The following is a 461373-nucleotide window of genomic DNA, read 5'->3' as shown; positions in this document are numbered from 1 at the left end:
AAAATTCGAAATGCTACCGAGATCTCAGATACTCTTGGATAAATATTGTTTCCGTGTAGGCCAGGATCTGTACAGCGTCAAGGCGGTGTTTTTCAGGCGTCTTTGAGCTCGGTGGCCCGAAGTTGATGGCTCGCGGAAAACAGGCGGAAAAAGGCAAGCACCGTCACCCCAAAGGCGCCCAGGGCACTGGAAGCAGCGATCATGAAGGTGATGACGATCTGATAGCGCACCGCATCGGCCGGGGCAGCTCCGGCCAGGATCTGTCCGGTCATCATTCCCGGCAGACTGACCAGGCCCATGACCATCATACTGTTGATTACCGGAATCATCCCGGTGCGCAAACTGTCTCGGACCAGAAAATGGGCCGCTTCCCAGCGGCTGGCCCCCAGGGTGAGGCTTGTTTCGATCCGGTCGCGCTGGGTCAGGACCCCTTCCATAAAACGGTCCAGGGCCAGGGAAATCCCATTCAGGGCGTTCCCCAGGACCATGCCCAAAAGCGGGATAAGGTATTGGGCCGTAAACCACGGTTCAACACGGAGAATGCCGGTGACCGCAGCCCCGGTGACCAGGGACGAGGCGGCGAGCACTGAAAAGAGACTGCTGAAATAAATGCCGGCGAATCGGCGCTTTGTCCGTCGCACGGCCGACACCCCGGCCAGGGAGGCCATGAGCAGGCCCATGCCCAGCACCGGCACCGGGTGGTTCAAGGCGAAAATGGACTCGAGAATAAACCCCACCAGCAGGAGCTGAACGGTCATGCGCAACGCGGCCAGGGCGAGATTGCGGGCCAGCCCCAGGCGAAGCCAGATGGAGATCCCCATATTCAAGAGGATAAGCAGGGCAGCCAGGCCGAGTTCGAAGGGGCCGATGTCGATAAGCGTGGTCATACGGCTTCTCGCAGGTCGAGCACCCGGTGGGTCAGGCGGTGGATTTGGTGCAAATCGTGGCTGGTCCATAAACACGCCCGGTGTGCGGCATCCTCCTGCCAGAGACGCACGGCTGTTTCCACGGCCGCGGCGGTGTCGCCGTCCAAGGATGCCGTGGGTTCATCCAAAAGCAGGATGTCCGGCTCAAGCAATAACGCCCGGATCAGCCCCACGATCTGGGCTTCTCCGCCAGAAAGGGTAATGCCGGGGCGGTGGAGGAAATCGGCTTCTCTGCCCAGGGCGTGGAGCCACTTCAGGGCGTTGGGCCGCGAATACCGTTTTTCCCGGTTGATCTTGAAGGTAAAGGGGAGTTCAAAAGCGTCTTCAGGGGTGGTTTCGTAAATGGCCGGACGCTGGGGGAGATAGACCACGCGGCTGCGGTATTCGGGGACGTGCCAGACGGCGAGTTCCCGGTGCTGAAAGCGGATTGAGCCGGCGTCAAGCCGGTCCAGTCCTGCCAGAGCGCGCAGGAGCAGGCTTTTGCCAGTTCCCGAAGGACCGACCACGCCGAGACGCTCGCCAGGATAGAGATCACAATCCAGATTATGCCACAGCCGGCGTTCACCAACGCTCCGGCTCAGCCCCCGAGCCTGGAGAACAGGTTCAGACAACGAAACGGTCATAGGGAGATCAGAAAGCTTTTTCGATTGTGAGACCAAGGTGGGTTCTCAAACGGGGGGCGTTGTTCGGTGTTGCCACACTGCTTGGGCTGGAAGAGCGGCCTCTTTCAGGGCATGCCCTAGGCAGACGGCATCTCCCTTTCGGTCCCGTTGGCCGTGAATACGAATCACTCCAGGATTTCGAGATGGTCCGGGGCATTGGGCACCAGGCAGAGAAAGACAAAGGCCTCGTCGCCCAGGCAGGTGTAGGCGTGGGGTAGGCCGGCAGGAATGAGAACGACGTCTCCCGCCTGGACCCGCCGGGTTTCATCGCCGAGGGCAAGTTCAGCCGCTCCGTGCAAGACAAATTGTTCGTGCTCCACTGTGTTGGTGTGCCGGGGCATGGACCCGCCCGGTTCGATGCGAAACCGGCGCATGGCGAAGTTGGGCGCCTGCTCCGCGCTGATCAGGACCTGCATGGAGGTTTTCGAACCGGCAGGAACCTCGTGAGCCGGGGCGTTATCGGCCGTAGCCACATAGGGGATATTTGTCGACATTGGGGTCTCCTCAGGGTGACCGCGAGCAAAACGGTGGCGTTCTTTTCGGCCCAGTGTATCAGAGCAGGGTGACGGTCTGGTGGCGGTGGCCGTGCTTTGCCGCGGAGAGATTGTCCAAGATTCTTCAGATCCTGTGCATACGTGCATTAGAGGTTTGTCCCCCCGCCGTCAATGCTGGGCGCGGCTATGCAGCCCGGACAGTGCGCTTGAAGCCGGTATTTGGTGCTTTCCCATGGCGTGAGCTCGGATTGCGCTGCTTAGCCGTCCTCGACACCGCGCTGCACGGGAATTGCGGTCTGGGGCGGAAAAAGATAGCCTCCAGAGCCGTCAACGCCCTTTTTTCCTGACGGCGGCGGCATCTGCCTGAATACAATACCGTTTCCCCCTGCCGTCAGGAGAAGAGACCGAACTCGAGAAGGACGGAGCACATATGCAGATTGCCACGGGATGGTCGACGCAGAAAATTGCCGGGCGAGCGGCACGTGAAGCCATGGCCGGAATAGCGGCTGCAGGGGATCGCCATCCTGATTTCGTTCTCTGTGAGTTGACGGAAGACTATGATGTCGAAGAGGTCCTGGCTCTATTGACCCAAACGTGGCCGGAGACGCCCGTGCACCTGGCCACAACCTGCCGCGGTGTCTTGTTGCGCCGGGGGTGGACGAGCAGTGCGGGACGGGTGCTTGGATTGTGGAGTGTTTTCGATGCCCAGGGGGCTTTCGGCACCGGCGGCGTGCCTCTTGAGGATCGTCCGAGTGCGGCCGCAGCTCTGGCGACCCGGCAGGCCCTGGATCAGGCCGGACGAGCCGGGGAGTTGCCCTCGTTGATCTGGATCAGCACCGCGCCGGGGTGCGAGGAACAGGTCCTGGCCGGTATCGAATCCGAAGTGGGCACCAATGTTCCCATTCTGGGCGGGAGCACTGCTGACAACGATGTCCTGGGGCGCTGGTCCCAGGGGACCAAAGCCGGAACGATGTCCAACGGCGTGGTCGTCTCGGTGTTTTTTCCCTCGGTGGAGATCGGCTATTCCTACCACAATGGGTATCTGCCCCAGGCCCAGTCCGGTACCGCCACTGAAGCCGAGGGGCGCCTGATTCGCTCCATTGACGGCCGCCCAGCTGCAGAAGTGTATAACGAGTGGACCCAGGGTTTGATCGGGCCGACTTTGTCCGAAGGCGGCAATATCTTTGACAAGACGACGTTTTGGCCTCTGGGACGGGTGCGGGGATGGCTGAACAACATCCCGCTCTATGTTTTGGCTCATCCTGAGCGGGCCGAGCCAGACGGGGCTTTGCGACTGTTTGCCGATGTTGAACAAGGCGAAACAGTGGTTTTGATGTCCGGGACGCGCAATGGTCTCATCCGGCGGGCGGGGCGGGTGGCCGAAAGCGCGCTGGACAGCCTGGACGTGCTGCCTTCTCAGATTTCTGGTGCGTTGGTGATCTTTTGCGCCGGTTCGATGGTTGCCATCGAGGAGCATATCGATGAAGTGGCGCAATCCATTCACCAGGTCCTGGGCGATGTCCCCTATCTTGGCTGTTTTACATTCGGTGAGCAGGGGCGGCTCGTGGGCGGGGGCAACCACCACGGCAATTTGATGATTTCCGTGGTCGTCTTCAGTGATCAGGAGGCGGTTTTTTGAGCCCAGGGATCTGCGGAGGCACAAACGCCAAATCAGCCAGACAATACGCGGCATAGTCGCCTGGACTCTAAGGTCCAAATCCATTTGAAGGTGGCACCAGTGACAGACAGAAACCACCCCGGTGCCGGGGTCGACTACGAGGAACTCTACGAGGCCTTTCTTGACCTGGAACGGGTCCGCCGGCGTGAGGCGGAGTCGCGGCAAGTAGCCGAAATTTTGCTTGATGGACTGCGAGATCTGACCAGTGCCACCACGGCCCAGGATGGTCTGGACAGCGTGCTGAGCATTTTACGTCAGGCCGGCGGCTTTGCGGCGGTGTTTGTTCTGGTTGAAGAAGCCCAAGACGTCTTCAAGGTACTCTCCAGTACGGACAGTGTTTTTGAGGGTACTGTCTGGCGCAAAAAGGAGGTGTTCAGCCGCCTGCTGGAGCGGATGAAGCCGCTGGTCGTCTATGACACGCGCTCGGTCCCGGAGTGGCAGCGCCATCCAGGTGTGGTCCGGGAAAGGGCCAAGGCGGCCGTGCACGCCCCGTTCGCATTTGGCCGGGTGCGGGCCGTGTTGACCTGTGTTCGGGAAGAAAACGGAGCCTGTGCCCAGACGGATGCCAAGTTGCTCTACCGGCTGATGCCCCTTTTAGAGCAGACGCTTTTGACCATGCGGCGCATGGACGAGCTGCGTCTGGCTAAAGCGGCCTTGCATGCCAAATCCTGCGCGCTGGAATCCACGGTTCAGGAGAACCGGCTCCTGGCGCGAACGGATTTTTTGACCGACTTGCCCAACCGGCGGGGCTTTTTCGAGGCCGGAGCCAAGGAGATCCGTCGGGCACACCGGTACGGCCGGCCCCTCTCGGTTTTGTTGCTCGATCTCGACCACTTCAAAAAGGTCAACGATGTCTACGGTCATGACGTCGGGGACCATGTCCTGGCCCAGTTTGGACAAAAATGCCGCGGCAGGCTCCGTGAGCACGATCTTATGGCCCGCCTCGGCGGCGAGGAATTCGCCGTGCTGTTACCGGAAACCCCGGTTGCCGAAGCGAGCCAGGTCGCTGAAGGGTTGCGACGGTTTGTTGAAGGCTCCAGCCTTGCCGGGGTGTTGGAAGCCGGAGAGGTTACCGTGAGTATCGGGGTCTGCGAACTCGCGCCCCAGGAAGATTCCTTGTCCGAAGTGTTGAAACGGGTGGACACGGCTTTGTATATGGCCAAACAGGCCGGGCGGAACCTGGTCCGGCCCGAGCAAGCGTTTCCGGCCTCCCGGGCGAGTTGACAGCCATCAGTTATACCCCGCCAGCCGCTGGCCAGTGCAGGACCCCCGTCACCACGGGGGGTGCGAGCGGGCGCGGCAGAATGATCCGTCCTAGCCCATCGCCGTTTCCAACGGCCTCTCCCCGTCCTTCCGCCCATTCTCTGAGCACGGCCGCCGCAACCCAGGCGTCAAGCATGTCTTTGGGACCCGGCGCACAGGCCGAAAAATCGATCCACAGACTGACGTCCCGATTGTCTTGAAGCTGGAGATACGCCGCCGAAGGAAAGACCTCTTCCGTAGCAACAAGATGGCCCAGTACCTCAAAGAGGGCAAAACCGCGTTCCATCCACTCCGGCGCTTGGCCCCGCACCGGTGTCCATTGTGGACGCCCCAGTCCATGGGCGCTGATGACCACCTCGCAATGGCGTCCCCACCCTTTTTGAGTGGTGCGTGGAATCCATTGGCCACTGTTGCGCTGCCAATACCAGTGCCGCGGGCCGGGCAACGGCTGGCGCGGGGCATCCAGTCCAACGGCCTGCAGTCCGTGCGGCAGCCATTGCCGGACCAGGGTTGGGGCTTGGTGCACCGGGTTTTCGAGCCACCCGGAAGCCTGGAGTAAGCCGTGGGCATCGATAACCGCGTAGGAACAGCCGCGTCGGATCTGGATGTCCATGCCGAGATAACAGGCCACAATTTCCCTTTCGAGTGTTTTGCTGACTGGTGAAATATTCCTTCTCATGCAGGTGGTGCAAAAATCCCAATGGACGGCGACACAGCGTGCAAGGTCGCAACGGACGTACCCGTACGTACGAGTTTAAACGTTTTGCAGCTGTCTGCCATTGGGAGATTTTCAACGGCCTGGTAGGGGGGCCAGAGCCCCCTGCTTACAGGGGGCTGGAGAAAAGGAGGTGCTGCCTCAGGCGGACCGAGCCTGTTCTATGGCTTCTTTGATCCGGTCGGCGACGTACTGGGTATCCACATCGGCCTCAGTGTCGAGGTCGAAGCACACGGCGTCCTCTCCCAATAATCCTTCCGGCACCATATCCCCCAATTCTTCAGGGTCTTGGACCATATCCGCATAGAAACAGACCGAGAGCCAGCGGTCCTGAGGGTCATCGTCAATGACATCGATCATGACGAAAAGATCGCGTTGGGACTGGTCGACATGGCGCCCGCGCAGGGAATAGGTCACACCGGGACGGCCCTTGAAAGAGATGTCCACGCCCTCGGCGTTTTCGAGGAGGGATTTCAGGTAGATGTATTTGGGTTTGGCCTGCTGAGGGTCGGTTGTCCAATCGGTCAGGAAGGCGGTTTCCGTGAGATCGTGGCTGGCCTGGTCCATTGCTCGTACTCCTTGGAAAGGGAAGGTTCATGCAGTTCGGCTCCTGAAGGCACCGACCGTCCTCGTCTTGGCACTCGGAAGGATCAAGGCATCACGCCGTGCGAGACGGACAGCGGGAGATGTTCAAGACGTACTGCGGTTCACATGTAGTGGCCGTAGCCGCTCTGACCTCGCTCCGGAAGAGGAGTGGACTGTCTCCGCCATTGGGGAAACGCCACATTGGAATTGATATGTCCCACCCAGACGTGCTTGTAGCAGGGGGGCTCTAAACTGGTCAACGGGGCAAGGAGAAGAGCTTGGAGACCAAAAGAAGGTAGGTGGTAAACGGTTCAGTTTTTTTGCAGCTTGGGCGACGGGACAAGACAGTGTCGGCGTGGAGGGCGGGAAGCTCCACGGTCGGAAGCATGATTTCGGAGTTGGCTTTTGTGGAACTGCCCCCTCAAATCGTACTTTTGCGCCGAAATCACGGTTCGCGGTTTCCTTCGGCCTGCCGCATGCCCCTCCGGATTCTGGCGCCCCCCTTGGGATCAATACGACAGACTCAGCCCGGAACCGACTTCGCGCAGGGGCAACGTCCGGGCGAGAGCGATTTTCGATGCCAGGTCCGTGCAATGGCCGGCGTGGAGGTGGGACAGCCCCTCTTTCTCAAGATACCCGATGGTGCCTGCAAGTTGCGCCGTGGAAGGGGATTGGAGATGGAGTCCGCCGATGATGTCCACCACCCGGCATTCGCCGGTGAGGTGCTTGGCGTATTCGACGATGTTGCAGATCCCGGCGTGGGAGCAACCGGTTATGATGACCAGCCCTTTTTCGCTCCGGTAAGCCAGAGCAGTATCGTCCGGCAGAAAATCCGGTCTCTCGTCGTCGGCTTTGCTGCCGATGGGGTCCTGGGACTCGAAAGGCATCAGGCGGGGAATGGTCCCGAGCCAAGTCAACCGTTCGGTCAACGCCACAGGCTCGGTACTGAAAGTGCAGTTGAAATGGTGCCCGACTTTTTCCCGGCTCAGCAACGCTCCGATATCGCCAGCAGTGGGCTCGAAAACGCTGACAAAGGTCCGGGGATGGGCGACAAGATGTGGTGGGTGGTGTGGCAATCCCTGGAGCCGGGCTTCCGTGATGCGCCGGATGAGTGCATCGAGTCCCCAGGTGTGGTCGAGGTGGCCGTGGGAAAAGGCCAGAAAATCGAGATGGAGCAAGTCGATGCCCGCCCGGACCGCGTTGTGGAGGAAGACATCGCTGTAGCCGCAATCAAAAAGGATGCGCTGTCCCTGGTCCTCAATAAAGATGGACAGGGCCGGCTCGGCCAGGAAATAGCGATCGATACAGGTGCAATTGTCAACCAAAATGGTCAGACGCATAAAATTGGTCCTCGCAGGCAGTCTCGGTGGATACGGTTGCGTGCTTGTATGCCATGTTTTGTGACGGGATTCAAAAGCCAAGGAGTTGCTTTGCCCGACCACCCGTTGCCCTTGTTCACAGGGGCTTGCAGGAGCAATGTGGTCTCGGCATGACAAACTGAGGTGTTTTCACCGGCCCCAAAAGAGACAAGGCCGCCCGAAATTTCTTTCGGGCGGCCTTGTGGGTTCTGGGCTGCAGGACCAGAAGCCTGTCGGGATTATTTTTCACCGTTCGATTCGGTGTCCGGTCCGCTGACCTGCTGGACCAGGGGCCAGATCTCGTCGATACTTTCTACAGTATGGATCTTGATATTCCGGCGCAATTCGGAAGGGATCTCCTTGAAGTCCTTCTCGTTGCGGGCCGGGATGATCACCGTGCGCATTCCGGCGGCTACAGCGGCAAGGATCTTTTCTTTGATCCCGCCGACCGGGAGGACCCGGCCGCGCAGAGTGATTTCCCCGGTCATGGCCACATCGGGCCGGATCGGCGTCTCAGTCAGGGCCGAGAGTACGGCCGTGACCAGGGTGACCCCGGCGGAGGGGCCGTCCTTGGGCGTGGCACCGGCCGGCACGTGGATATGCAGATCCTTTTTATCGGCAAAGTCGTGGTCCAGACCGAGTTTCTCAGCCCGACTGCGGGCGTAGCTGAGCGCAGCCTTGGCGCTTTCCTTCATCACTTCCCCGAGTTGTCCGGTCAGGGTCAGTTTGCCCTTGCCAGGCATGGGCGTGACCTCGACGTGCATGATTTCTCCTCCGGCCGGGGTCCAGGCCAGGCCGACGGCGACGCCGGGGGGCAGTTCCAGTTCCCTCTCGTCTTCCTGATAGGGCGGCACGCCCAGGTATTTGGAGAGGTTTTGCGGTGTGACCCGGAAGGGGCCTTCTTTGCCCTCAGCGACCTTGCGGGTCATCTTGCGGCAAACCGATCCGATCTCCCGTTCCAGGTTCCGTAAACCGGCTTCCCGGGTGTAGTCGCGGATGATTTGGGAGATGGTGTTGTCGCTGATTTTGACCCATTCCTCTTTGAGCCCGTTTTCCTTGATCTGCCGTGGCAGGAGATAGCGCCGGGCGATGCGAACCTTTTCCTGCTCGGTGTAGCCGGGCAAGCGGATGACTTCCATGCGGTCCAGAAGGGCCGAAGGAATGGTGTCCAACATGTTCGCGGTGCAGATGAACATGACCTTGGAGAGGTCGAAGGGCACGTTCAGGTAGTGGTCGGTGAAGGAATAATTCTGCTCCGGGTCCAGGACTTCCAGCAGCGCCGACGAGGGGTCGCCGCGAAAGTCGTTGCCGACCTTATCGATCTCATCGAGCATGAAGACCGGGTTGCGGGTGCCGGCGTTTTTAATGCCCTGGATAATGCGCCCGGGCATGGAGCCGATATAGGTCCTCCGGTGGCCGCGGATTTCGGCCTCGTCGCGCATGCCGCCGAGGGACATGCGTTCGAATTTCCGGTTCAACGACCGGGCAATGGAACGGCCCAGGGAGGTTTTCCCCACGCCGGGAGGGCCGACAAAGCAGAGGATCGGCCCCTTCATCTTCGGATTGAGTTTGCGCACCGAGAGGTATTCCAGGATGCGTTCCTTGACCTTCTGCAGGTCGTAGTGGTCCTCATTGAGGATTTTCTCGGCCTGCTTGATGTCCAGGCGGTCCTTGGAGGTCTTTTTCCACGGCAGTTCAACGAGCCATTCCAGATAGGTCCGGATGACTGTGGCTTCCGAGGATTCGGGGTGCATGGATTCCAAGCGCTTGAGCTGTTTGTCGGCCTCTTTTTTGACGTCCTTGGACAGACCGGCTTTGTCCAGTGCCTCGCGCAGCTCCTCAAACTCTTCGTCCACATCCGCGCCTTCGCCCAACTCGGAGCGGATAGCCTTGAGTTGTTCGCGCAGGAAAAACTCTTTTTGGGCCTTGTCCATGCCCTCTTTGGCCATATTCTGGATCTTGGCCTGCATGGAGGCGATTTCCACCTCGTTCAAGAGCTGTTTGTTGACCAGGGACAGCCGTTCGATGGGATCCTGGCATTCGAGGATGGACTGGGCGTGCTCAGTCTTCATGCGCAGGTTCGAGGCGATCAGATCGGCCAGGCGGCCCGGTTCGTCGACGTTATTCAGTACGGACATGATTTCCGAGGCGTCGATGCCGCGCAGGGAGATGATCTCTTCGCTCTGCTCGCGGGCCGAACGCATCAGGGCTTCGACATCCGGGGTGATTTCCGGCGTTTCGGCTTCGGCAATCAGCTCGACCTCGACCTGGTGGTGCGGGTCGTGTTGCGTGAACTGTTTGATCCTGGCCCGCGAAACCCCCTGGACCAGCACTTTGAGACGGCCGTCGGGCATTTTGAGCATGCGCATGATCAGGCCGACGGTGCCGATCTCATAGAGATCCTCAGGACCGGGGTCGTCGTTTTTTTCGTCGCGCTGGGTGGCGATGAAAATGTACCGGCTGTCGTTGAGCGAGGCCTCCACAGATTTGACGGATTTGTCCCGCCCCACGAACAGGGGCAGAATCATGTAATTAAAAACGACGATGTCCCGTACTGCCAGCAAAGGCAGGGTTTCAGGGATTTCATCCAGGGAGTGCTCGTCGTCGCCGTTGGTTTTCTGGATCACAGCGTGGGTTGTTCCTCCCTGGCTGTCGTCTTCCGAGGCTGCCAGCTGGCCGGTGGTGGGGTCCAGGATATATACCTCAGATGTGCTCATTCGTGTGACTCCTTTATCCTCGTCTGCTTGGCACAGGGTCGTTGTCGGTCGTTGCGGCGGCCCGGATAAGGGCCTCAGGCTGGGTGTTCATTCGTGTTGCGCCCGATTTCAGGCGGATACTGGAAAACAATAAATCATCAGAATTGATTTGCAACCCCGTTGACGAAAAAAAGATTTCCCCCCGGCTTTCAGGGCCGGACAAGGGCGCGGGCTACTGAGAGACAGGGCGGCGGTTTCGTGGTTCCGGTTGTCAGATCAGGCCGCTGCCTGCTCCGGGATGGACTCAGAGCATGTGCGAGGACTGGAAGCTGAAAAACGCTTCTTCACAGACGATGACATGGTCCAGAATGCGGAAGCCGAGTTCCCGGGAGGCGGACAGGAGACGGTTGGTGAGATCCTTGTCCTGGGGGGATGGTGTCGGGTCGCCGCCGGGATGGTTGTGGACCAGGATCAGCCCGGAGGCCTGTTTGGTCAGGGCCAGCCGGAGGACTTCGCGGGGATAGACGGCGGTCTGATCCACAGTACCGGTGAATAGCCGACAAAAATCACAAAGTCGGTTCTTGTTGTCCACCAGGGCGACCCAGAACTCTTCGTGGCTCAAACGGCCGAATCGCTCCCGGGCCATGCGGGCGACGCGCTCCGGGGAGGAGAGGACGTCCCGGCCGAGCAGGCCGCTTTGTTCCTGCCGGGCCCGGGTTTCCTGCAGGAGGGTGAAAAAAAGCCCCACACCGGGGCCGACGCCCGGCACGTCTTGAAGCGCTTGGCCGGAGGCGGTCAGCACAGAGCCGAGGGTGCCGAACCGGGCCAGCAGATCCTTGGCCAGAGGTTTGGTGTCGCGCTGGGGCAGGGCGTACCCGAGTAAAAGTTCCAGAATTTCGTAGTCCGGGACGGATTCCGGCGAGGCGTCGAAGCGGGATTTGAGCCGCTGGCGATGACCAATATAGTGGGGTTTGCTTTCCTGCCGGGGCATGCGCACCTTCCTGTTATGGTGTCCAGTCACTTTGCACAGCGCTTTAAAAGGCGGGTCGGGAACCGGAGAGATGCGATGCCAGCGGGCGGCTGGTCGACTCCCGTCAGCTGCGAAACAGGCGCATCAGGCCGGTGAGCAATGTTTCCAAAGCCTGGTCCGGGGTGCGCTCGCCCGACTTGATGCCGGCCTCGGCCTCCAGGGCCAAGGACCAGATTTGCGTCAGCCGGGGGCCGCCGAGCTGCCGGGCCAGGGCTGCCTTGCGGTTTTTGACCCTGTGCGGCAACCGGATGCCCTCCACCGGCCCGTACTCAAGCTGCCACAAGAGCCGGGCTTCGCGAACCAACAGGCCCAGAAAGGGAAAGACCATCTCGGAATCAGAGCCCAGGCGGTCGTGGAAGACGGTCCGCCAGATCTGGAGATTGGCGCCTCCCTCCTGGAGCGAACTCATGAACGCGAAAATGTCGAGGTCCGGTTCGTGGGTGATGACCTCCAGGTCCTCGAGTTGGAGTGTGTTGCCGCGATCCTTGGCGAGAAGCTCAAGTTTGGCCAGTTCATTGTCAAGGGCGGCGACCTGGAGGGGCAAGCGTTGGGCCGCCTTTTCCTGTACTACGGCCGGAAGCGTTATCGAGCGAGCCCGAGCCCAGCGCTGAAGGTATTCCGGCAGGGCTTCGCGCGTCAGGCCAGGCGACTGCCAGATCCATTTCTTTTGCTGCGCCAGCTTCCAAAACGGGCGGTGCTGCAAACCGGCGGGAATGGAAGGGGTGCTTCGTTTCCATTCGTGCTCAAGGCAGAATATCGGCCAGACCTGGGGATTGAAACTGCGCAGAAGGGGGCTGAACTTTTTCCAGTCTTCAGCTTTAAGGGCCTCGGCCCGGCGGAGGATGACCGCCCGTTTGCCCCCGATCAGCGAGGTCAGGGTCAGGTCTTCCCACAACCGTTCGGGGAACTCTTCGTCCGCCCAATAGATGTGACGGTCCCAGACCTCCCCGTCCTTTTGGAGCAAGGCCGTGAGCCGCTTTTGCAACCACTGGCTGTCGGGGCAGAAACAGAAAAGAAAGCCCGGTCGGGACATGGACGCTCCTTCAGGCGCAGGACTGTTACCACGGCGGTCTTTACCAGGTTGAAAATTTCCCAATGGCAGACAGCTGCAAAACGTTCAAACTCTTGCGTACGGATAGCTACGCTGCGACCGTGAACGTTTTGTCGCCGTCCCTTGGGATTTTTGAGCGGCCTGTATTATATGACATTTTTCAGGCTCTTCGTCACAGAGCATGGAATTTCAGACGCAAAAGTTTGCCGTCTCTTCTGTGTGCTTCGAGCGAAAGGCCCGCACATTTTCTTGGTCCCGCCAAAAGGGGGAAACCGGACCGCGAACTGAATGCTCCCAGGCGGATTCCGATGCAAAAAGGGCCATCTTCGACACCTGGAGTTCTGTTCCACTTGAGAGTCCGGAGGGGGCAAGGATCCCCCTTTGGCGGGATTTAGAAAATACCGGGCCGAAAGTGGCACACAGAAGAGACGGCAAACTCCAAAAATCCACAGGATCCGTCAAAGAACCATTTTTCAACAGTCAGTTCAGGCAGATCGTGAAGTCCGGGGGATGTTCCGTGTCCCCCGGGACCACGCAAGAGGGAGAAATCAGACCCGAGTGTTTCGTTTGGCACGAAAGAGCAGTTCAAAAGCCACTGCCGAGCCGGTCGACGAGCCGTTCGATGAAGTCGTCCACAGCGTCTTTGCCGGCAGCGGTACTGCTCTCATTGTCAGTTTGGTAGGAAACGTTGGTCTGGACCTGGCCGGAGTTCCAGACCCGCTGTGAGGACGCAGACTCGAAGATCTGGGCCTCACCGGCGATCCGAATTTCGGATTTGACGGTGTCCTCGTCGCTGCTTTGCCGCAATCCCGAGTCGGAATAGGAGGTGACCTTGAGCCGGATCAGTCCCTGGGCCGCGTCCCGGCTGACCCAGGTGATCTGGCCCCGGCGGGCCAATTCATCGCGCAGGCTGCGACGGAGATACGGCTCCATCCAGGACTCGGTGCTCGGTTGGCTGACGCTATCCAGAGCCAACCGGGTCATGCCCTGGGGCAAGGCGACCGGCGCTGCAGAACTCAAATGGTAGCCGCAGCCGGCGAGCAACATGAGCACGGCCAGCAGGAGCGTGAATGCGTATTCAGGCCGCGACCACATTGACCAGTTTGCCCGGAACGACAATGACTTTCTTGATTTCCTTGCCGGAGATGTGATGCTGGACGTTTTCATGAGCGAGCGCGGCCTCCTGGATGGTTTCTTTTGCCGCATCCGTGGCTACGGCGATCTTGCCCCGCAATTTGCCGTTGACCTGGACCACAATCTGGACCTCGTCCTGCCGCAGGGCGTCGGGATCGTACGTCGGCCAGCCGGTCTGGGCCAGCGGCGTCGTGTGCCCGAGCCGCTGCCACAACTCTTCGCAAAGATGGGGCGTCATGGGCGCAAGCAAGGTCAGTGTCGTGGCCAGAGCCGAGCCCAGGGCGTGACGGTCCGTTTCGCTTGCCAGCAAGGATTCCCGAGCGGCGGAAATCTCGTTGACCAGTTCCATCACTGCGGCAATGGCTGTATTGAATTGGAATTTTTCTTCCATGTCCGCGGAGACCTTCTGGACTGTGAGGTGCTCCTTGCGGCGTAACGCGGCAGCGGTCTCGGAGAGTTCGCCCGCTGGCAGCGGCGCGCATGCGGGCAGGGTCGGAAGCGTACCGGAGAGGTCCTGACCCATGCGCCACAGGCGGGCCAGAAAACGGTAGGCCCCCTCGACGGCCTTGTCGTTCCAGTCCAGATCCCGTTCCGGCGGCGCCGCGAACAGAGTGAACAAACGGGTGGTGTCCGCGCCGTAGGTCTCCAGCATCTCGTTGGGGTCAACGATGTTGCCCTTGGACTTGGACATCTTGGCCCCATCCTTGAGAACCATGCCCTGGGTCAGCAGGTGCTGAAACGGTTCGTCAAGATCCATATACCCCAGATCGCGCAAGGCTTTGGTAAAAAAGCGGGCGTAGAGCAGGTGTAAAATGGCGTGCTCAATGCCGCCGATGTATTGGTCCACCGGCAGCCAATAGTCCAGAGCCTCTTTGTCAAAGGGGGCCGACTCCAGGCGCGAGGCGGTGTAACGGGCAAAATACCAGCTCGATTCGACAAAGGTGTCCATGGTGTCTGTCTCGCGCTGAGCGATTCCGCCGCATTGGGGACACGTGGTGTGCACAAAGGCTTCGCTGTCCGGAAGGGGGGAACGGCCGTCGGGGTTGGTCTGGACCTCGAGGGGGAGGTCCACGGGCAGGTCCTCGGCGGGAACGGGCTGGACCCCGCAGGTGTCGCAATAGACCATCGGGATGGGGGCGCCCCAATACCGCTGCCGGGAGATATTCCAATCCCGCAGCCGGTATTGCACGGTTTGCGTGCCCTGGCCGTTGGCCTCAAGGTGTTCGGTGATCGCCTGCTTGGCGGATTCGTTGTCCTGGCCGGTGAACGGTCCGGACTGGGCCAGAATGCCGGGTTCCGTATAGGCCTGTTCCAAGGTGGTTTCCTCCAGGCAGGCCTCATTGTCCGGTTGAATGACCACGCGGATGGGAAGATTGTATTTGGTGGCGAATTCAAAGTCCCGCTGGTCATGGGCCGGCACAGCCATGACCGCTCCGGTGCCGTATTCCATGAGCACAAAATTGGCGACATAGATGGGCATCCGCTCCCCGGTGACCGGATTGAGGCAATAGGAGCCGGTGAAGATCCCTTCTTTTTCCTGCTCCTCTATGGAGCGGATATTGCGGTCCTGGTTGCGGATACGCTCGACAAAGGCCCGCACTGCCTCTGGGTCCTCGGCGCGGGCAATGCACGTCTCGACAAGCGGATGCTCCGGGGCCAGGCTCATGAATGTCGCGCCGTAGAGGGTGTCCGGGCGGGTGGTGAAGACCCGGATCGACTCCTCAAGCCCGTCGACCTGAAAATCGATTTCCGAACCGTAGCTTTTGCCGATCCAATTGCGCTGCATGGTGATCACCCGTTCGGGCCAGGTCCCGTCCAGTTTATCCAGGTCCTGCAGCAATTCGTCGGCGTAAGCAGTGATACGTACGAACCATTGGGCGAGTTCCTTGTGCTCGACCTCGCTGTCGCAGCGCCAGCACATCCCTTCTTCGACCTGTTCGTTGGCCAGCACGGTGTTGCAGCCGGGGCACCAGTTCACGGGCGCCTTTTTGCGGTAGATGAGCCCTTTTTCATACAGCTTGAGGAAAAAGAGCTGTTCCCATTTGTAATAGCCGGGATGACAGGTGGCCAGTTCTCGCTGCCATTCCAGGGAGTACCCGAGCCGTTGGAGTTGCTGGCGCATTTCCGTGATGTTGGCGTAGGTCCATTTGGCCGGATGCGTACCGTGCTTGATGGCCGCGTTTTCCGCTGGCAGTCCGAACGCGTCCCAGCCCATAGGATGGAAGACATTGTAGCCGCGCATACGCTTGAAGCGGGCAATGACATCGCCGATGGTGTAGACGCGGACATGGCCCATATGGATCCGCCCGGAGGGATAGGGAAACATTTCCAAGACATAATACTTGGGCTTGTCAGGATCGACTGCGGTGTCAAAATCCCGGTTCCTGGACCATGCGTCCTGCCAGGTGGTTTCTATGTGCTGGGGAGTGTATTCCTCCATGGCGCGTCCTGTATCCTTTCTGCGGTTGTGTTGATGGTCGGGAAAAAGTCCACGGCCTTGTCGCCTCTGGCCCTCGGAGGTCACCGTTTCGGGCAGGCTTTGGCGGCCGCATCCAGAATGCCGTTGACGAAGCCCCGGGACTGTTCGTCACCGAATTCCTTGGCCAGTTCGACACCCTCGTTGATCGCTACCTTCGGGGGGATGTCCGAGCGGAAGTACATTTCATACAGCGCCAGACGCAAAATGGAGAGTTCGATCTTGGCGATGCGTCCCACACGCCAATGCTGCGAGTGGCGACTGATGAGCTCGTCCAGCTCGTCCCGGTTTTCCCAGACGCCCTGGACCAGTTCCCACGCGAAATCAGCGGCTGCCTCTCCGACCTCCTCCTGTTCGATCAAATGGGTGAAGGTCCGTTGCAAAAGAGCCAGTCCGTTGCCGTGCGACTCTTGGAAATTCAAAGAATACAGCACCTGAAAGGCAGTCTGCCGCCCCAGGCGCCGTGCTGATTTAGTGCTTTTGGCCATAGCCTTCCTACAGCTGGCTCATGACTTGAGCCGTTTCAAGGGTTGCCTGTGCCGCTTCCACGCCCTTGTTGCCGGCCTTGCTCCCGGCGCGCTCAATGGCCTGTTCCAGGGTATCCGTGGTCAGGATACCGAAACCGACCGGTATTTCGGCGTCGAGGGCGACCTGGGCCAAGCCTTTGCTGGCTTCAGCGGCCACAAAATCAAAGTGGGGGGTGGCGCCACGGATGATGGCGCCCAGGCAGATAATGCCGTCGTATTTTTGTGAGGCTGCGATCCGCTTGGCCACCAGGGGCATTTCAAAGGCACCGGGAAGACGGATAAGGGTTATATCAGCCCGGTCAACGCCGTGGCGGACCAGATAATCCACGGCCCCGGAGATGAGCCGGTCGACAATGAAGTCGTTGAACCGGGTGGCGATGATGCCGAAGCGCAATCCCTGGCCTGTGAGGTGTCCTTCGATGGTCTGTAGCTCTTGCATGTCGAGTTCTCCTGCTGCGTTCATCGGGCGCCGGTTCGCTGGACCCGGCGCCGTTGATCTCCGCCCCTCTCCCGTTGTTGCACCCAAGGCCTGAAGCGGCCCCGGACAAGAATTGTCCCGGGGGGGCGAGGCGGTCGATTATTCCCCTGTGCCGTATTCCTGAGTGAACATATGGCCCATTTTCTCCTGCTTGGTGCGCAGGTAGCAGAGGTTTTCCTCACAGGGCGTGGTCTCCAGGCCGACACGGTCCGTAATCTCCAGCCCGTAACCCTGCAGGCCAACGACCTTCTTGGGATTGTTGGTCATCAAACGCATTTTCTGGACCCCAAGATCGACAAGGATCTGGGCCCCGATACCGTAATCGCGGAGGTCGGGTTCAAAGCCGAGTTCGAGATTGGCTTCGACCGTATCCTTGCCCTGGTCCTGGAGGTGGTAAGCGCGGATTTTGTTGCCCAGGCCGATCCCCCGGCCTTCCTGGCGCATATACAGCAGGATGCCGTTGCCTTCCTCTTCGATCATGCGCATGGCGTTCTGGAGTTGATTGCCACAGTCGCAACGGAGGCTGCCGAAGATGTCCCCGGTCAGGCATTGGCTGTGGACCCGGACCAGGATCGGCTCGTCTTCGTGGATTTCCCCTTTGACCAGGGCCAAATGGGTATGGTCTTCGATCTCGCTCTCGTAGGCGACAGCCCGGAAGTGACCGAATTTCGTCGGCAATTGCGCTTCGCCCACGGCGGTGACCAGGGAATCGAATTTGGAGCGGTAGCGGATCAGACTTTCAATGGTCGCGATCTTCAGGCCGTGCTTTTCGGCAAAGACCTCCAGATCCGGCATCCGGGCCATGGTGCCGTCTTCACGCATGATCTCGCAGATCACCGAGGCTGGTTTGCATCCGGCCAGTTTGCTCAGATCGACACTGCCCTCGGTCTGACCGGCGCGGACCAGGACTCCGCCGTTGCGGGCGCGCAAAGGGAAGATATGTCCCGGTGTGCTGATATCGTCCGGGGTGACATCTTCCTGGACCGCAGCCTGAATGGTTGTGGCCCGGTCGTGTGCGGAAATCCCGGTGGTCACTCCCTGAGCGGCCTCAATGGAGACGGTGAAGGCGGTGCCGAATTTGGATTCGTTGCGCCGGGGCTGCATCGGCAGTTCAAGGCGGTCGACCCATTCCGGGGCCAGGGCAAGGCAGATGAGCCCCCGTCCGTGGGTGGCCATGAAATTGATGGCCTCAGGCGTGATATGTTCTGCGGCAATGGTCAGGTCGCCCTCGTTTTCGCGATCTTCGTCGTCGACCAGGATGAGCATGCGGCCTTGACGGATTTCTTCAATGGCTTCCTCTGGCGTACAAACAGGCATGGTGTCCTCAGTCTCCGGGGTGTCCCGGTAGTGATAGGTGTTGCAACAAGTTCAACGTCCCGTCCGGACCCGCGGCTGCGCACAGATCCGGTACACGTGGTTCCTGTCTTTAAAAACCGTGCTCGCGGAGAAAATCCAGGGTCAGACCCTGGCCGGTTTCCGGCTCGCCTGCCGGCTCTCCGCTCCAGGGAGCAACCATTTTCTGGACGTATTTTCCGATGATGTCGACTTCCATATTGACCTGAGAGCCGACCTGCCACGAGGCGATGGTCGTCTCCTTTCGCGTGGTCGGGATGATATTTACGGCCAGAGTCGTTGGTGTACAGGCATTGACGGTCAAGCTGATCCCATCGAGGCAGACCGATCCCTTGTCGACCACGAACGGTCCCCATTGTTTGGGGAAGCCCAGGGTGTAGGCGGTGGACTGGCCGGCCGCAGTGATCTGTTCGATGCGGGCCAGACAATCCACATGGCCGCTGACCAGATGGCCGCCGAGCCTGTCGCCCACGGCCAGGGCGCGCTCAAGATTCACGGCATCTCCGGGGCGCAGGCCGCCGAGATTGGAGCGGCGCAATGTTTCGGCAGAGGCGTAGACCGTAAACCAATCCCGTCCAAAGGTCTCCACGGTCAGGCAGACTCCGTTGACGGCGATGCTTTCCCCGTACTCGCAGTCGGTCAGTGAGAAGTGGGGACGGATGCGGAGACGGCTTTCATCGCCTTTTTTGTCCAGGGCGCTCACAGTTCCGACGCCGAGAATAAGTCCGGTGAACATGGATGATCGTCCTTTCGACTACCGCGACCGGGGGGCTGGGATCGATTCGGGGGCACCGTTTCGAGCGGCCCCCTGCTGTGTCTGAGGGCGTAATTCCAGACACATATCAGCGCCGACCTGCCGCGAGCGGGTGAAACGCCAGGGCAACGCCTGCCCCATATCCAGTTCGTCCCGGCCGGAAAAAAGATTGATCGCTGTCGCGTCGCCCAGGATTTTCGGGGCCAAGTACAGGCGTAGTCTGTCAGCAAGACCTTGCTCGGCCAAAGCCAGAGCCAATCGGCCGCCGCCTTCACAGAGGATGGTGTGGCCCAGGCCTTGATCAAAAAAATGTGTCAGTCCGGCCCGAAGATCGAGCATCCCGGAAGCGGTGAGCGGCAGATCCCAGATCCGGCAGCCCAGGGCGCGCAGGGCATCGGCCTGGGGCGTCCGGGATTGGTCGTCAGTCGTCCAGAAGATGGTCTCCTGCGGCCGATGGCGCAGCAGGTGGAGATCGTCCTGGGCCTCAGGCAAGCGGGAGGTGACGACCAGGGCCAAGGGCTGTTTATTCAGGGCCCTTTCACTGCGACAAGTCAGGCGGGGATTGTCCGCGCGCAAGGTCCCGCCTCCAACGAGAACACCATCGACCCGGCCGCGCAGTCCATGCACCTCCTCGCGGGCTTCCGGGCCGCTGACCCAGGCCGAATGGCCGCTGCGGGTAGCGATTTTTCCATCCAGAGTGGCCGCGAGTTTGAGCAGGACACCAGGGCGTTTTTCCTGTTGCCAAAGAAGAAAATCGGCTATGAGGTCCCGGCATGCCGGTTCCAGAATACCCACCTCCACCTCCACGCCCTGGTCACGCAGAAAAGCGGTTCCGCCGCCACCCACATGGGGATTGGGGTCCAGGGTGCCAATGCCCACGCTGCGGATGCCGGCTTCGATGATGGCTTTGGTGCACGGAGGGGTCCTGCCGTGATGATTGCACGGTTCTAATGTGACCCACAAGGTGCATTCCGACAAGTCCACTCCAGCTGCCCTGGCCTGGGCAATGGCTTCGACTTCGGCGTGGGGCGCCCCGCAAGCGGTGTGGTATCCTTCGGCCATAACCGCTCCATTGCGGGTGATGACCGCTCCGACGCAGGGATTTGGCGCGGTTCGGCCGAAGCCGGTTTCGCCCAGTTCTACCGCGTGCTGCATCACCGCTTCTTTAGCGTTCTGCGGCAGGCGTAAATCGCTCATAGACGACACCGGCTTCTTCCAGCATCTCCCGCGCCAAGGCATCGGGATAGCCTTCAGCGAAATAGATAGCCGTAATGTTGGAATTGATAAGCATTTTGGTACAGATCAGACACGGCTGCGTGGTGCAGAAAATCTCGGCGCCCTTGAGAGGAATGCCGTGGACTGCGGCCTGAATAATGACGTTTTGTTCAGCGTGCAGTCCACGGCACAATTCGTGGCGTTCCCCGGAGGGGATCCCCATTTTTTCCCGCAGACACCCGATATCCAGACAATGGGCCAAGCCGGCAGGAGCGCCGTTGTACCCGGTGGCCAGGATACGGTTGTCCTTGACCGCAATCGCCCCAACCCGGCGCCGCAGGCATGTCGAGCGCTCGGCCACAAGATGCGCTATGCGCATGAAATAGTCGGGCCAGGGCAGACGGGGGGTCATGAGGAGAGGTCCGCCCCAGGCTGGGAGATGAATAGCGGGAATTCACCGGCGAAGGCGGCAATTTCCTTGTTGATCTCCAGCAAGCGAGTTTCGTTGTCCATATTGTCCAGCGCGGCTTCGATCCAGGCCGCGATCTGATGCATGTGCTCGGCGGTCATGCCGCGGGTGGTTACTGCCGGTGTGCCTAGGCGGATACCGGAGGTCACGAAAGGAGAACGGGTCTCAAAAGGGACCGTGTTCTTGTTGGCGGTGATTCCGGCTTTGTCCAGGGCAGCTTCAGCATCTTTCCCGGTGATGTTCTTGCGCGTCAGATCGACAAGCAGGAGGTGGTTATCGGTCCCGCCGGAGACGAGGTCGAAACCGGTCTCGGTCAGGGCGTGGCCCAGTGCCTGAGCGTTGGCCACGACCTGCTCCTGATAGGCGCGAAAGCTCGGTTGCAGGGCCTCGCCAAACGCCACCCCTTTGGCGGCGATGACATGCATGAGCGGTCCACCCTGAATACCGGGAAAAATCTGGGAATTCAGTGTCTTGCCAAATTCAGAACCGCTGAGGATGAGTCCGCCGCGCGGGCCGCGCAGTGTCTTGTGGGTCGTCGAGGTCGTGAAATGGGCATGGCCGATGGGAGAGGCGTGCAGCCCGGTGGCGACAAGACCGGCGATGTGGGCCATATCGACCATGAGTTGGGCGCCGACCTCGTCGGCAATAGCCCGGAATCGGGCGAAGTCGATTTCCCTGGGGTAGGCGCTGGCCCCGGCAATGATCAGTTGGGGGCGATGCGTGCGGGCCTGTTCGGCGACCTGCTCGTAATCGATGATCCCAGTGGCTTGATCCACACCGTAGAACACGGTTTTGAAGAGCTTGCCGGAGAAGCTCACCGGAGCGCCGTGGGTCAGATGGCCGCCGTGGGACAGATCCATGCCCATGATGGTGTCGCCTGGCTTCAAGGCCCCGAAATAGACCGCCATGTTCGCCTGGGAGCCCGAATGGGGCTGGACGTTGGCGTACTCGGCCCCGAAGAGCTGGCAGGCCCGTTCCCGGGCGAGTTCTTCGGCCATGTCCACGAATTCGCAGCCGCCGTAATACCGCTTGCCAGGATACCCTTCGGCGTATTTGTGGGTCATGATCGAGCCGGTGGCCTCGCGAACGGCGGCGGATGTGAAATTTTCCGAGGCGATGAGTTCGATCTTGCTCAATTGCCGTTGGTGTTCGAGATCGATTGCCTTGGCCATATCTGGGTCGGTCTGGAGCAAGTGCTGCATGGCGTGGTCCTTATTTCCCGTCGTACTGCTTAAAGAGCATGGTGGCATTGGTTCCGCCGAAGCCGAATGAATTGCACAGCGCGTATTGCACTGACTGCTCTCGGGTCCCGTCGGCGACATAGTCCAGGTCGCATTCGGGTTCCGGGTTCTCGAGGTTGATCGTCCCGGGGATCTTGCCTTCATCAAGTGTTTTGACCGAAATGACGCTTTCGAGACCGCCGGCTGCACCGAGCAGGTGTCCGACCATGGATTTATTGGCGGTGACTGGAATGGATGTGGCACGGTCCCCAAAAACATCCTTGATGGCCCGGGTCTCGCAGAGATCGTTGAGCGCTGTCGATGTGCCGTGGGCGTTGATATGGTCGATATCCTCAGGCTGCACCCCGGCTTCCTTGATGGCTGCCCGCATGCAGCGGGACATGCCCTCGCCGTCTTCCTTGGGGGCGGTCATGTGGTAGCCGTCGGCCGAAGCGCCGAAACCGACAACCTCGGCATAGATGCGGGCGCCTCGGGCCAGGGCATGATCGAGCGATTCGAGCAGGAGCAGGCCGCACCCTTCAGCCATGACAAAGCCGTCACGGCCCTGGTCAAAGGGGCGTGAGGCCCTGGTCGGATCATCGTTGCGGGTCGACAGGGCCCGCATGGCGTTGAAGCCGGAAACGCCCATCGGCGTGATGGTCGATTCCACTCCGCCGCAAATCATGGCCTTGGCCCGGCCGAGCATGATGTCGGTGTAGGCGTAGCCGATGCCGTGCAGGCCGGAGGCACACGCGGAGGTGGTCACCAAATTGGGCCCTTTGGCGCCGGTGCTGATGGAGATCTGCCCCGGGGCCATGTTGGAGATCAGGATCGGGATATAGAACGGAGAGACCCGTTTGGGACCTGATTTCATCAATTTGGTGTGGAATTCCTCAATGGTTTTCAACCCCCCGAGCCCGCAGCCCAAAAGCGTCCCGACGTCACCTTGTTCCTCTTCCGGAATCTGCCATTGGGCGTTTTCGAAGAGCATCTGCGTGGCCGCTACGGCGAATTGGGTGAAACGGTCCATGCGCCGGGCCTGTTTGCGTTCGATAAAGTCTTCTACATTAAAGTCAGAGACTTCACCGGCGATGGTGGTGGCGTATTCACTGGCATCAAATTGTGTGATCGGGCCGATCCCGGATTTCCCGGCCAAGAGATTGGTCCAGGTCGTTTCCAGATCGGCGCCAATGGGCGACAACGCCGACAAGCCGGTCACAACTACCCTGTTCAAATTCATACTCTCCCCGCTACGCAACTGCTTGAGATGGCGAGACGGCCCAAGCAGGCTTTGGCAAAATTTCTGTGCTCTCGTTTTGTTCTGGGCTCTACCGCGATGCTGGCTCCAGCCGGAGCATAAACACCAACCCGGCGTCCGCATGGGCGTGCGTCGGGTTGGTGCCGGCGACGTGTCGCTCGGCGCTCAGGCGGCGTCCGAAGCGAGTGGAGCTCGAACAAATACAGGCGGGCAGCCGATAAAGCGGTGCCCGCCTGGCGTCTCTATTAGCTGTTGGCTTCGATGTAATCCAGAGCGGCTTTCACCGTCGTCAACTTCTGGGCTTCCTCGTCATCAATTTCAATGCCGAATTCATCTTCCATGGCCATGATCAATTCGGTCAGATCCAGGGAATCGGCGCCAAGGTCCTCGACAAAAGAGGCTTCGGGTTTGACCTCATCATTGGAGACACCGAGTTGTTCGGCAACAATTTCCTGAAGTTTTTCAAAAGCAGCCATATGTTCCTCCTCAATGTGTGTTGACGTGTTTGTCCACCTGAAAGCAGGCAGGGTTCAGCAGGCCGCCGGCAATCACCAAATGGGCGGCAGTGCAGCGTTGAATTCAATAGATCCGGACAGATTTGACTGCGGCAAACTTGAATTTTTCTGCACCGACTGGAGATTTTTGAGCAGCCTGCGGGAAAATGTGTTCAAAGTTCAGGCGCGCTGGGGCAGAATCTCGGCTCACGCATTGTTCGCGCCGGGCGACCGGACTAGTTGAGGTGCATGCCGCCGTTGACGCCAAGGACCTGGCCCGTGATGTATCCGGCCTCGTCAGAGGCCAGAAAGGAGACGGTGCCGGCGATATCTTCCGGGCGACCGAACTGCTGAAGCGGGATCTTTTGCTGGTACTGCTCCTTGAGCGAGTCGGACAGGGCGTCGGTCATATCCGTGGCAATGAATCCCGGGGCTACGGCGTTGACTGTCACGCCTCGGGGGGCCAGTTCCAGAGCTGCGGTCTTGGTCAGTCCGATCAGACCGGACTTGGCCGCGACATAGTTGGCTTGGCCGGGGTTGCCCGTCTGAGCGACAACCGAAGCGATATTGATAATCCGCCCGCTGCGGCGCTTCATCATGATTTTCGCGGCCTGCTGCAGACACGCAAAAGAGCCGGTCAGATTGACCTGGATGACCTGTTCCCAGTCCGCCGGTTTCATGCGCACCAGCAGACCATCCTTGGTAATGCCGGCGTTGTTGACCAGCACCTGCAGGTCGACCTTGCCAGCAATATGGTCCCTGAAGAAAGCGGCCACAGCCTCGGTGTCACCTATATTCAAGGACAAGGCGCGGGCTGTGCCTCCCTGAGAGGCGATATCGTCGCAGACCGCTTGCGCCTCGTCAGGCTTGCTGACGTAGGTCAAAAGGACCTCGAAACCGTCCTTGGCCAAACGGGTGGCTACAGCTTTGCCGATGCCCCGGGACCCACCGGTGACCAGGGCTGCCGGGCGAGGAGCGTCCATGGTGTTCTCCATTTCGTTTATCGTCGTCGGTGGCTGGAGCGTTTTGTACCGCAGCGCCGCACGGAAGCGCTTGGGAGTGCGAAGATAAAGGGGGTGTTATCCCGGGTTCCGTGCGTTCCATCCGCTCCTAAAACAACTCACGGCCGTTTGCAATCAATGCCCCCGGCCAAATTTGAGCAAGGCTGCTCCCCAGGTGAATCCGCCACCAAACGACGCCAGCAACACCGTGGCATCTTCAGGGATATAGCCTTCTTGCAACGCTTCGCTTAAGGCCAGCGGAACTGAAGCCGCGGAGGAGTTTCCGAAGCGGTTCACGTTGACGTAGACCTTGTCGATGGGGAAGGCGAGCTTCTTGGCCAGGGCTTCGATAATTCGGATATTGGCTTGGTGGGGGATGAAGAGGTCGATATCCTTGGCCGAAAGACCGGCGCGGGCCAGGACCTGGTTGGTGATGGAGGCCATGCTGCGCACGGCGTGGCGGAAGACCTCACTGCCTTGCATCTGGACAAAAAAGGATTCGTCCACGCTCTCCCCAAGGGCGACAGGGGCCCCAGAACCACCGCCGCGGACGACCAGCAGATCACCGAGGCTGCCGTCTGCACCCAAAAGGACATCATCCAATGCGGCTATTGCATTGTCCTGGTTGCCGAGAACAGCCGCCCCGGCCGCATCGCCGAACAGGACGCAGGTCGAGCGATCGGTGAAATTGGTCCGGGAGGTGATGACTTCACTGCCCACGACCAGGATCTTGGCTTCCGGGTGGATGGCCAGGAAGGCCCGGGCTGTTTCCAGGGAATAGAGAAATCCCGAACAGGCCGCGGCCAAATCCATGGCCATGGCCTGCGAGGCTCCGAGCTTGTGCTGCAAAACGCAGGCGGCGCTGGGCACGTAGGCGTCCGGAGTAAACGTGGCGACAAAAATATGGGTCAGGGAATCGGGAGTCAGGCCAGCCTGTTCCAAGGCCTGCCGGGCGGCGGGAAGGGCCAGATCGGAGCAGGCTTCGTCCGGGGCGGCGACGTGGCGTTCTTTAATCCCGGTTCGGGTGGTGATCCAGTCGTCCGAGGTGTCGACCATCTTTTCGAGGTCGGCATTGGTGAGCGTTCTGGAAGGAGCGTAATGACCGAAGCCGAGAATTTTCGGAGTGTGAGCGGACATAAATGGCAAAGAACCTCGCGCCGTCAAAGCGGTGAGTTGCGGCGGTGCTTGGAGTGCTGCGCCCGGTTGCGGCCGGACGCGACCTCATCCTGTACAGCCATATGCTGGGTTGGGCAGAGGCGGAGCAGGGTGTGTGGCGGCCGCCAGAGGCGGACACAAAAACTCGAAACTACGAAGAGGAGGCCTTGGGCAACTCCTGGGACGCAGCGGCTTCAGAAGCCTCACCATTGCCTCGCCCATAGAGGGAAAGTTCCTTGTTTCTGGTCAATCCCTGGACTAGGTGTTCATTGGCATTGTTGTCGACAAACGTGCCAGCCATGGCTACGGCGCTGGAAATGGACTTGGCGTTCGACGCCCCGTGGCAAACAAGGGCGATCCCGTTGAGCCCAAGTAGCGGGGCACCGCCGTATTCGGCATAGTCGACCCGTTTAGCGAATCGGCGGAAGCCGTCTCTGGCCAGGAGGCATCCCAACTTGGCCATGACGCCCGTGGTCAATTCCCGTTTGAGAATGCGCGACAACGAGTGGGCCAGCCCTTCGCTGATTTTCAGGGCCACATTGCCCACAAAGCCGTCGCACACGGCCACATCGATGTCTCCACCGAAAATGTCCCGGCCTTCAATATTGCCGACAAAATTCAGGGAAGACCGGCTGAGCATGGTGTAGGCATCGCGCACCAGGGCGTTGCCTTTTCCTTCCTCCTCGCCAATGCTCAAAATCCCCACCCGGGGGCTTTCAATCTGCAGGACATCCTTGGCCAGGACATCGGCCATGAGCCCGAATTGAAAGAGGTGCCGCGCTTTGCAGTCCACGTTGGCGCCAACGTCGATCAGTACCAGCGGGTTTTTCTCTGTCGGCAGGATGGACGCCAGCGCTGGGCGTTCAATGCCTTTGATCCGGCCCAGGGTAAACATCCCGCAAGCAAGACTGGCCCCTGAGTTGCCAGCGCTGACAACCCCGTCGGCCCGCCCTTTTTTGACCTGCAAAAACGCTTTCTGGATGGACGTGTCCTGCTTGCGGCGCAATTGGGAGGGCTTGTCCGACATGGCAACCACTTCCCGTGCGTCGACAACATCCACCTCCACGCCAGTGGTGTCGGCTTGGTCCAGGTGGGGACGGATCTCTTCCTCCCGTCCCACAAAGACCAAGGACAGCGCATTGGCTTTCGCGGCATTCAAAGCGCCGGGAACGACCACCTGGGGGCCGAAGTCGCCCCCCATGGCGTCGACGGCTATGCAGGGCCGGCTAGGCTTGTTCATCCCCGGCAGTCCTTGTGTACTGCTTGCCCCGGTAGGTGCCGCAGCTGCTGCAGACGCGGTGCGGCAGCGCGGGCTCGCCGCATTCGCAATAGATGACAGTGGGTTTCGGGACCCGATGGTGGGAGCGGCGCATACCTTTTTTGGAACGAGAGGTTTTCTTTTTCGGCAGGGCCATAGGTCACCTCGATAGTGTGGTTCGTGTTTGACAAGAGAAAAGCAGACAGGGGTCCCCCTGCCTGAACTAATGGACTTTGAGCTTGCGAAAGACAGCCATCCGGGGGTCGCCCTCTTCTGAGGCGCAATCACAGGAATTGGTGTTCAGATTCGCGCCGCAATGCGGGCACAGACCAAGGCACTCCGCTGCGCACAGGACCTTGTCCGGCACAGCGAGTTGGAGTTCTTCCCAGAGGATGCCGGCCACGTCGAGTTCAAGGATTTCGTCGTTCTCGCGCAGGAATCCTGGCGTCAAGGCCTCCAGATCGTCGGCCTCTTCGTCGGGCAATTGCTCGAAGAGTTCGAAATCGCGATGAACAGGCACCCGGGCAGGTTCGGCACACCGGTGGCAGGCCATCTCCAGTTCGCCCTTGAGGGAGCCCCGGATGTAGCAGCCGTCCTTTTGGGGCAACAGGAAAACCGACGCGCGCAACGGTTCGACGATGCGCCAAGGCAACCCGAATTCCTGGAGTGGCTCCGACCAGATCGACTGCTCGGTAAAAGTAAATTCCCGGCCATCGGCCGGGAGATTGGTTATTGTCACCCAATGTGTTGTTGACATAATTGCCTCGCGAACAGCGATATGTAGTCAGGAACAGGAAGACTTGTCAAGATGCTCCCCTTGCCAAGCCGGAAAAAAACGAGTACAGCTACCACCTTTGACCAGACGGAGCAATGGCGCTTTGCCGTCCGGACGCCCCTGACCCCGGGCGGTAGCGTGCGTCATCAGGTATTCCAATAGAGCAGACCAGGCCCCTGGAATCGAAACGGGGCGTGGACATGAAGGAGGACGTCGATGAGCAAGGAATGTTATTTTTGCGGCAAAAAGCCCCAGGTCGGCAATAATGTCAGCCACGCGAACAACAAGACCAAGCGTCGGTTCATGCCCAACTTGCAGCGTGTGCGGACCCAATTGTCCTCAGGGCAGGTCAAGAAAGTGACCGCCTGCACGCGCTGCTTGCGCAGCGGTGCGGTGACCAAGCCCCGCATCTAAGCGGCGCCGCGTCGGTTCGCCGCCCGGCAACGGGGCGTGTAATGTTCCCCGGCCATTGTTCAATGGCCGGGGATTTTTTTGCTCTGCGCAACAGTCGCAGGAAAGGAGTGAAACCGGCTCCCCGAGGCCGAGCAAACATGGTTTTGCGGGTTACGCTGCCACTGCCTGAAAACGGCGCAAAACTCGATCTTTGCCCAGCACCTCCATCATTTCAAACAGGCCTGGACTGGCCTTCCGCCCGGTCAGTGCGACCCGAATCGGCTGGGCCAGGGCCTTGAATTTCAGATCCGTTTCTTCGAGATACTCCCGGACTACCGACTCCAAACCGCTCTGGGAGAAGTCCTGAAGGGCCTCGAAACGGGAAGCCAATGCGTGGAGATGGGCCTTGGCTTCGTCGGTGATGAATTTTTCGACCAGGCCCGGATCCCGGGGGAGAGCATCGTCATCGATGACAAAAACGGCGGCCATGTCCGCCATTTCGCGCATGGTTTTGGCTCGCGGCTGCAGAAGGGGAATGATCTGTTCCAGGTATTCGGCCGCCCCCTGGGGCAGATTGTCCTCGGCCAGCGCCGTATTCAGCGCCTGGACCAGCTCGGCCGGGCGGCGGTGTTTGATGTGTTGGGCGTTGACCCATTCCAGCTTCTCGGTATCGAAGACGCAGGCCGACTTGCCGAGATTGTCCGGGGTGAAGAGCTGGATCAATTCCTCGACCTCGAAAATTTCCTGGTCCCCGTGCGACCAGCCCAAGCGCGCCAGATAATTGACTACGGCTTCCGGCAGATATCCCTGGTCCCTGTATTCCAGGACCGAAGCGGCCCCGTGGCGTTTGCTCAACTTCTTCTTGTCCGGCCCGAGGATCATCGGAACGTGGCCGAAGACCGGCAGGGGATAGCCCAAGGCTTCGTAGAGCAGGACCTGTTTGGGGGTGTTGCTCATGTGGTCGTCGCCGCGAAGAATATGGGTGATACCCATGCTGGCGTCATCGACCACCACGGCGAGCTGGTACGTGGGACTGCCGTCGGCGCGTCGGATGATGAAGTCGTCCAGTTCAGAGTTGTCTACGGCGTTGGCGCCCCGGACCGCATCCATATACGAAGTGCTGCCGCCCAGAGGCGCTTTGAAACGCACGACCCTGTCCGGGCCGGGACCGAGATTTTTTTCGCGGCACCGCCCGTCGTATTTGGGCTTGTCGCCTCTGGCGCGCGCCTGTTCGCGCATGGCCTCGACTTCATCCGGGGTACATTGACAATAATACGCCTTGTCCTCGGCGAGGAGGCGCTCGATGTGTTCCTGGTACAGGGCGGTGCGCTGGCTCTGGTAGTACGGCCCCTCGTCCCAGTCCAGACCGAGCCAACGCATACCTTCGAGGATCCCCTCAGTCATTTCGTCTGTCGAGCGTGCGGCATCGGTATCTTCAATACGCAGGACAAAACGGCCGCCGAAATGCCGGGCCAGAAGCCAATTAAAAAGAGCGGTACGGGCCCCCCCGATATGCAGATGCCCGGTGGGGCTTGGGGGGAAACGGGTGATGATCGGTTCCATAGAGCTGGGTTCTCCTCGGATGGTTGTCGCTTCTCTCGTCTTTGTCGCACAAGGGGATTCTGGTGGTGGCCTCCCCGGTCAAGCGAAGCCCGTCCGGACTGTGGGTTCGGCCTTTTTGGGGCCGCAGGGAGCTTCGCAAGCCTCAAAAGAAAAGGCGGGCTGGGGCCCGCCTTTTGGCGAAAATGCGGCTGTCATGCCCGGGCCGATACTGCCCGAACCGGCCTTACAGGCCGTTGGAACTCTCCCAATGGGAGCAAAGCTACAATTCGTTCAACCCCGTACGGACGAATACGTCCGCAGCGATCTTGAGCGTTTTTCGCCGTCCCTTGGGATCTTTGAACGACCTGCAGTATACGATTTTTTTTTAACAGTCAGCTCAGCGGCGTCGCTAAACGGATTCCACCCCTTTTATTTCCGGGACTTCCTTTAAAAGAACGCGCTCGACGCCGTTTTTAAGGGTCATCTGGGACATAGGGCATCCTTTGCAAGCGCCTTGCAAACGGACTCGGACGATGTTGTTGTCAGTAATTTCAACAAGTTCGATGTCGCCCCCATCGGCCTGGAGGACGGGGCGGACCTTATCCAGAGCAGCTTCTATTTTTTCACGCATACGCTCTCCCAGACCGGCGTCCCAATCTCGGGACCGCGGTCCAATCCACGGGCTGTGAAGAAGGGGATTCTCGCGACAGGGCCCACAACCTGGCGTGAGAACGAACGAGGGTTACTCGTCGCTGCTGGCATGTTGCAGGGCCTGAAGGACTTTTTCCGGGGGTCTGCGTTCGGGGACAAAATCATGGGGGATCCGTCCATCATTCCATTCTTTGGACACGTACAACCCGCAGTAACAACTGCCATAGTCCGCCACATCCGGTTCCCGGTAGACACAGGGACACAGGATATCCTTGTCCAATTCCTTGTTGCCGGAAGCCAGACGGCAAGGACAGGCCATGTAGCCGTAGCGCTCCTTGTTGATCAGCAGGCTCTGCAAAAGATCCATGACCATGTCTGTGTCGTTGTTGAAGTAATACCCTTTGGGTTCCTGCAAGGCACGCAGCTTGGTGTATAACTCTTCAACGTTCATGAGTGATTCTCCAGGGCCTGCTCGATGTCTTCCTTTTTGTATCCAACGATGATCGTGTCTCCAATGACCAGGGTCGGGAACGAAAGGTTGGGATTGAGCTTTTTGATTTCCCGGATGGTATCGTTGCGCTCGTCGCCGCTGAGCCGATCGACATAGATGCAGTCGTAGTTCACATTGCATTCGTCCAAAAATTCTTTGGTGTGTTTGCAATGTACGCAGGTGCTCAGGGCGTACAGCGTGATATCTGCCATGTCCGCCTCCTTGGACATCGGGTTCGAAACAAACAGGGCCGCAGAGAACGCAGGGTTAAAGAATAGGTGTTTTCCCGGCCCTTGACAAGAGCGGGCAGGTGGGGCGCTTGAGAGCGCTCTTAAGCGCCCTGGTCCCATTCCAGAAACCGTATTTTTCCCCAGCATTTCTGAATTCGGGGATTTACTCGGGAAACCATTTTGGAAACCGGTGGCGCAGTATCCGCTGGACCTCGTTGAAAATGGTCTCTGGATCCGGCTCGGCGTCAACGACCTGGAAGCGGTTTTTGTTCAGGGCCGCCCAGGTCAGGTACCCTTCACGGACCCGGGAATGGAAGGCCAGACTTTCAGCTTCGAAACGCCCTTCCTGTTCGGTCTTGTTGTCCTGAAAATTGCGGGCCATGGCCCGTTTCAGCCCCAACTCCACCGGCAGGTCGAAAAGCAGGGTCAGATCCGGCCAGACTCCCTGGACCGCGACGTCGTTGAGGGTGTGCAGGAGATTGGGGTCCAGTCCCCGGCCGTAGCCCTGATAGACCACTGTGGAGTCCGCAAAACGGTCCGAGAGAACCACAGCGCCTTTGTCCAGGGCGGGCTTGATCGTCTGGTGCACATGCTGGGCGCGGTCGGCAAGATAGAGAAAGAGTTCGCTTTCGCCGGTCAGGTCCCTGCTTTCCATACTCAACAAAATGGAGCGCAGATTCTGGCCAAGGCGACTGCCCCCGGGTTCCCGGGTGGTCTGCACCTCCCAACCATGGTTCTTGAGCCATTGGGCGAGAAGGGTCGATTGCGTGGATTTGCCGCAGCCTTCTATTCCTTCAAAGGTAATGAACATTGATCCTCCCTGGGGCGGTGTTGTGTCGCCATCGGAGCCGGTGTCGGTGTCCGTTTGAACAGTTGCCGCTGGAGCGCCCAGACTTTCGGTGTCCACCCCCCATCATGTTCGCCCAGGTCATTGAGCGCGGCGGACGCTGTTGTCAATTTGGAATCGAGGTTGTCTGCAAAGTGCAGGGCAAAGGCTTCCGGGGTTTTCGGTCGTTTCGGCGACCCGAACTCCAACTCCCCGTGGTGGCTGAGGATGGCGTGCTTGAGGTGCAGGGCCAATTCCGGATCCAGGCCTTTTTGGCGGCGCAGAAACGGCTCGAGACGTTCGAGCCCAAGATGGATATGCCCCAGGAGTTGGCCAGCATCACTGTAATCCCATGTCGCCAGCCCCTCAAGTTCCCAGGCCTTGCCGAAATCATGGAACAAGGCCGCGACAAAGAGCAATTCCTTGTCCAGATCCGGATAGAGCGCGGCGAATTGCAGACAGACGCGACAGACTTGTCGGGTGTGTTCCAGAAGGCCACCGCGATAGGCGTGGTGGACCGATTTGGCCGCGGGGGCCTGCAGGAGTCGTTGCCGGATTTCAGGATCCCGGAGCACGGAGCGGCAGAGGGCGCGCCACGGTTTGTGCTGCAATTCGTCTCTGCAGAGTTGTTCCAGATCCTCTAAAATGGTTTCCGGCGCTTCTGCTGTCCGGGGCACAAATGCCGACCAGTCCAATGTCTCCCCTTCAGGATCGATTTCCTCAAACCGAGTGATATTGAGCTGGAATTTTTCGCGAAAGAGTTCGACTTTGGCCTGGACATGAAGAAATTGCCCTGGAGCCAGGCCGTTGGCCTGTTGGCTCAACGGCGCCCATATCTTGGCCGACACCTTCCCGGTTGCGTCCTGGAGGACGAGATCCCAATAGGGCTGGCCGTTGCGTGTTTCCGCGCTTCGGGCTTCGGCAATAAGGAACAGATCTTCAATGGCCGAGCCCTGTTGCAGATCGGAAACAAACAGGTTCTTTGACTGCATATGTGTTGCCAATCTCATGTTGATGGGGTAAAGATTTAAGCCACTTTTGCACTGGGAAACCGATCGCGAATGGGTATGAAGTATGCCGAAAAAGCCGAAAAAAGGGAACACCAAAGTCTGGGTCTATCCGGACTGGTGTAAAGGATGCGGGTTGTGTGTGGCCTTTTGCCCCGGCAAAGTGCTTGAGCTCAACGAACAGGGCAAGGCCGAAGTGGTCCATCCGGAAGAGTGTATCAACTGCGGGTTTTGCGAGCTGCACTGCCCGGATTTTGCCATCGTGGTTACCCCGAAGGAGGGCGCGGAGCAGGAAACGGCGCCCCAGGCACATGAGGGGCAGACGTCTGCCGCACCGGATTGTTAAAAAGACTGTCTCTCGCAGCCTGTTCAAAAAAACACGGGCCGGCGGCGCAAGGTCGAGGCCGCAACAGGTCTGTCCGTCTGCGAGAGGGTGAACCTTGGACCGTTTTGTCGCCATTTGGCAACTTGCAACGGCCTGTCAAGCGAGACATCGTGAGCGACTATGAGCCCGAAGAAAAAAGCCACTCGTGAATTGTTTGCCCTCGGCAACGAGGCCGTGGTGGAGGGGGCCCTTCTGGCCGGATGTTCCTATTTTGCCGGCTACCCTATCACCCCCTCGACCGAGATTGCCGAATTGATGTCCACCCGTCTTCCCGCTACCGAGGACGGGGTTTTTTTGCAGATGGAAGACGAGATCGCCAGCCTGGGAGCGGTCATCGGTGCTTCCTTGGCCGGTCGCAAGGCCATGACTGCCACCTCCGGGCCAGGCTTTTCCCTGATGCAGGAACATCTGGGATACGCTTGTATGACCGAGGTCCCCCTGGTCCTGGTCAATGTCATGCGTGGGGGCCCGAGCACGGGACTCCCGACCAGTCCGGCCCAGGGCGATGTCCAGCAGGCGCGGTGGGGCACTCACGGCGACCACCCGATTATCGTCCTCTCGGCCAGCAATGTGCAGCAATGTCTGGACATGACTGTACGGGCCTTCAATTTTGCCGAGAAATATCGCACCCCGGTGGTGCTTTTGCTCGATGAAGTCACTGCGCACACCCGGGAAAAGGTCCGGGTCCCCTCGTCGTCAGAATGCGAGGTCCTGTCGCGCATCACGCCCTCCATGCCCCCAGAATGGTATGTCCCCTACGAGGATTCCATGCGCGGAGTGCCGCCGATGCCGCCGCTGGGCAGCGGGTACCGCTTCCATGTCACGGGGCTGACCCATGATGAAAACGGCTACCCGACCTCGAAAACGGACGAAGTCGACGACCTGGTCAAACGTCTGCACCGCAAGATTGATCAATTCTTTTATGATATCCAGGTGGTGCATGAAGAGCAGTGCGAGGACGCCGAGGTTGCGGTGATCACCTATGGATGCGTGGCGCGCTCGGCCCATCTGGCTGTGCAACAGGCCCGGGAAAAAGGGTATAAAGTCGGCTTGCTCGAACTCAACACCTTATTCCCCTTTGCCCGCTCGGCTGTGGAGCGGCTCACCCGGCAATGCCGGGCGCTGGTGGTTCCGGAAATGAATATGGGCCAAATCTCCCGAGAGGTGAAACGGGTCAACAACGGCCGGGCGCAAATCCTGACGCTCAACCGCGTTGACGGGCAAATCGTTACGCCTGGAGAACTGCTCAAAACTGTTATCAAGGCATGATGGTCGCGAGGAAATACGGCACAACACGGCCTGCGGGAAGGATTGGTTTCTGAATTGATGCCCAGCGCCCAAACCGGCGCACTCGTTGCGGCCAGCGGGGCGCATTGCAGAGACGACGTATGTGTTCAACAGGCGCTCGCGGTTTTTGGGGCTGTGGGCACCACTTGGTAATCGGTTCACGGATCTAGAAACTGCAGTCTGAAGGGAACAAGCGAGAGCCGACATGTCTGAAGTCACGCAATTGATCCACCATTATCTGCGCCATTCGAAAAAATTCCCCCATGTCTTTTGTCCGGGTTGCGGACACGGCATTGTCCTTGGGTCTTTGATCCGTTCTGTGCACGCCTTGTCCCTGTCCAAGGACGATGTGGTGCTGGTTGCGGGGATCGGGTGTTCGGGGCGTATGGCGGTTTATGTCGATTTCAACACCCTGCACACCACCCACGGCAGGGCATTGACATTTGCCACCGGCATCAAGACGGCCAATCCCAAACTCAAGGTGATTGTCGTCATGGGCGATGGAGACGCCCTGTCTATCGGGGGCAATCATCTCATCCACGCCGCCCGCAGGAATGTGGGGATCACCGCTCTTATCCTGAACAACAACATCTACGGCATGACCGGGGGGCAGAGTTCCCCGACAAGCCCGGACGGCTGCCGGACCACCACTGCGCCGCACGGTCAGCTCGAAGCCCCGTTCGATACGGTCGATCTGCTGCGGGGTGCAGGCGCCAATTTCGTGGCCCGCGGCACGGTCATGCACGCCAAGATGCTGGACAAACTCATTACCACGGCTCTCGACAGGCCCGGGTTCAATGTGGTGGAGGTCCTGACTCCGTGTCACACCCAGTATGGCCGCAAAAACGAATTCAAAACCGCTGTGGACATGTACCGGGATTTGAAAAAGCGCTCCATTTCACTGGACGGATATTCCAATCTGTCTGAAGAGGAGCGACCCAACCGGGTGCCGATCGGAATCTTTGAGCAGCGTGATAACCGCGGCCTGGAAGAACATTACGAGCAGATGCGCCAGCAATTGCAGGGAGGGCAGCAGTGAAATCGCCGATGCAGCTCAACCGATTCGAAATCCGGCTTTCCGGCACTGGCGGGCAGGGGGTTTTGACCCTGGGGCGCATATTGGGTCACGGCTTGGCCATCGAACACGGCTACTACGTGACTCAGACGCAGAGTTACGGCCCGGAGGCCCGGGGCGGGGCGTCCCGCGCCGATCTGGTGGTCAATTCGCAGCCCATCAATTATCCCAAACCGGAACAACTCGATTTCCTGGTCGCCTTGAGCCAGGAAGCGTGCAACCGGTATTTTCAGCGGTTGAAGCCCACCGGTCGGCTGTTTGTGGACACCACCCTGGTCACCCAGACCCCCTCGAATCAATTCTGGGGGTTGCCGTGTACCGAGATCGCCCGGGAGAAAATCGGGTTGGTCCAGGCCACGAATATTGTCGCCCTGGGCGCATTGACCCATGTGTTGCCGTTTGCTCGCCCCGCGGCCATGAAACGGAGCCTGGAAGCCAACCTCCCGGCCAAAATCCTGGAACTCAATCTCAAAGCCTTTACTGCGGGCTATAATCAGGCCCGTAAGGATATCCCCGACGGACCGACACAATGGACATTCTCTTAACCAACGACGACGGTATTCAGGCCTATGGCCTGCGGGCCCTGTACCGGGCGCTGCGATCGGCCGGGCACTCGGTGACCGTCGTCGCGCCCTTGACCCAGCAATCGGCTGTAGGGCACGCCGTGACCCTGAGCATGCCGCTGCGGGTCAAGAGCGTTCGCGAGGATGGTTTTGCCGGATATGGAATCAGCGGGACCCCCGTGGATGCGGTCAAGATCGCTTTGAGTACCTTGCTCGAGACCCCGCCCGAGGTGATCGTATCCGGGATCAATGCCGGAGCAAATGTGGGGGTGGACATCCTCTACTCGGGGACCGTATCCGCAGCGACAGAGGGTGCTCTGGCCGGACTGCCGGCTCTTGCGGTCTCGGTGGACCATTTCCATCCCGAGGATCTCCGGGACCAGGCCCGGTGGACCGCCTCGTTTATTGACGGTACCCAATGGGAACGATTGCCGCGACGGCGCGTTCTCAACCTCAATTTTCCCGCCTGCCCCCTGGACCAGAGCCTGGGGCTCCGGGTTTGCCCCCAGACCCAGGCCGTCTATCAGGACGAGTACATCCGGCGCCACGACCCGCGTGACAGCGAGTATTTCTGGTTGACCGGACAAATCCCGCCCGAACGTGTCCAACCGGGAACGGACCGTGCCCTGCTCAGTGAGGGGTGCGTGACCTTGACCCCGTTGTGTTTTGATTTTACCGACGCCGCGTTGTTGGAGCAGACCCGGGCCCTGGCGGGGGCGTGGGAAAGCGGCGATCGTTCAGTCTGATTCAACACGAACAGCATTGCCGGTCCTCTGCCCCAAAAAGGCATTTCTCCGACATGCTCAGAGGTCCTCGCCCCGCAGCCTGGGAGCGTGATCACGGACCTGTGCTTCAGCCCGCGGCTTGCGCGCCGCAACATGTCGCTCGTGGGGGACATTGGGGAATCGGGTACGGCGGAAGTGCGCTGCGTCACGGTTTGGTCACGCAGGCTTGCCTTTCGCGGTTTTTCCGTGTTGGAGAGGAGTGGAGAGGTCATCTGGCCGGAGTCGTCCGACCGGAAATGTGGACTCGGAAAGCAAGGAGGAGGTTGTATGCCACTTGTATCACCCAAAGAGATGTTCGCCAAAGCCTATGCCGGTGGCTACGCCATTGGCGCTTTTAACGTCAATAACATGGAGATTATCCAGGGCATTATCAGCGCGGCCGAAACGGAACGCTCGCCCCTTATTCTCCAGGTCTCGGCTGGCGCCCGTCGCTACGCCGGGCAGACCTATATTCTGAAGCTCGTCGAGGCGGCTTTGGAAGAAAGCGATTTGCCGATCTGTCTGCATCTGGACCACGGTCAGGATTTTGATATCTGCAAGAAAGTTATCGATGGCGGATTTACCTCGGTCATGATCGATGGCTCGCACCTGCCGTTTGAGGAGAATATTGCCCTGACCAAGGAAGTGGTCGAATACGCCCATCCCCGTGGTGTCTGGGTCGAAGCCGAACTCGGCCAATTGGCTGGCGTCGAGGACGACGTCCAGGCTGAAGAAAATGTCTATACCAATCCGGATGAGGCTGTTGAATTTGTTGAACGCACCGGCTGCGACTCCCTGGCCATCGCCATCGGCACGAGTCACGGAGCCTATAAGTTCAGCGGCCAGCCCCGGCTGGATCTTGAACGCCTGGAAACCATCACCACCAAGTTGCCCGAATTTCCTCTGGTCCTGCACGGCGCTTCCACGGTCCTGCCGGAATTGGTGGATATGGCCAATTCCTATGGCGGTCAGATCGCCGGGGCCAAGGGAGTTCCGGAAGATCTTTTGCGTCAGGCCGCCAAGTCCGGCGTGTGCAAGATCAATATCGACACCGACATCCGTTTGGCCATGACAGCCAATATTCGCAAGTTCCTGGCCGAAAATCCGGCGGAATTCGATCCCCGGAAATACCTCAAACCAGCGCGCCAGGCGGTACAGGACATGGTCCAGCACAAGATCGAAACGGTTCTCGGGTCGTCCAATACGTTATAGCCCAAAGAGGCGGTTCCTTCTGGACTTCACAGACGCTTTCACCGGGCCGTCAAGCGGCTGGACCGGCCTGGGGCGCTAGGGTGTGAACGGGAGGGACGCGACCTCCAATTGAAGACAGCAAGAGAAAGGAGAAAAGGGATATGGCCGTTCGTGTCGCACTCAACGGATTCGGGCGTATTGGCCGATATATGGCCCGGTTGTTGTCCGCAAACACTGACCTGGAACTGGTGGCGGTCAACGCCCGAGCGGATAATGCTACCCTGGCCCATCTTCTCAAATACGATTCCGTCCACCGGACCTTTGCGGGGACAGTCGAGGCCAATGAGCAAGGGTTTCTTTTGGAAGGCCAGCAGGTCACAGTGGCCCGAAACAAACCGGGGGAATGGACCTGGGGCGAACTCGGGGTGGATATTGTTCTGGAGACCACAGGCAAATTCACGGACCGTGAGAGCTGCGAAAAGCATCTGGCCTGCGGCGCGAAACGGGTTGTGGTCAGCGCCCCGGCCAAACAACCGGACGTGATGGTTGTTATGGGGGTTAACGACAGCGATCTGGGCCCTGAGCACAAGATCGTCTCCAACGCGTCCTGCACGACCAATTGTCTGGCTCCGGCGGCCAAAGTCCTGCACGATAATTTTGGTCTTGAACGCGGCCTGATGACCACGGTGCACTCGTATACCATGAGCCAGCGCATTTTGGACGGGTCGCACAAGGACTTGCGCCGGGCCCGTGCCGCGGCTATGTCCATGCTTCCGACGACCACCGGGGCGGCCAGAGCGGTGACGAAAGTTATCCCCTCGCTGGAGGGCAAGCTCGACGGCATGGCCATCCGGGTCCCGACCCCGAACGTTTCGCTGGTCGATTTGAGCGCCGATCTGGGCAGGGCCACCTCCGCTGAAGAAATCAACGCGGCGATGAAAGCCGCCTCTGAAGGGCCAATGCAAGGGATTCTCGGCTATAGTGAGGAACCGCTTGTTTCGGTGGACTATACCGGATCGACTTACGGCGGTGTCCTTGACGCGTTGACGACAAGTGTCATGGACGGCACCCTGGCCAAGATCATCGTCTGGTACGACAATGAATCGGGGTTTTCCAATCAGCTGCTGCGTCTGACACAGCGGGTCGCCTCGTTGCTTGGCTGAGTTCTGTTTTTTCCCCAGACAACAATCCCCGCGCCGCCTGATCAGGCGGCGCGGGGATTGTTGTCTGGGGAGGGTTTGTGTAGTGTTTAACTGGAACGAATCTTCCCTGCCTGGCAGGTTTTTCGACCGCTTGGCGGGTTTTTCGCAGGCAGCCTGAGGAACCTGGTCAAGTCTGACCTGTCTTGTGTTTTGCCTTTTCAAGGATGTGATCGCGATTATGACTGATTTTACCCACCTGCATTGCCATACCGAATACAGCCTGCTCGACGGGGCCATCCGTATCGGCGATCTCTGCCAACAGGCGGTGGACTTCGGATTCTCCAGCGTTGCCATCAGCGACCACGGCAACCTCTTCGGAGCTCTGGATTTTTATCTCACGGCCAAAAAATTCGGGGTCAAGCCGATTATCGGTTGCGAGGTCTACGTGGCCCCGGGAGACCGGCGTACCAAACACACGGACAAGGACATTCGCTCCGGGTACCATCTGGTTTTGCTGGCCCAGAATCTGACCGGCTACTACAATCTCGTGCGTCTGGTCAGCCGGGGGTGGCTGGAGGGATTCCATTACAAGCCCCGGGTGGACAAGGAACTTTTGTCGCAGTGGAACGAAGGGTTGATCGCCCTGTCCGCTTGTCTCAAGGGAGAAGTCCCGTATGGTCTGCGCCACGAGGGCATGAGCCGCGGCAAGGCCCTGGCGGAGGAGTACAGTGCCCTGTTTCCGGGGCGGTTCTATCTTGAACTGCAGGCCAATGGCATTCCGGAACAGGTGACGCTCAATGAGCAGCTCCTGGAGTTGGCCGAGACGACCAAACTGCCGCTGGTGGCCACCAATGACTGCCACTATCTGAGCTACAACGATGTCGAGGCCCACGACATCCTGCTGTGCATCCAGACCAACGCCCAGTACTATGCCAAGGATCGGATGCGCTTTGATACCCAGGAGTTGTATTATCGGCCTCCGGAGGAAATGGAGCAGGCCTTTGCCCATTGTCCCCAAGCTCTGGAGAATGTCGGTGCGATTGCCCGCAACTGCAATGTGGAACTCGACCTGGGGCAGAACTATTTTCCGGTCTACGATGTGCCGCAAGGGCGGACTCTGGAAGAGGAATTTATACGTCTCGTCCGGGAAGGATTACGGACTCGCCTGGCCAAATTGCCGTACACAGTCGACGAAGAGGTCTATTGGCAGCGGCTGGACACTGAACTCGACGTCATCTGCGCCAAAGGATTCCCGGCCTATTTCCTGATTGTGCAGGATTTTATCAATTGGGCCAAAGAGCAGGGCATCCCGGTTGGTCCCGGCCGGGGGTCGGCCGCCGGGAGTCTGGTGGCCTATTGTTTGGGGATCACCAACCTGGATCCTTTGCGGTACAATCTCCTGTTCGAGCGGTTCCTCAATGTGGAGCGCGCGAGCATGCCGGATATCGATGTCGACTTCTGCTACAACCGCCGTGAAGAAGTCATTCGGTATGTCACTGCGAAATACGGTAAAGAGAGTGTGGCGCAGATCACGACCTTCGGGACGATGAAGGCCAAGGCGGTGGTTCGTGATGTGGGCCGGGCTCTGGGACTCAGTTTTGCCGAAACGGACAAAATCGCCAAGCTGGTCCCAGACGACCTGAAGATGACCATCGACAAGGCCTTGGAACAGGAACCGGACCTCGCGGCCCTGGCTGAAAACGACGAGACCGTGGCCAAACTCATCGACGTCTCGCGGCGCCTGGAGGGGCTTGCCCGGCACGCTTCGACCCATGCCGCCGGAATCGTTATTTCTGACAGCCACCCCCTGGAAGACCATTTGCCCCTGTACCTCGGGAAAAAGGGCGAAGTGGTGACCCAGTTCGACATGAAAAAGGTCGAAAAAGTCGGTCTGATCAAGTTTGATTTTTTGGGGTTGAAGACCCTGACCGTGATCGCTGACACGCTCCATCTCGCGCAGCAGGCGGGAAAATCCGTTCCGGACATTGACACGTTGCCTTTGGAGGATGAGGCCACCTTTGCGCTGTTGTGCCGAACGGAGACCGACGGGGTCTTTCAACTGGAAAGCTCCGGGATGCGCAATGTGATCAAGGACCTGCAACCGACGTCCTTTGAGGATATCATTGCCTTGTTGGCCCTGTACCGGCCTGGACCGCTGGAAAGCGGGATGGTCACCGATTTCATTCGCCGCAAGCACGGCGAAATCCCGGTCGAGTATCCCCATCCGCTTCTGGAGCCCATTCTGGAAGCGACGTACGGGGTTATCCTCTACCAGGAACAGGTCATGCGCATCGCCTCGGACATGGCCAATTATTCCCTGGGCGACGGGGATATCCTGCGCCGGGCCATGGGGAAAAAGGATCCCTCGGTCATGGCCGAGCAGCGGACCAAGTTCGTCAACGGGGCCAAGGAAAACGAGATCGACGAGGCGACGGCGACCTATATTTTCGATCTCATGGAGAAATTCGCCGGCTACGGCTTCAATAAATCGCACTCGGCCGCCTATGCTCTGGTTTCCTACCAGACCGCCTACCTCAAGGCCCACTATCCCGTAGAGTTCATGGCCGCGCTGATCACCTCGGAGGTGAGCAACACCGACAAGGTCATTGCCCACATCAACGCCTGCCGGGAAATGGGCATTGAAGTGCTGCCCCCGGATGTGAATCACAGTGAGCGGCATTTCACGGTCGAAAACGAGAAGCTCCGTTTCGGCCTCTCCGGGGTCAAGAATGTCGGCGGTGGGGCCATCGAGGCTCTTGTGGCCGAGCGCCGCCGTAACGGTCCCTACGCAAGTCTGCTCGATTTCTGTAAACGCGTCGGCTCGCGCAAGGTCACCAAACGGGTCCTGGAAAGTCTGATCAAAAGCGGGGCAATGGACAGCCTCGGATGCAGCCGGGCTTCGCTTCTAGCGGCATTGGACAAGGTGGTTTCTACGGCCCAGCGTCAGAGTCGGGATAAATCGCGCGGCCAATTGTCGCTGATGGCCATGATGGGCGAAGAGGACAGTTGCGTGCTCAGCGGCATCGGGATGGATATCGAGGAGGCCCAGGTCGAGGAATGGGACGACGAAAAGCGGCTGCAATATGAAAAGGAAGCCCTCGGTTTTTTTCTCAGCGGCCACCCCTTGCTGCGTTTCCGGGAAGAACTCAAGCGGCAACGGTTGCTGAGTCTGCAAGACTGCGGCGAGCTTGGTGGCGACACCGAGGTGCGCACAGCAGTGCTGGTGACCGGGGTCAAGGAGCACGTGACCAAAAAGGGCGGACGGATGGCGTTTTGTCAGATCGAAGACCTGACCGGGACCGGGGAGATGACCATGTTTCCCGAGACCTATGCCAAGGTCCGCAACGGGCTCGACCTGGAACAGCCTTTGGTGGTCACGGCCAAGATCAGTTCCTACGAAGGCGGCGGCAACGGCGATGAAGGGGCCAAACAGATCAAACTTTTGGCCCAGGAGGTCGGCCTTTTGAACGACCAGGTCGGACGAGGGGACGAACCGGTCCGCGTGGATATCGAGGCCGCAGCCCTGCAAGGCCAATCGGCCCAGGAACTCAAACAGATCATCGGCCGTTATCCGGGGCGGGCTCCTGTCCACTTGGGGGTCTGTCTGGAACGCGCCGATTGTGTTTTGCAATTGGGGCCCAATTACCGAGTCGCCGCCAGCCCTGATTTTTGGCGTGAAATCCGCCGCTGGCAAAGCGCTCATCGTCCGGCATCCTAGTGCGAGTGCTGGGCTGCGGCGCTGCCCGGTCCCTGTGGCAACCATGACCATGATGTACTCAGGAGAAATGATGCATACCGACCAAGGTCTTTATCGCCTCCGCGTTCGGGGAGGGTTCAGTGCTTCCCACCAGCTTCTGCATTACGAGGGCAAGTGCGAACGGCTCCACGGCCACAATTTTCGCGTCGAGGCCGAAGTGGAAGGTCGTGAAGTCGACCCGGACACTGGCATGCTTTTGGACTTCAAGGTCCTGAAGAAACGTCTCAACGCTGTCCTTGACTATCTGGATCATCGTCATCTCAATGAGCTGACCCCGTTTGAGGGGCTGAGTCCCTCGTCAGAAAATATCGCCCGCTATATTTTCACTACGCTCCAAAAATCCATGGCCGAGCCCGGCGTCAGATTGCGGGAGGTCTCAGTGGCCGAAAATGAGGGCTCGGTTGCCGTGTACCGGGAGGAGTGATGCGCATTCTCGTCCAACGTGTCCGTGAGGCCAGGGTCGAGGTGAGCGGAACGATCGAAGCGCAGATCGGCGCCGGACTGCTTTTGTTCGTGGGATTCGGCAAACAGGACGATCCGGATTTTCTGGTCAGCCGGGGATGGCTCGCCCTGTGCGACAAGATTTGGGGATTGCGTGTCTTTCCGGATGCGCAGGGCCGTTTTGATCTGGACGTGGTCCAATACGGGGGCGGCGTTTTGGCTGTTCCCCAATTTACGCTGTACGCCAATTGCCGACGCGGTCGTCGTCCCTCCTTTGATGCGGCGGCCGGGGGCGAAGCGGCCCGCCAAATGTTCGATGGGGTGTGCCAGCGTTTGGAGCACCGGGGAGGAGTCCCGATCGGTCGGGGTGTTTTCGGGGCAGACATGGAGGTCGGTCTGACCAATTGGGGGCCGGTGACCTTGTGGCTGGACAGCCTCGATTTTCTTTGAGACCGTATAGCATGCTGGACCTACGGCCTTTGGGGGGCATTGTTCCGGTTGAACGAATGCAGCGAAGGGGCAAGAGTGGGGGCCGGGAGACTAAGGCGGGAGCATCCTGTGGTTATGGAATTCGGGGGCACCCGAAAGTTTCCATGAAGGAGCGGTGCGGCATGACAATTGAGTGGCGCTTGGCCGGATGGGCGACTCCGGAGCAGGCCCGGGAAATCGCCCGCAAGGCTATGGCCTTTCTGGCTCGATATCTTACCAGCTCCGATTTGTTGTATGAATTGGAGCTGGCACTGACCGAAGCTTGCGCGAATGTTGTTGTCCATGCTTATGCCGAAGACTTGATCGGTTCACTCGAACTCCGCATGCGCCTGGAACCTTTTTCCAGGGTTGAATTCGAGATCGCCAATTGGGGGGAACCGTATTGGGGGCTCATGGACTCGGTCCCGGACGCCTGCCATCCGGATGATGAATCCGGTCGGGGGCTGTATATTATGGCCAATCTTGTCGATAGCTACTCCTTTACTCGTGAGGGCGAAAAAAACATCCTGTGGATGGTCAAAAACATTGAGGATACACTATGGAAAAAACGGTTATCGAGCAGCGAAATGGAGTCTGCCAGGTCACCTATAGCGGAGAACTGACTCTGGAGGTGACCTCGCAGCTCAAGGAACGCATCGAGCAGGCACTCGAAAACGAACACTGCCAGGCCCTGGTCATGGACCTTTCAGAGACGGTTTTTCTCGATAGTTCCGGAATTGGTTTTCTGGTGTCCTTGAATAAGAAAATGCGGCAGCAGGATAACACGTTTTATCTCTACCGTCCTTCCTCCCAGGTGCGAAAGACCCTTTCGCTGGTCAAGCTCCTTGACTATTTCCATATTGCCGAATCAGAAGAGGAACTCCCGGAAGGGATCACTGTCTGAAAACTCCACGTTGCGGTTTTTTGCCAACTCGGGTTGAGGGCCGGGAGACAGGGAGAAAGCATGCTTGCCTCGAGTTTTTCAGTTATCCAGGATATAGCCGAGCACAGGATTCGCGAGGCCATCGATCAGGGGGAGATGGAGAATCTGCCGGGTCGGGGACGCCCCCTGGAACTCGACAACGACGAACATATTCCCCAAGAAATGCGCATGGCGTATAAAATTTTGAAAAATTCAGGGCATCTGCCCCAGGAAGTGGAGCAGGAAAAGCAGGTTCAGACCATGCTCGATCTGCTGGAACACTGCCAGGATGAACAGGAACGGTACCGTCAGATCCAAAAACTCAATGTCCTGATTACAAAGATCAATGAAACCAGGCGGGTCCCAATCCATTTGGAAAAGGACCAGCTCTACTATTCCAAAGTCGTCGAGCGTGTCCGCGTCCGCCGTCGCGAAGAATGAGCCGGGCGTGACACCCCCCTTGCAAAACGAGGTTGTGTTCGCGTTCGAAGCGATTCGCGGTATTGCCAGTGCCCTGGCCCCAGCATGCCCAGGTGCGCCGAGAAGCCAAACGGCAGATCAGGCGTCTAGCTGACCGCGGTGTGGACAACCGGGCCTCAGCGGTGTACAAGCCCGCCCCGCAGTGCCTTTCTTTCTCCTTCCCAGCCGCCCAGATAAAGATTTTCAGGATAGCCCGGGAACCGTTTTTCCGGCCCCGGGGCGAATGGTGTGGTGTCTGCACAACACACCATTGATTGCCAATTCGGCCAATCGACTCGGGGCTTGCCCAAGAGGCCGGCAGAAGGTGGGACTGGTTTCGGTAACCGGTTCCATATTTGTGTCCAGCGCTTGGAAAACGAATAGAGATGATCCCGGAACAGGTCTTCACGACAATGGCCAGGGATTTAGGGGAAAGGTTCTGCGTCCTCTTTGTAACCAGTTCAACCGCGAACGCGGGCCGCTCCTGAGCCCGTGTACCGAATAAGGAGACCGTCATGTCCTTGTCCATTGGAATAGTCGGGCTGCCCAATGTGGGCAAGTCCACGCTGTTCAATGCCCTGACCAAAGCCCAGAACGCCCAGTCGGCCAATTATCCCTTTTGCACGATTGAGCCGAACAAGGCGATCGTTCCCGTCCCGGATTCCCGGGTCTCGGCGCTGTCCGAACTGGTCAAACCGCAGAAAACTATCCAAGCCACGGTTGAGTTTATCGATATCGCCGGTCTGGTCAAAGGCGCCAGCCAGGGCGAAGGGCTCGGCAACCAGTTTCTGGCCAATATCCGTGAGTCCGACGCCATCATGCACGTCGTGCGCTGTTTTGATGATGAGGATGTGGCCCATGTTGACGGGAGTGTGGATCCGGTGCGCGACGCCGAAGTCATTGAAACGGAACTTATCCTCGCCGATGTCCAGAGCCTGGAACGCAAGCTCGACCGGGTCCGCAAGCAGGCCAAAAGCGGTGAGAAGCAGGCCCGGGCCTTGACGACCACGGGCGACGCCCTGTTGGAACACCTCAATGCCGGACATCCGGTGGTCACTTTCGCCGATAAAAATAACGAGGCCGCCCGCCAATTGATTAAGGAATTGGGGTTGTTGACTGCAAAGCCACTCTTGTATTGCGCCAATGTTCGCGAAGACGAACTCGACGGCAGTGCGACCCATTTTCAGGATCTGGAGGCTTACGCCCAGTCACGTCAGGCCCGGGTGATTCCTATTTGCGCGAAAATGGAAGAAGACCTCGCCGCCCTGGACGAAGAGGAGCAGGCCGAATTTCTTGCGTCCTATGGCGTTGAAGACAGTGGCATCAAAAGGGTCATTCAAACCGGGTACAATCTGTTGGGCCTCATCAGCTATTTTACGGCCGGTCCTAAAGAAGTTCGGGCCTGGACCATCTGCGACGGTTGGACGGCACCGCAGGCGGCGGGAGTGATCCATAGTGATTTTGAGCGCGGTTTTATCCGTGCCGAGGTGGTCGATTATGCAACGTATCTGGAGAAAGGCTCTGAGGCCAAATGCAAGGAAGCTGGAGTAATGCGTGTGGAAGGCAAGGAGTACGTTGTCCGGGACGGTGACGTGGTCCATTTCCTGTTTAATGTCTAGCAGGCCGTTGAAATCTTTCAATAGTAGCAAAACGGCAATATGTTCAGATTCTTCCATACGAATACATGCCCGGCGACCTTGAACTTTGTGTCACTGTGCCTCGGGATGTTTGAACGGCCTGCGGGAGAGGGCATTTTTCAACTGGCAGCGAGGCAGGGCGCGACCAGTTCGTGGACCGGTCGGTAAGACGAGACGGAGGGAGGGACCGTGCGCGGCCCTCCTTTTTTTGTTGTGGCTGCCTGGGGCGGCAAATTTTTCGGCATGAGTGCGATCTGGCCCGGTGGCGTCAGTTTCGGCTCATAGCGTCGGGCTCAGATAGTGCTGTATCCATGGAGGGTTGCCGCCAATGATCTGCAGGCAGGATCCGCAGGAAGGCTGGCAAGAAGTCGATCGAGAAGACCGCTTTCGCGGAGCCGGTGCCGGCTGGCGGCAAAGACCAGATGAGGCACCCAACTGGCCAGGAGCAGTTTGAAATCATTGACCCAGACCAAATGCCGGTAGTCGACTTGCGCTCCTGCCTGGACCTGGGCGACCAACTCAGAGGAATAGCGGGTCGGATCGGGTCTGAGGCCGAGGGTGATGGCGGGATCCTGCTCTAAGACGTCGCGTTCCAAATGGCCAAGGATAACGGCGAAGATATCCAGCTTGTCCGCATCGCGGACGATGGCGCACAGGCGGTGGTGCCAGGGAGTCAACCAGGCAGGGAGGTGCTTGCGGTTGTGCAGCAAGACGGCCAGTTCGATATCCCTGCTGACCGCAGGGGAAAACTCCGCTGTGTCCAAGGGCTGTTCTTCGCGCAGTGTCCGCAGGCCTAATCGGGCATGGTTGACGGAGTCTGGATCGCGGAAGGTCTTGTAGCGGCTGTATTGAGGAAAACGGCCACAGTCGTGCACCAGGGCAGCGGCCCGGACCGGCAGGCGCTGTTTTTCAGGAAGCCCCAACGCCTTGCACAGGGCTGAGGCTTCCTGAAAAACCCGCAGGCTGTGGGCGTATTTGAGGTCGATCTTTTCCTGATCCTCAGGGGCGGGCTGGCGGTGTGCGCCAGCCAGATCGCCAAGCCACTGCTGCAGTCGCTGCAGTTGAAGCGGTACAGGCGCGAAATGGGGCTCAGTCATCACGTGACCCTTCCTGCCCAGGGTCGCTGAGGTGTTCCTCCTCGGCCTCCCAGGCGCTTAGCCCCAAAGCCATAACGGCATCCTGGACGAGCCCGTCTACAGGTTTATCCGCCCGGAGGATATGGTTCATGACCTGGAAATACAGGGGTTCGCGTTCCTGGAACGTGACCCGCAATTCTTCTTCAGGCGGGGCGGTACCCAGAGCCGGCCGGTTCGTCTGTTGTGGGTCCTGCCTGAGCCGGTCTCCAAGCAAAGGCAGGTCTGCCATGAGATAGAAGACCTGGCCGTGCTGAGCAAGCAGGTCCCTGTTTTGGGGCAAAAGGACGATCCCGCCTCCGGTGGCGACAACCTGCCCGGCCTGTTGACAAACCGAGACCAGGACTTCATGCTCAATGCGCCTGAAGCCTTCCCATCCTTTCTCGGCCACAAGATCACTGATTGATGCGTTACTTCTGGCGACAACCTCTGCATCCGTGTCCACCAGCTGCAAGCCGAGACGTTCGGCCAGGGCTTGACCAAGAGTGGATTTGCCGCTGCCGCGCAATCCGACGAGAAAGATGTTTTCCTTCTGGGAATCGAAACGGGTCCGCGGCCGACGGTGGCTGTGGGTTGTGGTCGCGTCAGCCTCGGTGACAGAGAACTCACGGCGGATAAAGTGGTCGGTGGATGTCCGTTTGGGCATAATCGATTCTCCGGAGATCGAGAGGGTGTTGGGGGATGCACGCGGCTGGTGATGGAAACACGGCCGCGTATTGGCGTGTTTTTCCTGTTTTTGTCCAGTATGGCGCGACGGCTTGCCGGGTCACGACTGATTTCAAGACGGCAAAGCGGGCCGTGGTGCTCTGTGCAGCGGCAACTGTGCCGCGGCTCCTCTCATGCAATAACACAGCAAGTATAGGGCAATCCCGCCGACGAGGCAAACGCACAGTCGGCGGCACGATTTCTTTATCGTAGCAATAATGGTAGGACCCATGGATGATTCGGTATTGCGCTTGGTACAACAACGTCTGCAGTATACATTCCGCGACCAGCAACTCTTGCTTCTCGCCTTGACCCACAGTTCGTACGCCAATGAACACCCGCATATTCAGGAACACAATGAGCGATTGGAATTTCTAGGTGACGCGGTACTGGAACTCGCCATTTCGGAAGAGTTGTATCTACGATATCCCGAGGCCCCTGAGGGGTCGCTGACCAGTTTGCGGTCCAAGCTGGTCAGTGAACCTGCATTGGCGGCCTTGGGGCGGCAATTGGAGATCGCCCCGGCTCTGTTTTTGGGCAGGGGGGAGGAATCACAGGGCGGCCGGGAGCGGGACGCTATTTTGTGTGATGTGATGGAATCCATTTTTGGAGCCATTTTTCTGGACTCGGATTATGACCGGGCCAAGACCTGCATTCTCGAGCTCTACGTTGATAAATGGCCTTCAGCCCCGAGTCTCGGGCATGAACGGCTTCGTGATTTCAAGAGCCGGTTGCAAGAATGCACCCAACAATTGTTCAAGGACCGTCCGGTCTACCATCTGGTGGACAGTACCGGTCCGGAACACGCCAAGGTCTACCATGTCCGTGTCGATCTGCCCAATGGCAGTCAGGCGAGTGCGGCGGACAGCAGCGTCAAAAAAGCCGAACAGCAGGCGGCGCGCAAAGCCCTGGAAAGTCTCCAGGCGCTCGAGGCCAGGAAGTGAGCATCAACCACGCTGATGGGGGCTGGTGTTTGAAGCTGTTGTCCTTTTCTCTCCCCGCCCCTGGGGGTGCGAGGCCCTTGCTCTGGCCGTTGAAACTTTCGTATCCGCAGCAGTGGCGGGTCGTGTCCATCCTTCGATTTCGAACGCCTTTCTTGTCCGTCTTGGGTCGCCGCGCCGTGCGATAGGCCAACGATTCGCGGAGAAAGGTCCTTTGCACCCTGCAGCCAGTCCATCCAGGAGCATCCTGTGGCCCGATTTGGAATCATTCTTTTTCTTCTTTTACTGGTGGTGGGATTCGTCATCCGCCAATTGTCCCGCCAGGGGACCTCGCCGCGCTTCCGTTTCGTTGTTTTGGGGTTGGGAGGGCTGTTACTGGTTTTAGCCGGTCTGGGAGTTTACTCTACCTGGCGTCAGCCCCAATCCTCTTTGCCGCAGACGGAATTTGCCGCCCAGCGTTCTGAAATACTGGAAACCATCGAGCAACGTCTCGAGGCTGGAAAGTACGATGACGCCTATGATTTTGCCCGACGCTACCGCGATGTGCAGGACCCTGCTTTGGAAAAGCTTTTGCGCCGGGCCCATGAACAGACGCTTTTGGCTCGGATCGAATCTCTTCCGGAGACGCAGCCTGGGCGTATTGCCGAACTCTATGCGCAATTGACAGATATCGCTCCCGACAAGGGCTATGCGGATAAGGCGGCGCAATGGCGATTACAGGCGAAACGTCAGGAACAAAAGGCATTACAGGAGGCTCTGGCAGAACTTCCACCGGATCAGCACCCTGCCCGTTGGCTGGTGTATCGCCGCTTGAGCCAGCTGGCCCCAGAAGAAGCGGTTTTTGCCAAGCGCGAGGAGGAGATCGGACAAGCCCTGACCCATCTGGTCCAGGAAAGCCCCTGGAGCGATGCCTGCTCCTCCTCGGCCATTCGTGCCTGCCGGTTTAAAGGGTTTACGGCCTTTGATCCTGTGGCCAGCGAGCCTCTCGGTTCCATCATCGGTGTGGCCTGGAGGCCGAAAGGAGCGCTTATTGATGTCGAGTCCGGGCTGACCGCTCCTGAAAATGCCCACTATTATATTGTCTTGCCCCAGGCGGGGCCATTGGTTCTGGCCAAGACATCACAGACCGAAACCAAATTGCCCGAGCCGCTCCAACCCTGGCGTGACCGGCTCGTGCCTGACGACCGCTATCCTGTGGCCGAATAGCCCCGGCGGCGGGCAACTCGGCAACTCTGGTCCGCATCCCCCACAGTCCCGAATTGAGAGACTTCCCAACAGGGATTCCTAGGCAGAAAGGAGACAGCCATGCGCATCGCCGAGGACATGACCGCACTGGTCGGCAACACCCCTTTGGTCCGTTTGAACAAAGTGACTTCAGGCTGTCTGGGCACTGTGGCCGCGAAATTGGAATCGTTTAATCCGTGTTCCTCGGTCAAGGACCGTATCGGCGTCCATATGCTCCAAAAAGCCGTGTCCGAAGGGCATATCGGCCCTGATACGCTTATTATTGAGCCGACCTCAGGCAATACCGGCATTGGTCTGGCGTTTTTCTGCGCGGTGCAGGGGTACCGGTTGCTGTTGACCATGCCGGAGAACATGAGTGTCGAACGGCGAAAATTATTGGCCGGGATGGGGGCCGAACTTGTCTTGACCCCAGCCGCCGATGGAATTCCCGGTGCGGTTGCAGAAGCAGAGCGGATCGTGGCCCAGACGGCGGACAGTTTTATGCCCCAGCAATTCGCGAATCCGGCCAATCCGGAAATCCACTCCCTGACCACCGCCGAAGAGATCTGGGGGGATACGGACGGCCAAGTTGCTACTTTTTTGGCCGGTGTTGGCTCCGGGGGGACGATCACTGGTGTCGGCAGGGTGCTCAAACAACGTAACGCTGCCGTGCGGTGTGTTGGGGTCGAGCCAGCCGGGTCGCCGGTCCTCTCCGGTGGCCAGAAGGGCCCGCACAAGATCCAGGGTATTGGGGCCGGCTTTGTTCCTGAGGTCCTGGACAGGACAGTCATCGACGAGATCGTCCCGGTCTCCGATGCGGCCGCTTTGCAAATGGCCCGCCGTCTTATGCGCGAAGAGGGTATCCTCTGCGGCATCTCCTCAGGGGCGATTGTCCACGCCGCGGTGGAGATCGCCAAGCGTGCAGCGTCACGGGACACACTGCTGGTCTGCATTATTTGCGATACTGGCGAGCGGTATCTGAGCACTGAGCTGTTTGCGCAGGAAAATCAGGAATAAACAACGTGCACCGATTCGGGATTGGGCCCTTTGCCTGAAAAAGGAGTTTGGGCGTGTCCCGCAATCGTGTCGATACCATTTTTTGCCGGATTCAGAGGTAAAAAAAAGCGGTCCCGGAGACGGGACCGCTTTATATGGAAAGACAGCGAGGGCGGCAGCAGGCCGTTGGAATTCTCCCAATGGCAGCAAAGTTCCTATCCGTTCACACTCTTACCTGCGGATAAGTACGCTGCGACTTTGAACTTGTTGTCGCCGTTTCTTGGGATTGTTGAACGACCTGCGTTGTAGGGAGTTTTCAACAGTCAGAGAGCTTCGTTCGCCTATTTGCCGCCTTTCTTTTCCAGTTTGGCCCAGGTGTCGCGCAATGCGACGGTCTTGTTGAAGACCGGGGTGTCCGGAGTGCTGGACTGGTCCACGCAATAATACCCGTGGCGCAGAAATTGGAAATGGGTTTCCGGGGCGGCCTTTTCCAGCCCCGGTTCCAGGAGGCATGTGTCCAGAACCCGCAAGGATTCAGGATTGATGTCGTCCAGGAATTCCCTGCCTTCACCGGACCCGGGTACCGGCGCCGTAAACAGTCTGTCGTACAACCGGACCTGAGCCGGGACCGCCTGCTGGGCGTCGACCCAGTGCAGAGTGCCTTTGACCTTACGCCCGTCTTCAGACCAGCCCCCGCGGGTCTCTGGGTCGTAGGTACAATGGAGTTCGACCAGGTCGCCGGTCTTGTCATCGTACACCGCCTTGTCGCAGGTGATGTAGTAGGCGTGCTTGAGGCGGACTTCCCGTCCGGGGGCCAGGCGGAAATATTTCTTTGGCGGGTCTTCGCGAAAATCGGAGCGTTCGATGTAAATTTCCCGCGAAAAGGGCAGTTGGCGTGAGCCCGTACTCGGATCTTCTGGGTTGTTTTCCGCTTCCATGTGTTCGACCTGGTCCTCAGGATAATTGGTGATGACCACTTTGACCGGATCGAGGACCACCATAACCCGCGGAGCACGCTTGTTGAGATCTTCGCGCAAACAATGTTCCAAAAGGGCCATGTCGACCATGCTGTTGGCCTTGGCCACTCCGATACGTTCACAAAAGTCGCGGATAGAGCGCGGCGTAAATCCCCGGCGGCGCAGTCCGGAGATGGTCGGCATCCGCGGATCATCCCAGCCTTCGACGTATTCCTGTTCGACGAGTTGCAACAATTTCCGTTTGCTCATAACGGTATAATTGAGATTGAGCCGAGCGAATTCGATCTGCTGGGGGTGGTGGACGCCGAGTTGATCTAAAAACCAGTCATACAGTGGTCGGTGGTCTTCAAATTCCAAGGTGCAAACGGAGTGGGTGATGCCCTCAATGGAATCGGAAAGCCCGTGGGCGAAATCATAGGTGGGATAGATGTGCCACGTGTCACCCGTGCGGTGGTGGGCCTGGTTCATGATCCGGTAAATCACCGGGTCGCGCATGTTCAGGTTCGGGGAGGCCATATCGATTTTGGCCCGTAAAACATGCTCCCCTTCCGCAAATTCGCCTGCGGCCATGCGCTGGAAGAGATCGAGATTCTCCTGCACTGTGCGTGCCCGATACGGGCTTTCCTGGCCGGGCTCGGTCAAGGTACCTCGGTACTGGCGGATTTCCTCCGGACTGAGGCTGCAGACATAGGCCTTACCCATTTGGATCAAGGACAGCGCGAATTCGTAGAGGCGGTCAAAGTAGTCTGAGGCAAAGTAGAGGTGGTCCTGCCAGTCGAATCCGAGCCAGTGCACGTCCTGCTGGATGGAATCGATATAGCGCTGCTCTTCCTTGACCGGATTGGTGTCGTCAAAGCGAAGGTGGCAGGTGCCGTTAAAATCATAGGCCAGCCCGAAGTTGAGACAGATGGACTTTGCGTGGCCGATATGTAAATACCCGTTGGGTTCCGGAGGAAAACGGGTAACCACCTGTCCCTGATTTTTGCCGTTGTGTATGTCTTCTTCGACAATTTGACGGATGAAGTTGGTGCCGGTCTGAATGTCGGTATTGCCCATGCAATGTTCCTCCAAAAAATCAGGATGTTGGAATAGCGGTCAAACCTGGCCGATGTTTCGGGGCGCTGCGGTTGGCTGCTCCAGGCAGGTAGAACGATACCTGTCGGGCAGGACCTGAGAGAGCCCCCTCGCCGGCGCAGAATGGCGTTCGTCGAAGGCCCCAATATGTAGACATTTCCTTCGCATCGCGCAAGACACAGACAAAGAGGAGACCCGAGATGGCCTCACAGCCCATCGAACTCGATCACATCGTCCGGTCACTCAGCGCGTCCGGCGTCTGCCACAGGAATCAGGGGATGCCCCCGATGCCCTCGGTGCCGGTGCTTGAGGATGTGGTAGAGAAGCTTCGAAGTGTCCTGTATCCGGGATATTTCGGTCATGTGGATATCGCCCCGCCCCATTTGCCGTATTATATTGGCGCGACCCTGGAAGAGATATACCGGAGTCTGGTTGAACAGATCCGGCGTGGCTTTTGTTTTTTCTGTCCCAACGATGCCAACGGTCCCTGCCAGGAATGCGAGGCCCGTTCCCAGGATATGGCCGCCCAGTTTATTGAGAGCCTGCCTGAAATCCGGGATATGCTGGCCACAGATGTCCAGGCAGCGTATGAGGGCGATCCTGCAGCCACCAATCCAGGCGAAGCCATCTTTTGCTATCCCAGCATCAAAGCGGTAACGAATTACCGTATCGCCCACGCCCTGCACAGTCTCGGGGTCCATCTCATCCCGCGGATCATTACCGAGTTGGCCCACTCCCAGACCGGGATCGATATCCATCCCGGAGCGGAAATCGGGCAGCGGTTTTTTATCGATCACGGCACCGGAACCGTGATCGGAGAAACCTGCCGTATCGGGGATAATGTCCGTTTGTATCAAGGGGTGACCCTGGGGGCGAAATCCTTTCCCAAGGACGAATCGGGGAAATTGATCAAAGGCATTGCCCGCCACCCGATCGTGGAGGACAATGTCATTATCTATTCCGGGGCCACGATCCTTGGACGGGTAACGATCGGGCGTGAAGCGATTATCGGCGGGAATGTCTGGGTCACGGAGGATGTTGCCCCCCGGAGTAAGGTTATTCAGCCTCTGGACCACGGCTGAGGCGTTCGGCCAGGGCCAGGACCGCCTTGGCGTACGGGGTGCTGTGGTTGTAATGTTTGATGATCTGCAGCTTGTCTTCGCGGTCGAGATCGGGAGTCCAGCCGTGTTTTTGCAGATACAACGCGGCGCTGGCCAGGGCGTCGGGCAGACTGAAGAGGTCGACCCTGCCTGATTCGTCGAAATCCTGGCCGTAGGCGGCGGCACTGGATGGAATGAATTGGGGGATACCAAAGGCCCCAAAGGGAGAGCCGCGCAGTTTTAAAAGCTCGGCCCCGCTCTGCGGGCGCCAATCGAGCAGGGCTTTAAGTTCCTTGTAGGCCCATTGCCCTTGGCGTTTGGCCGCAGCATTCGCCTTGTCGTCCATGCCACCGCGGGCAAGGCTGGCTAAGGCATTTACCGTTCTGGTCTGCCCGGTGTAGTTTCCAAGGCGGGTTTCCACCTCGAGTAGCGCGGTCAGGATTTCAGGGGCGACATTGTAGGTGGCCTCTATGCGCGCCAACAGAGAGCGGTGCGTGTCCAGGAAGGTGGCGGCGCGTTGTCTGCTCTCGTCTTGAAGGAATTGCTCGTAGTCGAGAGCCGCTTCAGAATGGGTGCTTTTTTTGGGAATAACCCATTCGAGAAATTCGGCCCGCGGGTCTGAAAAGATGGTTTGCAGTCGGGCCTGGTCGTAGCCGTCGGCCGCAAGGCGTTCGATAAGTGGCTGCCAGCCGGACTGGGCCTGAGCCGTTAAGGGCAGCGCCACCAGCACAAGAAAAAGAGCGAGCCGTGTTGCAAGAGGCATGTGTCTGCTCCTTGGTTCTGGGGCTGAGTGCATTCTGTGCGTGCCTCTGGCACTCAACGCAAAGTGCGCAGGAGGGCGGTACTGCCGGGGGCAGAAATTCAACGATTCTTGTTTTGACCCGGCCCTCAAGTCCAGTCTTTTGGCCCCTCGGATTCCGAATTGTCTCCGCTGCCTGGGGAACAGGCGTGGGCGCACAACCTGGACCGATTTCCGGGGCAATCCCTTTTGAGCACCCTAGTAAGGCTGCTGGAAACTGGCAAGCGTGTCGTGGTCATAAAATCTGGGGCAGAGAAAGCTGAAGCCCGAACGGAATCCCACAATGTCCAGGAGTTGAAAATTCGAGACCTCCCCCCGCATACCGTGCGTGAGCATCCACGAGCCAAACGTGTCATTTTGCGCGTGAAGTGTGGCGTTGTCCAAGTCACTGTTCCCAGAGGATTTCCTCGGCAGCGGGTCGGCGCGATCCTTGAGGCACACCATGCATGGCTGCAGCGTCACCTTGATGAGACCAACACACCCCAGGTCGAGGTGCCAGAACGGGTTGCCCTTCCGGCCCTTGGTCGGGAATTCCCGGTGGTCTGCTGTCCGGCCAAGCGACCGTATGTACAGGCGGTGGGAGACCATCTCCGCCTTGGGGTTTCAGATGCTCCCAGGCAAGAGTGTCTGCTTTTGTGCCGCTGGCTGCAGAATCTTGCCCAGTCCGTGCTCCCGGGCTGGTGCGCCCAGACCGCTCGCCGTTCCGGGTTATCGGATTACGCCAGAGTTCAGGTCCGGCGGCAAAAAACGCGGTGGGGCAGTTTTTCAATGAAAAAGACTATCAGCCTGAATTGCAAGCTGCTTTTTTTCCCGCCTGAGGTTGTGGAGTATGTGATGGTGCATGAACTTGCGCATTCGCGCCACAAGGGACATGGGTCGGCATTCCAGGCCTTGGTGCGCTCTTTAGTCCCCCACTGTTCTTCCAGCGAAGCAATCCTTCGCGTGCCAGGGCAGTGGGTTCCACAATGGGTGGAAGTGGAATAGGGATTGATTAACCAGTCAGCTCTTGGCCCTGTATTTGCATCTCTGGTCATGACATTTGTCCGAAGACAGGGGGGCACCCCCTTGAACGGCGCCATTGGAGGATTTTGGTCTGAAGGGGGCCAAAGGACTCCATCTGAAAATGTGGAGTGTGCCGTCGTGATGTCTTGAAATACGGACACTGGGAGACCTGTATGCCAAAACACACATCTGTCCACACCGAAACCGATCCCCGGTTTCTCCAGGCCGCAAAAGAGGCCTGGGCCTGTATTGTCCTCGCCGCTCTGAATTTTCTGTGGTGGTTTGCAACCGCTTATGGATTGGGGACCCAGCCTGTGGAACAGTACACCTGGATCTGGGGGCTGCCGGCCTGGTTTGTCTGGAGTTGCCTTTTGGGGCTGCCGCTGTTTGTGCTGTTTATTTTTGTCACCGTCCAGACCATATTCAAGGATGTCCCTCTGGACGCGCATCTCACCGAGCCGGATCAGGAGCGGTAGGAATGGAAGCAGTGAATGTGCAGGTCCTTGTGCCGCTGGCCATCTATCTGGGATTGATCTACGCCTTGGCGGTTTACAGCAATCGGGTCTTGTCCCGGGCCGGCAATTTTCTGGAGGAATATTTCATCGGCAGTCGCGGCATGGGTGGTTTTGTCCTGGCCATGACTCTAGTAGCTACCTACACCAGCGCTTCCAGTTTCGTTGGTGGCCCCGGTGTGGCCTACAAGATGGGATTGGGCTGGGTCTTTCTGGCCATGATCCAGGTGCCCACGGCTTGGCTGACCCTCGGTGTGCTGGGCAAGAAATTCGCGATCATCGCCCGCCGAGTCAACGCAGTGACCATCAGCGACATCCTCCGGGCCCGATATGAAAGCCGATGGGTGGTCGGACTGACTTCACTGGCTCTGGTTGTCTTCTTTATAGCCGCAATGGTGGCCCAATTCATCGGCGGGGCCCGTCTTTTTGAAGGTGCCACGGGCCTGTCCTACCATACGGGGCTGTTTATCTTTGCGGCCACCGTTATTCTGTATACCACAGTCGGTGGTTTCCGGGCCGTGGCGCTGACCGATGCCGTTCAGGGACTGGTGATGGTTTGTGGCATGGGCGCCCTTTTTTGGGGCCTGCTCCATGCGGGCGGCGGGATTGGCCCTATCGTCGAAAGCCTGCGGGAGACCGACCCTGCGCTGCTGACCCCCTTTGGCCCTGATGATTTTCTTTCCAAACCGTTTATCCTTTCGTTTTGGGTGCTTGTCGGCTTGGGAGTGATCGGTTTGCCCCATGCCGGGGTGCGCTGTTTTGGGTATCGCGACAGCCGGTCCATGCACACGGCCATCGTTTTGAGTACCGCCGTATTGGGGGCGGTCATGCTCGGTATGCATCTCTGCGGAGCACTGGGCCGGGCAGTGATTCCCGGCCTGGAGGTCGGAGATAAAATTTTGCCCCTTTTGAGCCTTGAAGTGCTGCCGCCAGTGGTGGCCGGGCTCTTTCTGGCTGGCCCGCTGGCCGCGATCATGTCCACGATCGATTCTCAACTCATTCTCGCTTCGGCTACGCTGATCAAGGATGTCTACATCCATTGTTTTCAACCGGATGCGGCCACAGACAGTGGGGCCAGAAAGCGCTTGCACCAGTTGAGTTTTTACACCACAGCGCTTATCGGCATTATCGTCTTCCTGGCGGCCTTACGTCCCCCGGACCTCATTGTCTGGCTCAATCTCTTTGCCTTCGGCGGCCTGCAGGCGGCATTTTTCTGGCCTCTGGTGCTGGGGTTGTATTGGCGTCGGGCCAATAGCGCCGGAGCTTTGGCATCCATTGTGGTCGGTGTCGGTTCCTATTTTGTCTTCAATATCGTTTGGGACCGCTTTTGGGGGATGCATGTCATTGTCCCGACCTTGGTCCTGGGGGGGCTGGCCTTTGTGGTGACCAGTCTGGGCACCAGTCCGCCCCGCAGGGTGGTCTTGGACGTGTTTTGGGGAAAATAGACCGGTTTATCGGTTTGTGTTGCTGTCTAAAAAGCCCCCGCCGACGCAGCAAGCGTCGGCGGGGGCTTTTTGTGGTGCGCCCGGCAGGGCGCACCCACTTGGAGGTGAAAGTCCTCTACAGGCCCGACAAGGGGAACTGTTAGCCGGACGGCAAGGGTGTCCACCGCGAGGTGGGATCTGAAGGAAGCCGCAGGCAAAACGCTGGCCTGACGAACAGGAATCGCATACGAGGCGGCCATGCCGGGTAAGGAGTCCATTATCTTCAAAGCCCTGTACTTGTACGGAAAGCATGGACGTATATGCGGCGGGCATAAGCGTGAAGGTGGGTGCGCATTACCCGGGGAGGTCTGTCCGCCTGCCATGTGCTACCGGCGTCGCGAGGCGTCGGGACGGGCGGGCAGAAGTCAGCCGAGGGCATAGTAGGTCCCCCGACCGGACTGAAGGCCCGAACATCTAACACGGGACGGGAGCCCGAAATTTCGATGACGAACGGAGCCGCAGAAGGACGGGCTGGGACGCCCGTCGCCACACCCGAGGGTAGGGGACGGAATCCCCGAGAGTACGGTAGTGGTGCGTCAAGCGTCACGGCAACGAAGGAGTACTCCCATCCGGAGCAGCAGAGTTTGATGGAAGCGGTGGTCGGACGCGAGAACATGCTTGCGGCCTACAAGCGTGTACGCGCCAACAAAGGCGTCCCCGGAGTCGACGGCATGAGCGTCAACGACGTATGGGGATATTGCACGCTCAACTGGGCCCGAATCAAAGAGGAGTTGCTGGACGGACGGTACGAGCCGCAGCCGGTGCTCGGGGTGCAAATCCCTAAACCCGGCGGCGGGGTGCGCCAACTGGGCATCCCGACGGCGCTGGACCGCCTGATACAGCAGGCGCTGCACCAGGTGCTCTCCCCCATTTTCAACCCTCACTTCTCCGGATCCAGCTACGGCTTCCGGCCCGGTCGAAGTGCGCATCAGGCCGTGCTCAAGGCACGGGAGCATGCTGCCGCCGGCAAACGGTGGGTCGTGGACATGGACCTGGAGAAGTTCTTCGACCGCGTGAACCACGACGTGCTCATGGCGCGCGTGGCCCGCAAGGTGAAGGACAAGCGGGTGCTCGCCCTCATCCGGCGTTACCTGCAAGCGGGGCTGATGCAGGGGGGAATTGCATCGAAACGAAAGGAGGGCACGCCGCAAGGCGGCCCCCTCTCGCCGCTCTTGTCCAACATCCTTCTGGATGACCTGGACAAGGAGCTTGAACGCAGAGGCCTACGCGTTCTGCCGATACGCCGACGACTGCAATATCTACGTGCAGACAAAACGGTCCGGCGAACGCGCAATGGCCTCGATCACCCGGTTTCTGACAGAGCGGTTGAAGTTGAGGGTCAACGCGGATAAGAGCGCGGTTGACCGGCCATGGAAAAGGAAATTCCTTGGGTACTCGATGACCTGGCATACGCAGCCGCGGCTCAAGGTTGCGCCCAGTGTGGTCAAACGCCTGAAACAGGCGGTACGGGAGGAATTTCGACGTGGGCGGGGGCGGTCGCTCAAGAAGACGATAGACACCCTTGCGCCGAAACTGCGAGGCTGGATGAACTACTTCAAGCTGGCGGAGGTAAAGGGAGTTTTTGAAGAACTGGACATGTGGATTCGCCGCAGATTGCGCAATATCCTGTGGCGGCATTGGAAACGACCCTACGCCCGAGCAAGGAACCTGATTCGCCGGGGACTGACTGAAGAGCGCGCCTGGAAATCCGCCATCAACGGCCGCGGGCCATGGTGGAACTCCGGCGCATCGCATATGAACCAGGCATTCCCCAAGAAATACTTTGATTCACTTGGACTCGTGTCACTGCAAGATCAACTTCGCAAAGCTCAAAGTGTCAGGTGAACCGCCGTGGTACGGAACCGTATGCCCGGTGGTGTGAGAGGACGGGGCCGCAAGGCCCCCTCCTACTCGATGCTGTTTGCCGAAGGGCAGAATAGGGGACCTAGATCAACGGATCGTTCGCCTGCAGAGCCCATATGCCGCAGGGGCAGGCCTGGGCACAAAAACCGCATCCGATGCATTTTTCCGGGTCAGCGACCATTTCAAAGTCCTCCCCGCTCAGTTGACGTCGATTAATAGCGGTCTGGGGGCAGATTTCGATGCACAGCCCGCAATCCCGGCAGGCGCCACAGGAGGCACATTCCGCCGCGCACTGGTCCAGGGATTCGAAGTCCGTGATCCGGGGGTCGAAATAGGCCAAGGTCATGCGAGAGTAATCGATGACCTCGGAGCCCGGCTGTTCGGGATCGAAATAGTCCAAAGCGAGATTGTCCTCGTAGGGCATTTCCGAGGTGTCTCCGAGAGGCCGCTGGCCGCGGAAGATGGCGTCCATGACCAGGGCTGTCCGCCGCCCTGCGCCAATGGCGTCGGTCAAAAGGCCGGGTTTCACTGTATCGCCGAGGGCAAAGACCTGAGCGTCCGAGGTCTGGTGGATCTCGTTGACCTTGATATACCCCCGTTCAGTGGCAATATCTTCGGGCAAAAAGTCCAGTTCGGGTTGGTCCCCGATAGACACGATAACCGTATCCGCGGGGATGACTTCTCCGTCCTGGAGTTCAACGCCTTCGGCGGTGATCGCCTTCGTGTAGCAGGGATAGCGAAAGCGGGCCCCGACACGTTCGGCTGCCCGGCGTTCCTCCCCAAAGGAAGCCGGTTCCTGGATATCAATGAGTAAAATGTCCTCGGCTCCAAAACGGGCGGCTTCAGTGGCCACGTCACAGCCGACATTGCCGGCGCCAATGATGACCACCCTGTTGCCGACCTGGGCTGTCTCCTGTTTGGCGGCTTGCAGAAAATCCAGAGCTGGCACCAGCCGTTCATTGCCCGGGATGGGCAGGGTGCGCGGCCGTTGCGCTCCGATGGCCAAGGCCACGAGATCGTGTTCCTCTTGGATGGCCGCGAAGGTTTCCCGACTCATTGCCTGTTCCAGGTGGACGTGGGGCAGGACAGAGGCGGCCCGTTCGAGTTCAGCCTGCAGGATGTCGGCGGGAATGCGTGATTGCGGGATGGCGGAGCGTATTTTGCCGCCAAGGTGCTTTTCCCGGTCAAAGATGACCGGTTCATGCCCGGTGAGAAGCAATTGCCAGCCCAAAGAGAGCCCCGCTGGCCCGCCCCCGATGATGGCGACCTTCTTACCGCTCGACTCCGGAAGCGCAGGAAGAGCCGCCTGTACACCGGCCTTGCCCAATTCCGTGATGTCCACGGCAGGGAGATTGCCCTGGAGCTTTGTACAGGCGTCCATGCACAAATGGGGGCAGAGATAGCCGCAGACCGTGGCCGGAAATGGGGTGTAGGACATTGCGAGGTCAATAGCCTCACTGATCTTGCCGGCCCGGACCAACTCCCACCGTTTCTGGACCGGAATGCCCGTGGGGCAGGAGGCCTGGCAGGGGGGAAGGTATTTGCGGTTTTCCCAGACCGGGACAAAGCGTCGCAAGTCCCCGTTGACGACAAGCGGGATCGGGGAGCGGTCGGCCAGACTCAAATCGCCTATCATGCCGCCCCGCCCGAGTTCCTGGTCCCAGACTTCATTATGAAACGCGGTCATGGAGCGCCGCTTACGGCCGATCTTTTCAAACGGTGAGCGGGCCACCAATAATTGCCATTCTTCACGTCGGGCCAGGGTCGGGTATAGTTCCGGGCGGCCGATGTCTGTGAGGTATTCCTGGAGATTAGTGCTCAGCCATTTCCAGTCGGCGTCATCGATGTCGACCTCTTTGGCGTCGGCGCGGCTGAAGCCTTCGTAGGGACCGCGAAAAAAGATCTTCCCGCCGACCATGCCCACGCAGGGGCGGTAGCCGAGGACGTTCTCCGGCTCAAACGGGTCAACACCGCAAACCACCGCTATCCCTCCGGCCATAAATTCAGCGAAATAGTCGCCGACTCCGCCGAGAACCCAGAGCTCGGGCGGGGCGAAACGGGGGTTGTGCTTGGTCATGGTCATGCCCCGGGCACCGATGGAACCGGCCACGGCCACCCGGCCCTGGGCCATGGCGTTGCAGATGCCGTTCCCGGCATGGCCCAGGACCGTGATCTGCGCGCCGGCGTTGAGCCAGCCAACATCGTCCGAAGCCGGGCCGTGGACAGTGATGGTCGTCCCTTCCGCCCCCATTGATCCGAGCCGCTGTCCGGCAGAGCCGTCGATATCGATGTGCACGGGCTCTTCTTGGCTGATCCAGAGGCGGCCACCAAGGCCGTGTTGTCCTTTGGCAGTAATCCTCAGCCGGCGGCCACCCTCCGCGACCGCCTTTTGGATGCGTTCTTCAATGATTCGTGATTCCAGGCGGATTCCGCTTTCTTCGCCCGCTATATGGACCTCTTGCATGGTCTCTTTCTCCGCTCGCTTGAGTCTGGCCCTCCCTTTTTGGCCGGAGGGCTCGAAAATCTGCGTCCTTATACCATGTACTTGATCTGCAGGCGCTGGGCTGCGTGGTAATCGCTGATGCCCAGGGCGTCAGACATGCCGATGGGCAGGGAGGTCGAGCGTCCCAGGGGGGCGACGATTTTGCGCATTTCCGTGTCGAAGCTGACGTAGAAGTCAACCACCCGTTCAGCGACCTTTTCCGGGTCCAGCCGGCGATACAAGCGGGGATCCTGCGAAGTGATCCCTTTGGGGCAAATCCCGATATTGCAGACGTTGCAGCGGTCGCTCTCGGAGCCAATGCAGCCGGCCGCGGCCTGCATGACGTATTTGCCGACCTGGACAGCGCTGGCACCGAGCATGATCAAGGCCGCGGCATTGGCAGCCAGATTGCCGTTCTTGCCGATGCCACCGCCGGCGATCAGCGGCAGTTCGTTTTGCTGGCCGAGCTTGACGAGATTGAGGTAGCAATCCCGGATGTTGGAGCTGATGGGATGGCCCATGTGATCCATGGAGATGTTGTAGGCGGCGCCAGTCCCACCGTCTTCGCCATCAATGGCCAGCCCAGCCGCATAGGGATTGCGGGTCAGGTTATTGAGCACGGCCAGGGCGGTCGATGACCCGGAGATCTTCGGGTAGACCGGGACGCGGAAGCCCCAGGCCATGGACATGGACTGGATCATTTTGGCCACGGCCTCTTCAATGGAGTATTTGGTCTGGTGCGTGGGCGGGCTGGGCAGACTGACCCGCGGCGGCACACCGCGAATGGCGGCGATGAGTTCATTGACCTTGTGCCACATGAGCAGGCCGCCGTCGCCGGGTTTGGCGCCCTGGCCGTATTTGATCTCCACGGCACAAGGGTCTTCTTTCATGTGCGGGATGGCGTGGATGATCTCGTCCCAGCCGAAATAGCCGCTGGCGATCTGGAGAATGACGTATTTGAGGAACCGCGAGCGCAAAAGGCGCGGCGGACACCCCCCTTCCCCGGTGCACATGCGCACCGGCATGCCCAATTCTTCATTGAGATAGGCGACTCCCATTTGGAGGCCTTCCCACATATTCGGGGACAAGGCGCCAAAGGACATGCCGCCGATCAACAGGGGGTAGATCTCGCGAACGGGTGGGGTCCAGCCATTTTCGCGATAGGCGTGTAAAGCTTTTTCTGGAGGTAAAACGCGTCCGATGAGCGTTCGCAGTTCAAATTCGTGGCGGCCGGCGTCCAGGGCGGGGTCCGTGAGCATGGAGATGCGCATGAATTTGATCTGGTCCAGCAGACTATCGCCGTTGTTGCGGCGCCCGCCGCGGGTCCGGGGACGCCCGCCCCTGTTGTTGTGCCACCGGAGTTTGTCGGTCTCATCACTGCGTACCGGTTTGATGGCGTCGTTGGGGCAAACCATAGAGCACATGGCGCATCCGATGCAGGCCTTAGCCGGATCGGTGTGCTGCCGAATACCGTAAAAAATGGAAAAGGAATTTTCCGGACGGCCGCACAGTCCCAGCGGGGTGGCGATTTCTCGTTTGCGAAAGACGCCGAGGTCAATGGCCTGGACAGGGCAGACCGAGGTGCAGCGGCCGCAGAGGGTGCATTTGTCCTTATTCCAGTCGATCTGCCAGGGCAGGTCTTTGAGGCTTAGTGTTGATGGGGTAATGGCTGTGTTTGCCGGCATATGGTAACCTCCTTGCGCTCAGGACCGACATAAGCGGTGTCGAGATGCATGGGCTGAAAATCTTTGGACTTGTCTCTGTCCGGGATGGCCGCGTCCAGGCCACAAAGTTCCGAAGAAAAGGCGTACAAACCGGGACGCCCCCCGACCACTCCAGGGCGCAGTTTTTTTGAATCCTGGGTCATGAACATGGTCTGGTCCGGCAGACAACCGATAACACAGTTTGGGCCGTCGATGATCAGGCGGCGGCATGCCTGTTTTAAACGGCGCAAAAACGGGGCGTCCGGATGTTCTTCCAGGTCCTGGTCTTTGAGGGGGGTGATGATATGTTTGTAGGCCTCAAGCCCCAGTCCCAATTGTTTTGTTGTGTAGTGCAGGATATGGGCGAAAACCTCTGAATCCGATTGGTATCCCTCGTAGCCAAGGATGCCCTGCGAGGCGAGATATTCGCGAATGGGAATAAAGGCGGTGTTTTCCCCATTTGTCATCGTGCACAGGCCCTGGATGAAAAACGGGTGGCAGGCGTAGAGGTTGATGGCGTAGTTGGTGTTTTGCCGGCCCTGGGCGAGCACGACCTGGGCCTTGAGTTCCTCGCTGTCGAGTTGCAGGTAGCGCCCAACATGCATCGGGTCCCCAATCTCCTTCATGACCACCGTATCGGGCCAGAAGCTAAAGACGGTGATATCTTCTTTTTCCAGGCCCATACGGCGCAGTTCCAAGCGGGTCTGCAGCATGTGGAGTTCCTGGTCCAAAGACTCCCATTCCTCCCAGCCCTCAGGGGGATGAAAGGTCTGGATGAGATAGGTATGCCGGGATGGCGTTCCAAGAGGGGCTTTGCCTTTGGGAGCGACCGGCAGACGAAATCCGGGGGTATAGCCGCGCGAGCGCATAAGAGTGTCCATGCGCGTAATCCCCTCGGCAGTGAAAATCCCGGAAAGGATAGGGCACCCGGCGTATTCGCCCAAGGGGCCGTTGAGGCCATTTAAATACAGACCAACACCGGAACCGTCGTGCCCCTCTCGCATGACGTCTAGGGCCTCGATAGCCCGCATAGGGGAGATCGGCTCTTGGCTGGTCAGAGAAAATAATCGGCACATGGCAGACTCCTGTGTTCGGTATCCGGCAGAGAAGCTCCAACCTGTCCGGAAGCGGTTGAGATAGCTGATACCTCTCCAGCGGGGTCCAGCAATGGTGGCTGAACACCTGTCACGGTGCGCAATAAACAGCTGGGTGTGGGAGGAAAAGACAAAGCCGGCCTTTTACGGTGTGGCTTTGCAGAGGAAAACAATCAGCAGCGGGGAAATTCCGACATGAAGAAAACGCTTTCCTAGGTAAAAGATATTGTAGTTTACATAAAAGTCGTAGCATTGTCACGCCCCCTCTTGATGAGGCGCAATTTGGAGCTGGCAAGGGGGGAGTGGAGGAGTCCGGCGAAGGGAGAAGGAGGCCACGTTGAAGGGTGATGTCCGTTTTGTAAGCTCCAGGAGCAGTGTCAGGAGTCCGTGATATTCAGGAACAGTCCTGGGTTGTGCAACGAAAACGGCAGGACAGCCGAGGAGGTTTTGCAACCAGACCAAGGTGCTGCCTTGTAGCGCAGGGATGACGAGGAGAAGGCGGGTAGGGTGTTTTTTACAAAATTGAATAGAGCGAAAACAGACACCCGAGAGAGGTCTTCACCTTTTTGGAGGTGCCTGGAACTGGCGCAGACCATGTTCGCGGTTCAGGCAGGGGGAGCTGTAAGGGTGTGCCGGTTGTCTTTTTTCCCGACCATGATTCGGTGGGGGACGCGAAATGGGGTTGAACGGGTCGCCACGAGCGGTTTTTTTACGAAATTGGATATCGGAGGAAGGGCAGAGTGCCTCCGCAACCCTGCCGGGATACAGATGGCGCTATGGGGAAAGGTCCCCGTCCTCTTGGAGGCGGTAAGGGCCAAAAGGGTTTTGTCACCGGGAGTGGAGAAAAAGAGAAGTTTCGACTTGACCGTTCGGGCGGGATTGGGCTATAGAAGAATCAAGTCCTCTAGAGGATCGGTTAGGCCTTACGTGTCCATCAACCCAAGGAGGGTAGCTCTGGAACCAAACCGGCCCAACCATAACGGCGATCAGAGTCGCCCCCATGAATCAGCTTTTTTCCAGGCTGATGGGTTCCCTGCACAAAGGGAACGCTCCCTACGGGGAGTATGTGCTCGTCCATATTGAAGAACACATACTGCGACGACGAGGAAACCTCCGTTAAGAAACGGTATTCTCTCCTGCCTTATCCAGGGCCGGCATTCATCGCCGGCCCTTTTTCGTTTGCCCTATTCAGGTACCCGTCTGATCTGGCCTCCCTTGTGCCCCCCATCTGAGCTGGCCGTTGACAATCAATCTCCCACGGGCAGTAAATCTGCAATACGTTCACTCTCTTCCGTGCGACGAAGTCCGCTGTGAGCTTGAAAGTTTCGGCCCCGTCGCTTGGGAGTGTTGAACGGCCTGCGCTATAAGGAATGTTTCAGCCGTCGGTTAGGGCGGCAAAATCATCTTCCCCGTCTTATTCCTGCCGGTAATGACACCCGATCGACTGTTTGTTCCGTAGCGCCGCGTTGGTGACCACGTAGGCGGCCTGACAGCCGTGGAAAAGATCGATCAATGGTTTGCTGATCGGTGTTTCGCGGTAAAAATCATGAATCCGTTTGTTCAGGGCCCGCAGGTCCTCAAAAGCGCGTTTGAGCCGCGGCGTGGTGCGGGTGATACCGACATAATTCCACATCGTGTTCCGGATGGTTGCCCAGTCCTGGGCGATCAGAGCGGGGTCTTCGTTGTGGTTGTAGCCCGGACAGACCCAGTCCGGGATGGAATCGGCCAAGCGCTGGTCCAGCGTGTTCTGGAACGGCCTCTTGTAGCCGATGTCGCGGGCTGCGCTCCAGCCCCACAGCAAAGCCTCGAGAAGAGAGGTGCTCGCCAGGCGATTGGCGCCGTGGACGCCGGTACAGGTACATTCGCCAGCGGCATAGAGCCGGGGCAGGGTGGTTTGACCGTGGATGTTGACCAGAACCCCGCCACAGGAATAGTGCGCCGCGGGCACGACAGGAATGGGGTCTTTGGTGATATCGATGCCCACAGACCGGCATTTGCGGTAGATGGTCGGAAAGCGTTCTTTCAGGTCCAGATCGACATGGTTGGCCGCGTCGAGAAAGACGCATTCCTCCCCCCGGGTCAGCATTTCATCGACAATGGCCCGGGTGACCACGTCGCGGGGTGCCAGGTCGCCGCGTTCGTCATACCATTGCATGAAGGGTTCCCCAGCTTCGTTGACCAGCCTGGCGCCTTCCCCGCGCACCGCTTCTGAAATAAGGAAGCGCCAATCGCCGCGCTGATATAGGGCTGTAGGGTGGAATTGAACGAATTCGGTGTTCATGGTCATGGCCCCGGCCCGGAAGGACATGGCCAGGCCAGAACCGATGGAGGCAGCGGTATTGGTGGTGTGCAGGAATATCTGTCCCAGTCCGCCGGTGGCCAGGACGGTGTGGTCGGCCAGGATGGTCTGCACTTCTCCGGTATGGCCGTTATACACATAGGCTCCGACCGCCTGATTATCCAGATGGTACTTGAATTCGAGCCGTTCGCTGTGGTGGTAGGAGGTCAGGAGATCAATGGCCGTGCGTTTGGTCAATACGGTGATGTGCGGCTCTCCCAGGACGGCCTCCTGGAGCCCCTGCATGATAGCCCGCCCGGTAAAGTCGGCGCAATACAGGATTCGGGCCTTGCTGTGGCCGCCTTCGCGCACGAGCCGGCAGACATCGCTTGAGTCGCGGTCAAAAGGGATCTTGATGCGCTCCAGGAGGAATTCTTTAACCACCTTCGGCCCACGGCGGCTGAGGTAGCGTACGGCCCGCCGGTAATTGTAATCCCAACCGGCTTTGAGGATGTCGCTCTCAAGGTAGGAAGGGTCGTCGTCCTCGGAACGGTAGACAATCCCGCCCTGGGCCAGAGCGGTATTTCCGTCATCCAGGCCACTGCCGGCCGTGAGGAGGGTGACCTCCTGACCCTGGTAGGCGAGTTGGAGAGCGGCTGTGCAGCCGGCGATCCCGGAACCGATGACCAGGGTCGAGACCCGAACGCGTTGGTTATCCATGCAAGCGCCTTTTTGGTGTTTATCGTCCCGGCCGACAAGCCTCCAGCATGCGTTCCAGCGCAAGGAGGGCCGGGGCTTGGATGCTCGGGTCCACGCTCATGATCGGCGCGTCCGGGAGGGTTTCGAGGAGTGAGGCGAGTTTTGATGCACTGGTCTTGCCCATGTTGGAGCAGGCACTTACGCGCAGGGGGTGGATGGACAGCGTTTCCCGGTATCGATCGCGAAGTCGATAGACCAGGTTGCATTCCGTACCGATATACAATGTGGAGCCTGCGGAGGCCTCTTGCACAGCACGGATGAGAAATGAGGTCGACCCCGCCCCGTCTGCGGCCTGCACCACCTCAGGGTGGCATTCCGGGTGGACCAGAATTCTGGCCTCAGGTTCGGATTCCCGGATAGCCTGGATATGGTCGAGGTGGAAGCGGGCGTGGACTGCACACAGTCCAGGCCACAGCAAGAGCGTCGCTTGTTCAATGGCCGAGTGGTCGAGCCGGGTGCCGCCGCCACGGATGTCGAGTTTGTGCCAATCTTGAGCGGAAAGCCCGAGTTGGCGGGCTGTATTGACGCCGAGATGCTGATCCGGGAGAAACAGGACCTGATCTCCCTGTTGCATGGCCCACTTGAGCATTGTTGGGGCGTTGGCGGAGGTGCAGACCGAGCCGCCATACTGCCCGCAGAGGGCTTTGATGGCCGCTGAGGAATTGACGTAAGCCAGGGGAATGACCCGGCGCCCCTCACGGTGAAGGTTCTCCAGGATGCGGGAGACCAGCGGAGCCGGGGCCATGTCAGCCATGACACAGGAGGCCGTGTGGTCCGGCATATAGACCTGTTGCTCCGGCTGGGCCAGGATAGAGGCGGTTTCGGCCATGAAATCCACGCCGCAAAAGACAATATGTTTGGCTCGCTGGTCGGGAATTTTCCGCGCCAGTTCCAAAGAGTCGCCAGCAATATCAGTGTGCTCGATGACCTCGTCATGCTGGTAATGGTGTCCGAGGATGACCAGGTCCTCGCCCCATTGCCGTTTGGCTGTACGGATGGACTCGGAGATGGATTGGGACATGGGATCTCTGCTTTAGCAGTCCGTTGTAAATCTTGCTGGGGCAATGCGGCACAACGTCAAATCATGAGCAGGAAGGCTCAATCTTGTGTCGTCTTTGAACGGTTATGCCCCGGCTTCTGGGGTGTTCAACGGTCTGCGGGGTAAAGAGTTTTCCTACAATTCTGAATTCGTGACCCGGCTTTAACATTGCCCCCGCCCTGGAAAAAAGAGCAAGTGCAGTGGTGAGTCGCGCATCGGCTTTGCCCGGATGCCCAGGTCGTGAGCATCGGCCCTGAACCGATTTTCGCAACGTTTTTTCACGGATTCAGGCGCATTTGCCTCACGTCGCCAGTCCGCAGTAGCCACAGAGAGTGGACAATCACGCATTACCCGTTTGGGATTCTGGGGCAAGCGGGTCGCAGCGCATACTCAGGTCCAGGGCTGGAGCGGAATGGGTCAGGCGCCCCACGGAAATGAAATCCGCGCCGCATTCAGCCAGGCGAGCGATAGTGGTTTCGTCAACACCGCCGCTGATCTCACTTTCTATAGTGGATGGAATGCGTTCCAGGGCCGCCTCCAGGGTCGGCAGATCCATGTTGTCCAGCATGATGCGTTCAACCTTGGCGGCAGCGGCCTCTTCCACCTCTGCAAGTGTCCGGCACTCCACTTCAATGGGCGGACACGGGGTGTACTGGGTGCGGACTCTGGCTACGGCCTGGGAGATACTGCCGGCTCTGTCTATGTGATTGTCCTTGAGCATGACCATTTCTTCGAGGTCCATGCGGTGGTTTGTGCCCCCTCCCACCAGGACAGCGTATTTCTCCAAATATCGGAGTCCGGGCAAGGTTTTCCGGGTATCCAGGAGGCGTGTCCGGCTGTCGCTGATGAGCCGGGCATAATGGGCGGTCAGCGTGGCTATACCTGAGAGGTGGCACACGAAGTTGAGGATGACCCGCTCAGCCTGCAGCAGGTGACGGGTCTGCCCTGTAAAACGGGCCACAACTGTCCCAGGCCAGAGCCACGTGCCGTCCGGCAGGCTAAAATCCAACTCCCAGCCCGGACCGTCGGTTGGTGCGCATTTGTCGAGCACTAACGGCACGAGCGGGATTCCCGCCAAAACCCCTTCCTGTTTGGCCACCACCTTCCCCTGGCTCACGTCAGAGACAGCAAAGACGGCTTCAGAGGTCAGGTCCCGTCCGTCTTCCTTGAGCGTGAGATCAAGATGGTGCTCCAAATACGCGAGCCGGTTCGAGGTAAAGAAAGTCTCGAATAAGGCCATGCTCTCAGGTCCTTGTTGGAGGAGATATCTGCAGGATTTCCCATACCTAGCCTTCGGTAACAACGAGGTCAAGATGCCGGGATTGCGAACGATTTCACAAATGACCGGCTTGGGTCATACCGCCCGGGTCATATCGGACCACGCGGTAGCAGTGGCTACCAATCGGGCCAGGCTCACAAACACCGATACCGGGTCTCGACGCTTCTGGCGTGGGCCTCAAGCCCTTCGAGGCGGGCCATTCGAGCGATCTTGGCCCCATGCTCCTGGATATAGGCGTCCGAAGTGGCGATGAGGCTTGTCTTCTTGGTGAAATTCTGGACCGAAAGGGCGGAACTGAATCGGGCCGTGCCAATGGTCGGCAGGACGTGGTTCGGTCCGGCGAAATAATCGCCAACAGGTTCCGGGGTGCTGTGACCGAGGAAAACCGCTCCGGCATGGTGGACTTGATCGATCCACTGCCAGGGTGATTCCAGGCAGAGTTCAAGGTGCTCCGGGGCAAGACGATTGGCGAGTTCCAGTCCGGTGGCCGTGTCCGGAACACGAATGCAGGCCCCCCAGTCCGAGAGCGACTGCCGGGCGATGGTATTGCGGGGCAATTCGGCGAGCTGGCGTTCCAATTCCTGTTGGGTGGTTTGCAGCAGGTCCTGCGAGTCGGTTATCAGAATACTCGACGCCAGGGGGTCGTGTTCGGCCTGGGAGAGCATGTCCGCGGCCAGCCGTTCGGCTGAAGCGCTTGCGTCCGCTACGATGGCGATTTCACTGGGACCGGCGACCATGTCGATGCCGATCTGGCCCTGCAACAGCCGTTTGGCTGTGGCCACAAAGATGTTTCCCGGTCCGGCAATGACGTCGACGCAGGGAAGGGTTTCGGTGCCGAAGGCCAAGGCGGCGACGGCCCAGGCACTGCCAACGGCGAAAACACGGTCTAAGCCGAGAATGCCCGCTGTACACAGGATATAGGGATTGACGGTCCCATCCACCCTTGGAGGGGTCACCAGGGAGATGTCCCCAACCCCGGCCACCTGGGCGGGAATGGCGTTCATGAGCAGACTGGACAAGAGCGGGGTATCGCCTCCCTGTCCGCCTGGAACGTAGAGCCCAGCCCGGTCCACAGGGCGAACGATCTGGCCCAGTATCGTGCCGCCGCTTTGGGGGGTGAACCAGGAGTTTTCCTGCTGTTTGGCGTGATAATCCCTGATGTTGGCCGCGGCCTCCTCAATAATCCGTTTGTCCTCGGCGGGAATTTCCTGTACAGCAGCCTCGATCTGTTCCTGGGGCACCGCCAGCATATGGGCTTGGAAATCCGGGCAATCGAAACGCTGGGTGTATTTGACCAAAGTGGCATCGCCGTGCTGTTGCACTTCTTGGAGTATCTCGCGCACCGGGCCCTCCACCGAGGTGTCGGGTTCAGTCCGCGGAGCGAGCCATGCACGAATGGCGGCCCAGTCCTGGGCAGAAGAGTAGGTCAGGCTTCGACAAGTCATATCGTCTTCCTTTGTTGGCAATCAGGTGTCCGGGGATGGCTGATCTTTACAGGAGGCCCGTTCCTCTAACCCTGCACGTTTGCTGCGCACTTCAGGGAAGCGGGGCCGTCTATGTAGTCCGCGTCGGAGCTGAAATCAATACGACACTTGCCCCAGTACTTTCAAAAATGGGGCTGTGACAGGAAGCCCTCCTTCTGAAACCGCAGCATTTGGTTTCCGTTTTTGCAGGGGGGGGGCAGACTTGTCAAAACATTCCCAAGCACAGCGCAGACGGCTGCACGTGCCACGAGTCGCTGGGGGCATTCTCTGGGGTGCCGGTTCAGCGCACCGGCCTGAACGATTTCAGGAAAGTTCGGTCACGCACCTTGTATTGAGCACGAAAAATCACGAGGACAGTCATGGAGTATTTACCCTATCTTGCCGCACCGATTGTTTGCGCCTTTATCGGGTGGTTGACCAACTATATCGCGGTGAAAATGCTGTTTTACCCCAAACAGCCTGTTTTCATTTTTGGGTGGAGGTTTCAGGGAGTCTTTCCCAAACGGCAGCAAGCGCTGGCCGAAAACATCGGCGAGATGGTGCAAAATGAACTCATCAGCCACGAGGATATCACTGCAATTATGCAGGACCCGGCGCTGCATGCCAAATTTCGGGAGACAATCGCCGTGTATGTGGACATGTTTCTCCAGGAGAAACTGACCGGCCTCAATCCTATGATCGGGATGGTGCTCAACGGGCAGATGCTGGAGAAGGTCAAGACCTTGCTTATTAATGAAATAGACGGACTTATTCCCGAGGTGATCGACAGTGCCGCCGAAGAACTTGAACACCGACTCGACTTTAAGGAACTTGTGCGCAGCAAGGTCGAGTCCTTTTCCATGGATAAACTGGAAGACATCCTGATGCGTATCATGCGCAACGAATTTCAGTTCATCGAGTTGGTTGGGGCTGTGTTGGGATTTGTGATCGGGACCTTCCAGGCCGGGCTGTTTTATTTTTTGTAGGCGACAGTGCTCAAAATTTCGCAACGATCGCTGCATTCACGAGGCGTTGCCTTCGATGCCGCCACTCTGGGGATGACACCCCGTTTGTTTGCGGATTGGGACACGAAGTCGCTTTGGGCGCCGCTGTCTCCAGATATCCAAGCTTCCGCCCGGAGATGAGCAGGGGCTGGGGCGAAGTGGTGCATCGTCTCCCCCCTGGAAATGGCAGAGCCGGCCGTTGCCAATCTCCCAATGGCGGAAAAGTTGCTAAAAATTCATGCCTTTGTGCAGGGAGATATTCGCTGCGAGCTTGAACTTTTTGCCGCCGTTTCTTGGGATTTTTGCACGACCTGCGGTATACGGAATTTTTCAACAGTCAGATAGACCTCGCGTCTCATCCGGTTTTGTCCTTCCTGTCTTTTTCTGCTCCGACTCCGCCCATTGACAACCCCTCTGTGGAGGCTACTTTTTGTCTACTGACGTCCAGGTTTTGCACGCCGGGTGGATTCCTGTCCGTTTGGACTACAAAGGGTGAAGGCGGCCATTGCCTAGCGTAAGCGCAAAATGCATGCCGCCGTTGTCCTTCATTCTTGACCCGAGCACCTTCTGACCCCGGACCCTGCACCAGGGACGGGAGCTACAAAGAGGTCCTATGGCCCTTGAATCGGAACGCAAATATGGTGTGGACGATCTGCGCGCTGTGCGACGGCTCCTTGAAACGAAGGAGCAAGCGATACTGCTTGGCGAGTATTTTGAGTCGAACCGGATCTTTGACTGGCCAGACAGAGCGTTATTGCAGCAGCGCAAATTACTGCGACTGCGACAGGGGGGACGCACTGTCCTGTGCCTCAAAAGCCCCCCGGCAGGAGAGCATCCTGAGGATCTCAAGGTATGGCAGGAAAATCAGACAGAAGTGGGATCCGTGCACGAGACGGCGGCCGTATTGGGGCAATTGGGTTTGCGCGTCGTGCTCGAATATGAGAAAATCCGTTCAAAATGGAGATGGGGCGCCTGCGAGGTCTGCCTGGACCGGGTTCCTTTCGGGCGGTTCGTGGAAATCGAAGGAGACGAGCCTGAATTGACGCAGGTGGCTGCGGCCTTGGAACTTGACCCTCGGCGGGCAACCACAGCCACGTACCACGAACTCAATCCAGCCGCTGGCACGAAAGACAGCCCCGAGAGATATGTCTCTTTTGTCTTTTCGGAACCGGAGCGTTCGGCTTTGAGACAGTCTTGCCAAAACGGCAATGTGGAGTCCTGTTTATGAGTATGGAGAACGATCCTCGTATCGTACCGGAAAAAGGTGAAGAAACAGCCGTTAAAGAGCCTTCTCGATATAAGGTCCTTCTGCACAACGACGATTATACAACAATGGAATTCGTAGTCCAGGTGCTTATGGACATTTTCAATAAATCTGAAGCGGAAGCGACTCAGATAATGCTCAATGTACACAAAAACGGTGTTGGTGTTTGTGGAATTTATACAGCCGAAGTTGCAGAGACTAAAGTAGCCATGGTCAGCCAGATGGCACGTAAGCACGGCTATCCTCTGAAGTGTACAATGGAAGAGGTGTAACAATGCTCAGTAAGGAACTTGAGAGAATATTCGCGTCGGCAGTTCACGAAGTAAAAAGGCGTCAGCATGAGTTCCTGACGCTCGAACATATATTGTATGCATATGTCCAAGATACGAACGGGAAGGCCTTTTTGCACCATTGCGGGGCGAATCTCAAAGAATTGAAGACTGAACTTGAGCAGTTCTTTGTGAACCACCTCGAGGTCTATCCGAGTGGACAATCCAGAGAAGTCATCCAGACCTTAAGCGTCCAGCGGGTTTTGCAACGCGCGATCATGCACATGCAATCCGCGGGCAAGGAAGCGGTTCAGGTCGGCGATCTTCTGGCCTCGCTTCTCGAGGAAGAGGAGTCCTACGCAGCCTACTATTTGCGCCATCAGGGCGTCGAGCGATTGGATGTACTCGAATACCTCTCCCACGGCCAGGAACACCAGACTGCTGAGGAAAGCGCCGAGAGCAAGGGCAGTTCAGCCCTGGACCAGTATGCGGTGGATCTGATCCAGCGCGCCAGGGACGGCATGATCGACCCCTTGATCGGTCGCGAAGGAGAGCTGCAGCGGACCGTGCAAGTGCTGGCCCGGCGGCGGAAAAACAACCCCATTTATGTCGGGGATCCCGGCGTGGGCAAGACCGCCTTGGCCGAGGGGCTGGCTCGGAACATCGTGAATAAAGAGGTGCCGGAGTCGTTTCAGGACGCGCGCCTCTTCAGCCTCGATATGGGGGCCTTGTTGGCCGGCAGTAAATACCGCGGCGATTTTGAGGCGCGTTTGAAGGCTGTGATCAAGGAATTGACCCAGATGGACAAGGCCATCTTGTTCATCGATGAGATCCACACCATTGTTGGGGCCGGCGCTACCAGCGGCGGCAGCATGGATGCCTCCAATATCCTCAAGCCGGTCTTGGCCTCCGGGGAGTTGCGGTGTATTGGATCGACCACATATGAAGAGTACAAAAACCATTTTGAAAAAGACCGCGCCCTGTCCAGGCGATTTCAGAAGATTGAGGTCCCGGAGCCGTCCGAAGCCGACTCGATCGCGATCCTTCAAGGGTTGCGTCCCTATTACGAACGGCACCACGGTATCCAGTACACGACCGCAGCCATCCGGGCCGCCGTGGAACTGACCTCACGGTATGTTTCAGACAAATATCTTCCGGACAAGGCCATAGATGTTGTCGATGAGGCCGGCGCTTTGTTCCGTCTGGAGACGGGGAAGAAGCGGCGCAAGCGTGTGACCCCGAAGGATATCGAGAAAGTTGTGGCCAGTGTCGCCAAGGTCCCGATCAAAAGTGTCAGCCATTCGGACAAGGAGCGGTTGGCGCACCTCGACTCTGAACTCAAAGGGGTCGTCTTTGGTCAAGACAAGGCGGTTTCGGTCATCGGCCAGTCGATCAAGCGTTCCCGGGCCGGATTGCGGGAAGCTGGAAAGCCGGTGGGCAATTTCCTGCTGGTCGGCCCCACGGGTGTGGGCAAGACCGAATTGGCCAAGCAGCTGTCCAACGTGCTGGGCATTCACTTTATGCGCTTTGACATGAGTGAATACATGGAAAAGCACGCGGTGGCCCGGCTTATCGGGGCGCCCCCTGGCTATGTGGGCTTTGATCAGGGCGGTTTGTTGACCGACGCGGTGCGCAAGCATCCCCATTGCGTCCTGCTTTTGGACGAGGTCGAAAAAGCGCATCCGGACCTGTTTAATATCTTGCTTCAGGTCATGGATTACGCGACATTGACGGACAATAACGGCCGTAAGGCGGATTTTCGTCACGTCGTTTTGCTTATGACCTCGAATGCCGGGGCCCGGGAAATGAGCAGCAAGAGCATCGGTTTTGGCCAGGAATCGGCCGGCGAAAAGACCAACAAAGGGGTCCGGGCTGCAGAACAATTGTTCAGCCCCGAATTCCGTAACCGCCTGGATGCCATTGTCCCCTTTGCTCCGCTGAGTCAGGCGCTGATGGAACAGATCGTGGACAAATTCATTGCCGAACTCAATGCCCAACTCGCTGAGAAACGAGTTCATATCCATCTCCAACCCAAGGCGAAAGCGGTACTGGCCCGCAAAGGATATGATCCCGACTATGGCGCTAGGCCGCTTGGGCGCGTTCTCCAGGAAGAGATCAAGGACAAGCTTGCTGACGCCATGCTGTTCGGTAAGCTGCAGGACGGGGGAGAAGTCGTTGTTGGGACACGCAAATCCGGAACAGAGGATCAACTGAGTTTGCGTTTCCAGTCGCGCGATTCCAAGAGCTAAGCAGAGGCTCGTATTCTGGGACTGCGTGGCTCACGCTTCGCCAGTCCCTTGATACCGGATGCGTTTCTTCGGCTTGAGAGAGTTTCCCAGTGAATGGACCAGCCGCCTGCCTGCCGTTTGAGGGACAGGTGGCGCAGGCCGCCCCGAACCGCTTGTTTGGGGCGGCCTTTTTTGTGCAGCTTCTGAATTCAATCGGGCACCGATTAGCCCTGGATTCCGATGTATATCTCGACAAAGGATAGTGTGTATGCCCGTGTTCCAATTGTACGACGCGCCCGTCTTTCCGCACCCTGATCTGGCGGAGGAGGATGGGCTGCTTGCTCTTGGGGGCGATTTGAGCGTGCCGCGCCTTTTGCAGGCTTACGCCTGGACCGTTTTTCCTTGGTACAGCGAAGAGACACCGTTGTTGTGGTGGTCGCCAGACCCCAGACTGGTGCTGTTTTGCGATGAGTTCCACATGCCTCGAAGTCTGCGACGAACGTTGAATAAGGGAGAGTTTCGCCTGAGTGTGGATCAAAGCTTTGAGCAGATCATCCAGGGGTGTGCCAGGGCCAAACGACCGGAAGGAGAAGGCACTTGGCTGACCCCGGAGATGATTGACGCCTATAGTGAACTTCACAGACAGGGGCACGCCCATTGTGTAGCGACCTGGCAGGGGGAAGAACTGGTCGGCGGAATTTACGGGGTCGCTCTGGGGCGGATCTTTTACGGGGAATCCATGTTCTATAGTGTGCCAAACGCCTCCAAGGCCGCTTTGGTCGCCTTGGTCCAGGTCCTGCGGGAGCGGGGCTTTACGGCTATGGATTGTCAGCAAACCACCGCGCACATGCTCCGTTTCGGCGCCCGAGAGATTCCCCGGGGGCAGCTGTTGCATCTTGTGCAAAAGGGGCTTGAGGAAACCAGAGTGCAGGGTTCTCCCTGGGGAGGAGAAGGGCTGTTGCGCTGGGTTCCCTCCAGGCGACAATTTCGACCGGAGGAAGGCTGGAGGGAGAGGTAATGGCGGTCAAGCGCATTGGAAGTTGTTTTTCGTCTCACGCCGCTTTTGAGAGAACGCGTTCAGGCAGCAAAGACAGGGGCTGTAATGACAAAGAAAATTGAGTGTTGCAACTTTCCCTGGTTTGTGTCGTGATTCAGGTTGTTGCGAGCTTGTTGCGCAGGCGGCAGACGCTGCAGATTTCTGCCGAGGTGGGAGCTCCACAGCGGATACAGGGGGCGATGGGGGGGTGCTTGGGAGCATGGTCTTGGAAAGAGTTTTTAGCCCGGCGGAGAAATTCCTGGTAGAAAAAGAGCTTGCGACCGGGTTGCTCGGTTTCCAGATCATTGAGAAGTTTTTTGTACAACGTAAATGAGGCCCCCTGGCTATACGGGCAGGGGGCTTTGACGTGCTCGATGCCTTTGAGAAAACAGAAGGCGGCTGTTTCAAATTCAGAATGGCGGTACAGTGGTTTGACTTTGCGAGCAAAACCATTGTCCGCAGGCAGAAGGGGACCCTGGGTGGCCAGATAATCGGTCTTCCATCCCAGGGTGTTGGCGAAAAGCCGGCTGACCTCATCGTCCAGGTTATGGCCTGTGGCCAGCACATTGAAGCCGTGTTCTACAGCATAGGTATTGAAAAAATGGCGCTTGATTTTGCCGCAAAAGGAGCAGACCGGTTGATCGATCCGCTCTGCGAGATCGGGAATGGCTACGCCGGCCTCTTCGGTGGAGACGATGTGCAGCGGGATGGCCTGTTGATCGCAAAAGGCAGCAATGGCGGTCTTGGCACGGTCCGAGGAGTCAGGAATGCCCAGATCGACGTGGAGGCCGTGGACATTGTAGCCAAGGTCACGGAGTTGCCACAAAAGGGCCAGCGAATCTTTGCCCCCGCTCACAGCCACAAGAATCCGGTCTTCAGGAGTGAACAGACGTTCTTCCTTGATGGCGCGTTTGACCTGGCGCTGAAAGAACTGCAAGAAACACGGTTCGCAGAATCCGGTGTGGTGGCTGGGCAAGGCCACGACTGCAGGTTCTTTACACCGTTTGCATTTCATGGGGTTATCCTCTGGAGGTCACATGGCTGACGGTGATGTGGTCCCCGGGCTGGAGTTTGCGGTCTGGAGTCAGCAATGTGTTGTTGCGGATGATCAGGGCATCGTTCACGCCCAATCCCAAACGATTTAACAATTGCTGGACAGTATTCAAGCTCGGGAATTGGCACGATTCGTTCTCCGGTTCGATCCAAACCGTTATGGGGTCCTGCTCGTATCGAGACGCAGCCTGGGAGCGGATTTCTGCTGACATAGTGCCTCCATCCTGGCTCAGCCGCTGGTAGCTGGGCGTTGCAATCCTGGGCCGACAAACGCGGGCAAGCGGAGCCCCCCGACCTCGGGGCAAGCGGACTTACCGTGATTCGCCGATCCTGACAAGGGGAGCAGAGGCGAGAGGGATCCTTGCAGCGCCAAATGTATTGCCATTTGTCACACGATTGTATAGGATTTGAGGAATATTCGACACAGAGTCGTTCTGCCGGGACGCTGTCCGCCGTTGGATCGGCAGGCATGAGCGTGTCCTCGGCGCGGTCGAGGTCTGGATTGGCGCAAACGAGCAACAGGAGAGGTTCTATGAAGAGGGTCCTATGTATTTTGAGTGTGCTGATTTTCAGCATACTCCTGGTCGGGAGTGTTCAGGCGAAGACGTTGCGCTTAGCCATGGACGCAGATCCCTATTCCTTGGATCCCCATGTGCAGCTGTCTGGCGGCATGCTCCAGTATTCCCATCTGGTCTTTGACCCGTTGGTGCGCTGGACCAAGGATATGGAATTCGAACCCCGCCTGGCCACGAGCTGGGAACGTATCGATGCGACCACCATGCGCTTCCACCTGCGCGAAGGGGTCACCTTCCATTCCGGCAACCCGTTTACGGCCAAGGATGTTGTCTGGACATTGAAACGCTTAAAGAAAAGCCCGGATTTCAAAGGCTTGTTTGAACCATTCGAGGGAGCCAAAGCGGTGGACCAATACACCGTGGATGTGGTGACCAAAAAACCTTATCCTTTGCTGTTGAACATGGCGACCTATATTTTCCCCATGGACAGCGAGTTCTACACCGGTGAGGACAAGAACGGCAATCCGAAGGACGCGATCAAGAAGATCGGCTACACCTTTGCCAACACCCACGAGTCCGGTACCGGGAAGTACAAGGTTGTTGAGCGGCAGCAGGGCGTCAAGGTCGTCTACGAGGCCTACGACAACTATTGGGACGAGGACAGCGGCAATGTCGACAAGATTATCCTCACGCCGATCAAAAAGGACTCCACCCGCGTGGCGGCCCTTCTTTCCGGCGACGTGGATTTCATCATGCCTGTGCCGCCGCAGGATTACGACCGGCTGGAAAAACGGGATGGCATCGATCTGGTGACCATGTCCGGTAGCCGGGTGATCACGTTCCAGCTGAACCAGGAACGCCGCCCTGAATTTGCGAACAAGAAAGTGCGCCAGGCCATTGTCCATGCCGTGAACAACGTCGGCATTGCCCAGAAGATCATGGAAGGCCGGGCCACTCCGGCCGCGCAGCAGGCCCCGGAAGGGTTTGCCAGCTACCAGCCTGAGCTGACGCCGCGCCACGATGTGGCCAAGGCCAAGGAACTCATGAAGGAAGCCGGCTATCCCGACGGCTTTGAGTGCTCCATGATTGCCCCGAACAATCGGTACGTCAAAGACGAAAAGATCGCTCAGGCTGTGGCGGCCATGCTCTCCAAGATCGGGATCAAGGCCAATCTGACCACCATGCCCAAGGCCCAGTACTGGAACAAGTTCGACGCCCAGGTGGCCGACATTCAAATGATCGGCTGGCACCCGGACACCGAGGATTCGGCCAATTACACCGAATTCCTGCTCATGTGCCCGAACAAGGAAACCGGATACGGCCAATACAACAGCGGCAACTACTGCAACAAGGAAGTCGATCAGTTCATTCTGGACGCCCAGACCGAGACCGATCAGGAGAAGCGGACCGCCATGCTGAAGAAGGTGGAGCGGATCCTCTATGAAGATGCTGCGTTCGTGCCCTTGCACTGGCAGCACCTCTCCTGGGCCGGCAAGGACAATCTGAAGATCGAGCCCATCGTGAATAAGCAGAATTTCCCATATTTCGGGGACCTGGTTATCCAGTAAGAAAAGCTTGATCGAAGCGCCGAGTATCGGGTAGGGCGGGCCACAGTGGTCCGCCCTCCTTTTTGAGGCCGCCCCGTTCGGGCTCACCGCAGGACCGGGGGAACTGTAGCGGCGGAGTTGGTCCTGAAGTTCCAAAATGCTGTGGATTTTCAGGAGGAGCTTGGCCGGTGCCACGGCCCGTGCTGTTCATCATGCAGAAGACGGGGCAGGATCGGGCTGATCTCATCGTCGTTCAACACTAAGAAGGTGGATGTCTATGTTTGCCTTTATCGTCAGGCGAATCGCCCAGGCATTGCTGGTCATGTTTATTATCAGCATCGTAGGATTCGCCATCAAGCACAATGTCGGCGACCCGGTGCGCATGATAACCGGAATTTCTACTTCCGAGGCCGAACGTGAAGCCTTGCGGGAAGAAATGGGGCTCAAGGATCCGGTGCTGGTGCAGTACGGCCGGTTTTTGAAAAATGCTCTGCACGGAGATCTCGGTACCTCCTATTTCTACCAGCGTCCTGCCACGAGTGTTATTTTGGAGAAGGCCCCTGCGACTATTGAACTTGTGCTGGCCAGTAGTTTAATCATTATTCTTTTTTCCGTGCCCTTGGGGATATACGCTGCGATTTATCCAAAACGTATTTTTTCACGATGTATTATGGGAGGGAGTATCGTCGGTGTCTCTCTCCCAGTCTTTTTGACGGCCATCGTATTAATCTACATTTTTTCTGTTGAACTGGGTTGGTTGCCCTCATTTGGCCGGGGAGACACAGTTAATATCGGCGGCTGGGAAACCGGCCTGCTGACATGGGATGGAATCAAGCATCTTATTCTTCCGGCAGTCTCGCTTTCCTCAATCATGTTGCCCTTATTTATTCGTTTAATCCGTTCCGAGATGATGGAAGTTCTGGAATCGGAATATATTAAATTTGCATGGGCTAAAGGGTTGAAAAAATATAGAATATGGTTTGTGCATGCCTTCAAGAATACGCTGCTGCCGGTCATTACAGTCGGCGGAGTCCAGCTCGGCATTACCATTGCCTTTACTATTCTGACGGAGACGGTCTTTCAATGGCAAGGTCTGGGCTTCTTGTTTATGGAAGCCGTGGAAAGAAGTGATACGTCACTGCTGGTTGCCTATCTTGTCTTTGTTGGTCTCGTGATGGTCGTTGTGAACACGTTAGTGGATATCATTTATGGATGGGTCAATCCCCAAGTACGTTTGGCGGGGGCAAAATGAAGACGAAGAGTACTTGGCAACGGTTTAAGGATTCCTACATCCTGTACAGTTTTTTTCGGGATCCGGTGGCGATTATCAGTTGTGTCATTTTGGTGACACTGACAATCGTCGCTTTTACTGCCCCGGTTTCCGCCCCGTATGATCCGTATGATACGTCGAGCATAAGCATCCTCGATGCCGAATTGCCGCCGGTATGGATGGACGGCGGCGATACCAATTTCCTTCTGGGGACCGACGATCAAGGCCGCGATCTGCTTTCAACCATGATCTACGGCATGCGCGTCTCGATTATCATCGGTCTGTGCGCGGTGGCCCTCCAGGCCGTGCTCGGGGTCATAATTGGACTTGTGGCCGGCTATTTCGGGGGGAAGCTGGATTCGTTTTTTATGCGCTTGGCTGACGTGCAACTCTCGTTTTCCTACCTCATGGTCGCTATTTTCGTCAGTGCGGTCCTGCAGGCCGCCATCGGAGTGGGGCGGTTTGAAGAGATAGCGGTCCCGTTTTTGATTGTTGTCATCGGGCTGGCCCAATGGCCGCAATACGCCCGGACCGTTCGGGCCTCGGTGCTGGCGGAAAAGAAAAAAGAATATGTCGAGGCCTCCCGGGTCATCGGGTTGCGCTCCAACAGGATCATGTGGCGCCATATTCTGCCCAACTGTCTTTCGCCGATCTTTGTCTTGTCCACCATTCAAGTCGCGAATGCGATCATGAGCGAAGCCGCACTCTCGTTTCTCGGGTTGGGCATGCCGCCGCATAAACCGTCGCTGGGCTCGTTGATCAATATTGGCTTTGAATACATGCTCAGCGGATCGTGGTGGATCACCGCCTTTCCCGGATTCTTGCTGGTGGTTTTGATTCTGGTCATCAACCTGCTCGGTGACTGGTTGCGCGATGTCCTCAACCCCAAGCTGTATAAGGGATAGCCATGACCAAATTACTCGAAGTCAACGATCTTGTCGTCAACTTCGCGTTGCGCTTTGGCGATCTGACGGCCCTGAACGGCATCAGTTTCGATGTCGATTCCGGAGAGCGGTTGGGGCTCGTTGGTGAAAGCGGCGCCGGGAAATCTGTGGCGGGGTTTTCGATTATTAACCTGATCAGCAAACCTGGGTACATCGCCTCAGGGGCAGTGCTCTTCGAAGGCCGGGATATCAGTGCATTGTCTACGGAGCAGATGCGCCATATTCGCGGCAATCGCATCAGCATGATTTTTCAGGACCCGATGATGACCCTCAATCCGGTGCTGACGATCGGAACCCAGATGGTGGAGACCCTCAAAGCACACCGGCCAAAGATTTCCAGGCAGGAAGCGGAACGGATTGCCCTGGAAAAGTTGAGTCAGGTCTATATCCCGTCTCCGGAAAAACGGTTGCAGCAATACCCCCATGAGTTTTCAGGAGGGATGCGGCAGCGCATTGTCATTGCCATTTCTCTGCTGACAGACCCGGCTTTGATCATTGCCGACGAACCGACGACAGCTCTGGATGTGACCATTCAGGCCGAAATCATGGACCTGTTGATGGAGTTGTGTACGACGCAGAAGATGGGGTTGATCCTGATCACCCACGATCTCGGGGTCGTTTCGCAGACGACGCAGAAAATTGCGGTTATGTATGCCGGGAAGATCGTGGAGTCCGGTCCGACACATGATGTGGTCGCGGCTCCTAAGCACCCCTATACCCAGGGACTGATCAGCGCCTTGCCCCAGGGGCTGCACGGTGGGAAACGGTTGAACCAGATACCAGGCTCCATGCCGAATTTGACCTCTATTCCGCCGGGATGTTCCTTTCACCCCCGCTGCACACACGCTATGGATATATGCATCCAGCACACGCCGGAACTGCAAACAGATGAAACCGGTAGCCGCCAAGTGGCATGCCATTTGTACGGATAGGAATTGACTATGCGAGAAAAATTCACGGTTTCCTTGGATAAAGTCCTGCGCGTGGAATCTTTGGTCAAGCACTTCGATATTTCCGGAGGGCTTCTGGACCAGTTGCAATGGGAAAACGGCCGGCTCCGGCGCCAGTACACCACGGTCAAGGCGCTCAATGATGTCGACTTTTCGATTTTTCCCGGAGAAACATTCAGTGTGGTCGGTGAAAGCGGATGTGGAAAATCGACCTTGGGCCGGGCAGTGCTGGGACTGCACGGACCCAATAGTGGGAAAGTATTCTACCGCGGAGAACGGATCGATCACTTGACGCCAAAGCAGATGTTGCCCTACCGGCAGAAAATGCAAATGGTCTTTCAGGATCCCTACGCTTCACTTAATCCCCGAATGACGGTGCAGCAGATCCTCGAAGAGCCGGTCGTCTTTCACAATCCCGGGATGCGGCCCAATGAGGTCAAGGATAAAGTCGCCGCAATCATGCAGCAGGTCGGGGTCGATCCAGCCTGGTCGTATCGGTATCCCCACGAATTTTCCGGCGGTCAGCGCCAACGTATCAGCATCGCCCGTGCGTTGATGGTTGATCCAGAATTTGTCGTCGCCGACGAACCGATTTCAGCCCTGGATGTCTCTATCCAGGCCCAGATCCTGAATTTGTTGATGGACGCCCAGGAACAGCACGGTCTGACATACCTGTTCATCACCCATGACCTTTCGGTCGTGGAGCATTTCAGCACCCGGGTGGCTGTCATGTATCTGGGGACGATTTGCGAGCTGGCGCGGACTGAGGATCTTTTTTCCCATCCCCGGCACCCCTATACCCAAGCCCTGCTCAGCGCCATTCCGCGTCTGGGACGCGTCGGGTCTTCCCATATCAAACTCAAGGGCGAAGTGCCGACGCCGATCCACTTGCCTTCTGGTTGCGTTTTTCACGGGCGGTGTCCTCACATGCGTCCAGTCTGTCAGGAGGAAATTCCGCGCCTTATTGATCTTGAAAACGGGACCCGGATTGCCTGCCACGGGGTGGAGCAGGGCTGGGTGTAAACGGAGTTTGCCCCCAACTCATTGATATTTTTCGCTGCCGCGGCACAACCCGGCCCGATATACGGGAGCACAAAGGATACATGGCTAGCGTGTATCCTTTGTCTTTCTCCCCGCAACGCCAGAGAATCAGGGACAGAGTCCAGTACGGAGTTTTTCCGGCGCGTCAGTCAGCTTGCGCGCCCAGGTAGCGATTTCCTCTTCACTCAGGTCCACCCCCCATTGGCCGACCATGCGGTCAAGGGTTTCTCGCCAGTAGGACTCCGACTCATCGAGGTTTTCGCAGACCTCCTCAATGTCATGACACGAGGCGCATTGGGTCTCCACTTCCGTTATCCATTCCGATTGGCTCAAGGCTGGAATTGCCGTCCAGACTAAGAGGAAACTTGTCAACAGAGGTAAAAGCAGGCGCCAGGTCATGAAACCTCCTTGGTTGGTCGATTATGAAAGGGGACGTCGACTGAAGTGTATCCGGCAGGAGTCCGTTTCTCAACTGGTTTCGAACGGGCAAACTGCGACTGTTTTCAGAGCCAATGCCGTTGCGGATCTCTCCTGGAATCTGTAGGAATTTGAAGAAATGGCTCGGGCCCTGTCCTGCTGAAGACTCGAGAGGGAAATGCGCAGAAGAGAGTCTACCCTGGACACTGGAGACCTTTTTCGGCCCCCCCCAAAGGGTGTTCAGGCCAAGGGCAAATAGCCGGCTCGTTTTTTTAGAGGAGAGGATTGTGGATTCAGAGTGTATTTACGCATTGCCGGGAACTGACAGGATGGGAGTATGGGGATAGATATTTTTCCGCCACATTGGTTGGAAATCGTGGTCAAAATCTTTTTGGCCGCTTTTGTCGGAGCGGTTATCGGGTTTGAGCGAGAAAAACACGGACAGGCAGCTGGCTTTCGGACCAACACTCTAGTCTGTCTCTCGGCGTGTCTGCTGATGTTGTTGTCCGTGCATATCGCCCAGATGTACGCCCATTTGAGTTCCGATTCCGTGGTCCGGATCGATCCGGGACGAATCGCTTCGTACGCCATCGCTGGCATGGGGTTTCTGGGCGCCGGCGCCATTATCAAGGGGAAAGGCGCGGTGCGGGGGCTGACCACGGCAGCCAGCTTGTGGATGGTCACCGCCCTGGGGCTGGCCATTGGGGCTGGTTTTATTTTTCCCGCCCTTATCGCTTTGGGCGTGAGCCTGCCGGTCCTGTACAGTTTGAATTTCTTCAAGTTCACGGTCTGTCACGATGAATATACAATCCTCATTATTTCCTGCAGCAATAAAGAGAGCGATCCTCTGCCCGCTTTACGGGCGACACTGAATAAGTATCCGGACATCCGGATTCTTTTTGTAAATTTTAAAGAGGACGTGCAGCTGAAACAGACCGAGTACCGGCTACGGCTGTTGAGCACGGACTGCGTCCCGTGGGGCCATGTTTTTCGGGAATTGCGGCAGTTGCCTATGGTTTTGAGCATCGGGTGGCAGGAAAGCGACGTCCCCTGAACTGCCCGGTGAACATTGCCCAACCGGTCACCAAGGCGGCAGGCTGGCTAGGCGGAGGCGTGTTTTGGGGCCTCAGCATCCATGGCCGGAGAATCGGGCCCAGAGGCCGAATGGCAAAAAAAGCACCGGCCGTATCGAACACTTTGTTCGATACGGCCGGTGCTTTTTTTGTTTTCCCTGGACCCAATAGCGATATGGTTAAAACAGAAATTCCGGGGCAATCGTCGAAGATTCCTGCTGCCCGGAACGGGCGCGTATCCCGTCGAGCCGGTCTTGGGCGGCTTCTTTCTGGCTCTCCCGATCGGCCCGTTTGATGACTTCCTGGAGGAGATTGCCGGCAGGGACGAATTGCTTGTTTTGCTCGTAGATCAGCGCGGCGCGGTACATGGCGGTGACCGCCCAGATATTCTGGCCGGGATACGCGTACGCCACGCGCAGATATGCGGTGAGCGCCTGGTCCATTTTCTTTTGGTATTGGAAGCCTTCAGCCATCCAGAACAAGGTTTCGGCTTGGAGTTTGACGGAAAGCTTGTTTTTTTGCTCCCAAAGGGTCGTCAACTGAGACTGAGCCCAATTCCAGCGATTTTTCCGCTGAGCGAGCAGCGCCAGTTTGAGATGTTTTTCTGGAGCGAGACGACCGGGAGCCATTTCCAATAAGGTCGCATAGGAGTCCAGGGCCTCTTCTTCCCGGCCCAGTTCCATTTCCAATCCAGCCCGGGCCTCCCAATAGGGAATGCGTTGGGAGGTGGCGAGATGATCCGGGGAGAGCCGGGACAGATAACGCCAGGCCCGGTGCGGATTTTTGGCCGTATGGGCTTTGCGGGCCAAGTCCAGGGCAGCTTCTTGTCCGGCCCGGGTCCGGGGAAAGAGCAAAGCCAACCGTTGGGCCCTTCCTGGAGAAGAGGCCTCGGCCTGGGCCCATTGCAGGGCATTGACGGCGTAGACAAGCCCGCGATCCAGGGGCCACTGCGTGGCCGCGGCTTCAAGCTGGTCCGTGGCCTTGAGGCGGATCCAGAAGGGGGCTTGAAAAAGTGGGGCGGGATTTTGCCCGCCGGCGTTGGCCAGAACTGCCAGAAGCTGGCCTTGACCGGCCCGTTCGGGCTGGTCCGAAAAAACCGTTTCGGATTCAGGCAGGTCGGCCAGGAGCGCTGCGGCGCGGAGGGGGACAGGCAGATTGGCGTGGTTCAAGGTCTTCCAGTGGCGTTTGGCGGCTTCCTCAGCGTCGGCGACCAGGGCGTAGCCCAGGGCGTGGCTGTGGAGCGTCTGGACGAGGGAGTCTGAGAGCAGACTGGATCCCAATTCCTGTTCGAGGCGTTGCAGGGCTTTCTCTGGAGGACTTTGGGTCAAACTCGTATGAAATGGCGTCCAAAACGATTCCTCGGGATTGGACAGACGCGTGTCTGCGGTCGGGAGCGAAGTAAGGGCGGGGCCGTACAATTGCCAGAAGCTGGCCGTTTGAGGGTGTTGCATTTGATCGGTCAGGGAAGTGGTTTTCTCTGGAGCGTTATTGTGAAAGGCGGCAATGACCTGCTCCCAAAATTGACGAACCGGTAGGGTAGAGATGGCCTGGACCCCTTCCCGGGCAAGGTCTGGACGAGTCAGAGCAACAGCGGCCAGAGCCTTGGTGATAGTGTCCCGGTCCGCTCCAGGCACAGTGGTGCTGGGAAAGGAGCGGCCATTGAGGGAAAATGTGTTCCTGGCTTCCCAATCGGAATCGGGCCAAGCTGAAGTGAGGTCTTTCCAGAAAGCGCTTTCCGGCCACACCTGTTGTCCCTGACTGGCCGCCTGGAGCAGCAATTGTTTTTGCCCGGAATTGGCCAGCGGACGAGCACCGTTAAAATGGTCCCAGAACCACAATCTCCAAGTGTCCTGCCAGAAGGCGCGCATATTGTGTTCGGCTGTGAAGCGGGATTGCAGTGTCGCAGTGTCCCAATGGTCCCCGGCCTGGCTGTATTCCAATAGAGCTTGGATCCACTTTTGCTCCATCCGGGAGGCCTGAGCCAGAAGCCAGAGTCGTTGTCCTTCCAGCGAGGCGGTGTCAAAACTCCCGTAAGACTGCAATAGTGAACGGGCTTGTTCGGGTTGGCCACGTTGCAGGGCTAACCGGACCCGTTTGAAAAAGGTTTCCGGGGTCGGGCTCTGCTTGGCCAATTCCTGGCTCAAAACATCGTATGCCGCGTGTTCCTGCAACCATTGGGCAAAGGAAGAATCCCCGCTTTGCTGAGCCCATCCGGGCAGGGGGAGCGCGAGACAGAACACAAAGAGCAGGGGAACCCATCGCATCCAACCAGGACCGAAAACGTGGCAGTGGTGTTGGTCCCCCCGAAATGCGCTACGGGCTTGGAAAAGAGGAAAAGAAGTCATGACCACTCCTGGGATAAGGCAGAACATGAAGAGATACCCTGATGTCATCAGGGATCGGGAACAAAGCCCTGGCTCGTGGCGGAAACGATAAGAGTTTGCCCCTGAAACTCGGGCCGCTTGTCCAGGCAGGACGTGCACAGCCGTGTCTGGCAGGTCCACGCGTAAGGGGCTTCGACGGTGCGAAACACTCCAGGCTGCGCCCTGGGACTGTTTTTGACCTGTTTCGTGGGATTTGTACACGCTTCACCCAGCTGGTCTTTTCCAGCTGTCGGCAACTCCAATATACAAGGAGGTTGGAGAGACAACAATATGTTCATTTTGTTTACTTTGTTGTCATGTTTTGTGTTAACTTAACACATGTTTCCCCATGTTATGCCGAGAAATGTTTCCCGGCTTCTTGATCGGTAGCCTCTTTCAGGAGGCGAAGTTCTGGGGGAATAGTGTCCAAACGAGATGGCCTGGAGCAGGCAACCGGGGCACTTGTGCGACAAAAGCGGAAGCTGCTATGCGCTCGATCCCAAGGCTCCAGCGCATTAGCTTTTTTAGAAATAAACATATATTTCGGTATGTTATCGAATCGTTTCCAATGTATATTCTGAGGTGGAAAGTAGGGCAAGGCTGTGTTGAGTTGACAGGTGTTGTGTTTACTTGTGCTTTGCAGGTAAACACAGGTAAGCAAGGATTGGTGTTTACTTCTGTTGTGTTCTGGGTGCCGATTGCCCCCTCGGTCCTCAAAGGGTTGAGCAGACAGGTTGGCGCACAAACAACGATACCGGCCCGTTTTTCTAACAGGAAATGGAGTCGGCCGTGCAATCGGTTCTTACAGAGGGTATGGGGTGCCTGTTTTTTACACGGTGGATTGCTGGTTTTCGTGAGCATCAGATTGGCCCCCCGAGGGTTTTGTGGACATGCGGATGGACAATATCGACGCTGTGTCCAACACAATTGGCGAGAACTGGAGCGATGATCTCAGGGACCTTAGAGGGAGGAGATGGAGGTATGCCGTTTGGGTTGTGCCAATTGCTTTGGGCACCCAAAAAGGGAGCCTGGGGGAAGTTGTCGATCAGGATATTTTTTAAAGTTTACATAATATACATTATGAGACAATTATATATCCGGCTGATATGTATTGTTTTTATTTTTAAAAGGCCTTTCCGTTTAAATGGTCTGGCCCTGGTCCTGTCGGGAGCTTGGCCTGGTTTCGCGTTCGACACATGCCGGAGTTTGCGGGCTTGGTGTGCAGTCTCGCCTCCGGGGGTATATCGTGGATTCGGTCCTGAGTTGTCCAACGTGCAGCTTCAAATACTCGCCTTTGCCAACCACTTCCACAATTTTGTTGGCGACACGGCTGATTGATCTGAACCCCGTTGAGCCCATTGGGTCCTTTTTTTTCGTGGGGGCTCCGGGACAGCACTTTTTGTGCTCCAAATTTGGCTTCAGATCCTTTTACATGGCCCTGGGTGGCCAGAATGTCGTTCCCCGCTTCTTCGTGGCCTCTAGGGGGAGTTGTGGGCTTTTCTGTTGCTTGTTCTCTGGGGACCTTTCGTCTCAGGGCATATCACGTCTTTTTCCTCAGGGGGGGGTTGCGTCTGATCTTGCACATCGCAAAAAGCGCCCGCCTTGGGTGACCAGGACGGGCGCTTTTGTGAGCAATTCGCTCAGCGGGTTATTCAAAATGCTTTAGGCCAGCGCTTCACGAAACCGCTTCATGGCTTCGACCACGTTTTCCCGGCTATTGAATGCTGAAATGCGGATATACCCCTCGCCGCATTGCCCGAATCCAGCCCCGGGGGTGCAGACCACACCAGCTTTATTCAGCAGGAGATCGAAAAATTCCCAGGAATCCATGTTGCCGCGGATCCAGATATATGGAGAATTCTCCCCTCCCACACACTCAAAGCCCTGCTCGGCCATGGCTTCGCGAACAAGGCGTGCGTTTTCAAGATAATACGCGATGCGTTCCTGGGTTTCGGCCTGTCCCTGTTTGGAGTAAACGGCTTCGGCAGCGCGCTGAACCGGATAGGCTACCCCGTTGAACTTGGTGGAATGGCGCCTGTTCCACAGGGCGTGCAGCGAATGGGCTTTACCACTGCTGTCGTAGCCCATGCACTCTTTGGGCACGACGGTGAAAGCGCACCGGGTACCGGTAAAACCGGCCGTTTTGGAAAAGCTCCTGAATTCGATGGCGACTTCCTTGGCCCCAGGAATCTCATAGATGGAACGCGGCAGTTCCGGATCCTGGATAAATGCTTCGTACGCTGCATCAAAGAGGATCAGCGCCTTGTGCTCCCGGGCATAATCGACCCATTTCTGGAGTTCGGCTTTGGTAATGGTCGCGCCTGTGGGATTGTTGGGGAAGCAAAGGTAGATTAAATCCACTGCTTTTTCAGGGATTTCAGGGATAAAATTATTGTCCGCCGTGCTTTCGAGATAGGTGATGCCTTCAAAGCGGCCATCCTTGAACTCGCCGGTGCGTCCGGCCATGACATTCGTGTCGCGGTAGACGGGGTAGACCGGATCGGGAATCGCGATGGAGATGTCTGTGGCCAGAATCTCCTGAATGTTGCCCGTGTCGCATTTGGCCCCGTCGCTGATGAAAATTTCGTCTGCGCTTATCTCAGCTCCACGGGCCTGGAAATCGTGCTTGGCGATGGTTTCACGCAAGAAGGCGTAGCCTTGTTCCGGGCCGTATCCGTGGAAGGAAGACTCCTCTCCCATTTCGTCCACAGCTTTGTGCATCGCTTCGATGCAGGCCTGGGGAAGAGGCTTGGTCACATCGCCGATGCCCAGTTTGATGATCGGCATGTCCGGGTTGGCCTCCTGAAAGGCCTGGATACGCTTGGCAATGTCGGCAAAAAGATAGGAGGCCTGCAATTTCAAGTAATTTTCATTGATTTGTATCATGTTTCTCCTCAATAGCGTTGACGGATACAATAGTGTCCCTCCTGGGACTAGCCTTCGCTTCTGGCGATGATCTAGTAGGAGGGACGGGAATTTTCAACAACAGCCCTGTGGTGAAATCCCCTGCTTCTGCCACTGAAGCGGGCTTTGCGGCGCCAGAAACCGTTTTTTGTGTTTATGTGGCGAATTTCTAACCCGCAGTGACGGTTGAAAGCCTTGACTCTTCGTCCTCGATTCGGAGCAGAAGCTAGGAGGTGCTAGAATCCAGCGTCTTCCAGTCCGCCAGAAATTTTTCCAGGCCCTGATCGGTCAGAGGATGGCCAGCCAATTTTTTGAGCACCGCCATAGGCAGTGTGACGATATCCGCCCCGAGCTGCGCCGCTTCCAGGACATGGTTGCTGTGACGGACACTTGCAACCAGTACCTCGGCCTGGAAATTGTAATTTTGAAATATCTCGAGTATCTGTGCAACGATATCCATGCCGTTGTGTCCGATATCATCGAGGCGGCCGACGAACGGACTGATATAGGAGGCGCCGGCCTTGGCCGCGAGCAGGGCTTGGGCTGGTGAAAAAACCAGTGTCACATTGGTCGGGATCTCCTGGGCGGCAAGGTCGCGCACCGCCTGCAACCCGGGCAGGGTCATGGGGATCTTGACCACGACGTTGGGGGCGATTTTGACCAAGTCCCTGGCCTCAGCGATCATGGCTTCGGTCTCCGTAGCAATGACCTCCAGGCTCACTGGGCCTTCAACCAGATCACAGATCTCGCGGGCCACAGCGCGCCAGTCGCCGCCCTCTTTCGCCAGCAGGGAAGGATTGGTGGTCACGCCGTCGATCAATCCCCATTGGTGGGCCTGGGCAATATCTCCCCGGTTGGCAGTATCGAGAAAGAAGCGCATAATTATTCCTTTTGTTGCGAATTTTTCTGGCGAAGAAATGCATCGCGGCATTCGTAGCTGCAAAAATAGTGGGTCTTCCCCCCTTCCTTGACCCGGATATCGGAGCCGGTCGGAACGTATGTCCCGCACACCGGGTCTTTGACCATCTCACCCGAGGTGGCCAGTTTTTCATCATTTTCCTGTTGCTTGGCTGCTTTTTGCTTGCTGTCACCCTGAATGAGTTTGAACAGTAAAAAACCGGCACCGATAAGAAAGAGAAGTTTGAACATGGGCACGCCTCGGATAGAGCAGTCAAAAAGTTAAAGTTGTACTTTAGGCTTTTGCCAGATCCTGTTACCTTTACGAATATATTCAATCCTTTCAAGGAGTTGATTGGCGCTTTCGTTGAGCTTCGGGACCATACGATCAGGAGCGATTTCCGCCAGCGGCACCAGAACGAAGGCCCGCTGGTGCAAATAGGGGTGGGGCACGGTGGCCTCTGCCGTGGTCGTAACCCATTGTCCCAAAAAGAGAAGGTCGAGATCAATGCAGCGCGGCCCCCACCGCTCTTCACGTACTCGACCGAGATGGTGTTCAATTTCCAGCAGGGTCTGGACAACAGATTGGGGCGTACTTCTCTCCGGGACCTCGAGCCAGGCGACTTGGTTGGCAAACCAGTTCTGCTCGCGGTACCCGACGGGTTCTGTCCAATAGACGGAGGACCAGGAGTGAGATCGCCAACCAGGAATGGTTTCGAGTTCTCGCCTGGCCCGGTTCAGGGCATCCAAGGGAGCGCCGAGATTGCTCCCCAGACCGATAAAGGCATCGAGAAGGTGTTCCGTCACTGGAGTTCGTCAATCGTATTTGTATTTACGCCTGTGGACCCATTTGGCATGCTCGAAGCGCTTGGCCAGCGTAAGGGGGTCGTTTCATATACCAAGCGGCGTGCCGCATTTTCCTGTGAAATGTACTCACATCGAGGGCAAAATTCAAATCCTGGATCCGTACGTCCGGGTTGGGCTACCCTGCTCTTGGTTTCCACTTTCTCGTACAGGTGCTGATGGGCGCCAATAGACTGGAAAAAGATGTCACCTGCTTCTCCTGATACGCGATCCACACACGCCTGGAAAGACGCCTATGTCGAACACCTGCTGGTGATCAAAGGTTTGGCGGATCCCAGTGTGGCTGCTTATGTCCAGGATATTGAGATGTTTATCCAATTTCTGGAACAGAAAGGTGAGAGTGTGGCCACCTGCGACGCTAACGCCTTTTTGTATTTTTTGCTCCACCTCAAGTCCCGGGGCTTGACCAACCGGACCATCGCCCGCCACCTTTCCAGTCTGCGGGGGTTTTTTCAATTTTTGCAGACCTCCAACCGCCGGGTCGACGATCCCACGGCCCATGTTGACGGGCCCAAGTTGACGCGGCAATTGCCGGAATTCCTCGATGTGCAGGAAATGCAGGGCCTGCTCGCTCAGCCCGACACCGGCACCAAACTCGGATTCCGGGACCGGACCATCCTGGAACTCTTGTACGCGGCCGGCTTGCGGGTCTCGGAGGTCATCCGCCTCCAGGCCCTGGACATCGATTCCCAAACCGGGGTTGTGCGTGTCTGGGGCAAGGGAGCCAAAGAGCGGCTCGTTCCTTTGCACCCCGCAGCACTCGACTATGTCCGCACCTATGTTCAGGCGTGGCGGCCCCAATTCGCCCCGCAGCACAAGGTTTTGTTCCTCAACCGCTCCGGGCGTTGCCTCTCCCGGCAGGCAGTGTGGAAAAACGTCAAGCGCTACGCTGTGGCCGCAGGCATTCGGCGCTCGATTTCGCCGCACACCATCCGCCATTCCTTCGCCACCCATCTTCTCGAGGGCGGCGCTGACTTGCGGACGGTGCAATTGCTGTTGGGCCATGCCGATATCAGCGCCACTGAGATCTACACCCATGTTCAAGCCGGCCGCCTGCGTGCGGCCCACCAGGATCACCATCCTCGAACCCGGATCAAGCCATGACCAAACAGTCGCCCCGTCAGGACCAGGCCTCCGACAAGTTGCAGGCCCCCACCGTGATTACCGGGCATACCAATGCGGATTTTGACTGCCTGGCCGCCATCGTCGCCGCCGGAAAATTGTATCCCGACGGCGTTTTGATTTTTCCAGGCAGCCAGGAAAAAAATCTCCGAGACTTCTTTATCCAGAGCGCGACCTATCTCTATAATTTCCACAGCCTGAAAGATATCGACCAATCCTCGGTCCAACGGCTAGTCCTGGTCGACACCCGGCAGAAGTCGCGGCTCAAGCATGTCCAATCTTTGTGGGAGCGCGAGGATATCGAGGTCCATGTCTATGACCACCATCCAGATACCGAGGAAGATGTCCCGGCCACCGAACAAACGGTCCTGAGTTGGGGCGCGACGACTTCCATTCTTATTGAGCGCCTGCGCAAGCGCAATATCAGGTTGACGCCGGATGAGGCGACCCTTCTGGGGCTTGGGCTGTACGAGGACACCGGCTGTTTCACCTTTTCTTCGACCACTTCCCATGATCTCAGTGCCGCGGCCTGGCTGCGGGATCAGGGCATGGATCCCAATTTTATCGCCGACATGGTCCAGCGTGAACTCAGCGCCGAACAGGTGGCCCTGCTTAATGAACTGTTGGATGGGGCGGTGACCCACGATATCAACGGTATCGAAGTCGTGGTCTCGCAAGTGACCACAGAAGAGTTTGTCGGGGATTTTGCCTTACTGGTCCATAAAATGATGGACATGCAAAATCTGCGGGTCTTTTTCGCCCTTGGACGCATGCAGGACCGGATCCATGTCGTGGCCAGGAGCCGAACGCCGGAAGTCAATGTGGGCCAGATCTGCGCCTCGTTCGGTGGCGGTGGCCACCCGTATGCCGCGTCGGCCACGGTTAAAGACCGGACCCTGGCCCAGGTCAAGGATGAGTTGTTCGGCCTTTTGTATTCCCACATCAATCCCCAGATCCAGATCCGTGACCTCATGTCCGCCCCGCCGATCACCGTGGACGATCAGGCCACCTTGCAGCACGCCTCAGAGGTCATGACCCGTTACGGCCTCAAGGCGGTTCCGGCCATGCGCCGGGGCACCCGGCAGTGCGCCGGTATTCTGGAGCACCAATTGGCCGATCGCGCTGTGGCGCACGGTCTGGGCCAGATGCCTGTCAGCGAATACATGGGGCGCGAATTTGCCTCGGTCAAACCAGACACGAGCCTGTACCCGGCCATGGAGATCATTCTGGGACAGCGCCAGCGCCTGGTGCCGGTGGTCGAAGACGACCAACTCGTCGGCGTGATCACCCGGACCGATCTGATCAACACCTTGATTGCCGAACCGGCCCGGATTCCGGAATCCATGCTTCCTGAGCGGCGCAGGGAGCGCAATATCCGCACCCTGCTGCACAACAGCCTGCCCCAGGAGGTGGTAGCCATGTTGACCCAGGCCGGGGATCTGGCTCGGGATCTCGGCTACCATGTTTATGCCGTGGGCGGCTTTGTCCGCGATATTCTGCTGCATCGCCGCAATCTCGACGTGGATCTCGTGGTCGAAGGCGACGGCATCTATTTCGCCCGTCGTCTGGCTCTCGACCTGGGCGGGCGTGTGCGGGCGCACAAAAAATTCAAAACCGCGGTCATTATCCTGCCCGATGGGCAGCGCATCGACGTGGCTACGGCCCGCCTGGAATACTACGAGCATCCTGCGGCTTTGCCCACTGTGGAATTGTCCACAGTCAAAATGGACCTCTCGCGGCGGGATTTCACCGTCAATGCCCTGGCCGTGCAATTGGATCCGGAACAGTTCGGCAGATTGGTCGATTTTTTCGGCGGGCAGAAAGATATCAAGGAAAAGACGATCCGGGTCATGCACTCGTTGAGTTTCGTCGAAGACCCGACCCGTATTCTGCGGGCGGTCCGCTTCGAGCAGCGTTTCCATTTCCAACTCGGCGGCCAGACCGAGCGGCTGATCAAAAATGCCCAGCGTCTGAACATGATGCACAAACTCTCAGGCAGCCGTGTTTTCGGGGAATTGCGACTGATTCTCAATGAAAGCAAACCATTGGCCTGCCTGCAACGGCTGGAATCGTTCAATATTCTGGAGTCAATCCATCCGCTTCTCAAGCTCGATGGAAACCGGCAGCGCATTTTGGAGGAGACCGAACGGGTGCTGGGGTGGTACCGGCTTTTGTACCTGGACCCGGAACCGCGACCCTGGCTGGTGTATTTTCTGGGACTTTGTTCTGGATATAACCAGTCCCAGGTCCACCTGCTGGCCCATCGGCTGGCGTTTCCTCAGAAACGGGAAAATTTTATCCAGCAACTGCGCCAAGATATTTCCCAATGCCGTGAACAGCTCGGTTCCTGGATGCAAAATCACGGACAGGTCAGCGATCTTTTCTTTCTGCTCGAGCCGCTGCCCCTTGAAGGGGTGCTGTATTTGATGGCTCGTGGGTACAAAGACCCGGTTCGCCGTCATCTCTCGCTGTACTTGACCCAATACCGGGGACAGGAGCCTGATATCACCGGCAAGGACCTGCAGCAGATGGGACTGCCCTCAGGCCCCTTGTACCGGACCATTTTGCAACGCGTTCTGGCGGCCAAACTTGACGGCAAAGCCCCAGATCGGCCGGCCCAGCTGGAAATGGCGGCCGGTCTCGCCCGGCAGCTTGACGACACTCCCAGCGAAGTCCGGACCCGTTGATTTTCCTGTGACGGACGTTTTTCGCTTTTCGTATGGAAGTTGGAACGAACGGGGCGAGACGGTGTTCATTACCCAGAAGGGGCAAGGGGCATCAACGAGCCGGAATCATCTTATGCCACCCGGGCAGGGGGTGAGAATGAAAATTGAACGTTTCCAGGGACAAAAAACTCGAGGCACAAGACAAAATCCGCCCTCAACTTGACCTGTCACAGACTTTCACGTACCAAAAAACAACTTTTTTCGCAGGATGTTTTATCCACGGCAGGTTTGTCTGCCATAAGGCACGAGGAGGACCACTGTGCTCAAAAAATTGCTCTTCACTGTCCTGGCCATTTGTCTTGGCGCTCAAATGGCTGTGGCCAAGGAGATTGTCTTCGCCGTGGACGCCACATGGCCACCGATGGAATTCGTAAACTCGGAAAAAGAGATTGTCGGGTATTCCATCGATTTCATGACCGCCGCGGCTGAAGAAGCCGGATTTACCCCTGTGTTCAAGAATGTTGCCTGGGACGGGATCTTCGCCGGATTGGCCGGTGGCAATTATGACGCCATCTGTTCGTCTGTGAGCATCACCGAGGAACGCAAAGAGGCTATGGATTTCAGCGAACCCTATTTCCAGGTCCAGCAGGCCCTTGTCGTTCCGAAAGACGTTGAGGCCAAAACACTTGAGGATCTTGAGGGCGAGCCTGTCGGCGCCCAGATCGGGACCACCGGCTATTTTACTATCAAGGACGACGGTGCCCCGGAACCCAAGTCGTACGATGAAATCGGCCTGGCCATGCAGGACCTGCTCAACGGCCGTTTGGCAGGCGTGGTCTGCGACGACCCGGTGGCCGCCAATTATGCCAAGCAAGAGGAAGGGTTCTCAGATGCCCTGAAGATCGCGGCCATTTTGGAATCCGACACCGAAGAGTATTACGGTATCGCTCTGAAAAAAGGCAATGAAGACCTGCTCAAGCTGATCAACAAAGGCATCCGGGCAGTCAAGGACAAGGGGCTGGACGCGGAATTGCGCGCCAAGTGGATCGAATAATTCCGATCGGTCTTTGACCCTGGAGCGCACAAGGCCGAGAGCACCTCGGCCTTGTGTCTTTCTTTTCTGGATCCTGAAGCCTGAGACAGAGCACCAATGGCAGAGCAAACCACTGACAAAAAGCCTTCCAATGTCCGCATCGACGTCTCCGATGGGGCCGCCATCCCCTCTTCCGGGGACAAGGGGCTCTTCACGGCGTGGCGGATCTCCTTTTTCGGCGCCATCGCCATCATCATCGCACTGTGCGTCTCCAAGCCCGATCCCTATCTCGATATTCTGAAGTTTGTTCCCGACGGCATTCTGGTCACCTTTGAAGTGACCATGCTGGCTATATTTCTTTCCCTGGTCGTCGGGTTGATCGCCGGATTGGGGCGCATATCCCGTATCCCTATTGTCAATCTGACCGCCTCGACCTATGTCGAAGTCGTCCGCGGCATCCCTCTTTTGGTCCAATTGTTCTATATCTACTACGCTCTGGGCAGTTTCATGCAGGTGCCGCCGTTTTTTGCGGCTATCATCGCCATGACTGTGTGCTATGGGGCGTATATGGGCGAAATTTTTCGGGCCGGTATCGAATCCATTGATTATGGGCAGACAGAAGCGGCCCGCTCGCTGGGCTTCAGCCGCGGGCAGACTATGTTCTATGTCATCATCCCCCAGGCCATGCGGACGATTCTGCCCCCGGTGGGCAATGAATTTATTGCCTTGTTGAAGGACACGTCCCTGGTGTCCATCATCGCGGTGTCAGACTTGTTGCGCCGGGGGCGCGAATTCGCGACAGAGTCCTTCGATTATTTTGAGACCTATACCATGGTCGCTCTCTTGTACCTGCTTATCACCCTGTTTTTATCCAAGATCGTCAGTATCATGGAAGCAAAGTTGACCCCCAATGACAAATAACGAACCCATCATCCACATCGATCACGTCACCAAGTACTTCGGGCAGTTCGCTGCATTGAAGGATATCTGCCTGGACATCGGCCGTCAGGAACGGGTGGTCATTATCGGCCCCAGCGGTTCCGGCAAGAGCACGCTGCTGCGAACTATCAACCGCTTGGAGCATATCAATGCCGGTCGCCTCCTGGTCGATGGCGTTGATGTCTCCGCCGCTGATGTGAACATCAACAAGGTGCGTATGGAATTGGGGATGGTTTTCCAGAATTTCAACCTCTTTCCGCACAAGAGCGTTCTGGGCAATCTGACCATGGGCCCCATCAAACTGAAGAATATCCCGCGGGAAGAGGCCGAGGCTACGGCCATGCGCTTGCTGGACAAGGTAGGGATCGGGGACAAGGCCCATGTCTATCCCCGCCAACTTTCCGGGGGACAGCAACAGCGGGTGGCCATCGCCCGGGCCCTGGCCATGAATCCTAAAATCATGCTCTTTGATGAACCGACTTCAGCCCTGGATCCGGAAATGATCGGGGAAGTGCTTGATGTCATGGTTGCCCTGGCCAAGGAAGGCATGACAATGGTCGTTGTCAGTCATGAAATGGGTTTTGCCCGTGAAGTGGCCGATCGTGTGGTGTTCATGGATGACGGCGAGATCCTCGAAGTCGGACCGCCGGAGCATTTTTTCCAGAATCCCGAACACCCTCGCACGAAACAGTTTTTGAGTCAGATCCTGTAATAGCCCGCCGCCGCCCTTTTCAGGACTGTTGCGGCATTCTTTTTCCCGTGGGCACGAAAGCTGCATGGCCCGCCTGCGTTGCTCCCCGGGCCACCGGGCTGAAGATGAGCCGCTTGCGGTGCGGCTAAACGTGTCGAATGGAGCTTTTTTGTATGCAGAACCTCTGGGCGCCTTGGCGTATAGAGTATATTCTCGGCCCGAAACCCGACGAGTGCGTGTTTTGCCTGCCCCGGACGAAAGACGAAGACGAGGAGCGTCTGGTGCTGTGCCGGGCTCGGCAATGCTTTGTGATCATGAACAAGTTTCCCTACAACAACGGGCACCTCATGGTCACGCCGTATCGCCATGTCTCCAGTCTGACGGATTTGTCAGCGGAGGAAAGTCACGAAGTGATGGATTACGTACAGCATTGCACGCGTATTCTCCAGGAAGCGTTCCAACCCGACGGCATCAATATCGGACTCAATGTCGGCGAGGCCGCAGGGGCGGGCATCGAAGAACACCTCCATTTCCATCTCGTTCCACGCTGGAACGGGGATCACTCTTTTATGGCGGTGTTCGGGGAGACAATGGTAATTCCGGAGCATCTCCGCTCCGTGTACAACCGGTTACAACCGTATTTTGATCCCATTTCCACCACCTAACAAGGAGCTCAGTGCATGCGCTACCTCAAACTGTTTGCGTTCATTATTTTCTTTGTTTTGGCCATGATATTTTTTGTCCAAAACACGGGCCCCCTCTCCTCGACCCTGGAGCTTAAATTCGAATTGCTCCAATGGAGTTGGCTGTCCAAGCCTCTGCCGTTTTATGTGGTGGTTCTGATTGCCTTTGCCGTCGGTGCCATTTTGTCCCTGCTGTATTTTCTGGTCGAGAAAATGCGCTTGAGCGGTGAGGTCAAAAAATATAAGAATAAGGTGCGCAGCCTGGAAAAAGAGCTGAACTCCTTGCGCAATATGCCTTTGGAAGAAAGTAATTACAGCACGGAAAGCGCCTCCTCCGCTGTTTCGGAGCCGACTCCGGCCACGGACAGCGCTGAGAAGAGCGCTGGCTCCGAAGAGAGCCAAGAAGAGACATCGTTCAAGTAACAAACGAACGTCCCCCTGTCGCCGGTGCCGGCAGGGGGACGACCGTAAAGGGGCTGTCCTGTGGGTTGGATACGTAACTGGTTTTCCTCTCGGAAACACGCTGTCTCCAAGCTGGCGTCACCGAAGGAAGGGGCTTCCCTCTCCTCGCAAGATACGCTGGCCGCCATAGCCGAACTCAGTGGCGCGGTCAGGAACAATCCTGATGCCGTTGAGATCTATTTGGCCTTGGGGAATCTCTTCCGCTCCCAGGGCGAAATTGAACGGGCGATCCACATTCGCAACACCCTGATCGCCCGTCCCCGCCTGGCTCCCCAACTCAAAAGCCGTGCCCTCTACGAACTCGGCCTGGATTACAAACGGGGCGGATTTTATGACCGCGCCCAGAATGCTCTGGCCCAGGCCAGGAAAATTGTCGGCGACGATCCGGCCATCTTGACCGAAATGGCCCGACTTGTAGCTGAGAGCGGCCATTATGAACAGGCCGCGCGGTATTATTCCCTTTTGGAAAAACCGCTTCAGGAAGCTCATTTTCAGACCCTTTTGGCCCAGGAGGCTTGGCGCAAGGGCGAACGGTCGGCGTCGCGCAAATGGCTTAACAAAGCCCTGCGAGTCTACCCCGCCTCTGTGGAGGCCTGGCTGGAAAAAGCCATCCACGCCTATGACCACGGCTACTGGAAGGAACTCGGTGACATCTGCCGCCAGGCCCTGGACTATATCGAATCCGGCCTCGGCTTTGTTCTTTTGGAGGGGTTGCTGCGCCACGCCCACCCCGATACGGATCTCCCTCCCCTTTTTCCGCAAGAAATGGCGGACCATATTCTGCCAGTGCTTGAAGATCAGGCCCAACCGGATCTGCTCCTGTATTATTACGGCGGGCGCTTGGCTCAGGGAACAGGCGACGTCGCCACCGCCCGGACCTGGTACGAAAAGAGTTTGCTTTTGGAGCCCCAATTCTGGCCTGCCCGTCTGGAATTGCTCGCCTTGTCTCGCACCGACCAGGACCTGACCGCTGATTTTGAGACCCAGCTGCGCTATCTTCTTGAGCGGGCTTGGCATGTGAAACGGTTCGTCTGTGGCCAATGTGGATTGAAGCGCGAAAGCCATTTTTTTGTCTGCCCCCGGTGTCAGAGCTGGCATTCGATCACCTTCCGAACGACATTGAACGAGTAGCCTGTATTTGACACCGCCGATGCAGACATCCTACCGATGGGCAGTGTATGTCCAGTTGGAACCGTTTTTGTCCCGAGACCTCGGGCATCCAGTATACAAATATAACGGGAGTGGCACAGGTCCGTGAGTAAGACCAAGCTGACCCCTATGCTCGAACAGTATTTGCGCATCAAGGAAGACTATCCTGATGCGCTCTTGTTTTTTCGAATGGGGGATTTTTACGAACTCTTTTTTGAAGACGCCGAGACTGCGGCCCGGGTCCTGCAGATCACCCTGACCTCCAGAAATCCGAATGCGGAAACCAAGGTCCCTATGGCCGGCGTGCCCCACCACGCCACGGAGGAATATCTCCGGCAGCTTCTGGAGCAAGGGTACAAGGTGGCCATCTGTGACCAGGTGGAGGACCCCCGCCAGGCCAAAGGGCTGGTTAAGCGCGAGGTGACCCGTGTTTTGACCCCTGGTACAGTGGTTGAGGATTCGACCCTGTCGGCCAAGACCAGTAATTATCTGGCGGCCGTGTGCTGGCATGGAGGCAGCAAGACCGGCGCTGCGGCGTGGATCGATTTTTCCACCGGACAATGGACGGGGGTGCAGTCCAAGCACCAGGTCCAATTGTGGCAATGGCTGATCAAGATCCAGCCGCAGGAGGTCCTGATGCCGGAGGGCACGGAACTCCCGGAGCAGGCCCAGGTGCTGCGCGACAAGATCCAATTCTGTCCGTATAACGGGTATTTTGAGCCGGGCCGGGCCCGTGAACGTCTCCTGCAGGCTCAAGATGTGGCCAGCCTGACTCCCTTGGATCTGGAGGATAAACCCGCCCTGGTCCAGGCGTGCGGTGCGCTGCTGGCCTATTTGCACACAACGCAGCGCTGCGAAGACCTTTCCCATCTCGGCCAGTTCCAACCAATCCAGCCCAACCGATTTCTCCAACTTGACGAGGTCACTGAGCGCAATCTCGAACTCTTTCAGCGTCTTGACGGCGGCAAGGGACCAGGGACGCTGTGGCACGCCCTGGACCGGACCCTGACCCCGATGGGCGGGCGACTTCTTCAGCAGCGGCTGCGCCAGCCGTGGCGTGACCTGCGAACCATCACCGCTCACCAGGGTGTTGTCGCCCTGTTGGTGGACGACGACGGATTGCGCCAGAGTCTGCGCGAGCGTCTTGACGCCGTTTATGATCTGGAACGGTTGACGACCCGTATTTTTCTCGGCCGGTGTACTCCCAAGGATTTCATTGCCCTGCGCAATAGCCTGAAAGCGTTGCCCGCCCTGCAGTCCCTGCTTGAAGAAGACCGCCAGTGGCCTGAGCTGCTTGGTCAGGAAAAGCGGGCCTGGGACAACCTCGATGATGTCCGGGAACTGCTGGAGAGGAGTCTCGTGGACGCTCCCCCTCTGGTGATCACCGAGGGCGGACTGTTTCGGCACGGTTTTGATCCGGAACTCGACGAATTGCTCGATTTGAGTGAGGATGGGGAAGGACGACTGCAGGAATTGTTGCACAAAGAGCAGCAGGCTTCCTCATTGCCCAAGCTGAAGTTGGGCTACAATCGCGTTTTCGGGTATTATTTCGAATTGAGCAAAGCCCATAAGGGGCCGGTACCCGACCACTTCATCCGGCGACAGACCCTGGTCAACGCCGAGCGGTACATCACCGAAGAACTCAAAACGATCGAGGATAAGGTTTTCAGTGCCGCAGAGAAGCGCAAGGGCCTGGAATATAATCTTTTCCAGAACTTGCGTGAGCAGGTTGCCGCGCACCGGGAACGGGTTATGGCTGTAGCCGGTATCCTGGCCCGCCTCGATTATTGGCAGGGATTGGCCCACGCCGCCCGGCAATGGGAGTGGAGCCAGCCTGAGCTGCATTCAGGGCTTGATCTGCGCATCATCGGCGGTCGCCATCCCGCAGTTGAAGCCACGCAGGGGCGAACCGATTATATTCCCAACGACGTTCGCATCGAGGGAGATGACCGCGTTTTGCTCATCACTGGACCGAATATGGCCGGGAAATCGACGGTCCTGCGCCAAACGGCCATTATCTGCATCCTGGCCCAGATCGGCTCCTTCGTTCCGGCTCGGGAGGGCTGGATCGGGCTGTGCGACCGCATTTTTACCCGTGTCGGGGCCTCGGACAATCTCGCTCAAGGACAATCGACCTTCATGGTCGAGATGACGGAAACGGCCCGCATTTTGCGCCAAGCCAGCCGAAACAGTCTGGTCATCCTTGATGAGATCGGACGCGGCACAAGCACCTTCGACGGATTGGCTTTGGCCTGGGCGGTCGTTGAGGATCTCGTCCAGCGTGGTCATGGCGGCGTGCGCACCCTCTTTGCCACCCACTACCATGAGTTGACCGACCTGGAGGGACAGCTTCCCGGGGTGCGCAATTACAATATCGCGGTCAAGGAATGGCGAGGGGATATCGTTTTTCTCCGCCGGCTTGTGCCTGGCCCGGCGGATCGCAGTTACGGCATCGAGGTCTCGCAATTGGCCGGTGTACCCCAGGGCGTCGTCAAGCGAGCCAAGGCTATCCTTGCGCAACTCGAGGAAAAAAGCCGGGGACTGCGCCATACCCCCGAGAAAGGCAGCCACCGGCAGCAATCCCTGCTCCCAGGCCTTTTCGACCCCCCAGAAAAGCCCCAGCCGGAGCCGACCGCGCCGCAGGACCAGGGGCCGCATCCCCTGGAAGAAGCTTTGCAGGAATTGGATCTCAACGGGATGACCCCGCTTGATGCCCTGAACCTCTTATCTCGATGGAAGCACGAATGGACACCTCCGCACGATTCTCAGGATACGCCTGGTACCTCCTCGTCATAAGCGTCAGCGTCTTCCTGCTCACAGGGTGTGGCCGCAAGGTCTGGCCCACGCCCCAGGCTGCCCAGGACACTTTTTCCTGGGATCAGGTCAATGGGACCGCTGACAAGGGGTGTCTGCGGATCACGGCTGTGTTGCAGGGGCAAAGCGCCAATCTGGCAGCGGTGAGCGTCGAACTCGAGGACAATCCTCAGGACGGTGCCTGCCTGAGTTGTCCATTCCAGCCGCAGGTCAGCCGGACCGTGGCCCTGGAGTCTCCCCAACTCCAACTGCAAGGCGACCGCCTGACGCTGACCATTTGCGATCTCAGCCCCCAGCGGACCTATCGCTGGCGTTTGCGGGGAACCAATATCTATTCCCGTCTGCCGGCTGCGGTGTCCGTGGTCCAGACGACGACCATCGCGCCTTGAGCCGGGAGTTTTTGCCCGGTTTGACCCGAAATCTTTGACGGATCACGCAATCCCAATCCTCTGAAGGAGGCAGCATGCACCATTTTGTATACAAAGACGGCCGCTTGCAGGCTGAAGAGTTCGATGTGGCCGAGTTGGCCGCCACCTACGGCACCCCCTTGTATATCTACTCTACGGCCACTTTGCGCCGCCATTACCACGCCTTTGATTCCGCCTTCGAGGGGTTGGACCATTTGACCTGCTTCTCAGCCAAGGCCAATTCCAACCTCAGTGTCCTGCGCCTGCTGGGCGACATGGGCGCCGGGGTGGATATCGTCTCTGGCGGAGAATTGTACCGGGCATTGAAGGCCGGGATCGCCCCGGAGAAAATCGTCTATTCCGGGGTCGGCAAACAGCGCCATGAAATCGAACAGGCCCTGGAAGCCGATATTTTGATGTTCAATTGCGAATCTGTCCCGGAATTGGAACTCATCAACGAGGTGGCCCAGGAGAAGGGGCTGGTGGCCCGGATCAGTCTGCGCATCAACCCGGATGTGGACCCCCAAACCCATCCCTACATTTCCACCGGTCTTAAGAAGAACAAATTCGGCCTCAACCTCGAGCAATCCGAAGAGGCTTATCGCTTGGCCCGGGATCTGCCTGGCGTGGACCCCATCGGTATGGATTGTCATATCGGCTCGCAGCTGACGAGCATCGAGCCGTTTCTGGAGGCCCTGGAGCGGCTGAAGCGTTTTTATGCCAAGCTGCAGGACATGGGGCTGGCCATTCGCTACCTGGATCTGGGCGGCGGCCTGGGCATCACCTACGACGAAGAGACGCCACCACACCCTCAGCAACTTGGCGAGGCCTTGGCCGAATCTCTGAAGGACCTGGATGTGACCCTTATTCTCGAGCCTGGTCGGGTCATTGCTGGCAATGCCGGCATCATGGTCAGCAAGGTCTTGTACACCAAGACTTCGGAGGCCAAACATTTTACCGTTGTTGACGCGGCCATGAACGATCTGGTCCGCCCTTCTCTCTACGGTGCCTACCACCGTCTGGCCGAAGTCACTCCCCAGAAGCGTCAGGAATTGCCGATGGACATTGTTGGTCCTATTTGTGAAACAGGGGATTTTCTGGCTCAGGACCGGACACTTCCGGAGCTGGCCCCCGGTGAGTGTATCGCCGCATTTTCCGCGGGCGCGTATGGCTTCACCATGGCCTCACAATACAATTCGCGCCCCCGGGCGGCCGAGATCCTGGTCGATGGCGATCAGGCCCGGATCGTTCGCCGCCGCGAAACCTATGAAGACTTGATCGCTTTGGAAACGGACGCCTTGACGGGAAAATGATTCCGCCGGAGGATGGTTGGGATGGTTTTTTCGCCGTTCCGGCCGGAATCGGGGCGCTCGCTGTAGCCCGGGGCGTGTAAACGACCAACAGGGAGAAATCGGTATGCCAGAGCGATTTGATGTGATTGTCCTCGGCACGGGCCCGGCCGGGGGCGTTGTCGCCAAAGAGTGCGTAGCGGCCGGTCTGTCCGTTGCCGCGATTGACAAGGGTGATTTTGGCGGCACCTGTCCCTTGCGGGGGTGCGAACCCAAAAAGGTCCTGGTGGACGCGGCAGATGCCGTGGCCCGCGCCTCCAACATGCAGGGCAACGGAGTCACCGGAAACTTCGGTTTGGAATGGCCGTCTCTGCACCGCTTCCAGCGCAGTTTTGTCGAGCCGATCCCGAAGGCCGTGCAACATTCGTTGCATAAAGCCGGGATAACCACTGTCCAGGGAGTACCGGTATTCACCGGGGCGAACACACTCAGTGTGGAAGGACGGCAATTCGAGGCCGAACACATTGTCATCGCCACCGGGGCCCAGCCCCGGCAATTGCCGGTACCCGGCAACGACTTGGCGTTGACCAGCGATGATTTTTTCCACCTCTCCTCACTGCCGTCCCGGCTCGTCTTTGTAGGCGGCGGCTTTATCAGTTTTGAATTCGCCCATGTTGCCGCCCTGGCTGGGGCCGAAGTGAGCATTGTCCACCGCAGTGAGCGGGTTTTACGCCCGTTTGACCCCGACTTGGTGGCTCGGGTCGAAGAAGCCTCGCGGCAGGCGGGAATCCGGATATATAAAGACACGCCCGTCCACTCCCTGAGCGAGGACGGCTCTGAGGTGGTCCTGACTGCGGGGCCGGAGGGCACACAGCGTTTTGTCGCGGACGCTGTCGTCAATGCCATCGGGCGGGTCCCTTCGATTGATGGGCTGGATTTAGAGAATGCCGGGATTGAGTGGAGCGAGCACGGCGTGCGGGTCAACGAATTCATGCAAAGTGTATCCAACCCCGCCATCTATGCGGCAGGAGATGTGGCAGAACCCGGCCAAGCCCTGACACCGGTGGCGGTCATGCACGCTGAAACCGTGGTTCACAATATCTTGAACGGCCCGAGCAAAACAGCCGACCATAGCGGTACTGCTGCTACGCTCTTTACGTATCCGCCCCTGGCCCGTGTGGGAATGCTCGAAAGCGAGGCCCGGGAAACCGATCCGGACTGTGTTGTCAAACACCGGCACAGCGAAAACTGGTCCGAGTACCAGCGTCTGGGTCAACAATACGCCGGCTACAAGATTGTCTTCAGTGGGGACCGGCAACGGGTGCTTGGGGCCCATCTTCTTGGCGACGGCGCCGAAGAGGTCGCCAATGTGTTTGCCCTGGCCGTGCGCAAAGGGCTTTCCGTGGCCTCTCTTCAGGATATGCTCTGGGCCTATCCCTCCTTTGGCTACACCCTGCGCCATATGCTGGGTTGAGAAACGGTCCGTGTGGCCTGAATACAAAAACGCCTCTGCTCCGCGGTACGGAGCAGAGGCGTTTCGCGTTGGCAGGGAAACATTTCCCCTATTGCCGGTGCGGCGGGGCCATGAATTCCGGACCCACCGGATCAGTGATGTGAGTGCGGAGAATGGTCTCGATATCTTCTTTGTCGTGCTCTTTGAGTGTCCAACCGAAGATTTCCGGGAGCGGTTCCATCTGTTCCGGCCGTCTGCCCCCCCACAAGGCGACATGGACACCCTGATCCAGGATCCAGCGCACAGCCAGGTGCAGGATCCGTTTGTCGTATTTTTCCTTGGCCCATTGGTCCAGGGCCGTAACAGCTTGCAGATATTGGCTGAAACGGGGGGATTGGAATTTGGGGTCCACTTTACGCAGGTCGTCGCCGGTGAAAGTTCGGTCCGCGCTCATGCGCCCGCTCAAAAGGCCCCGGCAGAGGGCGCCATAGGTGACCAGAGCGATTGTATTTTCTTGACAATACGGCAGGACATCGTCCTCGATCTTGCGTTCAAAGAGATTGTAGGGCGGCTGGCAATTGGTCAATTCCGCTTTTTGCCGGAAATCGTCCATCTGTTCAGGACTATAATTGCTGACTCCGACGGCGCGGATTTTGCCTTCGTCTTTGAGCTGTTGCATAACTGCAGCGGTTTCCTCGAAGGGAACCAGCTTGTCCGGCCAATGGATCTGGTAGAGATCAATGACGTCGGTTTGCAGCCGCTTCAGGGAATCCTCGACTTCCTGGCGGATGCGCTGGGGTGTCGAATTGCGGCGCACCGCGCCATCCTCGGTCCATTCCAGGGCGACTTTGGTGGCCAGAGCGACCTCCTGGCGCCGTCCGGAACGGCGCAGGGCCTCGCCGACAATTTCTTCGGAGCGTCCGAAACCGTAGACCGGGGCGGTGTCGATCATGGTGATGCCCTGGTCCAGGGCGGCTTCAATGGTCCGGATTGATTGTTCGACATCGGTTCCGCCCCACATCCATCCTCCGATGGCCCAGGTGCCCAGAGCGACCCGGCTCACAGTGAGATCTGAATTCGGGAGCGTGACGTATTCCATTACGGCCTCCTGTGTTGTTCGATGATCCGAACAAGGTTTGGCACTGCTTCACGAAAAACATCCTGAAGCATGGATTGGACCAACTCCGGCGGCACGTCGCTGTCCGGGAGCGCGGTCCGTTTCTCGTTGATGGTGTACTCTTTTTCAAAAACCTTTGTCCCTTGATGGCTGAGCGTCAGGCGCAGGCCGAGCCCGCCCGCGAATTGGAAGACTCCGGTCTGATTGATAGCAAGGTGGGTCACAGCCCCGGAGATGACCCAGGTCGGCGGCGCAGCAGCGCCGTTTTCCAGGTACGAGATCTGCTGACACCCCATTTCTGCCAATTCTTTATACAGGGCTTGGCTTGCCCACTGGCTGACGCTGCCTTGCGGAAAATAGCGGCCCCCACGATGGGTCTGCCCCAGTTGTTCCTGGGCCCGGGTGTCCAGAAGCGGTTGGACCCCGATATCCGCCTCGCACCGTTGCTGATTGGCCACAGGGGTGTAGTCCAGGGGAACGACAAGTCCTCCGCCGCACCCGGCAACGAGAAAAAGGCAGAGCAGCGCGGCACCGCTTTTCAGGATACTGTGTATCTGTGTTTTCATGTCAACCTCGCGTTGTCTGTTTGGGTTCCAGAGGAAAAGTCCGTCGCCACACCCGCCGCCGCCAGATCCCGACAAGGAGGATAAGGACTACAGCCACGCCAAGAAAGAGAAAAAAATGGGGCCAGTCCGGGTTTAAAATCAGGCTCCGAAAACGGTCGGTCACGAAAATAACGGCCACCATGGTCGGCAGCATGCCCACCAGCGTGCCCAGGAGAAATCCCCGAACGGGAAAGACCAGGGCGCCGGAGATGAGATTGATGACCGTGAAATGGGCGATGGGCATCATGCGCATCAAGGTGGTGGCGACCATCCCGCGCCGACGCAATCGTTGTCCCAACCGAAACAGTCTAGGGCCGCTGACCGCTGTGACAGGGCCTTTTCCGAGCACGCGCCCCACCCAATACAGAATGAGAGAGCTGATCATGCTCGCGCCGAGCGACACCGCCAGGCTGCCCCAGGGCGAAAAAAGGGTTGCTACCGCGGCAATAAGCGCTGTGACAGGTATGAAGAGAAAGGTTCCGAGGATGAAGAATCCACCAACCCAGACCGGGGCAAAAGGACGGGCCCGCAGGCGTTGGAAGACCTGTTCAATGCGCTGGGGGTCCCAGACCCACTCCGGGGCCAAGAGGTGATAGGCGGCGAACCCGAGGCCCAGCAAAACAAGAACGGCAGCCGCCTTGCGCCAATACCGCTTTTCCGGAAAATAGAGCATCGCCTGGGTCCCCTTCATGATAATGGCGCGGTAGCGTACTCCTCCGCCACCGGCTTGTTTTTTGGCAGCAAAAAGCGTACCACGCCGCCAGTACCGGACAATTCTCAGGCCGCATGTTTGGTTCCCGTCCCAAGAGATGACGGGTACAGTGCCCCGCCACGGCTGCCCTTTTTTGCAGATACACGAGAGACCACGCTTTGAGCAAGGAGAACAGGATTCATGTCCATTCCCCCCATCGCCCGCATCCCGTATACCTCTCCGGCTGTTTCCCCCTCACCTTTGGCGCGGCGAGCCCCGTCTCTTGCCTTTTATCCGGGAATGCTCAGGATTATTTTCCAGGCCGCCCGGCTGGCCAAACGGGGCCGGTACAACAAGGCGGAGTGGATCCAGAGTAGCCTGCGCACAGTGGCGTTACTGGAACGGGTCGGCGTCCGGCTGGAGATCAAGGGGACAGAGCAGCTCGCAAGTCTCCAGTATCCCTGCGTTTTTATTGCCAATCACATGTCGACCCTGGAAACATTTGTTTTGCCGTCTCTTTTGCGTCCCCACGCCCCGTTGACCTTTGTGGTCAAGCGCAGTTTGGTGACCTATCCCGTCTTCAAGCACGTCATGCGCAGCCGTGATCCCATTGTTGTCGACCGGGAAAATCCCCGTGCCGATCTCAAGACTGTCCTTGAAGGCGGCGAACAGCGCCTTAAAAACGGCATCTCTGTCGTCGTGTTCCCCCAGAGCACGCGCAGCGTTCGTATTGATGCCCAACAATTCAACTCCATTGGTATCAAACTCGCACGCCGCGCAGGAGTGCCGGTGGTGCCTATCGCCTTAAAGTCCGATGCCTGGGGGGCCGGGCGCCTGATCAAAGATTTCGGGCCCATTGATCCGAAGAAAACGGTCCATTTCCACTTTGGAACCCCGATGCAGGTCCACGGCAACGGCAAGAGCGAACATCAAGCTGTGCTGGCCTTTATTCAGGAGCGCATCGAGACCTGGCTTAAGCAGGATGCAGCCCAAGGGAGCTGATGGTTTTGCAGTCGCTCAGGAAGAGGAACGAATCCCGTCACAGCCGAGCTCGGCCAAGCGCGCGTCCATAAGTCGGGACCAGCCCTGGTTGGCCAGGGGACTGGCCGGACTCGGATGGGGGACGCTTTCGATACGCACGTCGAGTTCCCGGCAGGCCGCAGCGGCGCGTCCAGCGGCAAATTTCCCGATCCCCAAAACCCATTCGGGGGCTATGAGACGGACGGTTTCTTCGAGGGCTGAGTCACACGTGTGGAAAAGGGTTTTGCGTTCCGCGACCGGAAGTTTGTCCGGTGTTCGGTTGCGCCCCGATTCCTCCATAAAGGAAAGCGGGCAATAATTGGCTACGAAAAACTTTTGAAAAAAGCGTTCCGGTGAACCGAAACGGTCTCTGGCCCAGCCCCACAAGCGTTGGCCGCTGACCTCGCCCCGCGGGCAATCGAAGCCCTGGACAGGCCGCTTGGGATGCTCTCGAGGCGGCCTGTTAACAGCCGCTGTAATTCCCAGCCAGGAAGACACCAGGTCCTTGTCGCCGAAGGGGACTCCAGTTTGGGCCATGCCCCATGGCCCGGGGTTCATACCGACAAGGAGGATCGGCGGCTGCCAGGCCGCGTACTCGAGGTAGGACCGATACCCGCGCCAAGCGTATTCAAGGGGGTTGTAGACGTGGGTCACCGGGGCGGAAAAGGATAAGGAACTCAGGGAATGGCAGAGCCGCAAAGCGATATCAGCCAGTTCCTGAGGCAGTACTTGTTTGGCCATGACAGCAGAATCCTTTGCTCCCAATTAGGGCTCAGCCGTACAGGGCGCGATCGACGACCTGCTGGGCCTCCTCCTGGAGCTGCTGGAGGTGCTCGCGCCCGAGGAAGCTCTCGGTGTAGATTTTGTAGATGTCTTCGGTGCCCGACGGCCGGGCCGCGAACCATCCGTTGTCGGTCACGACCTTGACCCCGCCGAAGGGGGCGTCGTTGGCCGGAGCGGTGGTCTGAATGGAGCGAATGGTCTCCCCGGCCAGCGTCGTGGTTTGGATCTGGTCGGGTGAGAGCTGCTTCAATTTGGCTTTGGCCGCGGCGTCGGCCGGCGCCTGGAGGCGTTCATAGATCGGCGCCCCGAAACGGTCGGTCAGCCCGTCGTACAACCGGGCCGGGTCCGAGCCGGTCACGGCTGTGATCTCGGCCGCGAGCAGATCCATGACAAAGCCGTCTTTGTCCGTGGTCCAGACCGAGCCTTCGCGTCGCAGAAAGGTCGCTCCGGCGCTTTCTTCCCCGCCAAATCCCAATTCTCCGGACTGCAGGCCCTCGACAAACCATTTGAAGCCCACAGGAACCTCGACGAGGGGCCGTTGCAAGTCGTTGGCGATGCGGTCCAGCAATGATGTGGTGACCATCGTCTTGCCCACAGCCACGCGGGAGGTCCATTCGGGACGGTGCTGGAAGAGGTACCAGACAGCCGCGGCCAGATAGTGGTTGGGATTGAGCAAACCGGCCGAAGCGGTGACGATGCCGTGGCGGTCGTAATCCGGATCATTGCCGAAGGCGATTTCGAAGCGGTCCTTGAGGTCCAGCAAGGCACGCATGGCATAGGGTGATGAACAATCCATGCGGATGACCCCGTCCTTATCCAGAGGCATGAAAGCGAATCGGGGGTCAATGGTGGCGTTCACCACCTCCAGATTGAGGCCGTACATTTCGGCCAGGGGCTCCCAAAAGGCGATGCCCGAACCGCCCATGGGGTCGACGCCGATTTTCAACCCGCTTGTCCGGATGGCGTCGAGATCGACGACGTGGCGCAGGTCCTGGATATAGGGCTGGATATAGTCGTGTTCTTCAATGAACGACTGCCTCAAGGCCCGTTCAAGCGGCATGCGCCGGATGGCCTCCGGAGACTGCAGCAAGGCATTGGCCCGTTGTTCGATCCAGCGTGTCGTTTCGGTTCCGGCCGGACCACCGTGCGGCGGGTTGTATTTGAAGCCGCCGTCCTGGGGGGGATTGTGCGAGGGGGTGATCACGACACCGTCGGCCAGGGCGCCGGGGTGGTGCCTGTTCCAGACCACAATGGCGTGGGAGATTACCGGAGTCGGTGTGTATCCGCGGCCGCGCTGGAAACGCACCGGGACGCCGTTGGCGGCAAAGACTTCCACCGCCGAGATCCAGGCCGGCTCGGAAAGGGCGTGGGTGTCCATGCCCAAAAAAAGCGGGCCCTGGTAGCCGTGGCTGTGTCGCCATTCACAGATGGCCTGACTTATGGCCAGGATGTGGCGTTCATTGAAACTCCCGCTCAACGCGCTTCCACGGTGTCCGGAGGTTCCGAATGCGACCTGTTGGGCTGGATCCGCAGAATCCGGGGTTCGGCTGTAATAGGTTGCGACCAGGCGCGGGATATTGGTCAGCAATGTTTGGGCGGGGAGTTGGCCCGCATGTTCGTGTACCGCCATACAAACTCCTTGGTGTTCTCGAGCCGTGAATAATCAAGGCTGTCGGAGGCACAGCCCCGGAACGAGTTTTCGGGATTCAGGGTGATTACGGATGCGCAGTGCGCTGTTCGCCAGGGCGATCACGAGATCTGGGTGCTAATGGCCAAAAGCCAGGATCCGCCTATGAGCGCCGCTGCGGTCAGCCCTGCCCAGCGGTTGCTGCGCGATGAAGGGACCCAACTCAGACGCAAGGCTCCGCCAAAGAGATTGCCGAGGACCACGCCGCATCCAAAGCCCCAAAAATGGGCCCCTACGTCCGTATTGCCCCCTCCGGTGCCCAGCATGGCCAAAATCCCCAGACCAGCGCCCAAAGGAAGCAGGCTGTCGAGGACGACCCGGTTGCCGCGGCCCTGCCAGGCACGCAGGCCGCCGATCGCCCCCACTGCCCCAAACACCGCGGTTGAGGCCCCCACGGCTGTATGGCCGTAAGTGCTGATCCAGGCATTGCCGATATTGCCGAGCATACCGCTGCCCACAACTATCAGCCAGCCCCAACCCGACCCGATTTCCCGGCACAACAGGGCGACAAAAAGGGCGCCCAGGCCGATGTTACCCGCCAGATGGGCGCTGTCGGCGTGCAGGGTCAGGGCCGTGCCGCTGCGCCAGAGTTCGCCCTGCAAGATGAGCCATTCCTTGGCGCTGCCCCACTCCTGCCAAGCGATATGACCAAGCCCTTCGTAGACGGTGGCGGTGGTCAGCAGATGGAAGACAAACAGGCCGAAAAAGACCCACAGCGTTGGCTCGATCCGGCCATAGCGAAGCGGGACGTGACCTGGTTCGGGATTGTGCCAAGCCTCCTCTTCCAGAGCAAATGTTTCCAGTTCGTTGCGGGCGGTCTCCAGCCAGGATTCGGGGACGCAGAGGATTCGTTGTTCAGAGGTGCTCTGGAGTTGATATGGTATGCCGCGGGAGGCAAGCACAAGGCAATACAAGGAGATGGTTTGCCGTCCCTGAGCCAAACGGGCCTGGCTGGTGAGCTCGACCCACCCGGCAGGACAGAAATGCTGAGTATGGTGGGGGGAAACGTCGCTCATGGATGAGAGTCCCTTTGTCGGGAAGCCAGAGTCCGGCCGAAGGCGATAGTGCTTCGGCCTCGAATTGGCGGGCCGTCATATCTGGGCAGCAGCATTTCCAGCCGCCGCTTGCTTCGTCCCGCAATCATGGTTTACATCTCCCTCTGCCTTGGTGCGCCGGCGACTGAAGAAAGGGGCTTTGTCCCACACTGGCTCCCGGCTTCCTGCGGGCGCCAAGGGGAAAGAAACAGGTCTTTGGTTTTTATGCAACCCGCCAGAAAAGGAGAACATATGCAACGTTGGCTCATGCTTTGTCTAGTTGGGGGGGTGGTCTTTCTGGCTGCCTGTCAGCAATCGGCTCAGGAAACACCCCAGGAAACGACTGAATCCGCGGCGGTGACGCTGGATACTGATCAGGACAAGGTCAGTTACGGTTTGGGGATGGACATAGGCAATAAATTGAAATCCCAAGAATTCGACCTTGACCCCGACTTGGCCGCCCAGGGACTCAAAGATGCCTTATCCGGCAACGAGACCCTGATGACGCCGGAAGAGGTCCAACAAAGCCTCCAGGCCCTGCAGCAGCGATTGCTCCAGGAGCAGCAAAAGAAACAACAGGAAACTGCCGCCAAAAATGCAGAGGCCGGCCGCGCCTTTCTGGAGGCCAACAAGGCCAAGGAAGGTGTGCAGACCACGGAGAGCGGACTGCAGTACAAAGTCGTGGAAAAAGGTGACGGCCCCCAGCCGGACGCCGACGACGTGGTCACGGTGCACTATACGGGGAAATTGGTTAATGGCACGGTCTTTGACAGCTCCCGCGAACGGGGCAAGCCGGCCACTTTTCCGGTCAATGGTGTCATTCCGGGGTGGACTGAGGCCCTGCAAATGATGCACGAGGGCGCTCAATGGCAGGTTGTTCTGCCGGCCGATCTTGCTTATGGCGCCCGTCAGGCTGGTCCGCAAATCGGCCCCAATTCGACCCTGGTCTTTGATGTCGAATTATTAGAGGTCCAGAAAAAGGACACCGAGGCTAACGCAACAGCGCAGCAATAAGTCCACACCACCGCAATCCCGGTTTTCTCCGGGACATGGTGGCTCTGAGACGCAAAGGCCGTGGACGTTTCCGTCCACGGCCTTTTTCTGCACCTTTGCTACGGCCCTGCATCCGCAATACATGCGTGGTGGCGCACCGCCAAGGATGGGAACGGTTCCGGTCTATAAGGCATACAGGGTTGTGCGTTCGCGCATTTCGTAGGAATCAAAGGATTCAAAGATCGTCGACAGATTTTCCGTACACGAGTCAGCCGTTGGGTAGACCGTGAGTTGATCGAACAAGGTCTCTTTGATCCGGAACATGATCTTGGGGTCAATGGCGATAAGCCGCACAGCCCGCACAATAGCTTCTGGGTAATCCGCCAAGACCAGGGGGATGGCGTTGGCCGTGGGATTGCCTTCGAAAAACTCCCGCTGTTTCTCCTCGGGTTCCCAGAAGATGTTCAAAGGCATGTCCAATTCACCGAATCCGGCGATATCCAGCAGGAAAAAAGGAATGGTGTCCTGGATAAAGACCCCATACTGGATGGCGCCTTTGGTCCAGGCCTGGACATCCTGCGCCTGGAGTCCGGAATAGAAGGTGTAGACATGCAGCGTGGCCCCGGCTAGGTACGGAATGGGGCCTTCTCCCGGAGGATCGAAATCCAGAGGTTTGCCGATGCGAATATCGCGGATCGCGTCCTGGTTGTATTCTGCCATATCCAAATCGACTCCTTTGAGGTGCGTTGCTGACAGCCAGCGGCACCTGTCCGGCATGTTGCTCGTGCTGCTTGGTGTTGTGGTGCTGGCGATTGGCCCCACGAGCTCTCCCCGGCAGGCGTATGCCGAGGCGCCTGTGCTTACCCCGCCTGCTGCTCTCCAGACCTTCCCCCACAAGCGGACCTCGTTTACGCAAGGCCTCGTGTTTCAGGATAGTGTCTTTTGGGAGAGCACAGGCCTGTACGGACGCTCCTCCATTTCGAAGCGGCGGGTGGCCACCGGGGAAATCCTGGCTGAGCTCCCTTTACCCCCGGACTGTTTCGGGGAAGGGTTGGCACTGATGCACGGCCGGCTCTTCCAGTTGACCTGGAAAAGCAGGACCGGGTTTGTTTACAGCCCGGCCCCCCTGCGCCGGATCGGGCGCGTTGCCTACAGCACCGAAGGCTGGGGATTGGCCGCACTGGGCACGCAGCTGGTCATGAGTGACGGCAGCGCAGCCTTGACCATACGCGACCGTCGCTTTCAGCTGACAAAGCGGATTGAGGTACGTGACGGAACCCGGGAGGTCAAGTCGCTCAATGAACTGGAAGTCATCCAGGGGCGTATATGGGCCAATGTCTGGCCCAGCGACCGCATCGCGATCATTCGGCCATCCAGCGGTCGGGTGGAGGCCTGGCTCGACTGCTCGGGGCTGCGCCGCCGCTTTCCGCAACTCCAAAAAGCCGACGTGCTCAATGGCATTGCTTTTGACCCGGAGCATAAGCGAGTCTTTGTGACCGGCAAGTTCTGGCCTCTGGTCGTCGCCTTTTCCCTCGATGCCTTGGAGCTGCCCTCCAGGGCGCCTTGAGACAATTTTGCCGTCTGGGGCTTTGGTTCGGACCGGCCTTGCGAGGGCTTTTTCAGTCGCCTGGTTCCAGTCAGCCGGGGTCTGGTTACCGGTTGAGCAGATGGCGCAGGGCTTTTTCCAGCAGGGAATAATTGAAGGTGAACCCCGCGTCCTGGAGGCGCTGTGGGCGGACAAACGGCCCTTGTACCAACATGTCGGCCATTTCTCCGAAAACAGTACGCAAGACCGGTCGTGGGACAGGGAACAGCGCCGGGCGGCGCAAAACGCGAGCCAGGGTGCGGGTGAATTCTTTATTGGTGCAGATTTGCGGAGCGCTCATATTCACTGGTCCGGACACCTCCGCAGTGCTGGCGGCGAAGACAATGGCCCGGACCAGGTCCTGGATATGGATCCACGGGAATCCCTGTTTTCCTGAGCTAATGGGGCCTCCGAGGCCGAGGCGAAAAATCGGGAGCATGCTCGGTAATGCCCCGCCGTCCGGGGCCAGCACCGTGGCGAAGCGGGCCACAACCGTTCTCGCCCCGGCTTTTTCGGCCTCAAGAGCGGTTTTTTGCCAATCCTGGCAGACCTCGGCCAAAAATCCTTCTCCGGCCGGGGCCGTCTCATCGAGAATCGCTTTTTCCGAAGCATCGTAAAAACCGACGGCATTGGCATTGATCAGGCATGGTTTCGGAGCAGCAGCCTGTTCGATGGCCCGGACCGCCTGGCGGGTGGAGTCGATTCTGGTGGCGTATATGGCCTTTTTGACTTCCGGAGTCCAGCGCCCCATGATATTCTTGCCGACCAGATTGACCACCACGTCATGCGAACCGGCCGTCTCCTGCCACATCCCTTCCTGCAGCGCGTTGCCAACCACCACCTTGGTTGCCTCGGGCAAGTCCTGGGCTCGGCGCTGGTGCCGGACCAGCGCGGTGATCTCGTGCTCGCCCTGAGCCAGATAGTGACAAAGATGCTGTCCAACCAATCCGTTCGCGCCGATGATGAAAAATCGCATAGCCTGCCCCTTTTGCTGCAATGGGTTGGGATGGCTTGTCTCTCTTGCCGCCCTGTGCCAAAATGGAAATCCATGATCCTGGTGTGCCCGTGATTCCGGTTTCACTGGCTGCAGCAGTTCTTCCCAGCACCAGGGTCAACCTTTACAGATCGGCTGCCTCAACGCAAAGGAATTCCCCATGACCCCGCCTGACGCCCCGCCACCGGTCTTTTGGAGTCCGCACTGGCATGCCTTTTTTACCGGATTTTTCACTGAGCAGCGTACCGCGGTGCTGGCTACAGCCCGGGAGGATCAACCGTACTGCAGTCTTATGGCCTTCGCCTGGCTGGACGGAGATCCCCGCCAGCTTGTGATGGCCTCACCGTCGCACAGCGAAAAAATGACGAATATCGAGCACAATCCAAAGGTCTCCCTGTTGATCGACAGCAGCCGCAACGCCCCTGAAGACAGTCATACGGCCAAGGCGGTGACTGTCCTGGGCACGGCCCGGATCTGTCCCGCTGGAGATCAGGACCGGGCCGTGGCCGCATTATCTGAGCGCCACCCGCATCTGGCCTCCTTTGTCCAGGACCCAGGCACAGCCTTGCTCTGCGTGAGCGCACACCGGTTGCTGCTTGTGGAGCATTTTCAGGACGTGACCCTGATCGAGACCGGGATCACGGATCAGGAGTAATCCCGGGCGCACCGGACCAATAGCGTGATGCTACCACACGACAACGCCAAACCACAACGAGGAAGCAATGGAGATACCAGCACACTCGAACGAGGCGTCCATCAGACTTGGAGTGAGTACTTGTCTTCTGGGCAAGGCGGTGCGCTACGACGGAGGGCACAAACTGGACCGCTATGTCCGGGACACGCTCGGGCGGTACTTCGAGTATGTCCCTGTCTGTCCCGAGGTGGAATGCGGCATGCCCGTACCGCGTGAGGCACTGCGTCTGGTCGGGGAACCGGAGGCACCGCGTCTGGTGACCATCCGTTCCCGTGAAGATCATACCGACCAGATGCAGGCCTGGGGCGAAAGCAAGCTCGAAGAACTCGCTGAGAAGGATTTGTGCGGGTATATTTTCAAAAGTCGCTCTCCGAGCAGTGGGATGGAACGGATCAAGGTCTACAACGAACAGGGCATGCCTGCTCCGACAGGTGTTGGCATCTGGGCCAGGATGTTCATGGACCGTTTTCCCCTGCTGCCGGTGGAGGACGAAGGGCGGCTGCACGATCCGAAATTGCGTGAACAGTTTATCGAACGCGTCTTTGTCTACTGGCGGTGGCGGCAATTGGCCAAACAGGGCCCCGATGTCGGGCGGCTGGTCGATTTTCATTCCCGGCACAAGCTCCTGCTTATGGCTCACAGTCCGGAACTGTATAAGGAAATGGGCCGGTATGTGGCCCAGGCCAAGCAAATGGAGCCAGACGCCCTTTTGCCGGGCTATCTGGAACTTCTGGACCGGGCTATGCGGGTCAAGACAACGACCAAGAAACATATCAATGTCCTGCACCACCTCCTCGGCTATTTCAAAGACCAGCTCAGCAGTGACGAGAAACAGGAATTCTTGGAAATCCTCGAACACTATCGCGCGGGAAATGTGCCTTTGATTGTGCCCATTACCCTGGTCAACCATTTTGTACGCAAGTATGAGGAACCCTATTTGGGTTTGCAGTACTATCTCAATCCCCACCCCATCGAGTTGAGGTTGCGCAACAATGCCTGAGCACGAATCTGCCAAGCCGGTGTTGGTGCTGGGAGCGACCGGCTACGTCGGAGGGCGTCTGGTCCCCCTGTTGCTAGAACGCGGCTATCGCGTCCGCGCCGCCGGACGCTCCCTGGAGAAATTGTCCTGTCGTCCATTCGCGGACCATCCCGCAATCGAACTCGTGCAGGCGGATGTTCTGGAAGAGACAAGTCTGCTCGAAGCGGCCCAAGGGTGCCGGGCGGTGTACTATCTGGTGCACTCTATGGCCCCGCAAATACAGGATTTCGCCGAGACAGACCGTATTGCGGCCCGGAATATGGTCCGGGCGGCCGAAGCAGCCGGTATGGAGCAGATCATCTATTTGGGGGGCTTGGGAGACGATGACGAGGACCTCAGCCACCACCTGCTCTCGCGACTCGAGGTTGGACGGATCCTGCAGGAAGGTTCGGTGCCCTGCACCTTTTTACGAGCGGCCATGATCCTCGGGGCTGGCAGTGCCTCTTTCGAATTGATGCGCTATCTCGTCGAGCGCCTGCCGGTCATGCTCACGCCGCGCTGGGTGCAAAGCCGCTGCCAACCGATCGCCATCTCCAATGTCCTGGAGTACCTGACCGGAGTCCTGGACAATCCCCCGGCCCTCGGTCAGACCCTGGATATCGGCGGCCCCGATATCGTGACCTATGCGGAACTCTTTCGGCTCTACGCCGAGGAGGCCGGCCTCCGGCGCCGGCTGATCATCCCCGTACCGGTCTTTTCCCCCAAACTCAGTTCCTATTGGATCCATCTGGTCACTCCGGTGCCGGCGACGTTGGCCCGCCCTTTGACCGAAGGACTGCGAAATACCGTGGTCTGTCAGGACACGCGCATTCGGGAGATGGTGCCGCAGGATCTGCTCACCTGCCGGGAGGCCATCCGCCGCTCCCTGGACCGGGTCCGGCAGCAGCAGGTGGCCACCTGCTGGTTTGATGCCGGCCAGGCCACCGAGCCGGAATGGGTCAGCTGCGAAGACGCCTACTACGCCGGAGGGACCATTCTCGAATGTTCGTTTCGCACCGTGATTGCTGCGGATCCCGAAGAGGTCTGGCAACCGATCCGGCGCATCGGGGGCGACACAGGCTGGTATTACGGTGACCGTTTGTGGTGGTTGCGTGGGCTTATGGACCGCTTGCTCGGTGGCGTCGGCCTGCGCCGCGGGCGCCGTGACCCGGAGGAGATCCGCGTCGGTGACGGGCTCGATTTCTGGCGGGTCCTGGATGTCCAGGAAAACAGCCGGTTGCAGTTGCTGGCGGAAATGAAACTCCCTGGCGAAGCCGTGCTGGAGTTCCGGCTCCACTCCCTCGGGCCGGGGCGAACGGAACTTGTCCAGGCGGCCAGTTTTCTGCCCCGCGGCTTGTGGGGAATGCTCTACTGGTATGCCCTGGCGCCATCACACGTTTTTATTTTTAAAGGAATGCTTCAAGAAATTGCGGCGGCCATTGACCGGCCCATCCTGACCCCGCCGACCCGGGTTGCCGCCCAACGCCGGGATAGTTGCCGGTTACCGGGGGCCTGATCCCCGGTCGCCTCCTGTTGTCTGCTCCAATGGTTCTCAAGGAGAGTTTCGTGTCCCTCCCCGCTTCCCCAGTTCATGCCCAACGGCTGTATTGTCACACTCCCTCGGTCCGGGGTTCCGGGCCGGTGGCCTATTGGATGAGCCGGGATCAACGCCTGCACGACAATTGGGCCCTGCTCCAGGCCCAGCATATGGCCCGAACGCGTCAGGCTCCCCTGATCATCGTTTTCTGTCTCGTGCCGTCCTACAGCGGGGGCGCCAGACGCCATTTCGATTTCATGCTCACCGGGCTGCGCCAGGTGGCCGACTCGGCCGCCAAGCTGGGCATCCCTTTTGTCCTTTTGACCGGAGAGGACCCCCCGGGGGAACTGGCTGGATTTTGCCGTACCCATGCGATCGGCACCGTGGTGATGGATTTTGATCCCCTGCGCACCAAGCAGCAGTGGCAGCATACCTTTGCCGGCCATTGGGAAGGCGAATGCCTGGAGGTCGACGCCCATAACGTGGTTCCTTGCCGATGGGCCTCTGAAAAGCAGGAGTATGCCGCCAGGACCATTCGGCCCAAATTGCAACGACAGCTGCCTGAATTTCTGGATCCGTTTCCCGAACTTGTGCCCCACCCGGTGCCCTGGCGGGGCAGCCTCTTGCCAGAGCCGGATTGGGAGGCGGCCTCCCGCTCGCTGGCGGCGCCAGAGTATGGCCCACCGCTGTCCTGGTCCTCCGGTGAAGAAACTGCCCTGGATCTCGCCCGGGAATTTATAGCCTCAGGCCTGAGCGCCTATGCTGAAAAACGCAACGACCCCACTGCTGGCGCGGTGTCCGGTCTGTCCCCCTATCTCCATTTCGGCCAGATTGCGCCGCAGCGGGTGGCGCTGATGGCCCGGGACGCGAACTGGGCTCCCGCCGAGTCCAGGGAGGGGTTTCTCGAGGAATTGGTCATCCGCCGGGAACTGGCTGAGAATTTCTGCTTTTATAACCCCGTCTACGACTGTTTTGGCGGGCTGCCCGCCTGGGCCCAGCAGACCCTGGACGACCACCGTGGGGATCATCGCGAGGTGGTGTATACTTTCGAGCAGTGGGAAGCGGCCCGCACCCACGACCCCCTCTGGAATGCGGCCCAGCAGGAGATGGTCCAGACCGGAAAAATGCATGGCTATATGCGGATGTATTGGGCCAAGAAGATCCTGGAATGGTCGGCCTCCCCGGAAGAAGCGCTGTCCACGGCCATCACTCTGAACGACCGCTATGAACTCGATGGACGCGATCCCAACGGCTATACTGGCGTCCTCTGGTCCATCGGGGGCGTTCACGACCGGCCGTGGAAGGAACGTCCGGTCTACGGCAAGGTCCGTTACATGAACGATCGCGGCGCAGCACGCAAATTCGACGTCCAGGCCTATATCCGGCGATTTTTTCCGGCCACGGCCTCCGAGCGTCAGGGCACCCTTCCTCTTGGCTAACCCTCATCGCCTGGTGTCCGTTACTCTTTTTGAGCGATCCCCAAGACCGCGTTGGGCTAGCATGGAGCTAGCCGGGCTTTCGTGCCGTGGCCAGAAATATGGGGTCGGCCTGGGTCAGGGTGCCACTGTATCTGTCTTCCGGGGGGCGCCACCAGTTGCGGTAGGTCACCGTTTGCAGAGCGGTGCATTGCGGCCCCTGCAAGAGATAGTCGGCGACCAGCCCGAGGCGTTCGAAAGGATGGAGGTCGGTCCAGAGATAGGTTGTCTTGGGCGGGAACCAGCGGTTGGAGAAACTGATCGCCACCAGGCCGCCGGGACGCAGGACGCGAATCATCTCCCCCACCACTTCCCTCGGTCTCGTCAGATATTCCACAGACATGGAGCATAGGAGCAGGTCGAAGCTGCTGTCCGCAAACGGGATGGTCGGATTGGTGTTGAGGTCGTGGACCACGTGGCGGTTCAGGGCCGGATTCTGGGCCATTTCCTGGGCATTGAGTCCCAGTCCTGTGACATTGGAGCCGTGCGTGTCCGGCAGATGGGACTCGACACTGCTCATGAGATCCAGGACCTCGTGTCCTGGTTTGACCAGGCGAGCGTACTCCTCGCCCAGGCAGGCGCTGGCTTGGCGGTCGATATGCCCCACCAGCCTTGGTTCAGCATAGAATTGGGCGTCATCATCGGGGTCGTCGCGCTGGAGGGCATCGGGCTCGGTGAAATCTGTTGGTTCGCCCTGGCTTCTGGCCTGCATGCCTGGTCCACCGCTCAGGAGGAATTCCGTCCAGTCCGTGACCCGTCCCCCGGTGTCGGTGTCCTTCGGCGCCGCATCAAGGATTTCGATGCCCAAAGTCAGGTTCCGGCCGGCCAGGGGATGGTTCCAGTCAGCCGTAAGGGCGGCTTTCTCAATTCCGGTGACCCGAAACGGGGTCGCGTTGGCGCGAAAAACGCCTGGAATGCCGCTGAGCAGCCCAAGCGGATAAAACCGGCCGAAACGGGGGGCAATGGTCCTGCCTCGCAATTCTGGGCTCCGAAAGCTGGTTCGGGGCACTGTCCGGGTCTTGGTGGATTCAGGGAGGGGCAGGAGGTCGCCCGGTGCGTATTCGAGAGTGATGCTCTGGCCCGGTCGGGCGCCAATCAGCTGTTCTTTGACGCCGGGGGGGGAACTGGTCCCGCCAGAGATTGGCCTTTTGAGCCAGAATATGCTCGGTGTGGCGGGCCTCACCGCTTTCCCACCCGATGGTGAACTGTAGGCTGGCAAAACTGTCCGCGGTAATCTGCATTTGATCCTCCTGGGGTTCACGCCCTGCGGCAACGTTTTTTATACAGCTCTGGGGGCCGGCTGGCACAGGGGGCATTGTTCCGGCGGCTCAGACTCGGGCAAGCCGGTCCAGGACCCAGAAGTACCGGGTCTGGTCCCCTATCTGATAGGGCCTGACTTGCACGAGCCGGGCCCGCTCTGCGAACATCTCCTGTCGTGCAGGTGTATTGGAAAGAATAATCAGCCGTCCTGTCTTGTCGAGCAGGGACCCTGCCAGGGGCAGCAGCTGGTGCCAGGGCATGAAGGCTCGGCTGAGAACGAGATGGGCTGGAAGAAGCGTTTCAGGAAGTTCTTCGGCCCTGCCGTGGTGAATGGCGGTCCCGGGCAGTTCCATCTGGGCCAGGGCGTTGTGGAGAAAGGCCACCCGCTTTTGCCGGATTTCAACCAGGGTGTACCGCCCGTGGGTCCAGAAAAGACGCAGCGGAATTCCCGGCAGACCAGCACCAGCCCCGAGGTCAAGGGATTGGCATTGGTGCGGCCATTGCAATTCCTGCAGCAAAGCAGCGAGGTGCCAGCTGTCGGCGACAAGCTGGCTGAGCATCTGTGGCCATTTTCTGGGACCGACGAGATTGATGCGGGTATTCCATTGTTCGAGCAAGCGCAGGTAGACGGCCAACAGCTCGGCCTGAACCTCGCTGATCTCATAGCCCGATTCCCGGACCATAGCCTGGACAGCGGGCGGATCTGGCGGGGGGGTGTGTGCGGTCATGACGGCTCCAAGGGAGGAAAAAACTTTACCTTGTAGGTAAATCCGGCTATACTAAAATGTTTCATATTTCTGTTATGGGCGTCAATACTCCTGGCCGTTGGGCGTTTCTCGCGCACCGTGTCTGATGCCCTTTTTGTGTGGGCATCGCTGGGCGGTGCCCGGTCCATGTCAGTCTGTATACCTCGCTTTTTTGCAACGATGGAGGAGGCTTATGTCCCAGTTGCCCCACGCGGCTTCTGTTGCCGCCATCTTTCCGGGCCAGGGATCGCAAGAGCCCGGGATGGGTCGAGATATCGCCGAGCATTGGCCCGAGGCCATGGAATTGTGGAAAAAGGCCGAAGCCGTGGCCCAGGCCCCGCTTCGTGAAATATATTGGGAAGGAGACGGCGAGGCAATGGCGGAGACCCGCTATCTCCAGCCAGCCTTGACGGTGACCAATCTTACTGTCTGGGGACAGGTTCGATCCCGTACTCCGGTGGCCTGTGTTGCCGGCCACAGTCTGGGCGAGTTCGCCGCCCTGGCCGCAGCTGAGGTCTTGAGCGCCGAGGCGGTTCTGGAACTGGTCACCCTCCGAGGGCGGCTGATGGCTGAGGCCGGTCAGGGCCAGGATGGAGCTATGGCTGCTGTGCTCAAGTTGCAGAAGTCCCAGGTCGAGGAATTGGTCAATACGGTGACCGAGGAGACCGGTCAGGAACTGCGGATTGCCAATTATAACGCCCCTACGCAACTGGTTGTCAGTGGCCGTCGCTCTGCTGTGGAGCGCCTTGGGCAATTGGCCAAGGAGCACAAGGGACGCGCGGTCCCGCTGCCGGTCAGTGGCGCTTTCCATTCCCCCCTGATGCAGGGGGCGGCCCAGGAACTGGCCGGATATATGCAACGGTTGCATTGGCGGGAGGCCAAATTGCCGGTTTATCTCAATGTGACGGCGCAGGCCGAGCAAAGCAGTGAGACCATCCACTCGACCATGAGCGAACAGATGGTCTCTTCTGTGCGCTGGAGCCAGACCATTGCCGCGCAATGGCACGACGGGATTCGGTTCTGGCTGGAACTCGGGCCCAAGCAGGTCCTGAAAAAACTGCTCGCCCCGAACCTCAAGGACCAATCAGAGGATTGGGGAGCCTTGTCCGTGGGCAGCCTTCCGGATATGGCTGCCTTGGAGACCGAATAACCCATTTGTCCATCGGCACCGCCCCGGCGGTCTGTTTTTTTAACCACCAAGCAAAGCGAAAGCGAGCTCATGCGGGCAAGTACCTATATTACTTCAGTACTACAAACGGTAGTCGCTGATCGGGGCTGGCAGTGGCCGGCCAAGGCAAGCCTGGACACTCCAAAGGACCCCAATTTCGGCGATGTGGCCTCGAACCTGGCCATGGTTCTGGCCAAACAGGCGGGACAAAAACCCCGGGACCTTGCGGCGAGTCTGCGCGAGGAGGTATTGCAGCGCGGTGCGGCCATCCAGGATATCGAGATCGCCGGTCCTGGTTTTCTCAATGTCTTTTTCAAGCCGGCTTTCTGGCAACAGACCGTTTCTGTGATCCAGGAGGCTGGGCAGTCGTACGGTCAAAGCGATATGGGTCAGGGGAAAACAGTCCAGGTCGAATATGTGTCCGCCAATCCGACCGGCCCGCTGCATATCGGTCACGGCCGCGGCGCAGCCGTCGGCGACAGTTTGGCGCGTATTCTCCGCCGCACCGGGCATACGGTGACCACGGAGTACTATCTCAATGACGCCGGACGCCAGATGCAGATCCTCGGCGCTTCCATTGCCTATCGGGTTCTGGAATTGCTGGGAGGACCGGATACCTTTCCCGAAGACCATTATCAGGGCGGGTACATCCGTGATCTGGCCCAGGAGCTTGTCGACACCCGCGGCGCTTCGCTGTCCGCAATGGACTGGCCGGAACTTTTGGAGCATTGCCGCCAGCACGGGCTCACGCGTATTCTGGAGGGCATAAAGAGGGATTTGCGTGACTTCCGAGTCGAGCACCAGGTCTGGTTTTCGGAACAATCGCTGTTGGACAAAGGGCGTGTCGAGGCCACGCTCACGGATCTAGCCAACCGTGGCCTGGCCTATGAGCAGGATGGTGCCCTGTGGTTTGCCAGCACGACTTTTGGCGACGACAAGGACCGGGTCCTGCGCAAATCCGACGGTGATTTGACCTATTTTGCCTCTGACATCGCCTACCACGCTGATAAATACGCCCGCGGCTTTGACACCGTGGTCGATATCTGGGGCGCTGACCACCACGGGTATGTGCCGCGGATGAAAGGCGCGGTTCAGGCGTTGGGGCGCGCTAGCGAGGATCTTCAGGTCATTTTGGTGCAATTGGTCAATCTGCTCCGCGATGGCGAACAGGTCAGCATGTCCACACGGGCGGGGAAATTCGAGACCCTGGCCGATGTCTGCGCCGAGGTCGGTCCGGATGCGGCCAGGTTTATCTTCCTGTCCCGTAAGAGCGACAGCCACCTCGATTTCGATCTGGAACTGGTCAAACGCCAGAGTATGGACAATCCGGTTTACTATGTGCAATACGCCCACGCCCGCATCAATTCGGTCCTGCGCAAGGGGGCCGAACGCGGCTTTGAGCCGCGCCCTGTGAGCGAGGCGGATCTGGCCCTGCTGGATACGGCCGAGGACATGGATCTGTTCAAGAAGCTTGACCGCTTTCCCGAGGTCGTTCAGGGCGCTGCCAGGACTTTGAGCCCGCACCATGTCAGCTTTTATCTGCAGGAACTCGCCGGTCTGCTCCACCGGTATTACAATACCCATTCAGTTCTCTACGCCGAGAGTGACGCCTTGCTCCAGGCACGGTTCCATCTCCTGCTTGCCGTGCGCCAGGTGCTGCACAACGGCCTGGAACTCCTTGGAGTCCATGCACCGGAACAAATGTAGGGTATCGTCGTATGGCCACGAAAAAGAATAGCGCCAAAAGTGCGTCCAAGAGCAAAAAAAAGACTTCGGCCAGCGGACGGAAGATCAGTTTCGAGTTCACGCTGACCGGCCTGTTCGCGCTGGGGAGCCTTTTTCTGGTCATTGTGGTCTGGGGGTTTGTTCTGGGCATTCTTGTCGGACGCGGGTACCAGCCGGAACGGTTTGTTCCGCACCTGGAGAACGTGCTGCCTTCAGGGGACCGGGCCGAGGCCGACAAAAGCGGTGAAAAGGTTCTGCGCTCTGAGGAACTGGGATTTTTCGAAGCCCTGCGCAGCGAGTCCGAAGAGCCCGCGTTACAGCAGCAAAAGTCCCAAGCTGCGGCCCCGCCCGAAACGCGCCAGCAACGCGCATCGGCCCCACAGCAGAGCGACGGCGGTCAGCGCTACGCCCTTATTTATCAGGTCGCGGCGTTCCAGGTTCATGACAAGGCCCTGAAAATGCAAAAGATTTTACGTAAAAAACAGATGGAGTCGTTTCTGTCCGAAGCCAACCGAGACGGAACGACCTGGTACAGGGTGCTGGTCCCTTTTACCGGGACACGCGCCCAGGCCCGGGAACTCAAGACCCGACTGGCCGAGGCCGGGGTAAACAACCCCTTCGTGTACAAGAAAAAATCGCTGCAGGATTGAAACGGAGGCGCGGATGACGTTCGTTCCCAGTAAGGCCTTTTTCACCAAGGGAATTGGCCGGCACAAGAATAAGTTGCAGTCGTTTGAACTGGCCTTGCGCGACGCACGCATTGAAAAGCAGAACCTGGTCTACGTGTCCAGTATCTTCCCGCCCAAATGCAAGATCATCAGTGTCGACGAAGGGGTCGAGTACCTCTATCCCGGTCAAATCACTTTTTGCGTCATGGCCCGCAATGCGACGAATGAAAAGGGGCGGCTGGTTGGGTCCGCCGTGGGAATGGCTTTTCCTGCGGACGAGAGCCACTACGGCTATATCTCCGAACACCACGCCTTCGGGGCTGAAGAACTCGAGATTGGGGATTTTGCCGAAGACCTGGCTTCGACCATGCTGGCCACGACCCTGGGCATCGATTTCGATCCGGAAAAGGATTATGACGAGCGAAAGCAGATCTACCATATGAGCGGCAAGATTATCGATTCTGCTTCCGCGCCGTGCGTCACCCGCGGCCAGGCCGGATTGTGGACGACGACCATTTCCGCGGCGGTCTTTATCCCCTAACAGGCCGCCAAACCTGTCCCAAGGGCAGCACATTTGCACCACGTTCAAACGCGTACGGACGAATACGTACCCTGGGACCGTGAACGTTTTGTCGCTGCCCCTTGGGATTTTTGAACGACCGACGTTGTCCGGCATTTTTCAACAGTCAACTCACTGCCAGGTGCACAACACCTCCTTTCGCAGCCCGATGACCATGACCGAGGCCAGGCGCAAAAGGGTTCTCAGCCGCTAGTGGCGTTGCAATGCGCTGGCGTTTAACACTCGAGCCCGTGATCCGGCATTGGAAATGGTGTGGGGTTGCTGATGGGACGCAGACAGGACAGCGACATGTATACCGAATACCTGGATCTGGAGACAGACAACGGACGCCGGGTCCTGGTCTGGCCCGTGCCGTATGAGGGCACGGTCAGCTTTGGCAGTGGGACGGAGAACGGCCCGGCGGCCATCCTCCGGGCCAGTGCCGAGATCGAAACCTGGAACGAGGCGACCGGTCTGGATTTGGCCGATTACGCCCATTTTCGCACCTTGTCCCCGTTCCATCCCCCGGTTGCCGGTCCGCAGGCCGTGTATGAGGCCATGCGGGAGAAGCTCCGGCAGGATCCCGCCTTTGATCCTGCTCGAGACTTCCTGTTGACCCTGGGCGGAGAGCACAGCGTTGCCCTGGCGCCGATCGCCGCCTACGCCGAAGCCTATCCGGACTTGGTCGTCCTGCAGATCGATGCCCACGCCGATTTGCGGGAGAGTTTCGAAGGCTCGCCCTACTCCCACGCCTGTGTCATGGCTCGTGTCCGGGAACTCGGCCTGCCTCTGGCCCAGATCGGGATCCGCAGCTTAAGCCGTGACGAGAGCACGACCATCCACGCCAGCGGTGCGCACGAATTGCTGACGCTGTTCGCCCACGATCTGCCAGGTCCGGAGGAAGCGGCGAAGCGGTTGCGGGAGTTTGTCGCCGACCGCCCCCTCTATCTCAGCTTTGACGCCGACGGCCTGGATCCTTCTGTGTTACCGGGTACCGGCACACCGGAGCCGGGAGGACTGCAGCTGCAATGGCTGAATCGGTTCTGGACCGCTCTGGGGCCTGCCCTGCGCCTGGTGGGAATGGATTTTTGTGAGCTGGCGCCTCAGCCCGCCGCCGGTGTGGTCTCCGAATCCACGGCCGTGCAGGCCATCAACGCGGTCTTGTTACGAACCTTCGCCCCGACTGCCTGAGGGCATTCCTACCGCCCATCCGCCGGCCCTGTATGGAGGATTCATGTCTGACGAACACGATCATATCCGTCTGATCACTGAACTCGGCAACCCCGAGGAAGAAGGATTCGAACCCCTGTCGCTTCTTGATCCCGATTCGATCCAGGATTTCGACGACCTTTTGAGCGCCATGTCCCAGACCTCATTCGGTGGCCGCGGCCTTGGAGAAGCCCTGGGGGTTCTCGAAGAGATGGTCCAGGATCCGGACTGTCATGTGGTGGGGACCTTTTCCGGGGCGATGACCGTGGCCAAGATGGGAAAGCTTCTGTGTTCCATGATCGACAAGGGATGGATCGACACCGTGATCTCCACCGGCGCGCTCATGGCCCACGGCTTTATCGAATCCATCGGTCTGAAACACTACAAATATGTCCCGGAGCGGATGAACGACGCCGCTCTTTTTGAACGCGGTTTCAATCGCGTCTACGACACCCTGGAGCCGGAGATCAATTTCGCTCAGGCCGAGGATGTCGTGCACGCTGTCATGGCCGAAATCGAGGACTGGAATCGGATGGGGTCGGCCAGTCTCTGCCGGGCCATTGGGGCTTATCTCGATGGGCATTTCCAGGGACCGGGGATCCTCAAGAGCGCTTTTCAGCGCGATGTGCCGGTTTTCATCCCCGCTTTCACCGATTCGGAACTCGCCCTGGATGTGGCTTCACACATCCTGCGCCACAGTCCTCAAGCCGTCTCAGACTCTGGAGCTGCTACCGAACTGCCCTTCCAATTCAACCCCTTCTATGACCTTTTTGAGTATACGCGACGGGTGTGTGGCGCCAAGCGCCTGGGCATATTCACCATCGGCGGTGGCGTACCGCGGAATTGGGCCCAGCAGGTCGGTCCGTTTGTGGAGATCGTCAATCAGCGTGTCGAGGGATTGGATTTGCCGGTGCGCCGTTTCCAGTACGGGGTGCGGATTTGCCCGGAACCGGCGCATTGGGGAGGATTGTCCGGTTGCACCTATCAGGAGGGAATATCCTGGGGCAAATTCGTTCCTCCTGCGCAAGGCGGTCGTTTTGCCGAGGTGCACAGCGACGCGACCATTGCTTGGCCTATTTTGATCAAGGGGCTTCAGGACCGCTTGGCTAAAAAAGCCCAAGACTTTTGACCTCGATTCACTCACCGTTTCCGGGGGCAGGCCTCTCACAAAGAGGGCTTGCTGCCTTCAGCCGTTGCAAGCGGTCTTCTCTATTGTCGGCCCGGTCTCGGACGCGGTTAGTGCGTGGCACAGCCATTGATTGAGAGGAGTATCGAGTACGTTCGATTTCTGGGTTCTTTGACGGATCCTATGGATTTTTGGAGTTTGCCGTCTCTTCTGTGTGCCCACTTTCGGCCCGGTATTTTCTCAATCCCGCCAAAGGGGGATCCTTGCCCCCTCCGGACTCTCAAGTAAAGCAGAACTCCAGGTGTCGAAGATGGCCCTTGTTGCATCGGAATCCGCCTGGGAGCATTCAGTTCGCGGTCCGGTTTCCCCCTTTTGGCGGGACCAAGAAAATGTGCGGGCCTTTCGCTCGAAGCACACAGAAGAGACGGCAAACTTTTGCGTCTGAAATTCCATGCCCTGTGACGAAGAGCCGATTGCTGCCTCCCCCGCCCGGTCGACCTGCCGCGCGGGGGTTTTTTATGAGCCGGCTTCCCGGCTGCCCCACCCTGCTTTGAGGCGCACCCACCATGTCTCGGGCATTTCCGCGCAGACCATACCCAAAAAGATTCCCGCCGCGCCCAGTCCAGCCCACGGTCCGAGGTGCTCTCCGCCGACGAGGCACGCGTACAAGGCACCAAAGACCGGTTCCATGCAAAAGATAAGGGCGGCTCGGCTGGGGAGTGTGAAACGCTGCATGGCTGTCTGGGCCCAAAAGGCAAAGACAGTGGCCAGCGGGGCGCAAAGAACAAGGGCAGACGCAATCTTTGGTTCCCAGAAGAAAACCTCCTCGCCGCGAATCCAGCCGATGGCGGTGCTGCCCACGGCCACGACCGCAATCTGGACGGCCGTGAGCCAGTAGACATCATTGCGCCCGGCGTAGCGCCCGGTGAAAATGATCTGCAGGGCGATACACACGGCGCAGAGCAGGACCACCAGGTCCCCGGGATTGATTTCCAGTCCGGTATTCAGGGTCAAGCCGGCCAGCCCCAGAGCGGCCAGAATGACCCCGCTTCGCACTGGGACGGGGATGTGCACCCGGAATAAAAGCCCGTTTATAAGCGGTACGAAAACAACGTTCATGCCGGTGACAAACGCGGTATTGGAGGCTGTGGTGAAAGCGAGGCCAATGGTCTGAAAGGCAAAGGCACCAAAAAGGAAAATTCCTAAAATTGCGCCGTGGGCCACCGCCCGCCACGCAAAGCAACGCCATCGCCAGACAAGAAAAGGGACAAACAGGGCCGAGGCCAAGGTGAAGCGCTGCCCGAGAAAGGCAAAGACGCTGACATGGACCAGGGCGTCCTTGATCATGGTGAAGGTGATTCCCCAGATCAGGGCCACGATGAGCAATACGCCGTCGGCACCGAGTTGCCGTTGCGAAGGCTGCATGGTCTTTGGGGTGCTGAGCAGGGAGGAAGCGGACAAAAAAAATTGCCTTTAGGTAGAAATTAATGCTATTGAGATCGCTACACTTTTAGACACTTCCCCACCCGGGAGGCAGACATGTCCCAGACTCTTGTCAACCGGCTGGCCGAGTCCGGCAGCCCCTACCTGGAACAGCATGCCGGCAATCCCGTGGCTTGGCAGCCCTGGGACGATCAGGCCCTGGCGACCGCACACCGTTTGCAGCGGCCGATATTCCTGTCCATCGGCTATGCCACCTGCCACTGGTGCCATGTCATGGAGCGGGAATGCTTTGAAGATACCGAGGTCGCCCACATCTTGAACACCGTCTGTGTCCCGATCAAGGTCGATCGCGAAGAGCGTCCCGATCTGGACACCTTTTATATGAGTTGTTGCCAGGCGCTTTCCGGGCGAGGAGGGTGGCCTTTGAATCTGTTTTTGACCCCGGATGGTCGGCCCTTTTTCGCCGCGACCTATATTCCGAAGCAGTCCCGTTTCAGCCAGCCCGGATTACTGGACTTGCTCGTCAGTGTCCAGGAAGATTGGGTCCGGAACCGGGAGCAGATCGAACAATCGGCCACTCGCCTGGTCAGTCATATTCATGATCTGTTCAGCGACTCCAGCGGCCCGTTACCGGAAAACGCGATTTTTGAGCAGGCCGTGCAAGAATTGCGGCAGAACCACGATGACGACTTTGGCGGATTCGGCAAGGCCCCCAAATTTCCCACCCCGCATGTATTGCTGTTTTTATTGCGTTTGTATGACCTTTCTCAGGACAGGTCTCTGTTGAATATGGTCGACTCGACCCTTGAAGCGATTTGTCGTGGCGGCATCCGGGATCATATCGGCGGCGGTTTCCACCGTTACTCTACTGATCGGGCCTGGCACCTGCCCCATTTCGAAAAAATGCTCTACGACCAGGCCTTGCTCCTCATGGCCTTGGCCGAGGGCCACGCCCGAACCCGCCGGGATCTTTTCCGGCGCGAGGCCGTGGCTGTGGCCGAGTATATGCTTGAGCGGCTCCACGACGGAGACGGGGGGCTTTACTGCGGGGAAGACGCTGATACCGAAGGCGAAGAGGGGGCCTTTTATCAGTGGACGGAAACCGAGTTGGAAGCGGCGCTTCCTCCGGACACGTTTCGTGTTGTCCAGACTGTGGCGGGGATCCGTAGTGACGGCAATATCCTGGATGAAGCGACGCGCCAGCGTACTGGCAAAAATGTCCTGGCCCGGGTGGCTGATACCGCTGACGCCGCCGAACGGCTGGGGCTGAGCGAAGAACAGGTGCGCCTGGAGTGGCACCGGGCCATGGCCACGCTTGGCGGATTACGCGCCCAGCGCCCGCAACCGTTCCTCGACGATAAGCAATTGACGAGTTGGAACGGACTCGCTGTGGCCGCCCTGGCCCGGTCGGGCATCTTGTTGGGCGAAGAGCACCTCATTGCCGCGGCCCGCGAAACCGCGGACTGGGTCTTGGAGACCATGCAGCCCGAGCCGGGGCGATTATGGCACCGGGCCCGCAACAGACACGCCGGAATCCCTGGATTTCTTGAGGATTACGCCTATTTTATCTGGGGACTACTGGAACTGGTGCAGACCAGTGAGGGACAGGATTACCGCCGCATCGCCTTGCGGCTGGCCGATACCGTGCTCTCCGAGTTTGCGGACCTGAAGGAAGGCGGTTTTTTTCAGACCCATGCAGCGGCGCAAGAGCCCCTTCTGCGCCTGAAAAAGGTCTTTGACGATGCCCTGCCCTCAGAAAACGCGGTCATGCTCTACAACCTGGTCCGATTGTACGGCTCCGGGCCGACGAACGACTGTGCCCGAAAACACCTGCGCGGTGTTTCAGGGATTGTCCGCCAGCATCCGCAAGGGGCGGTGTTTACTCTGTTTGCGGCCAGTTTCCTGCGGCCTTTGGAGGGGCACGGCACCTGGCGGGAGAAATGATATGCAGGAGCCTCGGCCCGAGCCACCGCGGCAGGACGACGGCTCGGCCTGTGTTCTCGAGGAAGCAGGCGATCCCTATCAATGGGTGGCCCGGATCTATGATTGGATTCTGGATCCTTGGCTGCGGCCGCTGCACCGCCATGTGGCGAGCCTGTGCCGCCGGGAAGGGGCCTCGCGGATCATTGATCTGTGCTGCGGCACAGGGGCGCAATGCCGGCGCTTGTACTGGGCCGGTTTTCAGCCCACCGGGGTCGACCTTTCGCCGGCGATGATCCGTGAGGCCCGCCGCAAGTCTCCGGCAGAGATTGCGCTGCTTGAAGGCGATGCTACCGCGACCCCTTTTGCTACGGCGAGTTTTGATTGCGCGGTCATCAGTCTGGCGCTGCATGAAAAACCGGGGCCGGCCCGTCTGGCGTTGCTGCGCGAAGCAGCCCGGCTGGTCCGGGGGCGAGGGGTGATCTGTGTCAGTGATTTTTTGGGGCCACCTCCGCAGAGTTCAAGACTCGGGCATATGATGCGCACGAGCGTCGAACGTGTGGCCGGCCGGGCCCATTTCGCCTGCTACCGCGACTATCTCGCCCTGGGGGCGGTGCCGGGAGTGTGTGCCGAACTCGGATGGTCTGCGGTATTGGAAGCGACATTCCACCGCCGGGCCACCGGGGTGTACCTGCTTTTGCCCGAGCCGTCAGACCGGTAACCCGTGCAGCGCATTCCGGGCGCTTTGTCCCAAGAAGGCCACGCCACACAAATTTGGAGAAGGCTATGCAAGTCAGCGAACTCTACCCTGAAGACGTGGAGACATTCCAGCGTCAACACCGCGAACGGGAATACACGCTGGTCGACGTCCGGCAACCTGAAGAATACCGGGAGGAGCATATCCCCGGGGCGCTGCACCTGCCTCTGCCCGAGTTGGAAGACCGTTTGGACCAGTTGCCTCGAGACAGGGAACTGCTTTTTTATTGCCGTAGCGGGCGCCGCTCGGCCACTGCGGCCGCCCTCACGGCCCAAAGCGGCCAGAGCTTCAAAGCGCTTTACAATATCCAGGGCGGGATTGCCGCCTGGCAGGGGGGAATCGTTGAACAGGTGCCGCGCGTGGACCGCTTCGACATGTCCCGAGGGGCCGGGGAACTCCTGCGCCGCGCGGCAGCCATGGAGAAAGGGGCCCAGCGGTTTTACACCGTTTTGGCGGAGAGCAACGCCTTGTCGGCCCGGTTGCGGCAGACGGCTGCCGAATTGGCCGATCTCGAAGGGCGCCATGCTCAAAGCGTGTACACCCTGCTGACCAGACAGGAGGCAATTCCGGATTTCGACCCTTTTTTTGCGTCCCTTGACGACACCATCCTTGAAGGCGGCCAGGACCTCGGGGAGGCCCTGGCCCAATGGACGCAGCAAGGTGACCTGACATGCCTTGACTTTCTTGAACTCGCTCTGGACCTCGAAAACAAGGCCTATGATCTGTACAAAACGCTGGCCGAGAACACGGCCCAAGGCCAGGAGCGCTCCCATTTCTTGACGCTGGCTGAACAGGAAAAGGCGCATCTTCGGGTGCTCGTCAATCACCTCCCGGAGTGCGGCTAAATGACCAGGAGATTTTCTTTTTTTCGGATGCTCCCCTTCGGAGTCTGGGTGGTCGCGGCGGTTGCCTCGCTGCTTTTGAGCGTCCCTGCGGCTCGGGCGCATGGCATGGGTGAAACCGCGGATATTGTTTTGGGAATGTCTGCGGCCTTTACTGGACCCTCACGGAGTCTGGGGATTGAATTGTATCGCGGCGCCAACGCCTATTTTCAGAAAATCAATGCCAATGGCGGCGTCCACGGCCGGCGCATCAGGATCAAGGCCTATGACGACGGTTACGATCCCGATCCCGCCCTGCGCAACACCATTCGTCTGGTCAAGGAAGACCATGTTTTTGCCCTCTTCGGGTACGTTGGTACGCCGACCACGACCCGTATCCTTCCTCTGCTGGAAAAATTCCGAGACCAGCCCCTGCTCTTGTTTTTTCCCATGACCGGGGCGCAGCCCTTGCGCGAATCGCCCTACCGCCAATACATCTTCAACCTGCGCGCCTCTTATTTTCAGGAGACCCAGCGGCTGGTCGAGAGTTTTTTGAGTGTCGGACGGGAACGGATCGGGGTCTTGTATCAGGCCGACGCCTATGGGCGAAACGGATGGGACGGCGTCCGCCGGACATTGCGCGAATACAACCTCCAATTGACCGGCGAGGCGTGCTACCGCCGCGGCGCTACGGCTGCAACGGATATGGGCGAACAGATACGCATTTTGCGCCAAAGCGGGGCTGAAGCGGTGATCACCGTAGGAGCGGCCCAAGCGTGTGCCGCTTTTATCCGTCAAGCCAGGACCCGGGGGTGGGAGGTGCCCATCGCCAACCTCTCCTTCACCCACGCCCAGCAGATGGCCAACTTTTTGCTGCTCAATTCGGACACCTACCCGGACCAACTCACCCGGCGCGTTCTCAATGCCCATGTCGTTCCGAATCTCCAGGACACTTCGATTCCGGTGGTCCGCGAATACCGGCGGGCCATGGATGCGGCCAATGAAGACGTTCCCGGGCATCTGCTGGACACCCCCTATACGCCGCACAGCTATGACTATGTCAGTTTCGAGGGCTACCTCAACGCCAAACTCCTGGTGGAAATGCTCCGCCGGACCGAGCCTCCGCTGACTCCAAAACGGGTCCGCAAAAGTATCTACAAGCACCGCCGCTATACGATCGGCATCGGATTGCCCTTGTTTTTCGGTCCCGAATACAACCAGGGCCTGGACATCATTTTTTTCAGCACCCTCCGAGCCGGGCGGGTTGAACCTTTACGCAACTGGGATGCCTTCTCACCATGATAGTTTCCCGCCTGTTCAAAAAAACGCTGCTGATCATGGTCGTCCTCTTCGGGCTTCTGGCGGCCGCCATTTCACTGTTTTCGGCCTGGACCTTGTATTCGCACATGCGCACCGAGTATGAGAGCAAGGCCTTGGCCATTGCCGAATCCATGAGCCAGTCCAGCGCCGAGACCTTTGTCAATAACCAGGCCACTCGGGTCCAATCCTTGATCAACCAGTTCCTCGATGTCGAAGGCGTGGCGTATGTCTTTGCGACCACGGAATACGGTGACGTCATTGCACATACCTTTGTACCTGCGTTTCCAGAGACCTTTCAGGAGTGGCTGCCGCGCAATCTGCCCCGGCATTCCCTTGGCACCGCACCGCAGACAGCGAGTGTCGACCTTGGTCAGCGGGGACGGTTTCTGCACATCGCCGCCCCTATCCTGGCCGGCAGCGCCGGATATCTCCACATCGGCATGAGCCTGGGGCGCATCAATACCCTGATCTGGAAAGCCATCGGCAGGATACAGGTCATTACGTTCGGGCTGTTCGTAATTTCAGTGGCCGTGGCCTATTTCCTGGTCAACCGCATTGCGCATCCGTTGATGGCCCTGGCCCAGTATTCGCGGCGGGTGGCCCGACAGGATTTCGAGGCCGAAGTGGACATCCGGTCCAATGATGAAATCGGTGAATTGGCGGTGACCATGCGGGATATGGCCGCAGAACTCCAGGACCACTTCCGGCAGCTCGAGGAGCAGATCACCATCCGGCGCGAGGCCGAGGAAGCGCTGGCTGCGGAAAAGGAACTTTTGGCCGTGACCATGCGTTCCATCGGGGACGGGGTGATCGCCACCGATATCCGGGGCCGGGTCGTCCTCGTGAACAAGGTCGCCGAACACCTCACGGGCTGGTCCCAGGAAGACGCCCTGGAACAAGAGGTGGAAACCGTTTTCGCCCTGGTCTCGGCAATAGATGGCAGCAGTGTGCCCTGCCCTGCCAAACGCGCCTTGAAGCATGGCGAAATCTTTGAAATCGACGATAATGTCCAGTTGCGGCAACCCTCGGGTCTGTGCATCGATATCGGGGATTCGGCCGCCCCCATCCGCGACCGTCAGAGCGTCATTATCGGGGCGGTCATTGTCTTTCGCGATATACGTGAAGAAAAACGGCGGGAACAAGAGCACCTGCGTGCGGAAAAACTGGAGTCCCTCGGGGTTTTGGCTGGGGGAATCGCTCATGATTTCAACAATATTTTGACCGCGATCCTGAACAATATCACCTTGGCCCGGGTCGGCCAGCGTCTGGATGTTGCAGTGGCCTCTAAACTTCAGGACGCCGAGAGGGCGACCCAGCGCGCCAAAAAGCTCACCCAGCAACTGCTCGCGTTTTCTCAGGGGGGCTTGCCGGTCACCCAGTGCGCCCCGCTGGATGAACTCCTTGAGGACGCGATCTCTTTTGCCCTGCGCGGCTCTAATGTGTGCTACCGGGTCGACATCCCGTCCGATCTCTGGCCCGTGCAGGTCGACACCGGCCAGATCGCCCAGGTTTTCGACAATCTGGCTATCAATGCCAGTCAGGCCATGGCCAATGGCGGGCAGTTAGATATCTGGGCTGAAAATGTGCCCTCCGCCGCGACGTTCTCCTCTGAGACCCAGACCAGCAGAGGCTACGTCAGAGTCCATTTCCAGGACAACGGCTGCGGCATTCCCGAGGCGGACCAGGGCCAAATTTTCGATCCCTACTTCACGACCAAACCAGAGGGCAGCGGGCTGGGACTGTCCTCGGTCTTTTCGATCATCAAACGCCACGGCGGCACCATCCATGTCCAGTCCGCTGAGGGCAGGGGGACGACCTTTACCCTCTATCTTCCTGCGGCAGAGGGACGTCCGGACTGCGCCACACAGGCCAAGGACCGGCCCATAACCGGTCAGGGACGGATTCTGGTCATGGACGATGAAAAGGAAGTCCGTGACGTCCTGGGCGATAGTCTGGAATATCTCGGGTATGAGCCGAGTTTCGCGGCCAACGGCGAGCAGGTCCTCGAACTCTACCGCCAGCAATTGCAGGCTGGGGCGGGATTTGATGCCGTGATCATGGATTTGACTGTTCCCGGTGGCATGGGCGGCAAGGAAACCATCAAGCATCTCCATGAACTCGATCGGGAGGTCCGGGCCATTGTCTCCAGTGGCTATTCCCAGGATCCGGTCATGGCCCGGTATCGGGAGTACGGTTTTGCCGGCGTGTTGATGAAACCGTATACCCTGGAAGAGGTCGGCCAGAAACTCCGTTCGGTTCTGCAAAATTAGACCGTTTGTCCTGAATCGCTGAGCCTTGCGTATGCCAACCGCTTCCGGAGGTTTGTTTGCATGGGCGCGGCCGGTGGCGTATACATCACTGTATGCGCTTCGATATCCCGTTTCTCCCCGATCCCGAGTATCTTCAGGCCCTGACCCGCTTCGAACCAGACCTGGCCACCCTCCATTTCAGCCTGCATGCTCCCGGCATCCCTGACGCCCGGGCGCGACTCCGCGAGGTCGAAACCGACCGGCTGATCGATCTCTTGCGGCTGGGCCCGGGCTGTGACCGCCTTGCGCTCCTGAACAGCCGCTTGCACACCCCTGCTTTTCTGCGTGAGCCAGCGGCAAGGCGCCCGCTGCTCAATGCCCTGGAGCGGCTGCTTGCGGCTGACGTCTGCCAGGGGATCGTCGTGGCCGATCCGTACCTGCTCAATGTCCTGGGCGACGATTCGCCCCATCTGGCCGGGGCGCTTCAGGCAGTGCCCAGCGTCAACGCTCGGCTGGCATCGGTCCACGCGATCCGGGCCTGGCGCACTGTCATCGAGGAGGCCGGGTTTTTGCCCCCGGCCCGGCTGGTTCTGGATCGTGAACTCAACCGGGATCCAGGGCAGTTGGAAACCTTGAGCGCTGCCTGTCGCCGGTTCTGGCCGGATCAAGAGGTGTTTCTGCTCGCCAATGAGGGATGTCTTCCCCATTGCCCCTACAAGCCGGCCCACGATGGCCAGATCGCTCTTGCGGCTTGCGACTTGACGGCTGAGGCCACATTCGAACTCAATGCCACGGCGGGATGTGTCCGGCATTTGTTGCGCGATCCCGCAGCTGTGTTGCGCTCGCCGTTTATCCGGCCCGAGGACGGCGAACGCCTTGCCGGGATGGTCGACGGGCTCAAGCTGTGCGGCCGGAATATGGGGAGTCGTTTCTGCCTGCGCGTGCTCAGGGCCTATGTACAAGGCCGATTTTCAGGCAATCTGCTGCAGTTGCTCGACAGCGTGGACTGGATGGCCGAGGGACTGGTCATTGACAACGACACCCTGCCTTCAGATTTTTGGGACCAGTTGACCGGGTGCGACGGGGACTGCCAGGAATGCGGATATTGTCAGGCCCTGTTGCAGAGTGCTGGCAGACCGACCCCTCTTGGGCCCTGGGGAAACCATGCCTGAGACGGTCGTGTTGCGCCGGATGGCGGACTATTCCGAGGTCAGTGGGTCACGCCGTTTTTTTGAGGATCTCGAAACGCTCGCGGCCCCGCTGTCGCCAGGGGCCAAGGTGTTGATCAAACCCAATTTGGTGGCTGCGCGGCACACTCCCCTGGCTTGCACCCATCCGGCCGTGGTCCGTGAAGTGGGTCGCTATTTTCGTCAGGCCGGCTGCCGGGTAACTGTCGGCGATTCCCCGGCTTTCGGCTCAGCCTCTGGTGTGGCCCGTCGTTGCGGCTACGGCCCGTGGCTCCGGGACGAGGGGATGCCTATTGTGACTTTGGATCGGCCGGTGGCGGTCGATGTATCCTGGGGCGAGCGGGTGGGGATTTCCCGGCGGGCCCTGGAAGCCGATTTGATTGTCAACGTCGGCAAGCTCAAGGCTCACGGACAGATGCGGTTGACGGCCTGCATCAAGAATCTTTTCGGCTGCGTCAGCGGGGTGCGTAAAGGACTGGCCCACGCGCGGTACGGGGAACGCGGAACCCGGTTTGAAGATTTGCTCCTTGAGGTCGCCCTGGCCCTGCCGCCGACGCTCCATGTCCTGGATGGTGTCCAGGTGTTGCACCGCTGGGGACCGACCCACGGGACCCCCCTTGACTTCGGCCTGCTCGGGGTTGCAGCCGACGGTTTCGCCCTGGACGCGGCCGCATACACGGCCGTCGGTATGGATCCGGAGGCGATCCCCCTTTGGCGAGCGGCCCGCCGGCGCCGGATTTCCGGCGCATGGACCGAATCCCACAGCTATCCAGCCCTGGCCCCCTCCTTTTGGCAGGACCAGGGATTCGAGGTCCCGGCCACGCTCAATCCCGTCAGTTTTCGCCCCGCTCAGCTGGCCCGGAGTCTGCTGCGTCGGATCTGGTTCAGGATCCGGGACCGCTTCAACTCCGGGCTGAAATTGTCCTGATTTTGACTTTGCCCTGGTGCGGCAGTATCCTCGCCACATGCAACCAACACCCTGTTCTCGCCAACGATTCGTGGTCAACGGCCGTGTCCAGGGGGTCGGATTCCGGCCCTTTGTCTACCGTTTGGCCCTGGACCACGCCCTGAGCGGATTTGTCCAGAACACCTCCGAAGGCGTGGTCATCGAAGTCCAGGGGCTCGAGGACGGAATAGGCCGTTTTGCCGTCGATCTCGAAAAACAGCTTCCCCCGCTGGCCCAATTGACCTCGATCCAGACGGAAACCCTTTCGCCGCATGACACCCCTGAAACGAGCTTTCATATTCTTTCCAGCTCCGGCGGCGAGGGCCATGAGGTCCTGATCAGTCCGGATGTGGCTACCTGTCCGGAGTGTTTGGCCGAGTTGCGTGACCCTTCTGATCCCCGCTATCAGTATCCGTTTATCAATTGCACCAATTGCGGGCCGCGCTACACCATCACCCGGTCTATCCCCTACGATCGGGTGTCGACTTCCATGGCCTGTTTTCCCCTTTGCTCTCGTTGTCGGGCGGAATACGAGGACCCCCTCGACCGCCGCTTCCACGCCCAGCCCAACGCCTGCCCGCATTGCGGCCCCCGCGTGTGGATGATCAGCGCTACGGGGCATGCCGTAAGCGACGACGGGCCGGTCCTCGCCGAGGCCGCTCGGTGGCTCGCCCGGGGCAAGATTTTGGCCATCAAGGGGTTGGGCGGCTTCCATCTCGCCTGCTTGGCCACGTCAGAGACGGCTGTGGCGAGATTGCGGCAGCGCAAGCACCGCTTCGGCAAGCCCTTGGCGGTCATGGTTCCGGATTTGGCTTCAGCGCACCGCATTGTCCGGATCAATGGGGCTGAAGCAACGTGGCTTTCAGGAATCGTGCGCCCCATTGTCGTCTGCGAGAAGAAGGCGAGCACACTTCTGGCCGGGGATATCGCTCCGGATACCGACAGCGCCGGGGTCATGCTCCCCTACACCCCGCTGCACCATGTGCTTCTCGACGAACTCCGGGGCCTCCTGCCGCAAGGCAGTGTCCCGGCCCTGGTCATGACCTCGGGCAATCTCTCCAGCGAGCCCATCGCCCTCGGCAATCGAGAGGCCAGACACCGCTTGCACTCCATTGCCGACGGCTTTGTCTTTCACAACCGTGATATCCTTATTCGCTGTGACGATTCGGTGGTCCGGATCCACCCGGACACAGCCAATCCGGTCTGGTACCGCCGGGCCCGCGGCATGACCCCGAGCCCGGTTTTTCTTCCCCGCTCAGGGCCGTGCGTTCTGGGCACTGGGCCGGCGCTCAAGGCAACCCTGTGTCTGACCAAATCGGATCAGGCGTTTGTTTCCCAACATATCGGTGACCTGGAAAATCTGGAGACCTACGGTTTTTATAAGGAAATCGCCGAGCATCTGCAGCATATCCTGCAGGTCGAGCCGCAACTCGTGGTCCACGACCTGCACCCGGATTATCTGAGCTCCGGATTCGCGAACGAGCGTCCGGAGGAGGTGGTCGCCGTGCAGCACCATGTGGCGCATATCTACAGTGTGTTGGCGGAGAATCAATGTACAGAACCCGCTCTGGGACTGGCCCTCGACGGAACCGGGCTGGGGGATGACGGTACGCTCTGGGGAGGCGAGGCCTTGCACGTGCGCCCGGAGGCGGCCAGCTATGCCCGCTTGGGCCATTTCATGCCTGTGGGGTTGCCTGGCGGTGAAGCGGCAATCCTGGAGCCGTGGCGTATGGCCAGGAGTTATCTGGCGTCGCTGGGCGCAAGTTCGCCCTCGGGCCGCCGGTGGCCGTGGCTGGACAATTTCGCACCGGCCGACGGTGTGCTCGGGCAGATGCTGGTCAAGGGGGTCAACGTGCCCCAGACCACGAGTTGTGGGCGGTTGTTCGATGCGGTGGCCGGCCTGCTCGGAATCGCCGAGCGCATCGCCTATGAAGGGCAAGCGGCCATCCGATTGGAGGCGTGTCAGGACCTGCGTGTGGACACGGGGTATCCGTGCTCGTGGATCGACAAGGAAGACAGGTGTGTACTTAATACATTGGAACTTTTTGCCGCCGTGCACCGGGACTGGCAGGCCGGTGAACCGGTGGGCCGGATCAGCCGCCGTTTCCACCTCGGTTTGAGCCAGGGGCTGGCCGACTGGGTGGCGGCCCTGGCCGATCGGAGCGGAGTGCGGATTGTCGGGCTCAGCGGCGGCGTGTTTCAGAATATAACCCTTCAGCGGTTGCTGGTGCCGCTATTAGAGCGTCACGGGCTGACAGTCCTGGTCCACACCGAACTCCCCCCCAACGACGCCTGCATTGCTCTTGGCCAGGCCTATTATGGCCAGAATCTCCTGCGTTGCCGCGACGTCCTGCCCCAGCCTTGATCCGATTGCGCCTGAGCTGTTTATGGAGGATCACTCCCCGCCACGTATATAGGGCCGGGGTTTGCTCCCTTCCTGAGGGCCCAGAATCCCGTCGCGTTCCATCTGTTCGATAAATCGGGCCGCCCGGTTGAATCCGACGCGCAGGCGGCGCTGGAGCATGGAGATGGACCCTTTGCCCTGTTCGGCGACAAAGTCGATGGCCTGCTGGTACATGGGGTCGTCCACGATGTCGCTGCCGGCACCGTTGTTGTCCCCACCTCCGGAGCCGTTGTCCGAGGTGCCCCATTCGGTGAGATCGACTTCGTATTCGGGATGGTGCTTGTGGCACCAGAAATCTATGACTTCGCTGATTTCCTCATCGCTGAGAAACGCGCCGTGCAGGCGTTGCAGTTTGCCGGCCCCGCCCTTGTAAAGCATGTCCCCGCGCCCGAGGAGGTGCTCAGCACCCACACCGTCGAGAATGGTCCGTGAATCGTGTTTGGAGCTGACCTGAAACGCGATCCGGGTCGGAAAGTTGGCTTTGATCAAACCGGTGACCACGTCCACTGAGGGGCGCTGGGTGGCCAGGATCAGATGGACGCCCGCCGCCCGGGCGAGCTGGGCCAAGCGGACGATGGATTGTTCCACTTCCTTGCCTGCCGTGAGCATGAGGTCGGCCATCTCGTCAATAATGATCACCAGATAGGGCAACGGCTTCAGATCGGCCAACTCCGGAGGCCTCTCCTCGCCGAGGGAAGCAAGTTTAGCGTTGTAACTGGCAATATTCCGCACACTGAGGCGGGCCATGGCGTCGTACCGGCTTTCCATCTCCGAAACCGCCCATTCCAGGGCGTTTTTGGCCAGATGGGTGTCGGTGACCACCGGATGGACCAGGTGCGGGAGTTTGGCGTAGCCGGCCATCTCGATCCGTTTGGGGTCAATGAGCAGGAGCTTGAGTTCCTCTGGTGACGATTTGAAGAGCAGGCTGAGCAGGATGGTGTTCAGGCAGACGGATTTGCCGGCTCCGGTCGCCCCGGCCACCAGCAGGTGGGGCATCCTGGTCAGATCCTCGACACGGGGCTGGCCCTGGATGTCTTTGCCCAGGGCCAGGGGCAGGGCCGCCTTGGTTCGGGTGAAGGCGTCGGACTCGACCACTTCCCGGAAAAATACGGTCTGCCGGTTTTTGTTGGGGATTTCGATGCCCACGGTGTCCTTGCCCGGTAGCGGTGCTTCAATACGCACGGCCAGGGCCTTGAGCGCTCGGGCGAGATCGTCGTTGAGTCCCGCGATACGGCTGACCTTGACCCCGGGGGCCGGTTTGAATTCGAGCATGGTCACCACCGGCCCGGGCATGATCTTGCGCACCTCGCCCTGGATATTGAAATCGGCCAGTCCCTCACTGAGGCGTTGTGACAATTCTTCCTGCTCTTGCGGAGAGATGGCGTGGCGACTTTCCGAAACCGGCTGCAGGAGTTCGGCCGGTGGATAGGCCTGGCGACTGTGCCGAGCGCCTGAAACTGAGCGGGTCTCGGCTGGCGCGGACTGCGGCGCGGCTTCTGGGGAATTCCCCCTTTTTCCAGCAGCCGGGGCGCCTTGCTGTCCGGTCGCGGCAGCGGTTGGGGATTCTTTTGGGGTGGTTTTGGATGGGTTTTTGCCTTTGGAAGCTGCGGTTTTGGGTTCCTTTTTCCCTGCGGACGACCGCTTGGCGGCTTTGGCACTTTGTTTTCGTGCTTTGCGTTCGGCGTGCTTGGCCCACTGGTCATGCAGGCGGCTGCGGAATCGCTTGCCCAGGGTGCTCCAGGAGAGCCCGAGGCTCAATTGGAGGCCGACGAGACCGACGAAGGCCAGGACCAGGCCAGCCCCCAGAGCCCGCAGATAGGAGACCGCCGTGTCGTGGACCAGCCGGCCGAGGAGCCCGCCGCCTTGGAGGGCCTGGAGATGGACATGTTCGCGAGCCCAGGGGTGGGCGGCCCAGCCGGTCAGGCAGAGAAAAATGAGGCCGAAGCCGATCCAGCGCCACCACCGCGGGCGCAGACGCTTCACGAAACACGCCAGCGCACCCCAGGCGGCTCCCACCGGAGCGGCCGCAGCCCCAATCCCGAAAAGATCAACCAGGAGTCCGGCGAGATACGCTCCAACAATTCCGGCTTGGTTGTGGACCGTAAATCCGCTGCTGAGGCGCTGGTTGAAGCCCGGATCCATCGGGGAGTAAGTTGCCAGACTGACGCCGAGCAAGGCGGCGCAGAATACAAGGGCCAGGGCCGTAAATTCGCGAATGAGTTTATTACCATCCATAGCAGTTGTTCCCCGGGGAAGATCGGCGGACAGAGATTGGACCCGCCTCAGCGGTCACCATTGTGACGGTCAGACGGTCGCGCACCTGGGCACTCCCCCTGGACAGAGCGGGAGCATAAAAAACGGGCCTGCTGGGGATCCGTAGGGATCAAGCAGGCCCGTGCCATCATCCAGGGCCTGATATCGGGGGCTGATCCCGATACCCAGGCGCGGCGCACTCGGGATTCGATTTTCGAGCCCCTCCGGCAGCCTCGAAGCCCTGCAGGTCCAGGCAGTGCCGGCGGGCTGCCGTGGCGCTGATCAGGTCCGTCCGATGTATTCGCTGGACCGGGTATCGACCCGGACTTTTTCGCCTTGTTCGATGAACAAGGGGACCTGGACCGTCAGCCCGGTTTCCAGGGTCGCCGGTTTGGTTGCGCCGCTGACGGTATCGCCTTTTAGGCCGGGCTCGGTCTCGGTGACTTCCAAAATGACAGAGGACGGGAGTTCGATGTCGATGATCTGTCCCTGGTAGGTCAGCACGTCGACTTCCTGTCCGTCCTGGAGAAAGCCGACCTGTTGTGCCAGGCTGTCTTCAGGTACATTGACCTGTTCATAGCTGCTCATGTCCATGAAGACGCAATCCGTTCCATCGCGATACAAGAATTGCATGGACTTCTTTTCCAGATCCGGCTTGGCGAACTTTTCCCCGGAACGGAAGGTGTGGTCCTTGACCGCCCCGGTGAGGATATTGCGGAGTTTGGTCCGCACGAAGGCCCCGCCCTTTCCGGGTTTGACATGGAGAAATTCCAGAATCTCGAAGGGCTCCCCTTCAAGTTCGATTTTCAGTCCGGTTTTGATGTCCTTAGTAGAGAGCATGTATCCTCCGACGTTGGTACTTACGAATCCAGATGTTCACACAGCGCCACGGCCGCCAGTGCATAACTCATAAGTCCAAAGCCGGCAACCACACCCAGGCAGTGGGGAGCCAACAACGTGGTGTGGCGGATTGTTTCTGGCCGGGCCCAGACATTGCTCAGATGGACCTCGACACACGGGATCTTGATCCAGGCCAGGCAGTCGGCCAGGGCCAGACTGGTGTGAGTCAGGGCGCCGGCATTGAAGACCACGCCGTGGACTTCCTGGCGGGCCCGTTCCAAGCGGTCGATCAAGGCGCCCTCATGATTGGACTGGAAAAAACGCAGTGCGGCCCTTTCAGCCAGATCGGGGCGGATACGGGACAATAGCCCGCACAACTCCTCCATGCAGGCTGAGCCGTAGATCTCCGGCTGGCGCTGGCCGATGTGTCCCAGGTTGGGGCCGTTGAGGACAAGAATCTGAAAGTGGGACATACGCGTTGGGCCTACTTGGTCTCCGCGGGTTCTTGGGGGGCCACCGGTGATTCAGTGACCGGCTCGACCACCACCTCGGGGTAGTCCGCATCGGCCTCGGCCGGCTCGGGAACGGCCTCGGCAACAGGTGCCAGATCGAGGGGCATCAAAAAGACCGTATCCCCGATCTCGACCTCTTCGAGGGATTCCAGCAAGCGGCCTTGGGCCACGTTGTCCTGGACCTGATAAAGACGGCCGCCCGCCACCAGTCTGGTGTACCCCGCCTGACCGGTGGGGATGGTTTGCGCGACCAGGAAGAAGCTTTCTTGGGCATTTGGTGGCAACGGGGTTTCGAGCTGCAAAAAGATGGTATCGTATTGGCCGGAATAATAGCGGTCGTGTTCCACTGCAGTGACTGTCCCCGCGAATTCCTTGGCGGGCATGAGCGTCCCGGAGGCGGTGAAATATTGAGAGTAAGCCCCGGTAACTTCATCGGCTCTGGCTTTAAACTCGCCCTGCCGCTCGATCAGCGGCGAGATGGTCCGGCCAGCCGCGACCCCGCCGCGCAGGATGAGCGGGTCACGCAGGAACCGGTTCACAATGGCTTCCCCGCCACGCTGGACGCCAAGCTCCCAGAGGGTCTCCTGCATCTGGGCGTCGTCGGCCCGCTGGGGGGGCGTGGCGTCGTCCGAGGTCACCTCAATGGTCGCTTCTTTCTCGAAAATGGCTGCCGGCCCCGTGTATTCAGGGGCGAAGGCCACCGGTTCCTTGTCCCAGGTGCAGGCGCTCAACGTCATAATCATCAGAGACGCTAATACGAAGAAAATCCGACGGTTCACGGCGACCCCCTGAACGGTTGCATGTTTCCGCATATCACACTATTTTCCATGACCCGTTCCACGCTGAAGGTCAAGGCCCTTCTCCGGTTCTCCCGAAATTTCTTCGCCTTGGGCCCGTTTCCGGCTCAATGGCCTGGCTGGTCTCGTGCCGATTCGCGCAGGCGAACGGGCCGGCACTCCCTGAACCTTTTCGCTCCAAAGGCTTTTATGCTGATCCTCGAACTTGAGACCACCGCGTATACAGCAGAGCAATTCCCAAGCCTCGATGTCCCTCAGGTCGCCCTTGCCGGACGATCCAATGTGGGGAAATCTTCATTGATCAATGCTCTTGCCGGGCGCAAAAAGCTGGCCAAGATCAGTTCTACACCGGGCAAGACCCGGAGCCTCAATTTTTACCGGGCTGCTGGAGACGGCTTTTATCTGGTCGATCTTCCCGGCTACGGCTATGCCAAACGATCCAAGACTGAACGGGGCCAGTGGGCCGCGCTCATGGATGTCTATTTCCAGAAAAGCACCGGGCTTCAAGCAGTCGTGGTTCTCTTGGACTCCCGCCTTCCCCCGCAAAAACTCGATCTTGAACTCATCAGTTTTCTACAACGTGAAAGTATCCCTCTTATAGCCGCCTTGACCAAAGCGGACAAGTGCAAAAACAAAGACCGTTCCCGGGTCCAACGGCAATGGAAGGAACTGCTTTCTCCCTCCGCCCCGCTCATTCTTTTTTCCGCCAAAACCGGTATGGGGAAGCAGACTCTCTGGGCCGCTATCCGCGAAGCAGCAGGGATGGAGACAGCTATTTCAGACCAGGAGTCAGAGGCGAACGGGTGATTTCCATTGGCGGTCCAGATGGTCGCTGAATGGTATTCGGTTTTCCGTATTCGGACGTTCTCTGCTGAAAACGGTTTGCGTATTGAACAATCGCACGCTGCTTCCCCCACTGTTGGTGGATTGCCCCGGGAACATGGTCCGCGTCACCGCTTGGGCCGGGCAATCCAGACCAGACGCAAGGCCCCTGCTCCGCCCCAGACCATATTGCCGAGCCATCCGCCGATCCACGGGCTGACAATGCCCTTCTCTCCAAGCGTCCCCCCCAGGACAAACAGCGCGTAATAGACAAAGATGACCGTCAGCCCGATGGGGATATTGACGTAGATATTGCCGCTGGCGCTGACGATTCCCAGGGCCAACAGGGCCATGACCACCAGCGAGAAGCCGTAGGCGAGTTTCATGTGCCACGTTGTTGCCAGACGTTCGACGTTCGAACCGGATTGGCGCAATTCGGAGATCAGGTGACCGAGTTGCCACAACGAGAGGGATTCGGGCTCCGCCTTGGGGTCTACGGCCAAAAAGTCGGCCAGGTCCTGTTGCAGCGGAAGGGGCAATCGGTCCTGGGCGCTGGTGGTGAAGGCATGGGGCTTGAGACTGGTCACCTCGCTGAGCACCCAGGAATCCGTCTGTTGCTGAAACCGTTCGGCCCGGTGGATGGTCCGGATACGACTGAAGTCCTCGTCCATGACGTAGACCGTGATTTTTCTGCCGGTCTTTTGTCGCGGTGTGACCCGGTGCATATGGACCACGAAGTGCTCGCTCTTGAACCACACGTCGCGCAGGGTGCGCTGCGACGGCGCGTGGCCGTGAACGTCCTGCTCCCAGATGGCTTCGCTCTTGCGCTGCCCCACGACGCCCAGGCCCTCGGAGAACCCGAGCTGAAGGCCGCTCCAGAAAACGGCGTAGACCAGAAAGAAGACTGCCAGGCGAGACAGCGGTATACCGCCGGCTTCCAGGGCCGTGAGTTCCTGCTGACGACGCATGATGCTCAGCTGGGCCAAAAGCGACAACAAAAAGACCGCGGGCAGGACCTGAGAGACGATCAACGGGATCTTGGCTGCGAAATAGAGAACAGTGGCTTCAACACCGGCCTGGGCGCCGACAAAATCGTCCAAACGGTCGAAAATGTCGATCAGCAGATAAATGCCTATGCCCGCGCCCAGACTGAGCAGGAGGTAATAGAGATTCTGGCGCAGCAGATACCGGTGCAACGTAGTCATGCCGCTTTCCTTTTGCGCTGGGGAAGAAGACTGCGGAGGATATACCCGAACCGCTCGAGCAGCTTGCCCCCTCGCTCGCGTGCGGCCATGTGAAACAAAATGCCGCCGAGTCCCATAAAAAGGATATTTGGGGCCCACAAACCGATCGCTGGCGCGAGGGTCCCTGTTTCCCCCAGGCTCAGGCCTGCGGAGAACAGGGCGTAGTAGACCAGAAACAAGCCCAGGGAAACCAGGAAGCCGAAGTGGCGTTTAAGGCCTTCAAACAGGGCGGCCAGGGGCATGGCAAAGATGCCCAGGGCCAGACAGGCCAGGGGCAGGGCCAAGCGTTTGTGCGTTTCAACATCGACTTTGCGATCAAAGGTGGCGTCCCGGGTCTGGGCCAGGTCTGCCTGATGCCGGTAGTCCATGAGCCGGGTCCAGGACATTTCTTTGGGGCGCTTTTCCTCGAGTTCGACGCCGCTGATGATTTTGTCCAGATCCAGGGCGATCCGGTATTCGCCAAAGCCGAGAACGCTCGCAGAATCACGGTCGTGGCGGTAGAGGCGGCCGTTTCTGAGCGAAAAGACCACCTGCCCTTTGCGGGTGTCGGTGGTCAAGCTGCCTTGAGGGGCTACGATACCAATGGCCCCCTGCCCCCGACTGGTATCCTCGACAAAGACAGTGGATAGATCGCCAGTCTCCCGGTCCACTTGACGGGCAAAAATGGTCAGCCCGGGGAAGTCTTGATTGAAGACCCCCGGCTGGAGGACCAGTTGGGTTCGGGTCTTGGCCATATCGAGAATTGTGGCCCGGAAGTTGTCCATGCCCCAGGAGACCCCGTAGATCCCGATGCCGATATTGGCTGCGGTACACAGCAATAAAAAGAGCAGCGTCACAGGCAAAAGCTGCCACAGGCTCAGGCCGGCGGCACGCAGGGCGACAAGTTCGCGGTCTGTGGACATGCGCAGAAAGGTCAAAAAGACGCTGAGCATGCTGGCGATGGGCAATAGCAGGAGCAAAAAGAAGGGGCTGAGATAGAGAAACAATTGTCCCAGGTCCAGCAGTGCGACATCCTGGGACAAAAAGAGTTCCCGGAGCTTGAGCAGACGTCCCACCAACAGCAGGGCCAAAAACGACCCCAGGCATAAGGAGAAAACGTAGACCAGCTCCTTGAAAATTTCCCGGGAAAGGCGCCGGGGCAGCACTGTTGATTGCAGAAGCTACTCCTCGCTCTGGCGTTCCAAGGCCTGGCGCAAAACGGCTTCGTCCTTGGGGCTGAGGTTGAACCGCAGGCACGCCTCGGCCAACAGGGTCGACTGGTCCTTTCCGTCGCGCATCCCGTCCAGAATCCAGGCCAGGGCATCACGAACGCGTTTACTTTCGGGCATGATGGTGCTCATACAATCTCCTTTAGGGATCTGAGCGCAGGAAGAAAAGCAGGTCAGCCGGGGCAGTGCGTCAGTCCAACGGTTGAACGGGGGAACAGGCGCCAAAGCATGGGCCGGACCGCGGCCACGGCTGTCCCTACCGTATCCGGACAGCGCTTGCAACTTGCCCGGCCTTGGGATACACCTCCCGCTGCATCATAAACCTTGCCGATTGTGACACACAGTGTCAAAAGACGGTTTGGTCTGTAGGTAGAACAATCCAGTAAGGAGGAGACGGACGTGAAAAAAGCGATTCTATTTGTAAGCGCTCTGCTGTGTCTCTGCGTGGCGGCGACGGGCTTTGCCGGCGACGGATCCTGGGAACGGGTCCAGAAAAAAGGGGAATTGGTTATCGGGCTGGATGACACCTTTGCTCCGATGGGCTTTCGCAAGGACGACGGGACCCTGGTCGGGTTCGACGTCGACGCGGCCGAAGCTCTGGGTGAGCGCCTGGGTATCGACATTGCCTGGCAGCCTACTGCCTGGGACGGCGTGATCCACTCCCTGAACGCCAAGAAATTCGACTGCATCTGGAACGGCATGACCATCACCGAGGAGCGGGCGGCAAAGGTGGACTTCACCGAGCCCTATATTATGGATGGGCAGATTGTCGTCGTCCAGTTTGAAAACGATGCTGTCACCGATTTCGCCGATCTCGGCGGCACGACCGTGGGTGTGCAGAAAGGGTCCTCTGCCGTTGAAGCCGTGGAAGACCTGCCCAAGGCTCCGGAGACAGTCAAGGAATATCCGAGCAACAATAATGCGTTGCTCGATCTCGAAGCCGGCCGTCTGGCGGCTGTCATCGTCGATAATGTGGCTGGCCGCTACGCCATTGCCACCCGCCCCGGCACGTTCAAGGTCCTGCCCGGTTTCGTGACCAAAGAGCCGTTCGGGATCGCCTTCCGCAAGGCTGACGACAGTCTGCGTATGAAAGTTCAACAGGCCCTGGACGCCATGGTTGAAGACGGCACCCTGGCCGAGATTTCCCGGAAATGGTTCGGTGAGGACATCACCAACCCCGCCAAATGGTAACCCGGTGACCACGAAGAGAGACGCGTCTTGATCGCTTCAACTCCCTCTTGTACGACACCGACGGCAAAGAGCAGGGCCCTGGTTGCCCTGCTCTTTGCTTTTGCGTGCCTGAGCCTTCTCAATCCGGTCTCGGGGTGGACCCAAAACGGTCAGACGCCCCAGGACCCGACAGCCATCTTCCGCGAAGGCAGCAATGCCATGGCCTTGGGCAAACTGGACAAGGCTGTGCAACTGTTCAAAACAATTCCTCGCCCCGAATCCGGGGAAAGCGGCAAACTTTTTGTCCAGAGCCGGATGCAATTGGCCCGAGTCTACTACGCCCAGGAAGATCTGGACAAGGCGGCGGCCGCCTGTCGAGAGATCCTGGCTGTGTATCCGGACAATGCCGAAGCGACGAATTTTCTGGCTTCGGTGGAGAAGGCCCAGAAGCCGTGGTATATCCAGTTCTGGCAGGACACGGTCCGATTTACCCCGGCCCTGGCCAAAGGGGCGGTGATGACATTCGTGCTCGTTGTGGTGACGATGCTTGTCTCGCCGGTTGGGGGGTTGCTGGTCGCCCTGGGGCGGATTTCCACCTTCCCGCCACTGATAGGATTGTGCTGGTTTTTTATCTGGATCTTTCGCGGCACTCCCCTGCTTTTGCAACTCTTTTTCATCTACTACGGCCTGCCGTCGATGGGGGTCACCCTGTCGCCGCTGGTCGCGGCCCTGCTCGGACTGGGACTCAACTATTCGGCCTACCTGGCCGAGATCATCCGCGGCGCCATCCAATCTATTGATTCCGGGCAAATGGAAGCGGCCAAGGCCCTGGGGATGACCTACGGCCAGGCCATGCGCCGGGTGATCATTCCCCAGACCTACAAGCGGCTCATGCCTCCGGTCGGCAATGAATTTATCGCCCTTATCAAGGATACGGCCCTGGTTTCGACCATTGCCATGGTCGAACTCATGCGCGCGGCAGACCAATTGTTCAATACCTATTTTGACATTACTGTTTTGGTCCTGGCGGCGATTATCTATCTCCTGTTCACCTCGGCATTCACCGTGACCTTTGAAAAAATCGAAAAGCGCGTGGGCGCCTATGAAAACAGATACACCCCCTCCCACTAACGGCCAGAACGTGCAGACCCCGCTGATTTCTCTCAAGGATATCGTCAAACGATATGGAGATCTCACCGCGGTTGACCACGTTTCTCTGGAGCTCGATCCCCAGGAACGGGTCGTGATTATCGGTCCTTCGGGTTCGGGGAAATCGACCCTGTTGCGTGCCGTCAACTTTCTGGAGGAAATCGACGGCGGGGCCATTTATTTCGAAGGCCGCGAGGTCGGCTATGTCGAAAAGAAGGGGCGCCGGGTCCTGGACAAGCCCAAGCGCATCAGTCAGTTGCGCTCGGAAATCGGGATGGTCTTTCAACATTTTTACCTTTTTCCGCACATGACGGTTATGGAAAATGTCATGGAAGGCCCGCGCACGGTGCAGAAGAAGCCGCTGCAGGAATGCCGGAATGTGGCCCTGGATATGCTTCAAAAAGTGGGGCTTACGGACAAAAAGGACATCTATCCGGCCACGCTTTCCGGCGGCCAGAAACAACGGGTGGCCATTGCCCGGGCCCTGGCCATGCGGCCCAAGCTCATGCTTTTTGACGAACCGACTTCCGCGTTGGACCCGGAACTTGTCGGTGAGGTGTTCGACGCCATCAAGACCTTGGCCGACGAGGGCATGACCATGATCGTGGTTACTCATCAGATGGGCTTTGCCCGGGAGATGGCTGACAGGGTCATTTTCATGGAAGACGGCCGCTTTGTGGCTCAGGGAACCCCGACGGAATTTTTTGAAAACCATCTCGACAGCGATCGGATCCGCAGCTTTTTGGAGCGTTCCCTGTGATGGACAATCTGCTTGTTGCCGCCGTTTTGGGCATTGTCGAGGGGCTGACGGAATTTCTCCCGGTCTCCTCCACCGGACACCTGATCATTACCGGGCATTGGCTCGGGTTTACCGGGACCAAGGCTGCAACCTTCGAGGTCGTGATCCAGCTTGGGGCCATTTTGGCGGTGGTCGTGCTCTACCGCCGCCGCTTTTGGGGACTGCTCCGGCCACGGGCCGAAGAAGCTTTTTCCGGGGTGCGTGGTCTATGGTTGCTGTTTTTAACCTCGCTACCAGCCAGTCTTCTCGGTCTGGCGGTGCATGACGCCATCAAGACCCATTTGTTCGGTCCGGTGACCGTGGCCTGGGCCCTCGGGGTGGGAGCTCTGGCGATTCTGCTTGTCGAGGCCTTGCCGCGCCGGCCTCGGGTCGATTCGCTGGACTCCCTGACGCCATGGCTGGCCCTGGGCATCGGCTGCTTCCAATGTTTGGCCCTGTGGCCCGGTTTTTCCCGTTCCGCCGCGACCATCATGGGGGGGATGCTTCTCGGTGCCAGGCGCAAAGTCGCTGCTGAATATTCTTTCATTGCTGCTGTGCCGATCATGGTCGCGGCCACGGGATTCGATATGCTCGGCAATTACGGCCTCTTTTCAGCCGAGGATTTCCTCTTTCTTGGCGTTGGCTTTGTGGTCTCTTTTCTAGCGGCCTGGGCTGCGGTGAAGGTCTTTATCCGTCTGCTGGCGGTGACCACCCTGCGTCCCTTTGCCTGGTACCGGCTGGTCATCGCCCCGCTGGTCCTTGTTCTGCTCTCCTAGCAACCCGTCGCAAAAGCCTGCCGGCAACACCCCTCTAGCACACCTGGTCACCCCCGCCAGGCCGCAGGTGCCCTTCCTGTTCCTGTTGTGCCTCCTTTACTCCCCGAGTCCTTTTTGCGATCAGCACCAGAAGCGGGGTTCGCAACGGGTTGCGGTTGCTGGATCCGCCCTGGATCCACGCCTGGTTTCCCCGTTTGGATCTCTGGGGACTTTGCCCCGGTCCGTGCCGGGGCCTGATTGTACCAGGCCACTTCTCTGCAATTTCGCTGTTGTTTTCCGGTCCCAGGCAGGGTAGAGGCAGGAAAATTGACCAATTTTCGTGTGCGGGAGCTATGTACGAAACCATTGCCGAAGACGAACGTTTTCTCTGCATCCACAAAGATCCGGGGGTGGATTGCCACACCGACAACGGGTCGTCAGGGGTGATCCGGGCCGTACAATCGGCTTACCGAATCCGATTGTTCCCTTTGCACCGCTTGGACAAGGTCACCTCCGGGTTGCTTTTGTTGGCCAAGGACCGGGAAACGGCCCGGAGTATGGGGGAACTGTTCAGTGCGCATCGGATCGACAAGTTCTACCTGGCCTTGAGTGCAAAGCGACCGCGGAAAAAACAGGGCACGGTCATCGGGGATATGCGGCGCAGCCGGCGCGGTACCTGGCGCCTGGAGCGCAGCCGCGAAAATCCAGCCGTGACCCAATTTGTCAGCCGGGCCTGGAGTGGCGGCAAACGTGCCTTTCTGCTTCGTCCCCAAAGCGGCAAAACCCACCAATTGCGCGTTGCGTTAAAAAGTCTCGGGGCACCGATCCTCGGCGATCCCCTCTATGGTCCACGCAACCACTCCCAGGACCGCTGTTATCTGCACGCCATGGCCGTCAGTTTTGAACTTGACGGGGAGCGGTATTCGTTCTGGACACCGCCACGACATGGAGAACATTTTCTGGACCCGGACGGTAGCGAGGTCCTTGCGGCCTGGAGCCGTCCGGAAGAACTCGCTTGGCCACGGATTCCCGGGTCCGGGCAGCCCTCTTGGACAGCGGGGCGGTAACCGATGTGGTTTTTGGTCGTTTTTTTCCTTGTCTATTGGCTGATGCACATCGTCGTTTTTGGTCTTTCCGGCCTGCAATTGGGGTTTTCGGCCCGAGCCTGGAGCGCGGCCCTGCCGTTGACCCTTTTTTTGAGCCTGACGCCGTTGTGGGCAGCCTTGGTGCCGGATTGGCTGCCGCGCTGGGCGCTGACATCGATCTGGTGGGCGACGTATATCTGGCTCGGGGTCCTTTTTTACCTGTTTTGCGTCCAAACAGTATACGCTGTGGGCTGGGTGGCCCTGCACTGGGGACCGGCTTCCCTGCAATCTGTTTTCGCACCGCGAGCGGCGTGGTTCTGGGCTGGGGTGGCCCTTGTCTGCCTTGTTTTGGCCTACGGCGTGTATGAGGCCAGGGAGCGTTTCGACGTGACCCGGCATGAAATCCCTTTGGCCCAAGCCGCTGCGCCGCTGCGCCTGGTCTTCTTTTCCGATCTCCATCTGGGATTGATGCCTTCGTTCGGCCGTCTGGAGGAACTCGTCCGCCTCTGCGAGCGTATCGAACCGGACCTGGTCTGTATCGGGGGGGATCTGCTCAACGACCACACCGGTTTCCTGGAGCGGGAACTGGATCTCGTGCGCCGTTTGAGTCGACAATTTCCCGTTTGGGCAGTCTTGGGCAATCACGAGGTCTATTCCGGAGTCGACGCTTCGCTCGCCTTTTACGAGCAAGCCGGTGTCCGGGTTTTGCAAAATGCAAGTCGCCTCCTCAACCCCAGTACCCCTTTGCGCGTGACCGGCGTCAACGACCCGGCCTTGGGACAACGGTCCTTGAGCGCACGGCTGTCCCCTGCGCTGGCCGAGGCCTCGGACAACCCGGGAGAGGATGTTGTCCATATCCTCCTTTCCCACTCTCCCCGGGGATGGCCCGACGACGTTCCGGAGGATGTGGACCTCATGCTCAGCGGCCACACCCATCGCGGTCAGATGTTCCCCTTTTCCTGGGTTGTCCGACTGGCCTATCCGCATATAAACGGTATATACTCCGAGGGCAGCCGGCACCTCATCGTCTCCCGGGGCGCCGGAACCTGGGGGCCGCCGTTCCGTGTTCTGGCTCCCCCGGAAGCCCTTGTTCTCGATATTCTACCCACTGCAGAAGCCGCTGGAGGCACCGATGGAAAAGCACCTGCTTCTTACGGTCAGTGACGATGCGAGCAGTCACAGCGCTGTTCAGTTCGTCGGCCAGTTTTTCAGCCACAAGGGAGTGGTCAAGATCACTTTAATGTATGTGGCCCCCAATCCCGAAGATATTCTGGGCACCTCTGGAAAGACCCCAACTGGTGAGAAGCGCACCGAGGTCACCCGGCAAAGCGCGCAATACCAGAAAAAGGGCCGGGCCGCCCTGGAGCGGGCCTGGGAAAAATTGCTGGCCGCCGGGATTCCGCCGAGCAATATCTCCACGATTTTTCGCTTTCGGTCCTTCAACACCACGGTCAAGGACATCGGTCAGGAGGGGGAAAAAGGTCTTTACGACGCGATTCTCCTGGGCCGGCGTGGCATTTCCCGGTTTGAAGAAATGCTCAGTGACAGTATTTCCAAGCAGATCCTGGAGGAGACATTGACGGTCCCCATCTGGATCAATCGGGAGATCGGTCTGGAACGTTTCGGCGTTCTGCTTTGTGTCGACGGCTCTAATCCTTCCTTGCGCATGGCTGACCACGTGGGGTTCATGCTCGCTGAAGAGGTCCATCCGATCACCTTGTGCCACGTCCAAACCAAGGGCGGGCCGGATCCGGCCTCGGTCTTTCGCAGCGCCCAGAGCATGCTCGAAGAAAACGGCGTCGACGCCAAGCGTATCCAGACCCAAGTGCTGACCGGCAGCGATCCCGCCTCGGCCATCGTCCAGGAAACCGACGCCAAACGGTATGCGGCCGTGGCTGTGGGCAGCAGTGGCGAGGAACACCGCGGGTTAATGGGCCGCTTCTTCATGGGCTCGGTTTCACGCAGCCTGTGTTCGCAGATCACCGGCGCGTCGTTGTGGGTCTGCAAGTAGACAGAAAAACTTCGCATTTTGTCCTTGACATTTAAGGGGGATCCACCTATAAAACCGCTTCTTGACGGGGCGAGGTAGCTCAGGTGGTCAGAGCATGCGGCTCATATCCGCAGTGTCGGGGGTTCAAGTCCCTCCCTCGCTACCAATTCAAAAAATAAGGCAGTTCAAGCGGTGTGCTTGAACTGCCTTTTTATGTTCCGTCCCTGGGCCTGTGTTTTCGGTTTCCCGGGATATGTTTTCCGGTCCCGCCCCGCTTTGGTATCCCGGACTCGGCAAGCGGTTTGTCCCTTGTGATCTTCTTCGCGTCCTGTCACGAGAAGGTGTCTCGTTTTTGGGGCCGGCTTTGCCCCTACGCGCACAAAGGTGAGACATTCAAGGGCGTCTGTTTCGGCTCTGACGTAAGCTGGTTGAAGAACTTCCTTTATTTTTGCCTTTAAATCTCCTATCCAGGTCGTATCGTGTGGGAATCAGGGTGTATGTCCTTGCTCCGCGTTGTACGATCAACCTCCACAAGGGGCGTTTACATGGGAGACCTTCGCGCGCGCTGGAAGCGGCTCCATTGGATCATAAGGTCATTGGCTCTTTTCTGTCTGCTGCTCGGACTCTACGCTGCAGCCGGATTCTGGGGGGTACCCGCGCTGGGAGGCTATCTTCTGGAAAACCAGGTCGCCGAGCGGCTGGAAAAAGAAGTTGCTCTGGACCAGCTCACATTCAACCCCTTTACGTGGCGTTTTGAGCTTAGCGGCCTGGAGGTCAGCGATGCTGATTTTTCAGATCCCGTGCTTGCCATGGGCGGCTTGCAGGGGAATCTCCAATTTGGGGACCTGCTCGATTTGGCTTTGCGGCTCGAGGACCTTCAATGTCGTGGGCTGCAGGTCCAAACGGCCGGTTTTGACGTGCCAGGGGCCCCGTTCACCCTGGACTTGAACGGAATGCGGGCCGCGACACGGGTGGGCCTTGAACGGTCCTCGGAACCGGACTCCTCGTGGATGCCTGTTGTCAACGCGACTCTCGCAATCAGCGAATGTACCCTGAGCGAACCCGAACACGGCACGGTCGTCTCACTGGCCTCCGGTGCGGTGGAACTCGAGCGTTTTGCGCCGCTGGAAAAGACGGCCACGGTGAACGCCATCAGCCTGCAGGCCCCTTTTGCCAAAGTGGTGCGCCGTGGTGATGGAAACCTCAATTGGGCCGGCTATTTCGTGGCGTCTGCTTCGGCCAATGCCACAGCGCCTGACCCGCCCTCCTCTCCTTTTGCCTTTTCCTTGGCCTCATTCACCGTCGCCAATGGTATCGCCCGTTTCGAGGACCGCAGTGTCGCCTCGACTATCGAGAAAAGGGTTGCCCTGAACGCAACGCTCAGTGATTTGAGCACCACCGCGTCTTCCCCAGCCTCGTTCCAGGCGCGGGCACGGACCAAGGCCGGAGAAACAATTGAGGTCAAAGGCGATCTGCGTCTGGCCCCCGCGCTTGCGACCAACGGCTCACTCGCGTTTGACGGAGTCTCCCTGCCGCACTACGGGCCCTATTACCAGCCTGCCCTGCCTTTTGAACTCGCCTCAGGCCAAGTCCAGGGGCGGACCACGTTTCGTTTCGCCCCTGAAAGCGATGAACAGTTGCATCTTGCTGGATCTGATCTTGCGATCTCGGGGCTGAGCCTGCGTGATCCGCAACTCGGCACAGAACTGTTCTCTTTGCCGCAGGCGAATGTGACCAACGGCACAGTGCGCCTTGATGGGCAAGCGGTGCACATTGCGGCTGTGGATCTGCAGGGCGGCAAGGTCCATCTCCAGCGTCATGCCGACGGCCAGCTGCACCTCATGCGCCTGTTGGGAGAGGTCGGTAGCCAAAAAGCTTCGACTGCAACCTCGGCCCACGCCGGGGCGGGCCGGGATAAAGCGGACGCTTCCCCGGCCTGGCGGGTCCGGGTCCAGGAGAGTACTCTGGCCGACTGGACTGTGCGCTGGCAGGATGAGGCCGCGCCCCGTCCGGATGCACTCACTGTTTCCGACATCGATCTTGCGCTGCGGCATATCGATTCAGCCCTGGCCACTCCCCTTGAATTGGCGTTGAGCGGAAGTCTGAACACCGGGGGGAATCTTACCCTGGACGGGAATCTGGATCCGAAAACACTGACCGGGACCGGCTCCTTTGCCCTGAACGATCTCGATATCCGCGCCGGCCGGATGTATGTGCCGGGGTCGATGCAACTCTCCTTGCGCCGGGGGGTTGTAGACGGAACGGGGACCTGGAAATTGCGTCCTGGAGACGGGATTGCGCCTCAGCTGAGCGGGGATTTGGCGCTCAAGGAGTTCGAGGCCGGAGCCAGCGGTGATCCCGATACACTGCTTGGGGTCACGCGACTGGCGTGTAACGGGTTCAGCGTGGCTCTGCCGGAGCAGGCCATCACAATCCGCAAAGTCCAACTGGTCGAACCCTACGCCGACCTCAAGGTCAATGCCAACGGGCGACTCAATCTCCGTACCGTTTTCTCTGGCGAACCGGCGCACGAGACAAACGCCACCCGCTCCGCCACGCCTCGCGCATCGGATACGTCCGCACCACAGGAAAACGCTCGGGAACGTAAGTTGGCTGTGAACCAGATTGAGGTCGAAAAAGGGTATGTGGCCTTTGCCGATCAGACATTTTCTCCGGCCATGTCCACCTCGTTGCAAGATATTTCCGCCTCGCTGGACGAATTGGTCCTGGGATCTCCCGAGCCCTCGCGCTTGACGCTGAAAGCCGGGATCGAAGGCCACGCCCCGCTCTATCTCCAGGGGCAAATCGCGCCGTTTGCACGTCCAGTGCAATCCGATCTGACCCTGACCCTGTCCAATCTGGATATGGTCACTTTGAGTCCGTATTTGCGCAAATATCTGGCCTATCCGGTGTCCACCGGCCAGCTTTCCTGGGAATCCTCCATTGCAACCAAGGAAAATACCTTGCAGGCCTCCAATGCGTTTCGCTTTGAACGTTTTGTGCTGGGAGAGAAGGTCGACGACCCCGATGCCCCGAACATCCCGGTCAAATTGGCCTTGTCGCTCTTGCAGGACGGCCAGGGGGACATGGACCTCAACGTTCCGGTCGAAGGCGACCTCAATGATCCCGGATTTCGCCTTGGCGGGGTGATCATGAAGGCGATCATCGGGGTTTTTCGGAACATTGCCTCCGCGCCCTTCAGCTTCATCGGCTCCATGTTCGGGAGCGGCGAGGATGTCAGCTTCGTCTCCTTTGCCCCGGGTCGGGCCGATTTGACGGACATGGCCCGCACCAAGCTCCAAACCGTGGCCGAAGCCCTGAAAAAACGGCCTCGATTACAGATCGACCTCACAGGTCTGGTCGATTCGGCAGCCGATCGTCAGGCCATGCGTGACCGTGCTTTCGACAACCGGATCAAAGGGGCGAAATATCGGGAATTGGAGCAGGCCGGTGTGGCGCCGCAGGACATTGGAGCGGTCTCCTTTGGTGATCAGGAGGAATACCGAAAGTACGTGGTTCAGGTTTATCAGAAAATCCTGAACGAAGCCGGCGACAAGGCGCCCGCAGATGAGGATCTCTCCCTGGAGACAATGGAAGAGCGCATCCGGGCTACGATCGCGGTCACGGCCAATGAATTGCAGGCCTTGGCCGCGCAACGTACTGCGGTGGTCCAATCTTTTCTCATCGCTGAGCAGGAGGTCGCGGCAGAACAGGTCTTTCGCAAGAGTGCTGACACGGCCATCTCCGAGCAGGACAAGGCCAGGGTGCGCCTTGGTCTCCACGGTTGAATTGTAGGGCTGGGGGTGCCTGGCTGAATCCGGCCCCTCAAGCGCAAGCAGACAACGCCAAGGCAGAGCAGGCCGTTGAAGATTTCAAAATGGTAGCAACTGGAATACGTTCAGACTCGTCGGTACGAATATCTCGGCTGCGACCATGAATTTTCTGTCGCCGTCCCTTGGGGGGTGAACGACCTGCGGTAGGCGAAATTTTTCACCAGTCAGAGAGGCTCGTTCATGCAATATCTCGGGGCCCATATGTCCATTGCCGGCAATCTCTGTAACGCCTTCGAGCACATCCGGGCTGTTCAGGGGACAGCGCTGCAGATTTTTACCCGCAACCAGCGCCAATGGAAAATCCCGCCGCTCAGCAGCCAGGAAGTCGCCGATTTTCTGGCTGCCTGGGAGGATTGGGGAGAGTATCCTGTGGTCGCTCACGACTCCTATCTCATCAATCTGGCCGGGAACAAAGACGAGGCGGTCCAGAAGTCCATTCACGCCTTTACCGAAGAGTTGCGGCGGATTGAGGCCCTGTCCATATCAGGTCTGGTCACCCATCCCGGTTCGCATCTTGGCGACGGTCCGGAAAAGGGGTTGCAACGCTACGTGGACCGTTTGGACCGTTGTTTTGCAGAATCGGAAACCAGCCGGGGCATGGTCCTGCTGGAAACCACGGCCGGACAAGGCACCAACCTCGGCGCCCGCTTCGAGGAACTGGCCTGGATCATCGAGCATTCCCAGTATCCTGAGCGCCTCGGCGTTTGCCTTGACACCTGCCACGTCTTTGCCGCCGGCTACGAATTGCGCACTGAAGAAGGCTACCAGCAGACCCGGGACCAATTCGAACGCATCCTCGGACTCGACCGCTTGCAGTGCGTTCATTGTAACGATTCCAAGGGGGAACTCGGGAGCCGGAAAGATCGCCACGAGCATATCGGCCGGGGAACGATCGGTTCCCAGGGATTCGCCAACGTGGTCAATGATCCCGCGTTGGCACAGATTCCGTTTATCCTGGAAACCCCGAAGAGCAAGGACCTGCACGAGGATGTGGCCAATATGCAGGCCCTATGGGATCTGGTTCGTCACTGATCGCCCTTTTTGCACACGACAACGGCCGGCAACCCTGGATGAAAGGATGCCGGCCGTTGTCGTTCACTGCTATGGCCTCTCAGGCCCGCACCGCCGCCCATGGACGGCGGATATAAACAGGACAGCTTGTCTGGAAGTTGTGCCGCAGGATGCTTTTATGGCAGGTGTTCTGCAAGACTCCGGCCCATGCGGTGGGCCGCGGCCATCGTCTCCTCGAGTCGTTTCACGCCACCAGCGTCGAACACGGAATACACGGTCAGCGTGTCGACAATACCATAGCCCAGGGCCTCCAGCGGCTTGGTCTGCATTTCGATGGTTATGCCCATCGCGTTTTCATGTTCCGGCTGCTCGCCGATGCCAACGACCACCGCCTGGCGCCCTTGCCCGGCAAGGCGGCTGGAGAAGACCCGGGGCCGGTCGTCGGTGAAGTCGTAATAACAGTACAGGCGATCGATAAAGGCCTTCATCAAGGCGGTGATATTGTAGTTGTGGGCAGGGGAAACCAGAACCAGTCCTCTGGCCGCCTCGAACTCGGGATAGACGACATTCATGCCGTCTATGAACCGGGTGCAGGCCTTGTCTTTACGGCACCGCTCACAGCCGACGCAGGAGGAAAACTGGATATCGCGCAAAGCGAAGGCTTTGGTCGAGGTGCCGGTCTCTGCCGCGCCGGCGAGGATGGTCTGGACCAGGGCGTCGCTGTTGCCACCGCGACGGGGACTCCCGCTGATACCGAGGATGTCGGCCATGTTCAACTCCTTTGAGGGCTTAGATTCTGGCATTGGCCCGGAACAAGAAGGTCTCGCCCCCTTCAGCCGGAGGCAGGTTTGGTCTTCTTGACCGTAGTGATGATGGTTTCAATCTCTTTTGGGGCCTGGGCGTACAGTTCAGCCGCGTACGACTTGATGTGGCTGTCGACCTCTTTTGCCTTTGGGAAGTCGGGATAGGCGTCGAGACGGGCACAGGTAAAATCCGGAGCGACAAAGGCCATATCTTCGTCAAGATTGTATTGCAGGGGAATGCCCGCCAGGGATTCCTTTTCTGTTTGTTCCACATTGAGCTGTTTGGAAAATTGCAAGGCCTGGCTGGGGGTGTTGAACTGATTGGCTTGCTCGATCTTGGCGGTGATCTCCCGGCACATGCGCTCTAGCTGTTTGTAATGCACAGTCACCCGCTTGCAGCGGGGATTCTCGGGATCATTGTAATAGCGGCCGTACATGTAGGCGTGGGCGGTCTGGACCACCTCAGCATAGGTCTCGCGGACAAGAGCGCCGTAGCGGCTCTTGGTCCGGATGCCCCATGGCACCCGGAGGCACCCCAGATCCGGTGGGGTGTTCTCGGGCGGTATGGGCACCGCATCCGGATCCACGCCTATAGAGGTGTAAAAGCCCCGTACTGTCGGCGGATTGCCAGAGCGCAGCAGGAAATAGAGTGTGGCCTGGCTGCGGAAGACCTCTTTCTGAATCTCCCGCAACTGCTCCACCTTGGCCTGGTATTCCTGGAGGGCGTTTTCAATACTGCGGCGTTGGCCGAAAAAACTGTCCGCCGCTTCCTTGAGGGTTTCCTCAGCCAGGGAATCCGCCATACATTCGTATTGGGCTTTGTTTTTCTTGCCAGCCATATCACTCTCGTGCCCCGACGCTGCTCTATGTGACGCGGTGCCGGGAAATCGCTTCAGCGACGCAGTTCAAATTTGTCAAAGGATTTATCGTAATCTATCCAATCGCATTCCACCTTATCGACCCGCCCCAATGAGGGCCCCTGCAGGATGCGATTTCTGAAATTCTCCAATTGTTCCATTTCACCCTGGGCCAGGATCTCCACCCGCCCATCGTGCAGATTGCGGACCCAACCACCGAGTCCCAGGCTTCGAGCATGGTCCTGGGCCCAGGTGCGAAAACCGACCATCTGAACTTTTCCACTCAGTACACAATGCAGACTCTGTGGCATGGGTAGTCCTCCTTTCCGTGTCTTGGTGCAAAAGGACGCGGTCCGTTGTCCAACCCCGTCCTTTGCAGCCTTGGAAGCCGGTTCATGGGGCAATGCGCCAAAGGATTGTGCGTCTGACAAGGATCATCGAGCTCGCGCCCTTGTCTCCTTTTCATTCGTGAGATAACTCGCGCAGCGGAATTTGTCCATGGGCCCGCCACTTCGTCAAGGCAGTCTGCATTCGTAAACGGCTTCAGACTTGGCAAGCCCCCCTTTGACAGGCTAGACAACAGATATGCGCTTTTTGGAGTATTTAACACAGGCCGGGTATATTCCGTTCGCCGGGGCGGTGGCACCGGAAGTCTACGATTTTTTCCGCTGTCCGCATCCTGAACGGGCTAAATGGTATATCCACCACGGCCAGAACAGTTTCCAATGTGTGGGGTGTCGGGAGCAATGCGAAACCGACGACCCTTCAGGTTTCCAATGTCTGCTTCCTTTGGCGTGGGAGGAGTTGGCTGGAAAGTAAAGCGTGCTTGGCTGGCTGAAAGACTCAGCGACCAGATACAATAAAGGCGGGCACCTGCTGGTGCCCGCCTTTATTGTATCTGGTCGCTGACCACGGATCTCGGCTGACAGATTCGCTGAACCGAACATTTTTTGCCGGGACTGCGTGAAGATGGTTTGCGGCGGCTGCTAGATCTCGTGTCCCAAGATAGCTTTGGCCGGCATCAAGCCTGTCGCCGAGGCGGAGACGATATTTCCGGCCACACCGGGACCGTCGCCTGCGACGTAGAGGCCGCGCACTTTGGTTTCCAGGCGGCTGTTGGTCTGGACCTGGGTGGCGAAAAACTTGATTTCCGGGGCGTACAGCAAGGTTTCTTCATTGGCGACGCCGGGAACGACGTGGTTGAGTTTTTCCAATCCCTCCACGAGATTGGTCAAAATCCGTTCCGGCAAGGCCATAGCGATATCGCCGCAGACCACATTTTTCAGGGTCGGCTCGATATATCCCTTGCGGATACGGTGCCAAGTGGAACGGCGTCCCCGTTTGAGGTCGCCGAAGCGTTGCAGGATCGGACGGCCGCCCCCGATAAGCGAGGCCAGCTTGCCAATGGAGACTCCGTAGGCCTGGTTGTCCGTGACCGGTTCAGTGAGCACGACTTTGGACAGGAAGGCGAAATTGGTATTTTCGGATTTTTTGTCCAGGTAGGCGTGCCCGTTGACGCAGACGAAGTCCTGATAGTTTTCCAGGGAGACGAAGCCGCCCTTGTTGGTGCAAAAGGTCCGGGTCTGATCGTCGTATTTGCTGGTCTGGATGAAAAAGGTCGGGTCGTAGATGACATCGGTCAGGTCCTGCATGATCTCGTTGTGGACCTCGACCCGGACCCCGACCTCGATTCCCCGCTGACTGAGCGGAATATCCAAACCCTGGGCGATTTTGCCCATCCACTCTGCGCCGACGCGTCCCGGAGCGAGGATCACGGACTCGGCAGTATAGTTCCCTTTGCTGGTGCGCACGCCTTGAATACGGTTGTTGTCCACCAGCACTTCTTCCACGGATTCGTTGCAGTGGATGCGCACCCCTTTTTGTTCCACATAATCGTGCATGCCGGCGATATGGCCGGGGAGGCAATCGCTGCCAAGGTGTTTTTGCTTGATCAGCAAAAGTTCGATGCCGTCTTTGCGGGCCTGTTTGCGGATTTCCCGGGCTGTGTCCATATCAGTGGGAAAGACCGGCCCGTCCATGCCAAAGGTGTTGAAAATCGACTCTGTTTCGTCGATCAGCCGCTGGGCCTTTGGCTTGGAGATGAATTGGGTCAGGTCGGTCTTGCCCAATTTGTGGATGAAATTGAGCTTGCCGTCGGAAAACAGCCCGGCGCCACCGACACCGGAAAGGATGTTGCACGGTTGGCAGCGCAGACATTCCTGCTCCGCAGTGATCGGGCAATACCGCTTGCGCGGGTCTTTTCCCTTTTCCAGCAGCAGGACCTTCTTGTCCGAATGTTCGGCCAGATAATAGGCGGCAAACAGACCAGCCGGTCCGCCACCGACAATAATAACGTCAAAATGGTGTGCATTGGGGGTCATGGTGTGTTCTCCAAAAAACGAGTCGTGCCTCGGGGGCTCAGGACAAAAGAAATGCGAGTTTCCGCTCTGTGCGCAAAACCCGCATCTTCCATATCTATCCCGAAATCGTTGTGAAGGCAAGGGAAGAAGCAGTCGCTGGGTTTACGCAGGGGACAGAGGCGATTGGCGGCATGTTGCGGTCATCGGCTGGCGCTTGTTTGGGCCCTTGCGTGGTTGGTGCCCTTGCCTTCGGTCGGCCAGGGAGACGCGGGCCCGGGGCGAATCGTAAAAGGGAGTTTTCAGGGCTTTTCAGGCTATGAGGATGTGGCTCTTCGTCACAGGGCATGGAATTTCAGACGGCAAACTCCAAAAATCCACTGGATCCGTCAAAGAACCGAGGATGTTCGCCAAATTTGATCCGCGTCAAAGCCGCATTTCTGCAGGTGGGGCATGGTGGCCTCGACGACACCGACTAGCTTTTTTGACATCCACAAAGGAGTGACCATGAAGACCACCAGAAAAATCATCCATATCGACGAAGACCTTTGCGACGGCTGCGGCCAGTGTGTGCCCTCCTGTGAGGAAGGGGCCATCCAGATCGTCAATGGCAAGGCCAAACTGGTCGCGGACAAGTATTGCGATGGCCTCGGCAATTGCCTGGGCGAATGCCCTCAGGGGGCGATTACCATGATCGAACGTGAAGCCGACCCCTTTGATGAAAAGGCTGTGGAGGAACTCCTCGCCGCGCAGGGGCGTGCTGTCCAGCAGCCCTCCTCCGGCGGTTGCCCCTCTCGCCAGCTGCATTCCTTTTCGCCGTGTCAGCAGGCAAATGCGCCGACCACGCAGAGTGGTTCCAGTTTGTCGCACTGGCCGGTGCAGATCCGGTTGGTCCCCGCGCATGCGCCGTTTCTGGACCAAGCCGATCTCCTGGTCACCGCCGATTGCGCCCCTGTGGCCTGCGGAGAGTACCATTCCTTGCTGCAAGGCAAAGTGGCCTTGCTCGGCTGCCCCAAGTTCGACAATGCCGAAGAATATATCGCGAAGTTTGTCGAGATTTTCACCAAGGCCGATATCCGTTCGGTGACCGTGCTGCATATGGAAGTGCCCTGCTGTTCGGGCCTGCCGAAAATCGTGGCCGAGGCGCGCCGAAGAACCGGCGTGGAGGTGCCTGTGGAAAATGTGCTCGTCTCCACCCGCGGGGAAATCCTCTCCCGTGAGCCGCTGCCGGGTCAGGAACTGGTCATGGCCCAATAGAAAGGCACCAGGCGGCCGCGCGGGTGCCCATCCGTTTCCAGAATCACCGCTTCGTCAGACGTTGCCCTGACGAAGCGGACTTTTACTGGAAGTGGTGGACAGGAGCCCTGTTGCAAAACACCGTGTCAGGCAGCCGTGCGGCACACCCCAAAGGGTGCCGGCGCAAAAGATGAGCTGGGGAGTTTATCTCGAGAGGTCTGAAGCGTGGGGGACGCTTTTTTTGTTAGAGCCGGATCTCCCCCTCGGCGACCTCTTCGAGTTGATCGGGGTCCAGAATGCTGATCCGGCGTCCTTTGACCTGGATGATGCCGGCCTCGCTCAGCTTGTTTAAAATTCGGGACAAGGTCTCCTGGGAGGTCCCGAGGATCTTGGCCAGAACCCCTTTGGAGACGTCCAGGGTCACGTCGCTTGTCTCCGGGAGCTGATGCTGGCGCTCGACGAGATAGGCGGCCAGCCGTTGAGGGATTTCCTTGAGGGACAGGTTTTCGATCAACCTGGTGAACTCGCGCAGCCGCTGGCTCAGAACCGCAAGCATATTCATGGCCAGCGAGGGATCAGAGGTGTAGAGCTCGAGCAGCTTCCTGCGCGGGAAAAAGGCCACTTCGGCCTTCTCCAGGGCTTCGCCGTTGGCTGGAAAAGTCTGTCCGGCAAAGACGGGCACTTCGCCGACCGGTTCGCCCCGACCGAAGATGTGCAGGATCTGTGCCTTGCCTTCCAGAGAGAGTTTGAAGATCTTGATCCGTCCGGACAAGACGACGTAGAACCCGGCGGCTTCCGTTCCTTCGGAAAAAATGGTCTGGCCGCGTTCAAAACTGAGGCGTTGGCTGATGCCCTGCAACCGTTCCAGCTGCTCGTCGGTCAGGCCGGTGAAAAGCGGTGCCTGGCGCAATGTCTGGGTTGTTTCCATAGCAATCCATGTGCTCTTTTTTGGGGGTGGACGTGCAGCGTGGTCTGGCTGGAGCTGGCCGTTGCCAATCTCCCAATGGCAGAAATTGCAACAGGTTCAAATTCCTGGGTACAAATACGTACGCTGCGACCTTGACCGTTTTCTCGCAGTCCCTTGGGATTGCTGAACGACCTGCGCTATACGAATTTTTCAACAATCAGGCAGCAGGCACAACCCCCCTATCAGGGGAAACATTGGTTTGGTGATCTATGCAGGATTCCACGACTGAAATCAATATCTGCCGGGGGGTTCGCGGTGGCGGGTGTCCGCGGACCCTTATCGATTCCCCGGGGATTGCGGACAGGATGGCCGGAGCGGTCCAGGCCACACCCTGGCCCGGGGTCTGTCAGCCAGCCGGCGGCAGCCCTGCCAAGGCCCACGACAGATTGCGCATCAGCGTGGCTGGGTGTCCCAATGGGTGTTCTCGCCCTCCCATCGCTGATATCGGCTTTATCCGGGCGGTGCGCCCCAGGTGTCAAAGGACAAGCTGTACCTTGTGTGGCAACTGTCTGGCCGCCTGCCGCGAAGGGGCTCTGCATTTCGATCTGGCGGGCGTGTGTATCGACCCCTTGACCTGCATGCAATGCGGGGCTTGCCAGCGAGTCTGTACGGAAAGGGCCCTTGAGGGATACCTGTCGGGATGGCGGGTCATGATTGGGGGACGGTTGGGGCGTCATCCCGAGTTGGCGCTGGAACTTCCCGGACTCTTTTCCAATCAGCAGGCCCTGGACCTTCTCTCGGCCACGGCGGCGTGGTGGGCCGAACACTGGTCTCCCCGGACCCGATTGGGTGCCAAACGCGCCGCCCTGGCTGCAACACTGGTCGCTCAAGGGCATGTAGCTCTTTTCCATCCCGGTCCGGGGTCGTTGTCGGAGGAGATATGCGCCCAGCCGTGATGCGCCGCAGTCTGGGGGTGCTGGTCTGCCTGCTGCTGGCTGCCCACAGTCTTCGCCTCGGCGATTTTGGCCTGAGCGGGGCCTGGCTCGGTCTGGGCGGGCTTGTCCTGACCCGTCAGGCGTGGGTGCGTTGGGTTGTAGCAGCGGCCTGTCTCTGGGGTGTCTGGATCTGGGGCACGACCACAGTGGAGCTGGTGCAGTTCCGACTGGCCCTTGGGGCGCCGTGGGCCCGGCTGGCCGGGATTCTCGGCACCGTGTTTACGGTGACTGCGGCAACGGGATGGCTCTTTGTCCATTCCAGCGCTGAACGGATCTCCCCCCGCCATCGCTCCCAGCAAGGCCCCCTGGCTGCGATCTTTCTGCTCACTGTGGTCTTGCTCGCCCTGGCTCGGCGCAGCACGCCGTTTCCCATACTATTGGCGGACCGGTTCTGGCCCGGCTCGGGGTGGCTGGAAATCCTGGTGCTTGGGCTCTATGCGGTTTGGGCCGGGACCAAATTTCTCGATCCCGAACAGCGGCTCCAGTGGCGGCCACGGCTTTGGGGCTTTTTTTCTGTGGTTTTTTTCGCCCAACTCGCTTTGGGACTCGCTGGCCTGGAACAGTTTCTTATGAGCGGAGACCTCCATCTTCCCGTCCCGGCGCTTATCGCTGCGGGCCCAGTCTATCGCGGCGGTGGACTCTTCATGCCTGTTTTGTTTACCGTCACCGTGCTGCTCGTCGGGCCGGCCTGGTGCAGTCATTTGTGCTATATCGGCGCTTGGGACGACGGCTTGAGCCGGAGTGGTGGCAAACGCCCCGCTGCCCCGCCGCGCTGGACCCTTTGGCTTCGGCTGATACTGCTGTTTGTTGTCGTGGCCACGGCCTGGGGGTTGCGTGCGCTTGGCCTGGAACCGCGCTTGGCGGTGGCGATGGCTGGTGGATTCGGGCTTGCCGGCGTCGCAGTCATGCTTGTAGGTTCGCGGCGCCAGGGCATGATGGTCCATTGCACGACCTTTTGCCCCATCGGCATTGTGGCCAATATCCTCTCCCGCCTGAGTCCGTGGCGACTCAGGATCGGTAGCGGCTGCAGCCGGTGCGGGCGGTGCCAGCGCGTCTGCCGCTATAATGCCCTGGATACCGAAGATTTTGAGCGGGGACGTCCCGGGCTGGCCTGCACCCTGTGCGGTGATTGCCTTGCCGCCTGCCCGGAGGGACAACTCCGGTTGGACTTCCCGGGATTGTCTGCGGGCGCCGCGCACCAAGCCTTCGTGGTCTTGATCGTGGCCCTGCACGCCGTGTTTCTCGGTGTGGCCCGGATATGACTCGAAAACCATTCGTAACCAACAGGATTGAGACTATGAGTAACGTGCCTCAAGGGGCTATTCTTCAGCGTGACAAAACCACTTATGCCATCAAACCGCGCACCCCACTGGGAGTCCTGACCCCGGAAATCCTGGAGGCAGTGGCTCGAGTGGCGCGCCGTTTCAATGTGCAGACTGTGAAAATGACCTCGGGTCAGCGCTTGATCCTCATCGGGTTGCGGGCCGAAGATTTTCCGGCCGTGCAGGAGGAATTGGGTGAATTGGGCACCATCTGCGTCCATTACGTCCAGGCCTGTCCCGGGGTGGAAACCTGCATGTACGGAGTTCAGGACTCGATGGGGCTCGGGGCCCGCCTGGAAGCGCTCGTTGGCCCTATGGCATTGCCGGCCAAGGTCAAGATCGGGGTTTCAGGGTGTCCGTTCTCCTGTGGCGAGAGCCATGTCCGTGATATCGGCCTTGTGGGTCGGAAAAAGGGTTGGACTGTGCTTTTCGGAGGCAATGCTGCCTGGAAACCGCGTTTTGGGGACCCGGTGGCCACGGATTTGTCCGATGAGCAGGCTGTTGCCTGTGTCCAGGCCTGTCTGCGTGTCTACGCCGAGCAAGCGAGGAAAAAGGAGCGCACGGCCCGCTTCATTGAACGGCTCGGACTGGACCACCTGCGTCACGAGCTTGATTTCTCTGTCTCGGAAGGCTATCAATAAAGAACGCTTGAGGAATTCGGCCTCTTAGCGTGATGTAAAACTCATGGCCTCGAAACAAGAGGAGTTTTTCCATGCGGCGAACGAGTTTCAGCATTGTTTGTGTTCTGGCTTTGGCCTTGGTCCTGGCCGGTTGCGCTACTGCACCGAATCAACAGCAACGCGGTACGGCCATCGGCACTGCTGCCGGTGCCGGGGTCGGAGCTATTCTGGGGCAAGCGATCGGCAAGGACACCAAAGGGACCTTGATCGGAGCCGGTATCGGCGCCGTGCTCGGCGGGATTGCCGGGAACCGGGTCGGCGCCTATATGGACCGCCAGGAACAGGAATTGCGCAACGCCCTGGCCCAGGAACGCGCCGCCAGCGTGCGCCGGGAACAGGATATCCTGCGGGCGACCTTTGACAGCAATGTCCTGTTTGATTTCGACTCTGCCAGGGTCAAACCCGGCGGTGTGAGTGAACTCAATCGGGCTGCCTCGGTGTTCAACCGGTATCCCCAGACCCGTATCCGCGTTGAAGGCCATACCGACGCCAGCGGTTCGGAAGAGTACAATATGGATCTTTCTCGGCGACGGGCTCAAGCGGTCAAGGATGTCCTGGTCCAGCAGGGCGTTGATCCCCGCCGGGTTTCCACTGTCGGGTACGGCGAGACCCAGCCCGTGTCCTCGGATCCGGCAGCAAACCGCAGAGTGGAAGTCGTGATCGAGCCGATTGTGGCCAACTCCAACTCCGGTTCATCCTCTGGCTCAACATATTGATTTTGCAAAAAAACAACGGGTGGTGCAAAACGGCAGGGTTCGGCCCTGCCGTTTTTTTTACAGCTGTTTCCCTTGGATGAGGATCCAGGGGACACCGGCTTGGATTGACACCTGAAAGGGTCCTTTCTAGATACAAAAATATGGAAGCGAAAAGGAAAAACGGGCCCCACAAATGGAATCCAGAGGCTGCGTAACGCGCAAACCATAACGAGAATACCTATGCGGCACGCACTGGTCATTGGCCTTTTGTCCCTGGTCGTGGTTCTGGTCTCCCCGTGCCTGGGTCGAAGCGAAGCAACGCCCGGGCCTGAAAGCGCGGATTCCAGCTATGCCCTGAGCTTGTACGGCGGGGCGCTGACGGATGAGGATTGGCGCAAGTCGATTGGCGGGCAGGCTGATTTCGTGGAGTCGCAGCTGATTGTCGCAGCAGTCCAGCGCAGTCTGTGGGGAGAAAGCAGCGATCCCTGGTCGATCGGGGTGGAGGCCAATGTGGCCAAACATTTCGGGATTCAGGAGCATTGGGAGTTCAATTTGCCGGTGCTGACCTTGAATTGGCACCGTTTCCCCTGGAATGAGACATTACGGCAACGTGTTGGTTTCGGGGCCGGCCCCTCAGTCACGACCCAACGCCCCAAAGCCGAAGAGGAGATCAATCCCTCCTCGCGACACCTGCTACTGTACTGGCACCTGGAGACGACCCTTGCCCTGCCTCAGTCCCCGTGGTCTGTCCTGTTTCGCCTCCACCACCGTTCCACTGCCTATGGGGTCTTCGGGGATGAAGGCGGCAGCAATGCTCTGACCACAGGCATCCGCTACCATTTTTGAGTGTTATCTCGAAACGGGCGCGCTTGTTGTTCTCCCTCCCCTTCGCCCTGGTCCGCACGCATGTTTTCTTTGGTCATCTCCATTGCCTCCCTGTTTGCTTTGACAATGCGAGACGTGTGAGGGGCCTTTGACCCTCAATTCCCGGCCTCCTGAGCAGCCGCTTTCTACATACCCCGCGGGGCGCTGGGTTCGTTGGAGAGCGGTTCGACCTCTGGGGTGGCCGTGCCATTCCCTTCGTGGCGCAGACTTTCGAGAATGTGCGAGGCCAGGACATCTGTTGCCTCGTCCTCGCCCCACCCCGGTGTGAGCAACCCGATTTCGATTTCGGGCAGATCCGGCAATCCCTGTTCCGGACCGATGATGCGCATGGTCGGCGACAAGGTGTTCCGGGTCACGACGGTCACGGCCAGACCGGCGCTGACCGTGGCCCGAATCCCGGCCAAACCGCGGCTTTCGCAAATGATGCGCCACGGGGTGCCCGCGTTTTCCAGGGCCTTGAGGGCCTGGAGCCGGAAGGCGCAATATCCTTCGGGAAAGAGGGCCAGGGGCAGTGGCTGCTGCTCGTGGGCAAAGGCTTGGGCGTCTTCGACCCAGACGAGTTGTTCACGACGGACGAAGCGTCCGCTGGCGTTCTCCGGGTGCCGGGTGACCACGGCCAGGTCGATTTCTCCGGAATGGACCATCGGTTCCAGATTCCGGCTGAGTTCGCAGAAAATCTCCATTTGGATATTCGGGTACAATAACCCGAAGTGGGACAGGACCTGGGGCAGGAAATACGCCGCGTAATCGTCGGGCATGCCCAGACGGACCTTGCCTGAGATCTGCTCCTGTCCGACTTCGTTGAGCATGGCCTCCTGGATGCGCAGGATGCGCCGCGCATACGGCAGGACCATTTCCCCCAGGCTGGTTAAAGTCACCTGCCGGCTGGAACGGGCCAGCAGTTTCTTGCCGAGTTGCTGCTCCAGCCGGCGGACCTGCATGCTCACCGCTGATTGGGTCCGATAGAGCTTCGTCGCGGCCCGGGTAAAACTACCGAGTTCGGCCACGGTCACAAACGCGCGCAGGAGTTGGCTGTCAATATCCTTATCTAGCAAGATCTATGCCCTTTGCTTATAGAGAGATCACGTTTTTGCGTTGGTCACCTCCACCTCTGGGGACTATCTTCCGGATATATTTCAGAGGAGAGGAGGAGACCTATGTTGAAGAACAAACCGATGTATCCGGAGGTGAGCCAGGACGGACTGCTGCTGTTCGTTGTCGTGTCCTGGGGTATGACATTCCTGTTCACCAAACTGGGACTGCCCAGCTTTCCGGTGCTCAATTTCGCAGCCATGCGCACCTTTGCCGCGGCCGGAACGCTGACGGTCTGCGCCGGGATTCTGCTCCGGCACCGCCCCCACTCCAGGTTGACACGGGGGGACCATGTTCTGGCCCTGTTGCTCGGCGGTCTGGGCATGGGGTGTTTCCCGTATGTTTTTTCCCTGGCCATGAGCCAGACCAGCGCGGCCAACGCTGGATTGATCTTTGGGGCCACACCAGTGGCCGTCGGCGGCATGAGCGCTCTTTTGGGACTGGAGCGCTTGCGGGCGAAGGATTGGCTTGGGCTGTCGTGTTCGTTCGCTGGTATCGCCCTGGTCTCCGTAAGCTCCCTTTCTACTGTGGGCATTGCCGACCTGCAAGGGGATATGCTTATGTTCCTGGCCATGCTCATGTGGGCCGGTTATACGGTGGGCAATCGTTTTGTCTCCGAATCGGCCTCCCGGGTCCATTTCACTGCTCTGGCCTCCCTGTGGGGCAGTACCTTGTTGTGTTTGATGCTCGGTCCGGCATTGTTCAGATTTTCCTGGTCCACTGTCACCCCTTCCGCGTGGACCGGCGTCTTTGGTGCCGGGGTTCTGGGCACAGGCATCGCTTACGTGTTGTGGAGTTCGAGCGTCAAAAAAGTCGGACCGGCCCGAACGGCAGTGTATATGAATCTCGTGCCGCTGGTCGCGGCCGTATGCGGGGCCGTTGTCCTGCACGAGCCGTTGCGGCTGGTCCATCTGCCGGCGGCAGTGGCGGTCATGACCGGCGTGGTCCTGACCCGGGGGCAATCGCGGAAACGGAGCGCGGAATGGAGTTCCAGAGCCGAACACGTCTGACAGGCGTGGCCAGGCGCCGGCAAATATTGCACCCCGGCCTGCTAAGCCTGTTTTCCTTCTGTAGCGTTCGCCAAAGAAAAGCGCCATCCGGTCATCCGGATGGCGCTTTTCTTTGCAGTATGGACTCGCAACGGTCAGACAGCAGCAGATGTCCCGGTGTCTTCCTCATTCTCGTCGTCGGATTCAGAGGGCACAGAAGCGGCCAGATCCCAGGCCGGGGTTGGAGGACAGGGAGCCTCCTTGTCCTCCGCGGATTCATTGAACATGCGGCAACTGCCTTCCAGATGACCACCGGTCAAGACCGTCAAGGCCTTGGTTTCCACATCGCCGTCCACCCGGCCGTTTTCGCCGATGTTGAGCTGCTCCCGGGCCGCGACATTGCCCTGGACCCGGCCGTGAACGTAGACATGGGTGGCCCGGATATTGGCGGTAATGGTCGCGTTCTGATTGACATAGACGCTGCCTTCGCTGGCAATCTCTCCGGTAAATTGGCCTTCGATGCAGATGTCATCGCTGCCGGAGAACCGGCCTTCAAAATTCGTATTGCCACCGATCAAGGTCGGGGTTTTTGAGGGCTTCGGTTGTTCGGGTTGGTGTTTTTTCTTGAACATACGACTCCTTTTCCCGGCCGCGCCTCCTGCGGCCGGCTTTGTCTGTCACCCCGTTGTGTATTTTCCGAAGACAGCCCGGCGACATACCGGAGGATCCGGCGAAGGGTACCGTTTTCTCGCTCTGTCTTGGGTGCTACAAACGGGGTGCGGGATACGGGCTGGGCTTGCCACCGGCTAATGCAGCCCAAGGGAATTCGTCCGGCGATCGAGAATATAATATCTGGGGTTGGTGGCCTTGTCGTCCTTGACCACCTTGTAGTGGACATGTGTCCCGGTGCTGCGGCCGGTATTGCCCATGTAGCCGATGACATCGCGCCGCTGGACCGTTTGCCCTTCCTTGACCGCCACGGACTGGAGGTGGCCGTAACTGGTGGTGATGCCTTTGGAATGTCTGATCCGCAGATAATTGCCGACCAGATAGTTTTTGCCGACTTTGATCACCGTACCGTCGGCCGGAGCAATCAGCGGGGTCTTCCAGGGACCGGCGATGTCCATGGCATCGTGAAATTCCCGCTTGTTCGTGAAGGGGTTCGTGCGCCACCCATAGCTGCAGGAAATCCAGGTTTTTTCCCCGGAAACAGGCATGATGGACGGCAGGTGCTGCAAAGCTTTGTTGCGGTCTTTCAGGGCCTGGAGCACCTCCCCCAGTCCCTGTTTGAGAGTCTCGGAATGGGAAAGCACAGCCGGTTTGACCGCAGGGGGGGCTGTGACAGCCGCGTTTTCGGGAAGCTTTGTCCAGTCCTGGGGCAGACCAAAACCGCCCTGGTGACTCTGCTTTTTGGTCTGAGCGAGATTTTCATCGCTGATATCCAGCCCCAGATAGCGGCGGACTTTGCGCTCCATCTCTTTGATGGTCCGCAGCTCCTCGTGTGAGGCGCTCAATTTGGCCTGCAGGTCCTGGAGGTGACCTTGGGAGCGGTCGAGTTCCAACTGCAACCCCTGGATACGGTCATCTTTTTGGGCCAGCCTCTGGGCTGAGGTCGATTTGAGATTGTCCAGCCGATGTTCGGCCTCTTGGTATCGAACGGCCATCTCCCGGGCCTGCTGGCGGTAATGGACAGTGGTCCAGGTCAGGATGGCGGCGGCGAGAACAAGGGCGCTGGCCAGGATCGCCAGAGAGATGGTCATCCCCCGCCCAAGCGAAAGTGTTCGAAACGGCCGTTCGGGATCGGTGAACCACACCAAAGTGAGTTTTGCCACAAACTGTGCTCCTTATTGACTTCCAACATGACGGCACCCGCATGATGGCATCTTTGGAGAGTAACGCCGTCACGCGGCAGGACTCCCTCGGCTCTCCAGCCGTGCTCTCGTGGTGCTGGACTCAACGTATTGGCCGGCTTGAGGCGAAAGGTGGAAACTGAGGGGGAGGCGTCCAGGGCAGTGAAAAAGGGGGACGCTGTGCAGTGCCGTTTTTGGCTTTGCGCATGGCGATACCTAAGGAACCAACAAATGACAAGTCCTCAAGAAAAGGCCTGTCCGGCGTGAGGGTGGGAACAAACGAGTCGCCAGACGAGCCAGGGAGGCATACAACCGTTTTCAGAAGCGCTTGGTTCTTCTCCAAGATGCGTTGCTTCACTGCACCAATGTATTGGTCCGGGCAGCGAGACTTTGGCCCCAATATCCTGCCTTGTGTTCCCCTTGCGGGATTGAAAATTGGACTTCCTGGGCCGATTCCTGAACCGCGGCGACCAGCTTCTGCATCACCTCCCCAGCCTGCGAGGCCAGCTCGTTGGCCTGGGACGCGGCTGTGGCCGCCTTTGCTGTGGCTTGGACAGTGGCCTTGGATTGGGCTTCGATGGCCGAGATCTGGGCCTCGACATCCTTGGTGGCCTGCTGGGTTTGTACCGCGAGATTGCGAACCTCCTGGGCCACGACGGCAAAACCGCGGCCGGCCTCACCTGCCCTGGCCGCCTCCACGGCCGCGTTCAGAGCCAGGAGGTTCGTCTGATTGGCTACCCCGGAGATCAGATGGATCACCCCGCTGATGGAATTGATCGTTTCTTCGAGTTCGCCCATGTCGTTTTGTAACCGGGTGGCGTGGTCGTGGACCTCGTGCATGACGCCAATGGATTGTTGGACGACTGCATCGCCGCTCTCGGCTTGGTCGCGGGTGCTTTGAGCCAATTCGGTAATCCGTCGCTGCTGGGCCCGCTCGGAACTCATGTCCACCCACAGGGCAAAGGCCCCGATGAGCGAATTTTCAGCGTCGTAGATGGGATTGGCCGAAATCCGGAGGTCCACAGAACTTCCGTGCCGGGCATGGCGCAACTGGACCTCGCTTTCGGTGAATGCTTCCGTTTCCAGCACTTCCCGGGTCATGAACCACTCCGCCTGCCGCCAGTCGACAAATTCCTCGACCTGCCATCCGTGATACTCTTCGGGAGCCCCATCGCGGCCCAGAATTTCCAGGGCCGCGCCGTTCACGGCCGTAATCCGGTTCTCACGGTCAACCACCACATAGGGCATGCAGATACCGTCCAGCAGAGATTGGGCAAAGGCCATGCGGTTGTTGAGTTGCTGCAGAACGCTGTCCAGAGCCCGGGAGGTTTGACCGATGACGTCATTGACGCCGTGCTCAAAAGCGAAATCGGACTCCCCGCTGGCCACTCGTTCGGATTCCTCGGCCAAGCGCTTGATGGGACGCATGATCTGGCGGCTGACCAGACCGATGACAATCAGGGCCAAGGCCAAAGAGGGAGCGGCGCTCCAGCCTGCGGCGGCGAGTACACGTTCATTGATGCCCTGACTCAGTGCGGATCGTGCCACGGTGGTCACCAGATACGTCTCCCAGGGCGCAAAATAATTGACGACCGCCAGTCGCTGGTCGCCTCGTCTGGTATACGTGTGGACGTTTTGGCTCTTTTGGGAGCTCCGCTCCAAAGCGGTCTGGTCCCATTGCTGCCCCTGGCGATCGCTCTCGGGATGCAGGAGGATTTTTCCGGAGGGGCCCACGGCCAGGGAATACCCTTTTCCATTGACGTTCAGGCGTTGCAAAGTCTGCCCTAATTGGGGGGTGAGCAAGGGCCGCACGACCTCCAGGGCGCCGATCACCTGTTCGCCGCGCAAATCCATCAGTGGCTGATAGGCCGCAAGGAAGGCCCTGCCGTTGATGCGGATTTTGCCGGTATATGGTTCACCTGAGGACAGGGCCTGGGACGCCGGATGGTCCGGGGCCAGGAAGCCGCCGATTCGCCGCTTCTCGGCGTTGTCCTGCAGTGTGGTTGAGATGCGGACAAACCGCTTGTCCTTTTGCAAAAGGACACTGACATCGTCGGAGACGGTCTTCTGGACCGTGTCCACCAGGGTGTGGTCCTCGTTGAGAAAGGCGTTGCCGAGTTTGAGTCCTGGCAAAACAACCGTCTCCCCTTCTTGGCCCCTCCCTTGGAGGGCAATTTTGCTTTCAAACAGGGGGTTGATAACCGGGAAGCCTTTCAGGTTGAACTGGAGGTCAAAGACGTTGAGTTCCGAGTCCAGGGCCTTGACCGTCAGATCGTGTTTGAGCTGAACGGTCTCCACCAAAGTCCGCGAAACCCCTTGCAGGAGTTCATGGCCTTGTTTTGTATATCCTTTTTTGGAATACCAGCCATTCATGGCACTGGTGCACAGGAGAGTGACCAGAACCACGGCTATGCAGCCCAGTGTGAGCTTGGCCTGAACGCCGACCTTCTTCAGCATGGAGATCTCCTTTTTTCCCGTCCCTGCTTTGAGTTCTTTCTTTGCGTTCAGGGTGTTAGAGAATGGAGATGGCTTTCAGGCTGTCATTGTGTGACATTTTCGTGACAGGAGAGAAGGGCAAAGACGGGAGGAAAACGCGGACTCGGATCACGGCTGGATGACCGGTATCCTTGTCAGTGCACTGCCATGTGGTGATAAAGGGGGCGGGCAGGTTCGGTGAGAGCAGGAACAGGCCGATACGCAGGAAGCGTTGGCGGCAGACAGCTCGCCGACCCCCTGTCCTGGTCCGTCACAAGGGGCGTGCTTCGCGATGTTGAAGCGGGATACGCAGCGATGCTCGTGCTGGCCTGTTAACTGTGGGAAAAGAAACTGTGGGTATGAATCAAAGCGGCGGTATAGGCCTGGGTTACTTCGTCAGCAGTCAGCCCCAAGCTGGCGAGATGGAACTGGACAGCGGTCCAATCGCCGCGTTCCAGGCGGATAGCGAGATCAAGCCATTGTCTGTCCTGGGTGTTGTCCCCCAGCAGCGTCGAGCGGATGGAATCGTCCAGGGCGAGATACTTGAGGACCTGGCTCATGGGCTGGTCCAGGATGACGTCCAGCAGGGAAAACAGCCCCAGCAGATACATGGATTCCGGGGGCAACGGGGTCTTGGCTTGCTGGCTGAGATATTGCAAGAAGGCCGCCCGGCTGACCGAGAGGTTGATCAGTTCCCCAGGTTTGTCATCCCGGATGACTTCCGAGAGCAACAGAGCCCGGATCCAATTCTTGATCTTTTTTTCGCCCAGGAGCTTCACGGCGTGGGGAATCGATTTGACTTCGTTCATGAGCCCCATGCCGGGGGAATTGAGGTACTTGAGCAGCCGGTAACTGGTGGAGACGTCGTTTTTGATGGTCAGAGTCAGTTCTTCGAGGTTGTCCGGATGCCCCAACTGCTCCAAAAGCTGGAGCTTGGCCACTTGGCTGGTGGAGAGATCCTTATGGCTGATCGTCCGTGAATTGGTAAAAAAGAAGCCCTGGAAGAGTTCGAAGCCGAGTTCACGGGCCTGCTGGAGACTGGCGTAACCGTCCACATTGCGGGCTAAAAGCGTGACATTGCATTCGTGGAGTTGAGCGGCCTTGCGGCGCAGCCCCTCTTCGGAGAATTGGCGCAGATCAACGATAGCGATGTCCGCCAGACGGACAAAAGGTTGCAATCGTTCGGTATTGCTGGCGATGTCCACGGCGAGCAATGCCCGGTTCTGCATGGCCTCACACAGGGCGAGGACAGCGGCGTTCGGCGTCGCTTTTTCGCTCAAGGCGACCAGCGTGTCCGGGGGGAATTCAACGCGTTCATGGTTTTCAAGCAGGGATTGATCCAGGTGGACGCATTTGATGGTCGGGGTGGGCGCGGTATGCTCGGCCAATTGTAAACCGTTTTGGAGGGCGTCGGGGTCCAAAAGGGCTGACGTGCATTCGCCGTGTTCCAGGTCATTGCTTTTGCACAGGTCCACAGCGTATCCCCAGACATCCAGGCGGACGTTCAGGATCGGTTGGCGGAAAAGGCAGATGTCGAAATCTGTGGATTCGCTCATGCTCACGTTCGGTCACCCAATGGGATCGATATTGTGTAAGGAAGTCAAACTTTATGCGAGAAATACCGGAAAATCAAATGGTCTTTATCTCTCCAGCGTTTGGAGCATTCCGGCACTAGCACTTTGCGGTTTGATCCGACAACCCTTTTTCGCCCTCCTCTTCAGCCGCTACGTCGCCCTTGCCGAATTCGAGCCCGAACATTTCCCAGACCGTCAAAAACAGGGCCGCCACCACCGGTCCAATAACAAACCCGGCCAGACCATAAACCGCCAGTCCACCCAGGGTGGCCAGCAGAATCAGATAGTCCGGGAGCCGGGTTTCCCGCCCTACCAGGGCCGGCCTGAGAATGTTGTCCGCCAGCCCTATGACCACCGAACCGGTGGCCAGCAGGATGCCACCCTTCAGATAGGCCCCGGTGGCGATGAGGATGATCCCGGCCGGCCCCCAGACCAATGCCGAGCCCACCACCGGCAGGATAGACAGCAAGACCATCAATACCCCCCAGAGCAAGGCGCCCTGGAGACCCAGAATCCAGAACAGCCCACCGCCGATGCCGCCTTGAACAATCCCGATGACCAGGGTCCCCTTGATTGTGGCTCGAGCCACCTCGGCAAAGCGGTTGAAAAGCAGCCGTTCCCGCCTGTCGCCCAAAGGGATGGTCCGGACGAGGACGTTGACAATGCCTTGTCCGTCCTTGAAGAAAAAATACAATAAATAGAGCATGATAAGTGTCTGTATCAGAACCTGGACCGTACTTTGTCCGATGCGAAAGAGGTGATTGGCCAGGAACTGACTGGCTCGCAGAGCGGTTTGGGAGAGAATCTCCCGCAACCGGTCAAAGTCGATTCCAATGCGTTCCAAGCCGTCTACGAGCTGTGGCAGAGACTGTTCGACAAGGCGCACCGGTTGCTGGATGTCGATTTTTCCGGAAAGGACCTGTTGATACAGGGACAGGGATTCCTGCATCACCGCCAGGGCCAGGACAAAAAGAGGCAGCACTACCCCCAGGACGATACTGGACACTGTAATCACGGATCCCAGGCGCTGGCGACCGTGACACAGGCGCAGGACCTGCCGGTACAGCGGCTGAAAAACGATGGCCAGAAGGATCCCCCAAAAAACCGGCTGCCAAAATCCTTTGACCAGCCAAAGGAATCCGGCGGATACACCGGCTGTGAGCAGAACAAAGGCGCGTTTCTGGGCTTGATCCGTGGATGATTTGAGGGGCATTGGCGATCGTCTCCTGGTTGGGCGCTACGGCACAGACGTTTGAACCGGGAACGGCTATGGGAGGAATTGGCCACAATATGTGAGGCTTACGAAAATAAGCAACTGAAATCAAGCAAGTTCGTCTTGTAAGCCGCAGGCTTTTCTGCTAGCCGAAAGGCAATAGTTCCGAGGGGGAAACGAGGTTGAACTGGTCCTGTCCCGCCTGAGGGTGCATTGCGTTGTGTGGTGCGGATACCCCCCTCCCGGTTGCCTCGGGAAGGGATATACCCTGTGGCCGGCATGGACCACAAGGAGGAGTGGAGATCTATGAAACGTTTGTTACCGTTTTGGGGATTCGGGTGTCTTGCGGTGTTTGGGCTTGTTCTGGGTACGGCCATCACAGGCCTTGCCGTCTCGGAAATGGATAAGCTTGAAGATGAGATGACAATCGAAGCACTGGAATCCGTTTCGTTTGAAGAGCTCGAAGCTGCCGAAAACGAGGCTGCTGAAGCAAAAAAGGCGGAACCAAAGCAAGCGGCGGAGACACCAGAGGTGGAGGACGACGCTACCGAGCAGGCCGGAGCTGAAGAGCAGGAAACCGCTGCTGAAGAGTCCGCAACAAAATCTGAAGCCCCTGCCGAAACCGCCGCAGCTGAGGCTCCTGAGGAAGAGGCCTCCGGTGGGAGCGGCGTTCCGCCGCAAATGGTCACCTTGGACGCCGCCAAAGGAAAGGCCCAGGGATTGTATTCACCCGTGGATTTTGACCACGAATTGCACCTGACCACTGGCGCCTGCACCGACTGTCACCATATGTATGAACAGACCGGGACCTACCAGCCCTGCTCCAACTGCCACGAGCCCAAGGTGGACGCGGCCAGCCCGAAGATGAGTCTGTTCAATGCCTACCACAACCGGAAGAATATCGCTTCCTGCGTTGGCTGCCACACCGAAATGCAGGTCGGCCCGACAGGCTGTCGTGACTGCCACACCGTTGGCCAATAACAGCTTCTACAAACACAATTCCACTCGGCCGGTTCCTCCATGGATCCGGCCGTTTTTTTTGTGCGGCGCAGTTCGGTGTCAGCTCTGCAAGTGCGTTAACACCGCCTTGTACAAGTCCCGAAGGTCGGTTTCCGGATTCGAATGTTCCTGCGGCACCGGGACCCCTCTCTCCTGGGCCAGGGTTCGGATCTGATACCAGGTCGGCAGCCAGACCAAGGACCGTTCCAAGGTGTCAACGTCGCCGAGGAGTTTGACGAAATGGCCCAAGTTGAGGATGAAGTAGATCCGATGCGGAAACGGTGACTCCACAGGCAGCGCCCGATCCGGATCCCAGACAAAACAGCCGACATGGGCGTGCCAGGGAAGTCCCGCCCGTTTCAATTCACGAGCAAGGCGGCAGATTGCTTCGGTGAACGGGAGCGGCGGGTAGTCGTATTCCGGATCGAAGGGCGTCGGTTGCATGGATCAAACCTCCTGAGGTTGCCGGGGTGTGCAATGGAATCGTTTGCAGAGATTCTGGCGGCACCTTCTGCAGGGCAAAAAGGTTCTCCGGGCTCTTTTTGGGAGATGGCCGGAAACACCGGCTTTACTGACAGAACCATAGTTGTGCCTGGAAACCTGGAGCAGAACAAGTCCACAAAAGCCCCTTTGACAGCAAGGTCAAGTGATTTAGTGTTGAAACCCGTTGCGGGACCTCTCCGGAGGTACTTTGAGGCAGTAAGAAAGTGGCTGCCACAAGGTTGCCAATTGCATGGTGTCCGTCCCTGGTTTAGGACTGGTTGCAGGCTGGGGCGCAGTTCCGGGAGGCGTTCCTGCATGGAATTTTTCCAAACTGAGAAACAGCTCAAAGGAGATGGATATGAAAGTCATCGGATTCAATGGCAGTCCGCGTAAGGAAGGCAATACGGCCCGTCTGGTTAGCACCGTGCTCGACACCCTCGAAGGCAATGGGATCGCCACCGAGTACATCCAACTCGGCGGGCAGAACATGCATGGGTGCATTGCCTGTATGCAGTGCCGCGAAAATCAGGACCGCCAGTGCAGCATCAAGACAGATAATTGCAACGAATACCTGGAAAAAATGATCGAGGCCGACGGCATTGTCGTCGGAGCCCCGACCTATTTTGCTGATCTGAATGCTGAGACAAAGGCTCTTTTGGACCGGTCCAGTTTTGTGGCCCTGCAAAACGGCGGGCTCTTTCGCGGCAAGGTCGGGGCTGGTGTGGTTGCTGCCCGTCGCGGCGGCGCCGTCCGGGTCATGGACTCTATTTTAAAGCCGTTCCAGATGTCGGAAATGTTTTTACCGGGATCGACGTATTGGAATCTGGGATACGGACTCCAACCGGACGAAGTGGTCGGTGATACGGAAGGCATCAACAATATGCGCAATCTCGGCCGACAGATCGCTTACCTGCTCAAGGCTCTCGACTTGGCGCGAGAAAATGGTGTCCAGGTCAGTTGAGTGTTTCAAACGGGCTGAGATTCCCCAGGGGGCTCTGCCCGTTTTTTTGTGTCTGAATGTCAGTTCGGACAATCAGTAAACGGGATGCAGTTCCCCAAGGAAAGGAGACTCGCACATGGCCGCCTTTTTGTTTGTGCTTTCCAAAAACGAGAATGAGGCCCTGACCCGGTGTTGCCAGTTCGCGAACATCGCCCATAAGAAGGGGCATACGGTGAACATGTTTTTTATCGACGAGGGCGTGCAATGGGCCGACAAGCATCGTGATTTCAGCCAAAAGACAGTTACGGGCGATTGTCCGAACGATTATCTGTCCTATCTGGTTGAAAATGAGGTTCCCATTGGGATCTGTACGCCGTGCGCCAAGAACCGCCAAATGGACGAAGCCCATTTTCTGCCCAACATGCTCTTGGATGGCGGCCCCCATCTGATCGATATGGCGGCCGAGGCCAAGGTGTTCAACTTCTAAATTCCCTTTGCCTCGGTCTTCTTGGGACGTCTTTGAACAAAGAGCGACCAGCGCCCCAAATCTCGTCCTATTCAGGCCACAGGCCGCAGTGAACCAGGAGCAAACTATGTCCAGCGAGCACGAGAACCACCACTCCTCGAATTCCCACGACCACGCGTCGCACCACGAACATATGGTTCAGGACTTTCGTCACCGGTTTTGGATCAGTCTTGTTTTGACCGTGCCGGTGTTGGCCCTGTCGCCGATGTTCAAGGCCCTGGTCGGACTCGAGAACTGGTTCCGCTTTTCCGGAGAAATGTACGTCCTGCTCGCCGTTTCCACAGCAATTTTTGTATACGGGGGCAAACCGTTTTACGGTGGGCTGGTCAAAGAATTGCGGAAAAAAGAACCGGGGATGATGACCCTTATCGGGTTGGCCATCAGCGTGGCCTTTGTCTACAGCGCCGCCGTGGCCCTGGGGTTTCCCGGAAAGACCTTTTTCTGGGAAGTGGCCACCCTGATCGACATCATGCTCGTGGGACATTGGATCGAAATGCGCTCGGTCATGGCGGCTTCCTCGGCCTTGGAAGAACTCGCCAAACTGCTGCCCGGCACCGCCCATAAATACACGGAGGGCTCCACGACCGAGGAAGTGACTGTCGAGCAATTGCAAAGCGGGGACAGGATATTAATCAAGCCTGGGGAAAAGATCCCGGCCGACGGTGTCATTGAATCCGGGACTTCCTCGGTGGACGAATCCATGTTGACCGGGGAGGCAACGCCGGTTGCCAAAAAGGAAGGCGAGGAAGTCATCGGCGGCGCCGTCAACGGTGACGGAGCTTTGAGCGTGACCGTCAAACAGACCGGGGAAGATTCCTATCTCTCCCAGGTCATCAACCTCGTCCACCAGGCCCAGGAAAGCAAATCCAAATCCCAGAATCTTGCCGACCGCGCCGCCTTGTGGTTGACCATCATCGCCTTGTCCGCCGGGGCGGTGACATTATTCGTCTGGTTCGGTTTGGCTGGTCGGGATTTCCTCTTTTCCCTGGAACGCACGGTCACGGTTATGGTCATCACCTGCCCGCATGCCTTGGGGCTGGCGGTTCCGCTTGTTGCGGCCGTCTCCACATCCCTGGCGGCCGGTCGCGGCTTTTTGATCCGCGACCGCGGGGCGTTTGAAAAGGCCCGGGGATTGCAAGCGGTCCTTTTCGACAAGACCGGGACCCTGACTGAGGGCACGTTCCGGGTCACGGCCGTGGACGCCGTCGAAGGGGTCGAGCGCCGCGAGGTCCTGCGTTTGGCCGGCGGCGTGGAAAGCCAATCCGAGCATCCCATCGCTCAGGGGGTTTTGGCCACCTTACGCGACAAGCATATCGAGGTGCCCGACATTGAGCAGTTTGAAGCCATCAAGGGCCAGGGGGCGACAGCACGCATTGAAGGCCGGCAGGTCCAGGTGGTCAGTCCCGGCTATCTGGATGATCAGGGGATCGCCTACGACGCCGGGGCGTTTTCCGATATTCTTGATCGGGGCAAGACCGCGGTCTTTGTCCTGGTTGATGGTGAGGTCCTTGGAGGGTTGGCGCTTTCGGACACGATCCGCACGTCGTCCAAGGAGGCGGTTGCGGTGCTCAAAAAAATGGGTATCCGCTGTCTCATGGTGACTGGAGACAATCAGGACACCGCGGACGCTGTGGCCGCGGAGGTCGGCATTGACGAGGTTTTTGCCGAAGTGCTGCCGGAATATAAGGCCCAGACGGTCAAAGATGTTCAGCAGCGCGGTCTGGTCACCGCCATGATCGGCGACGGGATCAACGATGCCCCGGCCTTGGCCCAGGCCGATTTGGGCGTGGCCATCGGCGCTGGAACAGACGTAGCGATGGAGACCGCAGACATCGTTCTGGTCCGCAACGACCCCCGCGATGTGGCCGGGATCGTCTCTCTGGCCCGCGCGACCCACCGGAAGATGGTCCAGAATCTCTTCTGGGCCACGGGCTATAACGCTTTTGCCATCCCGTTGGCCGCCGGGATTCTGGCTCCGTGGGGCTTTTTCCTCAGTCCTGCCGCCGGGGCTGTTCTCATGTCTCTGTCCACGGTGATCGTGGCCATCAACGCCCGGTTCCTCCGAGCCCGGCCGCTCCTCGTCGCCGCGGATGCTGGTTCCGACAGCAATCCGGTCTCGGCGCAATGAGGACTTGGTTGTCCACATATCGCTTTTTCCCTCGGAACGTTTTTGCATTGGGATCCGGAAACTCGCTTGGTACCGGAATTTTGTTGACGGCCTGGAAAAAACGCACACTCCACGTCCCTCCAGGCTGGACCCAATTTTTCTGAATCGGAGTAGAGGCTATCTTTTGAGGGACTTGTGTTGTGCATGTTACTTTATCTGGAGGGCGTATGGAATTTCAGTTTGCTATGCCGAGTGCGGTTCGTTTCGGTCCCCGCGTGGCGTCGAGTACAGGCGATGTTGTAGCAGGTATGGGCGGAAGCAAGGTCCTGTTCATTTATGATGCCGGGGTGGAGGCAGCCGGCTTGACAGAGGGGGTGCGGCAAAGTCTTGAGGACCAAGGTCTGGAAGTGTTTGATTACAACGGTGTACTGGCCAATCCGCCGGACACCATTGTTGAGGAGACAGCAGCCTGGGCCAAACAAGCGGGCGTGGACAGTCTGGTGGCCCTCGGCGGGGGGAGTTCCATCGATTGCGCAAAAGCGATCAATATTTTGCTGACCAACCCTGCTCCGATTACTCAGTATGATGGATTGGGATTGGTCTACGCTCCGACGTTGCCCTTGGTGGCCCTGCCGACCACAGCCGGAACCGCCAGTGAAGTGACCTCGTTTACGATTATCACTGACACGGTGCGCAAAAAGAAAATGGTCATCGGTGGTCCTCATGTGGGGGCGGATATGGCCTTGCTGGACCCCGAACTCACAGTGGGACTTCCCCCAGATATCACCGCATCCACCGGGATGGACGCGTTGACCCACGCCATTGAGGCCTATGTGTCCAAGGGAGCTATGGTGCCCACGGACATCAACGCGTTGAAGGCTATAGAGTTGATCGCCCAGTATATCAAACGCGCCACCGAAGACGGCACGGACCGGGAAGCACGGGAAAATATGCTTTTGGGGAGTATGCTGGCCGGTTTCGCCTTTAATTCGGCGGTCCTCGGCCTCGTTCATTCCATTGCCCATCCCTTGAGTGTGCATTGCGGCCTGCCCCACGGCGTGGCCAATGCCTGCGTTCTCCCCTATGTTATGGCCTATAACGCCCCGGCCGTGCCGGAACGGATGCGGGGAATCGCCCGCGCCTTAGGCATTGATGTGACCGGACAATCGCAGAAAGAAAGCGCCCAGGCCGCCGTGGACCTTGTCAGCCGGTTGCGGCGAGACTTGGCCATTCCCTCGCTGTCGGCACTCGGGGTCCGTCAGGACCACTTCGACCGTGTCGCTGACGACGCGTTGCAAGAAATAAGTACTCTTTTTAATCCCAAGCAACCAACCAAAGAGGATGTGATGTCGATTTTGAAACAGGCCTTGTGATTTAGCCTGTTCCCCACCGTGTCAATAAGCCCCAACTGCAAACGCCCCCTGCCGCTTCGGCAGGGGGCGTTTGCAGTTGGGGCAAAAGGGCGAGGCTAGCTGTCGTTTTTGCGCTGTCGCGCCCACTGGGTATGGCGTTTCTGGCTCGAGAGTTCGGTCTTGCGCATGCGCAGGGATTCGGGGGTGACTTCCAGGAGTTCATCCTCACGGATGAAGCTGATGGCCAATTCCAGCGACAGCGGTCTGACCGGTGTCAGGGTCACGCTTTCGTCCTTGCCCGAGGCCCGGACATTGGTCAGCTTCTTTTCCTTGCACGGATTAACGTCGATATCCTGTCCCCGGTTGTGCTCGCCGACAATCATTCCCTCATAGACCGGTTCGCCGGGCTGAAGGAAGAGTTGCCCCCGGGGTTCGAGGTTGAACAGCGCATACGGCACCGCGGTGCCGGCCCGATCGGAGACTATGGACCCTGTGTAACGGCTGGGAAAGGCGCCGCGGTAAGGGCCGTAGCCGTCAAAGCGGGAATGGAGCAGTCCCGAGCCACGTGTGTCGGTCAAAAACTCGTCGCGGTAACCGATAAGCCCTCGGGCGGGTATGGAGAATTCAATGCGCACCCGGCCCTGGCCGTTGTTGACCAGATTGGTCATCTTGCCTTTGCGCAGGGAGAGCTTTTCCGTGACCACGCCCATGAATTGCTCCTCGCAATCCACCAGCAGCCGTTCCAGTGGCTCGAGTTGTTGCCCGTTTTCATAAACAAAGATGACCTCCGGCCGCCCGACGCTGAATTCATATCCTTCGCGGCGCATGGTCTCGATGAGGATCGAGAGCTGGAATTCCCCGCGTCCCTTGACCAGGATGGTGTCGCGGGTCTCGGCGTCCTCCAAGGCGATGGCCACGTTGGCCAGCACCTCTTTTTCCAGGCGCTCCCGGATACGGCTGAACTGGACGTATTTGCCCTCCCGGCCGCTTAGGGGCGAATCGTTGACTGTGAATTTCATGGCTACAGTGGGCTTGTCCACAGTGATTCGCGGCAAGGGCTGGGGATCGACCTGATGACAGATGGTGTCGCCGATGCGGATGGTGTCCAGGCCGGCAATAACCGCGATGTCCCCAGCCTCCACCGCCTCCACATCGCGCAATTGCATGCCTTCGTAGACCTGGAGTTTGGAAATCCGGAGGGGGGTCTCTACGCCGCCCTCGCCGACACAGACCAGGTTGTCCTTGATCCGCACGGTGCCGTTGGCGATTTTCCCCACCGCCAGTCGACCGACAAAATCAGAGTACCCCAGATCCGAGACCAACATCTGCAGCGGTGCTTCGGGGTCATAAGCCGGGCCGGGGATCTGATCCACAATAGCGTCGAAAAGACAATGCAGATCTGTCCCTGGCTCTTCCAGGCTGGGCGAGGCCACGCCGTCGCGGCCGATGGCGTAGAGCAACTGGAATTCCAATTGCTCCTCAGAGGCGCCCAGGTCGATAAGCAGGTCGTAGATCTCGTCCAGCACTTCATCGGGCCGGGCGTCGTGGCGGTCGATTTTGTTCATGACCACGATGATCGGCAGATTGGCGTCCAGCGCTTTGCTGAGCACGAACCGGGTTTGCGGCAAGGGACCTTCCGAGGCGTCGACCAGGAGGATGGCGCCGTCAGCCATGGACAGGGCCCGTTCCACTTCCCCGCCGAAATCGGCGTGGCCGGGGGTGTCAATGATGTTGATCCGCACGCCATTCCACATGACCGAACAGTTCTTGGCCGCGATGGTGATGCCCCGTTCGCGTTCCAGATCCATACTGTCCATAAGACGATCGTCGGTTTCCTGATCGTCGCGAAACAGGCCGCTTTGGCGGAACATGGCATCGACGAGGGTGGTTTTGCCGTGGTCGACGTGAGCGATAATAGCAATATTGCGCAACCGGTCGTTGCGAACAGTCTGAGGCATGGGCTGGATCTCCAAAGGAAAAAGTGAATGTCGGCGCGGTACGGCGTTGGACGCCCTGGCGCTGCGGGGGGACGCGGGGGTAAACGGTACAGAAGAACATTACAATTTACTCGGCTTGCGTCACAATGGCAAGTATTTTCCCCTGCCACGGGTGAGCGGCCCAAAAGGCCCAGGCAAATGGTTCAGGTTACGCGCCAGGGGGATGGAGCAGCATATCCGCCAACAGGGCGAGTTTGGCCGCCACGCCCAGCCCGCCGAGAACAACGAAGATGCGGGCCAGTTTGGCCCAGAGCGGCCGTCCCTGATACCGCTTCGCGGCGTTCCAGACAGCTATCAGCGCCAGCACGGCATAGACGGTGATCGCGGTATTGAATCCAATCAGGATCCTGAAGGAGGAAATCTGGCTATTGAGAAATGAAAACAGGGCGTTGGCCAAAACCCAACATCCCCAGAAAGTGACCGGTAATCCCAGACTGCCCTGGAGAAACCGGCTCAAAGGATTGTAGGACATTATGCCTCCCGAGGTGGACATAGAGGATGAGAAACACGGGTGTTGGTGGTAGTCGAATTTTTTTTGGCAGACAAGGCGGGGAATTGGGACAACATATGGCTATGAACGAGATTTTTTTTACACCCCGTCTTGACCCTCTTGCAGTTTTTGCCTACAAGGCTTAGCAAATTATAATAATTTAATTTTATTATTTTTTATAGACCTGCCCGTGCAGGGCCGCTGGCGTTGCAGGGCACACTTGACCACTTGGTTGTTCAACGCAAGGGGGAAGTATGATCGAATACCGGCGCAAAGCGCATTCGGATGTCTGGCACTGGTGTACGAATTGTTCCAATTGGCCTGTCGAGGATTACGAAACCCGCCTTTCCCCCCCGCCTCAAGCCAAGTTATGCGCCCAATGCGCCTTCAAACGGGTCAAAAGGACCTGTGTTTCCTGCGAACTCAGTCCAGGGACTGCCGCGGAATTCCGGCCCTTCTCTCCGCCACGGGCGCCGGTTTCTGATTTGTCGTGGCAAATCTTGAGCAAAGCCGCCGGCTGTTCTCCCGAACATGCGAAAAAGCAGTTCAGCCCGTACCTGCCCTCCCGGGAAGCCTCCTTTTCATGGTCCGAATCCTGAAAACGTTCTGAGACAAGCTGGCGTGCGAACTGGCATCCCCAATCCAGCATCGGCGACATGGTGCGTGGTCCCGGTTCTCGAATTGGAGACATGTCCTGGATGGTGCTTTGCGTCGCGAAGGAAATCGTTGCGCGCGCACTGTCCGTCACTGGGCTGAAAGCCCAGGCTCAACGCACGTGCGGCATAAGGGTCCAGACAATCCCCCACTGGCCATTTTCCTCGTCCAGGTCCAGGCAGACAATGCCCGCGTTTTGGAACCGGAACAGGGTCGGCGCGGTCTTGCCAAGGATGAGATAGGTCGTCAGCCGGTCGAGAAACGGCAAATGGCCGACGAGCATGAGGTTGGGCCGGGAGCGCACTTCCTGGGCCAGTGGGGCTACATCGTCCAGGGGCCCGATATCTCCGCGCTGGGCCATGCCCTCGGGAGGGTGCAGCCATTGGTTCAACCGGCTCGCGGTCTCGCGCGCCCTGGTTTTCGAACTGTGCTCGATGCGCTGGACACAGACCCCTTTGTCCGCGGCCAGTTGGGCGATGGTTTCCACTTCGCCGAGCCCCTCCTCGGACAAGGGCTGGCTGGAATCGATCTCTTTGGAAAGCTGACGGCCGTGCTGAACGAGATAGAGATGCATAGCGACTCCTCTGGTTTGGCAGAAAACAGCAACAACGCGTCCCGGGTCCAAAAAGCACAGGACAGGCAAAGGGGTCAAGGCGTCGTCGGCTCGTCCGGTTGTCTGGTTTTTTCCTGCTCCGGACTTCAGTCTTCCCCGGCGAAGCCTTGTCCCCCGGTTCGCTTCAAGACCGTCTCAATATCCGCAACTGTCAGACACCCCTGTTCCAGATCCTCGGCCGTTGCAATCATGACCTGCTCCCGGAGGTCCGCGGCATCCAAGGGGAGACGCTGGTCCAGGAAGCCGTGGGCCTCGAAGTAGTCGCGCATGGCCAGACGGGTTTCCTTGCGAAATCGTTTGACCCGGCCCTGTTCCAGGGCAGCCAGGAGCGCAGCGGCATTCCCGTCGACTTCGTCCAGGATGGCACTGACCTCGCCGAGAAAGGTATTCTTGACCCCGGCCGCTTCGAGGGTCTCTTGTCCCACCGGCCGTCCCCGGCCGATACGCCACCCCCGCAAGGCGGCTTCGTAGGCCCGTGCCAGAGCCCGTGCCCGGCGGATTTCCGGAGCGTCCGGCGACACGAGCCGTAAGGCCCTTGTCTCGAGCAACTGTTGCAGACTGCCCCACCGCGTGACGCCCATCTCAAGTATCCGCTGCACGAGTGGTGGATCGTCCAGCACATACCAGATGTGCAGGGATTCCGCACTATCCCGGCGGGGATCGATACCGGCGACATCCAGGCGCTCTCCGTATGCGGCATGGTCCAGATCGCCGGCGGGCGGAACGTGGCGGCGGCGGGAAGGTGCCGCAGATAGTCGCGGTTTGCAGCGCTTTTCCGCCTCCTGGCCGGCGGTGTCGAGATCGATATGGGCCCAGCTGATTCCGGCCTTTTCGGCCAGTGTCTGCCATTTCTGGATTTCTTCGTCCTGGGCGGTGAAATACAATATTTGCCGGTCGCTGCCCCCGATCTCCAGAAGGGAGCGGATGACCGATTCGGCCCGCAGGGCGTCGGTATTGGCCAGGGTTTCATCCAATACCAAGGGCAATCGGGCGTGGTTTTCCTGGGTCTGGACAAAGCCGAGGCGGACCGCCAGCAGGAGTTGGATTCGGGTCGCTGCCGAAAGCTGGTCGAGTTCCAGTTCTTGACCGCTGGCGCTCTGGCGGGCCCGAAAGGCGGGCGTCTGAGGGTCGAACGCCAATTGGAAGGCTCCATTGGTCATTTGGACAAACAGGGTGTTCGCCTGGCCCATGACCCCGGGCACCTGTTCGTCTCGGCAGTGGCGCTGGAGGTGCTCGCAGAGCAGGTACCCTGCGGTGGTCGCAGCCGCTTCGTCCCGTTCTTGAAGGAGTTGGTCTTTGGCAGTCAAGACCCGCTGTTGGGCCTCTTCCATGTCTCGGCTGGTCCGGGCTCGGGCAATACGGTCCTCCAGGACGGCGATCGCATTGGCCGTTTCGGTACGTTGCCGCTCAGCGGCCAAGGCCTGCTCCTGGAAGCGTTGCAGGGAGTCGTCATCGAAGGTCCAGACCGTGTCCGGAAGCATGGCGACGTCGCTCTCCAGAGCGGTCTGGATGGCGTGAAGTTTCTGAGAAAGCTCCAGATAGGACTCCCGCTGTTGGACACAATGCAGCAGCCCCTGTTCGTCACCGGCCTCCAGGGCGCGATCAGTGAACAGGGCCGCATATTCCTTTTGGATTTCCGCCAATCGCTGGCGCGAGAGATCCAGTGTTTCCTGCGCGTGTTCCAGGGCGGTCGACGCGTCTTGCCACTGTGTTTGGCGTTGCTGAAGGACCTTCAGCGCCGCTTTGGCTTCCGGCAGCGTGTCGGGCGGCGCAATAAAGACCGCTAAACGGCCTTGCACCGCCTTCAGGGTTCGCTCGCACCGCTCAGCGGCGTCATCCACCTCTCCCTGCGCTTGTCCGACAGCGAGATCGGCATCGGACCAGGCCCGCAATTCCCAGGCGAGATGCCGCAGAAAGGAAACGGATTCCGATGGTTGCAATCCGTGGTGGCAGGTCCAAGTCCGGACCCGGTCCTGAAAGGCGGCCCATTGGGCCTCGCATTCCTGAAGCCGGTGCTGGAGGTCCCTCCACCGCTCCAAGCGGCGGCGTCTGGCCACGGCCCGCTCCCGTTGTTCCCCGAGGCGGCGGAGGTGCTCAAAAACTTCAGCCAAAGTCCAGGCCGCGGGGGCGCTCGCGGTATTTCGATCCAGCACTGCCTTTGCCCGAGCCCGGTTCCGGGCCGCAATCTGCCGCTGACGAACACACCACCCCCCGATTCCCAGGCCCAGCGCAGCCAGCACGCTGGCAACCACTCCCCTTCCGTCCGGGACAGGCAGCACTATGGTGGCCGCTAGCGCCCCTGCGCCGACCATGAATCCTGCCGAGGCCAGCCACAGGACCGTGCCACCGTTTGCCGCCGGGGCTGCTTCCAACCATTGCCACAATGCCTTCACCGCATCGTCCAATTGCTCTGAAGTGGGGGCCCAAGCGTCGTCGTCATGGCTTTCCATCCAGGATTGGATGGCTCGCAGCCCCGAGATCCGTCCTTCGAGCTCTTGCCCCTCGCTCACGAGCCGGGTCAATTCGTGCACAGCCGCGACATCAGGAGCCGGGCCGGGGTCGTCCGCAACGGTGCCGAGATGTCTGGCGACCGCGTCACGTTCGGCTCGGGCCCGGGCCAGGGAGGTTTGGGCCGCCTGCAGCGCTTGTTCCGCCTCCTCCAATGTCTCGACTTCAGCCTTAGCGGTCTCGAGGAGTCCCTGGGCGACGCCCTCGCTGCCCAGGCCTGTCCCGGCCATGGTTTGCAGGGCCCGGCGCTTTTTGTCGTTTGCCGCGGCACAACGTTCTTTTTCCTGTTGTAAAGCGGTTCGCAACCGGTCGAGTTCGGCGGCTTCGTTTCCAGTGCACTTGGCAACGGCGTCGGGATAGGCCGCCAATTCCCGGGCCAAACGGTCCCGCTCGCGTTGACGCTGGCGGGCGGCCAGTCCGCGCTGCCATTGCCAGGCACTCCGGGCCTGTTCGTCCTGCTGATCGAGTTGGGCCCGCAATTCGGGCAAGCGGTCTTCTTCGCGTTTGAGATCGGCCAAGGTGGTTCGCAGGGTCTGGACCTCCCGCTGCGCCCGTTGCAGGGCCTCGCTGGAGTGGTTGCGCCGCGGCCGCACGAATTTATATCCCAATGCTGCTTTGGCGGACTGGATATCAAAGCCCCCGGAGCATTCCCGCTGAACGATTCTGGCCAATTCCGCATCATCGGCAGTCAGGAGGTCGCGCAGGTCCAGGAAATAGCGGTCCATGACCGTTTCCGGCGCGAAATACGGGGGAGCGCAGTCACGGCCGTTACACTGGGTCTGGAGTCTGCCCCCGCGCAGCCGCACCCGCCACTCTTGCTCGCTATTGGCCCAGTGGGCCAGCAACGTGGCTTGCGAGGCCAGCGCGGACTTGGGCCAGAGAGCAGCGGCAATGGCCCTGGCCGTGACGGTCTTGCCAGAGGCGTTGGAGCCGGAGACAAGTGTCAACTCCGCTCCAAGATGGGGGGAGAGGTCGAGTGGCCCGGTGAGCCCGGGGAAATCCTGGATCGACAGACGGGTCAGGCGTAAACGGGAACTCATGTTGAAGAGACCTTCTGGTCCAAAAGGGTTTCCAGCAGCCGGCGGCCCTCATGGAGCAGGTGATCCCGGCAGAAGATTTCGGACGGGGACTCGGCGTCCAGACCGGCGTAGGCCGGAGCGCTTAGGACGCCTGCGAGTTCAGTGCGACAGGACCCCAGGAGGTCGCGGGTCTCTCGGGAGATCTCGCCGGTTTCGAGCTCAAGGAGGATGCGGGCCAGATGCCCGACCGGATCATGGGCGCGGGCGAGTTCCTCCAGGTCCCGGTCCGGGACAATCTGCGACAAAACCCGGCCGACGCTGGCGCTTCGTGCGGCGACGTGGACTTCCAGATCTGACGCCGCAGCCTGGACGGTGTGCTGGATCTCGCGCTGTATATTGCTGCGGCCAACCAGATTCACCCGGCAGACGAGGTGTTCAAGGACCCCGCCGCTGTCTTCAGCGCAGGCGGTCTCCAGGGCCTCGCGCACGCAGCGCACCAACTGCTCCCGGCTTTGATCCGCGGACAAGCCGGTGATGTCACAATCGATATATTCGTAGCGTATTGTGGAAAGCGGACACTGGCTGGCTTCTGGCGGCGCCGCAGAGGGCCAGCGGACGAGCCACGGTCCGTGGACGCCAACCGCCCCGGGATCCAGGGCCTGAGGCGAGCCGGGGACCAGAATTCCAGCGGCGCTGCCGGTCTGCGGCTGCCAGCCAGGCGTGTGGTAATGCCCGGCAACCCAGAAATCCACCTCGGCCGCCTCAAGGCGGGCTGTGGGCAAGGGGGCACTTCGGCTGCTGGATTGGCCGACTTCCCCGTGGACAATGCCGACCCGGCGGGTGGTTCCTGGCAAGGATGGCGGCAGATCCGGCACGGGACAGGTTTCCACGAAACGGTCCGGAAAGGACCACCCGACCACCTCCAGGACCTGGTGCCCAAACTGGTATTGGCGTTGCGTCCACCGGCCCTCGCGGCCGAGCAGGTCAAACGTGAGCCCGGAAAAGGTCTCGGCCAGGGAGGGCAGCGTCTGGTGATCGTGATTTCCGGCGATGGCCAGGACGGGAATATTGGCCGAAGTCAACCGGGACAGACCGCTGTGCAGCGGGCCATGGGCTTCGAAAAATCGATTGGCCTGGTCGACGAGATCGCCGGCAACAATGACCAGATCAACGGCCTGCTCCAGGGCGACTCCTACAACACGATCCCAGGCTGCCACTGCAGAATGGTCACCGGGCACCGAACTGCCGCTTGGCAGTGACGAGCGGCGACCCAGATGGAGATCGCTGGTACATATAAATCGCATGGTGGTGTCCGGGGGTGAGGTTTCAGGGCTGCTCTGCGTAACCAGGGGAGCCCGCAAGCCGGCACGGATACAGTGCCACATGGCGCTCGACCCAGAAACACGCGCCACGTAGCGGCTTTGGGGGCAAAGGAAACGGCTGGAGTCGCCCCCAGCCGTCCGCATTCCCACCGGTGTGCATCGCCCGGAGTCTATTGGGCGACTTCCTCGATGGTTTCCCCCGCCTTCTTGATGTCCTTGCCGATGCCTTCGATCGTATTACAGCCGGTCAGGACAACGAGCCCTATCGCCAGGGCGCTGGCCAGGAGACGTACACGTTGGATACTGGTCATGGCAGAAAGCTCCTCAGGGGCAACGGCCCATTTTTTTGCGCTGCAAACGTATGTGCGATGGTCACAGCTTCGGAAGCGGGACCAGGGGCCTCGCGCCCCATTCTTCGGCTTCAGGGACAGGGTGAGGCCACCGCGATCTCCCGGTCATCCAGCCGGAAACGGTTCGGGCGGATGTCAAACGGGAGCAGGTCCAGGGCCTGTTCGTATTTGCGCAGCAATTCGGTTTCGCTCTGGGCCCCGATATACAGAGTCGCCAATTCATAGCTGTACATGTCCTGATTCTCAAGCTCTTCCAGGTGCTGTCCCTCACGGACATTGACCCGCAAGAGCGTGTCCGGCTGGAAGCGCAGCAGACGCTCGATATCCTCGGCGTGGGGCGTGCGGCAGACCCGGCCAGGAGTATGGCTGCGGAGCATGAAATTGGCAGCGATCCTATACCGGCCCTTCTCTTGCTCAATGGCCCGAGGGGGGTGGCCCAGGGCCACATCGAGCATGACTGAATGGTGGGAGATGCCGTGGACCTTTTCAAACAAATCGGCGTGGGACTGTGAGATGCGGGGATTGATCTCCAAGAGCCACAATGCCCCTGTGGTTTGATCGTAGAAGAATTCAATATTGAAAACCGCGTTGTCCAGGCCGGTCTGGACTATGACCCTGCGGGCGATGTCCTCCATGCGTGAGACAATTTCTGGCGGCAGTGAGGACGGATACTGATAGCGGGCAAATGTCGAGCGGTCCGGTTCGCGGATGGAATCGATGACTCCGTAAATGACCATTTCCCCCTGGAAGACGTACCCTTCCAGCGTGCATTGGGCGCCGATTCCGATACTGGTCTCAGCCAGGAACGTTTCCGGCATGTCGGCGAATTCACACGGTGGATTGCACATCCCCATCAGGACTTTGAACGGCTCGCTCAGGAAATCGCCCTTGTCGTGGCAAACGCGGCGTATTGTTTCGAATTGGTGCGTGTCGACAATTTCAAAGGCCAAAAAGGAACGAAACGACTTGATCGGCTTGATCCAAAACGGGGGCATGAAGCCGATATCCTCAAAGGCACCGGGATCGGCGGGATCGAAGGCCTTGAATTGCGGAATGTGCTCCGGCACGCACTGCTTTTGGATCAGGCGGCTCCAATATTTGTTCTCGCATTTGAGCACCGCCTCCAGACTCGGTCCCGGAATCGAAAATCGGGTAGCCAGGATCGCAGCCAGGATGGTCGCTGGGAAATCGTAATAACTGACAACGGCGTGCAGCGGCCCGGCAAAGCGTTCCATCCGCGAGGTCGCTTTGTGGATCAACGCCTGGATGTCCCAAACATCCACATGGCGGATGTCATCAATATCCAGGGCGGGATGGAAAACGCTCGAAGCGGCCTGGGGCAACCGCTCCAAAAAGGCTTTGTTAAACGGGTCGTGACCGACGACAAATACATGGTTTGAAGTCATCTTGCCCTCCCTTGGGCGATTTGCCGTCGCAGATGTTTGCCAGAATCCCGGCAAATCGTGCCCTACAGCTGGACCAGTCGCGAGCTGTGTCCGAAGTTAAACAAGGACCCGAGGGACTGATTCGTCCCAGGTTTTGCTGAAGAGCCGCACATCTCCTTCATACGCATCCAGCGTAGCCCGGAGGATAAAATGGGTCCGTGTGGAGGTCAGAATCGTCCGGGTGACGCTGTGAACATGCCAATTACGGCGCTGGAAGGTCCGGTGGTGGACTATCTCCCCGCGCACGGTATCGTAATTGTTGTTGCTGTAGGAGTAACACTCTTCTACCGAGCGGCCGAATTCCAGGTCCAGTTCGTCCAGCCGCACCGTGGCGTCATTATTGATGACATGGAGATCGACCCCGTTGGTGGCCAGGTTGTGGGTCACACGCCATTCCCGCTTGGCCGGGACAAGCAGGGTCTGCGGCACTCCTGGCGCTTCCCTGGGGCGCCCCAAATCCCGCAGGTGCGGACCCTCCCGTGGATCCCGGTTCCGTTGGGGCAGGAAGAGCCGGCATCCCTCGGTGGACAGGGTCAGCCGGGCCGGTTCCGGAGCGGGCCAGGCCAGCGGCCAATACGAACTTGACACGGCCAGCCGGATACGATGCCCACGAGGGAATCGCTGCCCGACCACATTCATCGGCACCCGGACCCGGTAGGTCCGCCCCGGTACAAGGGGCGCGGGGTGGTCATGCCCATTGCGATGGGTCAGGTTCAAGATACCGAAAGTCACCCGTGTGGCCCGGTCGTTAGGAGCCAGATCCGAAAGCCGAACCGCCACCAGCGCCACGGGTTTGTCCGCGCTGAGATCCAGTTCGACCTCGGGCGCTCCCAGTATTTCGATGTCCTGCTCCAGGACAGCGGTGTCGAAAACCAGAGCGCCGCCGTCCTCCTCCCGCTGGTCCCAGGGCAGATCAGTCTCTTCAGCATAGGAGCACCACTTGCCGGCAAACAGTCCCACACTCAGGGGGCTTTGGATGCTCATGGTCGTCGGCTCGGGCGGTTGCTGGTCTGCGGCCCGGACCAGCCCGCAATTCCCCAGCCGCCAGGAAGTCATCTCCACCGAGGGAGCAGGCCATCGCGTTTCAGCGACCCAGCGGCCCGGGCGGGAGGGGACCAGCGGATCTGCGGAATCCTGAATCCAGGCCCGCAGTACCGGTGGCTCGTCGTGTTGACCAGGTTCGCCCTTGAGCCACCGGTCCCACCACCGCAAACATTCCCCCAAAAAGTCGATGCGCGGTCCCAATCCGCCCATATGCGGATAGGAATGGCCCCACGGTCCCACGAGTCCGCGCCGCGGTACATGGAGATTTTCCAGAAGCCGAAAGACGGCGTTGGAGTAGCCGTCCGCCCAGCCGCTGACCGCCAGGACCGGGACCTTGATGGCCGTGTAATCTTCGCAGACCGAGGCGTGGCGCCAGAAGCGGTCCCGGTGTTGGTGTTCAAGCCAGGTCTTGAGCCACAAGCCACTGCCCTCTAGGCGTTCCAGCCACATTTGCCGCCAGTTTTCCCCCACCACCTCCGGGTCTGGTGGACAGGCGTTGAAACTGAACATGGTCGAGGCCCAGGAGAGGTTGTCGGTCAACAAACAGCCGCCCATGTAGTGCACGTCGTCGGCATAGCGGTCGTCCGAGGCGCAGACCGCGACCACCGCTCCGAGTTCCGGGGGTTGCAGGGCAGCGATCTGGAGTCCGTTGAACCCGCCCCAGGAAATGCCGAACATTCCGACTTTGCCGGAGCACCACGGCTGGTTGGCGATCCAGCGCAGGACCTCCAGTCCGTCATCGAGTTCCTGTTGCAGGTACTCATCGCGCAGGACCCCCTGTGAATCGCCGCTTCCGCGCAGGTCGACGCGGACCCCGGCGTAGCCGTTTCGGGCAAAAAAACCGTGGTTTCGGGCGTCGCGATCGGCCTTGTGGTCGCGTTTGCGGTACGGGATGTATTCCAAAACGGCTGGGACAGGGTGCTTGTGGGCCTTGGGCGGCAGCCAGATCTTGGCCGCCAATAGGCACCCGTCCGACATGGGGATCCAGGCGTGGTCGATCACAACCGGAGCGGACATGACCTCTCCTTCTTTTCCTGTGGGGTGGGGGAATTGGTCGGGGAGACGACGGGCTTGAGTATATCCCAAACCTGTCAGGGGGGAAAGAGAAAAGAGCGCCTCGGCCGAAGGCTTGCGGCCTGTTGCGAAGATCTCAATGGCAGAACGCCGCACCAGATCCCCTTTCGTATGCAGCGCAAATGCGCTGCTGAGGGGACTGCGACCTGGAACGTGTATTCCGGCGTCTCTGAAAGTGTGTGCATGAGTGTCGCGGCAACCCTGACAGTGCGGTGCTGAAGTCGGGATTGCCGCGACGAGGTCACCGGGCAAAGGCGCAAGCGAAATGGCGGGGCTGAGTGCCCCGCCACCATCCATTGCCCCGTATTTTAGTGCGGCGTCAGCTCGGCCAGTCGGGACTGCAGGACCTTGATGTAGTGGTCGATCTCGTTTTGGGTGATGGTCTGGACTTCGGCGGCCATAGCTTCGAGTTCTTCCTCGGGAGTCCCCAGGGACTTGGTCAATAAAAACGTCTCCACTTCCGAATCCGGCAAGCGGTGGCCGCAGCCGCCGATAGTACCGAGGAATTCCCCGTCTTGGACGATGGGCACCACAAATTTGACCAGTCCGGCATCGCATTCAGTGGTATATGGCGTGCCGCTTTCCCGGACCATGTTCGCGCAGTGCTGGTTGGCCACGGCGCAGACGGTCTCGATGCCGGCGGGAAAGGATTTGATATGCGGACACAGCCGGTTGGCAAAGGCGGTATACGAGGTAATGCGGGTCCCTTCGGCGTTGTAGACGCAGGCGTTCAGGCCCGATGTCTCGTGGAGTTCGCGTTCCAACGCTTCCCACTTTTCCACTGGAGCGATATCTTCAAGACGCATGGATGGTTCTCCTTGACGGGTTTGAGACTGGGAGACCGTCAGTTACGGCGGCGCGCCCCGCTGTTCATAATGCATGGATGCAGGTGGACTGTTCGAGGCGGTGACCTGGACTAGCGCCGCTGGCCACCGCCACCTCCCATACCGCGTCCCCCCTGTCCGGGACCGCGGCCACGACCACCCCCACCCATACCACGGCCGCCCTGTCCAGGGCCGCGCCCGCGGGCTCCTCCGCCCATACCGCGCCCGCCGCCGGCAGGCCCACCCCGTCCGGCTTCCTTGGAGCTGTCAGGGGAGCTTGCCTCGGAGGCAGGCGGTGCCGTGTGGGCCTGTTCCAGGGCCTCGGCTACGGTAGCCGCGGCGCAGGTCACAATCTGGATGCCGCTTTTGGCCAAGGCTTGTTCAGCCTTGGGACCGATAGAGCCGGTAATAAGGACGCTCACCCCGTGATCGGCCAGGAGTTGAGCGGTCTGGATGCCAGCGCCTTGGGAAAGGTTCTGTTGGGGGGTGTTGTCGAGATAGGTTGGCGTTGCCGCTGGGGAATCGAGCAGCACAAAACCGGGGGCGCGCCCGAACCGTGGTTCGAAGGCACTGTCAAGAGTGGCGCCTGAAGCGCTTATTGCGATCTTCATGGGACCTCCTTGTCTCTGGTGTGAGAGACAGTTGGACCCTGTGCTCCGGGTTCGCGTCATGCACGAACATATAAGGGCAATGTACGCCTCTGCATCCGGCTGTGCAAGGGGGAGCGCTGGAAAATTCGTCGGGATCGGAGGACGAGAGGAACTGCCCTGCTGCTGGTGGTTTGGGTCGAGTCGGGCTCCGTCGCTGGTTCAGGACGGAGCCCGGTCAACTGGGTCAAATACCACGCTCGTGGTTCGCGGGCACAATGCGGAAGACCCGTTTGGTGTGTTTGGTGGTGCAGCGATGGATGTCGGCCTTGACAGCCTCCCCCTTGGCCGGATCGTAGATCCTGTCACGGTGAAGGATAACCACGTGCGAGCCGCAGACCCAGCCATGTTCATCCGGATCCTCGAGAATGCGATGTGGGTCCGTCGGTGTATAATAACAGAGCAAAAAGAGATCGTCGTAGTCGACCAGTTCCGGCATATAGAATTCGAGACGCCGGACGTCCGCCGGACAATACGCCAATTTTTTACCGTGTTTCTTGAGTTCGTCGGACCAAGCCAGGGGATCCTGGGTGTTGACGACATCAATGTACGAGCGTTGCGGTTCGCCGGTCAGCATGGACAAACAGGCCGCCACACAATGCGGGCCGTATTGGAGTTTGGGGGATATGTCCAGATCACGGAAAAAAGCGTCATCGGAATGGGGCCATAAGGCTGTCGAATAATTAAATGACATACACATGTCTCCAGAAAGGTAGCGTGGTTTCCGGGAAGCCAGAAGCAATTGCTTCGCTTGGCAAATCGTTGGGGCGACCAGCCCCGATTTTGCAACGAAGCGCTTGGAGCAATATGTAGCCATTGCCCGGTCGACAGGCAAGGGGCGCAGACCATTAGAAAACGAATCCGCCCCTTGCCGCAAGGGGCAAGAAGAGCGGATTCAGGTTTTCGGCGTCGAACAGGGGGTGAGCTTATTGCTGCGGCAGGCGTGATTCGACCCAGTCGTGCATTTCGCGCAAACGCCTGTTCAACACGTAACGGCCGTCGGCAAAAACACCGTAATCACCGCCGCCGCCAATGGCCGAAGCAAAACGGATGTGGTTGCAATGGATGAGCCAGATATCGCTCCAGACGTTTTCAATATATTCGTCGAAAATGGAACTGTTCTGGGGCAGTCCCTCGGCCAGGTCATTCTCCCAGGCCTGAGCCAAAAGACCGGTGCCGGTTGCCGTGGCTTCGTTGGTGACCTCGATAGTGTTCTCGAAGCGCTGCCAATGGCCGTCGACCCAACTCTGAGTGTGGCAGGAGAGGCAGACGGCCTGGAGATTGCCCTTCCGCTTGTCCTGCTCTTCCGCGCTGATAAGAAAATCCGAGGCGGGGCTGCCGTCGAGATTGGTGGGCAACGGCAAGCCTGCGGCGTTCTTGATTTTGGAGGTCTGCGGGTCTTTGGGCTGGGGATGGGCGTAGGGCAGTCCGAAAATGCGCCAGGGCAGTCGTGGCGACAGGGCGTGGGTCCGTTCAGCTACTACAGTGCCGCCGGGCTTGGTCACCAGGCTGATATGGCAGGCGGCGCAGGTTGGGGCCCGGAAATCGGTCCCGGCTTCCCAGGGCACAGCGGAAAAATCCCAGTCGTTGTTTTCGGCTGAATAGATGGTGCCGTGTTTGCTGGCGGTGTAAACTTTGTACGCCGGAACGTCGGGGCCGACATGACATTCTTTGCAGGTGTACGGCTTGCGGGCTTCGGCCATGGAAAACCGGTGCCGGGTGTGGCAGACCGCACAGGAGCCCTTGCTCCCATCGAGGTTGATCCGGCCGGAGCCCTGGTTGGGCCAGCCGGCGATTTCAGGAAGCATGACAGGACCGTAGGCGGTATCTTTGCTTGCAAGACCGTCGAACCGGAGTTTCGTGCCGTGACAATACAGACAGGATTCGGCCTTGGTGGCGTTATTGGGGGCCTTGGCCGAGAGTTGTTTTTCGCCAGGCTGAAGCACTCCGTTGATACTCGTGCGCAAATCGGCGTAGACTGCATTGTCCACCAGGTTGCCATACGCATGGGCCATGATGTTCTGGCCGTATTGTTTGCGCTCTGTGGCGTGGCAGGTGGCGCAGTCCTCCGGGCTGACAACGACGTGGACCTGGTAGCCGAAATGGTCGAAGGTATCGGCGTGGGCATCAGGACGCAGGGTATGGCATTCGGCGCATCCGACCGAAGTGTCCTGCAATCCTGAAGGGATGTCGGTGCTGGAGATTTTGCTGGCCAGACCGGTTGTCTGCATGGCTTGGCCAGGAGTGATCCGGGCGTGCCGGCTTGCCCGCCATCCCTCGACCATGCCGGGGTGGAGGTCTTCATGACAGCCGAGACAGGACAGCGTTGCCTCGGACAGGGGAGGGGATTCAGCCCAGACCGGCATGGCCGCCAGCACGGCCCCGGCCACAAGAAGGGACAGGAGTCGACAAAACATAAAGTTCTCCTTTAAGTTTTTAGAGGCTGTCCGGCACCTCGCACCGGAGCGTTCTCGACCACAGGGCCCCGCTTCCATAAAAACCGCCGACTCTTTTTGTGCGGGACCCGCTTGCCTGAAATTTTGGAAACAGCATTGTATTCTTTCCTACCTGCCCTGTTTGTGAAAGGCAACTCCACTGCTGCGTTTCCTGCGATTGTCTCTGAGTTGGAAGCCAATTCTGAAATTGGCTTCAATCGGCCTTTGATCTCCATCGCAGAGAGAGGTATGGTTCTGGCTCAGACTGGGAAACTCCGTATGCGCCAGTGCAACGGGCTTTTCCCTTCATCCTGTTTATCCACGAGGAGGCGACTATGTCGGAACGCTCTGGTTTGATCACCATGAAAGGCAACCCGTTGACCTTGACGGGCACGCCGTTGACCGTCGGAGATACGGTGCCGGACGTCACCTTGCTCAATACCGGGCTCGAACCTGTCCGGTTGAGTGATTACAAGGACAAGGTTCTTATCCTGGCCAGTGTCCCGTCTCTGGACACCTCGGTCTGCTCCGAGGAAACCAAGCGGTTCAATGCCGAGGCCGCCCAACTCTCCCCGGAAATCAATGTGCTGACCATCAGTATGGATCTGCCTTTTGCCCAGAAACGGTGGGTGGATACCTACTTGGCCACGAACGTGACCACCTTGTCGGACCACAAGGATGCCACCTTCGGCACCAGTTTTGGGGTCTTGATCAAAGAGTTGCGTCTTCTGGCCCGCGCTGTGTTCGTCGTGGGCAAAGACGGCACCCTCGCCTACCAGCAACTGGTGGGTGAAGTGACCGATCCGCCGGACTACGACGCCGCGCTCGGTGCGGCCAGGCAACAGGTCAGCGCCTGACATTCCTCCCCCTTTCTGGATCGGGAGCTTCCCGGTCCAGAAAGGGGGCTTTCCACGAGTTCCGCGCCGCGCTCGGAGACCTGAGGCGCGTTTTTCGCGCTGCCACCATCCTTTTTGTGTTCCGCTTTTAGACCCGCCCGCCGTTTATCCTCTCTGCATCCCCTGTCCCGAATAGAGATCCACTGGCCGTGAGGTGGAGCACCGCCCCGCCAATCGCGTCGTGGGCCGGAATCCGGACGCGAACGCTCGTCGAAAAAGGCTTGACGGGCACGGCGCGCTTTGGTTCTTCCTGGAGGGCTGTCCTGGGTATGGTGCCCGGTGACGCCCGCTTGGCTCTGTGGCCCGCTGGTTTCCGGCATTCTCTTGGATGCGTATCAGGCTTTTGCACCTGGGGCGCTGGAGACCATTGCCCGGGCCTTCCGGCTGACACTTTCAACAGACAAGGAAGAGTTCATGAACAAGTACATCGCGTTGGGGTTGACCCTGCTGCTGACGCTGGTCCTGCTGGGCACTTTGGGGTGCGAGGATATGCAGCGCTCCGTGAAGTCGTTCAAGGCCAACACCGTGGGTATCGAACGCAAAGTGGTCTGGACTGGCTTCGACGGCTCCCGCAAAGTCTGGGAAGGCCGGTTCAAGATCGAGTCCTCCAAAAATGGCAATGTCGTCTATTTCATCGATGATAACGGCAAGACGGTCATTCTCGGACCGGGGTATTATTCGGTGGAACAATAAGCGCAGGACGAGCGTGGAAGCGGTCTTCGCCTCTCCGGCCGTGGCCGAGAACTTTGGGCTCCGGCCGGAGGGGGTCACCGTTGAGTCCCGTTTCCCAGCCTGGCCTCCAGAAAACGCAGACATTCCTGCCAGGAATCGAGATCGGCCGTGGCCGCGTAACGGTCCCCTGACCATTCGGTAAAAGCGTGGCCGGTGCCGCTGTAGAGCTTGATGCGAAACGTGGCATCTACGGTATCCAGATCCCGGGTCAGGCTGAGGACATCCTCCATCGGAGCGACCGCGTCCTCGGTCCCGTGCAAAATAAGCAGCGGCCCTTTGAGTTCGGCGTAATGCTGTCCTTCCGGGGTTGTCAGCCCGCCGTGAAAACAGATCCCTCCCTGAAGATCCGCGCCCGCTCGGGCGAGTTCCAGCACTGCCGCACCGCCAAAACAATACCCTAGGACTACGACCCGGCCGGGATCCACTCCCTCCAGGCCGTCCAGGGCTGCAAGGCTGCCGAACAACCGTTTTCGAAACTCTTCACGGTCCTTGTAGAGTGCACCGCTGCGGGTCCGCTTGGCCTCGAGGGTATGGGGCCGGACGCCTTTTCCGTAGAGATCAACAGCAAAAGCGGCGTATCCGGCCCGGGCCAGCATGCGGGCTCGGGTTTGCTCATATTCCCCCAGCCCGTCCCAATCGTGGATGAGGACGACCACAGGCTGCATGTTGCCCAGTTGGGTGTTGCGGGCAAAAAAGCCCTCATAGCGGGTCCCATCCACGGTATAGTGTTCGGTGGTGGTCACAATATCGGTCCACCCGGTGGTCACAGCGGGACCGAGCAGACAGCCCAGACATAATGCCAGCAAAAGTATGCGGATCATGGCAGACCTCCTTGTCAGACAATCCGGCGCCTGTCGCAGAGACAGGTCCCATTGTCTCGAACCCTATCCAGGATGGAAGTCTTTGACCACTGTTTTTTCGTTTTTCAAACAGGACAACACTAGGTCGGCGTTTTGGAGGTTCTCAGGCGAGGCTCTCAGACAGTGGGGCTGCTCAGCGTTCCAACAAGGCGGACAGCTCCCGTTTGAGCTGGTCTTTGGCGGGTTTGGCCTGGCGGTAGATCGTGTCGACCTTGTAGAATTCCAGGGCCCTTATATCGACGATGTCTGGAACAATGGAGATATCCGGGGGATTGGCGGAGGTTTTTTCGGCCACGATGGAGTGCTGCATGATCTGGAAGGTGTTGAAGATAGTGTCCAGAAAGGACAAGTCTTTCTTGGGTGAGCGCTTTCCGGCCACGTCCACGGCAATTGTGGCCTCGCACGATGGGGCCAAAATATCATAGGGCACAGGATTCACCGCTCCGCCGTCGATCAGGACCAGGCCGTCACGCCGCACCGGGGTGAACAGGCCGGGCAAGGCCATGCTCCCCTGGACTGCTGACAGCAAAAGTCCCTTGTCAAAGACCACGGCCCGCCGCTGCCAGAAATCCGTGGCCACCACGGCCAGCGGGATGGTCAGAGCTTCGAAGCTCTCTACCCGAATCTGCTTGAAAAGAAACGATAAAAATGCGTCGCTACTGACCAGACCGCCCTGCCCCAGTTCCGGATCCAGGAACTCGATCCATTTGAAAATGTCCTTGTTCACAAAGACATCCTTCCAGGTGTCCTCTTCCCGGACCACCAATTCATTGACCACCTCGCCGATTTCCTTGGCGCTCAGTCCAGAGGCGTACAGCGCGCCAATGATCGCGCCGATGCTGCTGCCGGCGATTTTGTGGGGACGGATGCCGAGTTCGTCGAAGACTTCCAGCATGCGGATATGGGCCAGACCGTTAGCCCCGCCGGCGCCGAGGGCCAGCCCTATGGTTTTCGGAGCGGACATCGGTTCCTCCGGAGAAAGGGTGGTGTCTGGGCCCGTACCGACGGCGCGGGCAATGGTGGACTGCAGAAGGGCTCCACTGGCCGCAAGCCCTGAGCAGAGTTGGAGAAACATCCGGCGACTCATTTGGCGCATTGCATTCTCCTGATTCAGGGGTGGTTTTAGTCCTGGATGTTGAAGACGTGGAACAGGCGCACCAGCCCATCGTATTTGTTCCGGGCGACCATTTGGGGAATACATACCATCTAAGGCAGGACTTGCCCAGTTTTACCAAGGCCCATCCGGAAGTTTGTCCAACTTGTTGCGTCCCTCGGCGACGAACTCGTGGCAGTGGTCCTGTCTCCTGGACAGGCGAACTGCATCTGGAGGGCAGCGGCAAACATGTCTGTCAAAGAAGGCCAGCTTGTGGCACAGCCTGGGGCAGTTGTGACCACCGGCAGGCTCTCCGGTGTTCAGGCGAAACGCTGCACCGAGTAGAGCACAACCTCTTCCTGAGGCGCTTCAGGAAAGTCCGGCCGCGCCTTGACCACTTTCCAATTGATTTTCTTCAGCACGTCGAACCCTTCCACGAGTTCTCCGAAAACGGAGTAGCCGAAGCCTTCGTCCGTTTCGTCCCTGTGGTCCAGGGCCGTATTGTCCGCTGCATTGATAAAAAATTCGTCCCGGGCCGAATCCTTCTCCGGGGTCCGGGCCATGGCCAGTGTTCCTTTCCGGTTGGACAGACCGTTATGAGCTTCATTGGGTACCGGCTCTTTGACCGGCTTTTTGACCCAGAACCGGTCATAGCCGCCGCCCTGCACGACAAAGCCGCGCACAATACGGTGAAAGAGGGTTTCATTATAGTGGCCCTCGTCCACATAGGCCAGAAAGTTGGCCACTGTTTTTGGGGCGGCTTCAGGATAAAGCACTGCAAGCATATCCCCTTCGCTCGTTTCCAACAAAACATGTATCGAGTCCATAGCGCGTCTCCGTGTGGTGGTGCTGTACGGGCAATAGCCTGTTGCGGGCTTTTGGGAGGTACTGCAAATGGTGCCGCTGGGCAAGTCCTTCCCCGCTGCGGTGACACTATTGCCTCCAGGGAAATACCCCCCGATGCACAGCACACGGCCAAACTGGGCCTTGACATGGCCGTATAGAAAAGTGTTTAGATACTACTACGATAGACAGCTTTCCTCTGGAGGTCCTGTGACTGCTGCCAAAAATATTTACGGTAAACCGTTGCGCCCTTGCAGCTTCGGGCCGCAAACAGGCTTTTTCCGCACCGGGGGTTGCGAAACCGGTCCTCAGGACCAGGGATCGCATGTCGTCTGCGCCGAGATGACCGAGGCCTTTTTGCGCTTCACTCAGAGCAGGGGCAATGATTTGATGACCCCGGCGCCGCATTTCGGATTTCCGGGTCTCAGCCCCGGAGACCGGTGGTGTCTGTGCGCTCTGCGCTGGAGGGAAGCCCTGGAGAAGGGGGTGGCGCCGCCGGTGATCCTCGAGGCTACCAACGAAGCCGCGTTGCGCTATGTGTCCCTTGAGGACCTGGAGGCCCATGCCCTTGACGCGCGTCAATAAACCACTTTGGTCGACATTTTTGGCCAAAGGAGAAGCCAAATGAGCCTGATCGCCGTCATGCTTCTGAATCTGTTGGCTGTTCTGGCAGTCATGGGGGTGGCCTGGCTGGTCCATCTCTGGCGGGGCAAGGTCTCTGTGGTCGATGGCTTCTGGGGGCCGGGTTTCGCCGTTGTGGCATGGCTGACGTACCTGCTCACCGGGGGCACTCTGGAACGGGGCATTCTCCTCGTCGCGCTGGTCTCACTCTGGGCGGTCCGGCTGGCTGCGCATGTGACCCGTCGCAATTGGGGCAAACCGGAAGATCCGCGTTATGCCGACATGCGGGCCGATCGTCCCGAAGTGTTCTGGATCCGATCCCTGGTGACCGTTTTCGGCCTCCAGGCGGTCCTTGTCTGGATTCTCGCGTTGCCGCTGCAACTCGGCATTGCAGCCAGCGCGCCTCCGGAACTGACCTGGCTGGATCTGCTTGGGCTTTTGCTGTGGTCTTTCGGGTTCTACTGGGAGGCCGTCGGCGACGAACAACTCTACCGGTTCAAAGCCGATCCGGTTAATAAGGGGCGGATTCTGGACACAGGATTGTGGCGCTACACCCGGCATCCGAACTATTTCGGTGAGACGGTCATGTGGTGGGCGATTTTTGTCGTTGCCTGTCAGGTGCCCGGCGGCGCCTGGACAGTCATCAGTCCGCTATTACTCACTTTCTTGCTGCTTAAAGTTTCCGGTGTGACCCTGACCGAAAAGAAAATGGGCGAACGCCATTCGGAACTGGCGGCCTACAAACAGCGTGTCAGCCCCTTTTTTCCCAGGCCCCCCAAGGAGCGGAAGCGATGAGTCTTGGAACCTATCTGGCTGAAACCGGCCGTTTACCGGATTCGCTCATCCGCGCTGCCATTCGGGCCCGGCATCGGGCGGTTCTCCGCCGCGAAGATCCCGGGTCAAGTGAAGCGTGTCAGGAATTGGTGCGCACGCATCTGCGCTCAATGGCTGCCGGCCCGATTGCTGCGGCTCCCCAGGCCTCCAACCAGCAACACTATGAAGTGCCGCCCCGTTTTTTCGAAATCATGCTCGGACCGTGGATGAAATACAGCGCCTGTCTCTGGTCCGAACCGGAATTGGGCCGCATTCCCGGTCCGCAGGCTGCTGAGCGCGAACGCACCGAGTTGCAGGCAGCTGAGGAGCGGATGCTCGCCTTGAGTGCGGAACGGGCCGGTCTTCAGGACGGCATGCGGGTCCTGGATCTTGGCTGCGGTTGGGGCTCGTTCACCCTGTGGGCCGCAGAACGGTTTCCCAATAGCCGCTTCTGGGCCGTTTCCAATGCCCGTGACCAGGGCCTGCATATCCGCGAGCAGGCGGCCAAGCGGGGATTGAGCAACGTGGAGGCGTTGACCGCGGATATGAACGATTTCGCACCTCCGGCGGCGGCCGTGCCCTTTGACCGTATCGTGTCCGTAGAAATGTTTGAACACATGCGTAACTGGCAGGCCTTGTTGGCCAGAATCGCTTCCTGGCTTGCAGACGGGGGACACTTGTTTCTCCATGTCTTCACCCACCGTGAACTCGCCTATTTTTTCCGGTCCGGGCCTGGGCACTGGATGGGCGAACTTTTTTTCACCGGCGGCATGATGCCCTCGGACAGTTTGGCTCTCCACCTCCAGCAGGCGTTGGTCCTTGAAGACCATTGGCGGGTTTCAGGCCGCCACTACGCCCGGACCCTTGACGCTTGGCTGGCCTTGTTGGACGCCTCTCCTGAGGCGGCCCGGGACTGTCTGGCACCCGGAGCGGGATCCGTGGGGCCGCAACGGCAGTTGGTCCGCTGGCGGCTGTTTCTCATGGCCTGCTCGGAGTTGTTCGCGTTTGCCGGCGGCGACGAATGGCTGGTTTCCCAGTATCTCTTTTCCAAAAGGACCCCGCAATGAAGCCCCAGCATATCGCGGTCATCGGCGGCGGCGTCTCCGGCATGGTCGCCGCCCATTACCTTTCCCGGCACCACCGGGTCGATCTCATTGAAGCCCGGAACCGCCTCGGCGGCCACGCCAATACGGTGAGCATCGGCGGAAAATTTGGAGCCGACGCCGACATGCCGGTGGACACTGGTTTTATTGTCTATAACGACCGGACCTATCCCTTTTTTATCAGTTTTCTTCAGGAACTTGGCATTCAGGGCGCGGCAACGGAGATGTCCTTTTCCTATTGCGATCTCGAGCGCCGCCTGGCCTACGCCGGAACAAACCTGGCCGGCGTATTCGCCCGCTCCCGCCAGCTCCTGGATCCCCGTTTCTGGTGGTTTTTGGGCCATATCCTGCGCTTTAACCGCCGGGCGCGGTCCGATTTGGCCGCGGGCGTCCTCGACGACCTCACGCTGGCGGAGTATCTGGAGCGACTCCAGGCTTCACCACGGCTTCGACGTGACTATCTGGCCCCCATGACCCAGGCTATCTGGTCCGCCCCCGAAGCCGATGCCCTGGACGCCCCGGCGGCCTCGTTTATCCGGTTTTTTGAGAACCACGGCCTGCTGGATCCGGCGCAGATGCCACAATGGCGGTATATCAAAGGCGGCAGCACTACCTATGTTCAGGCCTTTGCCGACCAGTTCCCGGGACGTATCCGGCTGGGGCTACCGGTGCGCTCGGTGCAGCGCGACACGGGAACTGCCCCACTGATCCGGTACGACGGTGGGGAGGCCCGGTATGACGCCGTGGTCATCGCGGTCCACGCCGATCAGGCCCTGGCTTTGCTGGAAGATGCGGACGATGCCGAGCAGGCTGCCCTCGGGGAGTGGCGATATTCCCGAAACCGGGCCGTCTTGCATTGTGACCCCGCCCATATGCCACCCTACAAACGGGCCTGGGCCTGCTGGAATGTCCTGCGCCAGCCTGCAACAACCGCCAGGCAGCCGGTGCAGGTGACCTATTGGATGAACCGCCTCCAACGTTTCTCGGCCCACGCCCCCTGGTTGCTCAGCCTCAACCCTTCTCCGGACGTCGCAGCGGAGAAAATCGCCTATGCAACCGAATACGCCCACCCGGTGTACACCAAGGCATCGACAGCGTCCCAGGAATTGCTGCCCGGCGTGTCCGGACGGCGAGAGACGTATTTCTGCGGCAGTTATCACGGCTACGGTTTCCACGAGGACGGGGCCCGCTCCGGAGCGCTGGTGGCCCGCAACTATTTCGGGATAGATCTGTGACCTTCTCGCGCCTGTATACCGCCTTGTTGCGCCATGAGCGCAGCACGACCGCGTCCCACGCTTTTACCTACAAAGTCCCGGTCTTTGTTTTTGATCTCGCCGAACTCGACCACGACCGGCTGGAGAACGTGCTTTTCGCCCGCCACCGCGCTTCGGGCAAGGCACAACGTTGTTCCCGGGCGCGGCACCGGCTCTTGTCCGTTGAGGAATCCGATTATCTCTACCCCGGGCCCCAGTCGCTTCGGACCAAGCTGGCCCGCGCTCTGAGCGCCGGGGGGCTGGAGCCGGAACTGGCCTGGCAACGGGTCTGGTTGGTGACCTCGGCCCGCTTCTGCGGCCGGATCTTCAATCCCGTTAATTTCTGGATCATCACCGGCGGAGCCCGACCGGCCTCATGCCTGGCGGTGGTCGTCGAGGTCAACAACACCTTTGGCGAAAAACACCTTTATGTCCTGGGTGACGGTGCCGAGCAGCCCTTCCCGGCCCGCTTTTCCGCTCCTAAGAGGTTCCACGTCTCTCCGTTTAACGATATGCAGGGCGACTACGTTTTTCTCATCGGTGATCCGGAATGGGGTGTGGACATCTGTATCGATCTCCAGCGCGACGAGCGCCGAGTCCTTCAGGCCCGGCTGTGGTCCGAAGCACGCGGGAGGCCGGTGCGCAGTCTGCCCTTGGCGGCCTTTCTTCTCCACCCCCATCGCGTGCTGACCTATCCGCGTATTTTGCGCCAGGCAGCCAGTCTCTATTTTCGACGCCGCCTGCCCGTGCACCGTAAACCAGAACCGAGCAGCCCGATGACCATTCGTACTGCGTCCCGTGGCAGACCGGACCTCATGGCTCGGCTGATGCGACGGATCCTGAGCCTGGTGTTGCGAAATATCCGGTTCGGCCGGCTGCATTTGATCCATCCGGATCAGACCGAGGAACGTTTCGAGGGATCACAGCAGGGTCCCGACGTCTGCCTGCGGGTGACTGACAACCGCTTCTATCGCCGTCTGGCTGCGAGCGCGGATATCGGCTTCGGGGAGGCCTATACCGAAGGGTGGTGGGAAACGTCAGAGCTGACCGAAGTGATCCGGTTTTTTATCCTCAATCGCGAGCAGATCCGCTTGTCGCAGACGCTGCACCTTCCCGACCGCCTGGTGGCGTTTGCCGGAAAGCTCCGTCGCCTGGGAGGGCGGCGCAATACCCGCAGCGGCGCCAGAGACAACATCCTGGCCCATTACGATCTGGGCGACACCTTGTTCGCGACCTTTCTCGACCCGAGCATGGCTTATTCCTGCGCCTGGTTCGAAAGGCCTGACTTCAGCTTGAGCGAGGCTCAGGAAGCCAAATACCGCCGCGTGTGCGAGCGTCTGGAACTGAAGCCCGGTGACCGGGTTTTGGAGATCGGGTGCGGCTGGGGCGGCTTCGCCCTTTTCGCTGCCCGCCACTACGGCTGCCGGGTCGACGGGGTGACCATCTCCGACAATCAATACTCTTTTGCCTGCAACGCGGCCCGGGATCTGGGCCTCACCCATCTGGTCGCCTTTTATCGTATGGATTACCGGGATATCGAGAACAGGTATGACAAGATTGTTTCCATTGAGATGTTCGAGGCCGTTGGCCACGCCTACCACAAAGCGTTTTTCGCCGCTCTGGATCGGCTGCTGGTCCCCGAGGGGCAGGTCTTTCTCCAATTCATCGCCATCTACGACCAGCGCTACGAGGCCTACCTCAGGGAGGGCGACTGGATTCGCAAGCATATCTTTCCCGGTGGTCTGCTCCCCTCTTTGGCGCGAACCCTGGAGGCCATGCGCGACGCCAGCGGATTCACCGTGCGCTGGCTCGATGCCATTGGCCCGCATTACGCCAGGACATTGCACTTGTGGCGGGACAATTTCCTGGCCTGCAGCGACAAGCTCGAGGCCTTAGGGTACGACGCGGTGTTCCGCCGCACCTGGGCGCTGTATTTTGCGTATTGCGAGGCCGGATTCGCCACCCGGGTCATCGATGACTATCAGATGCTCCTGGCCCGGCCCGAAGGGACTGCGCCCAAGTCGCGCTGAGCGGTGCTTATCCTTTCAAACAGGCGACCGCTACCAAACCGGTATTACTCCGGGATCGGCCGCATATCCGCAAATTTCGGTTCGTGGACGGGGATCAGGATATCGGCTTCTTCCTTGACCCGGCACAAGTCTGCATACGCCTGGTAGGCGTTGACCACTGTGCCCGGCGGAATGACCTCCATTTCCATGCCCCGGATCTCTGGCGGTGGATAAAAGTTCTCCTCAATCACGCAAAAACCGGTGATGATCGCTGTCCCGGCGGCGGTGGCAATACAGACGCTCAGGCCGCCTTCGGTGTGTGCGGGCGTGTGCATAACCCGAATGCCGGGCACGATTTCCTGATCGCCGGTGATGGTCCGGATCTGGCCATTCTCCTCCACTTCTTCAATAAAGTCCTCAAGATAACGAAAATCTAGGGGATGGGGGTTGTGGATCCTTTCCAATTCCTTCTCGTGGCAATAGATCGTCGCCCGGCTGCATTTGGCGTCGTTTTCGCAATGATCGGTGTGCAGGTGGGTATGCAGGACCAGATCGATATCCGCCGGGGTCAGATTGTGGCGGGCCAGACCCTGTTCCAGGGTCAAGATTTCGCCCTGGATGGCCTCCTCCCGGGCCGCGGACTGGATAGGGTGCATTTCCCCAGTATCCACGAGGATATTCTGCTCTCCGCCCTGGATATACCACGCATAAATGGGGATGGTGTACTCCCGTCCGTAGCCGTGCTGGTAGGTCATCATTCCTTTGTCAAAAACTTTGCTGCCGACGACCAACGGGTGGATGGTGTAGATCATGGGCGTTCCTCCACGTTTGGATCCAGTGTGCAGTGTGGTTGGAGTGTGTTGTATGTTCTACACCTGTTTGCCGACCCCTGCCAAGGGCCTCAGTTTCGATCGCCCTGACAATGGTGTACGGAAAAGCGTTGACTTTGGTTTTTGAGAATAATAATTTATCCTAAGTACGAGACTCCGGGATGGACGCAGTTCCCGCGGGTTCCGGAATTGGTGGACTAAGTGCGCAATTCCGTGCCAGCCCAGTGCAGGAAGGTCTGAACATCCGGACCTAGCGGCCCGTGTGTTTGAGCCGAACCTCAACCCGCTTTGAGCAAAAGCGCACATCTTGTCTTGAAATGCACCCGGTTTTTTGTGATTTTGCATCCTAGAAATCCAGGCCAACTTGGCCGGTAGCGTTCGGACGCGTGAGCGCGCTTTCTGAATGCTGGCCCTGAATCGCCCTTTGCGCATTCAGAGCACTACGTAACCCTATAAATTCAAGGGGGACTTTCATGACCAACGACACGCGCAAACCCACAACCAATGATGCCGGCATACCGGTCTCCAGCGACGAACACTCCCTGAGCGTCGGTCCTGACGGGCCAATCCTGCTCCAGGACCACTACCTCATGGAGCAGATGGCCAATTTCAACCGGGAGATGATTCCTGATCGTCAGCCCCACGCCAAAGGCTCCGGGGCTTTCGGTCAGTTCGAGGTCACCCAGGATGTGAGCGCGTACACCAAAGCGGCCGTGTTCCAACCGGGGACCACAACAGACGTTCTGGCCCGGTTTTCCACAGTGGCTGGTGAATCCGGGAGCCCGGACACCTGGCGGGACGTCCGCGGCTTTGCCCTCAAATTTTACACCACCGAGGGCAACTACGACATGGTTGGCAACAACACCCCTGTCTTTTTTATCCGCGACCCCATGAAGTTCCAGCACTTCATCCACTCCCAGAAACGCCGGGCCGACAGCGGCTTGCGCGACCACGACATGCAGTGGGACTTCTGGACCCAGTCGCCGGAATCCGCCCACCAAGTGACCATCCTCATGAGCGATCGCGGCGTGCCCAAGACCTATCGGCATATGAATGGCTACACGAGCCATACCTATATGTGGGTCAATGCCAAGGGCGAAAAATTCTGGGTCAAATACCACTTCAAGACCGATCAGGGGATCGATTTCCTCACGGATGAGGAAGCTGATCGCATGGCAGGCGACGACCCCGACTACCACCGCCGCGACCTCTTTGAAGCCATCAAGCGTGGTGAGAACCCCAGTTGGACCCTCAAAGTGCAGATTATGCCGTTTGAGGACGCCAAGACCTACCGCTTCAATCCCTTTGATCTGACCAAGGTCTGGCCCCACAACGACTATCCGCTGCATGAGGTCGGACGGCTGACCCTGAATCGCAATCCCAACGATTTCCATACCGAAATCGAACAGGCGGCCTTTGAGCCGAATAATCTCGTGCCCGGCATCGGGCCGAGTCCGGATAAAATGTTGCTGGCCCGTCTGATCTCCTACGCCGACGCCCACCGCGCCCGGCTCGGGGTCAACTACAAGCAGATTCCGGTCAACCGCCCCATTGCCCCCGTGCAGAGCTACAGCAAGGGCGGGGCCATGCGCATGGACAATGTCTCAGACCCTGTCTATGCCCCGAATACCAAGGGCGGGCCCAAGGCCGACCCTGAGCGCTACCCCGAATCGGCGACCTGGTCGGCCGACGGCGAATTTGTCCGCGCCGCCTATACACTGCGCCAAGACGATGACGATTTCGGCCAGCCGGGAACATTGGTGCGTGAGGTCATGGATGATGCCCAGCGCGAACGGCTGGTGTCCAACGTGGTCGGACACTTGAAGAAAGGGGTCTCTGAGCCAGTTCTGCAAAAGGCTTTGGAATACTGGAAAAACATCGACACCGAGATCGGTGCTCGGATTGAGAAAGGCGTGCGCAGCTAGCGCGCGCCGCTGATGCCGTCCAGTCGCCCCTCGTTGGGGCGACTGCCGCGCCTTACAAACAACGCCCTCCCAGGAAGTCCCGGGAGGGCGTTGTTTGTGGGGAGGTGCATGGGCGGCTTCGCGAAGATGCAGGACATGGCCGTTTGTCGCGGTGGCAGGCCGCAGCGGTTCTTGGAAGGTGCCCAATCTGGGACACAAAGGTGTGACGAGGCCGGAGCCTGGTCACAAAGAAAACCGTTCCGAGAGGATCATGCCGAATGGTTCCTGAGTTCCAGAACGAATTCGGCCAAAGCCGCGTCCACGCGGTCCTGATCCGCCAGACCGAGTACGTTGCCGTCGGTGAGCTGCTGCTGCACCAGCCCCGGCAGGACCGGGAGCGACAGCCGCGCTTGCGGCAGATTCGCCATGTCCGGCAATTGGATGCCCATCGGGGCGCGGTTGAGCACCAGGGTCTGCTGCGCCAGGCCGAGGTCCATGGCCATACGCGCAATCTGTCCAGCCACTTCCAGGCTGCGCCGGCTCGGTTCGCTGACCACCGCCAGGTGATCCACCGCCGCCACAGTGCCCCGGCCAAGATGCTCCACGCCGGCCTCCAGGTCCACCAGAACCCAGTCATGGGGAGAAAGCATCAGGTGAGCCAGAACACTTTTTAAAAGCGCGTTGGCATGACAGGCGCACCCGCCGCCGGCGCCGGCAATGGAACCCATGAGCAACAAGCGTTTGGTCCCCGGGCGAATGGCGTCCCCGCCCAGGGGGACGTCCACGGCCAACTGGTCCGGCAGATCGGCCACGTCCGGATTGAGGGCCAGCATGCCGGAGCCAATGCGCTCTTGGACGAGATCTTCGCGCTGCACCAGGGGGGTGGGTAACTCCTGCGGCTCGAGTCCACACGCCTGCCCCAGGGACAGGGCGGTGTCCGCGTCCACCATCCAGACGTTGGCCCCGTTGCGGGCCAGGTAATCCGCCAGCCAGGCCGTGAACGTGGTTTTCCCTACCCCACCTTTACCGGCAATCGCGATTTTCATTGGCTGTCTCCCCCGTATTCAACTTTTTTTTTGAAGGATGTCGGCTCCGCACAGCTGGTGCGGGGCCTCGCCACGAAATGCACGCTGAGGCCGCGATCACTCGGACAATCCCAGCCCTTTTCGCTTCTCCCGTATCCGGGCGTCGATCATGTCCGCCGCCTCAAACGGATCTGGAGAAACACCAAACGCGGCACCGACCACATCGTTGAGTCCGTTCAGGGCCAGATCGGTAACCATCTGACTCCCCTGGATGTTCGGTGGGAGCCCTAGATGGGTGTAGATCCCGCTGGCCACGGCATAGAGGCCGATAGCCGCGGCTTTTTCCGAATACCATTCCGGGGCCGAGGCGGCCACAGGCAGATCGCTGATGTCCACGCCAAGGGCGTTGGCCAGCACACCGCACAGATGCAGGATGCGGGCGTTGTCGACACAACTGCCGACATGCAGTACCGGGGGGATGCCGAGGGATTGGCAGACGGACTGCAACCCGGAGCCGGCTTCTCCGGCGGCATCCGGCATGAGCAGACCAGCCTTGCCCAAAGCGACAGTGGCGCAGCCGGTGGCCAAAACCAGGACATCTTTCTTGATCAGCTCCCGGGCCAGATTGACGTGGCAATGGTCGTGCTTGAGTTTGGGATTGTTGCAACCGACGATTCCCACGACGCCGCGGACACTTCCGTTCTTGAGCGCATCGAGAAGCGGGTCAGGAGTGCCGCCCAGGGCCTCCAGGATGGCCTCGTTGGAAAAACCGGTGGTCAGCTGCATCGGTCCCTCCGGGATCTCCACCCGCTGCGGATCCCGATTGCGGTAGGCCTCAATGGCCATGCGGACCACGTTTCTGGCTTGCTCTATCGCATTGGTGTACGTGAATTCGACATGGGTGGCGCCCGTAAAATGAGCCTTTTCCGAGGTGGAGACGAATTGGGTGTGATAACATCCGGCGATCGTCACCAGACTGGGCATGATGCATTGATAATCCACGACCATGAGTTCCACCGCCCCGGTGATGAGCGCGAGTTCGGTCATGAGGTGATTGCCAGCCATGGGCACGCCCTGACGCATGAGCAGTTCGTTGCCCGTGCAACAGAGTCCGGCGAGGTTAATCCCTGCAGCGCCCGCATCCCGGGCCTCCTGAAGAAGATCCGGGTCCTGGACTGCGGTCAAGAGCATTTCAGAAACAATGGGGCTGTGGCCGTGGACCAGAATATTGATCTGGTCTTCTTTGAGAACGCTGAGATTGGCTGTGGATTGGCGGGGTTGCGGGGTGCCGAACAAGGTGTCTGACAGTTCGGTGGCGATCATGGAGCCGCCCCAGCCGTCGGTCAAAGCCACGCGGGCCGAGTGCAGGCAAATGCTTGTGGCGTCGCTGTCCACCCCCATGTGGGTGCGGTGCATCATCTCCACCACGTCCCGATCCACGCCGCGTGGGGTGATTCCGGTTTCCTCCCAGACACGGCGCCGTTTTTCCGGGGCCCGGGCCGCGAAACTGACCCCGTTGCGGCGAAAACTGTAGTCGTCCATAAAGACCTCGGCCAGTGCGGCTGCGGTCTCCTGGACTGATTTGTCCCCGTGCTCTACGCCGACTTCATCGGCCAAGCGACGGAGTTTGTCTTCGTCGCGTACGGCATAATCAGTGGTCTTTCCCTGCCCCACAGCTTCGAGTACCTCGACGAGATCCCGCCCGTGGTCAGAGTGCGAGGCCGCCCCTGCGGCAATGAAGCGGCCGAAATTGCGGGCCACGGTCAGATCCGCACCTGCGCCACAGACCCCCCGTTGTTTTTTGCCGTTGTCTTTGGGGTTGATACGGCAAGGCCCCATCACGCATTTCTGACAGGTCAACCCTTGTTCGCAAAAAGTGCAATGCGGGGTCTGCTCCTCCAGGCGATCCCAAACCGTTTCCACTCCTTCTCGCTGGGCTTTGGCGATCATTCGTTGCGCGTCTTCCCAGAGACTCAACTCTTCGATACTCCGCTTTTCCTTACTCATACAGCCTCCTTGGCATTTAGGGCTCCGGGTCTTGAGACCATTGGAAACGACTCTGCCGTGCTGGGAGATTGGTGTCTGTCAGCTGGCTGACAAATTGTACGAAGTTTCTCGAAACGTCACTGCGTCAACCCATCGCTGGGGCACGTGGTGGAGGGTCCCTGGAATTATTTCTCCATTGACGAAGCGGCAATGGGACAACAGGCGGCCAGGGCTTCCGGGTCCCGGACCCGGAAGGCACCGCGGCCAAGCTTTTCTATGAGCCCTCGGCGCTCCAATTCATTGAGGTGTGTGGAGACGGTCTGTCTCGAGGAGCCGACAATCGAGGCCATTTGTTCAATGGTCAACCCCATTTCGACGCAGTAGCCTGTTCCATCGAAGGAGCCGTTGCGGCGGACTTCGTAGACGAGGAGTTCTGCAAGCCGGCAGGTGATGTCTTTGAAGGCCAATCCTTCGATAATTGTGAATGTCTGGCCGAGCATTTCGCCCAGCACCCGCAATACGGCACCCCCCAATTGGGGCGTTTCCTGCAGCCAGGTCTGAAAGCGGCTGGTTGCTATAAAATGCAGCACTGTGGGGTCCAGGGTGGTGATCAAGGTTCGGGGGTGGGTACTGTAGATATCGCCCGGACGCAGATGCGCAAGGGTGAATTCTTTTTCCCCGTAGCCGAGGTAGACTCGCAAGCGGCCGGATTCGACAACGAAAATTGAATTCGGTTCCCGTGGGCCGTCGGAAACCATGCTTCCCGCCGGGAAGCGCACGGTGTGCAATTGGTTTCGCAAATGGGTGTATTCCGGTTGGCGCAGGAGGTGCAGAATATCGGTATCCGAAAAATGGGTGCGCATAACTGGTCCTCTCGAAAACGCGGGGATTGCGGAACGGAAAAATGCGTATCAAGACCCCAACCAAGCACATTGTCGCCTGGAAGAAAAGGCGGCTCATGGGCGGATCTGCCTCCAAAACCACCCCCATGGCTGGACAGCTCCGGGGATTTGTGGTTGGTGGAAGTATTGAAGACCGCCCTTGAAAGGAGGAGATTTCAGTCCCAGAAACGGTGTCTCCCTGAAATGGTGGCGGACCCTGTATCCTTCTGTCGACCCCTCTAAAGGAAGAACGCATGCCCCTTGCTGTCCTCCAGACCGTCCAACAGCGCGTGGACGATTTTCTGGTCAAATGGAAAACGAACATGGACCGGGCCGGTTACCTCGAATCGACCACCGCCAAACGGGAGGACTGCATCCTCTCCTTCCAATGGTTTCTCGATCCGCTATGTGCCGCTGTGGCAGATGCCGGCCCATCTGTGGATTTTTATGCCCTGGTCCACGATACCTCTGGCTGGGCGGACAAAATCCTGGCCACCTCTCGGCGACATCGGTTCCGCGGCCTGAGCGCGGCCATGTTTTTCGGGTGTTTCAAGACCCTGGTCCTTGCTGTGGAGGAAATGGTCCATGAAACGAGCTATTCCACGGCCCAAAAAATGGAGGCGGTCCAGATCCTGCGCTCTTGGGCCGATGCCCTGGAAACCCACATTGTCAATGATTGGACGACCCTGAGCCAACGCGAAGCCGATGAGCGGCTGGACATTTCCAACCGGCATTTGACCCTGGAGAAAAACAAATATGAAAATATCCTGGCGATCATCTCCGAGTTGGTCGTCGTGGTTGATGCGCATGGGGCCATTATTGAATTCAACCGCACAGCGGCGGAGCACCTCACTTTGGAACAGATCGAAGGCAGCCCGGTCTGGGAGGTTCTCGGTCTGGACGTCGACAACATGGAAGAATTGGTCCGCACCTATCCCGCCGAATACGGCCATGAAATCGAAACCAGCTTTGCTCCGTATTTTTTTGAACTCCACCTCGCCCCCCTGCAGCGCATCAGTCTCGCTTCAATGAGTTATCTCTTGGCCCTGCGCGATATCAGCCCCCATGTCCGACAGCGGGAAATCCTGGAAAACCAGGTCCACGCCCGGACCACTGATCTGGAAAAAGAAAAAGCGCAGTTGGAAGAGATGAATATCACCCTGCGCCAGGTCCTGAAAAACATTGACAGTGAACTGGACAAACACAAGGCGGATATTGCCCGCCGGGTGGAGACTACACTGCTTCCGGCCGTACAGCGACTGCGCAGCGAAGCCGGGACCTCGCTCTCCCAGGACCATTTGCATATCCTCGAAGATCAGCTTCTGGCCCTGTACGCGGAGGCCCCTGGCGGGCACGCTGATCCCTTACTCCTCAAACTCTCCCCTACCGAAATGAAGGTTTGCCGGCATATTCAGGTCGGACACTCGACGAAGGCCATTGCCAAGGCGTTGCATCTCTCTGAGGGAACCGTGCAGTCTCACCGGAAGAGTATTCGCAAGAAGCTGAAAATACAGAATAAAAACGTTAATTTATACACATATCTCCAGGATCGGGGGCAGGCTTCGGGTGCCCCTGCTTGAAGGCAGTGGGGAGGGATATATCCCCAATAAATCTCCAATGCGTCACCTTCCCTTCTATTCCCTTTTTCCATAATATGAATCTATAATTGGATCTCCAGGCGATTGTCCGTCAGGGACTATCCCCACTCTCCGCATCCCGGAGGGGGCCTGTCTGACCACAGAGCCGGGGAAAACTTCAAACCATCCATTTTGGGGCGGCGTTTCGTCCCAGGGCACGGGAGGCGTATGATTCAGACCAGCACCGCCGTCGCATTGCGGGATTTCTTCTTCAGCGTCCATGCCGACGAGATGGCTGCCGCCCTCACCCGGCTGGACGAACTCACCGGACAGGCTCCTGCGGTCGCGGATTGGGATGCGGTGGAATTCGGATTCAACCGCCTTTTCGTCGGCCCGATGGCTCTGGAGGCCCCCCCATACGCCTCTGTCTATCTTGATCCGGAGCCGCTGCTCATGGGACGGTCGACGCTGGCGGTGCGGGATGTCTATGCCCGGCTCGGTCTGGTCTCGCCAGCCAAGAACAGTCTGCCGGACGACCATATTGCTTTGGAACTGGACGCCTGCGCGGGTATGCGTTCGGCTCTGGAGCACACCCCTGACGACGAATTGCGGGAACTCTGGCGGTCCTTTGTCCAGGAGCATATGCAGCAGTGGGTTCCCCATTTTATCACCCGAATTGAACAAAGCCCGGAGACGCACCCGGTTTTTCGCTATGTCGGGAACCGGTTGCGAGAATGGCTGGAAGCGGAGGCGGCTGCCCAGCCGCCGTTGGCTTCCCGGAACGCGCCCAACCAGGAGGGAGACAGGTATGACGACTAGACCGAAACAGACGCGACGGGAAATTGGGGGATGCCCCCTGACCCGGCGCCACTTTCTCAAAGGCATGCTCGCCGCCGGTGTGGCCGGCGCCGTTCCGGCTGGACTGCTGCGGCCTCTGCCCGCAGGGGCCGGCATTGTCTATGAGGGCGGCTATGAGACCTTCCGCAACGCCTGCCCGCGGAATTGTTACGACACCTGCAGCATCGTCAGTTATGTCAAGGACGGTGTCCTGCAATACATCGAGGGAGCGCCCGAATCGACGTTCACCCGGGGCGGGCTCTGCGTTAAAGGCTACGCCTACACCCGGCGGCCCTACAGTCCCGACCGCATCAAATATCCGATGGAGCAGCAAGGACGCGGTTCGGGAAACTGGAAACGGCTCAGCTGGGACGAGGCGATGGACAAGATCGCGGACAAGCTGGTCGAGATCGGGGAAAAGGACGAGAGTATGCTCGGCCTGGGATTAACTAAATATTCCGGGAATTTTGGTATTACGAACTACGGCATCGAAGGTATGATGACCTCCCTGGGGTACACGACCCGGTTTGTGGGCACGCCGTGTTGGCCGGCCGGTATCGATGCCCAGAACTATGATTTGGGGGATATGTGGTGCAACGACCCGGAAGATATGGTCAATTCCAGATATGTGATCATCTGGGGCGCCAATCCGGCCTGGTGTTCGGTGCACACCATGAAATACATCTACGAGGCCCGGGAACGCGGCGCCAAAATTCTGTGCATCGATCCGGTTTTCACCCAGACCGCGGCCAAGGCTGACGAGTTCTGGCAGGTCAATACCAGTGCCGACGGCGCGCTCGCCCTGGGCATGTGCCGTCACATCCTGGACCGGGAACTGTTCGACGCGGCCTGGGTCAAGGCCAATTCCATCGGTTTTGAAGATTTTGCCGACTACCTGCGCCGGGAGGTGACTCTGGAATGGGCGGCCGAAAAATCCGGCATCCCGGCCGAGCGCATCGCCCAGACCGCTGAGGAATTCGCGTCCGCCAAGCCCGCCACGGTCTGGATTGGCTACGGATTGCAGCGCCACGTCAATGGCGGGGCTACGGTCCGGTCCATCGATGCTCTGGTGGCCATGACCGGCAATGTCGGGAAAACCGGTGGCGGTGCCCGCTACGGTCACCTGCGGACCTGGGGCTTTAACTATTACGCCCTGCTCCAGAAACGCCCGGAAGGGGCCAAGGGGTTTGTCGGCGGTTCCGGACCCAAAGGAGATTTCGATTTCTCCGGCGAAGGCGACCAGGAAGTCGAATATTCCGATCGTACGGTGAATATCAACAAGACCGCGCAAATGATCCTGGACACCGACGATCCTCCGGTGCGGGTCCTCTGGATCTCCTGTAAGAACCCCTTCAGTCAGGACTTCGATCGCAATAAACTTCTGAAAGCCTTTAATAAACTGGAAATGGTCGTCACGGTTGACCAGTTTTTTAATCAGACCGTGGAGCAGTCGGACATTGTGCTGCCGGTGACAACGCTCTTTGAAGAGTGGACGGTCAATTCCTCCTATTGGCATTATTGGGTGGGGGTCAACGAACAGTCCATCCAGCCCATGCACGAGGCCAAATCGAATATCGAGATCGCGGCGCTGCTTTCGGAAAAGATGAACGCACGCAAGCCCGGCTCCTGCACCTTCCCCACCTCCATCGACACCAAGGAATGGATGGCCAAGGAATTCAACGAGGGCATCCACGAACTCCTGGGCATCTCCTCCTGGGAGGAACTCAAGCAAGGCCCCCGCAAGGCCCAAATGCATCCCGCCTCCTGGCACGATCTCGAATTCGGCACCCCCTCGGGCAAATACGAGTTCCGTTCCGAGCTGTGCGCCGAGAACGGCCACAATGCCCTGCCGGAATACGTGGACGGCCGAAAACCCTACGACAAACTCCGGTTATTGACCCCGCACACCAAGTTCGGGATCCACAGCCAATTCATCAATCTGGACTGGATGGAAGAATACAATCCCAAACCGTTTGTCTACCTCCATCCGGCTGCGGCGCGGGAACGCGGTATCGCCGACCTTGATCAGGTTCGGGTCTTCAACCAGGTCGGGGAACAGACCCTTACGGCCAAGCTGACCGATAATGTGCCGCCGGATTGCATCATGATGTATGAGGCGTGGTTCAAGAACAATCCCTACAATTGCAATGCGCTGGTCGACGACACCTCCTCGGATATGGGCAAGTACAAAACCGGGGCCCCGGGCGTCGCGATTCACGACCAGTTCGCTGACGTGGCCAAAATCTAAAGGCCGCCGGGAATGACGCCCGGAGAAACGATCGAGCCTGTTTCATTGGAGGAGACAATGGCCAAACAATATGGATTTTTTGTTGACGCAGAGCGGTGTATCGGCTGCTTTACCTGCGCCATGGCGTGTAAGAATCAATACCACCAGGAGGAAGGGGTGATCTGGCGTCAGGTCTATCCCCTGACCGAAGAGGTCTACCCCCACCGGGAACGGGCCTTTTATTCCCTGGCCTGCAACCATTGCGAAAATCCGACATGCCTGAATGTCTGCCCGGTCAAAGCGTATTATAAACGCGAGGAGGATGGGATCGTCGTTCACGAGCAGGACAAATGTATCGGTTGTGGCAATTGCATCCGTTCCTGTCCTTACGGTGCGCCGCGCTACAATGAAGTGCTCAAAAAGGCGGAAAAATGCAGCTTCTGCTGGCAACGCATCGACGACGGACTCAAACCAGCCTGCGTGCTCGCCTGTCCGGTGGACGCCTTGCAAATCGTGGATATGGCCACCTTTGATCCCCCGGACACGGTCCAATATCCGACCGGTTTTCCCAAGTATCCGGATCTCAATCCCTCGGTACGGTTCCGGCTGCCCAAAACTCCGCTTGACATCAGGAGGGACGACACATGAACGGCATGGAACTTCCCCTCGTTTTTTTTACCGTCCTCAGCCAATTGGCCATAGGCATGGCCTTGATGAGCACTATCCGGCAATTCGCCACAAGCAACGGCGCCATTGGTCCGGTACGAAACGAATGGTTGGTGGCTGCCGGGGTGGTCCTGCTCGGGCTGGTCGCCTCCCTGGCCCACCTCGGCCACCCCACTGGAGCCGCCCGGGCTCTGGTCCATCTGGGTAAAGCCTGGCTCAGCCGCGAAGCCCTCGGGGTTGGCATCTTTCTGGCTCTGACGGTCTTGACCGGGTTGAGCGCGCGCAAACAGGCCAATCCGGTGTTAGCCGCTCTGGCAGTGGCCGCCGGTCTGCTGACCTTGTTGTTTACCGGGATGACCTATGCCCCGCCGAGCTATCCGGCCATCAACAATGTCCTGCCTTTTGTCTTTTTCCTGTTCACGGTCTGCATCCTCGGTTCCGGGTTTGGCGTCTACTTCACTCCTGAATCCAAGCGCCCCATGTTGACACGGATTCTGACCGTGAGCCTGATAACCGCGCTGGTGGTCTACCTTATCGTGCCCTGCGTCTGGCTCTCCGGGGGGACGGTTATGGCCCTGACCGGCAAGGCCTGGATCGGTTCCTGGATCTATTGGTTGCGCATCGTGGTCGGTTTGGCACTGCCGCTGGTCGTCCTTGCCAAAACCCGGTCGATCCCTTTGTGGTTGCCCTTCGTGCTCCTTGCTGGAGAACTGTTGGGGCGTATCGTCTTTTTTAGTCAAACCTTGCACTCAGCCGCAAACATGGGCGGCCTCTACTGATGCAGTCCCAGGGCCTGCTGGCGGGCTGGTGAGCGCCATGCGTTGCCGCCTCGGCAGCGGGCCCTGGGGCGTGGCAAACGACCGCGATGTCGCGTTGCCCCCTTTGTCCCTCTATTCACTGCGAGCACTGATCGTGCGCTACAAACGCTATTTTTGCCTTCTCGTTTGGACCTGCTGCCTGTTCTGGGCCACCGGAGCCGTGGCCCAAAGTGTCCCGGCAGATGACTCTGCGCCGTGTCCGGTTGTCGCTCCGGGGGACTACGCCGCAAGCGTGTCCGTGTCTCCGGAACCCGGGCGGGTCAATGAGCCGGTAACCCTGAGCGTGCGCCTCACCCCGGCTGAACCGCCGGAGGGCTTTTTTGTCTCCACGCTGGTCTCTGTGGTTCAGGGTCCGGCCGGACCGTCGCCTACGATTGCCCCCGGCTTTCCAGACACCCGGTTCACCGCAACGGTTCCGGGAGAATATGTTCTGGAAGTCCGGGCCAATATGATCACCAAATCGAGCTGCGGCGGTGTAGAGAGCTGGGAGTTGCTCAGCCAGAGGATTGCACTGAAGATCGCTTCCGCCCCAAAAAGCGAATGATCCCATCGCTATTTTCAAAAAAATCAAGAAGCCGCAATCCAGAACACGCCAACAACTGGAGAATGAATGAATATCGGGTCGCATACGTTTGAGGAATTCAAGGAAATCGCCCGGCGTTTCCACGGTTTTCCCGCCCCGGGGCTGCTGCTCGGCGGGTATATGGTTGAAAACGCCAAAGCCAGGATGCCTGAGGGGGTCCTGTACGAGGCGATGGTCGAGACCGGCAAATGTCTGCCGGACGCGGTGCAGCTGCTCACGGTTCTGAGTGTGGGCAACGGCTGGATGCGGGTGGTCAATCTCGGCCGGTACGCGCTGTCGCTCTATGACAAATACACCGGTGCGGGATGGCGGGTGTACCTTGATTCCGACAAGCTCGACCATTGGCCGCATATGCAATCCTGGCTGATCAAGTCGACGCCCAAAAAAGACCAGGACACCGAAGCGTTGTACAGGGAAATCGAAGCCGCGGGCGACACGGTTTGTTCGGCGTACCCTATCCAGATCCACGAGCGGTTCCTCGGCAAATCGAGCATGGGTGAGATCGGCTGGTGCCCGGTCTGCCGGGAATACTACCCCACCCGCGACGGGGCTGTCTGCCGGGGCTGTCAGGGTGACGCGCCCTACGCCAGCATACCGGGCTTTCCCGGACTCGGGCAACATCGAGCCCAGCCTCACGCGGTTTCTCTGGAAGAAGCCGTGGGCAAGACCGCGGTCCATGATATGACCCGGATCGTCCCCGGCGAGACCAAGGGACCGGCTATCCAGGCCGGTCAGGTGATCACCGGGGGAGACCTGTGCCGTTTGCAGCAAATGGGACGGGAACGGGTCTATGTTCGGGAGGAGCTCGGAGGCGTTGACGGCTTCGTCCATGAAAACGATGCGGTCCTGGCCTTTGCCGAGGCCATGGCCGGCGAGGGGGTCACCTATACCGCGCCGCCGAAGGAAGGGAAAATCGATTTTCGCGCCAGCCAGAGTGGCCTGCTCGTGGTCGATATCGAGCGGCTCCGGGGGTTTAATTGTTTGCCCGATGTCATGTGCGCCACCCGGCAATCCGATATCTATGTCGAGAAGGACAAGGCGTTCGCCGGCACCAGAGCGATCCCGCTGTATCTGAGTGAGGACCGCTTCGAGGCCGCTTTGGCTGTTTTGCGCGACGGCCCCCTTCTGCGTGTCGAGCCGTTGCGCCCGATGGACATCGGCATTCTGGTCACTGGCTCTGAAGTCTTTAAGGGGTTGATCGAAGACAAATTCGCCCCCCTCATCCGGGGCAAGGTCGAGCACTTTGGTTGCCGGGTGTGTGCCGAGGAGGTTGTTCCGGACGACCGGGAAACCATCGCTGCTGCCGTGGCCCGTCTGCGGGAGGCCGGGGCTCAGCTGATCATCACTACCGCAGGCTTGTCCGTGGATCCTGATGACGTGACCCGGGCGGGGCTGCTGGATGCGGGGATGACAGACATGGTCTACGGTGCGCCCCTGCTGCCTGGAGCCATGACCCTGATCGGCCGTGTGGGCTCCAGCCGGATTTTGGGCGTGCCCGCCTGCGCTCTTTTTTACAAAACGACCAGCCTGGATCTGCTCCTGCCGCGGTTGCTGGCAAACCGCCCCATCACCCGTGCTGCTTTAGCCGAGATGGCGGACGGCGGATTCTGCCTGAGTTGTACGGTGTGTACCTTTCCCAAGTGCCCGTTCGGCAAGTAGGCGTCCTAGCACGTCGAATTGCTGCTGGTTTGCATCGAGACACGACAATCCTCAATACGGGGCCAAAGGGTGTTGCGGCGCAGGACGCAGCCGCTGCAACCGGGGGGCGTTTTGCCTGCACAGAGGAGCAAACGCCTCCCGGCCCTTTTTTTCCGCTCAGCCAGCCGCCTCGTTTTCCGCCCCAGTCAAAGCCTCCTCGAGTTCCTCCGCTGCTGCGGTCCGGACATCGATGCCAGCATTGGCAAAGACATACCCCGGACCTTTATGCCGGATATCCTCCCGGACCAGGACCTGGTCCACCTTTTCCTGTACCAGCCATTCAGCTACCTGAATTCCTTTGCCCTTGGCGACTGTTGCAAACGGATTGGCCTTGACCGTTTGTTCGACAACGGCCCCGTTTTCCCGGTTGCGTTGCACAAACGCAAAGAACCCCGCTTCGCCGAAATGGTGGCTCAGCCGCCCATGCCGGGTCTCCAGAGGGACTGCCACCCGGTGGTGTTCGGCCCGGCGGGGTTCGACATGGATGAGCACTCGCTCGACATTGTCGAGTTCGTCTTGCAGGCGGTTTTGAATCCGTTCCGTGGCCGCGTGGGCCTTGGTCAGGTTCTCGGTGCGTACCCGGATCGTGGTCTGAAGAAAGCGAAAACGGCCCGCGTTGCGCCCCACCAATGCAATAATCTCAGTGACCAGCGGCTCACTATGGATGATATCCCGGGCCTGCTCCAGGGTCTCCTGTTCTACTGACGCGTCCAGAAGCACGCGCATCCCCTCGGTCAGCAATTCCCAGCCGGCATGGGCGATGAAAAGGACCACCACAGCCGCGGCCAGTTCGTCGATTCCCAGACCAAAGAGGCTGAACTGGATATCCACGTAACTGAGCAGGGCTGAAACAAAGACAACGAGGGAAGACAGGACATCGACCTGGCGGTGCTTGCCTTCGGCGATCAATGTCGGGGAACCGGTCCGTCGTCCGACCTTGAGGGCGTAGCGTCCGAACCCGAAGGTCACCGCTGTGGTTCCGGCCAGAACGAGAAGTACCAGCGGCGTCACTTCGACTGCGGCCGGACCGGAGCCCAGGATGTGCCGCACGATTTCGTAGCCAGCAAAAAAGATGAACAGGGCAATGACCACGGAGATGAGATTTTCGATCTTATACAACCCCAGGGGAAACGTCGGGCTCCGCCGCGAAGACAATCGGACGCCGCCGTAAACCGCCAGGGAGGCAAAAGAATCCGTGGCCGAGTCAATGGCACCGGCGGTGATGGCCAGGCTGCCACTGAAAACGGCTAAAGACGCTTTGGCTGCGGCCAAAAGAAGATTGATGAGAAAAGCATAGAGCGCCACGCGGCGGATCTGATAGGTTTCGGGCGAAAGCGCTTCGCTGCCAGCAGGAGATGGAGTGTGTTTTGACGCGGTGGACATGGTTCGACCTTGCATTGAAAAAAGGTCCGGATTCTGAGAGAAGGTATAGTGAAAAAACGTATTCCCCCTGCCCGGGCATACCGCCAAGAATTGGCGGGGAAAAGATCACATCCGCAATGCTTCAGGATTCGCTTGGAAGTGCCCAAGGGCGTGTGATCGGAATACAGATGGAGTTGCCGGTGGTGCTCCTCTATTATCATGGAGGATTTCCACCGCTCCGCCGCGCAATCCAGAGCACAGGAGAAACGGCATGTCAAAGCAGATCAGTGAATTGGAGAAGATGGTCGCCAATTTCCGGGCGTTTCGTCACCATTTACCCGATGTCGGCGAGGCTTACGACTGCCTGCCGGCTGAAGCCCACAAGGACGGGGTCCTGTCTGGAAAGGTCAAACGCCTGATGGCCCTGTCCGCTGCCCTGACCCACGGCTGCAAGGCGTGTATCCTCTATCAGACCGAAGAAGCCCTGAAATTGGGGGCCAGCGTTGAGGAGATCCTCGAATCATGCGCCGTGGCCATGAGCCTTGGCGGTACGATGGCCGCGGGCGAAACACCGCGGGTTATGGAGTACCTCCAGGAAAAGGGACTTGTCTGATTGGTTGCCGGGTGGCGGTTTCTGGCAATCAGAACTAACGGGTAATCCCTATCAGGCCGTTGAACATCTCCCAATGGCAGACAGCAGCAAGACGTTCAGACTCTTGCGTACGGACACGTACGTTGCGACCTTGAACGTTTCTTGCGCCCTTGGGATTGTTGAACGCCCTGGATTATAAAGAATTTTTTAATAGTCAGCTATTCCGGTAGTTTCTTGGGTCGACGGCGGTACGGCGCAGGATTTTTTGCAGGGCGACCCGGCTCAGCCCAGCTAACTTGGCCGCCTGGGAGACATTGCCCCGGGTTTTTTGCAAAAGGGCGTGGATGTACTCGGTGGTAAAACTTTGTAAGACGCGCTCCTTGGCTTGGCTGTAGGGTTCCAATCCGTCACCTTCGGCAGTTCCCTCCTCTTCCGACTGGAAATCATAGCCTTGGTTATCAATGAGCGCGATGTCTGCCTCCGTGACTTCGTCATTGCTGGAAAAAACCAGGGTCCGACGCACGACATTTTGCAGTTCTCGAATGTTTCCCGGCCACGACCTCTGTTGTAAGGCGGCAATAGCCTGAGCAGAAAATGGCTTCGGTGATATGTTGAGTTCGCTGCAGACCTGCCGGGTAAAAAAATCAGCCAGTAAAGGGATATCTTCTGGAATTTCTTCGAGGCGCGGTGTCTTGATAGTGACAACATTCAACCGAAAAAAGAGATCCTCGCGAAATGCTTTGGTGTGGAGTTTGTACTCCAAATCCTGATTGGTCGAGGACAAGATACGGACATCCACCGGAAGGTCTTTATTCGAACCCAGAGGACGGATCTCTTGTTCCTGAAGCACGCGTAAGAGTTTTGTCTGCACGGAAATGGGAATGTCCGCGACTTCATCCAAAAGCAGGGTCGAGCCGTTGGCTTCCTGGAAAAGTCCTTTTTTGTCCTGCGTCGCCCCGGTGAAAGCCCCTTTTTTGTATCCGAATAACTCGCTTTCCAATAAATGTTCGGGAATTGCCGGGCAGTTCACCGTCACAAACCGTTTGTCCCCTCTGGGACTTAACTGGTGAATGGCTCGAGCCACAAGTTCTTTTCCGGTCCCGCTTTCTCCGCGGACGAGTACCGAATAATCCGTTTTGGCGACAGAACTGATAAGGTTTAAAAGGTCCTGGACGGGTTTGGATTGCCCGACGATGGCGTTTAATCCCGCCGCCAATGGACTTTCGGCCCAATTGTCCTGATCGCTACGCAATTTTTGCCGTTTCAAGTTGCGTTTTAAAACAGCGACCAAGTCCGGTATTTCAAACGGCTTGCAAACAAAATCCGAGGCTCCTTGCTTGATGGACTGCACGGCCAGGTCGACATTGCCGAATGCGGTCATCATAATCACCGTTATATCCGGGGTCAGATTTTTTATCTTTGGCAAGAGTTCCATCCCGCCGATGCCTGGCATGCATACGTCCAGGAGAACCAGGTCGTACTGGTGCTCGAGGAGTTGGCGCAGCACCTGCTCGGAATCTCCGCAAACATGGATGTCGACATCGTCGAGTTCGTATTCCAGAATCCGTTTGAGGCCCTGAATCATCTGCAATTCATCGTCTATAATCAAAACGAGTTGTCTGGCCATAGATGCACCGTTCGTTTTCAGTTTCCAATTGGAGACGTTTGCAAGTAAGAGGTTGGGGACAATAGTCCTTGAGGCGGAGAAGCAGCCTCCGCTTCACCGAAAGTGGTTGTAGTTCGGATTCACTCTCCGCTTGGTCTGGTGGTGTCCTGAGCGACATTGAGTGATGCTTCAAGGGGGAGACTGACGATGAACCGGGTCCACTGCCCTTGTTCGCTTTCCAAAGTGATTTCCCCACCGTGGTCCTGGATGATACCATAACTGACCGACAATCCAAGCCCCGTGCCTTCACCGACCCGCTTCGTGCTGTAAAAGGGGTCGAAAATTTTTTGACGAATACTGCTCTCAACCCCGGGACCGTTGTCCCAGACGGCCAAGGCCACCCTCCTGCCTTCCTCCTGGACAAATGATTCGACCACGATACGCCCCTGTTCTCCTACAGCCTGCATGGCGTTGAGCACCAAGTTGACCACTACCTGTTGGATTTTGTCCGCGCTGACCACAACAAGCGGCAGAGTGGGATCTAATTGCAAATGGAAATCGATGCCATTTTTATGCAATTGGTGCCGTAAAATCTGAGCGACATTTTGAATAATGGCATTGATTTGTTCAGGACTCTTAGGGCTTTCTTGTTTTTTTGAAAATTGCAGAAGATCAGTGACGATTTTCTTGCAATTCCGGGCTTGTTGTTCGATGACATCGACATCGGTGACAGCTTGAGGGCTCTCTTTGAGTTGCCGCTTCAAAAGATCAGTGTAACACAGTATAATGCCCAGCGGATTATTGATCTCATGGGCGATTCCCGAGGACACCTGTCCCAGAGCAACCATTTTTTCCGTCTGCTGTATTTTCTGATCCATTTTTTTCTGCTCAGTTATTTCATGAGTATAGCGAATAATATTTTCCACTTCACCGTCCTCATTCACAATAGGATAAAAGTGGAGCAAGAAAATTTCACCGCTTGATGTTTCTACCTCCCTGCTACTGGGCTTTTTATCTTCTAATACTTGCGGCAAGCTGCAATCTGGACAGATATCATCCAATCCCGCATGGATCTCATAACAAGGCCGATGGAGAACGTCAGAAAGGGTGACATTGTATCGGCGCAAATAGGCCTGATTGACCATTTGGACCCGCAAATCGCGATCGAGAAGGACCAGTTGGTCGGTGATACCGTCAAAAACAGTCTGGAGCAACTCTTTATTATGCAATAAGAGGTGCATATCCCTCAGGCTCTCCACAGCGATTCCTATCTGCCGCCCTATGGACAGAAGCAGCTCTTTTTGTTCCTCATTAATGTCCACAGGGTCCTTATGGATAAAACTCATGACCCCCAGGACCCGGCCACGGCAGGAAATGGGAATGTTGGAGCAGGACACCTCTGGAGCAAGCGTCACGGTACTGCACAGTTCAGCACGTAAGGCGCGCGTGATAGAGGCCTTGAATTGTTCATTGTCCCGGGACGAATGCTCGGAAACAGAACAGGAATTGGCCACTTCTTCGGGCAGCGCGCCCGCGTTATAGGCATACCGCAGGACCAAAACATCCTGGTTCTGGTCCAAGAGATAAACGCCCGCGCCATGGGCCGGAATAAGGTCCAGGGTCTGAGCCAGCACCCGTTGCCAGACATCATGGACACCTTCTGCTCGTGTGGTCAGTTCAGAAATCCGATTCAAAGCGCCCAATTCCTGATTGCGGGCCATGACCTTTTGTTCCAGCAACTGCTGGGAGTGCTCCAGAGCCTTGGTCCGGCGCGCTACTGTCTTTTCGAGATTCTGGGCGTGGTTTTTGAGTTCCTGCTTGGTATGTCGCAAATGCTCCGACATGGTCACCGCGGCTTCTGTTAATTCCTGAAATTCATCACGTGGCTTGTCCGGGTCAATCGGGGGCAGAAAATCCTGCAGACGTTTGTCTTCAACTTCTCCTCGGAAAATATGCAGAACGCCCCGGAGATTGTTAACCACGACCTGATTAAAGATCCAGGCCAGTGCAGCGTAGAAAAGCGAGGCGCCGATAAAAAGAAACAAAAATGTTGTTGTGGCCTGGTTTTGTATGACGGAAAAGGCTTTTTGTACCGGTATGCCAACGGCCACAACCCCAGCTAATTCTCCAGCTTGATGACCGAACCCCCTTTGATTCCCATAGCGTTCCACCAATTCCTGGGGGGCATCTTCAGGTTTTCCGTGACAGGTCATGCAGGACTGTTGAAAATACACAGGCTTAAAGCGCATAAACTGTTTGTCACCTGTAACGGTCATGACCCCCTGCCAATTCTTCAGTTCCGGATTGCGGCGGAACCGCTTGATCATCCCTACTTCCAACATGTTTGCTTCCGAGTCAGGGTTGCGGGCATTCACCGCCACTCGCCGGTACTCGTATTGCGGCAGTTCCTGATTGAACAGATCCATGATGGACCGGCTCGCGTACGAGGTGGACATGGCTGGGAGTAAAAAAAAGTCCTTCCCGAACCGCTCGTACATGGCGGGCCGGAGTTCTTCGCGGACATAGTGGCGGCTGGCCTCTACAGCGGCCATGACCAATTGTGTTTTTGCGTACGCCTGTTCTTTGAGCTGTGCCTCTTCGCGGTTGTACAGGAAAAAGACCGCGAGAAAACAAAACAGGATCAAAGCCAAGGCAGTACCGAGTAAAAAACGTGATCGGACCCCTAGGGATTGCTTGAAAAACGCGCTGGAATTTTTTTGAGCAGTCATTGGATTCTCGTGGTGTTGTGTCAAAGTAGGGAGTGTCTGGCCAGGCCACAGCCAGGTCCTGACAGCACCGGTAGCTTTCTTCCCTCCAGCGTGTACCACGCAAAGAGGCTCGGCAATTGAGGGGATGTTTGTGGCGCTGCCCCCGTTTTTTCGCGCAGAAACAGCATCAAAGAGAGTATGAGTGTAGCGTTGCCGGCCCTGCGAAGCAGGTGCAGGTTGAATGCCGTTTTGCCACCAGTGCCATCCTTGCGGCACGATACGGATCTTGTCCTTGCGCCGAAGATTCATGGGGGGCTGCGCCAAGCAAGGATTTGAGGATCAATTCCCTTCAGGTGCTAAGCGCGATTGGCAGTTTGTTCTTTTTCAGGGGAATCCCGTCTGTGCTTTTCCGCGCTGGCGCGAACGGGGGTGCCTTCCTCCTGGCTCATTGTCTTCGCCTGTATGCAATCCCGGCTTAGCACGTCAATGCCAACCGCGGTTGGCACCACGCCGGTTGCTGGAGTAGCTTGTGCCAGATGCAACAGGGATTTTATGCTATAATCATCTGGAATATATAGCTTAAAATACAAATATTCCGAACTGGTATTTTTGGTTTGCTTTTTGCTTGTGCCTAATCAGACAAGGTCTGTGCGCATGGCGTGCCCTCAGGCACGCGACGCCAACCGACCTTGAATTGGTAATGGACAAGCGAAGGCTCAAACCAGCAAAGACACGTATGCAGAGGAGGTGTTTGCATGGCAAACCAGGATGACAGCCAGAGCACTGTTCGCGAACAGCGCATGAGCATGTGGAAACAATTGTACAAGACCGAGGACTATTGGGCCATTTGGTTGGCCGGCTTGTTTTTTGTGGTCGCGGTCGTTTGTGTCATGACGTGGAAGCCGGCCGTTGAGGAGCTGCCGGAATACCGTGCGATCATGAACGAGGAGATGGACAAGGCCGGATTCCGGACCATCGCGTATACCGAAGCTGAAGATGCGATGGATGGCATCCAGGCCAAAAAAGAGGGGTTCACTTCGGTCATCTATAATTTGACCAATCGTCCCAAAGGGTGGACGAGCAACCCGCTCAACTCGATCTACATGAGTGAAGAACAGGCAGCCAAAAAGCGCGCAGCTGCTGCCGATCGCTTTGAGGCGGCCAAAGAAGAACTCGCTCAGGCACGGGCGGAGGCGGAAAAAGCTGAAGCCGCAGCAGCTGCTGCGAATTTTGAAGACAAGGAACTCAACCAAAAGGCCAAGGCATCCATCACGAAATGGCGTCAAGCCAAGTCGTCTCTGTCATCGGCGAAAAGCGCCGCCACTGCCCAACCCTACAACCTCATCCCCAGCCTGATCGTGCTCGGTATTGTGATCATGCTCTTTTTCGCTATCGGGGCACGTTTTATCGGCATCAACCTCCGGGATTTCTTTAAAGGATTCCCGGTTATTTTTGTCCTGGCCTGTATAGCCTATTTGATCAGTAGTCAGGCCACGCTGAAGGCACTGGGACTTTCCTACGTGCTGTTTGCTCTGGCCTTGGGATTGATCATTTCCAACACATTGGGCGTGGCCCGTTGGATCAAAACTGCCGGGCAAACCGAGTTCTTTATCAAAACCGGGCTTGTTCTGCTTGGGGCACGAATCTTGATCGGGCAGATCGCCCTGATCGGGATTCCCGGTATCTTTGTCACCTGGGTTGTGACACCTATTGTCCTGGTGACCACATTCTGGTTTGGTCAGAATGTGATCAAGATGCCGTCCAAGGAACTGAACATCACCATGTCTTCTGATATGTGCGTTTCTGGTGTGTCCGCGGCCATTGCCAGTGCCTCGGCCAGCGGTGCGAAAAAGGAAGAATTGACCCTGTCTATCGGCATGTCCATGATCTTTGTGGCCGTGATGATTTTTGCACTGCCCGCTATTGCGAACATGACAGGCATGCACCCGGTTTGGGCAGGCGCTTGGTTGGGTGGAACAGTGGATAACACCGGATCGGTTGTCGCCGCCGGTGAGTTGATCGGTATGGAAGCCATGTATGTGGCGGCCACGATTAAAATGATCCAGAATGTGATGATTGGTGTGATCGCTTTTGGCGTTGCCGCCTATTGGTGCTTGCGCGTCGAACCGCAACGTGCCTGCAAGCCTGGCGAAACGCCCATGAAGCTGACCGCCGGCGGGGCGCTGATGGAAGTCTGGTATCGCTTTCCCAAGTTTATCCTGGGCTTTATCGGCGCGTCGGTCATTTTCTCGCTGATGCAGACCGGTGTGAATATGGATTGGGGCCAAGCCATGGTGAATGATGGAATCCTGGCCATGGCAAACCGGTTCCGCGGTTGGTTCTTCTGCCTGGCCTTTGTCAGCATCGGCTTGAGCATCAACTACGGGGAACTCAAAGAGCCCTTGCGTGGTGGCAAGCCCTTGTTGCTGTATGTCTCCGGCCAGACGTTGAACCTCATCTTGACTCTGTTCGTCGCCTGGCTCATGTTTATGGTTATTTTCCGCGACATCACTGATATGTTGATGGCCGGCGCCTAACCACCTCTTACTGCCTCAATGGGCGTCTGGGGAGTCCCCAGACGCCCATTCAATCCGGACAGCAGAGGACGACACATAATCCTGCAAAGGTCATTTGTTTCGGAGGTTTTTCATGCAGGTTCCTACCCCATCCAAAGCAGACACCAATTGTTCCTCAGCAAGCGCCTGTGTGACAACGACCGTGACCCGCCGGGCACGATGGATACGCTTTCTCCTTGTTATTTTTGTATTGGGCACGGCCATCCACTACGCTCCAGCAGTAGAACGCCTTCCTTTTGTTGGGAAGCAGGTCACGGTGCTACGTGAAAGCGGTGTGAATGTGGGCGCCTGGTATTATGATAATGTCGAAGAATATTTTGAAGCCGAAGAATATATCAAATACCAAAAAAGAAAGCAGGCTCGCCTCAAAAACGATCCTGCTTCATAACTTGTAGAAAACGTTTTCCACCAGAAGATGATTCCAAATCACCGATAGCCTTGGCATGAAGGCCAATGGCATCGGTGTGATGTACCGTATGGAAAGACTTTTTTCTTTTTGAGTTTTTGCCCTTTCACGTCCCCCCCCCTTCCCCGCATTTTAGACCATCAACATGAGGTCCGGCCCGGTGTGATTACAGACCTACCCTTTCCGGCGCTTCTTTTTTCCCGTCTGATTATAAAAAAAGTGTATTTCTTCTTCGCGTAACTGGATAGATTGATCCTGGAGCCTGTGTACGACCTGACGACTTTCATCTGAATCGTGGATGTTCTTGGCCAAATACTGATTGAGGTCCCTTTCGCCATGATTGACCTTCCGTATGAATTCTTTGTACTTCTGAGATGTTGGATAGGCCTCATGCAATAGCTCGGCGTATGTTGTCCCATTGGCCGACAAGAGTTTCCGGTAGTGCGATTTGAAAATATTGATAACTTGCACCTGCCTGTCCAACAAGCCCGGATCATGGTCCGGAAGGGTGTCTAATTCGGGGAAATACTCCTCAGCCGGCAGGGTCTCATCGGGTATCTGATCAGAAATTTCCTCGAAAGCCTTGTTCAAGGCTTTTTTTCGTGGAGCCATAATGCCGTTTGCAAAGGAACGGACACCGGTTTTATATTTATTGACCCGGTACATATGGTGGACGAACAAAATTGGAATCACAATCATCCAGACTGATGTCTCAGGCTTATGCAGCACTTCACGACCGAGTCTGTAGGCGAATTGTTCTTCGTAGTCTTGGACAATTTCATAGGCGTTGTCTGGTCTGAGACTCATGCGTGGAAAACTCCTTGAGTAAGTGGTGAAAGCGAGGTGATTGTACTCAACTCTCGTTTTGAAAGCCCCCGTTCTCCAGGGGCAGTTCAGATTGATCCTATTCTTGGGATGAAGCTCGGTGGGTGTCAATTTGTCGTTTTGCACACCTTGAGCACATCGCCAGGTCCAGATGCTTGCGAAAGCGTTTATATTCCGGTTTATGCCAAATGGTTTTGAAATCTTCATCAGCAAGGGTGCCGAATTGCATGCGCTGCACCATCTGTTCCTGGCCTTGGAACCAGTAGCGGACCGGACCCTGCACTGGAATTTGGGTCATAACGCAGGGCGACACTTCCCCCCACTGGCTGAGGCAGGCCGCACGCTGGACATTTTCGGAGCATTCTCCCTGTGGGAGCCATGGGGTATAAAAATGGGTATAGACCTTTGCTCGCACTTCTGGTGGAGAGAAAATCTCATCCAGCCAGTATTGGAGCCGCTGATACTCCTGTTTGCTGTCGGCGAGCATCGCCTGCCGATGCCAATGGGCCCCCAAAGGGAGCGTCAGATTCGAGAGCACCGTGTGCTCGATACCACTCTCGCGAACCAGAGACGGTACGTCTTCAAGATCCCCTAGATGGGAACGCAGGACCATATACGCCAAATGTATTTTGGGGGTGCTACTCTTGAGTCGGACCTTGAGGCGTTGGAGCGTTTCGATGGCCCACATGACATGCGCAAAGGAAGTGCCCCGCCGGATGGCATCATTGTGCTTTCCTGTGCCGGCCAAAGAAAAGGCCATGATATCCAGACCCTGATCCACAGCCCGGTGCAATGTGTCCGTGGTGAGTTGATTGCCATTGCTGGTGCATCCAGCCAGCATTCCTTTGGCTTTAACCTGAGCCAGCATGTGCCAGAATTGGGGATGTAAAAGTGGCTCTCCCCATCCCTGAAGATACACCAGGGTTGTTTTTTTCAACCGTTTCAAAAAGCTGGCAAACAGGTCGGGGTCGATATGTTGAGAGCGCCATCCGGATCGCAGCCTGGTATGGGGGCAATACGCGCACTTGGCGTCGCAATATGAGGTCACAGCCACCTGCACCCAATCAAGTTCCGGATGCCGTTTTGGCCACAAGGCGGACAGGCCTTCCATACGCACTCCCCTGGCTGACTGGTCCAAAAGCCCTTCTCTGGCCGGTAAAAAATTCCTTATAAGGCAGGCCGTTCAAAAATCCCAAATGCAAGGTGCAAAAAACGTTCACCCTCGCAGCGTACTCATCCGTACGTACAAGTTTGAACTTTTGACAGCAACGCAGCACTTGGGAGATTTTCAGTGACCTGCCAGCCTTACTCGAAGCACAATTACCCAATGCCTATGCGGTATTAGCAATTTTCGCACCAGTCGCTGAGCGTCTCTGGAGCATCGATGCTCGATATCAGGACAGCTTGGCCATGAGTTGCCCGGCGCGGTCCGTATCGACCACAACCCGGGTGTAGGGTCCATTTGAAAGCTCGAAAACCAGACAGTCCGGCGTAAACCGCGTATACCAGAATTCTTTTTGTTGGTAGGCGCGATAGGTGCCGGCCGCGAGGATCAGAGGAACATAGGTCCCGGGCAGGCGGAACCAGGGCGGGCGCATCTCCTTGGGCCGGCGGTAGACGCGGTGGATCGCGTCGCGGGGAAAACTCAAATGGCATTTAAAGGCCCAGAGCCGGCTCCATCCCGTCAGTTCGATATCCACGGTGGCTGTTGCAAGATGAACATGGATCATGTGCGATTTCCGCTCTGCCCGGCTGGGTTCAGCGTTTCGGGCTCAATACCTGGCCAGAAAAAGGGATTGTAGGCCACTTCCCAGAGATGGCCGTCCGGATCGGCAAAATATCCGGAATATCCGCCCCAGCAGGCCCGCTCCGCCGATTTGATCAGGGTGGCGCCAGCAGCTGTTGCCTGATTGAGAACCGCGTCCACCTCTGCTTCCGAGTGGACGTTGTGCGCCAGGGTGATGGCGCTGAAGCCGCTGCCTGTGGCTGCCACGCCGGCATCCGCGGCCAGTTCCTCCCGGCGGTATAAGGCCAGCCAACTCCCTTGCAGGGGGAAAAAGGCGATGCCAGGGGGTGCCGAAGTCCTTTTGTGCCAGCCCCAGGCCGTGCTCGTAAAAATGGACGGCAGTCTCCAGATGTCGAACCCCAAGGGTGATCAAATTGATACGCGGTTCCACAGCTCGCCTCCGATCATTCCACCGGGGGGTCGGGTACCTGGTCGGCGGTCTGGAGCACCTTGAGCGAGACCTCCTCCACCATCTCCTGGACCTCGCTGCGATAGGCCAGCATATGCGGCGTCTGCAGATGGGCCTGCAAAGCGTCCATACTCTCCCATTTTTCGATGATGGTAACCACAGCTCCGTCCATGTCCTGCCCTGGCAATGCGGCATCAATGTCCACGGCGGGCGTGTATTCGAGACACCCTTGTTCCTGCCAGACAAGAGGGAGATGGGAACGCAGCACATGGAGATAGGCTGCCTGTTGTCCCGGTTTGAGCCGGACAGAAGCGATAACATGGATCATGGTGCGTCCTTTGCGATTGAATCGTTTGGCAAATGGTTGAGGCGACCGTTTCGATTGTATTGCCCGGACAAACTCTGGCTTGCTGTAGCCGTCTGCCGGGCCAGAGTTGCCCTTGGCAACGGTTGGCCTGGGGCTTTCCAGGGTACAGCTTACCCAGAATGCCCCGTTTTGTCTCCCTTTATCGACCCCGGTCCCGATTTGGATCCGCCCGACACGGCTTACGCCGTTTTCCCCCTACCGTCTTCTGTCTTCTGTCATCCGTCCACTGTCTTCCGCCTTCCCTGCCCCTTTGTCCTTTCCTCAATTGTCATAGATAGCTGAAAATCGAGACATCCCTTTATACATGTTGCCCTTATTTTCCAAACACCTTGCGCAACAATTCAGTTGAGCGTTTGGCCGGTTCAGACCGGATAGCTGCCTCTTCCCGGGCGAGTATGGTGAAAATGCCCTCCAGGGTCTTGTCCACAGTATAGGTCTCCAGATTGGCCTTGACGTCCGGAACGAACGGCACGGACGTGTACCGGTTCATGATCCGGTCGTAGCTTTGCACCGCTCCGACCTGATTGAGGGTATTCCGGACCACAGGACGCATTTCCGTGGCCAGTTCCGGTGTTGTCGTCTCCTGGAAGTACCGTGTCGCAGCGTCGTCGGGGCCGTTATAGATCGAACGGGCGTCGGCCAGGGTCATATCGCCAATGGCCTGCCAAAAGATTGCTTTGGCCTTGGGGGTGGCTTGTTCTGCCGCTCGATTCAGCCGGAGTTCGAGATCATCGAGCATCGACGATGCCCCCAATTTTTCCAATACCGCCTGGACCTTGTCCAGGGATTTGGGCAATGGGATATGGACGTCCGGGTGGTCGTAAAACCCGCCGCTTTGCCCCAGTTGCTGGACCACGTTGGCGGTACCGACTTGCAGGGCCTCTTTCAGCCCGGAGACGATGGTTTCTGTGCCCAATTCCTGTGACGTGGGCTCAGTGGTCAGATTTTGAAGAACATCCCGGCCTTTCTCCAGCCAACTCTGTGCTGGTGTAACCGGAGGTCCACTGAGCGCGAGAACAGCGCTGATTACACCCGCTGAGATCCATTTTCTCCAGTTCATACAGCCTCCTCTTCTGGTACGCGATTGCCTTACCAGGCGGTTACAATTCCCAATGGCAGCCAAATGGCCGCTATCGTGGACTCGCTGCGCCATTTGACTTGAGCGGTGTTTGGCTCCTCCCCAAAGCGCAGCGGTATCCGGTCTCCTTTTGTGCTACCCGGTTGCACTCCTTTGAGGCAAGACAAACGTTTCCTCGATCGCGATCCTTTTCACCGACGGGTGGCCGTCTTTCGTATTTGAAAAAAATAGGCTTCAAGACTGGGGGATTAGAGGGCATTACCGAAGATGGGCGAGATTTCCTGTAGCAAAGCTGTTGACCTCAAAAAATGCTTCTTGCTATTGATTATCATAATGGTGATAGGTCTTCAGAATAGAATGAGCCGATATGTCGCCATTGAAACACAGGAGGGAGCCTATGGCCGCCAGTGAAGTCAAAACCTATCTAACCGGGCTGTGCCTGACGGCACTGCTCTCCGGGGCCAGCCTGGCCGCGCCGAGCGTGGTCGTGGGGTCTTCGGGCTGAGGCAGCGGCGGGAGTACCGAAACCAGTGCCGGCGGCACTGGCCAAACCGACGGAACGACCAGTGATCAGGAACATCTTCAAAACGGCAATGCGACTTCAACCCATGATGCCGGCACCTCTGAGGAGGAGCGCGGCGGCAGTGGCTGAGGCTAAGATGGACGAGGTGCGGTCGCACCTCTGATCATGAGCGTGGCAAAGGGCCGGGAGACCCCGGCCCTTTGTTGTTGCCAATCTTTTAGCTGACTGATGAAAAATTTCGTATAATGCAGGTCGTTTAAAAATCCCAAGGCTCGGCGACAAAAGGTTCAAGGTCGCAGCGTACTTAACCGTAGGTTGGAATTTGCACGTTGTGCAGGAACGCAGCCATTGGGATATTTTTCAACGGCCTGCTAGAACGAGGGGGGCAGGGTGCAATCACTTTTTCCGGCAACTCGACAGCTTCTTCCTGAGATTTTTCAGCGCCGCCTCGACGCGGCGGAGACCTCCGAAGCCGCCCTGGCCCTGCTTGACGCCGGCGTGCAAGACGCCGAATTGCTCCCTTATCTTCCTGACCTGGCCCGGCTGGAACAGGAGGCCTTCACATGCGCGCGCGCCGCGGCTCCTCCGCACGAAACCACTGCTGAAATCGCCCTCAATCCTACGTTGTGTCTGGTCCCGAGCCGGTGGCAAGGACTGAGCGATCTGCTCAACGGGGGTGGCGGCGACGAGCAGGCCGAGCCGAGTCTGGCTGCGGAAACCGTTCTGATCTGGAAAGATCCGGTGACGGCCGAGGTCCGGGTCGAGCCCGCTTCGACGAATATGCTTTTGGCCTTGAAGATTGCGGCTGAAGGATTGTCTGCAAAAGAGGTCGCTCTGGACAACGGCCTGCGTCCGCTGGACCTGCAACGGCTCCTTCGGCGCGAGGTGCGCCGGGGAAGTCTGATCGCCCCCGCTTCACGTCTTGTGCGCGATCCCCGCATCGTCTCCCCGGACCACCCCTGGGCGTGGCCCCGGTATGCCCGGGCGCCCATTTTCACCTTGCAGTGGCATGTGACTCAGGCCTGCGATCTGCATTGCCGACACTGCTATGATCGGAGTCAGCGCGGCCACATGCCCTGGACTGATGCCATAGCCGTCCTAGACTCACTGGACCATTTCTGCCGCACCCACCACGTCCAGGGACAAATCACCTTTACCGGTGGCAATCCCCTGCTGCATCCCCACTTCACGGAATTGTACCGCGAGGCCAGCGCCCGCGGCTTCATCCTGGCGATTCTCGGTAATCCGTGTCAGCGCAAGATCCTGGAGGATCTCCAGGCCATCCAACCCCTGGGCGGATACCAGATCAGCCTTGAAGGACTGGAAGAGCACAACGATTGGGTCAGAGGTCCGGGCCATTTCCAGCGCAGTCTGCGTTTTTTGTCCCTGCTTCAGGAGTTGGAGATCCCCTCGCAGGTCATGCTCACTCTGACCGACCGGAACATGGATCAGGTCCTGCCCTTGGCCCGGGACCTCCACGGCAAAGTGGACCGGTTCACCTACAATAGGCTCTCCGCGGTCGGTGAGGGAGCGAGTCTGCAATTGCCCCGCCCCGAGGCCTATGCCGCGTTCATGACCGAGTATCTGCGGGCCCGGGAGGAGATGCCTTTTCTGGGCATCAAGGACAATGTGCTCAACAGCGTGTGCTGGGACGAAAATCAGACCGTGACCGGCGGCTGCACCGGGTTCGGCTGCGGCGCGGCCTTTAATTTTCTCTCCCTGCTGGCCGACGGCGAAGTTCACGCCTGCCGCAAATTTCCGTCCCGTATCGGCCACATCGCTGCCGACGACTTGACGACCATCTACCACAGCGCGCGCGCCAAACAGTACCGCACCGGTCCGGCGGAGTGCCTCGACTGCCGGGTGCGCCCGGTTTGCGGCGGCTGTCTGGCGGTCAGCGCTGCCGCGGGAGTGGACATTACCCGCGACCGCGACCCGTTTTGTTTGAACGGGCCGCGGCAGGAGGGAGAAGAAGTGTGATGTTGCAGACCTTGCGTGGAAAGAAAGATTGGAGAAATGTTGAACAATTGAGGGGGACAGAAAAGCTGCAGGCGCGGGGCAAAGGATCGAGTACATCCGAAAAACACGACCATCAAATCGAAATCGGGATCGACTCTCGGTCTTCAGATTCCAGGTACAGGGTATGTATTATCGGGTATCAGGAGCGGGTATCAGGCAGCACACTGCCATCCGTATACTGACTCCATTCTTCCGGACCCTGCTGGCCTGAGTGACTGAATTTAGAGAGCGGTCTTGCGGCCTTCGTCAATATACAACTCCTTCAGTCGCGAGGTCAGCGGCCCTGGTGTGCCGTTGCCGATGGTGACCCCGTCGATCTCGATCACGGGACAGACAAAGGTGGTGGCCGCAGTGACAAAGGCCTCGGCCGCCTCCTGGGCCTCGGCAATGGTAAACGGCCGCTCCTCGATCGCCATCCCCTTTTCCGCAGCCAGCTTGAGGACAGCCGCCCGGGTGATACCCGGCAAAATGGAATTGGAGAGGTTTCGGGTCACGATGGAGCCCTCTTTGGTGATGATATAGGCGTTGTTCGACGTGCCTTCGGTGACATAGCCGTCTTCGACCATCCAGGCGTCGTCCTTGCCTTCGGCCTTGGCCAGCATCTTGGCCATGCACGGGGCCACAAGCTGGACCGTCTTGACATCCCGCCGGGCCCAGCGGAGATCCTCGGCCGCGATGACCCGCAGCCCCTGCTTGGCCATCGGGGCATCGACGAGCGATTTGGCCTGGGTAAACAGCACCAAGGTCTGCGGCGCAGCTTTCGGGTAGGCGAAATCCCGATCGGCCTCGCCCCTGGTGACCTGCAGGTAGACCATTCCTTCCTCAAGATTATTGCGCCGGATCAATTCCCGGTGGATCTCCAGCAACGTTTCGCGGGTGACCGGCATGTCCATATCCAATTCGCGTAACGAGCGCTCCAGACGCTGGACGTGGCCGTCGAACTCGAGAATGGTGCCGTCGACGACAGCCGTGACCTCATAGACCCCGTCGGCGAACAAAAATCCCCTGTCAAAAACTGAAACAGTCGCTTCTTCTTCCGGAACATAGGATCCGTTGACGTAAACGATTCGACTCATGGCTTCCATCTTTGCTGTTTGGGTGGTGAGTGGACAATCCAAAGGCGACGCTGGGTCGTCCGTCAGGGGATCTACCGGGGGCCGTTTGCACGGAGGCATAAGCCCCGGCCTGGAACCGCCCGGACGCGGCTCATTCCGACCCGGTTTCGCCCCACAACTCCCCGTCCGCTGGGTGGACGCCGTCAGTGTCGTACTCCAGTGGCGGCTCGCGGTCTTCGGCCAGCAGCAACGGGCCGTCGAGGTCCGTGACCGCCGCGCCTTGGGCGACCAGGACCGCCGGGGCCATAGCCAGGGATGACCCCAGCATGCACCCGACCATGATCTGGTAGCCCTCGGCCAGCGCCGCTTCTCTGAGGGCCAGGGCCTCGGTCAACCCCCCGGTCTTGTCCAGCTTGATATTGATCATATCGTATTTGCCCCGCAGGCTCGGGAGCGAAGAACGGTCATGGCAAGATTCGTCGGCGCAAAGGGTCAGCGGCCGCTCCAGGTCCACTAAGGGCGCATCATCGTGGGCTGGCAGGGGCTGTTCGACCATCTCCACCCCCAGACGGGCGAGTTCCGGAATCATTTCCCGGTAAATGGCCGGGGTCCACCCTTCATTGGCGTCCACAATGATTCGTGGCTCCGGGGCGCCGTCGCGCACGGCCCGGATTCGCTCCAGGTCCCCCTGTTTCCCTCCGAGTTTGACCTTGAGCAGCTCGCGGTCCCGGTTTTGCCGTGCCTGCTCGCGCATTTTTGCTGGCACATCCAAAGACAGGGTATACGCGGTCACTTCCGGCACGGGTTCCGGCAGGCCGGCCAGAACCCAGACCGGCACATCGGCCTTTTTGGCCTCCAGATCCCACAGGGCACAGTCCACAGCGTTGCGGGCCGCGCCGGCTGGCAGCAGGTCTTGCAACTGTCGCCGGGACAGAGGCGTTGGAAGCTTGCGGATCTGGTCCATGACGCTGGTCACTGTTTCCCCGTAGCGAGCATAGGGAACGCACTCGCCCTGCCCACTGACCCCGCCGTGTTCGATCTCCACGCGCACGACTTCGGCCTCGGAGCGGGAGCCACGGGCAATGGTAAACACCTGAGCCAGGGCAAAGACGTCGCGGGTGACGGTGATTTTCACGACAAGGCCTCGGCAAGACGGGTTGCGCCATGCCGGAAGGGGTCCACAGCCGGCAGTCCCATCTGTTTTTCCACCTCATTGAGATAGGCCGAAGCGTCGGCGTCGCTCAGATGCTGGGTGTTGATCGAGATGCCCACCACTTCACAGCCGGGATTGACCACGCGCGCCAGGGCCAAAGACATGTCGCGCAGTTCCTCGAGGGAGGGTTGCTGGTAACCCGGCAATCCGCGCATGTGCTCTCGGGTTGGTTCGTGGCAGAGGATAAGGGCGTCGGGTTGTCCGCCGTGGATAAGGGCCAGGGTGACACCGGAATAGGACGCGTGGAACAAACTGCCCTGCCCCTCAATGATGTCCCAATGATCAGGGTCGTTGTCCGGGGTCAGATATTCAATGGACCCAGCCATAAAATCGGCGATGACCGCATCCAGAGGGACGCCGTCACCGGTGATGAGGATCCCGGACTGTCCAGTGGCCCGAAACGAGGACTTCTTGCCTTGGTTCTTCATTTCCCAGTCCAGGGCAAGAGCGGTGTACATCTTGCCCACCGAGCAGTCCGTGCCCACGGCCAAGCACCGTTTCCCGGTGCGTTTTTTACCGTTGGCAATGGGATAGGTGATGGGCGGTACGCGGACATCGTGGAGGGTCTGTCCGGTGGCATCCGCAGCAGCGACCAGATCCGGTTCGTCGCGGAGCAGATTGTGCAACCCGGAAGCGATATCCATCCCTGCCTCCAAGGCTTCGATAAGCACCGATTTCCAGGCCTGGGAGATAATACCGCCGCGGTTGGCCACACCGATGACCAGAGTTTGGGCACCGGCAGCCACGGCGTCGGCAATGGACATGTCCTGTATGCCTAGATCAGCACCGCAACCCTCCATACGGTATTGGCCCACGGCCATTTCCGGTCGCCAATCCTGGATGCCCTGCGCCACTTTCGCGGCCAGCATGTCCGGAGCGTCGCCCAGGAAAAGCAGATAAGGTGACTGTATCATTTGAAAACAACTCCTATGGTGGTGTGTTTCAAAAAGGGACACGTTGAAGGTTCAATGTGGATTGTCCCAGTCGGCTTGAACTCTGGAATAGCCCAGGCTGAAGCAAGTCATGGTGCCATGTTCCACTACCCGATACTGAAGGGCTCCCCAGCGAGAGGCTGGGCAAGAGCGGCCTTTGCTGCCGGGACGATTGACTTTTCTTAGCAGGTTTTATGCCAATACTCAGGCGTGCGCCTGGTGGGGGTTGCCGGTGTATCGCCCCTCCGTGTGTTTCAAAATTGAAAAAAACAAAAATGTTCGAGTTCAGTATTTACCATATTTGTCTAGCAGCTTCTTCCCCAAAGGAAGAACAGTCCCCCCAATGGCGTCTCCCTGCGCGTTGCGCTCCCATCTTTCTCCCCGTGAGGCCTTACCGCAGGACACGAAATCGGTGGTTGAAGCGGGTTGGCGCCTCTCGCTCGTTTTGTCAGACAAAAAAAAAGCGGACCCCCTTGATAAAGGGGATCCGCTGTGCCGTAGGGCCCAAAATGGCTACCAATTTTCCCCAAGGAGTTCGAAATGGGCCTGGGGATGGGCGCAAGCAGGACACAGCTTGACCGCGTCCTGGCCTTCGTGGAGGTAACCGCAGTTGCGGCAGCGCCAGACGACCTTATCGTCGCGCTGGAAGACTTTCCCGGAACGGATGTTTTCCAGCAGGTCCCGGTACCGTTTCTCGTGCTGTTTTTCGGCTACGGATATGGCCTCGAAGACCGCCGCGATTTCCTGAAATCCCTCTTCACGGGCCGTGGCCGCAAAGCTGGGGTACATCTCGGACCATTCCTCATGTTCCCCGCCAGCGGCCTCCTCGAGGTTTTCGGCCGTTGTGCCAATGACCCCGGCCGGAAAACTCCAAGTGATTTCGACGGTGTCCCCTTCCAGGAACTTAAAGAACCGCTTGGCGTGCTCTTTTTCCTGGTTGGCGGTTTCTTCAAAAATATCAGCGATCTGTACATACCCGTCCTTGCGGGCCTGACCGGCGAAATAGGTGTAGCGGTTGCGGGCCTGAGATTCGCCGGCAAAAGCGGTCAACAGATTCTTTTCGGTTTTGGTGCCTTTCACTGAAGGGGCCATAGCAGGATTGCCTCCTTTTTGAGGTGGTCAAATAACAATGGTTACGATTCCGTATTCGGTGGCTGAGCCTACTGTTTTGCCCGACAAAGGACAAGCCCGGTGTGGAGGGGTGGCTCCATACCGGGCTTGCCTGAGGAGCGGGAAATCCGCACCTACCGGAATCGGCAACCGGTTTTTGGACAATTCAAACCTGGCCCGCTTAAGGGAGGCAAAGGCTCCTAGCCGGAGTGTCCTCCTTCAATGGCCTGTACCAGAGAGCCAGAACCTCTTTTGTGCTCCGGTGTATCCTCTGCCCTTTTTTGAACGCTTCAACCGAAATCAGACCACTTTTTTGTCCCATCCATTATACTGCACCCGCTCCTCTTTGAAGCGGTCTACCTTCTTCGACGATTCAGCCGGGTGCCCCACCGGGATAAGCGAATGGGGGATGATCTGTTCGGGCAGCCCAACAATGCTCCGCACGGCGTCGATGCGTTCTTGTTGGGGATACAGACCGGTCCAGACCGCGCCAAGGCCGAGGCCGTGGGCCGCGAGCAACAGATTCTGCACAGCCGCCGCACAATCGACCACCCAATAGCCAGCGAATTTCTCCTGCCGCAGATCGCCACAGACCAAAATCGACACCGGCGCCTGCTGGACCATGCCGGCATACGGATGGACCTGGGACAATTTGGTCAGCATCGTACGATCGTTGATGACCACAAACTGCCAGGGCTGGGCGTTTCCTGCGCTCGGCGCGATCATGGCTGCGCCAAGCAGTTCCCGAATCGCTTCATCACTAACCGGGGCATCGGTATATTTGCGAATGCTCCGCCGGGTGTAGAGGGCTTCAAACAGTTCCATCTCCAGTCTCCTTTCCTGAAAAAATTCATAGGCCATTGTTCAGGATCGCGGCGTGCTGTCAATCAGGCACCTTGTGGTCACTCGGTATCCGTCAGGGAACCAGGCGGACATCCTGGACTGTGCCCCGCCTTTGGTCTCAAGGGTATTGCTCAAACCGGTGCAGGGCCAAGCCAGCTCTTCAGGTCCGGACCACCTCCGGGGTCAATGAACCCGGTTCCTGGATCCGGGCCAGGGTGCGCACCTGCTCGTGACAATCCTGATTGTGCAGGGCGTTCAGCCGCTTGTAGTCGATGAATTCCAGCCCTGCCGCATCAATGGACAACGGAGATTGGCTGGCGAAAATACCGATATGCTGGCCCATCATCTCCCCAGGGATCGGGGCGCAATCGCAGACTGTGCTCACATCCGTGGCGAAATTGACGCAGGCCACCTTGCCCGGTGCGAAGGTGTTCAAGACCCCTTTGGCGGCCACGGCCAATCCCTGTGCGAGCTTTTCACGATTTTCCAGGCGGATGGCTCCTTCTGGGCAGGTGGTGCTGCAGATGGGGCAGCGCATGCATTCGGGACTGTCGATGACCACGCAATCGTTTTCGATCCGGGGAAGGTCGAACCAGCAAGCATCGACACAGGCGCCGCAGGCCTGGCAGGCGTCCTCGTCAATGACCAGATCAATCAGACGGTGCTGTTCGAGCTTGGTTTTCTTGGTCACGCCCCCCATGCCGAGATTTTTGATTGCCCCGCCAAAACCGCCCAGGGCATGGCCTTTGAAATGGGAGACCACAATCATGGCGTCAGCCTGATGGATGGCTCCGCCGACCTCGACCTCTGAGAGCAGGGGATCGGGCGAGACCACCGAGACCCCGTTTTCGCTCAGCAACCCGTCGGCCACGATAAACGGCGCGAATCCGAACCCATTGGCCACGGCCGTCTCCATGTGGTCCACGGCGTTGTTGCGCTTGAGCGGGTAATAGGTACAGGTGTCTGTCAAAAACGGTTTGCCGCCCCGGGCTTTGATCTCGTCCACGATCTGCTTGAGGAAAAAGGGGCGGACATAGTTGGGGTTGCCCAGTTCCCCGACGTGGAGTTTGACAGCGACCTTGTCGCCCGGTTCGACCATGTCGAAAAGCCCAGCCTGCTCGTACAGCTGCCCGGCTTTGGTCATCATGTTGGCGCCCTCACCCCAGGGGGCAAAGTGGACCGTATTCACGTCTGCCATCACGGCGTCCTCCTTTATAGCGCACAGGTTTCATTGGAAAAAGGACCTGGGCCCTCTTCCATTATCCCTGACTGGTAATAAGCTGGCGCTAAACTGTCAAACCAGGGTGGTTCGGATGTCTTGCCCTAGCGCTCAAAAACCCCGGTATACGTCGCCTGCGCCAGAACCAGGCTGTCCACTGTTTCGGCAAATTGTTGCAGCGTGGCCGTTTGCGCCAAGGCCACCGAGGCCGCATCCAAAGCGTACAATGTGGCCACATAGGGGTGTTCGCCACTGCCCGCGGGGGGCTGGGGACCGCCATAGCCGATACGGCCGAAGGAATTGGTCAATTCCAGACTGCCCTCGGGCATGGTATTGCCTGAGGCCCCTTCCGGCAGCGAGGTGATCGAGGCGGGGATGTTCAACACCAGCCAATGGATCCAGTTGTTCGCCACAGGATGGGGATCGATGAGGGACAAGGCCAGAGACTGCGTTCCCTGCGGCACCCCCTCCCAGCGGTAAGGAATGGAGATATTCTGCCCACCGGCGCCCGGCATGGCATATTTGACCGGAATTGTGGTCTGATCGGTAAAGGCATCGGAATACAGGCGCATACGAGCCTCCTTCGGACAAACGGTTCATGGGACAAATCCTTGTGATCCATCTACCACGCGAGGGGGACTGTGTATAGCTCCCTGTCCAATCCGGACCGGAAGAACCAACCGACCAATGCAAGGGACGAGCGCTGAGCTGGCTGTTGAAAAAATCCGTATACCGCAGGCCGTTCAGCACTCCCAAAAGACGGCACAACAAAGTCCACAACCGCAGCGTACGTATGCGTACCTACAAGTTCGAATGTAGTGCATCTTTGCTGCCAGTGGGAGAGTGTCAACGGCCTGTTAATCTGGTTCCGGCTGCAGCGGAATGCCCCACTTTTTCATGTACTTCCACACCGCCGTCCGGCTCACCCCGAGTTGCCGGGCCACCGCGGCCTTGTTCCACTGGTTGGCCTCCAGCAGCGCGAGCAACTGCTCCCGGTCGGGCTGTTCATGGTGCTGTCTGCTGCCAGCGGTCCGGGGAACGCCGGCTTCCCTGGCTCTTTCCGGGCTCGGCCGGGGCGTTATGATCTCCGCCGGCAGATCGTTGACCTGGATCTGCTCCCCGGAAGTCAGGACAAAGGCGTGTTCGATGGCGTTTTCCAATTCACGCACATTGCCGGGCCAATGGTACTCGAACACCAGCCGCATGGCCTCCGGTGCCAGGCCGGTGACCCGTTTTCCGGTGGCTTCGTTTTGCTTGGCGATAAAGTGGTTGACCAGCAGGGGCAGGTCTTCGCGCCGCTGGCGCAATGGGGGCAGGGTGATAGGAAAAACCTTGAGGCGGTAATACAGGTCCTGACGAAAAACGCCCTGGGCCAAGAGCTCGTTGAGATCCCGGTGTGTAGCCACGATGACCCGGATATCGATCGTGCGGGTTTGTGAGTCGCCGACCCGTTCGACTTCCCGTTCCTGCAGGACGCGCAGCAGCTTGACCTGGATGGTCTGGCTGAGTTCCCCGATTTCATCCAGGAAAATCGATCCGCGATGCGCTTCTTCAAAGCGGCCGGCCCGGTCGCGCACAGCACCGGTAAACGCCCCTTTGACATGCCCGAAAAGCTCGCTTTCCAGAAGAGTTTCCGTCAGCGCCGAGCAATTGACGGTCACGAACGGCTGATCGGCCTGGTCGCTGTTGTAGTGAATGGCGCGGGCGATGAGTTCTTTCCCGGTCCCGCTTTCCCCCTGGATGAGAACGGTGGACCGGCTGGCGGCCGCGGCCCGGACCCGGGAAAAGACCTCCTGCATGACTTCGCTTTTGCCCATGATATTGCCAAGGCTGTAGTGCTGCCCCAACAGTCGGGTTGCCTCTTCAGCCTTGTGCCGGGCCTTCTGGAGTTCAGTCATGTCGGTCACGGTCTCGACAATGCCGATCAGTTCTCCGTTGTCGTCTTTGACCACTCGGGCCTGCTTGATGACCGGCACATCCCGGCCCTCGCGATGGCGCAGGACACATTCCTTGGCTTCGGGCTGTTCGTGCCGCAGGATGCCGCACTGGTGGATATCAGCCGGGCAGAGCGTGCCCAGACAATGGCTGAACCCCAGAAACCGGCAGGAGCGGCCCAGGGCTTCTGAGGCGCTGTAGCCGGTGATGTCCTCCATCGACCTGTTCCAGGAGGTGATCCGGCCTTGGACGTCGAGGGTGAAGACCCCTTCGGCCATGGAATCCATGATCTGATTCAAAAAGCGGACATTCCAGACCGCGTGTGTTTGCTCCGTCATACACGCTCCCGCCGGGCCGCCCTCCGGCCCCATTGTCGCAGGCATCATCGGGCCTCGTTTTTTGCACTTTCCGTTACCGTAACGCCAACTATAACGTTACGGTAACTGTATGGAACGTTACCTTGAGCGTCAACACCGCCCTTTGTGGCTCTCCAGACCCCGTTTTCTATTGTGCTTTCATCAATAGTATCAGTGCGTTTTGCCGTTGGCGGCCAGGTTGGCATCCGCATTGCTTGAGTGGGGACATCGACACGAAATGCAACCGCACGACACAGGAGGTTCAAATCTATGTCTGCACAGAACGCCATTCCCACAAACGGAGTCGCCCTGCTCGATTTCAGCGCCAGTTGGTGCGGTCCCTGTCGGGCCTTGTCTCCGGTCATCGATGAACTCTCCCAGGCCTATGACGGCCGGGCCAGAGTTCAAAAAATCGATATCGATCAGCATAAGGATCTCGCGTTGAAGATGGGTATTCAAAGTGTCCCGACGGTTATCGTCTTCAAGGACGGAGAGGAACACAAGCGGCTTATCGGCATGTCCAGCAAAACCGATCTCCAGAAGGCCCTGGACGGGGCATTGTCCTGAACACCGGGAAGCGAGTCAGAAATACACGGGGAACCGGGGTGTTCCCCGTGCACTAGCCCGGCTCAGGATCGCACCACGCTGGGGTCGCAAACAAATGGCCAGACATGAAGCGCTAGGGACCCCCTGCCATCGATGCTACAAACCGGAACGCTTCACCGCGGACCAGCCGCAGGGCCGCAGTCCATCCAAACCGAGTAAAGGAACGCATATGTGGAAACTTCTATCGAGCATCAGTAAACATCTGATTATCGCTATCCCGGTCATGATGCTCCTGGGATTCGTCTTCGGCATTGCTGTTGATGACGCCTCTGGGCTGAAGGGACTGATCATCCCGTTCACCTTCCTCATGGTGTATCCCATGATGGTCAATCTGAAGATCAAGAAGGTCTTCGAGGGAGGAGATGTCAAAGCCCAGCTCCTGACTCAGGCCATCAACTTCGGCATCATTCCCTTTGTCGCCTTCGGGTTGGGGATGCTCTTTTTCCGGGATAGCCCGTACATGGCCCTGGGGATGCTCCTGGCCGGGCTGGTTCCCACCAGCGGCATGACGATTTCCTGGACCGGTTTTGCCAAGGGCAATGTCGCCTCTGCAGTGAAGATGACCGTTATCGGCCTCACCCTGGGTTCGCTGGCCACACCGTTTTACGTCCAGTTCCTGATGGGGGCCAGTCTTGAGGTCAATGTCATGGCGGTCATGAAACAGATCGTCATCATTGTCTTTATTCCCATGCTGGCTGGATTTTTGACCCAGCAGGGGCTGATCAAACGCTACGGACAGAAGGATTTCCAACAGAGTTGGGCCCCGAAATTTCCGGCCCTGTCCACCCTTGGCGTCGTGGGCATCGTCTTTATTGCAATGGCCCTGAAGGCCAAGGCTATTGCCGGCGCTCCCCAGATGCTGCTGTATATTCTCATCCCGCTGACAATTATCTACGCTTTTAACTATGTGCTGAGCACCGTCATCGGCATCAAATTCCTGTCCCGTGGCGACGGCATCGCCTTGGTCTACGGCTCGGTGATGCGTAATCTCTCCATCGCCCTGGCCATCGCCATCAACGCCTTCGGCCCCGAGGGGTCCAGCGCCGCCCTGGTCATTGCCGTGGCCTATATCATTCAGGTGCAATCCGCAGCCTGGTACGTAAAATTTTCCGACGCCATTTTTGGCGCGCCCGCTGAAGCCGAAGCGCAGGCCGAAAAAACCGCCGCTCCGACCCCGGGCAAGGAAACAGAACACGAGCTGCTGGTGCCGGATTTCAAGAATATCCTCTACGTCACCGACCTCTCGCAAAGCGCAAAGCACGCCGCACAATACGCCTGCAGCCTCGGGGTGAAATATTCCGCCCAGGTGACGGTTATGCACGTCGTGCCCGATCAGCTTGAGGAGTATTCGGAAAATGTCGGGGTGGACATCACCCACCGCGTGGATCAGCAGACCCGGACCGCTTTCAACGAATCCAGCGTGAGCGAAGCCCAGCAAGCGATCCGTTCCCGGATCGAATCTACATCCAAAGAAGTGACCAAGCAGATCCCCTACTGTCCGATGACTCCGGAGAATATCCGCATCGAAGTTGGGGATCCCCAGAACAAAATTGTCGAAATCGCCCGCAAGGAGGGCTTCGATCTGATCATCATCGGCACCCACGGCCACGGCGCGTTCGAAGACGCCTTTCTGGGCAGTGTGGCCCGGGATGTCATCCGCAAGAGTCCCGTGCCAGTGCTCTCGGTGCGCCTTGCGGACGCGGCCCACTCACGGTGATTGCCGCGCCAGCGGTCAATTGAATTGCGCGTGGCTGGGAATAGCCCTTGCGACCGCTACGCCAGCCGCCGGAGTGTTCTGAGTTGAAAACCACGACAAAACCACCGCATCAACGATGCCTCAGGAGGACGTATGCACAAGACTCGGCTGTATACCGCTGAAACGACCAAATCCATGGATGGCTTTCTCCAGGATCTGAATACCGCAGCTCAGAAACGGGGATTTTTCATCCACAATGAAGACAAAATGGAAATGGCCCATACCTTCGGCAAACACGGCATTGAAGTGGCCGAAGGATTTGATCTGCACATGATCCAGATCTGCAAGCCGGAGAAGGCGGCGCCCAGCCTGGGCACCAATCCGGAGCGGGCCGCCTTGATGCCCAAGTTCATCATCACCTTCAGCAAAGGGGACACGGTCCAGATCCGAATGCTGGCCTACGGGCAGGAACTGATTGAGGAACTCATCGGCGACAGCGCCTTCGCTGAATCGGTACAGGGATCCTATCAAGCCATTATCGATATCATTGAAGAAGCCAAAAACGGCAACTGAGACGGGGTGTGTTGATCGCGGGGCGGTGCAGGAGAGCAACCGCTCTGCCGTATTCCCGCATTCGCCCCGAGCAGAATACCGCTGATGGGAAAAACGAAAAGCCCTGGTGAGGTTCGTCTTCACCAGGGCTTTTGTGGTATGCCAAAGATTGCTGTCCGGGCAGATTGAAGCTTGGGCCTGCTACCCCCTCACCATTGTCTCATCAATCTCCGCCCGATTCCGTCCCTTGGCTTTGGCCGCATACAAAGCTCGGTCCGCGAGTTGAATGACGGCTTCCATGGACGCAGGGGTATCTGCCAGGGCAATCCCGATGCTCACGGTTATCGGCGGGATCGGCGACGCAGCCGCGGACGACCCGCCCGTCACAGCGGTCCTGATACGGTGCGCCACCTGCTGCGCCTCATCCTGGTCCGTTTCCGGCAAGACAATGCAAAACTCTTCTCCGCCAAATCGGCCGATGATGTCTGTGGCCCGCAATTCTCCGGAGACTGTTTCTGCAAACCAGGCCAAGGCTCGGTCGCCCGTTCCATGCCCATAGGTGTCATTGATTTGTTTGAAATGATCGATATCCAGCATACAAACGGTCAGCGGCCGGGAATTTCTGAGATGCTGCGCCAAGGCCCTGTTTGCCAATTCCATGAAATGCTGCCGGGTGCTGACATTGGTCAATGAATCGGTCGTCGCGATCCGGGCCAGCTGTTCCTCAGCCTCCTTCCGGGTCGAAATATCATCGACCATCCAAATGACCCCCTTGTCCAGATCCGGGGGTGTGGCGTCATCCAGGGCCTTGCCGGACACGCTCACCCAGACGGGGGAGCCATCCACTCGCCTGAGTTCAAATTCCACCTGACTGTGGTCGCGCAAAACCAACGAATTATAAAAGAGGCGACCGAATTCTTCGAATTTCTCCTGAGAGACATGGAACTCGCTGACGCATTTCCCTTGGTACCATTCTGGAGGCTTATCACCGAGGATGTCGGCCAAACGCTGGTTGACCCGGCGGATACGGCGTCCCCCGCGCAGGATGATAATACCAATCATGCAGTTTGCGAAGAATCCTTCCAGTTCGGCATTGGCCTCCCTGAGTTGCTGATACGCCTGACGGATATCCGTCAGATCGTAGGCCATCCATAACACGCCTTTGCTCAGATCCGGTGGCGTCGTGCGGTCTATCGCCCTGCCCACGAGATCCAGCCAGATCTCGGACCCATCTTTGCGCCGCATCGGGGTCGCCACGTGCACAACGCCGCTATGGCGCAGGGTCGTATCGTAGTGCTCCCCAAATCCTTCGAAATCCTTATGGGAAACATGCAGCTTGTGAGTCTGCTGGCCGAGAATTTCGTGCAGAGAGGTGTAGCCGAGGATGTCCAGAAATCGCTGATTGGTCGTGAGGATCTTCCGGTTGTGGTCGACAAGGGCCACGCCCATCATGCTGTGATCGAAGATGGTCTCCAGTTCGTCGCGCGCGATTGCCAGCTCAGCCCGTAATCGCGCGTTTTCAGCTTCCAATTCACTGATTTGTAAGGATACTGAATTGCTTGCACTCTTTTTCATGGCAAAACTAGGGGGCTAACGGTCTGTTGCAACGCTCCTCTTGGCTGCGTTGCGGCCAACTTCTCACATTCTTTGTAACCACTCCAGATACACCGCACAGCCCTGCCGGTCATAATTGGCGGAGACTTCGTTCATGAAGCCGTGAAGATATGGTGTTGTCTCGACGCTGACGTTGTTCCGGCCAGACAAGGCCTTGGCCAGGGTCTGCACGCAAAAAGCCGGTTCAGAGGTTGGCAGGATGCATGTCACCGGAACAACAGGCTGGATATCGAGCATGTGCCGGATCTGCGATCCATAGAAACACACGCCGCAGCTTACCTGGTCCGCAAGAGATGCTCCGGTGAGGGACCACGCGACTGCGGCGCCAACACTGAAGCCGACAAGGCACGCGGAATCCTGAGCTGCCGCAATCTGATCACGCACCATTTCGCTGTACCGGTCAAGGCCGACTTCGGTCATGAAATAGGCGTAAGCCTCCTGCTCAGAGGCAAATTTCCTCTGGAGCCCAGAATACGGGTCGACAACCTCCACTGCCCCGCCAATGGCCTGGCAAAGACGCTCAAAGGCCGGCGTTGTGCCGAAAATGTCCGCGATACAAATCGTTCGCTTGGAAATAGGCACGCATTGCTCCATTACTATCCTGTGCACCCTGCCCATCTCGCCCAAATCGGCTGGGATAGCAACCCTTGCAACCCGCCTTTTCTCCAACGGCTGGCCCTTTCCGCTTGCAACAAAACGGCGATCCCCGCATTATATCTTTGCTTCCTGAAGTCCCTTTTCCAGCAGAATCGGCGCATATCCATTTCGCGCTCGGTGTGCACTCCCAAGCCCCCCGTAATGTGTGTCTAGGTTCACCCTTGGGGGCTTTATCGAGAGCCACAGTGACCATCCCCCCCTTCTCGCCAGCAAAGCTTCACCCGGCTATTGAGATCTCACGCAGTTCAGCATCAAGACTCCCATCCGGCAACATCCAGTCCGGATGGGCAATCCCCTGCTCCTCTTGGTGGAATCGAACGCAACGGGACCAGTCACCGGTGCAATACAATTCGATCCAGGCTTGCTCGAGTCTCCCTTGCTCGACAAATCTGCGCATGGGGCACAACCGGTACCATTTGCAGGGCGTGGTAAGGGTCTTGAGGGTCGCGTACTGCTCTTGGGCAGCTTCCTCAAAGGCGGGGTTATACAGCAGGGCCGCCGGATGGGGCAGTGGAAAGACTTTTTTGCGGCCGTTCCACTGCACACGCCCGAAGGACTCCGGGGATTCAGCTTTGGCCTGGGGAAAGGGGAGAACATTCAGGTCAAGAACGGCGCGCGTGGCATAAAAGCCAAGCGGCACCAGAATATCCGCTTCCACGATGTCGATTTCCTGCTCGAGAAACGGCAAGCAGGCAATGATCTCCCGCTGTTTGGGGCGCCGATTTTTGGGTAAGCGGCATTTCAGGAGATTGGTCAGGAACAGCTCCGCCCTGGCGACGCCAGCTTGATCGAGCAAACGATCAAAGACCCGGCCTGACGGACCGATGAAATGGCGCCCTTCCCGATCTTCCTGATCTCCCGGCGCCTGGGCCACGATCATCAGCCGGGCGTGGATATTCCCTGCCCCGGGCAGGGCGTTGGTCCGGGTCTCAGCCAGGTCGCATCGTCTGCAGGCAGTGATCTGGTCTCGGAGGCGCTCCAGGCGGGAATCCATTCGCATCTCCCAGTAAAGACACAGTCTGCGGTCTCGTGCTCATAAATACGATAACTACGGCTCCGTTCGGTTTGCGATCACCGCCATTGCACGGCCGGATCATGGTGCCGGCAGATGGAAAATCATGCCAAACAAACCGATCATCAAGGGGATAGACACCAGTGAGACCGCAAAACTGCTGAACATGAACTGGTTCACGATCTCCCGGTTGCCGCCGGCCCGCTCGGTCAAAATGGGAATGGCGGTGATCGGCGGAACCGAGGCCTGCAAAATAATCAGCAACGCAATATGGTACGGAGGCTGAATCAGGGCAAGCACGCCGAGGGCAATGGCTGGGAACAGAAAATTTTTGATCAGGACGAACTTCCCGACCTCCACCGGATACAGGCTCCCTTTGTGCTTGAAATCGACGTAGATATTGCCGCCGAGGATCATCAGCAAAAGCGGAATGGTCATGTCCCCGATCATGCCCAGGGCCGAGACTACGAACCCCGGGACAATGCCCTCCGTGCCCGTCAAGCGCAGTGTTGTCGCCAGAATGGTGGCCAAAAGGATCTTGTTGAAGATCTTGGACCAGGCAAAAGTCTGCTGCGAGATGCCGAAAAAAAGATGGGCGGTGCTGAACAGCAATGAGGGAAAAAGCAGCATGAAGAAAAAGAGCTGCACGATATAGGTCGAATCCTGGCCGAACATGCCCATTAAAATGGCCAGGGGAAAAAAGAGAGCGTTTTGGAAAAAAAGGCTCACAGCGAATTCCCGGCGGGTCTCCTGCTGGGAAACCCAGGCCAAAACCGCGGTCAAAGCGCCCTGGAAAAGCGTGAAACCGGCCCACCAGACCGGCAGAAGCCACCAACCCGGAAATTCAGCCGGCTTGAAATTCTTGAGGATGTTCACAAAAACCAGGCTCGGCAGGGAGATGTCCAAAGCCAGAATGGACAGGGTGCCCAATGCCTCCTGCGGCAGGATGCGCCGGCTGATGATCCACAGCCCGAAGGCGCCGATGCCCAGCAGCAGGGCCACGGATTCAAAGGTTGTCAGTAAGATGGACAGACTCATGCGACCTCTTTGATGACGGCTGCGTCGGCCAATTCTGGAACAAGGCTTGTCTACGCGTTCCAACCGGGATAAATCATTTGGACCAAATTGCAAAGAACACACCTGCGTTCAGCACCTCAGGCAGTTGCGCTGGGCTGGGCGCATGGGCTCGGGGATCATAGTGCCTGTGGCTGATTCTCCGAACCATCCAGTCCCGGGACCGGCTCCCTGCGGTGTGTGAGACAAGGTTGCCTGCGGATGAGGCATTGGACAAAAATGAGCCACGTGGTGTGACCTCTGCGACCAGAACCAAAGGAGCATGTATGCCGATTGCAACTGCCTTCAAAGTGTACGGACTGATGATTCCGGTGTTTTTCATCTTGGATATGCTCTGGCTCGGGGTGGTGGCCAAGGGGTTCTATCAGTCCAGACTGGCCGGTTTGCTGAGCGAGAACGTGAATTGGACGGCCGCTGTACTTTTTTATCTGCTGTTTCTGGTCGGACTGTTGTTTTTTGTCGTCCTGCCGGCGGCGGACCGAGACTCCTTGCTCCAGGGGATCTTCCGCGGCCTCTTCTTCGGGCTGATCACCTACGCCACGTATGATCTGACCAATCTGGCCACATTGAAAAACTGGCCCCTGACCGTGGCCCTGGTGGACATCGTCTGGGGAATGGTGCTCTGCGCTGCTGTGGGCACGGCAGGTGTCGGTTTCGCCCGGTGGTTTTCTTGACCCGTTGTGTGTTTCAGGTGCTCAGCAGCTCGTAAGCGTGAAGAATTTCAGACGTGAGGCATTGAAAGGGTCAGGATTTGCCCAAAGGATATCAGGCCAGGAAATACAGAAGAACCTGAATTCCAGATTGAAATCGGGATCGGTGATCGGGTATCAGGCAGGGAGGCCAAACTCTGCGGCAAGCCCCTCTCTGGTTCCCGGCTTCCCTCTTCGAGTATCCGGACCGCCAAACGCCGGACCGCTTGAGATTTTGCTGTATTCTGCATACGTTGGTCAGTATTGTTGCTTTCTGATGCAGAAAACTTCCCCTGAGCGCAGCACCCCTCTCACGCAGAGACAAGGGACACGACATTGCCCCAAACCAGCCCCAGCCACGGGCGCTCCCTGCCCCGCCGCCTGCTCGCGGCGATGCTGTTCCTGCTCGTCCTCTGCCTCGGGGGCTGGCTCGGCGCGCCGCTGGCCCTGGAGCAGCTTCTGCTGGTTCAGATGCGCGAAGCGGGCGTCGAACAGCCACGGGTCCAGGTCGAGGCCCTGCATCCGGGCCGTATCGCCTTAAGCGGCCTTTCCGGGGCCAATCTCGGCCTGGAGGTCCAGCGCGCGATCCTGCATTTCAGCATCCAGGGCCTGCTCCAGGGCAGTGCAGACAAACTGGAGATCCACGGGCTGACCTGGCGCCTGAAATGGACGAAGGCAGGCCCTGATCCCGGGTTGCCGTTCAGGAGCCCCTCCTCCCCTGGCAGGCCCGATTCCCCCCTGCCCTTGTTGCCGATCAAGCATATTCAGGTCCGCTCCTCGTATCTGCAGTGGCAGTACGCCGACTTTGCCTGGCCGCAACCGCTTGCCGGAGATATCCGGACGCAAAGCGAACAGGGGCTTCTCGAATTCAAGCTGCGAAGCCGTCTGCTGGGGATTCCGCTGCGTCTTGAAGGCGAGGCCGATCTGCAGCAGGCCATTCTCAGCGCTCAGGCCCGGATCCCGGAATCAGGCAAACCTGCGGCGCCGCTGGAAACCCAGGCCCCTGCTCTGCAGGCCGGTCTCAATGCCACGTGGCAGCAGGATCTGCACGGCTCTGGACAGGGCACTCTCCAAGCCGCTCTCCAGACCGCCAACCTGCGTTGGCCGGACTACGACGTCAGCCTCAACAAACTGGTCCTTGATCTGCGTGCGGAAATGGACACCGACCTGCACTTCGAGGCATTGGATCTTGATCTGCGCCTCGCCGGATTGCGTCTGGACCAGTATCTGCTCTCCCGCCTCACTATCGCGTTGGACCAAACTGGTACCCGACTCGCCGTGGACTGCGACCTGCAGCAACCAGCCCCAGTCCAGTTGACGTGTAACGGAGCCCTGAGCCCCATTCAGGATCTTCGACAGAAGCCTGCGTCCTGGCAGGGGGATTTCATCTATGAACTCCAGGGCGAACTGCCGCAGTCCTGGCTGAACACCCTGGCCGGCGCGGCATTGCTCGAATCGTCCGCACTGCCTGTTACAAGCAGCGGCCGGTTCCAGACCCGCCTGAAGCGGACCACGAAGCAATTCCGCTGGCAGGCAGACCTGCAGGCGGAGCAGACCTTGATCGGACCGGCAGATCTGGCCTGGCCCAAACGAGGGGGCCGTCTGGAGGGTGTTTCCAGCCGGGCGCCCCTGCATGCGGCCTTCAACGACAAGGGACTTGAGGTCACCCTTTCCGGTGACCGCTCCCTCGGGTGCCAAGCCGCCGATCTCACAGTGGACGGCGAAAACTATGCATTGTCCTCCCTGTGGCTGAAACCCCAGCCCGGCGACAGGATCCGCTGCCGTCTCACACCTGACGGCCACCGCTTTGTGGAACTGGATGTACGTCTGGCAGACCCCGTTCGCCTCCAGGGACCGGACATCCGTGTGTCGCTGCAACAGGCAACCCTCGCTGGAAAACTCCAGCGCCAGCACGGCCATGCCTGGCACGGCGTTGTCGAAGCTGGCCTGGAAGGAGGCCGCCTTGCCGCGCCGCAACAGGATCTGGCCCTGACCTCCGTGTCTGCCAGCATCCCGCTGATTCTGGGAGATGCGCAGCACGAGCCCGGGCGATTTCATGTCGGGGGCCTCCGGGCCAAGGGAACAGCTGTCCCCGGTCCGCAGGGCAATCTGCGGATCCGCAACAGGACACTTGAACTGGGCGGCCGCTGGCAGGTCCTGCCGGACATTGCGCTGCAAATGGATGTGGATTTGGCCCTTGGCGGTGGCTCTGTTTCCGGCACCGGCAGGGTGTCCAGCGACTGGTTTGCGCTGCCAGAACCAGAAATGCTGTCCCGATTCAGCCCGGCGCTCGGGGACCTTGATCTGGACCTCTCCGGCAGTGCCAAGCTGGATATGCGTGCTGAACTGCACGGGCAGCAGGTTCTGCCTTGGTTAGAGTTCAACCTCCGCGACGCAGCGCTTCAGGTGCCGAAGCAGAATCTGCGACTGCAGGGCCTGAACGTTTCCGCCGCCTTTGACAGCCTGGTCCCGTTGCAAACCGCGGCACGGCAGGGTATGGCAGTATCATTTGGAGCGTTGTCCTGGCGGGACATCGAGGTGCGCCGCGGCGATCTGGCCCTGCGCCTGGTGCAGGACAGATTGCTTCTGGACAGCGGCTCCTGCAGGCTGGCGCCTCAAGGTGCTTTACGGATCTACGAGGGGCGCTGGGACCTGGAAAAAGCCCAAGGAGCGGCCCGTGTCTATCTTGAGGAGATAGACGCCTTGCACCTGGTCCAGAAACTGACTGGGGACAAACTGGTGGGCAGCGGACGCTTCAGTGGCAGTTTTGCGCTGGGCTGGGACGGCCAGGGGGTCAATCTGGACGAGGGCCATCTGTACGCCCTGCCGGGGACAGGAAAGCTGGGCATCAAGGATGAGGCCTGGATGGACAAAGTGCTCTTCTATGTCCGGCAAAGCTTGGCGGGTCAGAAGTACTTGTCCCTGCTCAGCGACCGTCTGGAGCAAGCCCTGCGCGAATTTGAGTACGACTTCTTTTCTCTGCGCCTGGTACCCCGGGAGTCCGATATCGCAGCCCAAATAGAACTGCGCGGACAAGGGGTCAGAGGGGACCCGCCCCAACGGGTGGGCAGCCTGGTGTTCAATATCAGTGATGTGCAGCAGGCGCTCAATCAGGCCCTGCACTGGGGCAAAAAGAAAGCGGTGCGCCGGGCCTTGGACGAATTGTTCGGCCCCGCCCAATGACCGGATTGGACGCCAGTCTGGTTACCAATCCCAACGTTCCACATTCGGAGTGCATTATGCAGAAATGGTGGTACGGCTTCCTGCTTATCAGCGCGTTGGCAGTCATGGGCTGCACGCGGCACCAGGTGACGGCGGACACGACGCACAAAGTCGAGATCGCTCCGATCCACGTCACTGTGGATGTCAATCTCAAAGTCCAAAAAGCCCTGGACGACGCATTGAGCTTCCAGGGAAATATGCAAGACGCTTTCAGTGAGGAGGAATTGCGGCAGTTGGAATAGCACAGCCCATATCCCGCGCGAAACGAACAACGAACCTTGCCTTGATGGGACCGGGCGCGACACATCTCTTCATAGTCAGCAGATGGAATGCACAACGGGCCCACCAGATTTGAAAAGGAGGAACACTATGGGTGCTGTGTCAACAAGATTACTGGTTATCGGAATCCTCTCCACTGCCCTGCTGTGTGTCGCTACAGTCCAGGCCCAGAACAAACAGGCGGTGGTCCAGAGCATGAAACAGCGGCATGCGGCACTGCTGCAGGCCAAGGATAACGGCCTGGTCGGCGAAGCCTGGAACGGGCTGGTCGCCCTGGTCCGGGACGGTGCGCCGCAACAGGTTCAAAACCTTGTCCGGGCTGAAAACGAAGACCGCAAGACGCTTTTCAAGATTATCGCTGACGAAACCGGGACCTCGGTGCCTGAGGTGGCCATGCAAAACAGGATCCGTATGTACCGGTTGGCTGAAGGCGACCACTTCGTGCAGGATCAGGATCGCAACTGGGTGCGAAAAAAGAATTTCTGACTGACTCTCGGATACCTCCGCAGCTCGGAGCAGCATCATCCAGCTTGACCTTGCCGCTTGCTCGCAGCTCGTTCATAATCTGAGCAGCGGACAACGAAACGTTCAAAGCTGTCGTTTTCTCGTACGCTTGGTGCGTATTTCCCAGAGGCATTTCCCGAATGCCTTGCGTTGCATTTTGTGCCGTCATCGTAGTCAACCCCTGAGAAGCAAGGAGCCTGCATGCTCGTTCTCCTGGTGAGTTTCGCCTTTGGCTTCGGATACGCGTTATCCAGAATCGGCCTGCCCCCCATGGTGGGCTTTCTTTTGGCCGGTTTTGTCTACAATATCGCCGGCTTCGTTCCGCCAAGCGGTCTCGACCTCGTTTCTGATCTGGGTATTACGCTGCTCCTCTTTTCCATTGGCCTCAAGCTGGACCTCAAAGGCTTACTCCGGGCCGAGATCTGGGCCAGCGCCACTGCGCAGATACTGCTCACCACCGGTGTTCTGTCCGGTCTTTTGCTTCTGGCCCAAAATGTCCTGTCCATATCTTTGCTGGACCTTTCCTGGCCGGCGCTGATTATCCTGGGTTTCGCCCTCTCTTTTTCGAGTACAGTCTACGCGGTCAAGATCCTGGAAGACAAAGGGGATATGTCGGCCCTGTACGGCAAGCTCGCCATCGGCATCCTGATTATCCAGGATCTCTTCGCTGTGCTGTTTCTGAGCCTCACGGCGGGGAAAGCGCCCAGTCTCTGGGCGCTTGGGATTCTGGCCCTGCCACTTCTCAGGCCCGTACTCTACCGTCTTTTGGATGGGTCCGGCCGGGGCGAATTGTTTATTTTGTGCGGCCTGTTCTTCGCACTGGGGATCGGTGCGGAATTGTTTGCCCTCGTCGGGCTGAAGCCAGACCTGGGCGCCTTGGTGGTCGGGGTCCTGATCGCTGGACACCCCCGGGCCTCGGAATTGTCCAAGGCCCTGTTCGGATTCAAAGAACTCATGCTGGTCGGCTTTTTCCTCTCCATTGGGATGACCGGTCTGCCGACCTGGGAGATGCTCGCCGCCGCCTGCGTGCTGTGTCTGGTCCTGCCGCTGAAGACCGGGCTGTACTACGGCATCGTCAGTCGTTTTGGTCTCCGGGCCCGGACCAGTCTGTTTTCTTCCCTGACCCTGACCAACTTTTCCGAGTTCGGCCTCATTGTCGCCGCTATCGCTGTGGAGCAGAATCTGCTTCCAGCCAACTGGCTTTTGGTCATGGCGCTGGCCGTAAGTATCAGCTTCGCGTTTTCGTCGCCGCTGAGCTATTATGCCGAGTCGTTGTACCAGTACTTCAGTTCCTGGCTACGGCCCTTCGACCCCCAGCGGGTCCATCCCTGGGACGCGCCCATTGAACTGGGCCGGGCGCGGGCTGTGATTTTCGGCATGGGCCGTATCGGCACCGGCGCCTACGACGTATTGCAGGAGGAGTTTGGCAATGCGGTTTGCGGCGTGGACCATGCACCGGCCTCAGTCGATGCAAACCGCGCCCAAGGACGCAATGTCTTGCTGGGCGATGCCTGTGACACCGACTTCTGGCTCAAGCTCAAACGAGATGAGGACCTGGAACTCGTGATCCTGGCCATGCCCAATCATCAGGGCAATGTGTTCGCGGTGCACCAGCTTCGCAACCACGGCTTTCAATGTACGGTGGTTGCCATAGCCAAGTATCAGGAAGAAGTTGATGCGTTTACGGAAATGGGCGTGTGCAGTGCGTTTAATCTCTACGAACGAGCCGGAGCCGGACTCGCCCGAAAAGCGTTGCAAGGCTGCGCCCTGCGACACCAATCTGAGGACTCCGCCTCCGGCCAGTGACGTTCGACGGGATGTGATCGAACTGGAGCGGTTATTTGCCAGCTTCAGGCTGCATCTTTGATAAGGCGCTCATGGCCGTGGTGACCATTCCGGCAATATCTCCCACATTGCTCGGGATGATGAGCGTATTCGATTCCTGGGCCAGCTGACCGAATTGGGTCACGTATTGCTCAGCCACCCGCAGATTCGCTGCCGCCTGCCCTCCAGGGGCATTGAGCTGGTCAGCGATAATTTTGAGCCCTTCCCCGGTAGCTTTGGCAATGGCCAAAATTTCCTGGGCCTGGCCCTCGGCTTCATTGATGCGCTTTTGCTTCTCCCCTTCCGAGCGCAAGATGGCTTCCTGCCTGTCGCCTTCAGAACGGTTAATGGTCGACTGCCGCTCCCCTTCCGATTTGGCGATGGTCGCCCGTTTTTCCCGTTCGGCGGTCATTTGTGCTTCCATAGCGTTTTTGACCGATTCCGGGGGCAAAATATCCTTGACCTCATAGCGCAGGACTTTGATTCCCCATGCTTGAGCGGCCTGGTCAATAGAGTCCACTACTTGGCCGTTGATGGATTCCCGTTCCTCAAACGTTTTGTCCAGATCGATCTTGCCGATGGTGGAACGCAATGTGGTTTGCGCCAATTGCGACGAAGCCACGCGGTAGTCATTTATACCGTAGGCGGCTTGCTTGCTGTCCATCACCTGCAAATAAATCAGCCCATCGACTTCCACAGTGACATTATCTTTAGTGATACACGTTTGGCTGGGAATATCAAAAACTTCTTCTTTTAACGAATACTTATAGGCCACACGATCGAGAAAGGGGACCAAGATATGAAAACCGGCCCCGAGTGTTTTGTTGTACTTCCCTAGCCGCTCAATAATGAATTCACTCTTTTGAGGAACAATTACAGCGGTTTTTACAATAATTACTATGACCAACGCGGCTAAAACCCCAGCAAAAATAAGAGTGGTCGGCATGTAAAACTCCTGTGAATTCTAAACTTTGCGCACAAAGAATGCTTGTCGGGAAGAACCGGCAAAATCGACGATCTCCACGATTTCCCCTTCATCAATTTCTTCCTCTGCACTCGCATCCCAAAACGTTCCCCGATATCTGATTCGCCCCGTGCTCTCCGGGGTGATTTTTTTGACCACCGAAACATGAACACCGGAGGGAAAATCATCGTATCCTGCTGATGCCGTATCCGAGGACGATCCTCGAAACGTCTTCATGAACCGGCTTCGCAAAAACACAATCGAGAGAATTGTCCCTCCGATAAACAGCAGGATCTGCTGCGTCAGGGACAACGGCCACACAAGGACCGCCAACGCGACCAGCCAGCAGCCCAAGGCCATGAAAATGATCACGAAGCCGGGCATAAAAAGTTCCAATAAGGCCAGACCAATACCTAGTAGAAACCAGATCAGCCACACCGAAGACAATATCTCCATACGAATTCAACTCCTTTGTGGTACGTATAGCAGACCCCTCTCTGGAACAACCACGCGCAATCCTCCAGTATGGAGTGTGCCTACGTGTCTACTCGATTTGCTGCGTTACGGCAATAATGAGCAATATGGCAGATGACGCACTCTTGGCGGTCGAGCTCCACCAGGGAAGTCCTTCCCCAGGCCCATCAGCCTCCCAGTCGCCGCGCGGGAGCCCAAGTGACTGTAGGAAAATTCTGTATAATGCAGGTCGTTCAAAACTCCCATGGGACGGCGACAAAACGTTTAAGGCCGTAGCGTGCGAATCCGTACCTGAAAGCTTCAACGCATTGCAGCTTTGCGGCTATGGGGAGATTTTTAACGACCTGCTCGACTGTTGCAAAATCGGTCATCATCGCAGCACAGTAGGACGTATGACTGTTTGAGAGAATGAGGAATCATCATATCGTCCCCATCATGGCTTCTTCATGGCGATCAGCCGTAGACAGCGCGACAATTTCGCGTACAGGCTATGGATTCCTTTCCATGTTCCTTCGTTTCCAAAATGACGGTCTTTAAGAAGTTCCCAGGCTGAAGAGGACTTGTGACAATTTGAATCCGGGCGGAAAAGGAGAAAGTCGAGGCGTTGGAGGGTGACTGGATCGAACCGGTCGTGGAATCATGTATGGTCCTGGGTGCGACCAAGCCTTAACGATGGCCGCGTGAAGTATTGGCTCGGGATGATCGTCCTCGCATCAGGGCCGAGGGAGGGGCCAACAAACACGATGAAGCCAGTGCAGTAAATGGGTTACGGCTATCAGGAGAGGAAGTCCTTCAGGCTCTGGATTACGGCCATTCACGGGGCCAAGCCTACGCTAACCAGGTGAACTATTTTATACTAGACATTTGAAGGTTTTGTTCATAGGAAGTAGTAAACTAGCGAATAATAGAAAAGGAGGGGGCCGAATATGATTATTTTAAATGTCAATTTCTGTGCCAAAGTCGTGTGTCCCCGATCCTTTATGGAATACGGTTCTTCGATGCTACGTATGGATTTTGAGTAAGTCGTTTGAAGGAACCAAGGTTACTCCTCAACCCCCTCCAGCCCAGGATACGAAGATCTTCGAGGGCAAAAATTGATGAGCAAACAGCGGTTTCGACGTCAGGATAAATAAGGATCAAAATCCATTTCCCTCGTCGAGGAGACGGATTTTTGAGCGGCGAGCATTATACAGAATCATTCACCAGACAGTTGGGTCACGTTCAAGCACCGAATCGATACGCTTTTTCCCATATGTGGCGGAATTTTTGATACCACAATCAAGCAAAGAGTTGTGTTAAAAGCACAAAATGGTTGCGTTATGAGCAATTCCATACAGAGCATATTAGACCATAAAGATCTAATATCTATCCCTCAGAGTCTAGTAAATATATTAAAGATTTCTAATAATGCAGATGTTGAAGTAGATGAACTAGCTGATGCCCTACAAAGAGATCCTATTGTTACGGCTCGGATGTTTGGATTTGCTTCTACAATACAGTATAGACCTTGGAAGGAAGTTCAAAACATAAAAAAATTAATAATTGTGATTGGCTTAGATAATGTAAGAAAAATAATTTACGCAAGCGTCATAAATCAAATTTTTTCCAAAATAAAAAATGAACTTTATGATTTCTATTATCAATTGTGGAGCCAGTCTCTTTTATGTGCAAATATAAATGAAGAGCTGGCTCGTATAGCTTGCTTTGAAGATAGACATGAATTTTACCTTTCCGGCCTTTTGCATAGAATAGGCCAATTTGCCTTGGTAGGCTACGATGATAGAATGTATCGAAATGTCGCTTCGCTGTCAGCCGGTTTAGTAAACTTAGAAGAAATTGAGCGTCAAAGTTGTGGTTTTACCTCTTCTGAGATAGGGGCCGAGGTGGTCAAAAGATGGGAATTGCCGTCGTTCATATCAGATTCGATTCAATATCAAACGCTGCCATTTGAAAAAATAAATTCAGGAGCTGATATAATTCGCACTTTGAATTTGTCGCAAAAAATATCAAGTGGTGGTGTGAATCAAATACATGCAAATTTACATGCCATAAATTCTGCATTTGGGCTTACTGAGGGGTTGCTATTTCAGATATACAACGATGCATACAATAAAACATTGAATATGATCGAAGAAATGACTGGATTTCGTGAAAACAATCTAGTCAAAAGTTTTCAAGATAGCTTTAAAGCAAGTAGCGAAAATCTCAACACTCTTGTCCAACAAAAAGCTTTGGTTGACTCTGTAGGTTTAAAAAATCATCAGAACATCTCATATGAAAATTTCTTGAGGCAAATACGAGAAGATCTGCTTATTCTATTTGGGTTTGATAATGTTTGTTTCTTTGTCAGAGGAATGAACGGTCAAAATATTTATGGCATTGATGATACGGGAAATTTCACGCAGATTAAAAAGTTGAAAATAAGTTTAGTGGATAACAATGAATTTTATAAAAAACATATATACCCTCAAAAAATAACGTTTTTAGAATATAAGGACCTCCAAAAGTACAACATTTTAGAGAAGCAACTTTTTGATATTTTACAAGCCGACAGGCTATTAGTTTACCCACTTTTTTGTGCTGATAAATGTTACGGCCTCATCGTCATAGAGAATGTAAATGAAATCAACGATACTAAGCTTTCTTTTATCAAGCTGGTTGTTGATAGCATAGCCCAAAAAATATCGAACGCTGGTGCTGATGATTTTAAGACTAAAGAGCACTTTGAATTACAGATACGAACTGCCGTACATGAAATGGGCAACCCATTGTCAATAATAAATACATACTTGCATATTTTAAAAGAAAAATTAGATGTGGATGATGAAATTTCTTCACAAATTGAAATGATCCAAAATGAAATTCAAAGAGTTGGTGAAATAGCAGCAGGTCTTCGAAATATAAATGAGCTGAAAGACCAAGAGGTGGCTGTCGATATTAATCGACTTTTAAATCACCTTACAAATTTTTTCGAAAAATCTATTTTTGAAAATAAGAGCATCACATGTACTGTTAACCTAGATGAGCCTCTTCCTGTAATCCAGGCCAATGAAGATAAATTAAAACAGATAGTTATCAATATAATCAAAAATGCTGTGGAGTCTTTCACAGATAGTGGACAATTGTGGCTCACGACACGTGACAATGTCATCAGCAATGGCACATTTTATATTGAAATCGAAATCGAAGACAATGGGCCCGGCATAGACAAAAATATTTTTGAAACGATATTTCACCCCCATGTCAGTACCAAAAACGGGCATTCCGGACTCGGACTGTCCGTGGTTAAAAGCCTGGTTGCAGATATAAAGGGAGATATCCGTTGTGCAACTGGAAGAAAAGGGTCTCGATTCCAAATACTTATTCCTAGAGAAGTCGCTCAAGATAATCTGGGGAGGATCGATGAGTAGCTCTGTGAACAAGTTGGAAAGTCTATACTATAAAGAACAAAGCCAGAAATTCATCCCGAGAGATGACGATCTACGATCTCCCTCCGTCTTAATTGTAGAAGATGACCCTATGATGCGGCGGAGCCTTTCTGAGCTGTTACAGTCGCAAAAATTTTCAGTCATTGAGGCTTCTACCAATAAGGAAGCCAAAAATTGTTTATCAGAAAACTATTTTAACATTGTTCTTGTCGATCTGAACCTTCCAGATGATAGTGGTAAAAATTTAATTGATTATATCAATAAAAAAAATATAAACATACACATCATAGTCGTAAGTGGAGAAGCAAATTTTGAAAACGCAACACATGCCTTACAAAGAAATGTTTATGATTTCATAAAAAAACCTTTCAATGTTACTCATCTTTTGAAAACAGTTAAAGAAGCTTCAAAAAGTTATCAAAAAATATCCCAAATAGCAGATTTTTATAAAAAAGAAATTTTTTCAAAAGAAATAAGCAGCTTTATCATCGAAAATTCCCCAGACTTCATTTACTTGTTAGATGATTCTGGTTTTTTTACCTATGTCAATAGAAAAGCCTATGAGCTTCTCAATTATCACAATGGAGAATTGTTAGGTTTACACTACTCCTCAATTATTTATGAGGGAGATCTACATAAAGCTCAATATGTTTTTAATGAAAGGCGCACTGGTGAGCGCGCGACGCAAGGAGTTGAAATACGGCTCAAGAAGTTCTCTGAAAACACATTAGATAATGAAACTCCACATTTTATATATACCGAGTTGTTTGCCCGGGGTATGTATAGAGATGATAGCGTCAGAAGGCAAAATTTTGTAGGAACGTATGGAGTGATTCGAGACCTTACTGAGAGAATACGATCTGAAGATTTGATCAGGTTTCACTTGTATCACGATAGTTTAACATCTTTGCCGAATAGGACACTTTTCAATGACAGGCTGCATATGGCTCTGTTGCACGCGAAACGAAATAAGAAAAAGTTTTCATTACTTTTTTTAGATTTAGATAACTTCAAAAAAATTAATGACAATTTGGGCCATCAGTCCGGAGATGAAGTTCTCCAAAATGTTGCTAAAATTCTGAAAAAAAGCGTACGAGAGTCTGACACCATATCAAGAATCGGTGGCGATGAATTTGTAATCCTTATAGAAAATTTAGATAAGTTAAGTGAAACAGATAAGATCTGCTATAAGATATTAAATGCTTTTAAAGAACCAATGTACTGCCAAGATCAAGAAGTACGTATTACTGCAAGCATTGGCATTGCTGTTTATCCAGAACATGGTCAGACTAAAGAGCAATTGATGCGGCGTGCCGACATGGCTATGTATAAAATTAAAAGCAAAACACAAAACAGTTTTTGCTACTATAGCAATAAAGACAATGGAAGTTGTTATAAAAATCTGCCAAGTATAGAGCTCGAAAACGATCTCTATATGGCGATAGAAAATAATGAACTGGCCATGTTTTACCAGCCTCAAGTTGATTGCGAGAACGAAACAATTGTGGGTTTTGAAGCATTAATGCGTTGGTTCCATCCCAAATTTGGGCTCGTTTCTCCTAGCGTATTCATAGCAATCGCAGAAAAAAATGGCTTGATCAATGAATTAGGAAGATGGGGACTGCAACAAACGTGTAAAGATGCATTGTATTTTGAAGAAAAATGCGCAGAGCCAATGAAATTTTCTTTTAATATTTCAGCAAAGCAAATTCATCAATCAAATTTTATTGATGAAACTTTGAGCATTGTCAACAGCTTTGACTTAAAAGAAAATTCGATTGAGCTTGAAATTACTGAAAGTAGCGTTATGCATAACCTGAATGCAGTTTCGTACTTTTTGATGGAATTACGAAAATCAAACATATCTATTGCTATCGATGATTTCGGCTCTGGCTTTTCTTCATTAAGTTATCTTCAAAATTTATTTGTCGACACACTAAAACTTGATCGTTCGTTTATTTCAAATGCTGATTTGAATAAGAAGAAACGCACCATTTTTACAGCCATCCAGTCGATGGCTCATTCACTCAATGTTGATCTTGTAATTGAGGGAGTTGAGAATTTTTCTCAAAAACAATATTTAAAGGATCTTGGCCTGGATTCTATAATTCAAGGGTATTACTATTCTAAACCCATGTCGTTGGAAGACTTAGAAAAGTCGTTGTTTCTAAAATATAGTTTGCAATTTTGATTTTGTACATTTTTTTGATTTATTCCTGTAAAAAAAATCAATATCCTACAAATAAAATGCATTTTAAATTTTTGTAAAGTAGTTGTAATTTAATACTAAATGATTTCTGTCTTTTATGTGCATTTGAAATTTGCAGGCCAGTACACTATTTGTTCAGCATAATCAAGCTCTAATAAAATTCTTTTTTAGGCACAAAGGAAGTCAGCAAATGAACAAGATGATCAGTAATATCCCAAATAATATTACAATTATTTGGGTCATACCTGTCATTCACTCATCAAATATAAAGAAATGAGGTACTTACTGAATCTAAGATTTTTATGCCGGTTTGGAACAAACATTAAGGACACAAGCGAGCGCCAGGGCTTTCGACGGATTGCTCTGATTCTGGGGGCTCTCGGATTTGCAATCGGATTAACTTTTGCCATCAAAAGCCAACCTAATCTTCTTCATAATATCCGCTGGGGGCTGGCTTGCGTGGTTCTTGCGGTTGGCGTCCCGCTGGCCATAGTGGGCAATGCCTTTGAATTCAAGCTCTCCGGCGCCTTTATGCATCGCAATATTCCCTTTCCCCGGGCATTGGAAATATCGATCATTGCGTCAGCTGCCAATATGCTCCCCCTTCCTGGTGGCGTGGCTACGAGGGTCATAGCCCTAAAAAGCTATAAAATCAGCTACAAAGACGGGATTACAATCAACTTTCTGTTTGCCTTTATCTGGGCGGCTATCGCATTACTTTTTGCTGGCATTTGCTTGCTACCCTACGAGATTTGGATGAAATGGATATTTCTCGTTGTCGGGCTTGGTACAGGCTTTGGAAGTCTAGTGTGGGCCGGGAAGAGAAACATCCCGATGAAAACTTATTGCCTGGCAGTATTACAGCGTTTGTTCATGGTCTTTCTGGGGGCCTTGCGCCTTTGGTTGTGCCTTCTGGCCCTTGGGATCAGCGCTGGATTTGGGCAGGCTGCTGTATTTGTCGTTGGGAGTATTGTCGGTTCGGTAGTGTCTGTAGTTCCTGCTGGACTGGGTTTTCGAGAAGGAGTATCTGCGGGACTAGCCCCTATTGTGGGGTTAGCTGCTGCTTCTGGTTTTTTGGCAGCTGCGCTGAATCGGGTGCTTGGTTTGTTAATACTTTTTCCGAGCGCTTTAAGTATTGGGCTTTTTCAACGTAAAAGCAGAAAAGAAATATGAAGATACAAGCTAAAAATAAGTGCTTTGTTTTTATTGTTTCTGGTGGCAGAACCGGAACGTCATTTTTGGGCAATCGGTTGGACAAGATGATCCATGACGCTTTTTCAGTGCACGAACCTGATGTTTTTACTGGCATCAATAAAAAAACATGGCAGCGCATCAGAACTTTTGGATTTTACCATATGATTCTGGGTCGAGCCTTAAAAAAAACTGGAATACGTAATTTGACTCAAAAATATTATTCTGGAGATATTAGCTATACGCATCTTTGTGAGGCAATAATCAATCATCGCGAAAAGTATTACAAATCAATAGAGAAAAAATTGATCGTTGAATCATACTATCAATGGTATGGTATATTGCCTGCCTTGGAGCAAGTATTTGATAGATATAAAGTGATAGCTATTGTGCGAGACCCAAGGGATTGGGTTTCATCATGGATAAATCATGAGTCTCATTTTGGATCTAGGGACATGGTCACCCGACTTAAGTATCGTCGATTAGATCCCCAAATGGTTGGGGACACGGCTTTTTCTAGGATTTGGAAGGACATGTCTCAATTTTCAAAGCTTTGCTGGACTTGGTCCAGAGTATATGATCAGATCCTTACCTTTACCAAAAAAGATAATAACACTCTTCTTGTGCGTTATGAAGATCTATTTCTTACTTCTGATCGCGATAAATCTTTTATAAAACTTCTTGATTTTATAACTTCTTTTGAACGAACTCATTTCGAGTACAACTTTCAACCCAATTTACTCCGTAGGCGCATAAATTCTACTAACAGAAATTTATTCCCAAACTGGAGACAATGGAATAAATTACATTCGCAGCAGTTATCAGAAATTTGTGGAGTTCAAATGCAAGAACTTGGATACGGAAATGAACCAGAGTGGCTAGCTAAAATTACTGTAACCTAATAGTGGCCTTCGGGTTAATTTTTTAGACTAAAACGACCTAGCGTAAATGGGTGCTATTTTCCTTTAAAATAATGCACTCAATATAATATTATTACAATTGAGATTGTTTTACTTTTTTTGAGATTAAACTTCGATAAATATCGCTAAATTGCGCTACTGTTTCGCCCCGAGAATATTCATTCTCGACCAATTTCCGGCCCAAGGTTTTTAACTTTTGACTTAATGCCTGATCTAACACAAGCCGAAGCACAGCCTCAGCAATCTGACTTGGCGACCTTTCTTCAACCAGCAAACCTGTTTGTTCATGAATTACCGAATCAACAATTCCACCGCTTCTGGTAGCCACCACAGGAGTGCCTACTGACATTGCCTCCAAAAAAGTCAAACCCTGAGCTTCAACCCAACCGTCACTAGCCTGCCTAGAAGGTCCGACAAAGACATCAGCAGCCGCCAGGTATGTCGGCACCTTTTCCGCCTTCACCCAGCCGGTGAATGAAATTCTGTCAGTCAAACCCAAATTAGAAACTAATTTTTCTAGGGCTGGGCGGTCCTGGCCCTCGCCCACAACCAATACCTGCACGTCTAGGCATTTTTTTACAATGAGCGGAACAGCCCGAATCAGATCTTCAATCCCTTTTTCCTCCACCACCCGTCCCACAAACACAATTAGTGGGCCTTTGCCCTGTTTATATTCCCGGCGCAGACTTTGTACTTTGGTATCCTCCTGAGATGCCTCAGGCAGATCCACACCCATGGAAATACGGCGCACATTCTTCAACCCAGGTGTGAGCGATTCCACTGCCTGTTGCGTTGCTGAACTGTTTACTGTGACTGTATCCGCCTGCTTCAGAGCAAAGCGCTTGAAGGGCGTAAAAATTTTTTGCTGCAAACCGAACACATCACCGCCGTGAATGGTGACCACATGAGGGACCCAGGCCAAACGTGTGGCCATAGCTCCTATAAATCCTTGAGGAAGGAGCCAGTGGGAATGCACTAAGTCGTATTTCCTGGATAAAAGACGATGGTATAGGGCTTCCCATTCAAAAAACAAAAAAAATGGCAGTTTGCTGAAGACTGCTTTGTTTTTTCGTAGATTGACTAGCGCCCCTCCCTGGTAGCATATGTTTTGTCTCACCGCTGGCCACCAGTATTGAAAGCGCTCAACCTGTAAGCCCTGGATACGTTCCTTTTTGGCAGCTCCAGGTGCATGCGGAGCCAGAACATCCACTGTCCAGCCCAGGGATTGCAGGTCTTTTGCCAGGTTAAGGATAAATAGGGGGGTGCTATCGCCTTCCCAGCGGGGAAAGTTAGATGTCAGGCAGAGAATACGGCCGTAATTGTTGCTACTCACTTGCTCGCTTCTTTAAGAATTATTTTTTAACGAAAATCATACCAGAAATATCTGTCCTTGAGATTCTCCTCTCCACTGTCAAGCTGTAGTAATGAATAGAGATATGTATTGAGCTTTAATTTTTAATAATACTGTTTGATGTTCACTTATAATACTTTATTGTCTTTTTCTTATCACTTATTCGAGACGACGTCTTATCTATAGTAATAATACTTCCGTTTAACCTGACGCGCAAAAGCAAATCCTCAAGTATTCGTCTGTTGCAACCAATCAAATCTGCCAAAATGCCAATGAGGGCCAGGAAAAAGCTAAGATTAAGGAGTACGGCACAGAGTATAAGGGACTGGATGTGGCCACTTCCGTTTCCCGTCATGTAAAAATACAAAAATCGAATTCCCAGCCCGAATCCGGCCAAGAAAATGGGTGTGGCAATGGTCAAAAGGACTCGTAGGGCCCGATACATGGTATAGACCCGCAGGATGGTGGCGGCGCTGCGAAGGACATAAGCAGTTTGAGAACGGAACAGTCGGCTCGGACGTGTGGCCGGATTGACTTTGACTGGAACAGAAACCACCTTCAAATTTTGCATTCCAGCCTGAATAATCGTCTCATGGGTATAGGTATACCGGCTGAGTACATTCAGGGTTAGTGCCGCCTCCCGGCTGAAGGCCCGGAAACCGCTGGTGACATCTGGTACAGAAATCCGGGACAGATGGCTGACCACTTTGCTGCCCAAATCTTGTAGGAATTTTTTGGACCATCCGAATTCCTGGTGTTTCCAGACCTGCCGGTCCCCCACTACCAAATCAGCTTCGTCCCTAAGTACTGGTAAAACCAGATCAGGTATGCTGCTCGCGGCGTATTGATTGTCTGCATCCGTATGCACAATCACATCTGCACCCCTGTCCAGGCAGGCCTGCAAACCGATGCGAAACGCATGAGCGAGCCCACGGTTGGAGGTATAGCTGATGACATGGTCTACCCCGTTCTCGTTGGCTACTTTGACCGTTTTGTCGATGGACCCGTCGTTGATCACTAGCCACTCGACCTCCTCAAAACCCGGAACATGCCGTGGCAGCTCGCTTAAGGTCAAAGGCAAAGTGTCTTCCTCATTATAACAGGGGATCTGAATGATGAGCTTCATAATGCCCCCTATTAACTTTTTATATTCAAATCTGCAAGTGTCTTCCTACAAGACACTCACCGGGCCGCCTAATATTGACTTGCAAAATGTGTTTTTTTTTGGAAAAAAAGAGGCGTCTCAAATGGCATAATGATCTTACATACATCACAAGTCGTTTCTTAAGACAAACTTTCAAATTTTTAGCAATCACCTTTTTGGCACCTTGAAAAAAAAATATTATTTTTTTCTTATTCTTTTATGCTTTTTTAATGTACTTTTTATATATTTTTTCTGAATTTCAAAATGAGTTATTATAATGACCAAATTTAAGCAATTATTTTTTTTGATCACGTTTTTTCATTTTGTCGTTTTCTTATTAGCTGGACTGTCCCGGCACTGGGGGTTCTTAACTACTTTTGTTGATATGGCAAAATACGAACGTGAAATCATAAATATAATTCAAACAGGGAAATTTTTCTCTACTTACTCTGTTCATTTTGATCCTATACATCTTATATTTTTACCGTTTTATGCTATATATCCAACATCAACTTGGTTTATAATTGGTCAAACACTCGCTATTTCTATAACAGGATTGATCATTTTTAACTTAGCACAGCGTGTACTTGAATCTGAAAAACTTGCTCTGATATGGAGCTTTATATTTTTAATTAATCCTTTTCTGCTTAATGCCGTAGCATGGGATGTAGACACAATAACATTGGCTGTTCCTTTTGTCGCATTGGGATTTGTTGCTACAGAGTCTAAAAATTTCAAGCTTATGCTTTTCTCTTCAATTTTTATCCTAGCCTGCAAGGAACACCTAGGTATCCTGATCATTGGCTTTGGCCTGCTATGGTGGGTACACAACAGGCAATGGAAACAAGGAATCGGTCTAGTCATCATTGGTATAATTCATTTTTACTTGGTCTTTGAAGTCATCATGCCGTCCCTGTCCCCTACAGGTAGCCACCCAATGTTGGCTGAGGGTTTAGGCACAGCGAGCCGGTACGGGTGGTTGGGAGATTCCCTGAGTCAAATGATGGAAACGCTTATTACCCAGCCCTTCGTTCTTTTGAAAACAATCATGATCTCCATGGGCGGACTGGGATATTTAATTATTCTCCTTTTACCGTTTTTGTTTTTACCTCTTTTAGGATTAGGATTTCTTTTGCCAGGAATAGCTGATTTGGCAGCCAATATGTTATCTTCAAACCCCATGCCGAGAAGCCCTATCGCCTACCACAGCGCAGCTCTTATTCCCATACTCACAACTGCTGCCATCTACGGAGTATATAAGCTTTCCAAATGGCAAAAACGATTTTCCATCACTGAAATATCTGTATTTGTGCTAATTGCCAGCGTAGGGCTGGGCTATGTCTTTGCCCCTTTTCCACTGCCAGGAGCCAAAAATGTCTGGGCTCCTGCTACTCTTCTGAGCCTTCCAGACCCGCGTGTGCAGGAAATACAATACTTAGTCCAAGACTGTTCAGTTTCTGTTCAAGCCAATGTTGGAGCTCATTTTTCAAACAAATCAGATATATATAAATATCCTAAAAGGGTTGAGCAGTCAGATGCAATCATCCTTAGAATGAAATCGCCAACAAAAAATATCCACAACTATAAAAGCAAAGAAAGGCGCCGATACATAATTGGGATGTTGGACAATCACCTGCAGATGGACCGTAATGAATACCTAGACTCAATCGAGGACCTGGTGAACAACGATGAGTTTGAAATCGCCTATTGGGACAATCCATGGCTGGTTTTCAAAAAAGGTGTTGTAGGAAAGAATGTCGGCTCGGAGGTCAGGGCAAGGGTTCAGGAATTGCGGGAGAAATGGTGAATATGAAATGTCAGTGACATGCCCTTATGGATCAGAGGAAGTCAAAACCGGAAGGCTAAGCGAATAATAAAAATCACATTGGTCAGGCCCACAATTCCAAACAAAAGATGAATGAATCTTATTGGAAAGTCTCATGAAAAAAAACACTCCCTACATTTTACCCTCGTTTGCTGACCTCATTTTCGTTATACTTTTAATCACTCTAAGCTCCTCACTTGGCCAAGGGCTGTTAAGTGACGGCGATACTGGCTTTCATATCCGGGCCGGAGAATATATTTTAGAAAATTGGTCAATTCCTCGAGTAGACATGTTTTCCTTTCTTGTCCCAGCACCGGAATGGACAGCTCACGAATGGCTCTCTGAGGTCATCATGGCTTTTGTCCATAACGCTATGGGATTGACCGGGATAGTCATTTTTTATGCTTTTATCCTCGGTTTGACTTACTATCTGTTTCTCAAATTTTTGCGTCAAGACCATGACCATCTTTTGTTGACAACAGCAATGGTGTTGCTGGTGATCTCGACTTCCACCATCCACTTTCTGGCCCGCCCGCATGTATTTTCATTGCTATTTACAGTTATTTCATATTTTATTATAGATAGATATGAATATCACAACAAGAACTATCTCTTTTTTTTCCCCTTCGTTATGCTCCTTTGGGTCAACCTGCACGGTGGGTATATTATCGGCTTCCTCCTCCTCGGGACCTATCTTACAGGCAATATTGTCTATTACTTTTTAGATAAAAATGCAGATAAATTTAGAACAGGTCGCAAACTAAAAACATATTCTATCGTTATCTTCGCCTGCCTGGCTGTCTCCCTGGTCAATCCTTTTGGTTATCATATTTTGCTCTTTCCTTTTGACCTAGTCGGCAATTCGTTCTTGACGTCCCATGTCAATGAATTCAGACCCGCTAACTTTCAGGATTTTTTTGTCTTCAAGTACTTCTTTATACTTGCCCTGGCGGTCTTCATGACCAACAAGTGGAGACTCAATGTGATCGAGCTTTTTCTGGTCCTTGGGTTTACCTATATGTCCTTGTATTCTGTTCGCTATATCCCTTTGTTTGCCATCATTGTCGCACCTATTCTGTTGAAGCGCCTTGAAGTTCTTGCTCAGCAAGCCAAGAACCCAATAATCCATTTTTTAAATGTCAAATCAGAAAGCTTTGCTGAGAATGATAAGACAGCACGTGGTTTTCTATGGCCTGCTTTAATCCTTGGCCTGATCATACTTGTCACTGCTTTTGGCGCAATCAACCACTCCTTTGATCCCGAAAGCAAGCCGGTGCAGGCGGTTGAATTTATTAAAAATGAACATATTCCCGGGAATATGTTCAATGACGATGAATTTGGAGACTACGTCATCTATTCAGCTTACCCGGAATATAAGGTCTTTTTTGATGGCCGGAGCGATATGTACGGTAACGAGCACCTGAGGAATTATATAAAGATAATCAGACTGGGAAAGGGGTGGGAAAACGTTTTTGAAGAATATAATATTCAATGGGTCTTTTTTAACGCCGAGTCGTTGTTGTCTCGCTATTTACTTGAGAAAAAAGACTGGCATTTGATTTATGCAGATGAAGTTGCACATATTTATGTGCTTAATGAGCCAATGTATAAAAATATTATTAATAAATATAAACATGTAAAGCCAGTTACAAATAATACAGTAAAAAAATAGGTTCTTCACACAAATCTGTGCCTGACTTGAGGCCAAAAACTTGAAAAGCATGAGCCCTCTCGGGTAGTTAGGTAGTTACCACACAAACCTATCACCCAGGAGGAACTCATGCTCGTGTCCCAGTTAACCAAATTGACGCTGGATATTCAAGGATTTCGTGTCGGTCGGGTTCAGGGTGATACGAGCGGGATCACCGTAGATATAGCCCCAGACCGGCGTCATCTGCTCTTTTGCAGCCGCTGCGGTAGCGCTGCCAAGTATCGGGATACCCTTACAAGTCGCTATTTTCGCCATGTCCCTCTTTGGGGGATCCCTGTATGGCTCCGGTACAGCCCCCGCAGAGTTCGGTGCGGACATTGTGGCGTCAAGGTGGAGTATTTCCCCTGGAGCACAGGCAAACATCGGTTCACAACGGCTTTTGCCCACTTCCTGGCTTCGTGGGCCCGGTTACTGCCCTGGAAACATGTAGCACAGCTTTTTGGTTGCTCCTGGGGTACCGTGGCCGCTGCTGTTGACCAGATTGTCGAGTATGGTCTGGCCCATCAAGATCTCTCGAATCTGACGCACATTGGGATTGACGAAATCTCCCGAGAAAAGGGCCAAGTATACCTAACCAATGTCTACGACCTGAATACCTCCAGACTCGTATGGAGCGGGGAAAAACGGACAAAGGCAACAATTACCAACTTCTTCACCTCGCTTGGCCCTAGCAAGATCGATAAGCTTGAAGGGGTCTGTTGCGACATGTGGGAGCCGTATACCCAGGTCATTCAAGACAAGGCCCCGAAAGCGACGATGGTCTTCGACAAATTCCACATTGTCCGGCATCTCAATGAAGCCGTTGACCAGGTCCGTAGAGACGAGATCCGGGAGAAGGGCCAAAAGCACAAGGATCTGGTTAAAGACACCCGATATATCTGGCTCAAGAACCCGTGGAACCTGACTGACAAGCAGGCATCTCGGTTGAGTGCACTGGAAAAACTCAATCTCAAAATCAACAGGGCGTATTTACTCAAGGAATCATTTCGCCAGTTCTGGTCGTATGAGTGCAGGACTTCAGCCAAAGATTTCCTCGACAAGTGGTTCTGGTGGGCGACGCATTCCAGGCTGAAGCCAATGCGAAATTTTGCTTGGATGCTGCGCCGCAAAGAAGAAAATATTCTCAGTTATTTCGATATGCCCATCAGCAATGGCTCGGTGGAAGGCCTCAACAATAAGGCTAAAGTCATTAGTCACAGAGCATACGGGTTCAGGTCGGCCAAGAACTACATCCGGAATCTGTACCATTGCATGGGCGGGCTACCTGAACCCCAAATTATGCACAGATTTGTGTGAGGAACCAAAAAATAAATATAAATGTGTTTTATTTATCTTATGGATACTATTCAGTAAAATCTCTTGACTCAAGCTCATGATTGTATTTAATTTTTCATAAAAGCAATTAATAAAACAGTTTTGAATTTACAGGCTTAATAAAATTTGCATGTCAAATAGTCGTAGTGACAACCCAAAATTGACCAGGCGTGATAACGCAAATTTGACCACCCCCCTGGGGTTGTTTCAGGGTAGCCTTCCCCACCCCCGGGGGTGGGGAAGCGGCCGGTCTTAGTTGTTTGCCTGGCCTTGCAGCGCCTCCTGTAGCCGGTAGCTCTGCCAAGAACACTCAATGATGTGGGCCTTGTGGGTGAGCCGGTCAAGAAGGGCTGCTGTCAGGTTGGCGTCGCCAAAAACCTGGGTCCAGTCCCCAAAGCCGAGATTGCTGGTGATGATCACAGAACCGCGTTCATGGCGCTCAGCAAGCACCTGAAACAGCAGTTCCGCCCCTTCCTGGGAAAAGGGTATGTACCCCAGCTCATCGAGGATGAGCAGCCCATAGCGACCATAGCGCTTGAGGATGCGCTGCAGATCCTTTTCCTGCCGGGCCTCGATGAGTTCGTTGACCAGGCCGCAGGCTGTGACAAATCGAGTGCGGACTCCCTGGCGACAGGCCTCCACACCAAGGGCTGTGGCCAGATGGGTTTTGCCTGTACCGCTTTTGCCCAGGAAGATTACGTTTTTGTGCTCTTTGACATATTCGCCGCTGCAAAGCTCCCGGATCAGCCGCCTGTCCAGGTCGGCAGTGATCTCAAAGTCAAACCCCTCTATGGTCTTGATCAAAGGGAACTTGGCTTCTTTGAGGCGGCGCTTGAGCCGGTTGTCAGCCCGAATCCGCATTTCATGGTCAGTCATCTGCAAAAGCAGCTCGGCATAGTCCATGCCCGATTCGCGAGCCTGCCGCAGAAAGGACTCCAATTCCTTGGCCATCTGGGAGAGGTTCAGGCTCTGGAGGTTCTCCTTGAGGGTGACGCTGACCGCGGGGTTCATGATACACCTCCGAGCTCGCCATACACTGAGATATCCGCAGGGACAAAGCTGCTCCACCCTGGAACGGGGCCGCTAACAGGCTCAGGGATTTGTGGCCGGAGAAGGTGCCTCACGGCTTCGCCGCTGCTAACGCCCGCCTCCAGAGCGCGCTGGACAGCCCGCTCGACGTCCTCGGATGCATGCTCGCGGTAGAGCTTGAGCACACTGATAAAGTCCTTGGTGCCTTTGCCTATCCCCTGTGCTTGCCGTAAGCGCTGGAGGAGCCGTTCAAAGCTTGCCGGCCACTCAGCACGCCACTGCTTGATGGGCTTGGCCGAGCTAAAGGCGCTGGGACGCGTTTGCAACAGATCCAGGTAGTGATCAGGGTCAAGCACCCACTTGTTGTTCCCGTAAACGCGGTCATGGCAGGCAATGCGGCGTCCATCGTAAAATACCTCGACCTTTTGCGCGCCGAGGCTCAGGTGGACTTTCAGCCCCGCATACCGGGAGGGCACGGAGTAGTGGTTTTTGTCCGATATGACTGTGCCATAATGGTTTACTTTGCCCGACTGTGAAATGGTGTTGCTGTAGGGCTGAGCAGGCAGATCCAGGAGCCGGTGCTTTTCATGCTCAAAACGCTGACCAACGGTATATTCCTGCCCGGAGACGATATGCTGCTCTTTATAGAGGAGACACTGGCTCAACAGTGACTCATTGAGTTCTTGGAGAGAATCAACATCAGGCACCGGGGTGAGAAAATTACGTCGGGCGTAGCCCACGAGGCCTTCAACACCGCCTTTTTCATGCGCTGCCCTAGGATTACAAAAGACAGCATCAAAGGTATAGTGGGCTCTGAATTTGGCAAAGCCGTCCTGTTCAATGCGCTTTTTGCCTCTGAGAATCTTTTGGACCGCAGCGGTCATGTTGTCATAGATCAACGTGGGGAAAACACCGCCGAAAAAAGCAAAAGCTTGCATGTGGGCATCAATAAGGGCCTGCTGCCGCTCGACTGGATAGGCCCGCACAAAGCTTGTGCTGGAATACTTGGAGCGCATGCAGAAGAGCTTGAGCGGGGTCAGTTTTCCGGCGATGTAGGCTTTGAAATCGCCCCAGTCCACTTCGGCTTCCAGGCCCGCGTCCGGCTCTGCGGGGACAAAAGCCCCCTTTGCCCCAAGACCGATTCGAGTTTTTGCTTGGCGCACATAGCGCCGTACTGCCGGCTCTGAGCCTTGGAAACCGTGCTCATGGACCAGCCGGCGAAAGATCCGCCTCGCGGTATGCCGCTGCTTTGGGGGCCTTTGCTTGTCCTGCTCAAGCCAAGAATCGATGGCCCCCGCAAAGCCCTCTAATGCCGGCATCGGTTGCTGCTTCCTGGCGGCATAGCCGCTGTGCTCGTTGCGTAGGACCTTGCGTATCGTGTTTCGTGAGTGCCCGGTTTTCCGGGCGATTTCAGATATGGACAGACCATAGACACGATAGCTGGTACGGATAAATTCAAATTGTTCCACCTTCAGCATACCTCCTTTCCTCCATCTTGGATTGAGTTGGCTTTCCCAAGATGAAGGGGGTGCTGGAGGTGGTCAAATTTCGGTGATCACACCCCGGGCTACCTGGTCAGTTTTGGGTTATCACAATCAAATAGGGTTTGTACTATAAAATTTCATAGAATTTTGTGTCAAAAAAATACTATAGTTTTAGAATTGACTTCACAACACTCTTCACACCCTGGCAGCAAAATTGCTTGGTTCCTCACACAAATCTGTGCATAATTTGGGGTTCAGGTAGCCCGCCCATGCAATGGTACAGATTCCGGATGTAGTTCTTGGCCGACCTGAACCCGTATGCTCTGTGACTAATGACTTTAGCCTTATTGTTGAGGCCTTCCACCGAGCCATTGCTGATGGGCATATCGAAATAACTGAGAATATTTTCTTCTTTGCGGCGCAGCATCCAAGCAAAATTTCGCATTGGCTTCAGCCTGGAATGCGTCGCCCACCAGAACCACTTGTCGAGGAAATCTTTGGCTGAAGTCCTGCACTCATACGACCAGAACTGGCGAAATGATTCCTTGAGTAAATACGCCCTGTTGATTTTGAGATTGAGTTTTTCCAGTGCATTCAACCGAGATGCCTGCTTGTCAGTCAGGTTCCACGGGTTCTTGAGCCAGATATATCGGGTGTCTTTAACCAGATCCTTGTGCTTTTGGCCCTTCTCCCGGATCTCGTCTCTACGGACCTGGTCAACGGCTTCATTGAGATGCCGGACAATGTGGAATTTGTCGAAGACCATCGTCGCTTTCGGGGCCTTGTCTTGAATGACCTGGGTATACGGCTCCCACATGTCGCAACAGACCCCTTCAAGCTTATCGATCTTGCTAGGGCCAAGCGAGGTGAAGAAGTTGGTAATTGTTGCCTTTGTCCGTTTTTCCCCGCTCCATACGAGTCTGGAGGTATTCAGGTCGTAGACATTGGTTAGGTATACTTGGCCCTTTTCTCGGGAGATTTCGTCAATCCCAATGTGCGTCAGATTCGAGAGATCTTGATGGGCCAGACCATACTCGACAATCTGGTCAACAGCAGCGGCCACGGTACCCCAGGAGCAACCAAAAAGCTGTGCTACATGTTTCCAGGGCAGTAACCGGGCCCACGAAGCCAGGAAGTGGGCAAAAGCCGTTGTGAACCGATGTTTGCCTGTGCTCCAGGGGAAATACTCCACCTTGACGCCACAATGTCCGCACCGAACTCTGCGGGGGCTGTACCGGAGCCATACAGGGATCCCCCAAAGAGGGACATGGCGAAAATAGCGACTTGTAAGGGTATCCCGATACTTGGCAGCGCTACCGCAGCGGCTGCAAAAGAGCAGATGACGCCGGTCTGGGGCTATATCTACGGTGATCCCGCTCGTATCACCCTGAACCCGACCGACACGAAATCCTTGAATATCCAGCGTCAATTTGGTTAACTGGGACACGAGCATGAGTTCCTCCTGGGTGATAGGTTTGTGTGGTAACTACCTAACTACCCGAGAGGGCTCATGCTTTTCAAGTTTTTGGCCTCAAGTCAGGCACAGATTTGTGTGAGGAACCAATTGCTTTACGTCACATCTTCAAACCGTTCTCGAACAACATAAATAGGGCGGGCCTTGGTTTCCGTATGGATCCGGCCGATATATTCACCAACAACACCAAGACCAATGAGTTGCACGCCACCGAAAAACAGAATGACTGTGATCAAGGAGGCATATCCCGGAAAATCACGGCCAAAAATCAGGGTCCGCCCGACAATAAACGAACCATAAGCAAAGGACGCCAAAGCTATGGCCAGCCCTAAATAGGTCCAAATTCGCAAGGGGACTGTGGAAAATGAGGTGATACCATCCATGGCAAAGTTCCATAGCCGCCAAGTGGAAAATTTGCTTTTTCCTGTTTTTCGCACATCTCGAGCATAGGGGAGGATTGCCTGACGAAATCCGACCCAGGAAAAAATCCCTTTCATAAATCTCCCCCGCTCAGGCAACATTTTCAGGGCCTCAACAACCTTGCGATCCATGAGGCGAAAATCGCCCACATTGGGGATGATGGTCGGTCGGGAAATGGCGTTATGTAACCGATAGAACCACTCTGCGGTTTTGCGCTTGAGCCAGTTGTCCGATGAGCGATCCGTTCGCTGAGCCAGGACCACTTCACAACCCTGCTGCCACATGTGGACCATGTCTACGATCAATTCCGGTGGATCCTGGAGGTCTGCATCGATCGGGATCACGGCCTGGCCTCGGGTATGATCCAGTCCGCAGGTTAAGGCCGCTTCCTTACCGAAGTTGCGAGACAGATCAAGAATCCTGATTCTCGACTCAAGCTCCCTAGCGGCCTGCAAGCGCTCCAATGTTTTGTCCTGGCTGCCGTCGTTGACGCAAATGATTTCAAAATCCAGCTCCAAGTCCTTAAGCACCGGCAAAAGGCGGGCAAAAAAGGGCTGAACCGAATCCTCCTCATCGCGCAATGGGCAGATGATTGACAACATAGTGGGCTGGTGAGGTTCGCATTTTGGAAACATAGTACGTTGTACTTAAGCTATCAGAATTCGAATTGTCAAAATGGTATCTGCAGTAGAATTTATATCTCAAAAACAGATCGGCTTACCCCAGACTCTTCAGAGCAGGCGGCGCGCTTGACGGTCCCGAAAGCTAAGCTCCCGAATCGCAATCTGTCACTGTAGAACTATTGGGATTGACGAAAAAGTTTTCATATACCTGATACCTGCGAAGCCGTCATAATTTCAAAAAATGGTCAACGATGGGATTGATAAGGGTGTTCATTGCTTGACACAGCAATTTACTCAATCATCCTCAGATACAAAGAAAATCTAATTTTTCGAGAGATATAGCCTAGAAAATGAAAGCGCCTTTTGAAATATTTATTTTTGTGCTTGACACCCCTCCCCCCCCCTGTGTATCGAATAGACAAACTCACAAGATTTCCAGCTACTAGCTTTTTGCTCGCGAACATTTTGCTTTATACCATGTGCATTTGGGTTGTTGGCCTGGGTAGGAAAGTTCTTATTTACAAGGTAGTTGAGACACTTTCGCCAGGAACCACTCTTTACGTAACTTGCAAAGGAGGATTGCATGGACAAGCTGATGAACTTTTTCAGGGCTGAGGAAGGGGCAACCGCTGTAGAGTACGGCTTAATGGTTGCTTTGATCGCGATTGTTATTATTGCTGCTGTTACTTTCTTGGGCAACTCTTTAAATAATATTTTCAATGAAGTCGCCAATAAAGTTGATAGCGCGGGATAATAGTTAAGGTTAAAAAATAATGATGGAGCGTGAGATTTTAAATTTACTTTTTTCGCGCTCCATCAATTTCAAATTTTTTTATAGGGATCGACTATTATGCTGAACGGACTATTTACTTTTTTTTTCGACGAACAAGGCGCGACAGCGACCGAATACGCTATCATGATTTCACTTATTGCTGTTGTGATTATAGTTGCCGTCACTGCCCTGGGGCTAGCTACCAACGATTTGTTTTCTGAAGCCAAGAACGAATTCGAAAAACTCTAGGTGCAAGATGCCTAAATGAGTACTTTGCAACCTGAATTTATTCTTCCACTCCTGCTATTTCCGGCCCTTATCTTTGCGGCCCTTTATGATTTGAGATATCAGAAAATCCCCAATCTGCTCAATTTTCCCTTAGCTCTCTTTGCCCTCATTTACCATACTGCATTTACCGGACTGAACGGTTTAGCCTTTGGCGTAACCGGTATGCTCCTTGGTACTGCCCTTTTTTTGCCACCCTACATTTTTGGTGGCATGGGCGCTGGCGACACCAAGCTCATGGGCGCTATAGGCGCTGTACTCGGGGCCAAGGGCGTATTCGTCTCCGCATTATTCACTGCCATCTTTGGCGGACTATATGCCGTGCTTTTGTTGCTCGTACATCGCGGCTACGCTCGAACTCTCATGCAACGAACCTGGGAAGGCCTGAAGACCTTGGTTTTGGTGCGTCGATACATTCCCGATTCCTCCCCCCAATCAACGAATACAAGCCCCAGGCTCTGTTATGGCATTGCCATTGCCTTGGGGACACTAACCCACGTGCTTTTACAGCATTTGGGCATAGATGTTTGGAACCGACTTTTTGCCTGAAAAAAATTCTGCGACCCGTTAAGAGTCTGTCGCAATACCCATAGATTAATTCTTGCTTTAAATACAGTTATTTGCTAATGAATAATGTAATTTCAATGCAAATTACATTACAAATTGGAGCTAAAAATGGCTAGAGGGTTCATTAAAGGGCATCGAGATCAACTCTACCTGTTGCCACCTTCGATTGATGACTGGATATCAAAAAACCACAGTGTCAGGTTGATCGATTCTTGTGTAGAAAATATTGATTTATCAAGTTTTTATGAAAGCTACTCTCACGAGGGAAAGCCGCCTTATGACCCTGCTATGATGATTCGTATTCTTATTTATGCATATAGCAAAGGAATACGCTCTTCTCGGAAAATATCTGCTTTATGCGAAGAAGATATTGCTTTCCGGTGGCTTACTGGAAATATAATCCCTGATCATTCTGCTATTTGCCGCTTCCGCGCTAAGCATAAAGAAAATTTTAAGCAGCTTTTCCGAGAAACAATCCGTTTGGCCGCTGAATCCGGTGCGTTAAAAATAGGCAGTCTTTTTCTTGATGGAACTAAGGTGAAAGGCTCGGCTTCCTTGGAAGCCAATCGTAATCTCGAGCATATTAAGCAAGACATTGAACGCATCGTGGACGAAGCTGAGGCAGTCGATGCCAGTGAGGATAAGCAGCTTGGCGAAGATAACCGGGACGATGTTTTGCCCCCTGAGCTTGCTGATCCCAAATCCCGGTTGGAGCGACTCAAGGCTGCCAAGGCCAGACTGGAAGCTGAAAAAGAGGCTGCGGCGAAAGAGTCTCGAGATGACGACGACTCAAATGGTCCTGGAGCTGGCACCGGTGATGAAAAAACGGCCACTGGCAACAAAGAAAAGGCAAATATCACCGATCCTGACAGCAGAATAATGAAAACACGGACCGGCTGGGTGCAAGGGTATAATTGCCAAGGAGTTTCAGACGAAAATCAGTTTATTGTCGCCAACGCGGTTACTCAAGACTGCAATGACGCCCACCAACTCGAACCAATGCTCCAAGCGGCTCAAGGCAACTTGTCCAAGATAGAGACAGGCCAGAACACCGAAACCTTCTCGGCAGATGCCGGTTACTGGGCTGAGAAAATTGATATTTCAAAGATCGAGAGCAATGGCCCAGAGGTGATTGTGGCTACCCGCAAAGGCTGGAAGCAGCGAAAACAAAACCGTGAAAAGTCCCCACCTCGAGGGCGGATCCCCAAAGGGTTATCCCAGCGGGAGTTGATGGAACGAAAGTTACTGACCCAAAGAGGCCAGCGCATCTATGCCAAGCGCGGACAAACGATAGAAGCTATTTTCGGTCAACTCAAGGAATGCCTTGGATACAGGAATTTTTTATTGCGTAGCCTCAAAAAAGTTCAGGGTGAATGGGATCTCCAATGTGCAGTGAGCAATATGCTCAAGCTGCTTCGGTTTTCAGGGGCCACCACCAGTCAGTAGGTTCCCAAAGATAGGGGAAAAGCGCCCCTTTAAAGTCAAAGCTCGATCTTGGGACCCTAAATACCTGTTCACTACTTTTTGGGTTAGTCAAGTTTTACAACAGGCTCTTAAGCCATACCCTCTGGACAGGGGATTGGTGAAAAAACCTCCTTTTCCCACTTTGCACAGACGCAGGTGGGGAGCAAAAGGGGAACAATGAAGTAACGAAGGCCCCCCATACCCTCCTTTTTCGGGCGGTAATTTATCGACACAGCATACTGCACAGCTCTAACGCCTCTTTTTTTTGATCGCCTGAAAAGCTTTGGCGTGCATCAAATATGAAAAATCGTGTTGCAATCTCGAGAGCTAGGGTATAAGGCTGAGGTAAGCCTATACGATAAGTATTGACTCTCCATATATCCTAAAAATCCAAAACCTGAACGTTCAGGCTGGTGCACCTTGGGCAGAAGCACAGCATGACCATGATGAGGAGGAAGCGGCATGGGCAGATTACGAGCTCTGATTCCCATTGCTTTGGCCTTGGTGATTGCCATTGCCGGAAGCGTATTCATTTACAACTGGATGCAGGAGCAGACCACACGGCAGGATACGGTCGAAAAGGCCCGCGAAAAGGCTCCTTCGACTCAGGAGGTGGTTGTGGCTGCATTGGACATTTCAGCGGGCTCCCAGTTGACCGAAGAAATGCTGCAGACCGGACAATACCTGAAAAAGAATCTCCCCCCCGGCAGCTTTACCGACCCTGATCAATTACTCGGCCGCGTTGCTCTGGCCCCATTCAAAAAAAACGAACCCATCGTTGATCATCGCCTCGCGCCCACCGATATCAAGTCTGGCGGCGTCTCCGCTCTTATCTCCAAAGGCAATAGAGCCGTCTCCCTTGGTGGAAATAAAGTTCTCGGTATCTCAGGATTTGTCTTGCCCGGCAGTCGGGTTGATGTGATGGTTACGTGGAATGATCCTGACTCCGGCGAACAGATCACCAAGCGTATCCTGGACAACGTCAAAATCCTGGCGACAAGCACCAAAATGCAGGAGACCGAGAGCGGTGGCACAGCCCCAGTAGATGTCTACACCCTGGAAGTCACACCGGAAGAAGCTGAAATCCTAACGCACATCCGCAATCAGGGCAGTCTGCAAATGGCCCTGCGTAACCCAACGGACAACGAGCCGGTCATGACCGATGGCGCTACCGCGAAGGATTCCATGGCCTACATGCTCAAGGAGAATGGGCTTTTGCAACAGGCCAGAAACAAGCCTGATGCTGATTCAGAGCAAAAGGTGGCCAAGGCCCCTACTTCGCCCCCACCGCCACAACCGACTGTTGTAGAGGTGATCCGAGGCAATAAGCTGGTTGAAATGAATTTCTAAGCTGCGCCGCCCTTACTTGCAGTATGAATGTACCAGTCAAGCGCAAAGTTTTGTCCAGCAAAGGAGAAGCAATGGCCACCACCCCAATACCCAGGTCCGGGCTGCTCATTGCCGCGATCATGGTTCTCACCTTTTGTGTATGGAGCATTCCGCAGGAACCCCAGGCTCAGGAGTTTCGGATCATTCCGACGAAAAACAGCGCCGATGACAGCATCATGCGCTCGCTTGAACTGACCTATGGCAAATCTGTTGTGCTCAAGTCCAACCGCGAAATAACCCGTGTTTCTGAACCTGACCCCAATGTACTCAAAGACCCCCTGCTTATAGGCCCGAATGAACTCTACTTGACTCCCGCAGGAGCCGGAACTGCCAATCTGATTCTCTGGCAGGGCAAGGAAGTGTCCACGGTTTACGAAATCACAGTCAAACATGACCTCTCCCGCCTTAAGCAGCGGTTGCACGAACTTTTTCCCGAAGAAAATGAACTCCGGGTTTTGTCCACCAACGAGTCCATCACCCTGTCCGGCCAAGTCTCAAGCGCTTCGGCCCTTGATCAAATCATGGCCCTGGCCGAGACCTACGCCCCAGAGGGGGGGATCAAAAACCAAGTGACGGTGAAGGGAATTCACCAGGTCATGCTGGAAGTGAAAGTAGCTGAGGTCTCCCGCCAGTCCCTTGATCGCCTCGGAATAAACTTTGATCTCATCAATGACGCTGCAGAATTCAGTATTGGTTTTTTGGGTGCAGCCTCGGCCGGTTCATCTGGAAGTGGGTCCTTCAACTTCTGGCGAAACGGGGACAACGTTGACTTCAACGGACTTTTTGATTTCCTGAAACGAGAAGGACTGGCTAAAATATTGGCCGAGCCGTCGCTGATTTCGATGAGTGGACAGACCTCCAGCTTCTTGGCCGGCGGGGAAATCCCGATTCCTGACGTTGATTCAGATGGCAACATTGGGGTGGAATTTAAATCCTACGGCATTGAGCTTGCTTTTACCCCCACCGTGATGAGCAAGGAACGAATCGCTATTAAGGTTGTTCCGGTGGTTTCCGAGTTGGACGAAGCCAGCGGCACCGTGATCAATGGTGCGCAGGTCCCAGGACTGAAAGTTCGCCGGGCGAATACAACCGTCGAATTGGGTGATGGCCAGAGCTTCGCAATAGCCGGCCTGCTAAGTGAAAATTCAGAAGAAACCGTGTCCAAATTTCCCGGTCTGGGCGATCTGCCTGTTTTGGGACCCTTGTTTACCAGCAAGTCCTTTACGTCCGATGAAACCGAACTGGTTATCATGGTTACGCCGAAACTGGTCACTCCGCTTGTAGCCGAAAAGCAGTCGCTGCCCACGGATTTCTTTATTCATCCAACCGATGCGGAGTTCTATCTGGGCGGTCTGCTCGGGAGTTTAGACGGCGAGTTCGGCCACATGGTAGTAAAATAGCGAGCTGAAAACGGCCCTCTGTGACGTTGAAAAATGAGCGAAAATCCTCTCCCCGGCCCTTTGCGTGCTGCGCAATACAGCGACAGATGCGGGAACTCGGGAGGATTAACTGCAAAGGTTATAAACAGGAGCACGGAATGTCGACAAAGACAATCGCTTGCCTGGCCATGCTGGCCCTGCTGATCTCAGCTTCTCTCGGCTGCTCTGGTGGGAATTTGCCGCAAAGCAAACGTTTTACTTATACCATAGACAACATGGGCATTTCCCAGGAAAGCGCTAAATACCATCAGACGTATGATCCCTATGCGGGGAAAAGCCCGGAAAAGGTTGAAGGCCACGAGGGGAAGAAGGCTATTATATCCTCTGATAACTACCGCAAAACTTACACTGAGACAAAAGATCCAGACGAGGAAGTGTCCTCTGATTTTGATATTTCCTCTGGAATGGATTAGAATTGCATGGCGATTTGTGCTTAATGCTAACACATTGGATCATATTAAATATTTTTTGAGTATTTCGCAGCAAAAAGCGAGGCAATTTTTTTTCTGTTTAATCCTTAAATCACATAATAAAAAATAGCATTTACCAACGAGTCCCTTTTAAAGAAATAATTTTTCATACGCAACCCAATCTTACGCAGCACAGGTATGCCACAATGCTCAGCAAAATGAAATTTTCAAATCAACGCGGAGCAGCCGCAGTAGAATTTGCCATTGTACTGCCTCTCCTTGTCTTGATTTTTGCGGGCATTACAGAATTTGGGATCGCCTATTATAACAAGCAGGTAATTACTAATGCAAGCAGAGAGGGTGCAAGGGTAGGGATGTCTAACGTTGATCCTCAAGACATTCGAAATATCGTTTATCCATATGCCAAAGACAGACTGCTCACCTTTGGCCCAGATAGCTTTTCAAGTGATTCAAGCAGTATAAATATAAATGGATGCAATTCGACATCTGACTATTGCAAGGTAGAGGTTGTTTATAACTATACTTATCTAGTACTCCAAGTTTTTGATTTTTTTGGTGCTAATTTTGATAAAGATTTAGATATTAAAGCCGCAACAACAATGAAAATGTTACCATAATTATCTTAAATATAGGTTGGGCCTTAGAATGAAATTTTTATTTTTAAGGAATGATGGTAGACAAAAAGGCACTGCGGCTGTTGAGTTCGCTATCGTTCTTTTAGTATTTATTACTTTAATATTAAGTATTTTTGATTTTGGTATTTATATCTATAACCAACATATAGTTACTAATGCAGGTAGGACAGGAGCCAGATACGGAATTGTATATCGTACTACTGGCAACAGAATATCTTATCCACAAATTCAATCAAAAATAAATGACTGGGAAGATTTTATAATAACTTTTGGCAACAAAAATTTTAATGTTCCTTCAATCGATACATGTGATAATTATGGAGATCCTTTGACCGTGACGATAACATATACTCATGACTTTCTTTTTCTGCCCTTTCAGAAAAATATAACATCCACAACTGAAATGAGGTGTGAATAGATACAAGGAGTTATGGTTATGAAAATTAAGATTTTGGATAATGCGATTCTAAGAGATGAATGTGGTTCAGTAGCCATCATAACTGCTTTATTTGTTCTTTTCAGTTTACTTGCCACGGCAGGAATAGCAATAGATATTGGAAGGCAAGCCACGGCAAAAAATGAGCTGCAAAACACACTCGATGCTGCAGCTCTTGCTGGTGCCATTGAGCTAGGACAAAATGGTCCCGCAAATGTAAAAAGTGAAGCTAAAGAGGCGGCAGAAAATAATTCTATAGACAACAATGGCTTGATTCTTGGTGATAATGATATAAAAGTTGGCAATTGGACAGAACCTAACTTTTTTAGCAAAACTCCTTATAATTCTGTAAAAATTATGGTGAACAATCATAGTATCAACTCTTTTTTTGCCTCTGCTTTAAATTTCCAGCAGACGGTTAGCGCAGAAGCTACAGCAGTAATAGGTCCTTTATCTGGAAAGCGTCATTTGATCCCAATTGCTGTTACAGAAGATGAAGCTGATACCATGAGCGAAGCAGGAGAAGGAATAATCTATCAATTTGGGAGAAGTGCAGGAAACTGGGGGACAGTAGATTTCGATGCTTATATCGATGGAGATCAAGGAGGAGGTAATCCTGAAATAGGTGAATGGTTAGAAAATGGATATAATGGAACAATACGCATTGGTGATGATATAAATACAGAATCTGGTGTCGGTAAGATAGTTGGCGGTAACAATGGTCAAAAAGTGGAAAACTTGATTGGGCAAAAAATATTTATACCTGTAGTGAATGAGTTTGGTCAAGGTAGCACACCAGGAGTACCTTCTACTGTTATGGGGTTTGTGGCTATTGAGATTACTGCCTTAACTGGTAATGGGGCAAATACTCAGATAAGCGCAAAGTATCTTGGGACTGAAGTTTCGTCAGGACCAGTAGATTTAGATTTAAATGATAGCTATGGACCAATTGGTGTTGTTTTAGTTCAATAGCTAATGTGTAGTATATAATATTGTCTATATATCGAATTATTGATGGGTGCATTTCAATTTTTTAAATTATCACCAACCATCGAGGAATAAATGCCATTAGGTGATTATAAGGTCCGGATTGAGATTGGAAATCGGCTGGTCAGGCGACAGTTTGAGACCGTTGTCGGACAGAAGTCTGAACTCAGCATTCTGGAAGGTCAAAGCCTTGAACGACCAGATCTGCTGATAAAGGAAATCTCTGATGATCCCGACCATATTTTCGACTTGGTGCAGAACTCCCTCTACAACGATGAGGCGGGAGAAATTTTCCTTACTTCGGAGTCCAAGGACCAGAACCTTGTGCTCAAGGCGATGCGCTCCGGGGCGAGAGAGTTTTTCGGTCCGTACACGGTTGAAGATGAAATATCGTCCGCCCTGGATCGTTTCATGACCAGACAAGCCAAGCTCCGGGCTGTTGCGGGAAAGACGGCCAAACAAAGTCAAGTCATTTCTTTTATGGGCAGCAAAGGTGGCGTGGGCACAACCACGCTGGCTGTCAATCTGGCTGTGAGCCTGGCCACGAACGAACCGAAACAATCGGTTTGTCTTTTGGACATGAATCTTTTTGGCGATCTTCCTCTTTTTCTCGAAATTGATCCGACCTATACTTGGCGGGAAATCACCAAGAATATTTCCCGCCTGGATGAGACATTCTTGAAAAACATCCTGGCAGTTGATCCGTCCGGAGTTTATGTTCTGCCCTCTCCCGGCTATCTGGACAGCCAGAACATGGCCACTCCGGAAGTGATTGAGCGTTTATTCAAAGTGCTGACCAAGATGTTCGATTTTGTGATCATTGATACCGGACAACTTCTCAACGACACCGCCTTGAAGGTAGTGGAACTGTCGGACAAGGTCTTTTTGGTTTCCGTTCAGAGCCTGCCCTGCCTGGCCAAGACCAACAAGATCCTGCGCACTTTTCGCGACCTGCGGTTCCCCGAATCGAACAGCCTGCACATTATTATCAACAGGCATTTGAAAAATTCCAGCATCACGACCAGCGATGTCGAGAATTCCCTGGAAAAAAAGGTTTCCTGGAACATACCCAACGATTATGAGAGCACCATGACTGCCATCAATAAAGGGCAACCGCTCTACAAAACGGCCTCGAAAAAAGAAATCACCCAGAGTATTCGCGATCTGGCTGCCTCTCTGGTCGAAGATCCAGAAGAGGACAAGAAAAAGAAAAAGAAAGGGTTGTTTTCTTTTTTACGAAAATAAACACCAGCAGTGCTCTGTGAACTGCGGCAGGAAAAAGCTCAAGCAGCCAAAACACGCACAAATTTTCGCTCACAATTTTTTTGGGCCTCAAGCTCACTACTCAAAGGGGAGCCCATGTTCTTCAACAATACCAACAAAAAGTCAGCTGCCAAAGTAATTGATGCTGAGCCGGATCCTCAGCTTCACCATTCTCATCCTACCCCCGATTCACCCGAATCCCGGCAACGTAAACGGGAGCTCTCGGATGAGTACTTCCTGCTCAAAAACAGGATCCATACCCGTTTGTTGGACATGGTAGACCTGTCCATGATCGACTCTTTGGAACCCGAGGTCCTGAAAACCCAAATCAGGAGCCTGGTAACCAAAATCCTGGATACTGAGGAGCGAAACGCTCCCCTGAATATGTCTGAAAGAGAGCGGCTGTTCAGTGACATTGAGGACGAAGTCATGGGCTTGGGACCGCTGGAGCCCTTTCTCAAAGACGATACGGTGGCCGATATTCTGGTCAATACCCACAATCAGATATATGTGGAACGTTTTGGCAAGCTTGAACTCTCCGAGTCCACTTTCAAGGACGACGCCCATTTGATGCGCATTATCGACAAGATTGTCTCCTCTGTGGGCCGGCGCATCGACGAATCTTCGCCTATGGTTGACGCCCGCTTAGCCGATGGCTCCCGGGTGAACGTGATTATCCCTCCCCTGGCTTTGGACGGCCCTGTGATGTCCATCCGCAGATTTGGCAAAGACCCCTTGAAGATGGACGATCTGATCATGCTCCGTGCCTTTACCCAGGGCATTGGGGAAATCATGAAGGGTATCGTCCGCTCCGAGCTGAATGTTGTCATTTCTGGGGGAACGGGCAGCGGGAAAACCACCCTTTTGAATTGCCTCTCCCAATTCATTCCGGCCACTGACCGGATTATCACTATCGAAGACGCAGCCGAGCTGCAGCTCAAGCAGGAGCACGTGGTCCGGCTGGAGACACGTCCGCCGAATATTGAAGGCAAAGGCGAAGTTACGGCCAGGGAACTGGTCCGTAACAGCTTACGCATGCGCCCGGACCGGATCATTGTGGGTGAGGTCCGTGGCTCTGAGTCCTTTGACATGCTCCAGGCTATGAACACCGGGCACGACGGTTCTCTGACCACTATCCACGCCAACACCCCCAGGGACGCTTTGATGCGCATCGAGAGCATGGTCTCCATGGCCAACCTGGACATCCCTATCGAATTCATGCGCAGATTCATCGCTTCAGCTATCCACATTATCATCCAGGTATCGAGGTACTCGGATGGCACGCGGAAGGTGAACAGCATCCAGGAAATCACCGGAATGGAAGGCAACGTGATCACAACCCAGGAAATCTTCTCCTTCAATCCCACGGGAGTGGACGAAAACGGCAAGGTCAAGGGGTACTTCCGGTTCAACGGCGTCAGACCCCAGTTTGTGGACAAGTTCCATCAGGTGGGTATTGAAGTGGATCGAGAGATATTCAATCCGGATAAGATTGTTGAGGTCTGATAGTGAGCTGGGTACAGATCACACATCCTAAGGACACACAATGAACATCTACATAATCGCATTGATCATTTTTGTCGTCTCTATCATGATTCTGGAGATGTTTCTCTACGCCCTGCGGACCATCAAGAATCCGGATCGGTCCCAAATCCGTAAAAAACTGCGCAAGGTGACCTACAATCCCAAGCTGGATGATGCTCCCCAGGACATCGAGCGCAAAATAGTCTTCAGCGAGATCAAGATCCTGGATGCCATTTTGCGCCGCATATCCATCACAGATCGGCTGCACAGGCTCCTGTATCAGGCCAACGCTCAGTATCCGGTCGGATTTTACATTATCCTCTCCCCCCTTCTGGGGCTTGCGCTCGTTATGTTGCTCGAGTTCTTCGGCTACGCCGTATACGTCTCCCTCCCCGTCGGCTTACTCGGAGCCCTCACTCCCTTTTTCTACCTCAAGCGCAAGAAGTTAAAGAGGATGCGCAAATTCATGGCCCAGCTTCCCGAGGGCTTGGACCTTTTGGCCAGATCCCTGAAGGCTGGTCATGCCTTTACCACCGGCATGAAGCTGGCTGCGGAAGAGTTTGGCGACCCGTTGGGGCCTGAATTCGATGTGGCTCTTGACGAGATCAACTTTGGCGTCCCGGTTCCGGATGCCTTGCGCAAGATGACCTACAGGGTGGATTGTCCGGATCTGAACTTCTTTGTTGTCGCCGTCATCATGCAGCGGGAGACTGGTGGCAACCTGGCAGAAATCATTGAGAGCATCGCCACCCTGATCCGGGAACGTTTCAAATTCTTCGGCAAGGTCAAGGCTCTGGCTGCCGAAGGCGTTCTCTCCATGTGGGTGCTGATCGGGCTCCCCTTTGCCATCGTAGGTATTTTGACTTTTATGAATCCGGAATACATCACTTTGCTCTTTGAGGAGACCATGGGACACATCATGATCGCCGGAGCCTTGATCATGATGATCATCGGGTATTTTTTCATGCGCAACATCGTCAAAATCGATGTGTAGCGATTGATGCTGAGAATTGCGACCAGCAGACTGGGAAAATACTGCTCCCCACCGCACTGGCAGAACGAACGTTTCGTTTGGGTTCTGGGGGAAACAGGGGCGGTTCTCAGGCAAAGCTGCTTCTTTGTAGTACGACGACACACATATTTCATTCATTCCAGGCAGGAGACGTGTGAATATGCCAGCTGACTACCTTCCCTTGATCATGGCCGGGGCAATTTTTGTGTCCCTTTTTCTGCTCATGATCGGGGTTATGCAGCTTGTCCGCTCCAACTCCAAAAAGCGGGCCATTCTGGAAAAAATCCAGACTTCGAATCAGCAGAGCGCCTTTGGGGACCCGCAGCGCCTGGACTCTTCCCGATCCGGCTTTTTTGGTAAAATATTCGGCTTTGTAGGTCTTGTTGGCCAAAAGGTGGCCAAAGACAGAGTCTCTGATCACACCGTGCTCCGTCCCAGATTCCTCAAGGCCGGGATCCGGTCTCCTCTGGCCCCGGCGGTTTTTTGGGGTCTGAAGGTGATTATGCCACTCGCTCTCCCCCTCTGCTTCGGTCTTTTTTATTATTTGATCCCGGATTTGACCCTTTCTCCAACCAACACGCTCCTCATCATCACTGTTTTGGCTGTGGCCGGCTTTTATGTCCCCGACCTGTGGCTGACCAACAAACGACAGAAACGGCGGCAGACCATTCTTAAAGGATTTCCAGACGCCCTGGATCTTATGGTGGTTTGCGTTGAGGCAGGCATGGGCCTGGATGCGGCCATCAGCAGAGTGGCCAAGGAATCAAAATCCAACAACGCGACTCTCAGTGAAGAACTGCATTTTTTCACCCTGGAGACCAGGGCCGGCATGCCCCGTAAGGATGCGCTCAAGAATCTGGCCATGCGCACAGACCTGCAGCAAATGCAGAATCTGACCACCCTGCTCATTCAGACCGAAAAATTCGGCACCAGTGTGAGCCAGGCCTTGAAGGTATTTTCCGAAAGCATGCGCACCGAACGGTTCCAAAGAGCTGAGGAAAAAGCAGCCAAGATCCCGGTCAAGCTGTTGTTTCCGCTTATCATGTTCATTTTTCCCTCGCTGTTCGTGGCTATTCTGGGGCCGGCGGTGATTCGCATTTCCCAGACTCTGCTCAATATGTAGCACGGGCTCACCCTGAAGAGCTCACAGCGATTGGAAGTATGAGGATTTGTGTCTGTGCTTCAGCGACGGGCGCAAACAGATGGGGTACAGTAACGATACCGCCAAGACCAATGACGGCGGAAAGGACACTATGCAACGCAGGACAATTTCTCCTCTTTTGACAATCCTGGGTGTGCTTCTGCTCTGTGCCGGCCTGACCTCCTGCACCCACACCCGGTCTCAGGGCCTTGCAAAATTGGATAAACCTCAGTCTGAGCTGAGTAGCCAGGAACATGAACGACTGGGCGATGTGCTCATGGCCCAGGAAAAACTGCAGTTGGCCCTGCTTCAATACGATGACTCCCTGAAAAAAGACCCGGCAAATATCGACGCCAAATACAAACGAGGGTTGGTCCTGTTGCAGGGGGGAGACGACAAGGAAGCGTTGCAGGCTTTCCAGGCGGTCGTAGAGATGGATCCAGAATACGCAAAGGCGTATGAAGGTCTGGGTCGGGTCTATGTGCAGATGGAAAAGCGGGACCAGGCCAGGGCGCAATTTCTAAAAGCTTTAGAGCTGGATCCTGAATTGTGGCGAGCCAGAGCCGAATTGGGCCTGATTTACCACTTTCAGGAGAAGCATGAACAAGCCGCAGCGCAATATACACAGGCCATTGAACTCAAGCCAGACAAAGGCTCTTTGTACAACAACCTGGGCGCAACCTATAACATGTTGAAAAAATACGACCTCGCGCTGCAAGCATTCCGAAAGGCCCTTGAACTCGGATTTCAGGAACCGAAGGTCTACAATAATGTAGGACTGGCCCTGGCTCAGTCCGGCCGGTACAAAGAGGCCCTGCAGGCTTTCCGGCGGGCCGGCTCCGATGCCCAGGCGTATAACAATCTTGGCTGCATGTACTTGAGTCAGGACCGTTATCGCAAAGCGATCCAATCGTTTGAAAAGGCTATAGAGCTGGATCCGGCCTACTACCAGACCGCGGGTGAAAATCTGAAGAAGGCCCGGGGAGCTTGGGAGGAACAAGGTGGGTAGCAAGAAGTGAGCAGAGGTCTGGTAAAAAAAAGGCATACTCATGGCTTGTGCAAAAAACCAGATCGAACCACTGTCTCCTTTCCACAGTTCACGTCTCAAACAACCAATGAGGACCGCACATGAACGTACGTTTTCCTTATCGATTTTCGCTGCTTGCGGAGACATTGGCCATATTGCTTCTGCTTTTGACTGCAAGCGGCTGTGCTACCCTGCCCAGCAGTAGCAATGGGGGTTGGTGGGGGTCGAAGCAGGACCGTGAGGTCATTACGAACGAGGACATCCGTCAAAAATTGTGCACTCCTCGCCCCTTGAGCCGAGGTCCGGGTTTTCATTTCGACCAGGGGGTGGCCTTTCAGGGCCAAGGCGAGCACAGACTGGCCATTAGGGAGTTCAACAAGGTCCTCAATCAGGAGCCAGAGCACATCAAGGCCTTGAACGCCAAGGGTGTCTGCCTGGACAGGCTGGGACGGTTCGAACAGTCTATAGCTTCCTACCAGGCCGCATTGGAGCTGAACCCCAAGCTGGCCTATATACACAACAACCTCGGTTTTTCCTATTATCTGCAGGGGAAATACAGAAAAGCCGTTGAGGCTTATAAAAAGGCAATATCCTTAAACGGCAACAAAAGCGTCTATAACCATAACCTGGGGCTGGCCTATGCCCAAATGGGCAATTTCGACCAGGCTTTGGCCCAATTTCGAACAGGTGGGCCTTCAGAACCTGAAAATACAACTCGCAAAACATCAGCCACTGCCCCTGCCGCTGACAAAGACGAAGCTCTTTTTCAGGCCCGTGTCTCTGAACAAGAGAGAGGGCAAAGCGATATTTCGAAGCACGTAGCGACAACAACCGAAGCTCACACCGGGCAGACCCAAACGCCAATACGTCCGGCAACAGAGCCAACACCGAGTGGCCAGACGGATCTGTCATCAGGACAGACAAGCGATGCTTTGGAGATGCGGATGAACACTGATGCCGCGACTGACTCTGTCCCGCACAGCCCGGAAGTCATCGCCCAATCACCTCACCAGCAAGAGCAGCAGAAAGAGGTCAGGCCTGATTTTGCTGTCCAGGCCGGGGCATTCACCTACCAACGGCATGCGGCTGAGCTCTATTTTCAACTTCAAGAAAGGGGCTATGACGCCTATATCAAAAAATCGGCAGCCAATGGGCTCTATCTGGTCCGAGTAGGAGAGTATTCCGGTCATAAAGAAGCCAAGATAGCAGCCCGGAGCCTCTCCCGAGTTGAAGATGTTGAGACCCTGGCCACCAAGGAGATAGACCCCTGCGCTCGGACAACAATCACTGCTGCGGCCAAGTTCGAAGCAGTAGTCGTGAACCAGAAGGACACGCTACTTCAGCAGCCGGTTCTGGCAGTCCTTAACGGCAATGGGGTCAGACACATGGCCAGACAGACTGGCCAGTACCTCCAGGACCAGGGGTATAGCATAGGCAGGATTGGCAACGCTTCGCATTTCAACCACACGCGGACCACCATATACTACAGTCCGGAAATGATCCCCGAAGCCCAGTCCCTGGCCGCGCGTCTTCCTGAAAAATGCAAGCTCAAACCAGCTCACCCCTTGGCCATGCCCACACCCAGCCTGCGGATAATCGTGGGCCTGGATCTGGTCGCCCACAAGAAACACCTGTTAAACCCGACAGTGGCTTTAAATACTGAACTGTGAGCAGGACAAATCATAAACTTGCTCCCGGGCTGGCGATTATCGTACACCAAAAGCTCAACTTCAACCAACAAAAACAGGCCATATTAACCATTTTACTTCGGGAGAGACTATGAGTGCAAAGCCCCTGATCCGAACCATTTTGCTTTTTGCTGTATCTGTCCTTGCCTTTGGGTGCAGTCAGACTCCCGCGCCAATGTCCAGACCGTATACCACTCAGGACAAATTGCAGGCCGCACAGCACTGGGAAATCATAGCCCAGGACGTGAGCACCGACATCTCGCACATGATCAAGATGTCGGACCTCGAAAATTTTCAAAACAAGCAGATCCAAATCCTGCAGACTGACAATTCTCCTTTTTCCAAGGCATTGGAATCTTTTCTGGTTACCGATTTAACTCACCTTGGACTGCAGACGACTCGCGACGCGACAGATGACTATCAGGTCTATTGGTCCGTACAACGCGTCACTCATAAAAAGATTGCCTTTTTAAGCCAAGCCGAGGTCGTGCAGAACGAGGTCATTGTTAACCTGACCATCCAATCTGGTGATAGCATCGTGTATAGATTAAGCAACACCTATTATGTTGATGATTTAAATACTGAAAATTACCATTTTTCCAACGATCTGTACTACGCAGATAAAGAGGTGGAGACACGGACGGTCTATGTGACGAATACGGATACTCCCCTGCCTATGGCTGACAAGGACGATGTGGGGATGATCTTTTTCCAGTTCGACAAGGCTTCCATTCAAGACCAATACACCGACGAATTGGACGAGTATGTCGCGCTCCTCCGGCGCAATCCCCAGATGGAGTTGCTCATTGAAGGACATACCGATATCATCGGTTCAGAGAAGTACAATCTGGATCTTTCACTGCAAAGGGCCATGGCTGTGCACGACTATTTTGTCCGTCATAATATCTCCTCGGAGCGGCTACGGACCAAGGGATATGGCTTCAACAAGCCTATAGCCCCCAATTTTACCCAAAACCGCAAGGACAATCCTGAGGGCCGGGCCAACAACCGCAGGGTGGAGTTACATCCCCAACCCGCACACATGGCGAGCACCTCGTAACGCGGCTCTGCCGCAGGGGCAATTGAGCGGTGGATTGGAAGAAAGCGCCCTTTGCTCGCCTCTTCCGAGTCGGTGAGCGGAACACGATGAGGGCTCTCTTCCTGTTCGCCTGCCGCAAAGAGTTGGGTGGCACCATAGATCTTTGGTAACAATACAAACCGCAAAAGGATATGAACATGCGCTTCAAGCAATTGATCCTGATCGCCCTTTTGGTTATGACAGCCGCAGTTGCGGTGTCGTGCGCTCCGAACAGACCCTACAACCAGCAAATGTCAAAACAGCAAGCGGACATTGTCGAGGTTACGAGTGACGCTGCAGATCGCCTTCTGGGGTCCTGCAATGTCTTTGTGGACACACAAAAACCAATCATTGTCACTAGCCTTGTTGATATCGACGATATGCAGAAATCTTCCACCCTGGGACGCATGAGCTCGGAAATCATAGCCAACAGGCTGGCCAGTCACGGCTACTCGGTTCGGGAAGTGAAGATGGGCAACAACATATTCGTGAACGAATCCGAAGGGGAACTCATTTTATCCAGGGAGCTCCAGCGTATCGGTAAAAAACACGATGTCCAGGGCTTTGTAGTCGGAACATACGCTGTATGCGATAAAAGAAAGCGGTATTTTGAACCCCAGGTTGCGGTTTCCCTTCGCTATGTCGGGCTGGATAACATTATCAGGTGCTCACATAACTATATTGTACGCAATACCGATTTGGAAATGTGGGAATAATACACATGGCTGAATACGAAAAGCATGAAATCGGGGCAGCGGAGCAATCCGAACGTTTGGGCCAGCAGCTGATGCAAAATCAGCTGGTCACTGAAGAACAATTGCAGCAGGCCCTGAAGCGTCAACAGCTATCCGGAGGCAGACTGGGCCACAACTTGGTGGCTCTTGGCTATGTCCGGGAAGCAGACTTGGCCGATTTCTTTAAAAGAATCCCGCCGGTTCCTAATACAGAAGAAGATACCGGCCTGGGCCTCCCATTTATTGTAGACCTGATCAACAAACACATTGCCTTTATGGGCGAATTCACTATCCCCATGGTGGCGGATCGGGTCAAATTGCCCATTTCCATTGTAGATAAAGCCATTGAGGTTTTGCGACGGGATAAGCTTATAGAAGTCAAAGGCGCGAGTCAGCTTGCCAAGACCTCATACAAGTTCAGCTTGACTGATGCCGGGCGGAACAAGGCTAGTGAACTTCTCAATATCTGCAGATATGCCGGGCCTGCCCCAGTGACCCTGGCCGAATACCGTCAGCAGATTGAAATCCAGACTGTCATGCATATTGTGATTACTCCGGAGCAGTTCCACAACGCCTTTTCCCATCTCGTTATTAACGATTCATTGCTCAAAGTCCTCGGACCGGCCGCGTGTTCCGGTCGAGCGACTTTTTTGTACGGTCCTCCAGGCAACGGCAAAACCACCATTGCCGAGGCCATGGGCAAAACCCTGCCGGGCGAGATCTATGTTCCCCACGCTTTGGTCGTAAACGGAGAGATCATTACAGTTTATGACAAATCGGTGCATGAACCCGTTTCAAAAACAGAAAGCAGCCCAGGACATGACCAGCGCTGGGTTTGTGTGCAAAGACCCACAATCATGACCGGTGGCGAACTGACCATGCGCACACTGGATCTGGATTTTAATCCCATCTCTAAATTTTATGAAGCACCGCTGCAACTCAAGGCCAACAACGGTCTTTTCCTGGTGGACGATTTGGGTCGACAGGAAATGAACGTAGAAACGCTTCTCAACAGATGGATCATTCCTCTAGCGAGGCGTACGGATTTGCTCACTTTGCATACTGGCAGAAAGTTCGAAATCCCCTTTGACCAAGTGGTCATCTTTGCCACCAATCTGGACCCCAAGGAACTCGTGGATATGGCTTTTCTGCGCAGACTGCGCTATAAAATTAAAGTCGACCATCCCACACCAGAAGAATATCGTAAAATTTTTATTAAAATATGCAAAGCAAACAATGTAGAGTTTAAAGAAGACGTTTTTGAATATTTAATGGACCAGTACTACCAGCGCATGGACGTCAGGCTTTCTTCTTGCCAACCGCGAGACATCATCGATTTGATTGTGGATGATGCTTTTTACCATGGGCATCACCCAGAAATGACTACTGAACGTATTGATATGGCTTGGGACAACCTCTTTGTAAAATAAAGAAATTCACAAAAATATAAAGTTTAAGCTTAAAAAATCCAACTAATCCTCATCGCGGGAGAAAAACAAACAGGAAAACGCACAAAATGGATTGAATCTTGTACTTCAAAGTCATAAAGGGATGGTAATTGTCAAGGGCCAATTTGGACTCCACACGTCCACAAACGAACGAAACAAAACCACGCACATTGCAGCGCTTTCTGCTTTGGATTGCTGCCTTATGCGGCGTTTTAATCGGCTCAGGCAGTGCATTTCTGGTACTTGTATATGGCACGGAGATTTTTCAAATATCTCCGCAGTGGGCATTGACGGTGTCCTTTGCTGTACTTTTTCTGATTTTTAGTGAAATCTATATCCTTACCAAAATCCGCCTCTCTCTCATTGACGACCCAGACAAACACAGCTGGCCCGAACTCAAACGGATCATCCAGTCCTCCCCCTCTCCCGTCCTGATTACTGACTCGTCCGGCAGCGCCCTCATCTACAACAAACAGTTTGCGGAGCTCTTTAGGCTCAGTCCTGATGAGGACGTGAACATCCTCACGGATCAACGAACAGCTCCGTTGAACCTTCAACTCCCTTTTTCTCAGGCCAATCTTGGCGAGACCTCGGTACTGCCTGAAACGTGGCACACTTTGCCCCCATCTGACGAATCCTCGGCATCCAAAAAGATCTGCGTTCAAACCACCTTTGTCCCCATGCGCAACTCATCCGGCCTGGTGGACAAGATCCTTATTACTTTCGAAGACTCTACTGAACGAAAACGTTTAAACGAGCTTACCTACCAGGAAAAAGCTCGCCTCCGGGCCGCTCTGGCAAACTCCCGGCAAGGAGTCTGCGAGATCGATCCGGAGGCAAACGCAATATACTTGGACCTGCACAATGTTTGGGATCATGCTGTAAAACCATCCGCTAAAACTAAGTATCGAAAATCGTTTGACAATTTAATCCATCCAGATGACCGACAAGGACTGCTAGAATTAGGCAAAAACCATACTCCTCAAGCTGATGGACAGTTACGCTCATGCTTCCGTTTTCAGTCTCAAAGTAAAGAATGGCGTTGGCTCCAGTTCAGGGGCAAAACCTTACCCCACTATTCATCCGGCTACCCTGTACTTATAGGCACAGTAGAAGACATAACCAGTGAAATGGAAACCGCCAAAAATCTTGAAAAATCTGAGGCGAGATACAGAAACCTCTTTGCCAATGCCTTGGAGGGGATGTATTTGATTGGTACGGATGATTCAGTAATATGTGTCAATCAGGCTTTTGCAGATCTTTTAGGATATGCTTCGCCTAAAGACTTCGAAACGAGCAACAGAGGAAAAAAATTTTCCAGGATATATGAAACACCTACGGTGAATAAGAACAAGTTCAATGCGTTATGGACAAAAGGTAAGATTATGCATCTGGAGACCCAGGTCCGTCGCAAAAACGGAGAGCTGATTTGGATCTCAGAAAACACCAAGATTGTCAAAGATGATCACAAAAACATACTCTATTTACAAGGTACTATAATAGACATTACCGAACGCAAAAAAAGCGAAGAGCGCCTTTTGCACCAAGCCTTGTACGATCACAGGACCAATCTTCCCAACCGGTCCTATTTTGTAGAAAAAATCGAGAAAGGACTTAAAAGGGTGGGCCAAGAACCCGGTTTTTCATTTGGCCTGCTCTATTTTGATCTCGACGGGTTTGGAACAATCAACGACAGTTTCGGGTATTTTGTTGGAGACCGTTTACTCTTAGAAGTTTCCCATCGTATCCGGACTGCCATCGATGAAACTGACACCCTGGCCCGGTTCAGTTCAGATGAATTTTGTGTGATGTCCGAAAACAGAACCTCAGCTCAAATTCAGGACTTGGCGGAAAATATACGGCAAAAGCTGGAACAAGTTTTTTTTCTGGACGGCCAAGAAATCACTCTTACTACCAGTATCGGTATTCTTGAGTATAATGTGACGTACACCAGAGCTGAAGATATGCTCCGGGATATTGAATTGGCCATGCTACAAGCCAAAAAGCGTGGCAAAAATCGCTGGGTAATTTTCTCCTCAGATATGTATCAACGCAAGAGCGAACGGACGCTCATGGAAAAAGACCTGCGCCGGGCTTTGGATCGAGAAGAGTTGGTGCTCAACTATCAGCCTATTATTAAATTGGACAGTGGCGAATTAAACAGCTTAGAGGCCTTGATACGTTGGAAACACCCTGAACATGGGTTTATCTCGCCCGGGAAGTTCATACCATTGGCGGAACAAACCGGTCTTATTGAGCCCATCGGCAAGTGGGTCTTAAAAGAAGCATGTCGGCAGGTCAAAATCTGGCGTGAATCCAACAAGTCCTTGATCATGAATGTAAATCTTTCCAGCAAACAGCTGGAAAAGGCCGGTCTGGAACGAAATATTTATCAAATCCTGCAGGACATAAACCTTGATCCTGCATGCCTCAACCTGGAGGTGACAGAATCCGCGGCCATGAGCAAACTCGAATCCAATGTTCGTACTCTCAAGCGGCTAAAATTTATGGGGATTCGCTTGAGCATTGACGATTTTGGAACCGGCTACTCTTCCCTGGCCCACTTGCAACGCTTCCCCTTGGATGAACTGAAAATTGACCGCTCGTTTATTATCAGTCTCAAAGCCGGGAAAGCGTGTCATCGAATAGTACATGCTATTGTTGAACTCGCTTTAGGGCTCAAGCTTAAGATGGTGGCTGAAGGGATTGAAACCAACTCTCAACTGAACATGGTCAAAACATTCAATTGTCATTACGGCCAGGGCTTTTTGTTTTCCAAAGCAATGGCCGCAAATGAAATTGAGAAAAACTGGTTCACTGTAGGAAAGGAAAGACCTTTCGCTTTATCGCAAGCCATGAAAGCGGCAAATCCAGACCCACAGCCCAATGACAGCAGAGCCAGCCTAAAAACGATTCACAAAATCCATCAGGCATGATTCCCAGCTTGTGGTAAAAAAATTCCTCTCTGCCCAACCCGAGCAGTTGATCTGAAAACGGCGCTAAAAAAGTTCAAGGTCGCCAGCGGACACATTCGTACCTAAGACCCTGAATATACTGCAACATTGCTACCATTGGAAGATTTTCCCCTTACAATGGATTTCCTCCAGTAGGCTCTTGCGTATCGCGATCCAATACTTCCCGGATTTTGGCCAGTAATTCCGTGAGATGGTAGGGCTTGGGGATAAATCCAGCTGCGCTTCTGGCCACCTCCTGGACCGATCCGTGGGCCGAATAACCGCTGGCTAAAAGCACACGTGGAGGGTGATGGTACTGCTGCAGATGCTGCAGGCATTGAGCACCTCCCATGCCGGGCATATTCAAATCCAGGATTACCAGATCCACGGTATGGCCATTTTCGGCATACAAGGACAGCGCCTCTTCTCCGCTGCGAGCCGTCAAGACTGTATATCCGTGCATTTCCAAAATTTCGACTGTTATTTCAAGAATTACATCTTCGTCATCGACCACCAATACCGTTTCCGATCCTTCTATCTTCGAAGGGGATTCCCAGCGATTCTTCCGAACGGGTTTGGTCTCAGCATCGGGATTCGCCGGCCAATAGACTCGGAACGTGGTCCCCTGCCCTTTTTCGCTATCACATTGGATATACCCCTCATGGGATTTCACTATCCCGTAAACGGAAGCAAGGCCGAGCCCAGACCCCTGTCCAACCTCTTTTGTGGTGAAAAAAGGCTCAAAAGCGCGGGCCCGGGTTTCTTCATCCATACCATGACCGGTATCGGAAATGATGAGCAGGACATGGGGCCCGGTCTTCGATCCGGGATGCATCCGGACAAACTCCTCGTCCAGTTCAGCATAGTGGGTTTCGATTGTTAGCCTGCCTCCCTGCGGCATGGCGCTTTCCGCGTTGCGGCCCAAATTGAGCACGACTTGCTCCACTTGCACAATATCAGCATACACCAGCGGCAATCCCTGGCCCAGGGTGAGTTCGATTTCGATCATTTTGGGGATCGAACTTTCCAACATGCGCGCACTCTCCTGCACCACTTGGTTGATATCCTGATTCTGTTTGCGGCTGTCGGCTTTGCGGCTGAAAAGCAATAGTTGCTGCACCAGTCGCTCGGCGCGCCTGATTGATGATCGGATAGTGGCTAAACGCTGTTGGTCCGGGTGAGCTTCAGGTTTATTGTGGCCCAGAAGATCGAGATTCCCGCGAATGGCGTGGAGCAAATTATTGAAATCATGAGCCAAGCCTCCAGCCAATATGCCCACAGATTCCATCTTTTTGGCCTGGGTTAATTGGGCTTGAAGCTTTTCCTGTTCGGCTTCTGCATCCTGTCGTTCGGTGATGAATCGGGCCTGCTGCACATTCTGGTACGCCATGCTCGAAAGCTGATTGGCCATGGTAAACAAGGCTTGGGCTATTTTCTGAAATTGGTTGTGAGACATAACGGGGACTTCGTAGAAGGCGTCAACACACTCCTGTTCATCAGCGCCGATTTCCCGGGCATAGGCCCGTATACCCTCTTCGGTTTGGCCCGCATCACGAACTTGGCCCACGAGCCAACTGGCGATGTGCTGGCCACAGAGGGTGATGCTGGCTCCGGCGTCCCAGAGTCCTCCGCTGAGGCACGGCTGCACAATTGGTCCTTCGGGATGGGGGGCGCCCAAGAGCATGCCCGATTTGTGACAATTGGCGCACCCTTTCTCTGTTCTTCGAATGATATCGTTGCACAGGCGGGTAAAATTTGAGGGTTGGGTCACCGGAGATCCATCGGGGAAAATGATGAGCGAAGCCACATTGGTGGCGGCCGCGAATTCATCCTGGAAGCGCTGCAAGGCCTCCACATCAAACAATTCGTCTATGGCTATGGAGGTGTTTTGGGAGACAGGCCGGGTCAAGGCGATGATACGCTTTTCCAAGGCCTCTTCCATGCGTTTGCGCTCTGAGATGTCTGTATGGGTGCCCACCAACCGCAGCGCCCGTCCATCACCATCGCGGCTCACAGCTTTCCCTCGACCGAGAATCCAGAGCCACTGCCCCTGTTTAGAGCGCATCCGGAATTCCACAGTAAATTCCTGACAGCGGTTTTCTATACAATCACGGTTTGCTCGCAGTGCGGCCTGTTTATCATCGGGGTGCATCAATCCTTCCCAGACATCTACACGGTCCGGCAATTCCTGGGGATCATACCCGAGCATCGTCGCATAGGCGGGGCTATAATACACCACATCGGTAACAATGTCCCAGTCCCAAACGCCCTCTTGGCATACCTGCATCGCCAATTGGAAACGCTCATTGCTTGCCCGTAATGCCGCTTCCGTTTCTCGGTGGGCAGCCTCTGCTTGTTCCAATTCTGCAATACGCTGGCGCAATTCGGCATGCGGAGATTGTGCTGACATTTTCACTCCAGTTAGTGACCTGTGTTAGCGGTCTCATTGTCCCCAAAAACACTGATAGCACACTGACAAACTTGCCTTGCAACCAAGGGATCCCCTGCTGCCCCGCTCTTCATGTCCAATGCCGGCACAAACGAGAACCCACGCCATGCGGCTCTACAATACTGGCTCTCGGCAACGAATCTATACGGTCCAGCATTCTTCGTCGAGACAGAGGCTGAAATATTCCGCCAAGCGATCTGTGAGTTCGGAATTGGGGCACTCTTTTCCGTCTCGCCAAGGGGGGGCAAAAGCGGGAGCTCTGGAAGTCGGGAATGGCCATCAGCAGGCTCCGAACAGCGGGATGGTGAAGGTGAGGTTGCTGGAAAGAAACGACCAAATTATCCATAATCCGGCGCAGGAAAAAATTGTACATGGGCCCTTGCTGTTTACCAAGACCGCTGGTCCGGCGCAAGAACTCGGACCCTTGCAAAGACCAATTTTTCAATGGCTGGGTGTAGCTCTGCCAATTTCGGCGTGCTGCCCGGAACTCCGAACACTGGAGCCGCATATGCATCAGACCATCGCCGGCAGAACCAAAGAACAGTGGTTCTCTTCTCATCCCCTGCTCGAACGTATCGTGGCCGGGGAGGAGGTCTTCTGGGCGAATCCGGAGACGGTAACGGCCGCGACCGCCCTGTCCCAGTTGGATATCCAGGCGGCTGATGTCTTTGACGCGGCCGAGCGCCTCCGACGGTTCGCGCCGTATATTCGAACCGTCTTTCCACAAACAGAGCCAGACGGCGGGATTATCGAATCGCCGCTCCGCGCCATACCGTCCATGCAGCGCGCATTGAGCCGGGAACGCGACACAGCGTTTCCGGGCCGGCTGCTGCTCAAATGCGATTCGGAACTCCCGATTTCCGGTTCCATCAAGGCTCGGGGCGGGATCTACGAAGTCCTCAAGCACGCCGAACATCTGGCCCTGGAGCACGGCTTACTCTCGCGCAGCGACGAGTACGCTCGCCTGAGCGAACCCCGCTTCTCCGACTTCTTCAGCCGCTACCGTATCGCGGTCGGTTCCACCGGCAACCTCGGGCTGTCCATCGGCATCATGGGCGCCACGCTCGGTTTTCAGGTCACGGTGCACATGTCCGCCGACGCCAAGGCCTGGAAAAAGGAACTCTTGCGCGCCAAGGGGGTGCGCGTGGTTGAATACGAAGACGACTACGGCCGGGCTGTGGCTGAGGGACGCAGCCAGGCCGCTACCGATCCCGGCTGCCACTTTGTGGATGACGAAAATTCCCGCGACCTCTTCCTGGGCTATGCCGTGGCTGGGGAACGTCTCAAACGCCAATTCGCTGAGCAGGGGATAACCGTGGACGCGGATCATCCGCTCCTGGCGTATCTCCCCTGTGGTGTGGGCGGCGGTCCGGGCGGCGTGGCCTTTGGTCTCAAGCTCGCCTTCGGAGATCACGTCCACTGCTTCTTTGCCGAGCCGACCCATGCCCCGGCCATGCTGCTCGGGCTGTACACCAAGGAATACGACCGCGTCAGCGTTCAGGATTTTGGTCTGGACAACCGTACCGCTGCGGACGGACTGGCTGTCGGTCGAGCATCCGGTTTCGTGGCCAGGCGTATGGGCCCGCTTCTGGATGGAGCGTACACCGTGGACGACACGACCATGCTCCGGGATCTGGCCCGGCTGTGGCAAACAGAAGCCCTCTTTCTGGAGCCCTCGGCTTTGGCCGGCATGGCTGGGCCGCATCGGGTGGTGGAGGCGCCGGAGTATCTGGCACGGCACGGTCTGCGGGATGTGCTGGACCAGGCCACACACCTGGTCTGGGGCACCGGGGGGTCGATGGTGCCGGAGGGGGAACGAAGGGAACTTTTACCTGAGAATGATATTGAAAAATTTCAGAATTGCAGTCTTGACCATGGAGGATTGGGGAATTGAACGCTTGATACGCGAAATGTTTTACCAGTCAGGCAACACATACCTGACACCGCGGCTCTGGGATTGTGCCAACAGCCTGACAAGGGGCGTTAGCCACCCACCGCTCCACGCGGCAATGGAACTGTTTGCTCTGTCTTCGTCACCTGGCAGGAGCCTCGTCACAAAGCACAACAGCATCGTCCACGAGGCGGGGGCACCGTTAGCCCAGCCAGACGCGCAGAAGCGAATAGGCCAGTAGTCCCGCTCCCAGCGGGACGTAGAGATAGAGTCACGGCGTGCATTTGCCGCGGGCTTTCCAGGCCATCAGGGCGAGGACTGCCCCGCCGATGCCAATAGCGATAATGGCTGAGGTGTTCATGTGGATTCCTTTCGATGGGATTTGTTGGAGAGTTCTCCGTTCTCAGGCTCCTGGCCTTGCAGTTTCCAGGAAAATGGAGCAGGAGCCGCAAAAGAGGCCTCGATCAGGGTGGAATTGTCGGCATATTCGCAGGGCAACGACCGGACCCAGCACCCCCTCCCCGGCCCTCCCCCTTGGCAAGGGGGAGGGGGCCATGAAAGCTGCAACCACGGGTATTTCGCATGTCCTCTCCCCGTGTCACGGGAAAAGACGCAGACAAGAAACTCACGAAGATCGGCTGGAGGGAGCGACAGCCGCCACACGCGTTTAGGTTTCTTCCCGGGCCCTTTGCTCTGTGCGCTTCTTGTACAAGAACACCACATTTTTGCGGGGGATCTCGCAGGTCCAGCCGAAGAGCTCAGCCAGGACGTGGAAGGTGGCTTCCTTGTAGAATGTGACATGGGTCGGATCACGGCGGTAGGACCAGTTGGCGAAGCGCTCGTCCTGGGTCTGAAAGCAGGTCATGATGCCGAGGATCCCACCGGGATTCAATAATTTGTTCAAAAAGGCGAATTCGTCGTAGGGTTGGTGGAAATGTTCGACGACCTCGCTGCAGGTGATGAAATCGTAGGTGTCGTGCAGTACCTCCGGTTCCGGGGCAAAAAACGGATCAAAGGTCCGCACCCCATGCCCCGCCTCGCGCAAAAGCATAGCCAGCACAGGCCCTGGGCCGCAGCCGTAGTCCAACCCCTGTTGGCCCGGCGGGAGGCGGTCTAGAAGGGGCGTGGCGAGCTTTTCCAGAAAGCGGCGGTAGCCGGTATCCTGCGGTGTGTTGTCGTGTTCAAGATAGCGGGCGTATTCGGCATCAGGGGCCGGCAGATGTGCCGCGTCGAGGCAGGTCGCTTCACAGACCGGACACCGCCAGTACACAGCGCTGCCGTCCTGAAAAAAGAATCTGGTGTCCGCTTGCCGGCAGACGGAACATAGTGGCGACATTGCTTTTCCTTCCCTGATACCAGATTGAAAATGGGGGTGTCCCAGCGCGCGGCAACAGGCGAAGAGCCGCGGCGCAGTCGCAAACAACGACGTGACCCGACAGAGATCAATGACCGCGCTCACGGCGCCGGATCACGAAGAACGAACGATCCCTGCTGTCGTTTCGCTCACGTTTTTTCCAAGCACTGCATTTCTTCACGTCGCAGCACCGCAACTCCCCAATTCCCCAATCCTGAAGAGTGGAACCTCTTCAGGCTGAAGCCTGCAATTCATACACCGCGCCCAGGCCGAGTTCGCGGACTGCGGTAGCGACCTGGTCGTGGTGGGAAAACACCAGGACCTGGTTCTTTGCCCCCAGGCGGGCCAAGGCCTGCAACGCGGCCCGGGTGCGCTGCTCGTCGAAATTGACAAGAATGTCGTCGACGATAAACGGCATGGGCTCGCTGCTGTGCAGCCGGTGCTCCAAGGACGCCAGACGCAGGGCGAGATACAGCTGGTCGCGGGTTCCGGAACTCATGCCCGCGACCGGGACGCGCTCTTCGCCGCGCAGACCGACAATGACCTGGTTGCCCTTGTCGTCGAGATCGGTGCGCAGACCATCGAAGGAGCCGAGGGTTACCTCCTGGAAATACCCGCTGGCCAAGGTCAGGACAGGATCCTGGTTTTCAGCGCGGTAGCGCTCGATGGCCTCGTCCAGGACCGTGGACGCCAAACGGAGTTGGGCATAGCGCTCGGCCAGACGACGGATCGTGGCCAGAGTCGCCTGGGCTTCTTCGGCCTTCCGCGCCGCTTCATCCCGGCCGTCCATTTCCCGGAATTCGCGACGCAATTCGCCGGCCTGGGCGCTCTGGTGCTCAATTTCCCCGTCCAAACGGTCCAATTCCTCATCGCAGGATTGGATCCGGGCCGGCAACTCGTCCGGGTCTTCAGCCGCAACCTCAGCGATCAGCTCCTCCACATCCGTTGCAGCGGCAATCTCGCCAAGTTCGTCCAGGGCCGCTCCCTTGTTCTGCTCCAGGGTCCGGTGTTCTTGCCACCGTTTTTCGATTCCGGGCAGTTCTTCGGCCTCGGTGCAGCCAGCCAGTTCGCAAAGCGCGGCCAATTCCCGGCTGGCCGCGTCGCGCGCGATCCGGGCCGATTCGATTTCTTCCTGGGTAGAGGCGATCCGTTCCTGGTAATGGGCCACAGTTGTAGCCAGGTCGCGTTCGCGCTGCAGTTGACCGTTTAACCGCTCCACCGCTTGATCCACTGGGATAGCAGCAAGATCCGGTGCAGTGCGCTCCACGAGACTGGCCACATCCCGCTCCAATTCCTGGCTGTCGCGCCGGATACCCTCGATGCGCTTGCGCAGCCCGTCGGCCGCATTCGCCCGACTGAGATAGGTCTCGAGATCGCTAAAGAAATTGTGGACTGTCTCCGGCGTCGCATCCTCGGGGAGCCCAAGTTCCTGCATGGCCTGCCCCCAACTCGCCTGCCAGGCACTCCTGGCTTCCTCGGCTGCGGTCAACCGATGCTGGGCTGTGGCCGTCTCCCGTTCCAGCCGGACCTGTTCATCCTGGAGCTGCTGCTGCTTGCGGGCCAACTCCTCCCGCGCCTTGAGAACGGCGTCGGCCCGCTCGCGCACCGGCGTGAGCTCCTCCCCGTGCGGCACCGCTTCCTCCAGAGCCTGGAGCTCGCGAACCAGGTTCACTCGCGCCGCCTCTCGCTTGCCTTCGAGTTCCTGGAGCGCAAAGCGGTCCTCGTAAAGGCGACGGGCCTGGTCGACGCCTTTTTGAAAACGGTGCAGCCAGCTGAGCATGGGGCGGGGGTCGTCTGGCTCAATGCCGGTACCGTCCCAGGTGGTGCGCCACCGCTGCTGCAGATCCTGCCAAGCAGCCTCCAGTCGCTCTTGCGCCTCCTGTAATGCCGCCCAATGCTGTCGGGCCCTGTCGTACTGGGCTACGAGCCGGGCATGGGTATGGACCCGTTCGCTTTCACGCCGCAAACGGTCGGCAAGTGAGTCCGCCTCGTGGAGTGTACGCTCAAAATGCTGGATCAGGTTGCCCCCGGAGACGATCTCGGTAACCGCATTGGAGACGTCTTCGCCGTCCACCCACTGCCGGCGCAACAAAGACCAGGCCGCATCCCGCTCCCGCCGCCTGGCATCCAGATCTTCTTCCGATGGCACTGCCCCGGCCTCCTTCTGGGCCTGCAGTTGTTCATCCAGATCGGCAAAGGTCTCTGAGAGTTCTTGACGCTGCGTCTCTAGCTCTGTGGAGCGCCGTTCGGTGTCCTCCCATTCCTGTTTCAGGAGTTGGACCTTCTCCTCCTGCGGCAACGTCAGCCTCAGAGCCTCTTCAGGCGTGCCATGCCACTTGCCAAGTTGAGCGAACATCGTGGCGCATTCCTGGTGGAGGCGATCGCACCCGCTGCGCTTTGTCGCGATCTCGGTATCGATATCGCCGAGGCGTCCGGCATGGACCGCAGCCTGGTGCAGCAGCGTGGTATCTTGAACATGGGGCAAAGTTTTCGAAGCGTCCCGGACCTGGGCCAGTTCCTCCTGTTTGCTCTCCCAGAGAGTGCGGCTGTCGGAGAGTTCCTTGTCCACCAGAGGCTTGCGCTCGCTCAGAGCCTGAACGCGTGGCCGGTGCTGCAAGAGCTGCTGCACCGTATCACTGTCAGCTGGGTCGAGATCCGGGCGCTGCCCCCGCAATACATCCCGGGCCGCGGCGCGGTGTTCGAGTTCATCGTCCTCCAGGGAGCGCAAGTCGGCCTGGCCTTTGCGGTAGGCGCCGAGACGCTGGTGCAGATCAGCGATGGTCGCGGCCTGATCCAAAAGCTCGTTATTCAGGGAGATACCGTCGAGTTTGTGCTGATCATTGGCCAGCCGTTTTTGGGCATTGTCCAGGGACTGCTGGGCCTCCCGCAACTGGTCCTGGCTCTCTTGTCGCCGTTTGGGGAAATCGTCGGGCAAATCGGGGACCGGACCGAGTTCGCTCAGCCCGGCTTCTGCTTTGCGCAGGCGGGCCAAAGGGGCCATCGCCTGCTGGATCCGTTCCAGACGGCGGCGTTCGGTCTGCTGAACGGCGCGCTCTGCCTTGAGCGCATCGAGACCTTTTTGCGCCTCGCGCAAAGCGCGTTCCTTGTGTTTCCAGGCCGTGCTGGCCAGGCCAAGCTGGTTGGATTCTTTTTTCAACTCACTATAGCGGTGCAGGGCGGCATTGAGGTCCGGCTTGCTCCCACTGGGTTTGAACACGGCCTCGTATTCCTCCTGCAACCCTTTCTGGACATGGCGCAGGGAAGCGATCCCACTGCCGGCGGCGAACAGGGTCGTGCCCGTACTGCCCTGCTCCTGCAAAATCGTGGTCCCTCCCTGGACCAGGCCGGGATGATCCAAACCGAACAGGGCCTGGAAGGTCTCCTGGTCCAAGCCCTGTAACCAGGCCGCTACCACCTGAGGATCAACGGCATTGCCCCCGGCGTCGAGGACACTGCCTTTGCGTTTTTTACGCCGGGAAAAGGTCAATGTGTCGCCACGCCCGTTCTCCAGGGTGCCGGAAACACACAGCCGGGGATTGGCGTGCAGAAAATTGTCGGTGGTCCGTTCGGGAAAGCCGTAGAGCCAAGCGGTCAGGGCGCGCAGGGTGCTGCTCTTGCCCGCCTCGTTCGGACCGTAGATCAGGTGCAGGGGCTGGGGGTCGAAAACCAGACTGGTGTCGGTAAACGGACCAAAGGCGTCGAGCGTGAAACGGGCGATCCTCATTGCGGACCTCCCTGGCGCAGCAAACGCCCAAGCAGGAGTTCACGGACGTCGTCCTGCATCCGCTGCCACTGCTGTGGATCCTTGAGATTGAAACCCTCCTCGCCCTCGGTGATCTCCTTGGGCAGTTGTTTCATCAAATCTTCCAACTCATTGGTGCAACTTTCCGGCAATTCCTGGGCTGCAATACACTGCATCAATTCCCCCAGCGGTGATTCCGGATCCACCTCCTGGGATTGATCTTCTGGTGGACGGGTGTGCAGCCGAATCTGTTCGATCCACAGATCGCCCATTTCAGCGGCCAGTGTCCGCCATTCCTCCTGGAAATGGCGTTGCCTGTCGTGGAGCTGGGCGTGCATTTGGGTCGCGCCGGTGCATTCCAGGCGGACCGCGACCGGGCGGCCCTCACCGGCGTCCCGGGCGGCCTGCAGTTCTGCGCGGACTGCGTGGCGGACATCGTCATCGCAGGTACAAGGACCACACTCGACGTTACCGCGAAACCAGCGCAGGACATCAATGTCCTGATGCACGACATCCCTGATGCGACCGTCCTCGACCTCGACCAGACTGCACCCTTTGGGACCAGTTTCCCGGATGTGCCGGCCCTGGATGGTGCCGGGAAAGACGATCCAGGGATCACGGGTGACAACCTCTCGTTCGTGGACATGGCCCAGGGCCCAGTAGTCGTAGCCCTTGTTGCCCAGGATATCCGGATGGGTCGGGGCGTAGGGTTCGTGACCGGGACGTCCGGTCAAACTGGTGTGCAGCAGGCCGATATTCAAGGCCCCGGCGACGGCCGGCGGATACTCGGCGGCCAAGTCCTCGCTGGTCTCGCGGCTGGAATAGCTCTGGCCGTGGATGACTGTGTTGCAGTGCTCCAGGGTCACCGACCCTGGTTTGGTGGCGGAAAAAAAGTGGACATTGTCCGGCGGGCGCAAGGTCTTGCCGATGGGGTTGGCCGCGTCGTGGTTGCCGCTGACCCCATAGACCGGGATCCCGGCCTCACGAAGCCGGCCCATGCACTGGGCGAAAAACAGGGCGGTGTGGAAGTCGCGCCAGGACTGGTCGAAGATATCCCCGGCCAAAAGGACAAAGGCGACCTCCTGCTCCTGGGCCAGGGTGACCAGATTGTCCAGGGCCCGGCGGGTGGCGTTACGAATCTGCTCCACCGGGGCGTCGGGATAGGTTTCCAGGCCCCGCAGCGGGCTATCGAGATGGAGGTCGGCGGCGTGGAGAAAACGAAAGGTCATCGGTAAACACTCTCGGGTAACAGGACACGGACGGTGCGGCGCCGCAGTGAGTTCGCGCCGGTTTGAACGGCAAGAGGAGGAGTTTACTCAGAATCGTTGCTGCGGTCGACCCGTCCGCGCAGGGATTTGATCCGGCGGCGGTGCTTTTTCTGTTGCAGGCGCCGTTCTCGTGCCGACCGTTTTGGCGTAGTCGGACGGCGGGTTTTGGGCGGGGTGGCGGCCTCAGCCACAATCTGCTGCAACCGGTCCAGGGCTTGCCGGCGGTTCGCCTCCTGACTGCGAGCGGTCTGGGCCTTCAAGATCAGGACGCCTTCTTTGTTCACGCGCTTGTCCTTGCGGCTGAGCAAGCGCGCTTTGACCGCTTCCGGCAGTGAGGAGGACGGGATATCGAAACGGAGTTGGACCGCTGTGGCTACGGTATTCACGTTCTGTCCGCCCGGGCCCTGGGAGCGCACGGCGTTCAGTTCGATTTCCGAGAGGGGAATATGGAGTCGACGGGTAATGGCAAGCATACGGGTGGTCAGGCTCGAGGGAGTTCAAAATCGGCTGCAGGCCGTCGGCAACTCGGCCCGCCCCCAGCAGTGCTGCCGGGAGCGGGCGTCTTCAGCTTAGTCGGCCTCGGCCTCAGGGTTGACCAGGGTGACCGGAACCGGAGAGCGTTTGGCGACCTCACGAGCCACTTTGCCAAATTCGCTCCCGGGACGGCCGACTTGATCGAAACTGTGCCCGCGGCTGGTCATAACAATCATATCCACATCCTCGTTCTCCGCGGCCTTCAAGATCTGTTGCACCGGATCCCCGCGCAGAATGCGCACCGAGACGTTCGGGCAACTGCCGAGTTTGTCGGCGCAGATCTGGCGCAAGTCCTTCTTGGCCCGTTCCAGTTCCCAGCCTTGAAATTTTTCGATCAGTTCCGGACTGGGATAGTTGCCGTACGCCGGAAACAGAGAACACAGGTCCGGGGCGACATACAGCGCCAGGACCTGGGATTCGTATTTCTCCGCCAGGGAATTGATGTGCGGGATCGCTTTGAGGGAACTGGCGGACAGTTCCGTGGGCCAGAGAATAGTGTGTGGCATGAGACGCCTCCTTTGCTGGCGAATTGGTGCCGGACCTCTTCCGGATGGGACGAAGAAATTCCCATTGCATCCATCTATGCCACACCCCTGGAGCAAAAGACAATCCCCGGGGCAAACCGTCTCGCCCTTGCCTGCTGTTGTTCTGCTGTTTTGGTTCCCAGCCAAGCAACAACCAATCAAGTGCATACAAATTGCAACCAATTGCGCTCAGAAACGCAAAAAGCCCTCAGAGGTGTTCCTCTAAGGGCTTGATATCTCTGGAGCCAGCGATCCGACTTGAACGGACGACCTGCTGATTACGAATCAGCTGCTCTACCAACTGAGCTACGCTGGCCAACTGGCGTACGCGGAGATAGCAGGGGTTACGGGGGGCGTCAAGTTTTTTTCACAATCCACAATCGCCCTCAGACCCCTGCACTCCTTTGTTTCTGCGTCACGAGCACTTGGTACCTGGTCACGAGGAGGTGCAAGTCGATTTCGATTGCTTGTCCATGGTTTTCTCGTTGCCTCGCGCCATTCCCCTTTCGTCAATTCTCCAATTTTTCAATCCAGAGTTTTTCAATATCTCAACATTTCAGCACACTACGCCCCTTCACGCTCCCCCCTGGTCACGCGAAAATGGTGGATAATAGAAAGACTCATATAATAGGCCGGAAAGACCAGCGACATTCCGGCAGCGGTGTCAGCCGAGGGCGTGTTGGGGAAAAGACAGACATAGGCCACCAGGAGGCCGTACCCGATAGAAAGCAGCGTCGTGGTCCGCTTCATGAACCGGGTTTTGGTCGGATAAATGTAGTGCAGGGGAACGAAAATAAGCAATGAGAAGAACAACAGCACTCCGATGGCCATTGTGTTCGGGAATTCAAGGACATACAGATACAGAAAGACAAGATTCCAATACGAGGGGAAGCCGACGAAAGATTCCTCGGTCTTGGCGTTATCCTGGCAAAACCCGTAGAGGCTGGCCAGCATGGGCACGGCCGCGACCCAGTTCCAGCCCGGTTCAAGGATCCCGAATTGGATGAGCCCCATACATGGCAAAAAGACAAAGGTCAGGTAATCAATGAGATCGTCGAGTTTCGCCCCATCGAAATTGGGATAAATCTCTTTGATCCCCAGGCGGCGGGCCATTGTGCCGTCCGTGGCATCGACCACTACAGCCAGAAACAGGGCCAGGAGAAAGGCACCGATGTCCTTTTCGATCAGGGCAATCGTGGCCCAGAGGGAAAACAGAACCCCGCTCATGGTGTACAGATGCGTGCCCGCAGCCCACAATTTTTTACTGGTCAACATATATGTGTGTCCCCAATGGATTGCGTCGAAGAAGAGAAAACCGATTTGTTACACAAAGGGAGCCGGAACCCTTACATCGGCAATGCAAATCACGAGGCCGACGAGCACCTCGAGAAGGTACGCGCCGGCCTTTTGTGTTGCGTTGCCTCTGGCTTTTGGAAAAGACGCAGGACCACGCCCTTCCGGCCTCGTTCTCGCTCTTCGGGCCGGGAAACCAACGGGCGCTGGTCTACAGTTTTTGGATATACGCCTCAAGACGATCCATGCCTTTTTCGATATTCTCCAGGGAATTGGCGTAGGAAAAGCGCAGGTATCCTTCTCCGCCGGGACCAAAATCGATCCCCGGTGTCACGCCGACGTGGGCCTTGTGCAGGATATCGAAGGCCAGCGTATAGCTGTCGCTGCCGAGATGGCTGGCATTGACAAAGACATAGAAAGCGCCCTTGGGTTCTACAGCCAGGGTAAAACCCATCTTCTGCAGCCGCTGCAGCAAGACCTGGCGGCGGGTATCATACGTTTGGCGCATGCGTTCTACATCCGGTCCGGCGTGGCGCAGGGCGGCGATGGCCGCGTGCTGGGCAACGGAGCCGGCGCAGATGAAAAGATTCTGGGCCAGTTTCTGGATAGCGCGCATGAACCGCTGCGGGGCGATGAGATAGCCGAGGCGCCAGCCGGTCATGGCGTAAAGCTTGGAAAATCCGTTCAGGACAAAGGCGTCTTCGGTGTGTTCAAGGACCGACGAGGCGGCTTCGCCGTAGACCAGGCCGTGGTAAATCTCATCAGCAACCAGCGCGGGCTGGAGACCAGCCAATTCCTGAATCCATTCCCCGGGCAGGACAGTCCCGGCCGGATTGGACGGCGAATTGACCATCATGGCTCGGGTACCAGGGGTGATGGCCTCGCGGACCAGGTCCGGGTGGAGTTGGAACCCGTCGGCCTCGCGCAAACGGACCCGTTTGGGCTCGCCGTGCACGAAATGGACAAAATTGGGATAACAGGCGTACCCCGGGTCGGGGAGGAGGACTTCCTCGCCGGGTTCAAGCAAGGCGCCGAAGGCCAGGAGCATGGCCGGGGAGGTGCCGGAGGTGACCACGATCTGCTCCGGGCAGAGCGAGACTCCGTAGCGAGTGTGGTAGTCCTCGCAGATGGCCTCGCGCAAGGCCATGACCCCCAGACTGTGGGTATAATGGGTCTGGCCGTCAGAAATGGCTTTATTGGCGGCTTCCTTGACACAGTCCGGGGTATCGAAGTCCGGTTCGCCAATCTCCAGGTGGACGATGTCGTGGCCCTCGGCCTCCAGGGCATGAGCGGCTTCAAGCACATCCATGACCAGAAAAGGTCTGATTTTGTCCGTGCAGCTTGCGGGATGGATCACGGCGGCTTCCTTATTGTCGTCGGCAGATTGGAATCATTCGTGATTGGAAATTGGCAGGGAAGCTGCTAGGTCTCGCGCATGCGCCAACAAACCAAAGCTTACTGCTTTGCCCTGACCACGGTCCTTATCTGGTCCACAGTGGCCTCGGCCTTCAAGATTTCCCTGCGCCATATCAGTCCGGTGGGACTGCTCCTGTATTCCTCATGGATCTCGGCCGGAATTCTGGGGCTGATCCTCGTCGTCCAGGGCAAGCTCGGACTCCTCAAGCAGCTGAGTAAACGGGATTACCGTGATTCCCTCGGCTTTGGTCTGCTCAACCCCTTCGCCTATTACCTCGTCCTGTTCAAGGCGTATGACCTGCTTCCGGCCCAGGAAGCCCAGCCGCTGAATTACACCTGGGCCGTCACGCTCTCACTGCTGGCCGTGCCTCTGCTCGGGCAAAGGTTGCGCGCACTCGATCTGGCCGGCTTGCTGGTCAGCTATAGCGGTGCTTATGTCATCGCCACTCGGGGCCGAATCTTGGCCCTGGATTTCTCCGATCCGCTCGGGGTCGGTCTGGCCTTGGGCAGCACGCTCATATGGGCCGTGTATTGGATCGCCAACACCCGCGATACCCTGGATCCGACCTGCCGGCTGTTTCTCAATTTCGGGTTCGGCGCTGTGTTAGTGACCCTCTACGCCGGGCTGACAGGGGAATTCGCCTGGCCCAATGGCCCGGCTCTGCTGGGCACAGCCTACATCGGCATTTTCGAGATGGGAGTGACCTTTGTCCTCTGGGCCACCGCGCTGAAGCTGAGCACTTCGGCGGCCAAAGTCAGCATCCTCATCTATCTCTCGCCGTTTTTGTCGCTGATCTTCATCCGCTTTTTCGTGGGCGAGGCCATCATGGGCTCGACCATAACCGGCTTGGTGCTGATCATGGCCGGAATCGGACTGCAACAGATCCCGAGTCAATAATTCGCGGGCGGGCTCATTGAGCAGGCGACGTCGCAACTGTGATCTTGCCGCATAAGATCAATAGCACCCGCCCGCGCCTTTCCTGAGTCGCTTCACAGAACGCGCTTAGTATATGGCTGGCCTGAAGGCAAATCGCTCAATTGCGCAAGGATTTGGTGCCATTGGACACCAGGTAACGGGGCTCAGACGTAATCCGGATCCACTGCCGCGTGGCCATTGGCGAGCATGGTCTTGACAAACCGGACCGTACGCTCGTCCACAGGAGCCACGGGGAATTGCCGACCGCAGGCGTCGCACTGGGCCATGGCCGGTTGGGTCGGTGCCAGCAAAGGAGTTTTGCGCCCGCAATGCGGACAGCCATAATAGACGATCATCTCCAGCCCCAGGGGCTTGGAAGGGGTAAGCGGCGAGGAGGTACTCATACAGATTCCTTTGGCGCGGAAGCCTCGCTGTCGCGGGAAAGCAAGGAGCGGCCGGTCATGGACGGCGGCGGTTCCACGCCCCAGAGGTCGAGAATAGTCGGGGCGATATCCCCCAGGATCCCGTCACTGCGCAACGAGTGCGTCGCGGGATCGATGAGGACAAATGGGACAGGATTGTGGCTGTGCGCTGTGTACGGCGCTCCGTTGTCGCCCTGCATGACGTCGGCATTGCCGTGGTCTGCGGTCAACAGGATCCGGCCGCCGGTGGCGAGGATCGAGTCCGCGACCCGGCCGACGCACGCGTCGACCGCTTCAACCGCCTGAACAGCGGCCTCGAAATTGCCGGTGTGCCCGACCATGTCCAGGTTGGCGAAATTCGCGACTACCAAGGCGTAGTCGCCGCTCTGCCATTTGGCGATAAGCCTGTCGGTGACCTCAAAGACGCTCATTTCCGGCTTGAGGTCATAGGTGGCCACATCTTTGGGCGAGGCGATGAGTTCACGATCCTCCCCGGCAAACGGGGTTTCCTCACCGCCATTGAAGAAATAGGTCACATGGGCGTACTTCTCCGTCTCGGCGATCCGGAGTTGGCGCAATCCCATGCGGGAAACCACCGCACCGAGGATCTCCTTGAGGTGCTGTGGAGCAAAGGCCGCCGGCAGATGGAAGGTCGCGTCGTATTCGGTCATCGTCGCCAGGCCAGCCAACTGCGGCGGACATCCACGATCAAAAAACGCAAAGTCCGGGTCGTTCAGGGCCTGAACCAACTGCCGGGCTCGATCGGCCCGGAAATTGAAAAAAAAGACGGTGTCGTTGTCAGCAATCGGGCCCAGCGGCTGACCGGCTGCGTCGACCAGGATCTGGGGCACGACAAACTCATCGGTGACCCCTTGGTCATAACTCGCCTGGACGCAGTCCAACGGATCGGTACAGACCGGTCCCTCACCGTGGACAAGGGCCTGGTACGCCAGAGCCGTTCGGTCCCAGCGCTTGTCGCGGTCCATAGTATAATACCGGCCGGAAACGGTGGCGATGGAGCAGCCGGGTCGCTGACGGACAAAATTGTGCAACCGCTGCATGTACCCGAGGCCGCTTTGCGGCGGCGTGTCCCGGCCGTCGAGAATGGCGTGGACACAGATGCGCTCGACTCCAGCGGCCAGAGCGGTGTCGATGAGCGCTTCGAGATGCTCCTGATGGGAGTGGACCCCGCCGTCGGAGACCAGGCCAATCAAGTGCAGCCGGCCGCCGCTATGGCGGGTGGCGGCGAAGAGATCGCTCAGCACCGGGTTTGTGGCCAATGTGCCGTCGGCAATGGCCTGGCTGATGCGGACAATATCCTGGTTGACGACGCGTCCGGCCCCGATATTGAGGTGGCCGACCTCGGAATTGCCCATCTGGCCTTCGGGCAGCCCTACAGCGCGACCGGTACAGCGGAGTGTGGTCCGGGGAAAGGAGGTGCAAAGGCGGTCCAGGTGCGGGGTCTCGGCACTATGGATGGCGTTGTCGGGACTCGGCTCTCCAGCACCCCATCCGTCGAGCAAGAGCAACAGGGTTGGTGCGGGTTCAGGCATCCTTGGGCTCCGGCTCGGGGACAATGGTCTCGCCCTCGGTCCACAACCCTTCGACATTATAAAAGCCGCGGTATTCCTCCTGGAAAATATGGACCAGGACATCGTTGATATCGATCAGGATCCAGGTTCCGGTCCGGTAGCCCTCCATGCCCATGAGTTCAATACCGTGCTCCGCGAGTTTGGCCAGCAAGCCGTCGGCCAGGGCCTGGGCGTGCCGGGCACTGCCAGCCGAGACCACGACCAGGGCTTCGGTCACGTTGCAGACCTTGCTCACATCCAGAGCCACCATGTCCTTGGCCTGTTTTTCTTCGAGCCACTGCAAAAGATCCCGCGTCTTGCGCAGGTAGTCGCCTTTGTACGAATCCGTCTGTTTTTTGTGCGCCATATCGTCCGTCGAGCGTTGTTACAAGTCCGCGTCTATTGTGATCGTCTGCATCCGCAGTGAAGCCACCTCACCAGGTGCCTCTACAAACATTTTATTGTAGCCCACTTTTTTTTCAGGTGCAAACTCGCTCCTGCCAGGACCGAATTGCCCGGCGCACTGCTGCGTATGGGACGCCCGCAACAGTCAATAAGGACGTGTAGCGCGTAAGCCAGACCTTGACGGTCCGCCGTATTTCGGGCATGGACATCCGCATGACCGCCTTTCCCTCCACCATCTCCTTTTTCGCCACCTATTGGTATTTTTGGTACGGGTTCCGATCAGAGTCCGTGGTGGTTTGAGGCGCGCCCGCAGCGATCTGCCAGGCCACGGACTCCCCTCCGTGGCCTTTTTGTTTCCAGGACCGGCACACAATCGCCGGGTTTCAGTATTGAGCCACACGCCGAATCAACTCCGCAGCCAAAGGGGGCCCTATGCTGTACGATGTGGAAAAGGAAACCTTGCCCCGCGAAGAACTCGAAGCATTGCAATTGCGCAAGTTGCAGTCCCTCGTGGAGCGCGTCTACTACAACGTGCCCTTCTATCGCGAAAAACTGGATGAAGCCGGAGTCAGGCCCGAAGACATCCGCAGCCTGCGGGATGTACAATTCCTCCCGTTTACCGAAAAGCAGGATCTGCGCAACAATTACCCCTTTGGCCTCTTTGCCGTCCCCCGCGAAAATGTCGTCCGCATCCACGCCTCTTCCGGAACGACTGGCAAGGCCACTGTCGTCGGCTATACCCAGCGCGATGTCCGCAATTGGGCCACGCTCATGGCCCGTTCGCTGATGGCCGCCGGAGCGACACGGCGGGACACCGTGCACAACGCTTACGGCTACGGGTTGTTTACCGGCGGCCTGGGCGTCCATTACGGCGCGGAACAACTCGGGGCCTCTATCGTGCCCATTTCAGGCGGCGGCACCAAGCGCCAGGCCACCCTGCTCAAGGACTTCGGCCCCACTGTCATCTGCTGCACCCCTTCCTACGCCCTGCATCTCTATGAAACGGCCAAGGCCGGTGGCCTGGATGTTGAAAATCTTCCCCTGCACACCGGAATCTTCGGCGCCGAACCTTGGACCGACGAAATGCGAGCCGACCTCGAATCCAAGCTGGGCATCAAGGCCTTGGACATCTATGGTCTGTCCGAGATCATGGGACCCGGCGTCGCCATGGAATGCCGCCCCGCCCAGGACGGGCTGCATATCTGGGAAGACCACTTCCTGGTCGAGACCATCGATCCCGAAACCGGGGAACAGCTTGCTCCCGGGGAGACCGGGGAATTGGTGATCACGACGCTGTCCAAGGAGGCGCAGCCGCTCCTGCGCTACCGCACCCGGGACCTGACCCGCCTGAACACCGTCCCCTGCCGCTGCGGGCGGACCCATACCCGTATGGCCCGGGTCATGGGACGCAGTGACGACATGCTCATCATCCGTGGCGTGAACGTCTTTCCGTCGCAAATCGAGAGCATCCTGCTCGAAACCGAGGGCATTGCGCCGCACTACCAGCTCATCCTGCGCCGTCACGGTTCGCTGGACACACTTGAAATCCACGTCGAAATCGACGATTCCACTTTCTCCGACGAGATCAAGCATTTACAACGTCTTGAGCGCAAGATACAGAAAAACATCAAAGAGTTCCTGGGTGTGACCGCGGATATCAAGCTCGCCGAACCGATGAGTATCGCCCGCTCCCAGGGCAAAGCCCAGCGGATTATCGATCGTCGCCACGAAGCCGAATAACAGTCCACAGACTGGTGAACACCACCATATCAGGCAGGCCGTTCAACCATCCCAAGGGACGGCGCAGAAAACGTTCAAGGTCGCAAAATTGCCCAGTGACCCCCTCTCGTTCATTGGGCGTTCGTCTTGGTCTATATGCATATGGACGTTTTGCCACTTTGCTGCCATTGGGAGTTTTTCAACGAGCTGCTAAAGGGGGCCTCTCATGAAAGTCGAACAGATCTCCATTTTCCTCGAAAACCGGGCCGGCCGTCTGGCCGACGTCACCCGTGTCCTGTCTGAATCCGGAGTCAATATCCGAGCCTTGTCCCTGGCCGACACCTCGGATTTCGGAATCCTGCGCCTGATTGTCACCGACCACGAAAAGGCCAAAGCCGCATTGAAAGAGAAGGGATTCACGGTGGGCCGGACCAATGTCGTGGCTGTTGAAGTCGACGATCAGCCCGGCGGACTGCACAAAATCCTGGACCTCTTGACTTCGAATTCCATTAATGTCGAATACATGTACGCCTTTGTTCAGCAAAGCGGCAAAAACGCGGTCCTCATTTTCCGTTTTGATCGTACCGACCAGGCCATCGACGTCCTGCAGGAGCACGGCGTGCGGATTATTCCCGGCAGCGAACTCTATTCCCTGTAGCTGGAATCGGCCCGTTTTCTGCGGGCCGTTTTTCGAGCCGCCCCCTCTCTCTTGCGAGCAACCCGATCAGTCCGGAAAGGAGCGTCTATGCCCCAATTGCCCAATTTTTCCCGCTGTGCCCTTTGTCTCGGCGCGCTTTTTCTCGCGCTGGCCCTGGCGGCCTGTCAGGACTCCACATCGTCCCAGGACCAGGCCCAGAACCAGGAGGATCAGACCCAGGCCCTGAAGATAGGAGCCGTTTTACGTCTCTCCAAAGGCGCCTCCGATGGATTGCCGGCCCGCCACGGTATTGAAATCGCTGTGCAGGAAATCAACTCCCAGGGCGGCATCGACGGCCGGCCCCTGGAAGTTGTCTACTACGACAGCAAGGACGACGCGACGACGGCTGTGAACGCGGTCCAGAAACTCATTTCCGTGGACGAGGTCGAGGCCATCATCGGTCCGATGATGAGCGGCAATGTCCTGGCCGCTGCCCCACTGTGTCAGCGCAACAATGTGGTTTTGCTCACTCCCACCGGCACCTCGCCGCGCATCTCCGAGGCCGGATCGTATACCTTCCGCCTCTGTTCCCGCATCGACGATCAGGCCCGGGCCCTGGTCCAGGAAGCCCTGAGCCGAGTTGGAGCGGACCCGACCGTGACTATCCTCTACAGCAACGAACCCTACGGCAAGGGGTCCAAAGAACTCTTCACGCGCTACCTTGCCGAGCAGGACATCACTCCGGCCACTGTGGAATCGTTCCAGCGCGGCGACAAAGACTTCCAGGCCCAGCTGACCAAGATCAAACAACTCAATCCGGACATCCTCTTTGTCCCCGGATATCTCCAGGAAACCGCTCCGCTGATCAGCCAGGCCCGGCAGATGGGGATCAATGCCCTCAGCGTCGGTGTTTTCGGTGATATGGCCCCGAAATATATTGAACTAGCCGGCAAGGCCGCTGAAGGCCACCTCATCGCTGGTGAATACAATAAGCACAAGGACACCGAACACAACCAGGACTTTGTCAACGCCTATGAGGCGCTTCTGGCGGATCAGCCCAAGGCCCCGGAAAACATCATGTTCGCGGCTTTGACCTACGACGCGGTCCATCTTTTGCGGCAGTCCTTCAGCACCGGGGCGACCACGGGCAGCGCCATCCAGTCCTTCCTGGACGAGTTGGAGGCCTTTGACGGCATCACCGGGACACTTTCCTTCGATGCTAACGGGGACGTCCAAAAAGGCGGGGTCTACCTCTTTGAGGTCCAGAACGGGACCTACCGTAAACTGTAATTGCCGGAGGGCGGGAGTCATCCTGCCCTTTTTTTGACCACGGCTTTTTCAAGCGAGCTGATATGATCTGGCAGCAAATCGTGAACGGAATCGTGGCCGGGTCGGCCTACGCCCTGGTCGCCCTGGGCTATTCCCTGATCTACGGGGTGTTGGGGCTGATCAACCTGGCTCAGGGCGAAATCTATATGGCCGGGGCCTTCGGCCTCTGGATAGCGGCCGCGGTCCTCGGCCTACCGTTGCCCCTGGCCGTGCTCTTTGGCCTGCTGTTCTCGGCAGTGGTCGGATTGAGCATGGAGCGGGTGGTGTTCCGGCCGCTGACAGGACGTCATCCACTGATCCCCTTGTTGGCTGCCATCGGTTTGTCCATTTTTCTTCAGTCCGTTGCCTTGCTGGCCTTTGGCCCGGAAACCCGTCCCTTTCCTCTGGAATTCGAGCCGCAGCTCTGGAATCTGGGGCCAGTCACCCTCTCCACGCTGCAGTTGCTGCTGGTCACAACTGCACTCGCGCTGATGGGCGGACTGTTCTGGTATGTCCATGCCAGCCGCCACGGTCAGGCCTTGCAGGCCGTGGCCATGGACCGTGAAGCCGCGCGGCTCGTGGGCATCAAACCCCATCAATGCGTGGCCCAGGCATTCGGCATCGGCGGCATGCTCAGCGGAGCCGCGGGGATGATGATGGCGGCCTATTACAACGCCACCTACCCCTACATGGGAGTGCTGCCGGGACTGAAAGGGTTTTGCGCCGCCGTGCTCGGCGGAGCGGGATCGATCCCCGGGGCCATTCTCGGGGGACTTATTCTGGGCCTTTCCGAAAACCTCGGTGCCGCCTACATCCACTCCGGGTTCAAGGACGGCTACGCGTTCGCTATTTTGATCGCCATCCTGCTTTTGCGCCCCCAGGGGCTCTTGGGCAAATCCAAATAACGGCCTCGTGCCGCTGCCGGACTACTATCTATGGCTGCATACATCCTTCACCTCGCCGTTCTGGGCGGCATGTACGTCCTGCTGGCCGCCAGTCTGAACATCCCGGTCGGGCTTTCCGGACAGGTCTCCCTGGGCCACGGCGCGTTTTTCGGCATCGGGGCCTACATCTCCGGACTGTTGGCCATGCATTATACCATTGTGCCCTTTCCGCTCCTGCTGGTCCTGGCCGGTCTTGGCAGCGCGGCCGTTGCGGTTTTGCTCAGCCCTCCGGCTCTGAAACTCAAAGACGAATATCTGGCCGTCGTGACCCTTGGCTTTGGGCTCATCTTTGAACTCGGCCTGAAAAACCTCGCCTTCACCGGAGGCACGGACGGCCTCTACGGTCTGCCGAATTTCGGTATGCAGGGCGCGGATTTTCTCTGGTGGGTCTGGGGCGCGGTCACCCTCTGTCTTTTTGTCACCTCACGGCTACGTAAGGGACAATTCGGACGCAATCTGACCGCGATCAAGGAATCCGAGCGGACCGCCAGGACATTGGGCATCGCCCCGCTGCCGCTCAAGGTCGGGTGTTTCGCCCTCTCGGCCTTGTTTGCCGGTATTGCCGGCAGCCTCTACGCCCACTACATCACCTTCATCAATCCCGGTGTGTTCGGCCTGCACACTTCGATTTTACTGTTGTGCATGGTCGTTCTCGGCGGCATGGGCACTGTGCTTGGCCCTCTGGCCGGGGGCATTTTGCTCTTTTTGCTCCCGGAGTTGCTCCAGGAATTCGCCGATTACCAGGATCTCGTTTACGGCGGCCTGTTGATCGTCATCCTTATCTTCCGCCCTCAGGGGCTCCTCGGACGCGCTCCCGGCCAGGGCCGCCGCCGTTTCCCGCTGCGGCGCCGGACCCAATCGGCACCCGCATCAACCTCCAATGCGTGACCGCGGTCGGAAACGCTTTGCCACCACGACTGAAACAGTGACAACTCATGCTCAAAGTTCGCAGCATCCATACCTATTACGGCGCCGTGCACGTCCTCAAGGCCGCCTCCATCCATGTCGGCCCCGGTGAGGTCGTTGCGGTCATCGGCGCCAATGGCGCCGGAAAGACCACTTTGCTCAAATCTATTGCCGGCACCCTGTTTCCCGCCTCCGGGCGCATCGACTTCGAAGGCACAGAGGTGGCCGGATTATTTCCGGAGCACCGTCTCGGCCTCGGTCTGGCTTTGTGCCCGGAGGGCCGGCGTCTTTTCGGGGGCCTCAGTGTTGAAAAAAACCTCTTGCTCGGTGCCTTCCACCGCAAGGACAAAGATGGGGTGCGCCGGGACCTGCAGGCACTGCGGGAGCGGTTTCCCATCCTGGACTCCTTTTGGAACCGCCCGGCACGCAATCTTTCCGGTGGCGAACAGCAGATGGTTGCCCTGGCCAGGGCGTTGATGTCCCGGCCGCGGCTGCTGTTGCTCGATGAACCCTCATTGGGGCTCTCCCCGCTATTGGCCAAAGACATCCTCAAAACCATCCGCGATCTCAACCGCGAAGACGGTCTGAGCGTGCTTCTGGTCGAGCAAAACGCCCGGGCCGCGCTGCGCATCGCCCACCGGGGGTATGTCCTGGAGACGGGACGGGTCATTCTGGAGGGCAGCGGATCCGAATTGCTGGCCCATGAAGAAGTCCAGCGCGCCTATCTGGGCAAGGCCTACAAGGAGATCTGGGAACGGTGAACAGTCCACTGCTTGAACTCCACGCCCTCAATAAACGGTTCGGTGGCGTCCACGCCGTGCGCGATGTTGCCCTCACGGTGCCCGAAGCGACCATTCTCGGGCTGATCGGGCCCAACGGGGCTGGAAAAACGACGCTTTTGAACATGATTTCCGGAACCCTGCTGCCAAGCGGCGGTGAGATCCGCTTCAACCAGCGCCGCGTGACAACGGCCAGTCCTGAAAAACGGTGCCGCATGGGCATCATGCGCACCTTCCAAAATCTGAGCCTGCTCAGCGACCTGCCCAATCTGGACAATGTCGCCCTGGGCGCCAACGCCTGGCACCGCAACGGTCTCCGGGATCTCTGCGGTTTCGGCCGCGCACGGGAACAGCGTCTGCGCGACGAGGCCCGGGCCAACCTTGAGGCGGTCGGATTGGGCGGACACGAAGCGGCCCTGCCCGGCGAGCTGTCCTACGGCAACCAGCGCAAGCTGGAAATCGCCCGGGCGCTTATGGGCCGTCCGAGTTTGCTCTTGCTTGATGAACCGGCAGCCGGCCTGAATAACCGGGAATCCCAGGAACTGGCCGAGCTCATCCTGGCGCTGCGTGATGAGAGGCAGCTGACCGTGGTGCTTATCGAGCACGATATGGATGTCCTGATGGCCGTATCCGATACGGTGGCCGTTCTCGTCGAGGGCGCCGTGTTGACCAGCGGGGCTCCCCGGGAGATCCAGGGCGACGCGCGGGTCATCGAGGCCTATCTTGGACAGGACGATATTTTTGACGACCTGGCGGACGCATAAGGAGTGTACCCATGGCAGTTCTCGCCGCAACCGCATTGCCCGCATCGCGTGATGACCTTGAACAGCTTCAGCTTGAACGGCTCCAGGCCACCTTGCACCGGGTGCAGCGCCATGTCGCCTTCTACCGGAGCATGTTTGCCGACACCGGCTTCGATCCGGATCAATGCGCCAGTCTCAGCGATCTCCAACGATTGCCCCTGACGAATGAAACCGATCTTTGCCAGGCGTATCCGTATGACATGTTCGCCACCCCGCTTAAGGAAGTCGTCCAGATCCACACCACCACCGGCCGGCATCCGGAACCAGTGGTGCACGGCTATACCGAGCGCGACCTGACCAACGCAGCGATGCTCATGGCCCGGATCATGACCGGCCTTGGCCTTGATGCAGACGACGTCTTTCAGATCACGCTCAATTACGGTCTGGGGACCGGGGCCTTCACCTTTCACGAAGGCGCCCGCAAGCTCGGGGCCTCGGTCATTCCCACGGCCACGGGGCGCACGCCGAAGCAAGTCCAGATCATGCGGGATTTCGGGACCTCCTGTCTGGTGGCCACACCGAGTTACGCCCTGCGCTTGCTGCAGACCCTCAAGGACCAGGATGTCTCACCGGCCGCGCTGCGACTCAAATGCCTCCTGGTGACCGGGGAACCGTTCTCGGCCGACACCCGGGCTGTCCTCGAGGACGGCTTCCAGGCCCAGATCTATGACCTTTACGGTTTGAGCGCGGCCTACGGGCCGGTTGTGGCTGCGCAATGCCGTAACCAATCCGTGCTCCATGTCCAGGAAGATCTCTTTTACGCCGAGGTTCTCGATCCTCAGACGCACCAGCCTGTGCCTGACGGCGAATGGGGCGAACTGGTGCTGACCACGCTGGTCAAGGAAGCTGTGCCCCTGCTGCGGTACCGCACCGGCGACAAGGTCCGACGGGTGCCGGATACGTGCGGCTGCGGCTCCGTGTTCACCGCCCTGGACCGTATTGCCGGACGCGTCGACGACGTCTTGACCGTCAAGGGAGTCAATATCGCCCCGGCACGCATTGGGCAGCTGCTGAGCACCTATCTGGATTTCGACATCCACTGGAACGCTACGATCGCCGGCTCCGGCCCGGACCAGGAGCTGATTCTGCGCCTGGGAATCCGTGAAGATCTCTTTTTCGATCAGATGAAGCGCCAGCGCAAACTCGTCGACGACCTCCGCCGCTATCTCGCCCAATGGCTGGGAGTCACGCCCCGGGTATTGCTCGTGGAGCCAGATAGCTTGAACTAGCAGCTCCCGGCCCCTCTCCGCCTGCCAGTGCCACGGTACGACTTTTTTGCGTGACCTGGATCCTCCCAGGTCACGCTTTTTGGGGCCGAGAGGTGATGGATTGCCCTGCTCAGAGATTGAGGAGCACACAACGGCGCGAGGGCAAAAGACCAAGAAAAGCCAAAGAACACGAAATCCTGTCCCGAATCGGTCTCAAGACTGACCGTCAGATTTCAGCTCGCCATGCTCGGTGCTGAGGTCCAGCGCCCACCCCTCTGTGTCCAACTTGCAATATGCTGTCTGACCAAGTATATTGATAGATTCTCAGCGAGACACTTGTGCTTGAGTTGAGCGATCAATCGGCTGCCCTGCGGCTGCGAGACAATCCGTGCCTGTTTTCCACACCTGTTGATCCGAGACGCTCCGGTTTCCCCGGCGCCGTACCATTCCGCTTTACAAAACGAGTACACTCACGCGCTGCCAAACACCCTCAAACCACCGTATCGCAACACTATGCCCAAAAAACTTCCCCATATTTCCCTCTCCCAGCGTCGCCTCCTTGACCGCGTGCTCTATGTTGCTGAAGAGGAGTTCGACTCCTGGCCGGAATCGGTTCAAGAACTCGCCTTGAGTCTGGCCTCGGAGATTTTCATCATCCGCTACAACCCGTTCATTCCCCCGGAACGGGTCAAGAAATCGGTCTTTGATCGCCTGGACGCGGAAAAGGTCGGCCTGAGCGAGGTCTATTACAACGACCTGCGTCAACGCTTGGACACCTATTGGCAAGAATTTCTCGAAGACCAGGAATTCAAGGACTCGATCCTGGACCGGCTCCGTCAGATTATTCCGCCCGAGCATATCGTGGCCTCGCCCAAGGCCCTGGTCGAATGTTCAACGGACGCCACGGACCTGCGGCTTGAGATTCCGCTTCTGATGCTCTCTCCGGGCTCCACCGAAGAGATCCAGTCCATTGTCCGCCTGGCTTCGGAAATGGGATTTGCCCTGGTGCCACGCGGAGGCGGTTCCGGCCTGACCGGGGGCGCGGTCCCGGCCCATCGGCACAGCGTCATCCTGAGTCTGAGCCGGATGAAGACCATCCTTGAGGTCGATCCTGCAGCCCAGATCATTTGCGCCCAGGCCGGGGTCATCACCCTGACCGCCATTCAGGCCGCGGCCCAAAAAGACCTGGTGCTGACCGTGGACCCGGCTTCCAAGGCCGCTTCGTCCCTCGGCGGCAATATCTCTGAAAACGCCGGTGGCCCCTTTGCCTTCGAATACGGCACCACCCTGGACAATATCTACAGCTACAAAATGGTCCTGCCGGACGGGTCCCTGATTGAAGTCTGCCGCCGCGACCATCCCTGGCGCAAGATCCTGGCCGAAGACACTGCCATTTTCGATATTTACGCTGAAGACGGCACCTTGAGCGATTCCGTGGCCTTGAACGGAGAAGAAATCCGGGCCACTGGTCTGGGCAAGGACGTCTCCAATAAATTTCTCGGTGGACTGCCAGGGGTCCAGAAAGAGGGCGTCGACGGCATCATCACCGAGGCGTGCTTCACCCTGCACCCCAGACTCGAACATTCCCGGACCCTGTGTCTCGAATTTTTCGGACGCTCCATGCGCAACGCCATGCTGGTCATCAACGATCTCGTCGGCCTGCGCGATACCATCCGGCGCGAGGGCGACCTGGTCAAGATGGCCTCGCTGGAGGAATTCGGTTCCAAGTACGTCCAGGCCATTGAATACGAAAAGAAGTCCCAGCGCTATGAGGGCGAACCCATTTCGGTTCTCCTCCTTCAGCTCGACTCCAACGATACCGACGCCCTGAACGCGGCCGTGGCTAATATCGTCAATATCGCCGAGGCCTACGACAAGGTCGATGTCTTTGTCGCCGGGGACGCCAAGGAAGCCGAGGTCTTCTGGGAAGACCGCCACAAGCTGAGTGCCATCGCCAAACACACCAGTGGATTCAAAATCAACGAAGACGTGGTCATTCCCCTGGAGGCGATCCCGGAATTTTCCGATTTTCTGGAGGGACTCAATCTCTACTACCTGGCACGGGCCTATCGGCGCGGGCTGAACGCGGTCAACCAGCTCAACGAAATCGATCCCGGCGATGAATTCATCCAGATGGAACTGGACATCACGTCGCGCATCCTCAAGCAGACCATGGGGCCCGGGGATATCGCGGAGCAGGAACTCCAGCTCCAGATCAGTTATTTCTTCCGCGACCTGCGCAGCCGGTACCCGGATCTGGATAAGGAATTGCGGGCCATCCGGGACACGATCTTCGCCACCCGCGTGGTCATCGCCAATCACATGCACGCCGGGGACGGCAACTGCCACGTCAATTTTCCGGTCAACTCCAATGATCCCCAGATGCTGCATGAAGTCGAAGAAGCCGTGGACAAGGTCTTCAAAAAAGTTTTGACCCTCAAAGGCGGCGTCAGCGGTGAGCACGGCATCGGGATCACCAAAATCAATTACCTCCAGAAAGACAAACTGGAGGCCCTGAAGGCTTACAAACGGCAGATCGATCCCAAAAACACCATCAATCCCGGCAAATTGATGCAGAACCGGCTGGAGACCATTCCCTACACCTTCTCCTTCAACCGGCTCATCCAGGACATCGATAAGACCGCCTTGCCCCAGAAAGAACGGCTCATTCCGCTGTTGCGCAATATCCAGACCTGCACCCGGTGCGGCAAATGCAAACAGGTCTGCCCCATGTTCTACCCGGAAAAGGGTTTTCTGTACCACCCCCGGAGCAAGAACATCACTCTGGGCGCACTCATTGAGGCCCTGTACTATTCGTTGATGGACACCGGCGAGCCGGATCCCGATCTGATGCAGGACCTGCGGCAGCTCATGGAACACTGCACCGCCTGCGGCAAATGCATGACCGTCTGTCCGGTCAAGATCCGAAGTCACGATGTCGCCTTGAATATGCGCTCCTTTTTGGAGGAGAAAGGAGCAGGTGGTCACCCCCTCAAATCCCGGGTGCTCAATTATCTTGGAGAGCATCCAGAACGGGTGACTCAGGCCGCCAAGCTCGCCGCTGTCGGTCAATCCTTACAGAGCAAGGCTGCGCCCTTGTTGCCCGCTTCCTGGCGGCAAAAACGGCAGAGCCCGCTCCTGCGCGGTCCTGGCCCGGCCCTGCAGTTCAAGAACCTGCCCCAGGCCCTGCATCTGGATCAGGGAGCCCTGTTCGTGCCCGCTCATTTGGCGGACCAGGACGAACTCGATGCCGTCTTGTATTTTCCCGGCTGCGGGGCATCCCTGTTTTACCGCAGCATTGGTCTGGCCACGATGAGCTTGCTGCTGGCCTCAGGCAAGGCCGTGGTCTTGCCTCCTGAACATATGTGCTGCGGCTACCCCCTGCTCGCGGCCGGGTGCAAAGACGCCTACACCCACAACCGCGAACGGGTGGCCGAACGCCTCCGGGATCACATCACCTATGCGGCCAACCGGGGGCTGCGGGTTGGTCAGCTGATTACCGCCTGCGGCACCTGCCGCGAATCCCTGGCGGATTTCGGACTTGGCAGCGCCCTTCAGGAGCCAGCGACACACCAGGATGCGCTGCAATTTCTGTTGCACGCTCTGCCGCCTGGTCAGTGCGATCTGGAGGAGGTTCTCTACCACGTCTCCTGTCACGCCGAATTCACCGGTGTCGCCGGGCCCAAGGCGGCCACGGCGTATACCGCAGCCCTGGCCAGTCAACTCCATACCGCCGTTCGCCAGAGCCCGGGCTGCTGCGGGGAAAGCGGACTTGGGGCCCTGACCTCGCCGCAGATCTACAATACCCTCCGTGACCGGAAGGTACGCCAACTCGAAGAGGACTGCCGCTCCTACGCCGCCGGATCGCCGATTGTCGTCGGCTGTCCCTCGTGCAAGGTCGGTCTGAACCGCATCGCGGTTCAGCAGGGCTGGAAACGCGACATCCTCCACGCCGCTGAATTCCTGGCCCAGATCCATTTGGGGCAGGATTGGATGCGCCGCTGCCTGCAGGCAGTCAAGAAGGGCAAGACCGACAGCCGTGACCGGCGCCAGATCGCCATTGCCTGCACCACGCCCGCCAAGACAGGGCAGAACAATTCCGCCTGAGGCGGGGCCGACCGGACATGCGCTATCTCGGTATCGATTTCGGACTCAAGCGGGTTGGGCTGGCCCTGAGCGATAGCCAGGCTACTGTCGTCACCCCATTGGCCACGGTGCAGCGGAGCACACGGCAGGCCCTCTTCGAGGAATTACTGGCTTATATCGAAACCTACGCCATTGAAGCCGTAGTTATCGGCTTGCCCTATGACCTGGAAGGCACGGCAACCTTGACGACCCGGCAGGCCCGGAATTTCGGGACCAGTCTGGCCCGGCGGATCGCTCTGCCCATCTATTATGTCGATGAAGTCCTGACTTCGGAATTCGCTGGAGAGGCCCTGCGCGAGGCCGGCGTGCCAAGGCACAAGCGCAAGGACCTCCTGGACCAGCACGCCGCGGTCGCTATTTTAGAGAGCTTTCTGGCATCCGGCCCGGCCAACACCGCCGGCGAGTGACCGGCGTAACGCCGCAAACCCTTGGACAAGTCCCTTTCTGTTATGACGTACTCCAAATTCTTAGCTGGGCTGGTCATTTTCAGCGCCTTCGGGTTTCTCCTCTGGGCCGGTGGGTATGCCTACATGTCCACTCCCATGACCCAACCCGGGCGTGCGATTGAGGTTACGATCAACCCCGGCTGGAACTTCGCCCGGATCAGTCAACTCCTCGAAGACCAAGGCGTGATTGATGCCGCCTGGAAGTTCCGCCTTCTGGCCCGCGTCAAACAGAAGACCGGATCGGTCCAGGCCGGGGAGTTCCGGCTCCATTCCGGATGGTCCCCGGAAAAAATCCTTCAGACCCTCGTCTCCGGCCGGGCCATCCTCTACACCTTTTCCATCCCCGAAGGATTGCCCTGGTGGGAGGTGGCAACGAACGCCGGCGAGACCCCGTTGACCACCCGGGAGCGTTTTGCGGCCGCTCTTGCGGACAAAGCTTTCCTCGACTCCTGGGATATCCCCACCGACCACGCCGAAGGATTTTTGTTCCCGGAAACCTATTTTCTGCCGCGACCCGGGGGAAACGATCCCTACCCGTTGTTGCGAGCCATGTTCCGTCAATTCTGGGATGTCGCCAAAAACCAGCTCTGGCCCGAAGGGCTGCCGGATAGTGCTGAGATTGTGCGCACCGTGACTCTGGCCTCGCTGGTGGAAAAGGAAACCGCCCTTCCTGAAGAACGGGCGAGAGTGGCCGGTGTCTTCGCCAACCGGCTCGAACGCGGTATGCGACTGCAATGCGATCCCACCGTGATCTACGGTATCGGTCCCGAATTTGACGGCAATCTCCGCCGCTCCGACCTCCAAAACGCCACCAATCCCTACAACACCTACCGCCATGCCGGACTGCCCCCCGGCCCCATCTGTTCCCCAGGCCTGGGAGCACTGCAAGCCACCCTGCACCCCGAGGACCACGAGTATCTCTATTTCGTGGCCACCCAAAACGGGGGGCACCATTTCAGCCGCACCCTGCGTGAGCACAACCGGGCCGTGCGTCGCTATCAGCTCGGGCAATAGCCGCCACCTCCCCGTTTCAGATCTCCGCTTCCCGCCTCGCCCATCTCTCGGCAACGTTGGTGCAACCTGGTTCGCGTCGTTTCTTTGACCTCATGCCCGGTGCAGCACTGATCGTATGGTATTGTCATCCAAAGGTGGTTGATTTTCTTGCTCTGATTTTGCAAAGGTAAGATATCATTATTCCACTCTCCACTATGAGGTCTCCATGCCTTCCTTTGCTGTTGTCAACCAGAAGGGCGGAGTCGGTAAAACCACCGCCTGTTGCAATCTCGCCGCGGGCCTTGCCCGGCAGGGCCGCCGCGTACTCCTTGTTGACCTCGATCCGCAGGCCCATCTGAGCTTGAGCCTCTTTCCGGCCGTAGCCACGGATGCGGGGGTGCCAACCCTGGCTGACCTTGTGCACCGCAGAGCCACGCTCGACCAGGTCCTCCAACGCGGCGAAAATCTGGACCTCATTCCGGCCGGCCCGGCCCTTGGCACCCTGGAAGGGGAAACGACCCGTCAGGCCTGGTGGGATCTGGTCCGGGAACATGTGGCCCCGCTCACCGATGGCTACGACTCCATCTTTTTCGATTGTCCGCCGACACTGGGATTCTTGGCCGTCAACGGCATGGTCGCCGCCCGGAACATTCTCGTTCCCCTCCAGCCCGAATACCTCGCGCTGCAGAGCTTGAGTTCCCTGGCCAAAACCATTTCCGTCCTGCGTCGGGACATCGAGCCCCATCTCAGCCTCAGCGCCATTTTTCTCAACGGTTTCGACAAACGCCGGCGCCTGCACCGCGAAATCCAGCGCTTGGTCCGAGCCCATTTTCCGGAACAGCTTATGGAAGCCACGGTGCGCAAGACGACCGCTTTGGCCGAGGCACCGAGTTTCGGCCAGGATATCTTTCGCTACGCCCCGAAAAGTAACGGCGCCTGGGATTTCGCAGCTCTGTGCCGTGAATTCGAAAGGAGGTTCAATCATGCCGAAGGATTTCCACCTGGGACGTGATCCCCTGGAATGGATGCAGGAGCAACACGCTTCGGACACGGAGCCTCCCGCTTCCCCGGCTGCAGACGGCGATGCTTTGGAGCGGGCCGTCAGCGCGACATTGCACCGCGAAGTCCAGGTCCGGGAACTTGAAAATTGGCTGGATCACTTCCAAGTCCCCTGCGCGGTGGTATCTACTAAAGGGCAATGTCTGTTTGCCAACGCTGCCCTGACCCAATGGCTCGGGCTGACCGCCGACGGGTTCGCCCCCCAGGCCGCCAGCCTGCTTGAGCGCACCAGAGAACCGTCGTCCGGCCTTGAACTCCATCAGATCCACGACCAGGCCGGTACTGCCCATTTGGCCCATACGGTGGCCAGCCCCTGGCCGGAGGTCCACAACGGGCCTGCGCTTTTAACCGTGATGCTGCTGCCTCGGTCCTGGTTTCCGCACGCCGGGGAACAGACTCCAGGGGCAACCAGTGTCGCCCGGCTGTTACGCCTGTTGCGCCCACAGGTCAGGCACGGTCAAAGCACGACTTGGCTCGTCCAGCTCCGTTCTGCCAGGGACCTCTTCCAGCGTCTGGTGCTCGCCGAGGAACCAGGATGGGGGGAGAGCATGGATGCGCAGGTCTTGCAGACATTTGACCGCGCTTGCCGCGCGACCTTGGCCGAATCCATGCCGGATCCCGGTGAGGCGGACGAAATCTGGATACCCGAGTCCCAGGACCCACCTGTCCCGACCCGGTGGGCCGTCTTGTTGTATGCCATTGTGTTCGATGCCGTGTATACAGCACTCCAATCCCCACACACCCGGGCCTGGGGGCCGGTGCATCTCCTCGGGCCCTGTCGCTGGTCTCGCGGATGGCGGATACGGTTGCAGGCCCGGCAAAACAGTAGTTTGTCGGGATTTCTGGGCTTGTTGCCGCAGGGAAGCGGGGTCTTGAGCGTTCTGGGACACAATGTGGCCGCTTTGGACGGTGGGCTGTTTACCGTCGAGGGACAGCAGATGTGGGAATTGATTCTTCAGTACACGGAGGAAGGCTATGGGCAAGGACAAGATTAAACTCAACGGCACCCTGACCCGGCACCAATTGGAAGTCATGCTCCGGGACATGGCCGATTCGCTGGCCGCAGGATCGCTGCAATGTGACCTCGGCGGGCAGAGCATCGAGGTCGCCCCTCGTGGGGAACTTCATGTAGAGATGGAGGCGGAAAGGAAAAAAGGGCGGGAAAAAGTCAGTGTCGAACTCTCCTGGCCGCTGGAGTCCGACGAAGAATAAGCCGGTTCTCAGCAGGGCCGGCTCCGACACACGGGACACCTCACTCCATGCCGATCATTGGACCACAAATACTGTTGCGCCCCTTGTTCTTGGCCGCATACAAGGCCTGATCGGCGTCATGGATCAACGATTCCAGACAATTGTCGGCATGGGCTGAGGAACTCATACCGATGCTGATCGTGAGCTGCAACGGCCCGGCCTCGGTCCGGATCACCGCCTCGTTGACCCCCCGCAGAATCCTCCGGGCCACGGTGTGGGCCTGTTCGAGATAGGTGTGCGGCAACAACACGGCGAATTCTTCGCCGCCGACCCGGGCCAGCAGATCGACATTGCGGAGGTTGGCCCCGACGAGTTGGGTCAGCTGACGCAGGACTTCGTCGCCGATCATGTGGCCATAGGTGTCGTTTATACGTTTGAAGTGGTCAATATCATAGAGAATCAATGACAAAGGATGTTTGTAACGCTGGGCGCTTTCAAGCTCCCGGGCGGCCAACTCAAAGAAATAGCGCCGGTTCCAGACCCCGGTCAGGCTGTCGCGGGTGGCCAATTCCCGGAGTTTGGATTCGGCCTGCTTCTGGGCGGTGACTTCCTTGCGCACGGCCACATAGTGGGTGACCTCGCCTTTTTCGTTTTGGAGCGGCGAGATGGAGGTAAATTCCCAGAATACCCGTCCGCTTTTGGTCACATTCTGCAACTCCCCTTGCCAATGGCCCTTGCTGAACAAAACCTGATGGAAATGGCGGATGAAACTGCCGTCAATGAAGTGCGGCCCCGCTTTGGCCTCCAGCCCGGCTCGGACTTCATTGGTCGTCAATTCGGTCAACTCCAGATATGCCGGGTTGGCATACTCCAATCGTCCCACCTCGTCGGTGATGAGGATCGGCACCGGATTCTGGGCCACGGCCAGGGTCAGGGTGCGCAATTTCTCTTCAACCGTCTTGCGCTTGGCGATATCCAGGGCGGTTCCTGTCATCCGCAGGGGACGGTCTTGAGCGTCGCTCTCCACAATCCTTCCGCAGACCCAAACCCAGCGCCAAATGTTGTCCCGGGTTTGAATCTGGAATTCGGTCTCAAAGGTGTCCTCCTGGCCCAGCAGATGCGCCCGCAATCGCCGCTTGACCTCCTCCCGGTCCCGGGGATGGATCCGCCTGGACCACTGCGTGATCCGGGTCGTGGCTTCGTAGGGGGGAAAGTCCAGGATCTCCGAACACCGGGAACTGGAAAAAATTGTCCCCTGGCGCAGATTCCAATCCCACAACCCCAACCCGGCGCTATTGACCGTGAGGTTCAACCGTTCCTGACTCTCGCGCAGTTCCTGTTCCCGGGTATTCAGGGTATGGGCCATCTCCATAAATCGACAGCGCAAGACCTCCATTTCCTGAAACGGCTGTCTGCTGTTCTCGCAGACTACCCTGCCCTGCTCCAAAGAGCGCATCTCGTCGGTGAAATCGTGGAGGGGATCCACCACTTGACTCTGGATCCGCCGCCGCAACCGCCAAACGACGAGACCGAAAAAGCAACTGAAGATCAAGGCGATCACAAAACACAGGATCACCAAAGGAATAATAAATTCAGCGGCGTCGCGGCTGGCCCCGACAACAAGCCCGGCCCGGGGCACGGCCCGGGCACTGGTGTAGGTGATTTCGTTGTCAAAGGAGACAAATCCGGAAACCGGGTTCGAACCAGCCTGGATGGCTTGGTGCAGGAGGTCGGTTTGCTCCCAATTGGTGGCACAACTCGGTGGGGCCTGGTCCGTGGCGAAAATCATGTCGCCCTGAAATTCAGAGAGGAACAGACATTGGTTGTGGTGATCCCCCGCCACAGTGCGAAACAGACGCGCCAGGGATCTCTGGCTCATAATGCCGACAATCGTGCTGCCTTGCGGTCTGCTGCGCACGATGGCCCACATGGAAGAGGCCGTATCCCCATCGCGGCCCAAGGGGCCGAAGAGCATCTGCTGTTCAGCACGTGCGGCAAAGGTCTCCGGAGAGAAGGCTGGCAAGGAGGAAGAGGGGGCGTCCACATGGAGAATTGCCGATCCATTCGGATCCAGAACCATGAAACGCTCAAACAGCGAGGAATTTTCCACCACAGCGCGAAGCGTTTGCTGCAACTCCGACGTCGTCTCCGCCGTCAGCCCGAATTGCGTCAAAAATCGGCCGGTAGATTCCAACTGCAGTGTAAACGCCCGGGCCACGCCGTCAACAGTTTCCTGCTGATGGTGGCGCAGTTCCCGAAACTGTCCCCAGCCCAGAACAGTCGACCCCAGGACCAGAACGATAAGGCAGGGGACATAAAGTCGCTGAACGAACAATCGGGTTAAGACGAGGCGCAAACTGCGTGATGTCAAACACTCCTCCCGTCATGGGAGTCAAGGGGAGTTCACCTCAGGCCGGTTGGCACACCTTGGCACACCGTTTTGCCCCAGAAAGCCGACGAATATGCGGCAGGCTGAGGCAACGTTTTGAACTTTGCTCACAAACGGGCAAACGAATGCCCGGGCACGGGAGTGTGCCGGACATTCGTTTGTCACAATCGCGGTATCTCCGTGCGCCTGATATCGGCCGGAGTCTGCAAAAAAAAGCTAAAAGGGAATATCGTCCATGGCGCTGGCTTCGGAAGGAAACGCCGGGCCCATCTGATCCTGACCGGATTGCTGCTGAGGCGGTCCGGCCTGGGAATAGGAGTCTTGCTGCTGACCACCGCCACCTTGCTGAGAGCCGCGGGAATCCAAAAACTGGACCCGCAGGGCCTTGATCTCCGTGCTGTAGCGGTCCTGTCCCTGCTGATCCTGCCATTTGCGAGTCTGTAAACTGCCTTCGACCAGGACCTGGGACCCCTTGCGCAGATAATTCTTACAATTTTCGGCCTGACGCCCGAAAATCACGATCCGGTGCCATTCCGTGCGTTCCTGGCGCTGTCCTTGCTGGTCGTTAAAAGATTCGTCGGTGGCCACGTTCAGATTGCCTACAGGCGTTCCGTTTTGTGTATAGCGTACTTCGGGATCGCGTCCGAGGCGTCCGACAATGATGACCTTGTTGAGTGTCCCTGCCATCTATATTCTCCTTGTCTGTGCAACCAATGTGCTGATTCTATTCGCTGCCGGTTGAGGCAATCCTATTCTGCTGCCGCGGCCAGCCGTTCCATCTCGTTCAGGCTATCCTCAAGCCGGTCGCTGGCCTGATTGGCCTCCTGCGGCTGCCATTCGGCCAAAGCGTCGTCCAATTCCCGGTGGGCCTGGTGCATGGTGGCCAGGGAATCGGCCAATGTCTTCCATATCGGATCCGCCCCGCCAAACCGGTACTGGTCATACAGGGCCCGGGCCAAAGCGGGGACCGAGGGCGATTGCGGCTCGCCCTGGGGCCAAGCCAGTGCGCTCAGTCGCGGCCACTGCCGCTGGACTTCCTCCGGAAACGGGGTCGATGCACTGACTCTGATCTGGAGCACTTTGCCCATAGCGCTACTCCTGTTCCTGCCATTCGCTCTGGACACGGTTGACCACATCCTGGATGGCGTCCAGCTGATCCTCCGGACACACACCGATCAATGGCTCCCCTCCGTCCACATTCTTGTTCGGCTGGAAATACACGGTGTAGATGATGCCCTCCGGCCCGGAATAGGCCAGAGAGGTTTCCCGTTTCATCCGCGAAAGAATAAAAATCTCATCGCCGTCGTGGACCCGAACGGAACGCGATCCCTTTGTGCGAATCTTGCTGTCCACTTCGGGCACAAAATAATACATGGCCCGTTCTGGAGCTATAAACAAAAAAAGCGCTTTTTGCAAAATACGATCCAGCACTTCCTGCTTGGTCAAAAAGTGCCGGATGGTCAATAATGGCGTCCCGGCTTCAACAAAGCGGCCTTCTAATTCGTTGGCAATATGTACGATCTGTCCCCGCTGGGGGGCGAAAATGGGTTTATTGTTCCGTTCACGTTCCAGATGGGCCACCACCGAACCCGGTTCACTCACGGGCTCCTTCCCAGGTCCCTCGGCCCATTGCCCTTCCTCGGTAACAGCAAAGGTCACTACCCCGGTATGCGGGGCGTTGACCGCGATTTCCTCGTACGGGGAGGCTTTCATCTCGTCCAATAACGCTTTGACATCAAGCACGTTTTTCTCTCCCTCGCTGGTCGTCCATGGCATAGCGGCTGGGCTCAAACGCACACCGGATCAAAAATCCGGCATGGTTGCTAGGCCAGCGCACCGCTACCGATAATACAAATTCCGGCCGCCCATCGTCAGCAGGGCACGGTGCATATTGTTCCGGGTCTCGCGCCGGTCCCAGATGCCCTGGATATGACCGCGGGACAAGGCGTTATGGGCCTGGTGATAATCTGACGGAATGTCCACGCCGGTGGTCTCCTTGATCACGCCGGGGCCGGCGAACCCGATATTCGCCGAATGGATAGCGAATTGGTATGGCGCGCAGCCAAGGAAACTGGCGATGGGGCCGGCGTAGGAGTTGGTATCGTAGAGAACCAGGTACAGCCCCCCGGCCTCCAGGTAGCGGCGCACGGCCATGGTGCAGCGCGGCATCTGGATGACCCCGTTGGTGCCCTCCTGGATGCGGATGCCGGCCGTCCCGTGACTGTACGCGATAAACGGCACGTGTTTCTTCCGGGCCCGCTCCGCGGCGCGAATGAATTTCTCCCCTTCCGCTGCTCCCACCGAGCCACCACGAAAACGGCCCATGAGCAGGGCCACGACAACTTGCAGCCCTTCAATACGGGCCTCAAAGGTCATGCACCCGGAATTGTGTCCGGTCTTTTCCTTGGTTTTGTCCAATTTGACGTCGAGTCCGGGAAAACCGAGCGGATTGATGGATTCGATTTCGTGGTTGAATTCATGGATGCTGCCGCGATCGAAGACATTATAAAGATACCAGGCGTCTTCCATGGGGAAATGGTAGCCGCAGTAACTGCAGACCCCAGCCCAGTCCCCGAAAAGATCCGGAGCCCACTGGTCCAGACAGCCGTGACTGCGCTCCCGTGGACAACTCACGGCCTTGTCTGATTGGGCCTGCGGACTGACATAGGTCCAGGGGGACTCCTTCTCCTGCTCGCTTTTCCAATCCGAAAGTTCGGTCAGTTGTTGCTCGGCCTCACCCTGGGAGGTACGCCAGGGCAATTTCTCCAGGGTCCGCTGGTACCATTTCACCAAGCGGTGCCCGAAACGGTCGAACAGCACCCGGGCTTCGGCTTCGACATCCTCGGCGAGATGGGTCAGACGGCGCTGATGCTTGCCCAAAACGTCGTAGCGGACAAAGGCGTACAGGGCCCAACTCCAGTCCCAGACGTAATCGTAGCCCCGTTTGATGATCGAGCGCTTGTCCGTATAGGCGTTCTGGGCGAGATGGCGGAATTTCTTGAACCGTTTCCAGACCAGCCGGTCGCGGCCCTTGGCGTTGAGGGTCCAGCGGACATAGATCTCGGAATTGCGGCGCCGGCGCAAGGCCATGGCCCGAAAGACACTCATGCCGCGGGCCGGCAAAACGACTTCGTCTGTGGCCTGCACGATCTCCTGGCGCAACTTCTTGAAAAAATCGTAATGGTCCGAACGAGCGCCCAGAGGAGGCTCTTCGATGATATCATCGATATAGCCCATTTTTTTATTATCGAAGGCGGTGATTTTGAGCTGTTTGGCACACCGCTCGATGAGTTCCGGCTCGGCCCGCTGTCCGTGGCGCAACCGCCCTTCAATGGCCGCCGCTCCCTCCGGAGAGATAACCGAATAGTAGCCATGGGACAGCATGAGCCGGCGGTCGGCGAGTCCGATGGCCTCGGCGCCACCCGAGCCGCCTTCGGAGATAACGGAGAGAATCGGCACTCGCAGACCAGCCATGGCGTAGAGATTCTTGGCGATCTGCTGGGCCGCGCCAGGGTAGTCTTCCACGGGATACGACCCCGGGGTGAAGATATAGGAATGGATGGGGATGTTCTCGGTTTCGGCGACCCGCATGTACTGCAGGGCCTTCTCATTGCCCCAGGGCTTGACGGAACCGCCATTGCGGAACTCTTCACCGTGTCCTTTTTCCTGACCGATGACCATGACCGGCTGCTGATAGACCTTCTTGCCCACCCGGCGGGTGATATACGCCCGGGCGATGAGCATGCTCGGGTCGATGGAGTATTCGTCCTGGCCACCGATCTCGGTATAATTGTCGTAGACGTTCTCCAGTATATCCTTGAGGCAGATACGCTGGGGATGGCGGACGATGCGCACGCGGTCCATCGGGGTCAATTCACGTTCGAGCTTTTTTTCCAGAAAGGAAAACAGGTCCTCCAGGGAGGTCAGCTGCCGCACCTGTTGGTGGACATCAAGCTGGTGCTCCTTGGCCTTGAAATCGCTGAGCTTCGATTCCAAGAGTTTGACGTTGGCGTTTTCCTTCTCCCCGAATATATCCTGCAGATAGCGCAAGCGGTCGCTGAGTTCTTGTATGCGCTTTTCGATATCCATAGATCCTAGTATCCGTTCAGGGTTGGTCGAACAGGCATCCTCTCCCGATCCCACTGGTCTCGGGAGCTAAAATTCCAGGATGTGATCGGTGTTGGCGGCGAGAAACCGCAAATTGGACCGTAAGGATTCAGCGGACTTGTTTTCGCCCTGAAGGTCGATAGTGTCGAGCAGCCTGTGTCCCCTGCGTTTGACCTGGTCGAGATCCTCGCCCCAGACGATGGCCAGGGCCAGGTTGGGGTCATAATCCGTGGGGATTTCATAGGCCCGGTCCAAGGGGACCTGAGTGTGCATTTTCAGCCAGGGATAGTCCGGCCATTGGAAGGAGTCGATCCGCCCTACCCAGGGGGCGAATTTGTTGTCCGGATCCTCGGCAATGATCCGGTATTCCACGCCAATGCCATCGAAGGTGATGTCGTTTTGGGTATAGCCCATGTTGTCGCCGAGGGCCAGCCGGATCTGCTCGGCGAGCAGATTCACGCCGGATTCGCCCTTGATTCGCGAGATCGCGGCGGAAACACCGTTTTCGACCTGAATACGGGTATTGACTTCCATGAGAAAGGGTTGCCCGGTGGGGCTGACGATCCATTCCCAGGTCCCGACATTGTCATAGCCGACTTCCCTGGCCATACGCAGGGAATATTCAGTGATGTTGTCCAAGACTCGCTGGGCATTGAAGGCGTAGGAGACTTCCTGGGGGGCGAAGCCGGGAGCGATCTCGACCCGTTTCTGGCGGCCGGTGCTTTGGATGGTGCAGTTGCGGGTGCCGAAATGGACGATGTTCTGCCCGCCCCGCTCAGCCACCACCTGGACTTCGAGGTGGTTGAAATCAAAGATCCGCTGCTCGATGAGCACGCCCTCGTCACGGAACTGCCGCTTGGCGTAGTTGCGGATCCGGCGCAGGACCTGGCGAAATTTGTCCATGTCATCGACTTCCTCGATGCCCATGCCGCCTCCGCCGGCGGAGGCTTTGACCAGAATGATCGGCCGCTCCACTCCCTGGTCCAACTGGAAATCGAACAGATTCTCGGCGATTTCCTCGGCCTCGAGTTCGTCAAAAATCGGCCGGTCCGAGCCGGGAACCGTGGGCACGTCCAGACTGCGGGCGAGCCGTTTGGTGTTGATCTTGTCGCCCAGGTCACGGATAACCTGCCAGGAGGGGCCGATAAAAATCAGGCCGCGTTTGCGCTCGACCACGCGCCGGGCGAAACGGAAATCTTCGGAAAAAAAACCGTATCCGGGGTGGACCGCCGTAGCACCGGCAGCATCCGCTACAGCCAGGATTTCATTGGGATCAAGATAGGAATTGATACGGTACAGAGCCGCATCTCCGCCGTGGTGCCGGGCCAGATCGCAATGGCCCGAATCCGCGTCCTGTTCCGTATACACGCAAACGAAATCCAGACCCAATTGGACACAGGCCTGGATGATGCGAACGGCGATTTCGCCGCGATTGGCGATGAGAACTTTATGTCGAGCGTCCAACGCTGTCCTTCCTTGACTGGTTGTTGTGGACAAGGTGACCTCAAACCTGTGCACTGGCGCAATGGGCCCGACAGAGGCTGTCGGACAGGGGCGCGTCGGAACCCTCGTCGTGCCACCCACGGACCGGGGCGGCAAGCCGAAGGACACGGTCCGACCGTTTTCATGGCGCCGCCTTTGCCCACCCTACGGCAGAACCAGAGGGGTAGAGCAACAATTTCCGGGACTGTCAATGTTTCTTTAGCTCTGTTTCTGGGCAGTCGCCTGGATGGTGCTTCTTATGGCAAAAAGATGCCAGGAATTCAACTCTCGTTTCGCTTGCATAAACAACTACCCGTAAGCCAGCCCCCGAGCCGCCCACTGCGCCGAACCCAGCAGCGGCGGGCCTTACTGCATCGCCTCATCCCCGCGCTTGGCCGATGCAGGCTGTTGGGGAGCAAATTGAAGTTCACACGCTTTGTTCAAGCTCCAAGCGCCGCCCCAGAACCGGGTCTCAGATCCAAGGGGAAATTCTTGACATCTTTTACGCAAACCAATTACCCAGCCTACAGCCTCCCAGCTGAGACTGAAGACCAGTTTCAGTCGCTCTGGGGGCCGCTTTGTCCCCAGCGCTTCCGAATTTTCCGACAGCCGTTTTCGCCCGATACCGAAGGAGGACCGCCGTGCTTGAAGAGGACCGCATTGCCGAAGCCGCCGCACACGTCAGAAACACCCTGGGCCTGGACCATCCGGCCAAGGTGGGGATCATTCTGGGCACCGGTCTGGGCGGTTGGGCCTCCCAACTCACCGAAGCGCAATCCGTGCCGTATGCCGAGATCCCGCACCTGCCACAGGCCACGGTCAGCAGCCACCAGGGCGCCTTGTGGCACGGCCGGTGCAACGGCCTGCCCGTTCTTGTTCTCCAGGGACGGTGTCACCTCTATGAAGGATACACCCCCCAGGAGGTCTGCCGCCTAGTCCGCCTGCTGGGCGCCCTTGGCGTGAGGACATTGGTGACCACCAACGCCGCCGGCTCCTTGAATCCCCTCTTTCCCGCCGGACAGTTGATGCGTCTGACCGATCAGATCAATATGACCGGGAGCAATCCCCTGACCGGTCCCAATCTCGAAACCTTCGGACCGCGCTTTCCGGACATGTCCGAGGTCTTTGACCCCGAACTCGGACGATTGGCCGATACCGTTGCCCTTGAGCAGGGACTGCGCCTGGAGCGCGGCGTTTACGTCGGCATCCAGGGTCCGAGCCTGGAAACGCCTGCGGAAACACGCATGTACCGGTGCCTGGGCGGCGATGCCATCGGCATGTCCACAGTCATGGAGACCATTGCCGCTGCCCACATGTCCATGCGTCAATTAGGGGTCTCCTGTCTGACCAACCAGAATCTGCCCGATTGCCAGGCCCCCACCTCTCTTGAGGAGATCATCGCCCAGGCCGAAGCGAGCAGCCGTCAATTGACCCTCCTGCTCGAGGCTGTCTGTGGAGCCCTGGCAACTCACCAATAAACCACCACAGCCAACGCCTTGTCCGTGCAGCACCTCTTGACTTCCGCTGGGGGTTGACACACACTTCCTGATTCGTTTCTCCCGAACCTAGTGTCCGTCTGCACCCCGGATTTGCAGAACAGATTCCTGTTACCAACCCAACCCGACCTTGAGGAAGACCATGGCTGATTACAAAGCGACCCTCAATTTGCCGAAAACTTCTTTTCCCATGCGGGCCAATCTGGCCAAAAATGAACCCAAGATGCTCAATTTTTGGGACGCCAACAATATTTACTCCGCCATGGCCCGCAAAGACGGTGATCGTCCCCCTTTTGTCCTGCATGACGGCCCTCCGTATGCCAACGGCAATATCCATTTGGGCACGGCCATGAACAAGGTCCTCAAGGACATGATCGTCAAGTACAAGAACATGCAGGGGCATAACGCTGAATACGTACCGGGTTGGGACTGTCACGGGCTCCCGATTGAACTCAAGGTCGAGCGGGAACTTGGCTCGGACAAAAAATCGATGTCCATTTTGGACATCCGCAAACAATGCCGGGAATACGCCCTGAAATATCTCGACATCCAGCGAGAAGAATTTAAGAAACTCGGTGTCTTAGGCACCTGGGACGCCCCGTACCTGACCATGAACCCGAGCTACGAAGCGGCGACGGCCCGGGAACTGGCCCGGTTCATGGAGCGCGGCAGCGTGGTGCGGAACAAAAAGCCGATCTACTGGTGTTGTTCCTGCGAGACCGCTTTGGCCGAAGCCGAAGTCGAATACGGCGAACACACCTCCCCGTCGATCTATGTCCGCTTTCCGCTCCCTGACGATCGCTTGCGCGAATCCATCCCCCAGGCCGACCCGGACCGGACCTCACTGGTCATCTGGACCACCACGCCGTGGACGATCCCCGATAATATGGCCGTGGCCGTGCATCCCGATCTGGAGTATGTCCTGGTTCGCGCCCACGGGAATGATTATCTGCTCGCGGAAGAATTGTGGCAGGAACGTGCCGAAGGCTTCGGCTGGGAAACGACTGAAATTCTTGGCCGGGTCTCTGGGGCCGCCCTCGAGGGGCTCAACGCCCGCCATCCGCTGTATAACCGTCACTCACCGATTGTTCTGGCCGACTACGTCAGCACCGACGCCGGCACAGGATGCGTCCACACCGCCCCGGGCCACGGTCAGGAAGACTTTGAAACCGGACAACGCTACGGCCTGGAGGTCTATTCCCCTCTGGATGACCAGGGCCGCTTTCTGTCCAGTGTCCCCTTTTTCGCCGGGTTGACCGTATTCGAGGCCAATCCCGAGGTCATCGCCAAGCTCCAGGAATTCGGCATGCTGCTGGCCCAGGAGGAGATCAGCCACTCCTACCCCCATTGCTGGCGGTGCAAAAAGCCAGTCATCTTCCGGGCCACGACGCAGTGGTTTATCTCTATGGAGGCCAACGGATTGCGGGACAAGGCCCTCAAGGCCATTGACTCCGAAGTCCAATGGATCCCCTCCTGGGGCCGGGAACGGATCCACAGCATGATCGCCAATCGTCCGGATTGGTGCATCTCGCGCCAGCGCATGTGGGGCGTGCCGATTATTGCTCTCCTGTGCGAGGGATGCGGCGAAGCGTATTACGAGGCCGACTGGGTGCATGCCATCGTCGACCGCTTTGCCGAACATGAACGCGGCGCCGACTACTGGTTCGAGGCGTCTTTGGAAGACATCGTCCCCGAGGGACTGACCTGCCCCTCGTGCGGGGGCACGCATTGGGCCAAAGAGGACGACATCCTTGATGTCTGGTTCGATTCCGGCACGAGCTTCGCCGCCGTGGTTGAACAACGCGACGAATGCCGGTATCCGGCCGATCTGTACCTCGAAGGCACCGACCAGCACCGGGGATGGTTCCACAGTTCTCTGCTGGCCTCGGTCGGCACCCGGGATCAGGCCCCGTACAAAACCGTGCTGACCCACGGCTTCGTGGTCGATGGCCAGGGCCGGAAAATGTCCAAATCCATCGGCAACGTGGTCGCGCCCCAGGAGATCATGGACAAATACGGCGCCGAAATCCTGCGCATGTGGGTCGCCTCGGAGAACTACCAGGAAGATCTGCGCATCTCGGAAAATATCCTCAAGCAATTGGTGGACGCCTACCGCCGCATCCGCAACACCTGCAGGTTTATCCTGGGCAATCTCGCCGATTTCGATCCCAGCCAAAATGGTCTGCCTCTGGACGAGGTCCTCTCCTTCGATCGTTATGCCCTGGATCTGATCCAGACCAGACACCAGCGGATGCAAGAGGCCTACAGCCGTTACGAATTCCACAAGGTCTTTCACACCCTGCATCACATGTGCGTGACTGACTTGAGCGCTTTTTATCTGGACATCCTCAAGGACCGGCTCTACGTCTCGGCCCCCGGGAGCATCGAGCGGCGCTCAGCCCAGACCGTCCTCCACCGTATCCTGCAGATGCTCTTGCGCGATATGGCGCCATTTCTCAGCTTCACCGCCGAAGAACTCTTTCAGCATCTGCCCGAATGTATGCGCCCTGACGTTCCTTCGGTCTTCACGCTTTCTCCGGTGGAACCGGTTCAGGATCTGCTGCGCGAAGACGAACGCGCCCTGTGGGACCATGTCTGCTCCCTGCGCGAAGAAATCACCAAGGCCATCGAACCCTGGCGCAAATCCGGGGACATCGGGCACCCCTTGAGCGCGGCAGTCACTATCTATGCCCCTGAACCGCTGCACAGTGAACTCTCCAGCGTGGCCGGTCAGCTGCGGGAAATCTGTATCGTTTCCCAAGCCTCCTTGGAGCAGGCGGACTCCGCCCCAGAGGATGCCGGCTTTGCAAGCGATGTCTTTCCGGGCCTGAGCATTGCGGTCAACGCGGCGCAGGGAGACAAATGCCCTCGCTGCTGGGTGTTCAGTCCGGAAATCGGATCCGACGCCGCGCACCCGGATGTCTGCCCGCGGTGCAGCGCGGTATTGCAGCAATTGTAGGATTTCGCCCTTTACAGCCATGTAGCCTTGAGGAGACCACATGCGCACTCGTTATGCCCTGACCGGAGGATTGGGCGCTGCCATCCTGGCTCTGGACCAGCTCACCAAACTCCTGATCCAGAGCAGCATTCCACTGTACGAGAGCCGGACCGTCATTCCCGGATTCTTCGATCTCGTCCACATCCACAACCGCGGGGCCGCTTTCGGTTTCTTGAACCGGGCCGATATCGAGTGGCAGACCTATTTTTTCATCGCGGTATCTGCTCTGGCTGTGGTGCTTATTTTCCAGCTCCTGCGCACGGTGGACCGTCGGGATATGGTCCTTTTCACAGGTCTGGGCTGCATTCTGGGCGGGGCCCTCGGCAATCTGGTGGACCGCATCCGGGTCGGACACGTCATCGATTTCCTGGATATCTATATTGGCTCCGCGCATTGGCCAGCCTTCAATATCGCTGATATTGGAATCAGTATCGGCGGTATCTGCATTCTGGTTTCCTTTTATCGTCGCAAGAAACGCCATGCATCCCATACTCGTTGATATCGGACCGTTCACGGTCTACACATACGGTTTTTTCGTCGCCGCTGCCTTCCTGGTTGGGATGGCCGTGTCCATGCGTGAAGCCAAGCGCCTGGGGTTGCCACACAAAATCGTCCCTGATCTCGGCTTTTATCTCATCCTCAGTGCTGTAGTCGGCGCCCGACTGCTTTACGTCCTTTTGGCGCCCAAATACTTTCTGGCCCACCCGCTGGAAATTGTGCAGTTCTGGAAGGGAGGACTGGTCTTCCTCGGCGGCGCCCTGGCCGCTGCCGGGACCACGATCTGGTTTCTGCGCCGTCGCGAACAGCCAATCTGGTCCTGGGCTGACGCCATCGCTCCTGGACTTACGCTAGGACAGGCTGTGGGGCGGCTTGGCTGCCTTGCGGCCGGGTGTTGTTTCGGGAAAGAATGTACCCTGCCCTGGGCCATCACCTTCACCGATCCCAAATCCCTGGCCCCGTTGCACCAGGCACTGCATCCGACCCAGATCTACCACGTCCTGGCCGGCGTCGCGGTCTATTTCCTGTTGCTGGGCACTAAACGGTGGCAGCCCAAACCCGGGATGCGTTTTGCTATCTATATTATGGGCTACGCCGTACTGCGGTTTGTCATTGAACTCTTTCGCGGGGATTTCCGCGGCCATTTGGGTCCTTTGAGCACCACCCAATGGATTGCCGCCGCGCTTGTGATCCTCGGAATCTGGCTTTATAGGCAAAGGAGAAACAGCTGATGGCCGGACTCCCCCCTGAGACCCTTGCCCTGTTCGCCGTTGCCTTGATAGTACCCATTTTACCCAATTTATGGTCCATCTGGCATATCTTCCGCAGCGACTTCGCTACGGCCCAGGAAAAGATGGCCTGGCTGGGGGCCGCTGTTTTTATCCCGTTTCTTGGCGGCCTCGCCTATGTGTGCATTGGCCGCAGACGGGCCAAACGGGTCATCTGACCCAAGGAGAAACTGAAAGACTATGGCCAGACGATTCCTGTCAATGGTTATCAAAGGGACCTGCATCGCTGCCACCGGCCTGGTCCTGTCCGGGTGCGTCATCAGTCAGCAGGATTTCAGCCGTTTGCAACAGCAGGTGGCCCAGCAAGGACGAATGCAGCGGCAGATGCGTCAGGATGTAAAATCCCTGCGCAGCAGTTTGCAGCAAACACAATCCCAGTTACAGCAAAAGATCGAGGCCACAAGTTCCCCGGTCCGTTCGACCCAGGCCAATCTCACCGCTGATATGCGCTCTTTGCAGGTGGCGGTGGCCGAGGTTCGGGGCCGCGTCGACGCGCTGGAGCGCCGGGTCGACTCCCTGGCTCGCACGCAGGCCAATGCCACGGCCCAACTGACTGACCTGACCTCCAACAACACCGATGTTGCGCTGCCGGAAAACGCCACGCAGCCGAGCCAACTCCAGGCGGGGCCATCCAATGCCACCAACGGCACACCGGCTGAGGCCGAGGCGCCGCAGACATTCGACTCGCCTCAGGCCATGTACGACGAAGCCCTGGCCCAGTTCCGGAAACGCAATTACCAGAATGCCCAGGCCTTATGGGCCCGCTTTATTGATGAAAATCCCAAGAGCGACCTCGTCCCCAACGCCTATTTCTGGCAGGGCGAGAGTTATTACCAGAGCCAGAACTACGCCCGCGCCGTTTTGGCCTACCAGGAAGTGATCGAACGCTTCCAGGAAAGTTCCAAATACCGTCCGGCCCTGCTCAAACAGGGATTGTCGTTTTATAAACTCGGCAAGACCAAGCCCGGACGATTGCTCTTGCAGCGAGTGATCGACTCTGCACCGGATTCACCCGAGGCCGGACGAGCCGAGGCGTTTCTGGAGCAGCGCTCGAATTGATTCATGGAAACGTCCTGAGTTTGTCTGTTTCAACATTGCAGTGAAAGCCTTCTCCCGGCACGGCCCCAGCGCTGTTTTGTATCCAGCCCCGCCTGGTTCTGCTGGCCCCGGGCCGCCCTTGAGAGAGGCACCAGACTGCCAACGCAGCGATACGAGTTTGTTTATGACCGAGACCCAAAACAATGTCCGCCGTTCCATCCTGGCCTTGACCTTTCCGCCCTTGTTCTCGGGGCGGCCGATCATGTGCAATCTGGCCAAACACTATGAACTTGACTTCAACATCCTCAAGGCCAGTATATCGCCGCGCCGCGAAGGCAAGCTCGTCCTCGAGCTTTCCGGCAGTGAAGAAGAATTCCAGAAAGGGCTGAGCTACCTCAAGGAACACGGGATCTCCATCGCCAAGGTATCCCAGCAGATCTCACGCGACGAAGATTCTTGTGTCCATTGTGGTTTGTGCACCGCTTTGTGTCCCACCCAGGCCCTGAGCCTGGACCATGAAACCCGCCATGTCCTGTTCGACGTGGAAAAATGCACGGCCTGCGGGGCCTGTACCCGTGTTTGTCCCGTTCACGCCATGCGCGTGGATGTCGACGATACTCTCTGGTAAATCGCAGCGTGCTTGGTGGAGCCTACGCTGAGCGCTGCGCAGGAGCCCCCTGGACCATTCACGAAAGGACACAACCATGAGCAGACCAGACGACCAATGGGTTATACTCGGACAACAGTATCTCCAGGCGACAGCCGGAAGCTTCCTTTCCGGAGTGACCCACAATCTGAACAACGCAGTGCACATTGTCGACTTGCAATTGGAGCTCTTGCAACGCAAGCTAGCCGGAGCTCTGGACCGCGGGCAGATTGAATCCCGTCTGGAACGCATGGGCCAGGCCTCCAAGTCCATGGGTGAGCAGTTGCAGCATTTGCGGCACCGCTTTTTCTACACTCAGGTGGAATCGACACAGATCGATCTTGGCCAGTATATGGAATGGCTGGACGCCTTCTGGAACAACAACCTTTTCTATAAGCACAACATCTCGATGACGTGGCAAGTCGCCGAAGAGGTTCCCAATCTGGAACTCCGGCCCTTTTTCCTGACGCTCTGCCTGGAAGAGCCCTTGAAAAATGCGGTCCGGGCCTGTCGGGCCGCCAACCTGGAAGGCGAACATACGATTCGTGTCCAGATCACTCCCTGGAACTCAGGCGCCGCAGTGACTCTCGATTCCCGGGAACCGCTTCCTGACACCCTGGATATCTGGGCGGAGGGGACCACATCTTCGCCCGGACGACGAGGCCTGGGGCTGCCATTGGTCCAAGCTCTGGGCCGGATTGCCGGCTGGGAAACAACCCTTTTCCCCAATGAGGACACGGGGGCGCGCTTTGAACTCAAAATCCCGGAAATGATCTCTTCGTTGCCGTCGCTCGAAGTTTTCGAAGCCTTGGCCGACTGGTAGGACTCCGGGCAACCTTGCAACCTGGCCCCAAGACTTCCCCTTGCCGGCGTTCCATGACGCGGCAGGGGCCGAATCGGCAACGCTGAGCCGTTTCACGGCCTGGCCACGCATAAGGATGGATTCCATGCAAACTGTCCAACAAACTGAACTCTCTGGAATCGAACTCGTTTCACGGGGCAAAGTCCGTGACATGTATGCCGTTGACGAGGACAAACTGCTCATCGTGACCACAGACCGCATGTCCGCCTTTGATGTCATCCTGCCTGACCCGATTCCAGGCAAGGGTATTGTCTTGAACCAATTGACGCTGTTTTGGATGGACCGTTTTGCTGACCTGGTCTCCAACCACACCTTGAATGCCGACGCCTCCTCCTACCCGGCGTTCCTCGCTCCGCACGCCGAGCAACTCCGGGGCCGTTCGGTCCTTGCCCGCCGGGCTCAGCCACTCCCGATCGAATGTATCGTCCGTGGCTACCTTTCCGGATCGGGCTGGAAAGATTACCAACGGACCGGGACCGTCTGCGGCCACTCGCTCCCTGAAGGCCTGCGGGAATCCCAACAACTGCCCGAGCCGTTGTTCACCCCGTCGACCAAAGCCGAAATCGGCGATCACGATGAGAACATCACCCTGTCCCAGGCCAGTGACCTCGTCGGCGCTGACCGTATGGCCCAGGTCCAATCCCTGAGTCTGCAGATGTACAGCCGAGCCCGAGACTACGCCCGTCAATGCGGCATTATCATCGCCGACACAAAATTTGAATTCGGCCTTATTGATGACGAACTTGTTTTGATCGATGAGGTCCTGACTCCCGACTCTTCACGTTTCTGGCCTGAAGAGCAGTACACTCTTGGTCAGGGGCAACCGAGTTTCGACAAACAATACCTCCGGGACTGGCTGACAGGCTCCGGCTGGAATAAACAGGCCCCGGGCCCGGCACTTCCACCCGATGTGATTGCCCAAACCCGGGACAAATACCACCAGGCCTATACCTTATTGACCGGTGAGACCCTGGCACTGCCCGATCTTTCGTCTTGAGCCAGCACCGGCCGGCTGGGCAGAGCCTCCGCATTTTCCATTGACCGCCCCGCCGCGGCTCTATAAACACCGCCGCTGTAGCGGTAGAGCGGTCAGCAACTCCACAACGCCCCGCCCTCTGCCCGGAGGATTTCCGGGCCAACCCCAGGCGGGGAAAGGACACACAGCGTATGAGTGATTGGCTGATTCTCCTGCTCATTGCCGTGGGCTGGATCTTTGTCGTCCGGGTCGTTTTTCCGCGACTCGGCATCAAGGGGTGAGGCCCCTCCAGCGAGGGGTGCAGTTGGCGCCCCAAAGACGACAAAAAAAAGAATAAAAACTGACCTATTACCCCTTGCCAAGCGAACCAGGTTCGTATAAAAACGTCGTTTCTTGAGCGGAGAGGTGACCGAGTTGGCCGAAGGTGCGCGATTGGAAATCGCGTGTACCCTTAACCGGGTACCGAGGGTTCGAATCCCTCCCTCTCCGCCATTTTCTATTGATGATGATACAGGGGAGCCGGGCGGCAGGAACGCAGCCAACCCCGTCAGGCCTGAGAAGGAGCAGCGGTACGCTGTTGTTTCTGGGTGCCCGGTTTCCCTTATAAGGGCGTGGGGTTCAATCCCTACGCCCTTATTTTTTTGGGAGATACCTATGCCTTCAATGCGACAAAGCCTGTGTCTTGCAGTGATCCTTGTTTTCGGGATGGGCCTGGTTCTGACGGCCGCCACCCCGGCTGAGGCCAAGCGATTCGGGAGCCGGCGCTCGATTGGGAGCAGTCCCGCTCCGAGCCGAAACTATTCGACCAAGACCTCCACTGCCAAGCAGCGCCATGCGGTTTCCTCAACGCGCCGCTCCGTGCGCCGCCCTGGTGGTCTTTTCGGCTCCCTGGTGGCGGGTACGCTCATCGGATCCCTCTTTATGGGCGGACCGTTCATGGGGCCCTCGCTTCTTGATCTGGTCTTGATCGGCCTGCTGGTCTTTTTCGTGGTCCGATTGTTCAAAGGGCGCGGAACCAGGGGACCTTCATCAAAGTCCCCGCCACGACAGGATCAGCGTTCCGCACCGGACCGCTTCGACACCGCTGCCGCAGGCTGGGAACACCTGCGTTCCAAACCGGCCGGTGGCCCACCACCTCCTGAGCCTACCGATGAAGAAGAATCGATTCCTCAGGATTTTGACACCCAGGAATTTCTCAAAGGGGCCAAGATCGTCTACCAGCGTTTGCAAGAGGCCTGGGACGACCGGGACCTTGAAGACATCCGCGGCTTTACTACCCCTGAGGTCTTTCGGGAAATCCGGCGGCAGGCCAAGGAAGACCCGAATACCAGCCAGACTGAAATCGTGCTTTTGCAGGCCGAGGTTCGCAATGTCCGCCGCGACGGAGCCGTGACCCACGTCAGTGTGGCTTTTGAAGCCCTGCTCCGCGAGTCTCCTCAGGATTCTGAGACCAGACAGGTTCGTGAACTCTGGCATTTCCAGCGCGACGAATCCCGCTCCGATAGCCATTGGCTGCTTGAGGGCCTGGAACAGCTCCCACCCTCCTCCTGACGGCTCAACACCCCAGGACTGGGCCTACGCTTTTTTTCCAGGCCGGGAGCAACATTCCAGAACCGGGCAGACAACTCCTTGTGAATCTGCCCCCGACCCCGGTTCTGGGATGTTGAGCGCGGCCTGGAAGCTGCCTTGAGCGCCTGAGGAGCCGGAGCCGTATGCACCCGCTTCGCCTGAGTCTCTCCTGCGACTTCTCCAGGACTGGGCCCACGCTCTTTTTCCAGGCCGGGAGCAACATTCCAGATACCGGGGACACTTTCACAGCGAAACGCACTCTCAGCAGGCAAAAGACCGTGTCTGCAAAAACACAGGCCCCCTGTGCAAATTTTTCCGCACAGGGGGCCTGTATATATTTGAACTGGAGGCGAGTCCTGGATCCGGCTCCCGGAAACTCCCAAAGTCACCTCTCCAGGAGGCGCTCGTAAACAGAATGGTACTGCGTCGCCATAACCTGTGGTGTATAATGCGTGCTGCTCGTCAATCCCCCAGCCACACATCGGTTGGCACGCTCAGTGTCAGTGGCCAGCGTCGCCAGCACAGAGGCCAGCTGATCAGCACTCCCGGCGGTAAAAAGCACCCCATTGTGGCCATCAGCCACCAATTCGCGCGTGCCCGGCAGATCTGAAGCGACCACCGGTACTCCGCTGATCCATCCTTCCTTGACCACCCCGCTACTGCCCTCGCCGTCCACTGAAGGCACAATGAGCACATCAAGCTCCGGCAAGACCTCCGTGGATTCCCGATAGCCCACAAAATCCACCTGCCCGTCCAGACTCAAATCATGCGCCTGGTGCTGCAGCGTATCCGCCAACGGTCCGCTGCCGATTACCTCCAGCCGCCAGGGAGGCAAACGGTTTTCCTGCCGGGCCAGTGCCAGAGCGTCCAGAAGCACCGAATGTCCTTTCTGCGGCGTCAAAGAACCAATGCAGCCCAACCGCATCGGTGATTGCGGCCACGGCAAGGCCGGATCGCGCCGGCGGTAGCCCTCAGGATTCACAGCGCTGTGAATGACGCTGATCCGTTCTCGCGGCACCCTGCTCTGCGTCAGGACCGTTTTGATCTCCCCGCTGACAGCCACTACATGATCGCCGCAATGGTATTTGCCGCCGAGCAGACCTCGCCGGACCGGATACGAGACTCGCCGGGTGTGCACCAGTCGCCAGTTTCCCGGTACACATCGCCGCAGCATCGCCCCAAGTGCGGCACTACGGGCGTCGTTGGTGTGGACGATATCCACCTTCTTCCGAAGCTGGCGCCGCAGGCAGAGCCAATTGCCAGGATGCCATTCCCGTGTGCCCGGCAAGGTCAGTGTGGATATGCCTGCCGAGTGGCCTCGGGCCAAAAGCGGGCTGTGCCGGGGAGAGGCCAAAGTAACCTGGGCTGCCTCAGCTTGCATGAGCGCCTGGGCCAGAAACAGAACCTGCCGCTGTCCCCCGCGCCACTCACTTCCGAGATCGAGAAGCAAGATATGCATCAATGAATCGGTGTCCCGTTGCGCTCTTGGTCTTCCCGCAACAACTGCCGCAAACGGCGGCTGACCGGTCCGGGCCGGACATCGTGGATCGGCCGGCCGTTAAAACGGACCACACTGATGGCATCCAACGAGGTGCCCAGCAAAATGAGTTCCTTGGCCTGATAGAGTTCATCCTCTTTCACTAAACGGTGTTCAACCGGCAGTTCCGGTCGGATGAGATCCAGGCCGCGCAATAGAGTCGTACCAGGTAAAGCATTGCGCAATTCCGGGACGATCAATTCGCCCGAGGCATTGACCAGGCAGACATTTTCCGTGGCTCCTTCGGCCAAAAACCCTTGTTCGTCGAAACACAGGGGGTAATCGTATCCCTTGAGCACGGCCTCACGCTTCATGAGCACATTGGGGAGATAATCAACGGTCTTGATCCGCGACAGATAGCATTGTTTGGCCGGGAAACTGGTCGTGTACGCGGTCACTCCCTTTTCCCAAAGCTCTTCCGGGCGCTCTGGCATGATCCGGGCCACGCCGTACAGGCTGGGCTGGGGGCATTCCCGGAAATCTGCGGAAAACCCGCCGGGGCCGCGCCCCACGTACACAGCCACGATACCGTTTTCGAGTTCTGAAGCCGCGGCAAGGTCTATGATCAACTCCCGAACGTCCTCTCGCGAACACGGAGGATGGATGGCGATGGTCTTAGCGGAATGGAAGAGGCGCTCGACATGGGCATCAAGTTGGTACAACCGCTTCGCAGTAAATTTCAGGGTTTCGAAGACCCCGTCGCCCCGATGGACCAAGTGGTCATCCATGGGAATAAGCAGATACCGGGGATCCTTCCCGATCACACCGACGCGGTGGTCATAGAAAGCCCGTACCTGATCGATTCCCGGCCGGGGGGCTGCCAAAAGGGCCTCAAGATAGCTCTGGTCTGAGATGGTGCGGGGCACAGTATTTTTCTCCAGGACAACACAGGTTGAAGACGAGAGGAAAGCCAGCCGAGCCGAACTGAGAACCGACGACCGCCTCAGGCCAGGGCCAGAGGCGACTGGATGTTTCCAACACGCTAGCTGACTGTTGAAAATTCCTTATACTGCAGGTCGTTTTAAAAAACCCAAGGGACGGCGACAAAGTTCAAGGTCGTAGCGTACTGAGTCGTACAGACACGTTTGAACGCATTGCAACTGTCTGCCATTGGGAGAGAGTCAACGGCCTGCTAGGACAACAGCAGGTTCTCGCGGATCAGAACCTCGGCAATCTGGACCGTATTCAGTGCCGCGCCCTTGCGGATATTGTCAGCCACGACCCACACGTTCAGCCCGTTGTCGATGGACTCGTCTTCCCGGATCCGGCCAACGAAGGTTTCATCCTCACCAGCCGCATTAATGGGCATGGGATAGATATTCTCCGCCGGATTATCGAGAACTTTGACACCTGGAGCCTGGCTGAGCAACGCACGCGCCTCGCGCGAGGTCAGCTTGAGATCGGTTTCGATGTTGATCGACTCGCTGTGTCCATAAAAAACCGGAACCCGGACCGTGGTTGCCGTAACCCGAATGGAATCGTCGCCCATGATTTTCTTGGTCTCGTCGACCATCTTCATCTCTTCCTTGGTGTATTCGTTGTCCAGGAAGGCGTCGAGATGGGGCAGACAATTAAAGGCGATTCGATGCGGGTAGACCTTGGCTTCGGGCTCCTGCATGTTGAACAATTGCGTGACCTGCTTGCGCAATTCCTCGATGGCCTTGTTTCCCGAACCGGACACGGCCTGGTAGGTGGAGACGACTACCCGTTTTATCCGCGCCGCGTCATGGAGCGGCTTCAAGGCCACCACCATCTGGATGGTCGAACAGTTCGGGTTGGCGATGATCCCTTTATGGGTCTTGAGCGCCTCCGGATTGACCTCCGGGACCACCAGGGGAATCTCCGGATCCATGCGCCAGGCGCTGGAATTATCGACTACCGTACACCCGGCTTTGGCCGCGATGGGGGCGAATTTCTTCGAGGTCTCGCCTCCGGCGGAAAACAGGGCCAGATCGATGTCCGCAAAACTCGCTTCGGTCAACTCTTCGACAATCAACTCCCCGTTTTGAAACGGCAAGCTCGAGCCGGCCGATCGGCTCGACGCCAAAGCCCTGACCTTGGTAGCCGGAAACTCTCGCTCTTCAAGGATCTTCAACATTTCCCGGCCCACGGCACCGGTGGCACCGACAACGGCTACAGTCAGATCGTGTGGCATAGTACGACTCCTTCCAGCAATGGATTGCTCTGAACCACGAGACCGTTCAGACTTCATTTGTGCAAAAAGCATTCGGTCTTCCAGAAAAATGACGGGCCTTGCCTTAAAGCCAGGGCGCAAACCGCCAGCTCCCCCGTTCGGTCTCGCGATTCAGGATTATTCACACAAACAGGCGTTGAGTTCACGATAAATTCGCAAACACGCCTCGGACTTGTTCAAAGTGTACAGGTGGACGCCCGGCGCGCCGCCGGCCAGAAGATCGCGCACCTGTTCAGTGGCATACTTGATTCCCACATCTTTAACCGCCGCTGGACCGCCTTCGGCCTCGGCCTCCTCCAGTTGCTGCAGAAAAGCCGGCGGTAGGGTCGCCCCGCAGAGGGAGGAGATGCGTTTCACGGTATTGAGATGCATGATCGGCAAAATCCCAGGCACAATCGGTTTGGTGATGCCTTTGGCCTGGGCTTGATCGAGCATGCGCCAATACATGGCGTTGTCAAAAAACATCTGCGTAATGGCAAAGTCCCCGCCGGTTTGGAACTTCAACCCCAGATAGTCAAGGTCGGTCTCGAAATCCGGGGCTTCTTGATGGCCCTCGGGATAGCCGGCCACCCCGATGCCGCATTCGGGGTAATGCTCCCGAAGAAACCGGACAAGATCACTGGCATGTTGGAAATCCGCATTATCGGGGACGAAGGTGTCCTGCCCCTGGGGCGGGTCACCGCGCAGGGCGAGGACATTATCGATGTCTGACGCCTGAAGGGAACGCATGAAGTCGTGGAGAGTGGCGGCTGAGGCTCCAACGCAGGTCAAATGCGCCATGGGCTCCAGTCCCATCTGCTTCAATCGGCTGACCAGACGCAAGGTATTGTCCTGCGTGCTTCCACCGGCGCCGTAGGTCACGGAGACAAAAAGCGGATCCATACTCGCCAATTGGTGTACTTCCTCAAAAAAACCGGGCCAGTTCCCCTCGTCCTTGGGGGGGAAAAATTCAAGAGAAATAAATTTCTTGCCCGGTTGCATCAAATCAGCAATGCGCAAATTTTCCTCCTTGGTCTACACCAGATCCGTTATGGAATACCAAACGTTCGTTGTTTTCCCCCAAGACAGGGGCAACGCCCGATCCAGAGAACAACACGGCCACCCTGGTCATGTTTCACCATCCCCGCTCGCGGAAATCAAGCCGCCTGAAACGGACACTCCGGACGTCCCTTGCGGTCCGTCCGGAGGCATCCTGTAGCGCGTACTCTCCGGATCGCGCGAAAAACCGGCCGGAAGCCGGAGCGGTGCTCGGCTATCCGGCCACAGTCCCGGCGATCTTGAAAATGGGCAGGTACATGCTGACCACGAGGCCACCGACAATGACCCCTAAAAAGACAATCAGGATGGGTTCGATTAACGAGGTCAGGGTCGTCACCGCCACATCGACCTCGTCATCATAGAAATCGGCGATTTTGCCGAGCATGGTGTCCAGTGACCCTGTGGTTTCGCCAATGGAGATCATGTGGATGACCATGGGCGGGAAAACCCCGGTGGCATCAAGGGGATCGGCCAGGGTTTGCCCTTCAGCAATGGACGTACGCGCTTCATTCACCCCGGACTCGACAATCTTGTTGCCAGAGGTCCTGGCCACAATGTCCAAGGCTTGCAGGATCGGAACCCCGCTGGAAACCATAGTGCTGAAGGTACGGCTGAAACGGGCCACGGCAAATTTTCGCATCAAGGGACCGAAGACCGGCACCGTGAGGAAGAAGCGGTCCACCATGGTCCGGCCTCGTTCCCAGCGGTAAAAAAACCGGAAGGCGATTAGCGCCGCCACCAACCCCAGGATCAACCAGAGGAGATTGCCCTTGACCCAACGGCTCAATCCGATCACCAGTTTGGTCGGCGTGGGCAGGCCGCTCCCGAAATCATTGAAAAGTTGCTCGAAGGTCGGGATGACAAAGATCAGGATGATGGCGATGACTGCGACGGCCACAAAGGAGACAACTCCTGGATAAATGAGCGCGGCCCTGACCTTCGATTTCAGATTGGCCGCCTTTTCGATATATGTCGCCAAGCGATCCAGGATCACGTCCAAAACGCCGCCGGTTTCCCCGGCATTGACCATGTTTGTGTACAGATCGTCAAAAACATCCGGGTGCTTGCGCAAGGCCTCGTACAAGGAACTCCCGCCCTCGATGTCGTTGCGCACTTCGTAGAGCTTGCGCCGGAGCTTGTCATTTTCCGTCTGCTCGCACATGACCTGCAACGCCTGCAGGATGGGCACTCCGGAATCGATCATGGTCGCGAATTGCCGGGAGAAGATGACCATATCCCGGTCTTTGACCCGGCCTTCCAGAAAGGTCCCTTCAAGCAGATCTTTCGGCTTGGGCTTGACCCGGATGTTGGTCATGCCACGACGCCGCAATGCGGCTTCCGCCATTTCCAGATTGGCCGCGTCCAGATCGCCTTTGACCCGTCGTTTCCCTTTGATCGCCTTGTAGATGAAAATCGGCATATCTGAGGCACCTTTTCCGGGCTGACTGCGAAACACACCCAAAGACACAGCCGGCACGGTTCGTCAGAGAACCTGCCCGCGATCGCCCGACCGACCGCGAAACGCCGGATTACGCCGTTACTTTGAGCACTTCCTGGGCCGAAGTGATTCCCTGGCGGATTTTTTCGATACCGCTTTGACGCATGGTCAACATCCCCTCTTCTATGGCCAGGGCGTGAATATGGGGGACACTGGCGCGCTGCAGGATCAATTCCTGCATAGTTTCAGTAACTTCAAGGACCTCGTACAGACCGATGCGCCCCTTGTACCCGGTATTGTTGCATTTCGGGCATCCACGCGGGGCACAGACCTGGCTGTCGTCCCAGGTGGCGGGATCAATGCCCAGGGCGTCCAGGACCGGTTGCGAAAGCTCGGTGTCCTGTTTGCAAAAGGGGCAGAGTTTGCGCACCAGACGCTGGGCAACAATGGCATTGACCGACGAAGCGATCAGATATTCTTCGACCCCCATGTTCATCAGGCGCGTCAAAGTCCGTGGCGCGTCATTGGTGTGCAGGGTGGAAAGAACAAGGTGGCCGGTCATAGCCGCTTTGACGGCGATTTCGGCGGTTTCCAGATCCCGGATCTCACCCACAAGAATAATGTCCGGATCCTGACGCAAAAAGGAGCGCAAGGCCCCGGCAAATGTCAAGCCGATATCATCGCGGACCTGGACCTGGTTGACCCCTTCCAGACTATACTCCACCGGGTCTTCGGCAGTGGCGATATTCACTTCCTGCTTGTTGAGTTCCATGATCGCCGAATACAAGGTGGTCGTCTTTCCGCTGCCTGTTGGGCCGGTAACCAGTATCATTCCGTACGGTTTGATGATGGCGCGCTGGAGGATCTCCAAGGCGCTGTCTTCCAACCCCAGATCCCGCAGGTCAAGATTGAGCGAACTCTTGTCCAACAGGCGCATGACCACCTTTTCCCCGTACAAAAGAGGCAAGACCGAAACCCGGAATTCGACCTCCAACCCTCCGGGGGTCCGGACCTTGACCCGGCCATCCTGGGGCAGTCGCCGTTCGGCGATATCCATGTGGGACATGATTTTCAAACGGGAGATGATCGCATTGCGCAAGCGCATCGGCGGCCGCATGACCTCCTGCAGGACACCGTCGATACGAAAACGGACTCGGAAAAGTTCTTCATAGGGTTCAATATGGATATCCGACGCCTTCTTGCGGATGGCGTCCATGATGATCAGGTTGACCATCTTGACCACAGGAGCCTGAGAAGCGGCCTCGAGCACCGAAGGTTCTTCCGAAGCGGATTCCTCGCTCTTGCGCGAAATTTCAACATCGGACTCGGCAATGTCGGCCAGGGCCTCGTCCAAATCGCCAAAATTCCCGCCAGACTCTTCGCCTTTAAGATAGTTCTCCAGACTGACAGCGATGCTCGTGGGCGTGGCGATGTGCACGGCGAGTTCCATGCCGGTCACAAAACGGATGTCGTCAAGGGCGAGGAGATTTTCCGGGTCGGCGGTGGCGATGAACAGGGTGTTGTTGTGGCGGAAGAACGGGACCGCCTCGTACTTGCGGCACAACTCTGAAGGCACAAGTTCAAAGATATCCTGAGCGATATCAAAAAGTTCCGGCGCAGCGCACGGCATGGACAGACGTTGGGAAAGAAATTCCAGATAGTCCTGGTCCCTGAGGATATCTTTATCGAACGCCGCCGCAAGAAAGCTGGTCCGCTTCTGACGCTGGAGTTCTTCTATGTCCCTGATTTCTTCTGCAGTGAATTGGGCCCATTGTTTCAGGGCCTCGGTGGTCGTCTGCTTGGCCATGCGAGCCTCGTTGGTTAGCAGCGCTCGATCTCAAAAGCCAATGCCCTGACAATGGGGACATCAGCGGCCAAAAGCGGCAGGTCCAAAGCGTGTTGAGGCAGCAGCCACGCTATTTGCTGTCCTTCGCATGCGTTGGGCGTTCCCTCGAATTCGGGGATGATATAAAAGTAAAGGCGTATGCGTGTCCTTGTATATGATTTTGTTATGGCTTTCCACAAGCGAAACTTCAAGGGGCGAATGCGCAATTCTTCCATGAGTTCACGCTGGAGCGCTTCACAAAGGCACTCACCAGGTTCCGCCTTGCCCCCCGGAAACTCCCATTGTCCGGCATAGGATTTTCCGGCCGGACGCTGGGCGAACAGTGCCGTTCGGCCACGGAGCACGATCCCGGCCACGACCTTGAGCAGCTTAGTCTCCTCCGGCATCGCGCAGTTTGTCCTGTTCCTCGCGGATATGGGCCATCCCTTCCTCCAACTCGGCCATTTCCTCCATGAGTTGCTCGCCCCAGCGGCGGGCTTCTTCGTATTCCTGATTCGCGGCCAGGGCCTGGTCCGCCTGCTCATAGGTACTCGGGTCCGCCAGGCGCTGTTCGAGCTCAGTCTGTCTTTCGAGGTTGGCTTCCAGCAACTGTTCGAGTTCCTGATACCGTTTTTGCTTGGGGTGCAGGCGTCGATACAAAGCGTTGCGCGCTTCTGCCAATTCCCGCCGTCTGGCCTTGACCGTTTCACGGGAGGGTTTGGCTGAGGGCTCCGTTGGAGTCTGGTCCTGGCCGGTGTTGTGCAATTCCTGGAGGCGTTCTTCATATTCGGCAAAGCCGCGGGTCAACATTTCGATGCCTTGGCCCCCGAGGACCCAGACATCATCCGCCACCTCTGAGAGCAGGTAGCGGTCGTGGGCCACCACAAGGACCGTACCTTCGTAGCCTCGCAGGGCCTGGACCAAGGCTTCGCGGCTCTCCAGATCGAGATGGTTCGTCGGTTCGTCCAGGATAAGAAAATTGGCCTGCCCCAGAAACAGCGAGGCAAGTACAAGCCTGTTCTTCTCCCCGCCACTGAGCTCACTGACAAGCCGTTCCCAATAGCTCTCATCAAGCAAAAACAGCCCCAGGGCAAACCGGAGTTCCTCTTCCTTGATCTTGGGATGGGCCAGCCGGCGGAGTTCACCGAGCACGGTCTGTCTCGGCTGGAGGATATCGGTCTGGTGTTGACTGAAATAGCCGACCTTGACTCCGGTGCCAAGCTTGATGCTTCCCTGGCGCGGCGAATGCTCACCCACGATGAGTTTGAGCAGGGTTGATTTGCCACACCCGTTGGGCCCGACCAGAGCAATGCGCTGGCCGCGGTAGATATTCGCCGTGACCGGTGACCACAGTGGGGGCTCGTGCGCAAAGCCGTAGGTCACGTCGACCAGGCTCAGGACATGGTGCCCGGCCCGAACAGGGGGAGGCCACTGGAAGGATAAGCTCCTGGCGCTGGCTTCGTTTTCGTGCTGTCGCCGCTGCTCTTCCAACCAGTCGATCTGTTTCAGCCGACTCTGAGCCTGCCTGGCTTTGGTCGCCTTGTACCGAAACCGATCGACAAAGGCCTGCTTATGCTTGATCTGTCGATCGAGCTTGGCGCGCTCTTTATCGGCCAAGCGGCGCTTTTCCTCTTCCCAGGCTAGATAGGCGGAGAAATTGCCTTCTCTGAAAACCGGGCGGGCACTGCCCAGGGACAGGGTGTGCGTGGCCACGGTGTCCAAAAAAACCCGGTCGTGGGCCACGAAAAGCAAAATCCCTGGAAAATCGTGAAGGAATTGCTCCAACCACTGCACCGCCTCCAGATCGAGGTGGTTGGTCGGTTCGTCGAGAAGCAAAATGTCCGCGCCTTCGACCAGCACCCGGGCCAACTTGGCCCGTTCACGCCAGCCCCCGCTCAGGGAAGCCAAGGGTTGGGCAAACTGCCCTGTGCCGAAGCCAAGGCCGCTGAGGATCGACTTGGCCCGGTGCTCCGGGTTGTAGCCGTACTGGTGCTCCAGACGGGTCTGCTCCGCCGCAAGGCGGGACAGGGAGTCAGTCTCCCCGTTTTCTTGGGCCCGTTCCCAACGGGCCCAGAACGCCTGCCAATTGGGCAGATTTTCCAATACCCAAGCCAGCAGCGGGCTGTCCAGATCATGCTGGGCCAACTCCTGCTCCGCCCGGCCGATCCGCGCCCCTTTCGGGACCTGGACCACGCCCTCGTCCGCCCCGGTCTCGTTGTTGATAATCTTCAATAACGTCGATTTGCCACAGCCGTTTGGGCCGATGACGGCTACTCGCATCCCCGAACTGATACTCCCGGACAGCCCCGAAAACAGCTGGTTGGCGCCAAAGCCCTTGCTGAGATTCTGGAGGGTAAGCGTCAACATGGATGGCGATCAGTCCTTACGGGCCTGGAGACGGTCAACCACAGCCGCACCCATGGCACGGCATCCGAGCACAGCTTCGCCAGGACCGGCGATATCCCCGGTACGCAGACCTTGGGCAATGACGTCGGCTACTGCCGCGTCCACGGCGTCGGCCTCCTGTTCCAGGCCGAGGCCGAATCGGAGCAACATGCCCACGGAAAGGATGGTCGCCAGCGGATTGGCCTTGTCCTGACCGGCGATATCCGGAGCTGAGCCATGGATCGGTTCAAACAGAGCCGGCTTCTCGTCGCCGAGGGAGGCCGAAGGCAACATGCCGATGGATCCGGTGATTGTCGCGGCTTCATCGGAGAGGATATCCCCAAAAAGATTGGAAGTGACCACAACATCGAATTGTTTCGGATCCCGAACCAGTTGCATGGCTGCATTGTCGACATACATGTGCTCCAGGGTGACATCCGGATAGGAGGGAGCCAGTTCGTTCATGACTTCCCGCCATAATTGCGAGACTTCAAGAACATTGGCCTTGTCCACGGAACACAGCCGTTTGTCCCGTTGCTGTGCGGCTTCGAAAGCGAGCCGGCCGATACGGCGTACTTCGGTCTCATCGTAGACCATGGTGTTCATGGCCCGGCGTTGTCCCGGTTCGCCTTCGCGCCCGCGCGGTTCGCCGAAATAAATCCCCCCGGTCAGTTCCCGCACAACCAGCACGTCCACGCCGTCGGCCACAATATCCGGACGCAGGTAAGACGCCTCTTTGAGTTCCGGAAAAATAACCGCGGGACGGAGGTTGGCATACAGGGACAATCCCTTGCGCAGGGCCAGCAATCCTTTTTCCGGACGGATGGCTGTCTCCAGTGCATCCCACTTCGGCCCGCCGACCGCACCCAGGAGCACTGCGTGGCTCTCGCGGCAGGCCTGGAGAGTCGCCTCCGGCAACGGAACGCCATGCGTGTCGATCGCCGCGCCACCGATGGGCTCGTCGGTCATCGTAAAAGTATGACCAAACTGCCTTCCAATCGCAGTCAGAACGTTTTGGGCTTCAGTGGTGATCTCCGGGCCGATGCCATCCCCTGGCAGACAACAGATAGTAAATGTGGCCATTGTATGCTCTCCATGGTCGTATGTGGCTGGTGTAAAAGCGCAATCCGCGAAACATGCTCTCAAAAAATGGTTACGGAACTGGGGGCATGGTCTGAGAACCCTGCCGGCGCCTCGCCTGGAGACGTGCTGGCAGGGCTGGCCGATGCCAATCTGCCGATGCCAGGCCGCTTCCACAGGTTGGGCTGCGGGCCCCACAAGCCCAGCGGCAGGTAAAAAAGGGGCGGGCTCCACATCGGAACCGCCCCAGAGAAATGGACGCCCGACGCACGGCTGGGCCGTCGCGTCATTACAAGCGTGGTCTCGCCAACGCTCAGTCCTCCTTCCCTTCCAATCCGAGACGTTCGACAACAGCCTGGGCCGCCTCCCGGGCGAAGGCATCGGCTGCCAAACGATTCTTGACCTCAGGATCGATAACCGTCTCCGGCCTGTTCTGCCATTGGGCCTGGGGAGTGATCCCGTATTCCGGAGCAAAGGTATTTTGAAAATACCGGTCCTGGAAACCGATGAACTTCAGGCTGTGGGCCGTCGCGTCCAAGACCGCGGTCGTTTTGTGGTCGATACGGCCTTCTTCCTTGGCCCGGAGCAACCCGGCCAGACATTCCCCACCCTGGGTGCAGGCGATGTGCCCGTGCCGGTTGGCCAGCAACATGGATTCCATGATCGCCTGTTCCTGGACCTGGACGACCTGGAAACTGCCATCGCCCGCCACCTGCTCGTAGCGCTCAGCCAAGGTGCGCACCCTGGGAAAGGAAACAGGATTACCGATCATGGCCGCCTGGGCCACGCTCGGTTTGACTTCTACAGGGGAGTAACTCCGGCTCTCGGGCGGTTGTCTGTAATACTGGAAAACCGGGTCGGCGTGAGCGGTCTGGACCCCGAACAACTGCGGCAGAGCGGTGATAATGCCCAGGTCGTGCATCTTCAGCAGCCCGGACATGATGGCCGTAATATTGCCGGCATTGCCAATGGGCACAAAGAGCGCCTTGTCGCTCAGGTTCCAATCATACCATTGGGCGACTTCGTAGGCGTAGGATTCCTGGCCCAGAATGCGCCACGGATTCTTGGAATTCAGCAGGGCCACTCGATAGTTATCAGCAAGATATTCCACGACCCGCATACAATCGTCAAATACGCCGGGCACCTCAAGGACCACTGCTCCGCTGCCCAAAGGCTGCGCCAACTGCTGTTCGGTGACCTTGCCCGCGGGCAAGAGGACCACTGATGTCAGCGGCGCCCCGACATAGGCGGCGTACAAGGCGGCTGCGGCCGAGGTATCGCCGGTCGAGGCGCAGATGGTCAACAGCTGATCCCAGTCATTGGCCCGGGCCATGGATTGCAGATAGCTGAAGGCACAAGCCATGCCCCGATCCTTGAAAGAGGCTGAAGGATTCTGACCATCGTTTTTCATGGCCACGGTGTGTCCCACCGCCGTGTTCAAGGCCGGGCTGGACGGTATGATCGGCGTCTGCCCTTCGCCGAGATAGACGATATCCTGCTCGTCAAGCACCGGGGCGATCAGTTCGTAAAATCGAAAAATCCCCCGCAGCGCTCTGCGTTTGACAGCAGCCCGGGCGTCAAAGCGTTCCCGCCACTGCGCCCCGGAAAGCTCTTTCAGGCTCTCCTGTCGGCTGTCTTCAAGCAAAAACACCCCGCCGCAATCCGGGCAGGTATAGAGCAATTCATCCTGCGGATAGCGCGCCTGGCACTGCAGGCAGACATACTCAAGGACGCCGCGATAGGCAGGGAAATCATGAATCGACATCGACATACGGTCTCCTTGACGACAATAGCCATCCGGAGCAGCAGCCCAGGTATGGCTCGAAACGTTGCCGTCTCCACAGCAAAAAGTTCGTCACAATGCGGGCTAAGCGGCTCTAGCTACTGGGGGAAAAACGTCAGATACCGCAGGTCACTCAAAAATCCCAAGGGCCAGGCGACAAAACGCTCATGTTCGCAGCGTACGTATTCGCGCGAAGGAGCTTGAACGTATTCCAGCTGTGCCTGCCATTGGGGAATTTTCAACGATCTGCTAGGCTGGCCAGACCCGGGGCATGGTCAAAGCCAGCATCAAAATCCCCAACCCCAACTTGGCGACCGTGCCCAAAACCCGGCCGAACATCGCTCCCTTGGCCGCCCTCAGAGCTTCGGGCCAAGGGCGCGAGCGGATGATTTCGACAGCGAACGCGCCCACAAACGCCCCGGCCAGTGCGCCCAAAAAAGCGCCTATGCCCATGAACAAAGGAGCGCCGAGGACAGCCCCGACAAGGGCGCCGGCCAGCGCCCCCCAGCTTCCTTTGGTACTGCCGCCGTATTTCTTGGCCCCCCAGAATTGCGAACCGAATTCAAGCAGTTCACCAATACCGGCGATAGCCAGCAAAGCCAGGAAAAAGCCCCATCCCGCTTCCATGCCGGGGTGCGCCCATTTCCACAAAGCGATCAACCCCAGGTTGATCCAGTTGCCCGGCAAACCGAATACATTGGAGGCGGCCACAAATAATATGACCAACAGGAAGAGTCCTACCAGAAAATAACTCATACCCACGCCTTCTTTTCTGGCGGGCGTTTCCACCAGACACAGGTTGATCGATCATTCGCAAGTCAGCTTTCGATTCCGGCCCAAGCCGAGCCTCTTCGGTTGGCAGGGACCGACCTGAAGGGGGGGCCAGTTGGGCAGCCAGAGACCTGTTTCAGGAAGAGGGTGTTCAGGAAGCTTCCGAAGGCTCCGGCACATGAGCCAGATTTTCAAACGCGGTATAGCGGTCAAGAAACGAGAGTTCGACCGTCCCGGTGGGGCCGTTGCGCTGTTTACCGATGATGACTTCGGCAATGCCCTTTTTGGGGTTGTCCTCGTTTTTATTGTAGGCGTCCTCGCGGTAGAGGAAAACGATCAGGTCGGCGTCTTGCTCAATCGCCCCGGATTCGCGCAGGTCGGAAATCATAGGCCGTTTATTGGTCCGCTCTTCAACTTTGCGGTTGAGCTGAGCCAAGGCCACGACAGGGACATCCATCTCCTTGGCCAGCGCCTTAAGATTTCTTGAAATATCAGAGATTTCCTGTTCCCGGGAATCAATATTCCGGCTGGCGCGCATAAGCTGGAGATAGTCGACAATGACCAGGCCGAGACCTTTTTCGGCCTTGAGTCGCCGGCATCTGGCGCGCATCTCCATGACCCCCAGCGCCGGGGTGTCATCGATGTACATCGGGGCCTGAGCGAGATCGTCGGCACTCTGGTACAGCCGGGCCCAATCCTCGTCACCGAGAAAGCCCGAGCGGAGATTTTTCAGATCGACCTTGCCCCAGGAACAGAGCATACGCATCATGAGTTGCTGCTTGGACATCTCCAGGGAGAAGACCGCCGTGGGGACCTCGAACATGGCTGCAGACCGCATACCCATATTCAGGGCAAAGGCGGTTTTGCCCATGGCCGGCCGTCCGGCGACAATAATCAAGTCCGTGGGTTGCAGGCCGGCGGTCAGCTCGTCGAACTTGTGGTAGCCGGTAGCTACCCCTGTGACCAGTTCCTGGCGTTCGACCCGCTTTTCCAGCTGCTCGAAGACATCTTTGACCAACTCCCGTGTCGGCTGGAAAATGGATCTGGATTTGGCCTCTGCCACAGCAAAGACTTCCTGCTGGGCGTTGTCCAGAAGGCCTTCGAGTTCCGCTCCGCTTTCAAAAGAGCGGGTGATCATGTCCGAGCCGACCTGGATCAGGGCCCGCCGGACCGCTTTTTCCTTGACGATCTGCGCGTAGTGTTCGGCGTTAGCCGCACTGGCCACGGATTCCGTGAGTGATGTCAGATAGACGGGTCCGCCGACGGCGTCCAACTCTTCTGTCTTGCGCAGATGTTCGGAAACGGTCAACAGATCGATAGGGGTGTTTTGCCGGTAGAGATCCTGGAAGGTCCGGTAGATGATCCGGTGCGCGGGGGAATAGAAATCGTCTTCAACCAGGAGGTCAATAAGGGAATGGAAGACGGCGTTACGCAAAAAAACCCCCCCCAAAACCGCCTGTTCGGCCTCGAGATTCTGGGGGGGTAAACGGCGGACAAGGTCTTTGGAGACCTTGTCCAGCCCTTGTGCTGAAGACGAACTGCTCCCGGTGGAGTTATTCCTCTTCTTGTTGTTCTTTGGGTTGTTCTTCTCTGTCATGCCGTTTGACTACGACCTTGAGCGTGGTCTGGACATCGGGATGGAGCTTGACGTCGATGTCGAACTCGCCAAGGGAGCGGATGGGGTTTTCCAGGACAATCTTTTTCTTGTCGATCACAATGCCCTGTTCGGCCAGTGCGTCCGCAATATGACCCGAAGTCACGGAGCCGTAAAGCTTTTCGTTTTCACCGACACGCACTGAGAGCTCGACTACGGCATTTTCCAGCTTCTCGGCCACCTGCTCGGCGTCAGCGCGGACAGCATCCATCTTTTCCTGAAGCTTGCGCCGCTCCTGTTCAAAGGCATTCTTGTTCGCCGGAGTGGCCTCCATGGCCAATCCTTTGGGAACGAGATAATTGCGGGCATAACCGGGGCGGACATTCACCTCTTCACCCAGCCGGCCCAGATTGTCCATATCAGATCTGAGTATGACTTTCATAGGCGTCGTTCTCCCTAAATGGTCTTTTTCTTGACCTCGGTGCTGTGGGTGGTGGTGTAATACAGAAGAGCCATCTGCCGCGCCCGTTTGATCTCGCGGGTCAGTTGCCGCTGATGCTTGGCGCAGGTCCCGGTGATACGGCGGGCGATGATCTTGCCCCGGGCAGTCACAAAATCCTGCAACAACTCGATGTTCTTGTAATCCAGATTCAGCTCGTTATCCTGACAAAAACGGCAAACTTTTTTCCTGGGGCGGAACTTTCTACGAAACGCCATATTAAGCGGCCTCCTCGGCTTGGGGCTCAAAGTTGTCTGCCAACTTCACGGTCAAGAACTTCATAATTCCGTCCGTGATCCGGATCCGGCGCTCCAGCTCGGTCACAGCCGTGCCTTCCAGCGCAAACTCCAGCCGGACATAATGTCCGCGGGTCACTTTCTGGATCGGATAGGCCAAGGTGCGCTTGCCCCAGTCGTCTTCTTCCACGATTTGCCCGCCCTGGGAATTGATGACTCCAGCGAATTTATCCAGAGTCTCCCGACGGCCGTCTGTGCCCACCTCAGGGTGGAACAACAGCAATGCCTCATACTTGTTGACCATACACTACCTCCTTGTGGTCTTTGGTCCTCCGCCTTCGGCGTGGACAAGGAACCGGAATGTTTATCCTGAGCATTCGGTGGTGTCAAGGAATCTCTCGCCCATTCCGCTTTCTGCCGGTGGATTGATTTTCCCCCTCAGGTATGCAAAATAGTCCGCGATAGAGGAAGAGGGACTCTTGTACCATAACGACTGACACAGAGGAGGGACTATGCGTATTGTGACCCGGATCTTGTTGCTGTGCCTTGCCGCGGTGGTCATGACCGCCGGCAGCCTCCAGGCCAAGACCTTGACCGTGGCCTGCGACACCAACTTTATGCCCTTTGAATTCAAAAAGGACGGCGAATATGTCGGTTTCGATATCGACATCTGGGACACCATCGCCCAGGACCTGGGCCTGGACTACAAACTCCAGCCCATGGATTTCAACGGTATCATCCCCGCCCTGCAAACCGGAAATGTCGACGCCGCCATCGCGGCCATTACCATCAAGTCGACCCGGGAGGAAGTCGTTGACTTCTCCCATCCCTACTATGATGCTGGTTTGCGGGTCATCGTCTCGGCTGACAACAACAGCATCAAGGGGCTGTCCGACCTCGACGACAAAATAGTGGCCACCAAGATCGGCACCACCAGCGCCGACTACGCCCGGGAGAACATGGACGCCAAAGACGTCAAACTCTTTCCGAACATTGATGCCGCTTACATGGAATTGCGCACAGGCGGCGCGGATGCCGTGCTCTTCGACGCTCCGGCCGTCATGTATTACGCTAACACCGCCGGCAAAGGGGCGGTCAAGGTTGTGGGCCCCCTGTATCAGGGGCAATCCTACGGCATTGCATTTCCCCAGGGCAGCGACCTGCGCGAGAAAGTCAATATCGCCTTGCTGAAGATGATCGAAAGTGGCGAATATGCTGAAATCTATGAAAAATGGTTCGGTTCCAAACCGCAATAGAGCCCAAGACCGTCCAACGGCCCTTCGCGTCTTTTCAGGCCCGGAGGGCCGTTCTACGTTTTCAGAGAGCAAGACCTGAGCCAGGGAGCACCTATGGCAACCAATTTCCAATTCGACTACAGCGTCATCTGGGAGTCCGTTCCCGCTTTGCTCGACGGCGCAGAGTTGACGCTGATCATCACTATTGTCGGTTGTTTCTTCGGATTCATCCTCGGGGTGACAGCGGGCCTTCTGCGGCTGTCCAAGGTCACAGCCATCAAAAAAGTCTCTGGAATTTATGTGGAGTCGGTCCGCGGGACCCCCCTTATGGTCCAGGTCATGTTTCTCTATTTCGGTCTGCCCATGGCTCTGGGGATGCGGATCCCCCCTCTCACGGCCGGCATTGTGGCCATCGCTGTCAATTCAGGCGCCTATATCGCTGAAATCGTCCGCGGCGCTGTGCAGTCCATTGAGCCGGGCCAGGTCGAAGCCGGCCGTTCCATCGGCCTGACCGCCCCGCAGACCATGCGCTATATTGTCTGGCCCCAGGCCTTCAAACGGATGATTCCGCCCCTGGGCAACCAATTTATCATCAGTCTCAAAGACACATCGCTTTTGGTGGTCATCGGCGTGGGCGAATTGACCCGCAGCGGCCAGGAGATCATTGCGGTCAATTTCCGGGCCTTTGAAGTCTGGTTGACCGTGGCTGTGATGTATCTGGCGATCACCATGGGCATCTCCAAATTCCTGCGGATCATCGAATCGCGATGGTTCACGCAGCGGCTCCCGGAACAATAGGCTGCCGCGCCACTGTCCGGCTGGAAGCGGATCCTTTCAACACCACCGAACCCTTTCAGCCTCTGTAAAGACGCAGCACTCCACCTTCACTCAAACCCGGCGGAGCGGTCATGATCCACATAGCGCATCTGCACAAGCACTTTGGCACGACTGAAGTCCTGCACGACATCAATCTGGACATCCATTCCGGTGAAGTTGTTGTCGTGGTCGGCCCCAGTGGTTCGGGCAAGTCCACGTTGCTGCGCTGCATCAACAAACTCGAAGATATCACCTCCGGGCGGGTCACCGTGGACAGCTACGACCTGACCGATCCCAAAACCAATATCAACCATGTGCGCACGGAAGCGGGAATGGTCTTCCAACAATTCAATCTGTTCCCCCACATGACGGTTTTGGAAAACGTGACCCTGGGCCCGGTCAAGGTGCGGGGCATGGCCAGGGGGGAAGCCGAAACACTCGGACTGGAACTTTTGGATAAAGTCGGCCTGCGCGAAAAGGCCAGGAATTATCCCGACCAACTGTCAGGAGGCCAGAAACAGCGCGTGGCCATTGCCCGTTCTCTGGCCCTGCGGCCCAAAGTCATGCTCTTTGACGAACCGACGTCAGCCCTGGACCCTGAACTCATCGGGGAAGTTCTGGACGTCATGAAAACCTTGGCCCGGGAAGGAATGACCATGGTGGTCGTGACCCACGAAATGGGCTTCGCCAAAGAAGTCGCCGACAGGGTTATCTTCATGGATCAGGGCAAGATCGTCGCCCAAGGCTCTCCCACGGCCTTCTTCACCGAAATAACCAACGACCGTCTGCGCTCTTTTCTGAGCAAGGTCGTCAACCACTGACCCCATGCATCTCGCGCTCACAGCCCTGGCGGGCCGCATCACCCTGCTTGGGGTAGAGCGGATCGTGGTCAAACAATTGGGCCTCAACGGCGACAGTGTCAGCGCCACCTTCCTCTTTTTCGCCCTGGGAGCTCTCCCCTTGTTGCCCTTTGCCCTGGCATTGGGAGTGCTGGACATCGGCCTGGTTCCCACCGCCTGCCTCAGCAGCCTCTTTTATGCCGTGGCCTTTGTCTGCTACGTCCACGCGCTCCGACTCGGCGAGGCCTCCCTTGTCAGCCCCTTATACAATTTCAACATTTTTTTCCTGGCCCTGTTGGCGGGGGTATTTCTTGGCGAACCCGTTACCGGTGTCAAAATCGGGGCCCTGATCCTTCTTGTCTATGGTGCCTCTTTTCTCAACCGGCAGCACACGATCTGGGCTTCGCTTCGGGCCTTGGCCTGCGATCGGGCCTGTCGAGTCATGATCGCCGGGTCCATGCTTATTGCCGTGGGCCGGGTTATCGACACTGCCGCCATCCACACCGCCTCGCCTCTGGGCTACGCCTTTGTCCTCTACGCCTGCATCAGTCTGTATATCCTGGTCTACATCCTCTGGCGCGGAGAGTGGATGAATGTGGTTGGGCTGTTTCGCAGATCGCCGGGACTCTCTGCGCTGAGCGGAGCTATCAACGGTTTTTCCTATCTCTTTTTGCTCCTGGCCCTGACCCAGATCGAGGTCAGCGTCGCCGAGCCGGTCTCCATGCTGGGCATGGTCGTGACCCTGTTTCTCGCCCGCTGGATTTTCAAAGAGGACATCAAGGACCGCATGATTGGCGTGGCTATCATGCTCGTGGCCGCCTGGCTTTTACTGGCAGCCTGAATCTGTGCTCTTCGGAGAAAATTTCAAACTCCACCTGAGCCTTACCCCTATTTCTCGGCGCCCGGAGACACACAGCCTCGGGCCTGCGCATGTCCTTATAAACCGGACTGTGCCCGAACTTGCTGGCTCTTTTCTGTGCCAGCTGCGGCCACCACTTCGGAAAGGGTGCACAGAATCAGGCAGAATTTTCCTGAGCAACCGATGTGGACCCGGTGTTTGGCGTTGAAAACCAGACCGCCTTGGGGCAAGCTGGGGCCGGTTTTCAATACGCCGCTGTCACTCAACCCCTATGGATGCACTATGAAATTTTCCAAGCAACAGATCATCCTCGCCCTGATCATCATCTTTTTTGTTGGAGCGGTCTCGATCATCGCTGAAGAGTACACCAACATCTGGGTCGTCCTCGTGGTCTGCTTCTTCCTCTTTTGCTTTCTGGACGCCGTGTGCAACGGCATCAAAGGATGGCTGGCCAAACGCAGAAACAACACGGATACCAAATAACCACTTCTACCAGAGCCAGTCACCGAGACCACGCGTTTGCGGCCAGACCGTCACGAACACGGGAGTAGGCCGACACAAGCCCCGTCAACATGTTACGAGTTGGATCGCCATGCACCTGTTCTCTTTGCACCGCCTGTTGTGGATCTGTTTTCTCTGTTGCCTGCTGCATTTTCCACTCGAACCAGGTTTTGCCGCCCCGGTTTCCGGACCTCAAACCTCTCCGGAGACTCCCTGGGAGGTCGAAGCCGATTCCGTCAGTGCGGACCAGGATATCCAGCTCCTGGAAGCCTGGGGCGACGTGACGCTGCACAAGGGGGAAAACTATCTGAAAGCCGATTACGTCCGGTATTACTGGAGTACCCGATGGGTCTATCTGCGCGGCAATGTCCAGGGGAATTGGGGGGGCGACCATCTCCAGGCCGAAGAAGCCGAATTCGACCTCCAATCCAAGGTCGGCTGGCTGAATAACGGCACCATTTTCGTTCAGGACCCGCACATGTACTTCCAGGGCCGGGTGTTACGCAAGACAGGGACCAATACCTACGCCTTCGAAGACGCCACGGTCACGGCTTGCGATGGCCAAGTCCCGGCATGGTCCCTTCGCTCCGCCAGCGGCGAAATCACCGTCAACGGGTACGCCCGCCTCTGGCATCCCCGGCTGCAAATCAAAAACCGCCCTTTGCTCTACGCCCCCTATCTGACAATCCCCGTCAAAACCAAGCGCCAAAGCGGCTTCCTCTGGCCCGATCTCACGGTGAGTTCCGAACACGGTGCCGGATTCAATCTGCCGTATTACTGGGCCATCAACGAAGAACAGGACGCCACCTTCTATCTCAACCCCATGGATAAAACCGGGGTTCGCGCTGGTGTGGAGTACCGCCACACCCCGAATCTGAGCAGCCAGGGGATGTGGCTGGCGGATTGGCTCTACGACCGCAGTACGGCCACGGCCGCATCGGACACAGAGTACGAAAACGACGGATTGTTGCGTCCCAACCACAACCGGTATTGGTTGCGGGGCAAATACGACGGCAAGACGTTTGGCAACCTGTTCGACCTCAAGGTCGACGTCGATTACCTCTCGGATCAGGATTATCTCAACGAATTCGACCAGGGACCGCTGGGGTTTGAGCGCAGCCGCCAGGAATTCCTGGACGTCTTCGGCCGTACCATTGAAGACGAGGACGACATCACCCGGGAAAATCGCTTGTACCTTTCGCGCAACTGGCAGGATTCCGGGCTGCGCATGCGCCTGGAATACACCCAGAATCTCGCCTTTACCAACGACAACCGGGACTCTTCCCTCGACGACACCCTCCAGCGTTTGCCGCAGCTCGAGTACGATATCTATCGGACCGCCCTTGGAACGACCCCCCTGGAATGGTCGGCGGAAAACGAATTGACCTATTTCTGGCGCGAGTACGGCACGACCGGCAGCCGGCTCGATCTCCGGCCCCGCTTGAGTCTGCCCCTGGAATCCGCTTACGGTTCGCTCATTCCGACTCTCGGTCTCCGGCAAACCGTCTACGGTGTGGAGCGCTTTGAATCCACCACTGCCGCCCAAGAAACCGATTCCGCCTGGATGAGCCGGACCTTGTGGGATTTTGAGGCCACGGCCAACACCGAATTTGGCCGGGTCTTCAACCTTGCCCCCCCACCAGCTGTGTCCAACGCCACAGCCGGGGCGGCAAGTCGCTGGACCAAGCTCAAACACGTTGTCCGGCCGGAACTCAGCTACGAGTATCAACCCTATGTCGATCAGAGCGACTACCCGGATTTCGACGACTTGGATCGCATCGAGCCCCGCGACGAGTTGACCTATTCCCTGACCCAGGTTTTCACCGGGCGGCGCGACAATCGGGTTCCTGTCGCCGCGGCGAACGGCACCACCCAACGGTTCAAGCGTGTTCCCCGTTACACTGAACTGGCGCGCATCCGCCTGGAGCAAAGCTACGATTTTCGGGAAGCCACGCGCCAGGACGACCGGGAGCAATACCCGCGCCGGCCGTTTTCCGATATTCTGGTGGACATCGAAACCGGGATCGCCCCATGGCTGCGCCTGGACAATAAAACCTGGTTTTCGCCATATCTCGGGACCATCACCGAGCACGAACACCTTCTGCGCGGCACGTGGCCCGAGGTGGGGAGTTGCTTTTTCGGACTCGACTACCACAAGCAGGTCAAAGACGATTACGCCCGGCGCGACAACGATGCCCTGCGGACATTGACCGCCGGAGTTACGCTGACGGTCATTCCGAAATGGTCCGCCAGGGTGCGCTATGAAAAAGACCTCCTGCGGTCCGAACTCGTCGAACGACAATTCGCCGTGCAGTACCGCCACCAATGCTGGCAGGCCGAGGCTGTTTTGACTCAGACCGACGAAGAGGACCGGGTCGAAGTCCGGGTCACCCTGAACGAATTGGGAACGGTGGGCCAATCATTCCAGGCCTCGGAGGAACAGTGAGCGCGCCTATTCGGGTCCTTCCCCCGGTATTGCAGAACCAGATCGCCGCTGGAGAGGTCGTCGAACGCCCGGCCAATGTCGCCAAGGAATTGATCGAAAACAGTCTGGATGCCGGTGCGACGCGGATCGAAATCAATCTGGAAAACGGCGGTCAGGGATTGATCCAGGTCCAGGACAACGGGCACGGCTTGGCGGCCGAGGACATTCCCCTGGCCCTAACCCGGCACGCCACGAGCAAAATCCAGGGCATCGAGGATCTCGTGCGTATCGCTAGCCTCGGTTTCCGGGGCGAAGCCCTGCCGAGTATCGCCTCCGTCTCCCGGCTCTCTTTCGCTTCTGCCCCTGCCGGCGTCGAAGCCGGACACGAGGTCGAAGTCGCTTTTGGCGAAATGGCCTCGGAAGGGCCGGTGGCCTTGCAGACTGGGACCCGCATCCAGGTCCGCGACCTGTTCTCCAACACCCCGGCCCGGCTCAAATTTCTCAAAACCCAGGCCACAGAAACCCGGCGCTGCCAGGAAACAGTGTTTAAAATCGCCCTGGCCCACCTGGATAAGGAGTTCACGCTCAGCATCCAGGGACGCAACCAGCTCCATCTGGTTAAACATCAGGCATTGCCGCAACGGCTGGCTGCAGTGTGGCCGCAACAGGTTATCGACGGGCTGCTCCCGCTCCAGGGAGAACGTCACGGGCTCCAGGTGGAAGGGGTTATCGGATCCCCACGGACCGCCCAGGGCCGGGCGCAACGGATCCATTTTTTCATCAACGGCCGCCCGGTCCAGGACAAGATCCTGCTCAAAGCCCTGCGCGAGGGATACAAGGGGGCGCTGCTGAGCAAGGAGTACCCCCAGGCCGTGCTGTTTTTGACCCTGCCGCTGGAAGAGGTGGACATCAATGTCCATCCTGCCAAATCCGAGGTCCGCTTCCGCGATGAGCGCAGTGTGGCTGGTCTGGTGTGCACAACGGTTCGCAATGCACTTGAAAAATGTGACCCCAGTCAGGCTGTACTCGGGGAAGCCCCTGCCACACAGTCTTCGGTCCAGGCCCCACAAGCGGCGGCTCCGAAATTCGGAACCTTCCATGAGTACCTGGAAAGCGCGGACGCACCATCGCCGCAGACACGAGCGCGGTACACCTCTTCGTCCCCAAATACACCACAGACCGAGACAGCACCGCAGATTCGCGAATCGGGCCCGGCCTCCCGGGAACCGGCCTACCTTGGCCAGGTCGCCTCGACATATCTCTTGGTCGACGACGGGCAGGGATTGCTCCTGGTCGATCAGCACGCGGCCCACGAGCGCATCCTGTTCAACGCCCTGCGCCAGCAGCATGACGGTGTCGAGCAACAGCTCCTGGCCCTGCCGCTGGAGCTGGCCCTGCAGCCTGGTGAAAGGGAACGGTTTCAGGACGTGGCGTTGCAATTGCGCCAGATGGGATTCTCCTGTTCCCTGGTCGAATCCTCCCTGCTTTCGGTACAGGCCATCCCCGCCAGTCTGGCCACGGATCAGGCCCGGGCGTTGCTTCGCGACATCTTGGGAGGCAAAGAACGCTCCGTGGATGACATGCGGGTCGTCCTTGCCTGCCGCATCGCCATCAAGGCAGGGGACCCACTGAGCCGGGACGAGGCACTGCACCTCTTACAGGCCTGGGAACAGAGTCAGGAGCGATTTTATTGCCCCCACGGTCGCCCGGTGGCCGTCCGCTTCGGGCCGGGTGACCTGGAGCGACTTTTCAAACGGGGACAATAGACAAAGACGACACGCGCTTTATTCGGCGGCTCCGGCCCGGGTCTCAGGCTCGAGGTAGGGATCAGAGGCCTGCAGATGCGCGATGTAATCAGCAACGCCGTCTTCGAGGGAACGCATGCGCACCGGGCACCCGGCTCGGGCCAAGCGCTCCATGCGGGCCTGAGTATAGTACTGGTATTTGGCCTGCAACGACTCCGGCATCTCCATGTATTCTATGCGTTCGGACTGCCCCATGGCCATGAACACGGCACGGGCGAGGTCGTTCCAGGTCCGGGACGTGCCGGTGCCGACATTGTAGATGCCATTGACCCCGGGATGGTCCAAAAGCCAAGCCATGACCGCCACACAATCTTTGACATAGACGAAATCGCGGTGCTGTTCGCCGTGCTCGTATTCCGGGTGGTAGGATTTGAAAAGGCGGATGCGGCCGTGGTCGTGCACCTGATTGAAGGCCTTGCAGACCACACTGCGCATATCCTGCTTATGGTATTCGTTCGGACCGAAAACATTGAAAAATTTCAGGCCACAGAGTCGGTCGAGCAGGCCATTGCGCATAACCCAGAGATCAAAGAGCTGTTTGGAATACCCATACATGTTCAACGGCTTGAGTTGCGGCGCCAGACGCAGATCGTCATCAAACCCCAACTGGCCGTCGCCATAGGTGGCCGCGCTCGAAGCGTAAATAAACCGGGCGCCATGCTTCATGGCGTACTCGGCGAGAATCTTGCTGTAGCGGTAATTGTTTTCCATGAGGAAATCGGCGTCCCGCTCCGTGGTCGACGAACAGGCCCCCATGTGGATAATGGCCCGTGGCGCAGGCAACCGGTCCATGCGGACCTTCTCCAGATAGGCGTCCCGGTGCAGGTAATCCTGATAATCAAGATTGACCAGATTTTTCCACTTTTCACTGCAGGCCAGGTTGTCGACCACCAGAATATCCCTGATTCCCATTTGGTTGAGTTGCCAGACAAAGGCACTCCCGATAAAACCAGCACCACCAGTAACAACTATCATAGATCCTCCAAGGTCGCAGGTCGGATTGGAAAGGTCCGCTCCCCAGAGCCGCCTTCCCGGACAACCGATACAGCGGCCCCCACAATTGCAGGGAGACAACCCCCATGTTGAGTATCCTCGACTATCGTGCCGGCAACCTGACCAGTGTCCGGCGCGCACTGGACTATCTTGGTATACCGTGCACCATCACCGCCGATCCGCAGGAAATCGAGTCCGGTTCCGGCATCATTTTCCCGGGCGTCGGAGCGGCCGGGACCGCCATGCACCATCTGCAGGCCAGCGGTCTGGACCGGGTGTTGCACGAGCAAACCCAAAAAGGCAAGCCGCTTTTGGGAATTTGCCTCGGCTGCCAGATCGTTCTCGATTACAGCCCCGAGAATGACACCAGGACCCTGGGGCTCGTTCCCGGACGGTGCGAACGGTTTGACGACCAGTGGACAGACGGCCAGGGATTGCCGATCAATATCCCCCATATGGGGTGGAACAACATCCGCCTTCAAGCGCCGTGCCGGCTTTTTACCGACATTGCCGATGAGGCGGCATTTTATTTCGTGCACAGCTATTACCCGGCACCCGAAGCGGAATACGTGCTGGGAACCACGGAATATGGACAATCCTTTTGCAGTGTCCTGGGCCGCCCGGGGTTGTGGGCCGTCCAGTTTCATCCGGAAAAAAGCGGCCGCCCCGGTCTCAAACTCTTGTCCAACTTCTATCAGTATTGCCTGGAGGTGGCAGGTGCTCAATAAACGGATCATTCCCTGCCTGGACGTGCGCGACGGCCGACTGACCAAAGGCATTAAATTCAAAGGCAACGTCGATATCGGCGACCCCGTGGAAACCGCCCAACGGTATTACGAACAGGGCGCTGATGAAATTGTCTTCTACGACATCACGGCCTCCCATGAAAAACGGTCCATCTTTCTTGATGTCGTTGAGCGGGTGGCCTCCAAGATCTTCATTCCCTTCTCCGTGGGCGGTGGCATTGCCTCGGTGGATGATATGCGCCAGGTCCTCTGGGCCGGGGCGGAAAAGATCTCCATCAACTCCGCAGCGGTCAAAGAGCCCGGTCTTATCGAGCAAGGCGCAGCCGCTTTCGGGTCGCAATGCATTGTCGTGGGAATGGACGTTTTGCGCGTCGCGCCCTCCGAGACCATCCCCTCGGGCTATGAGATTGTCATCCATGGCGGGCGCAAACATATGGGCATTGATGCCTTGTGGTGGGCCCGGGAGGTGCAGCGCCGGGGCGCTGGAGAAATTTGTTTGAACTCCATCGACGCCGACGGGACGAAAGACGGCTACGAACTTACGTTGACACGGCTGATCGCAGACAACGTCCGCATCCCGGTCATCGCCTCCGGCGGAGCGGGTACGCCCCGGCACATGGCCGAAGCAGTCACCACGGGACACGCCTCTGCGGCCCTTATCGCCTCCATCGTCCATTACGGCCAATATACCATCCCGGAAATCAAACAGATCATGCACGATCAGGGCGTGCCCGTGCGCATGGTCTGGTAGACCGCTTGCAACGCGTCGAACCGCCAGGAGCGCGCAAAAAAGCCCCGGAGCAACTGTGCTCCGGGGCTTTTTTGCGCTCATAAGACGGTGCGGCCAAGTTCAGTCTGATCAGTTCGGTCTCAGCCGGGATTTTCTTCGTAAGTGCCGCTTCGGCCTCCCGACTTGTGGACCAAGCGGCAGTCGGTAATAGTGATATCGCGCTGGACCGCTTTGCACATGTCGTAGACGGTCATGGCCGCGATCTGAGCGGCCACAAGGGCCTCCATCTCTACCCCGGTCTCAGCGGTGGTCCTGGCTTCGGCCTCGATCTCGATGCTCTGGTCTGCAGCAATCGGGGTCAGACGCACGTCCAGGTAGCTCAAAAACAGCGGATGGCACAGCGGAATCAGAGTCCCCGTCTGTTTGCCAGCCTGGATACCAGCGATCTTGGCTGTGGTCAGGACATCCCCTTTGGGCAAGGCCTGACCTTCCAAAAGGGCAAAGGTTTCCCCGTTGAGCTTGACTCGGGTCCGGACGACCGCCCGGCGCTCTGTTTTGTCCTTATGGCCGACATCGACCATGGTCACGTCGCCGTCGCCGGTCACATGCGTCAAGCGGTCTCCGGACATATCAGTCTCCCATGGCCTTTTTAAAGAAATTGCGGACCCGGGTCCGTGGACGCTCTTCTTCGAGCTTGGCGAACTCTTCCAGGAGTTCTTCCTGGCGTTTCGTCAATTTTGTCGGCGTCTTGACCTGGATCGTCACGTGGAGGTCACCGACCTTACTGCTTCCTGGATGGGGCAGACCGAGTCCTTTCATCCGGAACGACTCGCCGCTTTGCGTTCCTTTGGGGATATCCATCTGTACCGGTTCATCCAGGGTCGGGACTTCGATACGATCGCCAAGGGCGGCCTGAACAAACGAAATTTCAGCATTTAAAAGCAGGTCCTGCCCTTGCCGCTGGAACATCTCGTCTTCCTGGACATAGATGACCACAAACAGATCCCCGGCAGGACCGCCATGCTCACCGGGCTCGCCCTCGCCGCGCAAACGCAACCGGCTGCCATTGTCCACGCCGGCGGGAATGCGGACTTTGATGTTCCGGGTCTCTTTGACGGCCCCGCGGCCCTTGCACTTGGGACAAGGATGGGTAATGACCTGACCTTCACCGCGGCAGACGGGACATGGGGTGGCAATGCGGAAAAATCCCTGCGTTTGCTGGACTTGGCCGCGCCCGCCGCAATGCTGGCAGGTTTCCGGGGTGTGCCCGGGTTCAGAACCGCTGCCGTCACACTCTGAGCACGGCACACGCTTGGGGATTTGGAGGTCGACTTCAGTGCCCTTGGCCGCGTCGTGAAACGAGACTTCCAGATTGTACCGTAAATCCGCCCCGGCCGTCGGACGCGGACCACGCCGGCTGCCTCCGGAACTGAAACCGAAAAGATCACCGAAAATATCGGAAAACGCGCTGAAGATGTCTTCGGCATCCTGGAAATTCTGAAATCCACCGTTGCCGTTGACCCCGTCGTGCCCGAACTGGTCGTAGCGGGCTCGCTTGTCCGTGTCACGAAGCACTTCATAGGCCTCGGCCGCTTCCTTGAACCGGTATTCAGCGTCGGGGTCATCCGGATTCCGATCGGGATGGTATTGGAAGGCTATCTTCCGATAGGCTTTCTTGATCTCCTCGTCAGAAGCGTCGCGGCCGACGCCGAGGATTTCATAATAGTCCTTTTTACTCATGATCTGCCTTTATCGCGACTTGATCCAATGTTTCATTCGGGAGAACTTCTCCGGCCGCTATCTCTCGCAAAGCGGTAACGACTTCCTTGTTTTTGGAGGTCACCAATTTCGGATAGCCGTCCCGGTATTGTTCGACCCGCCGGATGGCCATCTGCGCGACCAGGAAGCGATTGTTTATTTTTTCCAAGCAATCTTCAACAGTTATTCGTGCCATGGGCTCCCCCTGTGTGAAAGCGGTGTTGTACCGCAGAATTTGCGAAACACAAACAAATATGCATATCCGTCACCTCCCTTTCCGTCAAGGCAGGAACGGTTTCGGCCAACTCTGAGGCCCCAGCGGTTCGCAAATCCGCCTGTTCCGGCGATCCTGGCGCACTCAAGCCTTTTTCGAACCCTTCCCCTTCCCGGGACTTGACCTGAGCCCGTTTCGTCCTATATCGCCCGGAGTCTTTTGAGACTAATTCCCGGCAGCGGGACGTCAAGGGGCGAAAACAATGTTGGATCGCAAAAAACTGAGCTACGTCCAGAAATCATGCATCGGCAAGGCCGGGAAACTCATGCACTCGGCTGGCATGCTCTGGCCGGGGGCCCGGTTGGGCATCGCTTTCTCCGGCGGGGTCGACAGCTGGGCCCTCTTGAAAATATTAAGCATTTACCGCAAGCGACTCCCCTTTCCCATTGAAATGCTGGCCCTGCATATCAATCCTGGTTTTGAACCTGAGAACCATTTCCCACTGGCCGACTGGCTCCACAAGCACGGGATCCCCGGCCATCTGGAATGCCTGGACATCGGCCCTCGGGCCCACACTGCCGAAAATCGGACCAATTCGCCCTGCTTTTGGTGCAGCCTGCAACGCCGCAAGCGACTGTTTCAACTCTGCCAGGACTACAACCTCACCCACCTGGCTTTTGGCCACACCAGCGACGACCTGGTTAACACCTTTTTCATGAATCTGACCACCAACGGGCGCATTGAGGGTATGTACCCGAAAGAATCCTTCTTCCAGGGAACATTAGAAGTCATCCGCCCCCTGCTGTGGATCGATAAATTTCAGATCGAACGCGCCGCCCGGGCCTGGGAACTCCCTGTTGTGCCCAATCCCTGCCCATCGGCCCAGAACAGCCGGCGCGGTGAAGTGCAACAATGGCTTGAGACCCTGTGGGGGCAGGACAAACGGATTCGGAAAAATATTGTCAGCGCCCTGCGACGGTGGCAAAATTTCGAACCGTGATCCTGGCTCCTGCATTTCGACGGCACAGGACCATTTTGCTTTGTGACCACATGATGTGGTCAGCAGGTACACCATGACAAACGTTTCTGCGACGGGGCCCTCCCCGCTCCCCTTCGGGCCCCAGGCTCCGTGGCTGGCGCCGTTGGCCGGATTCACCGACCTGCCGTTTCGGCTCCTGTGCCGTGAAAACGGTGCTCGTGTGGCCCACACAGAAATGATCAGCGTCAAAGGGCTGATATACAACAGTCAGGGCACCTGGGACCTCCTGGCTACCGCCCCCGCCGACACGCCCCTGGTGGTCCAATTGTTCGGTGCAGATCCCGACTGTTTTGCGCAGCCGGTGCGCTGGCTCACTGAACGGGGATTTCACTGGATCGACCTCAATGCGGGATGTCCGGTGCGCAAGGTGATCAAGACCGGGGCCGGCGCCGCGCTTATGGAAGACCCGCAGCGCCTTGTACGCATCATGCAGACCATTGGCAGGGCCGCCCCGGTGCAGGCCGGGGTCAAACTCCGCCTCCCAGCGGACGGTAGCACAGACGGGTTACTCCGGTTACGCGACACTCTCGCACGTGCCGGGGTCAGTTGGATCACCTTGCACCCGCGCACGGCCAGACAGGGATATGGAGGATTGGCGCAGTGGAGTGCCTTGTCGCGAATGGCCGAGTCCAGCCCGGTACCCATCGTGGCCAGCGGCGATCTGTGGAACGCGCAAGCGGCCCGGCGATGCTTTGAGCAAACCGGTGTGGATGGGATCATGTTCGCCCGTGGCGCCCTGCACAATCCCCGGATCTTCAAAGCTGACCTCGCGACTGGAGCCGAGGAAGATCCCTGTACCGACACGGCTTCAATAGCCGCTCTGGTTCGACGACACGGCCAATTGTGCCGCCGCTATGATCCCAGCCGGAGCATGCTGCTGAAGATGCGCTCATTTATCCCGCGCTACGTCAAGGGATTTCCCGGCGCCAAACAGGCCCGGAAGGGAATTATCGCCTGCCAGGATTGGGAGGCCTTTGAACAATATGCCGATCAACTTGAAGAGGCCTTGGCCGGACAATGAGCGTATCGCTTCACCATCCCACGCTTTTGCTCCGGTTTTGGAACACATCTGACCCCTGCGGTTTGGAGGAGGTTGTATGACTGAAGTACTCCGCGCTGAAACAGCCGGTTTCTGCATGGGGGTCGATTTGGCCCTGCGCAAACTCAATTCCCAAGTCGAAGCCAAGGACACGAGCCCTATCTTCACCTTCGGTCCCATTATCCACAATCCGCAGGTCCTGGCCCATTATGCGGCCCGTGGAGTGACCGAATCCGAATCCCCGAGCACCATCCCGGCCCAGAGCCGAGCGGTCATCAGGGCCCACGGCATTCCCCGCTTGCTGGAGGACCAATTGCGCTCCAAGGGAGTCACTCTGGTCGATGCCACCTGTCCCAAGGTCAAAAAGGCCCAACTGCTGATCGAAAAACAGACCAAACAGGGGCGGCATCTTCTCTTGTTTGGCGAAAGCGATCATCCTGAAGTCAAAGGGTTGCTCAGTTACGCCGACGCGGAGGCCCTGGTCTTCGACTCCCTGCTCCAACTCCAGGGCAAGGACCTCGCTCCGGAAAAGCGCTATTTCCTCGCCTCCCAGACCACGCAGGACAGGGAGGAATTTCGGACCATCCGCGACTACCTGCTGGAACATGTCGATGCCTCCATGCCCATTTTCGACACCATCTGCGATGCGACACGCGAGCGGCAGGTGGAGGCCAAGCGGATCGCCAAACAGGTTGATTACATGATCGTCGTCGGGGGCTTGACCAGCGGCAACACCCGCCGCCTCGCTCAGGTCATCACCGCGCAGGGGACCCCCTGTGCCCATATCGAACAGGCCGATGAACTCCCGCTGCCTGCCCTGACTGGCGTCCAGCGCATCGGACTTACTGCCGGCGCCTCCACCCCCAAATATATCATCGACGCCGTGGAAAACCGTTTGCGGGAACTCTAGGCCACCTTGACGGTGCCGGTGGCCAAACCTTCAGGGCCCCGGTGGCGATGTTCGCCACCGGGGCCCTTTGTGCGCAGCGCACCCGGACACCACGAACGCCTGCGTATCAGCAAATCCTCGGTAATTGCTCTCCTTCAAGCATATCCAGCAAGCGTTTGCCGCCGATCGGGGTCTGCAAGACCACCTTTCCAGGATGGTCTTCGGTCACCGTGCCGACTCGGCAGGCCTGGCGGCCTTCGTCGTGGGAGCGAAGGCAAGCCAAGGCCGCATCCAAGCGATCTTCAGGGACAATGCAGATGGCCTTGCCCTCATTGGCCAGATACAAGGGGTCAAGTCCCAGAAACGAGCAACCGGAACGCACCGCATCCGAGACCGGAACCGCCTTTTCCTCTATCACGAATCCCAGATTGGATTGGAGTGCGATCTCGTTGAGTGTGGTCGCCAGGCCGCCGCGCGTCGGGTCGCGCAAGACATGGACTTCTCCCACCGATTCAACCAGATCAAGCAGCATATGATTGAGTGCGGCGCTATCGCTTTGCACCGGAGTCTCGAATTCCAGTCCCTGGCGCTGGCTTAAAATCGTCAGACCGTGGTCACCCATTGTCCCGGTCAGCAGGATCGCGTCGCCTGGGCGGGCCCTGTCGCCCTGGGGCGGGGAAGCCGTCTGGACCAGTCCCAACCCGGTCGTATTGATAAAAAGCTTATCCACAGCCCCTTTGGGGACGACCTTGGTGTCCCCGGTAACGATCTGGGCCCCGGCATGTCGGGACGCTTCAGCCATAGACCGAACCACGGCTTCCAAAGTGGAAAACGGCAATCCCTCTTCCACGATCATCGCGCAACTGAGATACATCGGCCGCGCCCCGAGCATGGCCACGTCATTGACCGTGCCGTGGATGGCAAGAGAGCCGATATCACCACCAGGAAAGAACAACGGGTCCACGGTAAAACTGTCGGTACTCACGGCAAGCGGTCCGCTGAGGTCCAGCATTGCCGCGTCATCCAGCCGGTTGAGGGTGGCATTGTCAAAATGTTTCAAAAAAAGTTCGCTGATAAGCCGCTGGGAGGCTTTGCCCCCGCTGCCGTAATCAAGGAGCACAGTATCTGGAAAGGACATAGCAGACTCGATGGTTGGCTGATGGTCAAGAAAGTCCCGTACTCTGGGAAAAGGGGGCCTCGGGTCGGAATCGCAGATCCTTGAGGCCCTCAAACGGGCGTCAGGCGGAATCGACCCACCTGCGGCACAATCCCAAGCCGGGAATATGGACTTGTTGTCGGGTTACAGACGGTATTTGTAGTAGGCGGCGCAACTGCCCTCGGTGGAGACCATGCACGGTCCCACAGCAGTGGCAGGAGTACACCGGGTCCCGAACAAGGGGCATTGCTCCGGACTCAGCTTGCCTTTGAGCACGTCCCCGCAACGGCACCCCGGCAAAGGCGGAACCTCGGGCCATTCAATGCCCAACACCTGACGGGCGTCGTGGTCCGCGAACGCAGAGCGGATCTCCAAACCGCTGCCCGGCAGTTCGCCAAGACCCCGCCACAGGGTGTCGCAGGGCGCGAAGACCTCCTCCATCAGGGCCATCGCTTTCGCATTGCCCTGGTCGCCCACCACTCGAGGATAGACATTGGCGATACTGGGCTCACCGGCTTCACGTTGACGCAAAAGTTCCTGAAGTCCGGCGAGGATATCCACCGGTTCAAATCCAGCCACCGCTCCGGGCGTCCTGTATTTTTCGGCCACAAAGGCATACGGTTGCGTCCCGATCACCGCGGAGACATGCCCTGGGAGCAAAAAGCCGTCAATGGCGCAGGCCGTGTCGTCCATCAAGGCCTGCAGGGCCGGAGGGACCAGTTTGTGCAGGCTCAGGACACTGAAATTGGACAGAGCGTCACGTTTGGCGGTCTTCAATGTGGCGGCCACAGTCGGAGCGGTCGTTTCAAACCCGATTCCCAAAAAAACGATATGTTTCCCGGGTCGGTCCTGGGCCAGTTGCAAAGCGTCAAACGGCGAATACACGACCTCGACCTGCGCCCCTTCGGCTTGAGCGGCCTTCAGACTGCGACCCTCAGGACCGGGAACGCGAAGCAGATCCCCAAATGTGGCCACAACGACACCGGGCTGTCTGGCGAGATCCAAAAAAGCCGCCACTTCGCGTTCGTGGGTTACACACACGGGACACCCCGGCCCGGACAAATGGGTCAAGTTGTCGGGGAGCAAAGAGCGAAGGCCGCTTTGAAAAATACTCACCGTATGCGTGCCGCACACTTCCATGAACCGGAAACCATCTCCGATCCGTTGCTGAAGATCCCGTACAAGCGCTTGGCACAATTGGGGATCGTGAAATTGTTTCAACAAGTACTCCACACCGGCTCCTCTTTGTATGCGGCCTTGAATTCAGACGTAGGGTTCATCCACCCCATCTCGCGGCGCAATCGCCTCCGATACAGGGGCAAACGAATTTCCCTTCCTGCCGGTTCGACGTCAGATGCAGCGTGACGATCCTGAACCCCTTCCGTCCAGGGCTCGCTCAACAGGTCACAGTTTACCGCCACCTTAAAACGCGTTTTTCCAGGCTGGAGGCGGCATTGCAGATTCGAGTTTCCCAGTTCGGGTGAACCCTCTGGATACTTTGCTTTTTGCCCCATGAATTGCTAAAGGTCTTCCCAGTTCCTGTCAATATAGGCGCGGCTCTTTCTTCGAAGCGCAGAACCGAGCCGCAAGCCGCCTTGGCCCCGGCCGTGCGGCCGGATGGGACTTGGCGTCCCTGCTACCCCCACACTTGTCCAGGCGAGTCTCCTATGGCCAACTACGGCACTGCATCCATACCATATCCCGGAGAGTCCCGGGGCGACGTGCCGAGCTTTGCGGCTTGCCAGCGCCTTTGGGAGCGCTACGAAATGCTGGACAACATCAAGGCCCACAGCCTGGTCGTCTCCGGCATAGCTGTCCAACTCGGCCAACTCGCCCGGGACAGGGGATGGGATGTTGACCAGCCGTGCCTGCAAGCAGCAGCACTTTTGCATGATCTGGGCAAAACCTACACCATCCGGCATGGTGGCAATCACTGCCAGGTCGGCGCGGCCTGGACTATGGAAGCAACAGGCAATCCAGCAATCGCTCAGGGCGTCATGCACCATGTCCACTGGCCCGGGCCTTTGGATCCAGAACGCTTTTTTCTCCCCTTAGCCGTGCTCTATGCCGACAAACGTGTCCGGCACGAGGAAATCGTTTCCGTGCGCGGGCGATTTGATGATATCCTCAAACGCTACGGGCATACCACGAGGCGGTGCGCGCTGATTGAAACGTCACGCACCCAGGCCCTGGAACTTGAGCACCAATTCAGTACAGCCATTGGAGTGGATCTTAATGCGTATCCTTTTGATAGCCGGGGGCTGGTCGAACGAGCGTGACGTCTCCATCAGCGGAGGCAAAGCCATCGCTGCGGCCCTGCGCGCCAACGGGCATGAAGTGCACTGGTTCGATCCCGCACAGGAATTCGCTGAGTTGCCCACAAAGGCACGCCAGAGCGATTTCGTGTTCATCAATCTCCACGGGGCGCCTGGTGAAGACGGCCTCATCCAGGCCATGCTGGATCGGCTCGGGTGCCCGTATCAAGGATCCGGTCCGGCCGGTTCCCTGCTGGCCCTGGACAAGACCGCAACCAAAACCTTATACGCCCAGGCCGGCCTTGCGACACCGGCGTGGGAACTGGTGACCTCCTGCCGAGAAGAGAATTGGCAGCCTGCCCTGCGTTTTCCGCTCTTTATCAAACCCAACCAGGGCGGCTCGAGTCTGGGCGTCCAACGCGTCTATTCCCAAAAGGAATTGCATCCCCAACTCTCCCAGCAGCTCCAGTTCAGTTCGGCCGTGCTTTTGGAAGAGGCTGTGACCGGCAAAGAGGTCACCTGTGCCGTGGTCGGCGAGCAGGCCTTGCCGTTGGTGCTCATTGAGCCGGGGGACGAAGCCGCCTTTTTCGATTACCACAGCAAATATACTCCAGAAGCCGCCCGGGAAATCTGCCCTGCCCCCCTGTCTGAGACCCTCACCGCCGCCATCCAGAAAGCGGCCCTGGAGGCCCATCGGATTTTAGGGCTTACCGGCTACAGCCGCACGGATTTCATTCTCGCCAACGGGACGGCCTTTGCGCTGGAGACCAACACCTTACCCGGCATGACCCCGACAAGCTTGCTCCCTCAGGCCGCCGCCGCCCGCGGACAAGATTTCAACGGCTTATTGGAGGAACTCATCCAGCTTGGCCTGAAACGGTTCTCGTGAACCTCCAGGCTCCTGCGATTTTATCGCCCTGCGCCCTGGATGCTGCCAACAGCATTGCCCGGTACCGACCCCCCTGCGGCGGGCATTTCGCCAGAACCGGCACGACACAGTTCCGAAAACCCCAATCCCCATGACCACCTTACACAGATTTCCAGCGGCAGGAGATACATCCGCCATGCGAGATGAAGCCAAACGATCCACAGCCTGGATGATCGGATATTCCATACTCTGGTTCGTCGCTCTCCCCTTTTTGGCCCTCCACCGGCGTCTGCGCTGTGGCTGGCGGCAACGTTTGCTGCTTCGCGCTCCCCGCATTCGCGCCGATGTCTGGATCCAGGCCGCTTCCGTCGGCGAAGCCCGACTGGCTCAGACCCTGGTAAGCGACCTTGCCCCTGAGCAGCCGTTGCACATTCTGGTTACCAGCTGCACCAAAGAAGGGCGCGAGATTCTGGACTCGACCCAGGTTCCTGGCCCAGTGGTCCTGCACACCGCCTATTTTCCTTTTGACCTGCCACTACTGATGGCCAAGGCCCTCGAGCGCTGGCGCCCCCGCTGTGTGCTGCTTTTAGAGACCGAACTCTGGCCCGGTCTGTTGTCCCAGTGCCGCCGGAAAGCCATTCCGGCGCACATCGTGAACGCCCGTATGGGACGCCGAACCCTGCCCCAATATCTGGCGCTCCAAAAACTCTGGCAATCGGCTGCTCCCGCGGCAGTGCATCCCATTAGCGACACCGATGCCCGCCGCTATGCCACTGTGTTTGGCTCCATTGCTTCCCGGACCATGTCGAACATCAAGTTCGACACCTGTCTGCCCGCAAACCCGCTCCCGTTTGTCCACAATCCCCTGGCCCGGTATTTCAAAGCCCAATCCCAGCTTCTGGTCCTGGGATCGTTGCGCCGCGAGGAGGAGGAAGATATTGAACTGTTGCTGCGCGAGGTCCTGGAGAAACGACCGCGGGCGCTGATCGCCCTCTTCCCCCGGCACTTGCAGCGTGTCGGTCCCTGGCAGGGACGACTTGACTCCCTGGGGCTGCCATGGATCCTGCGTAGCGAGATGACCGAGCCCCCCTCCCCGGGGACGGTCATTGTGTGGGACCGCCTTGGGGAATTGGAAGCCGCCTACGCCCTGGCGCGAGCGGTCTTTGTCGGTGGCAGTCTGGCACCTTTGGGGGGACAGAACTTCCTGGAGGCACTGGGCCAGGGGGTCACCCCGGTCATCGGGCCGTTCTGGGACAATTTTTCCTGGGTTGGCTCTGAAATATGTCAGACCGGACTGGTCTTCTGCGCCACGTCACGGCAGGAAGTGACCACCGAAATTCTGCAGAACATGAAACGCCCGCCTCAGCGGGAAAAAATATATGCGCGGTTCAAGAACTATATCGTCTCCCGGCAAGGCGGCACCGCCTATGCCCAGCAATTGCTGCTGGAGATGACCACACCGGCGACGGACACAACAAAGGGATAACCATGCCGCCTCGTTGTATCGGAATCATCCCGGCCCGATACGCTTCCTCCCGCTTTCCGGGCAAACCCCTGGCCCCTGTCCTGGGGCGCCCCATGTTCTGGCATGTCTATACCCGGGCCTGCCGTTGCCCTGAATTGTCCCAGGTCGTCCTGGCCACGGATGACGAGCGTATCGTGCACAGCGCTCAGAACGAAGGAGTTCCCGTGGTCATGACCCGTTCCGACCACCCCAGCGGGTCTGATCGAGTCCTGGAGGCGGCCGAACATTTGGGGCTTGACGAAGAAGACATCCTGGTGAACATCCAGGGTGATGAACCGGCCTTGGACCCGTCCATGCTTTCCGATGTGGTCCGCCCTTTCACTCAATCGGCGGTCCGTGTCGGAACCCTGGTCCGAGCTATAGCGGAAACAGAGGCCCGGGATCCCAACGTGGTCAAAGCCGTGACCGCCCCGGACGGGCGAGCGTTATACTTTTCCCGGGCACCGATTCCCTATCCCCGGGACAACGTGCCAGCGTATCTCGGTCATGTCGGCCTGTACGCCTACCGTCTGCTCAGCCTGAAACATTTCAGCTCCCTGGGGCCCAGCGCCCTGGAACAAAAAGAACACCTGGAACAACTCCGTTTTCTGGAAGCCGGCATTCCGATCCATACGGTACAGACAGCCTGCCGCTGCCACGGCGTGGATTGCCCGGACGACATCAAGCGGGTGGAACGTATCTTGAAGGAGAGTCAATAAATGCGCGCGATTTTAGCTTTGGAAGACGGCACCGTCTTTCACGGAACAAGTTTTACCGGCGACGGAGAGGCCACGGGGGAAGTCATCTTCAATACCGGCATGACCGGCTATCAGGAGATCCTGACCGACCCCTCCTATCACCGCCAGATGGTCTGCATGACCTACCCGCACATCGGGAACTACGGGATCAATCCGGAGGACATCGAATCCGACCGGATCCGGGTTGCAGCCTTCATAGTCAAGGAATGCTGCAAAGAACCCTCAAACTGGCGGGCCACCGAAACTCTGCCCAATTATCTTTCCCGGCAGGGAGTCATGGGCATCGAAGGGATCGACACCCGGGCCCTGACCCGCCATATCCGTCTCAATGGCGCCATGCGCGGCGTTATGACCACCACGGATGATCCAGCCACCGCCGTGGACAAGGCCCGGGCCATCCCGACCATGCAGGGGTTGAATCTGGCCGGCGACGTCAGTTGCCGGAGCCCGTTTTTCTGGACTGCCGACGGCCCGGTTGCAACCGACTGGGACTCCCTCCGTTGGCCCACTTCAGGTCCCAAGGTCGCCGTCTATGACTTTGGAGTAAAGTACAACATCCTCAGAGAACTGAGCTGCCAGGGGATACAGCCCCTTGTGGTCCCTGCGGACACCCCCGCGGCCCGAATCAGAGAACTCGGCGTTGACGGGGTTTTCCTCTCCAACGGCCCCGGCGATCCTGAGCCGGTGGAGCAGGCCATCGAGGCTATCCGGGACCTGGCTCAGGACACCCCCATCGGTGGCATCTGTCTGGGGCACCAGCTCCTGGCCCTGGCCCTGGGTGGACGCACCTACAAACTCAAATTCGGCCACCACGGCTGCAATCATCCGGTACAGGACAGCACCACCGGGGTGATTGAAATCTCCTCCCAAAACCACGGTTTTTGCGCCGATGTCTCCATGCTTGAAGACATCACCGCCACCCACGTCAATCTCAACGACCAGACCTTGGAAGGTTTCAGGCATCGGCACAAACCGCTGATGGCTGTGCAATACCACCCTGAAGCCGCTCCGGGGCCCAACGACGCCAAACCCTTCTTCCGGCGATTCGCGCAGATGCTCACGGTGCAATAACAATCAAGGCCGGCCCTGGTAACCAGGGCCGGCCTTGATAAAGACGCAATTGGCTCCGGTCGCGATAGGAACCGCCCTTTCGGGCGGCCCCCCGCACAGATCCCAGCGTGCGGAACTACCGCACTGGGCTCCTACCTCGGGTATTTAGCGTAGAAACGCTCGTTTGGATACGGATGCATGACTCTGGGTCTGGATATCCACCTTTTCACGATCGGACCGTAGCCCCTCCAGTTGATTCGCCGCTTCTGGCCCCGTCGCCGTAGCACCTTATACCAATAGCGGACGAGATCATCACGGAAGGCTCTCATAGCATCAAGATTTCCCGGAACAGCGTGGTATCTATAATAGCCGAGCAAAACGCGCTGCAGCCACTCACCTACGTCGTTGATGGGATCATGCATCCGGCTACGTAGAATCGTCTTAACCCTTTTCAGTGCCGCCCGTAGCCGTTTCTTCACCGTCTTGCGGCGCACGAGGAACCTCTTTCGTATCCTGGTTATCCCACACATATGGGTAAATCCCAGAAAATCGAATGTCTCCGGTTTGCCCTGTCCCCGTTTGCGCCGACTCTCGGTAGCAAATCGACCGAATTCGATAAGCCGGGTCTTTTCAGGATGCAGGGACAGGCCGAAACGATCTAGTCGTGCTTTGAGATCAGTGAGGAAGCGCTCTGCTTCGTGGCGGTACTGGAATCCCAAGACATAATCATCGGCATACCGCACGATGATTATGTCACCACGGGCGTGTCTTCGCCTGTGGTGTACCCATTGGTCCAGGACGTAATGGAGATAGATGTTCCCCAGAATCGGCGAGATCACCGCTCCTTGGGGAGTGCCCATACTTGTCTGGGACCATACACCGTCCTCCGATACCCCAACCCGGAGCCATTTGCGCACCAAGCGAAGTATCCGAGGATCGGCAATCCGGTGCTCAAGGAAACGGATCATCCATTCATGGGAGATGGTATCAAAGAATCCCTGAATGTCCGCATCAAGCACCCAGCTCACCTTCCTGTGGGTCAATCCGACATTTAGGGCGTCCAGGGCGTCATGCGCCCCTCGCCTTGGCCGGAACCCATAGGAAAAGCCGAGAAAATCCTCTTCGTAGATAGCTGAAAGCACCTTTCCAACTGCGTGCTGTACGATCTTGTCTTCCAGCGCCGCGATCCCAATTGGACGTTTGTGCCCATCGGGTTTCGGAATATGGATTCGCTTTGAGGGTTGTGCTCGATACGAACCCCTATGCACCCTCGCATGCAATTCTTTCAGCCTTTCGCGGAGGCCATCCTCATATTCTGCACAGGTGAGACCATCAACGCCCGGAGTTGCTTCTCGCTTCAGTTCGCGGAAACTTTGGCCGAGCATATCAATACTCACATGGTGCAAAAGCGCAGTGAACCGTGCATCCTTATCCTTGCGAGCCATATCTCGCACGCGTTGCAGTCCGATTGACGCAGCTGTCCGGCTCTGTGTCCGGACTGCGACCGCCTGCCTCGCGTTCCCCTTGGTTGGCCGCCTTCCCTCCACCGCCTCCGCAGACAGGCTTCCCATGCCCTTGTTCAACGGCTTTCCCGGTACTATGCAGCCATCCGACTTCCCAGAAACATGTTTGTCGGGCTTCTGGCCACCAGCCTTCCCCGACCGTCCATCTCCACCATCAGGAGAAGGAGTTCCCGGGACCTCCCGGTTCCCGCGCAAGGAGTTTCCGCACGTGCACAGGGTCTTCGACTGCGCGGGACCCTCGGACGGCTCGCGCATATCGCCATCCTTGGTGTTGCCTTCCGCTTGTCTTAACAGCGTCGGCGTCCCGGACCATTTTATTTCGCAGCTCAATGGCTGGCCCGTGCGTGCCCCTGTCAACGCTTCGCCGCCGACCTTACGGCCGTCAACGCATGACTCGGGGTCGGTGTGGGGCGCTAACCCTTCACCGTAAGGCTCTTTCATCCTCAACTCCTTACCGGTGTGACCGGCGCTCTAAGACCCGCTCACCCCGTTACGGCTGGCCTGCGCGGCGTCGCGTAGAGTTCACCACCGTGGGCGTCGTTGACGACAACCAGCGGAAAATCCTCGACAATCAGTTCACGCACCGCTTCGGGTCCGAGATCGTCATAGGCAATAACCCGGGCCGAGCGCACGCGCTGGGCCAGCAATGCCCCTGCCCCGCCGGTGGCGCCGAAATAGACGGCCCCGCAGTCCTGAAGCGCCTGACGCACCGCCTCATTGCGGCGACCCTTGCCAATCGTTGCCAACACGCCGCGACCGATCAACTCCGGGGTATACCTGTCCATACGATAACTGGTTGTCGGGCCGGCCGCGCCGATGGGAAACCCCGGCGGCGCAGGAGTTGGTCCGACATAATAGATGACACTGCCCTCCAAGGGGAACGGTGAAGGCTGGCCCTCGGACAACGCCTGACACAACCGCTTATGCGCTGCATCCCTGGCGGTGTAGAGGGTCCCGGACAGCAGGACCACATCACCGACACGGAGATCTCGAACCGCCTCTTTGTTCAAGGGCGTCGTCAATCGAATAGGACTCATGACCAGGAAACCTCCCCATGCCGCGCCGAATGGCATTGGATATTGACTGCCAGGGGAAGACTGGCGATATGGCAGGGAGCCATGGCCAAGCGGACCCCCAAGGCGGTAATGCTGCCCCCCAGCCCCATGGGACCGACCCCGAGTCCGTTCACCGCTTCTAAGAGCTCTTCCTCCCTGGCGGCCAGCTCGGGATCAGGGTTCGGGGCGTCCAGAGGGCGCAATAACGCCTTCTTGGCCAGCACAGGCGCCCAGTCAAAAGTCCCGCCGACGCCGACACCGACAATGATAGGCGGGCAGGGATTCGGCCCGGCCTCAGCCACCCTGTCGAGCACAAACGATTTGATCCCTTCCCAGCCATCCGCAGGCGTGAGCATGGTACAACGGGACATGTTCTCACTGCCGCCCCCCTTGGCCATAAAGGCGATATGCAACCCATCGCCCGGAACGATTTCTGTATGGATAATGGCCGGCGTGTTGTCGCCGGTATTGCGCCGGGTCAGCGGATGGCACATGGAAGTCCGCAAATAGCCCCGGGCGTACCCTTGGGCGACCCCGTCGTTGATCGCTCGCGGCAAACTGCCTTCGACTACCCGACACTCCTGGCCCAGGGAGACAAAAAAGACCGCCGCCCCAGTATCCTGACACAGGGGAAGCCCGGTTTCGGCAGCCACTCGGGCGTTTTCACGCAATTGGCTCAACACTTCCCGCCCGGACGGGCTGCTCTCCAAAGCCAATCCCCCTTCCAAAGCCTCCAGGACGTCCGGAGGCAGATGCCGATTGGCCCGAACGACCATTTCCGCCACCCGGGTCGTGATTTCCTCAGCCGCGATCTCGCGCATGCGCCCTCCGCTTGCCCCTTCTCCAATTCGGCAGGAGCTGTTTCAAGCCCGTCCAGCCCATCTTACGGCGCACAAACGCCAATTGGGTCTGTAGCGACAACCCTTTGGGACAGACGTCGTCGCAGGCCAGCAGGCCCATACATCCAAAGATTCCTTCATCGGTGCCAATCAATTCATAAAAGGCGTCATCTGTTCGCTCGTCCCGGGGGTCCATGACAAAGCGGGCGATGCGATTGAGTCCGGCAGCGCCGAGAAAATCCGGCCGCATCCGCGCTGTGGCGCAGGCAGCGATACAGCAGCCGCATTCAATGCAGCGGTCCAATTCAAAGACGGTCTCAGCAACAGCATTATCCATAGGCTCTTCCAGCGCTTCCGGATCAAACTCGCTGTCAGTATGGATCCAGGATTCTACCCGTTCGTGCATGTCGCGAAACCACGTCCCGGTGTCCACCGACAAATCCCCGATGAGTTGGAAGACGGGGAGTGGCAGCAGAACAATCTGCTTGGGCAAATCCTGGGTTTTGGTGTGGCAGGCCAGCCCCGGCCGGCCGTTGATAACCATGCCGCAGGAGCCGCAGACACCGGCGCGGCAGCAAAAATCGAATTGCAACGACGGATCGTGTTCCTCGCGGATACGGTTCAAAGCGATAAACAGGGTCATGCTCTCGGTCTCGTCAACGTAAAATGTCTGCATCCGAGGCGAAGACCCAGGATCGGCGGGGTTATGCCGAAAGACATCGATTTGAAGGATGCGGGCCATACGCATTTCCTCGGTTTGCGCCAATCAGTCCCAGGGCGGCACCACTCGACGCGATTTTCCGACTCGCCTAAAGCTGCCGGAGTTCTCGTTACCAATCACCTCCCCCAACCGGGGCACGCCGTCAGACCGGATCACGGGGTGTACAGACATCATCGCCGGAAATGATCTCCCCGCCCCCATAACCGCGATCACCAGGGGGGATCTCCACAGCTGAAGTCGCGGGCTCGTATTCCAGTGAGGGCAGCTCGTGCTCTTCAGTCCAGGTGGCCAGGGTCCGATTCCACCACTCCCGGTCATTGCGGGCCGGATAATCTTCTCTGGCATGGGCGCCGCGGCTTTCCTTGCGCTGCAAGGCGCCATACGTCGTACACACGGCCAGCCGGAGCATCCCGGGGAACCTCAGGGCCAGAGCCAATTCCGGACAAGCCCCCGCCCCATGGTTGCGCAATCCGATCTGAGCGGCGCGCTCACTGAGTTCAAGAAGACGGTCCAGGGCGGCCTGCAATTCGGGTTCCTCCCGAAAGATGCCCACCTTTTCCATGAGCACGTTTTGCATGGCGTTGCGCAATTGGAACACGTTTTCGCCGTTGGTCCGTGTTTGCACAGTGCGAATACGCTGCTGGACCTGTTTCGCACACTCCTGGCCGAGCTGTGGGACGAGATGCCCCCGGTCTCCCTGGAGAAACCGGGTGATTTCGCTGCCTATAAGACTTCCGGCCACAACGGTTTCTGCCAGAGAATTGCCGCCGAGACGGTTAAAGCCATGCAAATCCCAGCAGGCGGCTTCTCCGGCAGCAAATAGCCCTTTCAGTCCATAGGCGTGGCCCGTCTTGTCCGTCCGTATGCCCCCCATGCTGTAATGCTGGGTCGGCCGAACCGGAATACAGGCGTGAACCGGGTTCACTCCCAAAAAATGGCGGCAGATATCGTAGACTTCCCGGAGTTTGGTGGTGATATGGGTCTCACCGAGGTGACGGATATCCAACCAGAGATGGTCTCCGTAACTCGATGGTACGCCATACCCTCGACGGATGTGCTCGATCATGCGCCGGGAAACAACATCGCGTGAGGCGAGCTCAGCCTTCTCCGGTTCATAGTCGGGCATGAAGCGGTGGCCGTTGACATCCAGCAGGGTTCCCCCGTCACCACGACACCCTTCGGTGACCAGAATATCAGTGGGCACGGTGCCTGTGGGGTGGAACTGGATGGCTTCCATATTTCCCAGGGGAACCACTCCCGTGTCCAGGGTGAGCGCCTGCCCGCCGCCCTCGCAAATAACAGCGTTGGTGGAATGTTTGTAGATCCGGCCGTAGCCCCCGGAGGCGACAAGAGTGGCCCGAGCCAAATAGATCCGTAGTGTCCCGGTACGCAGACAGCGCACGACCGCTCCCATACACCGTTCGCCATCATGGATGAGCGCCAGGGCCTCAGTGCGGTCGTGGACCTCGACTCCGAGTTGCACCGCCCGGTTGTCCATGGTGTACAAGACGGCGTGACCGGTCCCATCGCTGGTATAACAGGTCCGCCATTTCGCGGTGCCTCCGAAACTGCGGGCGGTGATCAGTCCTTGTCTTGCCTCTGGTTCGACTTTCTCGAATTGTTCGCCGCCTTTGAAATAGGTCGAGGGACCAGGCACAACCCGATTCCATGGCACTCCCCAATGGGCCAGTTCGCGCATGACCACTGGAGCGTGTTCGACAAACATCCGGGCGACCTCCTGGTCGCATCCCCAATCCGAACCCTTGACCGTGTCCGTGAAATGGATATCCGGGCAGTCCCCCTCGCCCATGGCGCAATTGCCCAGGGCCGCCTGCATCCCTCCCTGCGCGGCCGAGGAATGAGAACGGCGAGGGGGAACAAGGCTCAGACAGATAGTGGTGAACCCGGCCTGCGCAGCCTCAATGGCCACCCGCTCCCCGGCCAGACCGGCGCCGATGCTCAACAGATCGGTATAAATGGTTTCCATGATACGGTTTGACCTCGGGTTTGCGCGCTCTCACAAAAAAGAGGACCGGGCCGGAACCCGGGCCGTCCAGACGGTTTTCCACACCACCAGCAGCCACAATGACGCAGCGCCGAAGCCTGCCAGCGTGTGCCCGCGTATTGCCGCCAGCAACTGAGGCAGTGAACACAACGCCATCGCACATTTCCAAGATAGGGGAAACGGTCCTGGAACCAGTTCACGGATCCAGGCTAGCAGGCCGCTGAAAATCTCCCAATGGCAGACAGCTGCAATACGTTCAAACGTGGACCTACGGATACGTACATTGCGACCTTGAACTTTGTCGCCGTCCCTTGGGATTTTTGTACGACCTGCGGTATACGGATTTTTTCATCAGGCAGCTAGACATAAAGAAAACGGACCAGGGTTATCAGGCCCAGCAATCCCAGTACGCCAGCGCCGGCCAGGAAAAAACGGCGGGCGGTGGCACGTTTGCGGCGAACGACAGCGCCCCATTTGATTCCTGAACGGTACAGGCCGACAAAGGCATGGCCGGTGACGGCACAAATCAAAAGGACATAGAACACAAACCAGGCCGGATGGGCGATCCGTTCACTGCTCTTGGCGGCGGTAATGGGCAGATCAGTCAATACCGACCACATATGGATACCCCCGAGCAAGAGAAGGACCATCCCGGTCAGGGCTTGGCCCAGCCAGAGCCAAGTCTCGCTATGGCGCAGCATCCGGGTTTGCCGCCACACGAGCGTATGTTCCGTCCAGCGCAAAGGGACTTTCCGGCCGGCGGCCAGGAAATGCACAAGAAAGACCGCGAAGACAAGAGGACCGTCGATTTGCGCCACCCCGGAAGACTCAAGGGCCTCAGCCATGGTGTCGTACACGCCAACGCCAAGAAGGACACTCCCCACCAGGGCCATATGGGCCACGATGTACACGGCCAGAGCTCCCCCGGTGAGAGAACTGAGCAGATCCCACGTGACAGCCGCCGAGCGGGGCCCGGAAGACAGGGGAAGTTTGGAGAGAGAGGCCATTAACGCGCTCCTTGATGCATCTGGAACACAGATCAGGTCGTCGCCAACCTGGCGGTCAAGCAGGGCCGCATCGGGCCCTGGCCGGGAAGTACTGCAAAGGCGGGGCGAAGGCAATAGGGCCACCGAAAACGGGAAACCGGTCTACTGGGCATCTATTTCAAGACCTATCGGGCAATGATCGGACCCGTATACGGTGTCTTCGATCCAGGCATTCCGGACACGGCCTGTAAGTTCGTCGCTGACAAAGAAATAATCGATACGCCACCCGGCATTCCGGGCCCGGGCGTTGAAGCGGTAGGTCCACCACGAATAATGCCCCCCTTCCGAGGTGAACATGCGGAAGGTGTCGTGGTATCCATGACTGATAAATGTATCGATCCAGGCCCGCTCTTCAGGGAGAAAGCCCGAGCGATCCGCATTGGCTTTCGGGTTTTTGAGGTCGATTTCCGTATGCGCGGTGTTTAAATCACCACAGACAATAACCGGCTTGGTCTGGCGGAGGTGTTCGGCATAGTCAAAAAAGGCGTCGTAGAATCCCATTTTATAGTCCAACCGTTCCTGACTCATCTGGCCGTTGGGAAAATAGATGTTCAAGAGATAAAAATCACGGTACTCCAAAAGCAGGGTCCGCCCCTCTCCCTGATACTGCATGTCGGGCAGTCCCCGGGACCAGTGTACTGGGGGCGTGCGGGCAAAGCAGGCCACACCTGAATAGCCTTTTTTAACGGTTGCTCCGTTCCATATGATTTGATGGGTGTTGACGTGCTGGTGCTTCTCCGGAACCTGATCCAAAGTGGCCTTGGTTTCCTGCAGGCAAATCACATCGCCATCACACTGTGCAAACCAATCCCAGAACCCTTTCTGGACCACGGCCCGAAACCCGTTCACATTCCATGAATACAGCCGCATCACTCCTCCCTCACCGAACGCAGTTCCGCGTGGATCCCCTCAGCCGTCCGCTGCAGCAGGACATATCCGCCCGCAGCAAGCATACCGGGATTGAGAATCAAAGTCCGACCCAGATAATCCTGTGAGACCGCCTCGTGGATATGGCCGGTGACACAGACATCCGGCTGGGCCGCCTCCAGAAAACGGCGGACCGAATGGCTCCCTACATGGGTCCCGTCTGCCAGGGCATCTGAACGGGTGCCGTAGGGCGGAGTATGGCAGACCACTATATGGTGCGCGAGATCCTTGATATCTGCGTAGGCCACATCCAGCCACATATGAAGTTCGTGTTCCCCGACTTCAGCGGGGGTCCCGAACGGGGTCGCATTGGAATAGCCAACCCCCATGAGACCGACATCCTCATCGAGCTCCACCCCCCTGGCGTGGATATTCCATCCCCGCTGCTCCAAAAAACCCGTCACCTCGGGAAAATCCATATTCCCGATCTGGGCGTACAGGTTGGGATTGACCCGGTGGAGTTCCTCGAGGACTTCCGTGGCCTTGGCCACCCGTCCGGCATTGGTAATATCCCCGCTGACGATAAGCCCGGCAGCCTCACCTATGTGAGGAATCCTGTGGATATTGGCGGTCTGCTCGTGGATATCCCCCACGACAATCCAAAACGGCAACGATGTCTGCATACCTTTTCTCCTTGGCAGTGCTCCGCCGAGGGTACATTGTGTTCTTCCGATGCAAGGGAGATACTAAAGAGCCTCAGGCTTGCCAAGCAGTTCCAGGGGGTTGCTCCAGAGGCTGCTTTGGGGCACTCTTTTGCCATGCCATCCACTCCGCTTCAGCAAGACGACAAATCACGGTTGCGCCGAGCCCTTATGCGCCAACGCCGAGACCTCGCACCAGATGAGGTCGTGAGCGCGAGCCGGTGCATCCAGGACCACGTCTTCGCCCTGCCCCAGTGGCAGAGGAGCGAAACGTTTTTGCTGTATGCCCCTATTCATAACGAAGTCGACACCTGGCCCTTGATTGAAGCCGCATGGAAATCGGAGCGATCCGTTCTCCTGCCGCGTTGCAGGCAATGCGAACGCGGCGAAATGGACCTGGCCTGTGTCCGCACAGTCGACGAACTGCAGCCCGGCTTTCAGAACATTCCCGAGCCCAAGGAACATCTCTGCCGCCCTCCGGGACTGTTCCCCATAGACGTGGCCTTTGTTCCCTGTGTCGGTGTCGATCGTTCAGGGGTCCGCTTGGGCTACGGAGGCGGGTATTATGACCGCTTTTTGAGCCGTGCCCGTCGAACAGGCATGCTCATTGTGGCCCTCGCCTATGCCTTCCAGGTGGTGCCCGCCCTGCCCAGCGAGCCGTGGGATATCCCCGTGGACTGCATTGTGACCGAAGCCGGGAGTTTCTGGACCCCACAGCACTGACTGCGACCGTCAGATCGGGCTGTCGTTCCTCTTTGGGAGATTCCACCGTACCGCCAAGGAAGTTTTTCATGCACATCGACCCTGTAGTGAGCCATCCCGCCCAGCCGGGAATCATCCCGTTTGCCTTTCCCAGTCTGCCCATGGTGCGAGCGGCCTTTACCACCCGGATAGGCGGCTCCAGCGAAGGGCCCTTTTCCCAGGGCAATATCTCGTTCGACGTCGCGGACACCCGGGAGCGGGTCCAGGCAAACCGGCTGGCGCTCCGAGCTCGATGCGGCTTCGACGAGTTGACCGAGGCCAAGCAGGTCCACGGGACTGCGCTTCTGAGCGTTGACGGCCCCCTTGCTCCGGACGTGGAGGCCGACGGGCTGATAACGACCGCTCCCGGCAGGGCGCTGTGCATCAAGACCGCGGATTGCCAGCCCGTCCTGCTGGCCCATACTTCTGGGCAGGCGGTGGCGGCGCTGCATGTCGGCTGGCGCGGCAACAGAGCGAATTTTCCGGCCACGGGCCTCGCCAGGTTTTGTGCCACCTACGATCTCGCTCCGGAAGAGGTCCTGGCCGTACGTGGTCCCAGTCTAGGCCCTGGATGCAGTGAATTCGTCCATTTTGATCGCGAATGGGGCCCTGAATTTGCGTCCTATTACGACTCCGGGCGAAAAACCGTGGATTTGTGGCGTATGACAGAGGACCAATTGTGCTCCGCCGGTTTGCGCCGCGAGCACATTTTCCGGCTCGACCTGTGCACCTTCAGCCTGCCGTCCTTCTTTTTTTCCTACCGCCGCGAGCGCACCTGTGGACGCCAAGCAGGTCTGATCTGGATCCACAAGGGCGCCCCGTGTTCCTAGAAATCTTCGGTCTCGGACTTCTTGTGGGTATGGCCCCAGGACCCGATTTTTTCCTGGTGCTCAAAAATGCCCTGCAGGGCGGACGGGCCAAAGGACGTGCCACAGCCCTGGGTATCGGCTGCGGACTGCTTGTCCACGTGGCCTATTCTGTCTTTGGACTGGCATTGCTGTTACAACGCTCTCCAGCCCTTTTTCAGACTGTTCAGACGGCCGGCGGCGCCTACCTGTTGTGGTTGGCCTTTCAGACACTGCGCAGTTCTGTTGCTCCGGAAACGAAGGCCCCAGCGGGGCTGCGCCGGCAGCAGCCCCGCGAAAGCGGAGCCGCCTCCACGGTCCGCGCCGGATTTTGGGAGGGCTTTTTGTGCAATCTGCTCAACCCGAAGGCAGCCCTGTTTTTTATCAGTGTCTTCTCCAACTATATCACTGCCGGGGCCTCGTTTGGGGTCCATTGGATCTACGGACTGGAAATTGTCCTCGCCGTAACCCTGTGGTTCCTCTTTCTCGCCCGCGTTGCGGCCTCAGACCGGTTTCGCGGCTTCTACCTCTTTGCTCATCTCTGGGTCGATCGCGCCTTCGGGGTTCTCCTGGCGTATCTTGGCCTCGGCCTGCTCTGGCCCTAACTGATTATGGAAAAATTGCGTATAGCGCTGGCCGTTCCAAAATCCCGAGGGCATGGCGACAAAACATTCAAGGTCGCAGCGTAGGTATTCGTTCGTAGGAGATTGAAGGCACAGCAGCTGTCTGCCACTGGGAAATGTTCTCCAGCCTGCTCGCTGCCAGGTATTCCCCTGCCCCGGAAGACCGGCTCTGCCCTTCCCAAACACACCATCGCTGGCCCCTGCAAGCTTCATTGGCCCGGAGTGCGGTCTTGTATAGATACAATCTATCCTTAGCTATTCAAGCCATCTAAACGTTGTATTTGCCCCCCTTGCCTGCACTTCGTACAAAGCACATGAGGATGCAAGGCAAAAGCCGGCCCCGGCTTGACACGCCACTTCGGAAGATAAACCCGCCTCCAGGGGGAACCCCATGGTCCCGCTCCCACGTTTTCTGGCCACATCGGCCTGGGCGTATAGAATCGTCCGGCTGGCTTTCGCGGTGATGTTTATCATAGCCGGGGGACTCAAGCTCGCCGATCCCGCCGTTTTTGCGACCACCATCGATGCTTTTGGACTGATCCCATCTTTCCTGCTTCCTGTGGTGGCCATCGGTTTGCCCCTTCTCGAAATCCTCGCCGGTATCGGTCTGCTTTTCGATTTCCGGGGCAGTCTGACCACCCTGACTCTGCTCACAGTCGTTTTCATTCTGGTTTTGGCCTACGGCATCCATCTTGGTCTGGATATCGATTGCGGTTGCTACGGACCGGGCGATCCCGAGGCAGAGGCCTTCGGCCATTTGCGCTCGTCTCTGTATCGCGACCTGGGCATGCTGGTCATGGCTGGCTATCTCTACATCTGGCGCCAGCTCAACGGTATGCAGGCTATTTCCAGTCGCGTGCCGTTTGGGCACAGATTGATTTCCCTGCGTGATTCCGGTTCATCCTCACTCTGAGGACAACGTTTCCGTGCCCTGAATAATAAAGAAACGAAGGAGATGAAATTCATGCCCAACCTGAAAACCCTGATGGTCCTCTTGCTCACCGGTTGTGTTCTTTTGGCCTTTGCCAACCCCGCTACTGCTCTGTTCGGAAGTAAATTCGAGGAAGAACTTGAGACCGAGAAGGCAGCCGTCAAACTGGTCCGCGACACCAAACGGGGTGGCTACGAACTCGTGGACACCGCGACGCTCAAGCAATGGATTGACAATGGCAAGGAGATGCTCATTATCGACACCATGCCCTTTGAGGCAAGCTACGCCAAACAGCACGTTCCCGGGGCCGAACAATTTCTTTTCCCCAAAGGGGATATGCCCCAGTGGGATAGCGAGCAAACCGCGGGCAAAACCAAGCAAGACTTCCAACAACTCCTTGGCCCGGATAAAGACAAATTGATCGTCGTCTACTGCGGTTTCGTTAAATGCGCCCGAAGCCACAGCGGTGCCAATTGGGCAGTCAAATTGGGCTACACCAATGTTTACCGCTACCCCGGGGGCATTTTTGCCTGGAAAGGCGCGGACTTCCCCATCGGGTCTGTGGAATAGCTATGCCAATCGTCAATGCCTCGCTCTTGCGCACGATTTGACCGGAGCCGCAAACTATGTCCGAAAACTCTGCTCTCCTGACACCGATCCGGCAGCGAGCTGAAAACCTCTACGCCACCAAACAGCTTTTATGCACCGAAGCAGTGCTGGTTGCACTGAACGAGGGATTTGAAGGGGGTTTGAGCCGCGAGCAGGCAGTCGGCCTGACCGCGGGCATGACTATCGGTCTTGGAGGCAGCGGCTGTCTCTGCGGCGCAGTGAGCGGGGGAGTTCTCGGCATCGGACTGATCCTCGGAGGCGATGCGCCTCACAAACACCGGGCGGAAATCCGACGGGTCGTCAATGCCTTCCACGATCAATTCAAAACCGCCCATCGCAGCACCTGCTGCCGGGTCCTGACCAAATCGGTCAAGGAGGATAACAAAGCCCATTTCCTGCAATGCCAAGATCTTACCGGAGAAGCCACGGAAATGGCGGGCCAATTGATCCTTGCTCACCGCCCGGCCCTGGCCGCCACGGCTCTGCCTGATCCCATCCAAAAGCGGGATTCGGCCCTGACGGGACGCCTCAAATGGCTGGCCCGGTGCATCTTCGGCTAAGGCGAAGCACACCCCTTTTTGTGCGCTTCTCCCCCTTGTCGACAAGCACCTTCCCCTGCGGTCTGTGCCCAATACCCTTGTCGTGATCTATTGCAGTGGGTGAGGATTTCCGGGCTGCTCGAGACGAAGCCATCAAAAAAGCGGAGAGACCAATGTGGTCTCTCCGCTTTTTTGATGGTCAATTTGTGCAATCGAAACGGCCACAGGGCCCCGAGTGACACAAGGTCTGAATCACGGCAGCCATGAGGCCACCTGATCCTTATGGTACCGGATCCAGCGGCGGGCGCTTTCATATGGGTAAACGCCCTTTCGCTCTTCTATCCAGAGCATGAGTTGTTCCATATCCTCTGATGTCCATTGGAAGTTGTCCAAAAACCTGTAGACGTCCGGCATATCCTCCCGCAAGTCCGAGCGAACAACGGTATGGATCGCTTCCCGTCCGCCAAAGACTTCTTTGGGGTCGTCGAGGAAGGCCAAGCGCCAGCGGGCGAACATCCAATGCGGTTCCCAGCCGGTAACCACCACCCACTGCCGTTTGCGGATGGCATCGGCCAGTTCAGCGGTCATGGCCACTTCACTGCCGGAGACCAGGGTATAATTGTGCAGCCCATAGGCGCGCAACGCTTCCTCGGTCCGGTGCATGATCCCGGCTTCCGGATCAATGCCGATGATCTTGCCGTCGAATTTGTCTGCATACTCCGGCAACTCGGCGATAGAGGTCACAGGGATGTAAGGTTCGTTCTCGAGACCACTGCCGGCTGTCTGTCGGCCGGTGGTCACCTTGGGAACGACCAGACCGATCCGGGTTCCCTCCAGGTTCGGTCCCAGATCAATGACCTGGCCTTCATAGCGTTGCAAATATTCGCTCTGTGTTCCCGGAAGCCAAGCCGATACCATGCCGTCCACAGATCCCTGGGCCACAGCCCGCCACATCTCATCGGCCGACATGGCCACAATGCGGCACGGGCGGTCGAGTTTCTCCTGAATAACTGCTTTGACCAGATTCGTGCTCGCCACCTCTGAAGACCACTCGACATACGCCAAGGTCACCGGTGTTTCGTGCCCGGCAGAGCTTGTCCGGGCCACGCCGGCCACAACCAATAAGGTCAGTACAAGACTGCACACAGACAGATTGCGAAGTTTCAACACTGCGTACCTCCAAGGTTGGATCAAAAAAACACGTCTCTTGGCGAGGCGTGGCTGTTAGTCGTAGTAGCGCATCCAATGGTCATGCAGACCGCGATACACGGCCCAGCACATCATCAATATGACCACCGCAAACGGCAACCCGGTTGTGATGGCGGCTGTCTGCAGGGCGACCAGGCCGCCGCCGAGCAACAGGACCGCAGCGACAACGCCTTCCAAAACGGCCCAGAACAGGCGCTGCGGAGTCGGCGGATCCGGGTTACCTCCGGCGGTGATGATGTCAATGACCATGGACCCGGAGTCAGAGGAGGTCACAAAAAACGTGATGACGACAACGACTGCCAAAAGGGAGGTCAGCATAGACAAGGGAAAATGTTCCAAAAAGACAAACAAGGAGACAGGAATGTTCTCCTGTACCGCCTTGGCCAGTCCCCCAGCCCCGAAATGCTCGATGAACAAAGCACTGTTGCCGAACACGGTCATCCAGACAAAGGTCACAGCGACGGGAACAAGCAGAACGCCGAGCAGGTATTCCCGGATGGTCCGGCCATAGGAAACCCGGGCGATGAACATGCCCACAAACGGAGACCAGGCGATCCACCAGCCCCAGTAAAAAACCGTCCAGCCGTTTTGCCATTCGCCGTTGGTGTAGGTCTCGTTCCAGGTGGCAAGATGCGCAAAATCCTGAATATAATTCCCAATATTCTCCAAAATACCGTTAAGGATAAATTGGGTCGGCCCCAACAAGAGGACAAAGAGCATCAGCAACCCGGCGGCGGCCATGTTCAATTCACTCAAAAATTTGATGCCCGCGTCCAGGCCGCGAACGACGGACCAGGTCGCAATGGCGGTGATCAAGGCAATCAAGCCGCATTGAACCCAGGGATTTTGCGGAATGCCAAACAAATGGGCCAGTCCGGCATTGACCTGTTGGACCCCGAGCCCCAGGGAAGTCGCCACCCCATACAGCGTTGCCACCGTGGCCAAGACATCGATCAAATTACCGATGGGGCCGTAAATTTTGTCGCCAAGCAGGGGATAGAAAATATTACGGATGGAAAGCGGTAGTCCTTCGGAAAAGCCGAAGAAGGCGAGGCCGAGGCCGACAAGGGCATAAATACCCCAAGGGTGCAGGCCCCAATGCAGGAAGGTCAATTCCATGGCCATGCGCGCCGCTTCAGGAGAACCGGGTTCTGAGAGGGGATTGGCCACATAGTGGAACATGGGTTCGGCCACCCCGTAGAAAAGGATCCCGATACCCATTCCAGCACTAAAAAGCATGGCGAACCACCCCATGGTGGAGAATTCCGGCTCAGCGTCCTCTCCGCCGATGCGCATCGACGCCATTTTGGTGAATAAGAGGAAAAAGCAGAAGACCAGGACCACGTTCATGACCAGCACGAAAAAGAAACCGGTATATGTGGCAATCCAGGTCTGCACGGAACTGAATAAGGTCGAGGCCGTCTCGCCTGCAATCAAGGTCAAAGCCACGCCGAGGATGATAACCGCCCCGCCGCCGAAAAACACCCATGGATGTATATCGTATTTCAGTATCTTGTTTTCCAGATTCTGCCACGTCGCCGTCGTGCGCCGTGACGTTGTTCGCAGATCCTCGCTCATGCATCGCCTCCACGTTACAGATGACAACCAGAGGAAAGGCCACGTCACCCTTTCCCGACATCAGACATGTTCACGACTGCCTAGCCGTTGGAATCAATTTTCTTAAGAATGATTCGGTCCTCTTCAACGATCATTTCAAAGGCGGTCCCGGGTTTGAAGCCGCTCGCCTCGAGCATTTTTTCAGAAAAAATGACACCCTGCTTTTTGTACCGTTTCCATTTGCTGATTTCTGGACACGGCGCCTCCAACAGGCCAGGGATCTCATAAATCTGTTTGTCTCTGCGCTGCAGCATCAGCACCTGCTCATGCAGGGTATACTTGGAAATTTTCATTTCCTTCATGATTTCTCGAGCGGTTTTGCCCTCCTGGATCAGGCGGCGAAGCCGGTCCGGATCGTAATTGTGACTGAACGTCCCTCTGGGCATAAGGACTCCTTGTCAGGGTTGTGGCCGTGAGCTATCGGGCCGGTTGAACAGGCGAAATGACGATTCCTCGTTGCGCCATTTCCATACTGGAAAAGCTCGCATTTGTACGTTGTGACAATGGACCAATTTGCGTGAAAAGACAAATACGGAATCAGGGACAGCGCTTCACCGGCAGAGAATTGCCTCAAGCCGGTTAGACAAGCACCACTTTGCTTGCTGCGCGAAACCGCACCGTCCAATTCCGCCCCCACGGCGGCAGTTCCCGCCGGGTCGGAGGGGTCTTTCGCGGTCCGTGGATCTTTTCCAGGGTAATCCGCGAATGCGCGACATCATAATCAATACTGATGCGCATGCCTTCAAGGTCTAAAAGACGGGGGTACCGGCGGTCAAAACCCGCCCGCTCCCAGGAGGGAATCCCTTCAAAAACCAGATCCTGTGGCGCGAGCACCGCCAGATCCTCCTGGGCTTCAAGCCCCAAGGTCTCAAGTTCGTGTTCCACCCATTGCTCAGGGACAACAGCGTCTCCCTGGCTTTTGCCCAAAGCACAGTACAAATTCCAGGCCTGAATGTCTTCCAGCAGACGCTTTCCTGACTCGCGCCAGAGTTGTCCGGCGCACAAGAGGTGCGCCACCGCTTGCCGTAAGAGACTGCCCTCCGGATACCGCCTCGTCTCCTCTAACACGCGCCCGGCAAATTCGTGCCTGTACAGCACACTGACGCGCCCGTCCTCCCAAGCCGGCTGCCCCGGGACCTCGGTGCCGATTCCGGCTTGACGCAACAACGCAAGAGGAAGCGGCGCCAGACATGTTCCCCGGCTGCATGACTGCTGTGTTCCCTTGGTGCCGGGCAAGCTGTGGATGGCCAGGACAAGGGCGGCTTCGGCCGGGTCAGCAAAGCGGGAACTGTTGCTCGCCGTGAGTTCGAAGCCCTGTCCATTGACCAGGGCTTCACGCCGTTTGATCTGCCCACGACGAATAAAGGCGGCCTCCGGTGCATTGCGCAACATGGCCAAAAGCCATTCGCTGCGTACGGGCAGCGCCTCAGCCTCCACATTCGTGGGCAGGTCCAGATGGTGACGAATACGGCGCGCTGTCTCCCGGGCCGCGGCGAGATCATTATATTTGCAGAACACCTCAGACGGAGGATCGTGGCGCATGAGGCGCAAAAGCGTCCAGGCATCACACGGTTCCGGAGCGAAGCGGGCCAGGGCCTCGCGTCCTTCGGCGGTCTGCTGCGCAGGCAAAAGACCGCCGGGTGCTTCAAGCGCCGCCGCAATGTCAATACTGGCCCGCCGCAGGGCCGCATCGTCAACCACAGCAACAAGGTGGGCGAAGAAGGGATCCAGAGGGAGGGTGAACAACGCCTGTCCATGCGGGGTCAATTGGCCGGAACTGTCGATGCCCCCCATTGCCCTGGCGCGCTGTCGAGCCGTTTCGAACGGCTCCGAGGGCAGAGAAGTCGGGAACTCGAGGGTTTCTGGAGGGCTCCCGCAGGCGTGGCTGGCGAGAACAAGCTCCGTCAAGTCCTCTCGCTGGATTTCAGGAGCAGTAAAATCCTTGAGTCGGGCCTGCCGCCCCCAGAGACGAAAACATTGTCCCGGGCCGAGTCTTCCGGCTCGACCGGCGCGCTGATCCGCAGCGGCTTGCGAAATGGCCTGCAGGGCAAGAACAGTCCGTCCTCCATAGCGTTGGGTCCGGCGTTCGAGCCCCGAATCGACAACGACCCGCACGCCCGGCAGGGTCAGAGAGGTCTCTGCGACGTTCGTGGCCAGGATAATCCGCCGATGCTGGCTGGGCTGCAACACGCCATCTTGCTCTGCAGCAGCAGTGCCGGCATGCAACGGAACCACCGGGACTCCAAGATTGCCTTGACGCAAGGCGGCCTGGGCGTCACGGATTTCCCCTTTGCCAGGGAGAAAAACAAGGATATCCCCTTCGTCTTCCTGAACCAGCCCCGTGCGAACCGCACGAACGATGCGCTCATTGAGTCCCTGAAGCGAGGGGAGGCGGTGCTCCTCGGTATATGTCGTCGTGACGGGATGACTGCGTCCTTCGGCATGGAGCAGGCCCCCGTCCAGATACGTCGCCAGTTCAGGGCCATCCACCGTTGCCGAAGCCAGCACCAGACAGTGCTCCCCGGAGCGCAGTACGGCGGCCAAAAAATCCGTATCCCAGCGCCGTTCATGGAATTCATCGAGAAAAACGGCGTCAAAGGAGTGCAAACCGTCCTCGGCATACCACCGCAGGGCGATGCCCGGGGTGGCGAACACAATGCGCGTCTTCTCAGAACAACATTGAGCAAAGCGGATGGCGTACCCCACTTCCTGACCCAAGGAGGTCCCTTTCAAGCTGGCGACATGGGCGGCCAACGCCCGGCAGGCCATGCGACGGGGCTCAACGACCAGGACCCGACCGGCCTTTGTCAGCCAAAGCGGCAACCGGGTGGATTTCCCGCTCCCGGTCGGGGCCTGGACCACCAGCCGTCCCTTGTGCAATCCCTCTTGAAAGGATTCGCGTATGGCATCGATCGGCAATCCATCCATCTCCAGGACCTACTTCGGCTTGCGGTGCGTTCAGGCTCGCGTCCGGAAATCGAGAGCAGGAGATTGACCTGCTGTGGCATTCGCAACCGGTCACGGGTGGCAGAAGTGGGATTCGGCGCGCAATACAGCTGGCCGCTGTGCGTGCAGTCCCATGTACATGGTCGTTAAAAATCCCAATGCCAGCAAAACTGCAAACGTTCAAACTCTTCCGGACGAATACCTACACTGCGCCCTTGAACGTTTTTGCGCCGTCCCTTGGGACTTTTAAGCGACCTGCGGTATACGAAATGTTCCAACAGGCAGTTACGATGCAGCTTCGGAGAAGACGAACACTGATGTCTGCTCCGGCAGACCCGCCAAATCCGCCACAACAGGACATTTGACCTTGAAGGCAAAAAAGACGCCGGACAGGCGGCCATGCAAGGCTTCAAAATTTCCTTGCCCTTTGCTCACAACAATTTCAGCCTGCTCCAATTCCTGGAGAAAGCCGGCTGAACAGCGGTGGAGCAGTGTCCCTGGACTGTCAACGCCGCTCGAGACCACCCGGCAGACCGTGTCCAGTCCCACCGCTTTGGCGTCTTCCAGGGTAGCGTCATTAAGAATCGGCCGGTCCCGCACGGCATAAACCACCTCGTGCCCCAGGGCTTGGAGGTGCTCGACGAGCAGGATATCCACAGCTATCTCGCCGGCATTGTCACCGAGAATGCAGATCTTTCGAGGGCCGCTTTCCAGACATGTGCGCAGGACAGGAAGACCGGGAAACTGTTCCTGTTCGCGTTCTTCTAGAAGCGCGGATTCCCAGTCAAAGGTCCTGGCGACCCCGACATCATTATAATTGGCGATAATGGACACACGCAGGCAGGTCAGCAGGGGATCCTCCGCCTTTTCAACGCGGCGCCGCAGTTCAGGCAGCAGGGTCAGGGCCTTGGCATTGGCTGCGCGCTTGTGCGCGGCAAAAGGGTCGGCGCACCCTGAAAAATCTGCGGCGGCGGCGTAAATCCGGGCGGCTGTTTCTGGAGGCGGGGAGGAAGAGACGCTGTCGGCCAGCGCCGCTAGACAGACCTGCCGCAGCCGATCGCGTTGCATCGCATCGTGCGGAAGGAGATGGTCGGCTAACGAGTCGATTTGACGCTCAAAACAGGATCGACAGGCAAGAGCGGTTTCCATGACAATTCCTTTGGAAACAGTGAGCCGGAAACGAGGCGCACCCGCAAAAGGGGCAAGGACTCAAGTCCGGTCGACGGGCAGACCACGCCGGGGACATATCGAGCGGAGGGCAAAAACGGCTGGCGTAGCTGCAAGATACAAAAAAAGAGGCTAGGTGCATCACCTAACCTCTTGGATTTTTTGTGGTAGCGGGGGCCGGATTTGAACCGACGACCTTCGGGTTATGAGCCCGACGAGCTACCATACTGCTCCACCCCGCGTCGCGAACTGAAGAAATTAGCTTTACATTTATACCTTGTCAAGGAAGAATTTGCTCTACGCCATTTTTTACGGACCGCGTGACCCCATCGCCTTGTCGTCCAGAACCGCTGCCATGCCGGCGGCCAACTCTGGAGCACCGATAGAGACCACTTTCTGCTGGATTTGCTCATGGCACATGACCACCATCAATTTTTCCAGGACCAACTCCAGGCTCTGGAGACAGAAAACCAGCTACGATCGATTCCGGATATCGATTACGGGGCTGACAAATACCTCGTGCTCGATGGCCGGTCGTTACTCAACCTCGGGAGCAACAACTATCTTGGCCTCTCCCGCGATCCCATACTCCTGCAGGCAGCCACAGAAGCGCTGCAAACATACGGCACGACCAGCGGGGCCTCCAGATTGGTCACCGGGACAAATCGTCTCGCCCAGGAACTGGAAGAAGACCTGGCCCGTTTCAAGGACCAGGAAGCCGCCGTGGTTCTTGGATCCGGCTTTAGCGCCAATCTCGCCCTGTTGACCACCTTTGCCGATCGGCACACGGTGGTCTATTCCGATCGCCTCAATCACGCCTCGATCATTGACGGAATAACGTTGTCCCGGGCCAAACATGTCCGATTCAGACACCGGGATATGGACCATCTTGCCTTCCTCATGGACCGCCACCGCGAGGCCCCGCGACACATCTGCGTGACCGATTCGGTTTTCAGCATGGACGGCGATTGCGCCGACTTGGAGGCCTTGGTCGGGCTGTGCCATGATGCCAACGCCCTCCTGGCGGTGGACGAGGCGCATGCCGCCGGCGTATTCGGCCAAGGGCGGGGCCTGGCGCATGCCCTTGGGCTGGAACGCGAAGTCGATCTGCACATGGGAACCTGGAGCAAGGCTTTCGCCTCCCTGGGAGGGTATATTGCCGGCTCCAGGACGGCTGTTCGCCTGCTGCAGACCAGGGCCCGGAGCTTCATCTACTCCACCGCCTTGCCGCCGGCAGTCCTGGGAACCAACAAAGCCGCCCTCGAGTCCGTGTCCGGCACCCCGGAAGCGGGAACGGCGCTGCTGGCCAAAGCGGCTGAACTGCGAGCCTCCCTGGAGGATCTAGGATTTCATACTGGCAACAGTCGAAGCCAGATCATTCCCATCATGCTGGACACAAGCCACAAGGCCCAGGCGGCTCAGGCATTTCTCAAGGAAAAAGGGGTTTTTGTCCCGGCTATCCGTCCCCCTACCGTTCCCCGGGGACAGTCCCGATTGCGGCTCTCTTTGCGGGCTGACCTGGAACACGCCGATTGGACGTTGTTGCAAACCGCGTTCAAGGCCCTGGCTGATCACCTGGGACCCAACGTTGGTGTGGAGGCTGTATGACCCCGAACAGACCGCTTTTTCTCTCCGGTTGGGCGGGGCCTCCTGGACTTTTTCCCGACCTGGCCTCAGAGGTCTATTTTCTGCAGCCCTTTATTGACGGACCCGAGGAGACGATCATTCCCTCACTCAGCGGCGGTCCGTTATTGCTGGCCTGGTCCACCGGCGCCCACATGGTTTTGAAACACACCACCACGATATTTCCCCTGTTTGCACACATTGTGCTTATCGCGCCCTTCCTGGCCTTCACAGACGGCTTTCCGCCGCGGCTTCTCCGGCGCATGCAGCAAGGACTGGCCGCCAACCAGGCTGCTACCCTGGCCCAATTCTACCGCAACTGCGGTATCAGACAAACTGCTGCGCTTGTCCGCCAGAGCCCTGCCTCACAAACAGAGACATTGTACGCCGGGCTCGACTATCTTTTGCGCTCCCAGGCGCCGGACCAACACCGTGTCCCGCATGGGCATGTCTGTCTGGTCCTGCCCCAACAAGACCGCATTGTTCCGCCGAAGGCTGCCGAGCGCGTCCGGCGCGCCCTGCCGCGCGCCAGTGTCCGCCGCCCCGAAACCGGCCATTATGTGCCAGAACCCATTCTCAATGCCATTGTCCATGAAACAACAGGTTCGCCGCTGCTTTGACAGGGCCCATGCGACCTATTCCCAGGCCGCTGTGGTCCAGAAGGAAATCGCCGAGGCCTGCGCCCGTCTTGTGCCCGAAGAGCAGACCTTTGCTACCGCTCTCGAAATAGGCGCCGGAGGGGGGCTGCTCACCCGCAGCCTTCTGCCCCGCGTGCAGGTCGGGTGCTATCTTGCCTGCGACCTCTCCAGGGCAATGCTGGCCCATCTGCCTGCCGCTCACCTACACCGCTTCCAGGCCGATGGGGAGCAACTTCCCCTGCCTTCAGGTTGCGTCGATCTCCTCGTAAGCGCCTCGACGCTGCAATGGTATACCGCCCCGCACCGATCCCTGCCGGCCAACCTGGACCTGCTCCGTCCCGGTGGCACCTTCGTGCTGGCCCTTTTTGTCCGCGGGACGCTTCCTGAACTCGCCGCCTCCAGCCGCGCCACCGGATTCGGAACGCTCCAGCCACTTCTCCCAGCCTCAACCTACCGCCATATTCTGGACGCCACCCCCGGACTGAGTTGGCAAAGCCGTGTCCAGACCCACACCCAATGGCACCGTTCTGTCACCGGGTTTCTGCGCAGCCATAAAAAAACCGGGGCCACATTCAGCCCCGGTCGAAAAGCCTTTCTTGGCAAAGATCGCTTAGCACGTTTCTGTCGCTATTATGCCTCCCGGTTCGCCCGCGACAACTCTATCCCAGCCCGGTATCGGGTCCTGTACCTCTGGGGACGCCGAGGAGGATGAAAAGTTGCCCTCTTTGCTGACCAAATACCCGGCGCCGGAAGCAGACTACCGAACCGTCAACCCCAGATCGGCCAGCAGTTCCAGGTCCTGAGGCAGGGTCCGCCCACTGGTTGTCAGGTAATTGCCGGTCATGATGCCGCTGGCGCCGGCTTGAAATATGAATGGGTGCAATTCCCGGAGATTGTGTTCGCGGCCACCGCAGACGATGAGTTCCTTGTCCGGCAAAAGCAACCGGAGCAAAGCGATGATTTTCAAACAGCGCAGCGGGGTCAGGCTGTGACGCGACGCCAGCGCGGTGCCCTCAATGGGCACAAAGAAATTGATCGGCACCGCGCTGGCGTCTAAGCTCGCCAGTTCCCGTCCCAACTCAAGCACGTGCGCGTCGCTTTCACCACATCCGAAAATGCCGCCGCTGCAAATCGAAAACCCTGCCGCCTGAGCCCGTTGAATGGTCTGTACCCGCTCGTCGTAAGAATGCGAGGTACAGACCTGGGGGAAATAACTCCGAGCCGTTTCCAGATTGTGGTGGTAGCGGCTGACACCGGCAGCGCGAAGCACTGACAACGCCTTTTCGCTGACAATCCCCAGCGAGGCGCAGCGTTCGATTCCCGAATGCCGCAATGCCCCGAGGCCAGCCGCCACCGCCTCAACCTCTGAGACAGGCAACCCCCGTCCGGCAGTCACAGCAGAAAAACGGTGGACGCCTCCCGCAGCCGCATACTCGCCAACGGAAACGATTTCTTCGGGACTGATAAGCGGGTAGATCGGCACAGGCCCGCTGGCGCTTTGGGACTGGGAACAAAACCCGCAATTTTCTGTGCACCCGCCGGACTTGGCATTGCTGATGGTGCACAGATGGATCGCCGTGCCGCAAAAGTTCTGCCGAAGCAGCCCTGCCCCAGGCAAAAGATCCCAGACGGCTTCCTTTGGCCAAGCAACGAGTCGCTCCCATTCCCATTGTTCGAGCGGCTCGCCGTCGGCAATTCGCTCGGCCCACTTGAAAACCATCCGCTGCCGGCTCATGTCCGCCCCCGCAAAATTGCGGCCAGACGCTTTCCCTGCGCGGCCAATGCTTCAAAGGTGCACTCCTCCACCCAGGGCAGACTGGCGACACGCTCCAGCCGGCCGAACTGCTTCACGCTGCGGTGCACCTCCGGCTCCGGTTCTCCGCTGAAGACCACGCCCCAGACCCCCAGACCGGCCTGACGCAGCACCTGGATACTGAGCAGGGTGTGGTTGATCGTGCCCAAATCGGGCCGGGCCACGACAAGAACCGGTACAGCCAGACGGACCATCAGATCAAGCATGGTCGCCTTTTCGTTCAAGGGCACCATAATGCCTCCAGCGCCTTCGACAAAAAGCCCAGTGTCCGGGGCAAGCTCCGGGGAGCAGACCGTGTCCAGATCGATGGTCCTCCCTTCCCGTGCTGCAGCGATATGGGGGGAAACAGGGTCGCGCAAGACCGTATGCTCAGGACAGAAACGGTCTTCAGGAAGGCCAGTGGCCTGTCGAATCCAGGCTGTGTCCGTTCCCTCTGCCGCACCGCTTTGAACCGGCTTCCAATACCTGAAGGCGGGCTCGGACGCGAGCAAAGCGGCACAAACCAGTGTCTTGCCCACCTCGGTGTCGGTACCGGTAACAAAAAGCCGCTGTGGCCACAGGCTCGACATCAATTGCTCCCTTCCTGCTCTTCCTCAAGCAGGGCTTCGTAAACAGCCCGGGTCAAAGAACGCAAATCCGAAGTGCTGATCACGTAAGGAGGCATGAGGTACACCAAACGACCAAAGGGCCGGATCCAGACTCCCTTGTCCACGAATCTCCGCTGAATGGATTCCATAGCCACGGGCTCGTGGCATTCGACAACACCAATGGCGCCCAAGACTCGGACATCGGCAACACCGGCCAGTTCGCGGCAGGGTTCGAGTTCCTCTTGCAATTGGGCTTCAATCCGCTCCACCTTCTCCTGCCACCCGGAACATTGCAGCAGACTCAGACTGGCCACGGCGACACTGCAGGCCAGTGGGTTGCCCATGAAGGTCGGCCCGTGCATGAATACTCCGGGCGAGGTCTCTGAAATAGTGGCGGCCACATTCTCAGTGGTCATCGTCGCGGCCAGCGTCATGTACCCGCCGGTCAAGGCCTTGCCCAGACACATGATATCCGGCGTTATCCCGGCGTGATCGCACCCGAACAGCTTGCCGGTCCGGCCGAATCCGGTGGCGATTTCATCGGCGATGAGCAGGATTCCGGTCTGATCGCACAGTTGCCTGACCCGCCTGAGATATTCGGGATGATAGAACCGCATCCCTCCGGCCCCCTGAACCACGGGTTCGAGGATGACTGCGGCTATGGACTCCTTGTGGGCCAAAAACATTTCTTCGAAGGCGGCAAAGTCGGCATCATCCCATTGCCCGTCAAACGGCGTCGTTGGGGCGGGGGCAAAATAGTGACGGGACAGGATATCGCCGAAATGTTCATGCATGCCGTTGATCGGATCGCATACGGCCATGGCGGCGAAGGTATCGCCGTGATACCCCGATTGGATGGTCATGAGCTTTGTCTTCTCGCTGCGGCCCTGCCCGAGCCAGTATTGGAAAGCCATTTTCATGGCCACTTCCACAGCCACTGAGCCGGAATCGGCAAAGAACACTTTCTGTAACGCCTCCGGGGTCAGACTGACGAGCTTGCGGGCCAGGAGAACCGCCGGTTTGTGGGTCAGGCCGCCGAACATGACATGGGCCATGTCCTTGACCTGCTCGGTCAGGGCGTCATTGAGGACCGGGTTGTTGTAGCCGTGAATGGCCGCCCACCAGGAGGACATGCCGTCAATAAGTTCGGTCCCGTCAGAAAGCTTCAGCCGCACACCACGGGCCGAAGCGACCTCGCGCACCAGTAACGGGGCGCGCATCGAGGTGTAGGGGTGCCAGATATGGTCATGATCGAATTGCAGAATATGGGGGGTATCCATGGTGATCTCACCGTTTTGTGTCCATGAGGTTGCCAAAAGCACTCCGGGAGCACCTCCCGAAGTGGTCGCCGCGTGTTGCCCGCTGGCAGACCAACGCAGTCGAACGGCAAAGTATTACAAAGAGTCGCAACGGAGACAAGGGATGCCCGGGTTCGGCCGTTGGCAGCGTGACCGGGTCCACCCGTCTTCCCGCGTGGCTGTGGAGGGCGGGCGCACCTTCCATTGGAGGGTGTCGATCCTCGCGCCCAAAATTTTTTCTTGACCTCCCTGCGTCATTTTTTTAGACACGTTTCTCGCGCCGGGGTGGCGAAATTGGTAGACGCACGGGACTCAAAATCCCGCGATCTTCGGATCATGAGAGTTCGAGTCTCTCCCCCGGCACCACACCGTATTCATCAAGCCATGACTGCTGTCATGGCTTTTTTTTATCCTTCCACCGAGACGCAGCTTCCAAAAATAAATATCTATATTTCAGTTAATTAAATAAAAATTTCTCCAACCTTCCCTGTCTCCTCTTTTCTTTTTGTTACACTCTGGTTACGAAACGCCGGGATCAGTAGCACGGCTCCCACAGAATGGGTGGGCCACCTGAAACAATGCACGGTCGGCTTTGACTTTTCCGGTGCTCTGGCCCTGCCCAGTCTGTGAACCTCGGCTGGACCTGCCGGGGTCCGTCCGCTTTTGCACCCCGGCAGGGGCTGACCGACGCGCTCGCAGCGGAGTTGCAATGCAACACATCGTCGTGCCGGACAATGGGCATCGAGACCTGTGCAAGCGCTTCGACGAGCCCCAGAGCATTTCAGGACCAGATTGACAAAGCCAGTCACCAACCACAGCGAACGGCTAAAGAGGTAGACATGTCCACAGGATCGGTAGGCATAGCCACATTAGGCGGATTAGGCCTTTTCCTTCTCGGTATGCGGATGATGACCGACGGCCTGCAGATGACAGCTGGCCAGCGTATTCGCTCCATTTTAAAAACCTTGTCCGCAAACCGTGTGGTTGGATGTTGCACCGGCGCGATTGTCACGGCAATCATCCAATCGTCTTCGGCGACCACGGTCATGCTGGTGGGATTTGTCGGCGCTGGGCTGATGACCCTGTATCAAGCCGTTGGCGTCATCCTTGGGGCCAATATCGGCACCACCCTGACCGCCCAGTTGATCGCTTTCAAACTGTCCAGTCTTTCCCTGCCTGCCATTGCCCTTGGTGTGGGACTCAAATTTTTCGCCACCAAAAAACGCTTGCGCTATATTGGAGAAATCATTCTCGGATTTGGCCTGCTCTTTTTCGGTTTGACAGTCATGAAGGACTCGCTGGCCCCGATCAAAGACGACCCGGCCTTCATCGATTTTTTTACCAAGTTCGATCCCAGTACCATCGGCGGCCTTCTGCTCTGTATCGCCGTCGGCACGGTCCTAACGATCATCGTCCAATCCTCCTCGGCGACCATCGGCCTGACCATGAGCCTGGCTTGGCAGGGACTGATCGGCTTTCCAGCCGCCATGGCCCTTGTGTTGGGCGAAAATATCGGGACCACGTTGACGGCCCAGATTTCGACCATTGGTTCCCGCAATGCCGATGCTCACCAGGTGGCCAACGCCCACACCCTATTTAACGTGCTTGGTGTCGTCCTCATGATCCTGATCTTCCCGTGGTTCGTCGACGGAGTGCGGATCACCAGTGAATTTCTGGGCGCTGGACCGATCGATGCGGTGGTCGATGGAGAAAAAGCTAATATTTCACGGTATATTGCCAACGGTCACACGATATTCAATGTCGCCAACGCCCTTTTCTTTTTGGCTATCATGCCGTGGCTGGTGCGCGCAGCCCGGTTATTCACCAAGCGGGACCCCGAAGAAGACGATCTCTTTCGTCTCCCGGAATTCAGCGACCGCTTTCAGGACACCCCCATGGCAGCCGTGGCCGAAGCGCGTCAGGAAGTCCACGCCCTGTCCCGGGTGGTTCGGGCCGGCCTGAACAACGCCCTGGAGGGGGTCTGGCAGAATGACTCCAAAAAAATCGGGCGCTGGCAACGCTTTGAAGAACACATCAACACCGCTCACCGGGAAATCTTGCGCTACCTTTCAGGGATTTTCCAAAGCGAGGTCTCAGAAGACATCTCCCGGGAAGTCAGCGTCTTGATGCGTATCAGCTACAACCTCGAGCGCATCGGCAACGGCGTGGCCAATATCGCCAAGCACTTTGAGGATGTCATGGAACAGGATCTCCCCCTGTCCTCCCAGGCCTGGAAAGAAGTCGACCAGATGGCCGAAGAGGTGCGCGCCTTGATGAAGTTGGTCTCTGATTCGATCATCAATCCCAGCGACGATCTGCTCGACAAGGCTCAGGACCTGGAACAGCACATCGATAGCATGCGCGAAGAAATGCGCCAGAATCATATCCAGCGGATCCGGGAAGAACGGTGCCAGGTCGATGCCGGGATCGCCTTCATGGATATCCTGACCCGGTTCGAAAAGATCGGCGACTGGACTTACAATATTGCCAAGGGACTCAAAGAAATAGAAAATAATGTCCCCCCTGATAAAGCCACCTATGACAATGGGACGGCTACGCCGTAACGCCCTATACAACCAGGTCCTGTCTGTCCTCGCGCCCCCGGTCTTCCGGGGGCGCTTTTTTTGGGGACCACGTCTATGGCTGCGCCTGCGGGGCCGTTTCGAAACACCTTGTCTAACCAAAGCGTCCCCTTCTCCCTAGCAACGCAGTTTTCTGCTTGCCCCGAAGCACAATTTCGGTCAGGACAAACACAGGACCGGTATCCGAAACACCTTTTTCGCGTACCGGCCTGTAATGTTCCTTTTGTGTTACCGTTCACCGTCTCCTCACACCTGTGCTGTCAATCTGCGGCAGCCGCCCGGGGCCGGGCTCAATTGCCGTTTGGGGAGGCTTCGGGAGTCGAACCATGGGCATATCTAGCCGGGATTATTGTATTCGATACGTTGCAGTGTTTCTTCTCGTCACCATTGGCCTCGCCGGATGCGCCGGCCTGGGGGGGCGCCTCGCCAAACCCAAAGTCCAGTTGGCCTCCCTTGCCGTTCAAAACATCCAAGCCTTTGAAAGCACATTCGTGCTCACCCTGCGTGTTTTTAACACCAACGACGCTCCGCTGGATCTCAAGGCCCTGGAAGCCGAGTTGGATCTCAACGGTCGCCATTTTGCCACCGGCGTGACGCGCACCGACATCCATATTCCCGCCCTGGAGAGTCAAACCGTCGACGTCACGGTCTACGCCTCTTCCCTGGAAATGGTCCGCCAGGTATGGTCCCAGGTGCAAGGAATCCAAAACCGGGAAGCCAATGCCCCTTGGGAGTACACGGTCAGTGGCACTCTCCATCTCGACAACCGGGGGCTGCTCCCCCGTCTCCCGTTTGAGGTCTCCGGGACCGTCGAACTCGACGCCCTGGTCCCAAAGAGCCAATGAGATTCTCCTGCCCTCCGGAGGAGCCTGACTTCGAGCAGATTTACGGCACAAAACGACACAGGCCGAAGGTCCGACACCTCCATTTCCGAATTCCGCCAATGTTTACAGACACGGCACCCCGGTCCACCTCCAGGAGTCTCGAATGACCCGCTCGCATCTTCAGAAAAGCCTGCTCGTCATTGTTTTGGTAGCAGTCATTCTCGCCTTTTTCCTTTTCGATCTGGGACAATACGCCAGTCTGGAGTATCTCAAGGCCTCCCAGGCCCGGTTTTTAGAACTCTACAAAAACCACACCCTGGCCGTGCTGGGGGGGTATATGGGAGCTTATATCCTCATGGCCGCCCTCAGTCTTCCTGGAGCGGCCGTTTTCACCCTTGCGGGCGGGGCGTTGTTCGGGTTTTGGATTGGCCTTGTGGCGGCTTCCGTATCGAGTACCCTGGGGGCTGTCCTGGCCTGCGCCGTTTCTCGCTATCTGTTGCGCGATATGGTCCAGACCAAATTCGAGACCTCCTTGAAAAAAATCAATCAGGGCATAGAGCGTGAGGGGGCCTTTTACCTCTTTACCCTCCGCCTCATTCCTGTTTTCCCGTTTTTTGTCATCAACCTCGCTCTGGGCGTGTCCCACATGCGGCTTTGGACCTTTTATTGGGTCTCGCAAATTGGGATGCTTCCCGGAGCGGCGGTCTACGTCAACGCTGGCAAAGAACTCGGGCAACTCGAGACCCTCTCCGGGATCCTCTCACCCGGGCTCATCGGATCCTTCGCTCTGCTAGGGCTTTTTCCTCTGGTGGCCAAGAAGGGTGTGGCTTTTCTCCGGGCCAGGCGCCAAAACAGCTCGGTGAACACTGAATAAGAGGCTGTTAAACAAACTCCTTCTCTCAATGCCCCGCAAAAAAGGAAAATGGGAACATCGAATTCAGGTTCAATGACCAGCGCGAACTGCTCAGAGAGACGGAATTTTTTTGGCTCTTCGTCACAGGGCATGGAATTTCAGACGCAAAAGTTTGCCGTCTCTTCTGTGTGCTTCGAGCGAAAGGCCCGCACATTTTCTTGGTCCCGCCAAAAGGGGGAAACCGGACCGCGAACTGAATGCTCCCAGGCGGATTCCGATGCAACAAGGGCCATCTTCGACACCTGGAGTTCTGTTCCACTTGAGAGTCCGGAGGGGGCAAGGATCCCCCTTTGGCGGGATTGAGAAAATACCGGGCCGAAAATGGGCACACAGAAGAGACGACAAACTCCAAAAATCCACAGGATCCGTCAAAGAACCATTTTTTTTACGCAAATACGCGCAACGAGAACGAGCCATGCCCCAGACTGTTCATAAAAAAAACGGCTTGCCCCCCGGCTCGTTAGTTTATGTTGGCGAGCCCCCGACTTCGAAGACGGTCATCCGCCATATCAGGTATTCCCAAAACGAGATGACTATCGAGGAAGTCGCCACCCCGGAACAATGTGTCCTGGATCCTGGCTGGAACCATTGGATCCAATGTATCGGGGTGCACGACCCGGCTGTGCTGGAAGGATTTCGAAAGCATTTTGGAATCCATCCCTTGGCTCTCGAAGATGTCATGAACACTGAACACCGTCCGAAGTTGGAACATTTCCCGGACTCCCTGTTCCTGGTCTGCAAATGGCTCGGATTCAATGAAGATCGCTCCTTGAGCGACAACCATATCAGCCTTATCATGCAAAATGACGTCCTGTTGACCTTTCAAGAAGGCGGCAGGGACATCTTCACCCCTTTGCACGCGCGATTGGCGAAACCGAGCTCCCGCCTGCGGCAGCGGGATCTCGACTACCTGGTCTATTCCCTGCTTGACACCGTTGTTGACTCCTATTTCAGCCTCATGGAGACCCTGGGTCAGCACATCGAAGATATCGAAGAACAGATTTTGAATTCGCCAGACCGAGATATCCGGCTCACCCTTCAGAACATGCGCGCCAGCACACTGCGAATCCGGCGGATTGTCTGGCCCCTGCGGGAAATACTCAGCGACCTTCTCCGCGATCCTCGAGAAACATTCCAGGACGAGGTCCATTCCTATCTGCGCGATGTCTACGACCACGTTATCCAATCCATAGACATGCTCGATATCCATCGCGACATGCTGGCCAGCCTTTTCGACCTCCATCTCTCTGGTGTCAGCCTGCGTATGAATCAGATCATGCAGATGCTCACCCTGGTGGCGACGATCTTTATCCCTTTGAGTTTCGTGGCCGGCGTCTACGGCATGAACTTTGAGTACATGCCTGAGTTGGGGTGGGAATGGGGGTATTTTGCGGTGCTGCTCAGTATGGGAGGCCTGGCCGGCGTCATGCTCTGGGTGTTCAAACGGCGCGGGTGGTGGTGACTGCGCCGTCCCGAGTCGCGGCCACGAAACGAAACACGAGAGGAGCCAGGATCAGGCTGAGAAAGTTCAAGTCTTGATTTTTTGAAAAGTAATCATTAAAATTTTAACATGTACAACGAAGAAATAAAAGAAATTGTCAAACAAATCAGACAGCTTGTTCGAGCAGTGTATCGCGACTCCCTGACCATGGCCCGCGAATACGGCTTGACGCCGCCCCAATGCGCCCTGCTCAGGACCATCTATCTCCAGGGCCCCCTTTCTTCGGCCGCTTTAAGCCGAAATCTTTTCGTCACGCCTTCCAATATCACCGGCATCGTCGATCGGCTGGTCAAAAAGGACATGGTTGTCCGCGAGCGCCAACTCAAGGACCGCCGGGTCACTCTCATCAGCCTGACCGCGACCGGGCACACTCTGGCGGCTTCGCTGCCCGACAATATCGAAACCAAGCTTGTAGAGGGTCTGTCTGAACTCCAGGACAGCCATATCCAGGACCTTTCACGGTCGCTTGCAGAAATTCTCGCCCTTATCGATGCCTCCCACGTCACCGCCGCCCCCCTGGAACTCCCTCGCCGGCACTAGCCCCTGCCCCGCAGGGGAAAAACAATTGCACCGCACTACACGTTCCTTTTCAGGCCCAATTCCCAGACAAGCCGACGGCTTATCAGCCAGGCGGCCCAAACAGCAGGGCACAAAGAAGGTGGCCCCCTCCTCCCGGCTCGAATTGCTTCATCGCCCCCTGCCCTGCCTCAAAAGCCGTTCTTAAATTTAAGACACTCCGCTTTGCACAATTCCGAGAGTCCTCCGGCACGTCCCTGTGTTGTCCGCTATCCAGGACAACACAGCCGCCCTTCCCGCCCTCCAAAAACAAACTAAACACCTAAAATATTTAATTTATAAACATATATGGCATGGATATTGAATTATAAGGCTTACCCATTCCCTTTTACCGTTGTGTTTTGAGTTAACGTTCTAAACTGGAGAGGAGGAGTTTCATGCCCCTTGGAGTGCTTGCATTAGTAGCTTTTATTCCCATCTTGCTGGCCCTGATTTTGATGGTCGGCATGCGTTGGCCGGCCACCAAAGCCATGCCTGTGGCCTGGATTGCCGCTGCCCTCGGTGCCGGCTTGGCCTGGAAGATGCCCTGGGTTGCGGTGGCTGCCTCGACCCTGCAAGGGTTCGGTGTTGCCATCAACATCCTGATTATTGTCTTCGGCGCTATCCTCATCCTGTACACCCTGCGTGACAGCGGCGGGATGGAAACAATCAACCACGGCTTCCATGGCATCACCCAGGACCGGCGAGTCCAGACCATCATCATCGCTTTTGTCTTCGCTGCGTTCATTGAAGGTTCGGCTGGTTTCGGTACCCCTGCCGCCATTGCCGCTCCGTTGCTGCTGAGTCTGGGTTTTCCCGCCCTGGCTGCGGCCATGGTCTGCTTGATCCTCAACTCCGTGCCGGTGACCTTCGGTGCTGTTGGTGTTCCGATCTGGCTCGGAATGAGCCCGGTCAAAGGCAAGGTTGAAGAAGTCCTGGCTTCCGGGGCCAACCTGAGCTTCACCGACATCGACGGGTTCTACATGCTGATCGGGAAATGGGCCGCGACATTCCACGCCGTTATGGCCTTCGTGCTGCCCTTGTTCGTGATCTGCTTTTTGACCCGCTTTTTCGGCAAAAACCGCAAGTGGAGCGAAGGCCTTGGCGCAGCCAAGTTCTCCATCTTCGCTTCCGTGGCCTTTGTTATCCCCTACGTGGGCACCGCCTTCTTGGTCGGCCCTGAGTTCCCCGCCATCCTCGGCGGCTTGATCGGCCTGCCCATCGTTATCTTCGGCGCCAAGAACGGCTGGTTCATGCCGGCTGAATCCTGGGACTTCGGTTCGCAGGAACATTGGGAAGCCGAATGGACCGGTGAAATCAAAACCGCTGAAAAGGCTGAGTTCAAGGCCCACATGAGCCAAGGCCTCGCCTGGACCCCCTACGCCCTGATCGGCGGCCTGCTCGTGGCCACCCGTGTCGACTTCCTGCCCCTGATCGACTGGGTCAAGGCCTGGACCATCACCGTGCCGAACATCCTCGGCGTGGAAGGCATCACCTATTCCGTGGCTCCTTTGTACCTGCCCGGAACCATCCCCTTCATCCTCGTGGCCCTGTTGACCATTCCGCTGCACAAAATGGGTGGCGACAAGGTCAAGGCTGCCTGGGTCGATTCCATCAAGAAAATGAAGAACCCTGCCATCGCCCTGTTCTTTGCTGTGGCTCTGGTGCAGATCTTCAAAAACTCTGGTAGCTTTAACGGCCTGGAAGGCGTAAACGCCATGTCCATGCCCTTGGCGATGGCCAAAGCGGTTGCCGCCATGGCTGGTCAAACCTGGCCTTTCTTTGCCTCCTTTGTTGGCGCCCTTGGCTCCTTCATCACAGGCAGTAACACCGTATCCGACCTGCTCTTCTCCGAGTTCCAGTATGGCATGGCCACACAGCTCAACCTGCCCCACCAGATCATTCTGGCTCTGCAGGGTGTTGGTGGTGCCATGGGTAACATGGTCTGCATCCACAACATCGTGGCTGCCTCGGCGACTGTCGGCCTGGTCGGTATGGAAGGCGTCATCATCCGCCGCAACGCCATTCCGCTGGCTGTCTACGGAACCGTTGTCGGCGTCATGGGCCTGCTGTTCTCCTACGTGATGTTCCCCGGCCTCTGGTAGCCCCCCCCTCGTACCCAGGCCACCGGGGCTCCCCACCCCGGTGGCCTGCTTTTTTGAGCAACCTCAACCCCTTCCCTTTCAGCTTGACTTTCGTTCGACTTGCCCCGATCCTTCAAGGATAGAATATTAGGCAACAGCCCCGCTGACACTTTTCAGGAACACAACTAAGGAGACAACGCTATGCTCAGCGATAACTTGATAAAGGAATTTCAAACTATCGTTGGTGAAGAAAACGCGTTCACCGACGAGGCCGATCGCCACACCTATTCCTATGATTCCGCTGTCCTGGAACCGGCTATTCCCGAAATCGTTGTCCGGCCCACCAATAGCGAAGCCCTGGGTAAGGTGGTCAAACTGTGCAATGACAACGGCTTGCCTTTAACTGTACGCGGAGCCGGCACCAACCTCAGTGGCGGCACGATCCCCAGCAAGGAACGTGGCGTTGTCGTCTTGACCACAGCCTTGAACAAGATCCTCGAGATCAATGAAGACGATATGTATGCAGTGGTGCAGCCTGGTGTCATCACCGCTAAATTCGCTCAGGAAGTGGCCGGTCGCGGTCTCTTCTATCCTCCGGACCCCGGCAGTCAGGCCGTCTCGACCCTCGGCGGCAATGTGGCCGAAAACGCCGGCGGGTTACGTGGTCTGAAATACGGCGTGACCAAAGACTACGTCATGGGCGTTGATTTCTTCGACACCAACGGCGAACTGGTCAAGTCCGGCGGTAAGACCGTAAAATGCGTAACAGGCTTGAATCTGGCGGGTTTGATGGTCGCTTCCGAAGGCACCTTGAGCGTGTTCAACGAACTGACCCTGAAGCTCGTCCCCCCACCGCAAGCCCAGAAAGCCATGATGGCCGTGTTCGATTCCGTGGACAAAGCCTCAGAAACCGTCTCCGCCATCATCGCCAACAAAATCATCCCCTGTACGCTGGAATTTTTGGACAACTTCACCATCCGCACCGTTGAGGATTTCCGCCACGCCGGACTGCCCACTGAAGCCGAGGCCCTGTTGCTCATCGAAGTCGACGGCCACCCGCAGGAAGTGGAAGACGACGCAGAGAAGGTCAAAGAACTGTGCATGAAAATGGGCGCCACCAGCATCCAAGTCGCCGAAGACGCCGATCAGCGCGCCGCTGTTTGGCAGGCCCGCCGCGATGCGCTGCCTGCACTGGCCCGGTTGCGTCCCACGACGGTCCTAGAGGACGCCACAGTGCCGCGGAGCAAGATCCCGGCCATGATGAAGGCCCTGCAGAAGGTCGCCGACAAGTACGACCTGACCATCGGGACCTTCGGGCACGCCGGCGACGGCAACCTGCATCCGACCATTTTGACCGACAAGCGCGACGAGAAGGAATACGAGCGCGTTGAAAAAGCGATCGACGAGATCTTTGATGCCGCGCTGGCCATGGGCGGAACCCTTTCAGGCGAACACGGCATCGGCCTGGCCAAATCCAAATGGTTGGAAAAAGAGACCACCCGGGGAACGATCCTCTACTCGCAACGCCTGAAAAAAGCGCTGGATCCCAACAACATCCTCAACCCGGGTAAGATCATAGGAGGCTAGGCATGAGTGCGGATTTGCAAGAACTTGCAAAACTCTTGCGAGATATAGACGACCAGTTGGTCAGCTGCATGAAATGCGGTATGTGCCAAGCGGCCTGCCCCCTGTTTGCTGAGACAGGCCGTGAGGCTGACGTCGCGCGCGGCAAGATCGCCTTGCTCGAGAACCTGGCCAACGAAATGATAGAAGACCCCAAAGGCGTCAAAGACCGCCTTGACAAGTGCCTGCTGTGCGGATCCTGTGCGGCCGCCTGTCCCAGCGGGGTCAAGGTCCTGGACATCTTCATCAAGGCCCGAGCCATCATCACCGGCTATATGGGGCTGTCCCCGGCCAAGAAAGCCATCTTCCGGGGCATGCTCCAGCACCCCGAACTCTTCAACAATGTCGTGGGTGTGGCCTCGAAATTCCAAGGGCTGTTTACCAAGCCGGTAAACGACATGATCGGTTCCTCCTGTGCGCGGTTCATGTCCCCGCTCATTGGGGACCGCCACTTCCAGCCCTTGGCCAAGGAGCCGCTGCACAAAAAATACGGCAAAGTGGACACGGCCGCCGGCAAAAGCGGCATCAAGGTCGCCTTGTACCCCGGCTGCCTCGTGGACAAAATCTTCCCGCGCGTCGGCGATGCGGTCATGAAAATCCTGGAACACCACGGTGTCGGAGTCTACATGCCGCTGAAGCAGGCCTGCTGTGGCATCCCGGCCATCTCCTCCGGAGACAAGCAGACCTACGACAAGCTGGTCAAACAAAACCTCGAGGTGTTTGAAAAAGGCGACTTCGATTACCTCCTGACGCCGTGCGCGACGTGCACCTCGACGATCAAAAAGATCTGGCCCCTTATGGCCGAAGATTACGAAGGCGCCCTGCGCAACCGGGTCAACCTCCTCTCTGACAAGACCATGGACGTCAACGCATTTCTGGTCGACGTCCTCGGAGTGAAGGGAATCGCGGAGCCCAATGCTACGGCTAAATCCATCACCTATCATGACCCCTGTCACCTCAAGAAATCCCTTGGCGTGGCCGCACAGCCCCGGACGCTGCTGCATACCAACCCCGGATATGAGCTCAAGGAAATGTCCGAGTCCGATCGGTGCTGTGGCATGGGCGGCAGCTTCAACATCCAGCACTACGACCTTTCGGAAAAGATTGGCGGGCACAAACGCGACAGCATCCTGGCCACCAAGGCTCAGGTTTTGGCCACTGGATGCCCGGCTTGCATGATGCAGATCTCCGATCTGCTTTCGCACAGCGACGCTCAGATCGCCATCAAGCACCCGGTTGAAATCTACGCCGAAACATTGCCCTAAAGAAAAACGTCCCGGGATGTCTCATCATTCCGGGACGTTTTTGCATCTACAGGCTGTTTATTCAATCAAAGTCTCCGCCGAACCCTTGTAAATCGTTCTGGAATACGCTAATGGCGCTGAATTCGTTGCGGTGCTTGAGCCGTATGACAGATTACGTTAGGGGTGGATAAGCAGGAGAGCCCAAGAGGATTGGGTCTATTTTTGTAATCCTACGCTAGCGAAGAACGCTCAAAAAACAAGAGGGTAGACTGTATGACCAAACAAATGAAAACGATGGATGGGAACACCGCCACCACATATGTGGCTTACGCCCTCAGCGATGCGGCGGCCATCTATCCGATCACACCGTCATCAACCATGGGTGAAGTGGCTGACGACTGGGCGGCCCAAGGCAGAAAAAATATTTTTGATCAGGAAGTCAACGTTAAGCAGCTCCAGTCCGAAGCCGGCGCCGCCGGTGCCGTTCACGGCTGCCTGGCCGCCGGGGCGCTGACGACCACGTTTACCGCCTCGCAGGGCCTGTTGCTCATGATCCCGAACATGTACAAGATTTCCGGTGAATTGCTGCCGGGTGTCTTCCATGTCTCGGCCCGTGCTGTTGCTGGCCACGCCCTGTCCATTTTCGGTGACCACCAGGACGTCATGGCCACCCGTCAGACAGGATTTGGCCTGCTGGCCTCGGCCTCGGTCCAGGAAGCCCACGACATGGCGCTTGTCGCCCATCTTTCGGCCATCGATTCCAGCCTGCCGTTTCTGCACTTCTTCGACGGGTTCCGGACCTCCCACGAAATCCAGAAGATCGAAGTTCTCGGATACGATGAAATGGCCAAACTCGTGAGCTACGAGGCCATTGAGAACTTCCGTTCCCGGGCCATGAACCCCGAGCATCCGGACATCCGGGGCACCGCCCAGAACCCGGACATCTACTTCCAGGGCCGCGAGGCTGCCAACGTCTTCTATAATGATCTGCCGCAAATCGTGATGCAGAACCTGAAGAAGGTCAGCCAGGCTGTCGGACGGGAATACAACCTTTTCGATTACGTCGGCCATCCCGAAGCCGATCGGGTTATCGTGGCCATGGGCTCCGGTTGCGAAACCATTGAGGAAGTGGTCAACCACATGGTCAAAGACGGCCATCGGGTTGGTCTGGTCAAGATCCGCCTGTACCGCCCCTTCGTCAAAGAGGCGTTCCTGCAGGCCCTGCCGGCCACCGCAGACCGCATCGCTGTTTTGGATCGGACCAAAGAGCCCGGTTCCGTTGGCGAGCCCCTGTACGAAGATATCTGCTCGGCATTCACCGAGTGGAAAGAAATCCCGCGCATTGTCGGCGGCCGCTATGGTCTGGGTTCCAAAGAGTTCAACCCGGCCATGGTCAAGGCAGTTTTCGACAATCTCAATGCCACCGCCCCGAAAAATCACTTCACCGTGGGCATTGAAGACGATGTCACCTTCACTTCCCTGGACGTCAAAGAAAGCCTGGACACCACCCCTGAAGGCACGGTGCAGTGCAAATTCTGGGGCCTTGGATCCGACGGCACTGTCGGCGCCAACAAACAGGCCATCAAGATCATCGGTGACAACACCGATCTCTTCGCCCAGGGATACTTCTCCTACGACTCCAAAAAATCCGGCGGCATCACCGTCTCTCACCTGCGCTTCGGAAAAAATCCGATCCAGTCGACCTACCTGGTGACCGACGCCGACTACGTGGCCTGCCACAAGGACAGCTACGTCCGCCAGTACGATATCCTGGAAGGAATCAAGGACGGCGGTACCTTTGTGCTCAACTCCCACTGGTCCTTGGAAGACCTGGAGAAGGAACTTCCGGCGTCCATGCGGCGGACCATCGCCCGCAAGAAGCTCAAGTTCTACAATATCGACGCGGTGAAAATCGCCTCTGAAGTCGGTCTCGGCGGCCGGATCAACATGATCATGCAGACCGCGTTCTTCAAGCTCGCCAATGTCATTCCTTTTGAGGAAGCGGTGGCCTTGCTCAAGGACTCCATCAAAAAGACCTACGGCAATAAAGGCGAAAAGATCGTCAACATGAACATCGCCGCCGTGGACAACGCCATCGCTGGCCTTGAAGAGGTCGCCTACCCCGAAAGCTGGAAGGACGCTCAGGACGAAGCCCGCCCCGAATCCGGCGAGCCCGATTTCATCAAGAATGTGGCCCGTCCGATCCTGAACCAGAAGGGCGACGACCTGCCGGTTTCCGCTTTCGAACCCGACGGTACCTTCCCCGTGGCGACTGCGCAGTACGAAAAACGCGGCGTGGCCATCAACGTCCCGGAATGGATCGCTGACAACTGCATCCAGTGCAACCAATGCGCCTTTGTCTGCCCCCACTCGGCCATCCTTCCCGTTCTTTTGACCGACGAGGAAAAAGAGGCCGCCCCGGAATCGTTCAACACGATCGACGCCAAAGGCAAGGACGTCAAAGGTCTGCATTTCCGCATCCAGGTCAACACCATGGACTGCCTTGGCTGCGGCAACTGCGCCGACATCTGCCCGGCCAAGGAAAGCGCTCTGGTCATGAAGCCTCTGGACACCCAGACCGAGATCGAAGTTCCCAACTACAACTACTCCCAGAAGGTCTCCAGCAAGGGCCACCTGTTCAAGCGCGAATCCCTCAAGGGCAGCCAGTACTACAAGCCGCTCATGGAATTCTCCGGCGCCTGTGCCGGCTGCGGCGAGACCCCTTACGTCAAGGTGCTGACCCAACTCTTCGGCGAACGGATGGTCATCGCCAACGCCACCGGCTGCTCCTCCATCTGGGGCGCCTCCGCGCCGACGACCCCTTACACCGTCAATGAGGACGGCCACGGTCCGGCCTGGGGCAACTCCCTCTTCGAGGACGCCGCCGAGTTCGGGTACGGGTTCAGCATGGCCTACAATCAGCGCCGGGACAAACTTGCGGCTCTGGCCAAGCAAGCTGTTCAGCAGGATATCCCGGAGGAACTGAAGACCGCTTTGCAGAACTGGGTGGACAACATTGATAACGGCGATCTCTCCAAGCAGTACGGCCAAGAGGTCAAAGACCTGCTGGAGATCGCTCCCGAGAGCAAGGTCCTGGATGAGATCTGGGCCAATAGCGACATGCTGACCAAGAAGTCCGTCTGGGTCTTCGGCGGCGACGGCTGGGCCTACGACATCGGATACGGCGGCGTGGACCACGTCCTGGCATCCGGCGAGGACATCAATATCCTGGTCATGGACACCGAGGTTTACTCCAACACCGGCGGGCAGTCCTCCAAGGCCACACCCACCGGCTCCATCGCCAAGTTCGCTGCCTCCGGGAAAAAGACCTCCAAAAAGGACCTGGGTCGCATGGCCATGACCTACGGCTACGTTTACGTGGCCTCGGTCTCCATGGGCGCGAACAAGCAGCAAATGCTCAAGGCCTTCGCTGAAGCTGAGAGCTACCCTGGTCCCTCGCTGATCATCTGCTACGCTCCGTGCATCAACCAGGGCCTGCTCAAGGGTATGGGCAAGGCCCAGGAAGAGGAAAAACTGGCTGTGCAGTCCGGCTACTGGCCGCTGTACCGCTTTGACCCCCGCCGGGCCGATGAAGGACAGAACCCGCTGGTTCTGGAATCCAAAGCCCCCGACGGCACCTTGCAAGAATTCCTCAGCGGTGAGCGTCGCTACGCCATGCTGGAAAAGATGTTCCCCGAGGAATCCAAGAAATTGCGCTGCCAGATCGAAAAAGAATACCAGGAACGCTACGCTGTGCTGCAGTACCTGGCCCAGGCCACACCTGAACAGATCGGCTGTGCCGTCCCTGCAACCGGCGTCAGCAGCTCGGGTCAGTCCGCTGACTCTGACGCCTGCGAAATCGCTGACACCCCGGAACACGCCCGCCCCGGATCAGGCGAAGCCTGTGACGACGGCCGTTCCGGCAAATAGCCTCGTACTTTCCCCTCGCGGTGCAGGGCCCTCGGGCCCTGCACCGCCTTTCCCTACGGCGTTGTCGCCGTTTTTTTCGTTTGAACACAGCTACCCCGCTTGGCTGTTTGCCGTTATGGTACCGATTGCCGGTAACATAATTGCCAGCAACCCAAGGAAACAATAACGAGGGACGCCTATGGCCAAGAATCTCTACATCACGACCACGGAACCCCGCAGCGGCAAGTCGGCCATCGCCCTTGGCCTGATGCAGCTTTTGATGCGGGATATCCGCAAGGTGGGCTTCTTTCGGCCCATCATCAACACCCCGTCACGCGACGTTCGTGACCACGACATCAACTTGATCCACTCCCAATTCCATCTGGATATGGAATACGAGGAATCCTTCGCCTTCACCCTCCAGGAAGCCAAGGACCTCCTCAACAACGGTAAGCAGGATCTCCTTTTTGAGACCATCCTCAAAAAGTACAAGGAAGTTGAAGCGAAATGCGATTTTGTCCTCTGCGAAGGATCCGACTTCCAGGACACCGCGTCGGCTTTCGAGTTTGACATCAACGCCGAAATCGCCGCCAACCTTGGCGCTCCGCTGCTGCTGGTCGCTAACGGCCACCGTAAGACTGCACAGGAAGTCGTCAGCGCGACCCAGCTGGCCCTCGACTCTTATGAAGACAAGAGTGTCGACATCCTGGCCACGGTCATCAACCGCGCGGCTCCGGAGATCGACCAGTCCATCGCCCGCGAACTGTCCTGCACCTCCTGTAAGGACAAGTCCATGCTGGTCTATGTCATCCCTGAAGAGGACACCCTGGGCAAACCGACCATGTCCGATGTCAAAAAGTGGATCAACGCCACTGTCCTCTACGGCGAAGACCGCATGGAGAACCTGATTTCCGACAATGTGGTCGCGGCGATGCAGATCGGCAATTTTCTGGACTACATCACGCAGGGAAGCCTGGTCATCACCCCCGGCGACCGCTCGGACATCATTTTGAGCAGTCTCGCCTCGCGGCTTTCTTCGAACTTTCCTGACATTTCAGGCATCCTGCTGACAGGCGGCATCTATCCGTCGAAGAATGTGCTCAAGCTCATCGACGGCTGGACCGGCGTGCCCATGCCGGTCATGCTGGCCAAAGACCACACCTACCGGACCACACGCACGGTCGACGCCCTGTACGGGAAAATCGAACCCGACAATCCGAAAAAAATCGCCACCGCGCTTGGCGTCTTTGAAGCCAACGTCAACACCGAAGAGTTGCGCCTGCGGCTGGTGGAAACCAAGTCGACCAAGGTCACGCCCCGGATGTTCGAGTACTCCCTGGTCGAAAAAGCCAAAGCCAACAAACAGCGCATCGTGCTGCCCGAAGGAACAAGTGACAGGGTCCTGCGCGGGGCGGACATCATTCTGCGCCGCGGCGTCTGCGACGTGACCATCCTTGGTGACCCCGCCAAGCTCAAGGCCAAAGCCTCAGAACTCGGTCTGGACCTCGACGGGGCCCAACTGATCAATCCCATTGATGCCGAGAACCTTGACGACTACGCCGCCGCCTACTTTGAACTGCGCAAGCACAAAGGGGTGACCGAGGAGCAGGCCAAGGACGCCATGAGCGATCCCACCTACTATGCCACAATGATGGTCCACAAAGGCGACGCCGACGGCATGGTTTCCGGATCGATCACCACCACACAGCAGACCATTCTGCCCGCTTTCCAGATCATCAAGACCAAACCCGGCGCTTCCATCGTCTCCAGTGTCTTTTTGATGTGTCTGCGGGATCGCGTTCTGGTTTACGGCGACTGCGCCGTCAATCCGAATCCCAACGCCCAGCAGTTGGCCGAAATCGCTTTGAGTTCCGCAGAAACGGCCCGGATTTTCGGCGTCGATCCCAAGGTGGCCATGCTCTCCTACTCCACCGGAGCCTCGGGCAAGGGTGACGAGGTCGAGAAGGTCCGTGAAGCGACGGCGCTGGCCAAGGAACGCCGCCCTGACCTTTTGCTGGAAGGCCCACTGCAGTACGACGCCGCCATCGACCCGGACGTGGCCAAAACCAAACTGCCCGACAGCAATGTCGCCGGGAAGGCCACTGTGTTCATCTTCCCTGACCTGAACACCGGGAACAATACCTACAAGGCTGTCCAGCGGTCTGCTCAGGCCGTGGCCATCGGTCCGGTCCTGCAGGGCCTGAATAAGCCGGTGAACGACCTCAGCCGCGGCTGCACCATTACCGATATCGTGAATACCGTGGCCATCACGGCCATCCAAGCGCAAGCAGAAAAGGGATTGATATGAAGACTCTCGTCATTAATTCCGGAAGTTCCTCCATTAAATACAAACTTTTCGATATGGAGAGCGAGGCTGTCCTTGCTGCCGGCGTTATTGAGCGCATCGGCGAAGAGAGCAGCAAGCTCGAGCACAAAAAATATCCTGGCACCGAACGCGAGGGCAAGACGGAACAAAACGATCGCGTGGCCAATCATGAAGAAGGCTTGGGCAAGGTTGTCGCCCTGCTCACGGACGCCGACTACGGGGTCATCCGCGACCGCGCGGAAATCGATGCCGTGGGACACCGCGTCGTGCATGGCGGGGAAGCCTTCCACGCCCCGACCGTGATCGACGATTCGACCATTGCGGCCATCGAGGCCAACGCCTCCCTGGCCCCCTTGCACAATCCGGCCAACCTGACCGGCATCAAGGTCGCCCGGGAGATGTTCAAGGATGTGCCTCAGGTGGCTATCTTTGACACCGCTTTTCATCAGAGCATGCCGGCCAAGGCCTATCAATACGCTATCCCCTACGCCCTGTATAAGGAATTGGGGATCCGCCGCTACGGGTTCCACGGTACCTCCCATCGCTATGTGACGAAAAAGGCCGCCGCATTGCTCGGGAAAAAGGAAGACGAGGTCAATCTGATTACCGTCCACCTGGGCAACGGCAGTTCCATGAGCGCCATCAAAAACGGCAAATGCGTGGACACCTCTCTGGGCATGACTCCCTTGGCCGGCTTGGTCATGGGAACCCGCTGCGGGGACATCGACCCCGCGGTCCATGCCTTTTTAGCCAAGCAAAAAGGCATGAGCATCGAGGAAATCGATACCCTGTTCAATAAAGAAAGCGGACTCAAGGGCATCTGCGGCATGAACGACATGCGCGATATCCATACGGCCCGGGAAAAGGGCGACGCCCAGGCCCAACTTGCCGTGGACATGCTCACCTACCGCAATAAGAAATACATCGGCTCTTATCTGGCCGTACTGGGCCGCGTGGACGCCATTGTCTTTACCGCCGGCATCGGGGAAAACGACTCTGACGTCAGAGCTTTGAGCCTGGAAGGGTTGGAAAACTTCGGGATCGAAGTCGATCAGACCAAAAACGGTGAACGCAAAAAAGAGGCCCGGTTTATCAATACCGAGTCCAGCACGGTGAAAGTCATGATCGTGCCCACGGACGAAGAGTTGGAAATCGCGCAACAGACCATGGAGATAGTCGGCCAATAGCCTTCGGCTCCGCTCCTTCTGCTCCCCTCGATCTTCAAAGCCGGCCCCGCTCAGCGGGACCGGCTTTTTTCGCGTTCGGGCAGATCCCCTCTCGCCAACAGTTCAGGATTTCGGTATAGCTAGCCTACCGAGAGGATAGTGAACACGATGTCGCGGTGAAGGAGGGAAGCATGCCTGGATTGTACATTGGGTCCACAAGCGGATTTGCGGGCAAAAACATGGTGACCATGGCCCTGGGGCTGCATTTGCAGAAGGAGGGTCATCTTGTCGGCTATATGAAGCCGATCGGAGCGGTTCCGAGCAAAGGCAACTCCCGGGAAGGCGATGCCGACGCCTTTTTTGTCCAGGATGTCCTCGGGCTCCAGGAAGACCCTAACCTGGTCACTCCGGTCCTGGTGACTGAAGAATTCAAGCGCGAGGCCTTTACCAGCTCCTGCCCCCAATTGTTGTCACGGGTGCAAACGGCCTATGAAACCCTGGAAAAGGGCAAGGATCTCGTCCTTGTCGGCGGGTCCGGCAGTTTCCTGTACTCCGGAAAATACTGCGGCGTCGACGGCCTTAGCGTCAGCACCGGGCTCAAGACCAAAGTTCTGCTGATCGACCGCTTCCGCAGTGAATGCAACTACGATTATCTGTTAACGGCCAAGGAACTGTTGGGAGACCGGTTGATCGGTGTGATCCTCAATGACATCCCTGCAGCGCAGATGGGCGAATTACAAGGTGGTGTCGTCCCCCTGCTGGAGCGTCAGGGTGTCCCCGTGCTCGGTCTCATCCCCCACGACCCACTCATGGGGGCCATTAAAATCGCCGATCTCGCTGAACGCCTGGGCGGACGGATTATTTCCGCTCCTGGTAAAGCGGACCGGGTCATTGAGAACTTCCTCATCGGCACCATGCAGGTCGAAAATTTTATGACCCACTTCCGCCGGCACCAGAATTCAGCGATTCTCGTTGGCGGCGACCGATCCGATTTGCAGTTGGTGGCCCTGGAAGGCAAATGCCCTTGCCTCATATTGACTGGCAACCTGTACCCCAATGATATCATCCTCACTCGCTCTGAAGTCCTGGAAACCCCGCTCATCGTCGTTCGTGAAGACACCTATAGCGTGGCCCAGAAAATGGAGCGCATTCTCGGCTCCGTCAAATTGCGGGACATGATCAAAATCAACCACGGCGCCCAACTCGTCAACAGCGCTGTCGATTTCGCGGCCATCAAACGGGCCCTGCAACTCCAGTAATCTCCGGCCGACACCACGCCGCCGGGGGGACAGTTCCCCCCGGCTCCTATCTATCCCCTAGCTTTTTCCGGCACTTTCCTATCCTCAGCGGAATCCCCTCTCAACGGCCATGCCTTGACGGGGCCTGCTTGGACGCGGTATATTTTGATATTGATTTTAGGCGAGGGAAACTCGCCAGAGAATGTCTGGCCCAGGACCGGCTGTCCTCGGGCCACATTTAATCATACGGGCTCTACCTAGAGAAGGGAATGGGTATTTCTGGGGACACAGCCCTATTGCTGCCAGTGGTTGGAGGCAGCACGACTGAAGACTGAACCGCCGGAAGAACTCCGGTGTAATGGAGGCATAGTCCATGACCAAAAAGGAAAAGATGGTACAAACCTTCCGCGAAAAAGCGGAGGCGGTTTCGGCGGTGGTCTCTGATGTGACCACCATGAACGAGGCCTACGAGTACGCCGCCAATCTCTGTGCCCAAAAAGAGGCCTGCCAACTGCTTATCTCTGGGTGCGAAGCCCCGCTTTCTCCTGATGCGGAAGACCTTTGCCAGCTCAAAGAGATGCAGAAGATCATGGCCGCGCCGGGGATGAAGAAAAAGGACATCAACGCCCTGAGCAAGGTCTGCAAAGAATACGAGGTTTCTCTGATCGACAAGGGATTGCGCCACCACCTCGCCGGCATCGATATCGGGTTCACGGTCTGTGATTACGGTATCGCTGATACCGGGACGCTGGTGCTCAATTCCAGCAATGAGGAACTGCGGTTGGCCACCATGATCAGTGAGATCCATGTGGCCGTGTTGCCGTTGTCCAAGCTCCAGGCCACCTCCTACGATCTGGAGAAAGAGATGGGCAAATGGATGAACAAACCGCCCAACTATACGGCCTTTATCACCGGAGCGAGCCGGACGGCTGATATCGAACGCGTCCTGGCGCTCGGCGTGCACGGGCCTCTTGAACTGCATATTCTTCTGCTGGAGGACAGCAATGCAAGAAGCTAAGAATCTGAAAGAATATAGAGAAAAGATCCACGGCACCCTGGAAAACGACTTTTTGCGTTCTACCCTCGACAATTTCGCCGTGGCGTACCGTGCCGGCCGAGCCAAGGCCTTCGCCGGTATGGATGAAAAGGCCCTGATCAATGAAATCGCGGCGGCCAAGGACGATTCCATCAGCCGCATGGATCAGCTTTTCGATGAATTCAAAACCAAGGCCGAACAAATCGGCATCAAGGTCCATCTGGCGCACACCGCGCACGAGGCCAACGAGATCATCGCCAAAATCGCCGCGCAAAACGATTGCCAGAAAATCGTCAAATCCAAATCCATGACCGCTGAGGAGACCCACCTCAACCACCACCTCGAAAAAGAGGGGCTCAAGGTCACAGAGACCGACCTCGGGGAATGGATCATTCAGTTGCGCCATGAAGGGCCGACCCACATGGTCATGCCCGCCATCCACCTTTCGCGTTACCAGGTCGCCGACCTCTTCACCGATGTGACCAAGCAGAAGCAGGAGTCCGAGATCGAGAAGTTGGTCAAGGTCGCCCGCCGGGAACTGCGTCAGCGCTATGTCGAGGCTGACATGGGCATCAGCGGAGCCAACTTCGCTATTGCCGACACCGCTTCCCTGGGCATCGTCACCAACGAAGGCAACGCCCGTTTGGTGACCACGCTGCCGCGGGTCCACGTGGCCATGGTCGGTTTGGACAAGCTGACGCCGAATCTGCACGACGCCCTGCGGATGTTGCAGGTTCTGCCCCGCAACGCCACCGGCCAGACCATCACCTCCTACGTGAGCTGGATCACCGGACCATCCGAGTGCCAGTCCGCCGAAGACGGGCAAAAGCAGATGCACATCGTCTTTTTGGACAACGGCCGCCGGGCCCTGGCCAAGGACGACACCTTTTCCGAGGTCCTGCGCTGCGTGCGCTGCGGTGCCTGCGCCAACGTCTGCCCTGTTTACCGTATGCTGGGCGGACACGATTACGGCCACGTCTACATCGGCGCCATCGGCCTGATCCTGACCTACTTTTTCCACGGCCGCGAGTACGCCAAAAACCTGGTCCAGAACTGCATCAACTGCCAGGCGTGCAAAGAGGTTTGCGCCGCTGGCATTGATCTGCCGAGCATGATCAAAGAGATCCATGCCCAAATTCTGGACGAAGAAGGGCATCCGGCCAGTTCGACAATGCTGGCCAAGGTCTTGCGCAACCGCAAGCTGTTCCACGGCTTGCTGCGCTCTGCCCGTTACGCCCAGCGTCCGGTCACCGGCGGAACCCCGTACCTGCGCCACTTGCCGCAGATGTTCGCCAAGGACCACAACTTCCGCGCCCTGCCGGCCATCGCCAAAAAGCCGTTCCGGGACCAATGGGAAGACATCAAGCCCACCGAAGCCAAGACCCGCTACAAAGTGGCCCTTTTCTCGGGATGTGTGCAGGACTTCGTCTATCCCGAACAGCTCAAGGCCGCGGTCGATGTCATTGCAGGGCACGGTGTCGAACTGGACTACCCCATGGACCAATCCTGCTGTGGTCTGCCGGTGCAGATGATGGGCGAAAAGCAGGCGGCCAAGGATGTGGCCATGCAGAACATCACGGCCATGGACCCGTCAGAATACGACTACATCCTGACCCTGTGCGCCTCCTGTGCCTCGCACTTGAAACACAACTACCCCAAATTGCTCAAAAACGAATCGGCCATCTCGCAGGTCAAGGTCGAGCAGTTTGCGGACCGGGTCATCAGCTTCAGCTCATTTATCCATGATGTGCTCGAACTGGATGAAAGCGAATTCAAAAAACAGGGCAAAAAGACGACCTACCATGCCCCGTGCCACCTCTGCCGCGGCATGGGTGTCACTGAAGCCCCGCGGGAAATGATCAGCAGATCGGGTCTCGATTTTGCCCCGGCGGATGAAGAGCAGACCTGTTGCGGGTTTGGCGGAACCTATTCCAGCAAATTCCCCCAACTCTCACGGGAAATTCTGAACAAAAAACTCGACGACTTCAAAAAAACTGGTGCTGAGCAATTGGTCACCGAATGTCCTGGTTGCGTCATGCAGCTGCGTGGCGGGGTTGATAAACGGGGCGACTCGATAGAAGTCCTGCATATTGCTGAGGCCTTGGCCAAGCAAAAACTGTAGACCGAAACGGTCCCCTCGCTCTCTGCATGACAACGGCGGAGCCTTCTCGGCTCCGCCGTTTTTTTTATTTGTACGACCGTGTGCAGAGTGCTATGACCAAAGAAAAATCCTCCTCAAACAGGAGGAGAAAAAATTCCTTTTTCCACTGGAGAAAATCTGGTAGCTCAAACAACGATAACCAACGCGCCTATGAGGATAGATTTCCTACAGACACGTTACACATTAATCGGAAGGAGGAACTCCCATGGTGCTTGAATGGGATTGGGAACCTGGTGACAAGCTCGTACACGACACCAGCACATGCACTGCGGACAGCGAGTGGATCGAAGAGCCGATCGTCAGCCCTGACGGGCAACGGGTGGCATCAGTGGTCAAACTCGGGGAATTTGAATTTGGGCTGAGCGTCAACGGAACGCCCTGGGAAACGACGTTTGACCGTATCTGGTATCCACGTTTCACCCCAGATGGACGGCTTACCGCCATCACCCAGCAGGAAGAAGAATGGACGATCAGTATCGAGGGAACCCCTTGGGAAGAGACTTACGGGTTCGTCTGGCAGACCATGTTCAGTGAGGATGGGGCGCATGTCGCGGCCGCTGTCCAGCAGGACATGCAATTTTACGGGGTAACCGTAGACGGCAAAGTCTGGGAGAACATGTTCGAAGCGGCCACCGACTTCGTTTTCAGCCCCAAGGGCAATGCCAGCGCTGCCGTGGCCCAGGTCCAAAGCTTCGGTCAGGCCGACATCTTCACCTTCCAAAACGGCTGCTTCACTGTGGCTGTTAACGGCGAGCCCTGGGACTCTGTCTTCGTCAATGCCTGGACGCCGACGTTCGACGCCACCGGCACGCATGTCGCCGCTCAAGTCCGCCACACGCTGTACGATTACACTATTGCCGTAGATGGCAAACCGTGGGCTCAGACCTTCAATGCAGTCTGGGAGCCCACATTCCATCCCCAGACCGGGGCTGTTCTCGCCCCTGTCCGTCACGGGGGTGCCTGGGGATTGGCTCAGGATGGACAATTCATCTGGCAGCCGCGCTACGCCCAGCTCTGGAAACTGCAGTTCAGTCCGGACGGCCAACGGGTCGCGGCCGTGTGCGCCCCGCGTTACGGCCATTGGACCGTCACCGTGGACGATACACCCTGGCACACTGAGCTCAATCAATTCATTACCGATTTGCGCTGGTCCCCTGACAGTCAACGCATCGGGGTCATCGGCAAAGAAGGTAATCGCTGGAAAATCCTGGTCGACGACACTGAATGGCCGGGCGATTATGATATGACCTGGGCGCCGGTCTTTAGTCCTGATTCCCAGAATGTCGCGGCCAAGGTCGAACAAAACGGGAAATACACCGTACTCCTGAATGGCAAAGCGTATAAGGAAGAATTCGACGGCTTGTGGGATCCTGTGTTCAGCCCTGACGGCACCCACCTTTTACTGCGGGCCATGCGGGGCACGAACTACCACCGTATAGTGGTCCCCATTTCGGAATTCGCCTAAGCGTCCGGGCGCCGTATAGTCTGTATCGCGCATTATAAAAGGAGGAGCACGGTAATGAATACGCTCTACAGTTTTGTCGCAGGCCCCTTGGCCTGGGCGGCTTGGATCATATTCCTCGTCGGGATTGTCTACAAGATTTACCACTACGTCAGCTTGGCCAAGCAACGCGACGCCATGGTCTTCGCCCACATGAGCGGGTATTACGGGCTGCGTTCCATTGGCAAATGGATTGTCCCTTATGTGGCCACGAATTGGCGCAAAAACGCTGTATTAACAGCAGTCACCTTCCTGTTTCACATCTGCTTGCTGCTGGCGCCGATTTTCCTTTTCGCCCACATGCTGCTTTGGAAGGAAGCCATTGGGCTCAGCTTTCCGACCCTTCCGGACACGGTTGCCGATGTCATGACCCTGATCGTGATCGGCTGCTGCATCTATTTTCTGGTCCGCCGTCTCACGGTGCCAGAAGTGAAGTACGTCACCCAGATTTCCGACTGGTTGCTCTTGGCCGTTGTGGCCGCTCCGTTTGTAACCGGTTTTCTGGCCTACCACCAAGTCCTGAACTACAATCTGTTCATCATTCTCCACATCATTGCTGGAGAAATCATGTTGGTCACCATCCCCTTTACCCGCTTGTTCCATATGATTCTGGGGCTTGTCTCCAGGGCCTATGCGGGTTCTGAATTTGGTGCTGTCCGTCACGCCAGGGATTGGTAACCCGACGAAGGTAAGGAGGAACCATGCTCAATAAAATGGACGACAACGCTGCGGCCTTCGACCGCTATGTGGCTGACGCCGGGCTTGATGCGGGGGTCGAAAAGCTCAAGGAAAACCCGGAAAAGATCAAAAAGGCCGTCAATCAGGTTCTTAACGGCGAAGGTGGAGCCCGCCTCAAAGGATACGTCGAGACCTGCGTGCACTGTGGATTGTGCTCCGAGGCCTGTCACTATTTCCATTCCCACGACAGGGATCCGCAATACTCGCCTGTCGGCAAGGTTAAACAGACGTTGTGGGAGTTGATACGCAAAAAAGGCGACGTCAGTCCGGAATTCATTCGGAATTGCGCCCAAATCGCCTACACCGAATGCAACCTGTGCAAGCGGTGTGTCATGTACTGCCCATTCGGCATCGATACCGCCTATCTCATGTCCAATGTCCGGCGGATCTGCCACCTTCTTGGTGTCACCCCGCAATACCTCCAGGACACGGCCCACAGTCATGCCGCGACCTTCAACCAGATGTGGGTCAAAGAGGACGAATGGATTGACAGCCTCCAATGGCAGGAAGACGAAGGCCGCGACGAGATCCCGAATCTGCGCATCCCCCTGGAAAAAGAGGGCGCAGATGTCATGTACTCCGTTATCGGCCCCGAGCCGAAATTCCGGACCCAGCTCATCCTGCAGGCCGGGGTTTTGATGCACGAATGCGGCATCAATTGGACAATGCCAGCGACCACAGGCTGGGATAACAGTGATATGGCCATGTATTCCGGAGACTCGGAACTCATGGGCCGCTTGAAGCGGCAGCATTTCGAAACGGCCAGCCGCTTGAAAGTCAAACGCATCGTCATGGGCGAATGCGGCCACGCCTTTCGTTCTGTCTACGATACCGGCAACCGCTGGCTGGCCTGGCAAAAACCGCCCATCCCCATTGTCCACGCCATCCAGTTCTACTGGGAATTGCTGCGGGACGGAAAGCTCAAGGTGGCCAAACAATTCGACAAGCCGGTGACCATCCACGACCCCTGCAATATCATCCGCGGTATGGGGCTGCATGAAAAGCTCCGGGAGGTCACGCACGCCTTTTGTTCCAATGTGACCGAGATGTACCCGAATCGGGAGCATAATTATTGCTGCTGTGCCGGAGGGGGCGTCATCAACTGCGGGCCTCCTTTCCGGAACACCCGAGTCGAGGGCAACCGGATCAAAGCCGAGCAGATCAAGGAAACCGGTGCAGAAGTCGTTATCTCTCCCTGTCAC

At 57.5% G+C, this 461373-nt stretch carries 400 protein-coding genes, 5 tRNA genes and 1 other RNA gene (1 of these 406 cut by a window edge); 222 read left to right on the top strand and 184 right to left on the bottom strand.

Annotation, left to right across the window (positions count from 1 at the left end; translation table 11 throughout):
• Positions 1 to 92: 92 nt before the first annotated feature.
• From DRET_RS07185 to DRET_RS07175, 3 genes are all read right to left on the bottom strand, one after another.
• Positions 93 to 887 (bottom strand): ABC transporter permease, encoded by a 795-nt coding sequence (locus DRET_RS07185; RefSeq protein WP_015751871.1) that lies wholly within the window; start codon positions 885 to 887, stop codon positions 93 to 95.
• Positions 884 to 1549, bottom strand: a complete 666-nt coding sequence (locus DRET_RS07180; protein WP_015751870.1) for an ABC transporter ATP-binding protein — start codon at positions 1547 to 1549, stop codon at positions 884 to 886. The genes DRET_RS07185 and DRET_RS07180 overlap by 4 nt, the downstream gene beginning before the upstream one ends.
• Positions 1550 to 1713: 164 nt before the next feature.
• Positions 1714 to 2082: a cupin domain-containing protein gene (locus DRET_RS07175; RefSeq protein WP_015751869.1), complete on the bottom strand. Its 369-nt coding sequence runs from the start codon at positions 2080 to 2082 to the stop codon at positions 1714 to 1716.
• A 430-nt stretch (positions 2083 to 2512) separates the two neighbouring features.
• Here DRET_RS07175 and DRET_RS07170 point away from each other — a divergent pair, with 430 nt between their 5' ends.
• The gene (locus tag DRET_RS07170; RefSeq protein WP_015751868.1) at positions 2513 to 3721 is read left to right on the top strand and encodes an FIST signal transduction protein; all 1209 of its coding nucleotides are present in this window, start codon (positions 2513 to 2515) and stop codon (positions 3719 to 3721) included.
• Between the two features lie 99 nt (positions 3722 to 3820).
• Positions 3821 to 4984 carry a GGDEF domain-containing protein gene (locus tag DRET_RS12995; protein ID WP_015751867.1) on the top strand — a complete coding sequence of 388 codons (1164 nt, stop codon included), beginning with the start codon at positions 3821 to 3823 and terminating at the stop codon, positions 4982 to 4984.
• Positions 4985 to 4994: 10 nt separating this feature from the next.
• On the opposite strand, the gene DRET_RS07160 is transcribed toward DRET_RS12995, so the two are convergent.
• The 22 genes from DRET_RS07160 to DRET_RS07050 form a co-directional block, all read right to left on the bottom strand.
• Complete coding sequence (locus DRET_RS07160) at positions 4995 to 5654, bottom strand: hypothetical protein (RefSeq protein WP_041281943.1); 660 nt, start codon at positions 5652 to 5654, stop codon at positions 4995 to 4997.
• A 225-nt stretch (positions 5655 to 5879) separates the two neighbouring features.
• Positions 5880 to 6305, bottom strand: a complete 426-nt coding sequence (locus DRET_RS07155) for a hypothetical protein (RefSeq protein WP_015751865.1) — start codon at positions 6303 to 6305, stop codon at positions 5880 to 5882.
• 527 nt (positions 6306 to 6832) lie between these two features.
• Positions 6833 to 7663, bottom strand: a complete 831-nt coding sequence (locus tag DRET_RS07150; RefSeq protein WP_015751864.1) for an MBL fold metallo-hydrolase — start codon at positions 7661 to 7663, stop codon at positions 6833 to 6835.
• 257 nt (positions 7664 to 7920) lie between these two features.
• Entirely contained in the window at positions 7921 to 10398 is a 2478-nt protein-coding gene (lon, locus tag DRET_RS07145) for an endopeptidase La (protein WP_015751863.1), read from the bottom strand.
• A gap of 283 nt (positions 10399 to 10681) precedes the next feature.
• Positions 10682 to 11368 carry a RadC family protein gene (radC, locus tag DRET_RS07140; RefSeq protein WP_015751862.1) on the bottom strand — a complete coding sequence of 229 codons (687 nt, stop codon included), beginning with the start codon at positions 11366 to 11368 and terminating at the stop codon, positions 10682 to 10684.
• Positions 11369 to 11471: 103 nt separating this feature from the next.
• Positions 11472 to 12440: a DNA polymerase III subunit delta gene (locus tag DRET_RS07135; protein ID WP_015751861.1), complete on the bottom strand. Its 969-nt coding sequence runs from the start codon at positions 12438 to 12440 to the stop codon at positions 11472 to 11474.
• A gap of 603 nt (positions 12441 to 13043) precedes the next feature.
• A complete protein-coding gene (lptE, locus tag DRET_RS12990) occupies positions 13044 to 13553 on the bottom strand; it encodes an LPS assembly lipoprotein LptE (RefSeq protein ID WP_015751860.1) in 510 nt (169 codons plus the stop codon).
• The gene (leuS, locus tag DRET_RS07125) at positions 13537 to 16032 is read right to left on the bottom strand and encodes a leucine--tRNA ligase (protein ID WP_015751859.1); all 2496 of its coding nucleotides are present in this window, start codon (positions 16030 to 16032) and stop codon (positions 13537 to 13539) included. The genes lptE and leuS overlap by 17 nt, the downstream gene beginning before the upstream one ends.
• Positions 16033 to 16112: 80 nt before the next feature.
• On the bottom strand, positions 16113 to 16556 hold the full coding sequence (nusB, locus tag DRET_RS07120) for a transcription antitermination factor NusB (protein WP_015751858.1): 444 nt from the start codon (positions 16554 to 16556) through the stop codon (positions 16113 to 16115).
• Positions 16557 to 16563: 7 nt separating this feature from the next.
• Positions 16564 to 17034, bottom strand: coding sequence for a 6,7-dimethyl-8-ribityllumazine synthase (gene ribH / locus DRET_RS07115; protein WP_015751857.1), 471 nt, complete (start codon positions 17032 to 17034; stop codon positions 16564 to 16566).
• A gap of 138 nt (positions 17035 to 17172) precedes the next feature.
• Positions 17173 to 18390 carry a bifunctional 3,4-dihydroxy-2-butanone-4-phosphate synthase/GTP cyclohydrolase II gene (locus DRET_RS07110; protein ID WP_015751856.1) on the bottom strand — a complete coding sequence of 406 codons (1218 nt, stop codon included), beginning with the start codon at positions 18388 to 18390 and terminating at the stop codon, positions 17173 to 17175.
• Positions 18391 to 18499: 109 nt separating this feature from the next.
• The gene (locus tag DRET_RS07105) at positions 18500 to 19162 is read right to left on the bottom strand and encodes a riboflavin synthase (RefSeq protein ID WP_015751855.1); all 663 of its coding nucleotides are present in this window, start codon (positions 19160 to 19162) and stop codon (positions 18500 to 18502) included.
• A gap of 18 nt (positions 19163 to 19180) precedes the next feature.
• Entirely contained in the window at positions 19181 to 20377 is a 1197-nt protein-coding gene (ribD, locus tag DRET_RS07100; protein WP_244147904.1) for a bifunctional diaminohydroxyphosphoribosylaminopyrimidine deaminase/5-amino-6-(5-phosphoribosylamino)uracil reductase RibD, read from the bottom strand.
• Positions 20346 to 20807, bottom strand: a complete 462-nt coding sequence (locus tag DRET_RS07095) for a deoxycytidylate deaminase (RefSeq protein WP_015751853.1) — start codon at positions 20805 to 20807, stop codon at positions 20346 to 20348. Before DRET_RS07095 ends, ribD begins: the two co-directional genes overlap by 32 nt.
• Positions 20804 to 22066: a serine hydroxymethyltransferase gene (gene glyA / locus DRET_RS07090; RefSeq protein WP_015751852.1), complete on the bottom strand. Its 1263-nt coding sequence runs from the start codon at positions 22064 to 22066 to the stop codon at positions 20804 to 20806. The genes DRET_RS07095 and glyA overlap by 4 nt, the downstream gene beginning before the upstream one ends.
• Positions 22067 to 22076: 10 nt before the next feature.
• The gene (gene fabF, locus DRET_RS07085) at positions 22077 to 23324 is read right to left on the bottom strand and encodes a beta-ketoacyl-ACP synthase II (protein WP_015751851.1); all 1248 of its coding nucleotides are present in this window, start codon (positions 23322 to 23324) and stop codon (positions 22077 to 22079) included.
• Between the two features lie 263 nt (positions 23325 to 23587).
• A complete protein-coding gene (gene acpP / locus DRET_RS07080; RefSeq protein ID WP_015751850.1) occupies positions 23588 to 23818 on the bottom strand; it encodes an acyl carrier protein in 231 nt (76 codons plus the stop codon).
• A 254-nt stretch (positions 23819 to 24072) separates the two neighbouring features.
• Positions 24073 to 24819, bottom strand: coding sequence for a 3-oxoacyl-[acyl-carrier-protein] reductase (gene fabG / locus DRET_RS07070; RefSeq protein ID WP_015751849.1), 747 nt, complete (start codon positions 24817 to 24819; stop codon positions 24073 to 24075).
• A gap of 153 nt (positions 24820 to 24972) precedes the next feature.
• Entirely contained in the window at positions 24973 to 25974 is a 1002-nt protein-coding gene (locus tag DRET_RS07065) for a beta-ketoacyl-ACP synthase III (RefSeq protein WP_015751848.1), read from the bottom strand.
• Between the two features lie 169 nt (positions 25975 to 26143).
• Complete coding sequence (gene plsX / locus DRET_RS07060; protein ID WP_015751847.1) at positions 26144 to 27232, bottom strand: phosphate acyltransferase PlsX; 1089 nt, start codon at positions 27230 to 27232, stop codon at positions 26144 to 26146.
• Positions 27219 to 27407 (bottom strand): 50S ribosomal protein L32, encoded by a 189-nt coding sequence (gene rpmF / locus DRET_RS07055; protein WP_015751846.1) that lies wholly within the window; start codon positions 27405 to 27407, stop codon positions 27219 to 27221. Before rpmF ends, plsX begins: the two co-directional genes overlap by 14 nt.
• Positions 27408 to 27473: 66 nt before the next feature.
• Complete coding sequence (locus tag DRET_RS07050) at positions 27474 to 28007, bottom strand: YceD family protein (RefSeq protein WP_015751845.1); 534 nt, start codon at positions 28005 to 28007, stop codon at positions 27474 to 27476.
• A 234-nt stretch (positions 28008 to 28241) separates the two neighbouring features.
• On the opposite strand from DRET_RS07050, the gene rpmB reads away from it, so the two are divergent.
• On the top strand, positions 28242 to 28439 hold the full coding sequence (gene rpmB, locus DRET_RS07045; protein ID WP_015751844.1) for a 50S ribosomal protein L28: 198 nt from the start codon (positions 28242 to 28244) through the stop codon (positions 28437 to 28439).
• Between the two features lie 150 nt (positions 28440 to 28589).
• On the opposite strand, the gene gltX is transcribed toward rpmB, so the two are convergent.
• The 6 genes from gltX to DRET_RS07015 form a co-directional block, all read right to left on the bottom strand.
• Positions 28590 to 29981, bottom strand: a complete 1392-nt coding sequence (gene gltX, locus DRET_RS07040; protein WP_015751843.1) for a glutamate--tRNA ligase — start codon at positions 29979 to 29981, stop codon at positions 28590 to 28592.
• A gap of 388 nt (positions 29982 to 30369) precedes the next feature.
• Positions 30370 to 30591 carry a NifU family protein gene (locus DRET_RS07035; protein ID WP_015751842.1) on the bottom strand — a complete coding sequence of 74 codons (222 nt, stop codon included), beginning with the start codon at positions 30589 to 30591 and terminating at the stop codon, positions 30370 to 30372.
• A gap of 111 nt (positions 30592 to 30702) precedes the next feature.
• Positions 30703 to 31062: a ferredoxin-thioredoxin reductase catalytic domain-containing protein gene (locus DRET_RS07030; RefSeq protein ID WP_015751841.1), complete on the bottom strand. Its 360-nt coding sequence runs from the start codon at positions 31060 to 31062 to the stop codon at positions 30703 to 30705.
• Complete coding sequence (locus tag DRET_RS07025; RefSeq protein WP_015751840.1) at positions 31059 to 31313, bottom strand: glutaredoxin family protein; 255 nt, start codon at positions 31311 to 31313, stop codon at positions 31059 to 31061. The genes DRET_RS07030 and DRET_RS07025 overlap by 4 nt, the downstream gene beginning before the upstream one ends.
• Positions 31314 to 31494: 181 nt before the next feature.
• A complete protein-coding gene (gene tmk, locus DRET_RS07020; RefSeq protein WP_015751839.1) occupies positions 31495 to 32142 on the bottom strand; it encodes a dTMP kinase in 648 nt (215 codons plus the stop codon).
• Positions 32118 to 33149: a 3'-5' exoribonuclease YhaM family protein gene (locus DRET_RS07015; RefSeq protein WP_015751838.1), complete on the bottom strand. Its 1032-nt coding sequence runs from the start codon at positions 33147 to 33149 to the stop codon at positions 32118 to 32120. Before DRET_RS07015 ends, tmk begins: the two co-directional genes overlap by 25 nt.
• A gap of 82 nt (positions 33150 to 33231) precedes the next feature.
• Here DRET_RS07015 and DRET_RS07010 point away from each other — a divergent pair, with 82 nt between their 5' ends.
• The 14 genes from DRET_RS07010 to ychF all read left to right on the top strand — a co-directional run bounded on the left by DRET_RS07010 (position 33232) and on the right by ychF (position 47237).
• Positions 33232 to 33510 carry a 4Fe-4S dicluster domain-containing protein gene (locus DRET_RS07010; RefSeq protein ID WP_015751837.1) on the top strand — a complete coding sequence of 93 codons (279 nt, stop codon included), beginning with the start codon at positions 33232 to 33234 and terminating at the stop codon, positions 33508 to 33510.
• A gap of 159 nt (positions 33511 to 33669) precedes the next feature.
• The gene (locus DRET_RS07005) at positions 33670 to 34818 is read left to right on the top strand and encodes a 2-oxoacid:acceptor oxidoreductase subunit alpha (RefSeq protein ID WP_015751836.1); all 1149 of its coding nucleotides are present in this window, start codon (positions 33670 to 33672) and stop codon (positions 34816 to 34818) included.
• A gap of 223 nt (positions 34819 to 35041) precedes the next feature.
• Complete coding sequence (locus DRET_RS07000; RefSeq protein ID WP_015751835.1) at positions 35042 to 35875, top strand: 2-oxoacid:ferredoxin oxidoreductase subunit beta; 834 nt, start codon at positions 35042 to 35044, stop codon at positions 35873 to 35875.
• A complete protein-coding gene (locus tag DRET_RS06995) occupies positions 35872 to 36456 on the top strand; it encodes a 2-oxoacid:acceptor oxidoreductase family protein (protein ID WP_015751834.1) in 585 nt (194 codons plus the stop codon). The genes DRET_RS07000 and DRET_RS06995 overlap by 4 nt, the downstream gene beginning before the upstream one ends.
• Positions 36441 to 37220 carry a 5'/3'-nucleotidase SurE gene (surE, locus tag DRET_RS06990; RefSeq protein ID WP_015751833.1) on the top strand — a complete coding sequence of 260 codons (780 nt, stop codon included), beginning with the start codon at positions 36441 to 36443 and terminating at the stop codon, positions 37218 to 37220. Before DRET_RS06995 ends, surE begins: the two co-directional genes overlap by 16 nt.
• Positions 37221 to 37526: 306 nt before the next feature.
• Positions 37527 to 38450 carry a class II fructose-1,6-bisphosphate aldolase gene (gene fba, locus DRET_RS06985; RefSeq protein ID WP_015751832.1) on the top strand — a complete coding sequence of 308 codons (924 nt, stop codon included), beginning with the start codon at positions 37527 to 37529 and terminating at the stop codon, positions 38448 to 38450.
• Positions 38451 to 38590: 140 nt separating this feature from the next.
• The gene (gene gap / locus DRET_RS06980) at positions 38591 to 39592 is read left to right on the top strand and encodes a type I glyceraldehyde-3-phosphate dehydrogenase (RefSeq protein ID WP_015751831.1); all 1002 of its coding nucleotides are present in this window, start codon (positions 38591 to 38593) and stop codon (positions 39590 to 39592) included.
• 217 nt (positions 39593 to 39809) lie between these two features.
• Positions 39810 to 43289: a DNA polymerase III subunit alpha gene (gene dnaE / locus DRET_RS06975; protein ID WP_015751830.1), complete on the top strand. Its 3480-nt coding sequence runs from the start codon at positions 39810 to 39812 to the stop codon at positions 43287 to 43289.
• Between the two features lie 70 nt (positions 43290 to 43359).
• Positions 43360 to 43752: a 6-carboxytetrahydropterin synthase QueD gene (gene queD / locus DRET_RS06970; RefSeq protein ID WP_015751829.1), complete on the top strand. Its 393-nt coding sequence runs from the start codon at positions 43360 to 43362 to the stop codon at positions 43750 to 43752.
• Positions 43752 to 44219 (top strand): D-aminoacyl-tRNA deacylase, encoded by a 468-nt coding sequence (gene dtd / locus DRET_RS06965; RefSeq protein ID WP_015751828.1) that lies wholly within the window; start codon positions 43752 to 43754, stop codon positions 44217 to 44219. Before queD ends, dtd begins: the two co-directional genes overlap by 1 nt.
• Positions 44220 to 44380: 161 nt before the next feature.
• Positions 44381 to 44860: an ATP-binding protein gene (locus DRET_RS06960; protein WP_015751827.1), complete on the top strand. Its 480-nt coding sequence runs from the start codon at positions 44381 to 44383 to the stop codon at positions 44858 to 44860.
• Positions 44797 to 45141: an STAS domain-containing protein gene (locus tag DRET_RS06955; protein WP_015751826.1), complete on the top strand. Its 345-nt coding sequence runs from the start codon at positions 44797 to 44799 to the stop codon at positions 45139 to 45141. The genes DRET_RS06960 and DRET_RS06955 overlap by 64 nt, the downstream gene beginning before the upstream one ends.
• 60 nt (positions 45142 to 45201) lie before the next feature.
• Positions 45202 to 45600 (top strand): DnaJ family domain-containing protein, encoded by a 399-nt coding sequence (locus tag DRET_RS06950; protein WP_015751825.1) that lies wholly within the window; start codon positions 45202 to 45204, stop codon positions 45598 to 45600.
• A gap of 533 nt (positions 45601 to 46133) precedes the next feature.
• Positions 46134 to 47237, top strand: a complete 1104-nt coding sequence (gene ychF, locus DRET_RS06945) for a redox-regulated ATPase YchF (protein ID WP_015751824.1) — start codon at positions 46134 to 46136, stop codon at positions 47235 to 47237.
• A 311-nt stretch (positions 47238 to 47548) separates the two neighbouring features.
• On the opposite strand, the gene DRET_RS06940 is transcribed toward ychF, so the two are convergent.
• Both DRET_RS06940 and aroL read right to left on the bottom strand, forming a co-directional pair.
• Complete coding sequence (locus DRET_RS06940; RefSeq protein ID WP_015751823.1) at positions 47549 to 48352, bottom strand: HD domain-containing protein; 804 nt, start codon at positions 48350 to 48352, stop codon at positions 47549 to 47551.
• On the bottom strand, positions 48345 to 49034 hold the full coding sequence (aroL, locus tag DRET_RS06935; protein WP_015751822.1) for a shikimate kinase AroL: 690 nt from the start codon (positions 49032 to 49034) through the stop codon (positions 48345 to 48347). The genes DRET_RS06940 and aroL overlap by 8 nt, the downstream gene beginning before the upstream one ends.
• Before the next feature lie 289 nt (positions 49035 to 49323).
• Here aroL and rnc point away from each other — a divergent pair, with 289 nt between their 5' ends.
• From rnc to cysK, 3 genes are all read left to right on the top strand, one after another.
• Positions 49324 to 50037, top strand: coding sequence for a ribonuclease III (gene rnc / locus DRET_RS06930; protein WP_015751821.1), 714 nt, complete (start codon positions 49324 to 49326; stop codon positions 50035 to 50037).
• Between the two features lie 246 nt (positions 50038 to 50283).
• Positions 50284 to 51240 (top strand): hypothetical protein, encoded by a 957-nt coding sequence (locus tag DRET_RS06925; protein ID WP_015751820.1) that lies wholly within the window; start codon positions 50284 to 50286, stop codon positions 51238 to 51240.
• A 99-nt stretch (positions 51241 to 51339) separates the two neighbouring features.
• Positions 51340 to 52275, top strand: coding sequence for a cysteine synthase A (gene cysK / locus DRET_RS06920; protein ID WP_015751819.1), 936 nt, complete (start codon positions 51340 to 51342; stop codon positions 52273 to 52275).
• 320 nt (positions 52276 to 52595) lie between these two features.
• Here the strand turns inward: cysK and DRET_RS06915 are convergent, their stop codons facing one another.
• Complete coding sequence (locus tag DRET_RS06915; RefSeq protein WP_015751818.1) at positions 52596 to 54287, bottom strand: glutamine--tRNA ligase/YqeY domain fusion protein; 1692 nt, start codon at positions 54285 to 54287, stop codon at positions 52596 to 52598.
• A 218-nt stretch (positions 54288 to 54505) separates the two neighbouring features.
• Between DRET_RS06915 and epsC the strand changes: the two genes are divergently transcribed.
• The gene (gene epsC, locus DRET_RS06910; protein ID WP_015751817.1) at positions 54506 to 55387 is read left to right on the top strand and encodes a serine O-acetyltransferase EpsC; all 882 of its coding nucleotides are present in this window, start codon (positions 54506 to 54508) and stop codon (positions 55385 to 55387) included.
• Here the strand turns inward: epsC and DRET_RS06905 are convergent.
• Positions 55362 to 56168, bottom strand: coding sequence for a lytic murein transglycosylase (locus DRET_RS06905; protein WP_015751816.1), 807 nt, complete (start codon positions 56166 to 56168; stop codon positions 55362 to 55364). The genes epsC and DRET_RS06905 overlap by 26 nt on opposite strands.
• A gap of 267 nt (positions 56169 to 56435) precedes the next feature.
• Between DRET_RS06905 and DRET_RS14035 the strand changes: the two genes are divergently transcribed.
• The 5 genes from DRET_RS14035 to DRET_RS13925 all read left to right on the top strand — a co-directional run bounded on the left by DRET_RS14035 (position 56436) and on the right by DRET_RS13925 (position 61047).
• Positions 56436 to 57188 carry a M48 family metallopeptidase gene (locus tag DRET_RS14035; RefSeq protein WP_425248168.1) on the top strand — a complete coding sequence of 251 codons (753 nt, stop codon included), beginning with the start codon at positions 56436 to 56438 and terminating at the stop codon, positions 57186 to 57188.
• Between the two features lie 191 nt (positions 57189 to 57379).
• Entirely contained in the window at positions 57380 to 57682 is a 303-nt protein-coding gene (locus DRET_RS06890; RefSeq protein ID WP_015751814.1) for a YhdT family protein, read from the top strand.
• A 2-nt stretch (positions 57683 to 57684) separates the two neighbouring features.
• A complete protein-coding gene (gene panF / locus DRET_RS06885; protein ID WP_015751813.1) occupies positions 57685 to 59163 on the top strand; it encodes a sodium/pantothenate symporter in 1479 nt (492 codons plus the stop codon).
• Between the two features lie 626 nt (positions 59164 to 59789).
• Positions 59790 to 60554, top strand: coding sequence for a reverse transcriptase domain-containing protein (locus DRET_RS13930; RefSeq protein ID WP_244147903.1), 765 nt, complete (start codon positions 59790 to 59792; stop codon positions 60552 to 60554).
• A 46-nt stretch (positions 60555 to 60600) separates the two neighbouring features.
• Positions 60601 to 61047, top strand: coding sequence for a group II intron maturase-specific domain-containing protein (locus DRET_RS13925; RefSeq protein ID WP_244147902.1), 447 nt, complete (start codon positions 60601 to 60603; stop codon positions 61045 to 61047).
• 100 nt (positions 61048 to 61147) lie between these two features.
• Here DRET_RS13925 and DRET_RS06875 read toward each other — a convergent pair whose 3' ends face one another.
• The 7 genes from DRET_RS06875 to hisD all read right to left on the bottom strand — a co-directional run bounded on the left by DRET_RS06875 (position 61148) and on the right by hisD (position 73144).
• Positions 61148 to 63529 carry an FAD-dependent oxidoreductase gene (locus DRET_RS06875; protein WP_015751812.1) on the bottom strand — a complete coding sequence of 794 codons (2382 nt, stop codon included), beginning with the start codon at positions 63527 to 63529 and terminating at the stop codon, positions 61148 to 61150.
• Between the two features lie 68 nt (positions 63530 to 63597).
• On the bottom strand, positions 63598 to 65232 hold the full coding sequence (locus DRET_RS06870) for a glutamate synthase-related protein (RefSeq protein ID WP_015751811.1): 1635 nt from the start codon (positions 65230 to 65232) through the stop codon (positions 63598 to 63600).
• Positions 65196 to 66326: a class II glutamine amidotransferase domain-containing protein gene (locus tag DRET_RS06865; protein ID WP_015751810.1), complete on the bottom strand. Its 1131-nt coding sequence runs from the start codon at positions 66324 to 66326 to the stop codon at positions 65196 to 65198. Before DRET_RS06865 ends, DRET_RS06870 begins: the two co-directional genes overlap by 37 nt.
• A 1432-nt stretch (positions 66327 to 67758) precedes the next feature.
• Positions 67759 to 69342 carry an L-aspartate oxidase gene (nadB, locus tag DRET_RS06860; protein WP_015751808.1) on the bottom strand — a complete coding sequence of 528 codons (1584 nt, stop codon included), beginning with the start codon at positions 69340 to 69342 and terminating at the stop codon, positions 67759 to 67761.
• A gap of 19 nt (positions 69343 to 69361) precedes the next feature.
• Entirely contained in the window at positions 69362 to 70402 is a 1041-nt protein-coding gene (gene nadA / locus DRET_RS06855) for a quinolinate synthase NadA (RefSeq protein ID WP_015751807.1), read from the bottom strand.
• A gap of 358 nt (positions 70403 to 70760) precedes the next feature.
• On the bottom strand, positions 70761 to 71660 hold the full coding sequence (nadC, locus tag DRET_RS06850; protein WP_015751806.1) for a carboxylating nicotinate-nucleotide diphosphorylase: 900 nt from the start codon (positions 71658 to 71660) through the stop codon (positions 70761 to 70763).
• 173 nt (positions 71661 to 71833) lie between these two features.
• Positions 71834 to 73144: a histidinol dehydrogenase gene (gene hisD / locus DRET_RS06845; protein WP_015751805.1), complete on the bottom strand. Its 1311-nt coding sequence runs from the start codon at positions 73142 to 73144 to the stop codon at positions 71834 to 71836.
• Positions 73145 to 73542: 398 nt separating this feature from the next.
• Here hisD and DRET_RS06840 point away from each other — a divergent pair, with 398 nt between their 5' ends.
• From DRET_RS06840 to aat, 5 genes are all read left to right on the top strand, one after another.
• A complete protein-coding gene (locus DRET_RS06840) occupies positions 73543 to 74148 on the top strand; it encodes a DUF445 domain-containing protein (RefSeq protein ID WP_015751804.1) in 606 nt (201 codons plus the stop codon).
• A gap of 631 nt (positions 74149 to 74779) precedes the next feature.
• Positions 74780 to 75394, top strand: a complete 615-nt coding sequence (locus tag DRET_RS06835; RefSeq protein ID WP_015751803.1) for a class IV adenylate cyclase — start codon at positions 74780 to 74782, stop codon at positions 75392 to 75394.
• On the top strand, positions 75391 to 75702 hold the full coding sequence (gene clpS / locus DRET_RS06830) for an ATP-dependent Clp protease adapter ClpS (RefSeq protein WP_015751802.1): 312 nt from the start codon (positions 75391 to 75393) through the stop codon (positions 75700 to 75702). Before DRET_RS06835 ends, clpS begins: the two co-directional genes overlap by 4 nt.
• Before the next feature lie 2 nt (positions 75703 to 75704).
• Positions 75705 to 77948 (top strand): ATP-dependent Clp protease ATP-binding subunit ClpA, encoded by a 2244-nt coding sequence (clpA, locus tag DRET_RS06825; protein ID WP_015751801.1) that lies wholly within the window; start codon positions 75705 to 75707, stop codon positions 77946 to 77948.
• Positions 77949 to 78195: 247 nt separating this feature from the next.
• The gene (gene aat / locus DRET_RS06820; RefSeq protein WP_015751799.1) at positions 78196 to 78945 is read left to right on the top strand and encodes a leucyl/phenylalanyl-tRNA--protein transferase; all 750 of its coding nucleotides are present in this window, start codon (positions 78196 to 78198) and stop codon (positions 78943 to 78945) included.
• A 133-nt stretch (positions 78946 to 79078) separates the two neighbouring features.
• On the opposite strand, the gene DRET_RS06815 is transcribed toward aat, so the two are convergent.
• Entirely contained in the window at positions 79079 to 79978 is a 900-nt protein-coding gene (locus tag DRET_RS06815) for a PP-loop family protein (protein WP_015751798.1), read from the bottom strand.
• A gap of 4 nt (positions 79979 to 79982) precedes the next feature.
• A complete protein-coding gene (locus DRET_RS06810; protein WP_015751797.1) occupies positions 79983 to 80228 on the bottom strand; it encodes a ubiquitin family protein in 246 nt (81 codons plus the stop codon).
• A 320-nt stretch (positions 80229 to 80548) separates the two neighbouring features.
• Here DRET_RS06810 and DRET_RS06805 point away from each other — a divergent pair, with 320 nt between their 5' ends.
• From DRET_RS06805 to DRET_RS06785, 5 genes are all read left to right on the top strand, one after another.
• Positions 80549 to 82099 (top strand): ABC transporter substrate-binding protein, encoded by a 1551-nt coding sequence (locus DRET_RS06805; protein WP_015751796.1) that lies wholly within the window; start codon positions 80549 to 80551, stop codon positions 82097 to 82099.
• A 256-nt stretch (positions 82100 to 82355) separates the two neighbouring features.
• A complete protein-coding gene (locus DRET_RS06800) occupies positions 82356 to 83330 on the top strand; it encodes an ABC transporter permease (RefSeq protein ID WP_015751795.1) in 975 nt (324 codons plus the stop codon).
• The gene (locus DRET_RS06795; protein WP_015751794.1) at positions 83327 to 84253 is read left to right on the top strand and encodes an ABC transporter permease; all 927 of its coding nucleotides are present in this window, start codon (positions 83327 to 83329) and stop codon (positions 84251 to 84253) included. Before DRET_RS06800 ends, DRET_RS06795 begins: the two co-directional genes overlap by 4 nt.
• Before the next feature lie 2 nt (positions 84254 to 84255).
• The gene (locus tag DRET_RS06790; RefSeq protein ID WP_015751793.1) at positions 84256 to 85224 is read left to right on the top strand and encodes an ABC transporter ATP-binding protein; all 969 of its coding nucleotides are present in this window, start codon (positions 84256 to 84258) and stop codon (positions 85222 to 85224) included.
• A gap of 9 nt (positions 85225 to 85233) precedes the next feature.
• Complete coding sequence (locus DRET_RS06785; RefSeq protein ID WP_015751792.1) at positions 85234 to 86265, top strand: ABC transporter ATP-binding protein; 1032 nt, start codon at positions 85234 to 85236, stop codon at positions 86263 to 86265.
• 126 nt (positions 86266 to 86391) lie between these two features.
• On the opposite strand, the gene DRET_RS06780 is transcribed toward DRET_RS06785, so the two are convergent.
• Positions 86392 to 86682 carry a hypothetical protein gene (locus DRET_RS06780; RefSeq protein ID WP_015751791.1) on the bottom strand — a complete coding sequence of 97 codons (291 nt, stop codon included), beginning with the start codon at positions 86680 to 86682 and terminating at the stop codon, positions 86392 to 86394.
• 355 nt (positions 86683 to 87037) lie between these two features.
• On the opposite strand from DRET_RS06780, the gene DRET_RS06775 reads away from it, so the two are divergent.
• Positions 87038 to 87754, top strand: coding sequence for an MgtC/SapB family protein (locus DRET_RS06775; RefSeq protein WP_015751790.1), 717 nt, complete (start codon positions 87038 to 87040; stop codon positions 87752 to 87754).
• Between the two features lie 198 nt (positions 87755 to 87952).
• On the opposite strand, the gene DRET_RS06770 is transcribed toward DRET_RS06775, so the two are convergent.
• The 5 genes from DRET_RS06770 to folK form a co-directional block, all read right to left on the bottom strand.
• A complete protein-coding gene (locus DRET_RS06770) occupies positions 87953 to 90118 on the bottom strand; it encodes a tetratricopeptide repeat protein (protein WP_015751789.1) in 2166 nt (721 codons plus the stop codon).
• Positions 90119 to 91798: 1680 nt separating this feature from the next.
• Positions 91799 to 93022: an LL-diaminopimelate aminotransferase gene (locus tag DRET_RS06760; protein WP_015751786.1), complete on the bottom strand. Its 1224-nt coding sequence runs from the start codon at positions 93020 to 93022 to the stop codon at positions 91799 to 91801.
• A 244-nt stretch (positions 93023 to 93266) separates the two neighbouring features.
• Complete coding sequence (fsa, locus tag DRET_RS06755) at positions 93267 to 93920, bottom strand: fructose-6-phosphate aldolase (RefSeq protein WP_015751785.1); 654 nt, start codon at positions 93918 to 93920, stop codon at positions 93267 to 93269.
• A 2-nt stretch (positions 93921 to 93922) separates the two neighbouring features.
• Entirely contained in the window at positions 93923 to 94189 is a 267-nt protein-coding gene (locus DRET_RS06750; RefSeq protein ID WP_015751784.1) for a YHS domain-containing protein, read from the bottom strand.
• A gap of 30 nt (positions 94190 to 94219) precedes the next feature.
• Positions 94220 to 94744, bottom strand: a complete 525-nt coding sequence (folK, locus tag DRET_RS06745) for a 2-amino-4-hydroxy-6-hydroxymethyldihydropteridine diphosphokinase (RefSeq protein ID WP_015751783.1) — start codon at positions 94742 to 94744, stop codon at positions 94220 to 94222.
• Positions 94745 to 94984: 240 nt separating this feature from the next.
• Here folK and xerD point away from each other — a divergent pair, with 240 nt between their 5' ends.
• From xerD to DRET_RS06685, 12 genes are all read left to right on the top strand, one after another.
• Positions 94985 to 95905 (top strand): site-specific tyrosine recombinase XerD, encoded by a 921-nt coding sequence (xerD, locus tag DRET_RS06740; protein WP_015751782.1) that lies wholly within the window; start codon positions 94985 to 94987, stop codon positions 95903 to 95905.
• Entirely contained in the window at positions 95902 to 98610 is a 2709-nt protein-coding gene (locus DRET_RS06735) for a CBS domain-containing protein (protein WP_015751781.1), read from the top strand. The genes xerD and DRET_RS06735 overlap by 4 nt, the downstream gene beginning before the upstream one ends.
• A 298-nt stretch (positions 98611 to 98908) precedes the next feature.
• A complete protein-coding gene (locus tag DRET_RS06730) occupies positions 98909 to 99643 on the top strand; it encodes a basic amino acid ABC transporter substrate-binding protein (RefSeq protein WP_015751780.1) in 735 nt (244 codons plus the stop codon).
• Positions 99644 to 99739: 96 nt separating this feature from the next.
• Complete coding sequence (locus DRET_RS06725; protein ID WP_015751779.1) at positions 99740 to 100543, top strand: amino acid ABC transporter permease; 804 nt, start codon at positions 99740 to 99742, stop codon at positions 100541 to 100543.
• Complete coding sequence (locus DRET_RS06720; protein WP_015751778.1) at positions 100533 to 101273, top strand: amino acid ABC transporter ATP-binding protein; 741 nt, start codon at positions 100533 to 100535, stop codon at positions 101271 to 101273. The genes DRET_RS06725 and DRET_RS06720 overlap by 11 nt, the downstream gene beginning before the upstream one ends.
• Before the next feature lie 152 nt (positions 101274 to 101425).
• Positions 101426 to 101917 (top strand): HIT family protein, encoded by a 492-nt coding sequence (locus DRET_RS06715; RefSeq protein WP_015751777.1) that lies wholly within the window; start codon positions 101426 to 101428, stop codon positions 101915 to 101917.
• 15 nt (positions 101918 to 101932) lie between these two features.
• Complete coding sequence (locus DRET_RS06710) at positions 101933 to 102358, top strand: LapA family protein (protein WP_015751776.1); 426 nt, start codon at positions 101933 to 101935, stop codon at positions 102356 to 102358.
• 60 nt (positions 102359 to 102418) lie between these two features.
• Positions 102419 to 103528, top strand: coding sequence for a tetratricopeptide repeat protein (locus DRET_RS06705; protein WP_015751775.1), 1110 nt, complete (start codon positions 102419 to 102421; stop codon positions 103526 to 103528).
• A gap of 147 nt (positions 103529 to 103675) precedes the next feature.
• Entirely contained in the window at positions 103676 to 106342 is a 2667-nt protein-coding gene (gene mutS, locus DRET_RS06700) for a DNA mismatch repair protein MutS (RefSeq protein WP_052293280.1), read from the top strand.
• On the top strand, positions 106291 to 106749 hold the full coding sequence (locus DRET_RS06695) for a hypothetical protein (RefSeq protein ID WP_015751773.1): 459 nt from the start codon (positions 106291 to 106293) through the stop codon (positions 106747 to 106749). The genes mutS and DRET_RS06695 overlap by 52 nt, the downstream gene beginning before the upstream one ends.
• 74 nt (positions 106750 to 106823) lie before the next feature.
• Positions 106824 to 108080 (top strand): diaminopimelate decarboxylase, encoded by a 1257-nt coding sequence (lysA, locus tag DRET_RS06690; protein ID WP_015751772.1) that lies wholly within the window; start codon positions 106824 to 106826, stop codon positions 108078 to 108080.
• A 103-nt stretch (positions 108081 to 108183) separates the two neighbouring features.
• Complete coding sequence (locus DRET_RS06685; protein WP_015751771.1) at positions 108184 to 109530, top strand: dihydrolipoyl dehydrogenase family protein; 1347 nt, start codon at positions 108184 to 108186, stop codon at positions 109528 to 109530.
• A gap of 88 nt (positions 109531 to 109618) precedes the next feature.
• On the opposite strand, the gene DRET_RS06680 is transcribed toward DRET_RS06685, so the two are convergent.
• From DRET_RS06680 to DRET_RS06670, 3 genes are read right to left on the bottom strand one after another with little or no spacing between them, the layout of a single operon-like run.
• Positions 109619 to 110608, bottom strand: coding sequence for an aldo/keto reductase (locus tag DRET_RS06680; protein WP_015751770.1), 990 nt, complete (start codon positions 110606 to 110608; stop codon positions 109619 to 109621).
• Positions 110608 to 111192, bottom strand: coding sequence for a hypothetical protein (locus DRET_RS06675; RefSeq protein WP_015751769.1), 585 nt, complete (start codon positions 111190 to 111192; stop codon positions 110608 to 110610). Before DRET_RS06675 ends, DRET_RS06680 begins: the two co-directional genes overlap by 1 nt.
• A 1-nt stretch (position 111193) precedes the next feature.
• Entirely contained in the window at positions 111194 to 111904 is a 711-nt protein-coding gene (locus tag DRET_RS06670) for a TVP38/TMEM64 family protein (RefSeq protein WP_015751768.1), read from the bottom strand.
• Between the two features lie 219 nt (positions 111905 to 112123).
• On the opposite strand from DRET_RS06670, the gene DRET_RS06665 reads away from it, so the two are divergent.
• Positions 112124 to 112924: a lysophospholipid acyltransferase family protein gene (locus DRET_RS06665; RefSeq protein WP_015751767.1), complete on the top strand. Its 801-nt coding sequence runs from the start codon at positions 112124 to 112126 to the stop codon at positions 112922 to 112924.
• A gap of 15 nt (positions 112925 to 112939) precedes the next feature.
• Here DRET_RS06665 and DRET_RS06660 read toward each other — a convergent pair whose 3' ends face one another.
• From DRET_RS06660 to DRET_RS06650, 3 genes are all read right to left on the bottom strand, one after another.
• Complete coding sequence (locus DRET_RS06660; RefSeq protein ID WP_015751766.1) at positions 112940 to 113683, bottom strand: uracil-DNA glycosylase family protein; 744 nt, start codon at positions 113681 to 113683, stop codon at positions 112940 to 112942.
• A gap of 31 nt (positions 113684 to 113714) precedes the next feature.
• Positions 113715 to 115355, bottom strand: coding sequence for a phosphoglucomutase (alpha-D-glucose-1,6-bisphosphate-dependent) (gene pgm, locus DRET_RS06655; RefSeq protein ID WP_015751765.1), 1641 nt, complete (start codon positions 115353 to 115355; stop codon positions 113715 to 113717).
• A 119-nt stretch (positions 115356 to 115474) separates the two neighbouring features.
• Entirely contained in the window at positions 115475 to 116428 is a 954-nt protein-coding gene (locus DRET_RS06650) for a rhomboid family intramembrane serine protease (protein WP_015751764.1), read from the bottom strand.
• 270 nt (positions 116429 to 116698) lie between these two features.
• Here DRET_RS06650 and bamJ point away from each other — a divergent pair, with 270 nt between their 5' ends.
• On the top strand, positions 116699 to 117460 hold the full coding sequence (bamJ, locus tag DRET_RS06645; RefSeq protein ID WP_015751763.1) for a BamJ family beta-barrel-assembly machinery protein: 762 nt from the start codon (positions 116699 to 116701) through the stop codon (positions 117458 to 117460).
• Between the two features lie 162 nt (positions 117461 to 117622).
• Here bamJ and DRET_RS13660 read toward each other — a convergent pair whose 3' ends face one another.
• Entirely contained in the window at positions 117623 to 118159 is a 537-nt protein-coding gene (locus DRET_RS13660; protein WP_015751762.1) for a hypothetical protein, read from the bottom strand.
• A 55-nt stretch (positions 118160 to 118214) separates the two neighbouring features.
• Here DRET_RS13660 and DRET_RS06635 point away from each other — a divergent pair, with 55 nt between their 5' ends.
• Positions 118215 to 119006, top strand: a complete 792-nt coding sequence (locus DRET_RS06635) for a glutaminyl-peptide cyclotransferase (protein WP_015751761.1) — start codon at positions 118215 to 118217, stop codon at positions 119004 to 119006.
• Between the two features lie 85 nt (positions 119007 to 119091).
• Here DRET_RS06635 and DRET_RS06630 read toward each other — a convergent pair whose 3' ends face one another.
• Positions 119092 to 120000, bottom strand: coding sequence for a TIGR01777 family oxidoreductase (locus DRET_RS06630; protein WP_015751760.1), 909 nt, complete (start codon positions 119998 to 120000; stop codon positions 119092 to 119094).
• Positions 120001 to 120178: 178 nt separating this feature from the next.
• Here DRET_RS06630 and DRET_RS06625 point away from each other — a divergent pair, with 178 nt between their 5' ends.
• The 4 genes from DRET_RS06625 to DRET_RS06610 all read left to right on the top strand — a co-directional run bounded on the left by DRET_RS06625 (position 120179) and on the right by DRET_RS06610 (position 124706).
• Positions 120179 to 120673, top strand: a complete 495-nt coding sequence (locus tag DRET_RS06625) for a pyridoxamine 5'-phosphate oxidase family protein (protein ID WP_015751759.1) — start codon at positions 120179 to 120181, stop codon at positions 120671 to 120673.
• 67 nt (positions 120674 to 120740) lie between these two features.
• Positions 120741 to 121712, top strand: coding sequence for a YbgA family protein (locus DRET_RS06620; protein WP_015751758.1), 972 nt, complete (start codon positions 120741 to 120743; stop codon positions 121710 to 121712).
• Positions 121705 to 123246: an SDR family oxidoreductase gene (locus DRET_RS06615; protein WP_015751757.1), complete on the top strand. Its 1542-nt coding sequence runs from the start codon at positions 121705 to 121707 to the stop codon at positions 123244 to 123246. The genes DRET_RS06620 and DRET_RS06615 overlap by 8 nt, the downstream gene beginning before the upstream one ends.
• 50 nt (positions 123247 to 123296) lie before the next feature.
• Entirely contained in the window at positions 123297 to 124706 is a 1410-nt protein-coding gene (locus DRET_RS06610; RefSeq protein WP_015751756.1) for a deoxyribodipyrimidine photo-lyase, read from the top strand.
• Positions 124707 to 124773: 67 nt separating this feature from the next.
• Here the strand turns inward: DRET_RS06610 and DRET_RS06605 are convergent, their stop codons facing one another.
• Both DRET_RS06605 and rsmG read right to left on the bottom strand, forming a co-directional pair.
• Positions 124774 to 125721: a class I SAM-dependent methyltransferase gene (locus tag DRET_RS06605; protein WP_015751755.1), complete on the bottom strand. Its 948-nt coding sequence runs from the start codon at positions 125719 to 125721 to the stop codon at positions 124774 to 124776.
• Between the two features lie 349 nt (positions 125722 to 126070).
• Entirely contained in the window at positions 126071 to 126730 is a 660-nt protein-coding gene (rsmG, locus tag DRET_RS06600) for a 16S rRNA (guanine(527)-N(7))-methyltransferase RsmG (RefSeq protein ID WP_015751753.1), read from the bottom strand.
• Between the two features lie 211 nt (positions 126731 to 126941).
• On the opposite strand from rsmG, the gene DRET_RS06595 reads away from it, so the two are divergent.
• The 6 genes from DRET_RS06595 to DRET_RS06570 all read left to right on the top strand — a co-directional run bounded on the left by DRET_RS06595 (position 126942) and on the right by DRET_RS06570 (position 133206).
• A complete protein-coding gene (locus DRET_RS06595; protein ID WP_015751752.1) occupies positions 126942 to 127898 on the top strand; it encodes an ACP S-malonyltransferase in 957 nt (318 codons plus the stop codon).
• A gap of 69 nt (positions 127899 to 127967) precedes the next feature.
• A complete protein-coding gene (argS, locus tag DRET_RS06590; RefSeq protein ID WP_015751751.1) occupies positions 127968 to 129623 on the top strand; it encodes an arginine--tRNA ligase in 1656 nt (551 codons plus the stop codon).
• Positions 129624 to 129634: 11 nt separating this feature from the next.
• A complete protein-coding gene (locus tag DRET_RS12985; protein ID WP_015751750.1) occupies positions 129635 to 130291 on the top strand; it encodes an SPOR domain-containing protein in 657 nt (218 codons plus the stop codon).
• A 13-nt stretch (positions 130292 to 130304) separates the two neighbouring features.
• Positions 130305 to 130850 (top strand): pyruvoyl-dependent arginine decarboxylase, encoded by a 546-nt coding sequence (locus DRET_RS06580; RefSeq protein ID WP_015751749.1) that lies wholly within the window; start codon positions 130305 to 130307, stop codon positions 130848 to 130850.
• 303 nt (positions 130851 to 131153) lie between these two features.
• A complete protein-coding gene (gene speB, locus DRET_RS06575; protein ID WP_244147901.1) occupies positions 131154 to 132059 on the top strand; it encodes an agmatinase in 906 nt (301 codons plus the stop codon).
• Positions 132060 to 132102: 43 nt separating this feature from the next.
• Entirely contained in the window at positions 132103 to 133206 is a 1104-nt protein-coding gene (locus DRET_RS06570) for a deoxyhypusine synthase family protein (protein ID WP_015751747.1), read from the top strand.
• Positions 133207 to 133719: 513 nt separating this feature from the next.
• On the opposite strand, the gene DRET_RS06565 is transcribed toward DRET_RS06570, so the two are convergent.
• Positions 133720 to 134664, bottom strand: a complete 945-nt coding sequence (locus DRET_RS06565; protein WP_052293278.1) for a DMT family transporter — start codon at positions 134662 to 134664, stop codon at positions 133720 to 133722.
• A gap of 78 nt (positions 134665 to 134742) precedes the next feature.
• Between DRET_RS06565 and DRET_RS06560 the strand changes: the two genes are divergently transcribed.
• From DRET_RS06560 to hypF, 8 genes are all read left to right on the top strand, one after another.
• On the top strand, positions 134743 to 136590 hold the full coding sequence (locus DRET_RS06560; protein ID WP_015751745.1) for a thioredoxin domain-containing protein: 1848 nt from the start codon (positions 134743 to 134745) through the stop codon (positions 136588 to 136590).
• A gap of 1 nt (position 136591) precedes the next feature.
• The gene (locus tag DRET_RS12980; RefSeq protein ID WP_015751744.1) at positions 136592 to 137287 is read left to right on the top strand and encodes a class I SAM-dependent methyltransferase; all 696 of its coding nucleotides are present in this window, start codon (positions 136592 to 136594) and stop codon (positions 137285 to 137287) included.
• A gap of 65 nt (positions 137288 to 137352) precedes the next feature.
• Positions 137353 to 138168, top strand: a complete 816-nt coding sequence (locus DRET_RS06550; RefSeq protein WP_015751743.1) for a rhodanese-like domain-containing protein — start codon at positions 137353 to 137355, stop codon at positions 138166 to 138168.
• Positions 138169 to 139446, top strand: coding sequence for an ABC transporter substrate-binding protein (locus tag DRET_RS06545; RefSeq protein ID WP_015751742.1), 1278 nt, complete (start codon positions 138169 to 138171; stop codon positions 139444 to 139446). It begins immediately after the preceding gene.
• Complete coding sequence (locus DRET_RS06540; protein ID WP_015751741.1) at positions 139443 to 141734, top strand: ATP-binding protein; 2292 nt, start codon at positions 139443 to 139445, stop codon at positions 141732 to 141734. The genes DRET_RS06545 and DRET_RS06540 overlap by 4 nt, the downstream gene beginning before the upstream one ends.
• Before the next feature lie 92 nt (positions 141735 to 141826).
• A complete protein-coding gene (locus tag DRET_RS06535; protein WP_015751740.1) occupies positions 141827 to 142885 on the top strand; it encodes a hypothetical protein in 1059 nt (352 codons plus the stop codon).
• Positions 142878 to 143828: a DUF362 domain-containing protein gene (locus DRET_RS06530; RefSeq protein ID WP_015751739.1), complete on the top strand. Its 951-nt coding sequence runs from the start codon at positions 142878 to 142880 to the stop codon at positions 143826 to 143828. The genes DRET_RS06535 and DRET_RS06530 overlap by 8 nt, the downstream gene beginning before the upstream one ends.
• A gap of 37 nt (positions 143829 to 143865) precedes the next feature.
• Positions 143866 to 146211 (top strand): carbamoyltransferase HypF, encoded by a 2346-nt coding sequence (hypF, locus tag DRET_RS06525; RefSeq protein ID WP_015751738.1) that lies wholly within the window; start codon positions 143866 to 143868, stop codon positions 146209 to 146211.
• A gap of 30 nt (positions 146212 to 146241) precedes the next feature.
• On the opposite strand, the gene DRET_RS06520 is transcribed toward hypF, so the two are convergent.
• The 4 genes from DRET_RS06520 to DRET_RS06505 all read right to left on the bottom strand — a co-directional run bounded on the left by DRET_RS06520 (position 146242) and on the right by DRET_RS06505 (position 150667).
• A complete protein-coding gene (locus DRET_RS06520; RefSeq protein ID WP_015751737.1) occupies positions 146242 to 148485 on the bottom strand; it encodes a DNA translocase FtsK in 2244 nt (747 codons plus the stop codon).
• Positions 148486 to 148785: 300 nt separating this feature from the next.
• Positions 148786 to 149343 carry an elongation factor P gene (efp, locus tag DRET_RS06515; RefSeq protein ID WP_015751736.1) on the bottom strand — a complete coding sequence of 186 codons (558 nt, stop codon included), beginning with the start codon at positions 149341 to 149343 and terminating at the stop codon, positions 148786 to 148788.
• Between the two features lie 20 nt (positions 149344 to 149363).
• A complete protein-coding gene (locus DRET_RS06510) occupies positions 149364 to 149816 on the bottom strand; it encodes a type II 3-dehydroquinate dehydratase (RefSeq protein WP_015751735.1) in 453 nt (150 codons plus the stop codon).
• 11 nt (positions 149817 to 149827) lie between these two features.
• Positions 149828 to 150667 carry a hypothetical protein gene (locus tag DRET_RS06505; RefSeq protein ID WP_015751734.1) on the bottom strand — a complete coding sequence of 280 codons (840 nt, stop codon included), beginning with the start codon at positions 150665 to 150667 and terminating at the stop codon, positions 149828 to 149830.
• Positions 150668 to 150841: 174 nt separating this feature from the next.
• Here DRET_RS06505 and yihA point away from each other — a divergent pair, with 174 nt between their 5' ends.
• Positions 150842 to 151459 carry a ribosome biogenesis GTP-binding protein YihA/YsxC gene (yihA, locus tag DRET_RS06500; RefSeq protein WP_015751733.1) on the top strand — a complete coding sequence of 206 codons (618 nt, stop codon included), beginning with the start codon at positions 150842 to 150844 and terminating at the stop codon, positions 151457 to 151459.
• Between the two features lie 143 nt (positions 151460 to 151602).
• Here yihA and DRET_RS06495 read toward each other — a convergent pair whose 3' ends face one another.
• Genes DRET_RS06495 through DRET_RS06485 form a run of 3 tightly spaced genes read right to left on the bottom strand, consistent with a single transcriptional unit; the run spans position 151603 to position 154058 of the window.
• A complete protein-coding gene (locus tag DRET_RS06495) occupies positions 151603 to 152679 on the bottom strand; it encodes an LptF/LptG family permease (protein WP_015751732.1) in 1077 nt (358 codons plus the stop codon).
• Positions 152676 to 153863, bottom strand: a complete 1188-nt coding sequence (lptF, locus tag DRET_RS06490) for an LPS export ABC transporter permease LptF (RefSeq protein ID WP_015751731.1) — start codon at positions 153861 to 153863, stop codon at positions 152676 to 152678. Before lptF ends, DRET_RS06495 begins: the two co-directional genes overlap by 4 nt.
• Before the next feature lie 15 nt (positions 153864 to 153878).
• Complete coding sequence (locus DRET_RS06485) at positions 153879 to 154058, bottom strand: hypothetical protein (protein WP_015751730.1); 180 nt, start codon at positions 154056 to 154058, stop codon at positions 153879 to 153881.
• Positions 154059 to 154325: 267 nt separating this feature from the next.
• On the opposite strand from DRET_RS06485, the gene DRET_RS06480 reads away from it, so the two are divergent.
• The 10 genes from DRET_RS06480 (at position 154326) to DRET_RS06430 (ending at position 165718) form a co-directional block, all read left to right on the top strand.
• Positions 154326 to 155117, top strand: a complete 792-nt coding sequence (locus tag DRET_RS06480) for an amino acid ABC transporter substrate-binding protein (protein ID WP_015751729.1) — start codon at positions 154326 to 154328, stop codon at positions 155115 to 155117.
• 27 nt (positions 155118 to 155144) lie between these two features.
• Positions 155145 to 156227: an amino acid ABC transporter permease gene (locus tag DRET_RS06475; protein ID WP_015751728.1), complete on the top strand. Its 1083-nt coding sequence runs from the start codon at positions 155145 to 155147 to the stop codon at positions 156225 to 156227.
• Positions 156199 to 157005, top strand: a complete 807-nt coding sequence (locus tag DRET_RS06470) for an amino acid ABC transporter ATP-binding protein (protein WP_015751727.1) — start codon at positions 156199 to 156201, stop codon at positions 157003 to 157005. The genes DRET_RS06475 and DRET_RS06470 overlap by 29 nt, the downstream gene beginning before the upstream one ends.
• Positions 157005 to 157799 carry an undecaprenyl-diphosphate phosphatase gene (locus tag DRET_RS06465; protein WP_015751726.1) on the top strand — a complete coding sequence of 265 codons (795 nt, stop codon included), beginning with the start codon at positions 157005 to 157007 and terminating at the stop codon, positions 157797 to 157799. The genes DRET_RS06470 and DRET_RS06465 overlap by 1 nt, the downstream gene beginning before the upstream one ends.
• A 332-nt stretch (positions 157800 to 158131) precedes the next feature.
• Positions 158132 to 158845 (top strand): TIGR01621 family pseudouridine synthase, encoded by a 714-nt coding sequence (locus DRET_RS06460; protein ID WP_015751725.1) that lies wholly within the window; start codon positions 158132 to 158134, stop codon positions 158843 to 158845.
• A gap of 3 nt (positions 158846 to 158848) precedes the next feature.
• Positions 158849 to 160027, top strand: a complete 1179-nt coding sequence (locus DRET_RS12975; RefSeq protein WP_015751724.1) for a metallophosphoesterase — start codon at positions 158849 to 158851, stop codon at positions 160025 to 160027.
• Positions 159996 to 160874 (top strand): universal stress protein, encoded by an 879-nt coding sequence (locus DRET_RS06445; RefSeq protein WP_015751723.1) that lies wholly within the window; start codon positions 159996 to 159998, stop codon positions 160872 to 160874. The genes DRET_RS12975 and DRET_RS06445 overlap by 32 nt, the downstream gene beginning before the upstream one ends.
• Positions 160875 to 160942: 68 nt before the next feature.
• Positions 160943 to 161019, top strand: a tRNA-Met gene (locus DRET_RS06440).
• A gap of 379 nt (positions 161020 to 161398) precedes the next feature.
• Positions 161399 to 164641: a DUF748 domain-containing protein gene (locus DRET_RS06435; RefSeq protein WP_015751722.1), complete on the top strand. Its 3243-nt coding sequence runs from the start codon at positions 161399 to 161401 to the stop codon at positions 164639 to 164641.
• Between the two features lie 225 nt (positions 164642 to 164866).
• Positions 164867 to 165718 (top strand): deoxyribonuclease IV, encoded by an 852-nt coding sequence (locus tag DRET_RS06430; protein WP_015751721.1) that lies wholly within the window; start codon positions 164867 to 164869, stop codon positions 165716 to 165718.
• A gap of 155 nt (positions 165719 to 165873) precedes the next feature.
• On the opposite strand, the gene DRET_RS06425 is transcribed toward DRET_RS06430, so the two are convergent.
• From DRET_RS06425 to DRET_RS06415, 3 genes are all read right to left on the bottom strand, one after another.
• Positions 165874 to 166467 carry a flavodoxin family protein gene (locus tag DRET_RS06425; RefSeq protein WP_015751720.1) on the bottom strand — a complete coding sequence of 198 codons (594 nt, stop codon included), beginning with the start codon at positions 166465 to 166467 and terminating at the stop codon, positions 165874 to 165876.
• Between the two features lie 62 nt (positions 166468 to 166529).
• Positions 166530 to 167339, bottom strand: a complete 810-nt coding sequence (locus DRET_RS06420) for a hypothetical protein (protein ID WP_015751719.1) — start codon at positions 167337 to 167339, stop codon at positions 166530 to 166532.
• A 53-nt stretch (positions 167340 to 167392) separates the two neighbouring features.
• Positions 167393 to 167668, bottom strand: a complete 276-nt coding sequence (locus tag DRET_RS06415) for an acylphosphatase (RefSeq protein ID WP_015751718.1) — start codon at positions 167666 to 167668, stop codon at positions 167393 to 167395.
• 274 nt (positions 167669 to 167942) lie between these two features.
• On the opposite strand from DRET_RS06415, the gene DRET_RS06410 reads away from it, so the two are divergent.
• Positions 167943 to 168176, top strand: coding sequence for a hypothetical protein (locus tag DRET_RS06410; protein ID WP_015751717.1), 234 nt, complete (start codon positions 167943 to 167945; stop codon positions 168174 to 168176).
• Between the two features lie 167 nt (positions 168177 to 168343).
• Here the strand turns inward: DRET_RS06410 and DRET_RS06405 are convergent, their stop codons facing one another.
• Complete coding sequence (locus tag DRET_RS06405) at positions 168344 to 169738, bottom strand: NAD(P)/FAD-dependent oxidoreductase (RefSeq protein ID WP_015751716.1); 1395 nt, start codon at positions 169736 to 169738, stop codon at positions 168344 to 168346.
• 483 nt (positions 169739 to 170221) lie between these two features.
• Between DRET_RS06405 and DRET_RS06400 the strand changes: the two genes are divergently transcribed.
• Positions 170222 to 170971 carry an ATP-binding protein gene (locus tag DRET_RS06400; protein ID WP_015751715.1) on the top strand — a complete coding sequence of 250 codons (750 nt, stop codon included), beginning with the start codon at positions 170222 to 170224 and terminating at the stop codon, positions 170969 to 170971.
• 223 nt (positions 170972 to 171194) lie between these two features.
• Here the strand turns inward: DRET_RS06400 and DRET_RS06395 are convergent, their stop codons facing one another.
• Entirely contained in the window at positions 171195 to 171878 is a 684-nt protein-coding gene (locus DRET_RS06395; protein WP_015751714.1) for a Crp/Fnr family transcriptional regulator, read from the bottom strand.
• Between the two features lie 248 nt (positions 171879 to 172126).
• Here DRET_RS06395 and DRET_RS06390 point away from each other — a divergent pair, with 248 nt between their 5' ends.
• The 5 genes from DRET_RS06390 to DRET_RS06370 all read left to right on the top strand — a co-directional run bounded on the left by DRET_RS06390 (position 172127) and on the right by DRET_RS06370 (position 176395).
• Complete coding sequence (locus DRET_RS06390) at positions 172127 to 172813, top strand: 4Fe-4S dicluster domain-containing protein (RefSeq protein ID WP_015751713.1); 687 nt, start codon at positions 172127 to 172129, stop codon at positions 172811 to 172813.
• A complete protein-coding gene (locus DRET_RS06385; RefSeq protein ID WP_015751712.1) occupies positions 172798 to 174114 on the top strand; it encodes a 4Fe-4S binding protein in 1317 nt (438 codons plus the stop codon). The genes DRET_RS06390 and DRET_RS06385 overlap by 16 nt, the downstream gene beginning before the upstream one ends.
• A gap of 35 nt (positions 174115 to 174149) precedes the next feature.
• Positions 174150 to 174815: a nitrite/sulfite reductase domain-containing protein gene (locus DRET_RS06380; protein ID WP_015751711.1), complete on the top strand. Its 666-nt coding sequence runs from the start codon at positions 174150 to 174152 to the stop codon at positions 174813 to 174815.
• 71 nt (positions 174816 to 174886) lie between these two features.
• Positions 174887 to 175570 carry a YiaD family glycine zipper/OmpA-like lipoprotein gene (locus DRET_RS06375; RefSeq protein WP_015751710.1) on the top strand — a complete coding sequence of 228 codons (684 nt, stop codon included), beginning with the start codon at positions 174887 to 174889 and terminating at the stop codon, positions 175568 to 175570.
• Positions 175571 to 175789: 219 nt separating this feature from the next.
• Positions 175790 to 176395, top strand: coding sequence for a hypothetical protein (locus DRET_RS06370; protein WP_015751709.1), 606 nt, complete (start codon positions 175790 to 175792; stop codon positions 176393 to 176395).
• A gap of 164 nt (positions 176396 to 176559) precedes the next feature.
• Here DRET_RS06370 and DRET_RS06365 read toward each other — a convergent pair whose 3' ends face one another.
• Positions 176560 to 177489, bottom strand: coding sequence for a LysR substrate-binding domain-containing protein (locus DRET_RS06365; protein WP_015751708.1), 930 nt, complete (start codon positions 177487 to 177489; stop codon positions 176560 to 176562).
• A 102-nt stretch (positions 177490 to 177591) separates the two neighbouring features.
• On the opposite strand from DRET_RS06365, the gene DRET_RS06360 reads away from it, so the two are divergent.
• Positions 177592 to 178536 (top strand): DMT family transporter, encoded by a 945-nt coding sequence (locus DRET_RS06360; RefSeq protein ID WP_015751707.1) that lies wholly within the window; start codon positions 177592 to 177594, stop codon positions 178534 to 178536.
• Positions 178537 to 178670: 134 nt separating this feature from the next.
• Here the strand turns inward: DRET_RS06360 and DRET_RS06355 are convergent, their stop codons facing one another.
• The 5 genes from DRET_RS06355 to DRET_RS06335 all read right to left on the bottom strand — a co-directional run bounded on the left by DRET_RS06355 (position 178671) and on the right by DRET_RS06335 (position 185627).
• Positions 178671 to 179147 carry a bactofilin family protein gene (locus DRET_RS06355; RefSeq protein ID WP_015751706.1) on the bottom strand — a complete coding sequence of 159 codons (477 nt, stop codon included), beginning with the start codon at positions 179145 to 179147 and terminating at the stop codon, positions 178671 to 178673.
• A 174-nt stretch (positions 179148 to 179321) separates the two neighbouring features.
• Positions 179322 to 180347, bottom strand: coding sequence for a M23 family metallopeptidase (locus tag DRET_RS12970; protein WP_015751705.1), 1026 nt, complete (start codon positions 180345 to 180347; stop codon positions 179322 to 179324).
• 372 nt (positions 180348 to 180719) lie between these two features.
• Positions 180720 to 182822 (bottom strand): methyl-accepting chemotaxis protein, encoded by a 2103-nt coding sequence (locus DRET_RS06345; protein ID WP_015751704.1) that lies wholly within the window; start codon positions 182820 to 182822, stop codon positions 180720 to 180722.
• A gap of 350 nt (positions 182823 to 183172) precedes the next feature.
• A complete protein-coding gene (locus tag DRET_RS06340) occupies positions 183173 to 184396 on the bottom strand; it encodes an EAL and HDOD domain-containing protein (protein ID WP_015751703.1) in 1224 nt (407 codons plus the stop codon).
• A 115-nt stretch (positions 184397 to 184511) separates the two neighbouring features.
• A complete protein-coding gene (locus tag DRET_RS06335; protein WP_015751702.1) occupies positions 184512 to 185627 on the bottom strand; it encodes an AI-2E family transporter in 1116 nt (371 codons plus the stop codon).
• A gap of 306 nt (positions 185628 to 185933) precedes the next feature.
• On the opposite strand from DRET_RS06335, the gene DRET_RS12965 reads away from it, so the two are divergent.
• Positions 185934 to 186608 (top strand): cytochrome c3 family protein, encoded by a 675-nt coding sequence (locus tag DRET_RS12965; RefSeq protein WP_015751701.1) that lies wholly within the window; start codon positions 185934 to 185936, stop codon positions 186606 to 186608.
• Positions 186609 to 186686: 78 nt separating this feature from the next.
• Here DRET_RS12965 and DRET_RS12960 read toward each other — a convergent pair whose 3' ends face one another.
• Positions 186687 to 187070 carry a hypothetical protein gene (locus tag DRET_RS12960; RefSeq protein WP_015751700.1) on the bottom strand — a complete coding sequence of 128 codons (384 nt, stop codon included), beginning with the start codon at positions 187068 to 187070 and terminating at the stop codon, positions 186687 to 186689.
• Between the two features lie 397 nt (positions 187071 to 187467).
• Between DRET_RS12960 and DRET_RS06315 the strand changes: the two genes are divergently transcribed.
• The 4 genes from DRET_RS06315 to DRET_RS06300 all read left to right on the top strand — a co-directional run bounded on the left by DRET_RS06315 (position 187468) and on the right by DRET_RS06300 (position 192055).
• A complete protein-coding gene (locus DRET_RS06315) occupies positions 187468 to 188070 on the top strand; it encodes a flavodoxin family protein (protein ID WP_015751699.1) in 603 nt (200 codons plus the stop codon).
• A 115-nt stretch (positions 188071 to 188185) separates the two neighbouring features.
• A complete protein-coding gene (locus tag DRET_RS06310; RefSeq protein WP_015751698.1) occupies positions 188186 to 188536 on the top strand; it encodes a DsrE family protein in 351 nt (116 codons plus the stop codon).
• A gap of 106 nt (positions 188537 to 188642) precedes the next feature.
• Entirely contained in the window at positions 188643 to 190703 is a 2061-nt protein-coding gene (locus DRET_RS06305; RefSeq protein ID WP_015751697.1) for a copper-translocating P-type ATPase, read from the top strand.
• A 206-nt stretch (positions 190704 to 190909) separates the two neighbouring features.
• The gene (locus DRET_RS06300; protein WP_015751696.1) at positions 190910 to 192055 is read left to right on the top strand and encodes an iron-containing alcohol dehydrogenase; all 1146 of its coding nucleotides are present in this window, start codon (positions 190910 to 190912) and stop codon (positions 192053 to 192055) included.
• A gap of 95 nt (positions 192056 to 192150) precedes the next feature.
• On the opposite strand, the gene typA is transcribed toward DRET_RS06300, so the two are convergent.
• From typA to DRET_RS06235, 12 genes are all read right to left on the bottom strand, one after another.
• A complete protein-coding gene (typA, locus tag DRET_RS06295) occupies positions 192151 to 193992 on the bottom strand; it encodes a translational GTPase TypA (protein ID WP_015751695.1) in 1842 nt (613 codons plus the stop codon).
• Between the two features lie 187 nt (positions 193993 to 194179).
• Positions 194180 to 194503 (bottom strand): hypothetical protein, encoded by a 324-nt coding sequence (locus DRET_RS06290; RefSeq protein WP_015751694.1) that lies wholly within the window; start codon positions 194501 to 194503, stop codon positions 194180 to 194182.
• 784 nt (positions 194504 to 195287) lie between these two features.
• On the bottom strand, positions 195288 to 195749 hold the full coding sequence (gene sixA / locus DRET_RS06280) for a phosphohistidine phosphatase SixA (protein WP_015751692.1): 462 nt from the start codon (positions 195747 to 195749) through the stop codon (positions 195288 to 195290).
• A 125-nt stretch (positions 195750 to 195874) separates the two neighbouring features.
• Positions 195875 to 199336, bottom strand: coding sequence for an ATP-binding protein (locus DRET_RS06275; protein ID WP_015751691.1), 3462 nt, complete (start codon positions 199334 to 199336; stop codon positions 195875 to 195877).
• Positions 199333 to 200619, bottom strand: a complete 1287-nt coding sequence (locus DRET_RS06270; protein WP_167317792.1) for a metallophosphoesterase family protein — start codon at positions 200617 to 200619, stop codon at positions 199333 to 199335. Before DRET_RS06270 ends, DRET_RS06275 begins: the two co-directional genes overlap by 4 nt.
• Positions 200620 to 200807: 188 nt before the next feature.
• Complete coding sequence (locus tag DRET_RS06265; RefSeq protein WP_015751689.1) at positions 200808 to 200948, bottom strand: entericidin A/B family lipoprotein; 141 nt, start codon at positions 200946 to 200948, stop codon at positions 200808 to 200810.
• A 110-nt stretch (positions 200949 to 201058) separates the two neighbouring features.
• Positions 201059 to 202393, bottom strand: coding sequence for an ATP-binding protein (locus DRET_RS06260; RefSeq protein ID WP_015751688.1), 1335 nt, complete (start codon positions 202391 to 202393; stop codon positions 201059 to 201061).
• A gap of 96 nt (positions 202394 to 202489) precedes the next feature.
• Positions 202490 to 204493 (bottom strand): CocE/NonD family hydrolase, encoded by a 2004-nt coding sequence (locus DRET_RS06255; protein WP_015751687.1) that lies wholly within the window; start codon positions 204491 to 204493, stop codon positions 202490 to 202492.
• Between the two features lie 365 nt (positions 204494 to 204858).
• Entirely contained in the window at positions 204859 to 205356 is a 498-nt protein-coding gene (locus DRET_RS06250) for a PocR ligand-binding domain-containing protein (RefSeq protein ID WP_015751686.1), read from the bottom strand.
• Between the two features lie 110 nt (positions 205357 to 205466).
• A complete protein-coding gene (locus DRET_RS06245; protein ID WP_015751685.1) occupies positions 205467 to 205985 on the bottom strand; it encodes a NifB/NifX family molybdenum-iron cluster-binding protein in 519 nt (172 codons plus the stop codon).
• A gap of 223 nt (positions 205986 to 206208) precedes the next feature.
• Positions 206209 to 206715: a hypothetical protein gene (locus tag DRET_RS06240; RefSeq protein WP_015751684.1), complete on the bottom strand. Its 507-nt coding sequence runs from the start codon at positions 206713 to 206715 to the stop codon at positions 206209 to 206211.
• A gap of 232 nt (positions 206716 to 206947) precedes the next feature.
• Positions 206948 to 208438, bottom strand: coding sequence for a multiheme c-type cytochrome (locus tag DRET_RS06235; RefSeq protein WP_015751683.1), 1491 nt, complete (start codon positions 208436 to 208438; stop codon positions 206948 to 206950).
• Positions 208439 to 208791: 353 nt separating this feature from the next.
• Here DRET_RS06235 and tpx point away from each other — a divergent pair, with 353 nt between their 5' ends.
• Complete coding sequence (gene tpx / locus DRET_RS06230; protein WP_015751682.1) at positions 208792 to 209313, top strand: thiol peroxidase; 522 nt, start codon at positions 208792 to 208794, stop codon at positions 209311 to 209313.
• A 453-nt stretch (positions 209314 to 209766) separates the two neighbouring features.
• Complete coding sequence (locus tag DRET_RS06225) at positions 209767 to 210045, top strand: hypothetical protein (RefSeq protein WP_015751681.1); 279 nt, start codon at positions 209767 to 209769, stop codon at positions 210043 to 210045.
• A 74-nt stretch (positions 210046 to 210119) separates the two neighbouring features.
• On the opposite strand, the gene DRET_RS06220 is transcribed toward DRET_RS06225, so the two are convergent.
• From DRET_RS06220 to DRET_RS06210, 3 genes are all read right to left on the bottom strand, one after another.
• Positions 210120 to 210905: a dienelactone hydrolase family protein gene (locus tag DRET_RS06220; protein ID WP_015751680.1), complete on the bottom strand. Its 786-nt coding sequence runs from the start codon at positions 210903 to 210905 to the stop codon at positions 210120 to 210122.
• A 172-nt stretch (positions 210906 to 211077) separates the two neighbouring features.
• Positions 211078 to 212040 carry a patatin-like phospholipase family protein gene (locus tag DRET_RS06215; protein ID WP_015751679.1) on the bottom strand — a complete coding sequence of 321 codons (963 nt, stop codon included), beginning with the start codon at positions 212038 to 212040 and terminating at the stop codon, positions 211078 to 211080.
• 317 nt (positions 212041 to 212357) lie between these two features.
• Complete coding sequence (locus DRET_RS06210; protein ID WP_015751678.1) at positions 212358 to 212864, bottom strand: peptidylprolyl isomerase; 507 nt, start codon at positions 212862 to 212864, stop codon at positions 212358 to 212360.
• 226 nt (positions 212865 to 213090) lie between these two features.
• On the opposite strand from DRET_RS06210, the gene DRET_RS06205 reads away from it, so the two are divergent.
• Genes DRET_RS06205 through DRET_RS06185 form a run of 5 tightly spaced genes read left to right on the top strand, consistent with a single transcriptional unit; the run spans position 213091 to position 218700 of the window.
• Positions 213091 to 213465 (top strand): DUF2237 family protein, encoded by a 375-nt coding sequence (locus DRET_RS06205; protein ID WP_015751677.1) that lies wholly within the window; start codon positions 213091 to 213093, stop codon positions 213463 to 213465.
• Positions 213466 to 213504: 39 nt separating this feature from the next.
• Complete coding sequence (locus tag DRET_RS06200; protein WP_015751676.1) at positions 213505 to 214296, top strand: DUF1295 domain-containing protein; 792 nt, start codon at positions 213505 to 213507, stop codon at positions 214294 to 214296.
• The gene (locus tag DRET_RS06195; RefSeq protein WP_015751675.1) at positions 214293 to 215381 is read left to right on the top strand and encodes an SAM-dependent methyltransferase; all 1089 of its coding nucleotides are present in this window, start codon (positions 214293 to 214295) and stop codon (positions 215379 to 215381) included. Before DRET_RS06200 ends, DRET_RS06195 begins: the two co-directional genes overlap by 4 nt.
• Positions 215378 to 216652, top strand: coding sequence for an NAD(P)/FAD-dependent oxidoreductase (locus DRET_RS06190; protein WP_015751674.1), 1275 nt, complete (start codon positions 215378 to 215380; stop codon positions 216650 to 216652). The genes DRET_RS06195 and DRET_RS06190 overlap by 4 nt, the downstream gene beginning before the upstream one ends.
• A complete protein-coding gene (locus DRET_RS06185; protein WP_015751673.1) occupies positions 216649 to 218700 on the top strand; it encodes a DUF1365 family protein in 2052 nt (683 codons plus the stop codon). The genes DRET_RS06190 and DRET_RS06185 overlap by 4 nt, the downstream gene beginning before the upstream one ends.
• A gap of 44 nt (positions 218701 to 218744) precedes the next feature.
• On the opposite strand, the gene DRET_RS06180 is transcribed toward DRET_RS06185, so the two are convergent.
• Positions 218745 to 219491 carry an N-acyl homoserine lactonase family protein gene (locus tag DRET_RS06180; protein ID WP_015751672.1) on the bottom strand — a complete coding sequence of 249 codons (747 nt, stop codon included), beginning with the start codon at positions 219489 to 219491 and terminating at the stop codon, positions 218745 to 218747.
• Between the two features lie 491 nt (positions 219492 to 219982).
• Between DRET_RS06180 and DRET_RS06175 the strand changes: the two genes are divergently transcribed.
• Positions 219983 to 221434, top strand: coding sequence for a catalase (locus tag DRET_RS06175; RefSeq protein WP_015751671.1), 1452 nt, complete (start codon positions 219983 to 219985; stop codon positions 221432 to 221434).
• 248 nt (positions 221435 to 221682) lie between these two features.
• Here DRET_RS06175 and DRET_RS06170 read toward each other — a convergent pair whose 3' ends face one another.
• The 3 genes from DRET_RS06170 to DRET_RS06160 all read right to left on the bottom strand — a co-directional run bounded on the left by DRET_RS06170 (position 221683) and on the right by DRET_RS06160 (position 225287).
• Entirely contained in the window at positions 221683 to 222459 is a 777-nt protein-coding gene (locus DRET_RS06170; protein WP_015751670.1) for an ATP-binding protein, read from the bottom strand.
• Between the two features lie 96 nt (positions 222460 to 222555).
• The gene (cooS, locus tag DRET_RS06165) at positions 222556 to 224445 is read right to left on the bottom strand and encodes an anaerobic carbon-monoxide dehydrogenase catalytic subunit (protein ID WP_015751669.1); all 1890 of its coding nucleotides are present in this window, start codon (positions 224443 to 224445) and stop codon (positions 222556 to 222558) included.
• 164 nt (positions 224446 to 224609) lie between these two features.
• Positions 224610 to 225287: a Crp/Fnr family transcriptional regulator gene (locus DRET_RS06160; RefSeq protein WP_015751668.1), complete on the bottom strand. Its 678-nt coding sequence runs from the start codon at positions 225285 to 225287 to the stop codon at positions 224610 to 224612.
• A 41-nt stretch (positions 225288 to 225328) separates the two neighbouring features.
• On the opposite strand from DRET_RS06160, the gene DRET_RS13735 reads away from it, so the two are divergent.
• The 8 genes from DRET_RS13735 to DRET_RS06125 all read left to right on the top strand — a co-directional run bounded on the left by DRET_RS13735 (position 225329) and on the right by DRET_RS06125 (position 233672).
• Complete coding sequence (locus tag DRET_RS13735; RefSeq protein WP_015751667.1) at positions 225329 to 225469, top strand: hypothetical protein; 141 nt, start codon at positions 225329 to 225331, stop codon at positions 225467 to 225469.
• Positions 225470 to 225559: 90 nt separating this feature from the next.
• Positions 225560 to 226885, top strand: a complete 1326-nt coding sequence (locus DRET_RS06155) for a LuxR C-terminal-related transcriptional regulator (protein WP_015751666.1) — start codon at positions 225560 to 225562, stop codon at positions 226883 to 226885.
• Between the two features lie 225 nt (positions 226886 to 227110).
• Entirely contained in the window at positions 227111 to 227701 is a 591-nt protein-coding gene (locus tag DRET_RS06150; RefSeq protein ID WP_015751665.1) for a TorD/DmsD family molecular chaperone, read from the top strand.
• A complete protein-coding gene (locus DRET_RS06145; RefSeq protein WP_015751664.1) occupies positions 227691 to 229967 on the top strand; it encodes a molybdopterin-dependent oxidoreductase in 2277 nt (758 codons plus the stop codon). Before DRET_RS06150 ends, DRET_RS06145 begins: the two co-directional genes overlap by 11 nt.
• 57 nt (positions 229968 to 230024) lie before the next feature.
• Positions 230025 to 230594, top strand: coding sequence for a 4Fe-4S dicluster domain-containing protein (locus DRET_RS06140; RefSeq protein WP_015751663.1), 570 nt, complete (start codon positions 230025 to 230027; stop codon positions 230592 to 230594).
• Positions 230591 to 231391 (top strand): dimethyl sulfoxide reductase anchor subunit family protein, encoded by an 801-nt coding sequence (locus tag DRET_RS06135; protein ID WP_015751662.1) that lies wholly within the window; start codon positions 230591 to 230593, stop codon positions 231389 to 231391. Before DRET_RS06140 ends, DRET_RS06135 begins: the two co-directional genes overlap by 4 nt.
• A gap of 37 nt (positions 231392 to 231428) precedes the next feature.
• Positions 231429 to 231974, top strand: a complete 546-nt coding sequence (locus DRET_RS06130) for a hypothetical protein (protein WP_015751661.1) — start codon at positions 231429 to 231431, stop codon at positions 231972 to 231974.
• 66 nt (positions 231975 to 232040) lie between these two features.
• Positions 232041 to 233672, top strand: a complete 1632-nt coding sequence (locus DRET_RS06125) for an FmdE family protein (protein WP_015751660.1) — start codon at positions 232041 to 232043, stop codon at positions 233670 to 233672.
• Positions 233673 to 233828: 156 nt separating this feature from the next.
• Here DRET_RS06125 and DRET_RS06120 read toward each other — a convergent pair whose 3' ends face one another.
• Positions 233829 to 235094: a cation diffusion facilitator family transporter gene (locus DRET_RS06120; protein ID WP_015751659.1), complete on the bottom strand. Its 1266-nt coding sequence runs from the start codon at positions 235092 to 235094 to the stop codon at positions 233829 to 233831.
• A 250-nt stretch (positions 235095 to 235344) separates the two neighbouring features.
• Between DRET_RS06120 and DRET_RS06115 the strand changes: the two genes are divergently transcribed.
• Positions 235345 to 235686, top strand: coding sequence for a carboxymuconolactone decarboxylase family protein (locus DRET_RS06115; RefSeq protein WP_015751658.1), 342 nt, complete (start codon positions 235345 to 235347; stop codon positions 235684 to 235686).
• A 193-nt stretch (positions 235687 to 235879) separates the two neighbouring features.
• On the opposite strand, the gene DRET_RS06110 is transcribed toward DRET_RS06115, so the two are convergent.
• Together DRET_RS06110 and DRET_RS06105 are read right to left on the bottom strand one after the other, a co-directional pair.
• Complete coding sequence (locus DRET_RS06110) at positions 235880 to 237292, bottom strand: sigma-54-dependent transcriptional regulator (RefSeq protein WP_015751657.1); 1413 nt, start codon at positions 237290 to 237292, stop codon at positions 235880 to 235882.
• Positions 237293 to 237411: 119 nt separating this feature from the next.
• Positions 237412 to 240000 carry a c-type heme family protein gene (locus tag DRET_RS06105; protein ID WP_015751656.1) on the bottom strand — a complete coding sequence of 863 codons (2589 nt, stop codon included), beginning with the start codon at positions 239998 to 240000 and terminating at the stop codon, positions 237412 to 237414.
• A gap of 734 nt (positions 240001 to 240734) precedes the next feature.
• Between DRET_RS06105 and DRET_RS06100 the strand changes: the two genes are divergently transcribed.
• Positions 240735 to 242516 (top strand): YeiH family protein, encoded by a 1782-nt coding sequence (locus tag DRET_RS06100; protein WP_015751655.1) that lies wholly within the window; start codon positions 240735 to 240737, stop codon positions 242514 to 242516.
• 112 nt (positions 242517 to 242628) lie between these two features.
• The gene (locus DRET_RS06095) at positions 242629 to 242943 is read left to right on the top strand and encodes a hypothetical protein (protein WP_015751654.1); all 315 of its coding nucleotides are present in this window, start codon (positions 242629 to 242631) and stop codon (positions 242941 to 242943) included.
• A 192-nt stretch (positions 242944 to 243135) separates the two neighbouring features.
• On the opposite strand, the gene DRET_RS06090 is transcribed toward DRET_RS06095, so the two are convergent.
• From DRET_RS06090 to DRET_RS06065, 6 genes are all read right to left on the bottom strand, one after another.
• The gene (locus DRET_RS06090; protein ID WP_015751653.1) at positions 243136 to 243768 is read right to left on the bottom strand and encodes an NF038143 family protein; all 633 of its coding nucleotides are present in this window, start codon (positions 243766 to 243768) and stop codon (positions 243136 to 243138) included.
• A 97-nt stretch (positions 243769 to 243865) separates the two neighbouring features.
• A complete protein-coding gene (locus DRET_RS12955) occupies positions 243866 to 244897 on the bottom strand; it encodes a radical SAM/SPASM domain-containing protein (protein WP_015751652.1) in 1032 nt (343 codons plus the stop codon).
• Between the two features lie 283 nt (positions 244898 to 245180).
• Positions 245181 to 245516 carry a hypothetical protein gene (locus DRET_RS06080; protein ID WP_015751651.1) on the bottom strand — a complete coding sequence of 112 codons (336 nt, stop codon included), beginning with the start codon at positions 245514 to 245516 and terminating at the stop codon, positions 245181 to 245183.
• On the bottom strand, positions 245513 to 245935 hold the full coding sequence (locus tag DRET_RS06075) for a VOC family protein (RefSeq protein ID WP_015751650.1): 423 nt from the start codon (positions 245933 to 245935) through the stop codon (positions 245513 to 245515). The genes DRET_RS06080 and DRET_RS06075 overlap by 4 nt, the downstream gene beginning before the upstream one ends.
• Before the next feature lie 41 nt (positions 245936 to 245976).
• On the bottom strand, positions 245977 to 246309 hold the full coding sequence (locus tag DRET_RS06070; protein ID WP_015751649.1) for a putative quinol monooxygenase: 333 nt from the start codon (positions 246307 to 246309) through the stop codon (positions 245977 to 245979).
• 352 nt (positions 246310 to 246661) lie between these two features.
• A complete protein-coding gene (locus tag DRET_RS06065; protein ID WP_015751648.1) occupies positions 246662 to 247408 on the bottom strand; it encodes a DUF4197 domain-containing protein in 747 nt (248 codons plus the stop codon).
• Between the two features lie 415 nt (positions 247409 to 247823).
• On the opposite strand from DRET_RS06065, the gene sbtA reads away from it, so the two are divergent.
• Together sbtA and sbtM are read left to right on the top strand one after the other, a co-directional pair.
• The gene (gene sbtA / locus DRET_RS13655) at positions 247824 to 248078 is read left to right on the top strand and encodes a thioselenooxazole RiPP selenobacteriocin SbtA (RefSeq protein WP_074448729.1); all 255 of its coding nucleotides are present in this window, start codon (positions 247824 to 247826) and stop codon (positions 248076 to 248078) included.
• 261 nt (positions 248079 to 248339) lie between these two features.
• The gene (gene sbtM / locus DRET_RS06060; protein ID WP_015751645.1) at positions 248340 to 249929 is read left to right on the top strand and encodes a thio(seleno)oxazole modification radical SAM maturase SbtM; all 1590 of its coding nucleotides are present in this window, start codon (positions 248340 to 248342) and stop codon (positions 249927 to 249929) included.
• Between the two features lie 260 nt (positions 249930 to 250189).
• Here sbtM and DRET_RS06050 read toward each other — a convergent pair whose 3' ends face one another.
• The 8 genes from DRET_RS06050 to DRET_RS06015 form a co-directional block, all read right to left on the bottom strand.
• Positions 250190 to 251044, bottom strand: a complete 855-nt coding sequence (locus DRET_RS06050) for a D-amino-acid transaminase (protein ID WP_015751643.1) — start codon at positions 251042 to 251044, stop codon at positions 250190 to 250192.
• Positions 251045 to 251174: 130 nt separating this feature from the next.
• Positions 251175 to 252158 carry an N-acetyl-D-Glu racemase DgcA gene (gene dgcA / locus DRET_RS06045; protein ID WP_015751642.1) on the bottom strand — a complete coding sequence of 328 codons (984 nt, stop codon included), beginning with the start codon at positions 252156 to 252158 and terminating at the stop codon, positions 251175 to 251177.
• A complete protein-coding gene (gene dgcN, locus DRET_RS06040; protein WP_015751641.1) occupies positions 252155 to 253150 on the bottom strand; it encodes an N-acetyltransferase DgcN in 996 nt (331 codons plus the stop codon). The genes dgcA and dgcN overlap by 4 nt, the downstream gene beginning before the upstream one ends.
• Before the next feature lie 531 nt (positions 253151 to 253681).
• Entirely contained in the window at positions 253682 to 254260 is a 579-nt protein-coding gene (gene rbr, locus DRET_RS06035) for a rubrerythrin (RefSeq protein ID WP_015751640.1), read from the bottom strand.
• 318 nt (positions 254261 to 254578) lie between these two features.
• The gene (locus tag DRET_RS06030) at positions 254579 to 255103 is read right to left on the bottom strand and encodes a nitroreductase family protein (protein ID WP_015751639.1); all 525 of its coding nucleotides are present in this window, start codon (positions 255101 to 255103) and stop codon (positions 254579 to 254581) included.
• A gap of 178 nt (positions 255104 to 255281) precedes the next feature.
• Positions 255282 to 256319, bottom strand: a complete 1038-nt coding sequence (locus DRET_RS06025) for a DUF362 domain-containing protein (protein WP_015751638.1) — start codon at positions 256317 to 256319, stop codon at positions 255282 to 255284.
• Between the two features lie 125 nt (positions 256320 to 256444).
• A complete protein-coding gene (locus tag DRET_RS06020) occupies positions 256445 to 256912 on the bottom strand; it encodes a YbhB/YbcL family Raf kinase inhibitor-like protein (protein ID WP_015751637.1) in 468 nt (155 codons plus the stop codon).
• A gap of 285 nt (positions 256913 to 257197) precedes the next feature.
• The gene (locus DRET_RS06015; RefSeq protein WP_015751636.1) at positions 257198 to 258613 is read right to left on the bottom strand and encodes a sigma-54 interaction domain-containing protein; all 1416 of its coding nucleotides are present in this window, start codon (positions 258611 to 258613) and stop codon (positions 257198 to 257200) included.
• Between the two features lie 237 nt (positions 258614 to 258850).
• Here DRET_RS06015 and trxA point away from each other — a divergent pair, with 237 nt between their 5' ends.
• From trxA to DRET_RS06000, 3 genes are all read left to right on the top strand, one after another.
• On the top strand, positions 258851 to 259198 hold the full coding sequence (gene trxA / locus DRET_RS06010) for a thioredoxin (RefSeq protein WP_279614523.1): 348 nt from the start codon (positions 258851 to 258853) through the stop codon (positions 259196 to 259198).
• A 208-nt stretch (positions 259199 to 259406) separates the two neighbouring features.
• Positions 259407 to 260954 (top strand): universal stress protein, encoded by a 1548-nt coding sequence (locus tag DRET_RS06005; RefSeq protein WP_015751634.1) that lies wholly within the window; start codon positions 259407 to 259409, stop codon positions 260952 to 260954.
• Positions 260955 to 261086: 132 nt separating this feature from the next.
• Entirely contained in the window at positions 261087 to 261506 is a 420-nt protein-coding gene (locus DRET_RS06000; protein ID WP_015751633.1) for a DUF302 domain-containing protein, read from the top strand.
• A 180-nt stretch (positions 261507 to 261686) separates the two neighbouring features.
• Here DRET_RS06000 and DRET_RS05995 read toward each other — a convergent pair whose 3' ends face one another.
• The 4 genes from DRET_RS05995 to DRET_RS05980 all read right to left on the bottom strand — a co-directional run bounded on the left by DRET_RS05995 (position 261687) and on the right by DRET_RS05980 (position 265806).
• Positions 261687 to 263060 (bottom strand): diguanylate cyclase, encoded by a 1374-nt coding sequence (locus DRET_RS05995; RefSeq protein WP_015751632.1) that lies wholly within the window; start codon positions 263058 to 263060, stop codon positions 261687 to 261689.
• 63 nt (positions 263061 to 263123) lie between these two features.
• The gene (locus tag DRET_RS05990; protein ID WP_167317791.1) at positions 263124 to 263681 is read right to left on the bottom strand and encodes a dienelactone hydrolase family protein; all 558 of its coding nucleotides are present in this window, start codon (positions 263679 to 263681) and stop codon (positions 263124 to 263126) included.
• Positions 263682 to 263973: 292 nt separating this feature from the next.
• Positions 263974 to 264750 carry a uracil-DNA glycosylase gene (locus DRET_RS05985; RefSeq protein ID WP_015751630.1) on the bottom strand — a complete coding sequence of 259 codons (777 nt, stop codon included), beginning with the start codon at positions 264748 to 264750 and terminating at the stop codon, positions 263974 to 263976.
• 99 nt (positions 264751 to 264849) lie between these two features.
• Positions 264850 to 265806 carry an AEC family transporter gene (locus tag DRET_RS05980; protein ID WP_015751629.1) on the bottom strand — a complete coding sequence of 319 codons (957 nt, stop codon included), beginning with the start codon at positions 265804 to 265806 and terminating at the stop codon, positions 264850 to 264852.
• A gap of 302 nt (positions 265807 to 266108) precedes the next feature.
• Between DRET_RS05980 and DRET_RS05975 the strand changes: the two genes are divergently transcribed.
• The 5 genes from DRET_RS05975 (at position 266109) to DRET_RS05955 (ending at position 272342) form a co-directional block, all read left to right on the top strand.
• Positions 266109 to 266516, top strand: a complete 408-nt coding sequence (locus tag DRET_RS05975) for a DUF2177 family protein (protein WP_015751628.1) — start codon at positions 266109 to 266111, stop codon at positions 266514 to 266516.
• Positions 266517 to 266867: 351 nt separating this feature from the next.
• Positions 266868 to 269714, top strand: a complete 2847-nt coding sequence (locus tag DRET_RS05970) for a translocation/assembly module TamB domain-containing protein (RefSeq protein WP_015751627.1) — start codon at positions 266868 to 266870, stop codon at positions 269712 to 269714.
• A 56-nt stretch (positions 269715 to 269770) separates the two neighbouring features.
• The gene (locus tag DRET_RS05965) at positions 269771 to 269995 is read left to right on the top strand and encodes a hypothetical protein (RefSeq protein WP_148214027.1); all 225 of its coding nucleotides are present in this window, start codon (positions 269771 to 269773) and stop codon (positions 269993 to 269995) included.
• A gap of 127 nt (positions 269996 to 270122) precedes the next feature.
• Positions 270123 to 270518, top strand: a complete 396-nt coding sequence (locus DRET_RS05960) for a YdbL family probable chaperone protein (RefSeq protein ID WP_015751625.1) — start codon at positions 270123 to 270125, stop codon at positions 270516 to 270518.
• 219 nt (positions 270519 to 270737) lie between these two features.
• The gene (locus DRET_RS05955) at positions 270738 to 272342 is read left to right on the top strand and encodes a cation:proton antiporter family protein (protein ID WP_015751624.1); all 1605 of its coding nucleotides are present in this window, start codon (positions 270738 to 270740) and stop codon (positions 272340 to 272342) included.
• A 31-nt stretch (positions 272343 to 272373) separates the two neighbouring features.
• On the opposite strand, the gene DRET_RS05950 is transcribed toward DRET_RS05955, so the two are convergent.
• Both DRET_RS05950 and DRET_RS05945 read right to left on the bottom strand, forming a co-directional pair.
• Positions 272374 to 273306 carry an SPFH domain-containing protein gene (locus DRET_RS05950; protein ID WP_015751623.1) on the bottom strand — a complete coding sequence of 311 codons (933 nt, stop codon included), beginning with the start codon at positions 273304 to 273306 and terminating at the stop codon, positions 272374 to 272376.
• 18 nt (positions 273307 to 273324) lie between these two features.
• A complete protein-coding gene (locus tag DRET_RS05945; RefSeq protein ID WP_015751622.1) occupies positions 273325 to 273780 on the bottom strand; it encodes an NfeD family protein in 456 nt (151 codons plus the stop codon).
• Between the two features lie 1337 nt (positions 273781 to 275117).
• Here DRET_RS05945 and DRET_RS05940 point away from each other — a divergent pair.
• From DRET_RS05940 to DRET_RS05925, 4 genes are all read left to right on the top strand, one after another.
• Positions 275118 to 277208, top strand: a complete 2091-nt coding sequence (locus DRET_RS05940) for an HDOD domain-containing protein (RefSeq protein ID WP_015751620.1) — start codon at positions 275118 to 275120, stop codon at positions 277206 to 277208.
• Positions 277201 to 279417: an EAL domain-containing protein gene (locus DRET_RS05935; RefSeq protein ID WP_015751619.1), complete on the top strand. Its 2217-nt coding sequence runs from the start codon at positions 277201 to 277203 to the stop codon at positions 279415 to 279417. Before DRET_RS05940 ends, DRET_RS05935 begins: the two co-directional genes overlap by 8 nt.
• Positions 279418 to 279708: 291 nt before the next feature.
• Positions 279709 to 280608: a lysylphosphatidylglycerol synthase domain-containing protein gene (locus DRET_RS05930; protein WP_015751618.1), complete on the top strand. Its 900-nt coding sequence runs from the start codon at positions 279709 to 279711 to the stop codon at positions 280606 to 280608.
• Entirely contained in the window at positions 280605 to 281528 is a 924-nt protein-coding gene (locus tag DRET_RS05925) for a sulfotransferase domain-containing protein (RefSeq protein WP_015751617.1), read from the top strand. Before DRET_RS05930 ends, DRET_RS05925 begins: the two co-directional genes overlap by 4 nt.
• Before the next feature lie 91 nt (positions 281529 to 281619).
• Here DRET_RS05925 and DRET_RS05920 read toward each other — a convergent pair whose 3' ends face one another.
• Positions 281620 to 282879 (bottom strand): glycosyltransferase, encoded by a 1260-nt coding sequence (locus DRET_RS05920; RefSeq protein WP_015751616.1) that lies wholly within the window; start codon positions 282877 to 282879, stop codon positions 281620 to 281622.
• 142 nt (positions 282880 to 283021) lie between these two features.
• Positions 283022 to 284023, bottom strand: coding sequence for a glycosyltransferase family 2 protein (locus tag DRET_RS05915; RefSeq protein ID WP_015751615.1), 1002 nt, complete (start codon positions 284021 to 284023; stop codon positions 283022 to 283024).
• Between the two features lie 295 nt (positions 284024 to 284318).
• Here DRET_RS05915 and DRET_RS05910 point away from each other — a divergent pair, with 295 nt between their 5' ends.
• From DRET_RS05910 to DRET_RS05900, 3 genes are all read left to right on the top strand, one after another.
• A complete protein-coding gene (locus tag DRET_RS05910) occupies positions 284319 to 285848 on the top strand; it encodes a DUF2079 domain-containing protein (RefSeq protein ID WP_015751614.1) in 1530 nt (509 codons plus the stop codon).
• 133 nt (positions 285849 to 285981) lie between these two features.
• Positions 285982 to 287538 carry a hypothetical protein gene (locus tag DRET_RS05905; RefSeq protein ID WP_015751613.1) on the top strand — a complete coding sequence of 519 codons (1557 nt, stop codon included), beginning with the start codon at positions 285982 to 285984 and terminating at the stop codon, positions 287536 to 287538.
• A gap of 108 nt (positions 287539 to 287646) precedes the next feature.
• Entirely contained in the window at positions 287647 to 288873 is a 1227-nt protein-coding gene (locus tag DRET_RS05900; protein WP_015751006.1) for an ISL3 family transposase, read from the top strand.
• A 270-nt stretch (positions 288874 to 289143) separates the two neighbouring features.
• On the opposite strand, the gene istB is transcribed toward DRET_RS05900, so the two are convergent.
• The 4 genes from istB to DRET_RS05880 all read right to left on the bottom strand — a co-directional run bounded on the left by istB (position 289144) and on the right by DRET_RS05880 (position 293900).
• Positions 289144 to 289902 carry an IS21-like element helper ATPase IstB gene (gene istB, locus DRET_RS05895; protein WP_015751454.1) on the bottom strand — a complete coding sequence of 253 codons (759 nt, stop codon included), beginning with the start codon at positions 289900 to 289902 and terminating at the stop codon, positions 289144 to 289146.
• Entirely contained in the window at positions 289899 to 291398 is a 1500-nt protein-coding gene (istA, locus tag DRET_RS05890; RefSeq protein WP_015751455.1) for an IS21 family transposase, read from the bottom strand. Before istA ends, istB begins: the two co-directional genes overlap by 4 nt.
• A 232-nt stretch (positions 291399 to 291630) precedes the next feature.
• On the bottom strand, positions 291631 to 292857 hold the full coding sequence (locus DRET_RS05885) for an ISL3 family transposase (protein ID WP_015751054.1): 1227 nt from the start codon (positions 292855 to 292857) through the stop codon (positions 291631 to 291633).
• Positions 292858 to 292973: 116 nt separating this feature from the next.
• Complete coding sequence (locus DRET_RS05880) at positions 292974 to 293900, bottom strand: glycosyltransferase family 2 protein (RefSeq protein ID WP_148214026.1); 927 nt, start codon at positions 293898 to 293900, stop codon at positions 292974 to 292976.
• Positions 293901 to 294504: 604 nt separating this feature from the next.
• On the opposite strand from DRET_RS05880, the gene DRET_RS05875 reads away from it, so the two are divergent.
• From DRET_RS05875 to DRET_RS13345, 20 genes are all read left to right on the top strand, one after another.
• The gene (locus DRET_RS05875) at positions 294505 to 294675 is read left to right on the top strand and encodes a Flp family type IVb pilin (protein ID WP_015751611.1); all 171 of its coding nucleotides are present in this window, start codon (positions 294505 to 294507) and stop codon (positions 294673 to 294675) included.
• Between the two features lie 96 nt (positions 294676 to 294771).
• Positions 294772 to 294942 (top strand): Flp family type IVb pilin, encoded by a 171-nt coding sequence (locus DRET_RS13355; RefSeq protein WP_015751610.1) that lies wholly within the window; start codon positions 294772 to 294774, stop codon positions 294940 to 294942.
• 15 nt (positions 294943 to 294957) lie between these two features.
• Entirely contained in the window at positions 294958 to 295527 is a 570-nt protein-coding gene (locus tag DRET_RS05870) for an A24 family peptidase (RefSeq protein WP_015751609.1), read from the top strand.
• A 126-nt stretch (positions 295528 to 295653) separates the two neighbouring features.
• Positions 295654 to 296991, top strand: a complete 1338-nt coding sequence (locus DRET_RS05865) for a transposase (protein WP_015751608.1) — start codon at positions 295654 to 295656, stop codon at positions 296989 to 296991.
• 480 nt (positions 296992 to 297471) lie between these two features.
• Positions 297472 to 298359, top strand: a complete 888-nt coding sequence (gene cpaB / locus DRET_RS05860) for a Flp pilus assembly protein CpaB (RefSeq protein ID WP_015751607.1) — start codon at positions 297472 to 297474, stop codon at positions 298357 to 298359.
• Positions 298360 to 298430: 71 nt separating this feature from the next.
• Entirely contained in the window at positions 298431 to 299798 is a 1368-nt protein-coding gene (locus DRET_RS05855) for a type II and III secretion system protein family protein (protein WP_015751606.1), read from the top strand.
• A 137-nt stretch (positions 299799 to 299935) separates the two neighbouring features.
• The gene (locus tag DRET_RS05850) at positions 299936 to 300250 is read left to right on the top strand and encodes a hypothetical protein (protein ID WP_015751605.1); all 315 of its coding nucleotides are present in this window, start codon (positions 299936 to 299938) and stop codon (positions 300248 to 300250) included.
• A gap of 203 nt (positions 300251 to 300453) precedes the next feature.
• Positions 300454 to 300885, top strand: coding sequence for a TadE/TadG family type IV pilus assembly protein (locus DRET_RS12950; RefSeq protein WP_015751604.1), 432 nt, complete (start codon positions 300454 to 300456; stop codon positions 300883 to 300885).
• Positions 300886 to 300913: 28 nt separating this feature from the next.
• Positions 300914 to 301321 carry a TadE family protein gene (locus DRET_RS13350; protein ID WP_015751603.1) on the top strand — a complete coding sequence of 136 codons (408 nt, stop codon included), beginning with the start codon at positions 300914 to 300916 and terminating at the stop codon, positions 301319 to 301321.
• Between the two features lie 18 nt (positions 301322 to 301339).
• On the top strand, positions 301340 to 302311 hold the full coding sequence (locus DRET_RS05840) for a pilus assembly protein TadG-related protein (protein ID WP_015751602.1): 972 nt from the start codon (positions 301340 to 301342) through the stop codon (positions 302309 to 302311).
• Positions 302312 to 302401: 90 nt separating this feature from the next.
• Positions 302402 to 303571 (top strand): CpaE/TadZ family protein, encoded by a 1170-nt coding sequence (locus tag DRET_RS05835; RefSeq protein WP_015751601.1) that lies wholly within the window; start codon positions 302402 to 302404, stop codon positions 303569 to 303571.
• 114 nt (positions 303572 to 303685) lie between these two features.
• On the top strand, positions 303686 to 305095 hold the full coding sequence (locus DRET_RS05830; protein ID WP_015751600.1) for a TadA family conjugal transfer-associated ATPase: 1410 nt from the start codon (positions 303686 to 303688) through the stop codon (positions 305093 to 305095).
• Positions 305096 to 305135: 40 nt separating this feature from the next.
• Positions 305136 to 306107, top strand: coding sequence for a type II secretion system F family protein (locus tag DRET_RS05825; RefSeq protein WP_015751599.1), 972 nt, complete (start codon positions 305136 to 305138; stop codon positions 306105 to 306107).
• 178 nt (positions 306108 to 306285) lie between these two features.
• The gene (locus tag DRET_RS05820) at positions 306286 to 307248 is read left to right on the top strand and encodes a type II secretion system F family protein (RefSeq protein ID WP_015751598.1); all 963 of its coding nucleotides are present in this window, start codon (positions 306286 to 306288) and stop codon (positions 307246 to 307248) included.
• Positions 307249 to 307378: 130 nt separating this feature from the next.
• Positions 307379 to 308275 carry a tetratricopeptide repeat protein gene (locus tag DRET_RS05815; protein ID WP_167317790.1) on the top strand — a complete coding sequence of 299 codons (897 nt, stop codon included), beginning with the start codon at positions 307379 to 307381 and terminating at the stop codon, positions 308273 to 308275.
• Positions 308276 to 308394: 119 nt separating this feature from the next.
• Entirely contained in the window at positions 308395 to 309963 is a 1569-nt protein-coding gene (locus DRET_RS05810; protein ID WP_015751596.1) for a tetratricopeptide repeat protein, read from the top strand.
• Between the two features lie 109 nt (positions 309964 to 310072).
• Positions 310073 to 311041: an OmpA family protein gene (locus tag DRET_RS12945; RefSeq protein WP_015751595.1), complete on the top strand. Its 969-nt coding sequence runs from the start codon at positions 310073 to 310075 to the stop codon at positions 311039 to 311041.
• Positions 311042 to 311217: 176 nt separating this feature from the next.
• Positions 311218 to 311775, top strand: a complete 558-nt coding sequence (locus DRET_RS05800) for a FlgO family outer membrane protein (RefSeq protein ID WP_015751594.1) — start codon at positions 311218 to 311220, stop codon at positions 311773 to 311775.
• A 5-nt stretch (positions 311776 to 311780) separates the two neighbouring features.
• Complete coding sequence (locus tag DRET_RS05795; protein ID WP_015751593.1) at positions 311781 to 313223, top strand: cyclic di-GMP-binding domain-containing protein, MshE-related; 1443 nt, start codon at positions 311781 to 311783, stop codon at positions 313221 to 313223.
• A gap of 143 nt (positions 313224 to 313366) precedes the next feature.
• Positions 313367 to 316177 carry an EAL domain-containing protein gene (locus DRET_RS13345; protein ID WP_015751592.1) on the top strand — a complete coding sequence of 937 codons (2811 nt, stop codon included), beginning with the start codon at positions 313367 to 313369 and terminating at the stop codon, positions 316175 to 316177.
• A gap of 151 nt (positions 316178 to 316328) precedes the next feature.
• Here DRET_RS13345 and DRET_RS12940 read toward each other — a convergent pair whose 3' ends face one another.
• Positions 316329 to 318605, bottom strand: a complete 2277-nt coding sequence (locus tag DRET_RS12940) for a PocR ligand-binding domain-containing protein (protein ID WP_015751591.1) — start codon at positions 318603 to 318605, stop codon at positions 316329 to 316331.
• A 547-nt stretch (positions 318606 to 319152) separates the two neighbouring features.
• Between DRET_RS12940 and DRET_RS05775 the strand changes: the two genes are divergently transcribed.
• Positions 319153 to 320538, top strand: a complete 1386-nt coding sequence (locus DRET_RS05775; RefSeq protein ID WP_015751590.1) for a D-serine ammonia-lyase — start codon at positions 319153 to 319155, stop codon at positions 320536 to 320538.
• A 664-nt stretch (positions 320539 to 321202) separates the two neighbouring features.
• Here the strand turns inward: DRET_RS05775 and DRET_RS05770 are convergent.
• From DRET_RS05770 to DRET_RS05735, 8 genes are all read right to left on the bottom strand, one after another.
• Positions 321203 to 321871 (bottom strand): class I SAM-dependent methyltransferase, encoded by a 669-nt coding sequence (locus DRET_RS05770; protein ID WP_015751589.1) that lies wholly within the window; start codon positions 321869 to 321871, stop codon positions 321203 to 321205.
• Between the two features lie 250 nt (positions 321872 to 322121).
• Positions 322122 to 325613 (bottom strand): ATP-binding protein, encoded by a 3492-nt coding sequence (locus DRET_RS05765; RefSeq protein WP_015751588.1) that lies wholly within the window; start codon positions 325611 to 325613, stop codon positions 322122 to 322124.
• Positions 325610 to 326860: a metallophosphoesterase family protein gene (locus DRET_RS05760; RefSeq protein ID WP_015751587.1), complete on the bottom strand. Its 1251-nt coding sequence runs from the start codon at positions 326858 to 326860 to the stop codon at positions 325610 to 325612. Before DRET_RS05760 ends, DRET_RS05765 begins: the two co-directional genes overlap by 4 nt.
• An 83-nt stretch (positions 326861 to 326943) precedes the next feature.
• Complete coding sequence (gene arfB, locus DRET_RS05755) at positions 326944 to 327372, bottom strand: alternative ribosome rescue aminoacyl-tRNA hydrolase ArfB (RefSeq protein ID WP_015751586.1); 429 nt, start codon at positions 327370 to 327372, stop codon at positions 326944 to 326946.
• Between the two features lie 96 nt (positions 327373 to 327468).
• Positions 327469 to 327939, bottom strand: coding sequence for a universal stress protein (locus DRET_RS05750; protein WP_015751585.1), 471 nt, complete (start codon positions 327937 to 327939; stop codon positions 327469 to 327471).
• A 258-nt stretch (positions 327940 to 328197) separates the two neighbouring features.
• Positions 328198 to 328273, bottom strand: a tRNA-Thr gene (locus tag DRET_RS05745).
• Positions 328274 to 328521: 248 nt separating this feature from the next.
• A complete protein-coding gene (locus DRET_RS05740; RefSeq protein ID WP_015751584.1) occupies positions 328522 to 329232 on the bottom strand; it encodes a CDP-alcohol phosphatidyltransferase family protein in 711 nt (236 codons plus the stop codon).
• 229 nt (positions 329233 to 329461) lie between these two features.
• Positions 329462 to 330604 carry a pyridoxal phosphate-dependent aminotransferase gene (locus DRET_RS05735; RefSeq protein WP_041282355.1) on the bottom strand — a complete coding sequence of 381 codons (1143 nt, stop codon included), beginning with the start codon at positions 330602 to 330604 and terminating at the stop codon, positions 329462 to 329464.
• Positions 330605 to 330685: 81 nt separating this feature from the next.
• Between DRET_RS05735 and DRET_RS05730 the strand changes: the two genes are divergently transcribed.
• Positions 330686 to 331564, top strand: a complete 879-nt coding sequence (locus DRET_RS05730) for a DMT family transporter (RefSeq protein ID WP_015751582.1) — start codon at positions 330686 to 330688, stop codon at positions 331562 to 331564.
• 182 nt (positions 331565 to 331746) lie between these two features.
• On the opposite strand, the gene DRET_RS05725 is transcribed toward DRET_RS05730, so the two are convergent.
• Genes DRET_RS05725 through rsfS form a run of 3 tightly spaced genes read right to left on the bottom strand, consistent with a single transcriptional unit; the run spans position 331747 to position 333942 of the window.
• Positions 331747 to 331986 carry a hypothetical protein gene (locus tag DRET_RS05725; protein WP_015751581.1) on the bottom strand — a complete coding sequence of 80 codons (240 nt, stop codon included), beginning with the start codon at positions 331984 to 331986 and terminating at the stop codon, positions 331747 to 331749.
• The gene (gene gpmI, locus DRET_RS05720) at positions 331983 to 333557 is read right to left on the bottom strand and encodes a 2,3-bisphosphoglycerate-independent phosphoglycerate mutase (protein ID WP_015751580.1); all 1575 of its coding nucleotides are present in this window, start codon (positions 333555 to 333557) and stop codon (positions 331983 to 331985) included. Before gpmI ends, DRET_RS05725 begins: the two co-directional genes overlap by 4 nt.
• The gene (rsfS, locus tag DRET_RS05715) at positions 333550 to 333942 is read right to left on the bottom strand and encodes a ribosome silencing factor (protein ID WP_015751579.1); all 393 of its coding nucleotides are present in this window, start codon (positions 333940 to 333942) and stop codon (positions 333550 to 333552) included. The genes gpmI and rsfS overlap by 8 nt, the downstream gene beginning before the upstream one ends.
• 470 nt (positions 333943 to 334412) lie before the next feature.
• On the opposite strand from rsfS, the gene DRET_RS05710 reads away from it, so the two are divergent.
• The 14 genes from DRET_RS05710 (at position 334413) to DRET_RS05645 (ending at position 350140) form a co-directional block, all read left to right on the top strand.
• Positions 334413 to 335720 (top strand): phenylacetate--CoA ligase family protein, encoded by a 1308-nt coding sequence (locus DRET_RS05710; RefSeq protein WP_015751578.1) that lies wholly within the window; start codon positions 334413 to 334415, stop codon positions 335718 to 335720.
• Positions 335721 to 335925: 205 nt separating this feature from the next.
• Entirely contained in the window at positions 335926 to 336357 is a 432-nt protein-coding gene (locus DRET_RS05705) for an ACT domain-containing protein (protein WP_015751577.1), read from the top strand.
• An 87-nt stretch (positions 336358 to 336444) separates the two neighbouring features.
• Positions 336445 to 337626 (top strand): ABC transporter substrate-binding protein, encoded by a 1182-nt coding sequence (locus DRET_RS05700; protein WP_015751576.1) that lies wholly within the window; start codon positions 336445 to 336447, stop codon positions 337624 to 337626.
• 62 nt (positions 337627 to 337688) lie between these two features.
• On the top strand, positions 337689 to 338549 hold the full coding sequence (locus tag DRET_RS05695; protein ID WP_015751575.1) for a branched-chain amino acid ABC transporter permease: 861 nt from the start codon (positions 337689 to 337691) through the stop codon (positions 338547 to 338549).
• A 30-nt stretch (positions 338550 to 338579) separates the two neighbouring features.
• Positions 338580 to 339476, top strand: a complete 897-nt coding sequence (locus DRET_RS05690; protein WP_015751574.1) for a branched-chain amino acid ABC transporter permease — start codon at positions 338580 to 338582, stop codon at positions 339474 to 339476.
• Between the two features lie 47 nt (positions 339477 to 339523).
• The gene (locus tag DRET_RS05685) at positions 339524 to 340255 is read left to right on the top strand and encodes an ABC transporter ATP-binding protein (RefSeq protein WP_015751573.1); all 732 of its coding nucleotides are present in this window, start codon (positions 339524 to 339526) and stop codon (positions 340253 to 340255) included.
• Positions 340252 to 341037, top strand: coding sequence for an ABC transporter ATP-binding protein (locus tag DRET_RS05680; protein ID WP_015751572.1), 786 nt, complete (start codon positions 340252 to 340254; stop codon positions 341035 to 341037). Before DRET_RS05685 ends, DRET_RS05680 begins: the two co-directional genes overlap by 4 nt.
• A gap of 11 nt (positions 341038 to 341048) precedes the next feature.
• Positions 341049 to 342305, top strand: coding sequence for a phenylacetate--CoA ligase family protein (locus DRET_RS05675; protein ID WP_015751571.1), 1257 nt, complete (start codon positions 341049 to 341051; stop codon positions 342303 to 342305).
• Positions 342306 to 342797: 492 nt separating this feature from the next.
• Positions 342798 to 346391, top strand: a complete 3594-nt coding sequence (locus tag DRET_RS05670; protein ID WP_015751570.1) for an FAD-binding and (Fe-S)-binding domain-containing protein — start codon at positions 342798 to 342800, stop codon at positions 346389 to 346391.
• A gap of 17 nt (positions 346392 to 346408) precedes the next feature.
• The gene (ruvX, locus tag DRET_RS05665; RefSeq protein ID WP_015751569.1) at positions 346409 to 346837 is read left to right on the top strand and encodes a Holliday junction resolvase RuvX; all 429 of its coding nucleotides are present in this window, start codon (positions 346409 to 346411) and stop codon (positions 346835 to 346837) included.
• 42 nt (positions 346838 to 346879) lie between these two features.
• The gene (mltG, locus tag DRET_RS05660) at positions 346880 to 347890 is read left to right on the top strand and encodes an endolytic transglycosylase MltG (protein ID WP_015751568.1); all 1011 of its coding nucleotides are present in this window, start codon (positions 346880 to 346882) and stop codon (positions 347888 to 347890) included.
• Positions 347891 to 348095: 205 nt separating this feature from the next.
• On the top strand, positions 348096 to 348881 hold the full coding sequence (locus DRET_RS05655; protein ID WP_015751567.1) for a ParA family protein: 786 nt from the start codon (positions 348096 to 348098) through the stop codon (positions 348879 to 348881).
• Complete coding sequence (locus DRET_RS05650) at positions 348853 to 349923, top strand: hypothetical protein (RefSeq protein ID WP_015751566.1); 1071 nt, start codon at positions 348853 to 348855, stop codon at positions 349921 to 349923. The genes DRET_RS05655 and DRET_RS05650 overlap by 29 nt, the downstream gene beginning before the upstream one ends.
• On the top strand, positions 349904 to 350140 hold the full coding sequence (locus DRET_RS05645) for an amphi-Trp domain-containing protein (RefSeq protein ID WP_015751565.1): 237 nt from the start codon (positions 349904 to 349906) through the stop codon (positions 350138 to 350140). Before DRET_RS05650 ends, DRET_RS05645 begins: the two co-directional genes overlap by 20 nt.
• Before the next feature lie 40 nt (positions 350141 to 350180).
• Here the strand turns inward: DRET_RS05645 and DRET_RS05640 are convergent, their stop codons facing one another.
• The 6 genes from DRET_RS05640 to DRET_RS05615 form a co-directional block, all read right to left on the bottom strand.
• Positions 350181 to 352490, bottom strand: coding sequence for a sensor domain-containing diguanylate cyclase (locus DRET_RS05640; RefSeq protein WP_015751564.1), 2310 nt, complete (start codon positions 352488 to 352490; stop codon positions 350181 to 350183).
• Positions 352491 to 352724: 234 nt separating this feature from the next.
• Positions 352725 to 353195 carry a single-stranded DNA-binding protein gene (locus tag DRET_RS05635; RefSeq protein WP_015751563.1) on the bottom strand — a complete coding sequence of 157 codons (471 nt, stop codon included), beginning with the start codon at positions 353193 to 353195 and terminating at the stop codon, positions 352725 to 352727.
• Positions 353196 to 353257: 62 nt separating this feature from the next.
• Positions 353258 to 353596 carry a hypothetical protein gene (locus DRET_RS05630; protein WP_015751562.1) on the bottom strand — a complete coding sequence of 113 codons (339 nt, stop codon included), beginning with the start codon at positions 353594 to 353596 and terminating at the stop codon, positions 353258 to 353260.
• A 4-nt stretch (positions 353597 to 353600) separates the two neighbouring features.
• A complete protein-coding gene (locus DRET_RS05625) occupies positions 353601 to 354251 on the bottom strand; it encodes a hypothetical protein (protein WP_041281919.1) in 651 nt (216 codons plus the stop codon).
• 96 nt (positions 354252 to 354347) lie between these two features.
• Positions 354348 to 356597, bottom strand: a complete 2250-nt coding sequence (locus DRET_RS05620) for a carboxyl transferase domain-containing protein (RefSeq protein ID WP_015751560.1) — start codon at positions 356595 to 356597, stop codon at positions 354348 to 354350.
• Positions 356598 to 356663: 66 nt separating this feature from the next.
• The gene (locus tag DRET_RS05615; RefSeq protein ID WP_015751559.1) at positions 356664 to 358079 is read right to left on the bottom strand and encodes a biotin carboxylase N-terminal domain-containing protein; all 1416 of its coding nucleotides are present in this window, start codon (positions 358077 to 358079) and stop codon (positions 356664 to 356666) included.
• A 659-nt stretch (positions 358080 to 358738) separates the two neighbouring features.
• On the opposite strand from DRET_RS05615, the gene DRET_RS05610 reads away from it, so the two are divergent.
• From DRET_RS05610 to DRET_RS05560, 12 genes are all read left to right on the top strand, one after another.
• Entirely contained in the window at positions 358739 to 359575 is an 837-nt protein-coding gene (locus DRET_RS05610; protein WP_015751558.1) for a purine-nucleoside phosphorylase, read from the top strand.
• Positions 359576 to 359735: 160 nt separating this feature from the next.
• On the top strand, positions 359736 to 362552 hold the full coding sequence (gene ileS, locus DRET_RS05605) for an isoleucine--tRNA ligase (RefSeq protein WP_015751557.1): 2817 nt from the start codon (positions 359736 to 359738) through the stop codon (positions 362550 to 362552).
• A gap of 40 nt (positions 362553 to 362592) precedes the next feature.
• Positions 362593 to 363090, top strand: coding sequence for a signal peptidase II (lspA, locus tag DRET_RS05600; RefSeq protein WP_015751556.1), 498 nt, complete (start codon positions 362593 to 362595; stop codon positions 363088 to 363090).
• Positions 363071 to 363820, top strand: a complete 750-nt coding sequence (lgt, locus tag DRET_RS05595; RefSeq protein WP_015751555.1) for a prolipoprotein diacylglyceryl transferase — start codon at positions 363071 to 363073, stop codon at positions 363818 to 363820. The genes lspA and lgt overlap by 20 nt, the downstream gene beginning before the upstream one ends.
• Positions 363820 to 364035: a PLDc N-terminal domain-containing protein gene (locus DRET_RS05590; protein WP_015751554.1), complete on the top strand. Its 216-nt coding sequence runs from the start codon at positions 363820 to 363822 to the stop codon at positions 364033 to 364035. The genes lgt and DRET_RS05590 overlap by 1 nt, the downstream gene beginning before the upstream one ends.
• Before the next feature lie 22 nt (positions 364036 to 364057).
• Positions 364058 to 364936: a tol-pal system protein YbgF gene (gene ybgF, locus DRET_RS05585; RefSeq protein ID WP_015751553.1), complete on the top strand. Its 879-nt coding sequence runs from the start codon at positions 364058 to 364060 to the stop codon at positions 364934 to 364936.
• A 163-nt stretch (positions 364937 to 365099) separates the two neighbouring features.
• The gene (locus DRET_RS05580; RefSeq protein WP_015751552.1) at positions 365100 to 365543 is read left to right on the top strand and encodes an NIL domain-containing protein; all 444 of its coding nucleotides are present in this window, start codon (positions 365100 to 365102) and stop codon (positions 365541 to 365543) included.
• 76 nt (positions 365544 to 365619) lie between these two features.
• A complete protein-coding gene (locus tag DRET_RS05575; RefSeq protein WP_015751551.1) occupies positions 365620 to 366384 on the top strand; it encodes a sensor histidine kinase in 765 nt (254 codons plus the stop codon).
• A gap of 124 nt (positions 366385 to 366508) precedes the next feature.
• A complete protein-coding gene (locus tag DRET_RS05570) occupies positions 366509 to 367420 on the top strand; it encodes a phosphoribosylaminoimidazolesuccinocarboxamide synthase (protein WP_015751550.1) in 912 nt (303 codons plus the stop codon).
• A gap of 378 nt (positions 367421 to 367798) precedes the next feature.
• A tRNA-Ser gene (locus DRET_RS05565) sits at positions 367799 to 367891 on the top strand.
• 17 nt (positions 367892 to 367908) lie between these two features.
• An RNA gene (gene ffs, locus DRET_RS13340) (signal recognition particle sRNA small type) lies at positions 367909 to 368008 on the top strand.
• A gap of 45 nt (positions 368009 to 368053) precedes the next feature.
• Complete coding sequence (locus tag DRET_RS05560) at positions 368054 to 368950, top strand: Tim44 domain-containing protein (RefSeq protein ID WP_015751549.1); 897 nt, start codon at positions 368054 to 368056, stop codon at positions 368948 to 368950.
• Between the two features lie 403 nt (positions 368951 to 369353).
• On the opposite strand, the gene DRET_RS05555 is transcribed toward DRET_RS05560, so the two are convergent.
• From DRET_RS05555 to rpsF, 15 genes are all read right to left on the bottom strand, one after another.
• Complete coding sequence (locus tag DRET_RS05555) at positions 369354 to 370427, bottom strand: glycosyltransferase family 4 protein (RefSeq protein ID WP_015751547.1); 1074 nt, start codon at positions 370425 to 370427, stop codon at positions 369354 to 369356.
• The gene (locus tag DRET_RS05550; RefSeq protein ID WP_015751546.1) at positions 370427 to 371371 is read right to left on the bottom strand and encodes an aminotransferase class IV; all 945 of its coding nucleotides are present in this window, start codon (positions 371369 to 371371) and stop codon (positions 370427 to 370429) included. The genes DRET_RS05555 and DRET_RS05550 overlap by 1 nt, the downstream gene beginning before the upstream one ends.
• Positions 371372 to 371637: 266 nt before the next feature.
• A complete protein-coding gene (locus DRET_RS05545) occupies positions 371638 to 372660 on the bottom strand; it encodes an aspartate-semialdehyde dehydrogenase (protein WP_015751545.1) in 1023 nt (340 codons plus the stop codon).
• A 156-nt stretch (positions 372661 to 372816) separates the two neighbouring features.
• The gene (metF, locus tag DRET_RS05540; protein ID WP_015751544.1) at positions 372817 to 373698 is read right to left on the bottom strand and encodes a methylenetetrahydrofolate reductase [NAD(P)H]; all 882 of its coding nucleotides are present in this window, start codon (positions 373696 to 373698) and stop codon (positions 372817 to 372819) included.
• Positions 373699 to 373951: 253 nt separating this feature from the next.
• Positions 373952 to 375157 (bottom strand): type II secretion system F family protein, encoded by a 1206-nt coding sequence (locus DRET_RS05535; protein ID WP_015751543.1) that lies wholly within the window; start codon positions 375155 to 375157, stop codon positions 373952 to 373954.
• Positions 375158 to 375266: 109 nt separating this feature from the next.
• Complete coding sequence (gene pilB, locus DRET_RS05530) at positions 375267 to 376982, bottom strand: type IV-A pilus assembly ATPase PilB (protein WP_015751542.1); 1716 nt, start codon at positions 376980 to 376982, stop codon at positions 375267 to 375269.
• A 14-nt stretch (positions 376983 to 376996) separates the two neighbouring features.
• Entirely contained in the window at positions 376997 to 377407 is a 411-nt protein-coding gene (locus tag DRET_RS05525; protein WP_015751541.1) for a (deoxy)nucleoside triphosphate pyrophosphohydrolase, read from the bottom strand.
• Entirely contained in the window at positions 377391 to 379367 is a 1977-nt protein-coding gene (locus DRET_RS05520) for an ABC-F family ATP-binding cassette domain-containing protein (RefSeq protein ID WP_015751540.1), read from the bottom strand. The genes DRET_RS05525 and DRET_RS05520 overlap by 17 nt, the downstream gene beginning before the upstream one ends.
• A gap of 9 nt (positions 379368 to 379376) precedes the next feature.
• Positions 379377 to 380468 carry a 3-isopropylmalate dehydrogenase gene (gene leuB / locus DRET_RS05515; RefSeq protein WP_015751539.1) on the bottom strand — a complete coding sequence of 364 codons (1092 nt, stop codon included), beginning with the start codon at positions 380466 to 380468 and terminating at the stop codon, positions 379377 to 379379.
• A gap of 310 nt (positions 380469 to 380778) precedes the next feature.
• Entirely contained in the window at positions 380779 to 382230 is a 1452-nt protein-coding gene (gene thrC / locus DRET_RS05510) for a threonine synthase (RefSeq protein WP_041282345.1), read from the bottom strand.
• Positions 382231 to 382497: 267 nt separating this feature from the next.
• Positions 382498 to 383004, bottom strand: a complete 507-nt coding sequence (locus DRET_RS05505; protein WP_015751537.1) for a DUF456 domain-containing protein — start codon at positions 383002 to 383004, stop codon at positions 382498 to 382500.
• A gap of 166 nt (positions 383005 to 383170) precedes the next feature.
• Positions 383171 to 384616 carry a replicative DNA helicase gene (gene dnaB, locus DRET_RS05500; protein WP_015751536.1) on the bottom strand — a complete coding sequence of 482 codons (1446 nt, stop codon included), beginning with the start codon at positions 384614 to 384616 and terminating at the stop codon, positions 383171 to 383173.
• Positions 384573 to 385055 (bottom strand): 50S ribosomal protein L9, encoded by a 483-nt coding sequence (gene rplI, locus DRET_RS05495; protein ID WP_015751535.1) that lies wholly within the window; start codon positions 385053 to 385055, stop codon positions 384573 to 384575. Before rplI ends, dnaB begins: the two co-directional genes overlap by 44 nt.
• Before the next feature lie 14 nt (positions 385056 to 385069).
• Positions 385070 to 385330: a 30S ribosomal protein S18 gene (rpsR, locus tag DRET_RS05490; RefSeq protein ID WP_015751534.1), complete on the bottom strand. Its 261-nt coding sequence runs from the start codon at positions 385328 to 385330 to the stop codon at positions 385070 to 385072.
• A gap of 1 nt (position 385331) precedes the next feature.
• The gene (gene rpsF, locus DRET_RS05485) at positions 385332 to 385652 is read right to left on the bottom strand and encodes a 30S ribosomal protein S6 (RefSeq protein ID WP_015751533.1); all 321 of its coding nucleotides are present in this window, start codon (positions 385650 to 385652) and stop codon (positions 385332 to 385334) included.
• 208 nt (positions 385653 to 385860) lie between these two features.
• Between rpsF and glnH the strand changes: the two genes are divergently transcribed.
• The 7 genes from glnH to mutL all read left to right on the top strand — a co-directional run bounded on the left by glnH (position 385861) and on the right by mutL (position 393789).
• Entirely contained in the window at positions 385861 to 386604 is a 744-nt protein-coding gene (gene glnH / locus DRET_RS05480; RefSeq protein WP_015751532.1) for a glutamine ABC transporter substrate-binding protein GlnH, read from the top strand.
• Between the two features lie 93 nt (positions 386605 to 386697).
• Entirely contained in the window at positions 386698 to 387381 is a 684-nt protein-coding gene (locus DRET_RS05475; RefSeq protein WP_015751531.1) for an amino acid ABC transporter permease, read from the top strand.
• 110 nt (positions 387382 to 387491) lie between these two features.
• Positions 387492 to 388220, top strand: coding sequence for an amino acid ABC transporter ATP-binding protein (locus tag DRET_RS05470; protein WP_015751530.1), 729 nt, complete (start codon positions 387492 to 387494; stop codon positions 388218 to 388220).
• 4 nt (positions 388221 to 388224) lie between these two features.
• Complete coding sequence (locus tag DRET_RS05465) at positions 388225 to 389079, top strand: EamA family transporter (protein WP_015751529.1); 855 nt, start codon at positions 388225 to 388227, stop codon at positions 389077 to 389079.
• Between the two features lie 300 nt (positions 389080 to 389379).
• A complete protein-coding gene (locus tag DRET_RS05460; RefSeq protein ID WP_041281915.1) occupies positions 389380 to 389580 on the top strand; it encodes a hypothetical protein in 201 nt (66 codons plus the stop codon).
• A 109-nt stretch (positions 389581 to 389689) separates the two neighbouring features.
• The gene (locus DRET_RS13910; protein WP_015751527.1) at positions 389690 to 392044 is read left to right on the top strand and encodes an LPS-assembly protein LptD; all 2355 of its coding nucleotides are present in this window, start codon (positions 389690 to 389692) and stop codon (positions 392042 to 392044) included.
• Positions 392041 to 393789, top strand: coding sequence for a DNA mismatch repair endonuclease MutL (gene mutL, locus DRET_RS05450; RefSeq protein ID WP_015751526.1), 1749 nt, complete (start codon positions 392041 to 392043; stop codon positions 393787 to 393789). The genes DRET_RS13910 and mutL overlap by 4 nt, the downstream gene beginning before the upstream one ends.
• 18 nt (positions 393790 to 393807) lie before the next feature.
• On the opposite strand, the gene rfaD is transcribed toward mutL, so the two are convergent.
• Positions 393808 to 394803 (bottom strand): ADP-glyceromanno-heptose 6-epimerase, encoded by a 996-nt coding sequence (gene rfaD, locus DRET_RS05445; protein WP_015751525.1) that lies wholly within the window; start codon positions 394801 to 394803, stop codon positions 393808 to 393810.
• 104 nt (positions 394804 to 394907) lie between these two features.
• Here rfaD and hisH point away from each other — a divergent pair, with 104 nt between their 5' ends.
• Both hisH and hisF read left to right on the top strand, forming a co-directional pair.
• On the top strand, positions 394908 to 395549 hold the full coding sequence (gene hisH, locus DRET_RS05440) for an imidazole glycerol phosphate synthase subunit HisH (protein WP_015751524.1): 642 nt from the start codon (positions 394908 to 394910) through the stop codon (positions 395547 to 395549).
• Complete coding sequence (hisF, locus tag DRET_RS05435; RefSeq protein WP_015751523.1) at positions 395539 to 396318, top strand: imidazole glycerol phosphate synthase subunit HisF; 780 nt, start codon at positions 395539 to 395541, stop codon at positions 396316 to 396318. Before hisH ends, hisF begins: the two co-directional genes overlap by 11 nt.
• Positions 396319 to 396437: 119 nt before the next feature.
• Here the strand turns inward: hisF and moaC are convergent, their stop codons facing one another.
• From moaC to rpoZ, 3 genes are read right to left on the bottom strand one after another with little or no spacing between them, the layout of a single operon-like run.
• Positions 396438 to 396926: a cyclic pyranopterin monophosphate synthase MoaC gene (gene moaC, locus DRET_RS05430; protein ID WP_015751522.1), complete on the bottom strand. Its 489-nt coding sequence runs from the start codon at positions 396924 to 396926 to the stop codon at positions 396438 to 396440.
• A 1-nt stretch (position 396927) separates the two neighbouring features.
• Entirely contained in the window at positions 396928 to 398037 is a 1110-nt protein-coding gene (gene dnaJ / locus DRET_RS05425) for a molecular chaperone DnaJ (protein ID WP_015751521.1), read from the bottom strand.
• Positions 398030 to 398251 carry a DNA-directed RNA polymerase subunit omega gene (gene rpoZ / locus DRET_RS05420; RefSeq protein WP_015751520.1) on the bottom strand — a complete coding sequence of 74 codons (222 nt, stop codon included), beginning with the start codon at positions 398249 to 398251 and terminating at the stop codon, positions 398030 to 398032. The genes dnaJ and rpoZ overlap by 8 nt, the downstream gene beginning before the upstream one ends.
• A gap of 280 nt (positions 398252 to 398531) precedes the next feature.
• Here rpoZ and DRET_RS05415 point away from each other — a divergent pair, with 280 nt between their 5' ends.
• From DRET_RS05415 to ispH, 3 genes are all read left to right on the top strand, one after another.
• Complete coding sequence (locus tag DRET_RS05415; protein ID WP_015751519.1) at positions 398532 to 399269, top strand: tRNA lysidine(34) synthetase; 738 nt, start codon at positions 398532 to 398534, stop codon at positions 399267 to 399269.
• Positions 399270 to 399342: 73 nt separating this feature from the next.
• Complete coding sequence (locus tag DRET_RS05410) at positions 399343 to 400329, top strand: tRNA dihydrouridine synthase (RefSeq protein ID WP_015751518.1); 987 nt, start codon at positions 399343 to 399345, stop codon at positions 400327 to 400329.
• A gap of 76 nt (positions 400330 to 400405) precedes the next feature.
• Positions 400406 to 401257 (top strand): 4-hydroxy-3-methylbut-2-enyl diphosphate reductase, encoded by an 852-nt coding sequence (gene ispH / locus DRET_RS05405; RefSeq protein ID WP_015751517.1) that lies wholly within the window; start codon positions 400406 to 400408, stop codon positions 401255 to 401257.
• Between the two features lie 106 nt (positions 401258 to 401363).
• Here ispH and hypE read toward each other — a convergent pair whose 3' ends face one another.
• Positions 401364 to 402374, bottom strand: a complete 1011-nt coding sequence (gene hypE / locus DRET_RS05400) for a hydrogenase expression/formation protein HypE (RefSeq protein WP_015751516.1) — start codon at positions 402372 to 402374, stop codon at positions 401364 to 401366.
• A 162-nt stretch (positions 402375 to 402536) separates the two neighbouring features.
• Positions 402537 to 403625: a hydrogenase formation protein HypD gene (hypD, locus tag DRET_RS05395; RefSeq protein ID WP_015751515.1), complete on the bottom strand. Its 1089-nt coding sequence runs from the start codon at positions 403623 to 403625 to the stop codon at positions 402537 to 402539.
• 434 nt (positions 403626 to 404059) lie between these two features.
• On the opposite strand from hypD, the gene DRET_RS05390 reads away from it, so the two are divergent.
• From DRET_RS05390 to carA, 5 genes are all read left to right on the top strand, one after another.
• Positions 404060 to 404671, top strand: coding sequence for an HDIG domain-containing metalloprotein (locus DRET_RS05390; protein ID WP_015751514.1), 612 nt, complete (start codon positions 404060 to 404062; stop codon positions 404669 to 404671).
• Positions 404628 to 405536 carry a D-alanine--D-alanine ligase family protein gene (locus tag DRET_RS05385; RefSeq protein WP_015751513.1) on the top strand — a complete coding sequence of 303 codons (909 nt, stop codon included), beginning with the start codon at positions 404628 to 404630 and terminating at the stop codon, positions 405534 to 405536. The genes DRET_RS05390 and DRET_RS05385 overlap by 44 nt, the downstream gene beginning before the upstream one ends.
• Before the next feature lie 175 nt (positions 405537 to 405711).
• Complete coding sequence (locus DRET_RS05380; RefSeq protein WP_015751512.1) at positions 405712 to 407001, top strand: 3-deoxy-D-manno-octulosonic acid transferase; 1290 nt, start codon at positions 405712 to 405714, stop codon at positions 406999 to 407001.
• Entirely contained in the window at positions 406998 to 407738 is a 741-nt protein-coding gene (gene kdsB / locus DRET_RS05375) for a 3-deoxy-manno-octulosonate cytidylyltransferase (protein ID WP_041282335.1), read from the top strand. Before DRET_RS05380 ends, kdsB begins: the two co-directional genes overlap by 4 nt.
• Entirely contained in the window at positions 407739 to 408848 is a 1110-nt protein-coding gene (carA, locus tag DRET_RS05370; RefSeq protein WP_015751510.1) for a glutamine-hydrolyzing carbamoyl-phosphate synthase small subunit, read from the top strand. It abuts the gene before it with no gap.
• A gap of 131 nt (positions 408849 to 408979) precedes the next feature.
• On the opposite strand, the gene ltrA is transcribed toward carA, so the two are convergent.
• The 8 genes from ltrA to DRET_RS05330 form a co-directional block, all read right to left on the bottom strand.
• Positions 408980 to 410212, bottom strand: a complete 1233-nt coding sequence (ltrA, locus tag DRET_RS05365; RefSeq protein WP_244147940.1) for a group II intron reverse transcriptase/maturase — start codon at positions 410210 to 410212, stop codon at positions 408980 to 408982.
• A gap of 620 nt (positions 410213 to 410832) precedes the next feature.
• Positions 410833 to 411387 (bottom strand): FumA C-terminus/TtdB family hydratase beta subunit, encoded by a 555-nt coding sequence (locus tag DRET_RS05360; protein ID WP_015751508.1) that lies wholly within the window; start codon positions 411385 to 411387, stop codon positions 410833 to 410835.
• Entirely contained in the window at positions 411384 to 412226 is an 843-nt protein-coding gene (locus tag DRET_RS05355; RefSeq protein WP_015751507.1) for a fumarate hydratase, read from the bottom strand. The genes DRET_RS05360 and DRET_RS05355 overlap by 4 nt, the downstream gene beginning before the upstream one ends.
• Positions 412207 to 412986, bottom strand: a complete 780-nt coding sequence (locus tag DRET_RS05350) for a fumarate reductase iron-sulfur subunit (protein ID WP_015751506.1) — start codon at positions 412984 to 412986, stop codon at positions 412207 to 412209. The genes DRET_RS05355 and DRET_RS05350 overlap by 20 nt, the downstream gene beginning before the upstream one ends.
• A gap of 121 nt (positions 412987 to 413107) precedes the next feature.
• Entirely contained in the window at positions 413108 to 414952 is a 1845-nt protein-coding gene (locus DRET_RS05345; RefSeq protein ID WP_015751505.1) for a fumarate reductase flavoprotein subunit, read from the bottom strand.
• A gap of 377 nt (positions 414953 to 415329) precedes the next feature.
• Complete coding sequence (locus DRET_RS05340; protein ID WP_015751504.1) at positions 415330 to 415977, bottom strand: succinate dehydrogenase/fumarate reductase transmembrane subunit; 648 nt, start codon at positions 415975 to 415977, stop codon at positions 415330 to 415332.
• Positions 415978 to 416118: 141 nt separating this feature from the next.
• Entirely contained in the window at positions 416119 to 416886 is a 768-nt protein-coding gene (locus DRET_RS05335) for an exodeoxyribonuclease III (RefSeq protein ID WP_015751503.1), read from the bottom strand.
• Positions 416886 to 417566 (bottom strand): metallophosphoesterase, encoded by a 681-nt coding sequence (locus DRET_RS05330; protein ID WP_015751502.1) that lies wholly within the window; start codon positions 417564 to 417566, stop codon positions 416886 to 416888. Before DRET_RS05330 ends, DRET_RS05335 begins: the two co-directional genes overlap by 1 nt.
• Positions 417567 to 417701: 135 nt before the next feature.
• On the opposite strand from DRET_RS05330, the gene DRET_RS05325 reads away from it, so the two are divergent.
• The 6 genes from DRET_RS05325 (at position 417702) to DRET_RS05300 (ending at position 421893) form a co-directional block, all read left to right on the top strand.
• Positions 417702 to 418307, top strand: coding sequence for a 5-formyltetrahydrofolate cyclo-ligase (locus tag DRET_RS05325; RefSeq protein WP_015751501.1), 606 nt, complete (start codon positions 417702 to 417704; stop codon positions 418305 to 418307).
• Positions 418308 to 418375: 68 nt separating this feature from the next.
• Complete coding sequence (locus DRET_RS05320; RefSeq protein WP_015751500.1) at positions 418376 to 419155, top strand: purine nucleoside phosphorylase YfiH/LACC1 family protein; 780 nt, start codon at positions 418376 to 418378, stop codon at positions 419153 to 419155.
• Positions 419146 to 419775, top strand: coding sequence for a LysE family translocator (locus DRET_RS05315; RefSeq protein WP_015751499.1), 630 nt, complete (start codon positions 419146 to 419148; stop codon positions 419773 to 419775). The genes DRET_RS05320 and DRET_RS05315 overlap by 10 nt, the downstream gene beginning before the upstream one ends.
• A gap of 409 nt (positions 419776 to 420184) precedes the next feature.
• A complete protein-coding gene (locus tag DRET_RS05310) occupies positions 420185 to 420706 on the top strand; it encodes a MauE/DoxX family redox-associated membrane protein (protein WP_015751498.1) in 522 nt (173 codons plus the stop codon).
• 51 nt (positions 420707 to 420757) lie between these two features.
• Positions 420758 to 421294: a rhodanese-like domain-containing protein gene (locus DRET_RS05305; RefSeq protein WP_015751497.1), complete on the top strand. Its 537-nt coding sequence runs from the start codon at positions 420758 to 420760 to the stop codon at positions 421292 to 421294.
• 56 nt (positions 421295 to 421350) lie between these two features.
• Positions 421351 to 421893 carry a C-GCAxxG-C-C family protein gene (locus DRET_RS05300; RefSeq protein ID WP_015751496.1) on the top strand — a complete coding sequence of 181 codons (543 nt, stop codon included), beginning with the start codon at positions 421351 to 421353 and terminating at the stop codon, positions 421891 to 421893.
• Between the two features lie 231 nt (positions 421894 to 422124).
• Here DRET_RS05300 and DRET_RS05295 read toward each other — a convergent pair whose 3' ends face one another.
• From DRET_RS05295 to DRET_RS05270, 6 genes are all read right to left on the bottom strand, one after another.
• The gene (locus DRET_RS05295; protein WP_015751495.1) at positions 422125 to 423042 is read right to left on the bottom strand and encodes a glycine betaine ABC transporter substrate-binding protein; all 918 of its coding nucleotides are present in this window, start codon (positions 423040 to 423042) and stop codon (positions 422125 to 422127) included.
• A 54-nt stretch (positions 423043 to 423096) separates the two neighbouring features.
• Entirely contained in the window at positions 423097 to 424659 is a 1563-nt protein-coding gene (locus tag DRET_RS05290) for a BCCT family transporter (protein WP_015751494.1), read from the bottom strand.
• An 80-nt stretch (positions 424660 to 424739) separates the two neighbouring features.
• Positions 424740 to 425084 carry an AbrB/MazE/SpoVT family DNA-binding domain-containing protein gene (locus tag DRET_RS05285; protein ID WP_015751493.1) on the bottom strand — a complete coding sequence of 115 codons (345 nt, stop codon included), beginning with the start codon at positions 425082 to 425084 and terminating at the stop codon, positions 424740 to 424742.
• Positions 425085 to 425277: 193 nt separating this feature from the next.
• The gene (locus DRET_RS05280; RefSeq protein WP_015751492.1) at positions 425278 to 427626 is read right to left on the bottom strand and encodes a helicase-related protein; all 2349 of its coding nucleotides are present in this window, start codon (positions 427624 to 427626) and stop codon (positions 425278 to 425280) included.
• A 303-nt stretch (positions 427627 to 427929) separates the two neighbouring features.
• The gene (locus DRET_RS05275) at positions 427930 to 428793 is read right to left on the bottom strand and encodes a damage-control phosphatase ARMT1 family protein (protein WP_015751491.1); all 864 of its coding nucleotides are present in this window, start codon (positions 428791 to 428793) and stop codon (positions 427930 to 427932) included.
• Between the two features lie 183 nt (positions 428794 to 428976).
• Positions 428977 to 429053 (bottom strand) — tRNA-Met (locus DRET_RS05270).
• 169 nt (positions 429054 to 429222) lie between these two features.
• On the opposite strand from DRET_RS05270, the gene DRET_RS05265 reads away from it, so the two are divergent.
• Genes DRET_RS05265 through DRET_RS05255 form a run of 3 tightly spaced genes read left to right on the top strand, consistent with a single transcriptional unit; the run spans position 429223 to position 431784 of the window.
• Positions 429223 to 430419, top strand: coding sequence for an aminotransferase class I/II-fold pyridoxal phosphate-dependent enzyme (locus DRET_RS05265; protein ID WP_015751490.1), 1197 nt, complete (start codon positions 429223 to 429225; stop codon positions 430417 to 430419).
• Positions 430416 to 431054 carry an alpha/beta fold hydrolase gene (locus DRET_RS13810; protein WP_015751489.1) on the top strand — a complete coding sequence of 213 codons (639 nt, stop codon included), beginning with the start codon at positions 430416 to 430418 and terminating at the stop codon, positions 431052 to 431054. Before DRET_RS05265 ends, DRET_RS13810 begins: the two co-directional genes overlap by 4 nt.
• Positions 431026 to 431784, top strand: coding sequence for a methyltransferase domain-containing protein (locus tag DRET_RS05255; protein ID WP_015751488.1), 759 nt, complete (start codon positions 431026 to 431028; stop codon positions 431782 to 431784). The genes DRET_RS13810 and DRET_RS05255 overlap by 29 nt, the downstream gene beginning before the upstream one ends.
• A gap of 45 nt (positions 431785 to 431829) precedes the next feature.
• On the opposite strand, the gene bioB is transcribed toward DRET_RS05255, so the two are convergent.
• From bioB to bioA, 3 genes are read right to left on the bottom strand one after another with little or no spacing between them, the layout of a single operon-like run.
• Positions 431830 to 432807 (bottom strand): biotin synthase BioB, encoded by a 978-nt coding sequence (gene bioB / locus DRET_RS05250; protein WP_148214022.1) that lies wholly within the window; start codon positions 432805 to 432807, stop codon positions 431830 to 431832.
• Positions 432804 to 433454, bottom strand: a complete 651-nt coding sequence (bioD, locus tag DRET_RS05245; RefSeq protein ID WP_015751486.1) for a dethiobiotin synthase — start codon at positions 433452 to 433454, stop codon at positions 432804 to 432806. Before bioD ends, bioB begins: the two co-directional genes overlap by 4 nt.
• Positions 433454 to 434794, bottom strand: coding sequence for an adenosylmethionine--8-amino-7-oxononanoate transaminase (gene bioA / locus DRET_RS05240; protein WP_015751485.1), 1341 nt, complete (start codon positions 434792 to 434794; stop codon positions 433454 to 433456). Before bioA ends, bioD begins: the two co-directional genes overlap by 1 nt.
• Before the next feature lie 255 nt (positions 434795 to 435049).
• Here bioA and DRET_RS05235 point away from each other — a divergent pair.
• The 18 genes from DRET_RS05235 to tmcB form a co-directional block, all read left to right on the top strand.
• Positions 435050 to 435136 (top strand) — tRNA-Leu (locus DRET_RS05235).
• Between the two features lie 473 nt (positions 435137 to 435609).
• Entirely contained in the window at positions 435610 to 437334 is a 1725-nt protein-coding gene (locus tag DRET_RS05230; RefSeq protein ID WP_015751483.1) for a Na/Pi cotransporter family protein, read from the top strand.
• A 344-nt stretch (positions 437335 to 437678) separates the two neighbouring features.
• Positions 437679 to 438197: an LEA/WHy family protein gene (locus tag DRET_RS12935; RefSeq protein WP_015751482.1), complete on the top strand. Its 519-nt coding sequence runs from the start codon at positions 437679 to 437681 to the stop codon at positions 438195 to 438197.
• Between the two features lie 142 nt (positions 438198 to 438339).
• Entirely contained in the window at positions 438340 to 439050 is a 711-nt protein-coding gene (locus tag DRET_RS05220) for a TVP38/TMEM64 family protein (protein WP_015751481.1), read from the top strand.
• 454 nt (positions 439051 to 439504) lie between these two features.
• Positions 439505 to 440551, top strand: a complete 1047-nt coding sequence (gene corA, locus DRET_RS05215) for a magnesium/cobalt transporter CorA (RefSeq protein ID WP_015751480.1) — start codon at positions 439505 to 439507, stop codon at positions 440549 to 440551.
• Positions 440552 to 440659: 108 nt separating this feature from the next.
• Positions 440660 to 441130, top strand: a complete 471-nt coding sequence (locus DRET_RS05210) for a MarR family winged helix-turn-helix transcriptional regulator (RefSeq protein WP_015751479.1) — start codon at positions 440660 to 440662, stop codon at positions 441128 to 441130.
• 413 nt (positions 441131 to 441543) lie between these two features.
• Complete coding sequence (locus DRET_RS05205) at positions 441544 to 443250, top strand: L-lactate permease (RefSeq protein ID WP_015751478.1); 1707 nt, start codon at positions 441544 to 441546, stop codon at positions 443248 to 443250.
• 180 nt (positions 443251 to 443430) lie between these two features.
• Positions 443431 to 444816, top strand: coding sequence for an FAD-binding oxidoreductase (locus DRET_RS05200; protein WP_015751477.1), 1386 nt, complete (start codon positions 443431 to 443433; stop codon positions 444814 to 444816).
• A 2-nt stretch (positions 444817 to 444818) separates the two neighbouring features.
• Positions 444819 to 446117, top strand: coding sequence for a (Fe-S)-binding protein (locus DRET_RS05195; protein WP_015751476.1), 1299 nt, complete (start codon positions 444819 to 444821; stop codon positions 446115 to 446117).
• 252 nt (positions 446118 to 446369) lie between these two features.
• Positions 446370 to 450026, top strand: coding sequence for a pyruvate:ferredoxin (flavodoxin) oxidoreductase (gene nifJ, locus DRET_RS05190; RefSeq protein WP_015751475.1), 3657 nt, complete (start codon positions 446370 to 446372; stop codon positions 450024 to 450026).
• Between the two features lie 178 nt (positions 450027 to 450204).
• Complete coding sequence (gene pta, locus DRET_RS05185) at positions 450205 to 452313, top strand: phosphate acetyltransferase (RefSeq protein WP_015751474.1); 2109 nt, start codon at positions 450205 to 450207, stop codon at positions 452311 to 452313.
• On the top strand, positions 452310 to 453518 hold the full coding sequence (locus DRET_RS05180) for an acetate kinase (RefSeq protein ID WP_015751473.1): 1209 nt from the start codon (positions 452310 to 452312) through the stop codon (positions 453516 to 453518). Before pta ends, DRET_RS05180 begins: the two co-directional genes overlap by 4 nt.
• A gap of 170 nt (positions 453519 to 453688) precedes the next feature.
• Complete coding sequence (locus tag DRET_RS05175) at positions 453689 to 454756, top strand: phosphotransacetylase family protein (RefSeq protein ID WP_015751472.1); 1068 nt, start codon at positions 453689 to 453691, stop codon at positions 454754 to 454756.
• Between the two features lie 352 nt (positions 454757 to 455108).
• On the top strand, positions 455109 to 455753 hold the full coding sequence (locus tag DRET_RS05170; RefSeq protein ID WP_015751471.1) for a LutC/YkgG family protein: 645 nt from the start codon (positions 455109 to 455111) through the stop codon (positions 455751 to 455753).
• Positions 455740 to 457893 (top strand): L-lactate dehydrogenase (quinone) large subunit LdhH, encoded by a 2154-nt coding sequence (gene ldhH / locus DRET_RS05165; RefSeq protein WP_015751470.1) that lies wholly within the window; start codon positions 455740 to 455742, stop codon positions 457891 to 457893. The genes DRET_RS05170 and ldhH overlap by 14 nt, the downstream gene beginning before the upstream one ends.
• Before the next feature lie 244 nt (positions 457894 to 458137).
• A complete protein-coding gene (tmcD, locus tag DRET_RS05160) occupies positions 458138 to 459397 on the top strand; it encodes an electron transfer complex subunit TmcD (RefSeq protein WP_015751469.1) in 1260 nt (419 codons plus the stop codon).
• Between the two features lie 54 nt (positions 459398 to 459451).
• Positions 459452 to 460111 carry a TmcC family electron transfer complex membrane anchor subunit gene (gene tmcC, locus DRET_RS05155; RefSeq protein ID WP_015751468.1) on the top strand — a complete coding sequence of 220 codons (660 nt, stop codon included), beginning with the start codon at positions 459452 to 459454 and terminating at the stop codon, positions 460109 to 460111.
• 23 nt (positions 460112 to 460134) lie between these two features.
• On the top strand, positions 460135 to 461373 hold the 5' portion of the coding sequence (tmcB, locus tag DRET_RS05150) for an electron transfer complex ferredoxin TmcB (protein WP_015751467.1). The gene runs 117 nt beyond the window's last position; 1239 of the gene's 1356 nt are visible here — the first part of the coding sequence; the start codon lies at positions 460135 to 460137; its stop codon lies off the right edge, out of view.

Origin of the sequence: Desulfohalobium retbaense DSM 5692 (assembly GCF_000024325.1) — a bacterium.
Taxonomy (GTDB): Bacteria; Desulfobacterota; Desulfovibrionia; order Desulfovibrionales; family Desulfohalobiaceae; genus Desulfohalobium; species Desulfohalobium retbaense.
This window is presented reverse-complemented; position numbering and strand designations above follow the sequence as displayed.

Excerpts from the sequence above, each read along its gene's own strand:
- DRET_RS05525 (WP_015751541.1), bottom strand. The coding sequence starts at position 377,407 with ATGCCGGAGGAGACTAAGCTGCTCAAGGTCGTGGCCGGGATCGTGCTC.
- DRET_RS06485 (WP_015751730.1), bottom strand. The coding sequence starts at position 154,058 with ATGAGCACCATCATGCCCGAAAGTAAACGCGTTCGTGATGCCCTGGCC.
- DRET_RS05740 (WP_015751584.1), bottom strand. The coding sequence starts at position 329,232 with ATGTTGACCAGTAAAAAATTGTGGGCTGCGGGCACGCATCTGTACACC.
- DRET_RS05180 (WP_015751473.1), top strand. The coding sequence starts at position 452,310 with ATGAAGACTCTCGTCATTAATTCCGGAAGTTCCTCCATTAAATACAAA.
- DRET_RS05770 (WP_015751589.1), bottom strand. The coding sequence starts at position 321,871 with ATGTCGCCACTATGTTCCGTCTGCCGGCAAGCGGACACCAGATTCTTT.
- DRET_RS06495 (WP_015751732.1), bottom strand. The coding sequence starts at position 152,679 with ATGACTACGTTGCACCGGTATCTGCTGCGCCAGAATCTCTATTACCTC.
- DRET_RS12975 (WP_015751724.1), top strand. The coding sequence starts at position 158,849 with ATGTGGTTTTTGGTCGTTTTTTTCCTTGTCTATTGGCTGATGCACATC.
- DRET_RS06790 (WP_015751793.1), top strand. The coding sequence starts at position 84,256 with ATGACCAAATTACTCGAAGTCAACGATCTTGTCGTCAACTTCGCGTTG.
- DRET_RS06095 (WP_015751654.1), top strand. The coding sequence starts at position 242,629 with ATGCAGGTTCCTACCCCATCCAAAGCAGACACCAATTGTTCCTCAGCA.
- DRET_RS05570 (WP_015751550.1), top strand. The coding sequence starts at position 366,509 with ATGCAAACTGTCCAACAAACTGAACTCTCTGGAATCGAACTCGTTTCA.
- DRET_RS13910 (WP_015751527.1), top strand. The coding sequence starts at position 389,690 with ATGCACCTGTTCTCTTTGCACCGCCTGTTGTGGATCTGTTTTCTCTGT.
- DRET_RS05865 (WP_015751608.1), top strand. The coding sequence starts at position 295,654 with ATGGCTAGAGGGTTCATTAAAGGGCATCGAGATCAACTCTACCTGTTG.
- DRET_RS06195 (WP_015751675.1), top strand. The coding sequence starts at position 214,293 with ATGAGTCTTGGAACCTATCTGGCTGAAACCGGCCGTTTACCGGATTCG.
- DRET_RS07000 (WP_015751835.1), top strand. The coding sequence starts at position 35,042 with ATGTCTGAAGTCACGCAATTGATCCACCATTATCTGCGCCATTCGAAA.
- DRET_RS05710 (WP_015751578.1), top strand. The coding sequence starts at position 334,413 with ATGCTGTACGATGTGGAAAAGGAAACCTTGCCCCGCGAAGAACTCGAA.
- DRET_RS05995 (WP_015751632.1), bottom strand. The coding sequence starts at position 263,060 with ATGAAAAAGAGTGCAAGCAATTCAGTATCCTTACAAATCAGTGAATTG.
- DRET_RS06275 (WP_015751691.1), bottom strand. The coding sequence starts at position 199,336 with ATGAGTTCCCGTTTACGCCTGACCCGTCTGTCGATCCAGGATTTCCCC.
- DRET_RS07035 (WP_015751842.1), bottom strand. The coding sequence starts at position 30,591 with ATGCGTGAAAAAATAGAAGCTGCTCTGGATAAGGTCCGCCCCGTCCTC.
- DRET_RS06340 (WP_015751703.1), bottom strand. The coding sequence starts at position 184,396 with ATGAGCGAATCCACAGATTTCGACATCTGCCTTTTCCGCCAACCGATC.
- DRET_RS05360 (WP_015751508.1), bottom strand. The coding sequence starts at position 411,387 with ATGAGTCCTATTCGATTGACGACGCCCTTGAACAAAGAGGCGGTTCGA.
- DRET_RS07105 (WP_015751855.1), bottom strand. The coding sequence starts at position 19,162 with ATGTTCACCGGACTTATTCTCGGCGTCGGAACTGTGAGCGCCCTGGAC.
- DRET_RS06260 (WP_015751688.1), bottom strand. The coding sequence starts at position 202,393 with ATGACTTCAAACCATGTATTTGTCGTCGGTCACGACCCGTTTAACAAA.
- DRET_RS05875 (WP_015751611.1), top strand. The coding sequence starts at position 294,505 with ATGGACAAGCTGATGAACTTTTTCAGGGCTGAGGAAGGGGCAACCGCT.
- DRET_RS06955 (WP_015751826.1), top strand. The coding sequence starts at position 44,797 with ATGGAAAAAACGGTTATCGAGCAGCGAAATGGAGTCTGCCAGGTCACC.
- DRET_RS06620 (WP_015751758.1), top strand. The coding sequence starts at position 120,741 with ATGGAGATACCAGCACACTCGAACGAGGCGTCCATCAGACTTGGAGTG.
- DRET_RS06170 (WP_015751670.1), bottom strand. The coding sequence starts at position 222,459 with ATGAAAATCGCGATTGCCGGTAAAGGTGGGGTAGGGAAAACCACGTTC.
- DRET_RS06255 (WP_015751687.1), bottom strand. The coding sequence starts at position 204,493 with ATGTCCGCTCCGGTTGTGATCGACCACGCCTGGATCCCCATGTCGGAC.
- DRET_RS05340 (WP_015751504.1), bottom strand. The coding sequence starts at position 415,977 with ATGGCCTCTCTCTCCAAACTTCCCCTGTCTTCCGGGCCCCGCTCGGCG.
- DRET_RS12980 (WP_015751744.1), top strand. The coding sequence starts at position 136,592 with ATGCAGGAGCCTCGGCCCGAGCCACCGCGGCAGGACGACGGCTCGGCC.
- rsmG (WP_015751753.1), bottom strand. The coding sequence starts at position 126,730 with ATGACCGCACACACCCCCCCGCCAGATCCGCCCGCTGTCCAGGCTATG.
- DRET_RS06685 (WP_015751771.1), top strand. The coding sequence starts at position 108,184 with ATGCCAGAGCGATTTGATGTGATTGTCCTCGGCACGGGCCCGGCCGGG.
- cooS (WP_015751669.1), bottom strand. The coding sequence starts at position 224,445 with ATGAGTAAGGAAAAGCGGAGTATCGAAGAGTTGAGTCTCTGGGAAGAC.
- DRET_RS05910 (WP_015751614.1), top strand. The coding sequence starts at position 284,319 with ATGACCAAATTTAAGCAATTATTTTTTTTGATCACGTTTTTTCATTTT.
- DRET_RS05195 (WP_015751476.1), top strand. The coding sequence starts at position 444,819 with ATGAGTGCGGATTTGCAAGAACTTGCAAAACTCTTGCGAGATATAGAC.
- gap (WP_015751831.1), top strand. The coding sequence starts at position 38,591 with ATGGCCGTTCGTGTCGCACTCAACGGATTCGGGCGTATTGGCCGATAT.
- DRET_RS05465 (WP_015751529.1), top strand. The coding sequence starts at position 388,225 with ATGCATCTCGCGCTCACAGCCCTGGCGGGCCGCATCACCCTGCTTGGG.
- DRET_RS06760 (WP_015751786.1), bottom strand. The coding sequence starts at position 93,022 with ATGATACAAATCAATGAAAATTACTTGAAATTGCAGGCCTCCTATCTT.
- nifJ (WP_015751475.1), top strand. The coding sequence starts at position 446,370 with ATGACCAAACAAATGAAAACGATGGATGGGAACACCGCCACCACATAT.
- DRET_RS06145 (WP_015751664.1), top strand. The coding sequence starts at position 227,691 with ATGACGACTAGACCGAAACAGACGCGACGGGAAATTGGGGGATGCCCC.
- carA (WP_015751510.1), top strand. The coding sequence starts at position 407,739 with ATGCGCGCGATTTTAGCTTTGGAAGACGGCACCGTCTTTCACGGAACA.
- DRET_RS07170 (WP_015751868.1), top strand. The coding sequence starts at position 2,513 with ATGCAGATTGCCACGGGATGGTCGACGCAGAAAATTGCCGGGCGAGCG.
- rsfS (WP_015751579.1), bottom strand. The coding sequence starts at position 333,942 with ATGGCGCACAAAAAACAGACGGATTCGTACAAAGGCGACTACCTGCGC.
- lptE (WP_015751860.1), bottom strand. The coding sequence starts at position 13,553 with ATGTGGTCGCGGCCTGAATACGCATTCACGCTCCTGCTGGCCGTGCTC.
- DRET_RS13735 (WP_015751667.1), top strand. The coding sequence starts at position 225,329 with ATGCGTATCAAGACCCCAACCAAGCACATTGTCGCCTGGAAGAAAAGG.
- DRET_RS05285 (WP_015751493.1), bottom strand. The coding sequence starts at position 425,084 with ATGCCCAGAGGGACGTTCAGTCACAATTACGATCCGGACCGGCTTCGC.
- typA (WP_015751695.1), bottom strand. The coding sequence starts at position 193,992 with ATGCCTCAGACTGTTCGCAACGACCGGTTGCGCAATATTGCTATTATC.
- DRET_RS05900 (WP_015751006.1), top strand. The coding sequence starts at position 287,647 with ATGCTCGTGTCCCAGTTAACCAAATTGACGCTGGATATTCAAGGATTT.
- DRET_RS07030 (WP_015751841.1), bottom strand. The coding sequence starts at position 31,062 with ATGAACGTTGAAGAGTTATACACCAAGCTGCGTGCCTTGCAGGAACCC.
- rpmF (WP_015751846.1), bottom strand. The coding sequence starts at position 27,407 with ATGGCCCTGCCGAAAAAGAAAACCTCTCGTTCCAAAAAAGGTATGCGC.
- DRET_RS05840 (WP_015751602.1), top strand. The coding sequence starts at position 301,340 with ATGAAAATTAAGATTTTGGATAATGCGATTCTAAGAGATGAATGTGGT.
- DRET_RS06160 (WP_015751668.1), bottom strand. The coding sequence starts at position 225,287 with ATGCGCACCCATTTTTCGGATACCGATATTCTGCACCTCCTGCGCCAA.
- DRET_RS06665 (WP_015751767.1), top strand. The coding sequence starts at position 112,124 with ATGTCCATTCCCCCCATCGCCCGCATCCCGTATACCTCTCCGGCTGTT.
- DRET_RS06020 (WP_015751637.1), bottom strand. The coding sequence starts at position 256,912 with ATGCGCCTGTATTCCGATGCCTTTACCGATCAGACCACAATTCCGGTC.
- DRET_RS06100 (WP_015751655.1), top strand. The coding sequence starts at position 240,735 with ATGGCAAACCAGGATGACAGCCAGAGCACTGTTCGCGAACAGCGCATG.
- DRET_RS05945 (WP_015751622.1), bottom strand. The coding sequence starts at position 273,780 with ATGGAGATATTGTCTTCGGTGTGGCTGATCTGGTTTCTACTAGGTATT.
- DRET_RS06545 (WP_015751742.1), top strand. The coding sequence starts at position 138,169 with ATGACCAGGAGATTTTCTTTTTTTCGGATGCTCCCCTTCGGAGTCTGG.
- DRET_RS06960 (WP_015751827.1), top strand. The coding sequence starts at position 44,381 with ATGACAATTGAGTGGCGCTTGGCCGGATGGGCGACTCCGGAGCAGGCC.
- hisH (WP_015751524.1), top strand. The coding sequence starts at position 394,908 with ATGTTGAGTATCCTCGACTATCGTGCCGGCAACCTGACCAGTGTCCGG.
- DRET_RS06115 (WP_015751658.1), top strand. The coding sequence starts at position 235,345 with ATGTCAAAGCAGATCAGTGAATTGGAGAAGATGGTCGCCAATTTCCGG.
- DRET_RS05255 (WP_015751488.1), top strand. The coding sequence starts at position 431,026 with ATGAAACAACAGGTTCGCCGCTGCTTTGACAGGGCCCATGCGACCTAT.
- rfaD (WP_015751525.1), bottom strand. The coding sequence starts at position 394,803 with ATGATAGTTGTTACTGGTGGTGCTGGTTTTATCGGGAGTGCCTTTGTC.
- DRET_RS05590 (WP_015751554.1), top strand. The coding sequence starts at position 363,820 with ATGGCCGGACTCCCCCCTGAGACCCTTGCCCTGTTCGCCGTTGCCTTG.
- nadC (WP_015751806.1), bottom strand. The coding sequence starts at position 71,660 with ATGGCCTTATTCGAGACTTTCTTTACCTCGAACCGGCTCGCGTATTTG.
- rpmB (WP_015751844.1), top strand. The coding sequence starts at position 28,242 with ATGAGCAAGGAATGTTATTTTTGCGGCAAAAAGCCCCAGGTCGGCAAT.
- radC (WP_015751862.1), bottom strand. The coding sequence starts at position 11,368 with ATGCCCCGGCAGGAAAGCAAACCCCACTATATTGGTCATCGCCAGCGG.
- DRET_RS05850 (WP_015751605.1), top strand. The coding sequence starts at position 299,936 with ATGTCGACAAAGACAATCGCTTGCCTGGCCATGCTGGCCCTGCTGATC.
- DRET_RS06360 (WP_015751707.1), top strand. The coding sequence starts at position 177,592 with ATGTTGAAGAACAAACCGATGTATCCGGAGGTGAGCCAGGACGGACTG.
- DRET_RS06800 (WP_015751795.1), top strand. The coding sequence starts at position 82,356 with ATGTTTGCCTTTATCGTCAGGCGAATCGCCCAGGCATTGCTGGTCATG.
- DRET_RS05795 (WP_015751593.1), top strand. The coding sequence starts at position 311,781 with ATGGCTGAATACGAAAAGCATGAAATCGGGGCAGCGGAGCAATCCGAA.
- DRET_RS05675 (WP_015751571.1), top strand. The coding sequence starts at position 341,049 with ATGGCAGTTCTCGCCGCAACCGCATTGCCCGCATCGCGTGATGACCTT.
- DRET_RS05210 (WP_015751479.1), top strand. The coding sequence starts at position 440,660 with ATGTACAACGAAGAAATAAAAGAAATTGTCAAACAAATCAGACAGCTT.
- DRET_RS06530 (WP_015751739.1), top strand. The coding sequence starts at position 142,878 with ATGCCTGAGACGGTCGTGTTGCGCCGGATGGCGGACTATTCCGAGGTC.
- DRET_RS06120 (WP_015751659.1), bottom strand. The coding sequence starts at position 235,094 with ATGTCCACCGCGTCAAAACACACTCCATCTCCTGCTGGCAGCGAAGCG.
- DRET_RS05670 (WP_015751570.1), top strand. The coding sequence starts at position 342,798 with ATGCCCAAAAAACTTCCCCATATTTCCCTCTCCCAGCGTCGCCTCCTT.
- cysK (WP_015751819.1), top strand. The coding sequence starts at position 51,340 with ATGCGCATCGCCGAGGACATGACCGCACTGGTCGGCAACACCCCTTTG.
- DRET_RS06835 (WP_015751803.1), top strand. The coding sequence starts at position 74,780 with ATGGCCCTTGAATCGGAACGCAAATATGGTGTGGACGATCTGCGCGCT.
- glyA (WP_015751852.1), bottom strand. The coding sequence starts at position 22,066 with ATGCAGCACTTGCTCCAGACCGACCCAGATATGGCCAAGGCAATCGAT.
- panF (WP_015751813.1), top strand. The coding sequence starts at position 57,685 with ATGGAAGCAGTGAATGTGCAGGTCCTTGTGCCGCTGGCCATCTATCTG.
- DRET_RS06560 (WP_015751745.1), top strand. The coding sequence starts at position 134,743 with ATGTCCCAGACTCTTGTCAACCGGCTGGCCGAGTCCGGCAGCCCCTAC.
- clpS (WP_015751802.1), top strand. The coding sequence starts at position 75,391 with ATGAGTATGGAGAACGATCCTCGTATCGTACCGGAAAAAGGTGAAGAA.
- dnaB (WP_015751536.1), bottom strand. The coding sequence starts at position 384,616 with ATGACAGAGAAGAACAACCCAAAGAACAACAAGAAGAGGAATAACTCC.
- DRET_RS05825 (WP_015751599.1), top strand. The coding sequence starts at position 305,136 with ATGAACATCTACATAATCGCATTGATCATTTTTGTCGTCTCTATCATG.
- bioD (WP_015751486.1), bottom strand. The coding sequence starts at position 433,454 with ATGTCGAGCCTGTGGCCACAGCGGCTTTTTGTTACCGGTACCGACACC.
- DRET_RS05310 (WP_015751498.1), top strand. The coding sequence starts at position 420,185 with ATGGTCCCGCTCCCACGTTTTCTGGCCACATCGGCCTGGGCGTATAGA.
- DRET_RS06580 (WP_015751749.1), top strand. The coding sequence starts at position 130,305 with ATGACGTTCGTTCCCAGTAAGGCCTTTTTCACCAAGGGAATTGGCCGG.
- pilB (WP_015751542.1), bottom strand. The coding sequence starts at position 376,982 with ATGGCCAAGCAGACGACCACCGAGGCCCTGAAACAATGGGCCCAATTC.
- moaC (WP_015751522.1), bottom strand. The coding sequence starts at position 396,926 with ATGTCCGGAGACCGCTTGACGCATGTGACCGGCGACGGCGACGTGACC.
- sixA (WP_015751692.1), bottom strand. The coding sequence starts at position 195,749 with ATGCATCTCTATCTCGTTCAGCACGGCCGTCAGCTTTCCAAAGAGATC.
- ispH (WP_015751517.1), top strand. The coding sequence starts at position 400,406 with ATGACTGAAGTACTCCGCGCTGAAACAGCCGGTTTCTGCATGGGGGTC.
- DRET_RS06795 (WP_015751794.1), top strand. The coding sequence starts at position 83,327 with ATGAAGACGAAGAGTACTTGGCAACGGTTTAAGGATTCCTACATCCTG.
- ybgF (WP_015751553.1), top strand. The coding sequence starts at position 364,058 with ATGGCCAGACGATTCCTGTCAATGGTTATCAAAGGGACCTGCATCGCT.
- DRET_RS06890 (WP_015751814.1), top strand. The coding sequence starts at position 57,380 with ATGCCAAAACACACATCTGTCCACACCGAAACCGATCCCCGGTTTCTC.
- DRET_RS06310 (WP_015751698.1), top strand. The coding sequence starts at position 188,186 with ATGGCCGCCTTTTTGTTTGTGCTTTCCAAAAACGAGAATGAGGCCCTG.
- DRET_RS05200 (WP_015751477.1), top strand. The coding sequence starts at position 443,431 with ATGCTCAGCGATAACTTGATAAAGGAATTTCAAACTATCGTTGGTGAA.
- DRET_RS06090 (WP_015751653.1), bottom strand. The coding sequence starts at position 243,768 with ATGAGTCTCAGACCAGACAACGCCTATGAAATTGTCCAAGACTACGAA.
- DRET_RS05330 (WP_015751502.1), bottom strand. The coding sequence starts at position 417,566 with ATGCAGACATCGTTGCCGTTTTGGATTGTCGTGGGGGATATCCACGAG.
- DRET_RS05655 (WP_015751567.1), top strand. The coding sequence starts at position 348,096 with ATGCCTTCCTTTGCTGTTGTCAACCAGAAGGGCGGAGTCGGTAAAACC.
- DRET_RS05725 (WP_015751581.1), bottom strand. The coding sequence starts at position 331,986 with ATGAGTACCTCCTCGCCGCTTACCCCTTCCAAGCCCCTGGGGCTGGAG.
- pta (WP_015751474.1), top strand. The coding sequence starts at position 450,205 with ATGGCCAAGAATCTCTACATCACGACCACGGAACCCCGCAGCGGCAAG.
- DRET_RS06375 (WP_015751710.1), top strand. The coding sequence starts at position 174,887 with ATGCGGCGAACGAGTTTCAGCATTGTTTGTGTTCTGGCTTTGGCCTTG.
- fabG (WP_015751849.1), bottom strand. The coding sequence starts at position 24,819 with ATGGACGCTCCTCGCCCGGCAGCCCTGGTCACCGGTGGGTCCCGGGGC.
- DRET_RS06380 (WP_015751711.1), top strand. The coding sequence starts at position 174,150 with ATGAGTAACGTGCCTCAAGGGGCTATTCTTCAGCGTGACAAAACCACT.
- DRET_RS06245 (WP_015751685.1), bottom strand. The coding sequence starts at position 205,985 with ATGAAGATCGCAATAAGCGCTTCAGGCGCCACTCTTGACAGTGCCTTC.
- DRET_RS06670 (WP_015751768.1), bottom strand. The coding sequence starts at position 111,904 with ATGCTCTATTTTCCGGAAAAGCGGTATTGGCGCAAGGCGGCTGCCGTT.
- DRET_RS05800 (WP_015751594.1), top strand. The coding sequence starts at position 311,218 with ATGCGCTTCAAGCAATTGATCCTGATCGCCCTTTTGGTTATGACAGCC.
- DRET_RS05885 (WP_015751054.1), bottom strand. The coding sequence starts at position 292,857 with ATGCTCGTGTCCCAGTTAACCAAATTGACGCTGGATATTCAAGGATTT.
- DRET_RS05305 (WP_015751497.1), top strand. The coding sequence starts at position 420,758 with ATGCCCAACCTGAAAACCCTGATGGTCCTCTTGCTCACCGGTTGTGTT.
- rpsF (WP_015751533.1), bottom strand. The coding sequence starts at position 385,652 with ATGGTCAACAAGTATGAGGCATTGCTGTTGTTCCACCCTGAGGTGGGC.
- DRET_RS05695 (WP_015751575.1), top strand. The coding sequence starts at position 337,689 with ATGATCTGGCAGCAAATCGTGAACGGAATCGTGGCCGGGTCGGCCTAC.
- DRET_RS05635 (WP_015751563.1), bottom strand. The coding sequence starts at position 353,195 with ATGGCAGGGACACTCAACAAGGTCATCATTGTCGGACGCCTCGGACGC.
- DRET_RS06270 (WP_167317792.1), bottom strand. The coding sequence starts at position 200,619 with ATGCGATTTATATGTACCAGCGATCTCCATCTGGGTCGCCGCTCGTCA.
- DRET_RS06785 (WP_015751792.1), top strand. The coding sequence starts at position 85,234 with ATGCGAGAAAAATTCACGGTTTCCTTGGATAAAGTCCTGCGCGTGGAA.
- DRET_RS06720 (WP_015751778.1), top strand. The coding sequence starts at position 100,533 with ATGACAAATAACGAACCCATCATCCACATCGATCACGTCACCAAGTAC.
- DRET_RS06875 (WP_015751812.1), bottom strand. The coding sequence starts at position 63,529 with ATGCAAGAGGTCCATATAGCGGGCGAAGAAAGCGGAATCCGCCTGGAA.
- DRET_RS05280 (WP_015751492.1), bottom strand. The coding sequence starts at position 427,626 with ATGGATGGATTGCCGATCGATGCCATACGCGAATCCTTTCAAGAGGGA.
- DRET_RS06905 (WP_015751816.1), bottom strand. The coding sequence starts at position 56,168 with ATGCCTCTTGCAACACGGCTCGCTCTTTTTCTTGTGCTGGTGGCGCTG.
- arfB (WP_015751586.1), bottom strand. The coding sequence starts at position 327,372 with ATGCTTGCCATTACCCGTCGACTCCATATTCCCCTCTCGGAAATCGAA.
- mutS (WP_052293280.1), top strand. The coding sequence starts at position 103,676 with ATGCTCGAACAGTATTTGCGCATCAAGGAAGACTATCCTGATGCGCTC.
- DRET_RS06595 (WP_015751752.1), top strand. The coding sequence starts at position 126,942 with ATGTCCCAGTTGCCCCACGCGGCTTCTGTTGCCGCCATCTTTCCGGGC.
- DRET_RS05705 (WP_015751577.1), top strand. The coding sequence starts at position 335,926 with ATGAAAGTCGAACAGATCTCCATTTTCCTCGAAAACCGGGCCGGCCGT.
- bamJ (WP_015751763.1), top strand. The coding sequence starts at position 116,699 with ATGCAACGTTGGCTCATGCTTTGTCTAGTTGGGGGGGTGGTCTTTCTG.
- DRET_RS06520 (WP_015751737.1), bottom strand. The coding sequence starts at position 148,485 with ATGGATGGTAATAAACTCATTCGCGAATTTACGGCCCTGGCCCTTGTA.
- DRET_RS05955 (WP_015751624.1), top strand. The coding sequence starts at position 270,738 with ATGCTCGTTCTCCTGGTGAGTTTCGCCTTTGGCTTCGGATACGCGTTA.
- DRET_RS06200 (WP_015751676.1), top strand. The coding sequence starts at position 213,505 with ATGAGCCTGATCGCCGTCATGCTTCTGAATCTGTTGGCTGTTCTGGCA.
- DRET_RS06105 (WP_015751656.1), bottom strand. The coding sequence starts at position 240,000 with ATGACTGCTCAAAAAAATTCCAGCGCGTTTTTCAAGCAATCCCTAGGG.
- aat (WP_015751799.1), top strand. The coding sequence starts at position 78,196 with ATGCCCGTGTTCCAATTGTACGACGCGCCCGTCTTTCCGCACCCTGAT.
- DRET_RS12950 (WP_015751604.1), top strand. The coding sequence starts at position 300,454 with ATGCTCAGCAAAATGAAATTTTCAAATCAACGCGGAGCAGCCGCAGTA.
- DRET_RS05645 (WP_015751565.1), top strand. The coding sequence starts at position 349,904 with ATGGGCAAGGACAAGATTAAACTCAACGGCACCCTGACCCGGCACCAA.
- xerD (WP_015751782.1), top strand. The coding sequence starts at position 94,985 with ATGTCACCTGCTTCTCCTGATACGCGATCCACACACGCCTGGAAAGAC.
- ribH (WP_015751857.1), bottom strand. The coding sequence starts at position 17,034 with ATGCAAGAGCTACAGACCATCGAAGGACACCTCACAGGCCAGGGATTG.
- DRET_RS05470 (WP_015751530.1), top strand. The coding sequence starts at position 387,492 with ATGATCCACATAGCGCATCTGCACAAGCACTTTGGCACGACTGAAGTC.
- rpoZ (WP_015751520.1), bottom strand. The coding sequence starts at position 398,251 with ATGGCACGAATAACTGTTGAAGATTGCTTGGAAAAAATAAACAATCGC.
- ribD (WP_244147904.1), bottom strand. The coding sequence starts at position 20,377 with ATGAGCGATTTACGCCTGCCGCAGAACGCTAAAGAAGCGGTGATGCAG.
- DRET_RS05300 (WP_015751496.1), top strand. The coding sequence starts at position 421,351 with ATGTCCGAAAACTCTGCTCTCCTGACACCGATCCGGCAGCGAGCTGAA.
- DRET_RS06950 (WP_015751825.1), top strand. The coding sequence starts at position 45,202 with ATGCTTGCCTCGAGTTTTTCAGTTATCCAGGATATAGCCGAGCACAGG.
- DRET_RS05950 (WP_015751623.1), bottom strand. The coding sequence starts at position 273,306 with ATGCCGACCACTCTTATTTTTGCTGGGGTTTTAGCCGCGTTGGTCATA.
- DRET_RS05935 (WP_015751619.1), top strand. The coding sequence starts at position 277,201 with ATGAGTAGCTCTGTGAACAAGTTGGAAAGTCTATACTATAAAGAACAA.
- DRET_RS06015 (WP_015751636.1), bottom strand. The coding sequence starts at position 258,613 with ATGACGGAGCAAACACACGCGGTCTGGAATGTCCGCTTTTTGAATCAG.
- DRET_RS06815 (WP_015751798.1), bottom strand. The coding sequence starts at position 79,978 with ATGAAATGCAAACGGTGTAAAGAACCTGCAGTCGTGGCCTTGCCCAGC.
- DRET_RS05690 (WP_015751574.1), top strand. The coding sequence starts at position 338,580 with ATGGCTGCATACATCCTTCACCTCGCCGTTCTGGGCGGCATGTACGTC.
- DRET_RS06650 (WP_015751764.1), bottom strand. The coding sequence starts at position 116,428 with ATGAGCGACGTTTCCCCCCACCATACTCAGCATTTCTGTCCTGCCGGG.
- DRET_RS13355 (WP_015751610.1), top strand. The coding sequence starts at position 294,772 with ATGCTGAACGGACTATTTACTTTTTTTTTCGACGAACAAGGCGCGACA.
- DRET_RS06240 (WP_015751684.1), bottom strand. The coding sequence starts at position 206,715 with ATGTCATTTAATTATTCGACAGCCTTATGGCCCCATTCCGATGACGCT.
- DRET_RS12940 (WP_015751591.1), bottom strand. The coding sequence starts at position 318,605 with ATGTCAGCACAATCTCCGCATGCCGAATTGCGCCAGCGTATTGCAGAA.
- DRET_RS06570 (WP_015751747.1), top strand. The coding sequence starts at position 132,103 with ATGTCTGACGAACACGATCATATCCGTCTGATCACTGAACTCGGCAAC.
- DRET_RS05410 (WP_015751518.1), top strand. The coding sequence starts at position 399,343 with ATGACAAACGTTTCTGCGACGGGGCCCTCCCCGCTCCCCTTCGGGCCC.
- DRET_RS05390 (WP_015751514.1), top strand. The coding sequence starts at position 404,060 with ATGGCCAACTACGGCACTGCATCCATACCATATCCCGGAGAGTCCCGG.
- ileS (WP_015751557.1), top strand. The coding sequence starts at position 359,736 with ATGGCTGATTACAAAGCGACCCTCAATTTGCCGAAAACTTCTTTTCCC.
- fsa (WP_015751785.1), bottom strand. The coding sequence starts at position 93,920 with ATGCGCTTCTTTCTCGATACTGCCAACCGGGGAGATATTGCCCAGGCC.
- DRET_RS06865 (WP_015751810.1), bottom strand. The coding sequence starts at position 66,326 with ATGTGCCGATTATTTTCTCTGACCAGCCAAGAGCCGATCTCCCCTATG.
- hisD (WP_015751805.1), bottom strand. The coding sequence starts at position 73,144 with ATGACTTGTCGAAGCCTGACCTACTCTTCTGCCCAGGACTGGGCCGCC.
- DRET_RS06405 (WP_015751716.1), bottom strand. The coding sequence starts at position 169,738 with ATGACCCCCAATGCACACCATTTTGACGTTATTATTGTCGGTGGCGGA.
- bioB (WP_148214022.1), bottom strand. The coding sequence starts at position 432,807 with ATGAGCCGGCAGCGGATGGTTTTCAAGTGGGCCGAGCGAATTGCCGAC.
- DRET_RS06505 (WP_015751734.1), bottom strand. The coding sequence starts at position 150,667 with ATGCGGAAACATGCAACCGTTCAGGGGGTCGCCGTGAACCGTCGGATT.
- DRET_RS07135 (WP_015751861.1), bottom strand. The coding sequence starts at position 12,440 with ATGTCCCGACCGGGCTTTCTTTTCTGTTTCTGCCCCGACAGCCAGTGG.
- DRET_RS06695 (WP_015751773.1), top strand. The coding sequence starts at position 106,291 with ATGGACACCTCCGCACGATTCTCAGGATACGCCTGGTACCTCCTCGTC.
- DRET_RS06175 (WP_015751671.1), top strand. The coding sequence starts at position 219,983 with ATGACCAACGACACGCGCAAACCCACAACCAATGATGCCGGCATACCG.
- DRET_RS06265 (WP_015751689.1), bottom strand. The coding sequence starts at position 200,948 with ATGACCAGTATCCAACGTGTACGTCTCCTGGCCAGCGCCCTGGCGATA.
- DRET_RS05685 (WP_015751573.1), top strand. The coding sequence starts at position 339,524 with ATGCTCAAAGTTCGCAGCATCCATACCTATTACGGCGCCGTGCACGTC.
- DRET_RS05345 (WP_015751505.1), bottom strand. The coding sequence starts at position 414,952 with ATGGAAACCATTTATACCGATCTGTTGAGCATCGGCGCCGGTCTGGCC.
- DRET_RS06315 (WP_015751699.1), top strand. The coding sequence starts at position 187,468 with ATGAAAGTCATCGGATTCAATGGCAGTCCGCGTAAGGAAGGCAATACG.
- fba (WP_015751832.1), top strand. The coding sequence starts at position 37,527 with ATGCCACTTGTATCACCCAAAGAGATGTTCGCCAAAGCCTATGCCGGT.
- DRET_RS06430 (WP_015751721.1), top strand. The coding sequence starts at position 164,867 with ATGCAATATCTCGGGGCCCATATGTCCATTGCCGGCAATCTCTGTAAC.
- DRET_RS06735 (WP_015751781.1), top strand. The coding sequence starts at position 95,902 with ATGACCAAACAGTCGCCCCGTCAGGACCAGGCCTCCGACAAGTTGCAG.
- DRET_RS06940 (WP_015751823.1), bottom strand. The coding sequence starts at position 48,352 with ATGACTGAGCCCCATTTCGCGCCTGTACCGCTTCAACTGCAGCGACTG.
- DRET_RS06220 (WP_015751680.1), bottom strand. The coding sequence starts at position 210,905 with ATGATCCGCATACTTTTGCTGGCATTATGTCTGGGCTGTCTGCTCGGT.
- lon (WP_015751863.1), bottom strand. The coding sequence starts at position 10,398 with ATGAGCACATCTGAGGTATATATCCTGGACCCCACCACCGGCCAGCTG.
- DRET_RS06435 (WP_015751722.1), top strand. The coding sequence starts at position 161,399 with ATGGGAGACCTTCGCGCGCGCTGGAAGCGGCTCCATTGGATCATAAGG.
- nusB (WP_015751858.1), bottom strand. The coding sequence starts at position 16,556 with ATGGCCAAAAGCACTAAATCAGCACGGCGCCTGGGGCGGCAGACTGCC.
- istA (WP_015751455.1), bottom strand. The coding sequence starts at position 291,398 with ATGCTGAAGGTGGAACAATTTGAATTTATCCGTACCAGCTATCGTGTC.
- DRET_RS06370 (WP_015751709.1), top strand. The coding sequence starts at position 175,790 with ATGCGGCACGCACTGGTCATTGGCCTTTTGTCCCTGGTCGTGGTTCTG.
- ltrA (WP_244147940.1), bottom strand. The coding sequence starts at position 410,212 with ATGCTCGGCCAAAGTTTCCGCGAACTGAAGCGAGAAGCAACTCCGGGC.
- DRET_RS06680 (WP_015751770.1), bottom strand. The coding sequence starts at position 110,608 with ATGGAATACGTCACGCTCCCGAATTCAGATCTCACTGTGAGCCGGGTC.
- DRET_RS06550 (WP_015751743.1), top strand. The coding sequence starts at position 137,353 with ATGCAAGTCAGCGAACTCTACCCTGAAGACGTGGAGACATTCCAGCGT.
- lysA (WP_015751772.1), top strand. The coding sequence starts at position 106,824 with ATGCACCATTTTGTATACAAAGACGGCCGCTTGCAGGCTGAAGAGTTC.
- DRET_RS06005 (WP_015751634.1), top strand. The coding sequence starts at position 259,407 with ATGTGGAAACTTCTATCGAGCATCAGTAAACATCTGATTATCGCTATC.
- epsC (WP_015751817.1), top strand. The coding sequence starts at position 54,506 with ATGGCCTCACAGCCCATCGAACTCGATCACATCGTCCGGTCACTCAGC.
- DRET_RS12985 (WP_015751750.1), top strand. The coding sequence starts at position 129,635 with ATGGCCACGAAAAAGAATAGCGCCAAAAGTGCGTCCAAGAGCAAAAAA.
- DRET_RS06125 (WP_015751660.1), top strand. The coding sequence starts at position 232,041 with ATGAATATCGGGTCGCATACGTTTGAGGAATTCAAGGAAATCGCCCGG.
- DRET_RS05275 (WP_015751491.1), bottom strand. The coding sequence starts at position 428,793 with ATGGAAACCGCTCTTGCCTGTCGATCCTGTTTTGAGCGTCAAATCGAC.
- tmcC (WP_015751468.1), top strand. The coding sequence starts at position 459,452 with ATGAATACGCTCTACAGTTTTGTCGCAGGCCCCTTGGCCTGGGCGGCT.
- DRET_RS06250 (WP_015751686.1), bottom strand. The coding sequence starts at position 205,356 with ATGCGTCTTGAAGATATCGCTCCAGTGGAAAAGTGGGAAGCGTTGGAA.
- plsX (WP_015751847.1), bottom strand. The coding sequence starts at position 27,232 with ATGAACAAGCCTAGCCGGCCCTGCATAGCCGTCGACGCCATGGGGGGC.
- rnc (WP_015751821.1), top strand. The coding sequence starts at position 49,324 with ATGGATGATTCGGTATTGCGCTTGGTACAACAACGTCTGCAGTATACA.
- DRET_RS05620 (WP_015751560.1), bottom strand. The coding sequence starts at position 356,597 with ATGGATATCGAAAAGCGCATACAAGAACTCAGCGACCGCTTGCGCTAT.
- DRET_RS05815 (WP_167317790.1), top strand. The coding sequence starts at position 307,379 with ATGCAACGCAGGACAATTTCTCCTCTTTTGACAATCCTGGGTGTGCTT.
- DRET_RS06780 (WP_015751791.1), bottom strand. The coding sequence starts at position 86,682 with ATGACCTGGCGCCTGCTTTTACCTCTGTTGACAAGTTTCCTCTTAGTC.
- DRET_RS06425 (WP_015751720.1), bottom strand. The coding sequence starts at position 166,467 with ATGGCCGACATCCTCGGTATCAGCGGGAGTCCCCGTCGCGGTGGCAAC.
- DRET_RS06065 (WP_015751648.1), bottom strand. The coding sequence starts at position 247,408 with ATGAACTGGAGAAAATGGATCTCAGCGGGTGTAATCAGCGCTGTTCTC.
- DRET_RS06070 (WP_015751649.1), bottom strand. The coding sequence starts at position 246,309 with ATGATCCATGTTATCGCTTCTGTCCGGCTCAAACCGGGACAACAGGCA.
- DRET_RS06420 (WP_015751719.1), bottom strand. The coding sequence starts at position 167,339 with ATGGCTGGCAAGAAAAACAAAGCCCAATACGAATGTATGGCGGATTCC.
- surE (WP_015751833.1), top strand. The coding sequence starts at position 36,441 with ATGGACATTCTCTTAACCAACGACGACGGTATTCAGGCCTATGGCCTG.
- DRET_RS06180 (WP_015751672.1), bottom strand. The coding sequence starts at position 219,491 with ATGATCTACACCATCCACCCGTTGGTCGTCGGCAGCAAAGTTTTTGAC.
- DRET_RS06710 (WP_015751776.1), top strand. The coding sequence starts at position 101,933 with ATGCGCTACCTCAAACTGTTTGCGTTCATTATTTTCTTTGTTTTGGCC.
- DRET_RS06870 (WP_015751811.1), bottom strand. The coding sequence starts at position 65,232 with ATGCCGGCAAACACAGCCATTACCCCATCAACACTAAGCCTCAAAGAC.
- DRET_RS05545 (WP_015751545.1), bottom strand. The coding sequence starts at position 372,660 with ATGCCACACGATCTGACTGTAGCCGTTGTCGGTGCCACCGGTGCCGTG.
- DRET_RS05170 (WP_015751471.1), top strand. The coding sequence starts at position 455,109 with ATGACCAAAAAGGAAAAGATGGTACAAACCTTCCGCGAAAAAGCGGAG.
- DRET_RS05630 (WP_015751562.1), bottom strand. The coding sequence starts at position 353,596 with ATGGGCAAAGTGCTCCAGATCAGAGTCAGTGCATCGACCCCGTTTCCG.
- DRET_RS05985 (WP_015751630.1), bottom strand. The coding sequence starts at position 264,750 with ATGGATTCCCGCCTGGAGCGCCTCCGAGACCAGATCACTGCCTGCAGA.
- DRET_RS06775 (WP_015751790.1), top strand. The coding sequence starts at position 87,038 with ATGGGGATAGATATTTTTCCGCCACATTGGTTGGAAATCGTGGTCAAA.
- DRET_RS06000 (WP_015751633.1), top strand. The coding sequence starts at position 261,087 with ATGCACAAGACTCGGCTGTATACCGCTGAAACGACCAAATCCATGGAT.
- fabF (WP_015751851.1), bottom strand. The coding sequence starts at position 23,324 with ATGAATTTGAACAGGGTAGTTGTGACCGGCTTGTCGGCGTTGTCGCCC.
- DRET_RS05915 (WP_015751615.1), bottom strand. The coding sequence starts at position 284,023 with ATGAAGCTCATCATTCAGATCCCCTGTTATAATGAGGAAGACACTTTG.
- DRET_RS07155 (WP_015751865.1), bottom strand. The coding sequence starts at position 6,305 with ATGGACCAGGCCAGCCACGATCTCACGGAAACCGCCTTCCTGACCGAT.
- DRET_RS06300 (WP_015751696.1), top strand. The coding sequence starts at position 190,910 with ATGGAATTTCAGTTTGCTATGCCGAGTGCGGTTCGTTTCGGTCCCCGC.
- DRET_RS05575 (WP_015751551.1), top strand. The coding sequence starts at position 365,620 with ATGAGCAGACCAGACGACCAATGGGTTATACTCGGACAACAGTATCTC.
- DRET_RS06290 (WP_015751694.1), bottom strand. The coding sequence starts at position 194,503 with ATGTCCTACAATCCTTTGAGCCGGTTTCTCCAGGGCAGTCTGGGATTA.
- DRET_RS05520 (WP_015751540.1), bottom strand. The coding sequence starts at position 379,367 with ATGTTGACGCTTACCCTCCAGAATCTCAGCAAGGGCTTTGGCGCCAAC.
- DRET_RS06615 (WP_015751757.1), top strand. The coding sequence starts at position 121,705 with ATGCCTGAGCACGAATCTGCCAAGCCGGTGTTGGTGCTGGGAGCGACC.
- lspA (WP_015751556.1), top strand. The coding sequence starts at position 362,593 with ATGCGCACTCGTTATGCCCTGACCGGAGGATTGGGCGCTGCCATCCTG.
- DRET_RS07065 (WP_015751848.1), bottom strand. The coding sequence starts at position 25,974 with ATGTCCGCTCACACTCCGAAAATTCTCGGCTTCGGTCATTACGCTCCT.
- thrC (WP_041282345.1), bottom strand. The coding sequence starts at position 382,230 with ATGTCGATTCATGATTTCCCTGCCTATCGCGGCGTCCTTGAGTATGTC.
- DRET_RS06725 (WP_015751779.1), top strand. The coding sequence starts at position 99,740 with ATGGCAGAGCAAACCACTGACAAAAAGCCTTCCAATGTCCGCATCGAC.
- DRET_RS05175 (WP_015751472.1), top strand. The coding sequence starts at position 453,689 with ATGCCTGGATTGTACATTGGGTCCACAAGCGGATTTGCGGGCAAAAAC.
- DRET_RS05325 (WP_015751501.1), top strand. The coding sequence starts at position 417,702 with ATGCCATCCACTCCGCTTCAGCAAGACGACAAATCACGGTTGCGCCGA.
- DRET_RS06395 (WP_015751714.1), bottom strand. The coding sequence starts at position 171,878 with ATGGAAACAACCCAGACATTGCGCCAGGCACCGCTTTTCACCGGCCTG.
- ldhH (WP_015751470.1), top strand. The coding sequence starts at position 455,740 with ATGCAAGAAGCTAAGAATCTGAAAGAATATAGAGAAAAGATCCACGGC.
- argS (WP_015751751.1), top strand. The coding sequence starts at position 127,968 with ATGCGGGCAAGTACCTATATTACTTCAGTACTACAAACGGTAGTCGCT.
- DRET_RS06110 (WP_015751657.1), bottom strand. The coding sequence starts at position 237,292 with ATGGCCAGACAACTCGTTTTGATTATAGACGATGAATTGCAGATGATT.
- gpmI (WP_015751580.1), bottom strand. The coding sequence starts at position 333,557 with ATGCCTGAACCCGCACCAACCCTGTTGCTCTTGCTCGACGGATGGGGT.
- DRET_RS06235 (WP_015751683.1), bottom strand. The coding sequence starts at position 208,438 with ATGTTTTGTCGACTCCTGTCCCTTCTTGTGGCCGGGGCCGTGCTGGCG.
- DRET_RS06385 (WP_015751712.1), top strand. The coding sequence starts at position 172,798 with ATGCGCCCAGCCGTGATGCGCCGCAGTCTGGGGGTGCTGGTCTGCCTG.
- rplI (WP_015751535.1), bottom strand. The coding sequence starts at position 385,055 with ATGAAAGTCATACTCAGATCTGATATGGACAATCTGGGCCGGCTGGGT.
- DRET_RS05930 (WP_015751618.1), top strand. The coding sequence starts at position 279,709 with ATGAGGTACTTACTGAATCTAAGATTTTTATGCCGGTTTGGAACAAAC.
- DRET_RS05380 (WP_015751512.1), top strand. The coding sequence starts at position 405,712 with ATGCGAGATGAAGCCAAACGATCCACAGCCTGGATGATCGGATATTCC.
- DRET_RS07050 (WP_015751845.1), bottom strand. The coding sequence starts at position 28,007 with ATGTCAACAACACATTGGGTGACAATAACCAATCTCCCGGCCGATGGC.
- DRET_RS07010 (WP_015751837.1), top strand. The coding sequence starts at position 33,232 with ATGCCGAAAAAGCCGAAAAAAGGGAACACCAAAGTCTGGGTCTATCCG.
- DRET_RS06335 (WP_015751702.1), bottom strand. The coding sequence starts at position 185,627 with ATGCCCCTCAAATCATCCACGGATCAAGCCCAGAAACGCGCCTTTGTT.
- DRET_RS13930 (WP_244147903.1), top strand. The coding sequence starts at position 59,790 with ATGGAAGCGGTGGTCGGACGCGAGAACATGCTTGCGGCCTACAAGCGT.
- DRET_RS13660 (WP_015751762.1), bottom strand. The coding sequence starts at position 118,159 with ATGGCAGAATACAACCAGGACGCGATCCGCGATATTCGCATCGGCAAA.
- tpx (WP_015751682.1), top strand. The coding sequence starts at position 208,792 with ATGTCGGAACGCTCTGGTTTGATCACCATGAAAGGCAACCCGTTGACC.
- DRET_RS05975 (WP_015751628.1), top strand. The coding sequence starts at position 266,109 with ATGCCGATTGCAACTGCCTTCAAAGTGTACGGACTGATGATTCCGGTG.
- DRET_RS06025 (WP_015751638.1), bottom strand. The coding sequence starts at position 256,319 with ATGGCAGACGTGAATACGGTCCACTTTGCCCCCTGGGGTGAGGGCGCC.
- DRET_RS06540 (WP_015751741.1), top strand. The coding sequence starts at position 139,443 with ATGATAGTTTCCCGCCTGTTCAAAAAAACGCTGCTGATCATGGTCGTC.
- nadA (WP_015751807.1), bottom strand. The coding sequence starts at position 70,402 with ATGTCCCAATCCATCTCCGAGTCCATCCGTACAGCCAAACGGCAATGG.
- DRET_RS13925 (WP_244147902.1), top strand. The coding sequence starts at position 60,601 with ATGACCTGGCATACGCAGCCGCGGCTCAAGGTTGCGCCCAGTGTGGTC.
- DRET_RS05905 (WP_015751613.1), top strand. The coding sequence starts at position 285,982 with ATGAAAAAAAACACTCCCTACATTTTACCCTCGTTTGCTGACCTCATT.
- DRET_RS06840 (WP_015751804.1), top strand. The coding sequence starts at position 73,543 with ATGGAGTATTTACCCTATCTTGCCGCACCGATTGTTTGCGCCTTTATC.
- DRET_RS13810 (WP_015751489.1), top strand. The coding sequence starts at position 430,416 with ATGACCCCGAACAGACCGCTTTTTCTCTCCGGTTGGGCGGGGCCTCCT.
- yihA (WP_015751733.1), top strand. The coding sequence starts at position 150,842 with ATGCTGATCCTCGAACTTGAGACCACCGCGTATACAGCAGAGCAATTC.
- corA (WP_015751480.1), top strand. The coding sequence starts at position 439,505 with ATGCCCCAGACTGTTCATAAAAAAAACGGCTTGCCCCCCGGCTCGTTA.
- DRET_RS06050 (WP_015751643.1), bottom strand. The coding sequence starts at position 251,044 with ATGAGTCGAATCGTTTACGTCAACGGATCCTATGTTCCGGAAGAAGAA.
- DRET_RS05775 (WP_015751590.1), top strand. The coding sequence starts at position 319,153 with ATGCATCAGACCATCGCCGGCAGAACCAAAGAACAGTGGTTCTCTTCT.
- DRET_RS05870 (WP_015751609.1), top strand. The coding sequence starts at position 294,958 with ATGAGTACTTTGCAACCTGAATTTATTCTTCCACTCCTGCTATTTCCG.
- DRET_RS07150 (WP_015751864.1), bottom strand. The coding sequence starts at position 7,663 with ATGCGTCTGACCATTTTGGTTGACAATTGCACCTGTATCGATCGCTAT.
- DRET_RS05415 (WP_015751519.1), top strand. The coding sequence starts at position 398,532 with ATGTTGGATCGCAAAAAACTGAGCTACGTCCAGAAATCATGCATCGGC.
- DRET_RS07175 (WP_015751869.1), bottom strand. The coding sequence starts at position 2,082 with ATGTCGACAAATATCCCCTATGTGGCTACGGCCGATAACGCCCCGGCT.
- DRET_RS06305 (WP_015751697.1), top strand. The coding sequence starts at position 188,643 with ATGTCCAGCGAGCACGAGAACCACCACTCCTCGAATTCCCACGACCAC.
- DRET_RS12945 (WP_015751595.1), top strand. The coding sequence starts at position 310,073 with ATGAGTGCAAAGCCCCTGATCCGAACCATTTTGCTTTTTGCTGTATCT.
- DRET_RS05980 (WP_015751629.1), bottom strand. The coding sequence starts at position 265,806 with ATGAGTCTGTCCATCTTACTGACAACCTTTGAATCCGTGGCCCTGCTG.
- DRET_RS05960 (WP_015751625.1), top strand. The coding sequence starts at position 270,123 with ATGGGTGCTGTGTCAACAAGATTACTGGTTATCGGAATCCTCTCCACT.
- tmk (WP_015751839.1), bottom strand. The coding sequence starts at position 32,142 with ATGTTCATTACCTTTGAAGGAATAGAAGGCTGCGGCAAATCCACGCAA.
- DRET_RS05940 (WP_015751620.1), top strand. The coding sequence starts at position 275,118 with ATGAGCAATTCCATACAGAGCATATTAGACCATAAAGATCTAATATCT.
- DRET_RS12960 (WP_015751700.1), bottom strand. The coding sequence starts at position 187,070 with ATGCAACCGACGCCCTTCGATCCGGAATACGACTACCCGCCGCTCCCG.
- DRET_RS06445 (WP_015751723.1), top strand. The coding sequence starts at position 159,996 with ATGGAAAAGCACCTGCTTCTTACGGTCAGTGACGATGCGAGCAGTCAC.
- DRET_RS07005 (WP_015751836.1), top strand. The coding sequence starts at position 33,670 with ATGAGCCCGAAGAAAAAAGCCACTCGTGAATTGTTTGCCCTCGGCAAC.
- DRET_RS06190 (WP_015751674.1), top strand. The coding sequence starts at position 215,378 with ATGAAGCCCCAGCATATCGCGGTCATCGGCGGCGGCGTCTCCGGCATG.
- DRET_RS06150 (WP_015751665.1), top strand. The coding sequence starts at position 227,111 with ATGATTCAGACCAGCACCGCCGTCGCATTGCGGGATTTCTTCTTCAGC.
- DRET_RS06030 (WP_015751639.1), bottom strand. The coding sequence starts at position 255,103 with ATGGAACTGTTTGAAGCCCTCTACACCCGGCGGAGCATTCGCAAATAT.
- DRET_RS07025 (WP_015751840.1), bottom strand. The coding sequence starts at position 31,313 with ATGGCAGATATCACGCTGTACGCCCTGAGCACCTGCGTACATTGCAAA.
- DRET_RS06155 (WP_015751666.1), top strand. The coding sequence starts at position 225,560 with ATGCCCCTTGCTGTCCTCCAGACCGTCCAACAGCGCGTGGACGATTTT.
- DRET_RS06770 (WP_015751789.1), bottom strand. The coding sequence starts at position 90,118 with ATGACTTCTTTTCCTCTTTTCCAAGCCCGTAGCGCATTTCGGGGGGAC.
- DRET_RS05265 (WP_015751490.1), top strand. The coding sequence starts at position 429,223 with ATGGCACATGACCACCATCAATTTTTCCAGGACCAACTCCAGGCTCTG.
- DRET_RS06715 (WP_015751777.1), top strand. The coding sequence starts at position 101,426 with ATGCAGAACCTCTGGGCGCCTTGGCGTATAGAGTATATTCTCGGCCCG.
- ychF (WP_015751824.1), top strand. The coding sequence starts at position 46,134 with ATGTCCTTGTCCATTGGAATAGTCGGGCTGCCCAATGTGGGCAAGTCC.
- DRET_RS05730 (WP_015751582.1), top strand. The coding sequence starts at position 330,686 with ATGCGCCAACAAACCAAAGCTTACTGCTTTGCCCTGACCACGGTCCTT.
- DRET_RS06210 (WP_015751678.1), bottom strand. The coding sequence starts at position 212,864 with ATGGACTCGATACATGTTTTGTTGGAAACGAGCGAAGGGGATATGCTT.
- DRET_RS05220 (WP_015751481.1), top strand. The coding sequence starts at position 438,340 with ATGACCCGCTCGCATCTTCAGAAAAGCCTGCTCGTCATTGTTTTGGTA.
- DRET_RS05230 (WP_015751483.1), top strand. The coding sequence starts at position 435,610 with ATGTCCACAGGATCGGTAGGCATAGCCACATTAGGCGGATTAGGCCTT.
- rbr (WP_015751640.1), bottom strand. The coding sequence starts at position 254,260 with ATGGCCCCTTCAGTGAAAGGCACCAAAACCGAAAAGAATCTGTTGACC.
- DRET_RS13350 (WP_015751603.1), top strand. The coding sequence starts at position 300,914 with ATGAAATTTTTATTTTTAAGGAATGATGGTAGACAAAAAGGCACTGCG.
- DRET_RS05835 (WP_015751601.1), top strand. The coding sequence starts at position 302,402 with ATGCCATTAGGTGATTATAAGGTCCGGATTGAGATTGGAAATCGGCTG.
- leuB (WP_015751539.1), bottom strand. The coding sequence starts at position 380,468 with ATGGCCACATTTACTATCTGTTGTCTGCCAGGGGATGGCATCGGCCCG.
- DRET_RS06810 (WP_015751797.1), bottom strand. The coding sequence starts at position 80,228 with ATGTCAGCAGAAATCCGCTCCCAGGCTGCGTCTCGATACGAGCAGGAC.
- aroL (WP_015751822.1), bottom strand. The coding sequence starts at position 49,034 with ATGCCCAAACGGACATCCACCGACCACTTTATCCGCCGTGAGTTCTCT.
- DRET_RS05880 (WP_148214026.1), bottom strand. The coding sequence starts at position 293,900 with ATGTTGTCAATCATCTGCCCATTGCGCGATGAGGAGGATTCGGTTCAG.
- DRET_RS07185 (WP_015751871.1), bottom strand. The coding sequence starts at position 887 with ATGACCACGCTTATCGACATCGGCCCCTTCGAACTCGGCCTGGCTGCC.
- DRET_RS06635 (WP_015751761.1), top strand. The coding sequence starts at position 118,215 with ATGTTGCTCGTGCTGCTTGGTGTTGTGGTGCTGGCGATTGGCCCCACG.
- DRET_RS05505 (WP_015751537.1), bottom strand. The coding sequence starts at position 383,004 with ATGAGTTATTTTCTGGTAGGACTCTTCCTGTTGGTCATATTATTTGTG.
- DRET_RS05855 (WP_015751606.1), top strand. The coding sequence starts at position 298,431 with ATGGCCACCACCCCAATACCCAGGTCCGGGCTGCTCATTGCCGCGATC.
- DRET_RS05760 (WP_015751587.1), bottom strand. The coding sequence starts at position 326,860 with ATGACCTTTCGTTTTCTCCACGCCGCCGACCTCCATCTCGATAGCCCG.
- DRET_RS05820 (WP_015751598.1), top strand. The coding sequence starts at position 306,286 with ATGCCAGCTGACTACCTTCCCTTGATCATGGCCGGGGCAATTTTTGTG.
- DRET_RS06130 (WP_015751661.1), top strand. The coding sequence starts at position 231,429 with ATGCGTTGCCGCCTCGGCAGCGGGCCCTGGGGCGTGGCAAACGACCGC.
- DRET_RS06410 (WP_015751717.1), top strand. The coding sequence starts at position 167,943 with ATGCGCTTTTTGGAGTATTTAACACAGGCCGGGTATATTCCGTTCGCC.
- speB (WP_244147901.1), top strand. The coding sequence starts at position 131,154 with ATGGGACGCAGACAGGACAGCGACATGTATACCGAATACCTGGATCTG.
- DRET_RS06415 (WP_015751718.1), bottom strand. The coding sequence starts at position 167,668 with ATGCCACAGAGTCTGCATTGTGTACTGAGTGGAAAAGTTCAGATGGTC.
- DRET_RS05650 (WP_015751566.1), top strand. The coding sequence starts at position 348,853 with ATGCCGAAGGATTTCCACCTGGGACGTGATCCCCTGGAATGGATGCAG.
- DRET_RS06135 (WP_015751662.1), top strand. The coding sequence starts at position 230,591 with ATGAACGGCATGGAACTTCCCCTCGTTTTTTTTACCGTCCTCAGCCAA.
- tmcD (WP_015751469.1), top strand. The coding sequence starts at position 458,138 with ATGGTGCTTGAATGGGATTGGGAACCTGGTGACAAGCTCGTACACGAC.
- mltG (WP_015751568.1), top strand. The coding sequence starts at position 346,880 with ATGACGTACTCCAAATTCTTAGCTGGGCTGGTCATTTTCAGCGCCTTC.
- DRET_RS05335 (WP_015751503.1), bottom strand. The coding sequence starts at position 416,886 with ATGCGGCTGTATTCATGGAATGTGAACGGGTTTCGGGCCGTGGTCCAG.
- DRET_RS05700 (WP_015751576.1), top strand. The coding sequence starts at position 336,445 with ATGCCCCAATTGCCCAATTTTTCCCGCTGTGCCCTTTGTCTCGGCGCG.
- DRET_RS07110 (WP_015751856.1), bottom strand. The coding sequence starts at position 18,390 with ATGCCTGTTTGTACGCCAGAGGAAGCCATTGAAGAAATCCGTCAAGGC.
- DRET_RS06470 (WP_015751727.1), top strand. The coding sequence starts at position 156,199 with ATGAAAACAGATACACCCCCTCCCACTAACGGCCAGAACGTGCAGACC.
- DRET_RS07180 (WP_015751870.1), bottom strand. The coding sequence starts at position 1,549 with ATGACCGTTTCGTTGTCTGAACCTGTTCTCCAGGCTCGGGGGCTGAGC.
- dgcN (WP_015751641.1), bottom strand. The coding sequence starts at position 253,150 with ATGATACAGTCACCTTATCTGCTTTTCCTGGGCGACGCTCCGGACATG.
- gltX (WP_015751843.1), bottom strand. The coding sequence starts at position 29,981 with ATGGAACCGATCATCACCCGTTTCCCCCCAAGCCCCACCGGGCATCTG.
- DRET_RS06805 (WP_015751796.1), top strand. The coding sequence starts at position 80,549 with ATGAAGAGGGTCCTATGTATTTTGAGTGTGCTGATTTTCAGCATACTC.
- DRET_RS05750 (WP_015751585.1), bottom strand. The coding sequence starts at position 327,939 with ATGCCACACACTATTCTCTGGCCCACGGAACTGTCCGCCAGTTCCCTC.
- DRET_RS06355 (WP_015751706.1), bottom strand. The coding sequence starts at position 179,147 with ATGTTCAAGAAAAAACACCAACCCGAACAACCGAAGCCCTCAAAAACC.
- efp (WP_015751736.1), bottom strand. The coding sequence starts at position 149,343 with ATGCTCTCTACTAAGGACATCAAAACCGGACTGAAAATCGAACTTGAA.
- DRET_RS05355 (WP_015751507.1), bottom strand. The coding sequence starts at position 412,226 with ATGCGCGAGATCGCGGCTGAGGAAATCACGACCCGGGTGGCGGAAATG.
- DRET_RS06750 (WP_015751784.1), bottom strand. The coding sequence starts at position 94,189 with ATGTTCAAACTTCTCTTTCTTATCGGTGCCGGTTTTTTACTGTTCAAA.
- glnH (WP_015751532.1), top strand. The coding sequence starts at position 385,861 with ATGCGTATTGTGACCCGGATCTTGTTGCTGTGCCTTGCCGCGGTGGTC.
- dnaE (WP_015751830.1), top strand. The coding sequence starts at position 39,810 with ATGACTGATTTTACCCACCTGCATTGCCATACCGAATACAGCCTGCTC.
- pgm (WP_015751765.1), bottom strand. The coding sequence starts at position 115,355 with ATGGCGGTACACGAACATGCGGGCCAACTCCCCGCCCAAACATTGCTG.
- DRET_RS05555 (WP_015751547.1), bottom strand. The coding sequence starts at position 370,427 with ATGCATATCTTGCTTCTCGATCTCGGAAGTGAGTGGCGCGGGGGACAG.
- DRET_RS05810 (WP_015751596.1), top strand. The coding sequence starts at position 308,395 with ATGAACGTACGTTTTCCTTATCGATTTTCGCTGCTTGCGGAGACATTG.
- leuS (WP_015751859.1), bottom strand. The coding sequence starts at position 16,032 with ATGGAGGAATACACTCCCCAGCACATAGAAACCACCTGGCAGGACGCA.
- hypE (WP_015751516.1), bottom strand. The coding sequence starts at position 402,374 with ATGTCCTTTCCAGATACTGTGCTCCTTGATTACGGCAGCGGGGGCAAA.
- DRET_RS06625 (WP_015751759.1), top strand. The coding sequence starts at position 120,179 with ATGACCCCGCCTGACGCCCCGCCACCGGTCTTTTGGAGTCCGCACTGG.
- acpP (WP_015751850.1), bottom strand. The coding sequence starts at position 23,818 with ATGGCTGCTTTTGAAAAACTTCAGGAAATTGTTGCCGAACAACTCGGT.
- DRET_RS06675 (WP_015751769.1), bottom strand. The coding sequence starts at position 111,192 with ATGAAAACACAGATACACAGTATCCTGAAAAGCGGTGCCGCGCTGCTC.
- DRET_RS05560 (WP_015751549.1), top strand. The coding sequence starts at position 368,054 with ATGCCTTCAATGCGACAAAGCCTGTGTCTTGCAGTGATCCTTGTTTTC.
- DRET_RS05830 (WP_015751600.1), top strand. The coding sequence starts at position 303,686 with ATGTTCTTCAACAATACCAACAAAAAGTCAGCTGCCAAAGTAATTGAT.
- DRET_RS06915 (WP_015751818.1), bottom strand. The coding sequence starts at position 54,287 with ATGGGCAATACCGACATTCAGACCGGCACCAACTTCATCCGTCAAATT.
- DRET_RS05350 (WP_015751506.1), bottom strand. The coding sequence starts at position 412,986 with ATGGCCCGCATCCTTCAAATCGATGTCTTTCGGCATAACCCCGCCGAT.
- dnaJ (WP_015751521.1), bottom strand. The coding sequence starts at position 398,037 with ATGAGTAAAAAGGACTATTATGAAATCCTCGGCGTCGGCCGCGACGCT.
- DRET_RS05320 (WP_015751500.1), top strand. The coding sequence starts at position 418,376 with ATGCACATCGACCCTGTAGTGAGCCATCCCGCCCAGCCGGGAATCATC.
- DRET_RS06400 (WP_015751715.1), top strand. The coding sequence starts at position 170,222 with ATGAAGACCACCAGAAAAATCATCCATATCGACGAAGACCTTTGCGAC.
- DRET_RS06225 (WP_015751681.1), top strand. The coding sequence starts at position 209,767 with ATGAACAAGTACATCGCGTTGGGGTTGACCCTGCTGCTGACGCTGGTC.
- clpA (WP_015751801.1), top strand. The coding sequence starts at position 75,705 with ATGCTCAGTAAGGAACTTGAGAGAATATTCGCGTCGGCAGTTCACGAA.
- DRET_RS05925 (WP_015751617.1), top strand. The coding sequence starts at position 280,605 with ATGAAGATACAAGCTAAAAATAAGTGCTTTGTTTTTATTGTTTCTGGT.
- lgt (WP_015751555.1), top strand. The coding sequence starts at position 363,071 with ATGCATCCCATACTCGTTGATATCGGACCGTTCACGGTCTACACATAC.
- DRET_RS07015 (WP_015751838.1), bottom strand. The coding sequence starts at position 33,149 with ATGCAGTCAAAGAACCTGTTTGTTTCCGATCTGCAACAGGGCTCGGCC.
- hypF (WP_015751738.1), top strand. The coding sequence starts at position 143,866 with ATGCAACCAACACCCTGTTCTCGCCAACGATTCGTGGTCAACGGCCGT.
- DRET_RS06215 (WP_015751679.1), bottom strand. The coding sequence starts at position 212,040 with ATGCGCCAAATGAGTCGCCGGATGTTTCTCCAACTCTGCTCAGGGCTT.
- DRET_RS05205 (WP_015751478.1), top strand. The coding sequence starts at position 441,544 with ATGCCCCTTGGAGTGCTTGCATTAGTAGCTTTTATTCCCATCTTGCTG.
- nadB (WP_015751808.1), bottom strand. The coding sequence starts at position 69,342 with ATGGATAACCAACGCGTTCGGGTCTCGACCCTGGTCATCGGTTCCGGG.
- rpsR (WP_015751534.1), bottom strand. The coding sequence starts at position 385,330 with ATGGCGTTTCGTAGAAAGTTCCGCCCCAGGAAAAAAGTTTGCCGTTTT.
- DRET_RS05290 (WP_015751494.1), bottom strand. The coding sequence starts at position 424,659 with ATGAGCGAGGATCTGCGAACAACGTCACGGCGCACGACGGCGACGTGG.
- DRET_RS06535 (WP_015751740.1), top strand. The coding sequence starts at position 141,827 with ATGCGCTTCGATATCCCGTTTCTCCCCGATCCCGAGTATCTTCAGGCC.
- DRET_RS05475 (WP_015751531.1), top strand. The coding sequence starts at position 386,698 with ATGGCAACCAATTTCCAATTCGACTACAGCGTCATCTGGGAGTCCGTT.
- DRET_RS05385 (WP_015751513.1), top strand. The coding sequence starts at position 404,628 with ATGCGTATCCTTTTGATAGCCGGGGGCTGGTCGAACGAGCGTGACGTC.
- DRET_RS06345 (WP_015751704.1), bottom strand. The coding sequence starts at position 182,822 with ATGCTGAAGAAGGTCGGCGTTCAGGCCAAGCTCACACTGGGCTGCATA.
- DRET_RS05535 (WP_015751543.1), bottom strand. The coding sequence starts at position 375,157 with ATGCCGATTTTCATCTACAAGGCGATCAAAGGGAAACGACGGGTCAAA.
- istB (WP_015751454.1), bottom strand. The coding sequence starts at position 289,902 with ATGAACCCCGCGGTCAGCGTCACCCTCAAGGAGAACCTCCAGAGCCTG.
- DRET_RS06660 (WP_015751766.1), bottom strand. The coding sequence starts at position 113,683 with ATGGCCAAACAAGTACTGCCTCAGGAACTGGCTGATATCGCTTTGCGG.
- queD (WP_015751829.1), top strand. The coding sequence starts at position 43,360 with ATGCATACCGACCAAGGTCTTTATCGCCTCCGCGTTCGGGGAGGGTTC.
- cpaB (WP_015751607.1), top strand. The coding sequence starts at position 297,472 with ATGGGCAGATTACGAGCTCTGATTCCCATTGCTTTGGCCTTGGTGATT.
- DRET_RS05965 (WP_148214027.1), top strand. The coding sequence starts at position 269,771 with ATGCAGAAATGGTGGTACGGCTTCCTGCTTATCAGCGCGTTGGCAGTC.
- DRET_RS06140 (WP_015751663.1), top strand. The coding sequence starts at position 230,025 with ATGGCCAAACAATATGGATTTTTTGTTGACGCAGAGCGGTGTATCGGC.
- DRET_RS06630 (WP_015751760.1), bottom strand. The coding sequence starts at position 120,000 with ATGCGATTTTTCATCATCGGCGCGAACGGATTGGTTGGACAGCATCTT.
- DRET_RS05580 (WP_015751552.1), top strand. The coding sequence starts at position 365,100 with ATGACCGAGACCCAAAACAATGTCCGCCGTTCCATCCTGGCCTTGACC.
- ruvX (WP_015751569.1), top strand. The coding sequence starts at position 346,409 with ATGCGCTATCTCGGTATCGATTTCGGACTCAAGCGGGTTGGGCTGGCC.
- DRET_RS06510 (WP_015751735.1), bottom strand. The coding sequence starts at position 149,816 with ATGTCCCACTTTCAGATTCTTGTCCTCAACGGCCCCAACCTGGGACAC.
- DRET_RS12965 (WP_015751701.1), top strand. The coding sequence starts at position 185,934 with ATGAAACGTTTGTTACCGTTTTGGGGATTCGGGTGTCTTGCGGTGTTT.
- DRET_RS06460 (WP_015751725.1), top strand. The coding sequence starts at position 158,132 with ATGTACGAAACCATTGCCGAAGACGAACGTTTTCTCTGCATCCACAAA.
- DRET_RS06390 (WP_015751713.1), top strand. The coding sequence starts at position 172,127 with ATGCAGGATTCCACGACTGAAATCAATATCTGCCGGGGGGTTCGCGGT.
- dtd (WP_015751828.1), top strand. The coding sequence starts at position 43,752 with ATGCGCATTCTCGTCCAACGTGTCCGTGAGGCCAGGGTCGAGGTGAGC.
- DRET_RS12935 (WP_015751482.1), top strand. The coding sequence starts at position 437,679 with ATGGGCATATCTAGCCGGGATTATTGTATTCGATACGTTGCAGTGTTT.
- DRET_RS12955 (WP_015751652.1), bottom strand. The coding sequence starts at position 244,897 with ATGGAAGGCCTGTCCGCCTTGTGGCCAAAACGGCATCCGGAACTTGAT.
- DRET_RS06465 (WP_015751726.1), top strand. The coding sequence starts at position 157,005 with ATGGACAATCTGCTTGTTGCCGCCGTTTTGGGCATTGTCGAGGGGCTG.
- DRET_RS05460 (WP_041281915.1), top strand. The coding sequence starts at position 389,380 with ATGAAATTTTCCAAGCAACAGATCATCCTCGCCCTGATCATCATCTTT.
- DRET_RS06080 (WP_015751651.1), bottom strand. The coding sequence starts at position 245,516 with ATGATCCATGTTCATCTTGCAACAGCCACCGTGGATATCGAACTGACG.
- DRET_RS07095 (WP_015751853.1), bottom strand. The coding sequence starts at position 20,807 with ATGACCCCCCGTCTGCCCTGGCCCGACTATTTCATGCGCATAGCGCAT.
- DRET_RS05765 (WP_015751588.1), bottom strand. The coding sequence starts at position 325,613 with ATGAGGATCGCCCGTTTCACGCTCGACGCCTTTGGTCCGTTTACCGAC.